This is a genomic window from Marinomonas sp. MED121, assembly GCF_000153025.1.
Taxonomy (GTDB): Bacteria; Pseudomonadota; Gammaproteobacteria; order Pseudomonadales; family Marinomonadaceae; genus Marinomonas.
Genome location: NZ_CH672429.1, coordinates 547,079 through 1,008,451, shown reverse-complemented (window position 1 = coordinate 1,008,451; position 461,373 = coordinate 547,079). Strand labels below are relative to the sequence as shown.

The following is a 461,373-nucleotide window of genomic DNA, read 5'->3' as shown; positions in this document are numbered from 1 at the left end:
TTAGGTGGAGTGAGCATTCCTTATCTGCATGGTCTGATTGCTCATTCTGATGGTGATGTGGTACTTCATGCTTTGACTGACGCGATTTTGGGGGCGGCAGCATTAGGTGATATCGGCAAACATTTTCCTGATACTGATCCTGTTTTTGCCGGAGCTGATAGCCGAGTTTTATTAAAAAAAGCCTACCAAGAAGTTTTGAAGAAAGGTTATCAGCTAGGCAATCTAGATATTACCATCATGGCTCAAGCACCAAAAATGGCACCGCATATCGATGCGATGAGAGCAAATATAGCAGCAGATCTTGCGTTAGATATCGACAGTGTCAATGTAAAAGCAACAACCACTGAGAAGCTTGGTTTTACTGGACGTAAAGAGGGCATTGCTGTAGCCGCTGTTGCCTTGCTTATGGCTGCAAACGTTTAGATCGCAATTGTCTTTTAGTGAAAGGTTAAATAAATGAATACAGATTGGCGATATGCTTGGTCAAAGCCTCAAGTTACAGGTGACTTAAAAACCAGTGCTCAAGATTTTTATGTTGAAGAAGAATTAGGGTTTGAGCCTGAAGGAAAGGGCGAGCACCTTTATATTTTTATTGAGAAACAAGGTGTTAATACAGAGTTCTTAGCACGACTTTTAGCTAGGCATACTAAAGTACCCGTTAATAAAGTCACTTATAGCGGTGTTAAAGATAGACATGCAGTAACCCGTCAATGGTTCTGTTTACATGTTTTAAATCAAGATATAGATGGCGCAGCTTTAATGCAGGCCATTAGTAATGAGCTCAATGAGGCTGAAACTGTCAAGCTTGTAAGCATGGCTAGGCACCCTCGTAAGCTTAAAGTGGGTGTCCATAAAACAAATCGTTTTGTGCTGAGAGTTCGCAATCTAAGTGGTCAGTTAGCAGATTTAGAAGATAGATTGGCTTTGGTGGCACTTGAAGGTGTACCAAACTATTTTGGTCCTCAGCGGTTTGGCATTAATGGGAATAATTTGGTGCAAGGTCGTCAATGGCTGGCAAAAGACCCATCACCTAAAAAGCGCTTAAGCAAAACCGAATCCTTTTGGCTCTCTGCTATTCGCTCTTGGTTTTTTAATCAGGCTTTAAGTGATCAAGTCGCTTCGGGTTTATGGGGGCAGGTATTTCTAGATGATAGGGTGCAGCTTCAAGGGACTCAATCATCTTTTCGAGTTGAAGATATTGATGCCAATTTATTAAGACGTTTACATCAACTTGATCTACACCCACAGCTGCCTTTGGCAAATAATGGCGCTTTAGCGGATACCAGCATGTTACGCGCCCATTCAATGACCCAGTCTTGGTCAGAAGATGGCGCCTTACTTGAGCAGCTGAATCGTTTGTCGTTAGGGCGAGAGCAAAGGGCAGCAAGAGTCATTCCAAAAAATATGGTCTGGGAATTGCTTAACGATCAGTTAATTGTGCAATTTAGTTTACCTAAAGGTAGCTTTGCGACTAGCGTTTTACGTGAATTAATTGATTTTACCGATGTTTCAAGCCCGAGTACGAATGAGAATATTAATAGCCAATGATGACGGTGTTGATGCCAAAGGGATTCAAACCCTTAATCAATATTTATCAGAAAAATATGAAACAGTGCTTGTCGCTCCTGATAGAAACAGAAGCGGTGCAAGTAACTCTTTAACCTTGACCAGAACCTTGCAACCTAAACAGGTTGCAAAAGGGCAATTCAGCGTTGATGGAACACCGACTGATTGTGTTAATTTGGCCATTTCTGAAGTGATAGATGGTCAATTTGATTTTGTGGTTTCTGGTATTAATCATGGTCCGAATTTAGGGGATGATGTGATTTACTCAGGGACAGTCGCAGCGGCCATGGAAGCGCGTCATGTTGGTTGCTTTGCGATAGCTGTGTCTTTAGTGGGTAATCAGCATTTTGAAACAGCAGCCAAGGTGATTTTACAGTTAATTGACGATGCTGCGCCGCTTCACTATTTGAGTGAAACTTTACCTAAGGGAAGCATTTTAAACGTTAATGTGCCTGATGTTGAGTTTGAACTGATTAAAGGCTTCAAAGTCACTCGTCTTGGCTATCGAAAGTCTGCTCAGCCTGCTATTTCTGCTCAGCATCCTAGAGGTATTCCGAGTTATTGGATTGGTGCTTTATCAGAGCCTCATGATGAGCAAGAAGGAACAGATTTTCATGCTATCAGCCAAGGCTATGTATCTATTACTCCTTTGCATACAGACATGACTTGCTATGCAGCAATGAACTCTGTTTCAGCTTGGTTAAAAATGCCTTTAGATGAAAATGAATAGTTTACAAAGCTTGGTAAAAAACTCTGAAAGTCGTGCTTCAGGTATGATCAACGAGTTAAGGCGCTTGGGGATTGAAAATGAAGCTTTGCTGTCTAAGATGGCTGAGTTACCTCGTCATCTATTTGTCGAACCCGCGTTCTCTCATCTAGCTTACTCTTCTACGCCTTTACCCATAGGCCATAATCAAACGATTAGTCAGCCATTTACAGTGGCACGAATGACTCAATGGTTACTTCAGTATGCTCGTTTAGGGCGAGTACTTGAAGTGGGTACTGGCTCAGGTTATCAAACTGCATTACTGGCTCATTTTTTTAATAAGGTACATACCATAGAGCGTAAACAAGCTTTACATGAAATGGCTAAGCAAAGACTGGGGCAATTGCAGATTAATAATGTTGAATATCTTTATGGTGATGCTAACAAAGGATGGCCTACCCGAGTTGCATTAGATGCCATTATTGTCACTGCGATGGTTAATAAAGTTCCTACTGCTCTATTAGAGAATTTAAAAGAAGGTGGGGTATTGATTATGCCAATAGAAGACACTGTCTCCTGTGTGGCATGTTGGATAAAAGAAGGGACAAAATGGAAGCGCCTTGATGATGAGTTGGCGCACTTTGTTCCTTTATTAGAAGGTTTAGAAGATGAATAAATGGATCAAAATATACTTTAGTGGTGTTTTTATGGGGGCTGCTGATATTGTCCCTGGTGTTTCAGGTGGTACGATCGCATTTATTTTGGGTGTTTATGAAAGGCTTATCGCTGCATTAAGTGGCGTAAATAAAGAAAGTATTCAATTGCTTTTAAAAGTTAACTTAAAAGGTTTATGGCAACATTTTGATGGTACATTTTTACTGGTTTTAGGTTTGGGTATTGTATCGAGTTTGGCGCTTTTGTCTGGGGCTATTTCGTATGCTTTAGAGTTTTACCCTAGGTATTTATCTAGTTTTTTTATGGGATTAATTCTCGCTTCTGCGGCATTATTAGCAAAAGATTTAGGTAAATTTAAAAAACACTATTACCTGATGATGTTATTAGGGATTAGTTTTGGGCTTTTTATCGCTTTACTCTCTCCTACTAATCTTGATGTGACACCGTTAATGGTCATTTTCTCTGGCATGATCGCCATTTGCGCCATGTTATTACCTGGTATTTCAGGTAGCTTTATTTTGCTGATGCTGGGCATGTATGGGCCGGTATTACTCGCGGTTAAAAACTTTGAATTAGATGTAATTAGTTTATTTGCAGTTGGTGCTTTAATAGGATTATTAAGCTTTTCTAAATTCTTAAAATACTTAATGGATCATTTCAAAGAGATTACTATTTCTTTTTTAATTGGTGTGATGTTGGGTTCTTTATTAAAAATATGGCCATGGGTCTTAGTAAATCACTGGATTTTAATTGATGGCAAAAAAGTACCAGAAAATACCGAATTTGTATTACCTTGGAATATTAATGATTATCAAATGCTCTCTGATTTAGCTTTTCCCTTGTGCTTTGTATTGCTTGGTATACTTATCATTTATGTGATAAATAACATTTTTTTACTTAATAATACGAATGGTACCCATAAGAAACTTTAATCAAACCTTTATAAGTGAGCTTAAATAAAAACCTTGATGGCTAGCAAGATTAGAATAGTAAAGTTAATTGATTTAATTGTTGTTAGTTTGGCTAGCATCTTGCTTTTCGGCTGCGCGAATGATCCGTTAAACTTTGCAGGTAATTCTGGCTCAAAAAAGTCAAGCTGGACTCCTAATTTATCTACTGGCTCTACTAATGCTGTTAGCGGCTACTATCGTGTTAAGCCAGGTGACACTTTATATACTATTGCTTTCAAGTATGGATTAAATTACAAAGAGCTTGCTGCAATAAATAAAATCCCTTCTCCTTATGTGATTTATCCAAAACAGAAAATTCGCTTAAACGGTAAACTAGCTTCGACCTCTACAAAGGTGAAGAAAAGTACCTCTGGGAGTGCTTCATCTAAGAAAGTACAGGTAAAAACGGTTAAAAGTAATAAAAAGCAAACCACTGTAAATAATAAGAACCTATCTTCAAAAACGGCCTCTAATAGTAAAATAAGCGCTAAAAAGGTATTAAAATGGGTGTGGCCAGTATCGGGTCAAGTGATAAAGGGGTTTTCAAACAAAGGCGTAAGTAGTAAAGGTATAGATATCAAAGGCAAATTAAATGGCCTGGTGGTGTCAGCTTCCGATGGTGTTGTTGTTTACGCAGGAAATGGACTCATCGGATATGGTAATCTTGTTATTGTAAAACATAGTGATGAATACCTAAGCGCATATGCTTACAACCAAAGAATTTTGGTGAAAGAGCAGCAGAAGGTTAAAGCAGGTCAGAAACTTGCAATTATTGGAGGCAAAGGCGAACAAAGATCATTATTGCACTTTGAGGTTAGGAAAGACGGTCAGCCGATCAACCCATTAAAAGTATTACCTAAATAATAACATTATCTTAGGTATTAGGAGGGAACATGAAAGCTGTAGATATCGTAAAAGCAGAAGATATAGCATTATCCGATGATAATGATATTGAGAATAGTCTTAATCTAGATGAAGTAGATTCTAATGAAGAGTTCGAGTCCGCTGTCAATGCAAGGTACGCCAATGAGGACGTTGGTAAAAACCTTGATGTGACTCAAATGTATTTAAGCGAAATTGGTTTTTCACCTTTATTAAGCGCAGAAGAAGAAGTTTACTATGCGCGTAAATCACTTAAAGGGGATGAATCGTCTCGTAAACGCATGATAGAAAGTAACCTAAGGCTGGTGGTTAAGATTTCACGTCGCTACCTGAATCGTGGCCTTTCTTTATTGGATTTAATCGAAGAGGGCAACCTCGGGTTAATCAGAGCCGTTGAAAAATTTGATCCGGAAAGAGGTTTCCGTTTTTCAACTTACGCTACTTGGTGGATTCGACAAACCATTGAGCGCGCTATCATGAATCAAACAAGAACCATACGTTTACCGATTCATGTTGTGAAAGAGCTGAATGTTTACCTCAGAGCAGCACGTGAGTTAACTCAGAAGCTCGATCATGAGCCAAGTGCTGAAGACATTGCTGACATGTTAGATCGTCCAGTAGAAGATGTGCAGAAGATGTTGAGCTTAAATGAACGTATCAGTTCGATAGATTCACCGGTCGGTGGAATGGATACAGATAAGAGCTTGGTTGAAATTATTGCAGATGAACAGCATGCTGGTCCGGAAGATGAGCGTCAATTTAGTGATGTAGTTCACAATATTGATCATTGGCTTAATGACCTTAATGAGAAGCAACGAGAAGTCATTGCCCGCCGATTTGGTTTGCGAGGTTATGAACCAAGCACTTTAGAAGATGTGGGTGCTGAGATAGGTTTAACGCGTGAACGTGTTAGACAAATTCAGGTCGAAGCTTTGAGAAAGTTAAAATTGATGATGGAAAAACAAGGGTTATCTTTGGATGATGTCATGCATCTAAATGATTAACCGAACCATAGCCTCACAAAAAACCAACTGTATAGCAGTTGGTTTTTTTATGTCTAAATTTGCTCACTAATCATTTCGAATTTAGATTTAATCTTATTCAGTAACTTATCTGACATGCCTTTAATGGAATAGCTAAGGGTCTCATTACCTGCTTCATCGGTATGAATCTCTGGTAGTCCTGTGAAAACCTTATTTTGTATTTCAGGTAGGACAAAAATAGCTTCACTGATGGCCGTGGATTTAATGTCTATTTGATCACTCAACATTTTAATCTTGCTAAGCTTAGCTTCTAGTTCATGAGGCAAATCATCCTCTTGTTCCATACGATTTGCTAAGTTCTTAAGGCCATCATCAACCACTATTTTGTATTCAATACTGGGTGTGTTGGCATAAATATCAGTACTAAGTAACTTTTCAATTAAGTTTGTGAAAAGTTTGGCGGTACAAATAGCATTTAAGTAAAGCTGATCTTCGCACTCATCGGCGCTAAAAAGAATTAAAGTCGCATTCTCTTGGTATTGATGAACTTGGCCAAAGTAGGCTTCACTGGCTTGGAACATGGCGCGGTATACGGGAGTGAAAAGGTTCGCAATTTTAATCGGCGTGAATGTTTCTTGCCATTGCTCCATATTGGTTAGCTCAATATAGAGAACACAACTACGTTGTTTATCTTCTTCAAATATCTTCTCAAAATTGATTTCAATTTGCTCTTTTTTCTCATGTGCTTGGTTAGTATTTGCTTCAATTTCTAATAATGACGCTGCTGAAGAGGATTCGGTTTTGGTGAGCCAATCCAGTGACTGAACTTTGGCTAAAAGAGTGACTAGGGTATTTGCTTCTTTATAAATCGCTTTATTTAATTTGGCATCAGTGTGACCTTTTAGTAAGGCTTCAAGTGCCTCACTAACATTGGTGATAGGAGCCACTAGCTTTCTGGTTACCAGAAAAACAATGAGAAGAGAGAGTGCTGTGATAAAAATACTGACACTAATGAGCAGGGAGTTGAGTCTTGATAAAATATTTTGGGTAGGTGTCTTATCTAAAGTAATGATAACGTGGCCTACCACTTCTTGTCTGAACTTCACGCTTGAACTAAAAACACGCTTGTTTTCAACCGCACTGATATTACTGTCATTTAAATAGCTACTATTATCGCTTGAGGCTTCAGCTAAAAGCTCATCTTGTTTATTAAAAACGCGAGCACTTAAGATGTTTTCATCAACCACTAGACGTGTGAGTAAAACATTCAAACTTAATAAATCATTGGTTAAAATTGATTGTGTGGCATTAAAGGCCGCTTGGGTGGCGAGACTGCTGCCCAGTACTTCTGTTTGTTGGGTGAGGTAGCTTTCTAATGTATTGGTAATAGTCACCCAAAAAAGAGCTAGAGTGATTAGCATTAAGCTTAAAAAGGTCAGTAAAGTGACAATAGATGCACTGAGCTTCTGCTCAATTAGCGAATGTAAATTGCGTGCTTTAAGTTTGATATCCATTGTTCTTTCTATTTTCCAAAGTCTACTAATTAGTCTGGTGTCTATATGCTATCGGCTTAGATTGTTTTTCTTTAATTTGTATGTTTGTTAATCAGTTAGTTAGCTTGTATTTAAGACAATTGTAAATTTTTTAATTTCTTGTCTGCTTGCTAAAAAGCCTGTTTAGATTGTAATTATTATCAATATTAGTCTTTAAATGTGTATTTTGTATGGTGATTCAATAACTAGAGTATTTGAACTTGCTGGTATTTGTTATAGTTCACTTAATCTTGCTTGAGGAAAAACTATGTCTGCCAGTATTACCTTGTTAGGTGCTATTAACCAGTCCTGCATTGAACAATTAGAATCTTGGTTAACGGGGTTTAATAAACATGTTGAACGTCACTATCTTACTGATTCAAGTGATCCTGTTGCTGTTCAAAGGTGGATACTAAACAGCCCATTTAGCAAAAATCAAGAACAAATGGTGCGTACTCAGTTACTCGCATTTTCAAATCAAACATCGATTGACCATGTTTATCAAAATCGTTCTGTGGATATCAGTCGTCCTGGCTTAGCTGTCTTTGATATGGATTCTACCTTGATTAAAGCTGAGGTAATGGATGAGCTTGCTGTTGAGGCGGGTATTGGAGAAAAAATATCTGCTATTACAGCCAGCGCAATGCGTGGCGAAATTGATTTTACAGAAAGTTTTGTTCAGCGTTTATCATTACTTGAAGGTTTAAGCTGTGATGTCATGGATGGTGTATTTGATCGTATTCAATATATGGATGGTATTGAAAAAATGATGAAGGTGATAAATCATTTCAATTGGCATACAGCAATCCTCTCTGGCGGCTTCACTTTTTTTGCCGATAAAATTAAACATAAATATCACTTTAATGAAGTGCACGCCAATGTTCTCGAAATAAATGATAATCAGCTAACGGGGAAGCATTTAGGTCCTATTGTTGATGCCTCTCGTAAAAAATTCTTATTAGAAACTATCATGCGTGAGCAAGGCTTTGATCAATCTCAAACGATTGCTTGTGGAGATGGGGCTAATGATTTGTTGATGCTAAATACTGCCAACCTAGGGGTTGCATTGCATGCAAAACCTTTAGTGCGAGAGCAAGCGCCACACCCTGTAAATCAGCTAGGTTTAGATTGCATATTGTATCTGCTTGGCATGACATCATCTGAAATTAGACAAATAAATTTGTAATTCTAATTCAATAACTTGAATTGCATTGGCATATTGTGAATTTCTGATATGCTATAAATGATAAAACATAATCGAACTTATAATCGGGGGTTATTTCTTTGCAGGAAGTAAAATTATCAGAAATTGACTTAAACTTGCTTTATATATTGCAAGTTTTAATCGATGAGCTGAATGTCACAAAGGCTGCACAAAAGTTAAACGTGAGTCAGCCAGCGGTTAGTCGCTCTCTTGCTCGATTAAGGGAAGTCTTTAATGATCCTTTATTTGTTCGTACTTCTCATGGTTTATCGCCAACCGCTCGTACAGAAAATTTAGCGCCTTATTTAGTCGACATGCTAAAAGGGTTAGAAAGTTTAGTGCAGCCGCCTCAATTCAATCCAGCCTCTTCACAGCGTCGTTTTGTCTTATCCACTACTGACTTTGGTGCTTTGACCGTTTTACCTAAGATTCTCGATAGCTTTAGACAACAAGCCCCTAATGCTGTGCTTGATGTAAAGCATTGGCATGAAGGCACATCTTTTGAGTTGGATGTGAATGATATTGATGTGGCTGTAGCTGTTATTTCGAAAGAGCCACCCAGTAGTATTCGAGCTGTGCGTTTGGATACGGATGAAATGGTGTGTATTGCCAGAGCCGATCACCCTGAATTACAAGGTGATTTAACGCTAGATAAATATCTAAGCCTTCATCATGCACAAGTTGTTTTGGGTAAAAAAGAAAGAGCAGCGGTTGATAGAGTGCTTGATAAAATGGGTCATCAAAGACATGTTGCCATCGTATTGCCTAACTTTGTACCCGCAGTGAGAGTGGTATCAAGTAGCAATTTGTTGCTAACAGTCCCACGTCTGTTTGCGACAGATATTTTGACGACCTCTCCTGATCTTAAAATTTATAATTTACCTTTTGAAACTCGTACCTTTGATTACTCTATGATCTGGCATGATAGATATCAGTTTGATTTAGGTCATCAATGGTTACGAGGCATTATTAGAAATGCTTTTGTAAACGAGATGGGTTAAGAGATATTGAGCTTGTCGGTTAGATTCATAATGAGGACTGTCCTGTTTCCTTCTTATGAATCTAACCCGTGATTTTTACTGATTTAGTTAGTGCTCATTTTGGGTTTTGCGTCATTGGCTTTAAGCCTCGTTGTCCATTCTTTTGTTAATACTTCTACAAGGCTATAGCGCCTTAGTTCCATTGCTTGTTTAAGAATATTAAAATTTTCATCAAGATAATCGAATAATATATTTTCTCTAATCTCGACTAGCTTTCGCATCTGTTCGCCTTGTTCAAAGGTCACATCATTGTGCTCTAAAAGTGAATGTAACACATCGTCACGTATATCAACCTTGGTTTTATAGTGATGTTTTAATACGTATCTGGCAAGGTCCAGCATAGAAGCAACAAGCAACTGAAAAGAATGCTCAATCACCATTTTGTCATCATTAGATAAATTATTGAGAGAAGATTGCTTACGGTAGTTATCAAGCCGTTTGATCATTTGGTGCTGGTGTTGGTATAACGAATCTTCCCATTCGAGATTACGCATATTTTATCCTCATGAGATGGAATAAAGCTCAGCCTAGAAAAGTTTTTCATTTTTATAATCTAGTTCATAAACAGAGCTTATTCAAAAGAGGGGATTAAAAACTGCTAAAAGGGTAAAAATTATAAACTGTGTCTTCTTCTACTTTTATACCTGCTGGGATATGAAGGTAACCATCACTATGGCAAGCTGCGCTTAACGCGCCTGAACTTTGTTGTGGGTGGGCAATGGCTTTGCCGTTATAAATGGAGACGCGTAAAAACTCATCACGCTTAATTGCATTTTTTCGACTAAACCCAGATGCTATTTGATAGCCTTGAATAGCTTTAACTTTTCGTCCAGCGCTCACTGCTAACGCTATACTAGCGAACCAATGGAAGGTAACGAGAGTTGAGCTTGGATTGCCCGGTAGACCAATAAAAGGCGTATTGAAAACCTGACCATGTACTAAAGGTTTGCCTGGCTTAATTGCAATTTTCCATAAGAAAAGCTCACCATTGGCTTCAATCACATTTTTGACATGATCTTCTTCACCGACAGAGACACCTCCAGAAGAAAGAATAATGTCGCAGTGAACCGCCATCTTAGCCAAAATAGTTTCTGTTTCGTCGTGATTATCACTCGCATGTTGATAACTTGCGACCTTATAGCCTAACTTTTCCACTAACGCCTGTAGCATAGGCCCATTGCTGTTATATATTTGGCCCTTTTCCAGTGGGCTTCCTGCGCTAATTAGTTCATCGCCTGTGGTTAGAATTCCCACCTTAAGACAGGAAAATACCTTAATCTGATTTATGCCTAAGCTTGCGATAATGCCTAAGTGTTGTGCTTCTAAACGTAAACCTTTAGACAGTACTTGAGCGCCTTTTTTGACATCTTGTCCTTGTGGACGAATATTCTCATTTTGTATTGGGGTATTTTGAAAGCTGACGCCATTTTCTTCTACAGTTGCATTTTCCTGCATAATAACGAGGTCTGCATTTTCAGGAACTTCTGCTCCGGTAAAAATACGTGCAACGGTATTTTCTTTTAATGTGAGCGGTGCCTGTCCTGCAGGAATGCGCTGGCTCACCTCAAAAATCTTCCCTTCTTGAAAATCTTCAAAGCGCATGGTGTAACCATCCATCGCACTATTTGCAGCTGGTGGAATATCGATATCAGCAAAGACATCTTGTGCGAGCACTCTTCCTAATGACTGATTTAATTCAATGGTTTCTGCTTTCACTAAACACTTACTTTTAGCTTCTATTTCAACAAGTGCTTGGGTAAATGGAAGTAGAGGAGAGCTTGACATACGAGACCTTAAAGAGTGAGTAACGAGTGATGTTTATCAAGATAAAAAAAGCTAGCCTCTTATGTTTGATGAGGCCAGCTTTAATGTAAAAACGCTTTTGTTAAAATGGGTTTTATTTACCAAGGAGCATTTCGACAAAATTACAAGGGCGAGTTCGCGCATCAAGTTGTGACTCAATGATTTTAAACCAAGCTGTCTTACATGCCCCTGTCGAACCAGGAAGACAAAATACTAAGGTTCGGTTAGCAATACCCGCAGCAGCTCTTGATTGAATCGTTGATGTGCCAATTTCTTCATAGGACACTTGTCTAAAGAGTTCACCAAAGCCTTCAACATGCATATCAAAAAGAGGTTTCAGTGCTTCTGGCGTACTATCTCTTGAATGGAATCCTGTGCCACCGGTAATAAGAACAACATTGATATTTTTATCTGCAATCCAATTTGATACCGCTGCGCGCATATCATATATGTCATCTTTGACTAAAGATCTTTGAACCAGGTTGTGACCCGCTTCTGTAAGAGCAGAAATCAGGGCGTCACCTGATGTATCTTCTGCAATGGATCGAGTATCTGAAACGGTAAGTACATTGATATTTAATGCTTTAAAAGGTTTTTCTGTTTTACTCATTGTTTGCCTTCTTAATTAACCGCCAGTCGCGCTCATAAAGCGTAGAATTTGCGGTTCTTCATCTAAATTAAAATAATGCTTTTCAGGTTTTAATGCTAAGGCCTTAATAATCGCATCATCTAGGGTAAGCCCGTCTTGATTTATCTTACGAATATATGGTTTTAGATCCAGAGAGTGTTCATTACCAAGACATAGTAGCAATCTGCCTTCCACTGTCATGCGAATCCGGTTACAGCTTGAGCAGAAATTATGACTATGGGGCGAAATGACACCAATACGTCCATTTTCGCCGTTAACTTTATAATACTGAGTTGGGCCAGGTGTTGTCGCTGAGCTTTTACTAAGCTGATAATGCTTGCTTAATAATGCGATGACATCATCGCTGGACATATAAGACTCGGCTCTATCATGGGCGGTAATCGCCCCCAATGGCATCTCTTCTATGTAGCTAATGTCCATATTATGCGCGAGCGCAAATTGTGCCAAGGGTAAGATCTGATCATCGTTTTGGTTCTTCATGATGACGCTATTAATTTTGCAACGATTAAAAGGAAGCGCAGCAATGCTTTCTATCCCTTCTACGACTTGTCTAAACTTATTACGACGAGTGAGACGATTAAACTCTTCTTCAATCATGGTATCTAGACTGACATTCAGTCTAGATACACCAGCATCATATAGTGACTGGCCGAGTTTTTTGAGCATTGATCCATTGGTTGTAATGGTGAGTTCTTCAAGCCCTGGTGTGCTCGCTATTTGCTCTAAAGCCCAAAGGATATTTTTGCGAACTAAGGGTTCACCCCCAGTAATGCGGATACGCTTAGTGCCCATTCTAATAAAGGTGCGGGCAGTATCAACAATCTCTTCCAAGGATAAGATATGGTCTTTGGGCAGAAAAGTGACATCTTCGTCCATACAATAGGTGCAGCGAAAATCGCAGCGGTCAGTAACGGATATACGAAGATAATCTATGCGTCTTCCAAATGGATCGACTAGGGATGACTCAGACAAAAAAACACCTCACAGAGTTAGCCTGTCAATAAAACCAAAAATTACTCAAATAAGCAAAGTTAACAGAATAAATAGTTTTCATTATTCATGCGTAATTTGCTATTAGTTTGATTTATGACATAAGCTTTAACCATATGATAAAACTCAAGTTATTAATTTATATAAGTGTTTCCTAAAATTGTGAATGGGAGTTGAAAAAAATTGCAAAATGTCGTGAATGACCTGATTGATGTCCTTAAATTAGAACAGCAATCAGAAACCCATTTTATTGGCCGCAGCAAGGATCTGGGCTTTCCTAAAGTATTCGGAGGACAAGTCATAGGACAAGGCTTGTCAGCGGCTTCTCAAACAGTTGAAAATCGACAGCCTCATTCTTTGCATGCTTATTTTCTGCGCCCAGGAGATGCTTCACATCCAATTGATTATGAGGTAGAAGTCATTCGTGATGGTGGTAGCTTCAGTATGCGTCGTGTTGTTGCCAGTCAGTTTGGAAAGCAAATCTTGAATATGTCTATTTCATTTCATCAAGATGAAGCCGGATTTGAGCACCAAGATGTGATGCCAAGTGTCCCAGGCCCAGAGCATTTTGAATCCGAACTGGACTTATATCGTGCTCATGCGAGTGAAATTCCAGATAAAATCAGAGACCTATTCATCGCTGATCGGCCTATTGAATGTCGGGTGGTGGAAAATCAAAACCCTTTTAGGCCAAGGCACGGTATGGCGAAACGGCACATGTGGATAAAAAGCGTGGCTCCTTTGCCTGATAATCAATTAATTCATCAGTCCATGTTGGCTTATACCAGTGATTATGGCTTTCTGGAAACGGCGTTAATGCCCCATGGTGTCTCAATTGGCAATCGTTATCTTAATATTGCCAGTTTAGATCATGCCATTTGGTTTCATCGACCCTTTAAATTAGATGATTGGTTGCTTTACGTGGCAGATAGTCCATTTGCTGGTGGCGCGAGAGGGTTTGTAAGAGGCCAGATATTTAATCAATCCGGTGAGCTAGTTGCCTCCACCGTTCAAGAAGGGCTGATTCGTTATTTAAAATAGTCTGTGACTAGATGAGTTTAGGTTTGAGGGCATGTTGAGCTAAGGCCCATTCAATATGTTCTTTAACCAGCTCTGACTCTTCATTTTGCCGGCTTTTAAGGGCCTTGATGATATCGTCACTATAAGGTGCGTTGCCAAGGGCGACTGCGATATTTCTGAGCCAATTCTCATAACCTGTTCGTCTAATTGGCGAGCCCTCTGTTTTTTTCAAAAACTCTTCTTCTTGCCATAAGAATAGATTAGTGAGCTCTTCTTTATCGAGCTGGTGTCTTGGTTGAAAATCTTGCTCTTGGGTATATTTCGCAAACTTTGTCCATGGGCAAACCAGTTGACAGTCGTCGCAACCAAAAATACGGTTACCCATCTTACTTCTAAGTTCTACTGGAATTGGCCCATCATGCTCTATGGTGAGGTAGGAAATACATTTATTAGCATCTAAAACCCAAGGTTCAACAAAGGCATCGGTAGGGCAGAGATCAAGACAAGAGGTACAGCTACCGCAGTGTCTACTTGGGGTCGGCTTATCTAACGGTAAAGGGAGGTTGGTAAATATTTCACCTAATAAAAACCAACTGCCGGCTTTGGGGGTAAGTAATAAGGTATTTTTGCCTATCCAACCTAGTCCAGCATTTTCAGCGATTTGTCTTTCTAGTACTGGTGCACTATCAACAAAGGCACGATAACCATGATCACCCACTTCTGCCTGAATTTTTTTAGCAAGTTGGGTCAAACGTTTGCGAATAAGTTTGTGATAATCACGGCCTAAGGCATAGCGAGCAATATAGGCTTTGTTTTTAGTTTGCAGGCGTTTTACTGTCTCCACTGATTGTGGCAGATAATGCATGCGTAAAGCGATAATACGTCTGGTGCCTGGATGAAGCTGTTCTGGATGAAAGCGCATGTCCCCATGATTCGCAAGATAGTCCATGCTAGCGTTATAACCGGCATCAATCCAAGCCTGATACTCTTCTTTGTGCTGGCTGTAATCAATGTCAGTAATTTTTGCTTCCGCAAAACCAAATTCAACCGCCCAATCTTTAATTTTTTGGGCGAGTGAACTTAGTTCAGCAGCATTGAGATGGCTAATGTCTGACATGGTTTAGTCTGGTGTCTTGCTATAAAAAATGAGGAGCATTTTTAAAGGCATTGAACATAGTTTTGCCATGCCTTTAAAAAAAGAAACTTAATAAAGGTTTGAATCGCCTTTAACCACTTCAATTAATAAGTTGATGAACATGCGATCCGCATCAGTATGTTCGTCAGTAATCTTAAGAGTAGTTTGGCTCGAAACTTCTTGCGCTATGATATTATAAGCGTCTGGCTCATTGATGTGTTCTTTCGCTATACGAACTAGCTCACCTGCTAGTTCAGGTTCCATGATCATCTTTCTAAAACAGCGTAGAAATTCATCAATAATTCGTTGTTGATTTAGTTCGCTTGCCATAGTTTTAAAACTCCTATTATTCAAATGAGCCTATGACACCACGAAGTGCAGATAAGGGCAAGTATCTTAGTAAATGTTGCTTGACACCAAAGGGCAGAAATAGGCAGAATAAGGCATATTTTTAGCGACTATCCCAGCTAAGAAGTCATATTTAGGCCAACAGCCTATCCCAATCATATGCTTGACATATGAATGCACACAAAAATGTAAAGTGGTCCAAGTAAAAGCTTTATATTTCTCCTCGCGAAAAACGCGGGCAGTGTTATTACTGCGATTTGTTGCGTTTAAAGGCACCTTTTTAAAGGTTACTGCATAAGCTTTGCAAACTTCGTTTAATCAATATTTATCTAGCTATGATATATGGGTACAATGTGTGCCATAAAAAACTAGCAGTAAAACGAATAATAGAGGGTAAAAAGGTGGAATTATTATCCGGTGGTGAAATGATCGCCCGCTTTCTTAAAGATGAGGGCGTAGAATATATTTATGGGTATCCAGGCGGGGCAGCCTTGCATATCTATGACGCATTACATCGCCAAAATGATGTTAAACATATTCTTGTTCGTCATGAACAAGCAGCAACTCACATGGCTGATGGTTATGCACGTGCAACCGGTAAAGCGGGTACTGTGCTGGTAACCTCTGGTCCTGGTGCAACTAATACCATTACAGGTATCGCAACTGCTTATATGGATTCTATTCCTATGGTAGTTATCTGTGGTCAGGTAATGAGTTACTTGATTGGTGAAGATGCGTTTCAAGAAACCGATATGATTGGTGTTTGTCGCCCAATCGTTAAACATAGTTTCTCTGTGAAGCATGCTTCTGAGATCCCTGAGATCCTTAAAAAAGCATACTACATAGCGTCTTCTGGCCGTCCTGGTCCTGTTGTGGTTGATATCCCTAAAGATATGACTGTGCCAAATGAAAAGTTTGAGTACAAATATCCGGAAACAGTTTCTTTGCGCTCTTATGTGCCGCCAACAAAAGGCCATAGTGGCCAGATTAAAAAAGCGGTTGATTTGATGCTATCGGCTAAACGCCCGGTTATTTATGCTGGTGGCGGCGTAATTTTAGGCGGTGCTTCAGAACTACTTGTTAAATTGGGTAAAGCTTTAAACTTCCCTGTTACTAATACCCTAATGGGCTTAGGTGGTTATCCAGCAACCGATCGCCAATCGATTGGCATGCTTGGTATGCATGGTAGCTATGAAGCGAACATGACAATGCATCACAGCGATTTGATTCTTGCTGTGGGCGCACGTTTCGATGACAGGGTAACCAATGATCCAGATAAGTTTTGCCCAGGCGCAAAAATTATCCATATCGATATAGACCCGGCTGCTATTTCAAAAACAATTCGTGCTGATGTGCCGATTGTTGGGCCAGTTAGGCAAGTTTTATCAGAGATGCTGGGCTTGGTGGAACAGTCTAAGAAAGCTGAAAATGCAGGCATTGAGGGCTGGTGGAAGCAAATTGAAGAGTGGCGTAAAGTTCACGGTGGTAAATATGATACGACCAGTGAAAAAATTAAACCACAAGCGGCAATTGAAGCTTGCTGGAGAGCGACCAAAGGGGATGCTTTTGTTGCATCTGATGTAGGTCAGCACCAGATGTTTGCTGCTCAATATTATAAATTTGATAAACCAAATCGCTGGGTTAACTCAGGTGGCCTTGGCACTATGGGCTTTGGTTTACCAGCAGCAATGGGGATCAAACTAAACTTCCCTCAAGAAGAAGTTGTCTGTGTAACAGGTGAAGGCAGTATTCAAATGAATATTCAAGAGCTTTCTACCTGCTTGCAATATGGATTACCAGTAAAAATCCTTTGTTTGAACAATGGTTATCTTGGCATGGTACGCCAATGGCAGGATATGAACTACGAAGGTCGTCACTCTAGTTCTTATCTTGACTCTTTACCGGACTTTGAAGCTTTGCTAAAAGCCTATCGTCATCAGTATGTTGAAATTAATACAAAAGATGAACTTGATGAAAAAATGGCTGAAGCTTTTGCTATGAAAGATCAGTTGGTATTTATCAACTGTTATGTTGACCCTGAAGAGCATGTTTATCCAATGCAGGTACCTCGTGGTTCCATGCGTGATATGTTATTGAGCAAGACGGAGCGTACCTAATATGCGACACATTATCTCTGTATTGATGGAAAACGAACCAGGTGCCTTGTCTCGCGTAGTTGGCTTATTTTCTCAAAGAAATTTTAATATCGAATCCCTGAACGTTGCGGCAACCGATGATCCGACATTATCTCGTTTGACGCTAACAACATTTGGTTCTGATCAAGTTGTTGAGCAAATCACTAAACAGCTTAATAAACTGATTGATGTAGTTAAATTGGTTGACCTAACAGAAGGCCAACACATCGAGCGTGAATTAATGTTAGTGAAAGTGCGTGCGACAGGTGCTCAGCGTGCTGAGATTAAGCGTACTGTTGATATTTTCCGTGGCAATATTGTGGATATGACACCTTCTATCTACACGGTTCAGATTGTTGGTGAATCAGATAAACTTGATGGCTTTTTACAGTCATTAGGTGCCGTTCATTTACTTGAAGTCGTTAGAACAGGTGTTTCAGGTATTGCTCGCGGTGAAAAAGTGTTAAGTATTTAGTTGATTCAATAGGCTGGTTTTTATTGATTAGCCATATTTGATTAAACTGAATTGAGTTACAAAAAGGCCACATAATTGTGGCCTTTTTTTCGTATGGAGCTTCAATTTTTAACTATCCTATAAATTCATTTTATAAATTGGCGTGCTATCTTGTTAGTAATCCAATAAGGTCATGATGTCGAATGGCATTCAAAGGAGTGATATGGAGCAGGCTGATCGGATGTCTAAGGAGTATGCTGCCAAACTCGAATCGATTGAATCTAAAAATGGCGCTCTCGCATCTCAGGATATTCTTAATAAAGAGGGTGCCGTATTAGTTAAGGCAAATACCGAACTGAATGCCGCTCGCCTAAATAAAATTCGACAGCATGCATTAGAGAAGCCTTTAGAGTTCAGCATCAAGATGCAAAACTCATTAGCACGTAATGAAATTTATCAACAGATGCTTGATGTGGTGACTTCTAATTCTCTCTTGAACGGGCTTCATGAACAGCTTCATAATGAAGAAGATTTAACCGATATGTGCGGTTTTTTCACTCAATATCCTACCTTAGTTCAACTTATTACCGTTTATTCTCAGATCTACCCAGGCAAGATGAAGAAGTTTCTCTTGTTAGCTTGGGGAGCTTGGTTAATTGCCAGAAGCACACAAGAAACTCAAATGACAAAGCGTGCTGTATTTACCGCATGTTTGTTTTTAGATATTGGACGTTTATTTATAAGTAATGGCAGTGGCTCTAACGACTCTATTTTATCGTTAAGCCATCAGGTTTTGGGAAAAGTTAACGGTTTACCCAATACCATAGTGCGATCTATCTCGAATATGAAAATATATCCGACGAGCTTGGGATTATTAAAAAGAGAAGATATGCTAGATGTTGCGCACGAAGATCAAATTATTTGGTTAAGTCGCTTTGTTCAGGTGGGGATGAGCGATAAGTTTGCTTTCAATGTTGGCCCGTTAGACTTTTTACCTGTATTAAAGCTGTATTCCTCCCACTACTTTCCTCGATATTCTAAAGTTTTAATCGATAAAATTGTGTCTGCCCAATTAGATCATGTGATTTCTGATGAAAAGAATTTACTTGAGAACCTTCGAAAATTGCTGATCAATCATGTGGTATTAACGGAATGGATGGATTTGTTTGAAAAAGTAGAAACTCAACTAAAGCTTGGCTCAAAGCGCTTACCTTTGAGGTTTCGACAGAAGGCAGAACAAGTATTATTTATTGTATCCAGTACAGGCTTATTGAGTGAATCGCTTGCTCGTTGGATGTCTCATGTGGAGGAAATGCAGCTTTCTGACGCTGCTGCTGAAGTAAGAGAATACTTTATTTTCCAACAAGAACTTGCCAGGCAGCTCTCTCAATATGTATCCATGTCTGGTTTTCTCATAAGCCGTATTCAAGATATCGAAAAAAAGAAACCCCTCCTGCTACTACATAAAGATTTCCATAAATTAGCTTCGCGTTTTAACTACAATTTTCTTGAAGATGAGAGTATCGCCTCTTAGCGATTGATTTGTTGCCAAAAGGCCTTAATGATAGGGGTGGCTAAATTCTTCTTTAAGGTAAATAAGCCCACATCATAAGCCTCTAACTCGGGTTGCAGGTCCATAATACTCACCTTGTCAATCAAGGGGCTATTATCAATAACGATCTTGGGAACGACACCAATACCAAATCCTAATGAAACCATGCTGACAATCGCTTCATTGCCTGAGACTTGGGCATAGATCTTAGGTCTTGAATTTCGTTGCCTAAACCATTGATCTACCCGTGACCGAGAAATACCTTCTTCCGATAAAATCATAGGAACAGTATTCCAATCAATCTTTTGATCGTTCTGGTTTGATATCCCTAAGGATTTTGCTGCGTTTGCATCATTGGGGGCAATGAAGACCAAAGGTGATATGGCAATGCGTTTAAAGGCCATACTAGAAGGGAGGTTGTTAGGTCGTGCTGCAATGGCTATATCTTCATGTCCTTCCATCACACGAGCAAGTGCAGGTGCTGGATCGCCTGTGTGTAACTTCATTTCTATCTTAGGGTGTAAGCCGCGAAACTCACTTAAAATATCATAGAGGAAGCTATAGCTGGCAGTGACTGAGCAGTAGAGGCTAATTTCGCCTACAAGTTGCTCTCCGCTCGTGGTTAAAGAGCGTTTAAAATTGCGCCATTGGGATAAGCTTTCAATTGCATATTGGTTAAAGCGTTCGCCTTCAGTGGTGAGTTGCACTGAACGGTTATCGCGATTAAATAAAATGTGACCAATTTCATTTTCTATCTGTTTTATATGGCGGCTCAATGTTGATGGGCTCATATGAAAGGCTTCACTGGTTCGACCAAAGTGTAGGGTTTGCGCCAAATGAGAGAAAAGTTGCAATGATTTGGTGTCCATGGGAAAACCTTTTTAATAAACCGATAAAAATACTAATGATTTTCTTTTATAAAATGCAATAATAGCAAATAAATATATCATTTATTGCAATATGCTTTATAGGGTTTAAAGGTTTCGTTTTGATGGATAGAATTAATCAAAAACTGATTTTTGCTTTAACAGAAAATGCCCGAATGTCTTTTTCTGAATTAGGTAAGAGGGTTCACTTGTCAGCACCTGCTGTGGCGGAGCGAATTCGAAAATTAGAAGAGACAGGTGTCATTACAGGTTATCGGCCAACCCTTAATTTAGAAAAGATGGGGATTCCGATTACCGCCTTAATTGGTTGTGAAGTGCATCATGCAAAGGAAAAAGAATTTAAGGTATTAGTAAGTACATTAGATGAGGTTATTGAAAGTCAGAATCTGACAGGGCCTTATGCTTTTATACTTAAGGTAGGCGTTGCTTCTATGTCTGCTTTGGATGATTTATTAAATCGGCTCATCGATTTAAGTGATACCCACACCATGATGATTCTATCTACCCCAATCAAAAGGGAGTTGCCAAGGCAATTGAACCTCTTTAATAATGAGTTAGAAGGCTGAGGGTAATAAACAAACATGTTTACTAGGTAAAAAAAAAGCCCAGTAATCTTAACTGGGCCAAAAGGGTAATCTGTAACGCACGGGGGCTCTTCACTAGGTTTGAATGCAAACGCCCTTAAGTAGACTGGGTTGTGTGTGTGTTAATTGTTTCTTCTTTACTTTCCTTAGTCGGCCATTGGCTAATCAACATCCCGGTTAAAATTAGGCCACATCCCACATAAGCATCTAGGCTTAGCACCTCATCCATAAAGAACCAGCCAGCGATGACAGCAAATACTGCTTCCGTCGAAAGAATTAGGGCACTAGCGCTGGGAGATACATTTCTTTGTCCTAAAATCTGTAAAGTACAGGCAATACCGGAGGCTGCGATGCCCGCATAAGCAATGGGTATCCAAGCAAGATAAAAGTTTTCAAGCTTTGGCGTCTCCCAAATAAAGGCGGCTGCAATTGCTAACACTGCGGCCACACAAAATTGAGTAATCGCAAAAGGAATCGCGGGTAAACGCTTTGATAGATAGCCTATAACAAGTACATGGGATGCCCAGAAAAATGAACCTGCAAGTTCGAGCGCGTCACCATAGTTAATGGTTAGGTTAGGGCCTATGGTTAGGTTATATAAGCCCACAATAGCGAAGGTAATGCCTATCCAAGTCTTACGCGCGGTTTTTTGCCCGAATGCCATACCAATAATAGGGACAAGTACAATATAAACACTGGTGATGAAGCCCGCGTTTCCGGCCGTGGTATAAAGTAAGCCTGTTTGCTGGAAGGTGAAACCAGCAAACATAAATACGCCGCCAATAAGCCCGCCCAATAAGAGCTGTGGAAATTGGTAGTTCTGCTTGCTAGGGAATAAAAAGAGTAAAGGAATCAGAGATATAGCTGCAAGTATAAAGCGTGCAGCATTAAAACTATGGGGTTCGAGCGAGTCCATACCTGCACTTTGGGCAACAAAACCTGCGCCCCAAATAATTGCGGTTAACCATAACATGATGTGTGCAATGCTCATAAATCCTCACTCGATAACGATTAGCTTGTCTAAATAAAAGTCGATATAAACAAACTATTTTTGATGTCTTATTAAGTGCAGAAGTTTGAGCTAGTAGCGGTTTTTTCTCCAGACAATTACTAATCATTTAATGCTATAAAACTTTAAAAAACACAGTAAATTTGAAGTGTAACTTACGATTTAAAAGTTTGATTAATTCCTTGTAGCTGTTAGGGAATTATTTGATAATTGCGTGAAAAATGACCTCCATTAAATAGTGTCAAAATCTGGTGAAAATTAAGTAGGTAAAATTATGACATTTGTCGATTGGCTAACCATAGCGCCAATATTTATGCTGTTATCCCTAGGCCCTGGTCCTAACAATTTTATGGCCATGTCTAATGGCATTAACCAAGGGCCTGTTGCAGCTTTAGTCGGAACTATTGGGCGTAACTTTGCTTTTGGTTTGTTAATGCTAGTGTCTGCATTAGGTTTAGGGGCTGTCATTGTGTCTTCGAGTCTATTGTTTAATGTCGTTAAATGGGCGGGTGTTTGTTACTTGCTTTATATGGGAATAAAGACATGGCGTAATGCGGCCCAAGGGATTGATACAGGAGAGGCGGTTCTAGTCAAACAAGTCTCTTATGTCGCTCTCATTCGCCAAGAGTTTATTGTGGCTATTAGTAACCCCAAAGCCATTCTGATTTTTACCGCGGTGTTTCCTCAAATGCTAAACCTTGATAAACCCGTCATGATTCAGTTTTTGATTATGGGTATGACTTTTATCGTGACAGAATTTATTGCCTCTTATATCTATGCGGTAGCGGGTAATCAAATTAAGCGTTTTATAAAAAGTTCAAAAGGTGTTATTCGCTTAAACCGTTCTATGGGGGCGGTTTTTGTGGCAGCGAGCGCGGTGCTAGCCAGCGCTTCTCGATAATCTAAACTAAAACGACGATTTAAAACCAAATGAACTAAATTCGGTTTCACTCCTCATATTACTTATATATCACTCTTAGGCTGGTAAATAGCTAATAGGGTACTTATAAAAATATGTAAAGGTATGAGGATATGAAGCCGTATTTTACTTTTCCTGCTATCACTCTTTGTTTTCTGCTAACCAGTAATCTTTTTGCGCAAACCTTTGCAACAGACTCGAGCGCGCCAACAATCATTGAGCTTTACACCTCAGAAGGCTGCAGCTCTTGTCCCCCTGCCGATAGTTTTTTGTCACAACTAGCCATTAAGCATGATCCTTTCGAAAGCGTTATTCCTTTGGCATATCATGTAGATTATTGGAATTATATCGGGTGGGAGGATAGATTTTCTCGTGCTGAATACAGTAATCGGCAAAGGCGACATGTACAAGAAGGTAATACTAGCCAAGTCTATACCCCAGGCTTTGTGGTGAATAATAAAGAGTGGCGAGCATGGTTTCGAGGCGCGAGAGAGATACCTCGAAATGAAGGCATTGCTGGACAATTATCAGCCCAGCTAACAGACGGTTTTTTAGATGCTAACTATAGCGGCCATCCTGAAATTAAGGGGCCTTACTTGCTTAATGTCGCTTATCTTGGGATGGGGATTAGCACTCAAGTTAAAGCGGGCGAGAATAAAAATAGAAAGCTAAAGCATGATTATGTTGTTCTAGATAGCTTTAGTCTTATTAGTCAAAGTAACCAGTGGCAGATAAAGCTAGATAAACCACCTGAAAAAGGTCAACAAAAGACGGGGATTGCGATTTGGGTAAGTTCAGTAAATTCGTTAGATGTATTGCAAGCTGATGCCGCGTTACTAGATGAAGACGCTTTTTAAGGATATAAATTAAAAAGGCCTGATCTCAAGATTAACAAAATCAGGCCTTTGTGTTTGTTGTAACCTGTGGCTTTAGGCAGTGGCTTTTTTGGGGCTTTTTAAGCAAGAGAAAAGATAAGCAGAACCTAGCATGACAAAGGCAAAAAGCATGCTTTCACCAATTTGTACCGCAATAAAGGTACAAGCCAACAGTGCTGGTATTGCTAAATAGCGAATTTTGCCTTTTAAAAGGTGCCAAGCTGCTAAAGATGCAAGCGTGTAAACGGTTAAGAATGAACCGTTTGTCATCTCGATTAACCACTCCATTTTCAGGTTAAAACTCTCTCCTAAAATAAGGGATGCTGCACACACCAAGTTAACGAGAATAATCGCATTGCTAGGCGAACCAAAACGGTTCAGTTTACCTAAAGAAGCAGGTAACGCTTTATTTTCTGACATAGCTTGTACCATGCGCCCAAAGCCAAGTAGATAGATGCTGACATTGGCAAATGAAATTACAAAAGCGCCAAATGATACCCAACGACTCGCGTTCTCGCCGGCAATACTGGATACCAAGACAGCGATAGATTGATTGTTAGTTTGCTCATCACCATAGCTTGAAGACGCGAAAATTAAAAAGACAACAGTTAGGTAGCAGATAATCACAACACTGATACCTGCAATCATAGCAATGGGGAAGTCCCTAGCCGGGTTTTTAAACTCGCCACCTAAATGCGCCATCACTTCAATGCCTAAGAAGCACCAAAAAACGACGCTAATTGCACTAAACGTTTGCTGCCACTCATTCGCTGTAACTGGGGCTTGTGTGAGTTGCACTGCACTAAAAATATCCCCTTTTATGGCAAGCCAAACAATGGCAATTAACATGAGTACCACAATGCCTGTTTGGGTTCTGGCTGATGTTTGAATACCTGCTAAACCAAAGCCTAAAAATAAGATAAAGATCAGTATGTATAAATAGATGAACATGCTTTGATCAAAGCCTAAAAAGGCAGCAAGGTAATTAGCGGTGATTTTAATGGCAACCGCTGGGCCCACAATAAGGATAGATAAGAATAACCAGCCGACTGCATCTTGTAAGGGTTTACTAAACGCTTGGCCTATATAGTGCGATGCTCCGCCTGCATGGGGAAGTCTTGCTCCTAACATGGCAAAAATAATAGCGATCGGCATGATAATAAGCGCGGTGAAAATCCAACTAAAGGCCGTTTGTTCATGCGCTATGCTGACAGATAGTGCGGGTAGTACCATCAGACCTGTACCAACAAATGTGGTCACTGTCATGGCAATGCCTTGCAGTGGGCCTATTCCTTTTGTGTTTGTGCTCATTCTTTTTCTCTTTAATGTCAATCGCAAAAATTGTGAGTTAATTCAAAATAAATTGATGTGTGATTCAATTGAGACAGGATAGAATGAATCGATTCAGTATACAGCTAGCAAAATAGGTTATTTCGCCGTTAAATTGCTGGTATTACCGTCATTTTGTCTGAAACTTTTTTTGAAGCAAATTGATGGCTTGTAATAAGACTATGACGATAAGGAACTTGAGTGAAATTAGATAGCTTCGATCAAAAGATTCTCGCCCTCTTGGTGGAGGATGCACGTTTATCTATTTCTGATATTGCCCGCCAGGTAAATTTATCTCGCTCGGCGGTGACGGATCGCATTAAACGATTGGAAGAAAGCCAAACCATTACAGGTTATCATGCCAAGCTGAATCAAGATGATGACACCCAAGTGGCTGCTTATTTCTCAGTGACCTTTAGCCCCTTGTGTTGTGAAGTGATAGCCGGGTTAATGCAAGATATTCCTGAAATTAAACAAGCCCATAGTATCAGTGGTGATGTGGATTTAATTGTCTTTGCACAAGCGGCGAATATGACACGCTTAAGTGAAATTCGAGAAATGATGGATGCTTGGCCAAATGTTCAACGCATCGTGACCCATACGGTGTTGGTAGATAGAGTCTCGCGCTAAGCTTGGATTGAAGCGATATTGCTAGTCTTGCATTAGCGAATACTAAAAAGCCCATTTTACTAAAGTAAAATGGGCTTTTTAGTATTGCGTAACTTGATTGTAAAGAGACTAAGGAATCATGCCTAAAGCCGTTAATCCAGTATTTTCCGCTAGGCCTAACATGATGTTCATGTTTTGGATCGCCTGACCAGATGCACCTTTAACCAGATTATCAATCACTGACAGCACGACGACCTTGTTTCCACCTTGTGGGCGATAAACAGCAATACGACAAAAGTTCGCACCTTTAGTGCTACGTGTTTCTGGCAAGCTGCCTTCAGGCATCACATCAACAAAGAATTCATTTTGATATCTTTCTTCAAATAGTTTTTGAAGGTCAATGTTGGTATCGAGTAATGTGGCATACATGGTTGAATGAATACCGCGAATCATAGGCAATAAGTGTGGGACAAATGTGAGTCCTACTGGCTTGTCAGTATAAGCTTGAAGCCCTTGCTTGATTTCAGGTAAGTGTCTGTGGCCAGCAACCCCATAAGCTTTAAAGTTTTCACCGGCTTCACAAAGTAGCGTACCAACATTCGCACCACGGCCAGCACCACTTACCGCTGATTTTGCATCTGCGATTAGATCACTTGGATCAATTACGCCAGCTTCAAGTAGCGGGATTAAGCCAAGTTGAGTTGCAGTAGGGTAACAACCAGGGTTAGCAACAAGACGTGCTTCCTTAATGGCTTCGCGGTTTATCTCAGGTAAACCATAAACGGCTTCTGTCACATAGTTTGGTGTTCTATGCTCCATGCCATACCACTTAGACCATTCGATGGTATCTTTGATTCTAAAGTCAGCCCCTAAATCAACGACCTTTACGCCTTTTTCAAGTAAGGCTGGCACCTGGTCCATAGCAACGCCGTGTGGTGTTGCGAAAAAGACAAGGTCACACTCAGCCAATTCGTCTAGGCTTGGTGTTGTGAATTTAAGGTCGTAATGTCCGCGCAGGCTTGGGTAAATATCGGCAACAAGCTTGCCTTCTTCGCTACGAGAAGTAATGGCTTTTACCTCAACCTCAGGGTGGTTTGCTAAAAGTCTTAATAACTCTGCACCTGTGTAACCTGTGCCGCCTACTATGCCGATTTTATACACTGTTGAATCCCGTTATATTGATACTTAATTAAAACGCAGTAACAGATTTGCGCCTTTGTTAATTTACTGATTGAATAGTGCCCGATTTTAGCAAATCTTAAAAGTAAGGAGAGCCCACTGTACCGCTTTAAATTAAAAGATTTGTTGCAACAGCGACTAAATGCTTCCGATGCCTTGCTTTTATTGTCACTTGTTGGCATTTGTGTCGGTGTTGCCTGTGCTTTATCTATGGTGTTGCTACATTGGTTGCTGCACTTACCAGCATTGTTGTTTATGGAAGGTAATATTGAAGGCTTTGAGGATTTACCCATTTTACTTAGGGTTCTTTTTCCTCTTGTTGCCTGCTTTATTCTCGTTCTATTTATGCATTATCTTCCAAAAAAGTGGCAAAAAGTCGGTGTGCCTTATGTGATAGAAAGACTGAATTATCACAAAGGCAACCTTCCTTTGATGAATGGCCTGGTGCAGTTTATTAGTGCAGGTATCGCTTTGATGGGGGGGCTTTCTATTGGTAAAGAGGGGCCTGCAGTACATGTTGGGGCTACTTTTGGCAGTAGAATCGCCATGCGTTTAGGCTTACCTCAAAAACATGTGGAAGTTTTGGTGGCATGTGGTGTGGCGGGGGCTATCTCAGCGGCATTTCAAACGCCTCTTGCAGGCGTTTTATTTGCACTTGAAGTGATCTTTTTAGAATATCAAATTGCGATTATTTTGCCGGTTATCTTATCCGCTGTTTTCTCAATGGCTGTTAGCCATCTTCTTTTAGGGCCGATTACCTTATTCAGTTTTGACCGTGTTGCCGTACTGGTACTCAATGCTGATACCATCATGGCATTATTATTTCTCTCATTAGCAGTTGCGTTATTAGCAGGCGTTTTTTTTCGTACCCAAGAATTATTGTGGAGAGTAAATCATTGGCCTCTAGCTTGGCGTTTTATGCTGGTGGGGGTGGTAACTGCCATTTGTGCCGCCTTTGTGCCTGAGGTATTAGGTGCTGGTTATGATTCATTGGAGCGATTATTGGCTGGCGTCGAATTAACGCATATCCTGATCGTGGTTCTACTGACCAAAGTTTTACTGACCGCTTTTACCATAGGCTTAGGTATTCCTGGGGGCATGACAGGCCCTACCTTTTTGATGGGAGGCCTTATTGGTGTACAAGTCGCACTTTGGTCCTTTGCGGGTGAGGCTGATTTGGAAGTGATTTCGTTATTTGCTTTACTGGGTATGTCCGCCATGATGGCAACCAGTTTTCAAGCACCATTAACTGGCCTGATTGCCATAGTCGAAATGACTCATTCCCCTGAAATTGTATTGCCTGCCATGCTAGTGATTGCGACTTCTTGTGTGATCACTAGGGTCGTGTTCAAACAAGATTCTATTTTTGTAGAGCGACTTACCAGCCTTGGTCTTCATTCTAAAGCGCGTATTCGTGTGCATAATGACAGTGATATTAAGCATAAATAATACAGGTTACTTTAGGTCATTTGTTAGTGAGTAAGACAGCTCTTATAAATATGCTAGAATGCTTGCCGCTTATTAGCTTGAACCAATCCTCATTGATGGGATCGAAACAAGCCATGTGGATACCTTGTTTTAAATTTCTAAGACATTGATCATTTTATAAAGGGATAGAAATTATGTTGTGGGTTAAAGCGTTTCATCTAGTCGCTATGGTGAGCTGGTTTGCTGGTCTCTTTTATTTACCAAGAATTTTTGTTTATCACGCTGATGCGAAAGATACGATCAGCAATGAAAGATTCAAAATTATGGAGCGTAAGCTTTATCGCGGCATCATGACGCCGGCAGCGGTTGTTACTTTGGCATTAGGCATTTGGTTGGTGAGTTTTAATCCAGAATATTATATGAAGTCGGGATGGTTTCACGCTAAGTTAACCTTGGTTGTTGTCTTGTTGGGTTATCACCACGCATGTGGACGCTTATTGAAGAAGTTTGCTAATGATGCCAATACACGAAGCCATGTTTTTTTCCGTTGGTTTAATGAGCTTCCTGTCTTTATTTTGATTGCCATCGCAATTTTGGTCATTGTTAGACCGTTTTAAATAGCCTGTTATTGTTTTTCATTTTAATTGTTAGAGTTGAGAGTTATGAGCCGATCTGAAGAGTTATATCAAAGAGCACAAAAGCGTATCCCTGGCGGTGTCAATTCACCTGTGCGTGCATTTAATGGTGTCGGTGGAACACCTGTCTTCTTTCAAAAAGGGCAGGGCGCTTATGTCTATGATGAAGATGATCAAAGGTATGTCGATTATGTCGGTTCTTGGGGGCCTATGATTATCGGTCATTCTCACCCAGCCGTATTAGATGCAATCCGTGAGCAAATGGATCTAGGTCTGAGCTTTGGTGCACCGACTGAAATTGAAATTGATATGGCTGAAAAAGTCTGCGAGCTGGTACCTTCTATGGACATGGTTCGCATGGTGAGTTCTGGGACAGAAGCCACCATGAGTGCCATTCGTTTGGCTCGTGGTTATACCAAACGTGACAAGATTGTTAAGTTTGAAGGTTGCTACCATGGACACTCTGACTCTTTATTAGTAAAAGCTGGCTCTGGTGCATTAACCCTTGGGATTCCAAATTCACCGGGTGTGCCGGCTGATCTGGCTCAGCATACTGTCACTTTGCAATATAATGACATTGACAGTGTAAAGCAGTGTTTTGCAGAAATAGGTAGTGAAATTGCCTGCATTATTGTTGAGCCTGTTGCGGGTAACATGAATTGCATTCCGCCTATTGAAGGTTTCCTTGAGACATTACGAACTGTATGTGATGAATCGGGCGCGGTTCTGATTTTTGATGAGGTCATGACGGGGTTTCGTGTGGCACTCGGTGGCGCACAAGAGAGATACAATATCAAACCCGACCTTACCACCCTAGGTAAGGTAATTGGGGCTGGTATGCCAGTAGGTGCTTTTGGTGGACGTCGCGACATCATGGAGCATATTGCGCCACTGGGGGCTGTTTATCAGGCGGGAACACTTTCAGGTAATCCGATAGCGATGACGGCAGGTTTAACGGCACTTAACCTTATCAGTGAACCTGGTTTTCACGAGACACTAACGGCTAAATCTGAAAAACTCATGCAAGGCCTAAAGGCTGCTGCCGATGACGCGGGGGTGCCATTTCACTCAGTGAGTGTGGGTGGCATGTTTGGCTTCTTCTTTACAGATGCTGATCGCATTACTTCATTTGCAGAGATGCAGGCTTGTGATGCTGAAAAATTCAAAAAATTCTTCCACCTTATGCTGCAAGAGGGGGTGTATTTTGCCCCAGCTGCTTTTGAGGCGGGTTTTATCTCTCAAGCTCACACGGATGAGGACATTGAGTTCACCATCGCCGCTGCGAAAAAAGCATTTGCACAACTATAATAAGATCACAAATCAGCAGAGATATTAGATGAGTAAAGTGACAGAAATGCCGATTGAAAAAAAGGCAGAGCCAATTGACGAAAACCTAAGTAATGATGATAAAGCATCAGTAAAGCCCCCCCACAAAGGGATTTATCTTTTGCCTAACCTCTTTACGACGGCGGCTTTATTTGCTGGTTTCTATGCCATTATTGCTGCAATGAATGGAGACTTCATACATGCGTCAGTCGCTATCTTTATCGCTATGATATTAGATGGACTGGATGGACGTGTTGCTCGAATGACGGGTACCCAAAGTGCATTTGGTGCTGAGTATGACTCCCTTTCTGACATGGTTTCTTTCGGTGTTGCGCCTGCTTTAATTTCCTTTACTTGGGTGCTATCACCGCTTGGTAAAATAGGTTGGGTGGCTGCATTTATTTATGTCGTGGGTGCGGCCTTAAGACTTGCTCGTTTTAATACCATGTTAGGAGTAGAGGAAAAGCGTTACTTTACTGGCTTACCCAGCCCAGCAGCCGCTGCGATCATAGCGGGTATTATTTGGGCTGCAAATAGTCAAGGTGTTGCCCCAGACGATATCAAATATTTGATGGCATTTGTGGTGCCCGCCGTTGGTCTTCTAATGGTGAGTAATGTGAAATATCGCAGTTTCAAAGATTTGAATATGAAGGGCAAGGTTTCCTTTATCAAGCTGGTGGCTGTGGTATTGCTTTTAGTCTTAGTGACAATTGAGCCAGATTTAATTTTAGCCAGTGTTTTTGTGATTTATGGCCTTTCAGGTTTGATTGGCTATATGATGCGAAAACTTAGCTAAAGCCTGTCATGTGTTAATCAAAAAACCTGCCTAGAGCAGGTTTTTTGCTTTTAAATTGTCTTTAAAATAAAAATGAATGGGAAGTGTCAGTAAATTGTAAGTAAATAATTTGAACCCCTGAGGTAAAAGCAGGTCAACTTATAGAGATTATGAGGAATGACCATGTTGATAAAAATTAAGAAAGCATCCGACGTTAGTGAGCATCAAGTTACAGACCAAGCTGTTTATTTAAGTCGTCGTCAATTTATGCGTAATTCAGCCTTATCGATTGCGGCTTTATCAGGGACATCAAGTGTCTTTGCTGGTTTGCAACAAGGTAACTTGATTACACCTCCTGCCTCTTTAGCGCCTTACTTTAATAACATTAAAGAGACTAGCTTTGGTGTCGGTGAAAAAGTGGCGCCTTTTGATGTCGCAACTACCTATAACAACTTCTACGAATTTGGTTATGGAAAAGGTGACCCAGCCAAGCGTGCAGAAAACTTTAAGCCTGATCCTTGGAATATCACAGTCGAAGGAGAAGCGGATATCACTGGTACTTTTGCCCTAGAAGATATTATTAAAGAGCATCAGCTAGAAGAGCGTATTTATAGACTGCGTTGTGTTGAAGCTTGGTCCATGGTGGTTCCTTGGGTAGGTATCTCACTTGGCGACGTACTTAAAAAGTTTAAGCCTAACTCAAAAGCGAAATATGTTTACTTTGAAACCTTATACGATCCTTCACAGTTTCCTGGACAAAATGGCGGCAATATAAAATGGCCTTATCGAGAAGGCTTACGTATTGATGAAGCTATGAATGATTTGGCTTTTTTGAGTGTGGGTATGTATGGCAGTGTTTTACCCAATCAAAATGGCGCACCAATCCGTTTGGTTGTGCCATGGAAGTATGGCTTTAAGAGTATTAAATCTATTGTCAAAATCCGCTTTGTTGAAACCATGCCAGAAACCACATGGAATCTACTTGCACCACAAGAGTATGGTTTTTATGCCAATGTGAATCCGGGTGTTGATCATCCTAGATGGACACAAAAACAAGAAAGACGTTTACCAGGGGGATTGCTCTTCCCTAATGTGATTGATACACAAATGTTTAATGGTTACCAAGAAGAAGTTGCTGACCTTTATAAAGGCATGAGCCTAGTTAAGAACTATTAATTTATATTGGTCAAAAGAAAGAGGTTAGGCTTATGTGGGACAGAAAAGAAAAACCATATGTACTAGTGGTATTTTGTGCGCCTTTTATTTGGTTAGTCTATTCGCTTTTAAGTGGGCGATATTTTCCTGATCCAGCCGAACCTTTTATGACCTTAAGTGGTATTTGGGCCGGTGTCTTTATTTGTATGAGCTTAAGTATTACGCCTTTAACAAAAAAGCTAAAAGCTTTAAGGGTGATAAATCGTTATCGTCGCTTTATTGGTTTAGCGGCTTTTTGGTATGCCTTAGTTCATCTACTTGCCTATTTGGTTTTACATGCAGGCTTTAACGTTAGCTGGATTCAAGAGGATCTATTAAAGCGCCCTTATATTTATATTGGTGTGCTGGCATTTGTGATATTAACGGCCTTAGCGATTACCAGTCCTAAAGCCATGGTTCGAAAGTTGGGTAAACGTTGGAAGTCATTACACAAACTTTCTTATCTAGCGGGTTTAGCTATCTTGGCTCATCTATGGTGGCAAATTAAGGCAGATTCAGAAATAGCCCTCTGGTTTACACCATTTTTAGTGATTCCTCTGCTTCTTAGGATTAATTTTAAAAAAATTAAAATTAATGTAAAAAACACTTGCACTAAATCTACCAGTCATTAATATACGCCCTCGCTGACACGGGGTAGCAAACAAAGCTTACATCGACAAGTTACCAAGTAACTCACTATCTAATACAGATAAGTCAGACGCTCTTTAAAATAGTTAATCAGATAATTTGTGTGGGCACTCGCTAGAGACTTCAGCAAGTTGTTCGAGTTGTTAATTACTTTGTAATTGATGTTCGAATGACTACAAAAAATTTAGAAGTCTTACGAGAGTCGATACTAAAACGCTTTATGTTTGATCCATTAGTTTGGATCGAGTTTTAAAGTCAGCAGTAAAGATTTGAGTGAGCAATGATTTTAAACTGAAGAGTTTGATCATGGCTCAGATTGAACGCTGGCGGTAGGCTTAACACATGCAAGTCGAGCGGAAACGATGTAGCTTGCTACAGGCGTCGAGCGGCGGACGGGTGAGTAACGCGTAGGAATCTGCCTAGTAGTGGGGGACAACCTGTGGAAACGCAGGCTAATACCGCATAAGCCCTTAGGGGGAAAGGAGGGGATCTTCGGACCTTTCGCTATTAGATGAGCCTGCGTGAGATTAGCTAGTTGGTGAGGTAAAGGCTCACCAAGGCGACGATCTCTAGCTGGTCTGAGAGGATGATCAGCCACACTGGGACTGAGACACGGCCCAGACTCCTACGGGAGGCAGCAGTGGGGAATATTGGACAATGGGCGCAAGCCTGATCCAGCCATACCGCGTGTGTGAAGAAGGCCCTAGGGTTGTAAAGCACTTTCAGAAGGGAGGAAAGGGTGTTGCTTAATACGTAATATCTGTGACGTTACCTTCAGAAGAAGCACCGGCTAACTCTGTGCCAGCAGCCGCGGTAATACAGAGGGTGCAAGCGTTAATCGGAATTACTGGGCGTAAAGCGCGCGTAGGTGGTTTGTTAAGTCGGATGTGAAAGCCCAGGGCTCAACCTTGGAATTGCACCCGATACTGGCAGGCTAGAGTACGATAGAGGAGTGTGGAATTTCCTGTGTAGCGGTGAAATGCGTAGATATAGGAAGGAACATCAGTGGCGAAGGCGACACTCTGGATTGATACTGACACTGAGGTGCGAAAGCGTGGGGAGCAAACAGGATTAGATACCCTGGTAGTCCACGCCGTAAACGATGTCTACTAGCCGTTGGGTTGTAATGACTTAGTGGCGAAGCTAACGCGATAAGTAGACCGCCTGGGGAGTACGGCCGCAAGGTTAAAACTCAAATGAATTGACGGGGGCCCGCACAAGCGGTGGAGCATGTGGTTTAATTCGAAGCAACGCGAAGAACCTTACCTACTCTTGACATCCATAGAATTTGGCAGAGATGCCTTAGTGCCTTCGGGAACTATGAGACAGGTGCTGCATGGCTGTCGTCAGCTCGTGTTGTGAAATGTTGGGTTAAGTCCCGTAACGAGCGCAACCCTTGTCCTTATTTGCCAGCGAGTAATGTCGGGAACTTTAAGGAGACTGCCGGTGACAAACCGGAGGAAGGTGGGGACGACGTCAAGTCATCATGGCCCTTACGAGTAGGGCTACACACGTGCTACAATGGCGCATACAGAGGGCTGCGAACTTGCGAGAGTAAGCGAATCCCATAAAGTGCGTCGTAGTCCGGATTGGAGTCTGCAACTCGACTCCATGAAGTCGGAATCGCTAGTAATCGTGAATCAGAATGTCACGGTGAATACGTTCCCGGGCCTTGTACACACCGCCCGTCACACCATGGGAGTTGATTGCTCCAGAAGTAGCTAGCTTAACCCTTCGGGGAGGGCGGTTACCACGGAGTGGTCAATGACTGGGGTGAAGTCGTAACAAGGTAGCCCTAGGGGAACCTGGGGCTGGATCACCTCCTTAAACGATATGAAGCTCTGGTGAGTGTTCACACAAATTATCTGGTAACTCTTTTTAAGACAGGCTTTTTTAAGTCGAAGCAGAAAACGCTAAGCAAGTTGCTGTTTAATCGAAAGATTAAAACAACAGTACCTGACTTAGCGCTTTGCGCTAATTGCTCTTTAACAATTTAACTTTTTGAATAGATCGAAACACAGAATCTGATTGTATTTATATGATCTTATTTTTTGTTTCAAAGACGATAATCAAGCGTCAAACCGGTGGAAGCACACTTTAACCTAGTGTGGTTTCAAATCGTAAATCCAGCGAGACACAAAAGCTCGTTGGTATATAGACCCTTTTGGGTTATATGGTCAAGTGACCAAGCGTGCACGGTGGATGCCTTGGCAGTCAGAGGCGATGAAGGACGTGGTAATCTGCGAGAAGCTCGGGGGAGTTGATAAACAAGCGTTAATCCCGAGATGTCCGAATGGGGAAACCCACCCGCTTGCGGGTATCGTATGGTGAATACATAGCCATACGAGGCGAACCCGGGGAACTGAAACATCTAAGTACCCGGAGGAAAAGAAATCAACCGAGATTCCCTAAGTAGCGGCGAGCGAACGGGGATTAGCCCTTAAGTTAGATTGGTGTTAGTAGAAGGCTCTGGAAAGTGCCGCCGTAGAGAGTGAAAGCCTCGTATACGAAAATGCCCTTTTAATGAAAACGAGTAGGACGGGACACGTGGTATCCTGTCTGAATATGGGGGGACCATCCTCCAAGGCTAAATACTCCTGACTGACCGATAGTGAACCAGTACCGTGAGGGAAAGGCGAAAAGAACCCCTGTGAGGGGAGTGAAATAGATCCTGAAACCGTGTACGTACAAGCAGTGGGAGCGGACTTGTTCCGTGACTGCGTACCTTTTGTATAATGGGTCAACGACTTATTTTCAGTAGCAAGGTTAATCGAATAGAGGAGCCGTAGGGAAACCGAGTCTTAATAGGGCGTATAGTTGCTGGGAATAGACCCGAAACCGGGCGATCTATCCATGGGCAGGTTGAAGGTTGGGTAACACTAACTGGAGGACCGAACCCACGTATGTTGAAAAATGCGGGGATGACTTGTGGATAGGAGTGAAAGGCTAATCAAGCTCGGAGATAGCTGGTTCTCCTCGAAAGCTATTTAGGTAGCGCCTCGTATCTCACCATTGGGGGTAGAGCACTGTTTGGGCTAGGGGGTCATCCCGACTTACCAACCCCATGCAAACTCCGAATACCAATGAGTGCAATTACGGGAGACACACGGCGGGTGCTAACGTCCGTCGTGGAAAGGGAAACAACCCAGACCGTCAGCTAAGGTCCCAAAGTTACAGTTAAGTGGGAAACGATGTGGGAAGGCTTAGACAGCTAGGAGGTTGGCTTAGAAGCAGCCATCCTTTAAAGAAAGCGTAATAGCTCACTAGTCGAGTCGGCCTGCGCGGAAGATATAACGGGGCTAAACTGTACACCGAAGCTACGGATGCTTAGTTTACTAGGCATGGTAGAGGAGCGTTCTGTAAGCCGTTGAAGGTCAAGCTGTAAGGCAGGCTGGAGGTATCAGAAGTGCGAATGTTGACATGAGTAACGATAAGGGGAGTGAAAAACTCCCCCGCCGGAAGACCAAGGTTTCCTGTCCCATGTTAATCAGGGCAGGGTGAGTCGGCCCCTAAGGCGAGGCAGAAATGCGTAGTCGATGGGAAACAGGTTAATATTCCTGTACTTGCATATATTGCGATGGAGAGACGGAGAAGGCTAGGCCAGCACAGCGATGGTTGTCTGTGTTTAAGGCGGTAGGCTGGTGACTTAGGTAAATCCGGGTTGCCTTTAAGGCCGAGAACTGATGACGAGCCCTCTTTTGGGTGAAGTGGTTGATGCCATGCTTCCAGGAAAAACTTCTAAGCTTCAGATATATGGGAACCGTACCCCAAACCGACACAGGTGGTCAGGTAGAGAATACCAAGGCGCTTGAGAGAACTCTGGTGAAGGAACTAGGCAAAATGGTACCGTAACTTCGGGAGAAGGTACGCCGATTTTGGTGATGGCACTTGCTGCTTAAGCTGAGATTGGTCGAAGATACCAGGTGGCTGCGACTGTTTATTAAAAACACAGCACTCTGCAAACACGAAAGTGGACGTATAGGGTGTGACGCCTGCCCGGTGCTTGAAGGTTAATTGATGGGGTTAGCTTAGGCGAAGCTCTTGATCGAAGCCCAAGTAAACGGCGGCCGTAACTATAACGGTCCTAAGGTAGCGAAATTCCTTGTCGGGTAAGTTCCGACCTGCACGAATGGCGTAACGATGGCCACACTGTCTCCACCAGAGACTCAGTGAAATTGAAATCGCAGTGAAGATGCTGTGTATCCGCGGCTAGACGGAAAGACCCCGTGAACCTTTACTATAGCTTCACAGTGAACTTTGAGCCTACTTGTGTAGGATAGGTGGGAGGCTTTGAAACCCGGACGCTAGTTCGGGTGGAGCCACTCTTGAAATACCACCCTGGTATGTTTGAGGTTCTAACTCAGGTCCCTAATCGGGATCGAGGACACTGTGTGGTGGGTAGTTTGACTGGGGCGGTCTCCTCCCAAAGAGTAACGGAGGAGCACGAAGGTGTGCTCAGCATGGTCGGAAATCATGCGAAGAGTGTAAAGGCAAAAGCGCGCTTAACTGCGAGACAGACACGTCGAGCAGGTACGAAAGTAGGTCTTAGTGATCCGGTGGTTCTGTATGGAAGGGCCATCGCTCAACGGATAAAAGGTACTCCGGGGATAACAGGCTGATACCGCCCAAGAGTTCACATCGACGGCGGTGTTTGGCACCTCGATGTCGGCTCATCACATCCTGGGGCTGAAGCCGGTCCCAAGGGTATGGCTGTTCGCCATTTAAAGTGGTACGCGAGCTGGGTTTAGAACGTCGTGAGACAGTTCGGTCCCTATCTGCCGTGGACGTTTGAGATTTGAGAGGAGCTGCTCCTAGTACGAGAGGACCGGAGTGGACGAACCTCTGGTGTTCCGGTTGTCACGCCAGTGGCATTGCCGGGTAGCTACGTTCGGACGGGATAACCGCTGAAAGCATCTAAGCGGGAAGCCTCCCTCAAGATGAGATCTCACTGGAACTTTAAGTTCCCTAAAGAGCCGTTGAAGACTACGACGTTGATAGGCAGGGTGTGTAAGTGCTGTGAGGCATTGAGCTAACCTGTACTAATTGCTCGTGAGGCTTGACCATATAACGCCAAAATGGTTTAGCGTTATATTACGATTTAGAATGATGGTAAAATATCACAAGCTGGTTTGAGGCTTGGTTATCGTCGCTCTAGACTGAAAAGACTAGAGACTATTCAAAAAGTATTGTTAAAGCATAAGCAAATTCGTCAATGAATAAGCCACAAACAGAGCTTGTTCTGACAAACAGAATTTCTTGATAATCATAGAGTCATTGAACCACCTGATCCCATCCCGAACTCAGCAGTGAAAAGTGGCATCGCCGATGGTAGTGTGGGAGTTCCCATGTGAGAGTAGGTCGTTATCAAGATTAAAATCTAAAAAGCCTGATCTTATGATCAGGCTTTTTTTTGTCTAAAATTTACTAGGCAAAAGGTTGAGATAACAACGCATCGCCGATGGTAGCTTGATGCTGCTAAGGGATCAAAGGGGTCGTTATCAAGATGACTTCAACCACTAAACCTTATCTATAGCAATGATTAGAATTTCTTGATAACCACAGAGTCATTGATGATCCCATCCCGCTTCCTATTCCACTACAGAAGTGGCTCTCTATGTTCTCGTTCCCATGATCCTTCGTGGGAATGCATACCCGCCAGCTCTGCTGGCATAGAATTGAATTTTACTCGCAATGCTTGAGCTCATGGTGATGCATCCGCACATTACATGGGTGAAGTGATCTCAAGTCGATGGAAGCAAGCAAGATTAAATTCTGGATGACTAAAGCTAAGTGAATAGAAATAAAGATAATACTATCAGGCAGATAGCGCTGAGGGGATTGGCTTGTCTAACGATCAGCATAGTGATACAAATACTGAAATAAATAAGTAAGAACGGTTAGGAGGGGTTGTAATCAGCCTTTTCTAAACTGAAAAGAGGCTCAATAAGGGCTTTAATATACACCGCAGAAAACAGGGAGGTCACATCATGAAAAAAGCAAATTCCCTATATAAAGAAGCGGCCGTTCAACAGATGGTTATAATCGTGGCTTCGCCACGCAATAACACTTAATTGTTAGGTGTCTATCCTATGATTCATAGTATTAGCCAGATTCAAGAAGGTATCCTAGATTGCGATGGAAGCTGTAGAGACTTTAATTTAATCTCAGCAGATAGAGTTGCAGTCTCTGAATTGGTTGCTTGGTTCTATAAAAGATTTCAAAATATATCTGCAAATGGCAACGACGGCCTAGAGCTTAGCTCTGAATCAGTATTGGAAACTATCATAGGGTTGTCTAAATCTTCATATATACAAATAGTTGGTGAGGGCCCAAACTTCATCATTGATAAATTTCAGATATTTTTGTGCGTAACTGAAAGTGGCGATATTGATGTTGAGATTACCATCTTCCCTCAGGATATTGATGCTAAAAACTTTGACCTTGATAGATTCCTGGGGCTTATAAATTCATGGCGCACAATGGCTAATGCGGATGAAGGGTATCTTCGCTATGAAAATGCCAGCTGGGTGCATGCAGATACAAGCCGTGGAAGTGGTGTAATATATGTGTCAAAAAGCACTTAACAAACACAATCATCGGAACGGTTTTAAGCTGCTTTTGCTTCGCTACATCAACTTAAAACACGTCCGCTGTTGCGGGCGTTAGGGTTACTGGAGTATCTGTTGAGATTGGCATTAATTTTTCTACTCTTTAGCTTTCAAGCCTTAGCTTCTGATCCTTGCGAAAATACTGGTGAAAGGTTTACGTTTGGTGAAGAGCCTCTAGCTTCAAAGTTATATGAAGCGGCAAAAAATACTGAACTTGGAGCGTGGGAAGATGGTGAATTCTGGCAAGAGAGATTTTACTATCTTGGTTCAGTTGTTGCTGGTAGTCAGGAGCTTTACGTTACATATATAGATACTTCGTGGGGAGCATCTAGTTGCAGGGGAACTTGGCGTTTAATCTTTTTTACTAAGGGTTTTAAACAATATGCGCAGTATTATGCGATTGCAAAGCCGAGAGTTATTGGAAACTCTCTGGATTTCTCCAAGGGCGAAAGAGAAAAAACAACAATAGATATATCAAAAGGTTTGCCTGATTTTATGAATGACGGAAATGACTATTTCCCAATTCGTAAAAAGCAACCCTAACAAGTTACTCAAAAGGACGCAAAACGCTTGGCTTGTGCTCCTTCGTCGCAAATTTTAGCCAAGCATTTTTGCGGCCATTAGTAAGGCGTTATACGTAACCAAAATGAAACATAGTGCAACCGAATATAATGTTCTCAGTTATCTCTTAAAGATGAACTCTATGTCTTATGAGAAAGCTATCGAGTGGGCCTACTCCCAATACACAGATGAAGGGGTTGATCCATTTATTGAGAAAATATCTTTGGCAAGTGACGTGTCTGAGATCATTGAGTTAATAAGCAACGACTTCCAAGTGTATGGGGAGCCAACTCAAGACTTTCTTGCTGGGGAAGCTGCGAGTAAGTATTCAAAAGAACGGCTGTCTTTGTACGATGCTATAGCGCGAATACTCTTTGATCTTGATTTAGAATTGCCCAAAGAAGAGCAGCAAGAGCTATACATAGCTGAAGATTACTTTGGTTGGCATGACCACGCAGAGAAAGAAGCTGTTAGGTATGTACTGCCAATTTTTAGTAAATATAGGCCCATTTATGAGCATGCCGTTGAACAGTTTGGTATATAACAAGCCGCAGCAATCGCTCCCGTTGGTCACAATTACTAATCGGACCCACTCTAATTTGAGCACTGTAAAATTAGCCGTTATTTTAAGAGAATTTCTAGCATCCCAACTCTAAAATGTTAAACAAAACGAAGTGAATGATATTCAGATGATGTTGTGTTTAATCTTTTTTAAAATGGCTTAATTAAGCAGTATTGGAATTCAGTGGTAACAGTATGATTTTATATAAGTATGTCGGTTTTCAAGCTGCAATTTCTATGATTGAGTCATCGACTTTAGGCTTTAGCCGAGTGCTAGACCTTAATGATCCATTTGAATGTACTTCCATTTGCGCACCTGACAATCACGGTATGACAGACAATCTCGTTGTTAATGCAATTAAAGAGCATCTATCGCCGAGGTTCGGTGTACTGTCATTAACGAGGCAACCATTGAACTCATTGATGTGGTCTCATTATGGTCAATCTCATACAGGTGTCGTGATCGGTATTGACTGTGAAAAAGCAGGTCTACTAAATTCTGAAACGTCTTCAATTCCTGCTAATTTTGGTGATGTCATATATTCAGCCACTAAGCCATCACATGCTGTGAATATAGAGATCTCCGAAAACTTTTGGGTTGATAATCCCGCATTGTCTTATTTTGAGCCTCACTCTTTCAACTTGCTGTCACGTGCGTTTTTGCATAAGTCATTAGAATGGGGTTATGAGGAAGAAGTTAGGGTTGTCAAAGATATTACCGATGAACGTGGGAACTGTGTGAGCAAACGCAGAGCTAAGCAGTTTACTAACAGTTCTGGTAATTGGAGTCAGATATTAATCGAAAGTGAGGGGCGCACAATTCCTTGCTTAAGTATTCCTAAAGAATCCTTTGTTAAAGTTTACATTGGTCGTCATGCTTATAAACAGGTATCGCACTTCAAGAATTTCACCCAAAGTGAATTTCAAAATATTCTGCAAGGTTGGGCTGACCAGGGTGTTGAGGTGTTAGGCTGCAAACCAGATGTGAACTCATGGCAACTTGAAGCTCATCGCTTAAAACAATACAGTTAACAAAGCATTTAAGAGTGATTCGGAACGCTTGGCGGTTTCGCTTCGCTCAAGTGTAGCCAAGCGCCGTTCACACCTTAATGTGGCGTCAAACATCGGAGTAAACCTTATATTGATATTACTGAACGACAAGAAAGAGAGAAAGTTATTCCTTCCTGTGATTATGGCTTTTTTGGTACTAATTATTGTCGAGCTTCAACTACCATTACTTCCCGTCCTCAAAGATACGGCTATCGAAAACATATTATGCAGCGAAAGCTTAAAGAACATTTCTAGTGGTTTACTCATAGGTCTTATTTCTGCGTATATTTTCTACATTCTTATTGATTTTCTTCCAAGAAAACGCAGAGAAGAAAAAACGATAGATCTGCTTGATTCACTTATAGCATCAATTCTTGACTCCTATGAACGGTGTAGAATATTTGGTCATGAAACTGCTATTTCTCATGTGGATAAAAGTACATTAAATACTGTTTGGTTTGATGATCAAATATCCAAACTAAAGAGCAATAATTCCAAATTTCTATCACTAAAATTTGCAATGCAAACTGCCTACACAAGGACAGAAGACTTTAGGCATACCTTACCGCTTGCTGTCAGTTTATCACCTGAACATGCTATGCAGTGGTTAATAATCATCGATAAAGTAAGGCTAATGGCTGAGAGTTATGGTGAAGAAGTAAATATACCTAAAGAGAAGCAGCACTTGGTGGATCAAGACATAGATGAAAATCCAGTCAGATTGTATAAGTCAACTCTAAACCTCCGTTTTCTGGAAATTGTAGAGCAATCTAAAGGCTGGCATAAGTTAACAAAAAGCGGCAGCTAACAAGTAAATCCAGGTGACGCTGATTTAGGCGTTATGTGTATAGGAGCAAAAATTGTAGCTCTAACAAGACATCCTTTGTAACTTGGTTTCACTTCGCTATTCAGCTTAGCCAACTATTTTACCCTTCATTAACAAGATGTATGTACTTGGAGTAAGAATGAGAAAACTATCAATCATTACACTAGGTGTATCAGATATCGAATTGTCAGCTCAGTTCTATGAGGCTGTGCTTGGTTTAGAGCGCACTGACTATAAATCAGATGAAATTGTCTTCATGGATGTTGATGGGCCTGAGTTGGCGCTATATCCGAAATCTGAGTTAGCGAAAGATGTTGGTGTTGAGCCTAATAGTTCTGGTTTTGCGGGTATTACCCTCGCTAGAAATGTCGATTCGTCTGATGAGGTTCTTCGTTTATTGAGTTGTGCCGAAGCAAAGGGTGGGAAAATTGTTAAGGAAGGACAAGCTGTGTTTTGGGGTGGCTTTTCAGGTTACTTCTCTGACCCTGATGGCTACTTATGGGAAATAGCCGTCGGTTCAGAGAGTTACCGTGCAGAAGTAGAGCAATGCTGATAACAGAAAGTTTAGGTGAACTCACTAACCCGAGTTAATTTTGCTTAGCTCTCAGAATGATAAGATTCTCAACAAAACGTTAAATACATGAGATTTTGATGAAAAAAATTCTAGTTTTTGGCCTGATGGCTCTTACTTCTATATTTACGTGGGCCAGTGATAATAATTCCAAATACCAGCGTGGTGATTGTATTACTCCTATCAAGGCATCCTATTCATGGTATGGAAAGTACGCATTAGTCGAAGCTTATTCTGCTATTGAAGGATTTACGAAAGCCAAATCATATATTTTGGCATTTCCACAAAATGGCTCTAATAGCGTAATTTTTAGCAAGAAGATTGAAAACGCTACAAAGAAGGTTGAAATAAAGCTATGTGGAAAGTAAAGATAAAATAGAGTGAAGCCCTTAAGTTTTGGATGTAGTAATTAAATGTTTTTAGTTTTAAGTCTCAGTGGTCGCTATGAATCAATGCCTTTTATTTGATAACGATGGAACCTTGGTGGACAGCGAGCGGCTTTGTAATATTGGGCTTGTCATCAAGTTTAAAGAGTTAGGCATAAAACTGGATGCAGATGAACTTGTTTTAAGGTTCAGAGGCTGGAAGCTAGCAAGCATGCTAGACACATTATCGATCGAATATGCATTGGTTTTGCCTGATGATTTTGTTGCTAGTTACCGCGCGATAGTGACAGAGCTTTTTGGCACTGAGCTAAAGCCTGTGGACCATATCGAGGAAGCGTTAAAGAATCTATCGCAACCCAAAGCGGTAGTATCGAGTGGTCCGGTACACAAAATTAATCAAGCTTTGAGAGTATGCGGTTTGACCAAGTACTTTGAAGGTAACATTTATAGTTCATACGAGGTGAAAATCTGGAAGCCTGATCCTGGTATTTTCTTATATGCAGCGAATAGTATGGGATTCAAACCAGAAAGTTGTATTGTCATTGATGATGGCCCTGTTGGTGTTGAGGCAGGCTATAAAGCAGGGATGAAAACACTATTTTTTAATCGGTTTAATGAAGCTCTTGAATACCCTTCGGTGGTAAGCTTTAGCTCAATGAAGGAACTGCCAAAGCTCATTTACACTTAATAAGTTAAAGCAGTGCTTAGCTGCTATTTTGGGTCTCACACCTCATACCTCAAGGAGAATGTATGGAAAACTATCTAATCTATGTCGGCATTGCAATTGTGACGATTCTTTTACCCGGCCCTGCGGTGATGCTCACCCTGAATAATGCAATTCAAAGGGGGTTGGTGAGAACCTTGGCGGGAATATTGGGCATTGCCTCAGCTATTTTATTAGTGGCTATTATCTCGGCTACGAGTTTAGGCATAGTATTAGCGAGTTCGGCGGTGGCGTTCAATATGATCAAACTTGGTGGTGCTGTGTATCTGATTTACCTTGGCATCAAAATGTTTCGCAGTGAGAGTGCGGGCCAGACTCAGGTGAAGGGGCAAGGTGGTTCCTTTGTGAAGTGCTATATAGAAGGTTTCTTAGTGTCTGTGTCTAATCCAAAAGCCGTGATCTTTTTCATGTCAATATTCCCTCAATTTATCGATTCGGATCAGGCGTATGCTCCGCAGTTTTTTTTATTAGCGGTTACGTTTAGTCTGTTGGTGATTATGATTCACTCCGTTTATGCGGCCTCTGCGTCGTTTGCTAAATCACGACTCTTGTCTTCTAAGGAAACGTCTTCCAAAATCACGTCTTCAAAGGGAGCGTCTTCCAAGGGAAGCTCTGTCTTAAATAAAATAAGCGGCGGTGTGTTTGTGAGCTTTGGTGTTGGGCTTGCGGCATCCAGTAAATAGCTTTGGGGAATCTAGAACTCTCTGTAGCCTTATATTGCTTCTAGAGTGTCACTAACCTCTCATTCCCACAATGTATGGGAATGAGTGTAGAGGAAGAAAAGCACTTAAAGTTCGTTGACGATTCTTCTATAACCTTGTACTAGGGTATGATTGGCTGAGACAACAGATTCAGAGAAGGCTGAATATTCAGGGGGTACTTTGGAGATGCTGTTAAGGTCGAAACCTTTGCCTATGTTGGTCATAGGCGGTACATGGAAGCTCTCAGGTAGGTCGAGCCCATCGACAACACAGTTATGGCGAATCACGCAGCCTTTACCGATTAGGGCATTGAACACCACTGAGTTGAAGCCGATAAAGACATCATCTTTCACTTCGCAAGGGCCATGAATAATAGAGCGGTGGGCAATGGATAAGGGCGGTATTAATCTGATTTAGGCCATTCCTCTTCTTCAAGAATAGCGGCGTTAATCAGTTTTTCTCTTAACTCATTCACACTTTGTTTTAACTCGTCTCGAATGAGGCGAATGGCAGGTGAGATTAACTGACGACTAGGCAGGACTAACCACATTTCAGTCATGGGGATCTGATAGTCAGTCAGAATCCTTTTAAGACGCCCAGCAAGTAAGTCTTGTGATACATCGATTGCCGATTTTTTAGCAATGCCAACGCCATCAACACACCAGCGGCGTACGATATCGCCATCATTCACAACGCGGTCGCTTTTAACTTTAATTTTGTACTTATCTTCACCTTGATAGAACTCCCAAGCATCGTGCATCACCTCGTAAAGCTTATAAAGTAAGGTGTTGTGCTCTGATAATTCCTCTAGTGTATCTGGTGCTCCAAACTCTGAGATATAGCTAGGAGAAGCACATAAAAAGTGTGGAATATTACAGATTTTAAAACCATATAAATTTAGGTTTTGTACGGCTTCTTTTGTCATTGCTCGTAAAGCAACGTCGACCCCATCTCGATAAAAATCCACTCTGCTATCGCTCACATGTAAACGCAGCTTCAGATTAGGGTGTTTACTCATTACGTCATTGAGCAAGATACGCATTAAGTTTCGGCCCATTTCTGACGACATGGCCATTTTCACTTCACCATTAATTGATTGAAGCTCTTCATTAATTGCCATCTGGCCTTGTTGGAGTAAATCTAACGCCTGCTGGCAGATAGGAAGATAGCGTTCGCCTTCGGGGGAGAGCCTGATTTGACGTGTCGTACGGACAAAAAGCTGCGCCCCTAGTGACTCTTCTATGCGTTTTAAGGCAACGCTTGCAGCAGATGAGCTCATGTCTAACTGGTTTGCCGCCGCTGTGATTGAATGGAGTTCAGCCACTTTTATGAGTACTTGTAGGTCTGCAATCTTCATAAATTTCTCATGTAAATTAGATGAATCATACGCGGAAATTAATGTTTATTATCCACATTTTGGCGAAAGTTTATTGAACATTTGCCTGTTTATCAGATGAATAGCACAGCATAGAATTTTAATCATAATCATGACACAGGGTGAAATATGAAAATTCTTAAAAAACTATCCAGATTTGCATTGGTGACGGTATTTGTTTCTTCACCGGTATTCGCCGCTGAAGGCACTTCAAAAGTGGTTGCATCAGATGATATTAAATGGGGTTACTTGAACCCTTTACGGGGAGCTTTGAGTCCAGGTGCTGCAGACCTTTGGGGGAATAGAACAACAGGCACAGCCACTGGCATGTTAGTCCGTTTTAAGAAGGGGTTTGAGTCACCACCACATATTCACAATATCACTTATCGTGGCATAGTGATTGATGGCCTGTTACATAACGATGATCCGAAAGCTGAAAAAATGTGGATGCCAACCGGTTCGTTTTGGACTCAACCAGCAGGGGAAGATCATACAACCGCAGCAAACGGTGAAACTAACCTGATTTACCTTGAAATAGATTCTGGCCCTTATCTTGTTAAACCATCAACAGAAAAGTTTGATAATGGAGAGCGGCCTTTAAACCTGCATAAAAATAACCTTGTTTGGTTAAATAAAAGTGACCTGCATGATATTAAAGCGAAGGGCGTATTATCCACGTATGTCTGGGGCAGTACGTCCACAATGGGTGGTTCAATGCTTAAGCTAGCTTCAGGTTTTGAGGGCAGTATAACGACAACAGCGAGTGAGTTCCGCGCTGTCGTGATTTCGGGGGAGGTTGAATATAGCTCCAAAGACTTGGAAACATCACAAATACTAAAAGCGGCTAGCTACCTTGAATCAGAGGGAAGCTTTACTCATCAAATGATGAATAATAGTGAGACTGATGTCACTATTTACATACGTACCAATGGCAAGTATCAAGTGAATGAAAAATGAGTCTGGCTCAAAGGTGAGCATGTAAGTGATAGTGTGATGAATAGGAAACTTGTTGTTAAACAGACTTTCCTTGTCAGTGCCCTAGGCTGCTCTGGGGCACTACAAAATGCCTGCTATCAGATAAGTTTAAAGCCTTAAGCTAACTCATAAGATATCATGTAAAGCTGGCTAATGCCTGGGTAGATCTCTTGGATAATGGCTTTTAGCTCAGGCAAGGTCATATTTTCTTGTTTGGCATGAAAATCATTGAGTTCAGCAAAGCGCACTGGCTCAACAGCTAAGATTTTAACTCGACAAAAGAAGCGGTCCTCTTCTAAGGTTTTGACCTCAACATAAGTATTAGCAAGATAGTCTGATTCGGATTCATCTCTTAGGGTAATGGTTTTTTTACCTGATAATATGTCGGCTTCAAAACGCTCAAAAAATGTCATTTGTGTTGGTGGTGTGACTGACATTGATATTCCTTTTATTGTAATTGAGTGCTTGCCTTAACTATTTAAAAATAGGTTAATTAAAACAAGTGCTTAAGGAAGAGTAACCTAATTCAAGGAGGTTAACCAGAATGCTAATTCGGGTCGAAAAAGTTAAAGAAGATGAGTTTGAACTGATTTTTCCAATGGTGAAAAATGCGTTATTTCCCTATGTGGATGCTGTGTATGGTTGGAATGATGAATTTCAGCAAGCCCGCTTACGAAATGATTATGAGCCTGCTTGGTATCACTGGCTTTATGATGGTGATGACAGGGTTGGCATGGTGTGCTTTAAGTATTTAGGCTCTTTTTTGGAGCCTTCTTCAGACTCGGCATTAGAGCGCTCGTTGCACCTGCATCTGGTGATTATATTGCCAGAATATCAAGGTCGCGGGTTAGGCGCTGAAGTCATGAACCATTTAGGCCAGCTTGCAAGACAAAATACCTGCAACAAAATCACTTTATCTTGTTTTATTGAAAACCAGCGAGCGGTGAAATTTTATCAAACATTAGGCTATCAAATCATCTTGGAGGAAGAGCATTTCTTTTCTTTTGAGTTGGATGTTAATGCCAGTGCTTAAGGTATTTTGATTAGCTCAGCGCTTCTTAGCCAACTCCTTTAAGACATCTGGGAACAACGTCAAGCAGGTGTTACTTTGCACTTAATTAATAGAAAGTCAGTGTTGAAATAGGTTATTGAACTCAATTCAAATGAATGTGATAATCATTCTCGTTATCATTTGTTGGGTGAGTTGTTATGGATGTACCTATTTTTCATTGGGAAGAGTTAATGCGACATGCCAAAAAAGCCTTTCAAGAAAATGCTTATCAAGATGCATTGGATTTGAATACTTCTGCATTACTTTTTTCAAAACGTCATTTTGAGCATTTGTTTGATCAGGATGCTGATCGTGCCATTGCTGCTGTCTTGGTGAGCTATTTTAATGCGATAGACAATCATATTGCACTGTACAACTTTATTAAGGCACGGGCGTGTTTTGATAATGCCTTAAGTTTTTTAATTGCAGCCAGATCTAAAAAGTCCCTAACAGATACTCAAGCAGAGGCCATTCTGCATGGGGTTTCTCACTTACATAATGAATGGTGTCGGTTTTTACAGGCTAATCAACATGAGATCTCCGATCTTAAATTATCGACTTTCCAAGTGTCTTTAGAGACCTTGTCATCCCAGTGCCATCAGTCTATTCGTCTACATTAATGTCACTCAAATTAAGAAGGAGTTCTATTTTGCTTTCTAAATTAATTGCACTTACAGGGTTAGTGTCAAGTACCGCCTTTGCTCACCCAGGACATGATCATAGCCATTGGTTAAGTGACCCTATTCATGCTTTGACTCTTGTTGCCATTCTTGGTGTGGCTGTAGTAGGGGTTTTCTTCAGTGTTAAGAATAAATTCTCATCATCTAATAAAGAGGAAGACTAGTCATGTTGCATGCCATTACTAAAAAATTAGTGGGTAACACCAGGGTTGCAACTGTGTCTGCCCACTGTGATATCCCGTGTAAAATTTATGATCCAGCGACCGCTCAAATAGCCGTATTAACCATGATTCGCCTGCTTGATCTGATCAATGAATTGGATGCTAAAGAGAGTTTATCGATCAAGGATCAAGCTCAGCTCATTCGTTTAGTGAATGAAAAAGAAGCCCACGGCCTTAAGGTAAAAGAAGAGGTAAGGGTTATTTGGGGAGATTACTTTAAACAGCCTCAATTTGATCAAGTGCCTCATGTTCATGAGCTTGTTCACCAGATTATGTTGCAAGCGTCAAAAGCAAAACAAGGTGTGTCACGTGATGATGCTTTGGGCCTACTTACCTTGGTAAACGAATTTGCTGAGGCCTTTTGGTTAACGAAAGGGGTGGCTACCTATAAGGCAATTGCGCCTTATTTACCTTCTGAAGTGGTGGTTTACCCAAAACTTGATGCGATATAAGTTAATGTTTTTATGAAAGGCTTTCTCTGCTTTTATGAAGTAAAGGGCAACAGTATGTTGCCCTTTTTACGTTCAGGTGACTTTGTTATCGCATCTCGCTTATTTATCGCTGTGAGTATTGATGATCTCGTTTTAGTAAGGCACCCAGAGTATGGTCATATTATTAAACGCGTGGCCAAGACCTGCCCAAAAAAGGGGCTTTGGCTACAAGGTGATGGTGAGCAGAGTGTGACTTCAGAGCAAATAGGTTGGATTAGCCTGGCTCAAGTTGATGCCAAAGCCCTGTTCTTTATTAAAAATAAGAGTGTTAAGCATAGGGGTGAGTGACGTTTTATTTGCTCAGCTACTTTTTGTTCTATTCATGGCTTTGTCGTAATCATAAAGCGCATCTTTATTGCCTTGATTGACCTTATTCTGGCTTATGGATAGTGTACAAGAGGTTATTCTACATAAATAAGTGAGTATGTATGGAGTATCGTTTAGCAAGAGAAAATGAGCTGGAAGCCTTAGCTGTGCTTTTTCACGAATATCGTAGCACTTCTATTAGCTTAGATAATTTAGCAAGCTTGAGTGATAGTGAAGCTTGGTTAAAGGCGCGATTTAAGCATCAGGATGCGGTGTTTATCCTCGCACTTGAAGAAACGAAGATAGTTGGTTTTATTACACTTTATCAAGGCTTTAGCTCGGTTTCTTTAGAAAAGTATTGGATCTTGAATGACCTGTATGTACGTGTCAGCGTAAGAGGCAAAGGCTGTGCTAAAGAGCTGATGGTATTTGCCCATGCCTATGCGGTAGAAACAGGCGCTAAGGGCATAGAGTTAGAAACAGGCGAACATAACCTGATCGCCCAAAGCCTTTATGATGGTTTAGGGTATGTGGAAAACAGCCATTATAAACATTACTTTTGGCACGCCAAAGAGAACGAGGATGAAGAGGATTGAAGTCGAGTTATTTTCATTTTAGTAACTTGCATGATGAAATTTATTGATCAGAAAATAGGGATTTAGCAGAAACAAAAGTTTCTAGCGGTGTTAGAATAGAAACGATGCGATCAAGTGGTTCCACTTATCGTGTCTCCCCTAAAACTTTATACACAACTTAATGATGGCCAGCCTCGTTATCAGTGGAGAAGCAATGAAACACCGCGTTGATGTGATGATTTCTGAACAGGACGTTCAGCAAAGAATTAATGAATTAGGTAAGGAAATTAGTGCGTACTATAAAGACAGCAGCAACCTAGTGATGGTGGGTTTGCTACGTGGTTCTTTTGTCTTTATGGCAGACCTTGCACGCGCTATTGATGTTCCCCATCAAATTGATTTCATGACTGCTTCAAGTTATGGCAATGATATGACCACCTCTCACGATGTTCGTATCCTAAAAGATTTGGATGATGATATTAAAGGTAAGGATGTTTTCCTTGTTGAAGATATTATCGATACCGGTAATACCCTGAATAAGGTTTGCGAAATTTTATCTATTCGTGAACCCAACTCAATCAATATTTGTACTTTATTAGACAAACCGTCACGCCGCGAAGTGGAAGTGGATGTAAGGTGGGTAGGCTTTCCTATCCCTGATGAGTTTGTTGTGGGTGTGGGTATTGATTACGCTCAGAATTATCGTCACCTTCCTTATATTGGTAAGGTTGTTCCTTTAGAAGACTAAACCCTCTTTAAAGGAAAAGAAAAACCGCCACTCACAAGAATGGCGGTTTTTTTGTGTTTGCTAAGTTTAAAAAGCTAATGTGCGTCTTCTTGTTGTTCTGGACTTGCCTTAAAAAACGCATCTATCGCCAAGCAATTCTCATAAATAGCTAAAATCTTAGGATAAGCTTTCATATCTAATTGATATCTGATGGCATTATACACTTGGGGGACCAGTGCTAGGTCTGCCATAGAGATGTGATCAGCAAAGCAATACTTGCTCCCATGAGCAGCTAAACGTGTCTCTAATGCATCAAAGCCTACTTTAAGCCAGTGTCTATACCAGTTCTCAGTCTCTTCTTGCGAGTGTCCCAATGGTGATTTGAGATGCTGTAGTACTCTCAAATTGTTAACTGGGTGCATTTCACAAGCAATATCTAATGCAAAAGCTAAGATCTTAGCCTTTTCTATTTTATCCTCAGGCAGAAGAGGATGCTGAGGGTAAACATCGTCTAAATACTGCAAAATCGCCATTGACTGATTTAAGGTAAAATCGCCATCGACTAGTGTTGGCACCAGTTGAGCGGGATTGAGTGCTTGATAATCTTCAAAATGCTGCTGGCCACCCTCTTTAATCAGGTGAACCGATTTAGCCTGATAATCCAAACCTTTAAGATTAAGGGCAATTCTAACGCGATATGCAGCCGAACTGCGCCAATAGCCATAGAGAGTAAGCATGTTTTACTGCCTTGAGATAAGAAGGTACTTAATAAGCAAAAAAGGGACAGCCAAAACTATCCCTTAACTCGAATGCCAGTATTAGGCGGGTTTATAGGCCACCACATTTTGCTCTATGGCACTAAAAATGCTGTTACCTTTTGGGTCAAACATCTCGATGCGTACCTTATCACCTACTTTCATAAAGGCGGTCTCTGGCTTGCCTAACTCGATCGTTTCTAACATGCGTTTTTCCGCTAGGCAGCTAGAGCCTAAACTACGATCGTAGTTTGATACTGTGCCAGAGCCAATAATGCAACCTGCCCCTAGAGGACGGCTTTTGGCTGCATGGCTAACCAAAGTTGGGAAGTCGAAAGTCATATCGACACCTGCTTCTGGTTTACCAAATAGCTCGCCATTTAAATGGGTGACTAAAGGAAGATGAAGCTTTTTACCATCCCAAGCCTCGCCTAGTTCATCGGGTGTCACTGCAACGGGAGAGAAGGCACTTGAAGGCTTACTTTGGAAAAAGCCAAAACCTTTTGCCAATTCCCCCGGAATCAAATTCCGCAAAGAAACATCATTGACTAGCATGAACAAACAAATGCTCTCGGTGGCCGCTTGAGTGTTGGCGCCCATAGCAAGGTCTTGGGTAATGACAGCGATTTCAGATTCGAAGTCCAATCCCCAAGCTTCATCGGTTAATTGAATGTCGTCATAGGGGCCAATAAACTGATCACTGCCACCTTGGTACATAAGGGGGTCATGCCAAAAGCTTTCTGGCATTTCGGCATTTCTTGCTTTGCGCACTAATTCAACATGGTTGACATAAGCGCTACCATCGGCCCATTGATAAGCTCTTGGTAGAGGAGATTCGCAAGCACTGGCATCAAAAGCAAAGCTATTGGCGGCTTCGCCTTGGCATAGGGCAACATATCTGTGTTCTAGTTTGGGTTTAATTTCATCCCAGTTATCAATCGCTGCTTGCAGAGTTGGCGCGATATCACTGGCATCCACTGCAGCGCTTAAATCGCGACTAACAATGATAAGCTGACCGTCACGGCGGTTATTTTTTAATGTGGCTAGTTTCATAGGGTTAACCTTTATTCTTAGATCTAGACCAAAGATTTGGCCTAAATCATCGTCTCTCAATAGGGTTGTTAATAGGCGGTCGTTTTTGATTATTTTTCTTGCCAGCTATAAACATAATTCGCGTTTTCTACTTGATGGGCTATCTCACTAATTTCTAGAGAATCCCTTGTATCTATCATCACCGCGACTTCATCAGTGAATTTCTTCTTATGCTCTCGCCCTGCTTTAAATGCCTTGGGGTGAGGGCCATGGGTAAAACCTGCTGGATGAAATGTCATCATGCCGGCATCGATATTGTCACGGCTAAAAAAGTCACCCGCATGGTAGAAAAGCACTTCATCATAATCATCATTGTTATGATAAAAAGGCACTTTTAAGGCGCCAGGATCACTCTCTATAGGGCGAGGCGAAAAGGTACAAATCACAAAACGCTCGGCCACAAAAGTCGTATGGGCAGAGGGGGGTAAGTGATATCTGTGGCTCATTAATGGACGAATCTCACGCCAGTTAATGGCTAATACACTTAAATCACCATGCCAGCCTTGGGCATCTAATGGATTAAAAGGGTAGGTAACCGTTGAAACCTGATTATGTCGTTTGATCTCAACTTGCCATGTGTTCTCATCCTGTTGATCCAAAAACGCTTGGTTGATCGCAGGAATACGCAGGACAGCAGGATCAAAAATCGCATGTTTGCCCACAAGCCCTTTTTCAGGGAGTTGATAGCTATCGTTAGTGGCTTCTATCATTAAGATGTGTGCCGCTTCAGCTAGCTCTAACCGCCATTTAGTTGAACGTGGAATGACAATATAATCCCCTTCACTAAACTCAAGGTGGCCATAATCACTCCAGATAATACCTTGGCCTTGATGAATAAATAGCAATTCATCCCCATCCGCATTACTGACTAAATAGTCCATGCTAGAGTCGATTTGCCACATGCGCATTTTGCAGTGGGCATTACTAAGCACAGGCTTTTGCTGCCAAGGGTTAGCACTGGTGAGATCCAACTTATTGAGATCAAATGCTCTGGGCTTTAATGGCCCAGTCCACTCACTCCAACCCGTTGGCGCATGTTTATGATGGAACTGGGTTGCAGGGCCAAAAAAACCGCTGCGTCCCGCTTCTCGCTCATAAATCGCCTCTTCGGGAAAGTCCGCATGGGCTTGATTTGAGGTAATGCCTTCCTTGTGAGGAAAGCTCGCAGGTTTACGCATCGTTTAATACCCCGCGACGAATTTGGTCCTCTTCGATACTTTCAAACAAGGCTTTAAAGTTACCTTCGCCAAAGCCTTCGTTACCTTTACGTTGAATGATTTCAAAGAAAACTGGGCCTATTACGGTATCCGTAAAGATCTGCAGCAAGGTGCCATCCTTAAGAGGTGCGCCATCGATTAAGATGTTTAAATCTTGTAGCTTTTCTAAATCTTCACCATGGCCGACAACCCTGTCATTTACCTTGGCATAGTAAGTATCCGGTGTGCTCATGAACTTAAGGCCGCCCGCTTTAAGTTGGCGTACCGTTTCATAAATATCTGAGCTAGACATGGCGATGTGTTGAATACCTTCGCCATTGTACTGGTTTAGGAATTCTTCGATTTGAGATTTATCGTCTGAAGACTCATTGATAGGGATACGAATTTTACCGCAAGGGCTGGTCATGGCGCGGCTTACTAGTCCAGTTAATTTGCCTTCAATATCAAAGTAACGTATCTCACGGAAGTTACCGATATTTTCATAGAAGCCTGCCCAATGATCCATATTGCCACGCATCACGTTGTGAGTGAGGTGATCAACTTCGTATAAGCCTGCTTGATGAGATAGCATTTTCTCTTGGTAGTTTTCGTAGAAATTAAAATCCACGTCATAAATGCTTTTATCACCGTAACGGTCGATAAAGTAGAGTGTGCTTTCACCTATGCCATATACCGCAGGCAGTTTAAGCTCCATCGCACCTAGGTTGCCGCTGAATTCTTTCGCACCATTGGCAAGGGCATGTTGCATCGCAAGGCTGGCATCTTTAACACGAAATGCCATGCCGCAAACACTGGGGCCGTGGATACGAGCAAAGGCCTCTGATTGAGAGTTTGGCTCTGAGTTAACAATAAAGTTGATATCGTTTTGACGGTATAGCCAAACTTCTTTGGATCTATGTTTGGCCACTTCGGTGAAACCAAGGGAAACAAATAGGGCTTTAAGGTCAGCGATACCTTTTTCATCTGCTGCTGTGTACTCAACAAATTCAAATCCATCTGTACCTAGTGGGTTGATGCTGTAATCAATTTTTAAAGCCGTGTTCATGTCTATCTCCTGCAATCTTTTGTTTTTGTTTTTGTTTTTGTTTTTGCTTTCGTTGCCCTAAATAAACCGAATTTATGAGCAAAAAAAAAGTGATGTGAATCAGGTCGACAGGGGATAAAAAAACAGTAGGCTGTAAAGAAAAGGTTACACAAGATTAAAAAGTGATCAGAAAATGAGCTAGATAAGGGGTAGGTGTTTGAATTAAGGCTGAAACTTGTCTGAAAAACTCACGGATAAAAGACCCTCAACCTAAGCTAGATGAAGATTTAGGGTGTAAATAATGCTTTACGTTTGGCGTAAACTAATTGAGACAGATAGTTTTATGCCGCCTTTGTTAAGCTTGTGGTTTTTGCTTATTGTGGCAAGCGTTAATGCCTGCTTTGGCATTAGTTGCTAAATGCTCGGCTCTGAGTGCCTGTTTGGCATTAGCAACTAAAGGCTAAGAGATGCTGTGTTTATTAATACCATGTTCCTTGAGCTTGTTAGCAATGGCTGTGTGACTCAAACCTAACTTTTTTGCTAACAAGCGTGAGCTTGGATAACTGGGGAAAAGGCTCTTAAGTAGCTGACATTCATATTGTTTCATTGCTTGCTCTAGACTGCCTTCAAACTCGGTGAGATTTAGCTTTTGGACATCTTGTGTTGGTTGATATTGAGGGAGCGCGAGATCTTTTGCGTCAATTAAGGTGTTCTGTGCCATGCTGACGCTTGGTAATAAGACATTCTTTAACTGACGAACATTACCTGGCCAAGGGTAATTAATAAGGGCTTGGCAACAGTCTTCAGACAGGGATAAAGCGGGTTTACCTTGTTCTGCGCAAAAGGTATGAACAAAGTGCTCTGCTAATGGAATGATGTCTTCTTTACGCTCTCTTAAAGGCGGCAGATTTACACTTAGGACATTGAGTCGATAATAAAGGTCTTGCCTAAACTCGCCACTTTGTACCTTATCTAAAATATCATGTTGGGTGGCGCAAATGATGCGAACATCCACTTGAATCTCTTTTTCATCCCCAACTCGTCGAAATTTACCTTGCTCTAAAAAACGTAGTAATTTGACCTGAAGTATTGCAGACATGTCACCGACTTCATCTAAATACAGCGTGCCTTTGTCGGCGAGTTGTAATAGGCCTTTTTTGCCTTCTTCATCTTCATTAGAAAAAGCGAAGGGGGCATGACCAAAGAGTTCATTTTCTGCCACATTATCAGGTAAGGTGGCACAGCTTAACACGAGAAACGCTTGCTCCTTGCGTGAGCCTTGGTTGTGGCTCATTGTGGCTAATAAATCCTTACCTGTTCCTGTTTCTCCGCTAATCAGTAAAGGCGCTTCAGAGCGGGTGGCAACATCAATGACTTTTAACAGCTTGCGCATTTTAAGGCTGACAGCCTGTAAAGGCTCTGGATTCACGGGGTTAGATTGGGCCTGATGTAAGCAGTTGGATAAATATTTGGGGCTTAGTAGGCGTACTAGATAATGGCTGTCCAGCTGCTTTTGCTGTATTAGCCTTATTTCCGCTAAAAAAGGGCGCTGATTAAATTGCAGGTTTTGGTAGCTAGGGTGACCGTATTGTGAGGGGAGCTCGGTCAGTTGCAGTAAGGCTAAACAATCTATTTTGTGCTTGGTTTTTTCTAAAGGCCAAGAGAAAAGGGTATTTGCAGCTTGATTACTCATGACTCGCTTGCCGTTTAGGTCCATGCTAAAAAGCGGTTCATTGAGTTGATCCGTGATGTTTTCAAGCTCATATAAACTATGGCTCATGGGTAAGTAGGAGGTCGTTTTAACATCTTTTACCCCTTCTACTTTACGAATTTCTGCCATCACAGTTTGCATGCTTGCTAAGGCAACTTGTTCGGTACTTAAGAAAAACCCACCTTGCTCATGATTAATTTCGATGCCAGTCAGATCAATATCTTGGTGCGCTAAGATATCAAGCACATCTTGAGCGATTCCGGTTCTGTCTGTGCAGGCAATGGCAAGTTGCATTTTATCTTCCTTATTATTGTTGCAGCTATCTGGCTTGATGAATAACGAGAGTGATTAATGAGTTGATTTTACACTTGAATGAAGGTGTGTGAATAAAAAGTTATCAATATGAATTATTGATAACTGTTAAGTTTTTAATAAAACCTTAAGGTTGGGGCGTTAGATTTTATAAATACTAAAGGAGATGAATGTGAGCGTATTTTTCCGCTTTAGTGCAGTTTAGGCTTTTGAATAAGGGTAAAAGCTTTGTTCAAAATGAATAGTAATTTCTAATAATAAACATTTTATGAGTAGGTTTAGGTATGACAATTAATCGGCTGATTAGTATCGTGATCACAGTAGTTTTGCTTTCGTTAGTGGCATTATTTTCCATTACCGAAAAAGGGTTAGAGCGAAATGAGAATGTGATGAGACAGCAGGCATTAATTTCTGAATCTGTCGCAAGAATAAAAGATGCTCGTTATTATGTCGTGCAAGTGCAGCAGTTTTTAACCGATATTGGCGCAACACGAAACGATGAAGCTCTTGCTGAAGCAGAAGATAGTAAAGCTGGTGCTATGGCTAGTTTTAATGCTTTGGAAAAATTGTTGCCAGAGCGATCCTCTGAAATAAAAGCCTTAACCAGCCTGCTTGATACCATGTACGCCGCAGGTGTGAAAATGGCTTATACCTATATTGAACAGGGTACCGAAGCCGGTAATGATTTGATGAAAGGTGCAGGTGGTTTCGATGATAAATCAGCCCAATTAGCAGACTCGTTAGATGCTATTGCAACTGAGTTGTTAATTGCCTTAGATGAAGGTGATAAAGAAGTTATTAGCGTTAATGAAAGCACGCATTCTCTTGCGCTGATTAGTAGCTTAATTTGTGGTGTTGTGATTATCGGTTCGATTCTGTTTTTACGACGTCGTATTCTACCGGCCTTACATGAACTTGATCAGTCTTTAAGTAATATTGCCGATGGCGCTAAGGATTTAACCTTACGTTTGTCTGAAGAAGGCAAAGATGAGTTATCAGATATTTCACGTAGTTTTAACCGTTTTATTGCGGGTATCCATAACCTCATCATAGAAACTAACGATAAAGCGATACAGTTGTCTAGTGAAGGTAAGCAGATGACTTATGCTTCTATTGAAACCAGTAAAGGCATGGAAAAACTGCAATTGCAAACTGACAATATCACGCAAGCGATATCTGAGATGCAGCTGACCGTTAAAGATGTGGCGAATCATGCTGAAAGTGCAGCCCTTGCCGCGAAGCAATCCGATGATGATGCTAAACAAGTTGAGCAAGTTGTAAATGAAAGCAAGGAGTCGATTAACAACTTGGCAAAAGGGGTGAGTGAGGCCTCTGAGGCCTTAGTGTCTCTTGAGCAAAATACTGAAAATGTTGGCAGTATCCTAGATGTTATTCGAGGTATTGCTGAGCAAACTAACTTGCTGGCACTTAATGCTGCAATAGAAGCGGCACGTGCTGGCGAACAGGGTCGAGGTTTTGCCGTTGTTGCTGATGAAGTAAGAACCTTGGCAGGGAGAACGCAAGAATCGACAGAACAAATCCAAAACATGATCACTGAGCTACAAAAAGGGTCGAATGCAGCCGTTAGTGTGATGGCGCAAAGTCGTGAACAAGCTGATGCCAGTGTGGCGCATGCAGAGCAAGCAAGCGAAGCGCTTTCTCGTATCTCAGGCTCCATTACTAATATTTCAAATATGGCAACTCAGATAGCTTCTTCTATGGATCATCAGGCAGAAGTGAGTGATGGCATTACCTCTAGCATCAGCAATATTTCTAATGCAGCTCAAAGTACAAGTAGTAATGCCGAGCAATCTCACTTGGCAAGTAAACAAGTGTTGGGCCATGCACAATCCTTGACCCAAACAATGGGAGACTTTAACGTTTAATTCCACCTAAGATAACGTAAAAGGATCGCCTAAAAGGCGGTCTTTTTTGTCTTGTATACTATTTTTTCTGTTTCTTACCTCAAATGCCTTTCTTCATTCCTTATCCTGAAATTTAGGTTTCCGTTTGGCTAGGTTAGCTTGTACGGCTTCAAGCTGGTTTTTCGAACCGATAATAGTGCGTTGAATTTTTTCCTCAAGGGCAAGGGATTCTGAACGCTCTTGATGCCATGCTTGTTCTAATAAGCTTTTAGCACCTCGAATTGCGTCAGGGTTTTTCCCCGCAATTTGTTCGGCTAATGCTGTTGCAGCAGCAATGGGGTTATCTTCTAAACGAGTGACCAAGCCATAATCAAAGCCTTCTTCAGCACTAAATTCGCGACCACTAAAGGTGAGTTCTTTAATGATGTCCTGACGCGCAAAGTGAGGCACAGTGGCCGTTAAAGACATATCTGGAATTAAGCCCCATTTGATTTCCATAATAGACATCTTGGTTTCCTTATGGGCGATACGAATATCAGCAGCCATAGCAATTTGTAGTCCTGCGCCATAAACATACCCTTCAAGAGCCGCGATTACGGGTACTTTTAAATCGTGCCAATCAAGAGCGCACCTTTGTGCTAAGTTGGCGTCATGGCCTTCTTCGGTGGTGAGTAATTTAGTAATGTTGTTTGGTTGGGCCATGATGCTGGGGATATCTAATCCTGAGCTAAATACACCGGCATTACCGGCAATCACGATGGCTCTGACTTGGGTGTTTTGCTTTAAATTTTGTGCGGCTTCAATTAAGCCGTAAATCATATTCATATCGACAGCATTATACTTATCCGCTCGATTAAGCCTTACCTGAGCGATATGGTTATTAATTTCTATCGTTATGCGGTTTGACATGGTTTTCCCTTTTTGTGTCATGAATGTTAAAAAATACTTAATGAAGACGCTAAGTCTAAGCCTAAAGTGATGACTTTTGTATGACCTTGCCTGACTTTTATAAAAGTGTCAGATTCTATTGTCATTAAAAGGGTCATGAAAAGTGTCATGAAAAAAGTCCCTAAAAGTATCACGAGAAGATAAATATTTAACTCGTCTTGCCAGCGGGTTTCTATGCCCAATGTCAGGTATAACAGATATCTCAAAAAAGGATGCTTTCACTCATTATTATTTCTTATTTGATTCTTATTCTCATTTAGGTTTTTCTGTATAATTCACTTATAACAAGCCTAGCGCTTTAAGCTATGGTATAGGTATTAATGATGAGAGGGTCTTTGATGTGGGGTAAAAAAGTTGCTAATTTGCTCCCTCACTGGATTAAAACAAGCTCTAAATTAGGAAGTATTATGTCTGCGCGTCAAGTTCGTCTTTTAACTGTCAATGCAAAAACACAGCTAACTCCCAATATGATACGTATTCAGCTACAAGGGGAAGCGCTTAGTGACTTTCCTGAAGGGGCTGAAGGTGGCTATATAAAGCTATTATTTCAAGATCCAACAGACCTAGATGCTAATGGTGAAGGCAAGACTCGAATGCGTTCTTATACAGTACGTTACTTTGATAAAGAAGCCTTAACCTTAGATCTAGACTTTGTGGCTCATGGTGATAATGGACCCGCTTCAGCTTGGGCGTTATCTTGTGTTATTGGTGACCAAGTTTCTTTGATTGGACCAGGTGTGGTCAAACTGCCTGATACCCATTCGGATTGGTTCTTTTTAGTGGGAGATATGACTGCGCTACCAGCTTTAAGTGTGATAGTTGAACGCCTGCCTCAAGATGCTAAAGGTTATCTCGTTGTTGAGCTTTTATCCTTGGAAGATAAGCCTAATTTAGACTTGCCAGAAGGGGTGGAGCTTGTCTGCGTTATCAACCCAGATCAAGAAAATGTTAATACCTTGCTGGTGGACAAAGTAGTGACCTTGCCTTGGTTAGAAGGGGAAGGCTTTATTTGGAGTGCGTGTGAAATGAGTTCTATGCGCCTCTTAAGGGACTACTTCTTAAAAGAGAAAAAAGTCGCAAAAGATCATATTTATATCAGTAGTTATTGGAAAATGGGAGTCAGTGATGAGGGCCATAAATTAGCGAAAAAACAAGATGCGGTTGGCAACTAATTTTGACGACTGTCTAATTTATCATTGCAAAGCTGCCTTTTATCGCTTGTATCATGTATCTGAAAAAAGAGCCTAAAAAGACCTAAGCAGAGCGTTCAGAGTACTGAACGCTCCAAGGTATTATAGCATTGGCTTTTTTAATTCTGTGCTTAAAACATCCTTTATCATATTCCACTTATTGGTCGCATTTTGCTGGTGCTGACGTGCAAACTTGCCCTTTGTCAGTGCCGCTTTATGCTTTTCTAAGGCGGTAAAGTGTAGGGCTTTTACCTGATATTCAGGGCTATTTTTAAAGGCTTTATGGACACTGATGACATTGGCGAGTGTATCGTCAATAAAGATAATTTTAGTTAGCTTAGTGGCGTTTACTTGCTGATTGAATTCATCTAACAAACACTTTAAATTCACACCTTTATCTTGCCCTGATAAATACATGGCACCGTTGCGGTAACTAATGGCTTGCATAGTGCTGATATCGCAGGGGATATAAGGACTAGCCTTGCTACTTCTGTCATTAAACAGCAGAGAGTTTTGGCTCAAATGGGTTGCAAAGGTGGTTATTTTTCCCATTTTGAGTGCGGCGAATTGCTGCTCTGTTGCTGAAATATCCGTATTGCCCCTAGCAGTTTCGACTAATAATCTTACGCCTGATTGAGTGAGTATTTTCAGGACATTTGGCACTTCTTTTTGGCTATAGACCATCTTGTTTAAATTAAATAATAAGGTCGCAGTCACTAAAAGGTCGTCAAAACTATCCGCCACTCTAGGCTGTTGGTTCTTGTTAATCTGATCGTTTTGCCAATTAAACCAAGCTGGACCCCCAAGGTATTGGCATACATCTGGTCGCTCACTGTCAGGGCATTCCATCATGCTGATGGTATCGTCATCGTCCATCACAAGCAGGGTGTTATAGGGCTGATCTATGACTTTGCTTATTTCAATCAATTCATCAAAAGAGGCAATGGCACCATGGCTTGATGCCGCCATAGCTAAGTTTGTTAGACTTAACATAACCAGGGTAAAAATAAGGTGCGTTATCTTCATGGCAAACTCCTTTAGCCAAAAAGCTGGCCGCTTTATCTCAAAGGGCCAGCTTGGTTTAGGTCTTATTAAATTTTAGGGTTTGATTCTTGTCTATTCGCCCTTATTTTTTGATAAGGTTATCCGCAAGATGCTGAGCGAGCGCCACCATGGTCATTGTCGGGTTCCATGAGCCACCTTGAGGCCAGAGGCAACCGCCTGTGATATAGACGTTATTTGTCCCTCTTAGTTTGTAATCAGTATCAACAGGGGCGTCATCATGCTCTCCCAAAAAGAGTGTGGATGACTCGTGCACTAGTGCATCCACTCGGCGTTCCTCTGTGCTGGGTTGTGAACTTGCCCATTCACCAGAATCTGGGTCACCATGCCAATATTGAACTTGAGATTTACCTTGAGGTGACAACACATCTTCTAAGACGCTGAAGGTGGCCTTGTCCATCGCATTCCAGGTTTCATAATCGCTTGAATTTTCAACTACTTGTAACAATGAGTTGGTGGTTATATTGGAATCCTGTTGATAGTGCTTAAACCAGTTTTCCTTGTTGTCATAATCTAACTCTCCTAACACGGCGCAAACAAAGACCACATAATCTTCTGAGCTTTCAAGCTGTGCCATAGAGGCTGTGGACACTACATCAGGCATATAACGCAAGGCCGTTCCTGCATTTTTAACTGGGTCTTGATTACTGATAGAGGTTAATTGAATGTGAAATTGTTGATCGTAATTATTACCAATCCCCGCCACATAACAGGCGCCCATTTCTAATGGGTTATCAGAGCATAAACCTAAATCTGCTTTAGGCACTCTGGCGGTAATGGCGCTGATAAAATGTGCCGAGAAGCGCTCGCCAATATGTTGTAGTTCAGGGAAAGAGTTTTGTACCAAGGTGGTTGGTGGCAAGGTGCCCATGGCTAGGATTAACTTAGCCCCATTAATTGGCATCACACCACGTGATGTTTGCAGTGCTGAAGCCGTGCCATCTTGGTTATAAATTCTTTCTACAACACATTGAGTGACAATATCTAAGGTGCTGCCTTTGCCTTCTTTTGCTAAGGCTTGTTGTTTGCTGACAAGCTCTAATAAAGGGCCTGGGGTAGAGTATTTTTGAAAGTCTATGTCATCGACTTCTTTTCCATCACAAGCAAGGGGAGCCGCTTGTGTGCGATACACACCCGGAATACTGCCTGTTTCATTCGCATTATTGAGTAGTGTTTGAACCTTGTTCTGAAGTTCACCATAAACGGGGCGTTGCTGGCCGATTAGTCGAGTTAAAAGAGGGTCGCGATTTGCATCAATTTGATCTGCATTTTGTACTCGTAAGAGCTTTTCAGCACTGGCGAAGTATTCTTTTGCGGTGGCTATGGTTGTTTTTGGCCAGCCTTTCATTTCATCTGTATTCGGTCTTGGACACCAGGCGCTCCAAAGGGTGGATCTCCCCCCAACAAAAGGCACCATGCCGTGTTGCCAACGCACTGGTCCACCTCGACCTGATGCGGTTTCTTGAGAGAGGGTCCAAGGGAAGGTTTCAGATAAACCGCCTAAGGTATTCACAAAAGGCAGTGGCAGGTTTTGAAAATGTTCAGGTAAAAAGAAAGGGCCTCTTTCAAGCATTAAAATTCGACAGTGAGGGTCGTTTTCTAACGCTCGTTCAGCGGTGGCGTAGGCGCAAAAACCTGTGCCTATGATCACAAGGTCATACTGTCCATTTTCTCGCGCGTTTTTCCATTGGCCTTCGGTAAGAAAGAAGACGTGATCCATTACATTCTGGCCGCTAGGCGATTGTGGACCGGGTGTTGGATAGCCGTGATGAAGGTTTTCTGTCGAAGCAAAATTTCCCATAACAATTTCCTTATCTAGTGAACTAAGCCGAATTAATTGATTTAGGTACTGTTTATTATTTTGGCGAAAACTGAGGAATCAGAAATGAACATATGACTTATGCGCTTTCCTTAGCTTAAGCCCATCAAAAGCTAGCAGGTTTTTGCCTTTTCACCAGTTAATCGCAAGGGCAATATTAAAAGCTCATTTGCTGAGATCGAAAAATGAAAAAGCGGTTTAAAAAAGGGGGATGAAGTGAGCAACTTACTGAAGCAAGTCGTGAATCTTAGATTAAATAACCTAAGTTGGTGTCCGCAATCATTAAGCCACTAAAAGGACTTATTTGTAGGCTTTCAATCTTAACAAGGCAAGCTGAAAATTTTGATGGGCAATACCCCTAAAAGAGGCATTGCGCACGTTAAAAAGGACGATTACCAAGCAATTTCGGCACCGTCATAGTTGTAAAAACGGCCAGTCATAATATCGGATGTCATAACCTTCTTTAGCCCTGTGACACTTTCTTCTACATCGATTAATCCGTTAGGGCCACCCATATCGGTTCTGACCCAGCCGGGGTGTAATGCAATGACTTTCACATCCTGTGGACTAAGGTCAATGGATAAGCTTTTAATGACCTGATTAAGGGCGGTTTTTGTGCTGCGATAAATGTAGGCTGCGCCGCTTTGATTATCACTGATACTGCCCATTTTACTGCTTAAAATGGCAATTTTCTTGCCCTGACTTGAACCCACATGGGGGGCAAAAGCTTGTACGAGTTTTAAAGGGGCAATCGTATTGGTTTCAAAAACTTGGCGCCAAGCATCAAGGTCAAGATGGTCCAAGCTAGAGCCTCTAGGGCCATAGACACCAGCATTGTTAATGAGTAAATCAAAGCTTTGATCCTGCAAGGATTTAGCTAATTGAGCCACTGCCTGATAGTCAGTGACATCAAGGGTGTAAAGTGCAATGTCTTTATTTTGATTGGCAAGTTGTGTGAGCGCTAAGGCATTTTCCGGATTACGGCAACAAGCACTGACACGCCAGCCATCCTTGGAAAATTGTTTAACCATTTCAAGCCCGATTCCGCGATTAGCGCCAGTAATAAATAGGTGAGGTTGTGACATAAGGTGTTCCTTGAATAAAGTCCTGTAAGTTATTTAGCAGTTCATCTTTTGTAAAACAAGCTAAGTGGCGATAAAGCCTTATTTCTTGAAATATTGTTCAGTTTTTATTGATTTATAAAGGGGGTCTTTGAAACATAAGAAATGGTTATATGAAATCTTTTAAGTTATTGAAAAGTAATGGAAATTATTATTTTTGGTTAATAGGAGCGAATTAGACATTAGTCTTAATCTATTGAACTTAAAAAGCCTTGGGCACATGCTTTGATGATGACAAATTAAGGAGAGCGAGATGTCTGCTATCGATGTGCAAGAGGTGGTGAAGTTTTTACAGGCTACCATGCCTTTTGACACCCTATCCAAGCCCGACTTGAAACGGCTGGTAGAATCCTTAGATGTGATTTATATCAGACAGGGTCAGAGTCTTTCTTTGGGCGCGCAAGGGCCTAATGTCTTGCCTTTAAATGATTTGCATATTATTCGCCGTGGGGCATTTGAAATTCAATGTGCAAAAGGTGGGTTGGTGGATAAGCTTGCTGACGGGGAGTGCTTTGGGGTTTCCAGTGTGTTGGATAATAACCCTGAAGGGCTGTATGTGGTGGCGCTAGAAGATAGCTTGGTGTTTCGACTGGATAAAGAGAGCTTTTTAGCCCTAACCAAGTCTAATACAGACTTTGCCTTATTTTTTGCCAACACCCGGGTGAAGCGACTAAGCCTACTCTCTAAAAGCTTACAGAAAAATAATGCCAGGGAGCCTTTACCACTTGTACCTGATTTAGCGCCCTTGGCGTCGGTTGTATCATCTTCATCTTCATCTTCATCTCAGGCGCAGGTTGAAGATAAACAAGGTGAGTCAGCGCAAGATATGCATGCTCAAAATAGAGCCAATCCCGCTATGCAACTCTCCCTACCTTTGCATCACATTATGTCGCGTCAGCTAGTGCAAACCACAGCAGATACCAGTATTCATATGGCAGCCTTACAAATGACTGGGGCGAGGGTGAGCTCCTTGCTAGTGGTAGAAGGCGAAACCCTAATAGGCATTATTACCGACAGAGATCTTCGCTCAAGAGTGCTTGCAAAGGGTTTATCGCCGCTGATGCCTATCGCCACTATTATGACGCGGACGCCGACATTTTTAGATGAGTCCAGCTTGTGCATTCATGCACAACTTTTAATGAGTGAGCGTAATATTCACCATTTACCCATTGTTGATGATAGACAGCGCCCCGTCGGCATTATTACCGCGACTGATATTTTGAGAAACCAGCAAACTAGCCCTTTGTTAATGGTGTCAGAAATTAGCCGGCAAAAGTCAGTGGCCGCTCTAGCTGAGGTGTGTCAACGCTTACCTAGGCTGATTAGTAATTTGGTGGCTGGTGATATTAGCCCGCAAGATATGGGCGAAGTATTGGCGAGTATTACAGATAATTTAACCCGACGTATCATAGAGCTGGGTATTTCTGAGCTAGGTAAGCCGCCTATGCAATTTAATTTTTTGGTGTTTGGTTCTCAAGCTCGAAAGGAGCAATCCCTTGGCAGTGATCAAGACAATGGTCTGATGCTCGAACGAGACGGTGATGAAAGGGAAATGGCGTATTTTAAAATGCTATCTGACTTTATCTGTCAGGCACTCAATGAATGCGGTATTCCTTTTTGCCCGGGTAATATTATGTCGAGCAATCCTGATTGTCGTCTGACAAAAACACAATGGCTGAAAAAAATATCCTACTGGGTGGAAAGTAATTCGCCGCAAGCCCTGTTAAATGCCAGTATTTTCTTTGATATGCGAAGTGTTTATGGCCCTAAAGTTGCCATGCAAGCACTGACAGATTTACTGCAAGAAAAAGCAGTGAAAAACAGCATTTTTCTAGCGACATTAACCCGTAATGCTATCTCTTCTCGCCCCCCATTAGGGTTTTTTCGAGACTTTGTGTTGGAGCATTCTGGAGAGCACAAAAACAAACTTGATCTTAAGCATCAAGGGCTCGCGTTAATTAATGACTTGGCTCGGCTGTACAGCTTTGCAACCAGCCAATATCAGGTCTCCACATTGAAGCGTTTAGACTGGATCGCGAAAGAGGGCTTGCTGAGCCAAGATTATGTGCGCAATTTACAAGATGCTTGGGAATATTTATCAAGCCTTAGACTCGAAGCACAGCAAGCGAGCTGGCAAAAAACAGGGATTGCCAGTGCTTTTCTAGATCCTTCTTCTTTGAGCCCTTTGGAGCGGAAGCACTTAAAACTAACCTTTAAAACCATAGTGGAAGCGCAGGATGTGGCACAGAATAAATTTGCTAAGGGGTTAGGCTGATCATGTCTGCACTTTTATCCCACTGGCGTCAAAAGCAAATGGATATGGGCCAGCGCTTAAAACAAAAAATAGGCCGTCATAAACAACATAATAAAGCTTGGATAAACCATGAATATCTGGTGCTGGATATGGAAACAACAGGTCTAGATGCAACAAAAGACAGGGTGATTAGTTTAGGGTGGGTGTTGATAAAAAACGGCGCAATTAAGCTCTCAAGTGCCCGTCATATCCTATTAGATAATGGGCCTGTAGATGAAAAGACGGTCGCTATCCATATGATTACTGATCAGGATATCAGTGAGCTTGGCCGTAATCCCAGTGTTGCAATGCGTTATTTAAGGCAATTGTTATTGGATAAGGTATTGGTGGTGCACCATGCCCCCATAGAGCAAGCCTTTCTCGAAAAGCTTTGGCAAGCGCATAAACTCAATCCATTAACTCAGGTCATGTTAGATACACTTGCTATGGAGCGTGATACCCAAATGCGCAAACAATATATGTTAACCAGTGATGCCTTTCGTTTAGGGGAGTGTCGCAAGCGTTATGGTTTACCTGATTATCAGGGGCACGATGCCCTTGGGGATGCCCAAGCTACTGCTGAGTTATTGCTAGCACAGCTTAATCATGCAGGCTTAGACACAAACCTTAAAGATTTGATACGCAAAGGCGGTAAACTGTTACGTTTTAAAGCCTAAACACTCTGCTGCTTATTGTTCCTTGACTTATCCTCACTCTCCTTTTCCAATCGTTACAATGATCTATGCCTAAGTTTGAAATGCTTGGTTATAATTATTATTAGTCTGGGTAATTTGAATTGATTTGCTTTAAACACTGATATTTATTAAGAGACTCTATTTAAGGTGTTTACTAGGGAGAATGGCTTTTATTCGCAGGTTACTTAACTTAATTCAGTCGCCGCTAATTAATGCATGAAGGTATTCTCTTGAAGTTTTTTCTAACTCTCTGTTGCTTATTTCTTCCCTTTATTGTGCAAGCCAACTGTATGAAAGCTGCCGTTATTGAAAGCAAACCCGTAGGCTATGTTAAAGAGAATGGTATGCGAACCGGTGTTCATTGGGACTTTTTATCACAAATTAGCCAAATTTCAGGCCAATGTATAGAAAAGGACCTATTACCTTTTGCTAGGGTTTGGGGCAGCCTTGAAGCTGGCTCGTATGACTTAGCTGTAGGGTTTTCTTCAGCATCACGGGACAACAAGGTGATTAAAGTTGCCTTAATTCGTGAATTAAAAACCATAGTGGTGGGAGCTAAAGGTACTAAGGTTCGACACTATGAGGACTTAGCTGGTTTAACGATAGGAAAAACAAGGGCCACTAAACTTAATTATCGATTCGATAATGATGTCAGTTTACACATAGTGGAGCTTAATGATTATCAACATGGCGTTGATATGTTACTAGCGGGTCGTATAGATGCATTGGCAGGCAGCTACAGAGTCATTAAATATCAATTGGAGCAGTTAGAGCAGGTGAGTTACCTAGATAAAAGTGGCTTTCATGTGCTGGGCGCTAAACAGCAGTGGTTGCATATGTCTAAGCAATCCCAATATCAAGAGGCTATTCCACTGTTAAAACGCGCCGTTGAGATCTTAAGAGACAATGGTGCGCTCTCAACCCTCATCAACAAGCATTATAATGAATAGCACCTAGTTTAAGATTGATCTCTTACTCACTTTTACCTGCCTTATTCATTGTTAAAGCGACTGGCATAGAGAGTCATACATCCTCCCGCGAAACATAGGGCTAAAATGGCTAGCATCATGCCTAGGCTGTCAAATCTAACCAGTGTGGCGGCAAACACAGGGGGGCCTATGCTGGCACCTAAATTACCTAATTGAGCGATGGCTCCATTACTTTTTGCTTGCTCACTCGCCTCTTTTACCAATACTGGGATCATGGCAAAGGCTGAGCCTGCGACTAAACCTGAAAAAATTAATAGGCAAATAGCAAAAGCATAGAAATGTGTTGGAGAGTCGATATTGATAAAGGTAAGAAGACTAAAAAACGCCACGCCAGCATAGGCTAAAGTGCCGACACGCTGAGCAGTAAACCAATATTGAGCGAGCACTCCCGCCAGAAAAGTGCCTGCAATACTAACAAGTGGCAAGACAATAAAGAGCTGATTTTTAGTGTCTAGATCCTCACTCAACCTTGGAATAAAGGTCAATAAAGAAACAAACATACTGGTATGAAATAGGAAAACAAGGCCAGGTAATAAGCTAGTGGGATTCTTATATAAACTGACTAAATCTTTTATAAAAGCGTGAATAACCTCAAGTTGATTGATTGAGGCTTCTTGCTTAGCTTGAGTCTGTTCTTTTACGTTATCGCGCTGAGAGGGCTTAAGATACAAACTTAAGTAAATAAAAATAGGCAATATTAGGATAGCATGGCTTTGATAGAGCAGACTTAAACCGCCTATGTGTAATAGCTGGTTACCAAACCATCCCATTAAGGCAAAAGCTACTCCAAAAAAAGTCCCCCAAAGGCCCATACAAATTGCCTGATGGCGCTTCTCGCTAATAGAAATCATAAGTGTTGGCGCTGAAACCACGACCCCAAGATGGGATAAACCTTCTAAAATACGGCTAAATAGCAAGTATTCAATATCAGGTAAAAAAGACTGTAAGAAGGAGAGGCTACTGCCCAATAGCAAGCTGGCTAATAGGACTTTTTTGTGGCCTAACTTACCGCTTAAAACACCTGCTACTGTGCCAAAAATTAGCCCCATTATGCCAACAGAAGACAGCCCAATACTGATGGTTGAAGGGCTGCTTTGATAATGGGCTAATAAGCTATCAAATGAAGTGGAAAACTTTGCAAACTGCATCGCCGCATACACCCCAGCTAACCAGAGCATGATGACGCTTAGCCATTGGGTTGAGAGGACATCATCGGCATTTGCTGGGGGTAAATTCGCTTTAGTGCTTAGGGTATCCAATTTCAAAACCTATCCCTGTCTTAAAATGTAATTAACTGATTGTCTTATAAAATATTTTAAAGCGAGCTTATCATAATACATGAATGCATTTTGAAGAGGTGTTATTTTAACTATTGCTTATATACTGAATAAACATAGCGCACTTAAGGAAGTTAGATGTCTGTGCTTGAATTGAAGGTGCCACCGCTTTTGTTAGTGATTATATTTGCTATGCTCATGTGGTGGGTGAGTCTTGAGGCGAATATAGCAAGTGTTCAATTATCCTTATCTTCTACCACTAGAGTTGGGGTGTTGATCTTGGCTTTTATTATTGGTGCAGGCTTTGCTATATCTGGTGTGAAAGCGTTTAAAGAGGCGCAAACAACAGTGAATCCAACTAGGCCAAACACCTCCTCGTCTTTGGTCACTTCTGGTATTTATCAATATACTCGCAACCCCATGTATGTGGGCTTTTTATTGAGCTTGCTAGGGTGGGGGATTTTTTTAGCGAACTTGATCGCCTTGTCTTTATGTATGGTTTTTATCTGGTATATGAATCGTTTTCAAATTGAACCAGAAGAGCGGGCTTTAGAAAGATTATTTGGGGATGAGGTATTAACCTATCGGCAACACGTTAGACGATGGGTTTAGGGAAGCTGCGAATAAGTCCTCCCGCCTCAGCGTGTGGATAAAACGCCTTAGATTTAAGGCGAGAGTCGCAACTTAATAGTGACTCTATTGATCAGACTCTCAACTTACAGATAAGGCTTTAAGGCCACGCCCTTCGCGTCTTTGAAGAATACCTAAACGGCATTTCAGAAAAAAGTGTCATCCTGTGTTGTCCCTTCTCGAAAGGTACCTAGATTACGTCAAAGTGACGCCTTGTTTGACACCTTTTCTGATAAGACTGAGAAGAGGTGACTTAATCGCAGTTTCCTTAGCCCTTATGCATGAGCGTTTTGTCTTGATATAAGTTGGGCGATTCCTCATTCAGTTTCTATAATTTAAAGAACCTGCGATTAATATCACTCATTTTATTTAGGAGATATTAAATTTTCTTTGCGAATCCAAGCGCGTTGGGAGAAGAGCTAGATGAATAAGAGAGTGAGTTATTCAAAAAGACGCCTTCATACTTGCATCTTACTTATAGCCTTTAGTGTGTTTTCCCAGAATCTATTAGGGCAATGTATTATGAGCATGGGTTATAGGCTAGAAGATAAGTCGCCTTTTATGGCCGCTAGCCCCGATAATAGAGGGTTCTATTTCGATTTATATTCCCAAGCTGTCAAGGCAATTGACTGCCAATTACAGGTTGTAAGAAGGACTAAAAAACGGATATTAGCGGACCTTTCGACAGGTAAAGTTGATTTTTATCCTGCTTATAATTATTCAGAAAAGAGACTTAATGCAGTTTATTTTATTACCACTGGCATAATGAAAAAAAATGTTGGTATTTCACGGGAAACCTTGGCGGATATTTCACAATTATCCCAACTCAAAGGCCGAGTCGTCATATTACCTCTTGGAAGTATTAATCACTATAAAGATATTGAAAGCATTCAAATTTATGAAATTCCCAATATGGGATTTGAAAAAGCGATCAGTCTTTTAAAAAGGGAAAGAGGGGACTTTTATTATGCTAATTATTCTGAGTTTTTGTATTACCTTAAACAACGTCCTTTGAACACTGTCACAGGGAATGATTGGGCGCCAAAAGTGCACCATGATTGCTGTGGTGGTGAAAAGCGCGTTTATTTAGCTTTTTCTCGCCGATCACCTCACTTTAAGGATAAGGCTAACCCTGATTTTAAATCGGAACAGGCTATTTCTATCGCTAATTTACCTAGAATATTGGACCCAAGTTCAAAGGCTTATCAATTTGAAAGTGCCCTAATCAGATTAGAGGCAGAGGGTAAGACGCAAAAAATTTATGATCAGTACTTTAGATAAAGCTCTCAGAAAATCTCTTTTGATAAACTCAAACATGGAATGATAAATCAGTAAACAAAGCTGAACTTAGCTTAGTTTTAGCTCTATGTGATAGAGATTTGTAAACACTGTCAGAAAGTTTGATCTGTGCCTTGTTTAGGCTTGTTAGGGCTTGAATACCTTGCTTAAAAACTCAGAATAAGTCCGTATTATTATGGATGAGTTTTAACGAATATGACTTCTTTAGCCCCTTGGTACCAACCCTTTGATAATCAGCTTAAACAGATCTCTATGCTGCTTAAAAATCAGTTATGGATGCAAATCATTGTCGCACTGATTCTAGGTGTCACTTTAGGTTTAATGCTATCGCCATCAGGCGGTGGTTTGGTAGAAGCTGACACTGCCGCTGTCATTGCCCAATGGGTAAAATTACCGGGTACTGTTTTCCTTGCTTTGATCCAAATGGTGGTGGTACCACTTGTTCTTAGTTCTATCATGTTAGGCATAGCCACAGCGGGAGACCCTGAATATCTCAAAAAAATTGGCTTAAGAATTTTCCCTTACTTTGTGAGCACTACCACGGTTGCTGTCATCATTGGCGCGAGTTTAGTGTTATGGATTGAACCTGGGCAATACATGCAGAGTCAAATACAGGATCAAATGGGTGGACAGCAAATCAGCGGCCAAATAGCCACTGATGAAGACGCAGGAGTGCCCATTGCAACACTTAAAGATACCTCAGTGCCTGATAAAATCAGCGGCCTCATCCCCACAAATATGACAAAAGCGACGTTAGACAAAAGTATGCTTCAACTTGTGGTGTACGCCATGATCATGGGGGTTGCGCTGGTGGCCTTGCCCCCTAAAAAGTCCAAAGTATTGCTACAAGCCTTAGACAGTGTTCAAGCCATTGCTATGCAAGTGGTAAGTTGGGCCATGTTGCTAGCGCCCTTAGCCGTATTTGGCCTTTTGTGTGAAATCACCATACGCATAGGGGTAGATGCGTTATTAGGCATGTCTATTTATGTGCTGACTGTGATTCTTGGGCTAGTGTTTTTATGGGTATTCTATTTACTCATTATAAGGCTGGTGGCATCAAGATCAGTCTGGCGCTTTTCAAAGGGAATTCGTTCGGTACAACTTCTTGCTTTTTCCACCTCAAGTTCAGCCGCTGTGATGCCTTTATCTCTTAAAACCTCAGAGCAAAGCCTAGGTGTAAAGCCGTCAGTCGGGCAATTTGTGATTCCTTTAGGAGCAACCATTAATATGGATGGCACTGCCTTGTATCAAACCATAGCAGCGATTTTTTTAGTGCAGGCCTTTGGTGTCGAGATCACAACCAGTGAGCTCTTATTACTCATGTTGACCACCATAGGTGCGTCTATCGGCGCGCCCAGTACACCGGGTGTGGGCATAGTGATACTGGCCACCTTGCTAGGCACTGTGGGAGTCCCTGCTGCAGGTATAGGCTTGATACTGGGGGTGGATAGAATATTGGATATGTGCCGAACCACTTTAAATGTAACGGGTGATCTCACTGCCTGTTGTGTCATGGATAAATGGTTGCCAGAGTCAGGTGAGAGAAAGGAAAGAGACTATTGGAAAAGTTAGATTGAATGACTGCTGACATAAGGTGTCAGTAGAGGGTGGATATACTGAATTTCTATACTTTGTTAATCAAGATTAATTCACTCACTCTCTCTCATTAGGGCATTCAATAATGAAAATGGACTACTGCGTTCTTGGAACCAACAATATGGCAGCGGCAATCAACTTCTACGATTCACTGTTTGAACAAACAGAACTTAATCAGGTGTTAGCAACCGATAGAATGACGTTTTGGCAAGGTGCGGACTTTGCGTTTGCCATAGCGATTCCTTTTAATGAAGAGCCTGCGACCAATGGTAATGGCACCATGATAGGTTTAAATGTGGGTTCGATAGAAGAAGTGGTTAGGCTTTATCAAAAAGCGCTTGAACTTGGTGGAACCAGCGAAGGTGAGCCCGGTGATCGCGGGCCAAGGTTCTCGGCTTACGTGAGAGATTTAGATAAAAACAAACTCGTTTTTTCGGTGTAACTATAACCATAAATTTAGCTAAAAAAGTATCTAGCGTAAGTGAAAGTTGCTAATTTGTATCAGCACCTTTAATGCAATTAAAGCTTCAAAGGTACTGTCTAATTGAAACTTATGGAGAAACCGGATGGAATTAGTTTCACCTTGCTTAGGCTATGAGCTTGAGTTTGCACGCTTCTACGATGATTTTGTGCAACATGATGTGGATAAAGCGGGTTATTACCAACAGGGTAAGGCTGACTTTAGCGCTTATATACAATCTTTGGCCGATGAGGCTGCGGGTATCAACCTGCAAGAAGACCATGTGCCTTGTAGTCATTTTTGGCTGGTCAGCGGCTCACCTAACACTGACAAAGCTATCTTAGGCGCGATTCGCGTGCGCCATCATATAGAGAATGCCTTTCTCGCATGGGAAGCTGGCCATATTGGCTATGATATTGCGCCTTCTTATCGCGGTTTAGGTCATGGCACCTTGATGCTTTCTTTAGCTTTGCCTCAGGCTAAAGCCTTGGGGATAGAGACTGCATTGGTCGTAGCAGATGAGGATAACCTCGCATCACGTAAGGTGATTGAAGCCAATGGCGGTATTTTTGAAAAGGTAGTATTAGGTAAGGTTTTTCCTGAACCTTTAGCCAGATATTGGGTGAGCTGTGTTTAAGTTAGTCGTCAATACTTTTGAAAAAAATCTGTGAGTGGAATTACATGAAAAGGCCAGATAGATACTTTATGGTATGTAGTGATATTGGTAATCCTGTGGTCCTTACTCTCACAAGAGAAGACCAAAATGTATATTTAAATATGGAAATTAGTGGTTTTGGTGGCCAGTTGAAGATGAGTTGTAATGCGCTTGAACAAATGTGCCAAGCATTTAGTTTAGAAGGACGTATTCATTCCAAAGCAAAATGGCGTCATAACTTAATCCATTGGATATCTATTTCTGTGACGAATGATGGTAATGCTTGTCGTTGTCGAGTAATTCATTACGGCCTAGGCTTTAGTATGTCGTGGTTTGATATTGAAACGGAAAAATTAGAAAAGTTTGCTAGTATGTTAGCAGAGATCCAAGAAGATTTAATAAAGCAGGAACTTGGATAGATATACTCGAAATAATATTTTATATCCTATTCAAAAAAGCCCAATGTCGGTAGGAGACATTGGGCTTTCATTTTTGTTGCTTTCATTCAGTTTAATGCGCGATAGCGATTAATAACTGAATTAAGACACCATGCTATGAGGGTCGATAACGAATTTCTTCGCCGCGCCACCATCAAAGTCTGCATAACCTTTAGGTGCGTCATCTAGACCAATCATTTGTACGTTAACGGCTTTTGCAATATCAATCTTACCGAACAAGATGGCTTGCATAAGTTGTCTATGGTAGCTCATCACTGGGCACTGGCCGGTGTGGAAAGAGTGAGATTTCGCCCAACCTAAACCAAAGCGCATAGACAGCGCACCAACGCGTGCTGCTTCATCAACCGCACCTGGGTCATCAGTGACGTATAGACCTGGGATACCAATTTGGCCACCGGCACGGGTTAATTCCATTGCCGAGTTAAGTACCGTTGCCGGTGCTTCTTTACCATGGTTACAACCACAGCCGTGAGCTTCAAAACCAACACAGTCAACAAAAGCGTCTACTTCACGTTCACCTGTGATTTGTTCTATCTTATCAGCCATTTCACCTTCTTGACGAAGATCGATGGTTTCACAACCAAAGCTACGAGCTTGATCTAGACGTTCTTGAATCATGTCACCCACTATGACACACGCTGCACCTAATAGCTGCGCAGAAGCGGCTGCGGCAAGACCAACAGGGCCAGCACCTGCGATGTACACAATAGAGCCTGGGCCAACACCCGCTGTGACACAACCATGGTAACCTGTTGGTAGGATGTCAGAGAGTAGGGTGAGATCTTTGATCTTTTCGATACCTTGATCGCGATCTGGGAATTTTAGTAGGTTAAAGTCAGCATATGGCACCATGACGTATTCTGCTTGACCACCAACCCAGCCACCCATATCAACGTAACCGTAAGCGGCACCTGGGCGCGCTGGGTTTACGTTTAGGCAGATACCAGTACGGCCTTCTTTACAGTTACGGCAACGACCACAGGCAATATTGAAAGGAACAGATACAAGGTCGCCAACATTTAAAAATTCAACATCACGACCACATTCGATGATTTCACCTGTGATCTCATGACCGAGTACGAGACCTTGTTCAGCAGTGGTTCTACCTCGAACCATGTGTTGGTCACTACCACAAATATTCGTGGTAACCACCTTTAGAATGACACCGTGCTGACATAGGCGTTTGTTCATTTCCAATTTTGGAAAGTCGATGGCGTCGACCTGCACCACGCCGGGACCTTGATAAACAACACCTCTGTTTGCATGAGCTAAAGACATAGCTTTCTCCTTATTATTAGACGCTACACAGCAGCAAAATTTAACTGCGGGCAATCAGTATGGTGCTAGTTTGATCTAGGGTCATCGCTTTAGGGCTGTTCATGTCGTGATCAGTTAGGTGGAGGTCGCTCTGCATTAGGATGGACTTGGATTATGCAGAGCGGCTCAGTTTTTAAGCTAGTTTACTTATTTCCAATCTTTTCTAAAGCAACTTTTTTTGCTGCTTTTTGGAATAAGAAAGGGTTGAGGTTAGCTGCTAAGTGGCTGATAAATAAGCCCACTAGAATGAAAAAAGCAGCCAGTATTTGCGAGATCACAATGGCTTCTTGGTAAAACCAATAGCCGCCTAAAATCGCAAAAACAGGGACTAATAAAGTCATTGGTGCCACGCTTGATAGCTCATATTTGACGATCATTTTATTCCAAAACCAGTACCCCAAAAGAGTGGTAGGGTAAGCTTGAAATAGGGCTGAAAAGATCGCTGAGCGATTGATATCTTGCGGTAAATGAGTAATGACCTCAGGACCATGGCTTATTACCGCTAACAGTAATAGGGGGATAGGGGCAAATAGCATGGCCCAGATGTTAAAAGCAAAAATGGATTTAGTGTTTGCCCGTTTTACGATTAGGCCATTAATACTCCAAAATAGAGACGCCGCTAATACCAGAATGAGGCCTTTAACCGTCACACTGCCACCTTGCTCCATCATTATGATAAAAAGCCCAATTAAGGCAAGCGCAGCGCCAAAGAGCTTATTAAAAGTTAATTTTTCATTTAAGAAAAAGTAGCCAATCAGTAAGCCTGAAACGACACTCATATCCAATAACAGGGAGGCCATGCCTGATGAGGTGCCCGCATCAATCGCTAAGGTTGTTAGCCCCCAAACACCTATACCAAAGGTCAAACCATAGCTGATGAGATAGCGCCATTTTACATCGGGCTTTTTGATAAAAAAGATGAGAGGGAATACCGCAAAGGTGAAGCGCATGGCAGTTAACACGAGGGGTTCAATATTATTTACCCCAAGCTTGATCACACTGAAATTGAATCCCCAAAGTGCCATGAGAGCGGTGAGTAAACAAAGGTCGAGTTTTTTCATGGTTTGTCTCTTAATCCTATAATGAAAGCATTGGCATGAGTATGTCGTTAAAGTGGAAAAGAGTGCAGATTCAATTTTTGATAAAAAATAGAGTACAATTGGATTTCCCTGCCAATATAAGGCGCAAGCCTGAGTGCTAATGAGTTGGAGTTGCTGTTATGACCTTGTATGAAACCTTGGCGAATGAATATATCGATGCGATCAAGAGCAAGCGCTTGCCCTTTGGTAGCCGCTTGCCTGCTTTGAGAGTGTTGGCCAAGCAGCATAAGGTGAGTTTAACAACGGCCACTAAAACCTATGAGTATTTACAGCAGCATGGTTGGATCTACCCTAGGCCGCAGGCAGGTTATTTTGTTGCTAATAATTTAGAGGAAGAGCAACTTCCACGTTTAACCTCGCTTCAAAATCAAGGGCGTGATCCTAAGAACTACTCACCGGTTTTAGGTTATAACCCTGGTGCTGAGTTTTTTAATCCTTTAGGCACCTCTATGATAGCGCCGGAATTACAACCCACCAAAGCGCTACAAAGATGTATTAAACGAGTGGCATCACGCAGCCAGCAAAGCTTATTTTCTTACCCTAACCCCCAAGGTGAAGTGGGCTTAAGGCAGGCCCTTAGCGAACATTTTCGTTTGGATCATTTTGCTTTTTCGGCCAAAGACTTAGTGATCACCAATGGCTGTATTGATTCGGTACGCATTGCCATTGAAACTCTGACAAAAGAAGGGGACACCTTAGCGATTAGCTCGCCCTGTTTTAGTGGGCTATTGGATTTGCTTGTTGCGCTTTCTCGAAAAATTGTTGAAATACCCTGCACGGAAGAAGGTTTAGATTTAGATTTTTATGAAGCCTGTTTAAAACAAGGCAATATTAAAGCGAGCTTGTTTAGTACCTCTCATATGAACCCAAGCGGTCGTACTTTATCCAATGCGCAAAAGCAGGCGTTAGCAAAACTTGCCCAAGACTATCAAACCCCCATGATAGAAGATGATGTTTATCTTGAATTATCTCATCAGGGCAAACCACCTTTACCCACCAAATATTGGGATAAGGCTGGCTATGTGATTTGGTGTGGCTCTTTTTCTAAAACCTTAGCCGCTGGGCTTAGGTTAGGTTGGTGCCTACCTGGGCGTTATTTGGATGCTTATATTAAACAGCATTCTCAAACTCGATTTGGTATCAATGGCTTGATGCAACTCAGTTTGGCTGAATTTATTAATTCAGGAGAATATCGCAGCCATGTGAACCGTATTCGCACACAGTTAAATCAGCAGGTTTATGCCTATCGTAATCTCTTGATAGAAAACTTGCCTTTGAATACTAAGATAAGCGTGCCTGATGGTGGGCTTGTTCTCTGGCTTCAATTGCCTGGAATAGATGCCAAAGGGTTAGAGTTAGCTGCTAATGCAGAAGGTGTTGATATTCGAAGTGGTGCTTGCTTTAGCACCCATGATGCTTACGGCGATTGTATTCGCATCAATTGCGGTTGGCCTATTTTGGACACGAGTGATGAAGATAAAACCAGTGCTTATCAACAGTTATTACGCTTGTGTCAGCTGGTGAAGCCGCTTAAATAGCGCTAACTAAAGTGTGAATCATAGTGTTAATCATAGCTTTGTAATAACTTGATAAAGGCACTTGCAGCATTAGATTCGGTTCTATCTTGGTGAATCAAGCAACCTATTTGGCGCTTTAAAGGGCTATTATCCAAGTCTAAAATTTTTAGGTTATCGTCGATCAAAGAGTCTGGTAACACACTCCAGCCAAGGCCTGCAGTAACCAGCATTTTGATCGCTTCAAGATAGTTGGAAGCGGCCCTTGGAATAATGCTTAGGTTAGCTTGCTCAAAAATATCGTCGATTACACGGCGGGTAAAGCTAGAGGCATCGGGTAATATGCCTTGGACACTGCTTAAGTCCTTGAGACTTATACTGTTAAGGCTTGCTAGGTGATGATCTTTAGCACAGACAAATTTGAGCTTTTCTGTCCATAAAGGAATAAAACGTAATTGCTCATCCATTTGGGTTGGCTCGGTAATCACAGCAAGTTCTAGCTTGCCCTGTAATACATCTGCATAGGCCTGTTTGGAGGTTAAAAAATCCAAGTTAAAGGCCACTTCTTCATATTCAATAATGTAACGTTTTACTGGTTGAGCAAGATGGTGCAAGCCTATGTGTTGGGTGGTGGCGATTGATAAAAAGCCGTCAATGGTATGGGATAAATTACGCACAGCGTTAAGGCCGCTTTGTGCATCTTGTAGCATTTTATAAGCATGGGGTAAGAAGGTTTTACCTGCTTCTGTGAGCTGAATACGACGGCCAATACGATCAAATAGACGACAGCCGAGTTGATCTTCGAGAGAGACGATACGTTTACTAATACCGGGTTGAGTTAGGTGTAATTTTTCTGCCGCTAAGGAAAAAGAGTTCTCTTCTGATGCTGTAGTAAAGGCGGCTAGGGCAAGTGTATTCATTCGAAATTCCAGGCAGTAAATTGAATATTAATTCATTCTAATTAGTTATCAATAGGATAACAAATTGAGTTTTGTGTTATTTGAATTGCCTCTTATGATGAGCCTTAATTAAAACATCAAACCTATTTTTTGTGAGCTCAACCGAATGATGATCATACGCCCCATTGTAGAGAAAGATTTAAATGCACTTAAACGCATGGCAGAGAATGCCGGTGTTGGTTTTACTTCTCTACCTGCAAACTTAGATTTGTTAAAAGCCCGTATTGCTGATGCTGAAGCGGCTTTTTCTTCTTCTCCTGAAAGTGAAGAGAATCAAAGTTATTTATTTGTCTTAGAAGAAACAAGCACAGGTGAAATCGCAGGTGTGTGTGGGATTGAGTCGGCATTGGGACTACAAACCCCTTGGTATAACTATCACCTAGGCACACTTGTACATGCTTCACCGACATTAGGTGTCTATGAGAAGAGCCATACACTCACCCTAAGTAATGATCACACTGGCTGTTCTGAGCTATGTACTTTATTTTTAGATAAGGATTTTCGTCACAGTAAAAACGGTAGTCTATTGTCTAAGTGCCGTTTTATGTTTATGGCGAATGCACCTGAGCGATTTAACGAGCGTGTTATTGCAGAGATGCGAGGCGTAAGTGATGAAGAGGGCAACTCTCCTTTTTGGGATGGGTTAGGGTCTCACTTTTTTGCCATGCCATTTGCGAAAGCGGATTACCTTTCAGGGCTAGGCAATAAAGCCTTTATCGCTGAGCTCATGCCAAAACTGCCTATCTATATTAACTTATTAAATAATGATGCTAGAGCTGTGATTGGTAAGGTGCACGATAACACCTTACCCGCACTTCGTATGCTGGAAGGGGAAGGGTTTGAGAATCTAGGGTATGTGGATATTTTTGATGGTGGTCCCACCATTGAAGCCAATATTCGCCATATTCGAGCGATTTCAAATAGTAAGACGCTCGCGGTTGAGATTGGCGACGCTAGCCCAGATGATGAGGCTTATCCTTGCCTGGTTTCTAACCTAGGTATTAAAAATTATCGCTGCACTCTGATAAATGCATCTATTTCTAAAGCCCAGAGCGCAGGTGCGATTAAGTTAGATCAAGCAAGTGCAGATGCGCTCAAAGTAGCAGCGGGTGAGAGTGTACGAATAGTGGCATTAAGTGCGAGGCAAGCAGCATGAGTTTAATGAAAGAGATAAAGCTTAATCAAAATACAGGTCATACAGTTCAATTGGCGCAAGCTGTGGTTATGGTGAGGCCAGTTGATTTTGGTTTTAATGAAGAAACGGCTTTGGATAATGAATTCCAACAAAAGCTTGATGATAGTGCCAAGGTAACTGAGCAAGCGCTTGTTGAGTTTGAGAGTATGGTTAAACGTATAAGAGCGGCTGGTATTGAGGTGTTGGTACTAGAAAAAGCCGACACTGATTATGTTACACCTGATGCTGTGTTTCCAAACAATTGGTTCTCTACCAGCCAAGATGGCACCTTGACCATTTATCCTATGTTTGCTGAAAATCGTCGCCAAGAAAGACGTATTGATGACTTAACCGCTCTGTTAAAGAGAGAAGGCTATCAAGTTGGATCTGTTGAACATTTGGCTGATATGGATGAAAAGTTTGAGATATTAGAAGGCACAGGTGCCTTGGTGATAGATCATAAAAATAGTGTCTTATACGCAAGCCAATCTGAGCGCTGTCATGAGATGCAATTCAAGCGTTTTGCTGAGCAAAAAGGTTATCAAGCTAGCTATTTATTTGATACTGCCAGTGATAATGGTAAATCTATTTATCATACGAATGTGATGATGAGTGTCGGTGAAGGCTTTGCCGTAATTTGCGCAGACTGCTTTGTTGACGAAAAAGAATATGCGGAGGTTAAAGCAAGTTTATCCCTTGCTAATGAAGTCATTGAAATTAGCAAAGAGCAAATGGAAAAACACTTTTGTGGCAACATTTTGCATGTAAAAAATGCAGATCAAGATGCCTTTATTATTATGTCGAAAAGTGCTTTTAATGGATTTACCCAAGCGCAAAAGCAGCAGTTAGAGCAATATGGTCAATTATTAGTGAATGATATTGATACGATTGAGGCCGTTGGTGGTGGCAGTGCGCGCTGCATGGTGGCTGAGGTATTTTTCGATAAAGTCTAGGCCTAGACCTAGTGCAACTTTCCTCGTTCATCACAGGTTCCTTAGACAATTAACCCTTCCCCGCTGGCACTGGATCTTTTAGTGCCAGCTTTTTTATGTCTGCCAAAAATAATTAAGATTTAATTTTAAGGCGTGAAGACACGGTTGCCACAGCACGTTCAGGTAAGATCACGCCTTTTTTACTGACAACACAGCCTTTAGACGTCCCTTGAGCTATGATGCGCCCTTTGCGTTCGAAGGTGTGGGTGAGGTAGAAATACTTCTCATCCCAATGGGTTACTTCTGCCTTTACATAATATCGCTGAAACAAATTGAGAGGCTTTTTATAGGTCATAGTATGCTCGGCTATGACAGGTTGCCATTTTTGTTTCAGCATGGCTTTTGCTAAACCACTACGAACAAAAATATCGACTCTTGATAGGTCACAAATGGTAAGATAACGACCATTGTTCATGTGCATATTCAGGTCTAAATCATTAGGTAATACCCGCATTGATAAGTGGCTAGATAGGTTATCTGGTGTCAGCTTTGATTTAAAAAAGCTGCCAAGTAGCACCCTTAACATGCGAAAAATGAGGTTCATGACTGGCCTGTTTGTCTTCAATCTAGTGTTTTAAAAGGTTCAGAATTAAACACTATGACGACCAGTTTATGCAAATTAACCACATTTATAACAGATATCCGCTATTTTGATCCTGTTCTTCTTGCTAGTAATGAGTAGGATTTAACCTTTAAAAGGAGATTTAAGTGTTAACGCTTTCCCTGACAGTTTTGCCTATTTTCATGCTGTTATTATTTGGTGCTTTGTTACAGCGAAAACGTTTTCCTGTGGAAGGTTTTTGGCCGGGTGTCGATAAGCTTGTTTACTGGGTTATGTTCCCTGCCATGCTGTTTTATCAGACCTCAAGAGTAGATTTATCGAGTCCTGTTTTACCTAGCTATGCCAGTGTGTTGGCCTTTGCCTTAATTAGCGTGTCTCTTTTTGTGCTGGCTGTTTGCTATTTTTCTAAGGTGGGTAAACCGACAGCTACTTCAGTGCTACAAGCTGGTGTCAGATTTAATACCTTTATTGCTTTAGCGGTAGCAAGCGCGCTATATGGGGAAGAAGGCCTGATACTGGCGACCTTAGGAGCGGCGATTTTGATTCCGACCATTAATGTCTTTTTAGTCATTAGCATGGTGAGCTTACATGGCCAACAAGATAGCTCGAAACCAGCTAAATCATTACCTCGTTTATTGGTGAAAGAGCTTTTTAAGAACCCATTAATTTTGGCCATCATGGCGGGTATCAGTGTTAACCTTTTAGGCATTGAAAAGGTGTTTTTGCTAACGGATATTACAGGAATCTTAGCAAGAGCCACCTTACCTTTGGTGTTACTTGCCGTAGGTGCCAGTTTAAGAGTGCAGGCTTTTAAAGACGCTGGCAGCTTATTAATTTGGTCATCTTTAGCGAGATTATTTGTTTTCCCTTTCTGTATTGCCCTAGCTTGTTCTTATTTAGAGCTCGACCCACTGGTTGCTTGTGTTGCTATTTTATTTGGCGCGGTACCCACTGCCACTTCTGGTTATGCTTTAGCAAAACAGCTTGGGGGTAACGCACCTATTATGTCTGTCTTTATTAATGTGCAAACAGGATTAAGCGTGGTGACCTTGCCACTAACCATGTGGTTAAGCCATTTATGGTTTGGTTTGCAGCTTTAATGCCTTCACTTACCTAGCTGCTGGCTCTGAGTTTTTATCCAGCTTCGAATAGCACGGATTTCAGGTTCATGGCGGCGGCTATTTTTATAAGAAAAGTAGAAGTCACAATTTGAATTAACATGGTGGCAAGGTAGTCGTACCAAAGAGGGGACATTGTCATCTTCGTTGATCATATAATCATTGATTAATGCAATACCGTAACTGTGTAAGGCGGCTTCTTTACCTAATAACAGGTGGCTAAAGTTATGAAACTTCACTTCCCCAGGCAGTTTTTTATTAATGGCTGCAAACCAAAGTCGCCAATCTTCCGCGTATTTATTAAAAATACTATGCGTTGTGATAAGTGGGAATTGGGTGATCCACTCAGGGTGCTTGATTAAGTGTGTTTCTAAGTCATCATCAGTGACTTTAATCAGCTCTGCTTGTATCTGTGCATAAAACTCAGGACTACACACAGGAAATAAGCGCTCACTATAGAGGTGCTCAAAGGTAAAGCCACGTTTATTATTTTCAATTGTAATAAAACAATCGCCCACTCTATCGGATAATTCTGGGTCTGCGTTGAGCATCTCAATGGAGACTTCCGTATGTGGATAGCGTCTTTGTAAGTCGGTCAATCTAGGAATCAACCAATACACAGCAAAAGAGCTATAAACCGCAATACGTAAATGGCTATTTTGTAGGCCCTTCAGGTGGTTACTGGCTCTTTCTATTTGAGAAAGGGAGGCGCTGACATTGTCTAAATAATGCTTACCTTCACTGCTTAAACTTAATTGTCTACCTTGCCTGATAAACAGTGCTTCCCCTAAATAGTCCTCTAAAAGCCGAATTTGGTGGCTTATTGCACTTTGGCTGACATTGAGTTCTTCTGCTGCTTTAGAAAAGCTATTTAAGCGAGCAACGGCTTCAAACACAGGTAATGATTTTAGGGGAGGTAAGGACATTTTTACTCAATTAAATTTTTTATCTAAAAAACTAATACTAACTTAATAAATGTCATTGTACATAATCCTTGCTGCTCAATAAACTGCATCAATTCAGCATGGGTTCACTTTATTGCCATAGACTGAGTATTAATTTTTTGCAGTATGTTTTAGAGGTAGAAATGACAGGAAAAACAGTAACGAGCGCAGTATTGCTATTAATCATGGGCAACCTTGTCGCGACCTTCTGTGATGCGTTTATTAAAGCGGCTGGACAGGATATACCTGTGTTCCAGTTTATCTTTATTCGCGCGGTTTTTACCTTTTTAATCTTGCTTCCATTTTTTCGTTTTGTTGATTGGAAAGCCCCTTTAAAAGGCGCCAAATTGCACCTTTTAAGAGGTAACCTCTGGATTTTATCCTCGTTACTTTTGATTATTTCTTTGCAAGTGCTACCACTGGCGACGGCAAATGCCATTTTTTATACCGCGCCTATCATGATTGTTGTGTTATCGACTCTGATTATGAAAGAGCGCTTAACCAGCATGATAGTGCTCGCAGTCGCGGGTGGTTTTGCGGGAATTTTGATTATTTTAAGACCCAGTGAGTTTGATTGGGGCATTCTAAGTGCTTTGGCCTTCTCTTTTGTATTGGCGATTAATAGTTTATTGATTAGAAAGCTGCCTCAGGGTCAAACCTTGTTACATGGTTTGTTATTAACTCAGTTGTTTGCTTTACCTTTTAGCTTTGTACTTTGCATTTGGGAAGGGGCAGCTTGGAATATGGACATGGTGGGTTATGCCATAGGTTCTGCGGTTTGTTCGATTGGTTACAGTGTCGCTGTTATGTTGGCTTATCGTTATGTGGCTGCCAGTAAGGTGGCTAGTGCTGAATACACTGGGCTTTTGTTCGCTGTGTTAGTCGGCTGGTTAGTCTTTAATGAAACACCGGATTTATGGTTAGGCCTAGGTGCACTCTTTATCATTATTCCGATTGTTCTCATGGGCAGGGCTGAACGTAAGAATAATTTAGCCAGTGCCTGATTGCGTTTTTGATCTCCCAGTTAGCCGCGTGATTACGCGGCTTTTTTTTGCCTAAAAATAGAGGCTTAAGACTAGTTCTGTTTGTTGAGGATGATTTTAATGGTTTGCTTTGCCATGTCATCTAGATCATCACGGTTGATATAAATACCATCGATTAACAATCTACATAAGCCGTGAAGAGTTGCCCAAGTGGTTTGGCCGACTCTTAAAGCGCTACTTACATCCGTTAATATGCCTTGGGCTTGTAACGCTTCTACCCAAGTGAGCCACTGTCGAAAACTGGCCTTTGATATTTCCAGTAAAGATTCAGTGGGAGCGCCAGATTTCCAAATGTCTCGACCAAACATAAGATCGTAGGTTTCTGGGTGCTGGTCAGCAAATTCGATGTAAGTTAGTACATACTTCTCAAAGCTGTCCTGTTTTGCCTCTTTGTTATGGCTTTCTATAATGGCTTCAACTGATTGCCATTGTTGTTTAAAGCCAGCTTCTGCTATCGCACACAAAAGGGCATTCTTGTCTTTAAAGTGGTGATAAGGTGCGGTGCGTGATACGCCGACTTTATCTGCCAGTTTTCTCATCGACAGACCTTCGACGCCAGTTTCTCTCAATATTTCTGTAGCTGCTAATAGCAGGGTTTCACCTAGGTCCCCATGGTGATAAGGCTTTTTGGTCATATGAGTTATTCCAATGTTGGTAGGGGCAATTTAACAACCAATCTTGACACTGTCAAAATTTAACTTTATCTTGACAGTGTCCAGATGTGGTGGGCAAACCACATTACTCTCTAATAAAAAGATTTTTTGAATAAAAGAGACCAGTCATTATGAATGTTAACGCAGAAAAACATGCTCAATATCCGCATTTATTTGAACCCTTAGACCTTGGTTTTACACAGTTGAAAAACCGCGTATTGATGGGCTCTATGCACCTTGGATTGGAAGAAAAGAAAGGTGGTTTTGAACGTATGGCGGCCTTTTACGCAGAACGTGCGAAAGGTGGCGTAGCGTTAATTGTGACAGGCGGAATCGGCCCTAACCAGGAAGGGGCGGTACACATGGGCGCAGCATTGATGGCAAGCGACAAAGATGTCGCAAACCATCAGATGATCACCGAAGCTGTCCATGCTGAAGGCGGTAAAATTTGTATGCAAATCCTGCATACTGGTCGTTATGCTTACAACCCGAAATCCGTTGCACCATCTCCTATTCAAGCGCCGATTAACCCGTTTCCACCAAAAGAGTTAAGCGAAGAAGGCATAGATGAACAGATTGAAGACTTTGTTCGTTGTTCAGCGTTAGCAAAAGAAGCAGGCTATGATGGTGTTGAAATCATGGGCTCTGAAGGTTATTTGATTAACCAGTTTATTGCTGCCCGTACTAATAGCCGTGAAGATGAATGGGGTGGTGAATATGAGCAGCGTATTCGTTTCCCGATTGAAGTGGTGCGCCGTGTGCGTGAAAAAGTAGGCGAGAACTTTATTATTATCTATCGCCTTTCTATGTTGGATTTGGTTGAAGGTGGTAGCTCCTTCGAAGAGATCATCCAACTAGGTAAAGAGATTGAAAAAGCCGGTGTTACCATTATTAATACAGGTATTGGCTGGCATGAAGCGCGCGTACCGACTATCGCAACGAAAGTGCCAAGAGCCGCCTTTACTTGGGTAACAGCGAAAGTACGTAAAGAGTTGTCTGTGCCACTTATTACCTCTAACCGTATCAATATGCCTGATGTGGCTGAAGACGTATTAGCCCGTGGCGATGCGGATATGGTGTCTATGGCGCGTCCTTTCTTGGCTGACCCAGAGTTTGTGGTGAAAGCAGATGAAAATCGTGCTGATGAAATCAATACCTGTATTGGTTGTAACCAAGCCTGTCTTGATCATATTTTCCAAAATAAACTGACGTCTTGTCTTGTTAACCCAAGAGCTTGTCATGAAACTGAAATGATCCTAACACCGACAGATAAAGTGAAAACCATTGCGGTTGTCGGTGCTGGTCCTGCTGGTTTAGGTTTTGCTACAACGGCTGCAAAACGTGGTCATAAGGTGGTATTGATTGATGCCTCTAATGAGATTGGTGGTCAATTTAATGTGGCTAAGCGTATTCCTGGTAAAGAAGAGTTTTATGAGACTTTAAGGTACTTCAAAAAGCAGGTTGAGCTAACAGGGGTTGAGCTAAGGTTAAATACCAAGGTTAGTGCCGCTGATTTAAACTCAGATGAATTTGATGAAGTGGTACTTGCCACAGGCATTACCCCAAGGTTGCCTGAGATTGAAGGGGTTGAGCATGCTAAGGTGCTTAATTACTTAGATGTTATGCATGGTGCACCTGTTGGTAATAAGGTAGCAATTATTGGTGCGGGTGGTATTGGCTTTGATATTGGCGAAGTTTTATCACATGCAGGTGAGTCGACTAGCCAAAATGTGCCTGAGTTTATGAAGCAATGGGGTGTCGACATGACAATGCAAGCAAGGGGCGGCATTGAAAATATCAAGCCTGTTGAGCATGAATCACCTCGTGAAATCTATTTGCTACAACGTAAAAAAACCAAGGTTGGTGCCCAACTTGGGAAAACGACGGGCTGGATCCATCGTGCTGGCTTGGTGAAAAAAGGTGTGAATATGCTAGCTGGTTGTGAATACCATAAAATTGATGATCTAGGTTTACATCTATCAGTAAAAGGTGAAACGTCTTTGCTGGAGGTTGATAATGTGATCATCTGTGCCGGACAAGAACCTTGTCGTGAACTCGTTGATGGGTTAGATAAAAGCTATCATCTCATTGGTGGTGCGGATGTGGCGTCTGAGCTTGATGCTAAGCGCGCGATCAACCAAGGTACACGACTCGCATTAGAAATTTAGGCCTTACTAGTCTTTTAATTTTAGATCGTGTTGTTAGAGGTATACAAAGATAAAAAAACCGAGCTTAAGCTCGGTTTTTTTATTACATTATGAGGTCGATGTGAGTTTAAGGGCTATCACTTCCCACCATAGCGGCGTCATCTGTTTTCACCATATTAAGTAAAGAGTGACGTTTAATACTATGTTGCTGAGCTTGGGTGATCTGATGGCCGTAATTCTCATACCAGTCAGCCCCGTTAGGAAGCTCAGTAGATAAATCCAACATGCCTGCTTTTAGAGTATGCAAAAAGCTTTGAAAGTTAAGCTCTTGCTCCATCAGAATATTTTTAAGTACGGAAGCACTGCTATGGCTTAGTCTTTGTTCAAAGCTAGTATGCTCTGCTTTAAATGTGTGAAAGTTATTCAGCAATTGAGTTTGCTCAATTTTTATTTCATTGATGCTATTTGATAGCTGCATAATTGCATGCGTAGAAGGTGTTGGTGTCGGTACAACAATCAAGGAAACAGCAACTGACACTAAGGTAGATATTAAAAAGCATAGAAATAAAAATAGGCTGAAACAGAACACCTTATTCGAGTTTACAAATTGGGAGAGCCCAACCTGGTGACGATCTGACTCGACTTCTTTTGCTTCTATTTCTAGAAACCCCAATTTATTTGATTGTCCCATTCTACGCTCCATCATAATGTTATGTAATGAAACGTATACTAATCTTCAAATGTGCATTCTTTATAAAGAAAAATGCGTTATTTAAAATAAATTTCAAAAAGGTTAAAAAATCTAAAATCTTAAAAAAATAATTTTTTCTACCTCAAAAATAATCGAAAAGTCGCCAATTTCTAAAAAATATAGAAATTACATAAGTTTACATTGTTGTGAGGTTTTAAGCATAAAAAAAACCGAGGCAGGAATGCTCTCGGTTTTTAGGAGTAAGTAAGGCTATTTAGTGCTGAGTTCAGCTTCACCTGTTTGTAATAGTCTAAGTAGTTCTTCTCTTTGCATGCTGAGTCTTTGTACTTTACTTAATTGGGCGCCGTAGTTTTTATACCAATCTTCTCCCTCTGGTATATCAATGGCCAAGTCGCGCATGCTGGCATTTAATATTGTGAGCATGTTTTGAATGTTTCGCTCTTGGTCGATAAGAATGTTTTTTAGTGCTGTTGAGCTGCTATGGCGTAAATGAACCTGAAGTCGATCAAAGTCCTGTTTAAACTGCTCAGTATGATTTGCACTAAGTTCCAGTTGCTCTTCTATTGCTGCAATGTTGTCAGTTAAAACCTGTACGCTCGATTGAGAGGCTAGATTTTGTGGCCCTTTATTGAGTAAAAGACTGAGACTGACAGAGAGCCCAATGATAATGCAGGCCACGATAAAGGCCAAAATACCATAGGTCATGTTACGGATTAAGTTAGGGTTTTGTTGTGAGCCCTTCTTTCCATCTTTTTCATCAATGTCTAGAAGTCGGCTAGTTGAATCAAAAGCGGCCATAAGCACCTCCTAGCGTGTTATTTCCATTTAGTGTAATAACAAAAAGTGCATTTTTTGTAGAGAAACGTAAATAAATCGATTTATTTTACATAATGTAACTCAGTTTTGGTGCGTTTTACTCTGTTTTAATTACGTTTAATTACTCAAAAAATACTAACTTAATGATCTATATGGAATATTTAAAAAAGCAGATTTTGAGATTGAATGTCTTCAAAATTAATCTCTAAAGATGACATCTTTGATTTATATCAGATGTAAATCGGTAGGAAGGGAAGGGTTTTGGTCGCAGTAGCGCTTTTTAGCAAAAGCAAAAGAGGCCTCAGAATAGATTTTTATCAAGGAATATTGAGGCTAAGCGGCTGTTAATTCAAAGGTATCAATTGAGCTGCTTAGCCTTTTTTCTTGCTGCTGATGGATTACTCTGTGACTTCACCCGTTCTTAGCATGTTGAGTAAATCTTGTCTTTGAATACTGCGTTTTACTGCTTTGGACATTTGGTCATTATAATCATCATACCAGTCTGCTCCATTAGGTATTTCAATCGATAGGTCTCGCATACCTGCTCTTAATACCATGAGGAAGCTTTGAAAGTTCTTTTCTTGATCGATGAGAATATTCTTAAGTGTCGTTGCACTACTGTGTTTCAAGTGGGTTTGCAGTGCGTCATATTTTTGCTGATTTTGCGCTAGGATAAGGTTTTGTTCATTAATGCTGGCTTCCATGGCCTGAACACTTAGAGTGATTTCTTCTAAGCGAGTTTCAAGATCAAGGGTTGATGTGGGTTTGGGAGAAAAGGTTAAACTTAGTGTTACAGAAATAATGACAGCGATACATAGGAAAAAAAAGCCTAAAATACCAACAAAAAGCTTTTTGTGTTGGTCAAAAAAATCACCTTCTGATGATTGCTCTTCTCTATTGTCATCTTCTCTATCTAGACGTGCCATGTTACACCTTTCATATTTTCTTTATTTAGGGAGGTTGCATATACAGGTCGAAATCAATGATTTTCAACGACGTTAGCTTAATTTGTCCCTATTTGTCTCTCAAAAGGCTACCAGATGTAAAATGAATTTTCATATATTTAGAAAGAAATCTCCTTTTTATCCACATTTATATCAAGATGCGCCCAAAAAAAGAGATTTCACTGAAAATGCCTGTGCAAATGAAGCGATATTTTTTCTATGTCATTGATTTATGAAAGCGTTAAAATAAGTCAACTTTGAAGATTAGGTGGCCGTTAACATGCCTAGAATTGGGATGCGACATTTGCAGATGGTGCAGATGATTACACAAACTGGCAATGTCTCAGATGCTGCGACCATCTTGGGTATTACTCAATCGGCATTAAGTCACCGTATTCGTGAGGCGGAACGTTTATTAAGCACTCCTTTATTCATTAGACGCAATAAAAAATTGGTGCCAACCAGTGCTGGTGAGCGGCTGTTGCACTCTGCTAATGTGATTTTGAAAGAGATGGAATTGGCAGAGTTTGATATTGCTAAATACTCAGCGGGAATTAATCAAACATTGCGTTTAGGCGTTGATCATAGGGTGGGAAGCCACTGGTTACCCGAGCTTTATCAAGCCTTTAATGACAAGGTGCTTGATGCGGAAATTGAGTTGATCAGCGACCCTAATCCTGATGCCTTTTATTGTCTTAGAAATGGTCGATTGGATATCTGTATTATGTCTGGGGCTAAAGTTCAAGCGGGCTTTCAAAGCCACTTTTTACTAAAGGATGAGCTGGTGGCTGTTTGCTTACCTGAACACGATTTTGCCCAAAAAGAGCTGGTGCAAGTAGAAGACTTTTTGGATCAGATCTATATCACTGACACCACTACCCCTGAATACCACAGAGAATATGAGCAGGTATTTAGCCCTCATAATACCTTTCCCCAGCAGGTAATTCGTGTTGGACGTACAGATACTATTATCGCTTTTATCAAGGCTGGAAAGGGAATTAGTATTTTACCAAAATGGACCTTACAACCTTATCTGGCTAATTCAAGGCTGATTTATAAGTCTATTGGAGAGAGTGGCTTTTTTATTGACTGGATGGCGTTTACCCGAAAGGACGAGGTAGAGCATTCTCCTTGTTTGCAATTGGCCGATTGTTTAGTTGCACTGTTTGATTAGCCTAAAAAGAGGTATTAGGCCACTTTAGATAAAAGCGGCCTATGTCCCAACCTAGTTTCCAATCGAAAACATGGTATCTAGATCATGTTTTGAAAAGGTTTGGAAGGAGATTAAGGTTTCTGTTTTACTAATACGCAAGTCATTGGCCATAGCAACGTTAACGAGGTCAGCTAATTGCTCGTTATTGTTAACGCGACAAAGGGCAACTAGATCGAAGCGGCCGCCAACAGAAAAAACTTCAGTAATACCTTTTACTTCAGCTAAAGATTTAGCCACTTCGTTAGTTTTAGAGCGTTCTACATTAATTAAAATGATACCTGTGACCATGGTGTTTTCCTCGTTATAAGTTGCCTGATAGGCAATTAACTAGTGATTAATATATGGCTATGTGAGTTAAGTAATAACCCACAAAGCCCTTTTTATGTCACCCTAGGCTTGTGGCTTAAGGTTTATTCTTTGAATTTATGTGACCTTATTTTTAGCTCTGAACTGTGCTTGGTCCCAGCTGCCTTCATGCATGATCTTCTCTAATGCTTTGACTGTATTCCAAAGATCAATGTACTGCACATAAAGGGGGGCAAAACCAAAGCGTAAGATGTTTGGCGCTCTAAAGTCCCCTATGATGTCTTGGGCAATTAAGGCTTGCATAATAGCGTAACCTTCAGGGTGTGTGTATGACACTTGGCTACCTCTTATCGATTGATCTTTAGGTGTCGCTAATTCAAAACCATAAGTCTCACAAAGTGGTTCCATTAAACGAATAAAATATTCACTGAGTGCTAATGATTTATCCCTTAATTGTTGAGGCTCCACTTTTGTCATGATATCGACGCCCACTTCTAAAGCGGAAGCACCTATTACTGGGGTTGTGCCGCATAGGGTTTTTTCTATTCCTGGGGCGGCTTCAAAGTCATCACTCATGGCAAAAGCGTTTGCATGGCCGAACCAGCCAGTTAAGGGTTGCTCTAACTCTTTAAGGTGTTTGTCAGCCACATAAAGAAAAGCGGGGGCGCCTGGTCCGCCGTTTAAATACTTATAGCCACAACCGACGGCAAGGTCTGCGTTTGCGTCATTTAAAGCTAAAGGGACTGCGCCCGTACTATGACTTAAATCCCACATCATTAAAGCGCCTTTGGCATGGGCTGCTGTTGTGATGTCTTTCATATTGAGCATGGTGCCAGATTTATAATGTACATGAGTAAGGCACACTAAGGCAGTGTCTTCATTTATGTGTTGCATTACTTCATTACTTGGCACGGTAATGATTTCTATCTCTTGATTAATGAAGTTTTTTACGCCGTTTAAGATGTATAAATCAGTCGGGAAGTTGCCTGGCTCTGTGATAATTTTAGTGCGGTTTGGGCGCAGCTTAACTGCCGCTGCTGCCAGTTTGAACAGATTGACAGAAGTAGAGTCTGAAACAATGACCTCATGCTCTTTAGCGCCTATGATTCCAGCCAGTTTCGCGCCAATTCTTTGTGGTAAGCTGATCCAATTATAGGTGTTCCAGCTTCTAATCAGACCTTCTCCCCATTCTCGGCTAATCACATCAGCCATTCGGGCTTTTGCGGCTTTTGGCAACACACCTAGCGAGTTACCGTTGAGATAAATGAGACCTGTAGGAATTTCAAATTGGTCGCGCAAACTGGCAAGAGGGTCTTGCTTATCTAGATCAAGAAAGTCTTGCTGAGTCACAATCATTGTGGGGGCGCTTGTATTAGAGGGTGTCATGACGGCTTCCTGTCTTATAATGTTGAAGTGCGTAAAATGGCTCTTACAGGTGACGCATCTAGGCTTGCAAGTTTAAGCGGCAGAGCAATAAGTTCATAGTGTCCAGCATTGACCTGATCAAAAACCAAGCCTTCTAAAATAGCCATTTTGTGGTGTTTGATGGCGTTATGGGCGGCCAGGTTTTTAGCATTTTGTGGATCGAGTGATGGGCTATCTAATCCCACTAAGATACACCCTTTATTTGCTAGCCAATCAATCAATTCATGGCTAATGCTCACGAAATCTTCATCCCACTTATCGCTAGGGAAGTGTTGATAAGTTTTAAATAAAACCCTTTCTATTGCAGAGCTTTGTGTGTCTATCAAAGCTTGGCAGTGGGCTAATGAAATACTTCTGCTATCAATTTCTTGCAAACTAAGGTCAATAACCTGACATGGGCCGATATAGGCATCGAGTGCCACTTGATCCATCATTTTGCCTGCTTGGTCATAATGATAGGGCGCATCGGCATGGGTGCCTGTGTGGGTTGAGCAATGTAGCCATGACACATTGACAGGGCATTGCTCATCTATGTGCCAGATAGTTTTACTTTCATAGGCCGTATCCCCAGGCCATACAGGAATGCCTGTACGTAATGTTTGGCTAATATCAATCAGCTTGGGAGAACCTGGTCTGTGCGTATTGATTTTTGCCATATTAAATCTCCGTTCTAACAGACCAAAGTTCTGGGAAGAATTTAAGATCGAGGGCTTTACTTAAATAACTCACACCGCCTGTGCCCCCCGTGCCTTTTTTATAGCCTATGATGCGTTCGACGGTTTTCATGTGATTAAAGCGCCAGCGCTGGAAATTGAATTCAAGGTCGACCAGCTTTTCCGCTAATTCATAAAGATCCCAATGGGTTTGGGTGTCTTGATAGATGCTGGCCCATGCCGCTTCAACTTTATCGTTTTGCTCATAAGGCTTTGACCAATCTCGTTCAAGGATTTCACTTGGAATATCAAAACCGCGCTTTGCGAGTAGGGTAAGGCAGACGTCATATAAACTGGGTTGGTGCAAAATAGAAGTAAGATAATCAAACTGCTCTGGGTTGTTTTTGTGAGCATTAATCATGTCTGCATTCTTATTGCCCAATAAAAATTCGAGTTCCCGGTATTGATAGGATTGAAAGCCAGAACTTTGGCCCAAATCATCCCGAAAACTGGCATAGTCTGCTGGGGTCATAGTGACCAGGACTTCCCATGCTTGAATGAGTTGTTCTTGAATGCGAGCTACCCGAGTTAGCATTTTAAAGGCTGGACTTAAATTACCTGCAAGTATGTTTTTTGCTGCCCCGTGGGCTTCATGTAGGCAGAGTTTCATCCAAAGCTCAGAGACTTGGTGAATCACAATAAATAGCATTTCATCATGCTTGTCTGAACGTGGGTTCTGACACTTTAAAACCGCATCTAGATCTAGGTATTGACCGTAACTAATGTCTTGATCCCAGTGAACGCTTTCATCACTTAAGTCGACTTGAGAGGCTTGATAAGGGCATTGTGACATGGTGTATCTCGCTACAGGTTAAGATTGTTTTTATAAGAAGATGTAACCAGTCTAATAGGATGTGAGATAAAAATATAATTCATAAAAAGAGCTCTATTCATGAATTTAATTTGTTTTATGTTTTGCTTATTTGATCCATGTCTTAATGGGTTTAGTTTTTATGTGACTCAGCGTAGAATACGTCGCACATTTTTACCGACTAAATAACCTAGTAAAGTACTTGGTTAAATACTTGACTATTTTACTTGGTTTTGGTTCTATACTTAGCCTTTAAATTGAGTACTTTTGAAGCGAGAAATTATATGCGCCTGACAACTAAAGGTCGTTACGCGGTAACTGCTATGTTAGACCTCGCTTTACACTCGGATAACGGCCCCGTTTCTTTGGCAGATATTTCTTTGCGACAAGGTATTTCCTTATCTTATTTAGAGCAACTGTTTGCCAAGCTTCGTAAGCAAACCTTAGTGTCTAGTGTACGAGGACCGGGCGGTGGTTATCGACTAAGCCGTGCCAACGATCAGATTTTTGTGGCACAAATCGTAGATGCAGTAAATGAGTCTGTGGATGCGACAGGGTGTAAAGGTAAAAATGATTGCCAATCTGGTACCACCTGTTTGACTCACCATTTATGGTGTGATCTCAGTGACCAAATTCATGACTTTCTAAGTCAAATTAGTCTGGCGCAATTAGTATCACGTAAAGATGTGAGGTTAGTGGCGCAAAGACAGGAAAACGAACAATTAGTGCATGCTGGTGAAATTGACCAGAGCAGCAAAATTAATGCGGAACTCTTGAATTAAGTCTAATTCAAAAGGGCAGGTTTGGGTGTTAAGCAAATCGCGGCAGGGCGATTCGCTTAATATCTTTATAAGTATCTCGCAATCTAGTTTAAGTGAGTGTTTTTAGATATGACAGATCAGATTGATAAGGCGCTTGAGCGCGAATACGAAGCTGGATTTGTATCAGATGTGGAGTCTGATACCTTTGAGCCTGGCTTGGATGAGAATGTCATTCGTCGTATATCGACCATGAAAAATGAGCCCGAGTGGATGTTAGAGGCTCGTTTAAAAGCGTTTAAAGTGTGGCAAGAAATGGAAGAGCCTGATTGGGCTCATGTTGACTATGAAAAAATTGATTTTCAAGCCATTTCCTATTTCTCTGCGCCAAAAAGCATGAAGGATAAGCCTAAATCTCTTGATGAAGTTGATCCAGAGCTGATTCGTACCTACGAAAAGTTAGGCATTCCTCTAATAGAGCAGCAGATGTTGGCTGGTGTTGCGGTCGATGCTGTATTTGATTCTGTATCGGTTGTGACGACTTTTAGAGAGAAACTATCAGAGGCTGGTGTTATTTTTTGCCCGATTTCAGAGGCGATTCAAAACCATCCTGAATTAGTTAAAAAATACCTAGGTAGTGTTGTACCGACCAAAGATAACTATTATGCCGCACTTAACTGTGCAGTCTTTACTGATGGCTCATTTGTTTATATTCCTAAAGGCACACGTTGCCCAATGGAGTTGTCGACTTACTTCCGTATCAATGAGCAAAATACAGGTCAGTTCGAGCGTACCTTGATTATTGCTGATGAAGGCAGTCATGTTAGTTACCTTGAAGGTTGTACTGCCCCTCAACGTGATGAAAACCAATTGCACGCCGCTGTCGTTGAATTGGTTGCCCTAGATGATGCTGAAATCAAATACTCGACTGTTCAAAACTGGTACCCAGGTGATGAGAACGGTAAAGGTGGTATTTATAACTTTGTGACCAAGCGTGGCATTTGTCATACCAATGCCAAAATCTCTTGGACACAAGTTGAGACAGGTTCTGCGGTGACTTGGAAATACCCAAGCTGTGTTTTAAAAGGTGATAATAGTGTGGGTGAGTTTTACTCGGTAGCACTTACCCGTGGCGCGCAGCAAGCGGATACGGGTACCAAGATGATTCATCTAGGTAAAAATACCAAGTCGACCATCATTTCTAAGGGTATATCTGCTGGCCGTAGTAACAATAGTTACCGAGGTCTAGTGCGTATGAACCCAGGTGCTGATGGTGCGCGTAACTTTACCCAGTGTGACTCCCTGCTCATTGGTGACCAATGTGGTGCACACACCTTCCCTTATGTTGAAAGTCGTAATCCTTCTGCCATTGTTGAGCACGAAGCGACAACCTCTAAAGTAAGTGATGACCAAATGTTTTTATGCCAGCAACGTGGCTTAGATCCAGAAAAAGCAGTCTCTATGATAGTGAATGGCTTCTGTAAGGAAGTTTTTAAAGAATTACCAATGGAATTTGCCGTCGAAGCTGGCAAGTTGCTAGAAATTAGCCTTGAAGGCTCTGTAGGTTGAGGACACACGTACATGTCGAATACAAATACTAAAGATACAAGCAGCCTTTTAACCATAAAAGATTTACATGCCAGTGTCGAAGAAAAGAACATTCTTAAAGGCCTAAACCTAGATGTTAAGCCTGGTGAAGTTCATGCGATCATGGGGCCAAATGGTGCCGGTAAAAGTACCATGGGTTATGTTTTGTCTGGTCGAGAAGGCTACTCTGTTGAACAAGGCAGTGCACTACTTGATGGGGTTGATATTCTTGAATTGGAAGCTGAAGAGCGAGCGCGTGCAGGTCTTTTCTTAGCTTTCCAATACCCAGTTGAGATCCCAGGTGTAAGTAACCTAGAGTTCTTAAAAGCATCTGTTGACGCTCAGCGTGAAGCGCGTGGTGAAGGCGCTGTTTCTTCTGCAGACTTTCTGAAACTAGCTAAAGCGGCTTGTAAGCAAGTTAACTTACCCCTTGCTTTTCTAAAGCGTGGTGTTAACGAAGGCTTCTCTGGCGGTGAGAAAAAACGTAATGAAATCATGCAAATGCTTTTGTTACAGCCAAAGGTTTGTATCCTTGATGAAACTGACTCTGGTCTTGATATTGACGCACTTCAAGTGGTTGCTGAAGGGGTAAATAGTCAACGCTCTAGTGATCGCAGCTTTGTGGTTGTCACTCACTATCAACGTCTACTGGATTATATAAAACCTGACTTTGTACATGTTCTTGCTGACGGCAAGATAGTGAAAAGTGGTGATGCGTCTCTTGCTCTTGAGCTAGAAGCACAAGGTTATGCTTGGTTACAGCCAAGTGATGAAGAAGGACAAAACGCATGAGTGAATGGCTAAATCAAGCCATCACTCAAGCACAAGGTGTGAGTGATTGGCTTTCCCCTAAACGTGATTTGGCGCTGAGTGCCTTGGCTGATGTTCGTTGGCCAACGCGTAAAACGGAAGCATGGAAATACACCTCTTTGCGTCCCGTTGAAAAGTTTAGCAAAACTGCGCCAGCGTCTTTTTCTAAGGCTTCTTCTTTAACGCAAATCGATGGCTTTGAATGCCTAGATTTAGTGTTTGAAAATGGTCAGTTTGTTACTGATTTAGCTGAGCTAACATTACCTGAAGGTTTGTCTATTCAATTGGCGAGCCAAGCGGATAGTGCTAAGCAAGCTGACGTATTGTCTAAATTCTCTAGCATTAAGCCAGAGCGTCATGTTTTTGGCTTACTAAATGATGCCCTAGTGCAAGACGTACTGGTTATTGAAGTGGCTGACAATGTTAGCGTAGCACCAGCCTTGCGTTTGACTTCGATTTTAAGCCTAGCCGCTCAAGCTCACACCCGCGTATTAGTGGTATTGGGTGAGCATGCGAAGCTGACCGTGAGCGAACATTACCAAGGTAATGAAGAAAGCTTAAATACAGGCTTTGTTGAATACGAAATTGGTGCTGATGCTCGCCTTGAACATTATCGTTTTGCTTTGCAAACCGGTAAGGCGGTGAGTTTAGGGGGGAGTCACTTCCAATTAGCTGAACGTGCTGATTTAAATAGCACCTTGGTTGGCTTTGGTAGCGACTTATCTCGTGTTGATGTGGATATGGTACATGCTGGCGAAAATGCATTCGCTAAGATGAATGCTTTTTACTTATTAGACGGTAAAGAGTTGTTCGATTTACATGCCACGGTTGAACACGCTGTGCCACATGGTACGACAGAAGAAAATATTCGTATTATCGCAGCGGATCAGGCAAAAGCAGTTTTTAATGGTCGTATTCACATACATCGTGATGCACAAAAGACCTTGGCTGAACTGAATAACCGTAACCTCTTAATGTCTAATAAAGCAGAAATTAATACCAAGCCTGAGCTTGAAATTTATGCTGATGACGTGCGTTGTGCCCATGGTGCTACCGTCGCTGAAATCGATAAGAAAGCGTTATATTACATGCAGTCACGCGGTATTAGTCGTGCAAAAGCTCAAGTGATGTTGAACTTTGGCTTTATTAACGAATTGATTGATCAGATGCCAAATCAAGAATTGGCAGAATGGCTACGTCCGCAAATGCGTGAGAAATTCTCACAAATGGAAGTGAAATAGGCGAATAAAATGAGTTTTGATGTAACGGCAATACGCAAAGAGTTTCCCATCTTAGAGCGTAAGATAGATGGTAAACCTCTTATCTATCTAGATAACGCGGCAACGACCCAGAAGCCTCAGTGTGTCATTGATGCCATTGTTGATTATTACACTCAATGTAATGCCAACGTTCACCGTGGTGCACATCAATTGGCGGATGAAGCAACACGTCGTTTTGAAAATGCTCGTGACATCATTGCTCAATTTTTGAATGCTAAAGCGCGTCACGAAGTGATTTGGACCAGTGGTACAACTGAGTCTATTAACATAGTGGCCCATGGTTTAACTAAGCTTTTAAAAGCAGGTGATGAAGTTGTGGTAACCGCAATGGAGCACCATGCTAACTTGGTAACCTGGCAACAAGCCTGCTTGCAAGCTGGCGCCAGTTTACATATTGCGCCTATTTCAGACCTAGGTGAACTAGATCTTGATGCCTTTGATGCCTTGTTAAATGAAAACACCAAGATGGTGGCATTTCCCCATGTTTCTAATGCGCTAGGCAGTGTTAATCCGATTAAGCGTTTAACACAAAAAGCCAAAGAAGTAGGCGCTTGGGTATTGGTTGATGGCGCCCAAGGTGCTGCCCATGGCGACATAGATGTGCAAGACATTGGTTGTGATTTCTATGCTTTCTCTGCTCACAAAATATACGGCCCTATGGGGGTTGGTATCTTGTGGGGGCGTGAAGAAGTCCTTGCCGATTGGCCTGTCTGGCAGACCGGCGGCGAGATGATTTCTCGCGTAAGCTACTCAGAATCGAGCTGGAATGTTTTGCCTTATCGTTTAGAGGCCGGCACACCAAATGTGGGTGATGCCATTGCTATGGGGGCTGCAATTAAGTGGTACAGTGAGTTAGATCAAGCTGCAGTTCAAGCCCATGAGAAAGCGCTTATGATGAGTGCGACTGAACAAGCTATGGCATTTGATGGCTTACGTATTATTGGTAATGCACATCATAAGGTCGGTGCGATCAGCTTTGTGATGGATTCAGGTCACCCTGCGGATATCGGCTTCTTGTTAGACAGACAAGGCATAGCGATACGTACTGGTGATCATTGTGCTCAGCCTTTGATGGATAGGTTTCAAGTGCCTGGCACAGCAAGGGCTTCGTTCGCGGTTTACAATACATTAGAAGAAGTAGATGCTTTATTTGAAGCCCTACGTAAAGTCAAAACTATGTTGGCTTAGGAGTGTGATATGACAGTTTCTAGTTTTAATCCAGCACAGACTATTAGTCTAAGTGATGTGGCTAAAGCCTATTTCGCTAAAAAGATGCAGAACCAAACAGGTAAGTTGATTCGCCTGACAACTAAGGTAAGTGGCTGCACAGGCTTTGCTTATGTTCTCGATATGGCAGATAGTCCAGAAGCTGACGATCAGGTTTTTCAGTTTGATGAGCTAACGATAGCTGTTTCAACAGAAGCATTAGGTTTGGTTGCAGGTACTGAAATTGATGTTGCTCAAGAAGGGCTCAACGAAGTGGTGAAGTTTAACAACCCTAATGTTGTGTCTGAGTGTGGTTGTGGTGAGAGCTTTAGTGTAACAGATCAGGGCGTCGTCTAACTCGCCCTAAGCTCAAATGAATTGAGCCTTTAAAGAGAATTGATTTAATGCAAAAAATGGTCGTAACCCAAAGGCAATGCCCAGCACGAAGAGTGCCCAGTGGCGAGCCTACTATTATTGAAGAAGGCCAGTTTCTGACCATAAATCAAAGTTTAGGTGGGAATTACACGGTTACCTTTCAAGGTAATATGTTGCGTATAGATGGCACAGATGCCGATGCCATAGGACAAGAGCCAGAAGTACTTGAGTTTACTGATGCTGGTACAGGTGAAATCGTCGAAGAGCAAATTTGGCAAGCATTAGACAGCATTTTTGATCCAGAAATACCCATTAGCTTAGTCTCTCTTGGGCTAATTTATAAAGTTGAAGTAGACCAAGCTAGCAAGAATGTTCGTATTGATATGACGTTGACCGCACCTGGTTGTGGTATGGGGCCTGTGTTGGTTAGTGATGTGGATTATCGTGTTGCTATGGTGCCTAATGTGGAAACCGTTAAGGTCGAGTTGGTGTTTGATCCACCTTGGTCTCGTGAAATGATGAGTGAAGAAGCACAGTTAGAAGCAGGACTCTTCTTTTAACTGACTTTATTCTGATCCAAGAGGTTCACCCTCAGCATTGTTTCTCATACAATAGCGACCCTAGTTGATATCACAACTGGGGTTGTTTTGTTTTAGGTCAAGATTATATGGCCAAGACGCGACACCCATAACAAGAAAGTTGACTTGTTCCCGTCCTTATTGAAAGAGATTTTTACTGATATGTCATTACCTAGTACAACTGAAATTATTGAAGATTTGGAATTTTTTGACGACTGGGAAGACAGATATAAATACATCATAGACCTGGGTAAATCCTTGCCAGCTATGGATGATGAACTTAAGACAGAGCTTCGTTTAGTAAAAGGTTGTCAAAGCAGTGTTTGGATAGAGCCTGGCGAAGCGGGCGATCGAATGACATTCATTGTTGATAGTGATGCCATCATAGTACGTGGCCTTTTAGCTTTGGTTATGGCGGCTTACGATAATAAGACAGCTGCTGATATTAATGCGTTCGATATTGATGCCTACTTTTCAGAGTTAGATCTTGAGCGTCACCTAAGCCCGACCAGAGGCAATGGTCTTAAATCTATCGTGGCTAGAATTCAAGCGATGGCGAAAGCGGCACTGTAAGTCTTTTAATTCAAGTGTTGGTTTTGTTAAACCATATAGAACATATGATTTAAAGTAAGTTGGTACTTACTTTTATGGAGAGAAAAATGCGTTCCCCTGTTTATCTTGATTATTCAGCAACCACACCGGTTGATCCAAGAGTGGCTGAGAAAATGATGCAATGCCTTTCTTTAGAAGGTAATTTTGGTAATCCTGCATCTCGTTCACACATGTTTGGCTGGCGTGCAGAAGAAGCCGTTGAAGATGCAAGACAACAGGTAGCGGATTTGATCAAGGCTGATGCGAGAGAGATTGTTTGGACCTCAGGTGCAACTGAAGCAAATAATTTGGCATTAAAAGGTGTTGCTCATCAATACAGCAAAAAAGGTAAGCATATTATTACCTCCATGATTGAGCACAAGGCTGTTTTAGACCCTTGTAAGCAGCTTGAGCTTGAAGGTTTTGAAGTCACTTATTTAAAGCCTGATGAACAAGGTGTTATTCAGCCTGAAATGGTTCAAGCGGCATTACGTGAAGACACTATTTTAGTTTCTTTGCTTATGGCAAATAACGAAATAGGCATAGTGACTGACATCGCCAAAATTGGTGAGTTAACCCGCGCGAACGGTACTTATCTTCATGTTGACGCTGCTCAAGCAACAGGCAAGCTTGAAATAGATGTTGATGCCATGAAGGTAGATCTCATGTCTCTAACTGCCCATAAAACTTATGGACCTAAAGGTATTGGTGCTTTATACGTGCGCCGCTCTCCCAAGGTGAAAATTGAAGCGCAAATGCATGGTGGTGGTCATGAGCGTGGCATGCGATCTGGCACGCTTGCTACCCATCAAATCGTGGGTATGGGTGAAGCGTTTGAGTTGGCTAACCAAGATATGCAAGCCGATAAAGAGCGCATTACCTCACTTAGAGATAAGTTATGGAATGGCATTAAAGATTTAGGTGGTGTGCATTTAAATGGCCACCCTGAGCAAAGAGTTGCTGGGGTACTTAATGTGGGCTTTGCCGATGTTGATGGTGAAGTGCTTTTGATGTCACTGGGTGATATTGCTGTTTCTTCTGGCTCTGCTTGTACATCTGCAAGCTTGGAGCCTTCCTATGTGTTAAGAGCAATTGGTTTGCCTGACCAACTGGCGCACGCATCTTTGCGAATCTCTGTGGGTCGTTTTACCACCGAAGAGGATATTGATTTCACGATAGAAACCATCACTAAAGTGATTGGCAGTCTTAAGGGCTAAACTTTCGTTTTAATCAACTGAGTATAAGAATAAAAACGGGGCAATAAGCCCCGTTTTTTTATGTCTACTTAACTGTTTTTCCAACTGGAGAGTTGCAAGCAGTCTCCTTTGAACAGCACAGGATCAGTCGCACTATTTCCTTTCGTTAGCCACAGTTCTTTGCTGTTTTTTATCAGCTGCCATTGAGCGACACTTAATTTTTGTTTTTTGTTTGCGCTGACAAGAGGCCCTAAGGATACTTGCTGGCCTGTATTTTTATCGATCGCCCAAAGTGTCAGACTTTGGCTGTTATCAAGTATAAAATCTTGTTTATCGTCTGTGTTTTTATTCCACTGAATATGGAGTTCAGATTTGCCTGCTTCAGCACTTTTATAGGCACTAACAATTAGCTCAGGCAGGACTTGGTTAGATTCCTTGGTGGATGTTAAAACAGCCAAATAGCTAGGTCCTTGTAAGGCTAAGTTTGGGGTGGAGTCTGTTTGCTCAATGTTATACTGACCTATAAACAAACTCAGCATGAGCACTAAACTCAAGGCACTAATGCCGCGCCATAAAAATAAGGATTGCCACCAAGAGGGTTTTGTTTGTTCGCTAAAATCGAGTTCGCGACTCAGTTTTGCCCATACTTTTTTAGGCGGCTGGACGTCTTCAGTGCTGGTATTAATGGGTTCAAGACGATTTTGCCATTGATAGACTGCTTGTTCTAATTCCTTATCCATTTTTATGAGACGGATAACTTTTTGTTTCACCTTGGGCGATAAGGTTCCCAAGACAAATTGGCTAGCAAGATGAGATCGAATTTTAGGATTTTGATAGCGAGCGGCTAAGTTTAGTTTTTTAGGCATAATTCTAACTCCTTAAGCCCGCGCTTTATCCAAGACTTGAGCGTACCAATTGGAGTGCTTAGCTTGTCTGCCAGTTCTGAGTGTGAAAAGCCATGCACATAAGCCAATACGATGACTTGCCTTGGTTCTTGTTTTAGCTGATTTAAACAGTAATTCAGATCTCTTTGCTCCGATGCTCTTAAATTATCATCGGTCACTGCTGTGATGTCCGTTTCTTCTAATGGCGATTCTGGCCGACGACCTGTTCGTCTGATGTGATCGAGCGCAGTATTTCGTGTGATTTGGCTCATCCAAGCCCAAGCCCAGTTTTCACCTAAATCACTACGATATGAGTTAGCTTGGTGCCAAATTTTACTAAAACTCTCTTGTAGTATATCGGCGGCTATTTCTCTATCTGGAATCATTTTTAATATCAAACCATATAGTTTTGGACTAGTGGCTTGATAAAGTTTTTCAAAGGCCGTTTGGTTATGAAGACATACTTGCGACAGTAGTCTCTCAACCTCATGTTTAAAGCTGTTATCTTGTGTCTTACTTGTTATGGCGTCAAAACTCAAAATAGGTTCCTTGTAAGGCCCGATCAGCAGATCGAGCCATGGCTGACAATTGAATGTATTAAGGTTTTTTTGCTAAGTGCCAAACACCCTTAACACCATCTCCTGTGGTGTCCCCAGGTTTAGTATCCCTGATCCAAGTATAAAGCGGCTGTCCGTTAAGTGCCCATTGAAGACTACCATCATTACGCTCAATACGTGTATAGCTAGCAGGTTTTTGCTCGCCGTCTTGAACTAATAAAGGCGGCCAAAGGGCAGCACAGTTACCATTACAATTTGAGGTGTTTGCAGTGTCTTTATCAAAGGTGTAAAGGCTCATACCATTTGTATCTGTGACTAGTTGACTTGATGAAGCGTCCACACTTTTATTACTTGAGTAATAAGAGTCTGAGCTTGATGCGCAAGCAATAAGTGAATGGGCAAGACCAATGATGCAAACTGTTTTTAATAATACTTTCATGCTTTTTTCCATAGTGAGTGTGTTGTGTTCTATAGAAACGTCATCAAGTGTATTTTGGATGCAAAATATTTAAATAAATTTAATTAATTGATTATTTATCAAATAATCGTGAGAAATATCATCATCTTTTTTGCCTGTAATCTGAGGTAATAGCCATATTTTTCAGCACAGCTTATCGTCCATCCCATAGTTTGATTTGAGAGTTTGGATTGTTGCTCAGTTTTTGAAGGCTTTTCTATGAAGCCTAATTATTTGAACGTTTCAGTCTTGTAATCTGAGCCTTGTTCGATAGAGGAATACAGTGAGACAGATTTGTTTTTATAATCTCATCATGGCTAAAACTGGTTAAGTAGATAAGGTGTAAAGTGTTTGTATTTATCTTAATGTTTGAATTTGTCTCAATATTTTTATTAATGGCCTTCTGCTTTTTATTGGAGCTTGGCTAGCAAGCTTACTCGCCTTAATTTACTTCCCACCTTCAATTTTCCTCAAATCTTATAATCAAACAGGGATGCATTTTCATAATAAATGTAGGGATATGTTTGCCCTAAATTTATTGAAACTAACTTAGTTAGCTAAAGGATAAAGGCTAAGTTTTTGATATATATAATAAAATTAGTTTAAAGGACATCAGATGGATCAGTATAAAGAGCTAATGGAACATAATAGAAAGCTTGATAGGAAGCAGGATATTGTTCCTCCTAGTGGTCAATTTACTCAAGTTTGGGTAGATGATCAAAAAGTAGACGCGGTATTGGGTGAGAATATTTTAAGTGTGCTTTTTGCTGTTGGTAAAAATGCCATTACGCAAAATGATCATGCAAAAGTATCCGGTGCTTATTGCGGAATGGGTGTTTGCCACTGTTGTAATGTTCAAGTGAATGGGCGTCATAAACAGAAGGCTTGCCAGACTCTTATTGAGCCAGGTATGCGTATCAATACGCAAAAAAACCGCTTAGAAGAGGGTTTTTAAATGTCTCAAATATCCCCCGTCGTGATTGTTGGAGCAGGTACCGCAGGTATTTCTGCTGCCGTTGAGTTAGCTCAAGCGGGTATTCATTCTATCGTATTGGACGAGGCCCCTAAAATTGGGGGGGCTGTATTTCGCGGACCTTACCGTGAAGCTATTGAATTACCACATTTAGATTCTAAGTTGCGTAAAAAAATCTCTAATATCAGACAACAATATCATGATCATCAAGCCTTCATTGAGCTTAGGCTGAATACTCGAGTATTAGGGCCAGCAGGTACTAGCAGCTTACTGATTAGACACAAAGAAGAGGTCAGCGAGCTTACTTATGAGCAGCTTATTATTGCTACGGGCTGTCATGAGCGAAGCGTGCCTTTTGATGGTTGGCAGATCCCTGGTGTCATGTTGTTAGGTGGCGTACAGCTCCAACTTAAATCTGGTTTAGTAAAGCCTGGTCAGCGTATGGCTGTGGTTGGAACTGGGCCATTATTACCCTTGGTTGCTTGTCAGTTGCATAAAGCCGGTGTTGACGTGCTTGGTGTGTATGAAGCGGGTAAGTTCAGTGACTTTGCGAAAGAGAGTCGAGCCCTTTTAAATCGTCCAGTGCTGGCATTAGAAGGAATGGGGATGCTGAGTTATTTAAAAGCAAATGCGATTCCTATGCATTATGGTCAAGGGATTGTGTCTGCCAGTGGTGAGGAAAGCCTGAATAAAGCGCATTTCGCTAAATACACGGATGACTGGTATCCCATTGAGGGAACAGGCACAAGCTTGGAGCTAGATTGTCTCGCTGTTGGTTATGGCTTTGTCTCACGTAATCAGCTTAGTCAGTTGTTTCATTTAGAGCATGATATTTGCCCTATTAGTGGGTTAAAACCACAGGTGGATGCATGGCAGCAATCTAGCCAAGATAATATTTATGTTGCCGGTGATAGTGTTGGTATTTTAGGGGGAGAGGGTGCCATGGTAGAAGGGCGTATTGCTGCTTTATCTATAGCCCAAACGCGTCAAAAAGTGACACCTGCCCAGGCCAATAACAAAGCGGATGAATACTTTACCTTATTACACAAGGTGAAAAGCTTTAGAGCTGGATTTGATCGCATTGGACGTCGTCGAGAAGGTTTATTGTCTCTGCTAACCCCTAACACAATCGTTTGTCGTTGTGAAAATGTGACTCGCTCTGCCATTGATAAAGTAATAGAGCAAGGTGTAAAAGACATTACCTCATTAAAAATGCGTACTCGAGTAGGCATGGGGGATTGCCAAGGCAAGACTTGTAATAGTTATTGCCAAGATAGATTAGGGCATGAACTTAAGAACCCTGATGTTGGCCATGTAAAACCACGTTTTCCACTTGATCCAATCCCTTTTTCTGCTTTATCTGATGGAGTGCAACTATGAGCACAAATATGAATAAAAAATACGACATAGTTATTGCAGGTGGTGGCGTTATTGGCGCTTCTTGTGCTTATTTTTTGAGTAAGCAGAAAGATTTAAAAATTGCTCTTGTTGATCTGAAAAAACCTGGCAATGCTTCTCGCGCCTCAGCTGGAGGATTATGGGCCATTGGTGAATCTGTTGGTTTAGGCTGTGGTGTGATTTTCTTTAATCGCATGACGATGCAACAAGCTGATGCAACAGGGGAAGACTTGCCCCCAATGAGACCGCATGTTCTGCCAGATTATTTTTTTGAATTTGCTTTAAAAAGTAATGCTATGTATCCCGGCCTTTGGCAAGAGTTAAAAGATAATCATGGTGTTGACTTTAAGTTTGAAAAAACAGGCTTGAAATATGTCATGTACGATGAATATGACAAGATGTATGCCGATTCTATCGTTGATCATATACCAGGTTTGATAGATCAAGTGAGCTGGCTAAGTGCAGAAGAGCTTGCTGAAGATGAGCCATATATTAATAAAAAATCCATTGGCGCGTTAGAGTTTAAGTGTGATCATCAGGTGAACCCTTATCGTCTTAATGAAGCTTACTTAGAAGGTGCAAGACAAAATGGTGTTGACCTTTTTCTAGAAACAGAAGTGCTATCAATAGAAAAGCAAGGTAATAAGGTTATTGGGGTTGAGACGGATGCAGGCTTTATTGGCTGTGAAACCTTAATCAATGCCGCTGGGAGTTGGGCAGCGCAATTAAGTAAAATGGCGACTGGCATCGAATTACCTGTATATCCGGTGAAAGGGCAGATTATTTTATCTGAACGTTTACCAAAAATTCTAAAAGGCTGCGTTTCTACAACAGATTGTTATATTGCGCAAAAAGACAATGGCGAAGTGCTAATTGGTAGTACCACTGAAGAAAAGGGTTTTGATACCACTAACACCTTGCCTGAGCTTAAAGAGCTAGTGAATGGGGCTGTGAAGTGTATTCCTATGCTTAATGATTTAAATATTAAGCGTTGCTGGGCTGGGTTAAGGCCGGGTACACCAGACGAGTTTCCTATCCTTGGTGAAATGCCTGGCGTTGAAGGTTATATCAATGCCTGCGGTCACTTTAGAACTGGGATATTAACTTCGGCTATCACTGGCAAGTTAATTAATGATCTTTATCGAGGGCTACCATTAGATATGGATATCACGCCATTTAAGTATGACCGTTTTTTGAAGTCCACTGACAATGAGTCCATAAAGGTAGGTGAAGCTGATCAAGAGGTTGAAATAGCTTAAGGGAGCTTCATTAATTCTTTTCACTCTTATCAGAAAGGGCCTTAAACAAGGCGAGGCTTGAACTTGGACTTGGTGTTTAGTGAAAGTGAGCATGTTTTGACCAAGTTTTACCTAAGGCCATATGTGTCATGTAAAAGTGAAAGGGATTATTCGCTGCCTTAAATTTACTTTTAAAAGCCAGCTATTGCTGGCTTTTATGTGTATTTACTATGGGATGATAATTAACCGCTTTTCTAAGAAGTTATTATACTTTTAGTCGGGGTTGTAACCTTTGTCGCTAATTCTTACTTGCCTTGGGAGGGTTTTAGTATGGTTCGGCTGATGATTATTTGCTTTTTAGTGATTTCACAAAGCCTGTTTGCAGATGAAGCCACAGATGACTTAGCTGATCAAAAGCTTCGTCTAGGTGGTGCATTTGTGACTTGGAATTATGAGGAATCAGGGCAAACTTATGCACCCATTTCATTTGAGGGCATACTTGATTACGTATTTTTTGAGCCTTTAGAATTATCGTTAAGAGTCGGTATGGGGTTTGGTGATGATGAAGGTGAAGAAACAAGCACAGATTCTGTTGGCGTTGACCTGTATAAGTCCTTCTATTTTAAACCCTATGTTAGCTTAGACAATATGAGAGTTTATGCGCTGTTTGGCTATGCGGATTATGATATTGATTCCAATACTAGCCCAGAAGCGTCTGGTGTGAGCTATGGGGCTGGGGCTGATTATAATTTGTTTAATGCGGCGAATGTTTTTTTCGAATGGCGGCAGTTGCCAGAAACAGAAAACATTGATTTAGCCTCCATTAGTTTAGGTTTAAGCCTGAGTTACTAGTTGGTTTGTTATAAACCTTTTTGTTTTAGGGTGAATGACATACTTAAAGACTAATAAGAGAGCCGGCAATTAGTGTCTACTTTATTGATACGGTGGTAGGTCACTTAGTCGCTAGGTTTTTAGTGCTTCATATTATGGAGTATTTCACAATATGATATTGAACGTGTGGCTAACTTTTGTTTTAGCAGTTAAGGTTTTAGACATAATGAAGTGAAATATCAATACAGAGTGAGAAAATGCTCGTTTTTTAGCGTTAGCTGCTTTTCGACAATATTGAGTTTTCTATTTTATGGTATGTATTCACCTCTAAATTAATAATTTAAATAACATTTAAAGGAACACGGTATGAAATTACGTTTATGGATCACGACACTTGTTGTTGCTTGTTTACCTTTTGCTGTAAATGCTGCAGATATTGAAGCAGGTAAAGCAAAAGCAGCTGTTTGCGCTGCTTGTCATGGTGCTAATGGATATGCAGCGATTCCTACTTACCCTCATTTAGCAGGTCAAAATCCAGCTTATATAGAACTATCTTTGAAAGCGTATAAATCAGGGCAAAGAACAGGTGGTCAAGCGGCTATTATGGCAGGAATGGCTGCGCCATTATCTGATGATGATATTAAAAACCTTGCCGCTTATTTTGGCTCTCTAAAATAAGCAATAAACGCTCTCTAATTTTTGAGCTAGAAATAGAAAAACGAATAAACCAGCATTTTACCATGCTGGTTTTTTTTATTGTTTAAGGCAAGTATAAACTGGCCGAATTCATCTAAATGAAGGATTGTGAAGAAAATTCCTTTGTTTAATCTAAAGGTTAACGTTTGACTAAAATCGCAATGAGTTTTGCTTTAATTAAAGTTCAAATAGGCCCTTCTTTCTGAGGTAAGGGGTGATACTTTTTACGATTAGCTCCACTAGAAAGTCAATATTACTCTTTAGATAAAGGGGTAAAAAAGAGGTAACTAAAGGGATATCTAAAGGAGTGATTAAGAGGTAACTACAAAATGGAAATAGCGTTTTATCTTTTTTATATGAATAAAAACAATGGCTTATGTTTTTTTCTACAGCGTTTTTATTAACTGATAATAATGCTTGTTATTCGTTTATCTTAAAGCCGCTTTAACCCGAAAAAGCTGATAACAATATTGGACGCTATTTACGCCTTTCCTAATTTAAATACGCTTCTGACAAATGTTACTTAATGTAACTGCCTTGTTTTATCATTTCAAAAACACCGCTTAATTATCCAAAACGACTAAAATTGAATAATTAAAACAGTCGAAAAAAAAATGCCTCAGGATAATAATTCTGCAAATGAGTAATTATCCCTCCCTAATTAAAGATATGAAGTGCTTATGTTTGCTGAAAATATTGAAACCAGAAGGCCCGGAAGGCCGCTAAAAAGTAATAATGACGATGATAAAAATCAATCACGTAAAGCTTTGCTGCAGGCCGCAAAAGAGCTATTTTCAAATGCGCCTTTTGCCAAGGTGTCAACGCGTAAAATTGCTGAAAGAGCTGGGGTGAACCCTGCTTTAATTCGATATTACTTTATTAACAAGGATGGCCTTTATCAGCAGATGCTAGTGGGCATGGCTGAAGAGTTGCAAAATAATATTATGAACTTTGATTGGACAGAGGCTTCAAGCCCAATTGAGCCTATTGTTCGTTCATATGCCGCTATGTTTGAAAAAGAGCCTGGTGTTGCCAAGCTGATTTTTAGAGAGCTCTTATTGAATGATGAAAACAGTCGCTCAAAAGTGATTGATTTGGTGATACGTCCTGATAAAGAGTTCGTGCTTAAATTTATGAAGTCCCCACATTTTAAGCCCCTTAAACCTGGTGTAAACCCCGTTTTTCTTGTCTTACATATTATGGGGAGTACCGTGCTGCCTTATTTAATGAAAGAGACGATAGAAGAGGTAGAAGGGGCACCTTTAACCAGTGAGAGCTTTGAACAGATGATTCAACAAAGTATCCAATTTATTGAAACTGCATTTATTAATCAGGAGTAAGCTTAAGTGAGCCTGTCTAAAATATTAAAAACAAAAATAATGTTGCCTCTTGCCTGCTTGGCTGGCATTGCTATTTTGATTATTTCTAGTCAAAGACCTGAACAAATTACAATAGATACTGACCGTAAAAAAGGCCCTTTAGTGAATGTTGAGCTAGCCAAAGTTGCTCGGCTAGACCCCGTCGTGACAGGCTTTGGCCGTGCTAAGCCTGTGACGACATGGGATGCCATAAGTGAAGTGAGCGGTAGGGTTATTTATCAGCATCCAGAGTTAAAAAATGGCGCCTTTATTGCAAAAGGTACTTTAGTGCTAAAGATAGATCCTGTTGATTATGAATTAGAACTTGCTCAAAGCCAGGCGGATTTACAAACTCAAAAAATGGAGGCTAGACGAGTGGCGTTGAATGAGCAGCAATACCAGCGTTCATTGCAAATAGAATCCAGTCGCCTTGCTCTAACCAAGAAAGAACTTGACCGAATTGAAACATTGCAGAAGAAAGGGGTGGCCTCCAAATCTAATTTAGAAGAACAGCGTAATGCTGTTTTGTCACAAGAAAAAGTGGTTTGGGATCTGCAAATGCAACTGGATACTATCCCCACAGATAAAGCCGTAAGTCAGGCCAATATTAAAGTCGCACAAGCTAGTCTTGCTAATGCTGAACGTAACTTGGCTAGGACAGAGTTTAGGCTGCCATTTAATGCACGAATTGGAGAGGTAAATACTGAGTTACAGCAAGTGGTTAATCAACAGGAGTTACTGATATCCGCCCATGATATGTCATTAATGGAAGTGACAGCTAATATGCCAATCGCCAGCTTTGTTAGCTTAATTCGAGAAGTGAAAAGTGAAACAAGGAATCAGTTTAGAGACCTTAGTGGCTTTAACTTTCGAGCCGATATTACGGCCAGATTTGGCAGTGGCATGACAAAATGGAAGGGTAAAGTAAGTAATATTCGTGATGGGATTGATGCGTCCAGTAATACCATAGGTGTGACGGTAGAAATTGAAAATCATTTAGCTGATTTTGACCCTATTGACTCTCCTCTTATGGTGAAAGACATGTATGTTCAAGTGGATGTCTCTGCCCCAGTAAAAGAGCAAGTTATTATTCCTAAGCAAGCCGTTCATGGGGATAAGGTTTACCTTGTAAATGAACAAGGTGAGTTGGTAATTCAAACGGTTGAACAGGCTTATACTCAGGGTGATTATACTGCGATTAGCCAAGGTATTAAGGCGGGAGACCTTGTTGTTGTAACGGATCTTATTGCCCCCGTTAGTGGTATGCCTATTCGAACCTTTGTACAAGGACAAGAATAATGATCCGATTTTTTGCGACTCACCCAACCGCGGCTAACTTGTTAATGTTAGTTTTGATCTTGCTGGGCTTGAACTCCCTGTCAAATTTAAAACGAGAAACATTCCCTGACTTTAGTACTAATGCCATATCTGCCACGGTTGTTTATCCTGGCGCAACACCAGAAAGTATTGAAAGCGCAATTTGTATTCCTATGGAGGATGCTGTTGATGGTTTAAGCAATATTGATGAAGTAAGCTGCGCTGCCACTGAAGGTCTTGCAAGCTTAACAGTGGAAATGAAAGAAGGGGGTGACTTTAGTAAGTTAATGAGTGAAGTGAAGAATGAAATTGATGGTATTAGTACCTTTCCAGAAGATGCTGAAGCCCCTTTCATTCTAGAAGCTAACCGAACGGATGCTGTTATTGATCTTGCGATTCACGGTGAAAATATGACCGTGTCTGAGTTGAAAGAATACAGCGAGTCAGTGAAGCGTAAATTAAAGCAAGAACCTGGCGTATCCTTAATTGATATTAAAGGTTTCTCTACTCATCAATTACAAGTTGAAGTTTCCTTGCCTTTGTTAAGGCAGGTTGGTCTATCCATTAGCGACTTATCTGATGCTCTATCAAATCAGAATATTGAAGCGCCAAGTGGTGAGCTAAAAGATGACAAAAGAGCGTTATTAATTCGCGTCGATCAGCAGGAAGTGACGGCGGAAAAGCTAGCTCAAACTGTGGTGTCTGCCAGTGAAGCCGGTGGTCAAATTCTATTGTCTGATATTGCAATTATTAAAGATAATTTTGAGTTAGATGAAGATAAAATTTGGCAGGATGGAGAAAGAGTTGCTCTTTTAAAAATTAATAAGAACAAATCTCAAGATGCAATCAATATCGCTGAAACAGTGACTGATTTTGTCGCAAGAGAGCAAGCAATAGCCCCATTGGGCATCACATTGGTTTTATCTAACGACCAATCTACGATTATTTCTGATCGATTAAGTATGCTGATTGAAAATGGTTGGCAAGGCATACTGTTGGCGTTTGTTGTGATGTGGCTCTTTTTCACTTGGCGTTATGCATTTTGGGTTGCAATGGGATTGCCTGTTTCCTTTTTAGGAGCGCTTTGGCTGATGTCTATGTTAGGGGTCAGTATTAATATGATTTCTATGGTCGCCATGTTGATAGCCATAGGTCTCTTGATGGATGATGCTATTGTGATTGCAGAAAATATTGCGTCACAAGTGGCTTTAAATAAAAGTATTGATGAAGGGGTGGTAAAAGGTGTTAGCTTAGTTTTCCCCGGAGTTGTGTCATCTTTTTTAACAACATTAGCAATCTTTGGTGGTATGGCATTTATATCTGGCACCATAGGGCAAGTGTTGAGAGATATCCCCATCGTGCTTATTCTTACCTTAACTGTGTCCTTGGTTGAGGCCTTCCTAATACTACCCAATCACCTAGCACATGCTTTACATGGTCAACCTAAAACTCAGGTTAAACCAAATATAATTGCTCGTTATAAAGACAAATTTATTGATGCATTTGAGTCTTTTAGAAACAAGCAGTTAGTGAGCACATTAGAAGCCATTATTCGCTTTCGATATCTGTTTGTCGGTTCTTTAATAGGGCTTCTCTTTATGTCTGTATCATTAATGGTAAGTGGTACTTTGGCGTTTAAGGCCTTTCCTAATACTGAAGCGGATATTTTAGAAGCTCGATTAATTATGCCCCCGGGTACTTCATTGGTACAAACAGAAAAGGTAGTAGAGCGTGTGGTGGATGCTGTTTATACCTTGGAAACAAGCATGCCAAAAGAAGGCGCTGATAAAGCATTAATTGAGCATGTCACCGTGGAGTTTAACAGCAATGTGGATGCTTTTATTAATGGTGCTCATGTAGCAACAATCAAAGCTGAATTCTTAACAGTTGAGGAGCGCTCTCCAAGTATCTATCAAATTAAGCAAGCATGGTATGACGCCATTGGAGAGGTGCCTGGTATTGTTGAGCTGTCATTAAAAGAGCCTTCCAACGGGCCGGCAGGTTTAGCGATAGATATTCAGCTTCAAGGGAATGACATGCAACTAATGCTTGAAGCGGGTAATAAAATTTTAGCAGAGGTGAATCAATATAAAGGGGTTTCTAATGTCATGCTTGATGTTAGACCGGGTAAGCAAGAGCTTGAACTTAAACTCTTACCTGGGGCTTTGTCGTTAGGTGTTAACGCTGCCATGTTAACTGATCAAATTGGGACTGCTTTTAATGGGGTGAAAATTGATGATATTCAACGTGGTTCTGAGCAGCTTGAAATAGAACTTAAGCTGTCAGAGCAAGATAGACTATCACAAAGTCAATTAGAGCAATTTCCTATTAGGCTCAGTGATGGTAGTGAAATCCCCTTGTCTGCATTGGTTGAATTTAAATATGAGCGTGGATACTCTCGCATTAATCGAGTCAATGGAATGCGGACTTTAAGTGTCATTGGTGATGTGGATGACCAAGTATTAAATACGAATGTGCTCTTAGCCCGTTTATCGGACACAATCTTGCTCGAAATAGAAAAAGATTATCCTAGCCTTAACATTAATCTTGAAGGTGAAAGCAAAGAAGGTAATGAAACATCTGGCTCTATCGTGGAGAAATTTATGATGGGTTTAGTGGGGATTTTTATCATTCTTAGCTTCCAATTTAGAAGCTATGTTGAGCCTGTTATTGTGATGGTTGCCATTCCTTTGGCCCTGATTGGTGCTTTATGGGGGCATCTCTTTTTAGGTTATAATATGACTATGCCAAGCATGATAGGTTATGTGTCGTTGGCTGGCATTGTGGTTAATGATTCTATTCTTCTAGTGGATTATATAAAGCGTCATATAGCAGAAGGTGTTTCGGCGCATATTGCGGCGGTTAACGCGTCTAAAGCTAGATTTAGAGCGGTGTTTATTACCAGTGCAACAACTATTGCAGGCCTTGTGCCCCTGATGTTTGAAACCAGTACACAAGCACAAATTTTACAGCCTCTGGTGGTTAGTATTATCTTTGGTATGATTACCTCAACCTGTTTAATCCTGTTCTTATTGCCTAGCCTGTACGTCATTTTAGATGATTTTAATTTGGTTAAAAAACATTCAGACCATGCATGATAACGATCAAGGAAGACACTCTAACCTTTAGCGTGTCTTTCTTTTTCTCACTTTTAATGTTTCTTTTTTGGGCTCGAACCTGACTTTTTTGCTCTTTTCAAATTAAACTCAATCCCTCGTTTAAATCTCATTTGTTGCTAAACTTAAAACCAATAGAGCAAGCCTATTTGATCACTTTAAAAAGGTTTAATTTATGGTGTTTGCGAGATACCTTGTTATTTTCTGCCTTCTCTTGATAGGAGGAATTCAAGCTAATGTGCTTTCAATTACTCATATCAGGCCTGATGGCCATGTTGATAAGCGTAATGCTTATTTTACGGATTTACTCGAATTGGCCTTAGTGAAAAGCCAAAATAACGAAGGTGACTTCCAGTTAGTTCAATCAAACCTTGAAATGAATCAGTCTAGAGCCCTTAAAAACCTTGAGTATAAGCAGAATATTGATGTTGTGTGGACCATGACCTCTATTGCAAGAGAAGAGCGATTAATGCCTATTCGGATACCTTTGTTAAAAGGGCTATTGGGATATCGAATTTTTATTATTAAAAAAGGGATGCAAAAGGTATTTTCTGCTATTGATAGTGTGGCTGATTTACAAGCTCTTGCTGCCGGCCAAGGCGCTAGTTGGCCAGATACTCAAATCCTAAAAGCAAATGGGTTTAAAGTTGTAGAAGCCAGCGAATACAGAACTTTGTTCAATATGTTAGAACGAGAGCGATTCGATTATTTTCCTCGCGGTGTCAATGAGCCTTGGGCAGAAATTAAAGCCCATAGGGAAAAGGGGCTGGTTATCGAAAGTGACTTGATTATTCAATATCCTGCGCCAATTTACTTTTTTGTGAATAAAGATAATTTAGAGCTAGCTGAACGTATTGAAAGAGGCTTAAGAATTGCAATTAAAGACGGCTCTTTTGAGTCGTTTTTCGTAACCATCCAGCTAATAAAGAAATTTTTAATTTAGCAAATATTCAAAATCGCCTTCTTTTTAAGTTAGACAATCCTTTGTTGCCGGAAAAAACGCCGATTAATGACGCTTCTCTCTGGTATCAAGGTGATTAGCTGAATTTTGTGATCTTTTATTAAATAGATAAGCAAGTAAAACCGCTAAGATTGGAAGGCCATGAAATAAGCCAACAACCATACCTGGGTCAAGGTGCTCAAATGCCATTGCGCTAAAAAGCATGCCTACACCAAATCCGGTATTTTGCATAAATGCAATACAGCTAAATAAAGGAAGTCTAACGGCATTGCTTGTTTGCTGAGCACGCGTAATAAAACACACTTCAGATATGCCATCACCTACTCCCGCGATAAAAAATGCAAAAAGTCCAAATAATAACTGAGTTTGGTTAAAGGCAAATATAAACCCTGATGACATTAATATAACGCCAATTAAAAAACTCATTTCCATTCTTCTAAACGAAGTCGGTTTAGTTGAGGGGATGGAAATTAAACCAATGGTTTTACTGAGAAAAGCACCGAGCAATTTGCCGACTGCCCAAATTGAAATGATATAGCCCATTGCTTGAGCGGGGGATTGATCGTCAAATACCTTGGCGATAATAGGAAAACCGACGTTGTGGGAAGCGCTACCTAATGTATCTACTAGGGTGATGACTAGCATCGCCTGCAAAATGGGAGTGTCTTTTAACGCGAGAGATAGCTTTTTAAGTGCTGGTTTTAGGGCGAGGTCTGTCTGAGTTTCGTTTGGTGTATTGGAGTCTAATCTTGTTAATAAAGCGATAAAAAGTGCGGCAATAAGATAACTTGCAATATTGAGCATAAAAACAAAAGAGTAATCAAGAAGAGCAATTAATAATCCTGAGCTTAGCGCCCCAGCTATCATGCCGATTGATGACAAACTGGTTATCCAAGCATTGGCTTTACCAAGGTTGCTTTTACCAACAAATAGCATCAGTTGACTATTGAGCCCTATATTAAACCAACTATTTGTAAGACCCAGCATAAAGCCAATAAGGGGGATTAAATTTAGATGATACTCTTGAGGTAAAAGGAGCAACAAGGTGAGGCTAGCAGCTCTTATTAAATCGCAAATGACTAAAACTAACTTTCCCTTAAAGCCTTTATAAATTGAGTTAGCAACTAGGCTTGCTAGCATTCCCGCAAACACCCTAGCCGCTAAAAAAAAGCCAACCATTAGTGGGCTGTTGGATAAAAAATAAACATATGAGCTAATGGCGACCATGTTCATAAAGGCGCCAAAATCAGAACTAAATTTAGCGATTAGGATAAAGAAAAGATTTTGATTCTGAAGGGATAAGTGCTGCTTGTATCTTAGACTATGTCGCTGCATGTTTATGTCGTCCTGTTAAGTATCTCATACTTATTCCTTAAGTATGCTTTGAGTTTATTTGTCTTTTGGTGAATTAAATTTTCATTCAGCTTTCTCTCTATAAAAGGTGTTTTTGACTTTAATAGATTAGGGAGGCGTTAAACTTAAAGCTTAATTGAGGGTTTTGCTAGCGACTCATATTTTAATGGTGGTGGTCTCAAAAATTGCACCTCTCAGTGCCTAGGGAGCCTACGAATAAGTCTTCCCGCCTCAGCGTGTGAATAAAATCACTTGGATTTATGGCGAGGGGCGCAACTTAATCGTTATGCTATTGATAAGACTGAGAAGAGATGACTTAACCGCAGGTTCCCAAGGGTTAAGGCTAACTTTTTGATGGGTATGCATCCTTCAAAAACAGCTGTGCCTCTTGAATGGCTTTATCTACCTTACCTTCCATTTCTAAGCGTTCTACTTGAGGTAGATAAAAAGCCATATCTACTTCATGCCGTATGTATTTAGGTGGCAGTTTATTAAGGGTTAAACAGATGAGGTCAGATATGTAATTATCTGACAGGTCTTCCTCGAAGTGTAGATTGATGTAATCCAATACAAGGTGTTCATAATAATTGTGGATGCTGTTATCAAGTCTCATGAGATCTATGCCTTTAGAAATAAAGCGATTAAAAGTGATGCTAGGGAAACTGCGATTAAGTCACCTCTTCTCAGTCTTGTCAGAAAAAGTGTCAAACAAGGCGTCGCTTTGACGTAATGTAGGTACCTTTCGAGAAGTGACAACACAGGTTGACCCTTTTTCTGAAAGACCCGAAGGGCGTGGTCTAAAAGCCCTATCTTTACGTTGAGGGCCTTATCAATAGAATCACTATTAAGTTTCACCCCTCGCCATAAATCTAAGGGCTTTTACTCATACGCTGAGGCGGGAGGACTTATTCGCAGCTTCCCTAGATAGATAAGTATAGTTGCTCTGAGGCAATAAGCTTGGCTAGGGGAACGTGTTAAACAAGGCATCGCTTTGCACTTAATTTAAATAAATTAGTGTAGTTGCCTTTCGAGAAGTGATAACACTGGTTGATCTTTTTTCTGAGGTGTCGAATCGTTATTATTAAAATGTCATGCAGGTATTATTCACAGCTGCCCTAGCGGGTTAATTAGACCCAAAGTGATTACTTGTTCAGCAACACGCCTGATTTGTTTTTATAATTTTCTCTTTAATCGTCGTTTTTAGAAAATAAAGTGATTATTTACATACAACTTTCATAAATAGATGCGTATAATCTGCGCGCTTATCATTTTTTGGAAACTGATAGGTATTAAATCCGTAGGAATTACCTATCAATTAATTAAATTTTTTGGAGTTTAAAATGGCTGTAGAACGCACTCTATCTATCATCAAGCCTGATGCTGTTGCTAAAAACGTTGTTGGTGAAATTTACTCTCGCTTCGAACGTTCTGGTCTTAAAGTTGTTGAAGCTAAAATGGTTCAACTAGACGACGAATTGGCTGGTGGTTTTTATGCTGAGCATAAAGAACGTCCTTTCTACAAAGACCTAGTTGGTTTCATGACTTCTGGTCCTGTAATGATCTCTGTTCTTGAAGGTGAAGGCGCTGTTCTTCGTCACCGTGAGCTAATGGGTGCTACTAACCCTGCAGAAGCGGCTGCTGGCACATTGCGCGCTGATTATGCTGCGTCTATCGATGCTAACGCTGTACACGGTTCTGACTCTTTAGAGTCTGCTGCTCGCGAAATCGGTTATTTCTTCGGAAAATAATTGCTTTTTTGCAGCGATTTAACTTATTAAACTTTTGCATTGTATTCGTTTGATAAGTTATGAATCTCCTAAAAGAAGCAGGCTTTTGCCTGTTTCTTTTTAGAAGCTTCTGAAAAGGATTTTCTTTTTCAGAAGCTTTTTTGTTTTAAACTATTAATACCTAATGCTGAATGTTGGCAAGTGACATGACTATGACTGATGTTAAAAAAGTAAACCTATTGGGTTTACCACCTAAAAAAATGATTGAATTCTTTGAGTCAATTGGCGAGAAGAAATTTCGTGCGACTCAGGTGTTGAAATGGATTCATCAAAAAGGGGCTGATGACTTTGATCAGATGACTGATGTCAGTAAAGCGCTACGCCATAAGCTAAAGGACATTAGTGAGATTCGTGCCCCTGAGGTGGTGTCTCAAAACATCTCAAATGACGGCACCCGTAAATGGATTATTCGTACTGAAGGGGGTGGTAATAATTGTGTTGAAACCGTACTAATTCCTGACGGTGATAGGGCGACATTATGTGTTTCTTCTCAAGTCGGTTGTTCATTAGATTGTAGTTTCTGTTCAACAGGAAAGCAGGGCTTTAACCGTAACCTGACACCCTCTGAAGTGATTGGGCAGGTATGGGTTGCGATCAAATCCTTTGGTCCTTTTGATCCCAATGGCCCTCGTCGTGTGACTAACGTGGTCATGATGGGAATGGGTGAGCCTTTGATGAACTTTGAACCTGTTGTCGATGCGATGACGCTGATGATGGATGATAATGCTTATGGCATGTCTAAGCGCCGTGTCACCTTGAGCACATCGGGTGTTGTACCTAAGATTTATGAACTCGCTGAGCGAACTGATGTTTCTTTGGCTATCTCTCTTCATGCACCAACCAATGAGTTACGTGATGTTTTAGTTCCTATCAACAAAAAGTACCCAATCAATGAATTATTAGGGGCTTGTCAGCATTACTTGACGAGTTTGCCAGATAAACGCCATATCACGATTGAGTACACCATGATGGCGGGTGTGAATGACAGTGAAGAACAAGCAAGAGCTCTCTCTAAACTATTAAAAACGCTAGAATGTAAAATTAATCTGATTCCTTTTAATCCATTCCCTAACTCAGGTTATGACAAACCTTCTAATAATCAGGTTCGCCGATTCCAGAAAGTGCTAGCAGATGATGGTTATACCGTCACAGTAAGAACCACACGTGGTGATGACATTGATGCTGCATGTGGTCAACTGGTAGGCGACTTCCATGATAAAACCCGTCGCAGCCAGAAATATATTGAGCTTAAAGAAGTTCAGGATTAGAACGCTTGTTGAATTAGTCATGCAAAAGGTTAATTTTCAGATAAGATAAGAAATCACAACCAAAATAAAAATTCACCGTATTAGACTGACAAGGATGTCGATGATGCGTATTTTACTTTTAATAAGTGTGTTTCTTTGTGGCTGTAGTACAGGATTAAAGACGGTTTCTACAGCATCCTACCCCACTAAAAATATGCTGCAAAAGCTCCATTTTGCACAAAAGTATCTGGCTTTATCGTCCCACCATCAAGCCGGTGAAATTTTAACCTCATTCACTAACAATGAAGTGGCATATCTTGATAAGCATTCATTAGATTATGCTCGTTTAAAAGGTGTATATTTAACACAAATACGCCAGTTTAGCTCAGCTCAAAATCATTATAAAAAGATGCTTGAAATTCATCAAAATGATGCGGTGCTATTAAATAATTTTGGTATTTTATTATTGAACTTTCATCTTTTTGATGAAGCGTGTGAATACTTTAAAAAGGCTGTTTTATTATCTTCTCAAAACTCATTTTCTGGGCTTATTAACCTTTCAAGGTGTGAACTAGGGCTAAAAAACGTGGATATGGCCAGTTTATACCTGAAACGAGCGAAAGAAATCAATAATTTACCCTATATAGGTTTGCTGACAGAGCTCAATCTTGCTTTAATACTGGGTGATTTAAGTGGGGCGCGTCAATCTTACAACAAAATCCAGGCTGAACAAAAAATAGCTCCTTACATCGAGCATAGAAATGAGTATGAATGTCTATTGTTGCAGTACAACGCAGCGGAGTTAGACTCAACATATTACTCATCTTCGCGACCCCCTTTTGCCTGCGTCGTTCAAGGTATTGAATATGGAATCTGGAATTCAAGAAAACAATGAAAATAAGATCATTGTTAATATAGGTAAAGAACTACAGCGTAAACGAAATGAGTTAAATCTTGATGAGCGTCAGGTAGCGACTCAATTAAAGATTCCAATTGAGCAAGTAAGAGCATTAGAGTCAAATCAGTTTGATTATTTTAGAAGTGCGACCTTTGCTCGTGGTTACCTAAAAAACTATGTTCGTTTAATTGAATTAGATGAAGATAGAATTCTAGGTGCATTTGATGATGCTTTAGATGATGAGCCGGGTGTTCAGCCGATTAACAAAAATGGCAAACAAGCACAGATGGCTGATCCTATCGTTATTTTGGTGTCAGTCGTTATTGGCGCTATGCTTATATTTCTTGCGTTTTGGTGGCCTACCATGATGCAAAAGTCTCCTATTATTTCGACTCGGCCTGCAATTCAGCCAAACAATGAAGTGGTACAAGAAGCACCACGAGTTGCTGAACCAGAATTAATTGCTACTGAGACACCCGTTGATACGACTGAAACAACCCCTTCGGTTTCAACCCCTGATGAAAGCCAGAACTTAACCTCTACTGACGTTGAAAAAACGGATGAGGCTACTCCTGTAGAGACTACGCCAGTTGTGGCTCAGGTCGAAGACGAAGATGCGGATGTTGTGACCGGGTTATCTGCAGAAACAATCGCTATTTTAAAAGATGCTGGTGTTAATCCCGATAATATTTCGTTACCTGCTAATGAGCCAAGTTTGGCTGAAAAAGCTGAAATTGCAGCCAATCAACCTCCTTTGTATGATGATGATCTAGTCATTAACTTTAGTTCTGATTGTTGGACTGAGGTGAGGGATGGTAATGGGCGTATTCTTTATTCCGGTGTTAAGACGGCTGATTCCAGTCTTACATTAACTGCCCAAGGCCCTTACAAGGTTGTGCTTGGCTTTGCTGGCGGTGTTTCCTCTCTTATTTATAAAGGTGAAGAGTTCGACTTTTCATCTTTCACTCGAAAAAACCTAGCTCGCTTCGAGCTTAACTAGAGAAAGTTATGCACTTTGAATCTCCAATTAAACGACGTCAGTCTCGCCAGATCATGGTGGGAGACGTTGCTGTAGGTGGCGGTGCGCCTATCAGCGTACAGAGTATGACCAATACTGAAACCTGTGATGTTGACGCAACGGTTGCTCAGATTAGAGCAATTGCGGATGCCGGTGCAGATATTGTTCGTGTTTCAATTCCATCAATGGATGCGGCAGAAGCATTCAAAAAGATTCGACAAGAAGTTAGCACGCCTTTGGTTGCAGATATTCACTTTGATTACAAAATTGCCTTAAAGGTGGCTGAGTATGGTGTGGACTGTTTAAGAATTAACCCTGGTAACATAGGTAGCAAGGAACGCATTCGTTCTGTGGTTGATGCTGCTCGTCACCATGGTATTCCTATTCGCATTGGCGTGAATGCCGGCTCCTTAGAAAAAGATTTACAAAAGAAATACGGTGAACCAACACCTGATGCTTTGGTTGAGTCTGCTTTTCGTCAGATAGGTTTTTTTGATGAGCTAGATTTTCAAGAGTTCAAATTGAGTTTGAAAGCATCTGATATCTTTATGACAGTGGAAGCTTATCGAAAAATCGCTAGTCAAATTGATAATCCACTTCATTTAGGCATCACGGAAGCGGGTGGTCTGAGATCTGGTACGGTTAAGTCTTCTATCGGCCTTGGTATGTTGCTCATGGATGGCATAGGCGATACCTTGCGAGTTTCTTTGGCGGCTGATCCTGTGCAAGAAATCAAAGTCGGCTGGGATATGTTACGTAGTTTAAAATTGCGAAATCGCGGCATTAACTTTATTGCTTGTCCAAGCTGCTCTCGTCAAAACTTTGATGTTATTAAAACCATGAATCAGCTAGAAGAGCGCCTTGAAGATATTAAGGTGCCATTAGATGTTGCTGTTATCGGTTGTATTGTTAATGGTCCTGGTGAAGCCAAAGAAGCTGATTTGGGTTTAGCCGGTGGTACGCCAAATAATATGGTTTATGAAGATGGTAAACCTTCTAATCAGTTACAGAGCCATGAAATTGTCGATCAGCTAGAAAAGCAAATTAGAGCAAAAGCTGAAGCGAAAGAAAAAGAACTAGATCAAATTATTGCAAAAGCATAGATGCACTAGCAATTTAAGGAATACAAAGTGGCACGTAAAATACAAGCAATTCGCGGCATGAACGATATCCTGCCGGGACAATCCTCAGTTTGGCAATACCTTGAAGCCAAGGTTGCTGCTGTCGTCGATAGTTATGGTTATGATCAGATTCGTTTTCCTGTGGTTGAAAATACAGATCTTTTTAAACGTGGTGTGGGTGAAACAACCGATATCGTTGAAAAAGAAATGTATACCTTTGACGATAGGAATGGTGATTCGCTTACTCTTCGTCCAGAAGGCACAGCAAGCTGTGTTCGTGCAGCAGATCAAGCAGGTCTCTTGTTTAATCAAGTGCAACGACTTTGGTATGTGGGACCTATGTTCCGCTATGAAAGACCACAAAAAGGCCGTTATCGTCAATTTCATCAAATTGGTGTAGAAACCTTTGGTATGTCATCTCCTGATATTGATGCCGAATTAATTATTTTGACAGCAAGGTTGTGGCAGCAATTAGGTTTGCTTGAGCATGTTGAACTTGAATTAAATACGATAGGCACAGCTGCAGCTCGTGAAGCTTATAAAGCAGCACTTGTTGAATATCTAACACAATTTAAAGATGAGTTAGATGAAGATAGTCAGCGTCGTTTAAGCTCAAATCCTTTGCGTATATTGGATTCTAAAGATGCTCGCACTCAGGAAATTCTAAATGATGCGCCTGACCTGGCTGATCATATTGATGATGAGTCACGAGTTGAGTTTGAACGTCTGCAAGCTATTTTAGCGGCAAATAATGTTTCTTTTAAATTAAACAGTCGTTTAGTTCGAGGCTTAGATTACTACGGTAAAACAGTATTTGAATGGGTAACAACCCATTTAGGCGCCCAAGCAACTGTATGCGCCGGTGGCCGCTATGATGGCTTGGTCGAGCAGCTTGGTGGTAAAGCAACGCCTGCTGTGGGGTTTGCTATGGGCATTGAGCGATTAGTTTTATTGCTTGAAACGCTAGAGCTTATCCCTGACGACGCAAAGCCTCAGACGGATGTATTTATCGCGAGTATGGGTGAGGCTGCTGAACTGGCAACCTTTACCTTGGCAGAGCGATTACGTGAAGCTGATAAAGGTTGGCGCATTCTACGTCATTGTGGTGGTGGTAACTTTAAAAAACAAATGAAAAAAGCAGATGCATCAGGTGCTCGTTTTACGCTTATTATGGGTGACAATGAAGTGGCTGAAGGCATATGCCAAATAAAAGATATGAGTACGGGCGAGCAAAAAAACTGTGTTATTGATGCGGTGGCAGATTACTTGTCGACTAAAGATCAAAATTGAACTAAATCAGTTTGTTGGGTACTAACCCAGAAGAATGAGATTGCATTCAAATGCAAATAGAATAAAGAGGATAGTTAGGTGACAGAGCTAAAAACAGAAGAAGAACAGATAGAAGCCTTTAAAACTTGGTGGAAGAAAAATGGTACCTCCTTGGTATTGGCAGTCTCATTAGGTGTTGCTGGATATTTTGGCTTTCAAGCTTGGCAGCAAAATCAAGAGAACCATCTTGCAGAAGCCTCTTCTTTATTTGAGTCTATGAGCCAAGCTGCCACTGATTTGAGTCAAGACGAAAACTTAAAAACTGTGTCATTTATTGCTGATCAACTCGTCAATGATTTCGATGACACTGGTTATGCAACATTTGCCCATTTATTGCAGGCTAAGGTCGATGTTATTGGTGAAGATTATGATGCTGCAATAGCTAGATTAAACGAAGCGAAAGAAAGCACAGATGATGTCACCCTAAAAGCTATTTCTGATTTACGAATTAGTAAAGTATTAGTGCATCAAGGTGAGCTTGATAAGGCCCTAACGCAATTAGCAAATATTAGTTTGACTGAATTCGATAGCCTAAAGCTTGAGTTGAAAGGTGATGTACTGCTTGCGCAAGGTAAAGAAAAAGAAGCAAGAGACGCTTATCAAGCGGCACGTACTGCTATGTCGTCACAAGCGCAGAATCCTTTGTTAGATATTAAACTTGAAGATTTAGTAGAGAGTTAAAATTCGTGAAAAAGCTGTCTATTGTATTGGTTTTGTTTAGTGCTATTTTTTTACAGGCTTGCTCACAAGTTCGTCTCCCTTTAGCTGCACCTGAAAGCATGGAGAACCTTGTTGATTTAAGAACAAGCTGGCGACGTGGCGTGGACGGTGCTTTTGGTGAGTCTAGTGAAGGCTTTAATATCGTCCTTGAAGATAATGCTTTGTTTTTAGCCACTAAACGCGGTGTGATATATCAGTTAGATGCAACGGACGGTCATAGAATTAAGCGCACTCGCATTGAAACACCTCTTAGTGCAGGTTTAGCAAAAGGAGGCGATTTAGTTTATGTCTCTACCTATGAAGCTGAGCTGATAGCCGTTTCTTTGTCTCAAGATAAAGAAATTTGGCGAAAAACCCTTACCTCAGAAATTCTATCTGAGGTGGCTGTGGTAGCTGGAAAGCTTGCAGTGCAAACATCTGACGGTTGGTTAAGTGTATTAAATGCTAATACTGGTGAAACACTATGGCGAACAAAAGAGACAGTGCCAGCTTTATCGGTAAGAGGTACGAATGTTCCTGTTATCGCCAATGGCAAAGTCATGGCGGGTTTTGCTAATGGACAATTAAAAGCTTATAGCTTGCTTAACGGCAAACCTGCATGGTCATTTGAAGTGGGTAAGCCTGAAGGTAAATATGAAATTGAGCGACTTTCGGATCTTGATGGGCGTTTATTACTTTCTGGTGAAACCCTCTTTTCGACCGCTTATAATGGTACAATTAGTGCAATTAATATCAGCAATGGCGATGCTTTGTGGCAACGCAGCATTCCAAGTGCGCTATCAACCGCTATCATAGATGATCTTGTGATTGTGATTGATCAAGATAGCAAGATATATGCGTTAAATGCTAAGTCTGGCAACCTCGTTTGGGAGCAAGATAAACTGCTTGATAGAGATCTCAATTCGCCTGTTGTGTTTAACGAGTATATTGCAACGGTTGATCGAGGTGGCTATGTACATCTGCTTGATAAAGACTCAGGTGAGATCATTGCTTATAAATTGGCAGATGAAAACTTACCAGTAGGCAGTCGTATGGTGTCTAATGGTGAACAATTGTTTATACTTACGCCAAATGAACATGTAACCGCTTTGACTTTCTAATTAAGTTTGTTGCGAAAGCTCTTGCTTCCTCTTTGATAAAGTCGAATAAGGTTTTTTAAGTGGCTAGTGTCTTCATATGAGATGCTAGCCACTTTGTATTTATAAAGGTAAAAAAATGATTCCAGTTATTGCATTGGTTGGTAGACCCAATGTTGGTAAATCCACTCTGTTTAACCAATTAACCCGTTCTCGAGATGCGCTTGTTGCTGATTATCCCGGTCTAACTCGTGATCGTAAATATGGGGATGGTCGTATTGGTGAACATGAATTTATTGTTATTGATACTGGCGGTATCAGTGGTGATGAAATGGGGATTGATGAAAAGATGGCTCGTCAGTCCTTACTTGCGATTGAAGAGGCAGATACCGTTCTTTTCCTTGTGGATGGACGCCATGGTCTAAACCCAGCTGATGAAATGATCGCCAATCATTTACGCCGTTCTAATAAACCCACTTTTATGGTGGTAAATAAGACAGATGGTATTAATGAAGACGTTGCCTTAGCGGACTTTTACAGCATAGGTTTAGGAGACCTTCATCCTATTGCTGCATCCCATGGTAAAGGTGTACATAAACTCATTGATATCTGCATGTTACCTTTTGCAGAGCAGGTTCAAGAAGCGAAAGGTCAGATTGATATTGAGTCAAAAGGGACGCGTATTGGTGTGATAGGTCGACCTAATGTGGGTAAATCTACTCTGGTTAACCGTATGCTAGGTGAAGACCGTGTCGTTGTTTATGATATGCCTGGTACGACTCGTGACAGTGTTTATATCCCCTATATCCGTAATGAGAAAGAATACACCTTAATTGATACTGCAGGTGTTCGTCGTCGTAAACACATTAAAGAAGCGGTTGAGAAGTTCTCCATTGTTAAAACGTTAAAAGCCATTCAAGATGCTAACGTTGTGATTGTTGTGATTGACGGTCATGAAGACTTGGTTGAACAAGATTTGCATATGATAGGGTATGTAATCGATGCAGGACGCGGCCTTGTTATTGCTGTGAATAAATGGGATGGACTTGATCAGTATTCTAAAGAGCGAATTAAAACAGAAGTTGAGCGTCGTTTAGGGTTTGTTCCTTATGCTAAAGTGCATTATATCTCAGCGCTTCACGGTACGGCTGTTGGTAACTTGTACGATACCATTGATGAGACCTATGAGTCTTGTTATGCAAAATGGTCTACTAACCGTCTAACGCGCATCATGGAAGACATTATCAGTGAGCATCAGCCTCCGCTTGTAAGAGGGCGAAGGATCAAGTTACGTTATGCTCACCAAGGTGGCTCTAACCCGCCTAGAATCGTTATTCACGGTAACCAAGTCGATGCCTTACCAGGTAGTTATAAAAAATACTTAGAGAATAAGTTTCGCCAAGTGCTTAATATCACAGGCACACCTATTACTTTTGAGTTTAAGAGTTCTGAAAACCCTTATGCCCCTAAAAAACATTGGCGTACCGGTACTGGTAAAGGCTAATTGAAGCTTTAAAATAAGTTAGCAATTCTATTACTGATATACCTTCTTAAAAGCAGCTAATTTATAGCTGCTTTTTTTATATGCGCTTTTATGTCATTAAAATAGCAATTTTTTAACATTTTGATTGTCTAGCATAAATGTTATTTCTATCTACTCAATTTTTGAACGGATGGGAATAACGCTCATGGTGCTATCTAACACCATAAATAAAGGAGCCATAAATCGATACTTTCCTCTGGCGTCAGATGTCTCGACTCCTGATTATGTTAGCTTTGAGTATCCGTTAAATCATGGCAAAAGATTGGGTGTCATTCGACTTAATCCGTTTAGTTTAACTAGGCTTACTGCTATTAATAGTTTAAGGCAGCAGCTAATCGCTTGGAAAAAAGAAACTAGGCTTCTTGCCATATGGTTTGAATACGATCAAACAAGTAGCAGAGGCTTGTTTGCGTTTGACTTTGTGAATGATGCATTAGGCAAGCAAAATCAAATGAAGCTTTCCCTTAAAAGGCTAATTGATTGTATCCAGGATGATTCAAAGTTAACCCTATTTTGGCAAGAGAAAGGAGCAAACAAGCAGGTTGTTAGCTTGATTGAAAATGCTCATCTTCGTCTTGGTACTTCTACTAAGCCCCCACTTAATAAGAGATTTGTGAGTAACCCGTTTCAACCATCTCTTTTGCGAAAGACGTGTCTGTCTCAGGCGTATTTACCTGAAGAGTATCAAGTCACTTGTAAAAGGCATCTTTTCCTTGAACGGCTTTCCAATTATCCATGGAACGATGAGTCCTGTAAAAACCTTGAGCTAAACCTAAAAAAGTTAATAATGGGCTTTTCTGCTAAGGCATCTAACTGACTATTTTAAAAATAAGAGGTTAAGAGGTTAAGAGGTTAAGAGGTTAAGAGCTTAAGAGACTAGTGATAAGCCTATCTCGTGGGAATTTGAATGATCTCTCTTGCACTTTAATCGTAGAGGGAATTTGTTACTGAATCCTTGGCTGTGCTTTTTAGAACTGTGTCTATGTGTGACAGGGAAGTGCTTTAAAGTCTAACCTTATTTAATCTAATCCTTCTTTTTGAGCGAGCTTAGCTTTGTAGTCATCTAATACTATTTTTAAGGCCTTAATCGCTGTTTTTTCATCTATCTGATTCTCTTCTAAGATCTCGATTAAATCGACAGCTAATTTTATATGTTTTGGGGCATTATCTAAGGGCATTTTGGGCTCATTAACGTTTGATTTTAATTTAGTGGAATATACCATAGTGACCATCAAGGATTAAAAAAATCATGTTTGGATTAGGGTATAGGTTTGCAAAATAATAAATTTTGGATAGAAAAGTGGCAGACAGGACAGATTGGTTTTCATCTAGAGGAGGTGAATCCGCTGTTAATTGAGTTTTGGCCTAAACTTGCTCAAGGTAAGACGGTTCTAGTGCCTTTATGTGGAAAAAGTAAAGACCTTGTTTGGTTAGCTCAACAAGGCTTAAAGGTTGTTGGTGTAGAGCTTTCTGAGGTCGCTATTAAAGATTTTTTTAAGGAGAATCGGTTAACTTACAATCGAGCGCTTGAAAACGGAGTGATGTATTATCAAGCAAAAGAGCTAAGTATTCTGCTTGTTCAGCAAGACTTCTTTGAATTTAAGCAATCGGATTTTGATGCTTGTTATGATAGGGCTGCCTTAGTTGCTTTCCCTGCAAATATGAGAGTTGCTTATAGCCAGCATCTCAAGAGAAGGCTAAAGCCAGATGCTATAATTTTATTAGTAACCCTTGATTATGCTTATCAGGATCAAAATAAACTGGCGCAGAGCCCACCTTTTAATGTGTGTGATGAGGAAGTGGCAAATTATTGGCCTTCACAGCTTAGCCCTGTGTTTGAGCAAAGCCTATATGAACTAAATTCGAAATATGCAGCTAAAGGCTATCAATTCTTTGATGAAAAAGTCTGGCTGATAGGCTGAAGATAATAAAAATTGACCCTATTACCCATGCATAAATCTGAGCCTTCACTAAGGTCTGCTTTTTCAGTTACTTCAATTGTGCAAGATGTCATGTGGTTTTCATCTTCTTCATGACATTAAGCTATTAGCGATGCTATTTATGTCATAAAAACAGGCAGTATTTCTCCTAAATAAAGGCTAAACCAAGCCTATTCATCAACATTTCGTACATATTTTCAATTCTCTCCTATCTATGTGCATATTCATCATAATATGTGCACATTTATCAAATTTAGCACCAAGATTTGCCAAATTCGTAAACACGAGGGAAGCGTCTTAAATGCTATTTTAATTATTTTTTTAAACGCTATTATATCTCTCATCGAACGACAACTTACTTTTTAAATAAAGTGTTTAACAAAATTAAATAGGAATATGAAAATGAAAAAAATTATCTCTTCAACTTTAGCAGTAGTAGCATTTGGTTTAGCAGCAAACTCAGTTCTTGCAAGTGATTATGCTGATGAAGTAAAAGATATTCAAAGAAGTGTATCTGCTATTAAAAAGCAATTGGATCTTCAAGATGTTCAATATAATGAAATTAAAATTGAAAATGGTTTAAATCGCTCTCAAAAAGTTAAAGCACTAGAGCTTAAGTATGACTATTTAAGAAATCAACTTTAATAATATATTAATTTAAATATAGGTGATTAAAATGAAAAAAATTATTTATCCAGCTTTGGCTTTATTAACTTTTGGTTTAGCTACAAATAATGTATTAGCAAGTGATTATGCTGATGAAGTAAGAGATGCTGAAAGAAGCGTGACAGCTATTGAAAAACATCTTGATAGTTTAAATATTCAATATAACTCTATTGAAATAGAAAGCGGCTTAAACAGATCTCAGGAAGTCAGGGCTTTAGAAGCTAAGTACGACTATTTACAGAATCAAATCTAAAAATATTAAAGGTGAATGTTATGAATAAAATTATATCCTCAACATTAGCAATAGTCGCACTTAGTGTGTCTGCTAACAGTGCAATGGCAACTGATTATGCTGATGAAGTAAGAGATGCTGAAAGAAGTGTAACAGCTATTGAAAAACATCTTAATAGTTTAAATGTTCAATATAACACTATTGAAATAGAAAATGGTTTGAACAGGTCTCAAGAAGTTAGAGCTTTAGAAGCTAAGTACGACTATTTACAGAATCAAATCTAAAAATATTAAAGGTGAATGTTATGAATAAAATTATATCCTCAACATTAGCAATAGTCGCACTTGGTGTGTCTGCTAACAGTGCAATAGCAAGTGATTATGCTGATGAAGTAAGAGATGCTGAAAGAAGTGTAGCAGCTATTGAAAAACATCTTGATAGTTTAAATGTTCAATATAACACTATTGAAATAGGAAATGGTTTAAACAGGTCTCAAGAAGTTAGAGCTTTAGAAGCTAAGTACGACTATTTACAGAATCAAATTTAAAAATATTAAAGGTGAATATTATGAATAAAATTATATCCTCAACATTGGCTCTAGTCGCACTTGGGGTGTCTGCTAACAGTGTATTAGCAAGTGATTATGCTGATGAAGTAGAAGATATTCGTTTGAGTGTATCTGCACTAGAAAGGCAATTAGAAGTAATGGATGTTGATTATAACCTAATTGAAATTAAGGCAGGTTTAAACCGTTCTCAAGAAGTGAAAGCATTAGAGAGTAAGTACTCTTCTTTGCAAGAAATCTTCAATAATGTTCATAACGCTAATTAAAATTTAAGGTATTTGAAACATGAAAAAGATAGTTTTTAGTAGTTTTACCATAGCGGCGATATCTCTCACTACTACATTAGCTTTAGCTAGTGATTATGCTGATGAAGTAAAGGATATTGAGCGAAGTATCTCTGCTATTGAAAAACAACTCGATAGTATGGATGTTAATTATAACTCTAATAACCTTGAGTTTGGTTTAAATAGATCTCAGAAAGTGCGAGAGTTAGAGTCTAAGTATGAGTCTTTACAGACGATATTTAATAATAACTATGTTGCATATTGATATGGGGTGCTTAAGGAAAGCTAAGTTTACTTATTAAACTTAGCTTCTTTGCTTTTTAAATAAAACTCTCAAACTCTCAAACTCTCAAACTCTCAAGCTCTCAAACGCTCAAACGCTCAAACGCTCAAACTCTCAAACTCTCAAACTCTCAAACTCTCAAACTCTCAAACTCTCAAACTCTCAAACTCTCAAACTCTCAAACTCTCAAACTCTCAAACTCTCAAACTCTCAAACTCTCAAACTCTCAAACTCTCAAACTCTCAAACTCTCAAACTCTCAAACTCTCAAACTCTCAAACTCTCAAACTCTCAAACTCTCAAACTCTCAAACTGTTAATTTATGAAAAGTATCTATTAGTATTAATAGCGTATGTTTAATTGTTGCTTAATGTTCATGATTTATAAAATATTGTAAATAACAAGAAAGCGCTTTTCTTATAAACAAAACTTAAGCTTAAGAGTATATAATATGTTTAATTATTAAGGCTTAAGGAGGCTCTGTAATGAATTTTAATATGCTAGGGCTTTTAAGCCTGATAATGATAAGTTTTTTCTCATTTAACGCACAAGCTAAATCATCCACAGAAAAAGAAATGTATGATTTAAGGGTTGATATTAGCGTTATGGAAAAAAAGCTACATTCAATGGGGATAGATGTAAATATTAATGAAGTGCCAAAATATGGATCTCAATATTTACAAGACCATGCTTTGAGGTCAAAGCAAAACAAGCTTAGAAAAATGATAGAAAATCTCGATTAGGCGATTGGTTATAAAAAAGCTATATTATAACAATATAGCTTTTAAGAATTGGCCGATAAATATTTGGTTAATTTGCTAAGCTAGGTCTTAGCAAAGGAATTCGCTTTCTCAACTCATTTAGCATCAGGCTAGCCAATATTATCCCAGTTAAATAAGTTAAGGATTCAGGTAGAAGCTGATGTTCCATGCCAACTAGTGGTACAACATCAAATTTAAATACTGCTACGAGGTAATCCGTTAGCCAGCCAAAAAAGAGTGCTCCCCCTAATACTCCTGATAAGTATCCAATTAAAGAACGTTTACCAAGTTCTTTATACACAACACCTAATGTTGCAATGTTAGTAGCGGGTCCTGCCATCATAAATACCAGTACTGCTCCTGGTGATATTCCACTTAATAGTAATGCGGCGGCAATGGGTGTTGATGCCGTTGCACAGATATACATAGGAATGGATATAAGCACCATAATTAGCATAGCGAAAATACCACTGCCCCAAGTTTCTAAAAAGCTAGCAGGTAGGTAAGTTTGAATGAGCGCCGCAAAAAATAGCCCTATCATTAACCAAATACTTATATCCTTGACTAGGTTTGTACTAGAAAACTTAAGGCCAGAGATGAGTTTTTGGTTAAAACTGAGCGGCTGCTCATGGTTTGCTCTTTTATCGGATGAACTTAACTTACTTGATGGATTGTTTTCAATTGCTACTTTGTTTGTGCTACAGCAGCTAGAAGTAGCTTCCTGTGCTTGCTTTTGAATAACGGCATCTTTAGTCGAACAACAGCTACTGGTTTCAACCTTTGACTTACAGTTTGGCTGGTTTGTTGTTTCTGTGGAAGCAAGGGGAGGTAATTCTTCTTTATCACGACCAACCAATAAGCCTGCAACTACGGCGCTTGAAATGGCTGCAATAGGTCGAATAACTGCCATAAACGGGCCTAACATGGCGTATGATACTGAAATAGAGTCAATGCCTGTTTCTGGCGTAGAGACTAAAAATGACGTCGTGGCTGATTTAGATGCGCCAGCTCGTCTTAAGCCAATGGCTGCAGGGATGACACCACAAGAACATAAAGGAAGGGGGGCACCTAAAAGTGCTGCTTTAAAAATGGGCTTACTACCTTTTCCCCCTAATTGCTTTTGCATCCAGCTCATAGGTACAAAACTTTTTAAAACGCCAGCTAATATAAGCCCAAGTAGCAGCCATGGTGCTGAATCTAAAAAGAGTGCGATAAAATTTTCAACTAATAACATGCTAAAGTCCTATTTAAATAATGATCAGCAAATACATCCTGTTAATGCTGTTTAATGTGGTTTTTTGGGGGTGGCCAGTGCTTCTAAAATTGTGCAATGAAGTGCACTTTCAGAACCGCCACAGCAGGCGTCAGACAAGCTTTGTAAAGAAGACTCTAAGCGCTCTAGTTCAGCTAGCTTTTCTTTTACTTGAGCCAATTTATCATCGACTAATTGTTTAGCATCGCCGCAAGTGCGGTTTGATTTATCTAAATTAATAGAAAGTAAGTCAGCAATTTCTTTGAGGCTAAAGCCGACAGATTTTGATGTCAGGATAAATTCAAGTCGGTTTTTGTCAGCTTGGGTGTAAAGTCTATAACCTGCCCCTGATCGCTTTGAGGCTTGAAAGAGACCATTCTTTTCATAGAACCTTAGGGTATCAGCACTGATATTACATAAGTCTGCTAGTTCACCAATTTTAAACATAGTGATTACTCCATGTAGTCAAGATTAATATCAGTATAAACCCTAGACTAAGATCTAAGGTCAATAAGCTCGTTAAATTAAATGCAGTTTGATTTAAGAGTGTCAGTTTTTCGATGATATGCGGGCTTAACCTGCTAATTTTTCACTTTAACCTGAATGAAATATTGAATAGGCCTCTATTTGAAGAAATTTCTAGGATTAGCCTAAAGCCAAAATTGACAAGTTTTCCTTGCCTATATATGGTCTCTTCACTGGCTTAATTTAGCCTGTGGTTTTCAATTTAACTGGGCTAATACATGACCTCTTTTTTACACCTAGAATTCCCTTTTACTGCCGTTGCAGGCCAAGAAAACTTTAAATTAGCCCTGACTCTTGCGGCGATTAACCCTTTGTTAGGTGGAGTGCTTGTCAGTGGACCAAGAGGGTGCGCTAAGTCGACTTTAGCAAGAGGGCTTGCTCATGTATTACCCGATCCTGAGGCACCTTTTGCAACCCTACCATTAGGGGCCAGCGAAGATCGCCTACTAGGAACGCTTGATTTAGATAAGGTACTAAAAAGTAAAGAGGTTGCTTTTCATCCCGGCCTATTAAGTAAGGCCCATGGTGGAGTGCTCTATGTGGATGAGGTCAATTTATTAGCAGACAATTTAGTTGATCAACTTTTAGATGTGGCGGCAAGCGGTGTTAATCGGGTTGAGCGTGATGGCATTAGTCATGAACATGCGGCTAAATTTATACTTGTCGGCACTATGAATCCTGATGAAGGTGAGCTCAGACCCCAGCTTCAAGACAGGTTTGGCCTGATGGTTGAACTAGCAAATAACTATAGTTTGGATGAGCGTATTCAAATTGTTAAATTAAGAGATGAGTTTGATCAAAATGCACAAGCTTTCTGTGATAAATATAGAGTTAAGCAGAAGAACCTTAGGCAAAGTATTGAGATTGCTCAGCAAAAATTACCCCACATTGAGTGCAGTGATGAAATACGATTATTAATTGCTAAAGCCTGTTTTCAAGCAAATGTTGATGGGGTGAGAGCGGATATAGTCTGGTTAAGAGCAGCAATGGCATATACTGCTTGGCGAGGTGGGAAAGCGGTTACTCGTGCTGATTTAGATATGGTTGCAGAGTTAGTATTAGCCCATAGACGACAGGCCGACTCTTCGCCACCTGATTCAGGTAACTCGACAAATCAGCAGGAGAGTAAAAGCCCAAACCAGGCACAAACACAAACACAAACTAATAATAGACGGCCTGAAAGCTCAAAATCTCAAGGCGCTCATAACCCTCACAGCCAAGCAGAACAAGGTCATCAAGGAAAAACGGATAGCGAAGATAAGGACACTCCTCAAGCAGATGATGACGATTGGGGCAGCATGCCAGCTCAATCTCAAGCTTTAGATAAGAGTATTCAGTTTGAATCACAGACACGGGTAAAAGTTAACAAGGTTTTTTCGACGCCGTTTGCACTGCAAGACTTTTTCGTCAGCAAAGGTGAAAATGCCCAGGGAAGAAGTCAAACTAAAAGCACACTGAGTAAATCTGTAAATTGGCATCAAACAATCACTCAATCAATTGATACAGAAGGCTTTCAATGGCCCCCTGAAAAGTTGCATCGGCATAGAGCAAAAACGGGCCAAAGTATACTGCATCTTATTTTGCTTGATTGTTCGGCTTCAATGTTAGGTCACGCTGTTTTTGCTAAAGCAAAGGGCGCTATTTTAGATATTACGCAACAGGCTTATTTAAAACGAGAACAAATCGCCATGTTTATCTTTGGTAATAATGAAGTAAAACAAATACAAGCAAAGGTAAGAGCCCCAAAAGATATGAGCGAATTCTTGAATAATATTCAAGCCGGTGGTGGCACACCATTTCGAGATGGCTTATTGCAGGTCGCTACTTGGTTAACCCGCTATTATAAGCAATCCCCAACGAGTCAGAGCCATACTTATATTTTTACCGATGGGCGCACTCAAGCGGATGTCACTGATATCGAGCTAAAGGGGAACTGCAGCCTTATTGATATCGAAGCCAGTGTGATCAAAAGAGGCAAAGCACAGCAACTTGCTCAAGCAATAAATGCTGATTATTTTACAATTTAAATGAATAAGCCACTTTCTAAGACAGGCTTAGGGTTAATATTAAACATATTTTGGGATGGTTTTGAGTGAATGACCAAGTGAAAGAGAGTATTTCTTGCCCTGCATTATTTTTATCTGCACCTGCATCTAATCAAGGTAAAACAACCATTACAGCGGCACTTGCGAGGTACTTTTCTAAGCAAGGTAAAAAGGTGCATGTGTTTAAAACTGGACCAGACTACCTAGACCCTCAAATCTTAGCTCAAGCATCAGGTAATGCGGTTGAGCAGCTTGATATTTGGATGGCGGGTGATGCTTATTGCCAACAAAAATTTTATGAGGCGGCTAAGCTTGCTGATCTTATTTTAGTTGAAGGGGCCATGGGCATGTTTGATGGTGAGCCATCAAGCGCCGATCTTGCCGCTCGTTTTAATATCCCGCTTGCTATCGTAATGGATGTCAAAGGTATGGCGCAAACGGCTGCGGCCCTTGCATCCGGTATGGCTAATTTTCGTGATGATATAGAAATAGCCGGCTTAATTGCTAACCGTTGTGGTAGTGAACGTCATGCTCAGCTAATTAGAGATGCTCTGCCAGAAACGCTGCCTTTGCTCGCTAGTTTAAAACGTGATGAGGACATTGTTTTACCCGAGCGTCACCTTGGTTTAGTGCAAGCAAATGAAGTAAAGGGGGAGCTTGAGCAAAGGTTTGAGGCGGCTGTAGATTGGTTAATGCAATCAAGTGATAATCAGCTTTTAGATTTGCCTAAGCCAGTTAGCTTTTTCCCCGCTGAGTTAGACACTCATGAAGAGCATCTGGGGCTATTAAAAGGGAAAACCATTGCTGTGGCCTCAGATGCTGCCTTTAGTTTTATTTATGATGCTAACCTTAAATGTTTAACTGAAATGGGAGCTGAAATATGCTTTTTCTCCCCATTAAAAGATAACGTCTTACCGGCAGCGGATGCACTTTGGTTACCTGGAGGGTATCCTGAACTTCATACTCAAGCATTGGCAGAAAATCTTGCTATCAAGCAAGAAATTCAAGATTTTTTTGCCCAAGGAAAAGGTATTTTAGCTGAGTGTGGTGGTTTGCTTTATAGCTTAGAAACCCTGACAGATTTAAAGAATGATACTTACCCTATGCTAGGTATTTTAGCCGGTGATGGCGCTATGCGAGGTAAGCGAGGCTGCCAAGGTATGCAAACGGCGATACTACCTCAAGGTGAAATCAGGGCCCATGCGCACCACAGGTCTCGAAGTAATAACACACCAGAACCTATTAGTTTTGGTCGCCGTCAAAGACATCCAGCCCCGGGTGAAGCGATTTATCAAGAACAAGGCTTAACAGCCAGTTATTTACATCTATTTTTTCCGTCTAATCCGGTGGCTGTCGCGGCCATTTTTAATCGAGCTTAATCACCCATGTGGCCAGAAAGTAGCGAAGAGGTTAAGCCTTTGAAAACAGGGCTAACGACGGGATGTTGTGCAACCGCCTGTTGTGTCGCTGGGGCCCAAGCTTTGTTATCTCAGTCTGAAAACCTTGCTCGAAAAGTAGAGGTTAGCTTGCCGAAAGGGCAAGTGGTGAGCTTAGACATACTTGCTTATCAAGAGATTAGTGGGGGGATAAGAGTTAGCACGATCAAAGATGCCGGAGATGATCCTGATGCTACCCATGGAGCGACTGTCTTTGTTGAACTGATACTGACAACATCCGAGGGGGTTACATTTGAAGCAGCCGAAGGCGTCGGGACAGTAACAAAAACAGGTCTAGTGCTAGAGATTGGCGAACCTGCTATTAACCCTGTACCAAGAAAAATGATGCTTGAGCATTTGTTAAAATTGGCTCAAGAAACTGCTTATCTAGGCGGCTTTTTAGTTCGAGTAGGGATAATAAACGGTGAAGAAATCGCGTTAAAAACCATGAACCCGAGGTTGGGTATAATGGGCGGATTATCTATTTTAGGTACCACGGGTATTGTTAGGCCTTTTTCGTGTGCTGCTTATATAGCTTCTATTCATCAAGGGATAGATGTGGCAAGGGCCAATGCTTTTACTCATCTTGCTGCTACCACAGGTAATGCCAGCGAAGAAGCGATAAAAGCTCATTATCAGCTACAAGAAACAGCACTCATTGAGATGGGGGATTTTGTTGGTGCCGTTTTAAAGCATATACGTAAACTAGAAAAGCGTGATCAAACATTATTGAAATTAAGTATCTGTGGTGGTTTTGGTAAATTGACAAAACTTGCCAATGGTCATATGGATTTAAATAGTCGTGTTTCAAGTATCGACTTTGATCAGCTGGCGCAAATAGCGGCTGACCAGGGGGCTTCTCAAGCGTTACTGTCAGACATTAAGGGTGCGAATACGAGTATTCAGGCTTTGACCCTGTGCAATGATGCCGGTATTGACCTTGCGCTTTCTATTTGTCAAAAAGCGCTTATCTTTTGTCGACAATACATACCTGCTCATATTGAGCTTGAGATATGGGCCATTAACCGCAAAGGAGAGTTTGTTGCCATGGCGCAGGAGCCAGCAAAAAAATGAAAATACTTTTGTTGGGTGGCACCGCTGATGCGAGGCGTTTATGTGACAATCTCATTCAGCAAAAATTTGATGTGACTTATAGTATTGCAGGTTTAGTGAGAACGCCGACATTAGATTGCCCTGTTTTAGTGGGGGGCTTTCGAAAATTGGGAGGGTTAACTGAGTATTTATCTAGGAACCAAGTAGATTTAGTCTTGGATGTTACTCACCCTTATGCAAAAAAAATGAGTGATCAAGCCGTCTTATCTGGTCAAGCGCTTGGGGTGCCTGTTTGGCGTTTTCATCGACCTGCTTGGGAAAGAAGCAATCAGGATCAATGGCACTGTTATCATGATTTTGAACAGTTAGTAAAAATGCTCGAAAACTATAAACGCCCTTTATTAAGTGCAGGCCAATTTAGCTTAGAAGAGTTAACGCGTATTAATGCACTGGCAAATATCGAGCATATTGTGCTGCGTACAGCGGTAAAGCCTAAATTTTCCTATGAGAGACTGGCTAAACTTCATTGGTTAAAGGCAATTGGGCCTTTTTTTTACCAAGATGAAAGTTTATTGATTCAAACGCAAGATATTGATGTTATTGTAAGTAAAAATAGTGGTGGTAGTGCAACATCGGCAAAACTGCAAGTAGCTAACCGCCTTATGTTAGCCGTTCTTATGCTAGAAAGACCTAACTTAATGGGACCCGATAAGTTATTTAATTCACTCGATGAGTGTTTTGCAGCAATAAAAAAATACAGCCATTCCCAATCTAAGTTGGGATAATACGGAACATGATTTTTGAAATTTGAATACGAATTAAATCCGCAGGCGATTGAAAAGGACAGTTTTCGTCAAATTAGGTCTTTGACAGAGTTAGAGGCATTTAGCCTAGATGAACAGCAGGTCGTTATGCGTGTTGTTCATAGCATTGGACTACTAGAAGCGGCTGAACACGTTCGCTTCAGCCAGAATGCATGTCAGTCAGGCCGACAAGCTTTAGCGCAAGATGCCCCGATTTTATGTGATGTTGAAATGGTTAAGCAAGGCATCACAAAACGCATGATTAACCATGAACCCTTGTGTTTTTTAAATCATGAAAGCACCCCTGTCATAGCTAAGCAAAAAGGCGAAACTCGCTCTATGGCCGCATTAGAATTATGGCGACCATATTTGCAGGGCAGTATCGTGGTGATAGGTAATGCGCCTACCGCTTTATATCGACTGATGGAAATGATTAAGCAAGGTGCAGCTAAACCTGCATTAATCATTGCAATGCCAGTGGGTTTTGTAGGGGCTGCTGAATCAAAACAGGCTTTATGGGATTGCCATAAAGCGTTGAATGTAGAATGTATTACTCTGCTGTCTCGAATCGGAGGGAGTGCGGTTTCGTCAGCCAGCTGTAATGCTTTATTAAGATGTAATATTGGTGAGTACTACTAATGCCGGTTGTAACATTTAAAGTTAGTGTGTATTTACAATGGAGTGGAAAGTGCCAGAATTAACCTTATCTGAAATAAGCACAGAAGAATCAACAATCAATGATTTGTTAATTCATGTGGTGGGATTAGGCGTTAAAGAAAACGTTAAATTAGATCAAGTTACTCAAGATGTTTTAGAACAAGCGGATTGTGTCATGGGCTCTCAGCGTCAGTTAGACACGTTAAGTGCCTATCTTGGTCAGTCTAAAAATGCTCAAGAAACTGATTATTGCCAGCTTTTACCCAGCCTTAATGATTTAAAAGCTAAGTTTGATTCTTTTAAGCAAAGAGGTAAGAACAAGATTGTCTTACTTGCCTCTGGTGATCCATTGTTTTTTGGCATAGGTGGTTGGCTAACACGCAATTTTGCCGCTAGCCAGTTACGCTTTACACCTGCAGTATCAAGTGTCCAAGCCGCTTGTCATAAACTGGGTATCTCACTTCAGGATGCTAATGTAATCAGTGTTCATGGTCGTCCTGTTGAAAGTATTAGACGTCATTTACAGTCCAATAAAACCCTTGTTTTATTAACCGATGCCAAAAGTACCCCGCAGGTATTAGCGAAAGAGTGTGCCGATGCTGGACTGGGTTTATCTAAAGTACATGTGTGTGAAGCTATAGGTTATGAACAAGAAAAACTCAGTCACTTTATTGCAGATGAGCTAGTTGAACAAAAAGAGTTAGCTTTTGATGCGCTTAATGTGGTGGTCATAGAAACCTCTAGCCAAACTAGCTTTTTCCCTGAGTTTCCTGGTATCGAAGATGAAAAATTCATCACAGATAAAGGTGAGGGGAAAGGCATGATTACCAAACGAGATGTCCGCTTATCTGTTTTATCTCTGTTGCAAATCTGTGACACAGATACTGTGTGGGATATTGGTGCCGGTTGTGGTGGTGTTTCCGTCGAAATGAGTTATTGGCATGAAAAAGCGAATGTTTATGCAATTGAACATCATTTAGGACGCCAAGAATGTCTGTCGGCCAATAGAAACCGATTTGGTGTTATGGCTAACCTTAACTTGGTTTCAGGGAGAGCGCCTGAATCCTTATTAGCATTACCAAACCCAAATAAGGTCTTTGTTGGAGGAAGTGATGGTAATTTAAGTCTGATTTTATCCCAAGTCTGGCAAAAACTTGAAGCGGGTGGTGTATTGGTTGCCAGTGCGGTCACTGAAAATACTAAATTTGCTTTGCAATCCTTTATGCAAACCAGAGTGGCTGAAAATGATGCCCTGTATGAATCTAAACAATTAGCACAGTCTAAATTAGATTTACTTGCTGGACAGCAGCTATATCGACCGAGTTTACCCGTTACCCTGTTTAAATTTGAGAAGCTTAGCTAGTTTAAATAGAGGTTATATTTTATGCCCATACCTTTAATCGGGGTGGGCTTGTTTTCTAAGTGAAGCGAAAAACATGCCTTCAGCCTTTACCTCAAAAAGTATCCAAGCCACTGCTATGACCCAAGAACGAGGACGTTTTATTGGGGTCGGAGTAGGGCCTGGTGATCCAGAGTTACTCACACTCAAGGCATTACGCCTCATTCAGCATGCGCAAGTTGTGAGTTATTTAGCAAATGATGAAGGCCAATCTCAGGCTTTTAATATTGCCCGTGAAGCTTTTGATTTAGTGTCTATTGAACAAGAGTACATAGAAATTCAAATGCCTATGTCTTTAGATAGACGTCTTGCTAATCAAGCATATGATTTAGGTGCAAAAAGCATTGAAAGGGTATTATCTGAAGGTAAAGATGTCATTTTTTTATGCGAAGGGGATCCTTTGTTTTTTGGCTCTTTTGCCTATTTATTAGAACGACTAAATACTCATTCTGAGTGTTTATCCGTACCTGGGATTTCCTCAGTGCATGCTGCTTCTTCGACATTAGTGCATCCACTCACCATGTTAAAAGAGTCTTTTACTATAGTCAGTGGTCGTCATTCTCAAGAGCAACTAACCTCAGTTTTAGCAGGTCATGATACTGTTGTCATCATGAAAGCAGGTAAAGCTCGATCTAAAATATTGACGTCTTTAACAGAAAGTGGGCGTATGAAAGATGCAAAGTATCTTGAGTACATAGGGCGAGAAAATCAAAAACTAGTGACTGATGTGAGCTTGCTTAAAGATGAGACTGGGCCTTATTTTTCACTTTTTTTAATTACTCGAAGTGAAGATGAAAGGTATAAGGATAGCCACTCATGATTCAAATTTTTGCTTTAACTGAACTTGGATTAGCACTAGCGCAAAAGCTAAAACAGGTATTGCCTGGGGATGATATTGAGGTTCATTTTAAAGCTAAACCCTTTGCCGAAAAGGTGCAAAACGCCTTTCAAGGGGGCGATAGACTTATCTTTATCTGTGCCACTGGCATAGTGATGCGAACACTTGCACCTGTCTTGGAGGATAAGCATCAAGACCCACCTGTTTTAGTGCTTGATGAAATGGGTAAGTTTGTTATCCCATTACTATCTGGCCATGAGGGAGGAGCAAACGATTGGGCGCATCAGGTTTCATGCTTGCTTAAATCTCAATTAGTGATTACCACTGCATCCCCTTATTTACAGCCATTTTATACTCTAGGTATGGGGTGCGAGAGAGATTGCTCTTTAGTATATCTTGAAGAACTAATGCTAGAAAGTTTGACTCAGGCAGGTTTGTCTATTGAGCAAATTGATAGCATTAACAGTATCGATATTAAGGCAGATGAGGTGAATCTCATTGCCCTAGCCAAAAAATATAATAAGCCTTTTAAGACTTGGAGTATTGACGAATTAAGTCCTATGAAGCGTTTATTAAGTACGCATTCTGATTATGTTTTTAATACGGTGGGTGTCTATGGTGTCGCTGAGTCAGCAAGTTTAGTGGCGTGTCAAAAGCAAACCAATACTGAACCTGAGCTTGTTTTGCCTAAACAAAAAAATGCCAAAGCAACGTGTGCTATTGCCAGAAGTTTTCCGCCAAAAGATACATAAAAACAATTGCTAAAGGGATCCCTATGTCAAAATTTAGTTTTACTCAGGCTGAAAAAGATAACTTAATACCTAAGCTTAAACAGTATATGTCAGCAGAATTTGAATTAGACCTTGGTGGTTTTGAAGCTGAATTTTTATTAGATTTTATCGCCAAAGAGTTTGGTTCTAGCTTTTATAACAAGGGCCTTCAAGATGCCCAAGCGGTTGTGCTTGAGCGTATGGAAGTGATCAATGAAGAGATCTACGCTTTAGAAAAGTAGTGTCAGCTTGCTAAATCAGCTTGATACTCTTGTGCTGATCAGTGGCTAAATGTGCTTTAAATAAAGACAAATCCAATAACAAGATGATGAATAAGACGAAAAGAGAAGCCATTACAACCCCGTTCCAGCCATAAGCCTGCCAAAATGGATCAAGGTAAAAGCTACCAAAACTTGCCCCCATATAATAGAAGGTCAAATAGAGTGCGCTCGCACTGGCATTCGCTTTTACTTTTGACTGGCTCGCCTGTTTACTGACCCAAGCACTCGCAGTGGAGTGAGTTAGAAAAAAGCCAAAACTATTCATTGTTAAGCCAAAAATGATGGCAAATAAGCTTAACTCTAGAGTGATCAGAGAGCCTAATATTAATAGGCTTGTGCCTAGCATCATACAGCTTGGTTGAGAGTATTTAAGTGCGAGCTTGCCTGATAAAGAAGAGGCAAATGTGCCTGCTAAATAAGTTAAAAAGAGCATGCCAATTAACTTACTTGTGAGTGAGTAAGGTGCAGCCTCTAGGACAAAAGTGATATAGCTGTATTGATTGATAAAAATAAAGAAACTCAAACCACCAATGAAATAAGCGATTACAAGCGCTTTGTTTGTCAGGTGATGTTTAAAGTTACTTAAGACTGTTTTTATATTTAACGTTTTTGCAGAAAAGTGCTGAGAGTTAGGCAGTAAATAGGCAAAACTAATGAGACAGAGACTTGAGATACCTGCCATGATGAAAAAGGTATTGCTTAAGCCTTGCCATTCACCTAAAAACCCCCCTATTAATCGACCACCAATACCACCTAAAGAGTTTCCCGCAATATATAGGCCCACCGCAATTATCATGGCATCAGATTGATATTCTTCAGCTAAATAGGCAATTGCTATGGCTGGTAGACCCGCCAAAAAGAACCCCTGCAATCCTCTTAATATTAATAGGTCTTGATAGTGAGTCACTAACGCTAAGGCAAGGGTGGTGATAGTAATGCCTAGCATGGTCACCAAGATTAACCACTTTCTGCCTAAGGCATCTGAAAGTGGGCCAAATATCAGTAAAGAAAAACCAAGAATGAAGGTGGTAATGGTAAAGCTTGCATTTGCTTCTAGGGTAGAGATAGCGAACTTGCTCGCTATCATTGGCAACAAAGGCTGAGTCACATAGACATTGGCAAATACCATAAAAGAGCCAATCAGTAGTGCTAGGTTTGCGCGCCAAAAAGTTTTGCTGCCTGTCTGTATCACAGTCGTTACTCTATTGTGTCTAAGATAAATTGACTATACGCAGAGATTTAAAATCAATAAAATTCATATTAATGATCAAATCTATAAGGATTATTGATGGAAATTAAACAACTTAGGTATTTTCTAACGGTGGCCGATCAACTGAGCTTCACTAAAGCTGCTAAGTCTTTAGGTGTCGCGCAGCCTGCTATTAGTATGTCAATTCAAAAGTTAGAGCAGGACCTCGCTTTGACCTTATTGCATCGTGCTGATCGTAAAGTGAGTTTGACCGATGAAGGCAGAGCGCTTTATCAGTATGCACAAAGAATTATTCAGACCCATGATGATGCCGAGCTTGAAATGAGCGAACGTAGGGGCCTAGTAAAGGGGGATGTCCGCATTGGTATTTCAAGCATGTTGGGCTCCTATTACTTTCCCCCCATATTAATGGCTTTCAAACATCAATATCCCATGCTTAATTTAGAAGTAATTGAAGGGGGAACCTCAGACCTTCAGTATAAGATAGAAAAGGGAGACATAGATCTTGGCGTAGTGGTCGCTGAAGACGTGCCGGACTCTTTAGAAATGCGTTCGATATTAACCGAAGAAATGTTAGTCACTGTCGATGAAACGCATGCTTTTACTGAGCTAGATAAAGTCACGCCAGCACAGTTTTTTGCAGAAGAATTAGTCATGTTTAAACAAGGTTACTTCCATCGAAAAGCCGTTGATAGATTAGCAAAAGAGACAGGGGCGAGCCTTAATATTGGCTTTGAAACGAACCTTCTCCCGTTAATAAAATCTATTATTAAGCAAGGTTTTGGTATTTCTACCTTACTTGCCATGGTGACTCAGGATGATGATGCGCTCATCACTCGCCCCTTTGATCCCCCTATTTTTTTAGACCTTAATATTGCTTGGCGAAAACATGGTTATTTATCTCATGCCAATAAGGCGTTTTTGGAATTTTTATTGGCCTACACGCAAACAAAAACACAAAAACAGTCTAAATAGGTGGCTAACTAATGTATTAAGAAATTAAGGTTTATTAAGGTTTTAAGAAATTGAGCAAGATTTGCTAAATGCGCTATTGCTAGACTGAACTGGCTGAAACACACGAGGGGATGGAGATTATGGCAAGCTGTAAATTAGGTTACGAGTCACGCTTACAAAAGTTGATTGATTATATTTATGATCACTTGAATGAGCCATTGGACCTTATGACCATGGCAGACGTCGCAGGTATCTCTCAATACCATTTGCATCGGATTTATACCAGTATATATGGTGAGAGTATTAGTAACATGATTAAGCGATTACGCCTGCATAAAGCCGCAGGAAATTTGATCAATACGGATATGAGTATTAATCAAGCGGCCAGTTTATCGGGTTATCGTCATCTTCAGTCCTTTACCCGTGCTTTTAGTGCCGAGTTTGGAACACCTCCAGCCAGTTTTCGCCAACAAAGGCGCAACTTAGGAGCAGAGCCAATGACCTTATTAACGCCATATAAAGTGGCAAGGGAGAAGCGCAATATGCAAGATGCGAATGTAAACTCAACTTTTTCAGTCAGTATTTCACAACTTGATACGCCAATACATATGGTGGTTTATCCTCATCAAGGAAGCTATATGAATATTGGACAGGCTTTTGAAAAACTATCTGGTTGGGCAGGAATGCGCCAATTATTTGATCAGACAACTCGAATGATGGCGGTCTATTTTCATGACCCTGATAATACGCCAGAAGCAGAGTTAAGGTCTTTAGCGGGCATTACACTAACACCAGAAAAAGTACCGAATCTTGAAGCACCATTAGAGCACTATGATATTCAATCTGGTAACTATGCGGTGCTGCGATATAAAGGGCCTTATGCCGATATGCATCGAGCTTATAAATGGTTTTTTGGTACTTGGTTAGCAGAATCTGGTTATGAAGTGGCTGATCAACCGCCATTTGAAGAGTATTTAAACGACCCAAGACAGGTCGCCCCAAACGACTTATTAACCGATATATACATGCCATTAAAATAAGTGAATAGCTGGTATCTTAATTTTTGAAAGATACCGTTAGAATTGAAAAGCGAAACGTTGATTAAGGGTTTCGCTTTTTGATTCATGTCATCGATTTGAAAAAGGGTTAAGCAAGGCGTCGAAACTGCTTAACGAGTCTATCTTGCTCATTCAATTGATTGTTTAGTCCATTACACTCATTCACCGTTTCATTTGCTAACGATGCCGAGCTATTACAGACATCATTGATAAACTGAATATTTTTATCCATTTCGCCAGAAACTTGAACCAGCTCTTTAATCGCTGTGGCAATTTGCCCATTTTGATTAGATATTCCTTTAACTTGTTCTGATGATGCTCTTAATTTATCCCCTGTACGCTCTGCGCTATCAACACAAATATCAGCTTGTTTGTTACCTTCAGCCATAGCGGAGACTGCGTTTGCTGTCGCTCCTTGAATTTGAGTGATGACCTCTTGTATTTCTTTTGTTGAATCTTGGCTTCGTTTAGCTAATTCGCGTACTTCATCTGCTACAACCGCAAAACCTCGCCCCTGTTCTCCTGCTCTGGCGGCTTCAATTGCAGCGTTTAAAGCCAATAGGTTTGTTTGTTCAGCAACCCCTTCAATAACACTTAATACTTCATTAATGGTTCTGCCGTGCTCTTCAAGTTGGCCAATCACCTGTGATGCATTATTTAATTGGCCTGCTAAGTTTTGAATGGCACTCACGGTTTCACTGACAGCCTGTAAACCATCTGTTGTCGCAGTATTGGCTTGTTTGGCAGCATCAGATGTCGTAATTGCATTGTCTAAAATATCGTTGGCAGTGGTGTTCATTTGGCTGACTGCGGTTGCAACTAATTCTGTTTCTTTTATTTGTTGATTTAAATTATCTGCTGTCTCACTGCCATTTTTACTGGATATTTCAGCGGATGCTCCTAGTTGAATGTTTGAATCTTGAATCCTACCAACAATCGCATTCACTTCGAATTGACGCATTTTCATTGCCAATTTAATTTCGGATATATCATTAACCTTATTGTTATAAATAAGCTCCATCAGAGGATTATCGAATACTTTACGCGCATCTTGGCTCAAGGCTTCTAAGGGGCGAGTTAGCCAAAAAATACTGGCGATACTGGAGCAGAACAAAAAAGCAAGCGCAGCGATTGGTGAAACAGTTTGTAGAAAGAAAGCGACGATAAGACAAGGTATTAATGTGAGCACTGCTCTTTGCCATAAACGGGTACGTGGGAGCTTTAGTTGAAGTGGCATTTTGCCTGCGCGTATTTGAGCATAAAGCTTTTCAGCATTGTCTACATGTTTTCTTTTTGGGGTCAGTCTGACAGATTGGTATTCTTTGGTTTTTCCATCTTGAATAATAGGAGATGCGAATGCATCAACCCAATAATGATCGCCGTTCTTGCATCTATTTTTAACTAACCCCATCCAAGACTTTTGTGCTTTAAGATGATCCCACATGTCTTTAAATGCTTCTTTTGGCATATCAGGGTGGCGAACAAGGTTATGTGGTTGCCCTAGAAGTTCTTCTTCAGTAAAGCCTGATAGGCTCACAAAATCTTTACTGACATGGGTTATATGGCTCGAAGGGGTGACGATAGACAAGATATTATAATCTTCAGGGTAACTGACTTCTTTACCTGTAACGGGCTCATTTACTCTCATAATTCTCTCTGCTATTTCATCAAGTGTCGGTTTAAGCGAGTAAGAGCCACTCCCATTTAAGCGTCATTTACTTGCCTTATGATGTATCAATCGCTTGTTATTCGTTGTGTTGCACAAAAGGATAGATTTTAGAGTAAATCAATGTTTTATTTGTGACTTAAATCATTTTAGGCCCTGTTTAAAAGAACTTCCAATCATGCAATTTAGCTTGTTTAAAGCAACACTATTTTGACAAAAAAACATTACATTTTTTAGCAAAGCTAAGATTCACTTAATCTAACTTTGGTAAACTATCTAAAACAAATTTGCTAAAACAGACTTGGAATTTTTTATGAAACTCATCATCACGCTTATCATAGTGTTAAGCACTAATTTGGCTAACGCTTTTTCTTATACTCATAGCTTTACTGAGGCAGAACTACAGCAACAAATTGAAAAGGTTATGCCGATTGTTAAACAGAAATACTTTTTAACAATGACATTATCAAACCCGCAAATTGATTTGATTGAAGGGGCTAACGAGATTGGGCTTAAATCAAACATTAATGTGGATGCGCCAGGTGGCATGGGGGGAGCGGGTCAGGCTCATATCGTGGGTCAACTTGAGTATAATCAGGCTGAGGGCGCTTTCTATTTTAAAAATGCTCGTTTAGTCGATTTAACACTTGATGGTGTCTCACCTGAGTTGCTCCCCGAGATAAAAAAGGCAGCGCAATCAGGGTTAACTAGGAGTCTGTCGAAAAGGCCTGTTTATGTTTTAAAAGACTCGGATGTAAAGCAGAAAATTGCCAAGTCGACCTTACAATCTATCATGGTGAAGAATCAAGAATTAGAAATTACTTTTGGCATTTTGTAATAAATAGAAGTTTAAAAGAGGGCACTTTTGCGTTTAAGTGACCTTCTTTTGACCTGCTAATGGCATCCGTTTTGTTAATCTTCTTGGGTAAGGGTGGCGACGGATTGAATGTTGATGGCATCATGGCGCCAATATTCTAAATCACAGTCGATTAAACGACCATTTTGGTCATGATTGACTCTTTCAACAAGCATAGCTGGGCTACCGGATGTGGCTCTTAGTGCCTGTGCTATATCCCCTTGTAATGAGCTTGTACGAATATGATAACGGGTTTGACTATAGAGAACCTTGTAATCTTCTTTATAAGTATGTGTCAGTGATTCAATAAAGTTCTTTTCTTCTAATCTTGGAAAATACTCAGCTATGACATAATTAATGGTCACAGCCACGGGTCTTTCATCTAAAAAGCGCAACCTTTCAAATTTAAATACTTTAGTAAAAGCTTCAACACCTAATAACTTGGCGGCATTTCGTGGGCAAGGTATTAACTGAGAACTTAATAATTCAGACCTTGGTTCTCTACCTGCTTTAAGTGCCATGGTTTTAAAGTTATCAGTATTGGTTGGGTTATAGGAAAGAGGTGAAGGAGAAACAAACCAACCGCGTCTATCTTCACGAAAAACTTTGCCATCAGACTCTAATAAGGATAGGGCTTCTCTCAAGGTTATTCGGCTAGTATCAAAAGCTTCTGCTAGTTTTCTTTCTGCTGGGAATTTGCTTCCCGGGGTGAGCAATCCTGCCTCAATTTGTTCGTTAATGGATTCCATTATTTTTAGATATTGCAAGCAGCGTTTCCTGTCAGATCGGGAGTGATGTGTCTCAGAATAATAACAAAGCCGACTTGCTAACTGAAGGGCTTGTATCTAGCTGGCGTGTTATCAATTATATAAGTTGGTTTGGTATTTACCAGAAAAAATATTAATCGCTAAATTTATTGAAATACTCACTGATTAACTAAAAACCAATCAAGATAGTGAAACTTCTGATTTTTTAACATAAAACGCCAATTTCAATCGGGTTTTTTGAAGAGAATTTTCATCTAAGGCTTTACATAAAACCTTAAAGACCATTATCATCTAAAAAATCTGGTATATACCAAATGGAGTTTTTAGATGCGAAATCTCGAAAATCAATATTTACTACTCACCCCAGGCCCGTTAACGACGACCAAAACTGTTCGTGAAGCCATGTTACAAGACTGGTGTACTTGGGATGATGAATACAATTTGGACATAGTGCAGGTCATACGATCTAACCTGGTTTCATTGGCGGTGTCAGCGCCAAATAGAGAGCAATATACGGCGACCTTGATGCAAGGAAGTGGTACTGCCTCGGTGGAAGCAACGATTGGTACTATAATACCAGAAGACGGCAAATTGCTGGTGGTTAATAATGGTGCTTATGGCGCACGTATGGCTGAAATCGCAGCTTATTTAAAGCTAGATTGCCATGTGCTTGAGCTAGGCGAAATGACTATGCCAAGCGCCGCCATGATAGATGAAATCTTGCAGCAGGATAGTCAGATTACCCATGTTGCCATGGTGCATTGTGAAACAACTACAGGCATGTTAAATCCTGTTACAAGCGTCTGTGAGATAGTCAAAAAGCATGACAAGGTCATGATTTTAGACGCCATGTCTAGCTTTGGTGGTATTCCCCTTGATATGTCTGAATTAGGCATAGATTTTCTTATTAGCTCTGCCAATAAATGTATCCAAGGTGTACCAGGTTTTGGTTTTGTAATTGCCAATAAAAAGCAGTTAGAAGCCTGCCAAGGCCAAGCTCGATCACTCTCATTAGATCTTTACCAGCAATGGTTATGTATGGAAACGAACAAGGGGAAGTGGCGCTTTACCTCCCCTACTCACACCGTGAGAGCCTTTGCTCAAGCTATGCTAGAACTAGAGGAAGAGGGTGGTGTTAAGGCCAGATATCAGCGTTATTCACAAAACCAAAAAACCTTGGTTGAAGGCATGCAAGGCTTAGGTTTTAAGTGCCTATTAGACGAGAGTCTACATTCGCCAATTATTACCTCTTTTTACTCCCCAAAAGAGCAAGGTTACAAGTTCAAAGATTTTTATAATGCATTGAAAAAACAGGGCTTTGTTATTTATCCAGGCAAGGTATCTGATGCGGACTGTTTTAGAATTGGCAATATCGGGGATGTGCATCCTAAGGATATTGAGCGTCTTATTTTAGCCATTAGCAATGCTATGTACTGGTTGAAATAGAATATGAAAATCTCACAGCTTAATCCGCAAAGTGCTTGCAGTGAAGGGGATACAAATACCAGTGCTGTAAGACAAGACTGGATAGAACAAAGTCACGATCAAAAAACTAAGGATCTGCTATCACAAGATAGCCGCCATTTTTTGCATCAGGCTATGTCTACTCCTTGCTTGGATGCCTTAGTGGCTGCCAAAGGGATTTATTTAGAGGATCTAGCTGGCCATAAATACATGGATTTTCATGGCAATAATGTGCATCAGCTAGGTCATGGACACCCCCATGTGATAGCGAAAATACAAGCTCAATTAGCGGATTTACCTTTCGCTCCAAGGCGCTTTACTCATCACGTCGCTGTAGATTGCGCGGCTAAGCTAACGAGCATTGCAGGAGAGTCTCTTAATCGTGTGCTCTTTGCACCAGGTGGTACTTTAGTTGTGGGTATGGCGCTTAAGCTTGCACGGCATGTGACAGGAAATGCCAAGGTGATTTCACTGTGGGACAGTTTTCATGGGGCTTCCATGGATGCAATTTCAGTGGGTGGTGAGGCCTGTTTTAGGGAAAACATGGGGCCATTGATGGCAGGTGTTGAGCGTATTCCACCAGCAATAAGCTATCGTGGCGCTTTACCGTCACCCGATGGTAGTGACCTTCATTATGCAGACTACTTAGAGTATGTGATTGAAAAAGAAGGGGGCGTTGGTGCCTTTATCGCAGAAGCTGTACGTAATACCGATGTTCAAGTGCCAAGCAAGGCTTATTGGAAGCGGGTAAGAGAAATTTGTGATCGCCATAATGTGCTCTTGATAATAGATGATATTCCTAATGGCATGGGGCGAACAGGGCATTGGTTTAGCCATCAATACTATGACATAGAGCCGGATATTCTCTGCATAGGTAAAGGTTTAGGCGCAGGAGTCGTGCCTTTTGCCGCCATGTTAACGCGGGATGAATACAACACGGCTGAGCAAGTGTCTTTAGGCCACTATACCCATGAAAAAAGCCCCATAGGCTGTGCTGCGGCACTGGCAATGATAGAGGTGATTGAAAGGGATAATTTGTTAGAAAAAACACGGCAAGATCATGAGTTTGTCAAAGCAAGACTCGCTGACTTGGCAGCTAAATTTCCCATCATAGGCGATGTTAGAGGAGTCGGTATGCTATGGGGAATCGAGTTAGTCACAGACCCTATAAAGAAAACGCGTGCCCTAGCACAAGCTGAACAGGTGATGTATCGCTGCTTAGCATTAGGACTGAGTTTTAAGGTGAGTCAGGGTAATGTGCTGCAACTTAGTCCACCACTCATTATTACTCGTTCTGAGTTAAGCCAAGCATTAGACATTTTAGAGCAAGCTTTGTCAGAGCTTGAATTCACGCCTTCTAAATAGGCCGTTTTTAATATGCCATTGTTAATAGACATTAAATTTTTATAGATAGAAGACGCTAGGGCTCAGCCTGATAGCAAATAAACGAGAGGATTTAAAATGCAAAAGTTACAAGCTGTTATTTTCGATTGGGCAGGCACCTTGGTTGATTTTGGTTCCTTTGCACCAACAACCATTTTTGTGGAAGCGTTTAGACGAGGTTATGACTTTGATGTCTCTTTGGCTGAGGCTCGTGTTCCTATGGGTCTTGGTAAATGGGATCATATTCAAGCTGTTGGTCGTATCCCAGAAGTTGCTGAACGTTGGTTAGCTCAGTTTGGCGAGCCAATGACAAATAAGAATATCGATGATATTTATGAAGTCTTTATGCCTTTACAAATTGCCAAGGTAGCTCAACATGCTGATCCTATTCCTGGCGCGCCACAAGTACTAAAGCAGTTAAGAGAACAAGGCTTAAAAATAGGCTCTTGTACGGGTTACCCTCGTTGTGTCATTGACGAATTATTGCCTGCAGCGAAAACAAATGGTATCGCGCCAGATAATGTGGTGGCGACGGATGATCTTGCCGTTGGTGGCCGACCAGCACCTTATATGGTGCTTAAAAATGTGATTGATTTGGCGGTGACTGATGTTAACGCCTGCGTTAAAGTTGATGACTCAGTACCTGGTATTACAGAAGGGTTGAATGCCAGCATGTGGACGGTAGCACTTTTATTATCTGGTAATGAAGCAGGGTTAACCCAAGCAGAATATGAAGCCGCGGATGAAGAGACACTGACCCAAGCAAGAGCGAAAGCAAGGCTGGCTTTTAAAGAGTCAGGGGCACATTATCAGATAGATACCATAGCTGACTTACCTGCTGTACTTGAAGACATTGATAAGAGAATGGTTGCGGGTGAAAAGCCTTAGTGACTCACTCGTTTATTAAACAAATATCAGCCACCCATTGATTTAGATAGGCAAAATGAAAGCAGGTCTAAACTGATTTTGAGCCGCCTTCGGGCGGCTTTTCTCTACTTTATCTTCTTTGATGCTTTCACTTAGAGTAAAAGCCAGTCACACTGCAAAACTGAATGTATATCAGCCATTAAGTTTTACATAACAAGGACTCAGCTTTGTTCTCACGACTTATCACCTTAGCTCCCTTTTTCTTTGTGTTCCTATGGAGTACCGGTTTTATTGGTGCCAAGTACGCACTGGTTTATATCGAACCTTTTACGCTGCTCATGGTACGTATGTTTATTACCTTAGTGCTTTTAGGGGCTATGTGCTGGTATTGGGTCAAAAAGTGGCCAACCAAAAAAGAAATTGGACATCAAATGGTCGCTGGGTTATTGATTCATGGTGTGTATTTATCGGGCGTATTTGCAGCTATTAAAGCCGGACTACCTGCTGGTATAACTGCCATTATAGTGGGTGGACAGCCTATCTTAACCGTCGTTTTGAGTTGGTATCTGTATAAAGCCAGACTCACCTTGAGGCAAAGTTTTGGTTTTGGATTTGGTTTAATCGGCGTGATTGCTACTGTCTTATTTACTCAGGGAGTAGCCAATTTTAGCTTCTCATTTACGGCCGTTTTATATGCCCTGATGGCACTATTAGCGATTACACTTGGAAGTCTTTATCAAAAGCATTTTGGTGCCAAAGTAGAGTTGTTAGCGGCTAATTTTTGGCAATATGCAAGCAGTTTAGTGCTGGTCACTATTTTGTCCTTCAGTTTTGAGACTCAAGTAATAGAATGGTCTTTAACTTTAATTTTGTCACTTACTTGGCTGATTTTTGTGTTGTCTTTTATGGCAACTTTCTTGCTACTTTATTTGATTCGAGAAGGGGAGGCGTCTCAGGTGGCAAGTTACTTTTACCTTGTACCACCCACAGCAAGTCTTAATGCTTGGATTTTGTTTGACGAAAGGTTAGTTCCTGCTGCCTTATTTGCGATGGCATTAACCGTGTTTGGTGTTTATCTAGTCACCTCAAAAGGCCGCTCTAAATAATAAGATAAATATGCTTATGTTATTTAATAAGCCGTTTAACTCATTCTTGTATTGATAGGGATGGTGAGACCTGTTTTGACGTTATCCATGACCACATTGGTATGAAAACGCTGAATGTTATTATTACTAAAAAATAACTTTTGAGTCAGGGCCTCGTATTCATGCATATTTGCCACCGTCATAATGAGGATAAAGTCGGCATTACCTGTCACGTAATAACATTGCTGAACTTCTTCATGACTCAACATGGCTTGTTTGAATTTTTCGATTTCCTCACTGCCACCATATTTCACAATAATTTCGACTAAGACGGTGACATGGTTAGCAAGGGCTTTACTGTCTAGAATAGCCACTTCTTTTTGGATAATTCCCGTTTCACGTAAACGCTTAATACGCCTTTGGCAGGCAGTGGTCGAAAGGCCAATTTGGGCACCTATTTGTTCGGTGCTGGTTCGACAGTTCTCTTGCATAATTTTGAGTATTTGATGATCAAAGTTATCCATTGAGTCTTTATTCCTCTTAAAAATAAAATTAACGCATAAAAAGAGCGTATATGAGTGTTCTTTAGTGCGCAACGTCGGCATCTATCTTTTAAGCTTATGACCTTAATTAGTTAAAGCAGGTTAAAGCGATTTAACGTGTTTTGAAGCGTTTTTTGCATTAGGCGAAAAGAGTGAGGTGAGTGATGAGGCAATTAGACCGTAATCAAATTTTGGGTGTTATTTTAGGTATTAGCGCTACTGTGATTTGGGCTGGTTGGCCGGTACTTTCTAAGATTGCAACGAATAATCAGCTGGCTCCTTATGATATTACTATGCTCAGATTTAGTATTTCTGGGCTGATTTTATTGCCTTTATTTATTATGCGTTTTGCTAGATTAAAAGCCATTGCAGCAAAAGGTGTTGTTTTGGCATTTGGAGCAGGTGCACCCTATGTTCTGTTTGGTACCTCGGGCATGGCTTATGCGCCAACCTCTCACTTTAGTATCATTATGCCCACATCAATGCTTCTGTTTACCACTTTGGGAAGTGTGCTTTGGTTGGGTGAAAAGCTAACTCTAACTCGCATTCTGGGTATTAGCTTTATTATTGCTGGTGTGGTGTTTGTTGGCGCTAATAGTTTAGGGGGCTTGGCGATAGAAGACACCCTCATTGGTGATTTTATGTATTTGATGTGTGGTTTTTTGTGGTCAATTTATACCCTGTTAGCCAGATATTGGAAGATAAACCCATGGGATGCCACTGTGCTCGTTTCTATGGTGTCTATTGTGCTTTATATGCCTTTTTATCTTTACCAATTTGGTGGACAAATATTAGCAGTCGAAACTGATACTTTAATTATTCAAGGTTTATATCAAGGGGTATTCGCTTCAATTGGTGCCTTATACTTGTACTCTAAATCTGTAACCCTATTAGGTGCAACGAAAGGTGCTATTTTCTCTGTTTTATTGCCACCTTTATCCCTGTTATTAGGTTTATTTTTATTAGAAGAAGTGCTTACTTGGGTAGAGATTGGAGGCTTAATTTTAGTGTGTCTTGGAATGTTGTTTGCGTTTGAGGTTTTTTGTGTGCCAAAGCGCTTTATTAAAAATACGAGTTTTACGACTAAACAAGATGGTTAGGGGGGCATCAGGGGATAAGGAGGAACTCTATTTATTTATAAGTGCTATTTATTTATAAGTGCTATTTACTGATAAGAGAATAGAGTTCTATCTTGGTTAAGTCATTTACTTTAGTGGCGGCCAAAGTCAGCGGCATATAATTGAATCCATTCTTGTGCCGCAGTGTTGCTGTCCAATTCACGGCCTTCTTCTTCAAGAATACGGCGTCGGTATTGTTCTATGTGACAAATCTGCTGCACCATTCTTACTTTGTACATTTCATCATTATTAGTAAATTTAATCCCGACTTCGTAGCAAGGGGTTGCACTATTATCATTGCATAGTTTTGCCCAAACGATTTTACCTTGACCATAATAAGGCGGGTCAATTGAGGTAATGGTGATATCGACAATCATGCCAACTTCGATTAGTGAATATAAAAAGCAAGACAAACCACCTTCACTTAAGTCCTTCATTTTACATTCTTCTTCCTTGCTCACGATCGCTGTTTTGACACAAATTGGAATATCAGTTGGGTGTCTATAAAAACGCCTCATCTATTTCTCCAACAGGTTAAGAATACGTGTGCGTATTAGGGACCTTGTGAATAAATTCTCCTGCCTCAGCGTCTGAATAAAATGCTTGAGCCTGTAGGCTAAAGTCATCATTTATTCATTGCTCTTTCTATTTGACTCTCGGCTTAGAAATAAGATTTTTAGGCCGAGCTTTATAGTCTCAAAAAAGTATCTTTCTCTATTATCCCTTCTCGTAAGCGGCTTACTTTTGTTAAGGATCCTAGATCTCAGTAATAAGTAACGTCTTATTTGATACTTTTTCTAATAAGGCTGAAAAAGACGATTTAATCACAGCTTTCCTAGCCCTAAGTATAGACTTAAAACCCTGTTATAGATGGTTAATTTCTAACATTGTAGGTTTTTAAATTAGGTTAAATCACTGCAAAAATAGATAAAAACCTAGCCCTTTGTTCGATATGAGCTTAAATCTAGTATCGGGAGTCTAAAAATGTGAGGTTTTAGAGCTTTGTTTGATTTCGGCTAATCAGCTCTTTAGTATCAATTGACTCATATGATATAAGCAGAATGGAAGCAGTCTTATGTACAATGTTTTAATTGCAGATGATCACCCTTTATTTCGAAGTGCCTTAAAAGTGACTTTAAGTGGTGTTGAAGAAGATATTTCACTCGAAGAAACAGGCGGTTTTAAGGACACTCTTCAACAACTCGTGCGATCTGATATGGATATGTTATTGCTGGATTTAAAGATGCCAGATAGTGAAGGTTTATTAGGCTTAATTAAGTTAAGGTCTCGCTTTCCTCAATTGGCGATTGTTGTTATTAGTGCAAATGAAGATCCACAGATTATTAAAGAAGTGAAAGCCGCGGGGGCCTTAGCTTACATAAATAAAAGTACACCTTTGGAAGAAATTCAAAGCATTATTTCTTCAGTCCTTAAAGGCAATTGCCATTTCCCAAAATGGACATCAGAAAACACCGTCGATACGGTGAGTGAAAAAATAGCGCAACTAACCCCACAGCAGTTTCGTGTACTGACAATGATTGCCAAGGGAGATTTGAATAAACAAATCGCTTATCAATTGAATGTGAAGGAAAGTACGGTTAAGACCCACATTTCTGAAATATTTAAAAAGTTGGGTATTATTAACCGTACTCAGGCAGCCTTGTTTGTTCAGCCTTTAGAACTTAATGAATTGCATTAAGGAGGTTGCGAATACGTCCTCCCTCCTCAGGCCTGACTCTTCGGGCCTTTGAATCATACCTAGGTGGCATTTCAGAAAAAATGCCACCTTGTGTTTTGTCTTCTAAAAAGGTGTCTAGACTGACTTTCTATTAATCAAGCACAAAGTAACACCTGGTTTGATACTCTTTCCCATCAGTGTAAAAACAGGCAGAGAAGAGGTGACTTATTTGTAGCTCCCTTAACTGATACAGGTTTGGCACATTTGATTCAGCTGAGACCTTAGTGCCATAGCTTTGACCGGTTTCTTTAAAAGAATTAAACCAGCTTTATTAATGTTGTTTTCAACCTCTTGGGTGTAATCTGCTGTGATTACCATACAGGGGATGCGCTCAAGCCATACTTTACTTAGCTCTTGATAGGTATCGAGCCCAGTTACCCCATGGTCTAGGTGATAATCAATAATTAGCACATCAGGAACTCGCCCCTTTAGTTTAAAAAGAAGAGATTGTGCATCTTGTGCTGCAATGACTTGATATCCCCAGTCACTAAGCAAAGATTGCATGCCTTGAATGATTTGAATCTCATTATCAATACAGGCAATCAGGCTGCTATTTTCAATCATAGGTCGAGAGAAATCGTTATCATCTTGGTCATTAACTCTTTGCGTTTTAGCTAATGGAACATCTAACGAAAAAACACTGCCCTTACCGTAGCAAGAAGAGACTTTAATAGGGTGGTCTAGTAAACGACTTAATCTTTGTACTATGGATAAGCCAAGACCTAACCCTTTTTCAAAGGAAGATGAGACATTATCAATACGATGAAACTCGTCAAAAATACGCTCGATTTGATTGTCTTCAATACCAATGCCTGTATCCCAAACCTGTAACCTTAGCTTTCCTTGATAGCGCCTAATACCCAGTAGTATTTTTCCGCTTGGTGTATAGCGAATGGCATTGCTTAAGAGGTTTTGTAAGATGCGTCTTAAGAGTCTTGGATCACTGTGAATAGAGACGTCACTGCTAATCCAGCGCAGTTCAAGCCCTTTGTTTTTAGCAATGACTATAAACTCAGCAATGAGAGGTGTCATGACTTGTTCTAATTCAAAATCATGACAGTTAGGCTGGATGATATCGGCGTCTAGTTTCGAAATTTCTAATAATTCACTCAATAGCATTTCCGCATTCTCTAAGGATTGTTCTAAGCTTTTTGCCAATATGCTAAGTTCTGCTGACTCTTGATCTGGTTGTTTTTCTTGTTGCCTTGCTAACCTGTGAATCAAAGAAGAGGCAAATAAACTGGCAGAGTTTAAAGGCTGAACAAGGTCGTGCCCAGCAGCAGCAAGGAAATGAGTTTTATTATTATTCGCTCGTTTTAGTTCTTGGTTTAATTGGGATAGTTTGTTTGTTCTTTCTAATACCCTTTGTTCTAACTGTTCATTGTTTTGACGTAATTCAACTTCATGATGTCTTTGAGCGGTTACATCTGTATAGGTAATAATATATTGACCTTGAGGCATAGGGTTTCCCTCAATTTCAATGAACTGATTTTCTTTATTTTTATGAACACTGGTATGTTGCAGTGCTGCTTTATATAGATTGACCTTTTGTGTCACTAAAGTATCGATAACCCCACGGCCTAAGCCACCTTGTTTAGCAATATGAGTGACTAGTTGTTCTATGGGGGCACCCATATAGAGACAGTCATCAGCAAAGTTATAAAGGTGCTTAAATTTATCATTCCATGCAATCACCATGTGTTCTTTGTCTAGAATACAAACCCCTTGGCTAATACTCTGTAACGCAGAGCTTAAGACAGAACGGTTGTGATGAAATACTTCGTAAGCTTCATCTAGCATGACATTAAAATTGTGATAATTATCTGTTGGCGTATCTTGTAAACGGATTAGTAATAAGCTGGCTGCTGGTGCCCCTATCACAGAGCTTAAAAGACGTTCTGATGCCGCTAATATATCGATAGAAGCAGGAGAAGAGTCAATAAGGCGGCCAGTAATAGGGTTGCTGTGACTTTCTAGTAACAGATTAACCTTACTTTGATTAAGAAAGCGCAGTAATAGAGATTTAAGGTCTCCTAGGGAAACTTTTTGTGCTTTTAAATGGTTTGAAGGCGGTAGTAACTTTCTTTGAGGAAGAGAGTCTACTGATGTTTCAGGGACAAATTTTACGGCCTGTGAAATATCTTCAAAACTGGGCTTGTAGTAGAGAGAGGCTATTAGATAAACAAGGCAGTTAACAAAGAGACTCCAAAGGGTACCATGTACAATGGGGTCTAAGCCTTCTACCCCTAACAAAGCTTGTGGCTTTAAAAAGGCTAATTCAAATACCCCTAACATCCAGTCTTTACTTAGCCAATTTGCCTCGACTAAGAGTGGAATAACAAGACAGTAAAACCAGATGCTAAAGCCAGCTAACATTCCCCATATAGCACCTTGCTTATTACCACCTCGCCAAATAAGGCCAAATAACAGTGCTGGAGCAAATTGTGAAACAGCCACAAAAGATAAGAGACCAATTTCAGATAAAGCATTGAACTGAGTTAGTAGACGGTAATACAAGAAAGCAAATACTAATACTGCTGCAATGGAGATACGGCGTAATCGAATAACAAACTGACCTAAATCTTTAATTTCTTCTAAGGCGATCAGCTTAGTGCGTATGATAAGAGGTAATAAAATCTCATTTGAAAGCATGGTTGAAAGTGCAATAGATGCAACAATCACCATGCTGGTACCCGCTGAGAGACCACCAATATAGGCTAGTAAAGCTAACCCCTTTGCATCACTGGCTAATGGTATCCAAAGGGTTAAATATTGTTGTTGGAAATAGCTTGTATCAAAATTTAAGAAACCCACCAGAGCAATTGGCAAAATGAAAAGGTTGGTTATTAGTAAATAAAGGGGAAACAGCCAGCGAGCGGTATAAAGGTCTTTTTCAGAATTGTATTCAACAACCGCTGCATGAAAATGCCTAGGTAAAGCGAAAATAGCAATGGCGCCAATTAAGGCATGAATGAGATAGGTAATTGGGGTTTGATAATTGGTAAGGTTATGAGCAAGTTGTTCATTTTCCATGGCAGCATAATAAAGGTCGAAAGCCCCGTCACGAATAAAAAATACCGCATAAATACCAACCGCGATAAATGCGAAGAGCTTAACTAAAGACTCAAAGCTGACGGCAAGCATAAGGCCTTTATGGTGTTCACTGGCGTCAAGGTTACGTGTGCCAAAAAGGATGCTGAAAATAGCCATTAAGATGGCAATACAAATGGTTGGATCTGAGTACCAAAATACTGCGTTATTTGAGGCGCCTGTGATTAGGTGGAACGTTTCTGACACGGCTTTTAGCTGGAGTGCAATATAAGGCACGATACCTATTAAACTAAAGACAGAAACCAGCACGGCAATCTTACGAGAATGACCATAACGAGTCGCGATAAAGTCGGCGATAGTGTGAGTATTTTCTCGTTTAGCTGTGAGTATGATTCTCGCCATGAGTCGCCAGCCTAGGGTCATTAATATAATGGCACCAAAATAGGTGGGGGCCAGCAACCAACCACTATGGATTGACTGCTGAACCGTGCCGTAAAAGGCCCAAGAGGTGCAAAATATGGCTAAAGTGAGACTATAAATATAAGGCTGAAAACGATTAGATTTATTCTTGTCGCCCTTAAGTGCAATGACAAAAAGTAATCCAATATAAAGGACTGAAAAAATTGAAATCCAGGTTACGCTGATCATGCTCTGAACCTACCAAAATCTAACTTGATAGGAGAAAAAACAGGCACGAAAATACGCCGTAAAATAAAGGCGTTTGTTAACAAAAGCATTACTGCATCCTTTCTGTGTGCTTACTTCACAATCTTTAAGAAATAAGAACTTGTTCCATCAAATAATTTTGATACTCATGACGTAATCCCACCTTGGTGAGTTTGCCAGTGCCTGTGTGAGGTAATTTTTCGACAACTAAAATGGCATCAGGCAGCCACCATTTGGCTACTTTACGTTTTAAAATATTAACGAGCTCTTCTTTTGAGAAGACCTTATTAGTTTTCAAAGTCACTAATAAAATAGGACGCTCATCCCACTTAGGGTGTTTAACGCCTATGACACAGGCTTCGTTGATACATTCATAATCTAAGGCGGCATCTTCTAATTGGGTTGAGTTTATCCACTCACCACCTGATTTGATAACATCCTTAGCTCTATCAAGGATTCGTAAATATCCATCAGGATTGATCACAGCAATATCCCCTGTATCAAACCAACCCTGTTGAAAACTCTCCTGGCCTTCCCCTTTAAAATACTGTTTAAGCACCCAAGGGCCTTTGACTTTCAGTAGGCCTTGTTGAACACCATCATGGGGGAGAGGTTGGTCCTCATGATCAAAAATTTCAATTTGAGTACCAAACATGGCTTTACCCGCGGAGGATTGTACTCGGTATCGGCTTTCTGGGTCGAGTTTTTCTACATAAGGAGAGTTAATCGCTGCGCTAATTAATGGGCTGGTTTCAGTCATACCCCAAAGCCCCATCCAGTATACATCATATTGTTCTGCATAGGTTTTAACAAGATTTTGAGGAGATGCAGCTCCACCAACACCAACCAGCTTTAAACTCGGTATTGGATCTTTTGGACAGGCTTGTGACGCTAAAAAATTATGTAATCCAAGCCAGATAGTGGGAACGCCAAAACCCTTGTTTACTTGCTGAGAATCGATCAATCTGTAGAGGGAGTGGCCGTCTAATTTATCCCCACAAAAAACTAATTTTGCTCCAAACATAGGTGCAGAATAAGGAATCCCCCAAGCCACAACATGATACATAGGGACAGCAGGCATCACGACATCCCATTCGTTAAAGCTCAAGAACTGGCTAGAGCCACTCATCATGGCATGTAAGACGCTGGATTGATGATCATAAATAACCCCTTTAGGATTACCTGTTGTGCCTGATGTATAACAAAGGCCGCAATTATGGTTTGCTGTCAGTTCAGGCCAGTTAAACTCCTGACTTTGACCCTCGATTAGAGACTCATAACAAAGCACCGGAGTAAGCTTTGTGTTTGGCATTTCATCTTGCCCACAATTAATAATAAAGGCTTTAACCTTAGGAATTTGTGATTGGACTTCTTCTAAAAGTGGAATGAAACAAGGGTCGACAAATATATATTTATCCTCAGCGTGATTGATTATGTATTCTAATTGTTCTCTAAAAAGTCTTGGGTTTAAGGTATGAATAACGGCTCCGGCACCGCCAATCGCATAATATAACTCAAAGTGGCGATAGTGATTATTAGCCAGTGTTGCAATTCTATCGCCTGGATTAAAGCCGAGTGACTCTAAACCGTAAGCAAGCTGATTAATGCGTTTATAGGCCGCAAGATAAGTGTAGGTATGAAGGCGATTACTAGGTAAGAGGCTGACAATTTCTTGATTAGGGTACCTAAGCGCCGCGCTTTTAATGATATCACTGGTTAATAGTGGCATGGCCATCATGGCACTTGGATGCATTGTCATATTCCCTAACACTCCTGTTTTTATATTTTTATTAGCTTTATTAGCTTTATTAGTTTTATCTAGTCAAATCCTGTTGATAACACACGTCCACTAAACACCTGCCTAGTAAATAACTTATCTAGTCAAAATTTTTCGAGATTCACATTATCTTGTTTACAGACTATTTCAATATCCTACTTTAGGGGGAGCAATGAATATTAAGACTGAGTACAGGTGACTTAATCGCAGGTTCCCTAGAAGCCTTTTCTCCTACTAATGGTGGATAGTCATTTATCTTGGCGCAAATCATAGTAGGTGCGTTTTGAATTGTGGCTCATAAATTCTGAGCAAAAATAACTAAAAATGCCGGAGATTAGGTCTATGAAGAAGTATATTCAAGCTATGGCAATGACAGCTGGGCTAACCTTAGTTGCTACCTCAACAGGGTTACAGGCAGCGGATAAAGTAAAACCTGTTTTACTTAAAACCCCCATTGCTTTTGGCTCACACTTGCCCGCGTTAGGTAGCCCAATTAAATGGGTTGAGCAGCAGTTACCTTTGATTTCTGCAGGTAGTGTACGAATGAAAATTTATGAGCCTGGTAAACTGGTTGCTCCTCTAGAAATTTTGGATGCAGTATCCAGTGGCAAAATTAATTCAGGTTATGCTACAGCGGGTTACTGGGCAGGTAAAATGCCAGCGGCAAGTCTCTTTTCTTCTATTCCATTTGGACCAGAAGCCCCTGAATTTATGGCTTGGCTCTACTATGGCAATGGCCTAAACCTGTATCAAAAAATGTATGATGACGCGGGTTACAATGTGCATGTTGAACCCTGCGCTTTGATTTCTCCTGAAACATCAGGCTGGTTTAAAAAAGAAATACATGATGTGTCTGATTTACAAGGTTTAAATATGCGTTTCTTCGGCCTAGGGGGCGAGGTGATGCAAAAACTAGGGGTATCAACATCCTTGATTTCGGGTGGCGAAATTTTTGGTGCCTTAGAAAAAGGGGCAATTGATGCAACTGAATTTTCACAACCTGCAATCGATCAACTATTAGGTTTTTATAAAGTTGCCAAGCATAACTACTTCCCGGGTTGGCACCAACAGGCGACATTATTTGAGCTTTTAATTAACGCTAAAACCTGGGACAAAATGTCAGAAAGTCAGCAGGCTCAAGTTTCTGCGACCTGTAAAGCATCAATCACTAACTCTATCGCAGAATCTGAGTTCATTCAGTTTGAGGCCATGATTAAAAATCAGCAGGAGCGTGGTGTTGTTATGCATACCTGGTCTGATGAAATGTTAAAAACTTTTAATACGGCTTGGGATGAGGTTGTCATTGAGCAATCGCAAGATGCAACCTTTGATACTGTTTATAAAGATTTAGCTGAATTTCGAAAGAACTATGATGTTTGGGCTCAAAGAGCCTTTATTCCTAGAACTTAGACTCTAATTCAACTCCATTTGCGCCACTTTACTCCAATTAAATGCGAATAGCATTGGGGTTTAAGTGGCATTTTTTTATGCATAAGGAGATCTTTATGGCAGATGCTAATAAAGCCCTTGTCGTTGCGGACAAGTTAGATAATTGGGTTATTACCTTAGGGAAAGGGATTTCAAGCTGCTACGCCTTGCTAATAATTGTCATTATTGTGCAAGTGGTCTTAAGGAAAGGCTTTCATGCGGGGCTGATCAGTCTTGAAGAAATACAATGGTACCTTTATGGCACAGGTGTCATGTTTGGGATGTCCTACGCTCAAGCGCTGAACACTCATGTTCGAGTGGATCTTTTTTATAATAAATTTAGTAAAAACAAGCGTCACCTAGTTGAAATAATTGGCATTATATTTTTGTTACTTCCTTTCTTAAGTCTGATTTTTTATCACAGTCTTGATTTTGTTTATGATTCTTTTCGTACCATGGAAAGCTCTGCTGCCCCCGCAGGATTGCCCTACCGATGGGTGATAAAAGCCGTGATTCCTTTAAGTATTGGCTTGCTTTATATCGCCGTGATAAGCCGTTTATATCGTGAGTCGGTTTTATTGATAACTGGGGAGAGCAAAGATGCCATTTAATGAAATATTAATTTTGTTAATGTTTGCCAGTTTTATTGGTCTACTTATGACTGGCTTTCCTGTTGCTTGGGTTCTAGGCGGCGTTGGTGTGTTGTTTGCCATTGCGGGCTACTACTCAGATTTATACCTAGATACCTTTACCGGCATTGATTTTCTAACGTTAGGTTTAGTGGTTAACCGCATTTTTAAAATTATGGATAATTGGATTTTGGTGGCTTTGCCCATGTTTATTTTTATGGGAAATATGCTGGATAAATCCGGTGCTGCTGAAAACCTGATGAAATCCTTCCAAGAGCTTTTTGGTCGAGTAAGAGGCGGCCTTGCGATTACCGTTATCTTGATAGGTATTATCTTGGCGGCATCGACTGGCATTATCGGTGCGTCAGTTGTATTGCTGGCGGTTATCTCTTTGCCTGCTATGCGTAAACAAGGCTATTCAGACCAAGTTGCGCTAGGCACTATCGCAAGTTCAGGTACCTTAGGAATATTGATACCACCAAGTATTATGTTGGTGATTATGGCTGATCAGATTGGCTTGTCTGTGGGTGATTTATTTATGGGCGCTGTTTTTCCAGGTTTATTACTCGGTGCTCTTTATATTATCTATATCTTAGCCAGTGGCTACTTTCGACCGAAAACTATGCCTCTGCCAGTAGCAACAGAACCTGTCACCTTTGCTCTTTGGATGAGAGTGATTAAAGCAACCTTACCCACCATGATGTTAGTGCTCTTGGTGCTAGGTAGTATTTTTGCGGGTTTCGCGACACCAACCGAAGCCTCTGGCGTTGGCGCCGCGGCGGCAATTTTATTAGCATTATTTAATCGCCGTTTATCTTGGTCTGTATTTAAAGAGTGTCTTTATAATACCTTTAATGTGAGTGGCTATATATTTGCGATTTTCATTGGTGCTTCTTTATTTGCCTTGGTGTTAAGAGAGTTAGGTGGCGATGAATTTATCGAATCTTTTTTAACCTCTTTGCCTTTTGGTCCTTATGGCATAGTGCTCTTCATTCTCGCTTTTATTTTCTTGTTAGGATTTCTGCTCGATTGGATTGAAATTACCCTCATAGTCTTGCCTTTAGTTGCACCTGTTATTAGTGCATTAGACATAGTGATTGAAGGGTATGGGGTGATTGATAACCCTGAACTTGTGTGGTTTGTCATGTTAGTTGCGGTGACATTGCAAACGTCTTTTTTAACACCTCCAGTCGGTTTTGCCTTGTTTTATCTTAAAGGTGTATGCCCTGCTGATATTAGCCTTTCAACCATTTATAAGGGGGTGTTTCCCTTTATTCTTTTACAGCTGATTGGCTTGATGTTAATTCTGATGTTTCCAGCATTAGTTAACTGGTTTCCTGCCTTTATTTATCAGTAATGCATGAGTTATTAAGCGTAAAAAAGGCCCTTATCATTGTTTAATAAGGGCCTTTGTGTGTCATTTGAGAGGCTAAATACGAGTGGCTCCATCGACTTCAATGACGCGACCACTGAGGAAGTCATTTTCGAAGATAAAAGACACGGCCTGAGCTATTTCATATGGGGTCCCCATACGTTTTAATGGCGACATTTGTGCTGCCATATCATAGGCTTTTTGCGGCATTTGAGCCGTCATTTCTGTTTCGATGAAACCGGGCGCTATCGCTCCGGTACGAATATTAAACTTTGCGAGTTCTTGTGCCCAAGCGGTAGTCATAGCCACGACACCGGCTTTAGCCGCACTATAGTTTGTTTGACCAAAATTCCCCGCGCGACTGATACTGGAAATATTGACGATCACCCCCCCATTACCTGACTCTATCATGTGTGATGCCGCTTCTCGTCCACACAAAAAGACACCACTTAGATTCACATCGATAACAGATTGAAATTGTTCTAACGACATCTTACTGATTTCACCATCACGGTATTTAACCAGTAATCCATCCCTCAAAATGCCGGCATTATTAACTAAACCATCTATCCGTGAGTAATCTTCTTTTATTTGATTAAATAGGGCTTCAACTTCCGCTTCGTTTGCCACGTTACAACTGTAGCCTTTGGCATCTGTAATTGTGGAAGCAGCATGGGTAACACTTTCTATATCGATATCCACAAGGGCAATTTTCGCCCCTTTATCTGCTAGGTACTCTGCCATAGCAAAGCCTAAACCTCGTGCTGCACCGGTAATAACAATGACTTTATTATTAATATCCAAGTGACTTCTCCTGTGTTTGTAAATGACTAATCGAGTCTTATTATTTTTATAGCATCAAAAATATGATCAAAAACAACTGAAATTTAGTTTAATCACTCTATCTTAAAAGCAACATAGTTCAAAAGTAGGGTAATAACGAGGGAATTTAAATCCGAATTAAATTTTATTCTGCCCTAATTTGTTGTTTGAAGACATGAGTTTAAATTGCTCTTTAGATGAATTACTTGATTTTAGCAGGGCCTCGAAGGCCTGTGCTGGCATGGGAGATGAGAAAAGATAACCTTGCCCATAATCACAACCTATCCCCATTAATAATTGTCTTTGTTCTTCCGTCTCTATACCTTCAGCAATCACAGATAGCCCGAGTTTGTGGGCCATAATAATGATCGCTTCACATAATTCTAATGGTTGGGAATGTTGGCTCAGATGCTGAATAAAACTTTTATCTATCTTGATAAAATCGATATCAAATTTATTCAGGTGAGTGAGAGATGAATAGCCTGTGCCAAAATCATCTAGAGCGACTTGGATGCCCTGATGACAAAACTCAATTAATTTTTTTTCAATGTTTGTGTTTTCTTTCATCATTAGGCTTTCTGTGATTTCAATGATGATATTTTGAGGTGGAAGGTTAAGGCTCTCTAAGTGCTCAAACCAAGAATCTAAACTGGTATTTTTATGCTGATACTGGGCTGGGGAGGTATTTATGCTCATGGTAAGGTCTAGCTGTAACTTATCCATCCACTGCTTTAATTGCGAGCTAGCCGTTTTAAATACCCAATCACCAATTTCAATAATATGGCTTGTTTCTTCTGCAATTTTAATAAACTCAAGCGGCATGGTGATGCCATGTATTGGGTGATTCCAGCGAATTAAGGCTTCTGCCTTTTTAATATCGCCAGTATTAAGTGACACGATTGGTTGATAATGGAGCTCAAATTCATTGTTTTTTAGCGCGCTTCTAAGGTCTTGTATAACTTGCATCTTATAGAGAATATCTTGGTGCAATTGTTGTGTGAAAATTTGATATTGATTACGACCTAAGGCTTTGGATGAATACATGGCTTCATCTGCATACCTTAGTAAGGTGTCACTTTTGCTTGTGTGTTCTGGATAGAGGCTAATCCCGATACTAGCTGAAATATAAAGGGATTCTTTATTAATACTATAAGGCGCAGATAGGGACTCTAAGATGGTTTGGGAGAGTGTTTCTATTTCTTTATAAGAGGTTAAGTTCTCTGCAATGATGGTGAACTCATCACCGCCTAATCGAAAAATACCGAAAGTTTTGTTCACGGTTTTTACTAATCGATTTGCCGCTTCAATTAAAAGCTTATCCCCGACATCATGGCCATAAAAATCATTGATCGCCTTGAAATCATCAAGATCCAAATATAAAAGTGCGACAGTTAGCTTGTCATGCTTTGCCTTATCTAATGAGCTTTTTAGCTCGTTTTTAAAATTTCGTCGATTGGGTAAATTGGTGAGGGAGTCTAAGTTCGCTTCTTGCCAAATGATATTTTTAGCATTTTGGCTTTCTAATAAGGCGAGATCCAAACGGCGGTTAATTTTTAATAAGTAGAAAGCAAGTGTGGAAACACAGACTAGGATAATAGCGGCAATCCAAAGCGAACGATAAAAAACCGCAAGTGCCACTTTAGGATTGGGGTCGTATAAAAAAGGGTCTAGTTTAAAATCTTGTCCCAGCATATTTAAGTCCTGATAAGTCTCAACAATATGCTGCCAGCGTTCTAGGCTAAAATACCCCATTTCGACTAATAATGGTTGGATTAGATCATCCATATTATCAGCCTGGTATCTTAAAAAATCATAGGAGGTTTGATTATTGTATTTTAATAAAATCAGTTGAATGATCTCTTCTTTGTTATTCATCGCATATTCCCAGCCTTTGATACTGGCTTCTCGAAATGCTTTTACTCTTTTTGGATGCTCTTCTATTTGGGATTCTGATGTGTATAGATTATCGCCGTAAAAATCGATATCTAAGATTCTTGGGCTAAAGCTTTTGTAGTAGAGGTTTGCTTTTTCAAGGTAGAAAGGCTCATCAGTACTATAAGCAGAGATAAGATCCACCTTTCCATTGATGAGGTCATTCGGATCAAAACTGTGCTCCACAAGAGTCATCTGGTTAATATCAATATTGGCTTTTTTAAGAAAAGCGAGTATCTCAGTATTGCTGAGTTCAAGCATGGCTGAATTATCTTGAATACTATGGATGCCTTTAGTGAAATCTTTTTCTAGGGTTAAAAATACCAGTGGAGAGTGCTGAAAGATAACACTTAGCATCACAATGGGCTTACCTGAGTTTCTCTCTTGAAGGAGTGAATTATCACTGACACCAAAATGCGCTCTGCCATCAAGAACAGGCTTTATTACATCTTGTCCTGGCGTGGCAGGAATAATATTTACCTCTAACCCTCTTTCCTTATAAAAGCCTTTTTCCTTTGCCGCATAATAACCAGCAAACTGAAATGTATGTTTCCATTTCAACTGAAGCGTTACTTCTTCTAAGGCCAAGACACTCGGCGCATATATTAGGGAAAGAGAAGCCAAAATAAATAACATGTATAAAGGGGTTTTGCTCAATGGATTGTCCTTTTCTATCGACCTTCGGACTTCAATTTAACAGGTCGTTTATTGATCATATAGAAAAGTATAATCCTTAATTATAAAAAGTGAGGTATTTTCGATGATTAGCGCGATTTAGGTTCCCTTGCTTGCAGGTGCTATTTTTTCATCTGTTTGATAGAGGTTTAACATCAAAATTGCTGCCAATAGCAGTATTAAACTGGCAATACTAAAGCCCAACTGAGTTGCTTCATAATGGCTTAATAGGGCAATCAAAATATAGCTAATACTCTGACAAAAAGTACTAAACATATGTAGCACGCCTTCAATGCGCCCCCTCTCGTTGAGATCTATTTCATGGTGCATTTTATTCATACGGCTAATACGATTGACCGAATTAAATAGACCAAACAAAAGTGCAAAGCCAACAATGACCCATGCCGCACTAAATAAGGATGAGGCAAAGAGAGTCAAAGCAATGAATGTAATACAGGCCATCATGAGCTTTTCCGCTAAATATTTGATAAGCAGTTGGCGGATGATGAACCCAGAGATAAGCGCGCCTATGCCAAAACTTACTTTCCATGCGGCAAACCAATTGGCGCTATAACCTTGCTCGTAAAAATAAATAGGCACTAACTTCACTAAAAATGTAAGTACTGGGTATGAGAGGCATGAAAGGGCTAAAAACATCATTAGTTGTTTTTGCTTTAAAAAAACCTCCTTTATTTCAATCACTTGTTTTAAAAAGCTCGCTTCATGTTGAAGACCTAGCTTTCTTCGATAGGGCATAACGCCATAGCTAATAGCACTAATAAAAGACGCAATAAAAGCAATGGTTGCGAATTCCAACATTCCCCATCGTGCAAGTAATACTATGCCTGTAGCACCAGCTCCCAGCGTCGTTATCTGCATAATAATTTCTTGGTAACTGGTAATTTTTGGGTACTCATCGGCTGCAAAGTTTTCTTGTACAAAGGCGTTATTTGTTTTCCAAGCCACATCACTTGAACACCAAAAAATGATTTGTGCAAAGATAAGTGTGGTGAGGTTTCCTACTAGATAAAAGAAAAAGATCAGCACGACAAAGGCTGTCATGGCTTGAATAGTTTGTGTGATAAAGAGAATCGCTTTACGAGAGTGTCTATCGATTAAAGTGGATAAGATAGGACTTAAGCTAAAAGAAACCAAGGTACAGGCTAAAGTGCTCAATGCCACTATACTACCATTTTGCGTTTCTTCTAGCATGATCCAAGGTAGAGCCAGCATAAACATGCCAGAAGAAATACCATCAAAAAAACGCCCAGATAAAAAGCTTATATACTTAAATGACATAAGGTGCCCTTGGTATCCATTAAAAGTATGCTAAGCATAAAAGCTCAGGTTAACTTGAGGTAAAGGCTTTTTTCTCTATTTTGATTATTGATTAACTGCATAGCGAAACTTAAATGAGTTTGAAGTTAGGGCAAAAGTCAGTTGTGATAAGAAGAGGAATTGTATTGTGAGAAGGGCGAGGTGAGCTTATAAAAAAAGAGCGCCAAACTCGGTTTGACGCTCAAAGCCACTCTCTATAACAGGATTTTCTTTAAAGCCAATTAGCTCGTTTCTTGGGGGGCACGAAAGCTAGCTTGGCTTTTATCAAGAAAGGCCTGCATAGCCACCTCTCTGTCATTACCTGCAAAGGTGAGAGCGAAGGATTGACTTTCTAAAGCCAGGGCTTGATCAAGCGGTGTGTTTATTCCTTGATGCATGACCTGTTTAATTGCTGCCAGTGCATAAGGGCTTTTGTGGGTCAAGCTTTTAGCAAGCGCTAACCCTGCGTCTGCTAATGTTTCAGTGGTATAAACATGATTTACAAGGCCAAGTTTTAACGCCTCATCACTCTTAATATTGCGACCTGTCATGACGAGCTCTAGGGCCAAGTTAAGCCCTATTTTTCGAGCGAGTCTTTGGCTGCCACCAAAACCAGGCAAGATAGCAAGATTAACTTCAGGCTGAGCGAAACAGGCTTTGTCTGACGCTAAAATAAAGTCGCAACCCAGGGCAAGTTCGCAACCGCCACCTAAAGCATAGCCATTTACCAAGGCGATAACAGGGACCTTAAGTTGGCTAAAACGGCTAAAGGTTTGGTTGCCAAAGGCTGAAAAAGCTTCTGCCTCTTGAGCCGTTAGCTGCTTCATATAAGCAATGTCAGCCCCTGCGACAAAGGCTTTTTCACCGGCTCCTCTGATAAAAAGCACACGTACATCTGTACTGCTTTCTATTAGATCTAAGCAAGCATTTAACTCTTCAAGACATGTTAAGTTAAGTGCGTTTAACACTTTAGGTCTATTGATACAGATCTGATAAATGCCCGCTTCAAGACGTTCAAGGAGGATTGTTTCAAAGCTTGAGGTTATTGTTTTGATCTCTGTTTCAATCCCTGTTTGAGGGTTTTGGTCTAAATGACTTTGATTTGATTGCATGGGCTAATCCTAGGCTGTTTTCTTTAGATATGAGTAAAAGCCTTGGCCAGATTTACGCCCGAATCGACCCGCACTCACCATTTGCACAAGCAATGGGCAAGGGCGATATTTACTGTCCTTGAAACCGTCATATAAAACTTCCATTATGCTCAAGCAAGTATCTAAACCAATTAAGTCTGCCAGTGCCAAAGGCCCCATTTTATGGCTCATGCCAAGCTGGCTAATGGTGTCTATCTCTTCGGCACTTGCCACCCCTTCATAGAGACAGAAAATAGCTTCGTTGATCATGGGGATCAAGATACGATTAGCAGCAAACCCTGGAATATCTTCAACTTTTACAGGGTTCTTCCCTAGGTTTTCCATTAGTGCAAAGCAAAGGTTAAAAATGTCGCTATTGGTTTGGAGGGCAGGAATGACCTCTACCAGTTTCATCTGAGGAACAGGGTTCATAAAATGCAGGCCAATCACACGCTCAGCTCTATGGGTGGCATTGGCTAGCTTGCTAATGGAAATGGAAGACGTATTTGAGGCAAGGATACAGCTGTCTTTACAGATACCATCAAGCTGTTTGAATAGATCAGATTTAATCTTTTCATTCTCAACGATGGCTTCTATCACCAAGTCGGCATTGGCAAGAGCTGAAAGGTCCTGATGGCATTCAATACGCGTTAGGGTTATCTCTTTTTGTTGTTGGGAGATCTTCTCTTTATTCACTAGAAAATCTAGATTTTTATTGATAGTGAAGAGTGCGGCTTCTAATGCAGCGGCGTTTAAATCACAAAGTTTAACCTTGTAGCCTGCTTGAGCAATGACTTGAGCAATACCATTTCCCATTTGCCCAGCGCCAATAACACCTACCTCTATGATCTGCATTTATACCTCCAATAGATAAAAATTATGCTCTAATTATTTTTTGCTGAGTGTGGTCATCTTCAAGGAGGGAGTAAATTGAAAATAATTTTATGACCTGTCTAAAAAACTAACCAGTTTATTTTTTTGTTTAATTCGTCTAGTTTTAGCTTAATTTTTAAAAAACTCTTTTTAGAGATGTGAATTAAGTATGAATAGAAAATTACCTTCACTTAAATCCTTACGGGTTTTCGAATCAGTTGCCCGAAACAAAAGTTTTCGCAAAGCGGCAGATGAGCTTTGTGTGACACACTCTGCTGTCAGCCATCAAATTAAGCAATTAGAGCAAGAGCTAGATGTTTTCTTGTTCCAGCGTAATGGTCGTTCTATTAACCTGACTAAGCAGGGCGAGTTTTTATACCCTGTGATTAACGATAGCTTTGACAATATTGCTGAAGCCGTTGCTAGTCTCAAATCTGCTAGCAAGACAAAAACCTTAACCATTCAAACCTATGTGACTTTTGGAACGGTTTGGCTAATCCCTAAACTCAATGATTTTCAGGCAAAATATCCTGACATTCGAGTGCGGATATCCATTTCATTTGTGGATGTGGATTTTGATAAAGATGATGTCGATGTGGGCATTATAATGGGCGATAAAGCTTGGTCTCACCTAGATTACACCTATTTATTTGATATGGAGATCTTCCCTGTTTGTTCTCCTAAGCTGGTGGCAGAAGGCAAATTGAATAAACCAGAAGACTTGGCCAAGTTAGATTTAATCACAGTCGAATTAGCCCCAGATGATTGGCCAACTTGGTTAGAAAAAGCGGGGGTTGATCCTCATGTTATCGATTCAGGACCTGTGGTCGATAATTATTTACAAGCGTTAGAAATGATTTATGAAGGGAACTCTGTGGTCATGGCGAGGGAGTCTTTCGCCAAACGAGATTTAGAAACTGGGCGTATTATCAGGCCTTTTGACTTCTCAGTCATGGAGGTAGGAAGCTGGTACAGCGTTCACCCTAAACAGCAAAACCCTAAGCCAGAAATACAACTTTTTAACGATTGGCTCGCCCAAAAAATCCGTGAAGACTCAAGCTTTATGGTCAAAGAGTAAAATAATAAGAGGCTAAAATCAGATTTTAGCCTCTTATTCAGCTCCATATTAGTATTCGCTTATCCTCTTTTTTGCCCTTCATGATTCTTCTTTAATCCTTGTTTTCTTGTCTTTATTTTCTAAAAAAATAACGCTTAGGCAGGTTTTTTACGCTTTTTAATGGTTAGTTTTTTTAACCTTTTTTCATATTTTAATCAATTTACACTGACTCAAGCATAAGCGCAGAATCGGGGCATAAAAAGAAGCATACTCAAAAAAGCTTGAGCAAGTGCGTAAAGTTAACCAGCTTAGGAAATCACTATGCCCCAATCAGTGAGCTGTCAAAAAATTGGAAGAGTGTTAGAAATAACCCTCAACCGCCCTCCGGTAAATGCCATTAATCTTGCGACTAGCACAGATCTTTATCAGGCTTTTAAACGTCTACAAGAAGACGATGAGTTATACGTCGGTATTATTACCAATGCTGGTGGTCGCTACTTTAGTGCCGGTTGGGATTTAAAGGAATTCGCCGATAAAGGTGATGAGTTAATGGAATCGGCAGATTATGACTTAGGCCCAGGTGGTCTTGGTGGTATGAGTGAATTTTGGGGGCTTAAAAAGCCTGTCATTGCTGCTGTCACAGGTAGTGCCATTGGTGGTGGCTTTGAAATGCTACTCAGCGCTGATGTCATTATCGCTGCAAAAGAGGTTGAGTTTTGGCTGCCTGAAGCCAAGTTAGGGTTCTTGCCAGATGGTGGTGGGATTCAGCAATTACCTAAGCGCCTGCCTTACAACCTAGCATCTGAATTAATTCTGACAGGCCGTAAATTAGGCATGGAAGAAGCCAAACATCATGGTCTCGTTTCCCAAGTGTTAGAGACAGATAAAGTCTTGGCTAAAGCCCATGAAATGGCGGCTCAAATTGCTGAAGCGGCACCGCTTCCTTTACAAGCCATGAAAGAAATTATGGCCTTATCTGTGTCTCTGACCGTTGAAGAGACCTTTGTGCAAACTCGAAAAGCCTGGAAAAAGGAAAGTGACCTGCCTCTTTTCGAAAAAATGCTGCACTCAGAAGACTACCTCGAAGGCTCCCGTGCCTTCTCAGAAAAACGCCCACCAGAATATAAAGGACGCTAACTTATGACACTTTCAAATACTCATTATCTAGATCGATTACTAAAGCCAGAAACCATTGCCCTTGTTGGTGTTTCTCCAAGAGAAGGTACAGTGGGCAATGACATGCTAAAGGTACTGCTAAGTGGTGGTTATAAGGGGCAAGTTTTTCTCGTTAACCCAAGATACGATGAGATAGAAGGGCACAAGTGTTTCGCTAGCTTATCTGATATCCCAGTAGCGATTGATATGGCTGTATTAAGTGTGGCGAGCCATAGAATGGAGCCGCTTTTTGATGAAGCGATTAGCTTGAATATTGGCGGGGTGACTATCTTCGACTATTGCAAACTCGAAGAAGAAGCGAGTCCAACCCTTCTGGAGCGCCTTTCTTATAAAGCTAAGCAAGCTAATATGCCTATCTGTGGCGGTAACTGCATGGGTTATTACAACTTTGATAATGATGCCTATATTAGTTTTCAATCGCCTGGTGAGCGTAAAGCGGGTCACATTTCTTTGATTGCTCATTCTGGCTCTATCTTTGTACTACCGACATCAAATGATAGACGCTTCCGCTTTAACCTTGTGGTATCTGCAGGGCAAGAAATAGCGACGTCCCTTGATGAGTATATGGACTTCGCCCTAGAGCAAGAAAGTACCCGTGTCTTAGCCATCTTTATGGAAGCCATTCGTAACCCTGAAAACTTCGTCAAAGTATTAGAGAAAGCCAAGCGTAAAGGCATTCCCGTTGTGGTAACGAAAGTTGGCCGTACTGAAGTGAGCGCACAACTAGCAGCGACTCACTCAGGTGCTATCGCTGGCAATAACACAGCTTATGAAGCCCTATTCAAAAAGTACGGCGTGATAGCCACAGATTCACTTGATGATCTGATGACGTGTGCTCAGATTTTGTCTCAAGGGGGAGATCTTGGCGCAGGTGATCTTGGTTATATTGGGGACTCAGGGGGGTTAAGGGAGCTATTTGTTGATACTGCTGAAGAGCATGATCTGACCTTTGCTAACTTGACTGACGACACCATGAATAAGCTCAAGCAAAGGTTGCCATTGGGATTAGAAGCGGTCAATCCATTGGATGCTGCTGGGCCTTTTACCCCTGATTATGCGGAAGTTTTCCGTGATAGCGTACGTTACATCATGGAAGATCCAAATGTGGCTGTGGGTGTGTTTGAATTTGAAGCCCGTGATGAATTTATCTATATGCCTGAATTCATTGAAATTGCGAAAGAAGTAAAACAGTACTCAAACAAACCTTTTATTGTGCTGAATACCTTCTCACTAGCGCTAAATGCTGGGATTGCTGAAGACCTGATGGATCATGATATCCCGCTTGTAAATGGTGTCGAAAATGCGGTGAAGGCAATTGCGAATCTTTTTGCGAATCGTGATCAGCAAGCAGATAGTCATACACCAGCAGAAAACATAAGTAATCCTGCTCGCAAAGAAAAATGGCATGCTCGTTTAGCAACAGGCTTACCTATGAGCGAAACAGACAGCTTAAATCTATTAGCGGATTACGGTATTGGTATTGCCAACCCTCAAGAAGCCCACACCCAAGAAGACACGCTAAAAGCCGTTGAAACCATGACTTTCCCAGTGGTCCTTAAGACCGCAGAACCCCATATTCATCATAAGTCAGATGTAGGCGGCGTGAAGCTTAACCTCAACTCTAGCACTGAAGTGAGTGAAGCCTATGATGATCTAGCTAATCGTTTAGGTTATCGCGTGACAATTGAACCTATGGTGGGTCAAGGCACAGAGCTTGCCTTTGGCATGGTAAACGATCCGCAATTTGGCCCTATGGTCATGGTGGGAAGCGGTGGTATTTATATCGAAGTCTTAAAAGACAGAGTTTTCTCACTTGCGCCATTTGATGAAATAGAGGCAATGGCCATGATAGATAGTTTACGAACTCGTCCCTTATTAGCCGGAGTGCGTGGTGCTAAGGCTGCAGACCTTAATCAACTCGCAAAACAACTGGCTAACTTTTCACACCTAGCAGCAGATCTTGGTGATGACATTAGCGAGATAGATGTTAACCCCATCATAGTCAATGACAAGGGCAGCATTGCTGTCGATGCTTTGGTTATCGCCAAAGAGGTCGATGCTGAACAGAGCGCGGCTTAATCGAATTAAGCAAACTTTTAATTCAATTATTAACTAAAAAAATGAATTAGTTATCACTGATCACCTTAGGTTTTCAGGCGTACTTTTTGTTGCCTGAAAACCCTGTTGAAAGTGGTTCAATGAGCAGTAGATAGATGGATTGAATAAGCACAAAGGAGAGTGCGCTGCTTACCAAAACATAATAAAAACAAGGTATTTATATGAAAAATCAATCAAACGAGGTGGTCATAGACACGGCCCAAGATGGCTTTTATAAGGGGTTTAATCACGTAGTGACCTTAACCTCTAAAATGCTAATCATGGTGCTTGTGCTTTGGGCATTGGTTTTCCCCGATCAAGCCAAAGCGGTTCTATCTAAAGTTAATGCATTAGTACTTGGAAACTTTGGTACTTATTACATTTATGTCATGGCATTTTTTGCCATAACGGCCATCGCATTAGCTACGGTACCTAAGGTAGGTAGTATCACCTTAGGTGGCAAGGGGTCGAAGCCTGAGTTCTCTCGCTTTTCTTGGATCTCTATGATGTTTGGTGCCAGCATAGGTGTGGGCATGCTGACTTACTCAACCGGCGAACCGATTTATCACTTTGCTAATAATCCCGATATTATCCAAGGCTTGGTACCTGCCAAACAGAGTGAAACTCTAGAATCAGTTTATCGTTATAGCTTCTTACATTGGGGCTTTTCTGCTTGGGGAATATACGCACTAGTGGGTCTAGCCTTAGCTTATTTTGGCTATAACAAAGGGCTTCCTCTCACAATACGATCTGTTCTGACACCATTATTTGGTAATAAACTGAATGGTACTTTTGGGCATGTGGTCGATATTACGGCGGTTTTAGCGACCATTTTAGGCATTGCTGTCACCATAGGTTACGGGGTTAGCCAATTTGCTTCAGGTGTTTACAATATTACCGGTGCGGATTGGATCATGAGTGATGGCGCACCAACCATGACAGCGATGATAGTAGCCTTAGTGTTTGTTATGGCACTTTCTACCTTGTCAGCAGTGAGTGGTGTGGGTAAAGGCGTAAAGTGGCTAAGTAATATCAATATGTCTTTATCTGGTGTTCTGTTACTCTTTTTCTTGATTTTCGGTTCAAGCTTTTTAGCGATAGAGTTACTAGGTAAAGGTACAATCGATTACCTGATTAACTTTGTTTCTATGGCAGTCAATGTAGAAGAAAAAGGCACAGCGCTTGGCGATTGGCAGGCGGGTTGGACAATTTTCTATTGGGCATGGTGGATTGCTTATGCGCCGGCGGTAGGGATCTTTTTTGCACGTATTTCTAAAGGAAGAAGCATTAGAGAGTTTGTATTAAGTGCGACCTTAATCCCATCATTTGTCTGCTTTATTTGGTTTACCTTTGTCGGTGGTACTGCTTTAGATCTTGAGCTTTCAGGGTTAGCAGAAGGTAAGATTTTAGGCGCTAATATTTCGGCACAAATTTATGAAACACTGAATGTGCTGCTGTCAGAAACGGGTGCTAAATTAATGTCGGCCGTGATTGTCGTACTTTTGATGACTTTCTTAGTGACCTCTGCCGACTCTGCTATTTTGGTGGTAAATACCATTAACGCTGGCGGTAGTATGGCGCAAACTCCTCGTTCGCATATTATCGTTTGGGGCGTATTCTTGACGGCCTTGATCGGCGCACTATTAATTGCAGGTGGTTTAGGGGTGATTAAAACAGCCATGATTATCGGTGCTTTGCCTTTCTCTGTGATCATGGTGCTGATGACGATTTCCTTGATCAAAGCATTGTTAAGCCACAAAGTCGAAAGCCAAGATACGGATGAAACTTTGTTAAAATCTACTTAAACGACACGCTTATAGCCACTTAGTTTTAAGCAAGATAAAGTGAGCGAATAAGAGTCTAAGCGGACACCTGTTTCTTATCCTGGGCAGGTGTTTTGCTTTTTAAATAAACATAAAAAATAAAAGGGAAGCTTTATGGCATTAAGTGTGGGAGAGGTAGCAAAGCGTGCTGATGTAAAAGTATCCACCTTGCACTTTTATGAAGAAAAAGGCCTGCTTAAAAGCTGGCGCAATACAGGTAATCAAAGACGCTACGATAGAAATGTTTTACGCCGTATCGCTGTGATTAAAACAGCGCAAATGCTCGGGATGAGCCTATCTGAAATAAAAGAAGCCATGGATCATTTACCTTCAGATCATGCTCCGAGCAAGTCTGAATGGCAGGATATGGCCAATGCTTGGCAAGCTGCCCTAGATAGCAAGATTGCAAAGTTACAGGCATTAAGAAATGAGCTAGATAGCTGTATTGGTTGTGGTTGCCTTTCTATGACCCAGTGTAAACTTCGTAACCCAGATGACAAACTGGGAGAAGAAGCCAGTGGCCCCGTATTATGGGAGCAATCAGAGACTCCTCCTAATAAGTGAAAGGGCGCCTTATTAAAAAACGTCACACAAGACTTGATTTTAAATAGTGCGCTATGTATATTGCACAACAAGCTTGATAAATAAGCTGATTTTAAACCTTATAAAGAACTATTAATGAGAGAGTTTAAGTGAAAGATGAAACTTCAATAAAAGCGTCCGCTCCTGAGCTTGATGACTTATTGTGCTTTTCACTTTATTCAACCTCATTGGCAATGAATAAGCTGTACCGCAAGCTGCTTAAACCATTAGATATTACTTACTCTCAGTATCTGGTTTTAGTGACTTTGTGGGAGCAAGACGAGCAGGCGGTAAATGCCATTGGCGAGCGCTTGTATTTAGATTCTGCCACACTGACTCCCTTATTAAAGCGCATGGAAGCCAGTGATTTAGTGACAAGAAAGCGTGCTTTACAAGATGAGCGAAGTGTCATCGTCTCTCTAACGCAAAATGCAAAAGAGATGGAAGCTAAGGTTGCCAGCATAATGGAAAAAGCCAAGTGTGCCGCCAACATGGATATGACAGAGTTTAAAGAAACCAAAGACAAGTTAGAAAAGCTAAGAGATAACCTATTGAAAAATATGTAATACCTCTAAGTCAGTATGACTAAATCTTTGAGATAAAAGCTAAGGAAGAAGTAAAAACTTCTTTTTTTAAAAATACAAAAGTAGTGCGCTATTTAATAGTTGGCTACTTTTAAATATAAATGACGTTAATTAATCAAAATAGAGGATAAAACCATGAAATTAGAAAAAGCAGTGTATACCGCATACGCAAGTGCAACAGGTGGTCGTGAAGGTCTGGCTCAATCTGATGACGGCAAACTGGATGTTGTATTATCTACGCCAAAAGAGCTCGGTGGTGCTGGTGGCGACGGGACTAATCCAGAGCAAATGTTTGCAGCAGGTTATTCTGCTTGTTTCCTAGGTGCGCTTAAGTATGTTGCAGGCCTAGAAAAAGTCGCGATTCCTGATGACACCAAAGTTTCTGCAAGTGTGGGTATTGGCCCTATCCCAACAGGGTTTGGTATTGAAGCAGCGATCAGTGTTTCTATCCCTGGCCTAGATAAAGAAACCGCCACTAGCCTAGTTGCAAAAGCGCACGTGGTTTGCCCCTACTCAAACGCCACTCGCGGTAACATCAATGTTGATGTAAGCGTTGCTTAAAGCAAACTCTCTAGGTTCATTTTGAACCTGTAGAAAGTTTAGAGAACCTCAGCTTGTCTGGGGTTTTTTGTCTTTTAAAATATGAAACAACACGATGAAACTGCCGCAAATCTTCAATCAAATCTCGCTTAATCTTGTCACTATGCCTAACAATAAATGGCCAGACTCAAATGGCTTTAACGAAAACTGGCGAAGAAAATAGTGAATAAAATGATTAGACCTGTTACTCCAAGTGATATCTCAGAACTAGTTGATATATGGCTCACGGCTTCTATCAAGGCTCATAGCTTTGTTGACGAGCAAGTATGGCATTCTCAAGTCGAGGCGATGCGAGATATTTATCTTCCTAACTCAGAAACTTATGTTTATGAAGAGAATGCTAAAATAGTTGCTTTTTACTCTCTCAATGATGATCAGCTAGCCGCAATTTTTGTTGCAATAGCGTCTCAAGGTAAAGGTATCGGGCAGCAGCTTATTGTCCATGCATTAAAGCAAAGAGATAGTTTGAGTTTGTCTGTGTATCAAGAGAATCAGACAAGTATTCTATTTTATTTAGGGCAAGGCTTTAGTATTAAAAGTGAGCAAAAAGACGAGTTTACAGGTCTCCTTGAGTACACAATGACAAAATCGAGTGAGTTACTTGAAATAGTCGCTTCAAGCATTAGGTTATTGATAAAAAATAATGAAAATAAAAAGTGTTTTTTCGCTCACTTGTATCCTTCTTATACAAAAAGCGTAGAATCTGTGGGCTATTGAATAGGATTAAACCTTAGTCAACAAAGAGGGATAAGTATGGCATTTGAAGTTTGGTTAATGTTCAGTGCAGCAGCATTTTTAAATGTAGTGAGTCCTGGTCCTGCAATCATACTGGCAATTTCGAACGGTGTATCTTGGGGTTATAAATCTGTCCTTGCAGCGGCGCTGGGAAATATCATGGGGATATTCATACTCTCTTCTATTTCTATGTTGGGTTTAGGCTTAGTACTAAAAACTTCAGCGCTTCTTTTTACTATCCTTAAGGTTTTAGGGGCTTGTTACCTTGTCTACCTTGGGATTAAAAAGTTTAGAAGTAAGGATACCTTCTTTGTTGAATCTGAAGAGGAGCAGGCAGCTAGCGTTAAGATCAACTACTTTGCCAAGTTCAAAGAAGCCTTCATGATCGCCATGACTAATCCAAAAGCGATTCTCTTTTTTGTTGCTTTCTTCCCTATGTTTTTGGATACCAGCTTAGCGGCATTCCCACAGTTTATGATAATGACACTTACCTTTATGGCGCTGTCTTTTATAAGCCTCGCAAGCTTTGGTTACCTAGCGAAATCCGTTCGTCATTGGTTTAAAAATGTGAGTCTAGTAAAAATCTTCCACCGTGTTACAGGCGGCATTTTTATCGGATTTGGTGTGGCGCTTTTACAGGTTAAAAACTGAGAGCCCATCATAGAGAGAAGCTCTAAAAATAGTTAGCTAGAAATTCAGTGGCCTTGCCAATGACAAAAATTGGTAGGGCTGCTACGAGCACACCTAATAAATATTTGAAAGGAGAGAGCAGCTTTCCTGAACCAAATGTCATTGCTATCCCTCCACCTCCGCCCAGTAATGTGTTACCAGGCATATTTATTAAGAATGCAAGTGCTACAACAGGGTTGAATCTGTCTATATGTGTTAATACTTTTGAATGGATGAAGAAATTTTCAATCTTTTTATCTTTTCTTTCTGAAAAATAACGACCAATTAAAAAAGGGATTATTAAGCCAATGATTGTAGAAAAATAAATTATAGAAGAACTCTCGTTACCTAGTACAATTAAGAGGCAGAGGGCAATTTCTGCTGAAGGTACATATGGGATCGCTAATAAAATAATGTATAAAATTAAAATAGCAGAAAAAATTATCTGATTCGCTCTTACTTTTAGCATGAGATTAGTAATACTTTCTGAGTTTTGACTGAAAATAAAACTAATATAAAGTGCTGTTAATATGAGCATTAATTTAAAAAGAAAATTAATCATTATAACTTTCTCTTCTCTGAGCTATGATGAATATACTTGTCTTGTCTAATTTCCAAAACCGCATTACTTTAAAATTTTTTGCACGTATTATTTTTATGAAATCCACTTCATTTTGATATTCTAAATAAGGTGCTAGCCTTAATATTTGAGCAAATGATAATAATGCTTTGAAAGGGAACGGAATGTCTTTTAGTAGTATTAAATTCAGGACTATGTAGCCTTTATAGTTTACGGCATTAAGCATTGACTCTAGTACATCTTCAGCATTCTCTATGAGGTGTAAAACACTATGTGCCATTACTATATCGTAGTGTCTATAAGGTAAGGAGAGTGTTTCAATATCTTTAAGGATAAACTCTACTTTATTTTTCTTATTGTCTAATCTTCTATTGGCTATTTTTATCATTTCTTCAGAAAAATCATAAGCGGTATAACTATAAGCCTTACTCGAAAGCTTAAGGGCAGTGGAGCCTGTTCCACAGCCAAGTTCAAGTATTGATGATTCAGGTCTGATTAATTGACTAATTTGATCAAGTTTTGAATTATAGTTTTTTGGCCTTTTTACTGGAGATTTGTAATAGTGATTTGAAAGTCTGTTCCAAAAAGCAGATTTATTTTTCATTATTATATTCCCTTTTAAGTATTACCTTAAAACTATCTAGCGCATTTACAAGAGGTCTCAATACCTCCAATAAATAATAAAGGTGAACCAATTCCACCGGAGCTGCTTAATTCACTAATTTCAGGATGATTCTCACAGACATTGCTACAAGCCATTGCTGCCTCAGTAAAATACTCATGTTTGTTCTGATTCGAGCTACAAGCTATTAAAAGCAGAGAAGCAAAAGGCAAAATAAAAAATTTTTTCATTTTTCATTCCTAAATTTTAATGTTTTATTTGGGTTCTAGTGTGACTTTTAGTCGTTATGACTTAGATGGTAAGTTTATCAATTAGCTTTTTTGCTTCATCCGCCTTTTGTATGAAATTAGATCACCAAAAAGGATGATTTTAATTTTATGTCTAGAGGTAAGGGAGATAGATAGGTGGCGTCTAAATGAAAGTATAATCTCGAGTAAATCTGATGATGAAATCATTAGAAGAGTTTGAGCCACAGAAATGTCAGGCGCCAAATTTTAGTAAATAATAAAGGTTGTTGTATTGGCTTAAGTTGGGAAGAAACTGAAATAATGTCAGTGTTGTGAAGCCTATATAAAAGTTTCTTTTCATCATGAATGTCCTAATCTTGAGTTTTAGATTTTCATTTTTTATATGTTTATAAAGGTGATCTTACAGGCAAGTTAGGCTGTTATTGATCCGCCAATTAGGTGAAATTAGTTCATCCAAAAGTAGTAGCTTTATTCCTTATTAATGAAGGCATCTTTAGGTTTATGAGAGAAAAAATCACTATTTAGGAGGATTTAGTTAAAAAAATTATCTTGTATGATTTACCTTCTTGCTCAATGTTCACAGGTATACAAATGTCAAAGAAAAAAGAGACAGAGACTCCACAATATTCAGTGCCTAGCTTTATTCCTATTAAAGGACCATTTGCACGCTGGCCGAATTTGAGTGAAGTTGTTTTAGCTATTTGTGTTTTTCTGGCTTCAGTCTTTGTTTCTTCAGAAGGGGATGGCGATGAGGTCATTATTAGAGCCTTGGACGAAACGCCAGCCTTGCTCCTTATTCTGTTGGCAATTGCTGCTATTTCTCTTTACTGGAGAAAAGAACATCCATTAAAAGTGCTAGCGGTTACGCTTCTTATGATGGCGATAGCAACTGCTCTAGGGCTTTCTTTTGATTTCTTTGGCGTTCCAATTGCCTTATATAGTGTTGGGAGGTATGAGATAAGAGATAAGTTAAGTCAGTTAGGTGGTGCTACGATTGGGTTGATAGGGCTCATCTTAATATTTGATAAGAATGAAACACTGACAGATATGGGCTTCTCTTTTATCTTTTTATTCCTTTCTTGGTATATAGGGAGAAGAGTACTAGCAAGGCGTGAATACTTGCAGCTATTGCAAGAGATAGCAGAGCAGCTTGAGAAAGATAAAGTTAATGATGCGAAGAAAGCGGTAGAAGAAGAAAGGGGACGGATTGCAAGGGAGCTTCATGATGTTGTGGCTCATCAAGTAAGCTTAATGACTGTTCAGGCTGGGGCTGCAAAAATAGTGTTTAAAAAAGAACCTCAAAAAGCTATGAAGGCAATGGACGCCGTAGAGCATGCTGGTCGAGAGGCGCTGATTGAGTTGAGGCGTTTACTTGGTGTTATCAGGCCTGATGAAGAGATGTGTGAGTTAACACCTCAGCCAGGGTTAGGTGATGTCCCTAACTTAGTTAAAAAATTTTGTAACGCAGGTTTAGTTGTGACGATGGAAATGCCTTCTTTAAATAAAGTTCTGCCGGTGAGTATGGACTTAACAATATATCGTATTATTCAAGAGTCTCTTACTAATGTATTAAAACATGTTGGTAAGAAGGCATCTGTGCATGTCTTTGTTAAATGTAATAAAACTAATATACAGATAGAAATTAAAGATGAGGGTCTGGAAGAAAAAGAGAAAGTACCAGAAAGGTCAGGCTATGGGCTTATGGGAATGAGAGAAAGAGTCATGTTACTAGGTGGTACGCTTGAAACGAAAAAGCTAGATCAGGGTGGTTTTCAAGTTAAGTGTTATTTGCCTTTTGAGCAGGAATAAGCAGCATGAGTATACGAATTGTTATAGTTGATGATCAGGCATTGGTGAGAAGTGGGTTGTCTATGATCCTTGATCATCAAAGTGATATTGAGGTTGTCGCTGAATGTGCCAATGGTCTAGAAGCAATTGAAGCAGCAAAGAAATACATCCCTGATTTAATTTTAATGGATATTCGAATGCCTGAGATGGACGGTTTGTCTGCAACCTCAGCTATTCTAGGGGATTTAAATATACAGACTCGCATCGTAATTCTGTCTACCTTTGATTTAGATGAATATATTTATCGTGCATTAAGAGAAGGTGCAAGTGGGTTTATTTTAAAAGATACCCCTCCTGATGAGCTAGTTGCCGCTGTCCATGTGGTTGCTCAGGGTGGAGCTTTGTTAACACCATCAATCACTAAAAAGCTGATCGGAGCGTTTGCTGAGTTAAAGCCTTCTCATACAAATGTAACAGGGCATATAGATAGATTAACGACACGAGAAAAAGAAATCTTAAAAAACCTAGCACTTGGCTTTAATAATAGTGAAATAGCCAGTCGTTTATTTATTGGTGAATCAACCGTAAAAACTCATGTATCTAGCTTACTAAGTAAGCTTGAACTCAGAGATAGAGCTCAAGCTGTCATTTTTGCTTATGAAAATGGTGTTATTCGAGTTGGATCACATAACCAAGTTAATGAATGATTAAGTAAATGTTCTCACCCATTAATGAGATAGCCTTTCAACAAGTTTTGAAATGGCTTCTTCTGCCTTGTTAAGTGATTCAGTATGTCTTTCATCATGAAACTCCTGATACTCTGAACCAATTTCATAGACGCTTTCGACGCCTAAATAGTGACTCAAGGTTTTGATGTGAGGTCCTAGGTGATTCATGTTTTCTCTTATGCCGCCTGCTTCAAAACCGAATTCGCCAGAAGAGGTGAGAAGCACCATGGTTTTTCCTGATAAGCAGGGCTCTAGTGGAAAGTCTCCTCGCTTAAGGTCGAATGAGAAGGTTTTGTTCACTCTGATTACTTGATCGAACCAGGCCTTTAATACTGCCGGCATACCGTAGTTGTACATGGGCGTTGAAAGCAAAATGATATCTGCTGAAATTAACTCGTCTATCAAGGTATTTGATAGGGCTAGTTTAGCATTTTGTGCTTCTGTTCTTTGTGCGTCTGGGGTGAAGGCGGCTTCTATCCAAGCTTGATCAATAAAGTCTGGTGGACCCATTGTTAGATCTCGATAGATGAATTCCGTTTTGGGTTGTAAGGCTAGCCATTGTGTTTTAAACGTGTGGGCAAGCTTCCTTGAAAGTGAATTATGTTTCTCTCTGGATTTATCGAAATGTCTCGCACTGGTATCTAGATGAAGTATCTTAGGGCTTTTTGATTGCATGCTTTTGTCTCCTTTTGGCTTTTCTCTGTTTAGAGTGTCATCTGGCTTTTTTAGGCCTGATTAATGTGTACTTATCTTGGGGTGATATGTTTGCTTTGACAAAAGGTGAAATTTTTCTTATAGATGAGATATATTCATCCATATAAGTGTTTTATGTTTTCTCATTTACCCCAACTAAACAGTATTCGTGTGTTTGACTCGGCCGCGAGGCTGAAAAGTTTTAAAGAAGCTGCACTTGAGCTTAATGTGACGCCAACGGCGGTTTCTCATCAAATAAGGGCTTTAGAAGAGAGGCTAGGCACCTTATTGTTTGAACGTAAAACGCGCCATATTCTTCTGACTCCTGAAGGGGAGAAACTAGCGCAAGTCGCCCATCAATCACTGACACAGATAGCGACTGTGTTTGAGGAAATTTCAGGTCAAAAAACACGCCTTTGTGTGAGTACGACGAGCTCGTTCGCTGCCCAGTGGTTAGTTCCAAATCTTGAAGGCTTTTATCGCTTGTATCCAGATCTTGAAGTGGTGATTAAAACCGAAGATGCGCTAGAGGATATAAGCAAAGATAGGCGTATTGATTTGGCGATTCGTTATGGCGAGTTTGAGGCTAAAGACAAAACCGCTACTAAGCTTGTCACCGAAGAGTTTGGTATGTATGCCACTGGCCCTTATATCAAGGCATTTCCTGATCTTGAGAAAGCCTCTTTACTTGAAACGAAATGGAAGAACCCAAGCTTAAAGCCTATGACATGGCAGGGCTTCTTTGAGCTCGATGATGAGGCGAGTCATAGGCTTAATATTCGCGCTTATGATCAAGAGCATCATTTGATCCAAGCAGCATTAGCTGGGCAAGGTGTTGCACTGGTTAGTTCGTTGTTGATTGAAACGGCTTTAGAGCAAAATTGGCTTGAACCACACCCAAAAGGAAAGTCATTAGAAGGCTTAAGTTATTATGTGCTAACGCAGAGTGAGACTGAATCGAGCAGAAAAACGCTTTTGTTTAAACAATGGTTATTAGATGTGCTAAAAAAGGAAGGTTAGCTTAAAAACAGAAAACGCCCTCAGCTGAAAGCGTTTACTATTTAAGGCTTTTTTTGAAAATAGAATGTTTAGTTAATTTCTAATAATTCAACATCAAAAATCAAAGTCGATCCTGGGGTAATAATCCCTGTTGAACTTTGCCCATAGGCTAATTCGCTAGGAATGAATAAGCGACGCTTCTCGCCTACGACCATTAATTGTACCCCTTCAGTCCAGCCTTTGATGACTTGATTTAAACCAAATGAAATGGGTTCACCACGATCTACTGAACTATCGAAAACTCGGCCATCTATCAAGGTGCCATGATAATGAACCTTGACGTTATCACTGGCTTTAGGATGAATATCGCCTGTTCCCGTTTCTAGTATTTTAAATTGTAAGCCTGATTCAGTTGTCACAACATCTGGGTCTTTGGCATTGTCTGCTAGAAATGCACTGCCAGTGCTGGCATTTTCTATGGCCGCTTGTTTGTTCTTTTTACTTTTGTTGTAAAACATAAACGCAATTGCGACTATCAAAATCAGGAGAATAATTTTTGACATAGGCTTAACTCAAACCACCATTAAAATAAGGAAGATGAACTGTATCTGGGATAGGCGTCTGGCTCAAGTAGCAAGTTAATTAATAGGGGAAAAGTTGCAGCCGTGGTGAGTTAAAATAAATAGGTGTTTGCACCTGCTCGCTATCACTTTTAAAATAGCTTGCATTCAATTTCCAAAAAGATGTAGCCCTTATTTGTTTAAAAGTGGCCTGATAAATGCTTCTTTTAAACTAAGTGATAAGCTCCCTCAGTGACTAGGACAGATTAATGGACAAGTTAAAACAGCAGATAGTGGCAGAAATGTGTGTTAAGCCCAACATTGACCCTACCCAAGAGATACAGCAGAGAGTCGATTTTATCAAAGAGACACTAAAAATTTCTGGTATGAAGGTACTTGTATTGGGCATAAGTGGTGGTGTTGACTCTTCATTGTGCGGCCGCTTGTGTCAAATTGCCAGTGATCAACTTGGGGATGACTACCAATTTATCGCGGTACGTTTACCCTACGGTGTGCAAGCCGATGAAGATGATGCCCAGTTAGCCTTAAGCTTTATTCAGCCAGATACTTCACTTGCGATTAATATTAAAGCGGGCACAGATGGTATTCACGACTCTGTTATGGAAAGTCTAGAAAGTGCTGGTATGCCATTACCGACTGAGTTTAAACAAGATTTCACTAAGGGGAATTCTAAAGCCCGCATGCGTATGATTGCTCAATATGAAGTGGCAGGAATGTATAATGGTTTGGTACCAGGTACCGATCATAGTGCCGAAAATATTTCAGGTTTTTATACCAAACATGGGGATGGTGCCTGCGATTTAGCCCCTTTATTTGGTTTAAGTAAGCGCCAAGTGCGTCTTTTAGCTAAAACCTTAGGTGCTCCTGAATCTGTGTATGCAAAGGCTCCTACAGCTGACCTTGAAGATGATAGGCCCCAACTTTTGGATGAAGTCTCTCTTGGTGTTACCTATGATCAAATTGATGATTTCTTAGAAGGTCGTGACCTTGATGCTAAGGCAGAAAAAACCATTTTAAGTAATTATCTTAAAACGCGACATAAGCGAGATGATATTCCAACTCCCGCTAATTCAAAGCTCATATAGGCGAAGGAAGCTACGAATAAGTCCTCCCGCCTTTGCGTGTGGGTAAAAGTATCTAGATTAAATTAAATTAAAGTGATGCCTTGCTTGGTACTTTTCCCCATAACGCTAACAAGAGCAGGCTAAGAATGGGTGACTTAATTACAGATTCCCTAAGCATTTAAAAGGAAAGTTGATTAACTTTCCTTTTTTTATGGCAGCTTTTGCGGTTTCCAATAAGCGGTGTTATGGTCTGTTTGATAAAATTCTCCATGTTTAAATAACCAAAAGGAACTTAGTTTGAAACCTGCTTGTCTGCCTGCTGTTACTCCCTTTATTTTCACCAGCTTTGCTGGGCTTTTTAGTCTCTTATTCAGTATCAATAGTTTTGCAGAAGGGACCTTATTTGGTGTTGAAGTCGAAAATGAAACGAGCTTTTATCAACCTGACTATCTTCTTGAACTTGCGTATGGCCCTGATATGACTCATATCGAATTAGGCATGGATTTTCAAAAAGAGCAAAGCTTGGGATTTGCTGGTTTGTATTTATCTCGAACTGAATATGATATGACAGGTGCTGATACGGCAACAATGACCGCCATTGGTATTCGTGGGCTTAAGTACAGCTCAAGCAAAGATGACACGGTTGGAGCTGATTTACATCTTGGGATTAACCAAACCAAAGCCGGGGACTATGAACGCAGTGGTGTTGAGTTTTCATTGAATTTTTATGAAAGTTTAACTGAGGATACCTCTTTATTATTGGGATTTAGTTTTCGACCTGAATTCTTAGCTTTTGATTGGAACGAAGGGGTGATTACTGAGTCAGGGCTTGAATTCGGTGTTAATCACAAATTCAATTCGCAAACAAACCTCTTTGCTAAGTATTATTATGAGAACCTTTGGCAAGATAACATCAGCTCTGATCGCATCGATGATGGCTTATTAGTCGGCTTTAATTACCTCTTTTAATTTAATAAGAGGAGCTAGGGTAAACCCTGTTAAAGCCCTTGTTCCCAAACAGGGGTTTCCTTACCTATTTTTTCTTGTAAAAAGTCAATAAAGACACGTACCTTCGCAGTAAGGTGTTTACGCTCTGGAAAAATGGCATAAATGCCATGAAGGGGTTGAGGGTAATCCGTGAGTAGGGGAATCAGTTGGGTTTCTCTTATCGCTGGACCGACAATAAAGGTGGGCATATTGACTATGCCTAAACCTGCCAGTGCCGCTTCATACAGTGCTTCTGAATTGTTTACGCGATAGTTTCCCTTGGCAGCGACTCTGATAAAATCACTGTCTTGATAGTTTCTGTGTCTGACGGACTTTTTTAGGAACTGCCAATCTTGTCCTGCTCTAAAATAGGAGTAATAAAGGCAATTATGTCTTGTTAGGTCCTCAGGTTTTTTCGGTGTTCCTTGTTTATCAAGATATGCGGGTGCAGCACAGAGATAGCTTTGACAATCGGCTAGCTTTTTTGCCACTAAGCTTGAATCTTCTAATTGACCGATACGAATACCAATATCAAACCCTTGCTTGATAAAGTCTTGGCGTTTATCGTCCATGATCATTTCAATTTGGATATCCGGATACAGGGCCATAAAGGCGGGGATGATTGGCGCTATGTATAATCGGCCAAATGTCATTGGGACACTGAGTTTTAACTTCCCTTTTGGCTTAGCCTGCATAAGACTGACCGCGTTTTCCGCTTCTTGGGCAAGAGCAAGTGCTTGGCTTGCATAGTCATAATAGGCTTCACCCGCTTCGGTTAGGGTGAGGCTTCTGGTTGTACGATTTAATAACTGAGCACCTAGTTCGTTTTCTAATTGAGTGATACGTTTACTGACGGCTGATTTTGAACTGTTTAAATGCTCACCCGCTTTAGAAAAACTGCCTGTTTCAACTAGGGCAACAAAAATGGGTAGGGCATTAAAACTTGTCATATTAGACCTTCAAAGTAGGGTTTGTTTAAACGATATTTTTGTTGAGTTTTTCTCAACTTAGTCTTTCTATTTTACATCATTGTTTGTTTTAAATTGGAATTATATACTGATTTTTTAGGAGTAAATTTAGATGAAATACCAGTGGCTTTTATTTGATGCCGATGAAACCTTGTTCTCTTTTGATGACTTTGCTGGACTTAAAGTCTTGTTTAAAGATTATGATGTGGTGTTTTCTGAGCAGGACTATGCCCAATACAAAGCGCTCAATAAGCCTCTTTGGGTTGACTACCAAGAGAAAAAAATCAGTGCAGATACGTTAAAAACGGAACGTTTTACCCATTGGGCAAAGCGTTTAAATGTAAGTGCATACGAACTTAACTCTGGCTTTTTAAATGCCATGGCAAAAGTCTGTTTGCCTTTACCTGGTGCAGAAACCTTATTAGAAGCGCTTTCATCTAAGGTCAATATGGCCATTATTACCAATGGTTTTACCGAGCTTCAACAAGTTCGTTTAGAGAATACGGGATTAAAAAAATATTTTGCTGATGTAATTATTTCTGAGCAAGTGGGAATGGCAAAACCCGATATTGAAATTTTTGATCATGCTTTAAATAAATTGGGTCACCAGGATAGATCGAGCGTGCTTATGGTTGGTGATAATCCCCATTCTGATATTCTAGGGGGGATGCGAGCTGGGATGGATACTTGCTGGCTAAATCATCACCAAAACCCTGTGCCAGAAGGTATTAAGCCCACTTACCAAGTGGCAGATTTACATCAGCTTAAATCCTTGTTATTGCCTTAACACGTTAATCTTAGTTAGCCGCTTTATTCTATTATCATAAAAATAACGCCCTTCTGGTGATTATCCATAAGGGCGCTTTTGGAAGAGAGTACTAATTTAATCTTTGTTCATGGCATTGATTTTATGGATGGATAGATCTGCACCGTTAAACTCATCTTCTTCGCTTAATCTAAGGCCCATCACTGCTTTCATGGCGCCATACACAATAAAGCCGCCAATTAAGGCGATACTGATACCGGCTAAGGTGCCTATGATTTGTGACATCAGGCTGACACCGCCCAAGCCACCTAGTGCTTGAGAGCCAAAAATCCCCGCAGCAATACCGCCCCAAGCACCACAAATACCGTGTAATGGCCAAACCCCTAAAACGTCATCTACTTTTGGCATTTTTTGCTGAATGATGACAAATAACCAAGTGAATAAAATACCAGCAATAGCCCCAGTAAAGAGTGCGCCTATCGGATGCATAATATCTGAGCCAGCACAGATAGCCACTAGCCCAGCTAAAGGACCGTTATGAATAAAGCCTGGATCATTTTTACCAATTAACATGGCGCTTAAAATGCCACCTACCATTGCCATTAACGAGTTAACTGCAACCAAACCGCTAATACCATCTAAGGTTTGCGCCGACATCACATTAAAGCCAAACCAGCCAATACATAAAATCCAAGCGCCTAAGGCTAGGAAAGGAATATTGGATGGGGCGAACGCCATCAGCTTGCCACCACGCATTCTGCCATTGCGAGAACCTAGTAGCATAATGGCTGCTAATGCAATCCAACCACCGACACCGTGCACCACAACGGAACCTGCGAAATCATGGAAACCTGCACCAAACTGAGTCTCAAGCCAAGCTTGAAAACCATAATTACCGTTCCAAATAATGCCTTCAAAGAAAGGGTACACCACACCGACTATCATGGCTGATGAAATGAGCATAGGGTAAAACTTGGCTCTTTCTGCGACACCACCTGAGATAATGGCTGGAATTGCGGCGGCAAAGGTCATTAAAAAGAAGAACTTCACAAGTTCATAACCGTTGTTTTGGGCTAAGGTTTCTGCGCTGGCAAAAAAGTCCACACCATAAGCTATCTGATAACCTACAAAGAAGTAAACTAAGGCGGAGACCCCGAAATCCGTCATGATTTTAACTAAGGCGTTGACTTGGTTTTTATTTCTAACGGTACCGACTTCTAAGAAGGCAAAGCCTGCGTGCATGGCAAAAACCATAATGGCACCCAGTAAGATAAACATGGTGTTTGAACTAGAGACGAGAGTCTCAACGGCGCTGTTAATTGCGGTCATAGGGTTCCCTTGCTTTATTTAGGTGCATAATTTTTAGGTTTGCACCTTTTTTTATCGTTTTTGGTTTTGTTTGGTGCGAATTATTATTTTTGGCACTCTCGATCTAATAAAGTGCAATTAGTATGCCTAGTGTGCTTTTTTGGTGCTAACTGAGTTTATCTTGCTGGTGAACGCAAATTAGGCCCTTTGAAAGGGCGAGGGGATTCCTTTGGCGGCTAAAATGTCTGTTTGAATGCGAATCTCCATGTTAAATCCAAAAAAAAGGCTTAATGGCTAAGGGGTTAGTTTGCTAAGCTGAGTGGCAAGATAAATGCTTGAGGTTGGTAAATGCTGTTTGGAGGACTGTCTCGTTTATTTGACCGAGATTCACGTGAGTTAGTCAAAGGTTGGTTGCCTAACTATGGGGTCGCCTTGTTTATTCTATTACTCGGTATTCCAACAGCTAATTACTTTAGTGAGCAGCAGCGCTTAAAAAATAATAAACGGATTGAGTTTGAGCTGAATACGTTATTAAGTAATTATCAGCAGCGTTTACATGACGAATTTCGTTATTACGAATATGCGCTGACAGATTTACAGGCCTTGGTAAATAGTTCAGATAATAACCTGCTCTCCTATGATCATTTCGTAAAATTCTCTAAAGCGAAAAACTTCACCCGTGAATTCCCTAATGTGACTGATTTTGGGATTGCGCGATTTGTCACTAAAAAGGAAAGGGTTGAGTTTGAAGATTGGATGACAGACCAGCTTCGTCAGAGCTATACCATAGCCCCAATTAGTGATGAGGCCGATCACTACTTTGCAGTGCAATATATCAACACTCGATTAAACCTGTCTGTCTTAGGTTTTAACTTTGCGTTTAATCCTGTGATTCAAGAAATTGCTTTAAATGCTGCCTTGCATAATAACTTTCAAATGACACCTCCCATGTTCTTCGATCAAAGTTTGGCATTGGATGAAAAGGGCTTTTTAATCTTTTTTCCTATGTATGAAGAATCGCGTTTTACCCCCCCAGATGAACTAAATGAAAAGACCTTGATTGGTTGGAGCTATGCTCGATTTTTAGGAAAGAATCTCATTAATGCTCTGGACTTAACCCAAAATGAGCTTGCTTTGACGATTCGCGATGTGAGCAATCTGGATAATCAAATCTTCTTTCAGCAAGATGTCACACAAAGAAGTGAATACCATGCGAATACTAACCTCAAGTTTTATAACCGCCACTGGGTAATAGAGCTAACCGCAAGTAAACAGTTTATTGATGATATGCATCTAGTCGATGAGCGCTCTATTCAAAGGACGGTTTTTGCAGGTGCTTTATTGTTAGCTGCATTGGCTTTCTTTCTAGTGACCTCTCTTTCTCGTCGTCGTCAGGTGGTTCGTCAAAGTATTAAATTAGACTCCATTTTGTCCAGCGTAAATGAAGCCATTATTAGCCTAGATACGGAAGATTGTATTATCAGTTGGAACCCCGCCGCAGCCTTATTATTTGGTTATTCCGAAGAGGAGGCGCTAGGACGCTTTTTCCCAGGTTTGGTCTTACCTGATGATAAATGGGCTGAATATGATATGGGGAAAGACTTTATTAGTAAGGGCCAGTCTTACAATATTCTAGATACTCAAAGGCGTCATAAAGAAGGGCACCTATTGTCCTTGGGGCTACATGTCACACCCATGCTGGATAAAAATAAGCGCTCCATGGGGGTCACCATAGCTGCCGTGGACATAAGTCATGTAAAGCGAACGGAAAAAGCCTTACAGCGATCAAATGAAGAGTTAGAGGAGGTTGTAAAACTTAGAACTGAGCAAATGAAATCAGTGCTTAATTTGCAATCAGGGATTCTAAACAGTACCGCCTTTGCGGTGATCGCGACTGACCTTGAAGGCCTAGTGACATTTATTAATCCTGCGACCAAATATTTATTTCAATTTAATGAAGCGGATGTGATTGCTAAACCGGATAGTTTGTTTTTTGCAGATGAATTAGGCGATGCTTATCCTCCTCTTTATCAGCAAGGGTCACAGCTTGCGAGGTATATGAAGCGCACCTTGATTGAGCAAGAATTAATTGACCGAAATCGTCAACAGGTCAATCATGAAGACCAAGAAAGGATATTTATTCGTAAGGACCTAAGCCGCTTTGCAGGCAGTTTGAGTGTCAGCTTGATTCATAATGATCAAGGCGAAAGTATGGGGTATTTGGCCATAGTCACAGACTTAACTCGGCAAAAATATTTAGAGTTTGAGTGGCAACTTGAGAAAGTCTCTACTGAATCTACCTCTGATGCCGTGCTTTGGATGGATGATGTGGGCGCAATGATTAAGGTCAATCAAGCGGCTTGTGATGCACTAGGGGTGAAAAGTCAGGTTTTATTAGGGCGTAAGTTGTTTGATATCTTTCCCGATCACTCCTACAGCTGGTGGCGCCCTTATCAAATAGAGTTACAGCAGTATAAAAAAGTGTGGTTTGATACCAGCTTTCATAACGTGCATGGGGAAGAGGTGCATGTTTCCGTCAATGCCAACTTGATTTATCTTGATGGTAAAGAATACGTGCATTTAGTTGCACGGGATATTAATGACAGGCTTAAAAAAGAGCATGAATTAGCAACAGCAAAAGAAAGAGCGGATATTGCAAGTGAAGCGAAATCTCACTTCTTAGCCAATATGAGTCATGAGCTAAGAACGCCGATGAATGCTGTGATTGGATTGTTAGAACTGGTGAAAAAGACATCTTTATCACCGGTACAATCAGACTTCATTGATAAAACCCAAGTTGCTGCGCATTCTTTACTTAAAATATTGAACGACATTTTGGACTTCTCCAAGATAGAAGCGAACTCTATGTTGGTGGAAAAACATGAGTTTCAGTTATCAAGTTTGATTGATGAGATGGCGCTGATTTTATCGGCAAGCCTGACAACCAAAGACATAGAAGTCTTATTTGATATTGATGATAACTTGCCAGAAACCATTCAAACGGATGCTTTAAAACTTAAGCAGATTCTTTTGAATCTGGGCAGTAATGCCATTAAGTTTACGCAAAAAGGCCATGTGTTAATTAGCATCAAAATGTTATCTGAAAATGAGATTAGCATGTGTGTTGAAGACTCAGGAATCGGTATGAACCCTGAGCAGTTAGAGCATATCTTTACTGATTTTAAGCAAGCTGAGGCATCGATCAATCGTCGTTTTGGTGGTACAGGGTTAGGGTTGGCCATTACCAAAAAGTTGATTGAATTGATGGACGGTAGTATTCGCGTTGAGAGTCATTTAGGAAAAGGTACATCATTTCATGTGCAACTGCCTTTAGAGGTTTGTGTTAAACAAACACTGATAAGTTCACCCGATTTATTAGAAGGTAAGTTTAAACGTGTGCTCATTGTCGATGATGATAATCGCTCGATTAAGGTGTTAGAAAAACAATTAATGCCTTTTGCTTGTGATATTGATTCTGTACAAACTGGGTTAGAAGCTATCGCAAAACTAACTCCATCAAACGATTATGATTTGGTCATTTTAGATTACAAAATGCCAGCCTTTGATGGGCTTGATGTTATTGAGCAAGTGTACAAATTAGACTCTTATTTAATGCCACCTTGTTTATTAATGGTGACCGCTTATGATCAGCAAAATCTATTAGAAAAGGCATTAGTGTTGGACAATTACGGCACCATCACACTCGATAAACCAGTGACAAAAAATGCCTTTCATCAAGCCTTATCTCGTCTCTTTTTGAGTGGTCGACAAGGTCAACCAAAGCCCTTAATTGCTGCTAATGATCTTTCAAAAATCGATATGCATACCTTTAAAGTTGCTAAGTCGAGTGATGAAGTTTTTGCCATGTTAGCGGATGATTATGCCTACTTAGGTGAGTTGAATCGCGAACCTAAAGCAAGCTTGTTTGGAATTAATCTACTTTTGGTGGAAGATAATCCGATAAATAGTTTGGTTGCGGCGGGCTTACTTAAGCATGCTGGTGCAAATGTGGTGTCTGTTGAGTCCGGGGTTGAGGCTTTATCTTATCTTAGTCATCCTCATAAAATAGACCTTATTTTGATGGATATTCAAATGCCGGATTTTGATGGTTATCAGACCAGTTTGGTGATTCGCAATGAGCTAGAATCCAAGCTTCCTATTATTGCCATGACGGCGAATATTCAGGCTGATGTAATCGAGCATTGTCTTGAGGTGGGGATGAATGCGTATATCCCTAAGCCCTTTGATTTAACCCATTTGATCGATACGATTTTAGAGGTGCTTGAAGGCTCTCGACTTTAAGTGGAGGGTAAAAAAGGAGCATGAATGCTCCTTCTATTGTTTGTGAATAGCTAGCTAGATTTACTCAGTAAACTGGGTAATGGCAACTCTTGAATTTGTTTATTCTGAGCATTTAAACTGGCTAAGAATAAGGCTTGGCTTGCCTCATTATCTCCCAAAGCATTCAATAAACGACCCAGGTCTGAGATAGCTTCAGGTTTAGGTTGTAAATCAATAGAAGACTGATAGTAATCTCTAGCCTTGCCCCATAGTTGAAGCATTTGACTAAGTCGGCCGCAGGTGAGTAGTAGTTCAGCGCTGTCTTTGTGTTTTGATAACCATGACTCGGCTTGTTGTAAGGCTTTTTTGGCATTCTTATGTTCAATTTGGCCATAAACTAATACCAGTTGATCTGACCAAAGTTTATTCAAACACTTACGGATAAAGCTTTCTGCTTTCGATTCGTCACCAAACTCAAGCATGGCTTTAGCGTAAGTGATACGCATATTCTCATCATCCTCAAGCCCATCTAGTTTTTGCCACACGGTATCGATAGTTTTCAGTATGTCTGAATGGCTATGGCCTTGAAGTGATTTATGACTAAAGTGTTCAAGCAAAGCGTTAAAGGCCTTTTTCTCTAAATCCAACATATTGCTATCGTTGAGAATACCTTCTTTTTTCAGTAAAGGGGTTAGGTTTAAAAGTGCTTGCCAGTCTTCTAGGTGGCTATAGGCTTGGACGAGCATTTTAAGTACTTGTCTGTGCTTGGGTTGGATTTTATGCAAGCGTAATAAGGTGGCTAATGCGCTTTCAAAATGCCCTTGGCGCATTTGTATTTGGCTTTGAGCAAAACTAATGGCGAATTCTGCTTCAGGGGACGAGCGATGAGCTTCACGTAGCAAGGTTTTAGAACGCTCGTTGTTATCTTGCTCACTTGCAGCGTATGCTGCCGCAATATGATTAATAAGAGGGTAGGGCACATTACTGGCGCTTTTGGTGAGCAGTTTCTCCGCCTTGGACCAGTTGCCACCGACTAATTCTAATAGGCCTCGAATGGTATTTCGAGAAGCGCGCTTTTGATGAAGATTGCCGGTAAGTTTAGCCAGTGAACTACCGGGTTTTAAGCTTGCAAATAAAATGCGCTTTACCCAGCTTAGAACAAATAATAACACCAGAATAAAAGCGGAAAATACCCAAATGCTTGTCTCTAATGTAATGTTTCCATAGGCTAATAAAACATAGCCTGTGTCTTGTTTCATCAAGATGCCAAGGGTCCCACCGACAATCAAGACAGAGACAATGATTAAAAATAAACGTCTCATAGGCTCGTCTCCTCTGGCAAGCTCTCAGGTGTTTCTTGTGTTTGTGTTGCCTCTGGCGTTTCTGCTATTGCTGGGCTCTCTTGTGTTACCAAGCTTTCTTGCGCGACTGGGATAGAGGGTTCGCCCGTACTTGTTTCTGTTTCTGTTTCTGTTGGTGTCGGCGAAAGTCCTTTTTTGTCTTCTATGACAGATTCACTCTCACTTCTAGCCTGAGCTTCTGATGAAGAGGGGGTTAATATCACGTCTTCTGTCTTAGCGTCGACAGGTTCAAGTTCAGGTACGTCATTAGCCAGCGGTTTGGCCACAATATCTTGCTCGGCGCTAATACCTAAGGTCTCGGCCGGGGCTTGAATGGCTTCTTGGTTATTTTTGCCTTTACCGTTCCAAGTTTGCATTAGGTCTCGCATGCTGGTGAGCGAATCACGAGGAAGAGGTAATTCAGGTGAAACATTGATTTGTTGTAGCGCGGTTAAACTGGTGAGGTAACCTGATACTCCTGCTGAATCGATATCAAAGTGTTCATTCACTGCGTTGGCGATATGTTCAAGGGCAATCTGATAAACGCTACTTTCCTGCTTCATTAATGCCAGTTGTGCCACGTTGACTTGTAATTGAATCCCTGTGACTAGCTGCTGATACTCGGTAGGAGGCAACAGCGGCTTGATGGGCTTGCTATTGTAATTTATCACCACTAAAGATCTGAGTGTTTGCCAGATATCTTGACCTAACGCTTTCATATAAGAGAGTTCTGGTTCTGGCGTATCAGTACTGTCTTGTTTTGCTGCTTGGCTGAATAGCTTGCTAGCTTCTTTTTGAGGAAGCTCTTTCACTTGAGAGGAAAGGGCTTCTAATTGAAGATATACACCTTCTAAATCAAATGAACGGGTGGATTTGAGAGCCTGAATATCTTTTGCAAGGGCGCGCCTAGTATCAAACAGCAATGGATCTTTCATTTCAGCAAGAATGGCATCCGCGCTAACAAGCATTTGTTCTGCCCCATTAATGTCTTTCTCCATTAATAAACGTTGATTGGCTAATCTGACAAGGTATTCGGCTTCAGCCAGCTTCCAGTCTTCTTTACTTGTGTTTTTTAAACGGCTTAATTGTTTGCGTACTGAGGTAATTTCAGCGCCAAGTTTAGCGGTATTTTCTTGCGTATTCTGATCATCGGTTTCTAGCTTTTTAAGTGCCGGAATGACCTTGCTAACTGCTGATTTAATCGGTTCAACCTGAGCCAGTGTTTGGGTTTGTTGTGCCAAAATGGTCTCTAGTTTGGCATTACTTTGGCTGATTCGGCTAAGTTTAGCGTCATAGTCTTCTAAGCTTGCTTGATAAAATTGCCAGCCGCTTAAGGATAAAGCCCCTAAACTCACTGCCAATGTGGCGTAAAGAAGGGTGTTGTTAGGGCGTTTTGAGCTTTGGGCAGGAGACTGAGAGGTCATAGTCGATTCTTGTGTCAAGCTTGACGTATTTGATTCAAGCGAGGTTGAGTCTGTCTTGTGTTGGGTGTCTGTATTCGCTTTATCTTGTTCTTTATTGTCAATTTGGTCGGCCATCTAGTAATCCTATAACTGAGTTAGGGCGGCATATATGCTGTTGTCATCGGCACCATTCGCATTCACAACATTCTTCCAGCCAAGTTCAATTGCCATATCCGCGACTCTTTGGCTAGGGGTAAGTATGAGCTTATGTAACCAGTTTTTATTATGTTGGGAGAGGGTATCAACCAAATTTTCTAGACCTTCGCCACTGGTAATCAATATTACTTCACAGTTTTCGGCCTCGGCAACCTGTTCTAGATCATAGTTAATTTTATTGCGAGAATATAGGGCAAGATGCTTTACTTGGGCACCTCGCTCCAACAAGGTTTCAGCAAGTTTGGTACGACCACCTTCACCTCCCATAATTAGAATCTTTTGTCCTGCGACTTTTTGCATTGACTCTTGGTTGAGAAGGGCTTCTGAAGTGTTCCCTGATAATGCATGTTCTTGTGCTTTTATACCAAGGTCAAAACCAAGCTCATTAATAAAGTCCGTCGTCCCTTTGCCTATGCCAACCCAATTAATACCGACTGGTAACATGGGCCAACAGTCTTCGATCCATTCGATGCCATAACGTACGGCATTTTTGCTGATAAATATGACTTGGTCATACAGGTCTAAATCGAAGATGTGGGACTGGATGGCGGCATTTTGCTCAGTCAGGGCATCAATTTCTATCATAGGCAATGACAGGCTATGGGCCCCCCATGTTTGAAAACGTTCACAACTGAGTGTGTTCTCTGGTTCTGGCCTAGTGATTAAAATATGTTTGCCGGATAACTGCATCTTGATCCTATCTTGTTTACAGGGTATCGGCTAAACACGGATACCCCATTATTTACCTAAAATTAGGTTTAATCTTTATTGATTTCAGCAAGCAAGGTATCAGCCCCAGCCGCGATTAGCTTTTCGGCCAATTGAACGCCTAAAGCATGGGCATCATTTTTTGAGCCACGAATCTCATCACGAAGTATGGTTGAGCCGTCAACAGAGCCCACAAGCCCTCTTAAATAGAGTTCATCCCCTTCTAATAATGAAAAGGCTGCGATCGGTGCTTGGCAACCACCATTTAGTCTTTCATTGACTGCACGCTCTGCCGTCACTCTATAGTAGGTTTCTTGGTGCTGCAGTGGTGCAAGGAGTTTGATCATGTCAGCATCATCGCTACGACATTCAATCCCCATCGCACCTTGTCCGCCAGCAGGTAGGCTGTCTTGATCTGAAATACGCTCTTTAATTCGATCTGTCATTTCAAGGCGCATTAAACCAGCTGTTGCCAGTATGATGGCATCATACTCTTGGTTATCCAGTTTACGCAGGCGAGTATTCACATTACCTCTTAGATCTTTAATCACAAGATCAGGACGAGCTAGGGCAAGTTGAGATGAGCGGCGTAGACTTGATGTACCCACAACGGCACCTTGTGGTAATGAGGCGAGGTTATCGTATTTGTTAGAAACAAAGGCATCAGTCGGATCTTCTCGTTCACAAATTACGGCTAAACCAAGTCCTTCAGGAAAAGCCATAGGCACATCTTTCATCGAGTGCACAGCAATATCAGCGCGACCATCCAATAGTGCATGTTCAAGCTCTTTAACGAACAAACCTTTACCGCCAATTTTAGATAAGGGGGAATTAAGAATTTGGTCACCTTTTGTCGTCATGCCAAGTAACTCAACCTGGATGTCAGGGTAAAGTGCTGCTAAGGAATCTTTTACATTATTGGCTTGCCAAAGGGCGAGTTGGCTTTCACGGGTGGCGATGATGATTTTATCTTTCACAAGGCATCCTGATGCTGATAGGGGTGAATGTTAGAGAAAATCAAAACATCTCTAACCAAATTGCGAACATGATACTAAGAATGGAAGACAGCGTCATCCTTATGGTGCTTTATAAGTAGTCTTGGATCAGGTAATCTTGCACTCTTTAAAAGCTTGCCTTAAATAACTATGTGGGAAGGAATAAATGACTGACACGAATAAAGCCACTAACCAGCAATGGGGTGGACGTTTTTCAGAGCCTGTTGATGCTTTTGTTGCACGTTTTACTGCATCGGTTGAATTTGATCAGCGTATGGCTGCTCAAGATATTCAAGGCTCTGTAGCTCATGCAAAAATGTTAGCCAGTGTGGGTGTGCTAACCGAATCTGAGCGTGATCAGATCATCCAAGGCTTAGCTGAAATTAAAGAAGAGATTGAAAAAGGCGAATTTAATTGGTCGATTGAGCTTGAAGATGTGCATATGAACATCGAAGCACGCTTAACACAAAAAATTGGCATTACGGGCAAGAAGCTGCATACAGGCCGTTCACGTAATGACCAAGTCGCCACAGATATTCGTCTTTATATGCGTGATGAAGTGGACTTCCTGTTGGAAGAACTAACACGTTTACAGCAAGGTATTTTAAGACTTGCTGAAAAAGAAGCTGATACCATCATGCCTGGTTTCACTCACTTACAAACTGCGCAGCCTGTGACATTTGGCCATCATTTAATGGCGTGGAATGAAATGGTTCAACGTGATTACGAGCGTTTGCTAGATTGCCGTAAGCGTATCAACATCTTGCCATTAGGTGCAGCGGCGCTTGCAGGTACAACTTACCCAATTGATCGTAATATGACGGCTGAGCTACTTGGTTTTGAACGACCAACATATAACTCGCTTGATTCAGTCAGTGATAGGGATTTTGCCATTGAGTTTACCTCAACCGCAGCCATCATCATGATGCATATGTCTCGCTGGGCAGAAGAAATGGTGCTTTGGGTATCCGCTCAATTTAACTTTATCTACCTACCTGATCGTTTCTGTACCGGTTCTTCTATTATGCCCCAGAAGAAAAACCCAGATGTACCAGAACTAGTACGTGGTAAAACAGGTCGTGTTTATGGTCACCTAATGAGCTTATTAACCTTGATGAAGTCACAATGTTTGGCTTACAACAAGGATAACCAAGAAGATAAAGAACCTTTATTTGATACGGTTGATACATTAAAAGGATCTTTGCGTTCTTTCGCTGATATGATTCCTGCGATTGAATCCCGTAAAGAGCACATGTATGAAGCTGCCCGTCGAGGTTTCTCTACGGCGACTGATTTAGCCGACTACTTAGTGGGCCAAGGTGTTGCTTTTCGTGATGCTCACGAAATTGTTGGTAAAGCGGTTGGTTTTGGCGTTGAGCAAGGTCGTGACCTTTCTGAGATGACATTAGAAGAGTTACAGGGCTTTGGTGACATGATCAAAGCGGATGTCTTTGATGTGTTAACTCTAGAAGGTTCAGTGGCTGCTCGTGATCATATTGGTGGCACAGCTCCTGCTCAAGTTCGCGCCGCAGTGGCACGTGCAAAAGAGACAATCTCCCAACGTTAATACCTTATTAGAACAAGGTGATACGTTACTGGAAAAGCCAAGCTTATAGCTTGGCTTTTTTTGTTTAGAAATAGCTAATAATGTTTGTAAGTAGAATGTTTGTTGTGTCAGAATGCTATCAGCGATGAGTTTAAAATGTCATAACATCCACTCACTGCGCTAATAGAATATTAAAGGTGAAGTTGCCGCCTGATTCTTTGAGTTAAATTGCGACTACTGGTGCTCAGCAGCCATCATATTCCCCTTTGCTTGGCTGCTGAGTCACTATTTTATTGTGTCAAATACAACCCACCCCTACTTTTTGAAAATAAAACCTTGTGTATTCTCATTACTTTAATAAAAGGGTGAGCAAGTTAAGGAACCTGCGAATAAGTCCTCCCACCTCAGCGTGTGGATAAAAGCAACTAGATTTATGGCGAGGAGCGCAACTTAATAGTGATTCTATTGATAAGGTCCTCAACGTAAAGGTAGGGCTTTTAAACCACGCCCTTCGGGTCTTTCAGAAAAAGTAACACCCTGTGTTGTCACTTCTCGAAAGGTACCTACATTACTTCAAAGTAACGCCTTGTGTGATACTTTTTCTGTAAAGACTGAGAAGAGGTGACTTAATCGCAGGTTCCTTAACTTTACCTCATGTTAGCTTTGAATATACGTTCACATGCTGAATCTTTTGTCTGATAAAAATACAGGCTAACTGAATGTGTTTAAAAAAGAATGAAAAATGCTGTCTACATCAAGCTAACTAGGCTTGCTATGGCAAGGCCTAGGTCATACACTAAGCCCCTATTTTATTAAACTCAATTTTTCGTATTTTGAGACCTGTAATTACTCAAAAACACCAAGTTGAATCTCATTTAGGAGTAAGTAAGTAATGTCTGACGTGAAGAAGGTTGTTTTAGCCTATTCTGGCGGCCTGGACACTTCCGTAATCGTGAAGTGGCTTCAAGAAGAGTACCAGTGCGAAGTTGTCACTTTCACCGCTGACCTAGGTCAAGGTGAAGAAGTTGAACCAGCACGTGCTAAAGCACAAGCGTTAGGCATTAAAGAAATTTACATCGAAGATCTACGCGAAGAATTCGTCCGTGACTTCGTCTTCCCTATGTTCCGTGCTAACACCATTTATGAAGGTGAATACCTACTAGGTACTTCTATTGCACGTCCACTTATCGCTAAGCGTTTGATTGAAATCGCTAACGAGACAGGTGCGGATGCAATCTCTCACGGCGCAACAGGTAAAGGTAATGACCAGGTTCGTTTTGAACTAGGCGCTTATGCACTTAAGCCTGGCGTAAAAGTGATTGCGCCTTGGCGTGAATGGGATCTAACTTCACGTGAGACTTTGATGGCTTACTGTGAAAAACATGAGATCCCAGTAGATTTCTCTACGACTAAGAAAAAATCGCCTTACTCTATGGATGCTAACCTTCTGCATATCTCCTATGAAGGCGACATGTTGGAAGATCCATGGACAGAAGCTGAATCTGACATGTGGCGTTGGTCTGTATCGCCAGAAGATGCACCTGATGAAGCAACTTATATTGAAATCGGTTACGAAAAAGGTGACGCGGTTTCTATTAATGGTGAAGCATTATCACCTGCAACGATTCTTGAGCAACTAAACAAGATTGGTGGCGCCAATGGTATTGGCCGTGCTGATATCGTTGAGAACCGTTTTGTTGGCATGAAAGCACGTGGTTGTTATGAAACACCTGGTGGCACCATCTTGCTTAAGTCTCACCGTGCAATCGAATCCATTACACTAGACCGTGAAGCTGCTCACTTGAAAGATGAGATGATGCCGCGTTACGCGAAAGTGATTTATAACGGTTTCTGGTGGTCTGAAGAGCGTAAGATGATGCAGGCTATGATAGATGCATCTCAAGAGTTTGTGACTGGTACAGTTCGTCTTAAACTGTACAAGGGTAACGTGATTGTTGTTGGCCGTCAGTCTCCTTACAGCCTGTTTGATAGCTCTATTGCAACATTTGAAGATGATGCGGGTGCTTACGATCAAAAAGATGCGGCAGGCTTTATTAAGCTAAACGCGCTTCGTATGCGTATTGCTGCTCAAAAAGGACGTTCTTTTCTTAAAGATGAAGAATAAGTTCTATTAAGGCTCGATTGCCAAAAGCAAGCTAGCCGATGCTTGTAGCCTAAGGTTGCAAGTAATCAAAACGCCTCGTTACTGATACCAATAGGTAAAAGATAACGAGGCGTTTTTCTTTTTAAGTGCTCAAGCGTTTGAACTTGAGTATTATTAAAACTAATGTTTCAATTTATACACTTTTGTTATTCGTAAGAAAATAACATCTTTTAAACGCATAGATAATAAAGAGGATGTGCGCCATGACTATTTATAATTTCGGTTCGATCAATTTGGATCACCTTTACCAAGTTGATCATTTTGTTCGACCTGGTGAAACCATGGCCTCTACCCAGTACCAATTATTATTAGGCGGAAAAGGGGCGAACCAATCGGTCGCCTTGGCAAAAGCAGGTGCAGATATTAAGCATGTTGGCGCTATCAATAGTGCTAATCAAGAGATTCTGACGCAACTGTCAGATTTGGGTGTGAATACGGATTTAATTGCACAAGTTCCAGAGGCTACTGGACATGCGATTATTCAGCTTAATAAAGATGCTGAAAATGCCATTATTTTATTCCAAGGTGCTAACCATGCTTTGACTGAAAAGCAAGTTGACGCGGTTTTAGCGCAAGCAAGCTCTGATGATTGGGTATTGCTGCAAAATGAAACTAACCTTGTTACTTATACCATAGAGAAGGCTCACGAATTGGGTATTAAGGTGGCGTTTAATCCTGCGCCTATGGATGCTGATTTGACCCGCTCTGTGCTTGCTTGTGTAGACTTATTGATTGTTAATGAAGTTGAAGCCATGGACTTAATGCAAGTCACTAGCATTGATGACGCAAAGCAAAGTTTAGCGAATACCTACTCTGACTTAGCCATCCTGATGACACTGGGCAGTGATGGTGTGCGTTATTTAAATGCGGGGCAAGATGAATTTGTACCTGCATTTAAAGTAACAGCAAAAGATACAACCGCAGCCGGAGATACCTTCATTGGTTTTTGCCTTGCTGCGTTAACTAATAAGTTAACCATGACGCAAGCCATGCAGCGTGGCTGTGCTGCTTCTGCTATTTGTGTCACACGTATGGGAGCAGCGCCTGCTATTCCAAGTGTGAAAGAAGTTGATGATTTTTTACAAGAACAGGCCTAATCGCTTAGCCGGCTAGCATAAAAAAGCCGTTAAACAGAATAGTGAGATAAAAAGAGGAAACGGGAAATGTCACGCAAAATTATTATAGATACAGATCCAGGTATCGATGATGCTATGGCGATATTTTTTGCCTACAAAGCAAAAGGGATCGAAGTACTAGGTTTGACAACCACCTTTGGCAATGTGCCAGTTGAGAAGGCCACAGAAAATGCATTAACTTTAAATGAAGTAGCTGGTGTCTCTGTTCCTGTTGCTAAAGGTGTCGCACTACCCTTAGCAAGAGATCCGCTTCCACACCCTGACTTTGTGCATGGAAAAGATGGGTTTGGCAATATTAATTGGCCTGCTTCTACTAAGTCGCCAGTTGCTGAAAGTGCCGCTGAATTTATTGTCAATACAGTTAAAGCGCACCCAGGTGAAGTCACTATTGTTGCTTTAGGGCCATTAGGTAACTTGGCTAAAGCGCTTGAACTTGACCCAGAAATTGCAGGTCTGGTGGACGAAGTTGTGCTCATGGGCGGCGCTCATCTTGAGTATGGCAATGTCACCCCTGTTGCTGAGGCAAACATCATTAATGACCCAGATGCGGCTGATATCGTATTTACCGCTAACTGGCAAGTTACCATGATAGGTCTTGATGTAACCCATCAGGTGCTGCTAGATAATGAAAGACTTGCTCGTATCAAACAAGCAAACCCTGTTGAAGGGGATTTCTTGATGCAAGCTGCTCAGCATTACATTAATTTCTATGGTGAAACATTTGGCGTAGAAGGCTGCTACTTCCATGACGCATCTACCATTGCTTATGTATTACAGCCAGAGCTCTTTGGCTTGGAGTTGGGTACTGTACGAGTGGCATGTGAAGGGATTGGGATTGGACAAACGATTGTCGCGCCAGAAGGTAAATTCTTCCCAGCAAAAGCTTGGAAAAATATCCCAACCTCTCAAATTTGTATGGAAGTTGATAGCGAAAAATTACTGCAATTGTTTGAAGATACTCTTTCAAGCTAGATAAATGATAAAGCAGGCATGGTTTCTCCATGCCTGTTCTTTTCCCTCCTTTTCTCCCTAATTTCTACTTTGGCGTGACTTACTTTCTTCCGCGAACATTCTTTTCTTCTTGGCCGCTTTTTTGTCTTTCAAATATAAAACTAGGTCGGGATCCGAGTTATCTTCTCCTCATAAAAGCGAATAATGACAGATTGCCCTAAGGCAAGATCTGAAACGTTTATCCAGCGTATTTAAAAAGAGATCAGTCAGTTTAAATACATTATGTTGATGAGGGAATTTAACTATGTTTATGGCACTTGTATTTGCTTTAAACCAGGTCTTAAGCCATGGATTTGGGCTTTTTCTTTTTGCCGCACTTGTGCCTATGATGCGAGATGATATCGCTATTAGTCATTGGCACCTTGCACTTGTGGGCGCTCTAACGCAAATTGCTTACCTCGCTGGAGCGCTGCTTCTCGGCGTGATAGGCCACAGAGTTGGCACTTCAAGGCTTTCAATCATAATGGGTCTGACCACAACGTCCTTATTATTTTGTCTTTCAATGATTGAAGACCCTGTTCTTATTATTGCCCTGCTGACTGTATTGGCAGCGTGTGCCTCAATAAGTTGGGGAACGATTGTTGAAATTATCAGCCGTCATGCAAACCCTAGCCAGTGCGCTACTTATTTAACGACGGCATCCAGTGGTACCGCATGGGGTTATGCAATTAATGGAGCATTGATCCTTTTTATTGTGCCCTTGCTAGGCTGGCAGGCCAGTTGGTTAATTGCAGCCTTGTTTGGCGCTCTGGTTATGGGCTTGACGAGTTATTTGCTGTTAAAACTTAAGCGAAGCGAAACTAAGTTAGCATCTATAACTGAAGGTTTTGTTCCTTCAGCTAATCAGCCACTTTCATTTAAAACCTTGTTAAGGACAGTCATTCATCATCAGGTGGCATTTTTTGCGTGTCTGGTTTGCTTGTTGGTGGGGTTTGCGACCATGCCTTTTGCTAACTGGCTCAATACTTATTTAGACAGTTTAGGGTTAGCGCCAGAACTAGGGGGTTATACTTGGACAACAGCGGGTATTAGTGGCATGTTTGCTGGATTTTTAGTGGGCAAACTTGCGGATACTAAAGGTCATTCAAGTGCGTTAATGCTAATTTTCTGTGCTTTTTTTGTCTGTATTCTTGCGTTTCTTTACGATCCTGCTGTATTTGCTCCCGTTGCTGGGTTTGGTTATGGTTTGATGTATTTCCCTATGTGGGGTGTGATTGCTGGTTGGGTTAGTCAGTCTTTTGGGGCAACCGCTACCATGCAAATTAACGGCATCTGTATGGTGACTTTTGGCCTGGGCGGGACAGTGGGTAATTTACTGGCTGGTTATATTTACGATGTGACACAATCTCTCGAATTAGTTTATGTCATTATTGCGGTAGATGCGTTGATGTTAGTGTTTTTGGGGGTTTACATAATCAGTCACCAAAAACGTAATAGAGAGCCTTTATTACAAGCTAGCTAATTAACAAGTTTGAGCAGTATTCAGTCGAAACTGCTCATCACTTTCGTTCCCGATAGTATTTTCAATGCTTTAATGTTTAGGCATGGGCCATGACAAAACGTTCGATAAAGTCGCTGTCTTCTTGGCTAATATGTTCAAAATGTAACTTGATATAGTGCTTATCGTGCTCGTTTAAAACATCCAAATCCATGCCGCAAATGGCTTTAATGCGGCGACTACTTCCATTATGAAGGGCATCTAATTCAAGCATGATTCTAGGAGAACCCACTAACGCTCTGGGAATTTCAACCTCTACCTGCTTATTCGAAATATGAGTGCAATGAAGGGGAAGATATTGACCATTGAGTAACTGCATTTTTCCTGGCCAAAAGCAGCGTACATAGGCCTGTGAGGGTTTCTTTGCCATTGTTAGTCCGTTAAATACTAAAACTTAAAGATTAATAATTTTTATATTTTACCTTTAAGAGATTATCAATGAGCTTTAATCACACTTTCTTATGACATATGGCAATAAAACTTATTCTTATTAAGCTATTTAAAAGGCTATTAAAGAAAAGCCCCTTTGAATTGATACTCAAAGGGGCTTTGTATTATCCATCCAGATTTGCTTTATACGTCTTGCATACTCTCAGCTAAAGCATTAATCATAGAATCCATTTCTGCTTTTGTTGTGGCAAATGGCGGCGCCATCTGGATAGTATCGCCACCGTAACGAACATAAAACCCTTTTTCCCACATACGCATCGCCACTTGGAAAGGACGCTTTCCAGGTTCATTATCGACTGGTGCTAAAGTTAAACCTGCCGCAAAACCATAATTTCGAATGTCAGTCACAATGTCACTGCTAGCAAGTTGATGCACTGTATCTTGATAGGTATGGCTCATTTCTTTAACCTGGCTAATCAGGTTTTGCTCTTCGAGTTCATCCAAGGCTGCAAGGGCAGCGGCACAGGCAACAGGGTGAGCCGAATAAGTATAGCCATGGGGAATTTCGAGTTGATATTCTGGTCCGCCGTGCTCCATAAAGGTGTCGTAAATGGCTTGTTTAAAGGCAACGGCTCCCATTGGAATAGCACCATTTGTAATTTGTTTTGCCATGACAATCGCGTCTGGTGTCACGCCAAAAGCTTCAGAGCCTGTTTTTGCTCCCATACGACCAAAACCTGTGATGACTTCGTCAAAAATCAGCAAAATATCATGCTGATCACAAATTTCACGTAAACGATTTAGGTAACCTACTGGCGGAATAATTACCCCAGCTGAACCCGACATAGGCTCAACAATCACAGCGGCGATATTTGACGCGTCGTGTAATGCAATTAAATTGATTAGTTCTTCAGCTTTGTGAGCCCCTTGCTCTGGCATGCCTTGGCAAAACTCATTACCAGCAACCTGAGTGTGTGGTAAGTGATAAGATTCTAAACCTTGGCCATAAAGGGCGCGGTTTGCTGGGATGCCACCAACACTAAAACCTGAAATCCCAGCACCATGATAGCCTTTTGCTCTTCCGATAAACTTGGTTTTGGTGCCTTGGCCCTTTTTGCGCCAATAAGCACGTGCAATTTTTAAAGCCGTATCAACTGACTCTGAACCTGAGCCTGTGAAGAAAACGCGATTTAGCCCAGCTGGCATGTATTGACTCACACGTTCAGCAAGCTGAAATGATTTTTCATGACCAAACTGGAAGGCAGGAGAGTAATCGAGTTGGCCAATTTGCTTGCTAACCGCTTCATTGATGCGTTTTACATTATGACCCAGTCCACATGTCCATAGGCCTGATAAACCATCAAAAATTTTACGGCCATCAGCATCAGTATAATAATTGCCGTCAGCGCTTTGAATAATTCTTGGGTCTTGTTTGAATTGGCGATTGCCTGTGTAGGCCATCCAGTGAGCGTCTAGTTGTGCTTGAGTAAGTTGTGATTTAGCAATATGTGTCATGGGCCTATCCTATAAAACTGAATCTGTCTGGAAACGAATAGGGTCAGTATTCAATGCTAGGAAAGTTTATTAAATTCATTGTTATTTATACTTAGTTAAGTAATAAATTAACTAAGTGAGCGAGAGTATTTAGGGGAGAGTATAAGAGGTTTGCTGTGTGTTAGTCGTAAAACCAGGCAAGCAAAAATAGCTTGCCTGATTAACTCAATTTGCGATCAAAGGGTGTTTTTTACCCTTTGAGATATCTCTTTAGGTAGCCAGGCTTGCCACAATTCTGGATAAGTTTCTAAAAAGTAGTACATGGCTTCTTCGCCATTAGCTTGATTGTCTTCCATCCAAGCAAGCATTTTGCTCATTTGTTGATTAGTAAAGCTTCTTGTACTTATGTATTCATAGGCAGATGGAGCCTCAACCGCAAAAGACTCAGTGGTAATACTAAGCACAGGGGAGGCAGGATACATGGTGGCTTTAGGGTTAAGACAATCTGGTTGAGTAGTGCAGGTTTGATATTCTTTTAAATCAACACCAGTTCCAAAATCTACTTTAACCATCTCATACTTACCTAAGACTTCAGTAGGTGACCAGTAATAACCAAACCAAGGCTCTTTTCTTGAATAGGCTTTGGCAATAGAGCCTGATAAACCTGCAGCAGAACCAGGATCAACTGCTTCAAATCCAGCGTCTGCTAAGTTGAGGGCATTAAACAGGTTTTCACTGGTAATCTGACAAACCCAGCCTGCTGGACAAGAATAAAAAGCAGACAGTTCAGGGTCTTCAGGATGAGTAAAGATGTCAGCATGCTCCTTGATGCCTGCAAGAGTATTGATGTTGGGATATTGTTCAAGTAAATACTCTGGTACCCAGAAACCTTCTTCACCCCCTTGGGATAAGGCTGGGCCGGCTTGACGTAAACGCTTCTCTTTCATGCCTTTAGAGAGAAGTTCTTTACTGCCATTAGTCCAAAACTCAGGAGCGATATCTGGCTGCCCCTTATTGTACATTGAAGTAATAGTAGGGATGCTATCACCTGGGATCAGCTCGGCTTCACAATCATAACCATGATTCAAAATATATTGATCAATATGAGCCATTAAGCTGGCAGAGTTCCAGTTCATATCTGCAATACTTACCCTGCCACACTCTTGTGCTTGAACTGTACTGGATATCAATAAAACAAAGGTAAAGAGTAATTTCATAGGGTTTTCCTTATCGCGATAAAACCTGAATGGTCAAAAAAGTGGCGCTTCATTCTATCTGAGGAATAAGAATAAAAAGAGTAAAAATAAGTTAAATAAAATTAAGCTTGAACGGATGCGATTAAAGGGCTGTTTTGTTGTCTTATGCTGGCAGAGTGTTTGAGCAAATAACGCTCCAGGCCAGCCTCCTAGAAAGGTGAATACTAATAATGTGCGTTCTCGGATGCGTGATTTTACTTTTATTGCCCTGTATTTATCGTTTGCAAATAAAGCAAAGCAGATCAGGCTTGTGCCTAAATATAGATAAAGAAGAGCAGGTTGAAGGTCACTGACTAGGACGAGAAAGGTTAACAGCAGTATAAAGAGTGTGCTAAAAACGACGCGCTTCATGAAGCTAAGGTTGATTGGCAGAGGGTGTCTGCCACTCATGTTTGAGTATTGCAAGTACTGAGGTTGACCACCATCTTTGTTTGAAAAAGCGATTTTCGACAAATGTCGCTTCATGGCGCATGCCCATGGCTTGGCATAATCGAATGGCAGCTTTATTTTCAGAAATGGTTTCAGCGTAAACTCGGTGGCAATCCAACTGTGTAAACGCAAACTCAATGAGGCAGGAAATGGCTTCTTTTGCCATACCCGAGCTGTGATGTTGGCGACTTAAGCCACAGCCCATACTTGCTTGTCCTTGGGCTTCTAAGCGAATACCGCAAACGCCAATTAGCTGCTCTGAGTGTTTATCAATAATGGCTAGATTATAGTTTTTTCGATCAGCAAGTTCGGACTCACTTATAAACTGATTTACTAAAGTCGAGGCCTTATCTGGGTGGCAATCTTCTTCACTGTAAAACTTCTGATATTTTTTATCTGAGGTAAAGGCTTGGTAGGCAGCCTGATCTTTGGGGTTGAAATCCCTTAAAATCAGGTGTTGTGTTGTCAGTTGAAATGGCATGCTCAGTCCTTGAGTAATAAGGGTGTTAGGTGCTGGTTTTCTCTTTGAATTCACAAAGGTCTTCAATCAAACAGGCATCACACTTAGGCTTTCTCGCGACACAAATATAGCGACCATGAAGAATCATCCAATGATGTGCGTCCAGCAAGAACTCTTTCGGTACAAACTTCATCAGCTTTTGTTCTACTTCTAGCACATCTTTGCCTGGAGCAACCTTAGTTCGGTTGCCAAATCGAAAAATATGCGTATCGACAGCCATAGCAATTTGTCGAAAAGCCGTGTTGAGGACAACGTTAGCGGTTTTGCGACCCACGCCAGGTAAGGCTTCTAGGGCTTCTCGTGTATCTGGTACTACACTATCGTGTTGTTCAACCAGTATACGGCAGGTTTTGATGGTGTTCTCTGCCTTAGCGTTAAAGAGGCCAATGGTCTTGATATACTCTTTTAGACCCTCTACCCCAAGGTCTAAAATGGCTTGAGGAGTATTTGCGACAGGGAAAAGCTTACGTGTCGCCTTGTTTACGCTGACGTCTGTGGCTTGTGCAGATAAAAGAACAGCAATGAGCAACTCAAACGGACTTGAATATTCTAACTCAGTTTTTGGCTCTGGATTCTCCGCTCTTAAGCGGCTGAAAATTTCATGTCGTTTTGCTTTGTTCATAACCTGTTCTTAATCTTGTTTGCATGTTAGCCGGTTACGCGAACACGGCGATCTTGTTTTTCACTTTTGTCTTGGTTCTTTTCTGCAATGGCCTTGGCCTTTTCATCCCAACTATTTTTCAGGGCAATCAGTAGACCTAATCCAATGAAGGCGCCAGGGGGGAGAATGGCAAAGAGCACATCAGGGTAGTCTTTAAAAACTTCAATTTTCCAGTTAATCGCCACATCACCTAATAGTAACTGCATGTCAGAAAAGAGGGTTCCTTGTCCGATTAACTCTCGCATTGCACCTAGAACTAATAACACGGCCATAAAGCCCAGTCCCATCATCAAACCATCTAGGGCTGACGGTAAGGCTGGATTTCTAGCGGCAAAAGCGTCGGCGCGTCCCAAAATGGCACAGTTGGTGACAATTAATGGAATAAAAATACCAAGAATTTGGTAAAGCTCATAAGTGTAGGCCTGCATAATCAGCTCAATTGAGGTCACAAAAGAGGCGATGATCATAACAAAAGCAGGTAGGCGAACCGCATCAGAGACATAATTACGGATTAAGGAGACCGCAATATTTGCTCCAATTAAAACCACTAGCGTCGCAAGTCCTAACCCAAGGGCATTTACCACAGTGCTGGTTACTGCTAATAAAGGGCAAAGACCAAGCAACTGAACCAAGGCTGGGTTATTTTTCCAGATGCCGTTATAAATAATTTCACTGTAATTCGTGGCTGTTGCACTTGTGCTTTCTGCCAAGTCAGCCTCGCTCTCTGCGTCTGTATTTAATTCTGTATCTATGGTGCTCATAAGCTGATTCTATCTTGTCTTATCGGTTATAACTTTATCAATTCGGCTTTGTGCTGGTGGAAATATTCCAACGTATTTTTAACGCTTTTGACTATGGCTCTTGGGGTGATAGTCGCCCCTGTAAACTGATCAAAATCACCATTATCGCGTTTCACTTTCCAGCGTTTAGGTTCTAGATTATCGAACGATTTATTCTCAAAAGATCGCATCCAATCAGATTTTTTCATGTCTATTTTGTCCCCCAGCCCTGGTGTTTCTTGGTGACGAATAACACGACTTCCTGTTACCACTCCATCACGATTAATGGCAACGAGTAAAGACATGCTACCGTTATAACCACCAGGTGCAATGGATTCAAAAATGATACCTGAAAACTCACCTTCTATTCGGCCAATATAGGCAAAGCTAGCTTCTTTCGTGCCCAGTAACAGGTCTGGCTCTAGCGTGACTTGGCTTTTATAAAGATCATTATCGTAATACTGATCCGGTAATATTTCACTAAAAGCCGCTTGTTGCGCGTGCAGTACATTATCTTGTATGCGCTCTTTTGTGACCTGCTGAGTCACCGCAATTAAACCGGCTGTCACTATGGCAAAAATACCGAGTCCAATACTGTTTTTACGAATAGAACTAATCACTTCCATTATTTGTTAGCTCCTGTTTTTAGGCCTTTTCTCGCTTTTTTGTGACCATAGGTTCTAGGTTGCGCATAGTAGTCGATAAAAGGTGCTGCAAAGTTCATCAAAAGTACTGCAAAGGCAACGCCATCAGGGTAGCCACCCCAAGTTCGAATAATATAAATAAGCAAACCAATACCTGCACCAAAGTAGAGTTTGCCCTTGTTACTTGTACAAGACGAAACTGGATCAGTCGCAATTAAAAAGGCACCAAACATGGTGGCACCTGTGGTTAAGTGGAACCAAGGTGAAGCGGCATTGCTGATATCGATAATGTAGAAGAAGCCAGTAATGACAAATAAGGCTGCTAAAATAGCCACTGGGGTATGCCAGGTAATAATGCGTAAATAGATTAGGAATAAACCGCCTAGTAAGTAAGCCAGATTAACCCATAACATGGCATCTAAATTAGCTTGCCCCAATGCAGCGACGCTGGCAAACGCTTCTTCACTCATGAGACCTTCTTTGTGTTTAAAGGCATCTAAAGGTGTTGCCATGGTATAAGCATCAATATTTGAAATACCAGACGAGAAGATGGTTTTTAAGCTATCAATAAATGGTAATGTTTGCTGAGCAAGGGATAGATCAGAAACTGTTAGCCACTGAGTCATGGGAACGGGGAAGGACACCAGCAAGAGTGCATAACCTACCATGGCAGGGTTAAAAGGATTATTACCTAATCCACCATAAACCTGTTTACCAATAATGACGGCAAAAGCAACTCCTGTCACTGTTAACCACCAGGGCACAATAGGTGGAATGGCAAGCGCTAATAATAGGCCGGTTAGTAGGGCGCTATAATCCTTGAGAAAAAAACTTAAACTGCGTTTTCTTAATTTTAGGATCAATGCTTCACTGATCAATGCCGTAATAGAGGCAATCAGGACATTGATTAAGGTGCCATAGCCAAATAGCCAGGTTTGCACGAGTAAACCTGGCACAGTGGCGAGAATCACCATTTGCATAACCCACGAAGTACGATGTCCAGCACGTTGAGTATGGGGTGATGTAATCCTTAGTAGGGCCATTTAGTCTTTCTCTTGCACTGATAGGTCATTTAGTTTTGCCAAAATACGTTGAGCTTGTTTTTGCTCAATACGTACCTCGTCCATGGTAATACGAATCGATTTAGCCTCATCAGGCTCCTTTTCTAAACGTATCTGTAACTTCATTAATTTTGCTTTTGCCATAGCGGCCGCAATTTTTTGCTTTTTACTTTCAGCCGCTCTACCGCTTTCGTCTAAGTGCTCAAAGCTTGGTAGTTCTGGTAATAGATCATCTGGTTTAGGCTTAGCGGTTGGTACTGGCTTAGTTAGAGGGCCTCGTTTAGCGAGGCGCTCTTGCTCTGCTTTTAGCGTGTCTTCTTGATCCATTTGAGATTCAACTTGGGCTAACTGACGCTCTTTTTCAGCCTTTTCTTGGGGTAAGTCAGTGGCAGCAATATCTGCTTCACTGGCGCCATCATCTTGCATGCGTCGTATGGATAAAAGTACCTTGTTGAGCGCCGCTTTTGCCATAGCATGCTCAATTTTCAATGATTTATTTGAGTCTGATGCTGAGCTAACTTTGGGTTCCGGCTTCGGGGATTCTTCTATGGTTTGGGTCACCTTTTCACCCGAAATAGCGGCTTTTAAGTTTGCTGCTAACTGCTCTGCACGGGCAAGACTTGCTTGATGCTGGTTGGTTAAGTCCGCTAGCTCATCAAGTGCTAGTTCTTGTGCTCGTTTTACGGCCTTTTCGATTTTGGCCGCAGAGGCTTTTGCCATAGCGGCTTCAATTTTGAGCTTTTTAATCTCAACGTCGCTCAAAATCGTTTTAGGTTCCTCATCAGAGCTTTTGGTCTCAGTACTGACTGGCGGTGTGACAACGCTTTGCTCCGTCTGGGGCTTTGCATTAGATACATTGAGCGCATCAAATGAACTTTGCGCCTTTTCATGTTGCGCTTCAAGCATCTTCACTTGATCAATCAAGTCTTGATTTTCTGGCTCTTCTTCAAGCTTCTTCTGTACTTTTTTAAGTTTGGTACTCGCCATCACAAGCGCTATCTTGGCTTTTTTTAGTTCGTCTTTTGATATATTAGGTGAGGCTTCTACTGCCTGATTCGCATTGTCTTTTGCTTGGGTGTCAACGTCCGCTTCATTCTTCGTTTCAGGAGCAAGCTCTGGTGTTGGTGCCTGTGTGATGGCATCTAATGCTGATTGCGCCTCTGCTGTCTCTTTTTGAAGTGTTTCCACCTGATCTTTAAGCGCTTGATTATCTGAATCTTCAGCTAATTTTTTCTGCGCTTTCTTAAGTTTGGTGCTTGCCATTGCAAAGGCAATTTTAGCTTTCTTTACTTCGTCCGATGCAGGGATAGGCGCTACTCTTGCTTTGCTAATAGGTGTCGCATCATTTGCATTATTAAGCTTGTCTAACCTTGCTTGAGCATCAGCTTGAGCGGCTTCTTGTTGAGTAATTTGCGCTTTTATGTCGTCGCTTTCTGGTGTTTGCGCTAACTGCTTATGCAATTTTTTAAGCTTAGTGCTGGCCATCGCTAGATCAATTTTAGCTTTCTTTAAATCGTCACTATTAACTTGAATCTTAGGTTTGCTGGCAGGTGTGGCGACATCTTTTGTATCTGCATTGAGTGTGTCAAAGGCTGCTTGTGCCTTTTCAACTAGCGTCTTTTGCTCTTTTAGTTGAGCTTTTAGGTCTTCATTTGACTCATCTGCTGCTAATTGCTTTTCTAACTTTTTAAGTTTGGTGCTGGCTATGGCAAGGTCGATTTTCGCTTTTTTCAAGTCTGCACTCATGCCAGTGCTTGCATTAGCTGCAGGGGGGGCTTGAGGTGTTTCCTTATTAGCTTTGTCTAATGCCGCCTGCGCTGTTTTTACCACAGTTTCTTGTTCACTGATTTGCTGAGCAATCTCAGTATTAGCTTCATCTAGGCTAAGTTGCTTTTGTAACTTTTTCAGCTTGGTACTGGCAATTGCGAGATCCACTTTAGCTTTTTTAGTGGCATCATTGGCAGCGGGTTTGGCGCTTGCTGTTTTGGCTGGCGCAGCTTGATCTAATTTTGCTAGCGCTTGCTCTAATTCACTGACAATAGCTTGTTGCTCTTTTTGTGCTTGAGTCAGGGTATTAATCTGTTCAAGATCAGCCGCTTCTTGTGCCAGGGTTAGCTGTTTAGTTGTTTTCTTCAACTTAGTATTGGCAATCGCTATATCAATCTTAAGCTTTTTCACTTGCGCTTGATTATCGTCTTTTATCTCGGTTTTAGGCTCTTCTTTTATTTGTGCGCGTGTTTTCGCATCATTAGTCGCACTTAAATCTGCCGCTTTTTTGGCAGCACTGGCTGCGGCTTTAGCTCTTGCAGCCGCTCGTTTGGCTTCTTTTTCTGCCGCTTCTGCTGCAATACGAGCTTGCCTTGCTTCAAAACGAACTTTGGCATGATCTGATTTGACTGCAGCTTCGCGAGATTCACGAATGGCACTTTTCGTGTGACGATAGTATTGCACCAGCGGAATACTGCTTGGGCAAACATAAGAGCAGGCACCACATTCAATACAGTCAAACAGGTTGTGATGTTCTGCTTTTTCATGCTCTTGGCTTTTACTAAACCACAAAAGTTGCTGAGGTAATAAGCTTGCGGGACAGGCTTGCTCGCACATGCCACAGCGAATACAAGCTTGTTCTGGCGCTGGGGTGGGTAACTCTTTGGTGCTAGCAGCTAAAATACAGTTGCTGGTTTTTACCACAGGCACCTGATTATCAGAAATGGTAAAGCCCATCATAGGCCCGCCCATGACTAATCGTTCTAAATGCTGAGGGTTGAACTCGGCATATTCTAATAAATGCGAAATAGGGGTTCCTAGAAGAACCTCTACATTTTGAGCCTGACCCATTGCATCACCCGTTAAGGTGGTAATGCGAGAAATAAGGGGTTTACCTTGATAAATTGCATCGTAGATAGCGACACAGGTGCCCACGTTTTGGCACATAACGCCAATATCTGCAGGTAGCTGACCACTGGGGACTTCTTTACCTGTGATGAGCTGAATCAGCTGTTTTTCACCCCCTGAAGGGTATTTGGTCGGTAAAACAACCACATCAATATTGGCTTTTGTGCGTTCAATTTCATCTGTTAAAAGCTTAATAGCTGTTTGCTTATTATCTTCAATACCGATAATAGTGCGTTGTGCTTCAATCAAGGTTTGCAGTACTTGAATGCCCTTGATCAATGCGTCTGTTTTTTCACGAATGAGCATGTCATCCGCTGTGATATAAGGTTCACATTCAGCGGCATTGATAATGAGTTCATGTATGGTGTGCTTGGTCGCACCTGCTAGTTTGACCTGAGTTGGAAACCCTGCGCCACCCATACCGACTATGCCCATTTCAGCAAGGTGTGATACCACATCCGCTGTCGGCAATTCTAGCCAGTTTTCTAAGGTATTAAGTTCAGTCCAAAGGTCTAAACCATCTGGTTGTAATTGAATACATACTTCTTCAAGACCTGATGGATGTGGTACGCCATGGAGGTCAATGGCAAGGATTTCACCAGATGTCGGAGCGTGTAAAAAGCTACTTAAGAAACCATTGTTAATAGCAATCGCTTGACCTTTTAACACCTTATCACCGACCTTAACTAACGGTCTTGAGGCTTGGCCAATATGTTGGCCAAGGGGCAAGATAAGGCGTTCAGGAAGGGTTGGACGGCCTAAAGGTAGTTGCAGTGATTGGGTTTTGTTTTCAGGCGGATGAATACCGCCATGAATTTGGTATTCAGCTTGGCTTAAGCTCATTATTGTACCTCCGTAAGCGGAGTTTTATCGGTTGCAATAATTTGCTGACTCGAAAGCGCAACCCCTGCAGGTTGCTGCCAAGACCAATTACGTGAGGTCACTGCTACTTCTACCATATCAATACAATCTACTGGACAAGGTTCAACACAAAGGTCGCACCCAGTACATTCATCACTTATCACTGTGTGCATTTGTTTCGCTGCACCTAAAATCGCGTCTACTGGGCAAGCTTGAATGCACTTAGTACAGCCAATACATTCATCTTCTCTAATAACGGCCACTTGTTTTTTGGGCTCTTCAGCGGCATCGCCATCGAGTGGAATCGCTTCTACATCTAATAAATCGGCAAGGGCTTGTACTGTTGCTTGACCGCCAGGTGGGCAGCGGTTAATGGCTTCACCATTGGAAATCGCTTCAGCGTAGGGGCGACAACCAGGGTGACCACATTGGCCACACTGAGTTTGTGGTAAAAGGGCGTCAATTTGTTCGACAATGGGGTCGCCTTCAACATGAAAACGTACATTGGCATAACCTAGTAAGGCACCAAAAATCAGGCAAAGTAGCAATAAGATGCCAACGGCTAAAATGATAGTCATTAAATCGGCTCCTATATTTGTACTAGGCCAGTAAAGCCCATAAAGGCGAGGGCCATCAGGCCTGCGGTAATCATGCCGATTGCTGATCCCTTAAAGACGCTCGGGACATCTGCAAAATTGATACGTTCACGCATGGCAGAAAAGAGAATTAGCACAAATGAGAAACCAACTGCTGCACCAAATCCATAAAGGATGGATTCGACAAACCCGTTTTGCTTACTAATGTTTTGTAACGCTACCCCTAAAACGGCACAGTTGGTGGTAATTAGAGGAAGGAAAACACCGAGTACTCGATATAAAAGCGGGCTGGTTTTACGTACAACCATTTCGGTAAATTGCACCACAACGGCAATCACCAAGATAAAGGAAATGGTTTTTAGGTACTCAAGCCCTAAGGGCTCAAGGATAAATTCGTAAGTTAAAAAGCTACATAAGCTGGAAAGGGTTAAGACAAAAGTAGTCGCCAGCGCCATGCCAATAGAAGTTTCAAGTTTGCTCGATACGCCCATGAAGGGGCAGAGTCCGAGAAATTGCACTAATACAAAGTTATTTACCAAGATGGTACTAACAAGTATCAAGAGATATTCAGTCATGGCTTTTCAGTTAGCTCTTTAAAGTAATGTAAATGAAAGTGGCAATTCATAGAGCTTGCCTAATTTTATAGGGGCAATGATACCAAGCTCTATATAAGTAACAACAATAATAATTCGATTTAATAGTCTAATTTCGAATAAGTATAATTGGATTCATAAATATAGAAATAAGCCTCAAATGCGGTTTCGCGTTTGAGGCTTATGTCTAATCTGAATCAGATTTAACTATTTTAGTGGCTATGCCATTTAGGTGGTATGGCATAGGTCACTTGTTCAAGTTAGATTACATAACACGCATGCCAGGTTTTGCTCCCGCATGAGGTTCTAATAGCCAAAGTTCATCGCCACCAGGGCCTGCTGCCAATACCATGCCTTCAGATAAACCAAACTTCATTTTACGTGGCGCAAGGTTAGCAACCATGACGGTATGTTTACCTTCCAAGTCTTCAGGTTTGTAAGCTGATTTAATGCCCGAGAAAACAACGCGAGTTTCACCACCAAGGTCTAAGGTGAGCTTTAATAGCTTGTTGGCCTTTTCAACATGCTCAGCTTTAGTAATAAGAGCAATACGCAGGTCAACTTTAGCAAAATCGTCAAACTGAATTTCGTCTGCGATTGGATCCTTGCTTAGTTCAGTCTGTTCTTCTTTTTCTGCTGTCTCTTGGCTTTCATTTGTCGCCGCTTCAAGTGCCGCTTCTGCTTTACCTTCTTCAATCATGGCATCAACTTGTTTTTGATCAATACGGGCCATTAGCGCTTTGAATTTATTCACGCTCTTTCCAAATAGAAGCGCTTCGCGGTTATCCCAAGTTAGCTCTTTCCCAAGGAAGGCTTCGGCGTCGGCAACCATGTTTGGTAAAATCGGTTTTAGGTAAGTGGCTAGAATAGAGAAGAGGTTAAGCGATACGGTACAGACTTCTTGTACTTTCGGAAGTGTCTCTTCATTCTTGGCTAATACCCAAGGGGCCTGATCAGCAATATAGGTGTTTGCGACATCCGCAAGACGCATAACTTCTCTGATCGCTTTGCTGTATTCACGCTTTTCAAAGCAGTCTGCAATCAGGTCACCAGCATCAATAAATGATTGAATCATTTCTGCTTCACTCACCTCTGTCGCAAGCTGATTATCAAACTTCTTATTAATGAAGCTTGCTGTACGACTGGCAATATTAACCACTTTACCCACAACATCTGAGTTCACTCGCTGAATGAAATCTTCAAGGTTTAAGTCGATGTCGTCAGGTGTCGCATTTAATTTAGCGGTGAAGTAGTAACGTAAGTATTGTGGATCAAGATGATTCAAGTAAGTGCGCGCCTTGATAAAGGTGCCACGAGATTTAGACATCTTCTTACCATCAACAGTGACATAGCCGTGAGCATTGACAGCAGTGGGTGTACGATACCCTGCACACTCAAGCATGGCTGGCCAAAACAGCGCATGGAAGTTGATAATATCTTTACCGATAAAGTGGTAAAGCTCGGTATCTGCACCTTTAGCCCAGTAATCATCAAAGTTTAAACCGTCAGTGCGATCACATAGGTTTTTAAAGCTCGCCATGTAGCCAATCGGTGCATCTAGCCATACGTAGAAATATTTACCCGGTGCATCTGGAATCTCAAAACCAAAGTAAGGTGCATCACGACTGATGTCCCACTCTTGTAATCCTGAATCTAACCATTCTGCTAATTTGTTAGCGACTTGGTCTTGCAGTGTACCGCTGCGAGTCCAATCGGCTAAAAATGCTTGGAATTCAGGGAGTTTGAAGAAGTAGTGCTCAGACTCTTTTTCAACCGGTGTTGCACCTGAATAAACCGAGACTGGATTAATCATTTCCATCGCAGTATAAGTGGCAGAGCAAACTTCACAGTTGTCACCGTATTGATCTTCCGCTTTACATTTCGGGCAAGTACCTTTGATAAAACGATCCGCTAAGAACATTTCTTTTTCTGGATCATAAGCTTGTACGATAGAGCGAACAGCAATCTTGTCGTTATCTCTTAAGGTTTTATAAATATGACTCGATAGCTCACGGTTTTCTTCTGAGTGAGTGGAGTGGTAATTATCATAAGCAATCATGAAGTCATTAAAATCTGCCATGTGTTCTTGGCGAACAGCTTCAATTAATTGCTCTGGTGTCTCGCCATTTTTATCCGCTTTGATCATGATCGCTGTGCCATGGGCATCATCGGCACACACTGCAGTACACAAATGGCCACGCAGTTTTTGAAAACGTACCCATACATCTGTTTGTATGTGCTCAAGCATATGGCCTAGATGAATTGAGCCATTGGCATAGGGTAGTGCACTGGTAACAAGTATTTTTCTTTGTGATTGAGCCATATTTGAGCCTATTGGATTCGTAAATAAGAGTTAGTGTTAGCTGCGAATCTGTATGTGCTGATGGAGCAAAGGCTGGCAGATCTAACTTTTTGACCGCCCAATTATAAGAGGCGCAAAATTAGGTGCAAGCGCTGGGCTTGCTTTTCTTTAATTTGCCCCCATTTTTCCTGTCAATAGAGCAGACTTTGTTGCTTTTATCCTGTCGCTATAGGGTCGTTTGAGTACTGATACCTAAGACAACTAGTTGGAGAATGAAAAATAATGCTGACTGATATACAAATCTTGGCACAATTAGCCGAGCTAGAAGATAAAAATACCGGCCAAGCCTATGGCCCTGTTTGGCAAGTGAACAGTGATGAAAAACGTCTTCATCTAAGTTTGGCCTTAGGTTATCCCGCCCTAGGTGAGATAGAAGCATTAAAGCAAAGAATTGCTGCAACACTGAATGATTCGCGCAAACTTGTACTTGATATGACGTTTACTGTTGACGCTCATGCAACCCAAGGAGAGCTTGCAGGACTCAAAGGGGTGAAGAATGTTATTGCTGTGGCCTCAGGGAAAGGGGGGGTAGGTAAATCAACCACCACAGTAAACCTTGCGTTAGCCATGGCTAAAGAAGGCGCTAAAGTGGGTATTTTAGATGCAGATATTTATGGTCCTAGCCAAGGTATGATGATGGGGTTTGCACCCGATACTCGGCCCAATGTAAGGGATGAGAAGTTCTTTGTTCCCCCTATGGCACACGGTGTGCAGGTTATGTCTATGGCGTTTTTAACAACTCAAGATACGCCTATGGCATGGCGTGGACCTATGGTGACCGGCGCCCTAATGCAAATCATTAATCAAACTGATTGGGATGATTTGGATTATCTCTTTATTGATATGCCACCTGGTACCGGTGACATTCAATTAACTCTCTCACAAAAGGTGCCTGTGGCCGGTTCTGTGATAGTCACCACACCTCAAGACATTGCTTTGTTAGATGCAAGACGTGGAATTGAGATGTTTAATAAGGTAAACATTCCTGTGCTAGGCGTGGTTGAAAATATGTCGGTACACATCTGCTCCAATTGTGGGCACCAAGAAGCTATTTTCGGTGATGAAGGCGGTGCGTCTCTAGCGAAGGAATATCAAGTCGAGGTAATGGGTAAGTTACCCCTTAGTTTAGATATTCGTCAGCAGTGTGATGCGGGTAGCCCAAGTGTTATTCAAGATAGTGAATCAGAAGTTGCTAGAATCTATCGGGGTATTGCGCGTAAAATAGGCGCAGGTTTAGCACTACAAGAAAATCAATTTAGTATGCCGACTATAGGCATGAGTGACGACTAATCTAGCTTACCTCATTAGATTATCAACTTAGGAAAACATAATGCGTTTATGCGATCGCGATATTATTGCGGCTCTTGATGAAAAGAGAATTACCATAACACCAAGACCAGAAAACTCTGTTATCAGTGGTGTGTCTGTTGATTTAACCTTGGGTAATTCTTTTCGGATATTTCATGGTCATCCAGCACCTTATCTAGATTTAAGTGGCCCAAAAGAAGACCTTAATAAAGCGATTGAATCCGTTATGGGTGACGAAATTTTGCTGGAAGATGGTGAACCTTTCTTTATCCACCCAGGTGAACTCGTCTTAGGCGTGACAAAAGAGTCTGTGACCTTACCTGATGATCTTGTTGGTTGGTTAGACGGACGATCGTCTTTAGCTAGATTAGGTTTGATGGTGCACGTCACTGCCCACAGAATAGATCCTGGTTGGAGTGGGGCTATTGTATTAGAGTTTTTAAATGGTGGAAAACTACCCATTGCTTTACGTCCAGGCATGACAATTGGGGCAATTAACTTTGAGACCATGTCAGGTGCGGCGGATCGTCCTTATAATAAGCGCGATAATGCTAAGTATAAAGATCAAACATCGGCTGTTGGTAGCCGTATTTCTAAAGACTAATTTTTTGCCTAATGTGAGGGCACTTTTTTCATGTCTGAATTTTCTCCCTCATATGAAGGTATTAAAGTTAATTTGATTACAGGCTTTCTTGGCGCTGGAAAAACCACTCTTATTAAGCAGCTTTTAACGCAAATTCCTGAAGGTGAGCGCTGGGCGGTATTGGTTAATGAATTTGGGGAAATCGGTTTAGATCAGACGCTTTTAGAAGCGGGGCTCGACTCTGATTTTAAGGCAGAAAGCCCTAATCAGGCTAAAAGTGTTGCTATCAAACAAGTGGCGGGAGGTTGTGTTTGTTGTGCTACCTCTGCTGCTTTTCAAGTGGCCTTAAACAATTTGATCAAAGCACAAAACCCTGATCGTATCTTGATTGAGCCTACTGGGCTGGGTCACCCTCGTAATATTTTAAAACAACTTACGGCTGCGCATTATCAAAGCGTTTTAGATATTGAATCTAGTTTGTGTTTGCTTGATGCCCGTAATTTGAGCGATAAAAGGTATGTTAATCATGCTAATTTTATCGAACAAGTTGCCATGGCCGATATTCTGGTTGCAAGCAAGTGTGAGACATATCAGGAAGAGGATTGGCATGCCTTGGATTGCTATTTATCCGGATTAAAACCTGCAAAAACTCAGGTTGAAAAAATGGCCGATGGTCAGCTCACTTTAAGTCAGATGAAAATAAAAAAGCATGTTTTACAGGATGCTGATGATATCAGTGCTCGGTCAAAACTAAGCCAGAAATCCACTGATCCTGATACTAAACATTCTCTTCATAACCACTCGGGTCATAACCACTTGGAACACAGCCACTTGAAACATAGTCACTCGGATCATAGCCACTCGGATCACAGTCCCTCTGAAAACTCTGCTTCATTACACGCTAGTGAGCAAACAAACAATGATTTTTACTTTAAAGCCTCAACAGATGGACTAACGATGGCTTGGGTATTTGCAAGCGATACCTTCTTTGATCAAGCTTTAGTTGAAACCGTTTTGAAAAAGCTTCATGGCATGCCAAATATTCTGCGTATGAAAGGGGTGTTTAATCTTGAATCGCAAGCGTTATTGTTAAATGCAACTCAGAGGGATTTTTCAATTTATTTAGAGTCAAAAAAGCAGATAGATTCCAAGCTTGAGTTGATTCTATCTGCTGATGATTTAGGTGTTCAAAACCAAGATGAAATTCAATCTTGGGTGCTAAATTTACTTTAACACTCGCTCTCAACCCTCTATTGAGGTCTGAGATCGATTCTGACTTTTACAATATTACCTGGTGCGACATAGTTTAAATCATCAAAGCTAAACAGCTTTGCGATCGCAATGCCTCTTCCATGGGGATCTGTGATACGTTCGTTGTCGATTTCTAAAAACTCTTCCCAATCAAAACCAATGCCTTGGTCTGTAATCGTGATCTCGACTCTGTCTGAGTTTTTATCGATATTTAAAGAGGCATTTTTATCTGTATTTTCATTTAATAAAAGTCGTCTCTCAACTTCCTCTTCCCATTGGTCAATTTCCATTAGGTGAGTCTTTTCTTGATAACTAATACCAAGATTGCCGTGCTCAATGGCATTGATCATCAGCTCTCTAAGACCAATCGGTGTGTTGATATTATGGGGAAACATGCTGCTTAAGCTTTCAACTAGACAGTTAACATCATGTAATGTTCGAAAATTAAACTGGCCATGATTAATTAAACTAAATGCGTCGGTAAACTTATCTTGGTTTTCAACCAAAGAGCGTATGCTGCTTAATTCATTGAGAGCGGCTTTAAGTACAGAAAAAAGAACATCTTGGCCTAATGGCTTCGTCAGGTAATAAAAGGCGCCTGCGTTCAGCCCTTTTGATATAGCAGAAGGCGCACTTAAGCCGGAAATCATAATGGCAGGAACATGCTTATAATTCTCTAGTTCTTTGGCTTTTTTTAGAAGTTCCAGACCATCAACATCAGGCATAACCCAATCAAGTAAAAGTACATCAAACTGATAATCTGCGTTTGTTAAATAATCCCAAGCTTGATTACTTGATTGTGCAAAAGTGACCTGATAATCAGAGTCAGACAAATAGTGTTCAAGAATTCTTAAGTTTATTTCTTCATCGTCAACAGCTAGTAAGTGGGGGCGATTATTTGTCAAAGCGACGTCCTCATAAATGTCTTAGCTCTAATATAGACGCTAGTTGAAAGCCTGCTCATTTTACAATGTTTATTCTTGTATTGAAGTTTTAAAATAAGCCATATTTGTTATGGAATTGTTATTTTAGACTCTTCAATATTGAATTTAGCGGGTGGATTTAATGCGTTTTTTACCCTTGTTTCAATAACGAGGTAATCAAATGGCTTACGTATACAGTCATAGGCTCCCTTTTCAATGGCTAAATATGCCTCTTTTCTATAGGTGTCACTGTATAGAATCAAAATAGGGATATGCTTTGTGGCGCTGATTTTTTTGAGCTGCGAAAGGGTATCTAATCCACTCATGTAGGGCATGAGTAGGTCAAGTAGGATAAGATCTGGTTGATAGAGCTCTGCTTTTCTTATGCCTTGGATGCCTGTTTGTGCACAGGAAATTTCAAATTCATCCCTTAAAAAATTGCCCAAGATTTGCAAACTATTTTTATCATCGTCAATAATCAAAACTTTTTGATTGTTTTTCATGATAGGACCTCCTTGTCCTTTAAACTATAGTTTATGCATCGATAAAATTTGCATGATTTAATAATTCATTTCGATAGTGTACTTGGTTTTTTCCGGATTTTTTGGCTTGGTATAACAGATCGTCTGCGGCATTAAGTAACCAATTAGGGGATAGGTTCTTTTTGGGCTGACAGGTGATGCCACCTAAACTGATGGTGAGAGTATTGTTGTGAAAGCTGCTTAGTGTGTCATTTGTTTGCTGAACTCTAATGTCTAATTTTTCCACTTCAGCACGACAAGACTCAATAATATGCTGAACGTCTTCAACCGGAGAGTTTGGCATCAATAGAATAAATTCTTCGCCGCCATAGCGGGCCACAAGGTGCTCTTTATTATTGCCAAGAGCCGCAAGCGTACTAGATAAAGTGGCTGCTACCTGCTTTAAAACCTTATCTCCAGAGGTGTGACCAAAACTGTCGTTATGAAGTTTAAAGCAGTCAATATCTACCATGGTGATCGTTAATGGTTGGTTTTCATCTTGGCATTTGAGCCACTGATTTTTGAAATCGTGAGTAAATTTTCTACGGTTAGCGATTGAGGTAAGTGGGTCAATATGGGCTAGTTGATCCAATATTAACCTTTGCTCGATTAGTTTTAATTGTAAACCCAAACGCGCTTGCACTATATCGGCATGAAAAGGCTTATGTATGTAATCACATGCACCTAATTGAAAAGCATGAGCTTCATGGTTTGTCTCAGATAAGGCGCTTATAAAAATAACAGGAATTTGGTTGGTAGGGGCTTCTTGTTTGAGTACTTCCATGACTTCAAAGCCTGTCATTGCAGGCATTAGAATATCAAGAATAATGAGATCTGGTTGATATTTCAGGCAGAGGTCTATTGCTTCTACACCATTTTTCGCACATAAAATTTCGCAATCGCCCCTATCTTCTATGATGCTGGTGAGAAGGATACGATTGATCTCTTCATCATCAACTAAAAGAATAAGGTGCTTTTTTTGAAAAGGCTGGCTCATATTAGAAGTCTCTATCATTTCTCGACAAGTTGCTTAGCAACTGTTCAGTTAAAGCTGTCGCTTTTTCGAACTCGACATCTTCAACCCAATCTACTAACTGCTGTATCTGTACCTCTAAAGGGCTGCCTTTTACCAAGGTCAGTATACTTGGCATATATTGCTCAACACTAAAGTCTGAAGACTTTAATAATGGTGATATATTAATCAGGTAATCCTTCAGTTTAATGTTCATTTGCAGTGACTCATCAGACTCTTTTTTCTCTGTCATCACTGCCGATAATGACTTGTTTAAACTTTTTAATGGCTCAGTAACCTTGTTAAGAAGAGCTTTTAATGTGGTATTTACCTCTGCATTAACACTATCAAGGTCATGCTTATAAGGTTCCAGTTCTTTTTCAAGTTCTGCACTTTGTTCATATAAGTCCATTGCTCCTATGTAGATCGCATTGGACTTTAATGAATGTATCTTTATGAATAAGGTCTCAAATTTCTTTTCATTAAACAAGTCATTAAGCTCAATCTCCAAATTAACGTTATCCTTTAGGAAGCTCTTAATTAGTTGGAGGTAAAGGGCATGCTGTCCTTTAAGGCGAGCAAGTGCTTCATCTGTATTTAATGCTTGGATTTTGGTTAAAGCATCAAATTTGTTAAGAGTTTGATCGACTTTAGTTTCTTTCTTACTGGTGTTTGTTGCTGTATTACTCGTTTCTACAGGCTTCTCTTTTATCCATTTAGCTAGCATTTTTGTTAGCTTATTAGGGTCTATTGGTTTAGAAATATAATCATTCATACCAACCTGTAAGCATTTATCTCTATCTGAATCCGTGGCATGCGCTGTCATGGCTATGATAGGTAATGACTTCCATTCGGGTTTTTCTCTAATTCTTTTAGTCGCGCTAAAGCCATCAAGAATGGGCATTTGTATATCCATAAACACGAGGTCATATTCATTGTTGGACAATTTTTCTATAGCTTCTAGGCCATTTGTCGCTAAATCTATATCAAGGAGGCTTTCTTTTAATAGTCCTTGTGCTACCTGACGGTTAAGAGGGTTGTCCTCAACCAATAATATTTTATTACCCTTATAATATTGCGGTGTTAATACTTCTATCGTTTGTTTGTTTTCTTGGATTTTGGTTTCTAATTTAGCGAAGTCGACTATGACTCTAAAGCCAAAGGTAGAGCCTTTACCCATTTCACTGTTTACCCAGATTTCACCACCCATTAATTCAATCAGCTCTTTTGATATTGCAAGCCCAAGCCCTGTTCCGCCGTATTGACGCGTAATGGAATCATCCCCTTGGCTAAAGGAGCTAAATAAATTATCAATTTGTTTTTTGTTCATGCCCACACCCGTATCAACAATCTCAAATTTAAGTTGGGCGAGGTCTTGCTCATTTGGCTCTAAGTGGATATGGATATCGACTTGGCCGATACGAGTAAATTTGACCGCATTATTGGCAAGATTAATAAGAATCTGCTGTAGCCTTAATGGGTCCCCTTGAAGTAGCGGAATATCAGCGTTATGGCAATGTATATTGAGGGCTAGACCTTTTTCTTTGGCTTTAATCGAGCATATAGAGGTGCTGTTTTCAATGACATCATTGAGGTTAAAGGGAATGGACTCTAACGCTAATTTATGGGCTTCAATTTTAGAGAAATCCAGAACACTGTTAATTAAGCCTAATAATATTTCAGCAGACTCCAAAATTTTATTTAAATAGTCTTTTTGTTCTAGGTTTAATTGAGTTTTCAATACGAGGTGACTTAAGCCGATTACCGCATTCATGGGGGTTCTTATTTCATGACTCATGGTGGCAAGAAACATAGATTTAGCTTGGTTTGCTTCTTCGGCCTGAAGCTTCGCGAGAGTTAATTGTTTTGTTCTTTCATTTACTCTGTCTTCAAGATTCTGGTACACCAAGGCATTATCAATTGAGATGGCTGCCTGCCCTGCCAATATATTGAGAACGTCCAGACGATCTTTGGTGAAAGCCCCTGCAATTAGGTTATTTTCTAAGTACAAGATTCCCATTAATACACCTTGTTTCAAGATGGGATAACAAAGTAATGAAACAGGGTTGTACTTTTTAATATAAGGGTCAATTGCATAATCAATACAGGCGCTTGCATCATCTAAAATGATGGGTGTACCTGTTCGTTTAACATAGGTAAGGATGGATTTAGGTAATAAGAAACTATTGGCGGATTCTTTATTGAAATCAATAATAGTTCCTTGCTCAATGTGGGCCTTGTCGTTAATACTGGTGAGCTGCTCGTTTTTAGCTGAAGCCTGTATGCTCCAATTTTCACCTGTCTTAAGGATCAACTCACCTGATTGAGCTCCCGCTTCAGTAATAATACTCCTCATTAACTTTTCTAGTAGCTGCTCTATTTGGATTTCACTTGAGATAATTTGAGCTGATTTAGCCACAGACATGAGGTCTAAAGAGTTATGATCAATGTTACGAGTATGGTTTGCTTCAGCTTTAACATTGGGTGAGTGTATTGATAACTCAGGAAACGTATCTCTTAGTGATTTAGCTTTGCTTTGAGAGCCCCAGTTTAAATAGCTTGTGTGGGCCTCTTTTAAATAGCTAAGGCCTATGGTGTTTTTGCCTTTATTGATCCAAAAGTTACCGGCTAATTCGTTAGCAATCCCATGGTGATAGATAAAGTCGCCAAGCTTAGCACCCTCAATAGCATTATCATAAAGGTCTAATGCAGTCAGAGTATCACCTTCTAAACGTGCTAATTCAGCCTCGATTAATTCTAATTTAAATTTGAAATTGATTTCACAATTGTTTGCCCAGCTTTGCATTTTGTCTTTATTACTGGCAATTTTGTCGTTGAGGGTTATCCACGTTTCGCTGCCTTTTGGTTCATTTTGGCACACCTGAATTAAACTTAAAGTTTGTAAGAAACAATGCTCTGAAATGCTAAACCAACCAAAAGTAGCGGCTAAGGTCTTTTCGGCTTCATCGGCATATTTAAGGGCGAGAGGGTAATCACCAAAGATGAAAGCTTCCATGGTTTTACTAAAATGATAATAGTTCAAGCAAAGCACATGGTTGGAATCAATGAGGTTGTTAACTAACTCCTCCTCTTTAAAACTTCCATCATCCCAACTTAAACCTGTTTGCGAGTGACTTTGTAGTAGTTTGTTGGAGCGCATTAGCATTTCATGCACTTCCATTGTATTGGGGTCTGCAAGCTTTTTAATAATAGCGTCTAGGGCTTTACCTTCTTCTTCAATATCGATTAATGGCTGACCACTGAGTAGCATGTGCTTTAGAATATGGAATGCACTATAACTGGCAAAAACAATTTCACCTGCTTCTAAACCTGCTTGAAGGGCTTTTTTAAGATAATTAATATTAGTTGGAAGGTGTGATGACCAAGGGCTATTGGTCACGCCAAACATGGTATAAATCTTACAGGTAAGCGGAGAATATGGCGTTCTTTTGATCAATTCTACCGCAAGCTTGCCAAATTCATAGCCTTGCTGATACTGATTCATAAACGCGGCCAGCATGGTGCCATAATTAACATAGCCAAAAGCAGACATGCTGGTATTGCCTGATTGAATTGATAGCTTAACCAGCTTAACAACCGCCAAAGTACTCATATGAAGCTTTACATTAATGGCTGGACCCCAGATATGGCCAAGCAAATCCATTAAAACCAATATTTTTGCATCTTGCATCGGTGGCAAGTCCAATAAGGACTCAATGCTTTTCTCTTCTATAAAAGCGCCTATCTCTGCTAGTTCAGCCCCCATCTGTTGCTGTAATTCATCGTCATCATCTGGCCAATGAACACCTAATAAACGTATGCCTTCACTACCTGTTTTTAAGGCTAAATCAAATTGGCCTACACCGGCATGAAGCTCTGTTTTAAGGGCGAGGATTTGTGCTCTATCAATGTCTTCTATTTGATGATCTAAGATAAAATCACAGGCTTGGTGGGCGGCATCAAATCGACCGGCTAAATGGGCTGATTCGGCTTTTTCCTTATAAAAATTTAGCGCTAATTGATAATTGTTGGCCCAGCAATCAGTCTCTAAAAACTGAATTCCATGCTCTAAATAGTTTAGTGCAGGGACATAGGCATTTGTCTCTTTTGCTTTGACTGCCGCCTTTAAGTTTAATTCGATTAATTTTTGACGTTGATCCGCTTCACTGAATAAAGCGTGAGCAAGATTGAAATGATGAAGTATGTTAAAAAGCTGGTTATTTGAATCTTCTCCTTGGAGAAGTCTCTCCCCAAGCTCTAGGTGGATTCGTTCAGCATTCACTGGAATGTCAATGTTGTAGGCGGCTTGCTGAATATTGTCATGGCTGAAACGAAACTTAGGGTTACTAATTTCTAATAATTCACTTTGGGCTAAGGTTCTAAAACTAGTATCAATTGCCTGTATAAAACCGTGATCAATACAGGTAGATAGCTGCTGTTCACAAATAGAAAGAGGCTGTTTAATCAGCATGCTTAAGGTTTTAAAATCAAAGTTTGTGCCAATAAAAGCCGCTAATTTTAATAGTTTCTGACAAGCTCGATCGACTTTTGAAATCTCACTTATCATGAAATCTGCAACATTATCTGTCACAGCCCAATTTCGAATTTTATGAATATCCCAATGCCAGTTGCCAGTTTTGGCGTCAAAGGTAATAAGTGATTGTTCATGGGTTGAGTTTAGAAACTGAGTTAAGAAAAACGGGTTCCCTAACGTTTTTTCATAACAAAGTTCGGCTAACTCGTAGGTTTCTTGCAAAGGTTTACTGAGTGTTTCTGCGATCAACAGATTCACTGACTTTAGGTTAAGGGGCTGTAAAGGAATTTGAATAATGTCTTTGTTCGTCTTAAGTATTTTACTCAGGGTTAAATTCAAAGGATGCGCTTGGCTTATTTCATTGTCCCTGTAGGCGCCGATAATCAGTAAATGGTGTGAATTATCATCACTTAAAATAGTTTCAATAAGGTTTAGTGACGCGGTATCTGCCCATTGTAGGTCATCTAAAAATAAGGCTATAGGTGATTCTTTTTGACAAATTAATTGGAAAAAAGTTTTTAAAGCTGAATTGAATCGACTTTGTGATTCACTGGCGGTCGTGGCTTCTGGTTCAGGAACAGTGTCAAAAATAACCGATAAGCTAGGGATTAAATTGATAATCAGCTTTAAGTTAGTCCCTAGTTGCTCATTAAATGTGTTTTGCCAAAACTTAATCTCGCTTTCTTCTTGGCTTAAAATTTGGTTGACCCAAAGCGCTCCGGCTTGGCTAAAGGCAAAATAAGGAATATCACGGCTAAATTTATCAAATTTGCCATAAATAAAGTGCCCATGTTTGGAGACAACATTTTTGTGAACTTCATTAACGAAAGATGATTTTCCTGTGCCCGCATAACCGCTAACCAGTAATAGGTTTGAAGGGCCGTCAGCCGCTTGATTGAAAGCATGGTTTAATTTTTCTACTTCTTCTAAGCGCCCGTTAATGGTTTGGGCAACTTGGAAGTGTGTTTTTATATCCTGTTTAGCAATGGCAAAGTCATCTAAAGTATCTTCTTTTTCTAAAGTCGCAAGACATTGTTTTAAATCTGCCTTAAGTCCATAAATACTCTGATATCTTTGGTCTCCTGTTTTTGCCATCAATTTTAAAACGATGGCACTTAGCACCTTAGGAATGTGTTTTTTTATACTAGTAGGAGACGGGGGCAGCTGGCTAAGGTGACTGTGTATGAGCTGAATAGGGTCATTACTTAAAAACGGGAGTTGATAGCTCAACATCTCAAATAGAGTAACGCCTAAAGCATAAAAATCAGCGCGATAATCTAAGGGGCGATTCATCCTGCCTGTTTGTTCAGGCGAAGTGTAAGCTAAAGACCCTACATGAATGCCATTACTGATTTGGGCATAACCTGATTTTGATATGCTGGTACTTATCCCAAAATCAATTAATTTGGCGCTGCGCTTTGTGCTATTCCAAAGGATGTTGTCTGGGTTGATATCACAGTGAATAAGGTTGTTTTCATGTAAATCTTGTAATGCTTTGGTGATATCTAAGGCAATACGAATACTGTCAATTACAGACAGTTTTTCTTGCTTGATAAGCTTTGAAACAGGGATACCTTTGCAATCTTCTAATATCATGCAAAGCGTGTGATTTATCTTTTCTAAGCCAAAAGCCTGCCTAACATATTTACTTTTATTTAATGACTGAAGAAGCTGAAATTCTTTTTTATAGGCGGCTGTCTGTTCTGGTGTTGGTGAGCTATCCCGAATAACTTTAAAAATAACTGACTTTGAGTCGCTCTCTCTAATAGCACGATAAATAAGGGTGTTTTGCCCTTCATGAAGTTGAGTTTCTGTTTTATATCCAGATAGCTTAATCAAGAAATTTCCTTAAATTCTTCCGTTCAGAGTGATCTTCTACTATTCGTTTAATTGCTTATAACACGCTTTTATTTAATTTGAAAATACTGAAATTATAACTATGTTCATCTATTCGTAATTAGGTATTTAATAGTTGAAACAAGGGCTTAATTATTGAGCTTAGACTAACTCTTTTATTTGATAAATAAAGATGACTTTTTTTATAAGAATTTGAGGAAGTGATAATGACGGACGTAAGGAGAATAGCTGTATTAGGAGGTGGTGTTTCTGCTGTGACAAGTGTGTTTGATCTCACGAGTCAAAAGGATTGGCAGAAAAAATATGATATTACCCTGTATCAAATGGGATGGCGTTTAGGAGGAAAAGGAGCAAGCGGGCGTAATCTGGAAGATCATGGCCGTATTGAAGAACATGGAATCCATGTCTGGTTTGGATTTTATTATAATGCGTTTAAGTGTATGAGAGCCTGCTATGAGGAGCTTGATCGCCCTAGTAATGCGCCCTTAGCTGGCTTATATGATGCCTTTACCCCGCATCATTCAACGGCCCTTGCTCAGGACTTTAGAAAAGAATGGTCAGTGTGGCCTGTTAATGTTCCACCCTTGCCAGGAAAAGTGGGTGAAGGGCCAAACCCAGTTAACATTTTAGACGCTTTATCTGTTCTGATTGATTGGTTGATAAAGCATGCTGAAGAAGAACCAGAATTAAAAGAAGGGGCCAATTTTTTTGATGTTATTAAATATATTAAGGATGAGGTCGAAGATTTTATTGAAGATGAAGCCATTTTTGCCCTAGTTAAAAAGTTGAAACTGGTTAAGAAAGGGCTTTCTGATTGCGCCACTCAAAGTGATCAAAATAAACTTGAAAATTGGTTAAATGATGTGATTATCCTGATGGAGGATATTAGAGAAAGTTTAACCGCACTGCTTGTAATTCCCGCCAAAATTAATTTAAAAATTAATCGAACTTATACCACGTTAGATTTTATTTTAACCATGGGAATTGGCGTGCTTAAAGGAAAGTTATATTTACCAGGTGCACTTAATCAAATTAATGATCAAAATTTCAATGCATGGTTAACCTCGTGGGGAGCAAATGAGTTAACGGCTTCAGGCCCCATCATGAATGGTATGTATGGTGGTTTTTTTGCCTACAAAGATGGCGATCTATCCCAACCCAATGTCGAAGCTGGAACAGTAATCAAGGCAGGGCTTTGGGCGGTAGTGGCAGTAAGAGAATCGTTTGTTTGGCGTATGCAAGCTGGTATGGGTGACGTGGTGTTTGCCCCATATTATGAGGTTCTTAAAAAAAGAGGTGTAAAATTTAAGTTCTTTCATAAAGTTGAAGAGGTATGTGCCATTGAAAAAGAAGGGAGGCGAATGGTTAACGAGATACAGTTAGTTAAGCAAGTTCCTCTGAAAGAAGGTGAGAAAGATTATGATCCTTTAGTGAATGTGAAAGACCTACCTTGTTGGCCCGCGACCCCTTTGTATGATCAAATTGAAGCCAGTGTTGCTGCTAAACTGATCGATAATGATATTAATTTAGAATCATTTTGGACTAACTGGTCTGAACTTTACGATCAAGAGAAAATAAGCTTAAAAATGGGTGACGATTTTGATCAGGTTATTTTAGGTATTTCTGTCGCGTCATTGCCGAGTGTTGCACCTGATTTACTGGCTTTAAATCCGGCCTTTAAAACCATGGCAGAAGGTCTTTCAACGGTTGCTACTCAGGCCTATCAAGTTTGGCAAAATAAAGATATTCAAGCGTTAGGCTGGCCTGAATATAAAGAGGGTGAAGAGGCGCCTGAAATTCTTGGTTACGATGCACAATCTTTAGATTCTTGGGCAGATGTTAGTTATTTGGTCAAGCGGGAAGAGTGGCAGGTGTCTGACCCTGATGCACCTAAAGACATTAGTTATTTTTGCGGTGTCTTTGCTCCCGATAAAGCCCCTAAAGCCCCCGATCCATCTTATCCCAAATCTCAGCGGGCAAAAGTTGAGGCAGATGCAAAAGACTTTATGTTAAATCGGTCTGGCTTTTTATGGCCAAATGCCAACCCTGAAAAGGGGGTTTATAAATGGGAATACTTGGTTGCGCCTACTTATATGGTGGGAGAGCAGCGTCTGGATGCACAATATAGTCGAGCCAATATAGACCCAAGCGAACGTTATGTTCAATCCACAGTCGGCACGACTAAACTGAGGTTGAAAACGGATGACTCTGGGTTTGATAATTTATTAATCACAGGTGATTGGATTTTAAATGGCTTTAATATGGGCTGCGTTGAATCAGCTACGATATCTGGGTTACAAACTGCAAGAGCCGTTAAAGGAGAGAAATACGCTATTTTTGGTGAATCTTTGTTTGATTGACCATTTATAACCTTTAAGAAGCGCAGATAAATGTAATATTTTTCTGCGCTTTTTTAGGTCTAATCCTCATATGGATAAGGGTAGCAGGGTTCTTTATCCTGCAGATAACTTGTTAAAAAAGGGGCCTGATCATAACGTGATGCCGCAGCGTACATTTCTTTAATATGAGGTTTTATTATCCAGTCATCTAGAATTTTGACCCCAAAATCTTCAAGTTGAAAAGCGTCTTTTATAATCTCTTTTAGGCTAGCTTTCTCTTTCCAATCTTTAATAATGTCGAAAAAAATCTCTTTAGTGCTTAAATCATCACCTTCAATAGTGGCAAGGTCAGCCTCTGTTAAAGGGTAATGTGTTGGATAAAAGTCGGGCAGACTAGTGATTAATTTGACGGAAAAACCTCTAGGGTCAGCAAGCAAGGATCCTAGTTCACCGAAGATGGTCACATCCTCAACCATGGCCTGGGCAAAGAGTAGGCGATATAGAATGATATTGAGAAAAACTTTTTCAACATCATTTTCTTGTCGAGCATCATTAATATAAAAATCAAATGCATTTAGGATTGTTGTATTGTGTGCTTTATACCAATTCTCAGCCGTTTGGTCTTTCAAATAATCTAGCCAAGCTTGCACAGGAATGGGTAAATCTTGTGGCTGTATCTTTTCATCAAAAACACGACCGGCGAGCTCAGAGAAATAAATAAATCTGAGGTTAACATTTCGCCACCAAGGGCTCCCAACTTGCTTAATGTCATTGAGTGGGTTGAAAACGCCACGTTTAATTTCCCACTTTAGAAAGGCAATTTCAGAGTCTCCAAAGTTGTAAGGATCTAGTAATGTCGAGCAGCCATGCTTTTTGTAAAACGCTTCTCTTACTTCAAGTCTTTTCTGTGGTTGATTCTCGATTGACTTACACAATGCTGCCGTTTCTAGTTCAAGCTGAATATAAGTTTTCATAATTTCCCTTATCTCCATTTAAGACTTAACCTTTATTAAGTGACAACCGTAAATTGCCTTATTTAAGGTCAGGATGATTGGTTCCAATGTGGCATCAAAATTTGTCTATTTTCCTGTATAAAGATGACAGTTAGTTTCCGTTTCTGGTCACTATATTTATAGCATGCATATTTTTGTTATTAATCTTGGTAGCTTTTGTTATTGAGAGAAACTGAAGAATAGTCGAATCTGTTAGTTATAGTTACCCCAGTCAAATATGGGGAAAAATGAAAAAAACAATAAGAGGTCAAGGCCATGCCTGAATATAAAGCGCCGTTGCGTGATATTAAATTCGTAACCGAAGAAGTGTTGGATGTGAACAGCCACTATGCCAACCTACCTGGAGCTGAAGAAGCGACTCCGGATATGATCGCAGCGATTCTGGAAGAAGGTGCTAAATTTGCTGAACGTGTCTTGTCTCCTCTTAACCGTGTAGGCGATCAACAAGGTTGTACTTTTAAAGATGGTGTTGTCACCACACCTGAAGGCTTTAAAGAAGCTTATCAACAATATGTTGAAGGTGGTTGGGCCTCTTTGCCTCATGCTGAAGAAGTCGGTGGCCAAGGTTTGCCTGAATCTTTAGGTTTGATGGTGACTGAGATGATTGGTACCGCAAACTGGTCATGGGGGATGTACCCAGGGCTGAGTCACGGTGCCATGAACACACTTGAATCTCACGGTACTGAAGAACAAAAGCAAACTTACCTAACCAAGCTTGTATCAGGTGAGTGGACAGGTACTATGTGCTTGACTGAGCCTCATTGTGGTACTGATTTAGGTTTGTTAAAAACCAAAGCAGAACCTCAAGCTGATGGTTCTTATGCTATTTCTGGTACAAAAATCTTCATCTCTGCAGGTGAGCATGATATGGCTGATAATATTGTCCATATTGTATTGGCTCGTCTTCCTGATGCACCTGCTGGAACTAAAGGCATTTCTCTTTTCATTGTGCCTAAGTTCAATGTGGATGATCAAGGCGAAGCCGCTGATCGTAATGGCGTTGCTTGTGGTTCAATCGAACATAAAATGGGTATTCATGGTAATGCTACTTGTGTGATGAATTTTGATGGTGCTAAAGGTTACTTGATTGGGCCTGAGAATAAAGGTTTGAACTGTATGTTTACCTTTATGAATACCGCACGTCTAGGTACAGCATTACAAGGTCTAGCACACAGTGAATGGGCATTACAGAACTCAGTAAGCTATGCTCGTGATCGTTTACAAATGCGTGCTCTATCTGGACCAAAAGCACCAGAAAAAGCAGCAGATCCAATTATCGTGCATCCTGATGTACGACGTATGCTACTGACTCAAAAAGCCTTTGCAGAAGGTGGCCGTGCGCTTATTCATTATTGCTCTATGCTGGTGGACATTACCAAAAAAGGTTCTCCTGATGAAAAAGCACATGCTGATGAATTGATGTCATTGTTAACGCCGATAGCGAAAGCCTTTTTAACTGAAACAGGTTATGAAGCAGCAAACTTAGGCATGCAAGTTTATGGTGGTCATGGCTTTATTTCTGAGTGGGGTATGGAGCAAAACGTACGAGATTGCCGTATCTCAATGCTGTATGAGGGCACAACGGGTATACAAGCCCTTGATTTACTCGGTCGTAAAGTGTTGATGTCTCAAGGTAAGACCCTGAAAACCTTTACTAAGATCATTCATAAGTTCTGTAAAGAGCACAAGGGTGACAAACGCTTCAAGCCTTATATCTCTGCGTTAAGTAAGCTAAACAGTGAGTGGGGTGATATCACGCTTAAAATTGGTATGAAAGCGATGCGTAACAAAGAAGAAGTGGGCGCTGCATCAGTTGATTATCTAATGTTCTCTGGTTATGTGGTTCTTGCGTACTTCTGGGCGAGAATGGCAGTAACAGCGCAAGTGCAACTTGATGAAGGTTCTGATGAGAAAGGCTTCTATCAGTCTAAGTTGCAAACAGCGACTTTCTACTATGATCGTATTCTTCCACGTACTCGTACACATGTTGAAGCTATGCTATCAGGATCTGATAACTTACTTTCAATCGATGAAGAGAACTTTGTTTTCTTATAAGCTATTAATAAATTTGAATAAAACCTTACTTTCTAATAGTTTGAGAGTAAGGTTGCAAATAGATAAATATGGAAAGAGGTATATATGAGCAATTCTAAACAAGTATTTGATTCAATGGTTGAACGTTTTGATGCAGAGGAAGCGGATGATATGGAAGCTGTCTTTCAATTCGAATTAGATGATGCTGATGATTATCATATCGCTATTAATGAAGGTGCTTGCACACTGGCCGAAGGTGAGCATGATGATGCGACAGTGACTCTTTCAATGGACCTTGAGACACTTAAGGACATTATGAGTGGTGAACTAGATGGTATGGCGGCATTCATGCAAGGCAAAATTAAAGCCGATGGCGATATCATGCTTGCCACTAAACTGAATCAAATATTTCCTCAGTAATTTTATTATCAACTCATATCTCGTGAGTTGCCAAACCCAACGTTACAAGGTTAACGTTGGGTTTTTGACATAATACATTCCTCCAATATAAAAAAAACAAATCGGAGCATTAGCATGCTGACAGAAACTGAGTCTTCTCTTCAAAATGAACCTGGTAGCTGGATACCAGAATCATTAAATCCACATAAGTTTAAGTCTGTAACGGAAGTGTTGAAAAAAAGTTGTACAGACTTTGCTGATTTTCCTGCATTTAGCTGTATGGGTAGAACCATGAGTTTTACCGAGCTAGATGAAAAATCTGATAATTTTGCTGCCTATTTACAGCATGAGACAGATCTTGTGCCGGGCGACAGAATGGCCATTCAGCTACCAAACGTATTGCAGTATCCGGTAGTCATATTTGGTGCAATGAAAGCGGGTTTGATTGTCGTAAATACTAATCCGCTTTATACGGCAAAGGAACTAGAGCATCAGTTTAACGACTCTGGCGCTAAAGCATTAGTTGTCTTCGCAAATATGGCGAGTACCAGTGAATCAATTTTGGCAAAAACAGGCATTAAACACGTATTTGTGACTGAAATTGCAGATTTTCATCCACAGCCAAAACGTTTGTTGATCAATAGCGTTGTTAAGTATGTGAAGAAAATGGTGCCTGCTTATGGCTTGCCTATGGCTAAAAAGCTTAACGATGTGATTGCTAAAGGGCAGAAGTACACATTAAAAGCCGTTGAGAAAAAGCCTGGTGATATTGCTGTACTTCAGTACACAGGTGGTACTACAGGTGTGGCAAAAGGGGCTATGTTGACCCATGCAAACCTTGTTTCAAATATGCACCAACTAGGTGATCGTCTTGATGCTCATTGTATTAAAGGCGAAGAAATCTATGTTGCTCCTCTGCCTATGTATCATATTTATGCCTTTATCATTCATGGTTTAACCCTGCTTGAAAAAGGGGCTCAAACGGTTCTTATTCCAAATCCAAGGGATATTCCTGGTTTTGTAAAAGAACTAAGTAAATGGAAGATTACTGGCTTTGTTGGTTTGAACACCTTATTTGTGGCGCTTTGTAATAATAAAGACTTTCAAGCCTTAGACTTTTCTGCATTAAAAATTACAGCATCTGGTGGTATGCCATTAACCCATGCTGCAGCGGATGAGTGGGAAGCGGTGACCAAGTGTAAAGTAGTTGAAGGCTATGGTTTGACTGAAACCTCACCGGTTGTGTCTTTTAACCCACCAGGTAAACAACAAATTGGCACGATAGGCATTCCTGTTGCTGAAACCATCGTTAAAATTTTGGATGATGACGGTAATGAAGTGCCTCAAGGTGAATCTGGTGCTTTATGTGTCTGTGGGCCTCAGGTAATGAAAGGCTACTGGAAACGAGAAGCTGCCACCCAGGAAATAATGGTAAATGGCAACTTCTTAAATACAGGTGATATTGCCTTACGACAAGCCGATGGCTATTTGAAAATTGTTGATCGCGCTAAAGATATGGTGATTGTTTCTGGGTTCAATGTTTATCCTACCGAAATTGAGGATTGCCTGAGCTCACATCCTGATGTGCTTGAAGCCGCTGTAATAGGTGTGCCAGATGAAAAAACCGGTGAAGCGGTAAAAGCTTTTGTTGTATTAAAAGGCGATAAAGCGCAATTCGACAGTAAAGCATTGCGCGATTATTGCCGAGAAAGCCTAACAGCCTATAAAGTGCCTAAAATTATTGAAGTACGTGAAGATTTACCGAAAACGAATGTGGGTAAAGTTTTGCGTCGTGCTTTAAGAGATGAAGAGGTTGCTTAGGTCGTGAGTGTCATGTCTGAGCCAACACTTGATAAGACTGAGTCTATGATGCGAGAAATTAAGCATCGCAGGCGAGTGGTCAGTGATGGTTATTTAAGAAGTGATGGCTTGTGGGAAGTTGAAGCTAGGATGCAAGACATAAAAACCTATGATATTTGGCGTGATTTTGATGGTGAACTTGTTGCCCAAGATACGCCGTTTCATGATATTTGTGTGCGCATTGCTGTCGATGATAATTTTTTAGTTAAGGATATTGAGGTGAGTATTGATGCTCACCCTTTTCCAAACTGTAATAGCGTCGCCCCTGGTTTTGAGCGCCTTATTGGTACTCGTATAAGTCAAGGCTGGCTCGCCCATGTAAAAAAAGAGTTTAAAGGGGTTGTCGGTTGTACTCATGTGCTTGAGTTAATGCCTGTTGTTGCGACAACGGCTTTTCAGATGATGTGGTATCCACTGGCTGAGAAATACCCTGAAAGAACGGCTTCTGCTATTCAGTCATTTTCTGATTCTTGCCAAGGTTGGGCAAACAATGGCCCAATGATGACCAAGATTAGAGAAAATGAAGCCAGTTAATTGATGCAAAATACAGCATAAAGAAAATACTCATGTCAGATAAAAATGGCATGAGTATTTTTTTGTCTAAAAAACAGTTTACCTTCCTCTAATTATATAAAGTTAATAGGTTTTGAAATGGAAAATTTTATTCTTGAAAAGATTGAAGGCGGTGTTCAAACCTTAACGCTCAATCGCCCAGATAAGAAAAATGCAATTACTTTAACCATGTATCAAGAGCTCACCAGTGCGTTAGATAAAGCGAAAAAAAGTCATGATATTAAAGCAACGCTTATCACAGGTTCCGGTAACGACTTTAGTGCAGGTAATGATTTAGCTGAGTTTGTTCAGTTAGCACAAACACCTGATAAGCTAAATATTACATTTGATTTCTTGCATGCTAATGCAACGCACCCAAAGCCCTTAATTGCAGCCGTTGAAGGCATGGCGGTCGGTATTGGCGTGACAATGCTTTTGCATTGTGATTTGGTCGTAGCAAGTGATTCGGCTAAATTTATATTGCCTTTTGTTAAGCTGGGGTTAGTGCCTGAAGCCGCTTCGAGCTACCTCATACCCAATTTAGTGGGTCACCAAAAAGCATTTGAATTACTGGTTCTTGGTGAGGCGTTTGATACGAAAACGGCATTTGAAATAGGGTTGGTTAATAAAGCTTGTAATGCAGGAGATGCATATTCTATTGCCAGCGAATATGCTGCTAAAGTCTCTGAGTTACCAAGTGAGGCGGTACAACTTAGTAAAGCTCTATTAAAGCAGCCTTATCAAGATAAAATCGAACTTACCTTGTCTAGAGAGAGTCGTGTTTTTAAAGAAAGGCTTTCCTCTCAAGAGGCGCGAGACGCTTTTACTGCATTTTTATCAAAAAAATAAGCTTCTGTTGATGTGCTAAATCAACATTTGATCATTATTTCTCAATCATATTGGGTGTTTTCGATACTTTTAATTGCTATTTCAATCGCCTATTTTAGGGGCTTTGATAGGTATTGGACATTTTTGTTAGTTAACTGTGGCTTTTTTGTTATTGATGAAAATCTGTCAGAATTTAGTATTAAGTACAAATGACGACCACCCAAAATAATACTGTATTAGGGTATAAGTAAGATTCTCTTTTCACTGAGAACTTAGTTAAAAATAGACACGAGGGCCGTATGAAAATATTAGTCGCAGTTAAACGCGTTGTTGATTACAACGTTAAAGTAAGAGTACAAGCAGACCATAAAGCGGTTGAGCTTGCTAATGTAAAAATGTCTATTAACCCATTTTGTGAAATTGCGGTTGAAGAAGCTGTTCGCCTAAAAGAGAAAGGCATAGCGACAGAAATTGTAGCTGTTTCAATTGGCTCTAAAGGTTGCCAGGAAACACTAAGAACAGCACTGGGTTTAGGTGCTGATCGCGCTATTCAGATCGAAACAGAAGACGGTGTTGATTCTTTAGCTGTTGCCAAGCTACTGACTGAAGTCGCAAAGACAGAATCTCCAGACCTGATTATTCTAGGTAAGCAAGCCATTGACTCAGATAATAATCAAACAGGCCAAATGCTAGCGGCTTTGCTTGATATGCCTCAAGCAACCTTCGCCTCTGAAGTGGTTATTGAAAATGGTGAAGCACAAGTTACTCGTGAAATTGATGGTGGGCTTCAAACGCTTGCCATTAGTTTGCCAGCTGTAGTAACTACTGACCTGCGTTTGAACGAACCTCGCTTTATTAAGCTTCCCAATATTATGAAAGCGAAGAAAAAGCCATTAGATGTTAAAACACCTGAAGAGCTAGGTGTGTCTACTGCCTCTAATGTAAAGGTTATTTCTGTGACACCACCAGCTGAACGTCAAGGTGGTATTAAAGTTGGCTCGGTAGCTGAGCTTGTAGAAAAATTGAAAAATGAAGCGAAGGTGATTGCATGAGCATTTTAATTATTGCGGAACATGATAACACTAATCTAAAACCAGCCACTTTAAATACGCTAGCTGCGGCAGCACAAATTGGCGGTGATATCGACCTTTTAGTGGTCGGTGCTAATTGTCAGTCTGTTGCTGAACAAGCTTCTAAAGCTCAAGGTGTTGCTCGTATCTTACTTGCTGATGATGCGGTTTATGAATATCAACTGGCTGAAAATGTTAGTAAATTAGTAGTTGAGTTGTCTGCTTCTTATAGCCATATTTTAGCGCCAGCAACGACAACAGGTAAAAACATGCTGCCTCGTGTGGCAGCTTTGCTTGATGTCGCACAACTTTCTGATGTCATCAAAGTTGAAAGTGCAGATACCTTTGTACGACCTATTTATGCGGGTAATGCGATTGCGACGGTTCAGTCAAGTGATGCAATTAAAGTGATTACGATTCGTGCTACGGGCTTTGATCCTGTTGCAGCTGAAGGTGGTAACGCAGAATTAGTGACTCTTTCTCAAGTTATTGCGTCAGATAAAAGTCGTTTTGTGGGTGAAGAGCTAGCAGTGTCAGATCGTCCAGAGTTAACCGCTGCAAACATTATTGTTTCTGGTGGTCGTGGTATGGGAAGTGGTGACAACTTTAAGATTCTTGATGGTGTTGCTGACAAGCTAGGGGCTGCCGTTGGTGCATCTCGTGCAGCAGTTGACGCAGGCTTCGTACCAAATGATTTACAGGTCGGTCAAACCGGTAAAACCGTTGCCCCTGATTTATATGTTGCAGTGGGTATCTCTGGTGCGATTCAGCATTTAGCAGGTATGAAGGATTCCAAGGTAATTGTTGCTATCAACAAAGACGAAGAAGCGCCTATTTTCCAAATTGCAGATTATGGTTTAGTGGCAGATCTTTTCGAAGCTGTGCCTGAGTTAGAAAGCGCATTGTAAGCGATTGGGCACCTCGCTCAATATTATCAACTTTTAAAAGGGCAGCTAAGGCTGCTCTGCCTCTGGGCTCATTTAAAAATGAATCCAAGGAAAGGTTAAAATAAGAAAAATTGGAGATCAGCATGATTTTTGAAGGACAAGCAATAAAGGTAGCTGAAAAGTCACCTGGCGTTGCCATCGTCACTCTAGATTTACAGGGTGAATCAGTAAATAAATTTAATAGCTTAACCTTGCAAGAATTAGGCGAAGCAGTGTCTGCACTAAAAGCACAACCCGATTTGAAAGGGGTTGTTTTTGCGAGTGCAAAAGATGTTTTCGTTGTTGGCGCAGACATTACTGAGTTTTCATCTTGGTTTGAGTTAGAAGACGAGCTATTAGCTGAAAAGCTGCGTGCAGCCCATAAAATCTTCAATGATATTGCTGCTCTTCCATGCCCAACTGTGGCAGCCATTAATGGTGTTGCGCTAGGTGGTGGTTTTGAGCTTTGTTTAGCCTGTGACTATCGAGTTATGGCTGACTCAACAAAAGTTGGTTTACCTGAAACTCAACTTGGTATTTACCCAGGTTGGGGTGGTACTGTGCGTCTTCCACGTGTAATTGGTGTTGATAATGCCTGCGAATGGATTTGTGGTGCCGGTCAAAAACGTGCCAATGTTGCTTTAAAAGATGGCGCTGTTGATGCGGTTGTTAAAACAGAAAAAGTACTAGAATCAGCGCTTCACCTTGTTGAACAAGCGGCTTCTGGCAAACTTGATTATATGGCTCGTCGTGAAGAAGAGACTGCGCCTATGGTCTTCTCTGCCATTGAAAAAATGATGATCTTCGAATCTGTTCGTGGTGTTGTGGGTGCCAAAGCGGGTAAACATTACCCAGCGCCTATGGCTGCGATTAAATCTGTTGAGAAGAACATTGGCCAAGCATTTGAAAAAGCCTGCGAAACAGAAATTGCTGGTTTTATCAAAATGGCGAAAACGCCTGTTGCAAAATCCCTTGTTAACCTTTTCTTAAGTGATCAGCAAATCAAGAAAACATCTGGCGCATTGATTAAAGATGCGACACCCGTTAAACAAGCTGCTGTATTAGGCGCGGGTATCATGGGTGGCGGTGTTGCTTATCAATCTGCTTCTAAAGGCACACCAATCATCATGAAAGACATTCGCACAGAAGCGATTGATCTTGGTTTGAATGAAGCGACTAAGTTGTTAAATGGTCAGGTGTCACGTGGTCGTTTAACTGCTGATAAAGCCATGAAGTCACTCAGTAAAATTGTACCTGCTTTGACTTATGGTGAATTTGAAAATGTTGACCTTGTCGTTGAAGCTGTTGTTGAAAATGTGAATGTTAAAAAATCTGTATTAGCCGAGACAGAAGGTCACATTGCTGATGATGCTATTTTGACCTCCAACACTTCGACAATTTCGATTACTGAACTTGCAACAGCGCTTAAACGTCCTGAAAACTTTGTCGGTATGCATTTCTTTAACCCAGTGCACAAAATGCCTTTAGTGGAAGTTATTCGTGGCGAAAAATCTAGCGAAGCAGCTGTTGCTAAAACCGTGGCTTACGCACAGGCTATGGGTAAAACACCGATTGTTGTAAATGACTGCCCTGGTTTCCTAGTTAACCGTGTTCTATTCCCTTATTTTGGTGGTTTTGCTGCCATGATGAAAGAAGGTGCAGACTTCCGTCAAGTGGATAAAGTGATGGAAAAATTCGGTTGGCCTATGGGTCCTGCTTATTTGATGGACGTTGTTGGTATTGATACGGCTTACCATGCTGATGAAGTAATGGCACAAGGTTTCCCTGATCGCATGCAACACGAAGGCGTGAGCGTCATTGATCGTTTATTTGAACTCGAGCGTTTTGGTCAGAAGAATCAAAAAGGTTTTTACACTTACGAAAATGACCGTAAAGGTAAGCCGAAGAAAATTTACAATGAAGAAATCGTTGAGCTTCTATCGCCGACTGTTGAGTCTCAGACTGAGTTAACAGAAGAAGACATCATTGCTCGTATGATGATTCCACTATGTATCGAAACGGTTCGTTGTCTTGAAGAAAACATTGTTGCCTCTCCAGCTGAAGCTGATATGGGTCTTATCTATGGTATTGGTTTCCCTCCATACCTAGGTGGCGCAATACATTATCTTGACCAAATGGGTCTAGCAGCATTCTGTGAGTTAGCTGATAAGTTCAGCCACTTGGGTAAACTTTACCACCCAACAGAACAAATGCGCGCTATGGCAGCCAATAACGAAACTTACTACGGCAATGCCGCTAAGTAATTCATAGGTCGAGATTAGGAGATAATCCATGAAATTGAATCCAAACGATGTAGTCATCATTGATGCCGTACGCTCACCTATGGGTAAGACGAAAAACGGTGTATTTAGAAATGTACGTGCAGAAAACTTATCTGCAGGTTTAGTAAAAGCTTTATTCAAACGTAACCCTGGTGTTGACGTAAATGAAGTCGAAGATTTGATCTGGGGTTGTGTTAACCAAACCCTAGAGCAAGGTTTTAATATGGCTCGTGCTGTTGCGCTTATGGGCGGCTTGCCTGTGACATCGGCTGCGCAAACTGTGAACCGTTTGTGTGGTTCATCTATGTCAGCGATTCATACTGCTGCTCAAGCTATTATGACAGGTCAAGGTGATGTGTTTGTCGTTGGTGGTGTGGAGCACATGGGTCACGTGGATATGATGCACGGTGTTGATGTTAACCCTGCTATGTCTAAGCATATGGCAAAAGCATCCATGATGATGGGTGTAACAGCTGAAATGCTAGGTAAGATGCATGGCATTAGCCGTGAAGATCAAGACGCTATGGGTGTACGCTCACACCGTCTTGCTCACGAAGCGACTTTAGCAGGTCGTTTTGACAATGAAATCGTGCCGATTGAAGGCCATGATGCACAAGGTAATAAAGTATTGGTGGAAGTGGATGAAGTGATCCGTCCAGAAACGAATATGGAATCTCTTGGTGGCTTGCGCCCTGTATTTATGCCAAAAGGCGGCACAGTAACTGCCGGTACTTCTTCTGCTTTGTCTGATGGTGCGTCTGCTATGTTGATGATGTCAGCTAAAAAAGCTGAAGAGCTGGGTGTTACACCAATAGCTCGCGTTAAGAGCATGGCTGTAGCTGGTTGTGATCCAGCAATCATGGGTTATGGCCCTGTACCAGCATCGAAAAAAGCACTTAAACGTGCGGGTTTAACTATCTCTGATATTGAAATTGTTGAGTTGAATGAAGCTTTCGCAGCACAGGCTTTACCTGTCATGAAAGACTTGAAACTACTTAATGATTTAGAAACCAAAGTGAACTTGAACGGTGGTGCTATCGCCCTCGGTCACCCTCTGGGTTGTTCAGGTACGCGTATTTCGACAACATTGCTTAATGTGATGAAGGAGAAAGATGCAACACTAGGTCTTGCTACTATGTGTATTGGCATGGGGCAAGGTATTGCAACCGTTTTCGAACGTTTGTAATTGAAAAAGGGTGCACCCCCGCACCCGTTTTCAATGTTATTTGAAAGTCCATCTCTGTCTTTTAGCCCCTCTTTGAGGGGCTTTTTTTTGCTTTAAAAAAGTGCTTATAATTTACTTTGAGCTAGCAGTTAAACCATGAAAAAGGAGTTGAGGTGTGGAATATCGACAAGCAGGTTTGAGAGATCTAGACGCTATTGCAAATTTACATGCTAAAAGTTGGCAAAAAACCTATAAGGATATTTTAGCTTCAAGTTACCTAGAAAATAACGTGCTTGAAGATAGGTATGCTATTTGGAATCAAAGGTTGAAAGCGCCATCAGAAAGTCAGTTTATTCTCATTGCTAAAGATGAAGTCAAGGATGAAGTCGCTGGCTTTATCTGTATTGAAACAAACATACGTGAAAAGAAAGCTGCCATTTTATTAGATAACTTACATGTAGCAGAATCTTTTAAAGGTAAGGGGATTGGTAAAAAGCTTATCTTAAATGCATTGTCACATTTAGATAATCTTGAAAGTATAGGCCTTTATTTAGAAGTACTAGCGGAAAACAAAGCTGCGATTCGTTTTTATGAAAAGCTAGGAGGCATAAAGGCTGATGAAGGTGTCTGGTCAGCACCTTGTGGTACCCAAGTAAATGAAATTATTTATACTTGGGAAAAGGCTGCTTTATTGAAAAATAGTATATCGTTTTAAGTGGAAAGATAGGCCAAAAGAGAAGAGTACTTAGAAATTCTTCTCTTTTAGGCTAAGTTTTCGCGTGACGTTTTAGTGTTTAACTGGCCTTTCATACCAAGGGTTAAGTTGGTCCGTTATCTCATAAAGATAATTCTGTTTGTTAAGCTTTTGCCCGCCATCACGTGTTAGGGGTTGCCAATGGAAATTAGCGCGACTTGAGTTAGGTTTAACCGTTAAAATATCAAAGGGGACAGTGAAGTAGAAGCCTTTTGTAAAGCTGCCTTCCCCAAACTCTTCTGCCGACATATCTGTTTTGCTGGCATAGGCACCGACGATAATGCCGCTATCAAACTGTTTAGAAAACTCTAATTGAAGCCCGACATCCCCTGCAAGGAATTTACCGTAATCTAATTGGAAGAGTGTGTCTTTGAGAAGACTCCATTCAGGTCTATAGTAAATTGACATATGACCTGTTGTTCCCTTGGAGAGCACCTCTTCAGTGTCACTGTAATCCCAAGGGTTATTATAAGTGCTTAACCATGAATTTGGGTCGCGCTGAGAGATGATATTCCAGTCTAGTCCTATGGCCCAGTTGGCCTCTTTACGTCGATAAAGTAATTCGCTACCAAAACCTGCAAACATTTGTTCTAGATAACCAAGGTAAGTTTGTTGATACCAGTTATGACTATATTTTTGAAAATTACTGAGTTGTAGATTCGTTAAATAAACATGATTATCATGAATATATTCGCGAGCAAGTGTTCTTACTCTTGGGTTAGAAGTATTATCATCTGGAACCGTATAGTTAAATTTATCGTAATTATCTAAGAGGTTAAAATAGATGCTCGAATCTAGTTGCCAGCTTGAAGCGAACCAATAAGATGAATCAAATTTTGTTCCAATACTATAAAGATAAAAATCTTCAGCACTGCCTAAGGTTTGAGTTAATGCAGGCGAGAAGCCATAAGAAAAATTATCTTCTGTTTGATAGGCTGAGCTTGATGAAGGAAGGTTAACCTGATCTGACTGCTGGATAAAGTCTTCTGTTTTAGGGTTAATATAGTTTACTGCTTGATAGTTAATATAATTTTCTCTATCGATTACATTTTCAGAGATTGGAAGACTATTTACTTTTTCAATAATATTAAATTGAGTGATTGTATTAGGTAAATAATCATTTAATATCGATGATGCTTTATCTTGAGCTTCGTCTCTATCCCTGTATTTATTTTGTTCCGCTAAAAGAGTGAGTTTAGAGTTTTGTATGTAAAATTCATTTTTATCATACCCTGAGTGATTGAATAAGCTCTGTTCTAGCTCTTTCCAATTAATGGATTGATTGGATTTTGGTGTAGAAACGTTTTCTACAAAATTTTTATCTAATGATGGATAAGCTTTATATAAAGGCTGAGTATTATTAAAGTTTGTAGACAGGCTAATGCCTAGTGTAATTGTATTACCTCTTTCATAGCTGACTCTAAGATCTGCATAATCACTTAACCCATATACAATCCCATAGTTCCAAGGGCTATCTTGTTCCATTAGAATATTGCCATTAGTTACAGGGATATCTTGGGTATAGTCGTTACCATCGTACTCAACTTTTAGCCTTAATGGATGATAGTTTGTTTGATATTCAATACCACCAAATAATGCCGCATTACCTTTGAACCACCTTTGCGAATCAATACTCCCACCATTATCATTAAAGCTTGTATCTCTAGTGCAGTAATTGTTGCTATAGCTACAAAAAGGGTTAGTAATATTGCCACTTTGTCCTAAATATCCCCAGCCAAGTCCGAGTGTAAAATCAAATTGGCCAAAGCTTTCAGTTGCTAGATGCTTTGTAAAACTAATAAATTCGCCATCAAATAAGCCTGTACCACCAATGTCTCTGATACCGATTGATGTTTCGGGAAACCAGTCACTTTCTTCGATTAAACGTAATTTAGCATCGATACCTTTATCCGCATATTTAGTGTCGCCACTAAAACTTTCGTCATTGCTATAAAGTAAATCCTGCACCTCGGTATAGCGAATAGTACTTTCAAGCCAAGGCATAACTTGCAATGAAAAGGTATAGAAAGCATATTCTGAATTTTTAGTATAATTAAAAAAGAATTCACCTTCATTAGACATGCGTGCAGTGGGCATTTGCATTAAGCCTACTCCACCAAAATCCATTTGAGAGGGTTTGAGCTTATAGGTTTGAAAGGGAGGTAATGCCTCAGAATCATTCGCATTTACTGACGAAGCTATACTGAGTAAAAATAGGTAGAGAAAACGTTGATTAAACATTAGAAAACCACATGATATTTAAGAAGGTCAATAAAATCAGAATTAATTTGAGGTGAACTTTCTATTCCGATATAAATAAAAGCCCCTGGTGATAAATAGTAATTTTTATCATTCCAATAGCTAACCTTTGGAATGATAGTTTCTTTATCCGCTTGGACTATTGTGATTTTTTCTGATTTTATTTTGTTTTTTATATTAAAACCGTCTTTATAAAAATTAATGTAATCTTCGAAATCATAGTTATACTTTAGGGGTAATTTTATCAAGTCTTTTGAATTTGATGGGTCTATCACTATAATATAGTTTGGTGTTCTTGGTAACATTAATTCATATTTCCCTTGAATAATGGGGTTTGAATTTTTGTCTAATTGAATTTTTTCTAAATCTAATGTGATTTCTTCTCTCTTTTTGAAATTATGCTTCTCTAGTATTGATAACAGATTTTTTTTTGTTTCTACTTTATCGTTCGCTTTATAATTTAGATTTATTTTATTGATAAGATTTTCTTTTTTTTCAAAGCCAATTTTACTATTTTTAATGACTAATGATGCACCTAAAGTATAAGGCGAATAATCTATATATTGATGTGAATCTGATAAAACCTGTAACAAACGTTGAGGTCTATCATATTGTAAACTGATGTTAGTATTTTCAACTGATACTTCTAAGCTTTTAAAAGGAGAAGCACTTAATGAAAAGCTCAATAAAGAAAAGCCTAATAATGAAAAGCATGAAATTGATAAACTATAAATGGAAGTGATTTTTTTCATTTTTAAGACTTACTCTCAACAAAGCGTTTAATGAAATGCATTTCAATTTTATCCATATTTGGTCCAATATATTGGATTGTTTTAACTGTTCGATTTGCTTCATTTCGCCAGTAGCGGTTTTCAAAGCTATGATTTTTAAAACTATCGAACTTAATGCTTTCAATTGTGTACTGGGTTGAGACTGACCAATCAGATAAATGCAGTATTTCATTTTTTATGTGCGAAATATGAGAGATGGCTCGAAAGTTATAACGATAATCTGGCATCCAGCTATATATAAAGCTGTTTTCTCTCAGAGTATTAGGAGGCGAAGCGAGAGACGAGTTTTCTTTTCTTAGATCTACTAAATTATGGTTTAGTCCCAATGTTTTAACAATTCTTCCATTCTCTGTTATTAACATGACTTTATCAGCTGATACCCATTTTAATTGTTCCTGACCAGTCTCCTTGTTATTTTCAATTAAGGCTAAAATCATTAAGATTTGTTTGCCGTTATTTATTTTTACATAAACGCTATCATATTGTAGTTTTTCTAATTGGCTATCACTGAGATCAACATCTAAATATCCATTAATAGAGGTATTTATTGTACTAAATGTATCTTCAAATTTTTGAGAGCACCCTGATAGCATGAGAAAAGTAATCAGTTTGAGCATAAGTATGCTTTTTTTGAGGAAAAAGGACATAAAGTAATTACTTTTGTAATGAAAGTTGAAAGTGAAAAAGAGGACAAAAAAAACCCAGCTGAAAGCTGGGCTTTTATGCAACGAAGGCTTAGTTCGTTGTTGTTGTGCTTGTTCCGTTAGAGTCAGCAACAGATGCTGCAACAGATACAGCAACAGTCGCAGCCGCAATTGTTCCTACTGTGCCTAGAGCAGCAGCACTTGCCGCAACGGTTGAACCTGCAGCAACAGCACCTGTACTTGCTGCAGCAGCACTTGTTCCTGCAGTTGCAGCTGAACTTGCAGCAGCACTAGAACTTGCAGCAGCACTAGAGCTTGCTGCTGTGCCTGTGCTTGAAGCCGCGCCTGCCGCTTCTCCTGCTGCAAAAGTTTGACCCGCAGCTAAACTAGCCAAAAAAGCTAAAGCAATTATTTTCATAAACCACTCCTTGTATAAATTCTCATAGTGTATAGAGACACTTCGAACGTCTCAATAAACCAAAATTAAGTCACTAACGAATAAATTTTAGAGGAAAATTCACTTTTTTGTAAGCCACTATTGAAAATAAAGTTTAAATAAGGCTAATAAAAACAAGAAAGTAGGACGTTAACTTCATGTGTTAATCAAAAAATTAATATCTGGATAAATTTCATGTTGTGTTTAGTTAAAAATCGAAAATCATTTTTTATTTTTAAGGCTTCTCTATATTTATACAAGCTTTGCTAGCATCTCATCGGAATACTCTGTTAGTTGAGCTTTGCTTCTGATCTTTTCGACATAGTCTGGGTTGGCAATAAAAGGTCTACCTATGGCTAATAGGTCAAATTTGTCCTCAGCTATGGCTTTACTACCTGTTTCTGCACTAAAACTACCCACGCCTACGAGGGTTTTCTTGTAGTTTTTTCTGATATAAGAAGATGCGCGGCCTCCTAGGTAGTCAAACTCCATCGCATCATCAAAAATACCGATATGCAAGAAAGCGAGGTCACGCTTTTCAAGTTCAGGTAATAAATAATCAAATACCGCTTTATCTTTCACATCACCTTCTAAATTAAAATAAGCACCAGGGCTTACTCTTAAGGCGGTTTTTTCATGACCAATTCTGCTGATAATGGCATCGACAACTTCAAGTGCAAAACGAGACATGTTTGCTGGTGTAACGCCATAATCATCGTCTCTTTGGTTGCTTGCATGATGTAAAAACTGATCAATTAAATAACCATTGGCACCATGTATTTCAACCCCATCAAAACCTGCATCAATCGCATTAGCTGCAGCTTGTGCATAATCTTTGACAAGCTGATCTATATCTTTTTGTGTTGCTGCTTTAGGTGTTTGGTAAACCAGCTCTCTCATCCTAGGTACCCTTCCTTCAACGGCAATGGCGGAAGGTGCTAACACATCTGACCCAAAAAAGTGAGGGTGAGCCACGCGTCCTGTATGCCAGAGTTGTGCAAAAATTTTACCGCCTTGATTGTGAACGGCTTGGGTGACTTTTTGCCATCCTTCTATTTGTGCACTCGTAAAGAGTCCTGGTGTATTGGGATAGCCTTGTCCATCAGGACGTATAATTGTTGCTTCTGTAATGATTAATCCTGCATCGGCACGTTTAGCGTAATAATCCGCAATGGCTTGGGTGGGAACCAGATCATCATCCGCCATGCAACGGGTTAGTGGGGCCATCAAAATACGGTTTTTAAGTTTGATACTTGGATTTAGTTCAAATTCTTGAAACAGATTATCGGTCATTTTTTATCCTGTTAGCCACATTTATAATTGGGTAGATATCTTGAATGTTTATTCAAGATATCTTTGATTGAATGAACATTCAAGGTCTATTTTGAGTAAACATTCAAGTTGACGTATGATGCCTAACATTCATCAAAAAGAGACTAATCTAATGCCTCCGGCGAAATTTGATCGTGAACAAGTACTCAGATCTGCCATGAATACCTTTGTTCAAAAAGGTTATAGTAAAACCAGTATGCAAGACTTAACGAAATCTACTGGCTTACATCCTGGATCAATATATTGTGCTTTTGAAAATAAGCGTGGTTTGCTTCTAGCGGCATTACTTCAATACAAATCAGACAGCGAGTTAAGCTTTGAAGCCTACTTTTCTCATGACTTACCTGTATTGCAATCTTTAAAGTTGTATCTAGATTCCATTGTTGTGGATTGTGCTCAAAAAGGAGAGTACAAGGCTTGTTTATTAACGCGCGCCTTAACGGAAATCGCTGACCAAGATGATGAGGTGAAAAGTGTGATAAGTGAGAGCTTGTATGATTGGCAAAAAGCCTTTCATAAACAATTTGAGTTAGCGGTTGAATCGAAAGAGCTATCAGCTAATTGTAATATTCCTCATATGGCGCGTTATCTCTCTATGGGGATTTATGGATTAAGAACCTTTGCTCAAACACAAACAACTCGTGATGTTTTACAAGAGCTTGCAGATCAGTTGTTTGACGATATTCGTCGTTTGAGTTTAGAACCTTCACATTAGACCAAAGGGGAATAGCTTTTAATTTTATGCTCTCTATATGATGGATGAGAGCAATTGTTCTCTAGATATCAGCAATAAGTTACACCCTATATGGTTTTATCAAATTAAGATTAGGAATATTTCATGTTTGATGCACTCGTGTTAACACAAGAAGAAAAAGCAACGAAAGCGACTATAAAGCAGTTAGAAATTGGTGATTTACCTCAAGGTGAGGTGTTAGTTGAAGTTTCCTGTTCCTCTTTAAATTATAAAGATGGATTGGCGATAACGGGAGCAGGCAGAATCATTCGTGATTTTCCAATGGTGCCAGGCATTGATTTTGCTGGTGTCGTTGTTTCCTCAAAAGATGAAAGATATAAAGAAGGCGACTCAGTCATATTAACTGGCTGGGGGGTTGGCGAAAATCATTGGGGTGGTATGGCCAAAATGGCCAGAGTCAAAGCCGATTGGCTCGTTCCTATGCCAGAAGGATGTAATGCTGAAAAAGCAATGATGGTAGGGACAGCCGGATTAACCGCCATGTTATGCGTTCAGGCATTACAGAATGCCAATATTAAACCTGAGTCCGGTGAAATTTTAGTTACGGGTGCCAGTGGTGGTGTGGGTTCTGTTGCGATTAAACTATTGTCAGAGTTGGGCTATCAGGTTGTGGCATGCTCAGGACGGGTTGAAGAAAATGGTCCTTTATTAAAAGAGCTTGGGGCTAAAGAGGTCATGGATAGAGCCGAATTCGAACAAGATGCTAAGCCTTTAGAAAAGCAACGTTGGGCTGGTGTAGTTGATACGGTCGGTAATAAAGTTTTAGCTAAAGCGCTTGCTCAGATTGATTATGCAGGCGCTGCCGCAATTTGTGGCTTAGCTGGGGGTTTTGCCTTACCAACGACGGTAATGCCTTTTATTCTGCGTGGTGTTAATTTGTTGGGGATTGATTCGGTGCATTGTCCGCTTGATAAAAGACAGGCCGCTTGGGAGCAAGTCATCGCGACGCTTCCAGATTCCTTTTATCAACAAGCTTGTCAAAAAATCAGCTTAAAAGATGTGCCTAGCTATGCCGAGAAAATCATCAAAGGGCAAGTAACAGGACGTGTATTGGTATCACTTTAAAGGTGGCCGACAAGAGAGGCTAATTGATTGTTAGTCTCTCAATTTAGAGTGAAGGAAAATAGTGAATTTTGGAAGATAAAATGAGTAGTGTAAAAAGGCCAATTAATATTCATAAAGCCTACCATGCCCATGTTTACTTTGATGAGTCGACCTTGGCTCTTGCAAAGGATCTGTGTCAGTTAGCCGATGAATTACATAAGGTTAGAGTGGGTCGAATACATGAAAAGTTAGTTGGACCACACCCTAAATGGAGTTGTCAAATTGCCTTCTCTAGCAATGTTTTTGATGCTCTAATCCCTTGGTTAGAAAAGCACAGACAAGGCTTAAGTGTACTTGTCCATGGCGTCACAGGGGATGATTTAAAAGACCATACTGAATATGCTTATTGGTTAGGCGAGCCAGAAGAGCTTAGACTTGCTATGTTTCAATAAATAAAAATAACTCAAGCTATCGAAAATTAATATTCAATTAGAAATTAACCCCTAACCAGACTTGTTCTAATTTCAAAAGAAGAAGTCTTTTACCGCAAGCAGATTCACTTATTTGAACCATACTTATTTAACGCTTTTAGCCATGCCTTTTAAAAAGCATGGCAGAGTATATTTAAATATAAGGGGCACTTATGAGTAATCAACCAGTCATTGCAAACAATAAACCCATAAAAGTTAGCCTGGAAATGGGGCAAGAATATTACTTCTGCACCTGTGGTCGCTCAGCAAAGCAACCTTTTTGTGATGGTTCCCATAAAGACACAGGCTTTAAACCTCAAATGTTTAAAGCAGATTCTAATGATGATGCTTATTTGTGTGCTTGCAAACATAGTGCGAATACCCCATTTTGTGATGGCTCACATAAAGCCTTTACCAATGAGCAAGTAGGTAAAGCAGGTCCAGGTATTCAGCAAACTAAAGGTTCCGCGCCTATAGCCGTTGCCACAGAGGAAGAGCCAACCTTAGCATTAATACATCAGCTAGCGAGAGAAGGTTTATCTAAATTAGGCCATCATGGGCCTATGACATCAATGGGGGTACCAAGACACCTCTTACCCCATTGGGATGATTTACAAATTATGACGGCACAAATGGCAACCAAGCCTTTATTAGAAGATGTGCCTGTCGCCACTGAGCTCATTATTGGGCCCAATGCGGATAAGCCACTCAAACTCTATATTCCATTATTTGTGTCTGATATGAGTTTTGGCGCTTTATCAGAAGAAGCAAAAACCGCATTAGCCATGGGAGCAGAGTTAGCTGGTACAGGTATTTGCTCTGGTGAAGGCGGCATGCTGCCCGAAGAGCAAACTGCAAATAGTCGATACTTCTATGAGTTAGCCAGTGCCGGGTTTGGTTATCAAGAAGAGCTACTCAAAAAGGTGCAAGCTTTTCACTTTAAAGGAGGGCAAGGTGCTAAAACGGGCACAGGTGGGCATCTTCCCGGTAATAAAAATAAAGGAAAGATCAGCCAAGTACGTGGCATTCCAGAAGGCCAACCAGCGGTTTCACCACCGACTTTTAAAGAGTTACATAGCTTAGATGATTTTAAACGATTCGCCGATAGAGTAAGAGAAGTAACTCAAGGTATTCCTATCGGGTTTAAGCTCAGTGCGAATCATATTGAAGCCGATATGCAATTTGCTCTGGATGCCGGTGCGGATTACATTATTTTAGATGGTCGTGGCGGTGGTACGGGGGCTGCCCCTGAGATGTTTCGTGATCATATTAGTGTGCCAACCATTCCTGCTTTAGCGCGAGCGCGACGTTTGCTGGATGAGCAAGGAAAATCAGGTCAGGTTACGCTGATTATTACTGGAGGAATACGTACCCCCATCGACTTTGTGAAGGCAATGGCCTTAGGAGCAGATGGTGTAGCCGTTTCTAATAGTGCTATGCAATCCATAGGCTGTGTCGCTGCCAGAATGTGTAATACCAATAATTGTCCCGCTGGGATCGCAACGCAAAATGAAGACTTACGCCAAAGGCTTAATGTTGAAAAATCGGCGCAACAATTAGCAAATTTCTTTAATGCCTCAACTGAGTTAATGGCTGTGATGGCTAGAGCCTGTGGCCATCATCATCTGAATCAATTTAATAAGAATGATCTTGCCACTTGGCATAGGGAAATGGCGTATTTATCTGGGGTAAAATACGCCGGTTTTAGTGCATTAGATTAGGGCTATTTAATGTTAAAGGGTTACAAGTTAACCCTTTAACATTATGGGGTATTCAATGCCTGATAATGGATTAAAATATCCTGCGCAAGTTCCTTCACCAAGCCTCTCATTTTAGCAACAGAGTGAGGGTAGCCATCTGCTTCAATATTCGCTTTAAAAGTAAAATTATACTCTGGAGATAAGGCTTTGGTTTGTTGGCTATTCACTATTGTGTAATTGCCTGCAAGGATCACATCTGAATTAAAGGTCGCGTAAAAGTGATCAATATTGATAATAAGGTTTACTCTTGCTTGATTGGTTTTTTCTGTCTTTTTAGACTGGCTTTTAAGCATTGCTCTTAGATCTTGATGTAAGCTTTTTATCACAGCATCATCCAAACTCTCAGCCCAAGTATGATAATAAGCGTAACTTAATTCGTGTTCACTTAATTGCAGCACCAAGTTAGGTTGCTTTAAATACTCAGGCAAATTAAGTTGAATGTCTTTTATTGGACTGACGCCATATACACCGTCGCTTTCTTGTTGCTGGTTTAGCATATAATAGTGGCTGCTAGGTGTTGGCTGACTATTACAACCTAGTAAAAATAGGCTCAAAATAATAGGTAGGAATAGAGATATTTTAGTCATTATTATTCTTCACCTTGCGCTTTAAAGGGCTCAATATCTGAGGGTTGATTGTCAGAAAAAATTAAACTATTTGGTCTGTTTTTAACTTTATTTAACAAAGGTTTAAGTTCATGTAGGCTGGATTGAATCGCTTGAAGCGTATTGAGTAATTCATTATATCCAGGAGACCCTTCAGAGAGGCCTTGTGTCATAGTTGATACTTTATCCAGTGTTTCTTGTAGCTGGTTAGGGAGTTCTGCGGCTTTGGTCTGATCAACTAAGCCATTAATTTTACGACTTGTTTGATTTAATTGACTTAATGTCGCACTCAAATCTTTTAGCACTTGCTGGGTATCTTTAGTCAGTGCTTCTAGCGGAAGTTTATTAAGCGTATCGATAAAGTCTGTTGCCTTATTAGCGATTTGGCCTAAGTTATTTTCAATGGTTGGAATAATGACATAGTCATTCTTTTTCTCAATGGTATCAACTGGATAATCAGGGAAATGCTGTAACTCAACAAATAAACTGCCGGTTAAAATATTGCCATTAGCAAGACTGGCTTTCAGGCCTTTTTTGATCCAGTTTTGAGTCTGTCGGCGAATGCCTTCTTCACTTTCTTTTGTATCTGGTAAACCCACGAGACCTGGTTCTAGGCTTAATAAAACAGGTATTTTAAGATCATTTTCTAGCAAACTCTTTTCTGCATCAAGGTTGAGGTTTGTTGCAACTACTTTACCAACATGCACGCCTCTGTACTCAACCGGTGCGCCTACTTCTAAACCCCGAATCGAGGTGCTAATTAGCATCACATATTCCACAGAGTGGAGGTATTTGGTTGAGCTGGCACTTTCTTTGTCACTGTGGATGGTAAATACATCTTCTTCTGTGGCTACTGGGCCTGGTAACATGCCCTCAGGTACGCCAAAGGTAATGCCATTTGTGAGTAAGGTTTCCACATTACCCGTTTGTACACTAATACCATCACTGCTGAGATCTAATCTTAAACCACTGGTATTCCAAAATCGGGTATTCTTGGTAATGAGTTGATGATATGGCTCTTCAATAAAAGCGTCATAATAGACAATTCTATCTTCAAAATTGAATTTCACTTTTTCAAAACGGCCTACGGTTAAACCTTTGTAGATGATTGGATCACCCGTCGTAAAGGCAAACTCGTCATCACTGTTTAACGTGATTCTAAGCCCTGGCGTTCCAGCTGGAGTAATAGGAGGGGTTTCTAAGCCAGTAAACTCATATCGAGAAACATTGCTTTGTCCCGGTGAAATTTCAATGTGCCCGCCTGATAATATGGTGCTTAGACCAGAAATTCCTTCTTTTCCGACTCTGGGTTTAACCACCCAAAAACTACTATCCTCTTTTAATAAAGGGTCTGTGTTTTTATCCAGACGTGCAGTTAATTCAATGCTATCGAATTGCTCGGATAGTTTTAAATCAACCACCTTGCCTATCGTGATATCCCTTAGTTTAATTTTAGTGATATCGACTTCTAAGCCTTCAGCATTATCAAAGGTGATAGTGATTAAAGGCCCTTGATTAGTCCAATTGTAATAAAGCATCCATAAACCAATAGTGAGCGCGACAAAAGGCACTAACCATACTTTGGAGATAGGTCTTGCTTGATCGACTTTAGCAGGAGATAAATACACTTCAGGGGGCATTCTGTTTCTCTTTGTTGTGCATGTTAGGTTGATTTGCCCACATGAGTCTGGGGTCAAATGTCATTGCTGCTAACATGGTTGTGATAACCATGCCGGCAAAGGCTAGCGCAGCGGTGCCAGGATAGACACTCATTACTTGCCCCATTTGTACGAGAGCAGCCAAGATGGCGACGGCAAAAACATCCACCATAGACCAGCGGCCAATGAGCTCTGTGAATCGATATAACTCAAGATTAATTCGCCTTGAGTCACTTTTCTTGATTGTCACACTCAGGCATAACCAAGATAAGGTCAATATTTTACCAATTGGGACTAATATACTGGCCACAAAAATAACGATGGCAATCGGGTAGGTGCCTGGTTCCCATAAAGAAATGACGCCACCCATTATGGTGCTAGTGGTTTGTTGCCCTAACCAGTTGGTATACATCATGGGCAATAAATTAGCTGGGATATAAAGAATGATACTGGTTAGTAATAGGGCGATGGTATGCTGAATGCTCTTACTTTTTATCAGGTGCAAGTGACGTCCACATGTTCGACACCTAGGTTGGCTCATAGGGTTTAGTGTTAAGCAAACGGGACACCCGTATTGATGGTTGTGTTCTGCATTATCTCTGTGTTTATCAATCATGCTGCTTTACCTTTTGCCAGATTTGATAACGATCCAGTAGAGATAAACTTGCAATTAAACAAATAATGAAAAAAACATAGCTCCAAAATGAAAGCCCTAAAAACACGCTTGCTAATGAAGATACCTTGATAAAACTGACGAGAATAGCCACTAAGAAAATTTCGGCCATATTCCAATCCACTAAAATAAAGACTATTTGTAATAGCTGATGTGTATATGGCATAAGGCGCTTTCTTTGTAAGGAAATAAGCACGTAAATTAAGGCAAGAAGGCAAGCACCGGGAATAAGTAAGGTCGTGAAAAGAATGAGTATCGCAATGCTGAAAAAGTCCATTAAAGCCATGTTAACAATACTATCGGCAAAGCTAATGACAAACTCTTTTCCCTGACTGGTAAAACTGATAAAAGGGAAAGGGAGAGCAAATAATAGAAAAATAAACGCGGAAATCGATAGGGCTAAAATTCTATTATGGGCACCTAAAAAACGACGAGTTAATAGGTGGTTGCAGCGCGGACATGATGCTGTTTGTCCAAATTCAAGCTCAGGTAATGAAATCAAAAGGTCACATTCATGACAGGCGATAGTGGCTTCTGCCTCTTCGACATGATTCTCCTTAGTGATTTGTTTCATTTTATTAACCATTTTTGCATCTGATATTGATTTTAAACTAGATTTTTAATGATAGAAGATAGTGTTTAGAGCGTATCGTGACGGCTTCCCATTTGCTCGATTATTTCTTTAATTTGCTCGCTTTTCAGCGTTTACCTTTTATCGCTTTCCCTTGATAAGGCCACGAAAAATTTGTTTGCTTAGTATGGGCTAATCATAAGCTGATAATTATGAAAATTCAGTGTAAATAATTAACCAAATTCACAATCTTGTCTTTGCTGACGTTTAGATAAATCTATTTTGATAAGAGGGTATCTTAAACTGAATTCATTTTCACTTTTCTATTGAGTTTTCCTTGTTCTGTGTGGCTTCTTTCTTCTTGTGAAGTGCTTTAAGGAAACTGCGATTAAGTCGCCTCTTCTGAGTCTGCTCTCTTAAGGTATAGGGGAAAAAGTGTTAAACAAGGCGTCAATTTGCGTTTATTAATAAAAAGTCACTGTAGGTACCTTTTGAGAAGGGATAACACAGGATGACACTTTTTCAACAAGACCCGAAGGGCGTGTTCTAAAAGCCCTATATTTATGTTGTGGCGCTTATCAATTGAATAACTATTAAGTTGCGCCCCTCGCCATAAATCTAGTTACTTTTATCCACACCCTGAGGCGGGAGGACTTATTCGCAGCTTCCTTAACCACTACTAGCTAAATAAACAATGAAAAGAGAGAGCCTTTTATATAGGCTATAGTGTATTGAATCTTGTTATTAAAAATAAAAAATAGCCTAGTTTGATTTTTTGATACGAACCTTGGCTAGAAAAATAGTAGAAAAACTATGTCTAAAAGCAGTCAAATGTGTTCAGACATGGATGAAAATATGAAACGGATTTTTGATGCGACGCCAGTACCTATGGTGTTGTCGTATTCAGACGGTAGTTTTGAATATGTGAATCGTGCCATGCTGTCCCTGCTTGGTTATACCTCAGATGAAATCTACGATACTAATCTCATCATATCCCACCCAGATAATATCGAAGTCAATCAATGTATTCGGGAGCGCCTTAGACAGAACCCATTTGATACAGTCGTGATTGAAAAAAAATATTTACACAAATCCGGACGCACTATTGAGGGCCTGTTAACGCTTGCCGCTGAGGCTGATGAAGAGGGGAATATCAAACGAATGATAGCCCAAGTTGTTGATCTAACAGAGCATAAGAAAACAGCAGCATCTTTACTCATGTTTAAAACACTATTAGACAGCTCTAATGACGCAATTTATGTTATTGATTCTCACTCCTCTTACATTATCGAATGTAACCAATTAGGGGTTGAGTATTTAGCGAATAAAAAAGAAGAGGTTATTCATAAGCTGAAAGTCTCAGACCTTAATCCTAAAATGGCAGGTGACGGTGCTTGGCCTGCTTTTATTGATAAAATTAAAAAATCGAAAAGTATTATTTTTGAACGAACTCATACCCATATAAAAGGGTATGACTTTCCTGTCGAAATCAGTATTAGTTACATAGAATTTGAAGAAAAAACCTATGTGCTTGCTGTCATGCGAGATATTAGTCAGCGTAAAGCAGATGAAAAGCTAATTTGGCAACAAGCTAATTATGATCATTTAACAGGCCTGCCTAATCGCCGTTTATTGCTCGATAGACTAGAACAGTTAATTCATCGTATCCATCATACCAACAGCAGTTTGGCTTTATTTTATTTGGACCTTGATCGATTTAAAGAAGTGAATGATAAATTTGGTCATGCCAAAGGGGATTTGCTGCTACAGGATGTCGCAAAGAGGTTGACTCAGTGTGTCAGAAAATCAGATACCGTTGCCCGTCTTGGGGGGGATGAGTTTACGATTATTATTGCTGAGCTCGAAGATGAGGATAAAGCCAATAAAATAACGGTTGAGAGAATTGCACAGGCTATTTTGAACGCTTTAAATCGTCCTTTTAAGTTAGATAATGAACAAGTTTATATTTCAGCCAGCATAGGGATAACCTTTTATCCAGAAGATGCAAACTTCTCTGACGTTCTGCTTAATGCTGCTGACCAAGCTATGTACGCAGCTAAAAAGCAAGGCAAAAACTGCTTTCAGTATTTTTCATTTTCAATGCAAGAAGAAGCACTTAGCCGATTGCAGCTGGTGAAAGAGCTACATCTAGCGATTGAAAAGCAAGAGTTCCACTTGGTTTATCAACCTATCATAGCGCTCAAAACAGGGCTGATTAGCAAAGCTGAAGCTTTAATTCGGTGGCAACACCCAACGAGAGGGCTTGTTTACCCTAATGAGTTTATCCCCACGGCAGAAGAGACTGGCTTGATTTGTGAAATTGGTGATTGGGTGTTTAAGCAAGTTGCACAGCAGGTGGCCAAGTGGCGTATAAAACTGGATCCAAACTTCCAGCTCAATATTAATACTTCTCCTATAGAATACCTTAAAAGCAATGCTTTTTTAGGTAATTGGGTGGAATATCTGAATGCTTATAGCGTACCAGGTGAGGCCCTCGCGATAGAAATTACGGAAAGAATCTTGATGGACTCACATTCATTTATTCCCAAGAAACTGGTGAACTTTCAATCTTTAGGCATTGATGTTGCCCTAGATGATTTTGGAATGGGTTATTCTTCACTTTCTTATATTAAAAAGTTTGATATCGATTTTTTAAAAATAGACCGATCTTTTGTTAAAAATATTACCACCAGTGTGAATGATAAAATTGTCTGTGAAGCTATCGTTGCTATGGCTCATAAATTGGGTATCAAAGTCGTCGCAGAAGGAATAGAAACAGAAGCGCAAAGGCGTTGTTTGAAAGATATCGGTTGTGATTATGGTCAGGGTTTTTTATTTTCTGTTCCGCTTGATAGTGCCGCGTTTGAACAAAAGATGATAAAAGAGCATCTCGACGCTATTCCTGATTATGGACATGATTAAAGCGAATAAGCACTTAAATAGAAGTGCTTATTCGTATTTTTTATTTGGATGAATCTAGCTTGTAACTAGTTTCGGCCTGACATTATGCCTCCATCAACATCCCAAATTGCTCCTGTTACCCAGCTCGCTTCATCACTTAATAAAAAGCAGATAGTGCTAGCGATATCATCAGGTGTACCAATACGACCAATTGGGTGGAAATCATCAAACCCTGCTAAAGCACCATCTAATTCGTCTTCTTTAATAAAAGAGTGATAAATAGGGGTTTTAACAACGGCTGGTGAGACACTGTTCACTCGAATGTTAAATTCAGACAGCTCCATTGCCATATGCTGTGTGAGTGAGTGCAGTCCTGCTTTTGCCATAGAGTAAGCACTTGAAGGTGTTGCTTTAATCGCTTGTTTTGCCCACATAGAACCAATATGAACAATTGAACCTGAATTGTGCGCTATCATATTGTTAGCCACTGCTTGGCTGATAAAAAAGCTGGCTTTGTTTAACGCCATATATTGATCATAATCAGCGGCTTGATGATCGACAAAAGCCGTTGGTTTAAAGTAACCTGCGGCATTAACAAAGTAATCAATCGGACGCTCTTGATTATTAATGTGTTTGATTAAAGTGTTGACGTCTTGTTCGTCATAAAGGTTCGCTTGGATTGTATCTACTTCGCCAGCTCCAGGAATACTTGCTAGTTCAGCTCTGGCCTGTGCTAATTTTTTTGTAGAGCTTGATGCAATCAGTAGATTACACCCTTTAGCGGCAAGTTGTTTTGCAGTGGCAAATCCCATGCCGCTTGATCCGCCCAGAATAAAAGCAAAAGGTGTGTTTGTATTTGACATAACATTTCTCCAATAAGGTCTTGTTTAAGTTGATGCTGATAGCTTAAATTGATCGCTAGTTACTTGAAAACTAGGCACAAATTGGTTCCATAGGTACTTTTTGGTATATCTTGATGAAAACATTAGAAAATAAAATTGATCGAAAAAAAGCGCCAGAGAAAAGCGCGCGTATGGTAGAGACTATATATGGCTGCAAATGGTCTTTGACCGTCTATCATTTGTTAAAAGAAGGCGTTAATCGGCCTGGTCAAATGGTTAAAAGTACAGATGGTTTAAGTACCAAGGTGTTGAATGAGTGTCTTCGAAAAAATACTGATTTTGGTATTTTAGAGCGTATTAGCTTTAATGAGGTTCCCCCACGAGTGGAATATGAGGTGACACAGTTTGGACAAAAGTTCATTCGTATTCTGGATGACCTTGAACAATTACAAGATGAAATTGATGCAAAAGATTGAGTTTAGTGTCTTTAACTGTAAATAACCTTTGACCTTAGACCTATATCCAAGCTTTAAACTATCTCTATATTGCATTTTTAAGCTTAAGCAATCATTACGTATTTGGGAGACATCGCCATGAAATTGACAGCTAAAACCTTATTATTGACCAGTGTTATGCTGAGTTCACACGCTTTTGCGGCAACAATCGATTTATACAAATCAAAAAACTGTGGTTGCTGCACAGCTTGGGCACAAATAATGGAAAAAAACGGTCATGAGATTAAAGTGCATGATGAAAGGAATTGGTCGAGTGTTCGTCAGAGCCATGGGCTACCTTATCAGTTAGGCTCTTGTCATACTGCGATTATTGAAGGCTATTTAATAGAAGGGCATGTACCACAAGCTGATATTGATAAATTGTTAAAAGATAAGCCTAATGATATTGCAGGTTTGTCTGCTCCTGGTATGCCAATGCATTCACCTGGCATGGCAAAAGAGGGTGCACCTTATAAAGACTTTCAGGTCCTTGCCTTTGATAAATCAGGTAATACCCATGTGTATAATCAATACTAACGTTTGATTCACTCCTTTTTAAACTCGCCATGTTTTAGAGTACTCAGGTCAATAAAATAGCCATTGACCTATTTTATTGACCTATTTTATTGATCTATTTTATTGATCTATTTTATTGATCTATTTTATTGATCTATTTTATTGATCTATTTTATTGATCTATTTTATTGATCTAAGAATACTCCTTAGCTTGGCTGGTTTAACCGGTTTTGATAGATAAAGCACATCCGTTTGTTCACATTGTTGGATTAAATTTGGATCTCTAACGGCTGTAATGAGTACCGCCGGAATTCGAGACTCAAATTTATCTCGAATTGTTTCAATTAAAGCAAGACCATCAAGGCTTTGGCCTAATTGAAAATCAACCAAGAGTAGGTCAGGCTGCTGCTCTTGAGATAACACCTCATCAATTTTGGTAAAGCAATGGGCTTTATGCTGCCAGCGTTCTAATAATGATTGCATTGCATCTAAATTGTTAGGATCGTCATCAATACACCAGGCTAAGAGCTGGTGGTCGTTTTCAAGTAATTGTTTTTCACTTACTGGTTGGCTTGTCTCAATCAAATGCGCCTCTTTAGCGAGAGGGACTCTAATACCAAAGCAACTGCCTTTATTGACCTTTGACTGCACTTCACTGCTTAGCCCGAGTAGCGTTTGCATTCGTTTTACGAGCCCTAGCCCTAAACCTAGGCCTTCTTCATTGGTGTTTTGCCAGCGATAAAAATCATCAAAAATTAAATCTTGTTCCTGTTTAGGGATTCCCACTCCCGTATCCCATACTTGGATCAGTAGATGATCTTGGCGCTTGCGACAGGCAATGAGTACCTTGCCTGTTTGGGTATACTTCACCGCATTAGAGACAAAGTTTTGAATAATGCGACGCAAATAAAGGGAGTCAGAATGGACTCTGTGATTACCGATACGGCTAATCAAATCTAGTTGCTTCTCTTGTGCTATGACAGAGAACTCATTGATTATTGGCAGTAAGAGCTCGTTAAGCTTGATATCAACTAAAACAGGCTTTATCGCACCTTGGTCAAAACGCGCGATTTCGAGTAAGGTCGAAATAAGGGTTTCGGTGGATTGGACCGAAGCATTGAGTTTATCAAGAATATCTTGGCTTGAATCCTCTAATGTCGCCGCCTCAAGTGCACCAAGATAAAGGCGGGCAGCATTTAATGGCTGTAAGATATCATGGCTAGCTAAGGCTAAAAATTCTGTTTTGGTATGGTTTGCTTTTTCTGCTTCTGCCTTGGCTTTGATCAACTCTAACTCTGCTTTCGCGCGTCGATTAATCTCTTGTATGAGTTCTTGGTTTACACTTTTTACTTCATCGGAACGGGCCTGAATACGATTTTGTAAATCGATATTGGCTTCTTTTAGTGCGTGTTGGCTTTCAATATGTTCAGTGACATCGGTAAAGCTTGTCACAAACCCGCCCTCAGGTAAGGGGTTACCTAGCATCTCAATAACGCGGCCATTTGCCCTACGACGTAAAAATCTATGCTTGGTTGCATTACGCAAATGTGTCAGGCGCTTTTGTACCAAGTTCTCCACATCACCAAAGCCACATTCGCCATTGTTGGCATTGAATCGGATGAGGCTTTCAATGGGGACGCCTACTTTAAGCAGATCATCAGGGTAATAATAAAGTTCAGCATAGGTTTTATTCCAAGCTACAAGTCTTAAATCCTTATCAATGACACTGATGCCTTGCGCCAGATTTTCCATAGAAACAAACAGTAGGTTTTGGTTGAACTGAATGGCTTGGGTGGCTTCATCAAGGTAGGTTACCATTTCTTCTACCTTCATACGTTTACCCACCATCACTGAATTAATGATGGTTCTGGCAGAAGAGCCGCCAAAAACGCCGCCTAAAATACGCTCACAAAAATCAATAAAGAGCCTATCTGGGGAGTCTTTTTCTAGAATCTCAAGCTGATGTTGCTCTTGATACTCGGCGAGAATTTGCTGGCACCTCTGTTTCCCTAAAAAGGTTTCTAATAAGACAATTAAATCACCATTTTGAGCAGAGGATTTGGGTTTAATAAAGCGACCTTCAAGCTCCGCGGTAGGGCTGACAAAAGCGGTGGCTTGAATTCTATCTAATAGCCTTTCTCTGGCTAATAATGAGCCTGCTATATAACCTAAAATATTGGCGATCAGGCTAATACAGGCGCCTAATGAGATCACCTCAGCGCGAGTTTCAAAGTTATGATTAGACCAATCTTGAGTGCCCAGTAGGGGGAAAATAAGCCATAACAACCAAAAGACAAAACCTAAAATAAAACCTGTGTAGACCCCGATTGCATGACCTCGACGCCAATACAAGCCGCCAATAACAGCAGGCACTAATTGCAATACCAGTGAAAAAGCTAAGAGACCTGTACCTGCTAGAGGTTCGCTGTTCGCCATTTCTTGATAATAGAGATAGGACAGAATCAAGATAGCCGCGATAACAAAGCGCCTAATACGTAAGATCTTTTTATGATAAAGAGGTTGGGCCTGATCTCTTGATGAGGCCCTTGCAAGCATAATTGGCAGAATCACATCGTTGGAAATCATAATACTGAGTGAAAATGTCGCAATGATAATCATGGCTGTTGTCGCTGATAGCCCACCCAAAAAGATCAAAATCTCTAAAAACGGGCTATTTGATGCCAAAGCAAACTGAATTACATAGGTATCTGCATTAGTGTCTATGCCAAATAAGTTTTGACCTGACATGGCAATAGGGGGAATTAAAATCGCAAAAATTGCTAAATAAAGCGGAAAGACCCAGCGCGCCATATTAAGTTGCTTTTTCTCTTGATGGTCTACCACGGTGACGTGAAACTGCCTAGGTAGACAAATAACAGCGGCAGCTGCCATCAAGGTTTGCATGATAAAACTAAAGGAAAAAAAGTCTTCAGTTTGCCAAATAGGTGATTCAAAGGTTTGCTGAAAAGTACCAACTAAAGAAAAAGACTCATCTTTATTAAGTAAAAATATGGCGATAAAGCCAACCCCTATAATGGCGAACAGTTTAAATAGGGACTCAACGGCTATGGCTAACATCATGCCGGAGCGATACTCTGTCACTTCTATTTTTCGGGTACCAAAGATAACGGCAAAGATACCCACAGAAATGGTGGCGATCAGAACAATGGCAGAAGAGGAGACGCCTTCTTGGTTAACGAACAAGCTAAAGTTAGAGCCAATGGCTTTCAGTTGCAGTGATATATAAGGAATGATGGCCAACATGGCGATCATGATAACCAAGGGGGCTGTTAGGGGCCTTTTGCCGTAACGGGATGAAATAAAGTCGGCAATTGAGGTGATATTTTGTTTATGGCTTACAAAGGTGAGTTTTTTTAAAAAAGGAAACGCCAGTAAATATAAAAGAACAGGGCCTAATAAAATGGGGAGATAGCTCCAACCAAATCGAGTTGCCTCACCAACTGCGCCGTAAAAAGTCCAAGCAGTACAGTAAATGGCGAGAGATAAACTGTAAACAAGCGGGTGACGGGTTAGTTTTTTGATCTTAGGGTTTTCTTTATCGCCCCAACGGGCAATCCAAAATAAACCTAGAATATAGGCGACAGCCAAAAGTATCCAAAAAGGAGTCAAATGATGACTCCTAAATTTGATCGAAGTGTTTGATGACAGGTTATATTTTCATACATTTTTCTAATGATTAATCCTTTAATGGCATCGCTAATCTTGGCGTTTAAAGTCTTCTTCAAAACTGGTTTCATAGTCAATAAAGGCCATTTCACTTTCCCCATAATAAATACTTTTTGACGCTATGGTAACTAAGCGAATAATAGAGTCCGAGCTTATATTAGAAATGATTCTCTGTGACCATTTTGTGCCTTGGTTCGAATCTTTTACGAAATAGAGTTTACTGGTATTGCCCTGATTATCGAGAATGGATGCTTCAACGTCAGAAAGCGTGTAGGGCGAAGTGACAATCAAGGTCTTGTCATTTTCAATAAAAATATTGACTTCAAAGTTACCATTTTGAAAGGTGCATTTGCCACTGGTATAACGACAGTTTGATTTGGCAACTAGGGGATAAGATTGCCCTTCAATGGCTTTATGTGGTTTTTCACTAACAAGGTTGTCGACACCAAAATACGCAAGCAAAGCCAAAATGGGAGCCACAATCAGTGCGATAACTATGTGTTTATTTTTGAACATAAATAATCCTGTTAATGATGATTGAAAGCGACAGGCTGTGTTCTTTGGATCTCAAACAAATAGGTTGTTTAGGAAAGTTGCCTATTTCTTTGATTTATATATTAGAAAAGATACCGATACAAGGATCGGTATCTTTTACTTAAATTAGGCAAATTTAATGGATTACTAAATCAGCCTAAAGGGTAGATTATTAGTGATCCGATGCTTGGCCTGCGCCCGCTGGGATACGAATATGCTCTACCATGTCTTGTACTTCTTTTGGTGCTTCACCGTACATTCTGTAAACGATGAGAGCGACACCAAAGTTAACCAATGCGCCAATAGCACCAAAGGCATTTGGCTCAATACCTAAGAACCAATTATTTGGTAAATCACCTAAAAATGATGTGCTGGCAATAAACATGATGCCTTTATGCTGGAATACATAGAAAAGCGTCACACTTAAACCTGCAATCATGCCGGCAATGGCCCCTTCACGGTTCATTTTCTTAGAGAAAATACCCATCATCAAAGCCGGGAAGATAGACGAAGCCGCTAGACCAAAGGCTAGGGCAACGGTACCTGCGGCAAAGTCAGGTGGGTTAAAGCCAAGATAACCTGCGAACATGATGGCACCTGCCATGGCAATTCGACTGGCCCTGAGCTCTTGTTTCTCTGTGATATCAGGTTTGAGTACCCCTTTTAACAAGTCATGGGAGATCGCGGAGGCGATAGCGAGCAATAAACCTGCTGCGGTTGACAGTGCTGCCGCAAGGCCACCTGCTGCCACAAGGGCAATAACCCAGTTAGGTAGTTTTGCAATTTCAGGGTTAGCAAGCACCATGATATCTCTATCGACTTTCACTAACTCATTCTTTGTTGCATCTGCTTCGTATTGAATACGACCATCGCCGTTTTTATCTTCAAATTTAAGAAGGCCTGTTGTTTCCCAATTTTTAAACCAATCAGGGCGCTCATCATAGGCAAGGTTTTCTTCGGCCGCGGGTGGTTGCATGGTATTGATTAGGTTTAAACGAGCCATAGCAGCAACAGCAGGTGCTGTTGTATACAAGATAGCGATGAAAACCAGTGCCCAACCAGCAGAAGTACGCGCATCTTTTACTTTTGGCACAGTAAAGAAACGAATAATTACGTGAGGAAGACCGGCTGTACCTATCATCAGAGATAGGGTGTAAGCGACCATGTTAGTGGTGCTTAAGCGGGTTTGAGTACTGTATTCTGCCCAACCTAGCTCAGTCACTATTTGATCAAGTCGATCAAGTAGGAAAGTCTCAGAACCAATCAAAGTACTACCTAAACCTAATTGTGGAATAGGGTTACCCGTTAAGTTTAGAGAGATAAATACCGCAGGAATAGTATAAGCAAAGATGAGTACGACATACTGAGCGATCTGAGTATAGGTAATCCCTTTCATACCACCCATAACAGAGTAGAAGAAAACGATTGTCATACCGACTAATAAGCCCACTTCATACTGTACTTCCAAGAAGCGTGAGAAAGCGACCCCTATGCCTTTCATTTGACCAATAACATAGGTGACTGAGGCAACAATCAAACAGATTACCGCTACGATACGGGCCGTTTTAGAGTAAAAGCGATCGCCGATAAATTCAGGTACAGTAAACTTACCGAACTTACGAAGATAAGGAGCAAGAAGTAACGCAAGTAGTACGTAACCACCGGTCCAGCCCATCAAGAAAACAGAGCCGCCATAGCCATAAAATGCGATTAAACCAGCCATACCAATAAAAGACGCTGCGGACATCCAGTCAGCACCTGTTGCCATACCGTTTAGGACAGGGTGAACACCACCCCCAGCAACATAAAATTCCTTAGTTGAACCAGCGCGAGCCCAGAATGCGATGCCTAGATATAAGGCAAAGGTCATTCCAACAACAATATAGGTTAATGTTTGTAATTCCATGATGATCTCCGGTTATTCATCAACGCCGTGCTCAATATCGAGCGCCGCCATTTTTTTTGCATAGATGAAAATAAGCACAACGAAGGTGTAAATAGCCCCTTGTTGAGCAAACCAGAAACCAAGCTTGTATCCACCGATTTGAATATTATTGAGCACATCGACCAGTAAAATACCGCATCCAAAAGAGACGGCAAACCAGACCACAAGTAGCTTGATCATCAAACTAACATTGGCGCTCCAATAGGCATTATTCTTACTCATTATTATTATCCTCATTAGGTAAGTGCCTATTGATGATGAACCCCTAAGGAAAAAGTCAGTATTAGACTTTAGTCGAGACGTTTTAGTTGAGGCGAATGAATGACTTAAATATGTAGAGAAGAAATTGAAAATGAGAGTAAGGAGTTGTACTAGAGGTGAAGGAAATAAGAACAAAAGCCTTCCTATTTCCTTTGCTAGGTTAAAGATGAACTAATAGATAAAGTCTTCTTTTGTCACAAAGTCTCTTAGATTTGATGCTAATGCTTTTGTACTTTTATTGCGCACATAAAGAGGGATGGCAGGTGTCGAAGCCAGCATGGATTGCGCCTTGTCCATATAGCTTTGCCACAAGGCTTGCTTGTCATGAATACTTAACTTTTGAACCGTGACATGATGCGATTCATCTAAGTTCATCGCGTCTTCTAAGCCCTTTGATAGACTTAATACCTCGGCTTTTTCGCCTTTATAGAGCCAAAGGTCACTCACCTGATCATATTCATAAAGGGCCATAAGTTGTAATCCGTGCTCTGCAACAAATTCTATGGCTTGAAGAATAAACTCAGCTTCTTGCTCTTCAATAAAGTAATTGAGGTTAAAGCGAACCCAGCCAGGCTTAAAACGTTTGTCTTGGGCAATCAGGTCAACCAACTGCAAAGATGTGTCTTCATCAATGTTTAATAAGTCGTGGCCATAAGGGCCTGCACAAGAGCAGCCTGCACGCATTTGAATACCAAATAAATCATTTAGCAGGCTGACTACTAAACCATGATGTAAATAACCAAACTCGGTTTTTACCCTAAATGACGTAATAGATAAACGTTTGGTATTTGGTGTACCTAAAACATGGATTCCATTATTTGTGTCAAACTTTTGCTTGATAAGCCCAGACCATTTTTCTTCTAGCGCTTCAATCGCATCATCACCAATATCTGATTTTACTTTAAAGGCTAGGCCTGCTCGAATTGATTCTATGATCGCTGGGGTGCCGGCTTCTTCACTGCGTTCTCCTGGCGCTAAAAAGGTATGATTATCTCGACTCACAAAAGAGACAGTACCTCCACCGACAGTCGAAGGTGTCTCATTTGTCAGTAAGGCTCTTTTGATAATGAGTATCCCTGGTGTACCTGGACCGCCAACTAACTTATGGGGAGAAAAGAAAATAGCATCTTTGTTGGCACCATCAATTGCAGAATTCATGGCAATTTTCATATAAGGCGCAGCCGCTGCAAAATCCCAAAAAGAAAGGGCTTGATGCTTATGTAGTAAGGCTGCAACGGCATCTTGCTCCTGAATGATGCCTGTGACATTGGATGCGGCGGAAAAACTGCCTATTTTTAGACGGATTTCTTGGTGAGTGACTAACTGCTGCTCAAGGTCTTGTAAGCAAATACCACCGCCTTTTGCTTCTTTGATGCGCACAACTTTAGCGCCTGACTCACGCCAAGGTAGTTCATTAGAGTGATGTTCATAAGGACCAATAAATATGACGCTATCATCATGGTTTAAGTGATGAGCCAGAGTAAGAATACGAATCAACTTGTCCACAGCACCCGTTGCGCCAGCACCACAAAAAAGCACGACATCATCGTCATTTGCCTGACAGGCATCGGCAATTAACTGTCTTGCATCTTCGCGATATGCGCTAGTTTGTCGGCCTGTTACTGTCGCTTCTGTATGGGTGTTAGCATAAAACGGCATCACCTTTTGAGTGATGAAATTTTCAATAAACGCTAGGCTACGACCTGATGCGGTGTAATCGGCATAAGTGATTTTACGATCACCAAAAGGTGTTTTCATAAACTCAGTGTCGCCAATGAGTCCGTCTCTAACCTTGTTTAAGGCCATATTTAATGATCGTGTTTTTGGTAGGCTTTGTTGGGTCAAAAGGCTCATTCTCATATCCTCTGTGTTGACCTCAGCCTTTTTGACCTCTTTACTAATCTGTCGCCTTGGGTAAGGGCAGTTCAGTGGTCCATTTAATCTGCTCCATGGCAAAATTAGATGTGACGTCGGTCAGTGATGTTGCTGAAATCAAGCGTTTATAAAATTCATCATAGGCTTTGATATCGGACACTAGTACCCTTAAAAGGTAGTCGTATTCACCCGCCATACGATAAAATTCAACGACTTCAGGAAACTGAGCGACAACGGAAGAAAAGTTGTCCAACCAGCTGGCATCGTGTTGATTGGTTTTCACCTGAACAAACACAGAAACACCTAAATTGAATTTATCGCTGTCTAACAAGGCCACTCTTTTTTTCACATAGCCTTGTTGTTCTAGCTTTTGAATACGACGCCAGCATGGGGTTTTAGAGAGTCCTACATGGGCTGCCATCTCTTCTAAAGAAATACTATCATCCCTTTGTATTAAAGTAAGTAGTTCTAAATCTGTGTCATCCATGAGTATTATTTCTCGTTTATTTTGTATTATTTGATATTTTATTTCTTCTTTGTCGCTCTTTTCAAGTGCTATTAGAAGTGGGTTTTATCAAAGTTGTGATTAGCAAAAAATGTTTGTGCAAAAAAACGCGAAAAATCGTTAAAAAAACATCAAAAAAGTGAAAATTATTTTATAAAACAGCGATTTTTGATCAAAATTTCGTGAGAAGGAGGCAAAAAAATACCCAAATCAAAACTGACTTGGGTATTTTTTAGGGTATATGAGGTGTTGCTTTTTAGTTTGTCAGCAGATTTAACGCTCTATTACTATCAGCATTTGCCTGGGCTAAAACAGAACCTCTGGCGTTGTTTACCATTTCTTGTTGTGCTTTTTCTGCTACTTGGATGGCAAAGTCAGTGCTAGTAATTCGGTCGTGCATAGAATCCAGCTGCTCTTGCGTATTAAACAGCTTTTTCATTTTAGTATTGAAGTCAGTTTCCTGAGCTCGGTATTGAGATTGAATATCTCTTACGACATCCATGCTGCCTTTGATAGCCGTCATAGATTCTTGAATTGAACCTGGACTATTGAGGTCAATCTCATATAAGCCTTGTTGTTCAAATTTGCGATCGACATTATGAGTCGAAACGGTCACACCGTATTCTGTTTCATTATGAGAGGCGAAAGTCTGATGAGTATTTTGAGTGAGAAGAGGGTCACCACCATACTTAGTGGATTCAAAAAGGTCTTGAATACCTGCCACTATATCTAGTGCTTGTGCCTGTGTTTCTTCGGTTTGAGCAAGGAAGTCTTCTTCTGATTGGCCTTCTTTTCGTTCACCTGTCGCAGCTTGTGCTAAAGATGATAGTTCCTTCAACCCACCTTGAATTTCACTCAATGAATCATTTGCAACTTGAATCATAGAGTAGGCATTAACCGTGTTACTGATTTGTTTCTGGTTTTTGTTAATTTCAGTCGTAAGACGCTCAATTGAACGTGTCAGTAGCGCTTCTTTTTGATTTGGGTTGATTTGCTGAAAAGTAGTATCAGCCTGTTGCTGGCTAATATGTTTAGTATTGAGCTTATCTACATAAGCATCTCGCGCAAGATTCCCTCTAGAAAGGTCGTCTTGAGCGCCGCCTGTTCTGGTTATTTCTCGGGCAGTTTCAACACCTGAATGAGTTTGGTTTGTGCCAGCGTTAGCTTGATTATCTGCCACTGGCGTACTTGTCACACTGTTATTCAATGTAGGCGCTGCGGATTTTGCTACTGAATTGGCAGCACTAGGCTCTACAGCCGCAGAGACAGGGGCCGCATTGCTTGATGCAGCTGGAAGTGTCAAAGGTGGTAGTGTTGCAGTAGATCCATTAATAGTCGACATTGCCCAAATCACTTTGTGTGTACGTTTTGATCAGTATAACTTTGAAACTCATCTGAGTTAATAGCCAAATATTGATAAAAATCTTACAAAAGGCTTTTTTCAAATGAAAGTGATTGATTTATATATATTTTATTAAAATGTAAAATTACATATCTAATCTATAAATCCAGTTATTTTTAGTTAACTGAGAGAATGTGGGCCAATTTTCTCTTGATAACAAAGGTCAGTACTGATAGTGAACACTTCCCTGTGCTGCCTTAGTTTTATCCATTTTCTTTGACACTAGTGTTGTTAAATACCCCTTGTTTGATTTTGATAATGAGGTTTTTTATGTCCTCATGGATCATTAATAGAACAGGAATCAAGATCAAAGTAATCGCGGTTGCATAGAGAATGCCATAGGCTAGTGAGACGGCTGCAGGGATCAAAAATTGTGCCTGACGTGAGGTTTCACCTAATAAAGGCATCAGTCCTACAAAGGTGGTGATTGAGGTTAAGAGTACCGCTCTGACTCTGTCACGACAGGCTTGATTAATCGCTTCTGTGATGGAGGCGGTTTCCAGTTTGAGCTCGTTGAAGCGTGAGGCGAGTAAAAGGCTATCATTGACGACAACGCCACTCAGCGCAATGATACCGTTAAAGGATAAAATACCTAAGGCTAAATCGTTGGACCAGTGCCCCAACATGGCACCAATAACACCAAAAGGTATCGCCATCATAATCAAGAAAGGCTGTACGTATGATTTGAGCGGAATCGCCAACAGAATATAAATAATAAGCATTGCCATGATAAACATGACGAGCATGGAAGATTGTGTTTCCTCTTGCTCTTGGGCTTCACCCGCAAAGCTAATGTCTAAATTAGCGAATTGCTGCTCAAGCTCAGGGACAAGTTCTGATTTTATCTGATCAACCAGCTCAGTTGCAGAGAGCAGATCCTTATTAAGCTCTGAGCTTATATAAACAGCACGTTTAGCATCGATTCTGACAATTTCTTGTTCGGTAAAGCCTGAGGTGATATTCGCCAGTGAACTAAGGGGAACTTGATTACCATCATCAAGACGAATTTTGGTATCAATCAAGTCTGTAATATTGGCATTTGAGCTGCTTGGATAGCCCAGTTGAACCTCAACCTCATCACTGTTTCTTTGATAGGATTGCACTTTACTACCATCAAAATAATTCAAAATTTGTGATGACAGACTTTGAGTTGTTAGACCCAGAGCTCGACCTTGTTCTGTCAAACTGAGATTGAGTTGAGACTGAGATAGGGCGGCATTATCTTCGATGCCACTGACAGCTTCAATGGAGTCAAGGTAAGACTTAACCTGGGTTGCTGCTAGGCTCAGCTCTTCACTACTGGATGATTTAAGCTCAATGCGAAGGGCATCAATGCTGCCACGGCGGGTTTGTATTTTTAAGCTCTTGGCCCCTTCTGCTTGGCCTATGGCTTTTAACCACTTAGCGGCAAATTCTTTAGCACTATAAGGTGTTTCAGAATCTAGCTCTATGGTGATTCGACCATTTTGATCACTGCTTGAAGTCACCTGGATATTCAATATTCCGTTATTCGCATCAGGTGTTTGTCGAAGTTTTAATTCAGTCTCATAGGCGACATTTTCCATGCGGCTCAAGATACTATAAGTTTGCCCATAACTGACATCATTATGCATGTTCAGACTGGCGCGTACTGTATCGCCTGGAATAGATGGGAAAAAACTAAATCGAATGGCACCAGTAAAGGGCATGCTGGCAACTAATACAAAAATACCTATAAAGAGGAGGAGTACGCTATAACGATTTGCTAGCGCAAGGTTAATTGCCGGCTTATAAACTTTTTGAGTAAAAAGGGACAAACCTTTATCCGCCAATGCTTGCACCCAACGAATTAACATCATTGGCCAAAATCTGCTTTTCGCTGGGCGAGTATTTAAATGTGCTAAATGGGCAGGCAAAATGAGCTTGGATTCAATGATGGACAACATCAAACAAACCGCGACTATGGTACCAAACTGGGCATAAAGCGTTCCAAGACGACCTTCAATGTTGGAAAGTGCAAAGCAAGCCGCAACTGTGGTAAATACACCAAATAAAGTCGGCACGGCTACTCTGAGTGTGCCTCGAATGGTACTGGCAATATTATCGCCATGCTTTGATCTTTCGGTATAGACACTTTCACCAACTACCACAGCATCATCGACCACAATCCCTAACGCCATAATAAAACCAAAGGTCGTAAAGGCATTTAAACTCATGCCTAAAAAACCATCTCCCATTAAGAAGAGGGTGCCGAAAAAGATAAAAGGCAAACCTAATGCGACCCAAAGTGCGACGCTTAAATTTAAAAAGATGGCCAGCATTAAAAAGACCCAAAACACACCGTTAATGGCATTGTCTATGAGGAGATCTAAACGCTGGTTGATTGCTTCACTGCGGTCGTACCAAGTTGCAAGTTCTACCCCGGCTGGCAAGCGCCCAGACTCTTTCCATTTTTCAGCAACGGCTTGTGCGGCAATGACGGAGTCTGAAATATCAGTTAACCCTGTTGTTATGACCTGAACCGCAATACTGTCTTCACGGTTAAAACGAGACAATACGGCAGTGTCTTCGTCATAGGTATCACGAATCTTAGCTAGGTCAGACAATAATAAGCGGCTACCATCGCTAAAGGTTTTGATCGTCAGATTAGAGAATTCACGAATTTGATAGGCTTGTTCTGAGGATTGTATTTGCAGATATAGATCTGCATTTTTTAAAGTGGCGGTATTGGCATTGCTGGACTCTTCATTAATGGCATTAGCCACATCATCCAAGGTTAGGTCATAAGCCAGTAAGCGCCCTTCGTCCACATCTATCATTATGGTGGCATCAAGCCAGCCAGAGATGGATACTTGGCCTATATCAGAATCGGCCAATAATTCTGTTTTTAGGTTATCAGCCAAGTTTTGCAAGGTATGACGATCAACATCCCCATAAAGCTGTAACCAGAGTGCATGTTCTTCTCGCGCTGCTTTTTCAAGTACAGGGCTTTCGGCATCTGATGGAAAGCTGGAAATGGTATCCACCTTGGCTTTAACATCCGTCATTAGGACGTCAATATCATAATCTGATAGTTTTTCTAGGCTAACACTGACACCACTCGCATTTGAGGTCGTGGTCATGGTTTTTATGCCTTCGACCGTTTCCAACTCACTTTCTAAGGTGATGGCAATGCCTTCTTCTGCTTGTAAGGCAGAGCCACTGTCATAATCAATATTGATGGTAATGGTATCAGGCTCAGTGCTTGGAAATGCTTCTTTTCGCAGGTCGCCCATAGTCAGTGCGCCTAGCAATATGACTAAGAGCATTAACAGGTTGGCTGCAACCGGATTATGAGTAAACCAAGGGATAATGCCACTGGGTTGGTTGGCTGAATTCGGCCCATGAGGGTGGGTTGATGACATTAGTCTTCACTCCCCTTGGTTAAATTTTGAGGGCCTTTCTTGGCATTAGGGCCAGAATTACCTTGTGCTAATTGTTCTTGATTCGTCTTAAGCCCTTGGCTTGCATCTAGATTACTGGTGACCTTCATGCCTTCAAGGTAACTGTTATAGGGGCGAATAAGCACATTTTGTGTACTGGCTTGTAGGTTTACAGGGGGCTTGATATAGATTTGGCCATTGTCACTAAAAATAGGGTTAGCGCTAAAGGCATTTAATGTATTGTCTTGATTTAAATACCAAACTTGGCTTTTCTGGCTATAAGCCGTACTGGGTAATTGCCAAAGGTTATCCATTTTAAGCCCCTTCAAGCTGGCTTTAACAAAGCTACCAGCGAATAAGGCAGGGCTTTGTTGCAAAGGCTTATCGACGCTGACAACTAGGGTCCTTAATCGAGTATCACTATTTCTGTGATTGTCCGCCGAAAGCACATACCCTTGCCATTGGTTCTGGGTTTCGACATCCGTTAAGGTAACTGGCCATTGAGCATCTTGCATGACTTTTATACTGGGGAGTTTTGCCCACTCTCGTGCAGAGAGTGATATTTCAATGTCCATACGATCTGTATTGTAAAGTGTGCCGATTTGCGTGCCTGCTTGCACATAACTGCCAGGCACTATGTCTCGACTCACAACAAGGCCATTAAAAGGGGCTTTGACTTTCGTATCCTCAAGGCTCTGCTCAGCTTCTTTTAGACTTGCTTTTGCATCTAATAATGCTGCTTTAGCTTCTGCGATTTGTGGCTCTCTTAGTACCAGATCTGAACTAGGTTGGCCTTTTAAACCAGAGGCATTCCACTCATCTAATGCTTGCTCGGCACTTCGTAATTCTTCTTTTAAGGCAACGATGGCACTGGTGACGGCGTACTCTTGGGTGGCAACATCAGCCAGATAACTCGTGTCTTCAATTTGCGCTAATAAATCGCCTTGCATCACCGTTTTACCTGCTTCAAATTGAGTCCCAACTTGCGTAATTTGACCTGAGTTTTGGGCTTCTAAAACCAAGGAGTATTTGGGCTCGGCACTGCCAAATGCTTCAATGATGGGTTGATAGCTTGCAACCCTAATTGGCATCACAGATACTTTAGGTAACACTTTTACACTGGCTTTTTTGGGGCGAGTTTGGCTTTTTTTTGCATTAATCTGGTTAAAAACAAAACTAAAAATGAGGCCGCAGACAGCAAGGCAGGCGATAAAAAAAGCAAATTGAGAGAGTCTGCGTGTCATTTTGATGCTCCAGTTAATTGAGGTGATAAATGGTCTGTATCATCTGGGAGTTTTCCAGATAAACCTAATGCGAGGCCTAGGCTAATACGGTTGTCTAGCCTTAAGTATATGAGGTTATCTAAAGATGCGATTAAGTTAAAAACATCCTGTTGAACACTTAATAGGTCAACAATATCGACACTGCCGCTTTTAAAGTTCTTTTGATATTGCGCTAGGTTATTTCTTTCTGCCATGAGCGCTTCTTCAAGATAGTGTTGGCGAAGCTCTAAAGATTTCTCTTGAGCAATGGCGTTTTCAACCTCAAATACAGCATCTAATAAGGCTGCACGATATATTTGATAGCTTTGCGCTGCCTCGTATCTTGCTACATCAATGGCGAGCTCTAGCTCACCTTGTTGAAAAAGAGGTAAGGTAAGTTGACCTAATAAATACCAAACCGGCGAGGCAAAAAGGGCATTAGAAGGGGAACTGGCCACATCGGTTAAACTGGCCGTTAGACTAAGGGAAGGTAATAGGTCTTTATAAGCGACTTGTACTTCTAAATCTGCTTGTTCAATATCATAAAAAGCTGACATAAGGTCAGGGCGTCTGGCTAGCGTTTGTTCTGGCAGTTGGGCTAAAGGAACGAGTACCTCTGGATACTCAGTAGGCATTTGAATCTCTTCAATTTTGTTATACCCCAGAAGTCGCATTAAATTGCGTTGTTTGATTGCTAAATCTTCTCGATACTCTTCAACGCTTTCTTTGGCGCTGGCTAATGAGCTTCTGGCACCATCTAAACCTTCTAGATCACCATTTCCATTCTTGTAACGGTTTAATAATAAAGACTCGTTTTTAGCTAAGACACTGACTCGCTCTTCTTCTACTTTTAGGGCTCTTGATTGAGCAATAACGGCTAACCAAGCTGACATGATTTCTGCAATTAAGCTGTCTAACGAGGCCTGATAAAGGGCTTGCTGGCTAGAAAATGCTTTGGCGGTTGCTTGGCTCTCATCAGCAATTTGAGACCATAAGTCAGCTTCCCAACTGACCGTTAATCCGCCTGTATAATAAGGGCTTTGGTTGCCATCATTATTGGCTTTGAAGGACGCTTCTAGGGTGGGTAATAAAGATGAATCGACTTGATTTAATTGTGCTGCCCTTATCTTAAGTGTTAACAAAACCTGCTGTAGATCTGGGTTTGCTTTAATGGCTTGAAGTAGCAATGTATTTAAACCCTCATCATCAATTAACTCATTTAGATGAGTGGCATGACCTGTCAATGGTGGCTCCTGCCAACTTGTCTTTTCAGATAAACTCGCTTGAAGTGCCGCTTGATGTGAGTGTGTGGCTGAGTCTTCTGGGAGTGATTGGCAAGCAGAAAGCACGAAAGTCAGTGCAAGCACAAAGGGCGTCTTATAAAGGTTGTCAGAAAAATAGCACTTTAAAAAGGGCATAAAGCTTTGGCTCTCATGCGATTTAATGGAAATTTAGAATGATACGGTCAAAATAATAATACTTAGCTAGTCCTTAGATGTTTAGTAAAAGCGTAAAGATGCTTCAATATTTACTTTTTTTGCCTAGAAAAACTGAAGTAAGCTGACAAAATGTGCGTTATTGAGATAAAAAAGGCTAAATTGATACATTTTGAGATATTTATAAAACCTTAAGAGTTAGCAGATCTGGCTAGGTTTTATTTTTTAGCATTGGAAGTCGTGAAGAGATTAGCGTGTACATTTATTAGATCCTTATACTCTTTTTTTGCTGAATATTCATGCTTTTTTGTTTTTATTTTCCTTGCTTAAGCCAAAGTTAAGCCTTTATTGAGTATCCAAAAGGATGCTATTTTTATGTTAATACATTGTTTTAAAGGATGTTAGGATGAAAAGCTTAGGTAAATATTTCACCCTTATATTTTTAGTTTTTTTTCTTTTTATTATCTTGCTTATCCCAAAGCTCGACGTCATTCAGCTAATGACCTATTTTGCCGCATTCTCAGGTGGTTTAGTCTTCGTATATGCTTATATTCTGAATAAAGGTGAGTTAATTAAGGCAAGCAAGTCTCAAAAGTTAGCGCTTAATTTAATGCGCTTTTTACTTATGCTGATAAGCTGCTTAATGATTTCTTGGTCAATTTTTCATACTTTAAATCAATTTTATTTTTATTTTATCAATTAGAATCCCCCGGCTTTTTATCAGATTACTTTCTTATAAAAGGGCCGCTTCACTATAGAGGTCTTCATAAAGAAGAATATTTTGGATGATTAAATGCAGTACAAATTAGAGATTTTCGCTCCTGAGTCCGAGGTGATCAAGATTCGCGATGTATTGATTGAGGTGGGTGCTGGGGTGGTTGGCGAATATGACGCTGTCATCTCTGTTGTCAATATATCTGGATTTTGGCGACCTAATGGGCTCTCTAACCCGGTGACTGGGGATAAAAATAAAATTAATTTTGGTCATGAGGTGCGTATTGATGTGCGCTGTGACAAAGAGAAAGTTGCTGCGACGCTCAAAGCTATTCGTCAAATCCACCCATACGAAGAGCCTGTTATCAATGTTATAGCACTTGCCAATCATGAGTTTGAAATCTAACTGAGACCAACAACACAAAGGCGAGCTTAGAAGAAAATGAGCTTAATCGCAGCAACACATGTCATTAGCCGTATTAAGGTCTTGAATTGTTTAAGATTAAGACGCTTAAGCAGTAAATACCCTATGCCAGCACCTACTAAAAGCGCAGGTAGGGTAATCAGGCTTTGTTTGACTAAAGGCCAACTGAGAATACCTAAAGAAATGACCACGGTAATCTTGATGATATTAATGATTAAAAATACCCATGCCCGCGTCGCAACATAGCTGCTTTTACTCAGCTTTTGTTCTAATAAGTAGAGACTAATGATAGGGCCTGCTGCATTTGCCAAAATACTAATAACGCCAGCAAAAAAAGCCATAGAGCGAGAGACTGATTTAGTTTGCATAAAGCTAACCTTCTTCCAATCTAGGTAAGTGCCTAAACCTAAGGTGAAGAGAATAATGGCGCCTAGCAACTTACTAAAGGTATTGGCATCAATATGGGCAAGCAGAAATGAGCCAAGTACAATACCCAGTGCTGCCAAAGGCAATAGACGCTTTAAACTTGGCCAAGACACATCAGTGCGATAGCTACTTACTGCAAGCATATCTGCCACTAAATACATGGGTAATAACACCACAATCGCTTCTGCGCTTGGAAATGCTGTCAGAGTGAGTGTGAGAATAATGAATCCCATCCCCCCGGTTGAAAACTTAGAAATACCAGTAATAAAACCAGCAAGAAGTAATACGATTTGGCTGTTATCCATAAAGGTGCGTATGTCCTCTTAAAAGGCTGTACTTCTTTAGCCGCTAAAAAAGCGGAAGAAGTCAATTGAGTAAATTTGAATGAGGCCTATTTTAATCTGTAATATGATCGTAAGATAACGCTACTTTTCTTTTAAGATGAAAGGAATTTTCGATCATGAATAATGTGCATTTACAGGCTTTTATTGCTGTAGTCGAACAAGAAAGCTTTAGAGGGGCGGCAACTTTTTTACATAAAACGCAATCGAGTGTTAGTGCTGCGGTTTCAACTTTAGAGGAAGAGTTTGGAGTGCAGCTATTAAGTCGTGAAGCATATCGACCAGAACTGACTCTTGAAGGGAAGGTTTTTTATCAAGAGGCGCGTCAAACACTAGATAAAATGCAAGCGCTTGAGACATTAGGTCATCAGCTATCTTCAGGTGTCGGGCCGACCCTTGCTCTGACTTTTAGTGCCTCCTGTGTGCAGTTGGATGGATTAGTGCAATTACAAATGTTTGTGGAAAAACATCCTGAGATGCATTTAAACATGAGTACTGAGCATCTATCTGGCGTTTTAGAGTCTTTGCAATCGGGTAAAGCGGATATCGCCATCAGCCCAAATTATGGTTTAGGGCAAGAGTTTGAATTTGTTGAAATTGCTAAACTCAAATTAGTGACAGTGGCTGCACCTCATTTTCTCGAAAATCAGATACAGCGCATCATTCCTCAAGTCGAACTAAAAAACCGTCCTCAAGTATTAATTGAAGATTCAGGTTCATTGCACCCCATCGAAAGGTCCAATGTGATACCTAATGGCCAGCGTTGGACGGTTAATGACTATATGATCAAACAAAAGCTAATTGTTTCTGGTTTGGCTTGGTCTAGATTGCCTTACCATATGGTTGAAAAAGAGCTGAGAGAGGGAAGTGTCGAGATGATAGAAGTAGAAGACTTTGCCTCCAGTATTGTATTACCGATTTACCTTATTCGTCTAAAAAGCAATACCTCAGCTATCGCAAACAGTTTTTGGGAGTATATGATTAAACAATACCAACCAGTCTAAAGACGAGTGTCTTGGTAATGTATAAAGACGAGTGTCTTGTTAATGTAAAAAATGGACCTAAGTCGATGATTTATTTAGGCCCACTTTAGCAATAACAAACTATCTAATATGCATTAGCTACCGAGATCGGCTAGTACTATCGATTTAGCAAAGTCTTGATAAGCTGTTTCAAACTGTTTTGCCATTGGATCAGGAAATAGATGGAATTGACCTTCTGCTAAGGCTGAAATAACACCTTCGGCAACCGTATTTGCTGATTCGCCCTCTGTCATGCCTGCTTTTGCAGCCATATCAGTATCGATAGGCCCAGGGTGTACACTTAAAACTTGAATGTTTTTATCTAAAAGTTGCTCTCTTAAACCTTGAGTAATGGAATAAGATGCCGCTTTTGAGGCTGAGTAAGCATCAACGCCAGAGAAGTTGCGGATAGAAACTATGGAATTTAATTGTACAAATGCACCTCCTCCATTTGCTTCGATTACAGGCGTTAATGCCCTTGCAATTCGAACTAAACCAAATAAATTAATATCCAATTGTTGTTCTAGTGCTTGATCGAACTCCTCTTCGAATAGATCAGCAATTTCTAGAATACCTGCATTGTTAATAACGACTTCAACATCCTTTGCAGCAGCTGCAAGTGCTTTAATTTCCTCAGGATTGGCCATATCAAGCTTAAGGGTGACAACTTTATCACCATATTTTTCGACAAGGTTATAAGTGCTACTCAGGTCTCTTACGGCCAAATAAACTTTTTTAGCACCATGCTTTAACAAACTTTCAGTGATGGCTTTGCCTATGCCACGGTTTGCGCCAGTGACTAATGCCACCTTATTTTCTACTAATATGCTCATTATTAAATCCTTAAAATATGAATTGTACCGATCGGTAGGGTTGAGCTATTTTGTACCTGTCGGTATAGTTCGGTCAAGTGGTTTGATAAAAATAATTTTGGGGCAAATATGGCGGGTGGTCGTAAGAAAGAGTTTGATAAACAAGAAGCCTTAGTCGAGGCGATGAAGGTATTCTGGAAAAAGGGCTACCTGGGTGCTTCACTCACCGATTTGATTCAGGCAATGGGAATTAACAAACCAAGTATGTATGCCACTTTTGGTAATAAAGAAGCCCTTTTCTTGGCAGTGACTGAATATTATTTGACTCACTTTGCAGCACCTTCCGTCGTTTATTTATCAGATGACAGTCTTAGCCCAAAGCAAGGGTTGAAAGCATTTCTCATGGCAAGCATTGAAAATCAATGCCGTGATGACACGCCCAGAGGATGTTTTATATCCCTTTGTTCCGTCGAGGCAAAAGGAGATAATCTTCCTGAACAGGCTGAGTCTTGTATTAAAAAAGCAGGTGAAGATACCTTATTCACCTTGCATGCTTTTTTTAGCAAACATCATTTAACACATCATCAAGCAGGCTCGAAAACAGAACGACATAGTCAAACACCCCAAGATAAAGCATTGGCGGTTTTTACGTTATTGCAAGGAACAGCAACCATGGCCAAACTAGGAAAAGCCCCTAATGAATTAGAGGCAATGGTAGACATGTTGTTAGATGGTATGGAGATCTAAAGAACCTGAGATTAAGTCACCTCTTCTCAGTCTGCTCTACTTTGCGTTTATTAATTGAAAATCAGTGTAGGTATCTTTCGAGAAGTAACAACTCAAAATGTTACGTTTTCTGAAATGCCGCTTAACTACTTTTCAAAGACTTGAAGGGCGTGGCCTAAAAGCCCTATCTTTACGTTGAGGGCCTAATCAATAGAATGACTATTAAGTTGCGCCCCTCGCCATAAATCTAGCGGCTTTTATTCACACGCTGAGGCGGGTGGACTTATTCGCAGGTTCCTTAACCAATAAGCTCGATTTCTACTTTGTTTTGATAAAAAGCGAGATGGTTAATTAAGCTTTCACATTCTAAGAATGGCGATTTATAGCCCCAAGCAAGATTTTCAATGGTCTTTTTTTCAAGCATTAAGGACCAGTAGCTTGCATGCCCTTTATAAGGACAATAGGTTTTGTGCTGATTCTCAGCAAGGAGAGACATCTTGATATCTTTTACTGGAATATAAACAACCTTACTTAGCCCTGCTTCATCCAAGATAAGTAGATGACTACTCATCGCAATAACGTGTCCCTCATAGCTTACCTTTGCGGTTGTATTTGAGGGCGTGATAACAATTTTATGAAGAGGATTATCGATAAATCCCGGTGCCTTTTTAAGCATATTTAACCTCTTCTTTATCTGTTAGATAGTCGAAATCAATGGGATAGAGTGCTGTTAAAATTGACCAAAGCTCAGCTTGAAGGGCTTTATCAGTAAAGGCTTTGTTCATAGGTTTTTGATCTGTAATAGGGCCAATTGTTTTACCTTCAGGAGCACCAAGCAGGTCACCATTTTTACCTATACTGCCATCGAGGCAAGCGACTAGTTTTCTGGCTGCTAGGTTTGGACTTTGAGCCATTCCAAATTTAGACATTATTTTGAAAACGACTTTTTGTGCGAACCAATCTTGCCACTTTGGTAAACCTGATGTGCCACCTGTTCCATAAATAAATCCAGGGGTAAACCAAATAGACTCAAAGTGAGGTTGGCAAATGTGACTTAAATGTTGAGACCACAAAGCAGCAACGAGTTTAGATGTCCCCAAAGCATTCATTGGGTTGTATTTCTCTGGTGATTTTGCAAAGACATACTCTCTTAGGGATTGACCAGAATCGAAGCTAGGTTTCGCTATCATACCTTTTATGCCTCTCGCGCCTTCTCCACCAATTACAACAACTCGGGCATTATTAGAAATAAGCTGTCTTTTTAGAAGGTGAGCTAATGTGATATGTCCACCTATAACATTTTGAAAAAGTGTCTTCTCATACTCTTGGCCTTGCCAATAAAAGGTTTGACGTTGATTACCAAATACAGCACCACCTGCCCCTAAGCAAATAATATCAAAAGGTTGACTGGGCAGAAGGTTGATCGACGTTTGAATTTTAATTGGATTTGTCATGTCAAAACCTGCAATAAAATTGAGTTTTGTCTCAATATCAGTGCCTAATTCCGCCACAAGCTCTTGTTTAACTTGTTCTAGTTTGTTCTTACTTCTGCCCGCAACAGTGATCTTACCTAAATTTTGAGTTAGTAAAAGCTTAAGTGCTTCCTTGGCAAGTCCACCTGTACCTCCTGTAAAAAGGATATTCTTTGCTTGTGTTGGCATGGTTTGCCTCCTATGGATAAATGGTCTGAATAAAGGCAATCCGTGCTCAAAGTTGAATTTTTTTAAGTATATCGGATTAAAACTAATCCAAATGTTGCTTAAATGAATTTTAATGGTTCAAAAATAGACCGCGATAAACCGAAAGGAAGGAGACGAAGGGGGTGGGAGAAATAGACTTAATAGGTTCTTAATCAGGTAGCAAATGAAGCTACCTGATTCATAGGTAAGTGAGGTTTCTGCTAACGTTAAAAACTAAATACGTGCAATTAACTTTTCAGCCGCTTGCTCTGAACTTGCAGGGTTTTGGCCTGTGATAACTAAGCCATCTTCTAATGTGAATACGTGCCAGTCATCCTTTTTTTGATAGTGAGCGCCGCGCTTAATCAACTCATCTTCTAATAAGAAAGGCACGATATCTGTTAGCTGCACGGCATCTTCTTCGGTATTACTAAAACCTGTTACCGCTTTGCCTTTTACTAGGTATTCACCTTCAGCATCTTTCAGGTTTAGAAAAGCGGCGCTGGCGTGACAAACCGCAGCAATTGGTTTTTGAGCCGCTACAAAACTTTCTAATAAACGAATCGAGTCAGTATTATCGGTTAAATCCCATAATGGACCATGGCCACCTGGGTAGAAAACACCATCAAACTCATCTTGTTTTATGTCGGCTAAGACTAGGCTATTAGCCAGTTTTGCTTGAGTGTCGCTATCAGCATCAAAACGGCGCGTCGCATCGGTTTGAAAGTCTGCTAGTTCGCTTTTCGGATCAATGGGTGGCTGGCCACCTGCTGGAGACGCTAAAGTAACTTCAATGCCTGCATCAATAAAAGCGTAATAAGGGGCTGCAAACTCTTCTACCCAAAAACCTGTTTTTTCGCCTGTATTACCTAACTCTGAATGGGAGGTTAGCACCATAAGTACGGATTTAGTTGTCATGTTTTTATCCTAATAATTGTTAAAAATTTAAATATACATATCGAATGACAGGCAGTTTAGAGCTAAGAGGTATATTTAACAATGAGAGTAAATTTGACTTCATTGGTTTAATTATTGATACAATTGGGTGTGACGCTTTTAAATAAAAGCCCTTAATAAAAGCGCTTAATAAAAGCCCTATTAGATTTACAGATGTGAGGTAAGGTGATGGATGTGTCATTTGAGCAACTAAAAAGTATGGTGGTGTTTGCTCAAGTTGTAGAGCAGGGAAGCTTGGTGGGTGCCGCCAAGCACCTATCTTTATCAAGAGCGGTAGTCAGCTACCACCTTAAAAAGCTAGAACAGCAACTAGGTGTGAAACTCCTTAACCGATCCACTCGTTCAATAGGCTTAACCCAAGAGGGGGAGGTTTATTATCAAAGGTGTCGCGTTATTGCTCAACAAGCCCATGAGGCCAACCAAGCCATTGAAAACCTAAAAGACGAGCCAGAAGGTTTGCTTAAAATCACTTGTCCTGTGAATGTTGGGTTACAGCTTATCGTGCCTGCTCTAAATGGCTTTCGAGACCTTTACCCAAAAATAGAGCTCGACCTCATGCTAAGTGATGACGTGGTTAATATCATGAAACAAGGTATCGATTTGGCGATTCGTGGGGCCGAGTTAACAGACTCAGGTTTACAGGCAAGTAAGCTTGCCAGTCTGCAAAACTGTTTATGTGCTGCCCCTTCATACCTCAATAAACAAGGGCGACCTAATACGCCAGACGACTTGGTTCAGCATGATTGGGTTGTTTACAAATTAGCGGCAAATAGCGTGAGTTTAACTAAGGGGAACCGTTTTTTTGATATCAAGGTTAGCGGCAGCATTAGCACTAATAATGCCGCAGCACGTACTGCCTTTATTGAAGCGGGCCAAGGTATAGGGCGAGTTCCCTTGTATGATGCTGGCCCTAAAATCAAAGCCGGAAAACTAGAACGAGTATTAGCCTCTTATAAATTATCTGACATCGAACTCTATGCGGTATTTCCTCCAGGGACAGGCGAGACTAAAAAACTCAGGCTCTTGCTCGATTATTTAAAGTCTCATTTAGCAAAATTAGCGACCTATTAAACTCCTTATTAGCAAGGTTTAGCTTTGATGCTTCATTTGAGTGGCGTAACTGATACTGATAAAAATGAGGGTACCGCCTATTGCTTGTACCCAGGTAAAGCCTTCTCCTAAGAAGATAATGGCAAATAGGGCGCCAAATAAAGGCTCGCTTCCCATGAGTAGTGATACCTTGGTCGCTGAAATTCGACGTACTGCGTAGTTTTGAATGAAAAAAGCGAAGAGAGTGCAAAAGAGTACTAAGTACAGGCTGATCAGCCAAAAACGGGGATCTTTCGGCAGCTGTATGTGTTCTATTGATAGACTGATAAAGGCCAAGGCTAACGCACCCAAACCCACAATAAGAGATTGAATCGAGGTTAAGCTTAAGTTGGTAATTGCTTTATTCTGGCATAAAGCTTTAGTGAGAATGACCATTAATCCTCTTAGAAAAGCCGCCCCTAAAATTAGCCAATCTCCCTGATTCATGGTGATATCCAAACCGCCTTTATAGGTGAGTGCGATCACACCTATAAGGCTCATGAAGGCTAATAAATAGAGCCTTTTATCCACTTTCTGTTTGGATAAAAAGCCTTCTAAGCCAGCTGTAATTATGATGGAAAGGCTGATTAAAAAAGCGGCATTGGCTGCGCTAGTGAGAGAGACCCCATAGACTTCACAACAAAAAATACCTAAGAGTAAAAAGCCTGTGGGTAAAGCTATCGGCCAATCTTTGTTAAGCCCTGCCTTAAAGTCCTTCACAGTGACATAAAGCAATATTAAATGGGTTGAAAGAAAGCGAATGGCGATGAATAAAAGTACGGAAGTGTAGATTAAAGCAGACTTGGTGAGTCCATAACTGGTTCCCCAGAATAGGGCAACGAGCAATAAGAGCAGCTCTTCTTTAACGAAGAATCTGAGTACAGGGTGAGTCATGGTTAAGCTTTTCATAAGCGTCTCTTGATCGATTTATGTCCTTCAAGCTGAGGGAAATAAATAAGGTGGATTGACAAGAGATAGGTTAATTAATAACTTCAAGGAGATAATCTAGTAAAAATGCAAAGGATAATTGTGTTATGGATACAAATGAGGTGATCTCTTTATTAACAGAAATGGCTGTTTTTGTGGCAGTGGTTGAGCATGAGAGCTTCTCTAAAGCGGGTGAAAAGCTGAATTTAGCTCCCTCTTCAATCAGTCGTTCTATTGCCAAATTGGAAGCGGCATTTGGTACCAAGCTGTTAGAAAGGACCACGCGAAAAGTCAAACTTAACCCGAAAGGGGCACAAGTCTTTGAGCAATGCCAGTCCATGTTAGCGTCGGCCAAGCTAGCGGCAAATGTGGCCCAGTCTATGGCTGGAGAAGTGTCTGGTGTATTGCGTGTTGCAGCACCGAAAGCCTTTGCAAAACAGGTCATTAGCCCAATAGCTTTAGATTTTGCTGAGGCTTATCCTAAAGTCAGAGTGAAGCTTATGGCGGTTGATCATTTTATTGATCCAATCAGTGACGAGGTTGACGTGATTATTCACTTTACCCAGCATCCAATTGAAGGTCTAGTGGCTAAACATTTATCGACAACCACGCTCATCTTATGTGCCAGCCCCGATTATTTGGCCAAAAATGGCATACCTAAAACCCCTGATGATTTAACACAGCATGATTGCATCACCCTAGGAGAAGTGGCGGGAGATGATATTTGGCGTTTTCAAAAAGGCGGTGAAAAAATCAAGGTTCAAGTGGCTGAAGCCTTCTCAGTTAATCACACTCAAATCAGACGTGATGCAGCATTGAGGGGCCTTGGCATTGCAAGCTTTCCTGACTTTGCTATTCAAGAAACGATAGCAAGGGGTGAGCTCATTCCTATTTTATCCGATTGGCAGGTCTTGGAAAGATACCAAGGGGATATTGTTGCTCAATATGCGCAGTCAAAATTTGTCCCTGTCCAAATTCGTACATTTATCGAATTTTTACATGCCAGATTTTAGTTTTCATTGAGTGCTTTTTACGCTCTTAAGAAGAGAGAGGCTTTCTCTCTTTCTGGCTTCCTTTTTTTAATGCCATTGCATCGCGAATATTTAAACTCATTAAGGTTAAATTAATAAAGCCTGCAAACAGTTCAAGGGTTTGAATGGCATAGTAGAGGCTATTAAATTCACCGTTTAAGGCAAGCTCCCTTAAAAAATAGGCGGCAGGTAAGAGAATAAGGAGACCGTTTAATGCAACCAATGGCATCCGTTTTTTCTTTGCACCAATAGGGCCAGAAGTGACTTTGGGGGCCATTTTTACCCCTGTCATACCTGTGATTGCCATTAAAGGGATGAGTAACCAGATGCTATAAAAAATGCCATTTTTAACGATTAAAACGGATTCTTGATTGCCAAACATGTCAAATAGCAATGAGCTACTAAAAAAGCAGGCGATTAAAATAAAGCAAATGAGGGCGGATGTTTTATGAACAAGTGCTGTTAAATTTTTCATAATTAAGCCTATATAATATATTTGATTATGCAATTGTTGCTTATGCAACTATTGTTTGTCAAATATTTATACTTGCATTCAGGTATTTTTTTGCTTTTCATTAGTAGAGATAAAGCATTAAAAGATAAGTTTTAGCGATATTTTTTGACTTCTTGAATGTTAGGCTCCTTAATATATGGGCCTTTTTTCCCCAATAATGGTTAGGAAAACGAATGGAATTTGATCGAGAGACCAGCTTTGGCTGGATGATAAATGTGTTAGCAAGCCAAGCTGCTAAAAAGCTAGAAGCCCAATTAAAAGCGCATAACTTAACTGTTGCACTTTGGCCAACCTTGATGTGCCTTTGGGAAGAAGAAGGAGTGACACAAAGTGAAATTGCAGCGAAATCAAAGGTGGAAAATTCAACGACAACCCGTACTTTAGATAAGCTTGAAAACTTAGGGTTAGTAGAAAGGCGAGCCGACCCGAAGAGTCGTCGTAGCTTTCGTATTTACTTAACTGAAAAAGGCAGAGCCACTAAAAAAACCATTACGCCGCTCCCCATATCAGTAAATCAGGAGATGCTCAGTTGCTTAGAAGCAGAGGAAGAGGCAGAATTAATTAGAATATTACAAAAAATGGTGTCCGTTTTTTGATGTTGATTTTTGAGTTCCTTTTTTAAGAGAACAAAGAGGTGTGATCAGTGAGAAAAATAAAAACCGTACTGATTTATATAATGTTTATTAGCTTAACTAATCTAGCGTTCGCTTCACCGACCAGCCATGACTTTAAAAAATGTCAGAAGTTAGCCGTTTCTTTTTTAGATTATTGTCTTAAAGGAAATGAAAAAAGTTGCTGGCAAAGATCAGAAGAAAACCATGAAGCCTGTCGTATTCAAGTCATTAAACTTTATGAAGAGATGACACCACAGCGAAAAGCGGAAGAGATGAGGATAAAGTTATTAAACCAATCCACATAGCACTTTTTAACCACAGATAGCCAAGTTAGAGATAAGGTTAATGCGACTAGATAAATTTATTTGTAAGAGTACTAACCTTAATAAAGAACAAGCCCAAGCCCAAATTCAAGCCGGCATAGTCAAAATTAATAATGACATCGTCTGTGATATCAAAGCGCAAGTTCATGCAAACAATCAGGTTAGGCTTGATAATCGTTTGCTCTATTTGAGACCGTTTCGCTATATCTTATTTCATAAGCCTGCTAATACTATTTGTTCCAACCTTGATGAAAATTATCCCTCCCTTTTTAACTTTCTCGATATTGAGTATCTTGATGAATTACATATTGTTGGCCGTCTCGATGTTGATACCACCGGCATGGTCTTGATTACCGATGACGGTCATTGGTCGTTTAATATCACAAGACCAGAAAAACAGTGTGTTAAAGAGTATCGAGTGAGCCTGTCTCAGACACTTGACGAGAGCGCAATTGAGCAATTTAAATATGGACTAAAGTTGCAGGGTGAGGCAGAACTTACTCTACCAGCAAGGCTGACTTTTATTGATGATAAGAATGTGGTGCTGGGTATTACCCAAGGTAAATTCCATCAGGTGAAGCGTATGTTCGCGGCTTTAGGTAATCGTGTTGTTCGCTTACATCGACAAGCAATAGGCTCAGTGACGCTAGATGTCGCTGAAGGCCAGTGGCGTTATCTCACTGAGGCCGAAGTTGCCAGTTTTAGTGCCCCTTAAGATTAGGAGAAACCTTGAAACAAGCGATTAAGGCTTATCATCTCGACGAAGAAGGTGATTGGGTTGCGGTGTTAGTCTGTGGTCATTTTCAACATGTGCGTCACAAACCCCCTTTTATCAATCGCCCTTGGGTGATTACAGAAGAAGGACGAAATAATATGTTAGGCCATCGTTTAAACTGCAAAAAATGCGATCTAGGTGTCGCAAAAGATGAAACGAATTGAGCTTAAATCTTTTTAGCTTTGTGCTTTAAAACCAATACGAAAGGCGCCCCAGTGTTTTCCGTTTACAAAAATAGGGGCAGAGACATCATGCATGACTTCTCCCGTATCCCGTTTATAAGTTTGTAATAAGAAACTTTGCTGATGTTTAGCACAACGAATGCCGGTCGCATCGTTAAACAAACGCTTTGTACGATTGTTTTGCATATCTTGTTGATAATCACCCGTTAGAGGTTGGCTGAAAATCTTGTTATGGGTCGGAAAATAGCCATTTACATCCACAGCACCGGCATAAATCATTGCGTCAAATTCCGCCAATAAAGGCTCTTGAATAGCGGGGAGTACTTGGTCGGTGAAGGCATCAAACTTGGTTGAATATTTGGCTGGATTGGTATTGGGAATCGCTTGATACTCATGATCAAACAGGTCCGTTAAACTAATTTCCAAATTAGCCACTTTATGGTCAAATAATTGCCCTATTTTTTGTGCCGTTAGTTGTGCTTGTGTACATAGGGTTTCGATCAGCGAGTGGGTATTGAATTGAGCTAAATGCCCAAAAATTGACTCTGTACTTTGCGATAATATATTGGCTTGTTTAGACACAGATTGCGTGTCTTTGCTGGTATCGAGTAAAAAGCTATGTAACTTAGTAATGGCTTGGGATATTTCATTTGAGCTTAGTTCTTGTTCTTGAAGTGCCAAACTGATTTGTCCGCTAGCATGTGAGGTATCTGAGCTTAGGGTATTGATCTGATTTAAGCTGGTTTGTAATGAACTCATGCTAGTGACAGCATGCATTGCCTGTTCGACCGTATTATTCATGACAAGGGCAGTTTGGCCTGTGTCACTCTTCATTTGATTCAATGTTTTCTCAATCTGATCAGTGGCTTGGGATGTTTTCGACGCCAATGCCCGCACTTCATCTGCGACTACGGCAAAACCCCGACCATGCTCTCCTGCTCGGGCGGCCTCTATGGCAGCATTTAGGGCTAATAAGTTAGTTTGTTCTGAAATAGAGTCGATAAAGTTCGTGATTTTTTGCACTTCTTGGGCGTTATTGGAAAGGGCATTAATTTTATTGGAAACATCAAGAATGGTGTGATGCAGACCATTGATTAGATCAAGATTAGTATCCACCACCGCCATTGAGCTAGAGCAGGCCTTACTGGTCGCTTTTGCCTGTTGTGATGCCAGAGCAGCATTGTCATTTATGGCCTTAGTATTGGAACTCATTTGCTCTGCTGCGGTAGCCAGGCTATCCACATTATCACCAGAATGATGAATCGCATTGGCTAATTGCTCGAGAAAGTAACCTACTTCAGCGGAATTAATAGCAAGCTCACTGGCCTTTAGTTCAATAGATTGACCTGCCAGGGTAATTTGTTGATCTTGGTACTGGCAGAGTTGAACCAGAGATTGGGAGTTGTCTTGTAATGCTAAGCTTTGCCTTAAGGTTGCTTCTTGCTTTTGTTGAGGGCCATATATAAAGAGTAAATGCGTAATAAAAACGAGCACAGCTGAACTGATAAAGATTAAAAAAACACCACTTATCTGAGTCTCCATCAGGTTAAAAATAAAGACCGAAAAGAGGCTAATGATCAGAGCGAGCATTAGATTAATGAAAATAGTGCGTGTAGACATCAAACTCATGATGGCACTCCATTTGTAAATAAATGATCACAATAGCCTCCTTTTAATTACAAATATTCACAATAAGACTTTAGTATTATCATTACTGATTGATTCCTATTTAAAAATTTCACACCCTAAAGTGAGTGGAGTTCACTTTCATGGTCTTTTTTTAAAGCCCCTTTTAAAGACCTTAATTAAAGGACGCTTTTTAATGGTTATTTATCACCCTCTTTTTTAGAGAAGCAAGAAGGTGACTTTAATGACTAACTAAGGACGACTAATTAAGGATGAGTAATTAAGGATGAGTAATTAAGGATGAGTAATTAAGGATAGCTATTACAATAGGTGGCAGGATTTCATATGATCAAGCTCAGCCGCTTTTCTTGGATTCTCTAAAAAGCTGTTAAAAATAAATAGAGTAAAAAGTAGCTCAAAAAACTGTAAAGCAAATAATGCTCTGTTTAAGGTTTGAATGGAGCAAGGATAGAAGGGAATGAGCCATATTATGCTTAAAGCACTAACTTAGTGCTGCAATCTAGGGTGATACTAGGATTTTTAAGTGTTAAATGGCTCGTTAAGTATTAATTGGCTCGTGAAGTGTTAAATGATTAGGAGAGTCAGAGTGATCAGTGCATATCATATCTACTTTATGAAGAGCAAAAGGCTAAAGCGCTTGATTCTCTTGTCAGGTTTTAGGTTATTTTTATGTTTGTTGTTCATTGGGTTGGCGAGTACATCATCTCAAGCTGATCAGGGTAGCATTCAAGCTGATAGAGCGCATTTAATTGGTGAATCACCTTGGCAACGCTGGAAAACCTCAGACAGTTTGAGTGTGTATTATCGGGACTATAAAGAGACAGGCTTAATCGAAATCAAAGCACAAGCAAGGTTGCAGTCTAGCTTATCCGGCTTCTTATTATTTTTACAAGATTATCCCTTGATTCCCAACTGGCTAGAAAATGCTAAAAGTGCGGATCTAATTGAGCAAACCAATGATACTGAAAACCTTTTTGTCACATCTTTTTATGGCATTTGGCCTGTGTCAGAAAGAGAGATGGTGATTCGCTCTCGTTATTGGCAAAACTCGGATTTATCGGTTGAACTTCAAGTGGAAGACGCTGCCCATGAAGTCCCTAACCCTGATCATGTTATTCGTATAAAAATTGAAAAAGCCCACTGGATTTTAACACCGCTTGCCCAAGGGAAGATAAAGATAAAGTATATTATCGTGGCGGATCCTATGGGGAAAGTACCACTTTGGATTGCCAACAAGGTCGCATTAAGGTCAATGTGGAACACACTTAATGCGTTAGAAACACAGCTCGCCTTATCTGTGTGGCAACACATGCCGATTCCAGGGATCATTGAGCCTGCTAGATAATGAGAAAACTGAAAAAATGAAAAAGCTAAGAGAGACAAGCTAATCCTAGGTGCCAACAAAAGTGATAATATAGCCCCATCTTTATTCGCCTAATAATCAGATCCTACTAGAACGCCATGACAGACAGCAAGAAACAAACCGCTTCAAAAAACAGAATTAGAGACTTGAAAGGTTTTGGGCCGAAAAGTGAAGAAATCTTCGCCAAAGTCGATATTCACAGCGTCGAAGATTTCATGAATGCAGAGCCTTTTGCGCTTTATGCCAAGTTAAAGCGTGAGGTAAAAGGCACAGGCCTTAATTCAATTTATGCCATCATTGGCGCAAGAGAAGATCGGCATTGGCAAGAAGTGGCCCGTACCCAAAAATCCGAAATACTCATGCGTTTAGATGATATGGGCCTAGCGCCAAAGTAAGCTAACTATTTTAAGAGAGCCAAAATGTACACGAATAAAGATTTAAACGACGCGATAGAGAAGGGTATTTTTACCCAATCTGCGGTTGATGAGTTTAGGCTCAGTGTTTCTAAAGAGAAGAATACCCCTTTGGTAGATGAAGAAAATTTTCGTTTAGTGGGGGGCTTTAACGACATTTTTGTCGTGATTGCCTGTGTATTAGTGCTTTTTTCGTCCCTTTGGATGATAGAGACAGCAAGCTCTGTTTTGAGTTATTTGATTTTTTCTGTACTGGCTTGGGGGTTGGCTGAGTTTTTTGTGCTTAAACGCAAAATGGCATTGCCAGCAATTGCCTTATTATTATCTTTTGTAGGTGGTGTCTTTGCCTTAGGTTTGGCGCTATTCGCTGATTTAGCGTTTGAGAGTGCTTCTGCCATTGCCGCTGCCATGGCTTCAATTGCGGCGCTTGTCCATTGGAAGCGTTTTCGAGTGCCTATTACTGTCGCAGCAGGTACTGCAGCAATGGTGACCCTTGTGATTGGATTATTGTTATCAAACTTTCCAGCGGCCCAAGATGCCTTATTAGTCATCTTATTTATTTGCGGGCTGATGAGCTTTAGCCTTGCCATGATATGGGATGCTCAAGATAGAAAGCGTATTAATCATAAATCCGATGTGGCTTTTTGGTTACACCTTATTGCAGCGCCTTTGATTATTCATCCTGTGTTTACTGGTTTAGGAATAAGTGAAGGGAGTCAAAGTATTGCGGGTATGCTGGTAATCATTCTGCTTTATTTGTTAATGACTGTGATTTCGTTAGTGGTCGACAGGCGAGCATTTATGGTCTCATCGCTTGCTTATGTCATTTATGCTATCTCTGATGTATTAGAGGCTTACGGGGATTTAAGTTATGGACTGGCTTTAACTGGGGTCTTGATTGGGAGCGCCTTATTATTACTCTCTGCCTTCTGGCAAAAAGCACGAGTGGCTTTGGTGGCTAAATTACCTGAGAAAGTGCAAGGTTTTGTGCCAGTATTACCAGGTGTCTTTCTATAAGGGCTAATAAAAGAGCGAAAAAACCGATAGACGTTAAAAGGATGGCAAATGTCTTCGATTCCAGCAAACAAAGCCGATTTATTATTAGCGATAGAAACTGCTTTTGATAAAATCTTTAAAGATTATCAAAGAATACCCCCAGAGATGAGTCGCATTCTAGGTGTTGAGTCAGGCCATAAAGCAGGTTTGATCAGCGTTTCTGATAGCTTGGCTTATCTCATTGGTTGGGGGCGATTAGTATTAAGCTGGCACCAACTTAAAGCTGATAATCAAGACGTCGATTTCCCTGCGACGGGCTTTGCTTGGAATCAACTCGGCGAACTTGCCCAGCACTTTTATCGTACTTATCAAGACTGGCAATACGATGAACTTTTACAAGAGTTTGAGTCAGTTACCCAGCAAGTCCTTGCTCTTATTGAAGCCTGTGATCCAAATAGCTTGTATCAAGCCGGTTGGTATAATGATTGGAGCCAAGGACGCATGATTCAATTAAACACCTCTTCCCCCATGAAAAGTATGCGCACTAAAGTGAGACGTTTTATTAAGGCTCAAAAAATCACTTAGCTTTTTTGAGTTGAGTTCATATCTTATTGTTTTCAAATAACTAAATTGAAAAATAATGAGTTATTTAAAAACTCATCTCTTTGCCTATCCTTCCTGAACCCATATTGATTTTTCTATTTTCTTGCAAAAAAAACGCAACTTTAAGGTGCATTTGATAAAAAATTAAATTATATTTCGATTTATCGAAACGATTGCGCAAACGTTTCGATGATGTGAAATAAGAGACACTTTACGCTTTGTTCCCCAAGAGCAAAGCGATTTTTTTAACAGGGTTAGGCTAGATAGATGAAAAAAAGTGCACTGATAAATGCGGATGTCTCACACTTGATCGCCTGTCTTGGGCATGGTCAAGAAATTACTGTGTGTGATGCAGGTTTGCCTATTGCAAAAGAGAGTCATCGTATTGATTTAGCCTTGATGCCAGGTGTGCCTGATTTTATTTCAACCCTGTCAGCGATATTGAGTGAGATGCAATTAGAAGGCGTGATTATTGCTGAAGAATTTGGTGCTCAAAGCCCTGAATTGCACGGCGAGCTTATGAGTTTAATTGCGAACGAAGAAATCAAATTAGATAAACCTGTTCAAGTGACATACGTATCCCATGAGGCGTTTAAGCTAAGATCTAATAAAAGTGAAGCTGTGGTGCGTACCGGTGAATTTACCCCCTATGCCAATATAATCTTACAGGCAGGGGTGGTCTTTTAATATTTGCTAAAGGCTTTAATGACTCTTTTCAGAGACTCTTTTAATGACTCTTTTAATGACTCTTTTAATGACTCTTTTAATGACTCTTTTTAGAGACTCTTTTAGAAAAAAAATAATAAATAATAAATAATAAATGATTAATATCTTATGAAGCAGCCAATTTTAAAACTGAATAAAATTGAGAAGTCCTTTCCTGGTGTAAAAGCTTTGGATGGCGCCAGTGTGAATGTTTATCCCGCTAAGGTTATGGCCTTATTAGGAGAAAATGGCGCGGGTAAATCGACTTTGATGAAGGTGCTAACTGGCATTTATCAAATGGACAGTGGGGCGATCGAATACCAAGGTAAAACTGTCAGTTTCACCGACCCTCGTCACTCACAATTAAGTGGTATTAGCATTATCCATCAAGAGCTCAACCTCCTACCTGAACTGACTATTGCTGAAAATATTTTTTTAGGGCGAGAGAAAACCAATCTATTTGGCGGTATTAATTGGCCAAAGATGTACCAAGAAGCGGATGCCTTATTAAAGCGTTTAAACGTAAAGCACAGTGCTCGCGAAAGACTGGGTAACTTAAGCTTGGGTGAGCAGCAAATGGTAGAAATAGCCAAAGCCCTGTCGTTCAAGTCCCAAGTGATCATCATGGATGAACCAACAGATGCGCTGACGGATACCGAAACAGAATCCCTATTTAATGTTATCAAAGAGCTGCGCCAAGAAGGGTGTGGTGTGGTCTATATCTCCCATAGATTAAAAGAAATCTTTGAGATTTGCGATGACATTACCGTGTTAAGAGATGGCAAATTTATTGCCGAAACCCCTGTTTCTAACATAGATGAAGAAAGTTTGATTGAGATGATGGTTGGCCGTCGTCTAGATGAGCTTTACCCTCGTATTGATGCTGGTAAAGGCAAGTGTTCATTGGCCGTCAAAAATCTGAATGCTGATGGCGTAAAAGATGTCTGCTTTAGTTTAAACCAAGGTGAAATCTTAGGGGTTTGTGGCTTGATGGGCGCAGGGCGTACCGAGCTAATGAAAGTGATATATGGGGCTTTAAAAAGACACTCAGGCGAGATTTTATTAGAAGGCAAGAAGATCAACCCCAGCTCTCCCAAACAAGCGTTAGATGCGGGGATCGCTTATATCTCTGAAGATAGGAAGGGTGACGGTTTAGTCCTCGGTCTTTCAGTCAAAGAAAATATGTCTTTATGCTCCTTGGTAAGCTTATCTAAGGGGTTACAGCTTAATCATAAAGAAGAAAGCGCATCCGTCGCAAAATTCATTCAATCCTTTAATGTCAAAACCCCCACTCAAGATCAAATTATTGGCAACCTATCTGGGGGGAATCAACAGAAAGTTGCGATTGCCAAAGGGCTGATGACAGATCCAAAAGTCCTGATTTTAGATGAGCCTACCCGCGGTGTGGATGTGGGCGCTAAAAAAGAGATTTACCAACTGATTAACCAATTTAAAGCGAAAGGCATGAGCATTATTTTGGTGTCTTCTGAAATGCCAGAAGTGCTGGGCATGAGTGATCGAATCCTGGTGATGCACGAAGGGCGAATCAGTGGCGAATTTAACACAGTGGATGCAAACCAAGAAAAGCTAATGGCCTGCGCTGTTGGTCGTAACCATAATGAGGTAACCCAATGAGCTTATTGAATAAACAAACGTCTTTAACCAATGGGTCGTTAGCAAAAAATACCCTGTTTAGTAAATCTTGGTTGATAGAGCAAAAGTCATTAATCGCACTTATCTTGCTAATAGCGATAGTGTCTTTTTTGAACCCTCATTTTTTTACCATGGGCAATATTCTTAATATTTTAAGACAGACTTCGGTCAACGCCATTATTGCTGTGGGCATGACATTGGTGATTCTCACCGCCGGCATTGATTTAAGTGTGGGCTCTATTTTAGCCTTATGCGGTGCTTTTGCCGCCACTTTAATTAGCTTAGAAGTGCCTGTCATGTTAGCCGTGCCCATTGCGTTATTTGCAGGGGCCGCCTTAGGTGCAGCAAGCGGAATTATTATCTCTAAAGGTAAGGTGCAAGCCTTTATCGCCACTTTAGTCGGCATGACTTTATTGCGTGGTGTCACCATGGTTTATACCGATGGTCGCCCCATTTCAACAGGGTTTACCGATGTATCAGACACCTTTTCTCTGATAGGTACAGGTTATGTTTTTGGTATTCCTGTGCCTGTTTGGCTAATGGTGATCGTCTTTGCCAGTGTTTGGTATTTACTCAATCACACCCGCTTTGGTCGTTATGTTTATGCGGTGGGAGGCAGCGAATCTGCTACCCGTTTATCTGGCATAAATGTGGATAGAGTCAAAATTGGGGTGTATGCCATTTGTGGTTTGCTAGCGGCTTTGGCCGGTCTCATTGTGACCTCAAGGTTATCCTCGGCACAACCGACAGCCGGTATGGGCTATGAACTCGATGCGATTGCCGCCGTCGTGCTTGGTGGTACCAGCCTCGCCGGCGGAAAGGGCCGCATTATGGGCACCTTGATTGGGGCACTCATCATAGGTTTTTTGAATAATGCGTTAAACCTCTTAGATGTGTCTTCGTATTATCAAATGATAGCCAAGGCTGTCGTCATTCTACTGGCTGTGCTGGTGGATAATAAAAACAAGTAAATCAAAGTTACCCTGGCATGGGGTCGAATTGGCGGCTCAATGACAGATCAAATAAGTCTAAAAAAGGTATATAGAATGAAAAAATTAGTAAGCATGGTATCTGCTGTTTTAGTGTCGGCTTCTGTTAGCTCAACAGTGTTAGCACAAGATACATTGGCGATGGTTGTCTCAACCCTTAATAACCCCTTCTTTGTGGCAATGAAAGGCGGTGCCGAAATCGAAGCATCTAAGCTGGGCTATAAACTGATTGTTTTAGACTCTCAAAATGATCCAAGTAAAGAGCTCGCAAACGTTGAAGATTTAACGGTGCGTGGTGTCAAAGCTATCCTCATTAACCCAACGGATTCGGATGCGGTATCCAATGCCATTCGTATTGCTAACCGTTCTAATATCCCGGTTCTGACCTTAGACCGTGGCGCGACCCGTGGTAAGGTTGTGAGCCATATCGCCTCTGATAACGTAGCGGGCGGTGCAATGGCGGGTAAATACATTGCCGATAAATTAGGTGCTAACGTTAAAGTGCTACAACTAGAAGGTATTGCAGGTACATCTGCCGCCCGTGAACGTGGCCAGGGTTTCATGCAAGCGGTGGACTCAAGTAAGATGAACCTACTTGCTAGCCAACCTGCTGATTTTGATAGAGCAAAAGGCCTAGATGTAATGGAAAACTTGCTTGCAGCTAACCCAAATGTAGAAGCGGTTTTCGCCCAGAATGATGAAATGGCATTGGGTGCGCTACGTGCCATTAGAGCCTCTGGTAAAGATGTCATGATTGTCGGTTTTGATGGAACAGATGATGGTATTGCAGCGGTTGAACGTGGCTTGCTAGCGGCGACTGTTGCTCAACAACCTACATTAATTGGCTCTTTAGGCGTTACCACAGCGGACAAGTTGCTAAAAGGCGAAAATGTGGCTGAGAACATTGCGGTACCGTTAAAGATTATTGCTAAATAAGCCTTTAGCAAATTAAACATGAGAGAGGGGCTTTAAAGCCCCTTTTTTATTGATAGAAATGAATCGAAAAGTCAAAAAATTTACAGGTATCACGCTTTTAACTCTGTAATAGATACAGGTTAAATAGTGACTATCTTTTTGATATTCGGTACTTTTATCCTACAAACTCCATTAAGTTTGTAGAAACTGGGTATACTGGTCTCACTGGGTAATTTGATTGAATCAAGCAAGCAGAACCCTTCAAGAAGTTTAAATAAGGCTAATGAATGGCAACAATTAAAGACGTAGCAAAACATGCAGGCGTATCCACTTCGACTGTTAGCCATGTGCTCAATAAAACACGTTATGTCAGTGACGATGTATCAAAACGTGTTTTAGACTCAGTGGCGGTGCTACGTTATGCACCATCTGCTTTGGCTCGCAGCCTAAAGGTTAATAATACTAAGACCTTTGGTATGTTGGTGACCACCTCTGCAAACCCCTTTTTTAGCGAAGTACTAAAAGGGGTAGAAAGACGCTGTTACGAGCAAGGCTACAACCTTATCTTATGTAATACCGAAGACGACCTTGATCGTATGCATGCTAATCTAGATACCTTGCTGCAAAAGCGCGTAGATGGACTTTTGCTTATGTGCAGTGAAGTAAATATCGAAGGCTTTAGTTTGTTCTCCCATCATAAACCCATACCGACTGTGGTGATGGACTGGGGACCGACGGATTTTCCTTGTGACAAAATTCAAGATAATTCCCATCATGGGGGTTATTTAGCCACTCAATATCTTATTGAAAAAGGCCATAAAGACATCGGCTGCATCACAGGTGTATTAGATAAACAAACAGCCATGCAACGTTATTCTGGCTATTTAGAAGCCATGAAAGAAGCCAAACTAACAGTGAATCAAGATTGGGTTGCCACTGGAGATTTTGCCTGCGAAGGGGGGGAGAAAGCCTTTTTAGAAATCTATGACAAAGGCCCTTTGCCAACGGCTTTATTTGTTTGTAACGATATGATGGCCATGAGTGTGATTAACGCTGCCAGTAAAAAGGGCATACGCGTACCTGATGATCTTTCGATAATTGGATACGATGATATTAACCTTGCCAAATACATCACTCCTTCACTTACCACCATAGATCAACCTAAATACGATTTAGGTAAGCAAGCTGTAGATATGCTACTGAAAAAAATTGAAACTAATTCGGATAACAACCAAATCGTTGAGCTTGAGCCTTGTCTGGTGGAGCGAGACAGTGTGAAAGCTCTTTAAAGGGTCTTTAAAGAGTCTTTAAAGGCCTTTTAAAAGTCCCTTTAAAAGGCATTTAGAATCCATCATAAACATATGAAATGAGGCGTTATTATGTCAGGTGAAACGAATCTCGATACCTTGCTTTCAAGCATGCAACCTAATGTATTAGCGCAAGACTATGTTTTTTGCACCCTCCAAAACACTGACCTTGCTAGTTGTCTTAGTATGAAACCTATCGCTACCTTTATGGAAGAGGAAGGCCTCACTCTCGTGCTAGAACAGGCTATGGCAGATAGCCACAAGCTTGCTTATGACTCGGTTTTTCGCTGTATCACACTCACCATCCACTCTAGCCTAGATGCGGTTGGCCTCACCGCCGCCGTTGCCACTAAACTTGCCGAAAATAATATCAGCGCAAATGTGATTGCCGCTTATTACCACGACCATATCTTTGTTCAAAAAGAGAAAGCAGACGCAGCGATGCAGGCGTTGAAAAGCTTTTAGTCCTAATTCTTTATTACTGATATCAGTAGATTGACGTTTTGTAGATTTAATAAAATATTAGAAGGGAAGAATGAGCATATTAAAGGCAAGCAACAAAGATGTAGAAGAGATTGCAAACATCATTAGTGAGTCCAACAAAGATGTTGCCATCACCTTTAACCTTAATCTAGATAACAACCCAAAGCACCCGTCTTTTTGTGATGCTAACTGGGTAAAAGCCGACTTTGAACGAGGCGAGGAATACTTCTTATATAAAGAAGGTGATCAGCATGTTGCCTGTGTCGCTTTTGAAAATCCAAGACTCGGTGTTGGCTATTTGAATCGCCTTTCTGTTTTACCTAAATACCGCTGCAATGGCGTAGGTGAGGCTTTAGTGCAATATGTTATTCAATACGCTCGAACTAAAAAAATCACCCGAGTTAGCATAGGTATTATCGCGGAGCATCATAAGCTCAAAAACTGGTATCTCAAACTAGGTTTTAAAGAAGGGGATATCAAAACTTTCCCGCACTTGCCATTTGATGTTCAGTACTTACATTTCAATATTTAGCGCGTGCTTTAATAAGTTTCCCTTCTTTCTATCTTCTACATGTAGGAATAAATAGAGTTGAGCTTCTGCTCAACTTTGTTCCTAAACGGTAGCCAAGCTACCTAATATGAGTTACCACGAAGGATCGTGGGAACTAGAAGTGTTTTCTTATAGGCTTCTATTGCGCTCATTCATCGATTTTTTCTAAAAGCCATGCTACCAAGTATGAGTTCACGTGAAGGTTCATGGAGGAGCTAGAAAGTTTATTGCCCTAGTACGAATTAGAGCTTTTGTGAACCCAGAAAGAATGCTTATTTGATCATCTGTTATGATCTTTTTATACAATGGAGAGCCCCCATATTTTCGACTACAATTTTAATCAAGAAAACTAAGTACAATGAAAAATACAGGGAGGTAATCACTTTTAATTTGAAGACCATTACATGTTAAAACCTCTTATCATCTTACTTATCACACTATTCAGTTCATTATATTTACATGCACAAGATAGGCCTGTATTTCGTATTGCTACCGAACATTACCCTCCCTATGAAATGAAAGATTCACCTACAGGACTAAAAGGGTTTGATTATGATGTCATGGTAGAAATTTTTTCACGTTTAAATTATGAAATAGAAGTAGAGTTTTTACCTTGGAATAGAGTCCTAGCTTACGCTAAACATGGCAAAGTTTTAGGTATTCTTACCTGTGCCTATAAAGAAGATCGTAATGATTTTATTGTGTTCTCTGACCCTATCAGTAAAAGAACTGACGGCTTTTATATGCGCAATGGGTTTAATGGCTTAATACCCAATACTCTAGAAGACCTAAAGGGTCAACGAGTAGCTTCTGTTAGCGGTTATACTAGTTTAAAGCAACTTGCTGAATTAAATATGAATCCAATTGAAGTGCTCAATACAGAATTAGCAATAGGTATGTTGAAGCGAAATCGTTATGATTATTTGCTTTTAAATAAGCAATCAACTGACTTTATCATAAAGCAGCTTGGGCTTAGCAATGATTTTAAATTCTATCCAATTGTCGATGAAGCGTTTTACTTCTGCTTTTCTCGTAAATATAAAGGTGTTAATAGGATTCTAGATGAATTCAATAAAACATTAAAAGAAATTAGGTTAGATGGTACTTATAAGAAAATACATGATAAATATCGTTACTTTGATATAAATTAAACAAGACCTCCTCACTAAATATGTTTGATTATTTTGTCTTTTTCCCATGCTTTGCTTAGGAATGCATAGGGTTGAGCTCCTGCTCAACTTTGTATCATAAATAGTAGCCAAGCTACCTAATATGAGTTACCACCAAGGATCCTGGGAATTAGGCAAAAACCTATTACAATTCATGCGATCAATTCTATTTATCACGCCTCATTAATAATGCGTTATTCCCCCTATTTCCTTTTATTTCGATCAAATATATTAGCTCTAAAGCAGCTGCTAATGAGTGGGATTGGGTTTAACTCTCTTTTAATTTCCTCTCAATTATTCCTCAATCATTAGAGCTGATGTTCTATTTATAATGAAATATTAAGGAGAATAATCGGTGGAAACAATAGCCTTAAAAGCCTGTAACTCAAAATATGTCTGTGCTGAGAATGCAGGTAAATCAGCACTCATCGCTAATCGAGAACGTGTTGGTGCTTGGGAAACTTTTAAAGTGATTCCGCTAAAAGGGAATAAGTTTGCACTACAAGCCTGTAATGGAAAATATGTTTGTGCTGAGCGTAAAGGGGCAAATTCACTGATTGCAAATCGAGACAAAGTCGGTGCTTGGGAAACCTTTGAATGGGTGAATAAAGGTAACAGAAAAGGATTTAAAGCAGGTTGTAATGGAAAGCATGTTTGTGCTGAAGGCGGCGGGGCTAAAGCCCTTATTGCAAATCGAGATAACTTTGATGTTTGGGAGAGCTTTGATGTCATAGAACTCAATTCTGATGCGCTAAAAGCCTTAGCTAAAAAGGGTAAGGAAGCCACAGCAGAGCGTGCAGGTACAGATGAGAACATGATGAATGAGCAAACAATGACATTAGGGAAAGACTTTAAATAAGTAAGACCATTGTCACACTTTGGAACATCCTTATTAGCATTTTAAATCAGGCCCACATGCTAATTTGAATCTTCAATATTATGACTAACTATATTTGACTCACTCAAGGATGAGGAATCAAAATGCTCTTTTATAAAACTGCATGAGGTTTTACTTAGCGTGTTTTCAAAGTAATAATTGAAGCGAAGTGCGAAGAGAGGTTAGAAAAACTAGCCTGTTGAGATGCGGTAGCCATTGTTGATTTTGGTTGCCTCTAAGAGTTTTTCAAAGGTTTTATCATCTCCTAATATATTACGTTTTACGGCTGTCCAAGTTTCGTTTGTGGGCCCAAAGCGGCTAACCCATTCATTTCTTTCATCGTCGGTTAATGTGTAAATGAGGGTGCCTTGGTCTTCGAAACTTTGAGTACAGGCTTTTCTAATTTTGCTGACACTGTCTAAATGCTGCCTAAATGTTTTCTCAGATGCGTCTTTGAGCACTAATTTTAAATCCGTGGGTAGGGTGCTATACCATTGCTGGCTCACCACCGCCATCCAGCCATCATACACACTTTGAATCTGTGAAATGCTGCCAATGTGCTCGCGTAAACCGAGGGGGCCGTTATGTAGACCAATGATACTGGGGTCCATGGCATGAATTCTGCCAGACTTCGCCATACGTGAGACATTTAGCCAATCCACGTCCACAGGTGATGCTTCTGCTAATTGGTAAAATGTTTTAAGAGAATGACTATTGGGAACTCTAAAGATAACCCCTTGCAGTTCATCGGGCCTTTTAATCACGTTAGGGTTTTTCATGGTGGTACTTACTGTTCGTGAACCGGGTAAATAATGGAATAAAATATCTAATTTACCTTGAGATTTAATTCTTTTAATAATGAGGTTTTTCCAAGTATCAGAAGTGACGAGGTTTAAATAGTCTTGTTCTTTAGATGACCAAAAAGGGATATTAAGAATATCTAGTTCAGGGGCCGCTGGTGCCAAATTTGAAACTGAAACTAACGCAGCAGAGATAGCGCCTCGGCTCACTTTTGCCATCAACTCATGACCTGTACCCAGAACACCAGTATCTTGGATATCGAGATAAATTCTACCGGAGGACATTTCTTCAATATTTTTTTTCAACTCATGGTGCATATGGGGGCAAAATTGGTGATCTTGAGTTGAATAGGGGGAAGCATAAACCATGATGTAATCAGCATTTGCTCGCATTGCATTTTCTTTTTCATTGCTCAACGGGCTATCCGCTAGCAAAGGATGGCTAGTATATAGTGCGGCGCATCCACTGCCTTTTATAAGCCTTGAAATCCAAAGGCGTCTTGTTTTATCCATTCCGCTCCCGTTATCAAAGATGTTTAAGCTTATGTCAGTATAGCTAAGCTAAATGTGATTGCGCTAAGGCAGGGCTAATAACCTAAATAATGCTGCTCTAGTTCTTTGTATTCTGATGTTTTCTTATAGGCTTCTATCGCGTTATCGTATTTATCAACTTGATCTACTAAGTTGCCAGCATGAGGAAAGGTGATATAGGCTGGGGTGGTATTTAACGGAGGTGAGAGCACCTCAACTTGATCTAATAAACCAAGCTCTCTTAATTTGTATGCCGATGTTAAATCATTCTCGATATAGGCATCTATGCGGTTTGCTAAAAGCATTTTGATTGCCTGTTCTATTTGATTTACCTCTTCAAGTTTCGCCCAAGGCTGCTTGCGGTAATACTCAAATTTTTCATCCACTCGCTTGTCACGATAAAGGGCGATGTCGTACTTACGCATGAATGCTTCTAAATCTCCCGAATATTGAACCTTCTTACCTTTAGCTTTAACCAAGACATTTTTTTGATTAATAATATAGGACTTAGGAAAGGTCATATATTCAGAATAATCTCCTTTATCCAGCACAGTCATCATTAGGTCGCACTTACCACTTTTTGCATGACTGACTACTCTCATCCAAGGGCTGTATATAAAGGTTAGCTTCCAATTTAATTGCTTGGATACGCCTTGAAGAATGCGCACGGCAAAACCATCTGGCTCATCTTCATTATTTAGCATGGTTTGAGGGGGGAGTTGTAATGAGCAAACCCGTACTTCATTTGTCTTTGCTAAAGATGTTGAGCTAATAGTGAAAAGGGTGGTTACTAAGGTGATACTTGAAAGTGTTTTTTGGGCTAATTTTTCGAGATTCATAAAGACATTCTTTCTAACTTTTTTAATTATTTTTCTGCTGTCTTTATTATTCTAACGTGTCTCATTGTAAGTTTTTTGTCAGATTTAACGCATTTAGTGCTAAGTTCGGTTTGATTTTGACCAAGGCATCTCTGTTTTTAACCATTCCATAAATACTTTTAAGCGGGCTAGTTTGGCAGGGTGAGGGTCATAAACCATCAGGGAACCTGCGATTAAGTCACCTCTTCTCAGTCTTTACAGAAAAAGCATCACACAAGGCGTTACTTTGACGTAATGTAGGTACCTTTCGAGAAGTAACAACACAGGGTGTTACTTTTTCTGAAAGACCCGAAGGGCGTGGTCTAAAAGCCCTATTTTTACGTTGAGGACCTTATCAATAGAATAACTATTAAGTTGCGCTCCTCGCCATAAATCTAGAGACTTTTATCCACACGCTGAGGCGGGAGGACTTATTCGCAGGTTCCCTAGTCTTTAGTAAATCATTGTGTGTATAAGCTGAATCTTTAAGCTATTTGTAGCCAATTGAACCCTTATATTAATTGAGAAATATTATGAGTTGAGCAGATGATAATTCTCATGCTTAGCGCTAGAAGGTTAGCAAGCAATTCATTAATATTTAGCTCTATCTATTAGAAACAAACATTAGCCAACGACTAGAAGGATCTTATGAAAGCATTACTTATTATTGATATGCAAAAAAGCCTGTTTAAAACACCGAGACATGATTTTAACGGGGTCGTAAGTCGTATTAATACCTTAGCCGATGAGTTGCGAAAGGCGGGTGGTCTGGTGATCTATATTCAACACAATGGCGCTAAAGAAGACGATTTGTTAGAAGGTTCCCAAGGTTGGGAGATAATCGATGAACTTGATAAAAGTGAGACGGATTTTAGGTTAACCAAGACAGCCTGTGATGCCTTTTATCAAACTGAGTTGGAGGCCCTATTAAAATCCAAGGGAATAACCGAGGTGGTTATTACAGGTGCTGCAACTGAGTTTTGTGTTGATACCAGCTTACGTGCTTGTTTAAGTAAGGGCTTTAATGTGACGGCGATCTCTGATGGCCATACCACGGCAAATAGAGAGCATTTAAGCGCTGAGCAGATAATTAAACACCACAACTGGAGTTGGGAAAATCTGATTATCCCCAATGTGGATATTAAAATAGTGACAGCCTCTGAGGCGATTGAAACACGTAAGTTTTAGGTTTTTATAGGGTCATTGAGCTTATCAGGACAAGCGTTGTATCTGTGTAATTTGCTGAGGAGGTTTGGTTGAAATGAAGCGTTTTCCTAGTCTCAAGCGAGATATAAACTCAATGCCTGAGTTTGTTCAAGCCGCTCTCGTTGCCAATGCTTTGGAGGCAGACTTTAACGCGCGCCCTGCTTATCAACAGAATGACTATATTGGCTGGATTAATCGTGCCAAACGTGAAGGGACAAAAATGAAACGCCTTCAGCAAATGCTGGCGGAGCTAAGAAAGGGTGGGATATACATGAATATGGCACACCCAGCCTCTTCAAAACGTTAGTTGCTATTACTGAGAAGCATCTTTTGCTGAAAATAATGACAGATGAGTTGATAAAAGCGTGTCACATGGGCTGGTTTTTCGGCCATAAATTGATGCAAAAAATAAAAGTGCCAAGCCCTTCCTCTGGTTTCTGGTAATAGAAGTTCAAGCTTTTGCCCTAGCAGATGAGGTTGCATGAGAAACTCTGGCAATATGGCAATGCCCATATCATTTAACACCATCTCTAAGGCGGTATTTGGTGTATTGGTTTTAGCAAAATGGTTAAGCTCAAAAGAAAAAGCGGTATTCTGTTTAATATCCATTAACTGTAACTTGTCATGTTGCCAAGGGGTGGCAATAAACTTGTGTTGAGTGAGATCCGATACTTGGTTAGGAGTGCCATGTTGCTTGATATAGCGTGGAGAAGCACAAAAGCGTTCGCTTACCTTGCCAATGGATAAAGCGCGATAATTTGAGTCTTTCAAATCCCCTCCAAAAATCGCCGCATCCAGATTATGTTCGATGAGATCTTGCCAGCGACCGTTTACCAATATCTCAGGGCTTATTAGCGGAAATTCTGTACACAGCTGAGCCATGGCAGGTACGACAATATTCTTCTCAAAAAAGGGTGGCACTGATACGCGAAAACTGCCACTGGGCTGTTCTTTTTCACTGTCTAATTCTGTGAGTGTCATGCTTAATTGTTCGCTGAGTAACTCACTTTTCGCTAAGAGCTTTTCGCCAACTGAAGTCAGTACCACGCCACGAGTATTTCTTACTAAAAGTTGCTGATCAGTTGCGGCTTCCAGCCGTTTAATCTGCTGGCTAATGGCAGATTTGCTCAACCCCAGCTTTTTAGCCGCTTGGGTAAAAGAGCGCATTTTGGCTACTTCAACAAAGATAAGTAAGAGAGGAGCAAGTTTAATTGTATTCATGGATTTTATGCTTCTGTGTGCATGCTTTTGCATTTCGACTTTATTGTTCATAAATATAAACACTGAGTCTATTTTATGGTTATTGTTTAATAATCTTTGTGTTTCTAAACTAAGTCAACTTTATCGCGCTTTGAGCGCTTTTTAACACTTAGGAGTAATACGAATGACTTGTTTAGTGATTGTTGAATCAAACTTAATCGACCTTGAAGAGCTAGCTAAATACAGTGAGCAAGCCGTGAAAACGCTTGCTGCTTTTGATGGGCACTTTATTACCAAAGGGGATGTGGAAGTACTTCACGGAGAAGCGGCCTTTGGGAAAAAAGCGGTTATTCAGTTCCCAAATAAAGACGCCGCTCGTAATTGGTATGAAAGTGATGCATACCAAGCACTTATTCCGCAGCGGGAGAAAGGCATGAAGAGTCAGTTCCATTTGGTTTAGTCTTGCACTTGCTAGAAAATGAGTGCTTTCCTTTTATCTACTCTCTTTATGATTTTTATAAAGGGAGTGGATTAATTTAAATCTTGTTTCCTTGTTTCCTTGTTTCCTTGTTTCCTTGTTTCCTTGTTTCCTTGTTTCCTTGTTTCCTTGTTTCCTTGTTTCCTTGTTTCCTTGTTTCCTTGTTTCCTTGTTTCCTTGTTTCCTTGTTTCCTTGTTTCACTTGGTTTCCTTGATATTTTACTAAAAGCCTAGTTAATGTTTAATTAGGCGAACTGTGTATCAAAGTCTGCAAATAACTAAAGGATATTAGGTATGAGCGTTAATAATGTTGTTTCTGATAAGGGTTGGATAGATGTCGTTTTGTCACTATTAGATTGGCCTTTTCTTTTTTTCGTTGGTATTAGTGTATTCGTTTGGGTATTTAGAGCCAACATAGTCAGCTTATTAGGACGAGGTGATATTCAAATAAGTTGGGGAGAGAATCGGCATATCAAGCTGACAGAAATATCAGAAGGTGTTGATGAAGAGCTTGATCCTTTGAAAGAAGAGCTGCAAGTACTCAAAGAAAAGGTGGCAAAGTTAGAGTCGACTATTATGAAGGCTGATAATCCTCAGGTTAAAGTGGTTGAAGTACCTGATGAACTCAGTATTGAGCAAAAAGAAATCGCAAAGCGTACGATGATTTCAGAATTACTAAATGGAAGGTATCGTTGGCGGTCCATTGAGGTTCTATCGAAAAAAGCTGGCATTGATGAAAAAGAGACTTTAAATATTTTAAGGGCATCCGTTGCCGATATTGTTTTAAGTACAGGTAAGACGGGTAATCAGATTGCTCGGCATATCACAAGATAATGAGCACCTAAAGCGTTTGTGAAACCTGGTTCTGATGGCATTATTAGAGCATTATTAGGTATGGCTTTAACGATTTTCTCGTAAACACAGGAAGCTAACATGATACAACTCATCCTACTATTGCTAGTGGCCTTTGCTATTTTGATGCTGCTAAAGATGGCTAAGAACACGAAAAGCCAAAAAGCGACCTTGGAGGAAGCTAGAACAGTGGGTTTGCAGGAGGCGAGCCTTCACATCAATAACCCCATATTGTTGGAAGATTATTCTCAAGCTAAGGGGCTGGAGATGGAAGTATTAGCCTCATTTATCGAAGACGGGAAAATGCCTTATTACCTTTGGTATCAATATACCTTTGTCGAAAACCGTGAGCTTGTCCATGCACGAAAATAGGCTTTAATCTTCATTTTAATTGGTGCGAATTTTTGTTAATCTTCAAAAGCTCGCCAAAGCATTCGTGTCCGCGAAAAGGGCTGCGCCCGGCATAGAAACCTTATTTTATTAACCTTTTTCTTTCTGAGGGCGGACACAGATAATGAGAAAGAGGTCTTTATGAATACTCCCTTCAGGCTCAACCTTGAGCAGCAAAAAAAGCGTGCAAAAGAGTTACTAAAAAGCTTTGATAAACACGACGTCGAGGCGATTGAACGCTTTGTCGAACACCACCCTAAATTGCGTTTTAAAGAAGCCAGATTAGAGGTTTTTTCTGCCAAACTCACCGACGCTCAGCTCGTCATTGCTCGTGAATTAGGGTGTCAGACCTGGTCACAATTACGTCATCACATTAGCTTGATGGGCGCCTTGCAAAGACAAATTGATCAGACTGATAAGGTGGATGATGAAGCGGAATCTTGTCTGCATATTCGCTGTGGTTCTGATATTGAAAAAGCCCTTAATCATGCTGGCTTTAGGGGGGCATTTTTAGAGTTTTCTGACCCTTTTTGCGTAGGTCCTGTTACCTATGATTATGACCTTGAGCAAAGGGCACATTTTTTATATGAAAGTTACTGTAAAGAGTATATGGAGCAAGATTATGCTCAGGTACTGGCAGATTTAAGCCTCCGTTTTAAACGGCTGAAAGCGAGTATTAAGGGGGATCAGCATGTGGTGCTCTGGTTTGAACATGACCCTTATGATCAGTTTATCCTCATCTATATTCTCAGTTTTTATCACCGTTTTGGCTTGCCTAATAAACTTTGGTTGGTCACCACTAATGCTTTCCCAGGAGGGGCGAGATTTCAAGGTTTAGGACAATTACCCCCAGAAGGATTACGTTTGCTTTGGCAAACTAAGCAAGCTGTAACACCTGCATTATGTCAAGAAGCAGATAGGCATTGGGCTGCTTTTACCCATCCCAACCCGCAAGTATTTCATCAATATGTGCAAGGGCTTGCTGTCAGTCATTTACCTTACTTTAAAACTGCCGCATTAAGGCAATTACAAGATCAACCCATACAAGCAAATCAGTTGCCGTTAACCCAGCAATTCATCCTAGAATTATTGTCTGAATCTGGGGCTCAAACTGCGGGACACTTGTTTAGACATGTCATGACTCAAAAAGAGCCTTTGCCTTTTTTAGGAGACATCATGTTTTGGCATATTTTACAGAAGATGGAAGCATCTGATTTGGTTCAGTTCGCTGATATGCCTGAGCATTGGCCTAAAACCCTGATCAGGCTTAACTAAATTTTGCTTAGCGAAATTTTTCATCGCTAGATTCTTTGTTGCTAAACCCTCATCGTTAAACTCTTCATTTCTAAATAACCCAATGAGCTCTTAATTGAGCTCATTTTTATCCTCTTTTTTAGATTTTCTTTCTGCATTCGCTTTTCCATTTAAAGGCGCGTCTTTCGGCTTTAGATGGGAGGAGGTTGGTTTTTTTTAAGTGATTTGATCATAAAAATTTAACCTGTTAGATCAAGAAAATGCTTACTTTTAGGTATTTTTAGATAAGTTGCTTACGCAAATTTAACAAAAAGATGCTTAACTTCACATTATACTAATATTAACTTTTATTGATTTTTTCAGTGCCCTACATGGATGTTTTTGGCTAATCGCAACTTTTTATAAGTATTTAGCAGATAAAATAGGTGTACAGCATGTTTGAAAATCTTAGTTTTAGAATAAAGCTCACTATTTTACTTTGTTGCACGATAACAGGTTTTATCCTTGTTACCTTGGTCTCGCTTAATGGTTTGCAAACTCAGCAAACCACTTCCAGTCGATTACAAACCCTCTCTAATATCGAAAGCAATTTAGATTCCCTTGCCTTTTCTATGATGGAAAAACACGATGGCATGTCTGTCATTAATGATGAGAATTATGAGGCTTATATTGAATCGATTAATGCTAATAAGGAAAGCTACTTAAGCAGTCTGCAACAGGATATTGAGAATATAAAAACAGAGCAGGGGCGTAATGAGCTTGATCGTATTAAAGCGAGTCTCTTGAGCTATTCAGATTCCTTGATCAATATTATTGAGCAAAGGCACCTTTTAGGCTTTGATCGAAAGTCTGGCATAAAAAACCGAGTACAAGCACAAGGTGATATTGTGTTGGGAGAAATTGCTTTTTTAAGCCTGGTAAAACGTGAGTTTGTGCGGGTTCGAGAAGCCGAGAAAATTTATATTTTTGAAACTACTGCTGACAACAAAGCCATATTGGAAGAAACGTTTGAAGGTTTTATTAAACGTATTCAAAACTTCGGCTTAGAAGAGAAATTTGGTCCTAATATTGATTTATATTTAGTTGAAATTGATAAGTTAACTCAGCAATATCAAGCAACACAGGCTGCTGAAGCAGTTTTCCTAGATCAAAAGACGCTCTTCTTAACTAATCGCACTTCCGTATCTGATTATCTAAAGAGTTTAACTCTGGAGGCTGAAAGCTTAGCGAATAAGAGTTTTGATAATGCCAGCTATACCTTAATTTTAGTCAGTGTTTTGGTTGCCGTATTCTCTGGTTTGATTATGCTTGCGATTGGTAAAAGTGTGAATCGAACCTTAGGCGAAATAATTCGTGATTTAGTTAAAGTAAAAGAGGGAGATCTAAAGGTAAAATTAGCGATTAATAACAAGCGTAATGATGAATTTGATGCCTTATGTGGTTCAGTAAATGATATGTCAGAAGGTTTAAATACTGTGGTCAGTGGCGTGGTAACAACCACAACGGATGTGAATGAAAAAGTCGCAAACCTTCATCAAGCGGTAAATAATATTGCTGATAGTAATCAATCCATTAATACACAAACCCGCTCTCTGGTCGTTGCTACAGAAGAAATCTCTACCAATATTTCTAACATCTCGGATACCACTGACAATTTAAGTAATCAGTCTAAAGACACCTATGAGTCAGCAAAAAGTGGTGCGAAAACAATGGAAGAGGCTCTTCATAATCTTTCAAAAACCACTGAGTTTGTGAATAAAACGGGTGATCAGCTTAACGAGCTGGGACGTTTATCCTTGGATATTGATAGTGTTATTTCCATGATTAATGATCTCGCTGAGCAAACCAACTTGTTAGCATTGAATGCGGCCATTGAAGCAGCAAGAGCGGGTGAGGCGGGCCGAGGTTTTTCTGTGGTAGCCGATGAAGTAAGGGCCTTGGCAGAAAAAACCGTGGATGCCACTGCTAGAATTACCGATATTGTTGGCACTATACAGACGTCAACAAACTCTGCTATTACCACCATGAAAACAGGCCAAGAGAATCTGTTAGCCATTGAAGCATCAGGTGAAAAAGCCGAGAAAGTCATGCGTGAAATTGAAAACCTTGCTAAAACAGGGGCAGAATCAGCGAATAACATGGCTCAATCTATTTTAGAAGTTTCTAAAACGGCAGTCTTGATGAATGATGATATGGATAAGATAGCTCAGCAACTACAGGTAGATACTTACTCTATTTCAATTATTTCAGATAACACTGATCAGATTTATCAATTAGTTGAGCATTTGGATAAAAAAACCAGCGTTTTTGTGATTGAGCAGTAATTTGTTTATCTAGGGAGCCTGCGATTAAGTCCGACCATTCAGTGTATGGATAAAGTAACCTATTGTTTTATTTAAGTTAGCTCAAGGATGAGCCTTTAAGCCTTTGTCTCAAACTTGACTGCCCTTTAATATTTAATTCTTTCATCTCTTATGCTTTTTCCTGTTCTATTTTTTTCTAGATAGGGGATACTAGTTAGGCTTCATTTTAAAAGTATCAATAGGATCTAAGCATGAGCATTAAAACAGCCATAGTGGGTTATGGCTTTTCAGCAAAAACTTTTCATATTCCTTTTATTACTACTTCTGATGCGTTTTGTTTTGATAGTGTGAGTAGCTCTCAAAAGGCGTCTGTTATAAAGGACTGGCCTGAGGTCAATCATTATCAAACTGCAGAAGAGATGATCACTCAATCAAATTCGGACTTGGTCATTATTACTGCCCCCAATGATGTGCACTATGCTTTAGCCAAATTAGCCCTAGAGCAGGGGAAGCATGTGTTAATCGAAAAACCTTTTGTGACTCGCTCACAAGAAGGTGAAGCCCTAATTAAGCTTGCCCAAGAGAAAGGCTTGTTACTGAGCGTGTATCAGAATCGTCGTTATGATGGCGACTTTTTAACGGTAAAACGTCTCATTGAGGAAAATAAGTTAGGCGAGGTGAGAGTGTATGAATCGCACTTTGATCGTTTTCGCCCTGATGTCCAAGAGCGCTGGCGAGAAACCGCAAGCGATGGCGGCGGTATTTTGTATGACCTTGGGCCTCACTTATTAGATCAAGCATTAACCTTATTTGGCTTGCCTAAAAGCTTGAGCGCAAGCTGTAAACAAATGCGAAAAGGGGCAAGTGTTACTGACTACTTTCATTTAACGCTGCATTATCCTGAGTGTGAAGTCATTTTAGTCGCCAATCTTTTTTGTCCTGGCCCTAATCTAAGGTTCCAAGTACAAGGCGATAAGGGAAGCTATGTAAAATACGGGCTTGACCCTCAAGAGGATTGCTTAAGAGCCGGCGAACTTCCCTTGGGTAACCATTGGGGTTCTGAAAGATTATCTGAATATGGCAAGTTTTATGATGCTGAAATCGCTGAATTGATCCCTACAGAACAAGGTTGTTATCAGAACTTTTTTGCCGACCTTGCTAAGGCCATTGAAAGTGGTAACCATGCTTTAATGGGAGCGGAGCAAAGTTTAAATACCATTAAACTGATCGAACTTGCTTTAGAAAGTGAAGCGAAAGGTCAGCGTCTCCCTGTAGACTTTAGGTAAACTAGGTCTTTTTTAACCCGCTATCTAAAGTGTAACTAGGCTTATAGTGTCTTCTCTCTTAGTTATTAGAAATGTGATTTAGTGTATAGAGGCGTGATTTTATGAGCTCTGACCCTAACTTGTCTCATTTGGTTAGCCAGTCTTTCTTCGTTAGAGAGGCTGGCTAAGGTGATACTTGTTTTAACTCTTCTTCTTGTTGATTGATTAAAAAAGCCAGTTTACGTACTCCATCTTCTCGGGCTCTCATATCCTTTTCGCTAAAATTTAATCGCATACAATGGCGGTATTTACCGGTCGCTGAAAAGAGCGTACCTGGGGCGATATTAATCCCATTTTGTTGGCTCACCTGTCCCAGTTTTACCACATCAATGTGCTTGGGGAGTTCAATCCAAAGTAAAAAGCTTCCTTCTGGAAAACTAATCTTGGTTTCGGCCGGAAAGTACTTATTCAGTGTTTGGATAAAGTGATCTCTGGCTTGTCGGTATTCTTGACGAGAGCGTCTGATATGTCTGTCATAGCCCCCTGTTTTGATAAAGTCTGCAATGGCTAGCTGTGGCAAAGTAGGGCACATTGAATTGCTGACATATTTAATGTGGGTAACCTTATCTCGGTATCGTCCAGGGGCTATCCAACCAACTCTCAAACCTGGTGCTAGGGTTTTTGAGAAAGAAGAGCAGAACATGACACGCCCATCTTCATCAAAGGTTTTAATCGTCTTTGGCCTTGGAAATTGGTAGGAAATATCCCCATAAATATCATCTTCAATAATGGAAATATCATAACTTTGTGCCAGTTTATAAAGCTTTTGTTTGTTCTCATCTGGCATGGTGTAGCCAAAGGGGTTGTTACACGTTGGTGTCACTAGAATAGCTTTAATAGGCCATTGGTCTAAGGCTAACTCTAAGGCTTCTAAGCTTAAGCCTGTGACAGGGTGAGTGGGTATCTCAATAGCCTTAAGGTTGGCTGCTTTAATTGCTTGGATTGAACCATAAAAGCTGGGGGATTCAATGGCAATGATTTCTCCTGCTTCAGCCACCGCTCTTAAACAAACCGACAGGGCTTCTTGGCAACCCGAGGTGACAACCAAATCATTAGGGTGTAGATGACAACCAAAACCCAAGGCAAGGCGACACAGCTGCTCTCTTAACACTAATGCACCTTTTACATCACCATAGGTCAAGCTATCACTAATATTATGTTTGGTTAGATCGGACAGCTTTTTAAGCAGAGGTTTTAATGATGAGCTCTCCATATTCGGCATAGCATGCTGCAGCTGAATGTTTTCTTTATCGTCTTTGTTAATCAATAAGGTTAAAACTTGTTCCCACTGGGAGACTTCCATGGGTCTTTGAGGGGGGCGAGAGATTTCCGGCAAGCTGTGATTGTTCGTATTGGGTGTCGCAAAATAACCTGACTTAGGTTTGGCTTCAACCAAGCTTTCCATTTCAAGGTGACGATAGGCCTCCTGTACGGTTGAAATGCTGACGTCATGTTGGCTGGCAAGTTGTCTAACAGAGGGCATTTTATCTCCCATCTGAAAGTAACCTTGTTGGATGTGGTTTCTCAGTTCATTTGCCAGCTTTTGATAGAGTTTCATAATAATGTATCAGCATTTTTTAAGTGGTATTTAGAGATATTAATCAAGATAACGGGTTAGTTCCAATACAGATTGATCTAAAAAAGACAATACAGGGCATTTTTTATCTCATCTGTATGCTTTAAATAATTATAAATTGAGTCTGTATTGTTTTTCTATCATTTCTTACACTGTTTGTATTGAATCAAGATAGATTCAGTTTTAACTCTGAACTTAAGTAACTGATGTAATAGAAAAGGAGAAGACGATGCTATTAATTGCTTTATTACATAATATCCAAGGCGCCATGAAAAATTATGCTACACGCCGCCAACTGGCTCATTTATCTCATTTTCAATTGAAAGATGTGGCGATTACACGAGAAAATGCCCAAAAAGAAGTCAAAAAGGCGAATGTTATAAGCTTTCTAAAAGAAAGCTTTAAGCGTCGATCAGAGCGGGAGGAGCCATAAATGGAACTTTCATTCTTTTTTGCCATAGGCCTATTTGCTTTTGTGATGTCGGTAACGCCAGGTCCTAATAACCTTATGTTATTAGCGTCAGGTGCTCAGTTTGGTTATATGCGCACCTTACCTCATATGTTTGGTATCATTATTGGTATGGCATGCCTCATCGGCTCTGTATTGGTTGGCTTAGGGGCAGTTTTTGAACTGTATTCTGTTTTATATGACATATTAAAAGTGCTTGGTAGTGCTTACCTTTTGTGGTTAGCTTGGAAAATTGCTAATGCACCGACTGATGATAAGGTGTTAGCGTCCGATAAACCGCATACGTCTCAACCTATGCGTTTATATGCGGCTTCACTATTTCAGTTCGTAAATCCGAAAGCTTGGACAATGGCAATTGGTAGTGTGAGTACTTTTACCTTAGCGGGTGACTTGTATTGGCAATCAGGGCTTTGGATTATGCTGGCTTTTGCCTGCCTTGGCTTTATTGCCATTAGCCTATGGGCGGGTCTGGGTGTTGCGATTAAACAATGGCTAACCTCGGTTAGGCGTAAGCAATACTTTAATTGGTTTATGGGTGGCATGACGGCGGCGACTTTAATTTTTATTCTGATGGATTAACCTGATTTTACTGATTGGCTTACGGACCAACAAACATACATCAGCTTTGTGCTGCCCAAGTGCACAAGGCTGATAGATAAGACGCGAAAGATTATGAGCAAAGAGACAAAGCAGCTTGAAGAGATAGCGCCCATTACTCAAACACCTGATAATGGTATTGATAAAGAGGCTGTATGGAGTGTGTACTTGATTCGGACACGCTTAAATACCCTGTATGCTGGTGTGACCACTGATGTTGATAGACGCTTTCAGGAACATGCATCTAATTCAAAAAAAGGTGCTCGCTATTTAAGGGGAAAAGGGCCATTGGCATTAATGTGGCATCAGGAAATTGGTGACAAAAGAGAGGCTATGTCACTGGAATATAAAATCAAACAAATTGATCGCAAGAAAAAGCTTTCTTTGATCCATGGTTCTCTCACCTTGGATGATATCTTTGATCTTCCAAAACGCTAAGTTTATTCGAAAGCCGATAAATTACTATGTCACTTTATAATTTATTCTTATGCCTATAAGGTTTTGTTGGCATTATTCATAACTAAACCTTAATTTTTTATTTATCCTGCACTTTGAGCTCCTGGCTGATAATGGATTTATCAGCTCAAAGGTGAATTAATCAAAGAGTAGGTGAGATGAATAAGCTGATTTTAATTGTGATTGATGGGCTAAACTATCAAGTTGCCCGTGACTGTATGGGGTTTTTAGCTGCGTTAGAAGCCGCAAAGCAAGGTTGCTTTTATAAAATGCAGTGTGAGTTACCTTCTTTGTCTCGTCCCTTATATGAATGCATTTTAACAGGGCGAACCCCTTTAGAAAGCGGCATTCTTGATAACGCTACGATTCGTTTGTCCACTGAACAAAGTATTTTTCATCTTGCACAAAAGACGGGGCTAAAAACCGCAGCGGCGGCTTATCATTGGATCAGTGAGCTTTATAACACCTGCCCATATGATGCGATCAAGCACAGATTCACTCATGATGAATCCCTGGCGATTCAAGCTGGCATCTTTTATCATCAAGATCAATATCCAGATCATCACACCTTGTTAGACGCCGAACATTTAAGGCAAAAACATGACCCGGATTTTTTACTCATTCATACCATGAACATAGATGATATTGGCCATAAATTTGCGTTAGATAGCCAGCAATATCGTAACTCAGCCCGTCGCATGGATGGTTACTTATCCCACTTTTTACCCCAATGGTTAGAGCAGGGTTATCAGGTTATGATCACGGCAGACCATGGTATGAATAATGATCGCTCACATGGAGGTACACTCGCTGACGAAATTGAAGTACCCTTTATGGTCCTTGGACAAGGTTTTAGCCTACAAAAAGATTTGCAAATAAAGCAAACAGATATCTGTGGACTAGCCTGCCAAATACTCGGTATTGAAGGGCATGACAAAGCAATTGCCCCGTATATTTTAAGGCCTTAGCATGACTGATCTGCATATCTTTGACTTGGATGAAACTTTAATCTCAGGTGATAGTTCTTCTTTATTTTGTGAATTTATTTGTGAACAGGGCTGGATGGATAAAAGCCGTTTTTTGGCTGAAGAAACGCGCTTGATGGATCTTTATCATAAGGGTGAACTCCTGATGGAAGACTATGTAAAGCTTCAGATTGAACCCTTAAACAGCTTAACTAAGCCCTTAATCGATGCTGGAATTCAAACTTTTGTGAGTCAGGTTATGTTGCAAAAGTTTTACCCTCAAGCGGTGGAGTTGCTGAAAAGAATTAAGCACCAAGGGGATGAAATCTTGGTAATTTCAGCCACGGTGACCTTTTTAGTTAAACCGATTGCAGCCTTATTAGAATTAGATAATGTGCTTGCTATCGATCTGGTAATGGATGAAAACGGCCTGCCCACCCATGAAATTGCAGGGCAAGTTAGCTATCGAGAAGGTAAGGTTATTCGCCTTAAACAATGGCTAGCAGAGCAGAATCGTGAGTTTGAGCACACACACTTTTATTCAGATTCAATTAACGATTTACCATTACTTGAATATGTCGACTTTCCTATTGTGACTAACCCTGATGAGCCTTTGACACACATTGCCAATGAGAAAAAGTGGCCTATCTTAGATTGGCGTCGAGATGAGGCAATATCGACCGAAATTTATCGCTCAGAAAATTCGACAAGCTAAGTTTGTCATATGAGTATCAGTCTGTCTGAAATTCGTGCCTTTAATGCCGTGGTTGAGCATGGCAATGTGACACGAGCAGCCAGTGCATTATCGGTGAGCCAACCTGCAGTGACGGCACAGATTCGTAAACTAGAGTCTCGTTCGGGTCATTATCTGCTTGAAAGAACGCCAAATGGTTTTGTGTTGACCAATCAGGGTAAACGCCTCTATCAAATTTCACGACAATATACTGATTTGGGTAATGCCTTAGATGATGTTTTATCGGGTGATACCCAAACGCCTCTCGCTAGCATTAAAATTGCTACGGCGTCTGCACTTATTTTTATGCCACTATTGGCCGAATTTAGACGCCAATATCCGGATACTTGTATTGATATTCATTCAACCACAAGTGCTGAGTGTCAGACCCTATTGCTTAACCGAGAAGTTGATGTCGCGTTATTTCCTTTGAGAGATAAAGCGCCAGCTTTATCTCACTTTGCCTTTTATCAACATAAGCTTAAAGCGATAGTGCCCAAGGGAAGTCCGTTAAGTGAATTGAAAGACGTCAGCATCAAAGCGTTAGCCTTACATCCATTGATATTTTCCGCCCATACTTGTTACACCCAATTTTGCTTGGATGACTTACTCCTATCCCAGGGCATTAAAGCGACAAGCCAGATACGTTTGGATCAAAGGCATGAAATCTGTGAAGCCGTGATACAAGGGTTAGGGGTTGGTTTTGCCTTTGAGGGTGATATTCGAGCGGATGAAAGATATCAACTGCTTAATATTATTGAAGCCGATGAGCCTGCTGTTGAGCATGTGGTTTGGTTAAAGAAACGCAGTATCATGCCAGCAGTGCAAGAATTTGTGCAGTTAGCCCTTGAGCAAATTGCGATTAAAAAAGATTAGTTTCCTTGCTATTTTGAATGCTCACTTTAGTCTCAGATCATATTTATAAGCCTTATTATAAAGACTGAATAGCAAGGCTTGTTTTGCATCTTTTCTCAGCCTACACTGGAGCTCGATAACAATGTTTAAGGCTGAAAATGAGCGTGTTTTTAGTATTTTCAGTACTGTTATTTAGGGCGGTGCGATTTCGTTTTCATTGAGTCTTTCCTTCCTTAACACCTTAGGGATAAATAGAGCTTTTTATGATTAGTCATATAGATCATCTAGTGTTAACAGTTTCAGATATTGATGCTTCCGTTAAGTTTTTTGAAGAAGTGTTCAGCATGACTCCCATCACCTTTGCCAATGGTCGTAAGGCGGTCAGTTTTGGTAATCAGAAAATCAATTTTCAAACTGCTGGGCAAGAGATGCGCAATCATGCCCTTGAAGGTTCAGGTGACCTTTGTTTGATTGCAAGCGTGAGTCTTGAAGAGGTTATTGAACAGCTAAATCAACACAATATAGAGGTGCTAGAAGGACCTGTTGAAAAAACAGGGGCGATGGGTCCTATGATGTCTGTGTATATTAATGATTTGGATAATAATCTGATCGAAATAAGCCGCTACCCTGAAAGTGAAACAGCGACTCAGTCTGACTAAGACAAGCTTTAGTTTATAAGGCTTGTACTAATTGTCTTAATTTGGCATAGCTTTGATCTTGATAACGAGCAAAACCGGATAAGCGTTTTGCTCGACATTTTGTCAGATAAGGTGTGCTGATCCCGGCGAGAAAGCGGCACTTGGTATCCAAACTCATGCTATCCGGGTGAAGTTTAAGGGATGACTGAAAAGCGCTAGCGAGCTCGCTGAGATCTTGTCTGACTTGCTCTGAGTCTATGTCGTTCTCATTCATTTCATGTCCGCTAAGCTTGCCTATGCTATTTCCTAAGCAGCTTGAGCAGTGGCCACATTGGGCTTTTACGCCTTTCTTCTCAGTGCTTTCATTTTCAACGCATTTATTTCTTAAGACCTCATCGCCAAAGCTTTCATCTCCAAAACTCTCATCACCGAAACTCTTGTCTCCAAAATAGTGCGCCAAACTTTTGTTTAAGCAGGTATCTTGTTCGAAGAAGGCAATGAGCTTAGCTATTCGATCAATTTCTGCGCCTTCCTTTTGTTTGAAATAGTCACTAAGCTGAACCGCAACTTGTTCCTTTTGAGACAGGTCATATACCTCATAAACTTGTGTTAACTGTTTTGTTTCCAGCTCGATCAAACCTTTTTCACTTAAGTAATCTAGGGCTTTAATTGCTCTGTCTTTAGCCTCTTGTGCCCAAAACTCAAAGTTAGGTTCGCCCCAGACTTTTTTGAATTTGGTCGCTTCAAAAACCTGCATTAAAAAAGCAGATCTATCGGCATCAAACTGACTGAGTACTTGTGCCATAGGGGTGACAAACTTGTAGCGAAAATGCGCGTAATAAGCGTATTTAGGGCTGATAATGCCCATTAGCTCAAGCTGTACGAGCAATGTTTTTAACGGAAGTTGACGAATATTGGTTTCATTAGAAAGCGCATACAGCTGCATTTCCCAAGTCAGAGTACGTTGCATCACACTCTGTTGATCAATCAGATCTAATAAATAGGCAATGCTTTCAAGTTCTGGGGTATCCCCATAAACAAAGTTTTCTAAGGTAGAAAGGCCTTCAAGGTTCGCCAAGGTGACACAATTTGAGGCTTGCCCATCTCGACCTGCACGGCCAATCTCTTGGCTATAGTTCTCGATCGACTTTGGTAGATCATAGTGAATGACATGACGAATATTGGATTTGTCGATTCCCATGCCAAAGGCAATGGTGGCTACCACGGTATTGAGCTTGCCTGACATGAAGTCTTGCTGGATTTGCTCACGGCGTTCGCTATCTAATCCTGCATGGTAGGCCTGAGCGGAGACTTGGTTGGCTCTTAGCCATTGGGCGATTTCTTCCGCACTAAATTGTAAGGTGACATAGACAATGGCTGGCTCTGCTTCATTTGTGTTGGGTGAAAGGTGTTGTTGCAATGCATTTAACAAGGCTGCTTTTTTGTCCACTTGAGGGACGCTTAATACAGTTAAATTCAAGTTGGAACGATAGAAGCCTGTTTGCACTATATGCTGTTCGTCTATGGCAAATTTTGCCGCCATATCTCGTTTTACTTTAGGGGCCGCTGTCGCAGTTAAAAGCAGTACTAAAGGAATGTTGAACTGGCGTTGGTAATCTGGGAGCTTTAAATAATCAGGGCGAAAGTTATGGCCCCATTCTGAAATACAGTGAGCTTCATCGACTACCAATAATGAGATAGACAGGGTGTGCAGGAAGTTACGGAAGCTCTCATTATTAAAACGCTCTACCGACACCATAAGTATCTTGATTTGGCCTTCACGGACTTGCCGCATAATGTCGCGATTTTGATCCGGTGTTTGACTTGAATCTAAACTGGCAGCACCTATGCCTTTGCTTTGTAAAAACTCGACCTGATCCTTAATGAGCGCCAGCAAGGGTGATACAACTAGTGTAATACCACTAAGTTGAGTCGCACTGAATTGATAACATAAGGATTTACCTGCCCCTGTTGGAAAGATAGCTAGGCTAGATTGCCCTGCTAGAACTTGACGGACACATTGCTCTTGTCCACCACGAAATTGATCAAATCCAAAGTGTTGCTGTAGGGCAGGTATGAGGTTCATAGTTAGCTAATTTATCTTATGTTGGTGTGAGTTTGTTTTTAATCTATTGGCGAGCTCAGTATTGCTTAGTAAGCAGGCGCAGCAAGTTTGCCCCAGTCTTGTATGATGAGTTCTAAATCATTTAAGAGGTTGAGCCAATAGTCTTCACCGCTAAACCAAGGGAAGGCCATCGGGAAGGCGGGATCATCCCAACGGGCATTTAACCAGGCGGCATATTGTACTAAACGTATGGCTTTTAGACTGTCGATGAGTTCTAACTCTTTTTCATTAAACTCAAAATAGCTTTCATAGCCTTCAATTAACTCACTCAATTGCTGTTTTTGCTGGGCCAGATTACCTGAGAGGTGCAACCATAAATCTTGTACTGCAGGGCCTGTTTTCGCATCATCAAAGTCGAATAAATAGATAGTATCAGACCCGTCAACGAGTAAGTTGGATCTGTGACAGTCCCCATGTATTGGGTATTGCTTAGCAGGCCAATACTTATCTACTTGAGTTTGAATAAGAGGTAATAACTTTGCATGTATTTTATCCATTCTTTCTCTAAGAAATTTAGGTAAATGCTGACACACTTTTAATTCTTCTATCGCTTTGGTGAAGTCTGCAACGGGTGCCATGGCTGGACGTGTTGTAAAGTCTGCTGTTTGTAACCCTTGGTGGATTTGAGCCAAGGTTTCACCGGTAACAAAAAGGTGATCCATATTATCCGCATCAGGGGCTTTGCCGATCAGTTTGTCATAAACACAGAAGTAGAATCCCTCATATAAAAACAGGCTCTCTCCTTCAATTTGCTTAGGGGCAATCACCTTAATGTCGGCCTGAGCGAGAGCAAAAAGCGCATCATGCTCTTCTAGAATTTGCTCTTTGCGCCAACGGTTTGGACGGTAAAATTTAGCAACTAAGGGTGTGCTGTCTTCAATACCAACTTGGTAAACCCGGTTCTCATAACTGTTAAGGGGGTAAATTCTGGCGTCGCACCAAAGACCAATGCTTTCAACGGCATTGATGACAAAATCTGGAGTGAGGGCAGAAAAGGGATGATCAGACATAAAGTGCTCAGTTAGCGTAAAAAATAAAACAAGGAAATAACAAGGTAAAGACTGTCTAGAGTAGCAAGCCCATAGGTATTAGCGCCAGTGTTTGTTACTTTAATCATACCTTCCCTAAAGCGTGCTTCACCTAAGGAAGCTGCGATTAAGCATTTGGCAAATTGAGTAAGGAATATTAATGAAAAATACCGCAAGTTTGAGCCACTTATTGCCTTTTATTCTGCCTTATAAGAAGCAAATATTTTTTGCCAGTCTGGCCCTTATCGTAACTGCAGGGGTGACTTTAAGTTTAGGGCAAGGTGTTAAGTATCTTATCGATAATGGTATTGCATCAGGTTCGAGTGAGGCCTTGTTAGATAGCATTGCCATCTTCTTGGGTTTGGTTGGCTTATTAGCATTAGGTAGCTTTATTCGATTTTTCCTTGTGTCTTGGATTGGCGAAAAAGTCGTCGCCGATTTGCGTAAAGCAGTATTTTCTCATTTGATTAATTTGCACCCTGCCTTTTTTGAAGAGCAAAAAAGTGGCGAAATTCAATCTCGCATTACCACAGATACCACGCTTTTACAGAGTGTGATTGGCTCTTCTGTTTCCATTGCTCTGCGTAACATTTTGATGCTGATTGGTGGCTGCGTGCTCTTGATGGTGACCAATGCCAAGCTCACCTTTATTGTGCTTTTGAGTGTGCCTTTGGTAATAGTACCTATTTTATTTTTTGGCCGTAAAGTACGTAAACTGTCTCGTGATACGCAAGATGAAATCGCCAAAGTCGGTGGTCATGTTGGCGAGTCTCTTCGTCACATCAAAGTCGTGCAAAGTCATAACCAGCAAAACCATGATATCGGGCTTTTCTCTAATGTGGTCGAGCGTGCTTTTAATGTCAGTGTGCAACGTATTAGGCAAAGAGCCTTGCTCTCAGTTGTGGTCATCGTACTTTCTATGTCGGCCATTGCGGCCATGTTGTGGGTCGGTGGTAACGATGTGATGCAAGGGCGCATCACAGGAGGCGAACTTGCTAGCTTCTTGTTCTACGCCATTATGGTGGCCGCAGCGGTTGCAGCTATTTCCGAAGTAATGGGGGAACTACAGCGTGCAGCAGGGGCTGCTGAGCGTTTAATCGAACTGCTACATACCCCTAATAAAATTCCCCCAAATGCTGATACGCCAACACAAATTGAAGATGTGCAGGGTACTGGACTCGGTGAAGAAATGATTCGTTTTAATCAGGTGGATTTTGCGTATTCAAGCCGAGCTGATAAGGCCATTAGCCAGCTAGATTTAAGCTTATGTAAAGGAGAGAGAGTCGCGCTTGTGGGGCCATCGGGAGCGGGTAAATCGACCTTGTTAGAGCTCTTATTACGTTTTTATGATGTGGACTCTGGGGCTATCAGTCTATTAGGGCAAAATATTCGTCAGCTTGGCTTAAGTGCTTTGCGTGAAAATATGGCTATCGTGCCGCAACAGGCCGCCTTATTTGATATTAGTGTGGCGCAAAACATTGCCTATGCAAGACCTGATGCTGGTATGGAAGACATAGTTAAAGCGGCTAAAGCGGCCTTTGCCCATGACTTTATTATGCAGTTACCACAGGGGTATGACTCAGACCTTGGTGAAAATGGCGTTAAGCTTTCCGGTGGTCAAATGCAGCGCATCGCCATTGCTAGAGCGATTTTAAAAGATGCGCCAATCCTATTATTAGATGAGGCAACCAGTGCCCTAGATGCGCAAAGTGAGCACCATGTGCAGCAGGCACTTGAGCATTTAATGCAAGGACGTACCAGCTTGATCATCGCCCATAGGCTATCTACCGTGGTAAATGCTGATCGTATTGTTTTAATGGAGCAAGGTAAGCTGGTGGCTCAAGGTACTCATGCTGAGTTGTTAGAAAACTCACCGCTTTATGCCAAGTTAGCCAAGCTGCAATTTCAGCATGGCTAAGGGCTAAGGGCTATGGGCTAAGTGCTTATGCTGAATGATGATTAGATCTGGATAAGAAAGACACTGGCATAAGCACAATCGAGAGTATCTTTTGTTAGGCTGACACCTTGGGTTGAGAACAAGAGCTTAGTATCTGTGGCAAATGGGGTAACAGGGATACTCAAGGGGTTATTACCACGGTAAAAACCTAACCAGAGCCTGTCTAAACTGCCAGTGTCGTTGCACCTTTCAAGAATCAGTGAGATAAAATCTCGGTCTTTTAAATGCCAATCTTCATGCGACATTGGCTCATTGTTTTCATTGAGCCAAATGACCTTGTCTTTAATGTTATGGTTAAACAGTTCATCATCTTCTAGTCGACATTCGGCCAAGATAGGGTGCTGTTTTCTTAAGGCGAGAAGCTGGCTGATTTGGTTTTCTAATAAGGTTCGCTTGGCTGATGTCGTCCAGTCTAACCAAGCAATTTCATTATCTTGGCAATAAGCGTTGTTATTGCCCATTTGCGTATTGGAGAGTTCATCGCCTGCTAAAATGTGAGGCGTACCTTGGCTTAAAAGGAGAGTGGCGATCAAACAGCTTTGTTGGTTGAGCCGTTGCAGATTAATCTCTTCATCGATTGTTTCTCCCTCGTGGCCGAAGTTTTGGCTAATGTTTTCCCCATGACCATCTTTGTTGTCTTCCTTATTTGCCAGATTATGGCGCTCTTGGTAACTCACCAGATCATGTAATGTAAAGCCATCGTGATAGCTCACATAGTTAATCGATTGTAGGGCACTTTTATGGCCCTTATGGAAGGTGTCTCGAGAGCCCATAATGCGTGTAGCAAACTCTTGTACTTGGGCTTTGTCTCCACGCCAAAAACGTTTGATATTGTCTCTGTATTTATCATTACATTCTAAAAAAGCCTGGGGGAACTGACCGAGTTGATAGCCGTTTGGCCCTATGTCCCATGGCTCAGTAATTAAGCAGGCATTTGAAATAATCGGATCTTGTAACATGGCATTGAGTAAAGGCGCATTGATGTCGAAGTCATGTTGGGTGCGACCTAGATCGACCCCAAGGTCAAAGCGAAATCCATCCACGCCCATGATCTCTAACCAATAGCGCATGCTGTCCATAATCAGGCGAATACTAATTGGTTGATAAGTATCAAAGCAGTTGCCACAACCTGTGAAATTTAGGTATTCACCCTGTTCTGAACGATAGTAGCTTTTGTTATCTATGCCCTTAAAACTGATGCAAGCTTGGTGGCGTTCACCCTCATATGTGTGGTTATAGACCACATCGAGAATCACCTCGAAACCTGCTTTATGTAAGCCCTCTACCATGAGTTTGAATTCGGCTACTGGGTCTTCAAGTGCGTATTCAAAGTCAGGTGTAAAAAAGTTTATTGGGTTATAGCCCCAAAAATTTTTCAATCCCAGTTGTTTTAATCGCATTTCACTGGCAAAGGCAAAACAAGGCAGAATTTGCAAGCTAGTGACACCTAAGCTTTTAAGGTGGGCCAAACTTTCAGGTTCGATTAAACCTAGGTATTTGCCTTTAAGTCTGTCAGCAATATTAAGTTGTTGGGTGAATCCTTTAACATGAAGTTCGTACAGACAACGACTTTCCGCTTTTACTGGGTTTAATAGAGGATGCAGAGCCTTTTGATCTTTGCTAAGAACGATAGACTTAGGTACACAATGGGCTGAATCTGATGTGTTGATTTGCTTATCTTGCGTCAAGGTATTTTGATCAGGATGCCAGTGAAGCTTGTCGCTAAGTTGCTTAGCATAAGGGTCGATTAATAATTTTTGAGTATTATAAAGGTGCCCTTCTTCAGGGTTAAAGTGGCCTTTGACACGATAAGCATAGCGCTGTCCTAGCTTGATTCCCTTAATTTCACCATGCCAGATACCTTGGCTTTTTTGGTTTAAGGCGATCTGCTCTTCTTGCATTTCAGCTTCATCAAATAGGCAGAGTAGAACTTGTTTGGCGTGTTTGGAATAAACGGCAAAGTTCACCCCTTGCTCTGTGAGTGTTGCGCCTAAAGGAAAGGGTGCACCTTGTGTTTGAACAAAAGCGGTTTGCGCTGGCATCTGGTGTTTAACCTGTCGTCTGTATGAATAGCTTGAAGTTTAGCCCTTGTTAGCTAGCTAACAAGGGGAGGTTAGTATGTTTAAAATAACGCGTTTTAAGCTAATAGTTTCTTAATTTAAGCGCTATGCTTGCCAAAGGCGGCACTTGCACACTTAGGCTATATGCTTTGCCATGACTTTCAATATCTTGACTCTTGATCTGCTGATTAAGGGCATAATCACTGCCTTTATAGTTAGCATCGTCTGAATTAAAAATCACCTCGTATTCCCCCTCAACCGGAACCCCAATGCGGTATTCAGGGTGTGCAGTGGGCGTAAAGTTTACCAAGACGACAATGAGCTCATCTGTGTCTTTTGCTTTTCGAATAAAGCTTAAAATACTGTTGCCACTGTCATCATAACTAATCCACTCAAAGCCTTGGTAGTTATGATCATATTGTAAGGCAGGCTCACCTTGATATAGACGATTTAAGTCACGGCAAAGCGTCTGCTGAGCCTGGTGATAATCTATCTCTAAGAGGTGCCAATCTAAGCTTGATTCGTGGTTCCATTCTCGTCCCTGGGCAAATTCGTTACCCATAAAATTAAGCTTTTTACCCGGATGAAAATACATATAAGCGGTAAAGGCTCTGAGGTTAGCGAACTGTTGCCAAGTATCTCCAGGCATCTTGCCTAACATAGAGCCTTTACCATGGACCACTTCATCATGTGACAAAGGCAATACAAACTGTTCATCAAAGGCATAGGCTAGGGAGAAGGTCATTTCTCCATGGTGATATTGACGATGGATTGGGTCTTTAGCAATGTATTGAAGAGAATCATTCATCCAGCCCATATTCCATTTAAAGCCAAATCCCAAACCGTCTAAATAGGTAGGCTTTGAAACACCGGCAAAGGCGGTTGATTCTTCGGCAACGGTAAAGCAACGAGGATGGTTTAAGTAGATGGTTTCATTTAAGCGGCGTAAAAAACTAATGGCTTCATAGTTATGATTACCCCCATCAACATTGGGTATCCATTCGCCTTCTTCACGGGAGTAATCCAGATATAGCATAGAGGCAACCGCATCGACTCGTAAGCCATCAATATGGAACTCTTCTAGCCAGTAAACCGCATTACTGATCAGATAGTTGACCACATGCTCTTTACCAAAATCATAAATTAGGGACTGCCATTCAGGGTGGAAGCCTTTTCTAGGGTCTGGGTACTCGTATTGTTTATCCCCGTCAAAATTGGCAAGCCCATGGCTGTCCGCCGGAAAATGCGCAGGCACCCAATCGACAATCACACCTATTCCTGCTTGGTGGAATTGATCGACTAAATATTTAAAGTCATCCGGGTTGCCAAAGCGTGATGTTACCGCATATAAGCCCACAGGTTGATAGCCCCAGGAGCCATCAAAAGGGTGCTCAGAAACCGGTAATAACTCCACATGGGTATAGGCCATGTCTTTCACATATTGCACTAATTCTTCAGCATGCTCTTGAAAACTTAAGGATTGACCATGCTTTTTGCGCCAAGAGCCAAGATGAACCTCATAGATGCTCATGGCAGTATTGTAGTGATCTGGCTGCTCTTGATCCATCCAGCCATCGTCTTGCCAAAGGTAGTTTTGGTTATCCCAAGTGACACTGGAAAAGGACGGATATTGCTCTATTAATCTGGCATAAGGGTCGGTTTTATGAGGGATGAGTTCTCCGTGTTTATCACGGATTTCAAATTTGTATTTTTGCCCTGTTCCCACATCTGGAATAAAGAGTCGCCATAAGCCTTCGCCACTACTTGCCATAGGGTGAGCGCGTCCATCCCAAGCATTAAAATCACCTACCACACTAATTGAGCGAGCTGCTGGGGCATAAACACAAAAGCGAGTACCATCAATCTTGAGCGTGTCATTGATTTGGCAAGACGCAGGGTTCGCACCCTGATTGAGGTACAAGGTTGCACTATGGTGTGGCACATCATTAAAGGTGGTATCGGCAAACTGGTAAGGGTCTAATCTAACTAATTCATGATCATGGTATTGGATCTTAAGACGATAGTTAAAGCGCTCGGTAAGCGTTGGCCAATGAATGGAGAAAAGGCCATTATTTTGGTTACTGACCATGGTTCCTAGCAAGGTATCTTCATTTAGTGCCAAGACCTCAATGCCAATGGCACCTGGTTGCCAAACGGTTAAACTCAGGCCTTTTTTATTCGCTAAGGAATGAAGCCCTAGGCAGGCAAAAGGGTCTGCGCAGCGGGCTTGTTGCAAGTCATCTAGTAAATCCATTTCGTTCTCCAATCAATTAAGCCTGTTTTAGTGCTTATGCTTTTACGTCTAGCCAGCTTTATTTTGTTTGCTCTTAGTTTTCTTAAGCCGCTTATTTGATAGCGCTAAGCGGCTTTATGCTAAGAGAAACAGTTATTCACTTGGCTTGTAGAGTCGCCACAGAAACTAATAAATATTGGCAAACCCTACTCGGGGCTAACTGTGCAAACTCAATTAAGGCTGCGTTTTCCTCTTCGGCTAAATCATAATCATGATGGCTATTTTGGCGCACAAACTCTTCTACACAATGGCTAACGATAAGGGGTAAATTAACTTCATCGGCAAAATAACAATCTGGGTGGGCTTCGCAATACAGCAAATAGGCATTTAAGGCTTCAAATATGAGGCTTTTATACCAGCTTGGATGAATGTCATAGGTGAGACTTTCAATTAACAGGGTAAAGGTGTCTTCCCCCGCCGTCATGGATTTCAGGGTAAGTTGGCAATCCAATACGGTATTACTTTGTTTATCGCCAAAAATAATCCGTTCTGAGTGTTTCAGACCGGACCAAATTTTATTTAAAAAGCTTTCGGGTAACTTGGTGATCATGCCTTGTTCTAAGCGCCAATCAAACCAATCCAAGTCACTCATATCAGCATCATTTTCGATATTCTCAGAAGGGAAGCTTTTACCATAGGATAAGCCAGACATGCCTTTATTATGGGCTTGATGTCTTTGGTCTAATACTCGCTCAAAAATGCGATAAAGCTGATGAGGTGAAAGTTGAGCCAAGGTTAAAAATACATCTTCTCCCTCATCCATGCCCGCTTGTTTGGCACAAAGTAGGGCGAAATGGTGCAGGCGTATGGTACGTACACCATTAAAATAATCAGGCTTGGCCCGAATCAGTACACCTGCAATAGAAATGAGCTCATGATAAATCACTTTAGCAATAGGGCTTGGCGAAATATGATCGAGCAATTCAAAAATTTCATTTTGATGCAATGGTTTACGTATGTGTATTTCTGCCTTGTGGGCTTCTCCTAAAATGAGTTGGCGCTGTCGCACTGTAATGTCGGCGATATAAGTCGCAAGATCTATGGTGGGTTGCATAACAATGGCAAAGAGTTGTCTCGCTGCGCTCCAGTTTTCATGTAATAGGGCTTGGGTATAAACCGAGTCCAATACCTTATATGCGGTAATTGCAGGAGAGCTAAAAGGCATGGTTTGAGCCAGTGCTTGGCGTTTGTGCAGCTCTAATAAACAATCTACTGCCAAGGTCATGTTTGGCTTCTGGTTAAGCAGCAACAGTAGCTCATCGTTGGATTTAAGAAGCAAGGACATGGAAGGAAATTCATTGCCATCCTGCGTCACAGGCCAAGGGGCTTTATGTAAGCTGAGCTTGGCGCCCAAAGCATGGGAGCTTGGGCCTTCTAAGTTAATGCTTCGACGTATACCAGACTTAAAGGCATTTTTGGCAGACTGAGGGAAGACCTCATAATTTTCTACTTCATGGTTTTGCAATTGGCGTAAAAACTCAAACAATTGCTTGCTATGTTTCATGCCGGTAACGGCATCATCAATAAAGAGGGTGAAAACCGCGTTACCCGGGTAGTACCAGTGTTCATTAATGCTGTCTAACTCATTGCAGATGTAATCTTTAATGAGGTCTGGATCTAGCTTACGATAATCTTTATCTTCATTTTGAATCCAAGACAAGCAGAGGTAGTTTTGCTCATTGATGCAAAAGAGCTGAGAGGTTGCCATGCTGTTCAGCGCCCTTGAAGGACGACCACTTAACCCCAGTGTATGGGATGCCCCTAAGTGACGATAGGTGTCAACGAGTTGGTCACAGCTCATGACCTTTAAAGGAGCAATTTCATCTAAGGTTTGACATAAAACACCCGCTTCAATCAAGCGAGCCTTAGTGGCTTGCGTTTGCGCCAAAATGACCATGGATGTTTTAACGGGTAGCTTTTGGTGTTGTCTTGGGTGCAGCCCTATGGGGTCTAAATCTCTGGTGGTGATTAATTCTTCATCTAGCATTTTTCCTACTAGATAAAGACTTTGAGCCCATACTAACGGCAAGTTGTCATTCGCCACACGGGTCTGAGAACCTGGTTTTTCTTTTTCAGCTTGTACCTTATCAAAAGGCACATAATAGAGCTCAGGTAGCAGCATTTGGCCATCTTTTTCTATCATCAAGCTTTCTAGCTTACGGCGATAATGGTTGGCGCTTTCCCAGTCTCGTGCGAACAGGCGATCAATGTATAAATAGGTGAAGAAGAGTGGCCACTCGGATTCGATATGCTCAAAGTTAATCAGTTCATCATATTCATAATAAATACGGTTTTGGTCCTCAAGGGCTACTTGGTGACCATCAAGTAAGAAGCGTTTACATCCATATTCTCCGCCTAATTTATCAATGATCTCATGACGGGTTTTACGGGCAAGCTTGATATCTCTCACGGCAAAAGCAGGGAAGCTAATAATGCTTAATAAGGCGCTATCCACTTCTTTTGAACGGGATTCTTTAGGTAATAGGGAGGCAAGCACGGATGAGGCTCTGGCAACCGCATCAGCAAAAGAATGAATCTCAGCCCACTTAGGGCCATCATCGCCAAATAAGTTGAGTCCATCCAAGGCTTCCATGGCGGCTTTCGCCATGCCCACAGAACTGGCGTTAATCTCTGCCTTGCCATTATTGACCTTATTACCGCGTTCCCAAATACCGTAATCAGGCGTGCGATAGGTTCTGGAAATATAATAAATAAGATTCTGAACAAAATTGACTTCATCTTTGGAGAAAATGATTTTAGAGCCCGCTTTTGTCATTTGTGCCAGCATTAATAAATAGAAGCTGGTGGCGTCAATTTGCAAGTGGCCCCAAGCATCATCCGCAACGGCTTCTAGACCCGTTTTAGTGTCATATTTTGCATGTAGAGCATCGGCTGGGTCGAGGCTGTGTTTAAAGGCTTCTACCTTGCGAGTTTGACGCATCATGGCTGACAGTAAACCACGCATCATTTTGATACATGAATGTTCTAATTCGTAGGCACGCTTTTGTGGATTGCCATTGCGCTTATTGGCAAGGTAAAGGGCCCAAATAGCTTGTATGCTATAGACATTATCCCTTACCCAAGCGTCCGTGTAGTTACCATGGTTATTAATACTCGTACTGGCTGGAAACAGTCCGGTGACCGGATGTTGCCTTGATAAAATAACCTGATTGATATGTTGGTAAAGTGATTCGAGTTTATCAGGTATTACAGACGTCATTAATAATTTCCTTTGATTTGAGAATAACGTTAAAGGTTAGTAAATCGCCGAACTTAAAGTGCTATTTGTGAACTAACTACTTGTTCCTCAACATGCTATTTATAGGCTAAAGGTGTTTCAAAAATATGTTGAAAGCGTATTTAATCGTTATTCTTGTGTAATCAACTATACCTGTGCCCACAAACTTGGGTAAAGGATAAGATTGTTAAGTTGATAAAATGCGCTAAAGTGCTGCCAAAATAGCTTCAGGAACCTGCGAATAAGTCACCTCTTCTCAGTCTTATCAGAAAAAGAGTCAAACAAGGCGGCACTTTGCGTTTATTAATAGAAAGCCATTGTAGGTACCGTTCAATAAGGGACAACCAAGAGTGACATTTTTTCTGAAATGCCGCTTAGGTATTCTTCAAAGACCCGAAGGGCGTGGTCTAAAAGCCCTATCTTTAGGTTGAGGACCTTATCAATAGAATAACTATTAAGTTGCGCCCCTCGCCATAAATCTAGTTGCTTTTATCCACACGCTGAGGCGGGAGGACTTATTCGCAGGTTCCTTAAACACCAGGCTAACTTCTTGATGTTCTTCGCTTCTATCTGTTATGCAATATTTATGACAAGCTGATTAGGAAAGGGCAATAACATCAATGCGTAGGGGGGAATCTAAGGGTAAACCTAAGACAAGCCTAAGAAATCGAGCTGTATTAGCTAGAATAATGCTAATACAGCCCAGAGACGACTCATTTATTTTACGCTTAGTTAGGTTGAAAACTCAGAAATTAAGGTGCGTAACTGATTCGCGCACTCTTTTAGTTCAAGAATGTTCTCTCCCATATTTTTATTATCTTGTGAGGTTTCTTCGGTAACGCCATTGATATTGGTGATATTGCAACTAATGGCTTCGGCGACTTGAGTTTGCTCATTTGAGGCTAAGGTGATTTGCTGGTTTAAATGGGAAATTTCCTTAATACCTTGAGTAATTTCTGAAAAACTATCACCTGCTTGTATCGCTTGTTCTGCCCCTTCTTGAGCCAGTGTTTGAGCTTTTTCCATGACATCAACGGTAGATAAGGTTTGATTTCTTAAGCTTTCTATCATGTCTTGAATTTGCACTGCTGAGCCTTGTGAACGTTGGGCTAGCTGCCTGACTTCATCAGCCACGACGGCAAAACCTCGACCTTGTTCGCCAGCTCTAGCGGCTTCAATGGCGGCATTAAGGGCTAAAAGATTGGTTTGGTCTGAGACCTGACCAATGACATCAAGGACAGTTTCAATTTCCATCACATTTTTTCTAAGTTGATGGATTTCACTCGTGGCATGGGCAACATTTTCAGCCAAGCCTTTTATCTTGTCATTTGATCTGGTGATAATGGCCAACCCTTGCTTGGATTGTTGCTGTACTTCTTGGGCCTTGTTATTGGCAATGTCTGAAATATCGTTCGCTTGTTGTGCGCTAGCTGCCATTTGTAACATGGCGCTGGCGGTATGCTCAGTTTCTTTTAATTGGGTTTCAACCCCTTGGGTTGTCTTATCACTGATCTGGTTGGATTCAATGACGATATGATCTAGCTGGGAACTTGAACTGCCTACTTTATCAACGATTTGTTGGAAAGTGCCCATCATTTGGTTAAAGGATGAGGCCATGATGCCCAGTTCATCTTTACCACTAAAATCTACTCGACGGGTAAGATCACCTGATTCAGCCACGCCCAACATGATGTTTTTGAGGGTAATAACACGTGAAGTGACTAAATAAATAATGAAGAGTGCAGTGCCACCTATCAAAAAGGTGAGTAATAAAACCGCGATGCCAAAGCGGGCTAAGTTATTAAAAAAGTGATGATGAAGGGTGTCCAGATAGACCCCAGTGCCAATAATCAGATGCCAAGGTTTAAACTCTTTAACATACGCATTCTTGGCTGTAGGCTCTGTTTCGCCCGCCTTGGGCCACATATAATCAACAAAACCTGCTCCCTCTTTTTTGATCACCTTTAAAAACTCCTGAAAGACCATGACGCCATTTGCATCTTTAAATTGGCTCATATCCTTCCCTTCAAGGGCTGAGTTAATCGGATGCATTAACATGGTTGAGTTCATATCATTGATCCAAAAGTACTCAACTTCTTCATAGCGTAAAGCGCGAATGGTTTCAAAGGCAGCTTGTTTAGCAAGCTCTGGATCTGTGCCATTTTTCATCGCCGTTTGATAGTAATAATTTAAAGTGCTGTGAGCCACTTCAACCAAGTCTTTGGTTCTATCTTGTCGATCTTGAAACTGGGTCATATATAAGGAAAAAAGAGAAACAGCGATCAAGGCAGAGGTGCCGATCGACATGAGGCCTATGATGGCCCATAACTTGTATCGTATTTGAATATCATTGAGAGCATTAAGCATGTTTCTTCCTACTTGTTCTGTTGCACTAGAGAAACTAGCGAACATATTTCTAGGTTAAAAAGTGAATCACCTATAAGTAATTCTTATTTCTAACCACAAGCTTACTGGTATGTTTGAGCCAAGATTTGATATGAATCAAGCTAAACGCCTTCTCTTATTAACTAGTGATTTTGTGAAATGAAATGGCAGTTACATAAAAAAATCTTATATCTGATATGTTAACTAAGTTCTTTATTTATTAGAGATGCTAGTATGGCGCGGTCTTAATTTACTGCTTAACACTATGGAATATTTATACCTAGCACTGACTGCTTTTTTAAGCGCCACCTTGTTACCAATGGGCTCTGAAGCCTTATTGCTCCTATATGCCCAAGACGAGGGGTTATCTATTATTGTTTTAGCTGTAGTGGCGAGTGTGTTTAATACTTTAGGTTCTTGTGTTAATTGGTGGTTAGGTTGTTACCTTGAACACTTTCAGCAGAAAAAGTGGTTTCCCGTCTCCCAAGCTCAATTAGTAAAAGCCCAAAATCACTTTAATAAATACGGTAAAGTGAGTCTGTTATTTGCTTGGCTGCCGATTGTTGGAGACCCGCTTTGTTTTGTGGCGGGCTTGATGCGAGTGCATTTTAGTTATTTCCTGATTTTGGTGTTTCTTGGTAAATCCTTACGCTATGGCATGCTGTTATTTTTGCTGACGTAAGCTTAAATTCGTGTTTGATCAAGATTTATTCTCATTAGAGTGGTTTTTTTTAATGACGTTAAAATTTATTACCGCTAGAATCATGATTAAGAATTGAACGCTGATACGCTAAGGAATTGACGTGAAACTAGAATTTGCTGCTACCTCGACTCAAAAACTAGCCAAATTTTCTGCTCTTGCAGCCGTGGTTGCGGCTATACAAGGCTGCTCTATGTTTGCGCCAGCAGGCAGTGTCGTTGAAACTCAAACCGTGACGGTTGAGCAACAAATGGCTCAACAGCTTGCCGAATGGGAAACTATGAGGCCAAAAATTGATGATGCACTTAAGCTGGAAGCTAAGGTTGCTGAATTAGAAGCTGAGATTGCAGAACTGCAGTCTGAAAATGCAAGCATGGCTGGCAGTAGTATGGCTAAGCCTGAAGCGGCTGAAAGTATGTCCATGACACAAGAAATGACTGCTGACAAAATTAAAGCCAAGGTCGCACCTTTACGTGAAGATCCTGTGGTGGCAAAAATGAATAAAATTGATGCCGAAGATCTGATGATGACAGATCTTGAAATGAGCCTAATGGAAGAAGCACAAGCCGAAGATGCCATGGCAAGAAAAGCACCTAAGGAAACATCACCTAATGATAACTATGTGCGTGCTGAGTTCATGAAAGACGCTGCATCTTCTGCGCGTAAGAAAACACCGGGCGAGTATGGTTTACAGTTAGTGTCGCATCGCACAGAAGCGAGTGCCAATAGGGCTTGGTCTCCTATTTCGACTAAATTTAGAACCTTATTAGCAGGTAAAGAGCCAGTGATTGAAATGGCAACAGTGAAAGGTAAGCAATACTACCGTCTTAAAGTTGGCCCTTATTATGATAAGAAAATCGCCGTTGATACCTGTAAACAATTGGTATTAAGTCATCAGGATTGTCTTGTTAGTGATTATTATGGCGAACCCTTCTAAGCAAACTAGCTAAGAAGCCATGACATTAAAAAAGGACCGAGAGGTCCTTTTTTAATGTCTGTTATTTGATTAGTGATTAATATCTGTTATTTGATTAATGATTAAAGAGTGTTATGAGCATAGGATTTTCAATCAGTAGCCAAGCACTAACCAGGGCTAAGCTAGCGGCATAAAGGTAATTCAGTACCATTTCATAGGTAGGGCTACGCGATATTTTTGACAATAAATCGCCAATGGAAACCCAAAGAAAATGGATAGAAATGTTTAAGATGGCGAGCCAGATAATCAGCAGCATGATGCCTTGGCGTCCAAATTCTTGTTGGACTTGATCAGAAAATAGCGTGAACATTAAAAAGACCATTAACCAGCCTTTAGAGTTTAATGCTTGTACTATTAACCCATCAATAAAACCAAGTGACTGTGATTTTTTATCAAGCTTAGACGTGCTGCTCTGAATAAATTTATAAGCTAAATAGAATAAGTAAAAAGCGCCTAATAATTGCATAGTGTTCATCAGTTCAGGCTGAGACTTTAATACTTCGCCTAGCCCAAAGCCTATGATGATGGACTTCACTAAAAAAACTGTATCGACACCCGCGATTAATGGGATGGATCGTTTCACTCCAACACTTGCACCTGATGCTGCAAATACTATGTTGGCAGGTCCCGGACTAAACACTAAGGGGAACATCACCCCTAACCAAATTAAAAATAAACTCATAAAACCCTCCTAATAAAGAAGGCAAATTTTAGGGGATAGGGTTTTAGTCTTCTTGTATGAAATTGACTCTTGAGGTTTGCCCTAACTGATAACTTGAAAGGTTGAAAATGAGAAATACTGTGTATCAGAGAGTCTGAGAATTAGACATGCTGATAGTTGGAGGGAGAAATGCCAAAGGCCTTTTTAAAATTGCGTGTGAAGTGGCTTTGATCATAAAAACCGCAAGCAAGCGAGGCATCTACACACGTTGAACCCACCGCAAGGAGCTCCTTAGCTTTTTGCAGCTTGATGAGAATTAAGTATTGGTGTGGCGTGATGCCAAACAGGGTTTTAAAGTGTTTGATCAATTGAAACTTTGAGCAATTCGTGACGGCTTCTAGCTCAGTTAATGATGGGTTAGTGTCAAAATTATCATGAATATAATCACGTGCCCTATAGCTTGCCGCTTTTGATATCCCTTGATAAGCCTGTTCTTTCGCTGAGCCATACTGAGTGAAAAGTTTATCAAGCGCCAATACAAATAAAGACTCTTTACTTAACAGGAAAGCAGGCTCCTCTAAGGATATATGCAGCTGTCGTAAGCTATCAAAGAGTGCTTCATCATAGATCTTTGGGGAATCAATAATAGGGTCAATAGGCAAGTCCCGCTGTGAAAATTGAGAGGCAAGCTCCGCTAAATTAAAGTAGAACATACGGTACTGCCAACCTTGCTTTGAACCTGAGAAGCCAGTATGTACTTCGCCTGGATTAATCGCGACGATATGTCTTTTGGGAATGACTAAGTTTTGGCCACGATAATATAAGCCCTCAGCACCATCTTCAATCATGCCAATGGCTAGTTCATCATGCCAATGCTTTGAAAACTCAAATTTGTTGTAGCGAGCAGAGAGAAGCTCGACGCCTTTAAACGTATCGCTTCTCCAAATTTTTGATGTTTCCATGCTCATGTTTTCATTTTCTCAGTAACTTAAATGACCTCTATTTAAAGAGATTATAGCCTTGGAACTGGTAAAGCCGTATAGGATAAAATTGAGCGGTGAAAACCTCACTAGCTTGCCATGTATCTTTCTAGTCTAGGTTTGATGAAAAGGGTCATCATCAAGGCAATGAAAATACCTAAAGGTAGTGCCATAGTGAAAGCGCCAAACCAGTTTTGAGCGAATTCAGCCGCATTTGCCATACCTAGGTTATTTAAGGTTGTTACGAGTGCCATGACGCTTTCCATTATGACAGCCATACTAAAACCAACGACAAAATTGCGTTTCAGGTCGCTAGTATTGGGTAAGCACTTTTTAACAAAACGGCTTACTAAGGTCATGAGTAAGAAGCCAATGGGAGCCATGATAAGTGCGGCTAGGGCTAATGACGATAGCCATTGGCGGACAAAATTATCGGTGAAACCAATATTTTGATAGGTCATAACGAAGGTCAGGCTACCCACTAGAGTAACTATGATTGATGCTACAATGGCGATCTTTTTCAATAACTTAGGCATAATTGTATTTCCTCTCATTAGTGAGATTTTAAAGTGCTCTCTGAATATGGTTGACAATATCAACTAGATTGGGGCGCATCCTAGGAAATATGATTGATAATGTCAACTACTTTGGAATGCTTATGTCAGAATTAAAGATGCCAAACCCTTTTATGGTGCTTGCCCATAAATTTAAATCTATGGTGTTAAGGGCGTTAAGAGACCAAGGCATTGATATTGTTCCTATGCATATCAAATCTTTATTTTGTGTGAATCGTTTAGAAAGCTGTACTGCGGTTGATATTGCTGAAGGGTTAGATAGAGATAAAGCGCAAATTACCCGCCTTATCAAAGAGTTAATTGATAAGGAACTGGTTCGTAAAGAGCCGAACCCAAATGATAAGCGCAGCCAATTGATTGTATTAACTGAGCATGGGCGGGCTACCTTGAACAAGGTATTGAGCATCGAAGAAAGCATAATTGAGAAGATGCATCAGGGAATGTCGCAAGAACAACTTGATCAGTTTGATCAACTTTCAAGGCAAATGGTTGAGAATTTACAGAAGAGCTAAATTAAAAAACCAGCCAATCTAGGCCTTTCAGGTTGGTGATGACCTCTTGTTTAACGCTGGAAGCTGCAATCAGAAGAGCCAAGAATTTTTTGAGACTAAAATTTATAGTTGATCGTCAATCCATTTTGTTCGGAATATTTCTTTCCAATCATGCGATAGTGTCACTTCAAACTGGTACTCGGATGCAGATAAAAGTAACTTATACTTTTTTATTATGGTTAAGATAGCATCACACCATTCTTCTATTTCTTTTACGGTAGGTAAATGATCTATTTCTTGTTTATCTAGATGGGCAAGTCTTTTGTCAATAAAGTTTTCGCAACTTTGATTTATATTTTCTAAGGTTTTAATGTCTTCTTTAATAATATTAATAGAAAGCGTATTTGGCGTATTTGGCGTATTTGGCGTATTTGGCGTATTTGGCGTATTTGGCGTATTTTCAGAGAAGTTTTCGCTAAAATCTCTTTTTGCAGCTCTGATATAAGCTTCTTCTGAAGAGTTAACTTGCTGAGTAAATAAATCTATATAATCACTTTCGGTAAATTGATCAGAGGCACCTTTGATTTTTGTAAGAAGGTCTATTAAGCCTCTACTGTCTCTTCCTCCTAGCTTCACATGTCTGCGGATAAACATAAGAAGCGTTTGTCCATAGGTGATACTTGAAACAGAATAGAAGGCACTGGGCTTTTGAAGCTTTTCATTATTGTTGACCATGTCTCTTAATTCCGAATGTACTCTTCTTACAAGAGAAATGTTACTTGCTTCATGGAGTATTGATCCATTTATACTTCCATCTCCTATCCATTTTTGCCATTTAGTAAGTTGATCTTTATTCATTGATTACTCCTGTAAATATTAGGTGGTAATGAACTTTTTCTCTCTAATCCTTTTCACTGGAGTTACACCAGATCTTCAGCAGGTTAAACCTGTAAGGGTGGTGAAACCCTTGATATTGAATGACATATCCTAGTTTATATACATATGACTTAGCTTCTCTTAAAACCTTAATAATCATAAGCATACCCTCCTTAAGTTGATCAGATAAAAAACTGATTAATTCTGCAATTAAAAAATTCAACCAAAAATTATCTGGTGAAAAAGTTACAAAAATATAGCCTGTCATCATCAGTCTCAAGAGGCCACCACTGAGAGACACAATATTGTGTTTCGACAAATTTTCTAATGAGTATCATAATGGGTCTAAATTATATATTTGCAAGTAATGGGTTTTTGATTTTTTTGCAAGTCTTGTTATAGATAATACTTAATTTTGATAATATCTATTTAAATTTTGCTTCCAAAGGAGGGGGAATTGTTCATGAACAGATATGAAGTAGATTCTTCAGAAACTCAGTTTCAAAAAGGCTCAAATGATTTGGTTTTGCTGAATGACTTAGGTATTACCTCATTAGAAGAAATGGATGATATAGAGGCAATTCTATTAACAAAGCTGTATGAAAAGGTTTTTCGAATTGAAAATACAGAGCTAACTTCCTTTTCTTTTCTAGATATTGCAACCTGGCATAGACAATGGCTAGGTAATATTTATCAATGGGCAGGAAAAATTAGACAGGTTGATATGAGTAAAGGTGGCTTCAGGTTTGCTACGCCCCAACATATTGAACGAAACTTGATTATATTTGAGAGGGACTTTCTTTCAAAAATACAACACTTACCTAATTTGGATCATGAAGAGCTCGTTTCTTATTTAGCTCGCAGTCATATAGAGTTTATTCTAATTCATCCTTTTCGAGAAGGTAATGGACGCATAAGTAGACTACTGTTGGATTTTATGTCTAATAAAGCTGGCGTTGGGCTATTAGATTATAGCCTTTGGGATGAAAATAAAGCTTTTTATATTCGCTCTATTCAAGCTGGTGTTGCCAAGGATTACCAGCACATGGAAAGGTTAGTTAGAGATATTTTAAACTGATAAATGTAAGCTGCTATACTTTTTTCTGTTTGCTTTTATTTTTTCTTCAATTATTTTTATCGATTGACCAGTCTCTATCGCAGTAGAGCTGGCAACGGCTCTGTATATCATTTCCTGAGTGATTTTTTTCTTTTCTTTCCTCATTTTTCTCTCCTGATATAAGAAAATTAATACACTTAATGCTATATCATCTAAGTGCTTTTTTCAATCTAGTAAAACCCCCTATTTAACTTGAAAATAGGGGGCTAAAAACATAAAAAACCAGCCGAGGCTGGTTTTTTTATACTCATAGCTTCAACTAAAGCGTCAGCATAGTTACAAGGTAATCAACTCATCACAAACACTGCTTAGTAAGGCCTTATCATGGCTCACCATCATAATGGCGACGTCCCTGTGTTTCACCACATTGACTAGCGCTTCAATAACAGCTTTTTGAGTTAACATATCAAGACGTGAAGTAGGCTCATCAGCAAAAATAAATGTGGGATCGAGTAACATCACGCGGACAATTGCTAAGCGTTGTAACTCACCACCTGAGACTTGATCAGGATTACGGTCAATCAGCCCTTCATCCAGTCGCAATTCGGCAAGTAACCCTGTTAGCTTATCTTGGCCTATGTGATATTTTTTCATCAGATCATTGAAGCTGGTTCTTAAAGGAACATGAGCAGAAAACACATCCGTTGGATCCTGAAAGAGTTTTTGTGCTTTATGTTTCTCGTTATTTTTATGTGCCCACTCGATTGTACCGCTGTCGCTTGGTAGTAGGCCTAATAACATATCTCCCAGTGTGCTTTTTCCACAGCCACTGTCGCCACTGACACCAATAATTTGCCCCGGGTGTAAGCTAAGTGATACATCGCTGAAAAGTGCTTTTCCACCTCGGCTTTTACTGAGGTTTTTCGCATTTACTATGGATGGACCCTTGTTGCTTTTCGCTTCCCTTTTTGGCCAGCGACGTGGATCGGCATCAATAAGCTCTTGCGTATAGGGATGAGCAGGGTGGCTGAGAACCTGCTGGCTCTCTCCCACTTCTATGACGTCGCCTTTACGCATAATCATCACGCGCCCACCAAGCTGATGGGCAACGTCAATGTCATGGGTGATCGTAAAGACACCTTCATTTTTTTCAATGAGTGAGCGCAATTGCTTGGCGATATCATCACGACGATTAGCGTCCAACCCTTTGGTTGGCTCATCAGCAACAGTGAAGGTTGCTCCGCCTGAACGTGATGCTAAAAACGCAACCCTTTGTGCCATACCGCCAGATAACTCAAATGGGTATTTATGTGTGGCATGGGGCAGTTTAACGCTTTCAAAATCATGGGAGGCTTGAGCGGTTGCGTCACTCGCGTTTAAACCTTTAACTATCTGATAGCCTTCTTTAACCTGCTTGATCGCATGCATAGTAGGGTCTAACGAGCGTGTCGGCTCCTGTGGGAGAACACAGATGGTTTTCCCCCATAAGGCATTCCGGTCGTCAGCAGATAGGGTGTGAATGGCTTGATCGTGTAAGTAAATCTCACCCTCTGCGATTAGGCCTTCAGGTAGATTATTGGCGATGGCTTGAGCCAATAAGGTTTTGCCTGAACCGGTTTCGCCGACAATGGTCAGCGCTTGCCCTGCAACTAATTCAAATGATACTGGGTTAACGATCATGTTCCCATCAAGCGTCTTAACGCTTAGATTCTTTACAACGAGCATTATTTTTTCTTCCCAATCATCAGATTTAAACCTAGGACTAATATAAATAAAGTAATTATTGGCTGTAGTATGATCCAGGGTGCTTCGTAGTAATAAGGCATGAGCTCTATCATCATGAGGCCTAATTCTGCACGGGGCGGTTTTACACCAATGTTAATAAAACCAAGAGATGCGACGGATAAAACGGTAGTTGCCAAGGTAAAGGCCGCCAAACGTAAGATAATCGGACGCAGCTCAGGGAAGTAGTGTCTTTGTAATAAATACCATGGTGTGAACCCCAATAATTGAGAGGCGGCGACAGCATCACGGTTAGCGATAATCATGGATTGCGCTCGCACGACTCGATACATCTCGATGCTGGCAATCAAAGAGACACCCAAAAAGAGTGGCCATAATTTCCCCGGTGCAATTGTTGCGAACAGCAATATAAATAACAGTCCAGGAACAGCCAAAAATAAATTAGAAATTAAATTTAAAACCTTATCGGCTGTTTTTGGGTACTGCGCCGAAAGGACACCCATTAGCGTGCCGAACCCAGTAGCAAACAAGGTACTCACTACGGAGATACCAAGAGACACTTGCAGCGCAGCAGCCAAACGTAACCACATGTCACGTCCCAGATGGTCAGTACCAAACCAGTGTTCAGCACTTGGCGCTTGGAGCGTATTCATCAAAGATTGATCGTGTGGGCTACCTGCAACAAGTAATGGCGCTAGTAAGGCAAAAACACAAGGAACTATGAATAACAAAAGTCCTATTCTTTGCTTGAAAGAAAGTAGGCTAAAAGAGGTGATGATATTCATTATGACTTACCTCCTTCACGTGGATCGAGCAGGAGTACAACGATATCGACTAATGCATTCATGGCGACAAAAATGAGTCCCATTGCTACCGCAGCACCTTGTACGATTGGAATATCCCTGGCAAAGATGGCATGCACTAAACTGTGACCTATGCCAGGCCATGCAAATAAGGTTTCAATCACCACAACGCCTTCAACAATCGTAATAAACTGAATGCCTAAAAAAGCCACGACCGGGACGAGCAAATTACGCCACCCATGACGTTGGAATGTTTGCGCATCCGATAAGCCTTTAATGCGCGAAAACAAAAAGTATGTCGAGTTACGGACACCTAGTGTGCTATCCCTCACTACTTGCACAGAGACGGCAGCAAGCCCTAACGCCAGTGTCAAAGTAGGTAAAATTAAGTAGGAAAAATCACCATGTCCGGCAGCAGGCAGCAGTCTCATCTGCACTGCAAACAACATGACTAATAAAATACCAATCACAAAATTCGGTACGGATTTTAATGACACGCTACAAAATAACAGGGTCTTGTCGAACCAAGAGTTCGGGTGTTTTGCTGCCAAGACGCCCAAAGGTACGGCAATAAAAACCGATAACACAATACTCGCACCGGCAAGTGTTAATGAATGGCCCAAAGTGTGCCCAACTTCTTCAATGACAGGGGAGCCACTAACTAATGAGTTACCGAAGTTGAAGGTTAGACTGTCGCCTAACCATTCAACCAATCGAACCCATAAACTGCGGTCTAGCCCTAATTCACGTGCAACGCTTTCTGCCGTGCTCGAATCCATCAAATCGATGCCATAGCGCCCACCTGCAATGCGATAAGCCATGTTTCCACCTAGGCCTTGTGCTGCAAAAAAGCACACAATGCCGACGAAAAGTGCGACAAAAACAGCTTGGATGGAACGCCAAGCCAGAATGTTGAGTAGAGTGTTAACAGTTTGTCTTTTCATACTGTATTCAGTCTTTTCCTTTAGTCTAAATGGGCGTTATTTCACTAACTCAATTTCATTTAAGCGATAGGTTGTATCAAAAGGATCAAGAGAAACACCTTTTAAGTTTTTCGAAACAACAACAGATTGCTTATACCAAATGACAGGAATGACAGGCAGTTCTTCTTGAATAGCGCGGGTTACCAAGGCGCGGTTAGCATCGGCTGCATCATCGGTATTATCTAATTTAAGCGCGTCCAATGCTTTGGCAACCGCTTCATTTTCCCAGTTCATTGCACCCCAATCAGCGCCACCACGGCCAAAATCGCTGGCGATGTTGTTAAGTGGTGATTGTACGGTAGCGTAGTTACGTGACATTAACGCGACTTCTAACGTACCGTCTTGGTGGCCACCTGGTACTTCTGTATAGCTGCCGATAGAAATGTCCATTTTAATACCAATCTTTTTGAATTGATCTTGGATCGCATTAGCGATTAATGGCAGTTCAGGTCGATCAGAATAGGTTCTCATTGTGATTTCGAAAACTTTGCCGTCTTTTTCAGCATAGCCTTCACCATTAAAGGTAAAACCGGCTTTTTCTAACAAGGCTTTGGCGTTATCAGCGTTGTATTGGAAGGGTTCTAAATCTGTGTTGTGCCACTGAGAAAGGCTTGGTGGTAACAGTTGCGTCGTTTTGATTTCAGGTGAACGAAGCAAAGAAGCCGCAATACCATTTCGGTTGATGGCTTGGCTCATGGCTTGACGAACGTTTATATCCTGCATGAAGGGGTGTTTATGGTTTACTTTTATGGTGATAACACGTGGCAACATGATACTCATCACATCGAGTTTCGGATTGTGCTTCAAACGGCTAATGCTGGCTGCATCAAGGCTGTATGCGATAATGGAAGGCTTGCTTTCAGCCATCAATGCACGAGTTACGCTACGAGATGCCGCAATGTATTCAATTTCATCAATACTGGCTTTTTCTCCCCAATAATCGTCTTTTTTAACAATACTCAAACGCTGTGGCGGAGTGAACTCTTTAACATTAAATGGACCTGTACCAACCACCTGATTGACATCACCATCCTTGTCATACGCTTTAGGTGATAAAATCATCGTAGTATGGTGTCCTAATGCTGCGGGCAGCAAGGTATAAGGTTTTTCTAAGGTAAAGACGACAGAGTTATTCTTGCTCTGCATAGAAAGAATTGGCACGCCTTTCAAAGGGCCCGGTTTCTCTTTAGCTACTTCTAGGGAATGGATTACCGCATCCGCAGTAAGGGCTTCACCATCACTGAAAGTGACATTGTTGCGTAAAGTAAAAGTCCACACTTTTTTATCATCACTGACAGACCAGTCAGTAGCAAGTTGAGGCTTCAGTCCTCCTGCTTTATTGATGCTAACTAATGTTTCCGTTATTCCCATACGTGTGAATGCATAACCGCCAACGGTTGGATCCTTGGATTTAAGCTCCCATGGGGAAGTGATGGTAATGGTTTGTGCCTGTAGGGACAAAGCAGCGCCTGCCAAGGCGGCCATGATCAAGGATTTCTTTAAATATTTCATAGAGGTGTTTGCTCTTGGATCAACGAAGGGAAATGTAATTATTTATAAAATGTTATGATATAACATAGCAAGATAATCTGTAATAATTATTTCTGTATTAGTATGTAATTATGAGGGAGGCTAGAGGGAGGTTTGCTACATGAAAGCTTGTGATCAAAACGTTTTGAATGGCTTAAAATTACCAATATGAGCTCACCTAACCAAATTGGATTTTTTAGTTAAGGAGTTTGCTAATAGAACTTCTCGCGTTTCAATATGTGAATATAATGCCTGAGACTTAGAGCGATGTTCGCAACTTAAGCCTTACTCTATTGGTTATTTTTTGACATAAAAAGACCCCCAATAATTGGATAGTCCAACTATTGGGGGTCAGTTTAAACGTTAGCTTTTTTATCTATGAAAAATGAGCTAAAACTTTAATTTGTTTTGACTAAGCCTTCTTCTTTTAACAGTTTCAAAATCGCTTCAGCCCCTTCTTGGCTAGTCTTAGGCTCTATTACCTGGCCGCCTTTAGCTTGAGACACGGTTGCGGCTTTAAAGCGATCGGCAGCGGTTTTTGCTTTGATCTTCTTCATACGCTTAGGTTTTTTACTGGCATCCTCAAAGTTAAAGCTCGCCGCGTCGGTATCGGTTTCGTTATAACCTTGTAGTTTACCCACTTCGGCACGCATAGCTGCACCATAGGCGGTTTGTCTGGCTTCAGGTGCGCTCTCATCTATGATGAGTATGCAAGGTGGTTTAACACTTATTGCGCGTCTTGCCCCTCTTGGTAAAGCCTGAGTAATGTTTAGTCCTGCTTCTGTTTGCTCCACTTCACAAACTTGGTTAATCACAGGTAGATCCAATGACTTTGCGAGTAAGTAGGGCAGCATGCCTGAGCTTTCGCCTCTTTCAGCTTGGCTACCTGTCAGAATGATATCGCTCTTAGTTTGTTTGAAATAAGCACTAAGGGCAGCCACCGGATCAGCGCTCTGTTCTATCTCAAGGATGCAAACAGGGGCAATAGACATGCCAGCAAAAGATTTAAGCGCATCAGCATCTTGGTAGTTACCCGCATGTAAACCTAAGCATTGTCCTAGTTTAGCGGCGAGTTCAAAAGCTTTAGCATCTTGTTCTGCACGACGTGTTCGACCAGACAGCGGGTGTTTACCTAAAGAGAGAAGCGTATGTGTCGTTAGTTGACTAAGCGGCATGTGATTCTCCCTCGCTAATTTCTTGGGCTTGCACTAGTTCAACTAGGGCGTTAAGAATATCGGTACTGTCAGCAATGATGCTCAAATCAGCTCGTTTGATCATGTCACACTTGGTATTGGTATTAATGGCAATGACCTTATCGACTTGAGAGATACCTTGGAGATGCTGTACCGCACCTGAAATCCCCACGGCAATATAGACTCGAGCACTCACCCAAATACCCGATGCCCCCACTTGGCGATGTCTTGGCATAAAGCCATCATCTACTGCTACACGGCTTGCGCCTTCGGTTGCCCCCAAGACGCTTGCTGCTTGATGGAAGGTATCCCAATCACGAATACCATTACCACCAGAGAGAATAAATGGTGCAACAGAAAGGCTAATATCAGCAGGGTTAACCGCTAACATGCCAAGGTCATTAATTAAGGCTTTAGCAGAAACAGCTAATTCAAGCTCATCCAGAGTGCTGGCAGCATGTTGTGTTTCGTCAATCGGATCAGCGACCTCGGCATCAAGCAACATAACTTTGCTTAATGTTTTGGTAAGATCTTGGGTGCCAGCAGAAGCACGACAAATAATGCTGTCTTCTAATGGCTTCCAGCCATGAGTCACAGGGCGAGAGTCCAGTTCAGCCGCAAAACGACGGCCTAGATCTGCACCACCATCAATGGAATCTGGGAATAAGAAATGGGCAACATCAAGAGATTGCTCAATTTGTACCAGAGCTTGAATACGGGCTTCTGGCGAGAAACCTTGGTAAATATCGTCATTTAATTCTAATAAACGATCTACTCCAGCATCTTGCCAACCTGTTTCTTTGTGCTCACCAAACGCAATGGCAATAACCGCTGTATTTTCATTCGCGAGACTATGGGCATAACCCAATACATCTTTATCGTGTGATGATAAACGCCCAGCGGCAAGGTCTGGTAATACCACGATATAACGTGTGGGTGATTCGATAATATGTTTCGGTTTTTGCTCTTCAATTTGCATCTGGTTAACAGAGCTGCCAGAGGCCTGATTCAAGTTAGCACGGTCAATACGTTTGATACCGTTTGGTCCCATAAAACCGATCTTATGAGGGTCCTTTCTGATGACACCGTTAGGGCCCATGGAGATAGCCGTCGCGGTTAGCTCCAAATGCCTTGGATGTAAACGGTTACGCTTGATTCGCTCTATATGCGGATCAACACGTTTTACTTGATTCGCCATTATTGAACCTCCGCTGGGGCTGGTTTATTAGATTCAGCAGGTTCTTGCATAACAACCAACTGTTCGACTAATAACTCAGCAATGTCTTTCACTTCTGGCCTAGGTGTTACGACACCTTCTAGCATAAGTGCGCATTGAGGACAGGCAACCGCGACAATCTCAGCGCCTGTAGCATTCGCATCATCGATACGCATATCTGGGATACGTTTTTCACCTGGAATATCGGTAATAGGGGCTGCGCCACCACCGCCACAGCAACGTGAACGGAAATTGCTTCGCTCCATCTCAACGAAATCTGCACCCATGGATTTAAGCAATGATCTTGGTGCTTCAAATTCGCCATTATAACGGCCAAGGTAACAGGGGTCGTGGTAGGTCACTTTGCCACGTAAATCATCCTTTAAGTGTAGACGACCAGACTCGCTTAGTTCGTTCATAAAGGTGGTATGGTGCAAGACTTTATATTGACCACCTAACTCACCATACTCATTGCCAATAACATGGAAAGAGTGCGGGTCGGCTGTGACTATCATATCAAAGTGATATTGACGTAATGTGGCAATATTGGCATTAGCAAGACGCTGGAAAGTGGCTTCATCGCCTAAACGGCGGGCTAAATCACCTGAATCTTTCTCTTCATTGCCCAATACAGCAAACTCAACATTAGCAGAGCGTAATAATTTCACGACGGCTCTTAATGTACGTTGACCACGCATATCAAAGGCGGCATCACCCATCCATAATAAAACTTGTGTACGTTTAACGTCTTTCATTAGCGGTAGGTTTTGGTCAGCCGCCCAGTTCATTCTATGGGTTGGGTTATAACCATTCGGGTTATCTGTGGCAATCAAGTTGTCGATAACCTGTGAACCTTGTCCAGGTGTTTGACCTTTTTCTAAGGTTAAGAAGCGGCGCATATCAACAATGGCGTCCACATGCTCGATGAACATAGGGCATTCTTCAACGCAAGCGCGACAAGTAGTACAAGACCAAAGTGTTTCAGGTTCGATCAGACCATTGACGATAGGCTGGTGCATATTCCCTTTATGATCTTTAACTTCAACTCCTTGGTTTTCTGGATAAGGAGAACCATAGTAGTTCGCTTCTGTGGTGGCATCCTGCGCATGGCTCATGCCGATCACAATATCTTGAATGACTTTTTTCGGATTTAGCGGCTGACCTGCTGCAAAAGCAGGGCACATAGATTCGCAGCGACCGCATTGCACGCAGGCATCAAAGCCTAATAACTGGTTCCATTTAAAGTCAGCAGGCATTTCAACACCGAGTTTGGCGTCTTTATCGACCATAGGGCGATTCAGGTCTAAGGCTTTAAGGCCTGTGGAACGACCACCGTTGAATCTGTCTTGGCGTGGGTGAAACCCTAAATGCAGCGCACCGGCAAAGGCGTGCTTCATCGGACCGCCCCAAGTCATACCAAATAGCATTTCAGTTAATCCCATAAAGCTAAAGGCTGAAAGGATCACAACAAGCACCCAACCAAAAGCATCCGCAGAAATCACACCGGAAGCAGGTAAGGTTAGAATGAAAAAGCTTAGAGAAAAGCTAATCAGGCTTTTAGGTAAACGCATCCAAGGCCCTTTAGATAAGCGGCTTGGAGGATTAATACGACGTTTAGCAACAAAACACGCACCGACAAACATCATCGCAAGGGAAGCGAGTAAAAGCTTGCCTAAAATCTCTGGTGCAAGACCAAAGACATACACAAGAATAATCAGCACCATGGATAAAACAAAGCCGCCAGCGGTGGCAACATGGGTATTACTTATGTATTTATCACGCTCCACCACATGGTGAAGGTCATTAAGGTAACGGGGAATAATGGCTTTGATCGCAGGGAAAAAAGCAACCGGATTGTCTTGTCCCTGACGCCACATATTAACGCGACGAATGGCGCCAATCACCCATAAACTTAGGGTTAAGACAACCAAGAAAGGTAGTAATGAAGGTAATAGCGAATTTAGCATGCTAACTCATCCATCTAAAGAAAAGAGCCTTAAAAGCAGGCTCAATTTAGCTGTGTTAAAACTTCTCTTAGGCTGAGTAGTCGCCTAGGAGAAGGGAGTTAAAGCTGTGTTAAGGCGCTCACCTAAGTGAGCACCTAGTAGGCTTTAGATTTCTTTACATAAACGTAATGCGTCATAGATAGCCGCGTGCGTATTTCGCTGTGACACACAGTCACCGATGCGGAATAACACCATGCCGTTAGCCTCTTTAATTGCCGGCTGAAGTTTGCCTTCATAAAGTGCTTCGATATCCATCTGGCCTTTATTGATAGAGTCTGCTTTTAGCTCGTAGTAAAGCACTTCGTTAGGGCGTACACCGTTTTCAACCACAACTTGGTCAATCAAGCGTTCTTCCTGCTGGCCTGTGTATTCGTTTTCAAGCAGCGCCACCAACTTGTCACCTTCGCGGTAGACTTTTTCAAGAATCATATCCGAGGTCATGATGACTTCTTTTTGATACAAGCTTCTATAGTAAGTCGGGAAGGTTGTACCGCCGATACCCACACCAGGTTTAGTATCGTCAGTGACAAGTTCAACTTTCGCGCCATTGCTTGATAGGTAATCAGCGGCTGACATACCTGAGAATTCACAAATCGTATCGTAAACTAAGACGTTTTCGCCCGGTGCAACTGTGCCATTTAGGATATCCCAAGAGCTAACAACTAAGCCTTCAGCGGCGCCCCAATGAGGGTTTTGCTCAAGGAAAGGCGTGCCCCCTGTTGCCAAGATAACAAGGTCCGCATTCATATCACGAATCATGGCCGCATCGGCTGCTGTATCCAGTTTTAGATCTACCCCAAGACGCGCTAATTCAAGTGCGAACCAACGGGTGATACCGGCAATTTGGTCACGTTGAGGTGCTTTGGACGCGATGGTGATTTGGCCACCTAGTTCTGGTGCTCTTTCGATTAGGGTTACCTTGTGACCACGTTCAGCCAGCACACGTGCTGCTTCCATACCCGCAGGACCACCTCCAACAACCACCGCATTTTGAATCTTGCCAGTGGTTTTCTCAAACAGGTGAGGCATATCCATGTGTTCACGGGAGGTTGCTGCGTTTTGAATACAAAGAACGTCCAAACCTTGATACTGACGGTCGATACAATAGTTAGCACCGACACATTGACGGATTTGGTCAACTTGGTTCATCTTGATTTTGGCAATCAAATGAGGGTCAGCAATGTGAGCACGTGTCATACCGACAAAGTCAACATAACCTGCATCTAGAATACGCTCAGCTTGGTTTGGATCTTTAATGTTTTGTGCGTGGATAACAGGTACATCAACAATTTCTTTAATACCCGCAGCCAAGTGAAGGAATGGCTCAGGCGGATAACTCATGTTAGGAATAACGTTAGCCAAGGTGTTGTGGGTATCACAACCCGAGCCAACAACGCCAAAGAAATCAACAAGACCTGTGTCATTGTAGTATTTGGCAATCTGTTTCATGTCGTCTTGATTTAGGCCATCTGGGTGGAATTCGTCACCACAGATACGCAAGCCAACAACAAAGTCAGGGCCAACTTCTTCACGTACGGCTTTAAGTACTTCCATACCAAAACGCATACGGTTTTCGAAGCTGCCGCCCCATTTGTCATCACGTTGGTTAACACGAGGAGACCAGAACTGGTCGATCAAGTGTTGGTGTACCGCAGAGAGTTCTACACCGTCTAGACCCCCTTCTTTGGCACGACGAGCTGCTTGGGCGTAGTCTTTGATGATGCGATGAATTTCTTCTTCTTCGATGACTTTACAGGTAGCACGGTGAACCGGCTCACGAATACCAGAAGGTGAAAGCAGGTTAGACCAGTTACCACCATCCCAACGCGAGCGACGGCCCATGTGAGTAATTTGAATCATGATACGGCCGCCGTGCTTATGCACAGCATCCGCTAAATTTTGGAAATGGGGGATAATGCGATCGGTAGATAGGTTAACCGAGCTCCACCATCCTTGAGGACTATCAATGGAAACCACACTGGAACCACCACAAATACACAGACCACAGCCACCTTTGGCTTTTTCTTCATAGTATTTAACATAACGGTCGGTTGTCATACCGCCATCAGTTGCATAAACCTCAGCGTGGGCGGTACTGACAATTCGATTACGAATGGTCAATTTATTAATGTTTAGTGGTTGAAAAAGGGATTCATAAGCCATGTGTACTGTCCTCAAACAAATCGGGCGGACTTTATTCTGTGTCCGCCTCAGTGACTCGTTATATTTATAATAGTAAGTAGATTCGTCAGTGAAATCTTAAATTAACTAAAACGGCCACCTAGATGGCCATCCAATTTACAGTGGCGTCACTTCAAATAGACCAAACTCAACGCCTTCTTCGGCCGCACATTGGGTTTGAACTGCTTGAGTTTTGACTTTATAACCTAAGCTTTGAGCCACCTGGTCCATGGCACCGGCAAACCAGCCAGTGAACATATAATCAACCTTGCGATTAACTTGGCCCATTTGTAGGACAAACGCAGAGTGATCAAGGCGCACTGTACAAGTGCCGGCTTCTAGGTCGATTGCTTGGGTTGTAAATATGCCCCAACCACGCTGAGAAAGGCGTTTCATATAGTGTTCAAAGACATCAACACCGCTGATACCGTGACACTCAGCTTCTTTCTCACACCAGTAGTAAGCTGATTTATAACCCGCTTTATAAAGCACTTGTGCGTAAACTTCAGCGCCTAGCTCTTCTTCAATACCCATGTGGTTATTGATGAAAAAGTGGCGAGGTACATACAGCATAGGCAGAGCATCTGTTGTCCAAACGCCAGTGTCATCGTTAACTTCGATTGGCATTTCTGGTGCGTGAGTTCCTGGTTTTTGTGACATTATTTTTCTCCCCATACATCTGCTAGAACGTTGACCCAGTTTTGGCCCATAATTTTTTCAACTTTAGAATCAGACCAGCCGCGATCACTTAGGGCGTCAGTCAAATTCGGGAATTCACCAATAGTGCGAATGCCTAGTGGGTTAACAATTTCGCCAAAGCGAGTTAGACGGCGAGCATAGCCCTTGTCATGTGTTAACCACTCAAAGAATTGTTGGTCTTGGCCTTGCGTAAAGTCAGTACCAATACCGACATTGTCTTCACCGCAAAGGTTAACCACATATTCGATTGCTTCTACATAGTCATGAACAGTGGCATTAACACCGGCTTTTAAGAAAGGGGTGAACATGGTAACGCCAACAAAACCGCCGTGATCGGCTATGAATTTAAGCTCTTCATCAGACTTGTTACGAGGATGTTCTTTTAAGCCAGAAGGAAGGCAGTGTGAGTAACAAACCGGCTTTTTAGAGGCTAGAATGACTTCTTCAGAGGTTTTGCTACCTACGTGTGATAGGTCACACATGACGCCAACACGGTTCATTTCGGCAACGATTTCATGACCGAATCCAGATAGACCGCCATCTCTTTCGTAACAGCCCGTTCCCACAAGGTTTTGTGTGTTGTAGGCCATTTGAACGATACCCACACCTAGCTTTTTGAAAATTTCAACATAACCGATTTGATCTTCAAAGGCATGGGCATTTTGGAAACCATAGATGATGCCAGTTTTACCCAACTCTTTGGCTTTTAAAATATCTTTTGTAGAATGAACCTGCATCACCAAATCATTGCTTTCTTCGATGAGGTTGTTCATCTCAACCAAATTATTAACCGTACCCTGAAATCCTTCCCAGACCGAAACTGTGCAGTTAGCGGCGGTTAAGCCACCTTTATGCATGTCCTCGAATAGCTCCCTGTTAACTTTAGCGATAACAAGTCCATCAATAATAATAGAATCCTTGTGCAAGCTGCTCATAAAAGTCTCCGGTTGTAATTTGCCGTTAGGTGAGTATTTAACCTTGGTTGAATACTCACGATTCTTTATTTTTAGATTGCATCAGTCTGCCACCGCATCTTGATATTCATCTGCTTAAAAACGACAGAGCTTATCTTGCCTGCGTCAGTCCCCATGAATTTGCGTCAATGCCTTATAAAGAGCGGGTTCTAGGTGAGATGGGTTCTTATTTAACTGGTTAGCTAGGTGTAAATAGGGGGATTTTTTGCCCATTAGCGTCCTAAATTTGTATGTTTTAGGTGTGTTTTATAGAACTTAAAAGGTATTGGGGTGACATAACGAGTGGGTGGGTGTCGCAAATAGGCATATGTAGGGCGCTAATTGCGCTTGTCTCTATATTAGACTTGCCTTGTTTAGTACTATTGAGTGAATGAACTTTAAAAACTAGGATAAAACCTTGTCACCTCCCACCCATGATTTAGACCATGACATCTCAAAATTTAGACAAAAGCCATTTTTATTATGCTGCTTTATTCTGTTGCTTACCCTCATTACTGGTCATTTTCTTTTTATTATTTTGATTCATCACTTAGATTTAATGCCCAAGCAGATGGCATCAAGTGCGTTTTTTAGCAGTAATGGTTTCCTATTAAATTTTATTGGTAATATTTGGCTGGGAAGTACTTTATTAATTGCGCTGATTAAGATGAAAAAGAGTGGTCTCTTCTGGTCTTTGGCTCTGTTTATTTTTGATGTTTGCTCGACAGTATTTTGGATCTTTACACAAAACTGGTTAGCAACCGCCGGTGCACTTGGTCTTATGCTTATCGGGATTGTTTGGGGAACTTGTATCGCCTGCTTTATTTATTTGAGATATCTAAATAAGCTGGGAAAACTGGATTAAATAGCCCGTTTTAACATCACATAGAAGAGGCGTTTAAGAGGCGTTTAAGAGGCGTACAAGAGGACATAAGACTCATGAAAATTGCTGATGTAAGTCGTAAAACAGGGCTAAGTGCTCATACCATTCGTTATTATGAAAAACAGGGCTTGGTTAAAGCACCTTCTAAAGATGCCAGTGGACATAGAGCGTTTAATGAGAAGGACGTTGAGCTGCTCAATTGGGTTGCTTGTTTAAAAAAGTCGGGTATGTCTCTTAATAAAATCAAAACCTATGTGGCTGCGTTTGATGCAGAAGATAACCCTTTAGCAACGGATATTCTTGAACAACATTTGCTTAAGCTTAAACAACAGCTCGTAGATATCCATCATTATATCGATGTCACTGATGTCAAAATAAAACGTTTAAAGAGTTTGACTTAGAGTATGCTCTAACTTGTTAACCTTTCTTTATCAGGCCTAAAAATGTTTGTTTTTAGAGCATTTAACACATAAAGAAGGAGTTAATAATATGCAGATTGAAGTGGCCATAGTAAATGCCTTTGTTAGTCAAGGAGAAGGCGGGAATCCAGCCGGTGTGGTACTAAACGCCGATAATTTAAGTTCAACGCAAAAGTTAAATATAGCCAAACAAGTGGGTTTATCTGAAACTGCCTTTGTTTCTCAGTCTCAAAGCGCGGATTTCAAACTTGATTTTTTCACCCCTACTCGACAAATTGCCCATTGTGGTCATGCCACGATTGCGACTTTTAATTTATTGTCTGAAAAGGGCTTGATACACAACCCAAATTCCTCAAAAGAAACCATAGATGGGATAAGAGCCGTTAATGTGATGCAGAACGCTGCTTTTATGGAGCAAGTTCAACCTAGTTATAAGGCTTTGCCTGACTACCAAGATAGGGTCTTGGCATCGCTTAACTTAGCTGCGGATCAAATCACGGATCAAGCTATCTTGGTTAATACAGGGAACTCATTTTTGCTGATAGGTGTGTCTGACAAACAAGTATTAGCTGATATCAAACCTAACTATGATGAGATTGAGGCGATTTCAGAAGAGCTCGATCTGATTGGTTATTATGTGTTTAGTTTAGATCGCTTTTTACCTTCTTCAGATGCGACAAGTCGTATGTTTGGCCCGAGATATGGCATTTTAGAAGAGGCGGCAACGGGGATGGCAGCAGGCCCACTGGCTTGCTACCTCTATGATCAGAAAAAGATGGATCAAAGCCGTTTCATCATAGAGCAAGGCTATGCCATGAAAGTTGCTTCCCCGAGCCTTTTAAACGCCGAGCTAGACCTTGAAGAAGGTGAGATAAAAAGCCTCAGTGTGGGTGGCAGTGCCAAAGTGAGCAGCTGGTTAAGCGTGAATGCTTGAATTGATTAACATAAATATTTGATCATCAAAGTCATTTAAAAGAGTGAAAATCATGGCTATTTCATCTAGCCATGATTTTCATTACTAATGTTTATATATCCTGAGGGAGATGGTTTATAAGCGCGTTCATTTCTTCTTGGGATAGAGGTAGACGTTTAAACTCTTCACCTTGGTTTTGCATATTCTCTAAATCTAATACTGCTCCAGGCGATATGTCGCTGTCACTATTTACCGCTCCTTTAACACTGTATACGACCCAATTTGCTCCCTCCATTGATAACACCAAGTATGATGCGTCACTGACGGCTAATAAGCTATGAGCGGCAATTTGGGATAAAGATGCATAGCCAAGTACTACTCCTGAACCTAAGGAGTAAGAGCTGGGTATGACAACGGATTTTGATACTTGATAAACGCCATAACCCGCACCAACAGCGGTGGAAGCAACAGTTCCTGTGCCTAGAGTTGCTAAGGCTGCGCCGCTTCCAATTATATTGGCTGAAGCTGCAGCAGCTTCACCTGCTATATAGCTGCTTCCCCCTGCTATGGCTTCAGCACTAGCAACCGTTGCCCCTGTTAGACCACCTGCAACTACAATGCCTGATGAAACAATTGGAACACCTATGTATTTAATGCCTTTACCTGAAGCATAACCCGCAGCAGCGACTGAACCCGCCGCGATTTTAGTTCCAGCATATTGAGCACCTGATAATAATGCACCGCCTGTTACTATTGCTCCTCCAGCGATACTTCCACCAAGGGCTTCAGTTGACGATATCACACTGGCAAGAGCAGCGTGTCCAGTCGGGGCAACAACATCGTATGCCATGGCTGCACTATTCCAGCTGACTTTAACCGCCAACTCAGCAGCTGAAGATACGCCATTTCCAACAAATACAATTGGATAGATGGCACCATTGACTGCTACATAGGACAATGCGCCAGTAGTTAATTTCCCAATGGGTTTAATGACACCTTGCCAAACAACACCATGGATAGCCCACCCTAGAGATTTTAAAACGGCGAGACTGCCATGTTGAGAAGTATCATTTAACTCTTTCTGGCTTTTACCTAAAGATTCATTGATCCCGTCAAAGTAGGTATCTCTGGTGTCATTTAAAAAGTCGGCATATTCAGCGGAGGCTGTTTTTCGCCACTCTTCTAAATCTTGTGTAGTTTGGCTTAGATCCTGCCAAGTCGTTGTGCTGTCCATGTTATCAAGACGTTTTGATAATTGGTCGGGCAATCTAATATAACCCTGAATAAAACTTTCTTGGCCTTGATCAAATGTCTTTTCGGCCTTTTCAATACTGGATGTTGCTAATTTGCTTCCTTTATTCCATGCGTTATTTAGCGTTTCTTGACTATTTAATTGCCCCGTTTGATTAATTTCAGATGCCGCTTTAAGCGAGTTTTCTGAGAGAGAATCTCCTGACTCAGATAGGTTATTCGCCATACTTTTTGAGGCGTCCCATGAGGTACCAATAATCTTATTGGCATGATCATAAGAGTTGTAAATTAATTGAGTCGACCCTGGACGAGAGTGCGCTCTTATCCAGTTTGCAAAATCATTACTTCCTTCAAAAATATCTTTACTAAATTCGTAAGTTTTTTGCGTACCAACACTGACTATTGTGACAGAGTCTTTTGCTGCCTTGATTGATTCTGAAAAAGATTGTTTTGCTTTTAGTCCTGTAAGCTCTTTCGCTAACCCTATCGCATCATTGCCTGCAGGAATAAGCTTAATTGAGGTGTTTGGGATCTGTAGTGCACCTTCTTTATATAGTGATGTATGCCCTTGGCTCACTAGCTTTTTGGTATTTTTTAGAGGGTCAATACTTGTATTTGAGTTAGGTGTATTTGAGCAAGCTAATAAAGTAACGCTTGCAGCACATAATATGATTGGTCTTGTTGCTTGATAAATCATCATAAACGCAAATCCTTTGGCAGTTGATCTAGCACTTTATCAATTAAGCTAGGGTCGTCACTTAGCACTTCTAATTTACCAGGGTTCTCTGCTTGTAACTCTTTCAAGTCAATGACACTACCTACGGGAATTGAGCCTGGGTCCAGTATTTCCCCTTTATAGCGAATTTCACCATTGAGAGTAGCTAAGGTTAATTTTGGTCCATCCCATACTAAAAATATCGCTGAATTCACAGAGCCTAGTAGTAGTTGGCTTGGGATAGCGGTTAAAGCGTTATAACCAAGAACAACACCAGATTTCATTTGATTGACAAAAACTTTTGTACTGCCTTTAAACGCATCATAAGTAACTAGTGCACCATACTCTAATGTATCTGATGCGGTTTTAACTGTGGCTTCGGCCGCTCCTGCCATTGGCGCTGCGACATAAGTGCCAACTTGATTTACCATACCTATGCTGGTTCCGGCTAGGTATGTTAAAGGAACCGAACCTGAAGAAATTAGAGACAAACTGGTTAAATAGCCCCCCTTTAATGTCGGTGAAACGACTTCGATAGCTGTTTTGCCCGTGTAATACATAGCAAGACCTGCTGACTGAACCGTATTTTTAGTTAGTATGTAGCTACTCGAAAGGGGTAAAAATACGGCTTCTCCCGCAATGGTTGCTGTGTACTTTGAAACCTGCCAACTACTTCCTATTGCTGGTTTGACAATACCTTTGTAGGCACCTGAAACATATCCGCTTAGCAGGGTCCATAGACCTGACATAGAATTAGTTTCATCTCCAGAATCTAAATAAGCATTTTTAAATTCAGTTTCAGCACTCTCTAAAGCGTCATCCCATTGGGCTAGAATTTGAGGGTCATTTTCATTGTGGAAGGCCTTTAAACTGTTCCACATTTCAGAATGTTCTTGATAAATCTTGTCAGAATAATTGCCTGGTAATTTTTTTATTTCGTTTAAACTTTCCTGACTTGATTGTCCTAAATAGACATAACCTGAAATAACTGATTGCCAAGCTTCAGCAGCTTTCTCTTTACTATATGTCCACTCATTACGAGCGATATTGTTTGTTTTATCGAAAATAGTGTCAGTTAATTTTGAGCCTGACTGATAAAGAGATTCACTGGTTTTTTTTGAATCTGTAACATTTTGAGATAAGTCTTCTAAATAGTTATTAGATCTTTTTGCAATTGTTGTTGAGGCTTTTTGAATGGCTTGAAAAGATGAATCGATACTTTGTTCTTTAGCATAATTTATCGCTTTCTCACTGGATGTGATGATAAACCATCCTTCTTTATATAAGTTTTTTTGGCCTTCTATATTGGCAACTGTCATGGGGATGACATCTTGAATATTTTGCTTTTCAGCGACTTCTGCATGAGCTAATGGTAAGTAAACTGTATTGATAGTTAACAGCGCAATACTTAATTTCCTATTCACTGATCTTATTCCTTAAGATGAATTCAGTCATCATAATGCCAATAAGTGAACTTGCTTGAAAGCTTTTTGTAAGGGTTAAGCTTTATTAGGCAATGTTTAAACTGATCAAAAACAAGATGTTAGAGATCAGCTTAAAGGGGGATATTAAGTATAGATATGGTTCGTAAAGAACTAAGCTTGCTTTGCTGTGTTAAATCTAAAATTGCCTTTAGCCAACCACTGGTTCAATACAAGTGCAAACATTATGATGCCTGCACCTAGGCTGAGCCTTAAAATATCCGCATCACGATTCCAGATAATCAAGTTCACCAAGATACCTGCTGGGATTAAAAGGTTGTTCATGACGGCAAGGGCACCCACATTGACCTTGGTTGCGCCCATGTTCCAAGCAAAATAGCCAAGCCCTGAAGCAACGATGCCAAGGTAAATCAGAACGCCCCATTGTAAGTTTGTACTAGGCAGTTTCTCTGGGTTACCAAAAGCCAAGTAGCATAAGCTGGCAACAATAAGCGCACCAATAAAGAACCAGCCAAATACGGTTTTCTGATCTAAATCTGAATCCTGTAAAAGACGTTTGTAGCTCACTTGCCCTGTTGCAAAGCAGAGGTTAGCCACTTGGACAATTAAGAAGCCAGTCACAAAGTTTGAATCCAATGTTTGGTATCGAATGGCAATGGCGCCTGAGGTGGCTATCACGGCAGTGATTAAAAAATTTAAATTTAACTTACGATCAAAGGCATCATTTAAGAGAGTGATATAGATGGGAGTCATCACGGTAAATAAGAGGACTTCAGGCACGGATAAATACAAGAAAGAGTGATAGTAAAACACATACATTAGGCCTAATTGAATAGCGCCAATCAGCATTAACTTGAGTATGCTTTTTTTGGGTATCTTGCCAAGGCGTAAAAAAGGTAAAAAGACGATAGTGGCTAAACCAATACGGATTAATACTGAAAACCAAGCGTCCACTTGCCCTGCTAAATAAACGCCAATTAAGCTAAAAGAAAAGGCCCAAAGTAGGGTTACGGCGAATAAATAGGGCATGAATCTCGATCCTTTTGATAATAAAGGTTGCACTCTAAATGAGAATGATTGCTAAATAAAGCATTTTACATAAAGCGCTGTAAATTAGGCTTAACAGCAAGGTAAGATGCTAACTATTATTTTGATGGCAGTCAGCTCGTGAATAACTACAAACTACTTCCTGCACTTGTATCTATTTTACAAACTCGCAATTTAACCGCCTCAGCAGCAGAGCTTAATGTGACTCAATCGGCCATGAGTAAAACCTTGTCACAAATACGCGAAGCCTTTCATGACAAGATACTCATACGTGAAGGTAATCAATTTGTTTTAACCCAAAAGGGTGAGCAGCTTAAGACTCAATTGCCTGATTTGATGCAAACCCTTGATGGGCTGTATGCACCAAATACCATGGAATTAGAGCTTTGTCAGCGTCGTTTTTCTATTGCTTCCAGTGATTATGTGGCACAAGCTGTCGTCCCTATGATTACCCGTGTAATGCATGATGAAGCCCCTAACGTTAGCCTTGAATTTCAAGCTTGGCAGCCCTCAAAGCTCACTGAATTGGCGGAGACTTCAATAGATCTAGTCACAACGATTGCAGAAGAAGTACCAGAAAACTTACAAGGTAGATGGTGTGCAGAAGATGAGTTAGTCGTCATGTTAAGACAAGGCCATCCCATCCTTAATAAAGCGCAGGCTTTTAGTCTTGATGATTATTGTCAGAGTAAGCACATTTTGATTAGCGGTGGCGGTGATAAAAATAGCCCATTAGATCAGGCGCTGTTAGCAGAGGGGCGACAAAGGCAGGTGCTGATTCAAGTGCCTTTTTATCAGGCTGCGATTGAGTTGGTGCTAAACACAGATGCGTTATTAACCTTACCCATGCATATCGCGGGAGATTTTGCCCAAAGGCATGATGTGACATTAAGGCGTTTACCTATCTCGCTTGTCCCCAATCAATACTATTTACTTTGGCATACTAAGCATCACCATGACCCCGAGCATAAATGGTTTAGGGAGTTATGTACTGGCTTGTTGCAAAAGCATCTTATTCAAACCATAAAAGATGGTGTGAAATTTATTCATGCTGATTAGTCATAAATGTGATTTTAACTCATGATCAGAATATCATAGGATAGGGCATTGATTGATTTAAGCTGTTTTAGGGAGAGTGTGAGATGAGTTTTAGTACCTGGTTAGGGCTACTTGCGATTTGTTGTTTAGGTGCCATGTCACCTGGGCCCAGTTTAGCCATGGTTGTGCGTCATACCTTAGGTGGCGGTCGAGCAAAAGGGATTGTTTGTGCCTGGGCACATTCTTTGGGAATCGGATTTTATGCCTTATTAACCTTGCTTGGCTTAGCGGCAATTTTAAAACACTCACCTTTAATTTTTAACGGTATCGCGATATTGGGTGCTATGTATTTGGCTTGGATTGGTGTGCAGGCATTAAGATCAAAAGGCGGTATGTCAGAGAAACTAGCGGCGGGCGAAAGTACAAGCTATTTAAAAGCAGCACAAGATGGCATCGCTATCTCTATTTTTAACCCTAAGATTATCTTGTTTTTCTTGGCCTTGTTTAGCCAGTTTGTCAAAGTGGCAGATGATATGTGGGGCAATACCTTAGTGGTGATGACGCCGCTTGTGATTGATGGGCTTTGGTACACCCTTATTGCACTGATTCTTTCTCATAAAGCGGTATTACCTAAGCTGAGAGAAAAGGCATCCCTTATTGATAAGCTATCTGGACTGGTGTTAATTGGTTTGGCTAGTCGTGTTATTTTTACCTTATAGTTTAAAGAACGAGTGTTCTAATTAAGCCAGTCAGCCGATGGAAGACTGGCTTTTATTGATTAGCTATTGGCGTTTGCTTCTTGTTTTTTCTCTTGCTCCTGTTCGAATAATTCGATGGCAAGTTTTACCCTCTCAGATAAGGCTTCATTACTGTCTTGATCTGACGTTGAAACGGGCAAGACCATGTATTCAATTCCACCATTTTCAAGCTTGATGCTGGTGGCTATCGTCATAGATGATTCCGAGCCTGTGCCATAATAATCTGCTACCACGTCACCACTGGTCTTATTAAACTCCAGAAGATTCTCTTTCGCTTGAGTATTATCAAATAACAGCATTTTCCCGCTATTGGCATAACGCCTTAAAATGGCTTCCGTTTGGGCATCAAAAGGATAAAAAGAAGAATCTAGGTACCCAACATCATGCTCTTCTAAAAAGTTATCTAGCTCTGCACCTGCTTGGGTATAGCTGCTTAAAAGTCGAGGTAAGGGATCATCTATTTCTAAGTCAGGGCTAATAGTATCGAGGTCTAAGTCTAGATTAAGCTCATTGGCTATTTCAGCTTCAAGGTGTGAGGTAGATTCGTGCTGGTCATGGCTTTCTATTAAGGTCTTTTTGCTGACAGGGGGTGAAGATTGACCTTCTATGTTTTGATAGGGTGACACCTGTTCTGGCTCAAAAGGCAGAACAAGATAAACACAGGTAAGAATGACTGCAAAAGCAACTGTCATCCAATAGAATTTTGCATAGGGTTTGATAGACATAAGGACTCCATTTTGTCTATTAGCAGTGTGTTAGCACACCTTTCATTTGCGAGAAATAACCCAGCAGCTGCTGAGTTATTTCATTAAATCGCGTGTTATAAAAACTCAGTGGCTCGTTTTAATGATAAAGGCTATCACTCCAGCCAATACTGACGACCCTTTCTGCCGCTGTAGTTTGGCTATAGTCTGAATAGTTTTTCCAGCTAAAGTTTGTATAGAAAGTGCACCAATCACGGGCGAAGTGATAGTGGGTTTTTGTCCAAGCTGCTCTTAGGCCTAAGCGAGTATTGTTTTGTCCGTCTGTCACTGAGTCCTTACGGTACAATATAGAGGCTTCTGGTCTAAAATCAGAGCGCATCACAACAGGTAATTCATTAATGCTTACAAGATTATTAAAACCACAGCGATTTCCCAAGCCGGTCCAAGCGTAAATTAAGTTATCTTTCGGAGGGGTGTTGTGGCGAATGCTATTGTTGTTGATATTCCAAGTAACGGAATTATTACTCTGATTATAGTCAGCCACAGTGTTAAATTCCGCTTGTGCATACCTCACATTGGTGCTCCAAGAGGCACCGCCCGAAATAACGGGTATTTGTCCAGACGTAATACCAAGGCTGAAGTCAGAGGTTTCGGTAACATGGTCTGTACTTATGGTATTTGATGGCTTGTGGTCCCAATGCCTTACATTGGCTCCGTCATGGTAGTTTACCTTCATTTGAAACGAAGTAGGCACTGTGTAGCGATAATCCGCTGCGAAAGTGGAGTGATAAAGAGTCGTTTTATTAGGCACATTGGTCATATCAAAACCAGATCCACCGGATAAAATTAATTTCACTTCTTTAATTGATTCTGGAACATGATCTAAATTCCAGGCATTTTGAACGGCATAGAGTAATCTAATACGTTTATTATTCGCATTAGTATCATCTAAATCATATAAGGTTGAGGTGTAAGATTTAATCGTATCTGCAGCAAGCGTTAAACTACTTACTGATGCTAATGAAAGAGTTAAAACACTTAACATAAAACCAGGCTTAATATTTTGCATTTTTATTCCTTGTGTTCCAAACATTGAAAAAATTGACCCTCTTATGGAGCCAATGATTTATTAAGAGCCAGAGGTTCTTAAACTGAGAAAAAATAAATTGTTCAATGCTTGCTTATATGTTTTTGCTGTTACTTTGCATGAATTGGCTTTTTATTGACCTGTTTTTGTTTTTTTGTTGGTTTTTTAGCATTGATCTTGTAAGGATTGTGTAAGCAATAAAAGAATATGTCTAGAGGGGAGAAACCATAAATAATAATATATTGTCATTTTCACATGATGAAAAATGATAAGTTACTGATTTGAAATGTATAAAAAATAAACAAAAAAAATAATTATTTTTTTATTAATTAATAATATTTTACTTCTCGAATAGATTTTCTTAAGGAGCGTTTAGTTTTACTTAACTGATGATAAGTATTACTTTTTACATGATAAGTTTTATTATGGTATTTATTACTATTTTATTGTTTTTTTATTTTTTTATTGAGAGCCCTGTTGTGGTTTTAAAGGTTTTATTAAAGATATTTAATTAAACTCGATAGGAAAGATATAAAACCTGCATTCAAGAACTTGCATTCAAAAGTAAGACGTTATTCAAGAGTAAGCGTGATTTTAAAGGCAAATTAAAAAACAATTAAATAAAGATGTTTGAATAATAGAGCGGGGAAAAGCAAAGCTTAGGGAGCCTGCGATTAAGTTACCTCTTTTGAAATGCCGAATAGGTATTATTGAAATGCGAATAGGTATTATTAAAATGCCGTTTAGGCGTCCTTCAAAGACCCGAAGGGCGTGGTCTAAGAGTTCTGCCTTTACCTTGAGGCCCTATCAATAGAGTCACTATAAAGTTGCCTTTCTCGCCATAAATCTAGCAGCTTTTATCCACACGTTGAGGCGGGAGGACTTAATCGCAGCTTTCCTAGGCCTTTATTTCGATAAGAGAGAGGAAGATTATCTGAGTATGTGCTGTTAAAAGCATTCAGGCCAAATCAAATTGACCCAATGGGCATTATCAATAAAAGGGTTTCGGTTACCTTGTAGTTCTTGCACTCTATCATTTCGTCTTTTCTCAAAGGATGTAACTGGAAAATCATTATTCCATGTTGCTAAAGTACAAAGGTCGCCAATCCAAGGCTGACCGGTTTGCTTTAAGTTAGTGTCTTTTATGTAGAGATCTGGCATTTTCTCCCGTTTGCCATTGTCCCCAAGTTCATATCGGGTTGCCATGTAAAACACCATGCGTGCAACTTGACCCTTCGCTCTGTCACTGGGCTCAAAGGATTGATTTTTCTTGTCGACAAAAGTACCACTGGCCTGTTGAGTGCCATCTGCTCTCTTATCCATATAAGGCTTACCGCCTTCATCAAAACCATAATTACTGTGAGCACCATTAATATTACGATCAGCAGGCCTTAGATGATGTAAATCCGTATAACCATCTTGGCTTTGTTTTTTAAAGCCGCGAGACTTTGGCCATACATGCTCTCTATCCCAACTATCGGCCGTGCCTTTTCCGCGATTTGCTTGATCGATATGACGAGTCTCATCTAGGTATAAAAGCTGTATTAGGCCACATTTAGGTTGGTGTCTTGGGCAAGCTGAGTCTGTATAAGTGAGGGCTTCCCAAACATCTAGGTGTTTGCCATCGTACCAGTCAGTGTTCTTACTACGGGTATATTTAAGCGGTTTCTGACCATCAATAATGTCATGCAATTTTGCTTTCAACGCACTAGAGGTGAGACCTTCCGTCCCGGACCAATACTGCTTGAGTGATTCCCCTTTAGAGGCTGAGAAAGGGGTTTCAAATAAAGTTGCGCTAATAGCAGGAGAGGCTTGAGAAAAAATGAATAAGATAATTAAGCCGCTAAATAGCGCCAAACTTGGAGAGAGGTGTTGCTTCATTTGAAAACCTTTTAATCATGAATAAATGAAAGCAATCAAGTGCGTTTAACGCTGTCATTGATTGACTTATAACTATCCATGTAAAAAGTTCACGCACGTAAAAAGCCCCATCCAAGACTTTTCTCGACTCTATACTCCCCTTAAAGAGGCGTTAGTCGCTGGCGCAATATAACCATAAAAAAGCCGATTGAAAAGGCTAAAGATAAAGCTTTTGTATAGGTGTTCATTTTCAAATTTGATCTAGCTGCCTGGACTGGTTTGATGCAGGGCAATAGTAAAATGATACTTTATATAAAAAACCATATAAGACATGAAATTAGCGATAAAAGTTGAGAATTTGGACTTTTGTAGACAGTGGGATGAAAAGCTATTTCTATTAGGTATTTTTTGTTTAATTTTTGCCCAGCACTTTCTCTTAAAGAGGGAGGCTATTTACCTATTTTGAATAGCAAGGACAATAAAATGACAAGAAATCTGCTTAAGAAATACCTGATACCTGCTTCTATCATCGGTTTTACCTGCTTTTATCAAAGCTCGGCTTATGCTTTGTGTGGTTTAACTGAATATGAATTTACCCCAACGGGCACTAAGAGCTCTAAAGGGTATGATTATCAAGAAAATGGCGCCCCCAGTTATGAAAGTGCAGATTCAGGCAGTTTTGATTTGCTTGTTTACAATATTGATGGCTTTCCAGAATGTATCGGCGGGAATTCAAAGTCAGATTTAAAAGAGCTTCTTAAGAGGCTTGAAAGTGAAAACTATAATCTAGTTCTGATGCAAGAAATGTTCAGTGAGTCTAAGCATGATCTGGTAAAGGACGAAGATAGGCTCAGTCAGCAAGCTTATCCTTATCGTTCAAAACATTGGCGTGGCGGCATGACGTCTTATGGTGATGGTTTAATGCGCCTCTCTGATTTCCCTTTCCAGATGAATAGCCGTGATAATGATGATTACTCATTGACCAGTAATGAATTTGAAGAATATAGCGCCTGTCATGGTAACTTATTTGATAACAGCCCAGACTGTTGGACCGAGAAGGGCTTTAGTGTGGCGGTACATGAAATCACCGAAGATTTTTCCGTACACGTCTATAACACCCATATGAATGCCGGTCGTGATGAGGATGATTATAATGCGCGCCGTAAACAGTTTTTACAGCTTGCTGATTTTATTAATAGTTACTCGTCCAATGCAACTGTCATCATAGGAGGTGATTTTAATAATAAGTGGTCCGATTATCCTCATGCTGTCGAACAACAGGCTGTGTGGGAGATGTTTCTTGCAACCACAGGGATGAGGTTAGCTTGTCAGGATTTCATCGAAGGTACGGACGACAGCATAGCTAACTGTGCCGCTAGCTCGAGTGAAAGTACAGATCAGGTGGCCTATGTTAACCGAGCTAGCGCACCTTATCAGTTAGTACTAGAAGAATATGGTGAGTTAGATAACTTCACTGAATTAAGTGACCATGAGCCTATTCGCGCTAAGTTTAGCTGGTCTAAGAGCCAATAAATTAAAAGTAAAAGATGGGTATTAGTGCCATTGTCATACAAGGGGCATAGATAGATTTGCCTCTTGTATGAAGCAAGTATTGAGTTTGTTCGTACTTATCATGATTTATTTTGCTTTAAATGTTTAAGAATTTGCCTTGAAAGTGGTTCGCCATGCATGACTTCTTCAGCCCCTTCTAAAGAGGGCCAAAACCCTTTTGTTTGGTTGGGTAAACATTGATTAGTGACGATTTTTATCGCCTGCCAAACCGGTTTTAACTCTTGCTCAACAAAGGTCAAAGCCTGCTCGGTCGGGCGTACAATAATGGCTCTTTCATCTCTTGGGTCTGTTTCTCTTATACAAAGACCAAGGCTTTCTAATTTACTCACAGTTTGACTGATAGAGGAGTGAGTTAGCCCAGTTTCTTCGGCTAATTCACGGATGGATAATAAATTTGCGGAATGGGCGCAAATCAGAGAAACCACAGGGAAATGACGAGGATTGAAATCTATGCCCTGAGCTTTATAGACAGCTTTGATTTCAGCTGAGAGATAATCACTGAAGCGTCTCATACGAGAGCCGAGTGCAAGTCCTTCCATTTCAGAAATCCAATCTGACATATTTAGTCTCTCTTTTATAGCTGAATCTTAGGATGCGTTTGGCCTAAGGAAATTGATGTAATTTAGAGGTTAAACTTTAAAGGGTTTGACACAGTTTCTCAACATCATTTATATTACTTGTAATATAAATTGTTATATTTATATAAACGAATAGACCACTTTCCAATGATTTCTAACGGATAAGACTTTATTTAATCTCAATACTCAAATGGCATTCGCAGTGAGGCGCCTCTTATGGATTTTAATACTTGGGTAATTTTTACCATTACCATTGCATTGGTCATCGGCATTCCAGGACCATTAACCCTATTAATGGTAAATAGCTCAATTAACCTTGGTATGAAACGCTCTATGCCGATTATCCTTGGTGGTAGCACCGCGTCTTCTATATTGATTACCATCTCTGCATTAGGTTTAGGTGCCATCATAGCGGCTTCTGAAACCGCATTTTATGTGATTAAATATATCGGGGCTGCATACCTTATTTATTTAGGCATTTCGCTTTGGTTAACATCAAAAGCGAATAATCAAGAGGGGGCAGAAGGCGCAGACGAGTCAAAAAAACACCAAAACCTTTTGCTTAAGAGTTTTACGTTAGGCATTACCAACCCGAAGGATATTGTCTTTTTTATTGCCTTTTTACCTCAGTTTATTTCGCCGCAAGAAAGTTACTTGACCCAGCTAATTTTGATTGTGGCGACTTGGTTTGCCGTGGATTTTCTGTGTAAGGTGCTCTACGGCGTTTTGGCAAGAGCCATTGTAGGCAGAATTAACAATGCCCGTAAAACCAATATTCTTGACCGTGTATCGGCGCTGGTATTTGTCGCCGCGGGTGTTGCAGCAACGATTTAATCTTCATATATAAAGGGGCTTTAGGCCCCTTTATAGCAGCATGATAGCAGCATGAATTTTAGGGGCTATTTATAAAAGGTTTGATGGTTAGCAATCAAGCCTTGTAATTGAAGTGTGTCATTGATGGCGTCAAACAAACCAATATCTTCAGCCGTTGCTTTCTTGGCTTTAATGCGGGCTAGGGCTAAATAAAACCCAATTTCACCTAAAGCATGTTCTTGTTTTTTCGTATGACCACTTGCCAGAGCCTGGGCATACTGACTTATTTTATCTTCAATCAATTCATTTAATGGCATAACCTACATCCTCGATTTATGTGTCTCTTTGAACGAGTGAATGCTCGCTCAACCTGTTTTGATAGGAAGATCCTATGTTGATAAGAAGATAATAGGGTTAAGCAAGTCTTCATACTTGGTTTTATCTGTGATAAAAATCAACCTAAAATGTGCCAAGGTTAGGTGCTTCTTTTTCATTGAAGAGCAAAGTAAATAGTCCTCTATAGGCATTGTTTCCAGCTTCTTTATCACCCCGACCACGGTTTAATATAATGGCGCCACGATTAACCGCAATAATCATGGCTGCCAACTCGCTTGCTTGCCATTGATTGCTGAGTTGGCCTTGATCAATGGCGAGCTGACACCTATTTTCTAGGCATGAGAGCATATCGTCTAAGCCCATTTTAATTGACTCTTTGGCATTCGATTCTTGGCCACCCATTTCTAACGCTGCCAAACTCGCCAAACAGCCTTGATCCAGATTCTCGTCATTAAATCCACCCACTAGGAAATCACAATACTGATGAATCGCAGTTTTAAAATCAGCATGCGCCAGTTTAGCTAAGGCTTGACTTGTGTAATGAATACGGAACCTTTCAAGGCAAGCTGTGTATAGACCTTCTTTATTGCCAAAAGTATTGTAAATGCTTGATTTATTAAGCTTTGTGGATTTCTCTAAATCAGAAAGTGAGGTGCCAGAAAAGCCTTTATCCTTGAAGAGTGGCATGGCTGAATCTATTGCTGCGTCGGTATCGAATTGTTTATTTCCACTCATAGCCTATTTTTCCATTCAAAAAATAACATTGACATCTTGAACTGATCGTTCCAGAATAATCTTGAACTGATTGGTTCAAGGCTTGGTTAGTGTAATTTATTCCATCAGCTTTGTCTTTAGAGCGAGTCGGTAATTTTTAATTTAAGTAAATATGGTAATCCTATGACTAGCCCAAATTTAGCCCAAGACCTCCCCAAAAAACCTATCCCACTAAGAGTTACTTTCATTTTGAATGCCCTGATGATGGTTCTGCCTTTTGTATTTTATGGTGTTTTTACTAGCCAGAATATTCAAGTCGGTACGCTAGACCCTCAATGGTTCTTGTATACAGGTGCCGCTTATATTGCGAGTTTCGCTTTTTTAGTGAGCTTTATTTTAAAGCGTAACTTTGTGGGGTTTAGAGCCATGTTCTTTGTTAATTTTGTGATCGCTATTCCTGCTGGCGCTTACATTGGCATGGTGATCGCTCTGGTGTCTTTTGGGTTAAGTTTTAATCAAAAAATCAAAGCGTACTTTTTAGTAGATTAAACTTGATAACAGATGACTATCACCTAAATGAAGAGGCAAGCAAAATGGCATCCTACTTACTTGGGTCATGTATTTGTGAAAAGGTAAAATATGAAGTCAAAGATGATTTTATGAGCTTTAAACTTTGCCATTGTCGCTTATGCCAAAAAGCGTCGGGCTCTTCAAATGTAGCCAATGCATTTACCTTTGTAGAGAATATAAGTTGGTTGCAAGGAAAGAATCATTTGAAAAGTTTTGATGTGCCCAATAGTCAGGTAAGACGGGTGTTTTGTAAAACCTGTGGGACTTCCATGCCATTTGTAACACAAAATGAAAGGCTGCTGGTTGTGCCCGTTGGCACGCTTTCAAGCCAGCCTAAACTTCCTCCTCAGGAAGTTAGGGTCTGGCATGAAAGAATGCCTTGGTATGATGAAAGTAAAAGTCTAGAGCCACAATTATCAAGTTAAAAACGAGGGAAGGGCTTAGCGACAGGATTAGTTTGTACTGAACTATATTGGTAACGTAACCACGCCTCTTGATTAGAATAGACGGGGGCTCCGGTTGCATCATTAATACGCCAATCCGCTTCCCATGGGGCGTGCACTCTATTCCCATTGACGTAAAACTTAACCACATTACGTAGAGGGAAGTTGGCATCATTCCAATAGCGACAACAAAAAGCGAGCTCTGATGAGGTGATAGCAACATAGTCATCTTTATTAGCCAGAGTGTCCTTTCTTGCCATTGTGCCTAAATCACCCAAACCATCTAGAACGAAATGAACCTTTGCCTCAACATTTTGATAAAGAGGTGAGGACGCAACCATGGCAATACCACCTTTGCAAGCACGTCTAATGCCTTTTAACATTCTTGCATGGGCCCAATAATTTTGATCTGCTGTTCTTCGGCCTCGCATGGTATCTGGATGCTGTGATCGGATTGTTGCTTTATTGTGCTGAGTATCTTTTAAGACTCTTCTGTTTTCCATATTGAAAACATCTGCAGGGTTATAACGGCTAGCAAGTAAGCCGTTAGAAAATACTTGGCGAGTTGCTTCGTTACGAATTTCACCAAGATTGAGAGGCCCTGCGCCACGTTGAATGCTGTTTATCGCATCTTGACGCGTAGTATTAAGTAACCCGGCGCCATTCCAAAGCCGTTGAAAAGCAGCCCCTGTTCCTATATTGGACGCGTTATTAAAGTCGTCACACTGTAAAGGGCGCCCAGTTGTCAATCGATAAGGAGGGAAGCCCCTTGCGGCGGCAATACCATACATAAGGTCAACATAATCTGTAGTGGGATCCATGGTTGCATAATAAGCTTGAAAATCTAGTCTGTTTGTTAGGCGGCCATTAGCGACAACATTAAGTACTAGGTTTTGCGAGATTGCAGGGTAATGGAATGAAACATATTTAATGACTTTCTTATACTTGTTTCTTTTCGCATGGGAAATTCTTGAGATTCTTAAACTTATGTCTTGTTTTTGAACCGGTGGGGTTGTGCGAGTTAGTAGCGCACGTAAGTTATCTAAACTGGAATTACCAAACCTGACAGCGGGATTGCATTGTTGAGCAATACGGTCAAATTCTGCGATCGAAAAAGTAACGAGTACATTGTTGATGGTAAAAGGCATAACGAATCCTTGTCTGACTGAGTTTCATTCGAAAATCGATCTGATTTTCGTTGTTAGAATCAATAATAGGCTCTGATTCTTAACTCAACCTTAAGCTTGATAACGTCGTTTTAATGGTAGTTTTTTAAGAAAATGGATCAAATAATTGGTTTTTTGTAATATGAAACCAATACTCGTTATTGTTATATGATAAATAGTTACAGGGTATATGAAGGCTATTGCGACTTGGTTGTTTTTCAGTCAAATTGTCTATACACAAATCAGGTGCTCGCTTTAAAGGATGTTGAAAAGCAGTAATGTAATGGTTTTTATACTCTTATTTTACCTATTCTTGGCCTCTTTTTATTTTGTCATGAATAGTTTGGGTTGAATTTTATTCCATTTAAAAACATATGCTTAGAATCTAATTTTTTCTAAGTGTTAGTTTTTTATTGTGATTTCAATTAGGGTTTTCGTTAACAATTTTTTGGGTCTTGCATAAGTCTCAAGCTTAATTTAATCGACTGCTTGAGAAAATTAATCGGCCTAGATTTGAAACAATTGTTTTATATCTATAAATTATAAAAATAATTAAGCGAAGACAAAATTGATCTAATTCAAGGGTTTCGAACACATGACTTAGTTAATTTGTTTTGTTAATGTTTTTATCTCGATTTGGTAGATCAACACGAAAGTCACTGCCATGTACCTAGAACTGTGGGTGCATGGCCAGATTTATGGCATGCATCCTTTAACAAGAGTGCGTGTTATGACAAAGCAATCTGTTTTATGGATAAAATCACCTCTTTCGACCTTTACGGCCAATAATGGAGATGCCAGCAATGGTATCTTGATACAGGGTCAAACCATACTTGAGTTGGTGCCAAAAGGTCAAAGCCCCAAGCGTCAGTATGATCAAATTTTTGATGCCAGTGCCCATGTGCTTATGCCAGGGACGGTGAATACTCATCATCATTTTTATCAAACCCTGACTCGGGCTTGTCCACCTGCTTTAAATAAAAAACTCTTCCCTTGGTTGCAAACCCTTTATCCGATTTGGGCCAAGCTCACACCAGAGCAGCATGCGTTAGCCACCGAGCTTGCCATGGTAGAGCTATTGCTTAGTGGTTGTACCACAGTGAGTGACCATCATTATTTATTCCCAGAAACCTTAGTTAATGGCATAGACCAGCAGGTAGAGGTTGCTAAGCGCTTAGGTATGCGCGCGACTTTTACCCGAGGTTCCATGAGTTTAGGTCAAGATCAAGGTGGCTTGCCGCCTCAGTCTGTTGTGCAAAGTGAAGAGACCATCATGGATGACAGTGCTCGTTTGATTCTGGCTTATCATCAAAAAGATGATCTTATCGAAATAGCGCTCGCCCCTTGTTCACCTTTTTCTGTTACCCAAGATTTGATGAAGAGCACAGCCGCATTAGCAAAAGAATTTGATGTGAATATTCATACCCACCTTGCGGAAACAGAGGATGAAAATAACTTCTGTTTAGAAATGTTTGGGCAAAGGCCATTGGACTATTTAGAGACAGTGGGTTGGCTACATAACAAAACTTGGCTAGCACACGGTATTCACTTTAATGACGAAGAAGTGAAGCGCCTTGGGGCAGCCAAAGTAGGGATATGTCATTGCCCTTCATCCAACATGGTATTGGCCTCTGGTATTGCCAGAGTGAAAGAGCTTGAAGCGGCTGGTGTTCGTGTTGGGTTGGGGGTTGATGGCTCAGCATCAAATGATCATAGCAACTTGATGCAAGAAATTAGGCAAGCCCTTTGCATACAGAGGTTGAGATACCAAGCGGATGAGTTTACTCACCTAGATGCCCTTAACCTTGCTACTAGAGGTTCTGCCGAGGTATTAAACCGTGCTGATATTGGCCAGTTAGCGATAGGAATGAAGGCCGATCTTGCCCTTTACAAACTAGATGAACCTAGATTTAGCGGTAGTCATGACCCTTTGGCAGCCATGGTGTTATGTGGTGCTCATAAGGCCGATGCCGTCATGATCAATGGTAATTGGAAAGTCAAACAAGGGCTCTGGTTAGAAGGGGATATAAACGACTTGATGCGAAAACATACGGCAGCAGCAAAAGCTTTATTTCAATCGGCTGGCTATTAATAAGTCGCCGTTAGTTTGTTGTTGAAAGAGACGTTTTAATGGTTTTCAAAAATAGGGGGAGAAGATGAAGGAGAAGAAGCGAAATAAAAAGGAATAAACAGAATTAGCTGGCTGAATGAATAAATGATTGGGCCAGCTATTTAAATCGTTAACTTAAAAAACTAAGAACTCAAACTTGTCAGTATCTCGTAAAAAAATAATAAGCGGAGCAACAGCATGAGTAATAACAATCAGCAAGAAAAGCAATCTAACAATGATAAAAATGAATTAATCTATGGTCTTAATGACAGGCCAGAACCCCTTAAGGCCTTATTTGCTGCGTTTCAGCATATCTTGGCCAGTTTTGTCGGCATTACCACACCAGCCTTGATCATAGGGGGAGTGTTAGGGCTCGGTGAACATCTTCCCTATTTAATCAGTATGGCCCTAATCGTTTCTGGGGTTGGTACCTTTATTCAAGCGAAACGTGTCGGCCCTATTGGTTCTGGATTGTTATGTGTACAAGGCACCAGTTTTGCCTTTTTAAGCGCCGTATTGGCTGCTGGTTTTTTAGTGAAAAACCGCGGCGGTAGTTCCGAAGATATTCTCGCCATGATCTTTGGTGTGTGTCTGTGTTCTGCTTTCATCGAAATTGTATTAAGTCGTTTCATGCATAAGCTTGGCCGTATCATTACACCAGTGGTGACAGGTATCGTGATTACCACTATTGGGCTGTCCTTAATCAAAGTGGGTATGACAGATTTAGCGGGTGGCTTTAATGCGCAAGATAAGGGCGCGCTGCATTATCTTGCGATTGGCGGCATCACATTAAGTACCATTATTCTGTTAAACCGTTTTAGTAATCAAACACTGCGTCTTTCAGCCATCATGATAGGTATGCTTGTTGGCTATATTAGTGCGGCTTTCATGGGGATGGTTAATTATGATATTGCCGAAGTGGCGCTTATTACTATCCCAACGCCATTTAAATACGGTTTAGATTTTGATATTGCCGCTTTCATTCCTGTTGCCATTATTTCAGTCGTGACTGCAATAGAAACGACTGGTGACTTAACTGCTAACTCCATGGTCTCTAATGAGCCAGTAAAAGGCCCTGTTTACATGCGCCGTATTAAAGCCGGTGTACTGGGTGATGGTACTAACTCGACTATAGCGGCGATTATGGGGAGTTTTCCTATGTCGACCTTTAGTCAGAATAACGGTGTGATTCAGCTTACCGGTGTCGCCAGTCGTTATGTAGCTTTCTATATAGCAGGCTTATTTGTGCTGTTAGGTATGTTCCCCATTATCGGTGCTTTCTTACAAACTATGCCTAAGCCAGTACTCGGTGGTGCAACACTTGTGATGTTTGGAACCGTTGCCGCGGCAGGGATTCGAATTCTTGCTACTGCTGAACTTGGCCGTCGTGACCTTTTAATTATGGCTGTCTCTTTTGGCTTAGGTTTAGGTGTGACAGCGGTACCTGAAGTGAATAGTGCAATGCCACCGTTGCTTAAAAGCTTAATGGGCTCATCTGTAACTGTTGCGGGTTTATCTGCTATCTTCATGAGTTTGTTATTGCCTATGAGTAAGCGTGAACTTAAAAAGATTGACGCGGCTGAGAAACAGGCAGAAAAAGAAGCGGAAGCATTAGCGAAAACAGATAAAGGTTTAGATGCGGTTTAACCTTGTTGTTTGATTGGCATGTGTTTTAGCCAAGATGCATGCCAAAGATTTTCCTCTAATAAAGTTAAAATCTGTTATTCGGTTTAGGTTGCCTTTTACCTGAGGGTGGCCTTTTTTACCCAGAAGCGCTAACTGATTGATTCGTTAAGATGAAAATATCAAGAGTCAGTAAACGACACATTATCATGAAATCAGACCTTCAATTAATCTTCAAAAAAGTAAATGAATAGGATGATAACAGGGGGCTTTAGCGTATCATGCCTGACTAATATAAAAATGATGCTAGCCTTAGTGGTGCCGTTGAGATTGTGATTGAGAGAGTAATGAAGATAGATATAATAGACATCAGCCATACGGTCAATACTCCCCAGAATAGCCCCTCAACTAGCCCTTCAAGTGAGGTAAATTGCTCGAATTGTCATGCCTCATGCTGTCATTACGAAGTGATGCTTATTTCAGATACGGGTGTACCTGAAAGACACATTACTGAAAATGAATATGGAGTCGAGGTGATGTTACGCTTAGAAGATGGTTGGTGCTCTGCGATGGATAGAAATACTCATATGTGCACTATTTACGAGAAGCGCCCTTGGGTATGTCGTGAATTTGAAATGGCCTCTCAAGATTGCGAAACAGCCCGTCAGCAATATATGCGCCTTAAGCCTTAAAAGCGTTTTAAGCACTTTGTCTTTAGCCCTTAGCTCTTAGCTCTTAGTCCTTAGTCCTTAGTCATAAATGAAATTTCCATTCCTATTCTCAGTTAAGGAAACTGCGATTAAGTCTCCTATTCTCAGTCTGCTCTTTTAAGGTATATGGGGAAAAAGTAACAAGCAAGTCGTCGCTTTGCGCTTGATTAATAGAAAGTCAGTGTAGGTACCTTTCGAGAAGTGACAACGCAGGGTGTTATTTTTTCTGAAAGGCCCGAAGGGCGTGGTTTAAAAGCCCTATCTTTACGTTAAGGTCCTTATCAATAGAATAACTATTAAGTTGCGCCCCTTGCCATAAATCTAGGCACTTTTATCCACACGCTGAGGCGGGAGGACTTATTCGCAGCTTCCTTAAATAAATCTCTAGCAACAGGGCTACAAAAAGCCACAAGTTATTGGCTTTAATAGTATATTTCTGCCAATACTCTCCTATCCTTAGTACTTAATCTAACTATTTAGATGGCCTTGCTGTCTAGCTCATCGCGCGAAACCTGCTTAAGTCATATGTTAAGAGTAAAGTGAAAGTGTGCCGCAGCAAGGAGACGTTTCAAATATAATGAAAGACTTTGATTTTGAATTTAAAGATATCGTTGAAGCTGCGAAAGATGTAGTCATAGTGACAAAAGCAGATCTCATTGATGAACCAGGGCCTGAAATAATTTATGTGAATCAGGCTTTTACCGAACTCACTGGGTATTCTAAAGAAGAGGTGATAGGGAAAACACCGAGAATTTTACAATCTAAAGGCACAAGCGAAGAGACTAAAAAACTGATTCGTAAAGGTCTAGAAGACAAGGTGCCTGTGAGGGTGACCATCAAAAACTATTCTAAAACAGGGAAAGAGTATTGGCTCGATTTAAGTATTACGCCGCTTTTTAATGATCAGGGTGAAGTGACGCATATCGTCTCAATCCAACGTGATGTCACCGAATACATTTATACTCAGAATAAATTAGAAGAGCTTTCAAGAACTGACCCATTGACGGGTTTAATTAACCGACGTGTCTTCGATGAAATGGCCGAAAAAGAGTTTTATCGCTATCAAAATCAAAACATTCATTACTCTTTGTTGGCGCTAGATATAGATTATTTTAAACGCATTAATGACAAATATGGTCACTTAACGGGTGACTATGTTTTAGCTTCTTTCTCTACTTTGTGTGAAAAAAATATTCGCTCTCAGGATAAAATAGCCAGAATAGGGGGAGAGGAGTTCTGTATTATTTTACCAGCGACGGATAAAGTTGGCGCAATTGAAGTGGCGGAAAAGCTAAGAAGGGCAATCTCAAACGCCCGCTTTAAGCAAGATGAGCATGAAATAGCGGTTACTGTCAGCATTGGCGTTTCACAAGTGAAAATGTCAGATTATGACTATGTGGCCATGCTCAAACGTGCTGATGAAAACCTATATCGAGCAAAACATCAAGGTCGTAATCAGGTCTATAGTCAAGATTGATCATCTTTAATAGGCCAGACGCTTTACTATGTTTTTTTGTTCATTCTTTTATGTTTTATTGTTCATCCTTTCTAGTTATATCGCTCCTTGCCAGATTTTTATCTGATTTTTCCCCCGACTTTTTGCCTGATACATGGCTTCATCAGCATGTCTAATCAGCTGTATCGGTGTTCGAGTATGATCTGGAAAATAGCTAATGCCGATACTTAATGTAATATCACAAATGATGTTATCTAGCTTGTAAGGCTTACTGCATTTGATCAGCATTTCTTTGGCAATTGCCTCGGCGATATCGAGGTTTTCAAGCTCCTTAACTAAGATAACAAACTCATCACCACCAATACGATAGATACAATCTTGTTTTCTGATATGTTGATTAAAACGAGCTGAAATCCGCTGCAATAATTTATCGCCAATATCATGGCCATGGGTATCATTTACGTTTTTAAATCCATCGAGATCAATAAAAAGTAAAGCAAGACTTTTGCCTGACTTTTCATGAGAGTCCATTAACACCTGTAAGTTATCAAATAGTTTCTTGCGATTGAAAAGGCCTGTAAGAGGATCTGTGATACCGGCACGTCTATGACCTTCTATGGTGCGATAAACCAAATATAAGAAGCTTAATAAAGCGATGACAGTGATGACTAAAACCAATGTAATGGTAATTATTTGAGATTGAATGGTTTGATGCATTGAATCTGCTTGGGTATAAGCTTGAGACAAATCATCAAAGAGATGAGCAATAAGCTGAGAATGCTCAGGGTTGTAAAAGGCATTTTTAGCATCATTTGATAATGCAATTTTGCTTCTTAGAATCTCTAAGTGCAGGTTCACCGTCTCAAAAATCTCGCTTTGACGTGAAGAGCATTGGCTACAGTCAAAATTAGTAAAATGCTGTTTAAGGACAATATTTTGATTTAGCGCGATGAACATAGATAACTGGTATTGTGCTTGTGTCAAAAATGCTATGAATTTAGGGTCGTTTTTGTATTGAATATGCAATGTAAACAATAGGGTATCTAAGTATTTAAGTGAGTTGCGAGTCACGGCAATCTCAGATAAATACGCTTTCATTTTTTCTTTTTTATCTAAAGACAGAGCTAATAATGTTTGGGCTCTTGTTTGCAAAGGGCCTTGAATACTGGCTGATAAGCGTAAAAACTTTGCCATTTCATGTTCGTACTTTCGTGCCGCATGATTCACTTCATCAAAATGAGGGAAGTTATTGGTGTGAATACGATTTAATTCAAATTCCCACTCTGTATTCGCTGACTTGAGCTCGACTAATTGAAAAATACTGTTTTGAATCTCCATGGTATCGCGTAAATCATTATATCTGTGATAAGTCCCATAGATTGCTAATGAAATTCCTAGACTGAGGGTGAGGAAAATAATGGGGAGTCTAAACTTTTTCATCACTTAGGTTCTCGATTGCTATTAAGTGATTCTAAAAAGGCAATGATTTGGCTAACCTCAATATTTGTTAAAGTCAGGCCAAGTTGAAACTCAGCCATAATGTGAATAGTGTCGTTTAACGATGCAATTGAACCATCATTAAGATAAGGCGCAGTTTGAGCAACATTACGCAAAGAGGGCACGCGAAGCTTCTCGGTTTTATAATCCCCATTAACCCCTTTATAAGGTAAAAATACACCTAGTTCTTGAAATAAATTACCGCCAATGTTGGCACCTTGGTGACAGGAGATGCAGCCGTAATCTTTAAATGCGTCATAGCCTATTTGCGCGGCGGGGCTGATTGCCTCACGGTCTCCCAAAAGGTATTGATCAAAATCAGAAGGCAGAATGAGGTTCTCTTCATAATAAAGGATGGCATCAATAATGGTGTCTTTGCTAATAGGAGCTTTATAAATTTGGTTAAAACGCTTTTGGTAATCAGTATCCGTGTTAAATGCATTAATTGTGTTATTCCAATGTGTTCCCATGACATTCGGGTTTGCCAGAATAAATTCTAAATGGGCCTTTAAATTGTTAAAATTACCACGCCAACCTATGTAGTAATTTTTACTTGCATTAAACACAGTTGGCGTATTAAACCCTAATTTAGCCGGCTTGATTAAGCCGTCATCACCGCCACTGGTTAAATTATGGCAAGAATGGCAGGACGTGACTTTATCTTTAGATAAACGCGTGTCATGAAAAAGTAATTCACCTAAGGCAAACTTCTCTTTATTTAAGTCGGCAGGCTTAATTAAAGGTGTGATAGGCTCGCTAGCAAAACTATTAAGCATGCCAAAACTCATTAGAGCACAGACCAAGGTAAAGGACTTTAAATAGGTTTTGGCAAAAAAGATCAATATTTATTTCCTTGCAAACATATTTCAAAAAATGGATAAAATGGCTCACTCACTTTAAGATTAGCTGGCAGTATGAGACTAGACCAGATGCTAGGGAACCTGCGAATAAGTCCTTCCGCCTCAGCGTGTGACCAACAACCTTAATTATCAGTTGTGAGTTTTATCTATTAGTTATGAGCGCTGTTAATAGTGCAAGTAATGGAGTAAGCAATACAGCAAGCTTATCATCAAGGAAGTAAGCCATGATTCACACTTAAGTCTCTGGCGTTTTAACCAGACGCCCAGATGAAAAAACTTATTTAAAGGCATTCTAGTGAAGTAATCATTTTTACTCAGTTTATATGCTCATTTACTATTTCATCCAATAAGACGTTGAGCATTATATCACCAAAACTGAGTTCCATTTTTGCAGTATTGTTGTTCAAATGTAGCCCTAATTTCAGTAGGGTTAATAACAAATATCATTAATTTACTGGATCAGGTTAGAGGAGATAATATGAAATTTCTGCTTTTTTTAGGCACCTCAAGAGACAGCTCTCCGCCCAGACCAAAACGCCTCGGTCAAAGGGTTGCAAAAGCCTGTCTCCAACATTTTGAAAGTCAGTACTTTGAAAACCAAGCTAATGATGTGGAAATAGAGTTGATAGATGTTTTAGATTATCCGTTAGAGTCAATTTTTAAACCTCACTTTGCCTATGCCAAGGGTCGAGCCCCAAGTGCACTAGATGAGCTGGCAGAGAAAATACAAGCCGCCGATGGCTATATCATGGTGAGCCCAGAATATAATCACTCAATGAGCCCTGCTTTAGCTAACTTGCTTAATCACTTTGGCAGCTCACTCTTTTCTTATAAACCTAGTATTATCTTGACCTATTCCGCCGGCCAATGGGGTGGCGCAAGAGCAGCTGTTAATATGCGTACTTATTTAGCCGAACTAGGCTGCTTGCCAGTCTCTGCCATGATACATATTCCAAAAGCACAAGAGGTTTTCACTGAAGAAGGTACTTATGAAACCAACCAAAATGACGCTGAGTGGGCAAGCTATTTTGAAAGAGGTTTCTCCCAATTAATCTGGTGGGCAGAGGCCTGTAAAGCGCAAAGGGGAAGGCAGAACCCTAATGATGCGTTGGTGAGAAATCCTGCTCAGAGGAATGCTCCTTCTGATTAATTAAATCTGTTGCTTAGTAACGGTTTAGGAGATTGATTTAGTTTAAATCGATAAAACAGTCTTGATAGTGCTTTTCTTTATAAGCTCTTTATTTGTTGGCTAATCGCACTGGGTGTCAGGTGTAGTTTTAAGGTATTGAATGGGCGGTGCTTTTTGCATATCCATTGAGCGAACTTCCTGTTGAGTTAGATATTCTAATCTCATCATAAAATAAGATCGTTTGTGTCTAAAGCCTGAAGGCTTTTATTATCTTCATACCTTGTTAAATCTAAATTCAGATAATAAAAGTGCAAAGGAGTTTATATGCCAGTTAACTACGTGACATTCGAGCAAGCTAAATCCCTTCCAGGTATCAAGCTGCAAGTGATAAAAGGTATTCCTAGTCCTTGGAGTGAAGCCGCTAAAGCCATTTTAAATTTGAAAGCAATTCCTTATACTCTAGTTGTCTTCGATGCCTTTAATCCAGAGCAGCAAGCTTGGTTTGAGGCTAATAATGCACCTTCTTTAAAGCCTGAAAATGGCCCTGCTTTGAGCGATTGGCTAGACATACTGAATTTTGCAGAAGCCTATTATAAAAACAGCTCTCAAGAAGAAAGCAGCTTATTACCAGGAGATAATGCAGAGAAGGAAGAACACCTTGCTTTATGCCATTCACTTTGTAGCAAGCATGGTTTAGGTTGGCAGCGTCGGTTGCAAAGTGTCCACTTAGGTTTAAATGAAGCGGGTGGTTTTCCTATCAAGATAGCTCAATATTTAGCTAGTAAATATGGTTATCAAGCTAAAGATGCTGCCTTGTATGAGTCTGAAACAGTCCGTATCTTAGGTCTACTAACGGCACGTCTTAAGAAGCAACAGTCTCATCAAAAACACCAATCTCATCAAAAACAAAAGCCTTTTCAAAAACTCGCTTCAGGCAATCAAGAAGCTAGAGAGTCCCTTTATTACTATGGTGAAAGCCTCACTGCGCTGGACATCTATAGCGCCATGTTTATGGCCTACTTTAAGCCCTTGAGTGAAGCGATTTGTCCTATGTACCCGAGTATTCGAACTGCGTTTGAGACTTACCCTGAAACGGTGGCAGAGGCGCTGGATCCCATCCTTTTCATGCATAGGGATTATGTTTTTGACGCTTATTTGTTATCAAGTTAAATTTTTTGAGCTTAGGAATATTTCGTTATAGAGCGAGCAATACGTATTTTTCTCGATGAGGCAAAATCCTTTATACTTAGGCGCTTTGTGAGTTGCTTAGTTTTTTTATGCCTCTTGAGGCCCCCATGAAATGTCAAATTGTAGGAAGAGAATAGAATTGAATCAGGTGATTTTAGATGCAGTTATGCTTTTAGTGAGCTTTGCTGTGGCTGGGTATACGTTAGTGTTAATTGAGAAAATGACACAGAAGAATAGTGCTTTCTGGTATGTGAAGATGGTGCTGCTTATTTGTGTGGTTTCTCTGCCTATTGTCTTTATCGAAATTTTTAACGGCAACTTTTATACAACACTATTAGCTGGTGCAGGTTCAGTGTATTTCTTATTTAAAGGAGAGTCATTAGGAAGAAAACTTGAGGATAAAAAAGACATTTAAGTTAATAAATGATGGCTTAAAAACCTGACGATCAACTTTAAAAATCCCATTCTTCATGTTTAATGTCTTTTGAAAGACGTAAAAATGGAGAGCGAATGCCCTCCATTTTCTTGCTACTATAGTCAGCTCAATCGCTATATTTAGCGTTTAATTAAACCTCTTCTTCCTCCACTATTTCGTTAGGAATAAATTTCTGAGCAGGATTAGAGCTATCACAGGCTTGCAGCGTGATCGCAATATCACTGGTTGCATCATTAGCCTCTAAGCATAGGTTGGTACCATCAACAGCATTTAATGCGGACTGAATAGTGCCATCTGGGTTGAGATCCCAGCTTTGATTATCGCCGTAATGGCATGAATAAACGATGACACTTTGTCCAGCGAATGCTTCACTTCTTGGGACATCTAGACAAATACCATTGACTCGAATGTCATTGTTATCACCCAGTACAAAGGTTTGATTGGCATTGGTTATATCGCAGTCGGTGGCAGCAATTTTGTTAGAATTACTGTATTCCGGCATCGTTTCGTCACTCACAAGAACGCATTGGTTTTTGTGACTGTTTGAGCTTAATTTAAGACTTGCATCGACTGCTCCTGAGGTATTTGCATGGATATCCCAAACATAGGCAATAGGGTATTCATCACACGACCTCATATGAAGTTCACCTGCATCACTGATGACAACGCATTCATTGGTATAGACATTCATCATACGGGTTTTTTCACCAGGCCATCTTTGAGATAGTTGCCAATGGGAATCAATGCCCGAGCCATTATTTCGTGCCACTATGCCGACATCAAACCTATGTTTTAGGTATCTATCTCCATTAGCTGCATTAAATAGTTGGTAATGATTGTAATTATCCGAGATATCGCCTTCATCATTCACGTCAAACTGTGGTACTAGCATATAACTTTCTAGTAGGTCGTTATCAATAACGCCTGTTTCATAGGTTAAGAATTGTGGCGCACGTCCAGCAAGTTCATAGGCGGGTCTTACCAGTTGATACATGGATAGATTTTTAAGTGATACCTTGATGGCATTAAGAAGTGTAATTACCTCATCATCCAGATCGTCTTCTAGGTTTCCTACCCAAGTATCGCAATAGCCTTCATTATAACGTTTTGCTGAGTCTATTTTGTTTCTACCTGCTATGACCGACTTGGAAAAGGTAGCAGTACCACCATAGTCTTTAGATGTTGTAGTGATTTTTGCACCACCCAGAATTAACGTTCCCCAAGGATCACGGCCTGAATGGCCTGCAATTCCCCAATCAACACTGTGTGAACAAGAACCAATTAAGCCTTTTCGGTAATCTGCGAGCTTAGAACTGTCGATATCAATAGCAACATCGAGATAATTAGAGTTACCTGAATCCAAGGTGATATCAAAGCCAAGGTCATCATATATTTGTGCGATTGGACTATAAGAAGTATTTTCTGACAGTAGGGCTTTGTAGCGTGAGTGACTGTCTCGACCTAGTTCACAGTCTGTTATATCGAAATTACTTTCTTGCAGATCTTCTGTGCTATAGCCAAAGTCCGAAAGGCTTTTTAGTAGATCATAATCCATAAGCGCATGATTTTTTGAGTCATTATGCTCGATATAGCTGGTGGCAGTGCTCGTCCATTGATAGTTTTTCTCTTTAGCGCAATAAGCGTTAAATTCTAGGTTATGAAGAAAGGCACTATTTTGTGCAGAAAGAAGATAGAGCAGAGTGTCGTTTTTAATGGTTTCATATATATCGGCATCTGCGTTTTCAATTTGATCTTCATGTAAAAAGTAAGACAGGGTACCTGCCAACTTAGCTGCGATTACATCATAGCTTTCATAAACATCAAAGTTAGCAACAGCATCGTGCTGCTCAATGATATCTTTCTGTATTTTTGATCTCACTGCATTTAAGGCAATGCTTGCTTCCTCTGCTAACAGGTAAGTTTCTAAGGTAGTTAATCGGCTATCAAAGGATTCAAGACAGGCGACTAAATCTGGATCTGCCGCAGCCGTTGTCTCGCCAGGGGTAATTTGTCTTAATATAATAGAAGCATAAGGGAAAACAGCAGATAGGGTTGATTGCCCCAATACTTCAACACCTGTAGTGATTGCCGTATTAGCACTTAAAATAGCGGCACTTTCAATGTTATAAGTGACGCCCCCATTAGATTCGACTCTATCAATATACGCACTACACTGATCACCAGTATCTGCATAAACGGATGAAGCCGAAGCTAACATACTCAAATATAATAATGTCTTTTTCATTCTCTCACCTTTATTGATGCTTTTAATTAATAATTATTTTTATATGTTTCTTAGGTTTTGAATTTTTATTTAATGTTTGTTTTTCCGATCTTTATTTAATAAAACACGTTGTTTGTTTTTTGTGTAGTTATTTTTAAAGCTTTTGTTGAATAATTTTTTAAAAAATATCTAATAAAAAATATATCTTTGAAATTAAAGGTTTTTTTTCGATTATTTTTATAATGATATTCATGTTTTAGATGTTAGTTTATATAACCAGTCGTTCGTTTTTTATAACATTGAAATAATTTTCTATAAATTTATAACTTAAGTTATAGTTTTTTAATTTGTTTATTAGTTCTTTTTTATTTTATTTCTTAACTTTTTAATATTAGTGTTTATTGTTAGCGCTCAATTATTATTGAGGGTTATTAATGCTTTTGTAAATTATATTCTGATGATATAACTTGGCTCGTTGGTTAGGAAATACAGCAAAAGGTTGGAAAGTTGAAAAGGGCTAGTAACAAGAGTGAAAAATGACATCGCAGAGTGACTTTTTTGATATGTCGGCTAGCTGCTATGCAAAATCTCGCTAGGTCTGACTTAATCGCAGGCTCCCTAGTCTTTAAGTTAAAAGGTTTACAATAGACTAACCTATCAACTCGTCGCTATTGTGCTGGTCACCTATCATGAATCGAGTTTTTTTACCTTAATGATGAATAAGGTGACACATTATTAGATTTCTCAACTGAAATAAGCGTTTTTAATAAGAAATTGATGACAGTATTAGACTTATCTCAATTGAGAATATAATGTGTCTGGTTTTAGCTTAGGGCATGTTGAATTGTTTCTTACGAATGATAATCGATTAAGGATTAATCTGCTCAAGAAGCTTATTAGTATCTTTGTTGTACTTTCCTTTAGCCAGCTTGCTTATTCTGAATCTGAGGCGTCATGTGAGCTTTTTTTTAACTCATCTCAAGTTTATAAACTTGACTCTTTAGATGAAAATCACAGAGTGAATCGTGCCGAAGGTAAAGTTATTCGAAAAATCAATTTTTATTTATTAGATGTCTTTGATGAGTCTAATGAAGATGAAAATAACCTAGTTTTTCGTTTTCTAAATAAAGTGCATGTAAACACAAAGAAATATGTCATTAAAGACCAATTGCTCTTTGAAGAAGGTCAAATAGCACAGGTTTCAACACTCGTTGAGTCTGAGCGTCTACTTCGTAAAAAGCATTATTTGACTGATGCCTTCATTTTACCAGAGAAAGTGTGTGGTGACTTAGTGGATATTGCCGTTATAACAAGGGACACATGGGCACTTGAGTTAGAAGCATCTTTTGGTGAATCTGGTGGGGATACGAATAAAAGTATTGGTTTTAAAAGTGGTAATTTGTTTGGTACTGGCAATTTATTGACTGTTGAACAAGTGACAGAAAATGGCCATAGTAAGTTAGTTACAAAAACGCAAAACCCTAGTTTATTTGGCTCTCGCTTCTCTTCTGCACTTGGGTATGCAGATACCTCGGACGGAGAAGAAAAGTTTATCACCCTTAATAGACATTTCTATTCTCTGGATTCCAAGTGGGGTTTTGAATCAAGGCTTTCTAGTACCAGCTTTATTGAAGACGAAAAGAACTTAAATGGTTTTTCGGGTGATTACCAAGAAAGAACAGGGGAGTCATATCTAATATATGGCTTTTCAAAAGGTTTAATAGATAATGTCGCAAGGCGTTATTACTTTGGATTAACTCAAGATAAGAATATTTTTAATGCTACTAGCTCTACAAAAGGGGATTTACCTGATTCTAGAGTTAGAAATTACGCTTGGATAGGTATAAAAAGTATAGAAAATAGGTATGAAAAATTTAGAAATATACATCAAATTCAAAGAACTGAGGACATTCAACTAGGGCAAGAGTTTGAATTGAATTTTGGATTAGGTCCAACAGAGCTAAACAATGATAAAGATTTTTTTCACTCTAATGCATCATTCGAAAATGCGATTAGTATTGGTAAGCATCACTTAACCAAAATTGGTGTGTCTTATAAAGGCAATTACTTAACAGATGAAAGCAAATCTGAAAATTTAGTTTTAGGTACAAAGCTAGATTACTATCATTATCTTAATCAAAATCAGCGTTGGTATGCAGGTTTAAAATTCGATAAAGGTATTGGTTTGACATCTGACCAAGAATTAACTTTTGAGGATGAAACTATCGTAAGAGGTTATCCTACTAATTATCAACAAGGTAATAGAAGAGTGTTAGCTTCACTTGAGCATCGACGTTTTTATAATACTCATCTTTTTAATATTGTAAGAGTCGGGCGGGTATTTTTTGCAGACGTGGCAAGAGCTTGGGATAATGAAAACGCTTCTGACTCTACTTTACTATCAGATATAGGTTTTGGCTTAAGGTTTAGTTCAAGTAAAGTAAGAGTAGGCAATGTTGCCCATTTAGATATCGCTATACCACTTTCAGATAAATCAAAGGTTGATAGTTATCAGTTCACTTTAAAAGCGTACCATGCGTTTTAACAGTATTAGTCTCATTAGAGCACTTCAATCATGTCCGTTTTTATTACTTGATTGAAAAGCTCATAATAAAAAGGCGAATCTTAAATAAAGATTCGCCTTTTTTGTCTTAAATTTTACTTTCTAGATATAGAGTGAAAATTTAAGCAGTCAGTGTTGCTTGTACTGCTGGCATTAGCTGGCTCTTACGAGACATCATGCCAGGTAGATACATTAAGTTAGCTTCTGATGTATAACCGTATGCCGCAGTGGCAAGTTCTGCTTCGGCATCAGAATAGATAACCAGGTGAGCATTTTTAGTTTTAGTATCCACAATCGCGAAGAAGATGAAGTCTAAACCTTGTTTCGCTTTTTCACCTTCCATTTCTGCAAGAAGGTCAGCCTTACGTTCTAGAAGCTGTTCTGGAAGTAGCGTTTCTGCGACACCAAAACCCACTTTTTTACCCTTGATTTCATAATGTTTGAAATCGCCTTTTAGCACGTCGTAAGTAGAAACGTCTGCTAGGTCTGATTTAGCTTCCATCATCTTTTGACCGAAGTCGTATAGATCTTCTATGCCTGCAATCTTAGCGAGCTTCTCAGCGTATGGTTTGTCGACAGGACAAGTCGTTGGTGATTCAAATACTAGGGTATCAGATAGGATGCCAGCTAGAAGGACACAGGCTGTTGTTGGACTCATTTCTTTACCCGTTTTCTCGAAACGGTCTGCAAGAATGGTTGCCGCGCTGCCCCAAGGACGAATATCAACAGATACTGGTGTGTTAAATGTGATTGGCTGATCTTGGATTGCGTGGTGGTCGATAATGGCAACGATGTCACTGTTATCAACGTCTTTATGTAATTGCGTTTTTTGGTTGAAATCAACTAGACCGACTTTTTGGCCTTCAACTTTAGAGATGAGTTTAGGAACTTCAACGCCACAGTATTCAACAACAAAAGCGGTTTCTTTGTTTAACTCGCCGGCGCGGCGTGCTTCGCCACCAAATAATTCAGCTGCACCAATTGCAGATCCAATGGTATCACTGTCAGGGCTAAGGTGGCCTAACCATACTAGATTGTCTGTGTCGTTGTTTTCTGGTGATTCTAAGTCAAAAAAAGCCATCTCTTACCCTATGTACTGCCCTAAAACGGGAATGTTTAAAAATTTGGGCAATTATAAGCAAAAAACAGACTTTTGGTTAGACAAATTTTGCTTTGTTCGTTTGGCATTATGACGACTTGAGTGCGATTTGATTGCGACTTTAGTCTTGTGTTTTCTGCTTTGCTTTCTGTTATTGACTCACATTCTTCTTAATTAAGGTCCATTTATAGCAATTAATAATAGTTGTTGTTTGTTCTGTATTTTTACTATATTTGTAGTTTTTTTATCTTAAAGTTATTTATTTGTTGGTTTTTATATCTATTTTTAATCTAAATATAAGTGACTTATTCTTTTTAAAAATATCTATACTGATATTAGAAATTTACTCCTGCTCTGAGCAAGTCGCTGTGACTAAGCGCTTCTTAGATAGGTTCTTGTAGCAAATAAAAATAAGTCGTTAGGAGAATAAGTATGTTAATCGGTGTTCCTAAAGAGATTAAAAACCATGAGTATCGTGTTGGTATGGTGCCCGCGAGTGCCCGTGAGCTTATCAGCCACGGCCATCAGGTAATGATTGAAACCAATGCAGGTAGCGGTATTGGTTTTAGCGATGACGATTACCTCGCGGTAGGTGCGACGATTAAAACAACAGCAGAAGAGATATTTGCTGAAGCAGACATGATAGTGAAGGTAAAAGAACCGCTAGCAGAAGAGCGAGCGAGACTTCGCCCAGATCAAATTTTGTTTACTTACCTTCACTTAGCGCCAGATTTGCCGCAAACAAAAGACCTGATTGCCAGCAAAGCGATTTGTATTGCTTATGAAACCGTCACCAGTGATAACGGCAGTTTACCCCTATTAGCGCCTATGTCTGAAGTGGCAGGCCGTATGTCTATTCAAGCGGGCGCACAATGCTTAGAAAAATCTAATAGCGGCCGTGGTATGTTACTCGGTGGCGTACCGGGTGTTTCTCCTGCAAAAGTTGTGATTATCGGCGGGGGGGTTGTGGGTTCTAACGCTGCCCAAATGGCAATTGGTATGGGCGCAAATGTGGTTATTCTTGATCGCTCAATTGATGTTTTACGTCGTCTTGATGCTCAATTTGGTGCGCGTCTTGAAACGGTTTACTCAAGCAAAGATGCCCTAGAAGAACATGTTTTATCTGCTGATCTCGTGATTGGTGGTGTTCTGATTCCGGGAGCCGCTGCCCCTAAACTTGTTACTGAAGATATGATCAAACGTATGAAGCCAGGTTCTGCTGTTGTTGATGTTGCAATTGACCAAGGCGGTTGTTTTGCGACATCTCATGCAACAACACACGCAGAGCCAACTTATATTGTTGATGATGTGGTTCATTATTGCGTAGCGAATATGCCAGGAGCTGTGCCAAGAACCTCTACTTTTGCCCTAAATAATGCCACGCTTCCTTATATTATCGCGTTAGCAAATAAAGGTTATAAAGCGGCCTTAGCAGATGATGCGCATTTGCTAAATGGTCTGAATGTACACAAGGGATTAGTGACGTGTCGCAGCGTCGCTGACAACCTAGGTTTTGAATATGTTGACCCTGAAGAAGCACTGGCCTTTTAATACTATTAAAATAATTTTTAGACAGTAATTTTGGTTATTTGTAATTTACCTGAACCTTCTGCATAGGCCTTAAAATTTATGTAAAGGTTCAGGTTTCTTTAAGTAGATACTCTAAATGAAACTTTCTCTTTAACTTTTCAAAATGCGTGTTTTTCAAGCGCTTATATCTTTGGAAAAGAAAGCGAAATTAAGAATACCTGAGAATTACTTTCTTTTTCCCCAAGTGTGGAAAATAATGCCCAATATTTTGTGAAGTTGCGATTAAGTCACCTTTTCTCAGTCTGCTCTTTAAAGGTATATGGGGAAAAGTGTCTAACAAGGTGTCGATTTGATGTAATCCAGGTACCTTTCGAGAAGAGATAGCACAGGTTGACCCTTTTTTAGAAAGGCCCGAAGGGCATGGTCTAAAAGACCTATCTTTACGCTGAGGACCTTATCAATAGAAGCACTATTAAGTTGCGTTTTCCTCATAAATCTAAGTGCTTTTATCCATATGCTGATTCAGTACAAATTATTCGCAGCTTCTTTAGGTTAAGCCGTAACCTAGAAATACCTCTTTTAGACTGCTCCCTTCTCATTGGTAAGAACAATGAGCATATTATGTAGACCTTTTCGATATATCCCATTTTTTAATTTTTTTACTTAGCACTACTTCTGATAAGAGGCTTTTTAATCTTAGCTTTTCTAGAAAAACTAAGATTAAAATGAGCTTTTTCTATTTTGTTAGCGCATTTTCTAATGATATCAAAAAGTTAGAGTGGTTATTTTAATTGCTAGTGAATATTTATTTTTAATTTCAATGTATATTGACTTAATTATCCAAATCCTAAAAAAGGAGGAATTAAACTTCTCGAAAAAGTTGTGAAGATAAGAGAATATAAATATCTTGAAGCGACTGGTAGTGATCAGGGGTTAAATAACATGAATGAAGAAAGCTCTTATAGAAAAGTTGGGAGGCCATCAACGAAAGGTAAAAAATATAATGATGCAAGACGAAATATTCTTAATTCAGCCAGAGAGTTGTTCGTTAACTTACCCTATTCAAAAGTTTCAATAGTTAAAGTGTCTAAGTTAGCTCGGGTAAATCCATCACTTGTTAGGTATTACTTTATTAATAAAGAAAATTTGTATCAACAAGTTCTAATCTCAATTTCGAATGAATTAAAACTTTACCTAATGGAGTCAAAATGGTTAGAAGCAAAAACTCCCGTTAGGCCAGTGCTAACCGCTTATATGAAATTATTCCAAAAAAAGCCTTCGGTGACAAAGTTAGTTTTTAGAGAAGTGTTATCTACTAATAGCTCTGAGAAAAAGAAAATAATGGATTACTTGTTTAAGCGGAATGCTGAATTGATTTTTAGTTTAATGGAACCCTTTTCTTTAGGGAGGGAAAAATTTAAATGCATTCATTTATTAACAAATTTTGCTTCAGGCATGATATTTACTTATGCAATTAAGGCTTCATTAGAAGAGTCTGATGAAAATAATTTTTTACCTATGAATTTTGAAAACATGCTCGAAGAAAGTATTGATCTTGCTGAATCTGCATATTTAAAACTTTTTTTATGACTTATGTTTTAAATTTTTTATTAAATTTAAATTCAATGTTAATTAAATAATAAACTAATGAGAGGGTATTTTATCATGCCAACAATGTCTGAATTGATATCAGCAAAGTCAAAACTTAAAAAACCGACATTCCAACGAATTGCACCGACTATTGTTCCAGACTCTGAGGAAGTAATTGCATTATTAGAAGCAGATGTGGCCAAAAAGAAAAAAGCAGTAATTTCTAAATTAGTTAAAACAAAGCATTTATCCCAAGGTTATCCTTTGATAAATCGTGAAGCTTATTCAGAGGCTCTAAGCTTATTGAAAGATAAAATTGCAAATCACGACGGAAGTATTTGTAAACGCTTTCTTACAATGTTTGGCCCTTATGTTGATATTGAAGCAGATCGAAAAATACTAGAGTTATTAACTAATCCTGATGCAATTAAAGATTACGTACCTGCAGATACTAGGAAAAGAATGGAAAAAGGTGGCGCGTTAACGTCACAGGATAAATTTTTGATTAATAATTCACGTTACAAGTTAAAAGTTTTGTTTATGCAATTTGAAAAAATGAAAGTGGCACAGGCTCAACTCGTAGAGCTGAGCAAGGATATCGCATCTGTATATGATGGCAAAATATCTAAACCACCTGGGGCATATAATGGGCTCAAAAGCTTCAGTGGTGCGCTTGATAAAATTACCTTGAGAGAAAGGTCGTCAGATTATGGGGATCTAAAAGATGTCGCTAGAATGTCTGTTGAGTTTGATACTCTTGATGCCATGACTGCTGCAGCAAATTATTTAGAAGGTAGCAAAGAGTTTCATGAGTTAAAAGGTTTTCAGAAGTCCTTAAAAGATAGATACAAGCCTAAGGGAAAAGATCCCCATCACTGTGGTGCTACAAAGGAAGGCTATCGTGATATAAAATTTTTCTTGAAAATGAGTAATGGGATTCTTGGGGAGTTGCAGCTTAATACAAAAAGTATGCTGGTAGCGAAAAGTAAAGCGCATCATATTTATGATTTAACACGTGCCGCTAAAGTGGATGCTAGTGGTAATGGTAAGATTAATTCAAAAGAACTTATTGAGCATGCAATTAAAGCTTTAAATGATGAGTGGTTTTCATTTGTCTCTTTAAGAATTTCAGGTGCTAGTTCACAGCTATTAGATATGAAGACAATGGTGAAGAGAATGAGAAGTGCTGGTAGTAGTTTTACTATTTCTGCGAAAGAGTTAGAGTCTTTGAAATTTGTCAGTTGTAAAATCTATGGTGAAATAGGACCTCCTTCTAGAATAGCGCCTTTGTTAGATAGGTTAACATGAGTCGACTTCGATGTTGGGGGCAGAATGTATGTTTCGGTGCGAGGATAGCCTAGTCTTTCAAGATTTTGAGTTCGCTGCCATTTTATTATGGTAGTGAGTTTTTTTGCCTTGAACCACCTTCTTTTCAATGGTTTCTTAGCTTAGCTTTTTATTCACTTGTTAAGCCTTTCTTCTGAACTTGTTTCTTTCTACTTGAGAAGCAAAACTTGACCCACCAAGTCTGCTCTAATATAACAAGATCTCCCATGGAATGAGGTTTACAAAATAATGGAAGATTTAAACTTTGTTGATAAGAGCGATTTTATGTTTCACCGTGTCTCTGGCAAGGTGACATTCAAAGACAATTACTTCGATATTTGTACTGAGTCAAATCCAGATTTTATTTGGGGTAATTACTATGCCTTCTTAACTCCCACTGCCATTAAAAAACATAATCAACGTTTAGAGAGTATAAGTTTGGCTAAACGTGGATTTTTTGCTTTTTCTTATAATACCGATCACAAAGACCTAAATCTCATTAATGAATATCAAGCTAAAGGCTTTAGTGTCGACATTGACGAAGGCATGATTCGTACTGAGTCTATGATAGAAATTAAAAATGAAAACCTATCACTTGGCATTGTGAGTACAGATGAAGAGTGGCAAGAGGTTATTCATAATCAATTAAAAAATTCAGGCTTAGCTAAAGAAGAAACCGGTTTTTTAGAGAAACGTTTTGTTGATTACCGAAAAATGCTAGACAAAGGGCAAGGGCATTGGTTCTTTGCTAAAAAAGACGGTCAAATTCTTGGTGATTTAGGCATTTTCTTCGATGGGGATAATGCGCGTTTTCAACAAGTCGGCACAGTTAAAGAAGCAAGAAATCAAGGGGTATGTCAGAGCTTAGTTTGTTTTGCAGGTAACTATTGCCTGAATAAACTTCGCATGAAAAGCCTGGTAATTGTGGCGGATGAGGGCTCACAAGCCCAGTATATTTATCAAAAACTAGGTTTTAAAACAGTGCTTTATACTCACTCTTTTTTGAAAAATAAATGAGGATTTAACCTATGAGACTGGTTGTTATTTTTAATGATAAACCCGGCATGATGGAACATAGAACGTTGAATGAAAATGCTCATTTTAGTTACCTTGATCAGCATTGTAATGAGATTCTAATTGGCGGTGGTTTACGTAATGAACCCGGTGCAGCTTTTGTAGGTGGGCTATGGGTATTAGAAGTTGAGTCGTTTGAACGAGCGGAAGTACTAGTTCAAAATGATCCTTATTATGTATCTAATTTAAGAAACTATGAAATTCTAGTTTGGGGAAAAGCTGGTAATCGGGAAGTTATATTATAAGGCCTGAGTTGGTTTTATAGTTAAGGAACCTGCGAATAAGTCCTCCCGCCTCAGCGTGTGGATAAAAGCCGCTAGATTTATGGCGAGGAGCGCAACTTAATAGTTATTCTATTGATAAGGTCCTCAACGTAAAGATAGCGCTTTTAGACCACGCCCTTCGGGTCTTTCAGAAAAAGTAACACCCTGTGTTGTCACTTCTCGAAAGGTACCTACATTACGTCAAAGTAACGCCTTGTGTGATACTTTTTCTGTAAAGACTGAGAAGAGGTGACTTAATCGCAGATTCCTTAACAATGTAAAGTGGCATTAAATGTCAGATAAATGACATTAGGAACGACTATGTTAATTACCATTGCTCGTTTTACCTATCCTTATGAAGCTCAAATAGCTTGGTCTAAGTTAGATGCTCTTGGTGTGCCTGCCTATATTGCTGACGAGCATACAATAAATATGCAATGGTTATATTCGAATGCATTAGGTGGCGTACGCTTGCAAGTAAGAGAAGAAGACGAGCAAGCTGCTCTTTTAGCCTTAGCAGAAGATCTTGAAACTGAGTTAATGCAACAAGAAGGTTTTGACACAGACCTTTGTCCTGTTTGTGATAGCCCAAATACCGAGTTTTATCAATTTGGTAAACGTTGGGCATTTTTAATTTTTTTAGGATTAGATTTTCCCTTATTTCCTGTCAAAGAGGGGATTCAGTGTCGTGATTGTGGTGCTAAAAGTAAAATAGATGGATCAAAATGAGATGACAGCTGTTCTACTATTTAATCAGGTTACAAACTCACTTTGGGGATGTACCATAATTTAGCGTCATCTAGTGGTGTATCTTTTTGGAAAAAGTTTTTTTCTAAACGAATAAATTTAGGTTCTGATAAGGTCGTTTTTTGAATGATGACATGATGGTATTTCAAAAAAATCCGGTCAAATGATCCATCAACAATTATTCTCTTTTGACCAACTTCAATTCTTAGACCAACTTCAATTCTTAGACCAACTTCAATTCTTAGACCAACTTCAATTCTTAGGGTAAGGACTTCAATTCTTAGACCAACTTCACTTCTTAGGGTAAGGACTTTAATCGAGAATAAAATAAGCTTGCTAAGGGAATCTCTACGTTTAGTGCACATTTTGATTTTAAGATGATTAACAATTCTATCCATTAATGAAAGAGGCTGGGCGGTGACATGTTGCAAAATAAATTGCTGAATAAGACATTAAAGGTATCAAAAGTGACTGGGTTAATACTTTGTGCTCAGTTCGCTGCGTCTTCTGTGTTTGCACAAACACCCATAAACTTGAAAGTCGATGTTTGGGCTGATAATTGGTTTGCTTTGTATGTGGGTGATGAACTTGTGAAAGAAGACTCTGTGTCTATCAGAACAGAGCGCTCTTTTAATGCGGAGTCTTTTAATCTGAGATTATCTTTGCCTGCTCAAATTAATTTTATCGTGAAGGACTTTAAAGAGAATGATACTGGTCTTGAATATATAGGTTCACGTAAGCAACAAATGGGTGATGGTGGCTTTATTGCGCAGTTTATCGATACCGCTAGTGGTAAACCCTTGTTAGTCACAAGTGAGGAGTGGCGTTGCCTTCCTATTCATATTGCGCCTCTTAATAAACAGTGTGCTAAATCTTCTACCCCTGAGATGAGTTGCAGTCACCAAATTATAGAAGAACCAGCTAATTGGAAATCTGCTTCATTTGATGATTCAAAATGGCCTAAAGCTGAGCGTTTTTCAAAGTGGACTGTTAGGCCTAAAGGAGGTTATGACAAGGTGGATTGGAGTTATGATGCGAATTTAATTTGGTCATCTGATTTAGAAGCTGATAATACTCTTTTATGTCGAGCGAGTTTAACGAATTAGCTTATGATTTTATTATGTGTTTACTGACTAAATTGCTTCTTTAAAGGCATTGGTGCTAACGTATCAGTGCTTTTTTATGGGCGATCAAATTAGGGGAATAGGGTGTCAAAGAGTAAAGCATTACACAAACAAATAGGGCGTTATATTCAAGGTAAAGATGGGAATAAACCTTATTTATTAGAGAAGGTTTTTAGTCAAGATGCAGTGCTTAAAATGTTGGTGCAATCAGATGCTATTTCTTTCCCTGCTGAGGTGGTAGGGGCTGATGAGATAATTAACACCCTTTCCAGTGAGTTTAATTTAGCTTATGAAAATATTTATACTTTGTGTTTTTTAGATACCGTCACCCAATCTAATACCTTAATTAATTGTCGCTGGTTGGTTGGGATGACCTCAAAAGATAGTGCAGAGGTGCGAGTGGGCTATGGTGATTATCATTGGACATTTGAATTAGATGATTCAATACAAGCTAAAAAGCTCACTATAGTCATTGAAGACATGTTAGTTCTGGATAAGGAATATCGATCTCAAATCCTGCCTTGGTTAGCGTCTTGTACTTATCCATGGGCAATCTCAAGTGATGTCTTGTCCAAAATGCCTGATATTGATGTATTGTCAGAAGTTGCGAAGCGTTTAGCTAAGATAATTTAGAAAGGTTTTCTATTGAGGTATTTATTTCGCTAAGCATCTCTTTAATTTTTGTTTCATCCCTATTTTCTTCTTCAACTGTTGCAAATGAGTTTGGTGAGAGAAGATGTAATACTTTTACATAAGCGTTAATTAGCTCTCGATTTTTATTGGAAAGCGCAATTAATTGTTGTTTAGATGTATCCAGCGCAACATAAGCCGTTAAGTATGAGTTGGTAATCTTTAACAGCTCATTATAGACAGAATCATTGTCTTTTATTGGTTTAGGGACCTTATCAAATTCAAGGTTCTTTACACAACGGATGAGATAATCAAACTCTTTAATATCAGCGCCATATCGATTTAAAAAACGAACATCAGCTCTTCGTTCAAGCAGGACAAGAGAGATAAATATGATACTTAGCGTTAAAATTAATAGTGTGATTTCATACAACATTTTCTAATCCAAATTTACACATACCAATAGAGTCTAAAGGTAAGCTTTATCCATACAGTTTAATTTAGATTACTCTAATGTAGTGTGTTTTATAAATCAATTATGAATGAATGGTTTTTTGCAAACCTAGAGAACTCTATTCGCTCTTTTCTTACAATTAAAAAGCAATTAAAAGCAACTTAAATGTCATAGAAGTCTTCAGTTATAGATTTTGCACAATCAACATTTATCCAAAATACTTTTCCCCCAAACCCTGTTTAAGCCTTGATTAGCGTTTTTTCCTTAAAAAAAGCAATTAAATACCTGTTACGAAATTGTGATAAGCATTTATTTTTTTATGTTAATTCTGACCAAATGGTAAATTTTCTTTTTTCTTGCACAATTGGTCAGGATTGACTCTTGATTTGAAACTGAATGTGGTTGCAAAATGATTGCCGCTTTTTGGATACAGTGAAAACCTAAGGGTTTTCTATCAGTGATGTTGTTACAAATTGGATTTGCTCCTAAAGCTAGAAAAACAGTTATAACAATTAATTTAAATACTCTTGGGAAACTTCTAATGCGTAAGAATCTTTTAGTTTTAGGTGCTGCTGCGGCAATTTCTGCACCTACTTTTGCTGCTGATTACACTGATGGTGATATCCATAAAAATGATTACTCTTGGTCTCAGTTCAACCTAATGTATGCTGATGGCGAGCTACCAGGTGAATCTGATCACGATTATGTTGAAATGGAATTCGGTGGCCGTTCAGGCATCGTTGATCTATATGGATACCTAGATATCTTCAATATTACTGCTGATGAAGATAGCGATAAGCAATCAAACGATAAAATGTTCTTGAAACTTGCACCACGTTTCTCTTTAGATGCAATGACAGGTAATGACTTGTCTTTTGGTCCAGTAAAAGAAATTTACATCTCTACCTTGTTTAACATCAGTGGTGGTGTTGATGCGGATGGTACAAGTGATGTAAATAACTACTTCGCAGGTATCGGTGCAGACGTTGAAGTGCCTTGGTTTGGCAAAGTAGGTGTTAACCTATACGCTTTGTATGATCAGTCTAATAGACAGATGAACGGTTATCAGTTTTCAACGAACTGGTTCAAACCATTCAAACAGTTTGATGACTCTTTTATCGCCTACCAAGGTTACCTAGATTATCAATTTGCTATGGACAACGATGTAACTTATGGTGATGCGACTTCTGGCGGTGCTATCTTTAACGGTATCTACTGGCATTCAGACCGTTATTCAGTGGGTTACGGCCTGAAAAGCTACAACCAAATTTACGGAGTTGAAAATGGTATTGACGGTGTGAAGTCTACAGGTAACTCTCACTATGTTGCTTTCACTTATAAAATCTAATTTCGTTTAGATTTCGCTTAATAAGTAAAGAGGTTACCCTTTTCTTCTTTACTTATTAAGTAGATGACAAGCCTTGTTGATTCTATCAGCAAGGCTTTTTGTATTTTATGCCTCCTTTCCTTTTTCTGAAGTGTTTCCTCCTGAAACTTGCTGCCTTAAAATGATTTTTTTGCTTTTGAGGTAGATAAATACCAGCAGAAAAATAAAACCTGAATAATAAATACAATATTTAAAAGCGAATTGGGCATTGGTACTGATATCTAGACTGATAAAAAATAGTTGTCCAACTATACCTATCCCAACTGCCATAGCAATGTGTTGTAAAGATTGCATGGACCCTGATGCTGTACCTGAATCCTTACTTTCAGTCATCGTCATAGATTGTTGGAATAGGGCAATGATTGCGCTTCCCATTCCGAAACCTGCGATAAAAAGAGGCATCATAATGTAGGCTAGGAAAACTGTGATTAAGTCACCTCTTCTCAGTCTGCTCTTTTAAGGTATAGGGAAAAATGTCAAACAAGGCGTCACTTTGCGTTTATTAATAGAAAGTCACGGTAGGTACCTTTCAAGAAAGGATAACGTAGAGTGGCATTTTTTCTTAAAGACCCACAGGGCGTGGTCTAAAAGTCCTATCTATACGTTAAGGGTCTTATCAATAGAGTGACTATTAAGTTTCGCCCCTCGCCATAAATTTAGAGGCTTTTATCCACACGCTGAGGCGGGAGGGTTTATTCGCAGCTTCCCTAGTTTAAAGGGTGGCAACAATATCAAGTAAAATACGTTTCGACTCCTGTGCTGCTTTTACTTGGTCTTCACTGTTATTGATGTAATAGACCATTTCTGTCAATGCGCCCATTATGGTGCATGCCGCTAAATCGATTGAATCCGTCTTAACCTGATTGGCAGTTTTCATTTCAACTAGAAGTGCCTTTATTAGCTGAATGCTGCTAGCTTGTTCTTTTTCACGCCAAGTCTGCCAACCAAGCGCAAGTGGTCCCTCTTTTAAAATTATATGTTGGTAGTCGGGGTTAAGAGCGATTTGTAAAAAAGTGTCAATGGCAATGTGAGTGCGTTTAACGGGGTCATCTTGACCTGCTAATGCGCTCATTATACTAACGACTGCTTCCTTTAATACCTGATCAAAAACAGAAGAAAAAAGCGCTTTTTTTGTCTTGAAATGATGATATAGCGCACCTTTCGTTAATCTTTCACTTTCTGCCACGTCATCTAATGATGTGGCTTGAAAGCCTTTTTCAACAAAGCTTTTACGGGCGGATACTAATAACGCATCTCGAGTTTGTTCTGCGTATTCTGTGCGTCTGGAGGGTTTTCTCATAGTGGCCTTTTTACCTTTCAAAACATTGGAAGGTATAGCGATACATTTAATAACATTAATCTTGGATATGAAATATAACAAAGCTTTTTAACATACTCTAAGTATGTTAGGTTCTTTGGGAATTTCAAGAAGGTGTTTTTATGAAAACCATCGATCTAGATGCTATGACTCTGCAGTATCAAGACCAAGGAGAAGGCATGGCACTGGTGTTTTTGCACGGTGCTCTCTCTAACCATCAAACTTGGAGAAAGACGGTTTCATCTTTATCCAAGTCCTATCGATGTATCTTGCCTGACCTCCCTTTAGGTGGACATGAATTTGCTATGCCAAAAGAGGCAGATTTAACACCTGAAGGAATATCCAGGCTTCTTCTAGCTTTATTGGATGAGCTTAAGCTTGAGCAAGTGGTGCTAGTGGCGAATGATACTGGTGGTGCCTATGCACAAATTTTTGCGGCTCATTACCCTGAAAAAGTGGCAGGTCTGATATTAAGTAATTGTGATTGTCTGGATGTTTTCCCTCCTAAGCAGTTTTCAATGTTACAAAAAATGATCAACCTGCCAGGCTATACCTTTGTTATGGCGCAGCTGTTTAGAGTGGACGCTTTTTTAACAACGCCAAATGTTATGGGGCTTTTGTCTAACGCTTTGACTGGTGCTCAAATAAAAGCGTTATATGTAAAACCTTTTATTGAAAACGTTGGTATACGACGAGACTTTCAGAAAGTGGTCAATACTTGGTCGATAAAATACACCTTAGAAGCCGCGTCTTTATTGGTGTCTTATTCAGGGCCTGTGTTAATTATTTGGGGGGAAGAAGATAGAAAGCTTTTTCCAATAAGCTTAGGGAGGCGTCTCGCAGGTATTTTTAATCAGGTGGCTTTTCGCACTGTTGAAGGGGCTATGACTTATGTTCAAGAAGATCAGCCAGAGCAGTTTGTAAATCTAGTTGAAAGCTATTTAGTGAACCATTTCCCTCAAGGTGAGTTAGCAAAAAACTAACTCACCATTGGTGCTATCACAAGTGCTACCACCAGTGCTTTTCTTTTATTTACGTTAAGCGATTATTTTGATGAAACTTTCGCTCCTAAGATATTTGCCATCATAATGTCAGGCCCCTTGATGAGTAACTCATCTGCTTGAGAGAGTAACGCCTCAGCAATTTTTCCGTTTAAGTGGGCTTGTCGCCCAGCTTCATTAGCAAATGTATCAAAAATAGCAAATGAGGTAGCACTGATTTGTACCCCGTACCAAGTTAAGGTCTGTTCTTCTTCATTGGCTAGTGCCAGTGCATTGGTTAATAAGTTGGCAACGGCAGCCGCTTTTTCAGGTTTTGCTTCGATTAAAGCTAATATAGCGAGAGAAGAATGTGACATAGGTTTTTCCTTTACTGATTTAATTAAGGTAAGGCATATATTAGGGGTGAACTTAAGTTGGTAATGAGTGACTAAAAAGACAATGTTAGTTTAATTTTCGCCAAATTTTGTGTGTTTGGCACTAAGGTTATTTTGCCCTTTAGCTGAGGTGTTTATGGCTTCTATTGTGATTCTTGCGTTGACCCAGGCACTTCCTTCAGCCTTGACTGGTATTCAAGATTTATTTTACCTTGCAGGCATGAAGCTCCCCGAAGGGAAAGAGCATGCTTATTCTTGCGATAGTTTGCTTTGGACGCCTGAAATCTTGGTGGCCAGCGTTGATGGAAAACCTATTATAGATGGGCAAGGTCGGTCTTATCAGGTTGAAAAAAGCCTACTGGATATAAAACAATGTGATGCGATACTGATTCCTGGTTTTGTGCCGAATCAAGTCTCAGTACCACCGCTGAACTTATTAGATGAAACCACCAAGTTGTGGTTAAAAAAGCAGTATCACCAAGGTGCGATTATTGCTGGCTCTTGCAGTGGCGTTTTAGCCATAGGTGAAGCGGGATTATTGGATAATAGGCGTTGTACCACGACTTGGTGGTTACATGATGAGCTAAAAGTACGTAATCCAAAAACCTGCCCTTTATGGGCGAGTGAATTATTGGTGGATAAAAATATTGTTTCGGCTGGAGGGCCTTTGTCTTGGGTTGAAACCACCTTGCAAGTGGTGAAAATGCTTGCAGGCAATGGGGTTGCGAAAAAAATGGCAGATTTTGCTATTTTAGACACTCAGCCTAAATCTCAATCTTCAAGTGTGCCAAGAGGCTATAAAATTACTCAGCCAGCGTTTGTCACTCAAGCAGAATTAGCCATACGCCAAGGTTATGGCCAAAGTATGTCTCCACAACAATTGGCGCAAGCTATGGCAGTCTCAGAAAGAACATTACATCGAAAATTAACCTCTTTAACGGGCTTGTCACCCAAACGTTATATTGATCAGGTACGCATCGAATATGCGTGTACCTTGCTAGTGAACAATAATATGAGCATTAGTCGTGTTGCATTAGCGCTGGGTTATTCTGATGACGCAGTTTTTCGGCGGGTATTTAAATTGGTGATGAGGATGACCCCAAGCCAATATAAACAAAGTATGAAGTTAGAAGGGGTTGAATAATTGACTGTTTCTAGCTTCCCTAATTTAATATGCTTGTTTTATGACTTTATTTTGCCACATCATATTTATGATTAACCCTAATTTTTCTATAAAAGGATTTAAATAATGCAGACTTTTCAAAAAGCGGCGGGTGTTTCTTCACTACTGCAGGCCTTGATTTATATCTCCGCCTTCATTTATTTTGGCGTTTTTTGGCAATATCCTGTAACGGCAGATACCGTAAGCAAACTAGCATATCTTGTTGATAATCAATTAATGCTGTCTGTTGTTTATCTGGTTATGTATGTCTTGTTTGGGGTCTTGTTAGCGATACTCGTCATTGCACTTCATCACAGATTAAAAGAGAAAATGCCGCTAATATCGCAGCTGTCTGCAGTTTTTGGTGTGGTTTGGGTCGGGCTCGTTATTGCCAGTGGTATGCTAATAAACATTGGCTTAGCTTCAGTGGTAGCAACCTCTGAACCTGAAAGTGCCATGACCTTGTGGCGCACCATTAAGATTATTGTGGAAGGCATTGGTGGTGGTAATGAAGTGGTTGGAGGGCTTTGGGTCTTGTTGTTAAGTGTGGCCGCATTAAAGAGTGATCAACTTAGTAAGCTGACAAATTATTTAGGGCTATTAGTCGGTAGCGCAGGTTTATTAACCCTTTATCCTGCTGAAGTCTTTACCGAAATTTTTGGGTTAAGCCAGATTATCTGGTTTATCGTTTTAGGTGTTAATTTGCTATTCACTAAAAGCGATGAGTAGTTCAATGACAAGCATGTCTAGATAACAAGAGTCGGTGAGAAGCCATGATTACTTGATCGAGTCTATTGAAGGCACGAACCATAATTCAGGACGATCGAAAGGCGTCTTTTCTGGGATAAAAGGGTTTTCTAATCTGATTAACCTTCTTTCATTCAAGCGTGATTTTTCAATTGCGTTAGCATTATATTTATTAAAAATAGCGTCAAAGCTTCCATCATTAATCATACGCTCTAATCCAGTTTCGATACGCTGTGCGAGCGCTTCATTATGTTTCGAGGTAAAGAAGTAATAGGGCCAAGGGTAATGGATAGCCATTCCTTTTTCGATGGCTAAGCTTGGGTTTTCTGGACCGTAAACGGCAAACTCTTTAAAGATCTCACTGATACCCCGAGGGAATAAATTAAAACGTCTGGGGCCGATTAAGCTAAACAATGATTGATAAGGTGCATCTCCTACGGGAATTTCATTGTACTTATAAATCTCAATATCACCCCAGCCAAAGCCTTGACCCACGTGGAACTGTTTTAAATCATCTAGAGTGTTAACCTGGTTAACAATATTTTGATCATCCTGATGAATAAAGCAGATTCTATAACCCAAAATGCCTTTGCGTAGAGGAATGCGAATGGGCCTTAGGTCTTCTTCTTTCTGGGGAGAGGTTGAACTCCAAATTACATCTATGATGCGACCTGATTTCGCTTCTTGAAGTCGTCTTGATTCTGTCATCGCAAAATCGGAAGGGATTAATTCGTAGCTACCATAATCATGGTAAGTTTTCTCTAAAGCCAGTTCGAGAATTTCAAATAAGTCTTGGAAACGTGTTTCATTAACATTGTCTATGGAAGGGTAAATAACTCTTTGTAGCGCAGAGCTAGTCGAGCTAATGAAAATAAAAGTTAGAACCAATATGAGTTTGTACACTCTTAAACAAGCCTCTTTCAGGTTGCTATAAATCCCTTGCTTTGCGAATAGCCTTAAGCCAATCATAGGTATTTAATCAGTCGTTGGGCTGACTATGCCAGTCGTTCAATCATAGTACATATCCTCTGTCGATTATATGCTTTTATCTCTCACTCGAAAGCCAATTTTTTTGTTTTCAAACTCTATTTCTCTTTCATTGCGGTTTGTTCTGAGCTTGCAATCTCATCCGCTAAATTTGGATCTTGTACTGCACGGGCTAGGGTAACACCGCCAATAATCATGGCAAGCTTAGCCCAGATTTGAGTATCAACTTGTGCTGATTCAGCATTAGACTTTTGTGCTGACATCGTCCTTGCTGCTTTCAGTAATTCTTGTTGAAACAAGGTTTTTGTTTCGGCATCAGAACGAATTACTTAGGGTGTTAGAACAACCCCGCAAAAGTACACATTATAATTTTTGGGATATGAAGATGAATCAGATGCCGCTGCTATCGAGCTAACTTACAACTATGGCAAGTATGAGTATGAATTAGGCAATGGGTTTGGGCATATCGCTATTGGCGTTGCTAATATCAAAAGCACCATAAAGCAAATGAGAAGCTTAGGTTATACCGTCGACCTTGAGCCTAAAAAATTAAAAGGTAGCAATGAAATAATTGCCTTTATATCGGACCCAGATGGTTACAAAATTGAGTTAATTGCGGTTTCTTAAACTCTCACTATGTTGTTTGAATGCATTAAGCATGTCCATAAATTGGCTGCATAGTGTCATTTGTAAAAGCGGAGACAAGACTCGCCCAAGAAACTTAAGGTCAGGTTTAGCACGAAAGGTAAGTAAGGTACGTGCAGGTGATATTTCACTTAGTTGAAAACTTGCATGGTTACCTCTAATCATGGTGGCCTTTTTGGTGTTGAAAATATCGACTTTCACTTCTAGGCGCTTATTTATCTCATCATAGTGGGTGATTCTTTCAGCTGCTTGCAAACCCATTTTATCTTCTGTGAATTCACATATACGACCAGAGCAAGATGCGCCAGATAAGCGAGGCGTATCAGGTAGTTCATAAGACTTCACAACAGGTGAATACCAATTGGCAATATTGGGAAAGTCGATTGCCATATCATGCCAAACTTGTTTGATCGGGGTGTTTATTTCGACGGAAATACCAATATTCATCATGCAGCTCTCTATTCGTCAGGGGAAGCTTTAGTAGAGATTATAACGAGAGCTGAAACTAAGCGATGCAAGCAAAAATAAATCGACCTGGTCTGTTTTTAGACCAAGGATGAGGCTAATTCAGCCTATTTATTGTGGCTGTGTATTTAGCTAAAGGTTTGCCTTAGAATTGCAAACAGCATAATTTAGCGATAACTAAAGCTCTAGTGCTTAGATCCTTAAGTAAAACCAAGACGTTAAAACGGAACCCCCATGCTTGCCATTCCTTTGCCTTTTATCATGTCATTTTTATTATTAGCAATCGCGCTTTTTGTTAAGGTAAAGCAATCCAATGAAGCCAAACTTCCTGTTATCTTTATTCTGCTGTGTGCCCTGAGTACCTTTGTTGTGGGTTTACGCTGGTCATTTGATATCAGCTTTTTGCGCTTTATACAGCCTATTATCGCCTCTCTCATTCCTATGACGGCCTGGTTCTGTTTTGCTAGGGCGCATGAGTCTAAGCCTCTTATTTCATCTGGGTTGTTTGTGCACTTAATCGGTCCCATTTTGGTTAGTTTAAGCGCCTTTTTTTATCAATTTTGGCTAGAGTTGAGCGACTTATTACTGGTCAGCCTTTATGTTATTTATGGCCTACTGTTATTGAAGTCATCCTTTACTATGCCAGAGGAGGTTCGCCTTTCTCAAATTGATAGCCTTAGAAACGCAGAACGAATAGCGGCTTTGGTATTACTTACCTCAGGTGTTGTTGATGCGACATTAGCGTTAGATTTTTTCTTTTATGAAGGCCTGCATGCATCTTGGATGTTATCTATCAGCTACCTCATTTTGATTCCATCAGTTGTTGCTGCTGTTCTATATGTGAGCTTTAGTACGTCTTTATCCTTCCTAGACGTAAAAGAAATCAAGTATAAGCATGAAAAAAAGGAACAAGACTTAGTCAAAACTGAACCAGAACGTTTAAGCTTGGCACAAGATGAAGCCGAAGCGATCTTAATGAGTCTAGATCGTCTCATGCGAGAAAAAGAAGCCTTTAGAGATCCGGATCTCACCCTAAATCGTCTGTCCCGCAAACTTGGTATCCCTGCAAGACAAATTTCTATGGCGGTTAATCAAATTCGTCAGCAGAATATTTCGAAAGTATTAAATGAATACCGTATCGAATTTGCGAAACACAGGTTAATGCATAGCCAAGATACGATTACGGATATTTATCTGGCATCAGGCTTTCAGACAAAATCTAACTTTAATCGTGAGTTTTCACGTATTACAGAGCAAACTCCCAGCGAGTTTCGTCGAACTGCCTCTGGGAGCGCCTAGTGTTTTAAAGCATCAAATTAGATAAGAACTTAGCCTTAATTGTCTTGCTTTAAAAACGCCAAGATATCCTCGAACATAGTGTCATGTAAGGCTGCTCGTGTGCTGCCAACCCCGTCTTTACATATGATGCCATCACCTTTTGCTTCCTCTTCCAAAATAGCAATGGCATTAGGTTTACATTCTTGCATAAAGCTAAAGTGTGTCGCTTTCTCATAAACCTTATAACGACAATTTTTCAGATTAAGATGTTCTGCAAGAAAACCAGACTCCTGTGCTTGAGGTAAATCACCTATATCGATACCCGCCGCTAAAATAAGCACAGGAGAATTAAGTTTATTTAAGCTAGTTTGTGAAAAACTCCTTGCTAACCCAAGATCTAAAATGATGGCGTTTTTAATGCGACTATCTACTAGTTGAGTGCTTTCAGGTTCATTGTTTTGCTTAAAGGCGAGGCCTAATTCTTCTTTGATCTGACAAGAACGAAAAGAGGCGAGTGCTTCACAATCAGCGAGGTAGTCTTCTCGGTTAAACTGTGCACCAACGAGTTGCATCACGGTCCAACCCCCTAAAGAATGCCCAATCGCCGAGATCTTGTTTTCATCAATATCTTGCTGCCAAATTGAATCATTTAATAGGTAATCAAGCGTGTGTTTTATATCTTTAGGTCTTTCCCACCATTTCGCTGCTTGAATAGCAGATGTATTAAAGGTGGTGGTTCCAGGGTGATTAACGGCAACTGCAATAAAGCCTTTTTGTACTAACTTAGACGCTAGCCAATTAAGGTTACGCCAGCTGCCTCGATAGCCGTGAGAGAGTAAAACAAGAGGACGCTTTTGTGTGCCACCCGCTTTGGATGTTTGTAGGAGAAGTGGTGCGCTCTTAATAACCTGAGTACCTTTAAAAGCGATATTGTCTGCAATTAATACCTGTTTCAAGGTATCGTTGGCTGTTTTTGATTGGCTGAATTGAGCCTCTTTGGCGGCAGGATACCAGAGGCTAATCTCTAAAATTCGTTCAGGATTTTTCGTTAGCTGTAATTGGCTAAAACCAATCTGATGAGCGGATATTAGATTTGAGAATAGCACCAGTACGATGCTGATAATAAGAAATATAAAGGTTTTCATTTAATACTCCACATTGGGTAAAAGTTAGGAGTAATATGCTTCAAAGCCAGTATAGATAAGCCCTAAAGCATGATCGAGGACGTCCTAAAACAAGTTATAGGACCTTCCCCGCAATAATCCTTCTTTAATCTATGCCTAATTAATGAGTGATTTTACTCGACTATATAGTGTGAAGCTTATGCCTATAAAGACGAATAGAGCGGCAATCAGAAAGGTGTTATGCAAGGCATAAGTTACCTCATCAGAGCTTGCTAACAGCAATTGTTGGCTTCCTATAAAACGGAAGAAAATATTTCCCATAAAGGCTGCCCCTGCCATAAAGCCAAGATTTCTTGCAAGGTTAAGTAATGCGGATGTCACCCCTTTTGTTTGAGAATTTGTTTTACTCATAACATCTGCACTATTAGCCACCTGAAACAATGAAAAGCCTAAGGTGATAGTAACCAGAGCAAATATATAACCTATTACACCCGTAGCTTGATGATTGAAAGACATTAAAAGACAGCCAAGTGTCATCAAGCATAAACCAACTAGCAGCAAATTTTTCGCACCGATTTTATCGCTTAATCGCCCTGCGGGAACGCCTGAAAGAGCAACGATTAAGGGGCCTGTCGACATTACAAGGCCAACTTGGTATGCGCTTAAAGCAAGCGTAATAGATAAATAATAAGGCCCAATAACAAGGCAAGTCATGACTATCGAGGCTGTGATAGCGCAGCAAATGAAGCTTATTTTGAAATTCCGGTTATTAAAAATATGTGAGGGAATAAGCGGTGTGATGTGTTTTCTTTCTTGTCTTTTTTCTATGTTGAAAAAACCCCAAATGCCTATTAGAGCCAAGACAAATAGGCCTATATTTAGTCTTTCATGTAAATCCTTAAACAGGCTTGTCTCTAGGCTCATAGAAAGGGCAAAAGCGCTGAGTGATAAGGCTAATACTAGGTTACCTAATAGATCAAATTTTCCCTTCTTTTTGGTATTGGGTAAGCCACTTTCTTCAGGAAGTGATCTTACTTCTTTTTCAGAAAGTACTGTTTTTACCTGGATATCTGACGGCAAAGCCAAGTAAAGCAAGAAGAAGGCGATTATCGAAAAGGGAACAATAATTAAAAACAAAGACTGCCAGCCATATAAAGATAAACTGATGCCTCCAATGGCAGGCCCCAATGCCGTTCCCATGGCAGATACCGAGCCCCATAACCCCATTGCTCTCCCTGCTTTGGCTTGGCTTTTACTCATTAATGCCATAGATAAAGCGAGCATTATTGCTGCCCCCAAGCCTTGAAATACTCTTGTGATGATGAGAAACATTAAGTTATTTGCAATTGCGCAAGCCAAAGAGCTGACAGTAAAAATAAGAATGCCAATCAGTAATAAACGTCTGTTACCTAAGAGATCTCCTAAGCGTCCTAGGCTGACAATCAAACTTGTGATCGCTAATAAATAGGCTGTCACAATCCATTGAACTTGTTGCATGCTGCTATGAAAAGCCAAGGTTAAATTAGGTAAGGCCACATTGATCATGCTGGTGGCGACAGAAGCGACCAATACAGAAAGTGAAAGTCCTAACATCATCCAAATACTGTGCTTAACGTCTTGTGTTTGAGTACTGCTTGAGTGTTGCATTATTTTCCTCGAAATAGATTGGCTCGATATTTGATAAATAGGTTAGTAGGAGTAAGAGAATGGCGGAAGGTGCATGGTTTGCATTATTAATATGCATGTAGTGCCATACATAAAAGATTCTCTGGTGTTATGCTTGAGTGGTTTGCTTACTTAAAGGATTTCACCAAATTATGGCTAAAATCGACTTAAACCTTCTGATTGCACTCAATGTATTGTTAGAAGAGACCAGTGTTGTCCGCGCTGCAAAAAGGCTGGGTTTAAGCCAATCCGCTATGAGTCGCTCTTTAGCAAGGTTAAGAGATATGACGGGGGATCCACTCTTAGTGAGAGCAGGACGAACGCTTATCCCTTCTCCTAGAGCCATAGAGATTCAGCAAGAAGTGAGTCAGCTGGTTTGTGGGGCAGAAGCCATTCTAAGACCTAGCGAAATGTTTGATCTCAACCAGCTAGACAGACGCTTTGTGATAAGAGTCAGTGATGGCTTTGTTGAAACCTTTGGTCTCAAGCTTATTCAGAAAATAAAGGCAGAAGCAAAGGGCGTAAGAATCCACTTTTTACCCAAGTTATCAAAGCAGAGCACTCAATTAAGAGAAGGGCAGGTTGACTTAGACATTGGTGTGTTAGGTGCTAAAACCAGTCCAGAGGTTCGCATGCGGGCGCTTTTTAGCGATGAATTTGTGGGCGTCGTCAGCTCTGATCACCCTTTAGCTAATGATAAGGTGACTTGCGCAAACTTTGCCGCTGCTGATCATGTACTGGTTTCAAAAGAAGGGGGCTTGCTGGGACCGGTAGATAAAGCGTTAGAAGCAATGGGATATCAGCGTAATATCACCGTTTTAACCGGTGGTTTTAGTGCCTCCATTGCTTTAGTGAAAGGTGCTGATCTGGTGGCAAGTGTCCCTTCTAAGCACACGGCCAAATTACACGAAGGTTTACATACATTTCAACTGCCCTTTGATGTACCTAGCATTCAAGTGTCTATGTTTTGGCACCCAAGAATGGACGGTGATCAAGCCCATAAATGGCTAAGAGAATGTGTGCTAGCTGTGTGTAGTGATGAAGTTTAATTTAGACGTACAAAAGCTATAGCAAAAGAAAAAGCAAGTAGAGATAACTCCTCTCTACTTGCAGCCAGTTTTTAGACTTGAAGAGCGGTTTGTAATTGGTCTAAGACCGCATTTTGATCGAAGTCTTCGATTGACATCTGTGCTCCTTCAACCTGATGCCACTCACCTTTATAAAGGTAGTCATAATTGCAAATACCTGATTGCCAGTCTTGTTCAAGAGAGGCGCGAATTCTTAAATTCTCAACCATTTGTGGCACACCATGAACCAAAATACTGCTAGGGCCTTGTCCTTCAGCGACCAATAAAATATGGGTTGATGACATGGTGGCCATAAAAGACCAAGTACCATGGACATTAGAAACAACATTTACAGGTTTGCTGGTTGCTTGAAAGACGTGAGAAACACCACTAATAGTTTTTTCTGGGGCATTCACCAGCAGACGTAAATTCATGACTGGTGCACCTAATAAAGGCTGACCAGCAACTTTAGGTTGGATAAAATAGTTAACAGGAAAAAGGCCAGTATTTACATTATTTTCAGACATAATAACTCCGTTTAATCATGTATTTTCATTAAGAAAGTAAAAAAGCTATGCAAGCTAATTCAGCGACTTTTTCGTCCTGAAGTAATCATCGCAGGGCTAAAATTAGTCGAGTTTCATGATTTAATTATTACGAGTTATTACCTGTATCTTTTAACTCCTTTTGTTTAATCTTTAGCTCTTGTCGAGCTTTCAATGAACTGGTATTGATTGCCTTAATAACATGTCTAAAACTAATTGTTAAATGGGTCAATCTATCACTTTAGGTGGCAAGTAAATTGTGAACTCATTCATCGGCTCAATAAGCACACTGTGAGGAGTTTGCTGCTCTTCATGGGTAACTAGGCTTAAGCGTGTTAATAGGCCAAAACTAGCGGATTTTAACTGAGCTGTTTTAACCTTCAGTTGTTTATGCCAAACCCTATAAGTTCCTAATTTTCCATCGCGGCGATGATAAAATCCTGCTAATGGATGAGTTAAATAAACAAGGCCTGTTTCTGTATCTGGAAAGCCGTCTAGCTTTAATTCTACATCTTTATTTTGTGTCAACTCTACTTGAGCTGGAGCCCAGCTCGCTTCTGTAGACATAATGTATTTATTGTAAATACCATTCTTATCATCATAATCGCAATCGAATTTCACTTTGCCACTATGCCAAGGGAGATTCCACAAGAATCTTGGCACAGCAAGAGTCCAGGAGTCTAAAGTTGTACCTAAAAACCAAACACAACGCTCGTTTGTTTCTGTATCTATGATGTAAATTCTATAGTTTGTCTGACCCATGGTGAATTTAGGGAAAGGGTAAACTGCGGATGTAAAATCAACGTCGATAAATGGAACGACAGAGATTAATGCTTTTTCCTCACCCTTAATATTTACTGTATCTACTTTAAATCTTTTGGGGATAAGACCTTCAAATCTAGAAAGAGGAACTGCATACGTAATAATTGCAAAATGCTGTAATTTGCACAAAACATCGAAGCCCTTTGGCGCTGGCCTCTTATGTATGAAGTCTTTAAGTTTAAGTGAATTCACTTCCTACATCCTTTTAATTCTTGGGCGTTAGTATGTTCTGTCCTGTCGTTTTTTCTTGTATAAAGAAAAACTAAACGACTTACAAACTTAATGCTTGAAATCTCTTAGTGATAAAGGTCTTAGGTAGCGTTAGGAGCCAACCCCTTTATTGACCCTCTAAATCATGCATTGCATCTGGCTCTTGCACGTAAAAGTGCAGGTTGTTTCTGGCATCTTTTAAAATGATGGCACGCTTAAAGAGCTGCTGGTGTAGCTTTTTTTGAAACAGGCTTTCTTGCTCTTTCATGCTGGCAAGAGCGGTATCGTCTTCAAAATAACAGCGTACATCTAGGCTGGCTGGAAAGTTGCTGAAATTCACATCATATACAATGCCTAAGAAGCCTTTTTTTTTGTCTTCTATGCTATCTGCTCCAACGGCTGTAAAGAGTTGTGCTTCTACTGCATCAACGGCAGCGATGACTTTTTGATTAAGTTTTTGGGTAACTTTGGAGTGCTTCATAGAATTTATAGCTTACTAGTTGGATAAAAAGTGTCGTCATTGTACCAGTCTGCTTTTCTGTTGTGAAAGGTGTCATCCTCTCACGAAAGATACCCAGATTAGGGTAAAATGACGCCGTGTTAACATGTTTTTTGATAAGACTGAGAAGAGATGAATTAATTACAGTTTCTTTAGTTCTTTCTAGATTAGGCCCTTCTAACTTAGTCGTTCACTTCTACTCGTTCACTTCAGGGCTAAAATCTTAAAAACATAAACCTGTGTATTGATTGAATAATGCTCGATCAAGCTTTAACCTATTTTGCAAATAGTCCTCTCTCAATGAAGAAACGGAGTTGTCATGTCTGCTTCAACAAAAGAAATCTATCTGATTAAAAAGTCTGAGATCGAGTCGATGGAAGGCTTGGATAAAACCCATTTCCTAAATGAAAAAGCCAAGCGTAAGAATAAATCCCTTGGTGACTTGGCTGGCTTAACGGGCTTTGGATTTCATATTATTGAAATTGAGCCTGACTGTGAATCGACAGAGCAGCATTGTCATTACCATGAAGATGAGTGTGTTTATATTCTTGAAGGGCAAGGTACGGCTGTTATCGGCGAAGAGCGTTTTGAGGTTGGTGCAGGGGATTTTATTGGTTATAGAGCTGGCGGGTTATCTCATACATTACTTAATACGTCAGATAAAACGCTTAAGTGTATTGTGGTAGGACAGCGTCTTGATCATGATGTGGCCGATTATACAAAGTTGAATAAACGTATTTATCGTCAAAAGGGTCTGCCTTGGAATTTGGTAGATATTGAGAATATTGCTACTCCTGTAGCAGGTAAGAAATCATAATTAACCTCTTTTAAGATGAGGTAAGGTTAGTCAGTGTCAAAAAAGCATAAGGTATCAAATGAAGTGGTTGAAGAGGCGATGAAAATGGCCAAAGCAACTCAGAAACCAGCTCAAACAAAAGAGCAAACTAAGTTGATTGCTCAAGGTATTCAAAAGGGTATTGAAGAGTATAAAAAGCGTCAAAAACAAAAAGCACGAGCATTAGATAAAGAGAAGAATAAGTTACAGAAAAAAGTGGAGAAAGTAATCCAATCAGATGACGATAGTGCTTCAATAAAAACTGAAGTATTGATACGACAGAGTAAGTTGGCTTGGGTGTTATTAGGGGTTAGTTGGCTTGGCTTTATTGTTTATATTATGCAAGCTGGAATTATCTAATAGCCAAAAAAAACGGCCAAACTGGAGAAAGTTTGACCGTTTTTTATAGTTAGCTGCAGAGCTCAATTAACTATTTTATTTTCGTTCTTAGCGTTAACTTGGTGTAAAAGTCGTGAACTTTATATTAACGGGTATGAACGCATTCGCCTGCAACAATAGTGTGAGAGATTGCTCTGTCATCACCGATTGTCATTAATACGAATAGGGTTTCTGCTAGCGTTTTAGACTGAGCTAAACGGTAATCTAGCAAAGGGGTGCCTTTGTAGTCTAAAACGAGGAAGTCAGCTTCTGTGCCCACTTCTAATGTGCCCACCTTATCTTCTAGTCTCAATGCTTTCGCACCACCTAGAGTCGATAAATAAAGAGATTTAAATGGGCTTAGTTTTTCACCTTGCATTTGAATCACTTTGTAAGCTTCGTTCATGGTTTCAAGCATAGAGAAACTTGTACCCGCGCCCACATCGGTACCTAGACCAACATTGACATTGAACTCTTCCGCCTTGCTTAAATTAAAGAAACCACTTCCTAAGAAAAGGTTAGATGTAGGGCAGAATGCAATGGCAGAGCCTGTTTCAGATAAGCGAGTATATTCTTGATCGCATAAATGAATACCATGGGCAAAGACAGAGCGCTCACTTAATAGGTTGTGTTGATCATAGGCATCTAGGTAGTTCTTAGAGTCAGGGAACAACTCTTTAACCCATTCACATTCATTCTTGTTTTCAGACAAGTGAGTGTGCATGTAAAGGTTGTCATATTCCCCTAACAGTTGACCTGCTTTATGAAGCTGTTCTGAGGTACTTGTTGGCGCAAATCTAGGGGTAACCGCATAATGGTTACGTCCTTTCTCATGCCACTTTTCAATCAGTTCTTTGCAATCTTCATAGCTTGATTCTGGAGTATCAGTGAGGTATTCAGGCGCATTTCTGTCCATCATTACCTTACCGCAGATCATGCGTAGCTTGTATTGTTCTGAGGTTTCAAAGAAAGCATCAACAGACTCTTTATGAACCGTGCCAAATACAAGTGCTGTCGTTGTGCCGTTGCGAAGTAATTCTTTTAAGAATACATCGGCGACTTCAAGGGCATGACTCTTTTCTTTGAACTCGTTTTCTGCTGGGAAAGTATAATTATTTAGCCAATCTAGTAGCTGCTCACCATAAGAGGCGATCATACCTGTTTGCGGGTAATGAATATGAGTATCAATGAAACCAGGTACAATTAAAGAATCTTTATGTTCACTAAGTTGTGCATTGGGAAAGTCTGGTAACAGTGTTTCTGCATTACCAAGCGCGATAATTTTATCGCCCTCGGTAACCAAAAGACCATCTTCAAAATACTCATACGACGCTTCAATTCCCACTTCAGCAGGGTCGGCTATGGAGTGTAAAATGGCCGAACGCCATGCTTTTAATTGAGTCGTCATAATCTTATAGCCCTTTCGCTTTTTCACGAAGCTTTTGAATGCCCATCAGTACACGCTCTGGTGTTGCTGGTGCATCAACTTCTGGTTGATACTTGTAGTCTGCAACGGATGCAATCGCATCTTTAATGGCACACCAAGCAGCAATACCTAACATAAATGGTGGTTCACCAACGGCTTTCGAGTGATAAACCGTGTCTTCTGGATTTTTGCGGCTTTCAACTAGGTTAGTGCGGAAATCGATAGGCATATCAGCAATTGCTGGTACCTTGTAGCTTGCAGGTCCTGATGTCATCAGACGACCTTTGTCATTCCAAACGAGTTCTTCAGTGGTTAACCAACCCATACCTTGTACGAAAGCACCTTCTACTTGACCAATATCGATCGCAGGGTTCAAAGACTCACCCACGTCTTGTAATAGGTCAGTACGTAGGAACTTGTATTCACCGGTAAAGGTATCAACTAACACTTCGCAGCACGCCAGACCGTATGCATAGTAGTAGAAAGGACGACCACTTGCGCTATCACGATCATAGTAGATCTTAGGTGTTTTGTAGTAACCCGTGCTTGATAGGGATACTTGGTTGAAATACGCCAACTGAATGATTTCTTCAAAGGCCATATAGTTTTCACCAGCGCGTACATGACTGTTGTTGAACTCAACTTGAGACTCTTCAACATTAAAGTGCTTAGCAGCAAACTCTACAAGTCGTTGCTTGATTGTAAGGGCTGCATTTTGAGCCGCTTTACCATTCAAGTCAGTACCAGATGAGGCGGCAGTCGGTGACGTATTTGGCACCTTGTCAGTATTGGTGGCTGTAATCTCAATGCGTTCAGCTTCTACTTGGAACACTTCAGAGACAATCTGTCTTACTTTAGTATTCAAGCCTTGGCCCATTTCTGTACCACCATGGTTGATACGGATGCTGCCATCTGTATAAACATGAATTAGGGCGCCGGCTTGGTTTAAGAAAGTCGCTGTGAATGAGATACCGAATTTAACCGGTGTCATCGCTAGCCCTTTTTTCAGGATGCGATTTTCAGCGTTGAAAGCTTTAATCTCTTCACGTCTTTCATAGTAATCACTGCTCGCTAATAGCTCTTCAGTGATTTCAGGCAGTATGTTGTGCTCAACCGTTTGGTGGTAAGTGGTTTCATTGCGCTCATCTTTACCATAGTAGTTGGTTCGACGAACATCTAATGGATCCTTGTTTAGATTACGAGCAATGGTATCCATGATCTCTTCAATCGGAACCATGCCTTGAGGTCCACCGAATCCACGATATGCTGTGTTTGATGCGGTATTGGTTTTACAACGGTGGCCATTGATTGTGGCGTTCTTTAGGAAGTAAGCGTTATCAATGTGAAACATAGCGCGGTCAACGATAGAGCCAGAAAGGTCTGGTGAATAACCACAGTTACCTGCTAGATCAACTTCGATGCCTTCAATCATCCCGTCATTGTCAAATGCGACGTCATATTTAACGAAGAATGGGTGACGTTTACCTGTCATCATCATATCTTCCATGCGAGGAACGCGCATTTTAGTTGGACGATTTGTTAGGCGAGCAATAACCGCAGACATACAAGCAGGTAATGCAGCTTGTGTTTCTTTACCACCAAATCCACCCCCCATACGGCGCATGTCGATAACGACTTTATGCATATCTACGCCTAGTACACTCGCTACTAGCTTTTGTACTTCAGTTGGGTTTTGAGTCGAACTGAATACCATCATGCCACCGTCTTCCGTTGGCATAACAGAGGCAATTTGAGTTTCTAGGTAGAAGTGCTCTTGACCGCCAATGTGTAACTTACCTTGAAGGCGGTTAGTTGCATTCGCTAGAGCGGTTTTTGAATCACCTAAAACGTGCTGGTGGCTATCTAGGACAAAGTGTTTTTTCTCAAGGGCTTCTTCAACACAAAGTACTGGCTCAAGTCTTCATATTCGATAACTGCTGCCATAGCGGCTTTACGTGCTGTTTCATGGTCATTAGCAGCAACAGCTAGCACGGCTTGACCATAATACTCAACCAGATCATCAGCCAGTAGAGGGTCACCCGAAACAACAGGGCCAATGTCTAGATTACCAGGAACATCTTTAGCGGTAATCGCAATGGCAACACCATCAAATTCATAACATGGGCTAGTGTCTATGCTAAGAATTTTGGCATGGGCGCGATCACTCATGCGCGCATAAACATGTAACTGGTTTGGAAACTCTAATTTATCATCGATATATTGGGCTTCACCACTGACTTGCTTGTCAGCACTGTCGTGTTTGATAGAACGGCCAACACCTGTTTTTAAATCTTTCTTAAAGATGGTTTCTAGTTCAGCTTGTGTTTTTGTTTGAATGAATTGACTAGACATGAGCGGTCACCCTTGTTTGCGTGTAAGTAGATTGAGCTGACTCGGTTTCAACGAAGTACTTGCGAAGTAAGTTTTGCGCACTCAAAGTACGGTACTCTTTACTTGCCCTGAAATCGGTGAGAGGGGTGAAGTCAGTCGTTAGTGCATTACACGCTATTTCAATATTCTCTTCTGTATAAGCTTGGCCGATCAAGGCTCTTTCAGCATTGTCAGCACGCTTAGGAATACCAGCCATACCACCAAAAGCAATACGCGCATCAGTAACGACTTTGTTCTCTACGGTAATATTGATCGCTGCACATACTGCTGAAATATCATCATCAAGACGCTTAGATAGTTTGTAAGCTTTAAACTGATTAAGCTTAGCTTTAGGTACAAATACTTTTTCAATAAACTCGCTAGATTGTTGAACGGTTTTCTTGTAATCCAAGAAATATTCTTCAATGGGTAGGCGACGGGTTTTGTCTCCTTGACGCAATTGAATATCTGCATTTAGAGCGATTAATAGAGGCGGAGTGTCACCAATGGGCGAAGCATTACCTATGTTACCGCCTAAGGTGCCTTGGTTACGAATTTGCAGTGAAGCAAAACGGTGAAGTAGCTCGCCAAAATCTGGGTATTCAGCAGAAAGCGCAGTGTAGCAATCGGATAATGATGCTGCCGCGCCTAAGATGATCTCATCTTCTGTGTTGGTCACTTCTTGCATGTCTTTTACATTACCGACATAAATCAGTTTACCAATAGGGCGGTGGAATTGAGTGACTTCAAGGGCGAGATCTGTACCGCCAGCTAATAGCTTAGCATCTGGGTGCTCTAGGTACATTTGAGCAAGTTCAGCAGTTGTTGTCGGCACTAGGCTGACTTTGTCACCATCAGAAAGGGACGCGCCGCCAGCAGGAATTTGTTTTAGACGATCAACCGTAGACACTTCAGTGGCATCAAAGAAATCCACTTCCTTTGTGTTACAAGCTTGTTCAGCAGCTTCATAGATAGGGCGGTAACCAGTACAGCGACATAGGTTACCAGCAAGGGCTTCACTGGCTGTTTCTTTATCATAGCCGTCTGTGTTCTTTTGCATTGCAAACATAGACATGACAAAACCCGGTGTACAAAAACCACACTGAGAACCATGGCAATCGGCCATTGCTTGTTGTGTGCTATGAAGTTTGTCGTCTTGTTTTAGATCTTCAACCGTGATCAGTTGCTTGCCGTGTAAAGCGGAAACGAAAGTTAAACAAGCGTTAAGTGTACGGTAGCGTAATGCATCACCATCCAGTTCGGCAACGACAACTGTGCATGCCCCACAATCGCCTGATGCGCATCCTTCCTTAGTGCCTGTTTTGGAAACCTGCTCACGCAGATAATTCAAGACGGTTAAGTTTGGATCAAGATTCTGCTCGCTGCGCAATTCCTGATTAAGTAAAAACTGGATCAAGGTGTATCCTCCTGTGCCTTTTTATGAGGATTCATGACTGCTGAATCATTCATAAATTATGACGTACTTTAGTTATTATGTATTTTCATTCTAGCTAAACATTGTCCGATCGGTCAAAGATTTTTAAGACTTTCTTTTTTCCTCATGTGAAAAAAACAGGTGATTTTTCACTTAGTGACTGACATAGGAGGGGTATCATATTGAATTTATTTGATTTTGCTTGCGATAAGTCAAACATGAATTTTGATAAATATTGTTTAAAAAAGAATGCCAATTCAGTTTTTACTGGAAAAAGCGAAGACAAAAGTTAGGTTTTGTCTCTAAGAAGGTAAAAGTGAGCCCTGTTAGATAACCGCTTTAGGCTTGTTTAGGGCGTTTAATGAGTGGGTATTTTCTGATGAGAAGGACAAGAAGAAAGACAATGGCAACGCCAAGAAGGTCGCCTGCAAAATCTGCCCATTCTCCATAGCGGTTAACATAAGGCTGTATGACTTCAATGGCCCCGCCCCAATAAGCAATGAAGAGGCAAAGAAGCGAGAAACGCTTGAAATCACCTGCCGCTGGCATAAGTGCCCAAGCTGCAAACCCTAAAACGTGATGAAGCTTATCTGAGCCAGGTGCAGAAGGGAGCTGCTCTGCTGGGAGAAGGGTCGCTAAACTAATGCCAATCCAGCCAATCAAAAAGAGGGGGATTTGCCAGCGAGCATACAGGTTAAACAAAAAATGATAAGCAGCCATTAAGCATCCTTTATAAAACAGCGGCCCAGTGAGTGAAATGAACTGGGCCTGTTTTGCTATTAACGTACGATACGTACCTTAATAGTGCGTCCTTTAATTTTTTTCGTTTGTAGCTCGCTGACCACATACTTGGCTTGTTTATTGGCAATAGCGACATAAGCACGGCGATCGAAAACATTGATCTTACCTACTTCGTCTTTGGCAAGGCCGACTCCTGCGGTTAATGCGCCAACAATATCGCCAGGTCTTAGCTTGTCTTTACGGCCCGCATCAAAGCAAATTGTTGTCATGTTAGGTATGAGACGGAACTCAGCATCATATTTAGGATCAAGTTCTAGATAGTCAGCTTGAATTTCAAACCTGTCTTCTATGTCTTTCACTTTATAGGTGTCTTTATCTGTCACCAGGTTAATCGCAACCCCTTTATTACCGGCACGGCCTGTACGACCGATTCTGTGGGTATGCACATCGATATCACGTGTTGTGTCATAGTTAATGACAGTATCAACTTCTTTCACGTCGATACCACGGGCTGCCACATCGGTTGCCACAAGAATACGGCAGCTAGCGTTACTAAATTGCACCAAGACCTGGTCCCTATCTCTTTGCTCTAAGTCGCCGTGAATCGCTTTAGCACTGATTTTATGATCGACTAGAAAGTCTGCAATGGTTTGACACTCAATTTTGGTATTACAAAAAACAATCGCTTGTTCTGGGTTCTGGTAACGAACAGCACTCATCAGTGCATAAGGTTTATCATCCTTATTACTCTTGACAAAGAACTGCTTAATATCAGGTTTTGACTCTTGAGTGGCTTCAACCTTGATGGTTTTTGGGTTGTGTTGGAACTCTGCGCTAATTTTGCCAATTGTCTCTGGGTAGGTTGCTGAGAACATGAGAGTTTGACGCTTCTTAGGTGTGCTTTCGACTAAGGTGCGAATACTGTCGACAAAGCCCATATCTAACATGCGATCCGCTTCATCTAAAACTAGCGTGTTAAGACTGTCTAATCTTAAAGTGCCTTTGCGCACATGCTCTAAAAGACGGCCCGGTGTCCCCACCACAATGTGAGCACCATGCTCTAGAGAACCTATTTGTGGACCAAACGGCATTCCGCCGCACAAGCTTAGTACTTTAATGTTTTCTAAGAATCGGGCTGTTTTACGAATCTCTTTACATACTTGGTCAGCCAACTCTCTTGTCGGACACATAACTAAGCCTTGCACTCCAAAATAGCGAGGATTTATTTTCATTAGCATGCCAATGGCAAAGGCTAATGTTTTACCACTGCCTGTTTGAGCCTGCGCTAGAATGTCATTATCTGATAGAATGCTAGGCAGAGTCTGAGCTTGAATAGGTGTAAACGTTTCAAACCCTAAATCCGACAGTAACGCGGTGAGTTTTGTCGGAAGCTGGATATCTAAGTTATGGGAGAAGTTAGCCACAAATTACCTGAATTTATTAAATGAAGGGAGATTGGGCAAAATGATACCAGATACTGTGAATTGGGTGGTGCGATTTTTAACCTTCTACTAAAAGAATTCACGATTTATCTATGGATTGATTCTTTTAGCTAGCTTAAGGTGTCAGCTAAGAATTAAAAATTAAATTAAGGTGCGACATTTTGTTAAAAGGGCGGTACTTAAAACAAGCTCATTTGATTGTATTTTTCTTTGTTTTCTTGTGTGCTCTTATCGTTTTATTTAGCTTGTTGCGAGAAGATGGTAAGCGAATCGCTGCTAATCAGCAGTTAGCGTCGATGCAATTAGAAGAATCCATTCTATCTTCATTAAATGCTTATGAGCTTGATGTCACTGGGCTTGCCGCTTTTTTTCATGCAAGTGAGTTTGTTTCAAACCATGAGTTTGATACATTTAGCCAAACCCTCATAAACCATCAAAGAACCCCTATTTATAATAGTTTTTTTGCACAGAGTGTGTTGCATCAAAATAAATCAGCGTTTGTTGATCAGCAAATTGAAAGAGATAAAGGCGCCTTTCAAATTCTGCCAGAAGGTCAAAGGCGTGAATATTTACCTATTACCTATGCTTTTCCTGATAAGCGCTTTCTTGGATTTGATACCTTAGAGCCAGATGTTTTTTTACTTAATCGTACGACTCAAGATTGGAATAATCGTCAAGTGAAGCTTTTAAAACCTAGTGCTTCTAATCCGGATGTGACGATTGGACAGTTTGAAACGCCGGGTTTTTATGTGCTGAGTAAAAACGTTTATCAAGATGTTAATGACCGTAGTAGTAATAAAGAGAACTGGTTAGGGGTGGTTGCTGTTTCTTTTGATGTGGCCTCTGTGCTGCAAAGTTTTAATGCTAAATTTGATCATGATTTATTATTTAGATTATCGGATTTGGAGAATGCTAACGCGTCTAAAAAATATTTTTACCTTTCTCACCCGGCTGATTTTGATCAATGGCAAAATAAAAGCTTCATGGGCACTGAAATTCTTTATGGTGGAAGAGTGTGGTTGCTTGAAACCGCGTATTTAGGTTCATCTATTGCACTTTATGACTGGAATACGATTTTATTGCCTGTGGTTTCTCTTGTGTTATTGGCGATTTTTTTGAGTGTTTATATACGCAGTTTAAATACCTCATTTTTAAGCATGATGCGACGTGTAAATCGACAACTGGAAATTGATGACCTTACAAACTTATATTCTCGTTACTTTATTCATGAAAAGTTGGATAAGGCAATTATTAGATGTAAGGAAAAACAGACAAACCTCGCTGTGGTTTTCATGGACCTTGATCACTTTAAAACAGTGAACGAAGCTTTTGGCCATGAAGTAGGTGATAAACTGCTAAATAAGGTTGCTCAAAGGCTAACCTCGGTATGGCCTGCTGATGCGGTTTTAGGGCGCTTAGGCGGAGATGAATTTCTTGCTTTTATTGAACTGAATGAGCAAATGAATCATCAGGATTTGAAGCTTTTATGTCGTGAGGTGATTACTCAGGTTAGCCATAGTTATTTAATTGATAGTCGCACTTTGACAATTGGTTGCAGTATCGGGGTTGCTTTGTTTCCTAATTTTGGAAGTGACGCTATGACTCTAGTCAAAAATGCTGATATGGCAATGTATAAAGCCAAAGCATTAGGGCGCTCCATTTATCATTTCTATGATGGTGATATTGGGGATAGGTTAGCGCGTAACGTTAAAATAGAAACTCGCCTTCGTCATGCCATGCAAAATGATGGTCTTAAACTTTATTTTCAACCTAAAGTAAATTTAGAGTCTTTAGAGTGCATTGGCTTAGAGGCTTTACTGCGTTGGCGTGATGAGGAGCTGGGAGTTGTATCTCCAGCGGAGTTTATTCCCATTGCAGAACAGTCAGGGATAATCTTACCGCTAGGAGAGTGGGTAATAGATCAAACCTGTCGTCAGATATTTAATTGGCAAGCACAAGGCTTGAGTGTCCCTCCTATCGCGATTAACTGCTCCGCTGCTCAACTTAAACGAGATGACTTTTTCTCAGTCTTATTACAAAGCCTTAATCGCTACGATATCTCGCCAAGTCAAGTGGAGTTGGAAGTCACTGAGTCTATGTTAATTGAGGATGCTGAGCGCTGTTCAAAACTATTGCAACAAGTAAGTCGACTTGGTGTAAAAATCACCATAGATGATTTTGGTACCGGTTATTCCAGCCTAAGTTACCTTAAAGACCTTCCTTTTAATTGCATCAAGATAGATCAGGTGTTTATTCGCGATATGATTGAAGATGTGAATCATGCAGCGATTACGGCCGCCATTATTAAAATGAGTCAAACTTTGAATCTACAAGTGGTTGCTGAAGGGATTACTAATCATAAGCAGCTTGAAGTATTACGAGAGCTTGGTTGCAATATTGGCCAAGGCTTCTTATTTGGTGAGGCATTCCATGCGGATCACCTTGCTGTAAATGATGAGAAAATAAGAAAGTCATTATTAGCAGAAGACTAGTTCTGTTTTTCAAAGGGCAGGTTCTCTAGGCCTAGTTTTAGAAAAGGGGAATACAAAATAGATTGTATTCCCCTTTTTTATCGTTTTATTTAAGCTTAGGGACGATTATCTAGCTTAAGCTCAGTCATCACTTTTTGCCAAAAATGCACTAGGTTAGGGTTTTGATTGAAGCGAGACTTATAAAGTCTGATTTCCAATGGGATATGCCATTGCTTCTCACCCGCTAGTGCAACCTTGCCGTATTCAAGATTGTCTGACATCAGCCTTTCAGGTAGCCAACCAATGCCAAAGCCTTCTTTGACCATGGCTTTTACACTGACTGAATGTAAATTTTCATTCAGAGTGTGTAGTTGAGGAACCTCTCTTTGCCTTTGTAAATGATGTTGTATAACTGGCTGGAGAAAGGAGTTCTCTGTATAGCTAATGACAGGAATGGGTTTGCGTCTTGAGCCTGGTAATGTGTATTTAGCTTGGCCATCCTCATCTGTTGCACTATAAGGTACAAGGGTCTCTTGAGCGATAACCAGATACTCATAGTTCTCGTCATCTAAACCTCTGACAAAGTTAATGGCGGGATGCCAGAAACAAAGCATGAGGTCACATTGCTTTTCAACCAGAGCATTAACAAAATCTGCTGCAACCCAAGCACTGGACTTCATGTTGACATCCATATCTAGGTTAATGCTCTCACAAAATGGCTCAAGCCAATCTTTATAAAAACTTAAGAAGAGGGTTTGAGTTGTGACAAAACTAACCTGGGACTCTTCTTGTTTGCGAATCTCTTGGCAACGCTCTTTAGCATCTCTTAATTGTCTGGTGATAAGCTCAGCACTTTGCAAAAACACATCACCTGCTGGTGTCAGGGATAATGGCAAGGTGTTCCTGTCAATGAGTGTGACTTTCATTTCATCTTCGAGCAATTTGATACGACGACTAAATGTGGGTTGAGTCACATGTTGCTCGTCAGCTGCTCGGGAGAAATGTCGAGTGCGTGCAAGTGCAATAAAATCTTCAAGCCACCTTATTTCCATAATGAGGCCTCCAAAGACAGTGTTTCTTTAGCATTCTTATTTTCATTTAAACTGGTTAAACAAAAGAGAGAAAATTTAATCATTAAATTCGTCCCTCTTCTACGGCATGGCAAGCGACTGAACTTGTGTCACCTTGTAGTACCATTTTGGGCTCTTCTATTTTACAGCGATCATTTGCATGGGCGCACCTTGCTTGAAATACACAGCCTTGAGGTTTGTTAAAGGGGGTGGGCACTTCTCCCACTAAACGTATGGGCTGTATTGAATTGTTATCAAGGCGAGGGATCGCTGATAAAAGTGCTTGTGTATAGGGGTGTTTAGGGCTTTTAAACAGGGTTTTTGTATCTGCAAGCTCACATACTTTTCCTAAGTACATCACAGCGACACGATTTGAAAAGTGTTCTACCACAGTCAAGTCATGGGTAATAAAGAGATAGGTTAAGCCTCTCTCTTCTTGCTTATCCATCATCAAATTCAGTACCTGAGCCTGCACAGATACATCAAGGGCTGCCAATGGTTCATCAGCCACAATAAAATCAGGGTCAACCGACAAGGCTCGTGCAATACTAATACGTTGCCTTTGGCCCCCTGAAAATTCGTGCGGGTAGTAATCGCTTAAATCAGGGCTTAGATCAACGGATTCCATTAGCTTGGCAACTTTATAGTCCACATCGTCTTGCGACAACTGAGGGTTGTGAAAAGACACAGGCTCTGACAAAGTTTGATAGATTGTCATTCTTGGATTTAATGAGGCATATGGGTTTTGAAAAATCATCTGCATACTACGTCTAAAGAGCATACGTTGACGTTCATTCAAGTTATCAATGCGTTGATCTTGATAGTGTATTTGTCCAGCGCTTAAAGAGTTAAGCCCCAGGATGACACGGGCTAAGGTTGATTTTCCGCAACCTGTTTCTCCCACAACACAAAGAGACTCACCTTTTTGAATGGTCAGATTGACGCCATTTAGCGCGTGTACTTGTTCTTTTTTACGGCTAATTTTTCCTTTGTTGATACGTACTTCATTGAGCCAACTTTGCTCAATATCAAAACGTTTTTCAACGCCACTTAACTGGATTAGCGGAGTGTTCTTCATAGATCCCTATACTCCGAAAATTCTTCTAGCATATCTTCGACCATATAGCAGGCAACGGTGGAAATACCCGAATAGATATAGTTAGGCTGGGCGTTACTGCATTTCTCTGTGGCATATTTACATCTAGGATGAAAGGCACACCCTTTTGGGTGGTTCATTAATGATGGCATGCTGCCTTCAATTTGATTCAGCCTTTGTCCTGGAAGAGCCATCTGTGGTAATGCGCTTAATAGTCCTTGAGTATAAGGGTGCTGGGGGTCATTAATAATTTCCAGTGTTGGACCTTCTTCAACAATACGACCTGCATACATCACCATGGTGCGTTCAGCGATTCTCGACACAACCCCCAAATCATGAGTGATAAGAATGAGTGCCACATTACAAACTTCACACATATGCTTGAGAAGTTCTAAAATCTCAGCCTGAATCGTCACATCAAGGGCTGTCGTCGGTTCATCTGCAATAATAATGTCAGGGTTGAGTATCATGGCAACCGCAATAATCACTCGTTGCCTCATGCCGCCAGACAATTCATGGGGATACTGCTCAAATCTGAGTTCAGGGGAAGGAATTTGAACCTGAGCAAGTCTATCCAATGCGATTTTTTTCGCATCTTTTTTACTCATTGGCGTATGGCTACGAATCGCTTCAACCATTTGAATGCCGACACTGATCACAGGGTTGAGCGTCATCATAGGGTCTTGGAATATCATGGCGATACGTTTACCACGTACATGCCTTAATTGACGGTTCGAAAGACTCGTTAGTTCTTTTCCGTCAAGTTTGATTGAGCCTGACTCAATAAATCCTGGTTTGCTGATGAGATTAACAATTGAAAAGCCAAGGATTGATTTCCCTGCTCCCGATTCACCCACTAAGGCAATGCGCTCACCTCGCTCTAAGCGAAAGCTCACATCATAAAGTGCTTTTACTAAGCCTGACTTTAAACCAAAGCAGACATTTAAATTACTGACGTCTAATAAGGCCATGATTAGTCTTTATAAATTTTGGGGTTTAAGTGGTCTCTTAGCCAATCACCTAATAGGTTCATCACTAAAATCAGGAGAATTAAGGTGGCACTCGGGATAATACAAATCCACCAAGCACCCGAAAAAACATAGCTAAAGCCAATGGATATAAGAGAACCTAGGGAAGGTTCAGATACTGGCATGCCTAATCCTAAAAAGGAGAGCGCTGCTTCTGCCACAATGGCATTAGCGATTTGAATCGTAAAAATGACTAAAAGAGGAGACATGGTATTAGGCAAAATGTGCTTAAACATAATACGCATTGGGCCTATCCCCATAATTCGCGCAGCATCCACGTATTCTTTTTGCTTTTCAGCTAACACAGAAGCACGAATGGTTCTGGCAAAAAGAGGCCATTCTGCCAAGCCTATGACTAAAATTAGCATCAGCATAGCAAGTTGTTGATAGTAGTCGCTGCCAAATAAGGTTTGAAAGATAGCAAGGAATACAATGGCAATCATCATGGTTGAAAATGACAATTGAATATCAGCACAACGCATAAAAAAGTTGTCTAGTTTTCCACCTGCATAACCTGCGGTTAAGCCAATAAATATGCCCAATCCTGCTTGGATAATAACGGCCAACAAACCAATGCTTAAGGATAAGCGGGTGCCATATAAAATGGTGGAAAGTAAATCTCTACCTTGGGCGTCAGTGCCTAATAAAAAACGATCATCACCACTGATCCAATAGGGGGGAATCTCTGAGTTTTCTAGATCCATAAATTGAGGATCATAAGGGTCAAAAGGCGCTATCAAAGGCGCGGCAAGAGCGACCACACAATAAAAAATAAAGATAACCAGTGACAATACAGCGAGCTTATCACTTAGAAAGCCATTCCATATATGTTTAAACCTCTGCTTACTAATAGGCAGAGACATTTCCTTAACAGAGTACTTCATAAACCATGGCTCGCAAGTCTAACGGTTGGATTGATATAGCCATAAATCAGATCCACCAAGGTATTTGAGATAACAAAAATGGCGCCAACAACCATGAGATAGGCAGAAATAAGAGGGCTATCTACTCGATTAACGGCATCTAAGAAAAGGCTGCCCATACCTGGCCATTGGAAAATAGTTTCTGTCAAAATGGTATAAGCAACGAGAGTACCAACCTGAATACCGCCAATGGTTATAATAGGTAGCATGGTGTTTTTAAGGGCATGGACAAAATATATTCGTGCAGGGGAAAGGCCTTTTGCCCAAGCATATTTAACATATTCAGAATGCAGGACTTCCAACATTTCAGAGCGAATTAGCCTAACAAACATAGGCAGTAAGGCAATTGCCAGAGATAAGCTGGGTAAGATTAGATGGCTAAGCCCATCCAAGGTTAAAAAGCCTGTCTCCCAAATGCCAAGTACTAAGACAGTATCACCACGGCCAAAGCTAGGAGTCCACTGTAGCTCAATCGAGAAGGTGTAAAGTAAGAAGATTCCGACAATAAAAATGGGTACCGATAAGCCGATGGTACTGGAGAACATTAAAAACTTGGCAAGAATGTTTTTGGGACGAATAGCCGCGTAAATCCCACAGGGAACTGAGACTAAAATGATAATAACTATGGCTGAGAAAGCGAGTTCAAAGGTCGCGGGCAGCTTTTTTAAGATTACATCAAGTGCAGGCTCCTTATAAAAATAGGAGTGTCCAAAATCCCCTTGCAATACATTCGATGCATAGCGTGTGTATTGTTCAAACTTGGTATCGTTAAGCCCCTGTTCCTCTCTGATTTTTTCAATTTCGACAGGTGAAATGCTTTGGCCAACCATTTGTCGAACAGGGTCCCCAAGGCTGTCTTGAATTACAAAGCTGAGAATACTAATGACGGTGAGTACTACACAGGCTTGAAAAAGTCTTCTTAGTAAAAATATTAACATCTAGCAGCCATTCATCTTAAACATGGGTTAATTCATAAATAGAAATATAGTCGGGATTAATCTATGACAAGGTCACCTAGATAAGGCCAGCCTTGAGAATTAACTATGCTACTTATATTAACATTTTCTTTGGCTCCCCAAGCAAGGTGTTCCCAAGCAATAGGGACAACCACAGCATCTTGGGCAATTGTTGATTCTATTTGTTGCAATAAACGAATACGCTTTTCAGGGTTTAACTCTCGATTGGCTGATTTTATTCGACTATCTAGTCTCGGGTTACAATAGCCATTAGCATTATAAACACCATACCCTGTGATTGGGTCGGGGCATGCGACAATGAATTCAAAAAGGTTATTTGAATCGAGCGTATCGGACTGCCAACCTAACATCATGATATCAGCAGAGCGTTTGTCATATTCTTGAAAATACTGGGCTTTAGGTAAGGTTTTTAAATCCACTTTAATGTTAATTTTTGCCAGCATAGCGGTAATGGCCTGGGCAATTTTCTCATCATGAATATAACGGTTATTAGGTGCCATCATGCTGACTTTAAAGCCTTTTTCATATCCCGCTTCCTGCATTAACTGGCGCGCTTTTGCTAATTCAAACTGAGGTCTAATGGAATCAAGGTGGCCTAAAAAATCATCCGCACTTAGCTGAGCTGCCGCAGTGCCAAAGCCTTTTAAAATCTTTTTCACTATGATTTCTTGGTTAACAGCAAGATTGATGGCTTGGCGCACTTTGGTGTTTTTCAATTCAGTGCGGCGATTTTGATTTAATTGCAGCAGTAGAATGCGCGTACTGGGTAGGGTAACCAGTTGAATATTTGGACTACGTTTTACCCTTGGCATATCTAAAGGGGAAATAGGAAAGATAAAGTCCACATCACCGGATAAAAGTGCAGCGAGGCGGGTTGAATCAGATTTTATTGTGGAGAACTCAATCCTATCGACATTGCCTTTGCTTATCGTGTCCCAATAGTTGGCATTACGAACAAACTCAATGCGAGTGCCTGGCTCGCGGTTAGTAATAATGTAAGGGCCTGTTCCCGATAGGTTACGTGACGCAAAGCTATTGCCAAATTTTACTATGTCATCCCTACCTTGATAAAAAGCTTTATCCATCGGAAAGAGGTAAGCCATGAGGTTAAGTAAAAGAGGAGTGGGCTTATGGGTAATGATATCGATGCGGTAATCACTAAGCTTTTCGACACGGTCAATATTATCGAACAGTGCACGAAACTCAACAGAGCTTTTTAAACGTTGCATGGTATAAATAACATCATCGGCACTAAATGGATTGCCAGAATGAAAGTAAACATCTTCACGTAAATCAAAGCGTGTGGTTAAAGGGTCGATACTTTTCCAGCTGGTGGCAAGACGAGGCTCAAATGTATTCTCTTGGGTCCAGCGAAGTAATGGATCAAAAGTAAGGTGAGATAATTGCAGCGTGCCCTGAGAGAGATGTTCATGCGGGTCTAATGAGGCAGGGTCTGCATCCGTTGCCATATGAAGTGTCGCCGCAAAATTTGCGGAACAAAAAAATAAACCTATGAGATGTATGAAGCGTGCCACAACCTTCATTACTTATCCTTAATTTAAAATAATCAAAGGCAGGGTTATATAGCCAGCTATTACAAGGTAATTAAAGGCCATTTTTATGTTAAAGAGTGGAGTAAATCACGAACTTTATAATGTAACTGAGTGTTATTTCAAAGATGCTATTCGGATTTTACATTAGTTTAGATATTCCTTATTTAAACCATGTTACTAACCATAAGATATAGCCTGCCCCCACATCTTATGCATTAGATAAATAACAATATCCTGTTTCCATAAGCTTGCCAAGCTTTGCGATGTTCCCTATGTAAATCAAGGTAATAAAATGTGATGAAAGGCGGTTAATAGGGTAATTAATGTTTGATTTGTGAGTCTGATGCTAATAGCTTGATAAAATAACAAGTGACAGTTTGATTTTTATGACTTTATTAACCAGCATAAAGCTGCATTTAAATACTAAGTGAGACCCTAAATGAATTATTTGGCGCACCTTCACTTGGCGAAACTCTCTCAGACTTCTTTTAGCGGCAACCTCATGGCCGACTTTTGTAAGGGGAGCCAAATAAAAAAGCTCCCAGAGTCTCTCCAAATCGGTATTAAAATGCACCAATTTGTTGATAAAACATTGGATTCACATGCTTTAAGTGTCCAATTTAGGGCTGAGCAAAAAATCGGACGGCGACGATTTGCGGGCATAGTGCAAGATTTATTGATGGATTATTGGCTAGTGAATAGATGGGATGAGTTAAACTCTCAGGGGCTGAATGATTTTTACGCTCACTTCTTGCCTGATTTAAATGCCCATTCATATTTAGGTAATGAAAAGTATCAAAGACTTGTTTTATCGTTAGATAGAGAAAGGTGGTTAGTGAACCTTGGTACCCTTAAGGGGTTGGAAAGGGCGTTAAATTCAATCATTCAGTCATGGCGCCATGGTGAGCAACTTCTGCCATTTTATCATGCTCTTCCAGAGCTCATTGAGGCAAGTGAAGCCTTATTTGATCAAGTTTATCCTGAGATGATTTTTGCGGTTGAAAATTGTCCCAGTCATGTCTAGAAAGTTAAATTTCCCCCATAAAAAAAGCCAACTCATAGTCCCTATGGGTTGGCTCTAAAGACATACCTTTGACATTATGTCTGATCGAGAGAACGCCCAAATCATAAGGCGCTCTTGTTCAGGGAAGCGCCATATGATCTGAGTAAAATGAGTATAGGCTTAGGTGGAATTCTTGCTTTGATTTACATCATGCTCTTGATCTTTGTGTCTTTTTTATCCGAAAAGAAAGTGTATTAAATTTTTAAATCTATTTTAGATTCTAACCACAGGTTTCTTATCGGCTTAATACTTAGTTCTATGCGTGGAATGTGGTAGAATTCTGCGCCTAATATGGTCAGTTAAAATAAGGTGGGTTTAGTGAGCGTCCAGTGGTTCCCAGGGCATATGAATAAAGCACGTCGTGAAATTGAAGATGTCATGACACAAGTGGACATAGTGATTGAAGTTCTCGATGCTAGAATTCCCGATTCAAGCCAAAACCCAATGTTAAGCCAACTGAGAGGTGACGTACCTGTATTACGTTTGCTAAATAAAAAAGATCTAGCGGATGAAACGAGAATTCAAACTTGGTTAACTCATTGGCAAGAAGCAGAATCTATTACCGCTAAGCCTTTTTCTACCTTAGATAAACAAGATTTAGCCAGTGTTAAACAATGGGTTGCTAAACTTGTTCCACATAGAGGAACGGCAGAGAAACCCATCAGAGCGATGATTGCAGGCATTCCAAATGTGGGTAAATCAAGTTTGATGAATGCACTTTTGGGACGTCGTGTTGCTAAAGTCGGTGATGAGCCTGCAGTGACCAAAGCTCAGCAGAAATTAAAAGTTTCCCCAGGTTTTGTCTTGTTAGATACACCGGGGATTTTGTGGCCAAAAATTGAAAATCCAAAAGCCAGTTATCGTTTAGCGGTAACAGGTGCGGTACGCGATACAGCGATAGATTATCAAGATGTTGCACTCGTCGGTCTCGATTTCTTTATAGGGCATTACCCCGATTTTATCACTACACGATATAAGTTTAAAAAAGCATTAGGCACAGCGGATGAAGTTTTAAGCACCATAGGTGAAAAGCGTGGCGCTTTAAGAGCCGGTGGTGTCATTGATATGCATAAAGCCGCCGAGGTGTTTTTGCATGATGTCAGAAGTGGTGCCATTGGTCAGTATGTGATGGAAACCCCTGACATGATTCTTGAAGAAGAGCGTCAGGTTGAAATTGTTAAAGCTGAAAAAGAAGCGAAACGACAAGCACGGTTAGCGGCAGCAGTACCACAGCGTCAACAAAGTCAGAATCGAACGGAAAGAACGCAAGATATTCCGCCAGAAAGTATGAAAAAATAGCGTTAAATTGACTGAATATAGGTTATTAAAAATTGATTAGTGTAAATGTAAAGCTAGGTAATAGGGGTTAGGTTATGGATTATGAAATAGCATTTGATGAAACAGAGCAAACCTACCGCATTGAAACAGAATATGAGTTTTCAGCGATTGCTGATTGGGTCAGTGAAGAGCTTAAGGCAAGAGAAGATATTCAGAAGGTTTTGCAAAGTATTCATTTGGTTGAAGCGGATGCGGAAGCCCAAGTAATACAACAGGGTGCTTATATTATTAGTATTGGTGTCGAAGGTATCGCGGTAAATCGACAACTTGATATGTCCGATGTCAGTGAAGAAATCAGTGCCATGTTTGATAGTCAAAGTAACTTTTATCAAGCCGCTGATGATGGTGTTAAGTCTGAATGTGGTCTTGAGGATATGGCAGGCTTGTTAGAAGATTGGCATAACTTACTGTATTAAATATCTTTGTCATAAAAATTGTATGTAATTAATATTGTTCATCAACCTTGCTAAGTTTACACTTACGCCATGTGGCCCTTTGTTTTTTTGCCGCACACTTTTTATTTTACGTTTTAGGGATTCAACATGCTTATCGAACTGGAAAAGGCACAAACTCGAAATAACCTGGTACGGATTTTTCGAGAAGAACTTGATGGTCCAGATAATTGGAGTGATGGATTCATAATTGATGCCAATGAAGAGATGGTATTGTTGCAACTGGTTGATGACAGTATCCGTTTAAATGGCTATCAAATTTTATTTTTAGAAGATATTAGTGATTTCGTGCATCCAGCACCCTTTAACGACTTCCAGAAAAAGGTGCTTGAATTACGCCAAGAAGAAATCCAAAACCCTGAGATTGAGCTAGGAGAGTTAAATGAAATCCTACTTAATATCAGTGAAGATTATGGCCTTGTTACCTTACATCGTGAAGAGCTAGAAAGTGATAGCTGTGAAATCGGTCGTGTCATCAAAGCCGATGATGTTAGTTTTGAACTAGAAGAAATTGGCTCTGATGCTCGTTGGTTTGATGAAACCTATGAATATGATTTATACGATATTACCCGTATCGAGTTTGGTGGTGCTTATGAAGAAGCTTTGTTATTAGTCAATGAAGACTTAGGCGACGATTCTTATGAGCTAACAAATAGTCTAGAAGACGACTTAGCCCAAGATTAATATTGAGCCAAGAGTGTAAGTTCTAGCTTAGTGTTAGTCGATGAAAAGCCCGAAAGGGCTTTTTTTGTGGGCTAATGATTTACTATGGGGTTAGTAAGGAGAAGGGTCACCTTCAACGACTTGTGTTTTAAAGCGTCTGTGAGTCCAGTAGTATTGGGCTTTTTTAGGGGCGATTACCGCTTCCATTTGTTGGTTCATGATGCGTGCATTTTCAACATCATCGCCTGTTGGCAGGGCATCTACTCTGGTGACTTTCATTTTATAGCCTGTTTCTGTTCTCCCATAATCATAAAGGAGAACGGGCGCTTTTGTCATACTGCAAATTCTGCCGATATGAGCAATGGTGGCACTTTCACGGTTAAAGAAAGGGGCAAAAACTGAGTGTTTACGACCATAATCTTGATCAACCGCATACCAGATGATTTTATTGGCTTTTAATGAGCGTAGCACTTCGCGCATATTGCTTCGCTCTATTGTTTTTTCAAAGATGCGAGATCTTTGTCTTTCCATAATAAAGTTAAATACAGCATTGTTCTGTTGCTTGTAAATAGGGTGAACGACGGCATAGCGAGACATTAAGTTGCCGCATAGATCTAGTGATGAAAAGTGGCCACTGATAAAAACACAGCCTTTCCCTTCTGCTAATGCTGCATCTAAAACATCTTGACCTTCAAATTCGGCTTCTACCTTGAGTTCATCTGTTTTGTGGAACCAGCTACTAAAGGTTTCAAGAAAGCCAAACCCCATACTTTTAAAGTGTTGTTTACCTAATGCTAGCTTTTCTTCCTGGGTCATATCTGGATAGCAAATCGTCAAATTTGTCAGACAAATATGGCGACGGCGTTTCGCCACGATAAATAAAAAGCTGCCTAAGAGAGAGCCAAGCTTTTTCTGTGCGGTAAAAGGCAGGTGTGAAAGTAACCAAGCAAAGCCCATAAATAACCAAGTAGGCCAATGCTTGGGAGCAAGTAATTGTGTTAACTTAGTTGAATTCTTTGTGTTCTTTTTAGCCATGATAGCCTTCTAATAATGTTTGCCAATTGGCTTGCTTGAATTGAAAATTTGGGTGTTTACTTGCTTCTTTTTCAAATGAGCGTTTTAGCCTTAATAAATTTGCGTCTTGCCAGTCTTGTGCAATGCCTGCTTGATGGCACTTGTCAAAGTCAATAATCCATACTTTTTGAGCAAGATCTACCATGATGTTATGACAATTTAAGTCAGTATGGTTAACGCCAGCATCATGTAATCGCTTGATTGTTTTTCCTATTTCATACCAATTTAAATTAGCAGCACTTGTCTGCTCTTGGTCGAGTAAGCAGGTAAATAGTTCTTTAGCATCAGGAATTAACTTGGTGATGATTTCTGCTTGATATTGAACGCCAATACGTTGACAGTGGCCTGCAATCGGCTCTGGCACGGGTAAACCTTGTTCTCGCATAAACTCAAGCAATTTAAGTTCTTGGTATGGGCGAGTATTTTTAAAACCTCGAAAGAGAAAGTTAAATTGGGTTAATTTGGCAATTAAACCACCTCGACGATAGCGTCTTAAAACGTATTGCCCTTGCTCTGTTTTGATAAACCAAACCGTTCCTCTGCCAGCGGCCGTGCCTTCAATGGCATTTTGTGCTTTCCATGCAGCCATTGAAAACCAATCTTTATCGACGCCTAATTCGGGGTTGCTGATAAATAAACGTTCTGACCCCTTTAATATTTGCTCTGTCGGCATCTTTTCTACTCTGTTTCGATGAAGTGACACTTTTGTCTTTAGCTATTCTATAATAAGCCTCTTTTTTACGCAGCAAGACTTTGTTAAACAATAAGTTTTTTAGTTAATTGCTAAGTTTAGTTTGAATGGGGATGCGAAAATAAAATGAAGTTATCTGAAAATGCCAAGATAGTTATTGTGCGTTTGTCAGCATTAGGTGATGTCTGCCATGCGATGTCAGTGGTAACCGCTATTAGAAATCGCTACTCAAAGGCTGAAATTACTTGGATTACAGGTAAGCTTGAAGCCGACTTAGTCAGTATGATGCCTGATATTAAGGTCATCATTTATCAGAAATCGTCTGGTCTAAAGGGCATGCTGGCTATTCGTAAACACTTGATTAATGAATCGTTCGATGTCTTGCTACACATGCAATGGTCCTCTAGGGCGAGCGTGTTAACACGAATGATTAAGGCTAAAACTCGAATTGGCTTTGCTAAAAGTCATTCTCGTGAAAAACAGCATTGGTTTGTGAATACTTTGGCACCAGAGCCAAAAGGTAAGCATGTTCTTGATACCTTGATGAGTATGGCAGAAGCGATTGATGTGCCTCATGCGAAACCAAGCTGGCAAATAGACGTACCTAAACGCCAAACCGTACTGCCTGAAGGCTACATTATTATTAACCCATGTGGTTCTAAAGTAACTAAGAATTGGACGTTAGAAGGTTATCGCAAACTGATTGAGCATCTTATCTCTAAAGGAGAGAAAATTGTTTTAACCGGTGGACCTACGCCAGTAGAAATTGAATTTGTGAATGCGATTGCACAAGGATTTGAGCTGGATAACCTTGTCGGTAAGACAAGCATTAAAGAGTTAACGGCTGTTATTCAAGATGCCAAACTTATAATCAGTCCAGATACGGGCCCCGCACATATCGCTACCCTGGTAAATACGCCTATGGTGGGTTTGTATGCCTTGTCTAACCCTGAAAGAACTGGGCCTTACTATGGGCAAGACTCAGTGGTCAGTGTTTATAAAGATTTAGCCGAAAAAGAGTATGGCAAATCTATTGCTGAGATTCCCTGGGCGTCTACTGTGCATGACCCAGAGGCGATGTCTTATATCACTTATGATTCTGTGCTGGAAAAAGTAAACGATGAGCTTGAACGTATAGCTCTTTAAGGGTTTTCGTTTGGCTCTGATTGCCATAAGGGAATGAGCTCAGGTTTGTTGTGAACAATATCTGCCAAGGAGTATTGCTCCATGGTGGATAGAAAGGCTTCCATCGCTAAGGCCAGAGCGTGTTTGAGCTCACAGCAACTGGCTATTTGGCAGACAGGCTTGGTGCAGTTTACGGCATCTAGGTGATTCTCGAGCTCTCTTATAACCTTGCCGATATTAATGTCCTCTGCTTTCTTAGCTAAGCGAATACCACCATTTTTACCTCTAATTGATTGCACGTAACCTAGTTTGGTTAATTGGCCTATCACCTTCACAAAGTGATTTTGCGAGGCACCATAGACTCTCGCAACTTCGGGAACACTGCTTAATTGCTCAGTCGGAATGCTGGTGAGGTACATGAGTGTTCGCAAACCAAAATCTGTGAAGGCAGTTAATCTCATAGAATCAAATAAACTCTTAGTTAAAGTGTGAACGAGCTCAGCTTGTTGACTAACCCTGCACTAATCTCATTCAGTCTGTTGCCTTGAAATTGGAGCTGCTCACAGTCTTTACTGTTTGAGTGAGATAGGTTTTGTAACAAGTTAATGTGTTGAGAGACTTCGGTCACCATTTTATGAACTTGCATTAGATCGACATCGTTATGCTGATTTTGCTGACCAATGATAGCTAAAATACCATTTAAGTGCTTGCTTGCAATAGCGATTTGTTCTCGACTGCTGATAGAGGTTTGGGACAAATCAGTTAAGTTTGAAGATTGTCTCTGTATTTGCTCTCCTGCATCGGTTACCGCTGTGCTAATCGCTTGGACAATCAGGTTGATTTGATTGAGGCTATCTTGAGTTGACAGTGCAAGTTGTCTTACTTCATCAGCAACCACGGCAAAACCACGACCATGTTCACCTGCTCTGGCTGCTTCAATCGCTGCGTTTAAGGCGAGAAGGTTCGTTTGATCCGCAAGGGTATCAATCACAGAAACAACACCACCAATAGATGTTGCTTGTTCAGACAGGGATTCGAACTTGTTACTTAATTGATTGCTGCTTTCTATGTAGTTCTCAATGATGTTGGCCATTTCAGACATGGAACTGGTTGAATCTTGTAGGCCTTGTTGTGTGTGTTGCACTTCACGCTCTGTTTGCTCAGCTCTTTGCTGTAGTAATAGAGATTGTTGGTCTAGGAGTTCACATTTATCTGCCAGGGCTTGAACGCTTTTATCTTGGCTTTGAATGCGATTAACTAAGTCTTGATTGCGGTTTGCTAGCTCATCCGCCACATCATCACAGGTATTTGCTTGTTTTTGGATATCGGTTAATGTGTCCCTAACATTTAGACGAAACGAATCAATAACCGTTAATATTTTTCCCATCTCGCTATTGTATTGGCTGTTAACGGTACACGCTTGAGATAAATCTTTTTTCTCAAATGCTTTCATGTATTGAGTAATGCCATTTAGCGCATCTACCCCCCAATATTTCTCATCGATATCGTGAATGACCAAAAGCACCACAACGAGGTATTGCAGTGCTTGAGAGTAAGTTTCTTGAGTGAAGAAGAAGGCATTGATAAATAAACCAATGGCGCCTAGCCAGTGAATAAAACGCATTCTAAAAAAGAGTGATTGCATAAAAATATCCTAGTTTAAGTCTTTGCTTGTCTGCTTGATTAAAGTTTGAGCAGACTGGAATGATGCAAGAATATATAACATGCATATTAAATGCAAGTTTAAGGATGTAAGAAATAAACTTTCTCTTTGACTTAGCAAAAGTGTCTTAATGGTTAATCTTCAGATGCAGATGATGAGAGGTGAGGCCGTAAGAAAAAGGGCGGCTGCATAACTTGCAGCCGCCCTTAGGTAGGCAGAGAAGTCTCTATTATGTTTTAAAGAGTTAAACCTCTAATGATCTTTCTGCCAGTTTTAAATCAAGTGTTGCTTTTAACAGTTTGTAAAGTCGGATAGATGCATCAATTTCATCTTTGCGGTTAGTTAAACTTTCAATATTTAACCCCAAAGGGATATCGAGCGGTAAGGCCGTTTCAATGATCTGCTCTAGGGCATTTCGACAAACTTTGACTGATTCTGCAAGTGGGTCTTTAGCGTCTAAAATGCGATGTTTGGTCGCTTCGGGTACAGAAATACCTAACCACTCCATAAACTCTAGTGTTTTTGCGCTACCGCAAGGAGTAAAGGTCAAGATTAGGCGCTTAGGCTTGATGCCTCTTTCTTTACAGGTTCGGGCATAACGACTGATCAAGTCTATGGTTGCTTGAGCATTATAAACAGCCTGAGAGATAAAGAAGTCACAGCCAGAAGCAGACTTATTAAAGATACGTAAATGTTCGTCACCTTTAACGGCATGACGCTCTGCGATAGTGACGCCACCTAGGTGATACGAATGTTTATGCTTTTCAAGGGCTTTGTATGCTTGGCTTAATGGTAGTTTGATATCACCTTCTGATGAAGGGGAACCAACCAAGACGATATCTTTAATGCCGTATTCATTCCATGATTCATCTAGCCAATTATTAAATTCAGATTCTGAACGTGCTGAAACACTTTTGTAAGTAATAACAGGTAGTTCAGCCCCTTCTCTTAGGCGTTGAGACCAAGCTCTAGGATCTTGCGTTGTCATAAAAGGAAACGGTCTAGGCTTATCAGTACGACTACTTTCGTCTTGAATGTCATAAACAATTAAACCATCCACGTCCACTTCACTGATACGCTGTAGAAGCTTGTCAGAAATTTCAGCGAGCTTATCCTCTTCAACAGAGGATCTTGGCGGGGTTGTGCCGATTAGATAAACCCCACGATTAGGGTCCTGAAATTTACTGCGTAACTTGGAATTCATGCAACTCACCTTTTTGCCCAATCTTTTACTGTTAAAAATAAATTGGGTGATAAACTATTTAGTAAGGCTATTTTATCAGTGAATTGAATTCAAGATCATCCCAATCAATTTGAATTATATTGAAGTTGAGGTGAGTGAGATTAATCCTTTCTGATGAAATGATAATTTTAGACCCGAATAAAGAGTAGATGATGTTAGATGTGTCGCAATTAGCTGAATATGCTAATGATAATTTGCCTCCTGTTCACCTATGGAAACCTGAGTCATGTGGGGATATGGATTTGATCATTAAAGCAAATGGTCAGTGGTTACATGAAGGAAACCCAATTAAGCGACCCGCCATGGTCAAAATGTTCAGTCGTATCCTATGGCAAGAGGCGGGTGAGCACTTTTTGGTCACACCAGTCGAAAAGGTGCGTATCCAAGTCGAAGACGCTCCTTTTCTCATTACCCATATGAAAGTCATAGATAATGATAAAGGAAAATCTTTGGCGTTCGTTACTTCTGTGGGTGATCAGTTAATGCTTGGTGAAGAGGAAACGACACTCTGGATGGCGGATTTTAAAGGTGAAGCGCATCCCTATGTTTCCGTTCGTTATGGCATGAAAGCCTTGATTCATAGAAATATCTTTTATGATCTGGTCGAACTGGGTGAAGAAGTGGAAATTGAGGGTGAATTACATCTTTGCGTGATGAGTAAAGGCCAATATTTTAGTTTAGGGAAGCTTGAGTAGTAAGGCTTTTAAAGAAGGCTTAGGATATAATGGCGAAATTCATATCTAGGTTTTCTATTGAGGTTTTATCTTTGCAATTTTCTGATTTTGGTTTTGATGCTCGTATCCTTCAGTCACTTCGTCATTGGGGCTTCGACTCGGCCACCCAAATTCAAGCTCAGGCTATTCCTGAGGCGATGGCGGGACGTGATTTACTCGCATCTTCAAAAACAGGTTCTGGTAAAACGCTAGCCTATTTAATCCCTGCTTTGCATCGTGTCTATCGTGTAAAAGCTTTATCAAATAAAGATGCCCGTGTACTTATTCTGGTACCTACACGAGAGCTAGCAAAGCAGGTCTATTCTCAATTAAGGTTGCTGGTGGCTAGTAGTAAGTTGAAGACAGCCCTTATTTTAGGGGGAGAAAACTTCAATGATCAAATTAAAGATTTACAAAAAGATCCCCAATTTATTGTTGCTACGCCTGGTCGCCTAGTCGATCACCTTAATCAAAGAAACATGTTCTTAGATGGACTTGAGTTACTTATTCTTGATGAAGCAGATCGCATGTTAGATTTAGGTTTTGCAGATCAACTAAAGCAAATAGATGATGCTGCTAGCCATCGTTTACGCCAAACCTTATTCTTTTCTGCCACTTTGGATAATGCTGAAGTAAATGATATTGCACAAAGGTTGTTGAATGAGCCTTCTCGTGTGGCAATCGGTGCTGGGACAGATGTCCATAGTGATATCAAACAGAAGTTTTATCTTTGTGATCACCTAGATCATAAAGAAGCTATTTTGACCCATGTGTTAGAACAAGAAACCATCAAGCAAGGGATTATCTTTACGGCAACAAAGCTAGACACGGTTCGATTAGCGAGTTTGTTAGAGGAAAAAGGCTTTACCACTCAAGCCTTAAATGGTGATTTAACACAATCTGCCCGTAATAAGGTAATGGATAGCTTTGCCAGAGGGCATTTTCAGATATTGGTTAGTACTGATTTAGCATCGCGAGGTTTAGATATCGCTAATGTTACTCATGTGATTAACTTTGATATTCCAAAACACAGTGAAGAGTATGTCCATCGAACAGGCCGTACAGGTCGTGCGGGTTTCCAAGGTGACGCTTTTTCTCTTGTTGGGCCAAAAGATTGGCATAACTTTAAAGCGCTTGAAACTTTCTTATCACGTTCTTTTAGCTTTGATGCTATTGAAGGTTTAGAAGCCAGCTTTAAAGGCCTAGCACCTAAGAAAGTTTTCAAAAAGTCGAAAAAGCCTCAAGAGAAGAAAGCAAAAGCGGCAGAAAAAGCACCTGCGAAGCGTCGTGGACCGAGTAAAACGAAACTTCATACTAATAGCCAAGACGGCTTTGAACCTTTCAAAGTGCCTAAGAAAAGTAAAGGTATTGCCTTAGATGATAAGGAATAATAGAGACTAGCGCTAAAAAGGATGAGTACAGACAGGATGTCTATTAAAAAGAAGTAGTAAAGACAGAGCGTCTGTTATTCAGGTCGAAAAATACAGTATTAAGGGAAGACGTTAAAACCTGCTTAGGTCGCGACTGCCCCTAAGCAGTGTGGGTTTTGCTTAGGGAAAGTGCTGGTAGTGCTTTACTGAAAAGGCTTTTGATTGTTTTAGATACCATTTTGAAGCTATCTTTAATTGCTTGTGCACGCATTTCTCTTGCGCGGTTTTCGTAGTAGATAAAATCAATATTGTTATCTAATTTAGCATAAGCTTCAGTGGCTTGATTAAGGCTAAAAGGTGCTAGGCTCTCGTAAGTTGCTTTGTCCATTTTGTTTCTCCAAGTGGTATGTTTTGCTGACATTCATATAGTAAAAATTTTTGTTGAAATTAACAAAGTATCCTTTTTCACGTAATTGATGAGTTTTTTTCACCTATTTAAAGGTAGGGCGTTATTTCTGTCGAAAAGTATGCTAAAAATAAACATCTTATTGTTTTATTGACGTGTTATTTAAACAAAATAACCCATGATGGAGTTTGATGTATTAACCGTTTACCGCCATTAAATAGCCTTCGTTGCTTTGAAGCAGCAGCACGACATGGAAGCTTTATCAAAGCTTCCCATGAATTATCTGTGACGCCATCAGCGGTGAGTCATCAGATTAAATCTCTGGAAGAATTCCTAGGTATAGAGCTGTTTCTTCGTACTAAGCGGAAAGTGCTGTTGACGGAGGCGGGTGCGGACTACCTTGAACCCATCTCTTCTATCTTTAGACAGCTTGATGAAGCCACAACAGACTTGATTAATAAGCAGTCTTTAGGTGGGGTTTTACGTTTAAGCGTTGCGCCTGCTTTTTTATCCCGTTGGCTAATGCCTCGCATGGAAAGCTTTCAGGATCAATATCCTGATGTTCAACTTGAGTTAAATGCGTCTTCAGGCTTGGTTGATTTCTCCGCTGGCGATATTGATATGGCTATTTACTTCGGTGAAGGTGATTGGCCGGATGTTGAAAAGCAGTTCTTAAGAAATTCAGCCCTAGCACCTGTTTGTAACCCTAATTTAATTAAGCCTCACCAGCCCATACGTACCCCAGATGATATGCGCTTCTACCCGTTACTTCATGTGGCTAAGCGTAAAGAAGAGTGGCATAACTGGCTTAAACAAAATGGTTTGCAGCCCAAACTATTTAGACGTGGGGTCATGTTCTCGAATGGTTCATTAACGGCCGCCGCCGCAGCACAAGGTCTTGGTATTGCTTTAGCTGATCCAAGTTTGGTCGCACCTGAAATTCACGAAGGCAGTTTAAGGGTTTTGTTTGATCAGCACTTAAAAACGCAAAGTGCTTTTTATTTAGTGAATCAAAAAGACCGTAAAATGACACAACCTATGGACGCTTTTAGAGCTTGGGTGATTGAGCAAATGACGGACGAGAGTGATAGTGAATTTTAGACCTGTCTTTTAAACTTTAATGATGCCTGAACTGTAGAATATCTTATTGATTTTGATAATTAATTTGGTTTAAAAAACCATGACCTTAAAGCTTAAAAATCGTATTCTTGGTGACAGAAAAATTACCAATTTATGGGAGAAAAAACATGGCTGAACTTTCAGTAAATAGCTATTTTGACAATCAAGTAAAATCCATTGCACTAGAGAATAATGAAGGTGTGTCTACTGTGGGTGTTATGGCTGTCGGTGAGTATGAGTTTGGCACGTCGCAAAGAGAGTACATGACAGTTGTATCTGGCCTGCTAACCGTTAAATTACCCGGTTCTGAAGATTGGGTTGAGTTTAAACAGAATGAAACGTTTATTGTTGAAGCAAACCAAAGCTTTGGCGTTAAAGTGAACGAACAGACTGCCTACCATTGCCGTTATGAATAAAGACTAACTGGTTTAGGTTAGACATAAAAAATGCGCCTTAGGGCGCATTTTTTATGGGATTTAAACGATTAAATACGGTTAGTCAGGTTAAGTATTAACCGGCCACAACATTGATTAATAGGGTTAATCTGTCACCAGGTTGAACATATTTTTGACTGGTTACTTTAGGGTTCCACTTTTTAATATCTGCCAGTTTCACTCTAAATTTACCCGCCACTTTCGCTAATGAATCACCTGATCGAATGGTATAGATGATTTTCTTAGTAACGCTACGGCTGGTGTTGTTAATACGTTTTTCGCTTTTTAGCCAAACGACGAGTTTCTGACCTGCAAATAGAGGGTCTTTAATACCCATGTTGTTCCAGCGTGCAAGCTGTTTAGACGTGGTTTTATACTTTTGAGAGATCTTCCAAAAGCTGTCTCCAGACTTCACCGTATAATTAATTTTGACACGATTTTGGCTAGGAGAGCGGTTTTGCTTTGCTAACAGTCTCTGGTGCGAACTGAGTGTATAACTTTCAATCTTACTACCTGCAACCGGTATCATAAGTTGCTGGCCCACACGAATAAGTGTGGAAGACATCTTATTTACATCCTGTAAGACATTGACCGTGGTGTTATGTTGTTTGGCAATTAACGCAAGGTTGTCGCCGGAATCAACGGTATAACGCACCCAGGTAACACGTTCATCAGCAGGAATTGAGACTAGCCTGCTACGAAAAGTTTTCGCTTTATCAACGGGAATAAGTAATCTGTGTGGGCCTGTTGGAGATGTCGCCCATTGGTTGAACCCTGGATTTAGCAGGTAAACTTCATCAATACTAATGCCAGCCATTTCAGCCGCTTGTGCAAGATCAATTTGTCCGCCGATGTTTACAATTTCAAAGTAAGGCTCGTTCGGCATTTCTCTGAGTGTGTAGTTGTACTTTTCAGGATTCTTGAAAAGTTTACCCAAGGCAAGCAACTTAGGAACATAAGCGCGGGTTTCTTTTGGCAGCTTTAAAGACCAAAAATCGGTTGGCTTACCCGCATTTTTGTTACGCTTAATCGCACGGGCAACTCTACCTTCACCTGAGTTATAAGCAGCTAATGCATGTAACCAGTCACCATCAAACATTTTGTTTAAACGAGTGAGGTAGGCAATGGCGGCACGTGTTGATCCTACAATGTCACGACGACCGTCATACCACCAATCTTGGTCTAAACCATACATACGGCCTGTTGATGGGATAAATTGCCAAGGACCAGATGCGCGGCCATGACTATAGCCAAAAGGGTCAAAGCCACTTTCTACGATTGGCAACAGGGCAATTTCTAAGGGTAAGTTCGCCTTTTCTAGTTCTTCAACAATGTAATGCAAGTAACGAGAGCCACGTCGTGACACACGGTCAAGATAGCTAGGATGAGAAACAAACCATTTAAGTTGGCTAGAGATTCTAGGTTTATTAAGCTCTAGATCAAGCGCAAATCCTGCCTGCATACGTTGCCAAAGATCAATCGGCGGTAGTGGTTCAGGTGCAACGTCTTCAACCACAGGCTTAATTGGCGCTTCTGCTTTGTTAGTATCAATCTCAGCCACTTCTTCAGGAAGTGGGATGTCATCAATCACGGCAGGTGATAAGGCCACATCGCGAGTATCTAATGGGTAAACCAGTGAGTCTTCTGCTTCATTCGTTAAATTAGCATCAATCATATCCGCGTCTAAATTAGACGTGGCTGAATTTTGTTCATTGGTCGCTTGGGTAGCGGCTTGATCTTGCTCACTTGTTAACGATTGGCAACCGGTTAACACGAAGCAAAATGTTGCTGCAATAAGAGTTTGTTTAGTCATTTAGTCATTTTAATTTGGCAAATTTCGACACATTTTATAGAGCAAACCACTCAGGTCAACTAAAAGCTGTCTTTTGCTGCACGTATTTGTGCGAACCTTCCCACTAATGAGTTGCTTATTTCTTGATCTAATTGCCTAGCTGCACTGTTTGAAATTTGTTCAATGTGAGGTCGTAAAAAGGGATTAACCTCTTGTTCTATTGATATTTTAGTTGGTAAAGTTGGTTGGTTATTGTCCCTTAAATCCTGACATTTCTGCAGGTTTTCTTGAAGTTTTTGATTGTTTTTATCCAGCGAAACTGCAAAAGAATAATTTGCTAAAGTATATTCGTGAGTACAATAAACTAAGGTCTCTTCTGGTAAATCGGAAAGTTTTTGCAAAGATTGATGCATTTGCTCTGCTGTTCCTTCAAACAAACGACCGCATCCTCCGCGAAATAATGTATCTCCGCTAAATAAAATTGGTGACTTATTTTCATTTTTTGCAAAGTAGCAAAGATGGTCCAAGGTATGACCAGGGGTTGCTATGACGTGGAAAACATAATTAAAAATACTGATTGTATCCCCATCTTCTAACCCTTGATCCACCAATTTATCCAAATGAGACGGGCCTGCAACATGGCAATCAAAAGCCTGCTTTAGCTTTTTGACACCAGCTGTGTGATCAAAATGGTGATGAGTGATTAAAATGCCAGCCAAAGTTAGTTGGTTTTCAGCCAAATAGTCGAGTACGGGGTTCGCATCGCCAGGGTCAACAACCCAAGCAAGTGAGCTATCTTTGTCGGTCAAAATCCAGATATAATTGTCGCTAAAGGCTGGAATGGGATGAATCAAATTAAATCTCACTTTTCAGGTGTTAAAAGGACAGTTAGATTACCTATATTTAGAAGGTAATAGAACCAGTTGTTAATACGGGTCAGTAGAGTAAATTGTATGGCGGACAAGCAAGTTAGGCAATTTTTTCAACAATGGTACCAGTCAGAGTTAGGCCAAAATGTGCTAAAGCAAGAAACTGAGCTATTGGACCGATTGCTTAATGACACTGTGGGATATTACCTACTTATGCAAAGTCCTTTAAAAAAGTTAGAGCTTCAGCAATCCCTGCTACGAACGCAATTAATGTTAGCGCCCTGTTTAGAGTTAGGTGCTCCGGATAATTTAATTGTGGCTAATTCCCATGAACTTCCTTTTGAATCTGATGGCCTTGATGTGCATATATTGCATCATACGCTGGAACTTTCTCAGACCCGCATGGTGACTTAAGAGAGCCGC

Annotated in this window: 428 protein-coding genes, 3 rRNA genes and 1 pseudogene (1 of these 432 running past the window's edge); 247 read left to right on the top strand and 185 right to left on the bottom strand. The window is 40.5% G+C overall.

Features of this window, described 5'->3' with window-relative positions; genetic code table 11:
* The 7 genes in view from ispF to rpoS are tightly spaced (at most 36 nt apart) and all read left to right on the top strand, a layout consistent with a single transcriptional unit that may run on beyond the window.
* Positions 1 to 423: the 3' portion of a 2-C-methyl-D-erythritol 2,4-cyclodiphosphate synthase gene (gene ispF / locus MED121_RS04620; RefSeq protein ID WP_009832452.1), read on the top strand. The gene continues 66 nt to the left of window position 1, outside the view; 423 of the gene's 489 nt are visible here — the last part of the coding sequence; its start codon lies off the left edge, out of view; its stop codon occupies positions 421 to 423.
* 33 nt (positions 424 to 456) lie between these two features.
* The gene (locus tag MED121_RS04615; protein WP_009832451.1) at positions 457 to 1,548 is read left to right on the top strand and encodes a tRNA pseudouridine(13) synthase TruD; all 1,092 of its coding nucleotides are present in this window, start codon (positions 457 to 459) and stop codon (positions 1,546 to 1,548) included.
* On the top strand, positions 1,526 to 2,296 hold the full coding sequence (gene surE / locus MED121_RS04610; RefSeq protein ID WP_009832450.1) for a 5'/3'-nucleotidase SurE: 771 nt from the start codon (positions 1,526 to 1,528) through the stop codon (positions 2,294 to 2,296). The genes MED121_RS04615 and surE overlap by 23 nt, the downstream gene beginning before the upstream one ends.
* Positions 2,289 to 2,948: a protein-L-isoaspartate(D-aspartate) O-methyltransferase gene (locus MED121_RS04605; protein WP_242603173.1), complete on the top strand. Its 660-nt coding sequence runs from the start codon at positions 2,289 to 2,291 to the stop codon at positions 2,946 to 2,948. The genes surE and MED121_RS04605 overlap by 8 nt, the downstream gene beginning before the upstream one ends.
* On the top strand, positions 2,941 to 3,879 hold the full coding sequence (locus MED121_RS04600) for a DUF368 domain-containing protein (RefSeq protein WP_009832448.1): 939 nt from the start codon (positions 2,941 to 2,943) through the stop codon (positions 3,877 to 3,879). The genes MED121_RS04605 and MED121_RS04600 overlap by 8 nt, the downstream gene beginning before the upstream one ends.
* Positions 3,880 to 3,915: 36 nt before the next feature.
* Positions 3,916 to 4,761: a peptidoglycan DD-metalloendopeptidase family protein gene (locus MED121_RS04595; RefSeq protein WP_009832447.1), complete on the top strand. Its 846-nt coding sequence runs from the start codon at positions 3,916 to 3,918 to the stop codon at positions 4,759 to 4,761.
* Between the two features lie 29 nt (positions 4,762 to 4,790).
* Positions 4,791 to 5,783, top strand: coding sequence for an RNA polymerase sigma factor RpoS (rpoS, locus tag MED121_RS04590; protein WP_009832446.1), 993 nt, complete (start codon positions 4,791 to 4,793; stop codon positions 5,781 to 5,783).
* 53 nt (positions 5,784 to 5,836) lie between these two features.
* Here the strand turns inward: rpoS and MED121_RS04585 are convergent, their stop codons facing one another.
* Entirely contained in the window at positions 5,837 to 7,276 is a 1,440-nt protein-coding gene (locus MED121_RS04585) for an AhpA/YtjB family protein (RefSeq protein WP_009832445.1), read from the bottom strand.
* Positions 7,277 to 7,562: 286 nt separating this feature from the next.
* On the opposite strand from MED121_RS04585, the gene serB reads away from it, so the two are divergent.
* Together serB and MED121_RS04575 are read left to right on the top strand one after the other, a co-directional pair.
* Positions 7,563 to 8,480, top strand: coding sequence for a phosphoserine phosphatase SerB (gene serB, locus MED121_RS04580; protein WP_009832444.1), 918 nt, complete (start codon positions 7,563 to 7,565; stop codon positions 8,478 to 8,480).
* A gap of 98 nt (positions 8,481 to 8,578) precedes the next feature.
* On the top strand, positions 8,579 to 9,499 hold the full coding sequence (locus MED121_RS04575; protein WP_009832443.1) for a LysR family transcriptional regulator: 921 nt from the start codon (positions 8,579 to 8,581) through the stop codon (positions 9,497 to 9,499).
* A gap of 83 nt (positions 9,500 to 9,582) precedes the next feature.
* Here the strand turns inward: MED121_RS04575 and MED121_RS04570 are convergent, their stop codons facing one another.
* The 4 genes from MED121_RS04570 to moaA all read right to left on the bottom strand — a co-directional run bounded on the left by MED121_RS04570 (position 9,583) and on the right by moaA (position 12,962).
* Positions 9,583 to 10,032: a hypothetical protein gene (locus MED121_RS04570; RefSeq protein ID WP_009832442.1), complete on the bottom strand. Its 450-nt coding sequence runs from the start codon at positions 10,030 to 10,032 to the stop codon at positions 9,583 to 9,585.
* A 94-nt stretch (positions 10,033 to 10,126) separates the two neighbouring features.
* Positions 10,127 to 11,323 (bottom strand): molybdopterin molybdotransferase MoeA, encoded by a 1,197-nt coding sequence (locus tag MED121_RS04565; protein ID WP_009832441.1) that lies wholly within the window; start codon positions 11,321 to 11,323, stop codon positions 10,127 to 10,129.
* Positions 11,324 to 11,435: 112 nt separating this feature from the next.
* Positions 11,436 to 11,951: a molybdenum cofactor biosynthesis protein B gene (gene moaB / locus MED121_RS04560; protein ID WP_009832440.1), complete on the bottom strand. Its 516-nt coding sequence runs from the start codon at positions 11,949 to 11,951 to the stop codon at positions 11,436 to 11,438.
* 15 nt (positions 11,952 to 11,966) lie between these two features.
* On the bottom strand, positions 11,967 to 12,962 hold the full coding sequence (moaA, locus tag MED121_RS04555; RefSeq protein ID WP_036178719.1) for a GTP 3',8-cyclase MoaA: 996 nt from the start codon (positions 12,960 to 12,962) through the stop codon (positions 11,967 to 11,969).
* Positions 12,963 to 13,163: 201 nt separating this feature from the next.
* Here moaA and MED121_RS04550 point away from each other — a divergent pair, with 201 nt between their 5' ends.
* Positions 13,164 to 14,021: an acyl-CoA thioesterase II gene (locus MED121_RS04550; protein ID WP_009832438.1), complete on the top strand. Its 858-nt coding sequence runs from the start codon at positions 13,164 to 13,166 to the stop codon at positions 14,019 to 14,021.
* Between the two features lie 7 nt (positions 14,022 to 14,028).
* Here MED121_RS04550 and queG read toward each other — a convergent pair whose 3' ends face one another.
* Positions 14,029 to 15,117 carry a tRNA epoxyqueuosine(34) reductase QueG gene (queG, locus tag MED121_RS04545; RefSeq protein WP_009832437.1) on the bottom strand — a complete coding sequence of 363 codons (1,089 nt, stop codon included), beginning with the start codon at positions 15,115 to 15,117 and terminating at the stop codon, positions 14,029 to 14,031.
* A gap of 87 nt (positions 15,118 to 15,204) precedes the next feature.
* Positions 15,205 to 15,465 (bottom strand): hypothetical protein, encoded by a 261-nt coding sequence (locus MED121_RS04540; RefSeq protein ID WP_009832435.1) that lies wholly within the window; start codon positions 15,463 to 15,465, stop codon positions 15,205 to 15,207.
* Between the two features lie 419 nt (positions 15,466 to 15,884).
* On the opposite strand from MED121_RS04540, the gene MED121_RS04535 reads away from it, so the two are divergent.
* The 3 genes from MED121_RS04535 (at position 15,885) to MED121_RS04525 (ending at position 19,606) form a co-directional block, all read left to right on the top strand.
* On the top strand, positions 15,885 to 17,600 hold the full coding sequence (locus tag MED121_RS04535) for an acetolactate synthase 3 large subunit (RefSeq protein WP_009832434.1): 1,716 nt from the start codon (positions 15,885 to 15,887) through the stop codon (positions 17,598 to 17,600).
* Position 17,601: 1 nt separating this feature from the next.
* Positions 17,602 to 18,093 carry an acetolactate synthase small subunit gene (ilvN, locus tag MED121_RS04530; RefSeq protein WP_009832433.1) on the top strand — a complete coding sequence of 164 codons (492 nt, stop codon included), beginning with the start codon at positions 17,602 to 17,604 and terminating at the stop codon, positions 18,091 to 18,093.
* A gap of 202 nt (positions 18,094 to 18,295) precedes the next feature.
* A complete protein-coding gene (locus tag MED121_RS04525) occupies positions 18,296 to 19,606 on the top strand; it encodes a hypothetical protein (RefSeq protein ID WP_036178716.1) in 1,311 nt (436 codons plus the stop codon).
* On the opposite strand, the gene ilvY is transcribed toward MED121_RS04525, so the two are convergent.
* Positions 19,603 to 20,493, bottom strand: a complete 891-nt coding sequence (ilvY, locus tag MED121_RS04520; RefSeq protein ID WP_009832431.1) for an HTH-type transcriptional activator IlvY — start codon at positions 20,491 to 20,493, stop codon at positions 19,603 to 19,605. The genes MED121_RS04525 and ilvY overlap by 4 nt on opposite strands.
* Positions 20,494 to 20,615: 122 nt before the next feature.
* Here ilvY and MED121_RS04515 point away from each other — a divergent pair, with 122 nt between their 5' ends.
* A complete protein-coding gene (locus MED121_RS04515; RefSeq protein ID WP_009832430.1) occupies positions 20,616 to 21,077 on the top strand; it encodes an Lrp/AsnC family transcriptional regulator in 462 nt (153 codons plus the stop codon).
* Positions 21,078 to 21,192: 115 nt separating this feature from the next.
* On the opposite strand, the gene MED121_RS04510 is transcribed toward MED121_RS04515, so the two are convergent.
* Positions 21,193 to 22,086: a DMT family transporter gene (locus MED121_RS04510; protein ID WP_009832429.1), complete on the bottom strand. Its 894-nt coding sequence runs from the start codon at positions 22,084 to 22,086 to the stop codon at positions 21,193 to 21,195.
* Positions 22,087 to 22,378: 292 nt separating this feature from the next.
* Here MED121_RS04510 and MED121_RS04505 point away from each other — a divergent pair, with 292 nt between their 5' ends.
* Positions 22,379 to 23,005 carry a LysE family translocator gene (locus MED121_RS04505; protein ID WP_009832428.1) on the top strand — a complete coding sequence of 209 codons (627 nt, stop codon included), beginning with the start codon at positions 22,379 to 22,381 and terminating at the stop codon, positions 23,003 to 23,005.
* Between the two features lie 131 nt (positions 23,006 to 23,136).
* On the top strand, positions 23,137 to 23,880 hold the full coding sequence (locus tag MED121_RS04500) for a DUF1223 domain-containing protein (RefSeq protein WP_009832427.1): 744 nt from the start codon (positions 23,137 to 23,139) through the stop codon (positions 23,878 to 23,880).
* Positions 23,881 to 23,952: 72 nt separating this feature from the next.
* Here MED121_RS04500 and yjeH read toward each other — a convergent pair whose 3' ends face one another.
* Complete coding sequence (yjeH, locus tag MED121_RS04495) at positions 23,953 to 25,209, bottom strand: L-methionine/branched-chain amino acid transporter (RefSeq protein ID WP_009832426.1); 1,257 nt, start codon at positions 25,207 to 25,209, stop codon at positions 23,953 to 23,955.
* A 219-nt stretch (positions 25,210 to 25,428) separates the two neighbouring features.
* Here yjeH and MED121_RS04490 point away from each other — a divergent pair, with 219 nt between their 5' ends.
* A complete protein-coding gene (locus tag MED121_RS04490) occupies positions 25,429 to 25,857 on the top strand; it encodes an Lrp/AsnC family transcriptional regulator (protein WP_009832425.1) in 429 nt (142 codons plus the stop codon).
* 108 nt (positions 25,858 to 25,965) lie between these two features.
* On the opposite strand, the gene argC is transcribed toward MED121_RS04490, so the two are convergent.
* Complete coding sequence (gene argC, locus MED121_RS04485) at positions 25,966 to 26,997, bottom strand: N-acetyl-gamma-glutamyl-phosphate reductase (protein ID WP_009832424.1); 1,032 nt, start codon at positions 26,995 to 26,997, stop codon at positions 25,966 to 25,968.
* A gap of 144 nt (positions 26,998 to 27,141) precedes the next feature.
* Between argC and MED121_RS04480 the strand changes: the two genes are divergently transcribed.
* The 18 genes from MED121_RS04480 to MED121_RS04395 all read left to right on the top strand — a co-directional run bounded on the left by MED121_RS04480 (position 27,142) and on the right by MED121_RS04395 (position 44,991).
* The gene (locus MED121_RS04480; protein WP_009832423.1) at positions 27,142 to 28,464 is read left to right on the top strand and encodes a chloride channel protein; all 1,323 of its coding nucleotides are present in this window, start codon (positions 27,142 to 27,144) and stop codon (positions 28,462 to 28,464) included.
* 173 nt (positions 28,465 to 28,637) lie between these two features.
* Positions 28,638 to 29,060 carry a protoporphyrinogen oxidase HemJ gene (gene hemJ / locus MED121_RS04475; protein WP_009832422.1) on the top strand — a complete coding sequence of 141 codons (423 nt, stop codon included), beginning with the start codon at positions 28,638 to 28,640 and terminating at the stop codon, positions 29,058 to 29,060.
* Between the two features lie 45 nt (positions 29,061 to 29,105).
* Positions 29,106 to 30,386 (top strand): glutamate-1-semialdehyde 2,1-aminomutase, encoded by a 1,281-nt coding sequence (gene hemL, locus MED121_RS04470; RefSeq protein WP_009832421.1) that lies wholly within the window; start codon positions 29,106 to 29,108, stop codon positions 30,384 to 30,386.
* A 28-nt stretch (positions 30,387 to 30,414) separates the two neighbouring features.
* A complete protein-coding gene (gene pssA / locus MED121_RS04465; protein ID WP_009832420.1) occupies positions 30,415 to 31,200 on the top strand; it encodes a CDP-diacylglycerol--serine O-phosphatidyltransferase in 786 nt (261 codons plus the stop codon).
* 162 nt (positions 31,201 to 31,362) lie between these two features.
* On the top strand, positions 31,363 to 32,355 hold the full coding sequence (msrP, locus tag MED121_RS04460) for a protein-methionine-sulfoxide reductase catalytic subunit MsrP (RefSeq protein WP_036178711.1): 993 nt from the start codon (positions 31,363 to 31,365) through the stop codon (positions 32,353 to 32,355).
* A gap of 32 nt (positions 32,356 to 32,387) precedes the next feature.
* The gene (locus MED121_RS04455) at positions 32,388 to 33,005 is read left to right on the top strand and encodes a protein-methionine-sulfoxide reductase heme-binding subunit MsrQ (protein ID WP_009832418.1); all 618 of its coding nucleotides are present in this window, start codon (positions 32,388 to 32,390) and stop codon (positions 33,003 to 33,005) included.
* A 304-nt stretch (positions 33,006 to 33,309) separates the two neighbouring features.
* Positions 33,310 to 34,848: ribosomal RNA gene (locus MED121_RS04450) — 16S ribosomal RNA — on the top strand.
* A gap of 348 nt (positions 34,849 to 35,196) precedes the next feature.
* Positions 35,197 to 38,085: ribosomal RNA gene (locus MED121_RS04445) — 23S ribosomal RNA — on the top strand.
* A gap of 191 nt (positions 38,086 to 38,276) precedes the next feature.
* Positions 38,277 to 38,391: ribosomal RNA gene (gene rrf, locus MED121_RS04440) — 5S ribosomal RNA — on the top strand.
* Together the 16S, 23S and 5S rRNA genes form the textbook arrangement of a ribosomal RNA operon.
* A 719-nt stretch (positions 38,392 to 39,110) precedes the next feature.
* Complete coding sequence (locus tag MED121_RS04435; protein ID WP_009832417.1) at positions 39,111 to 39,605, top strand: hypothetical protein; 495 nt, start codon at positions 39,111 to 39,113, stop codon at positions 39,603 to 39,605.
* A gap of 99 nt (positions 39,606 to 39,704) precedes the next feature.
* On the top strand, positions 39,705 to 40,172 hold the full coding sequence (locus MED121_RS04430; RefSeq protein ID WP_036178707.1) for a hypothetical protein: 468 nt from the start codon (positions 39,705 to 39,707) through the stop codon (positions 40,170 to 40,172).
* A 160-nt stretch (positions 40,173 to 40,332) separates the two neighbouring features.
* Positions 40,333 to 40,734, top strand: coding sequence for a hypothetical protein (locus tag MED121_RS04425; protein WP_242603172.1), 402 nt, complete (start codon positions 40,333 to 40,335; stop codon positions 40,732 to 40,734).
* A gap of 212 nt (positions 40,735 to 40,946) precedes the next feature.
* On the top strand, positions 40,947 to 41,783 hold the full coding sequence (locus tag MED121_RS04420; RefSeq protein WP_009832414.1) for a DUF2971 domain-containing protein: 837 nt from the start codon (positions 40,947 to 40,949) through the stop codon (positions 41,781 to 41,783).
* Between the two features lie 109 nt (positions 41,784 to 41,892).
* Positions 41,893 to 42,609, top strand: a complete 717-nt coding sequence (locus tag MED121_RS04415; protein WP_116371583.1) for a hypothetical protein — start codon at positions 41,893 to 41,895, stop codon at positions 42,607 to 42,609.
* A 157-nt stretch (positions 42,610 to 42,766) separates the two neighbouring features.
* Positions 42,767 to 43,180: a VOC family protein gene (locus MED121_RS04410; RefSeq protein WP_009832412.1), complete on the top strand. Its 414-nt coding sequence runs from the start codon at positions 42,767 to 42,769 to the stop codon at positions 43,178 to 43,180.
* A 98-nt stretch (positions 43,181 to 43,278) separates the two neighbouring features.
* Positions 43,279 to 43,566, top strand: coding sequence for a hypothetical protein (locus MED121_RS04405; protein WP_009832411.1), 288 nt, complete (start codon positions 43,279 to 43,281; stop codon positions 43,564 to 43,566).
* A gap of 76 nt (positions 43,567 to 43,642) precedes the next feature.
* A complete protein-coding gene (locus tag MED121_RS04400) occupies positions 43,643 to 44,272 on the top strand; it encodes an HAD-IA family hydrolase (protein WP_009832410.1) in 630 nt (209 codons plus the stop codon).
* Between the two features lie 62 nt (positions 44,273 to 44,334).
* Positions 44,335 to 44,991: a LysE family translocator gene (locus MED121_RS04395; RefSeq protein ID WP_009832409.1), complete on the top strand. Its 657-nt coding sequence runs from the start codon at positions 44,335 to 44,337 to the stop codon at positions 44,989 to 44,991.
* A gap of 104 nt (positions 44,992 to 45,095) precedes the next feature.
* Here MED121_RS04395 and MED121_RS04390 read toward each other — a convergent pair whose 3' ends face one another.
* Both MED121_RS04390 and MED121_RS04385 read right to left on the bottom strand, forming a co-directional pair.
* Positions 45,096 to 45,362 (bottom strand): carbonic anhydrase, encoded by a 267-nt coding sequence (locus tag MED121_RS04390; protein ID WP_009832408.1) that lies wholly within the window; start codon positions 45,360 to 45,362, stop codon positions 45,096 to 45,098.
* 50 nt (positions 45,363 to 45,412) lie between these two features.
* The gene (locus tag MED121_RS04385) at positions 45,413 to 46,366 is read right to left on the bottom strand and encodes a LysR family transcriptional regulator (protein ID WP_009832407.1); all 954 of its coding nucleotides are present in this window, start codon (positions 46,364 to 46,366) and stop codon (positions 45,413 to 45,415) included.
* Between the two features lie 147 nt (positions 46,367 to 46,513).
* On the opposite strand from MED121_RS04385, the gene MED121_RS04380 reads away from it, so the two are divergent.
* A complete protein-coding gene (locus tag MED121_RS04380) occupies positions 46,514 to 47,341 on the top strand; it encodes a DUF4437 domain-containing protein (RefSeq protein ID WP_009832406.1) in 828 nt (275 codons plus the stop codon).
* A 134-nt stretch (positions 47,342 to 47,475) separates the two neighbouring features.
* On the opposite strand, the gene yqfB is transcribed toward MED121_RS04380, so the two are convergent.
* Complete coding sequence (gene yqfB / locus MED121_RS04375; protein ID WP_009832405.1) at positions 47,476 to 47,796, bottom strand: N(4)-acetylcytidine aminohydrolase; 321 nt, start codon at positions 47,794 to 47,796, stop codon at positions 47,476 to 47,478.
* Between the two features lie 107 nt (positions 47,797 to 47,903).
* Here yqfB and MED121_RS04370 point away from each other — a divergent pair, with 107 nt between their 5' ends.
* The 7 genes from MED121_RS04370 (at position 47,904) to hpt (ending at position 51,431) form a co-directional block, all read left to right on the top strand.
* Positions 47,904 to 48,392 (top strand): GNAT family N-acetyltransferase, encoded by a 489-nt coding sequence (locus MED121_RS04370; protein WP_009832404.1) that lies wholly within the window; start codon positions 47,904 to 47,906, stop codon positions 48,390 to 48,392.
* Positions 48,393 to 48,568: 176 nt separating this feature from the next.
* Positions 48,569 to 49,030, top strand: a complete 462-nt coding sequence (locus MED121_RS04365; protein ID WP_009832403.1) for a hypothetical protein — start codon at positions 48,569 to 48,571, stop codon at positions 49,028 to 49,030.
* Between the two features lie 29 nt (positions 49,031 to 49,059).
* Positions 49,060 to 49,254 (top strand): hypothetical protein, encoded by a 195-nt coding sequence (locus tag MED121_RS04360; protein WP_036178703.1) that lies wholly within the window; start codon positions 49,060 to 49,062, stop codon positions 49,252 to 49,254.
* A 2-nt stretch (positions 49,255 to 49,256) separates the two neighbouring features.
* Positions 49,257 to 49,763: a superoxide dismutase, Ni gene (sodN, locus tag MED121_RS04355; RefSeq protein WP_009832401.1), complete on the top strand. Its 507-nt coding sequence runs from the start codon at positions 49,257 to 49,259 to the stop codon at positions 49,761 to 49,763.
* 12 nt (positions 49,764 to 49,775) lie between these two features.
* Positions 49,776 to 50,090: a S24/S26 family peptidase gene (locus MED121_RS04350; protein WP_009832400.1), complete on the top strand. Its 315-nt coding sequence runs from the start codon at positions 49,776 to 49,778 to the stop codon at positions 50,088 to 50,090.
* Between the two features lie 140 nt (positions 50,091 to 50,230).
* The gene (locus MED121_RS04345) at positions 50,231 to 50,704 is read left to right on the top strand and encodes a GNAT family N-acetyltransferase (RefSeq protein WP_009832399.1); all 474 of its coding nucleotides are present in this window, start codon (positions 50,231 to 50,233) and stop codon (positions 50,702 to 50,704) included.
* Between the two features lie 193 nt (positions 50,705 to 50,897).
* Positions 50,898 to 51,431, top strand: a complete 534-nt coding sequence (gene hpt / locus MED121_RS04340; protein ID WP_009832398.1) for a hypoxanthine phosphoribosyltransferase — start codon at positions 50,898 to 50,900, stop codon at positions 51,429 to 51,431.
* Positions 51,432 to 51,505: 74 nt separating this feature from the next.
* On the opposite strand, the gene maiA is transcribed toward hpt, so the two are convergent.
* From maiA to MED121_RS04315, 5 genes are all read right to left on the bottom strand, one after another.
* Entirely contained in the window at positions 51,506 to 52,147 is a 642-nt protein-coding gene (gene maiA, locus MED121_RS04335) for a maleylacetoacetate isomerase (RefSeq protein WP_009832397.1), read from the bottom strand.
* Between the two features lie 81 nt (positions 52,148 to 52,228).
* The gene (locus MED121_RS04330; protein WP_009832396.1) at positions 52,229 to 53,218 is read right to left on the bottom strand and encodes a fumarylacetoacetate hydrolase family protein; all 990 of its coding nucleotides are present in this window, start codon (positions 53,216 to 53,218) and stop codon (positions 52,229 to 52,231) included.
* Positions 53,219 to 53,307: 89 nt separating this feature from the next.
* Positions 53,308 to 54,435: a homogentisate 1,2-dioxygenase gene (locus MED121_RS04325; protein WP_009832395.1), complete on the bottom strand. Its 1,128-nt coding sequence runs from the start codon at positions 54,433 to 54,435 to the stop codon at positions 53,308 to 53,310.
* Positions 54,428 to 55,519, bottom strand: coding sequence for a 4-hydroxyphenylpyruvate dioxygenase (gene hppD / locus MED121_RS04320; RefSeq protein WP_009832394.1), 1,092 nt, complete (start codon positions 55,517 to 55,519; stop codon positions 54,428 to 54,430). The genes MED121_RS04325 and hppD overlap by 8 nt, the downstream gene beginning before the upstream one ends.
* 439 nt (positions 55,520 to 55,958) lie before the next feature.
* Entirely contained in the window at positions 55,959 to 57,503 is a 1,545-nt protein-coding gene (locus MED121_RS04315) for a sigma 54-interacting transcriptional regulator (RefSeq protein WP_009832393.1), read from the bottom strand.
* 302 nt (positions 57,504 to 57,805) lie between these two features.
* Here MED121_RS04315 and MED121_RS04310 point away from each other — a divergent pair, with 302 nt between their 5' ends.
* Positions 57,806 to 59,407 (top strand): methyl-accepting chemotaxis protein, encoded by a 1,602-nt coding sequence (locus MED121_RS04310; RefSeq protein ID WP_009832392.1) that lies wholly within the window; start codon positions 57,806 to 57,808, stop codon positions 59,405 to 59,407.
* 93 nt (positions 59,408 to 59,500) lie between these two features.
* Here MED121_RS04310 and MED121_RS04305 read toward each other — a convergent pair whose 3' ends face one another.
* Positions 59,501 to 60,295, bottom strand: a complete 795-nt coding sequence (locus MED121_RS04305) for a crotonase/enoyl-CoA hydratase family protein (protein WP_036178699.1) — start codon at positions 60,293 to 60,295, stop codon at positions 59,501 to 59,503.
* Positions 60,296 to 60,741: 446 nt separating this feature from the next.
* Between MED121_RS04305 and MED121_RS04300 the strand changes: the two genes are divergently transcribed.
* Positions 60,742 to 61,506: a siderophore-interacting protein gene (locus tag MED121_RS04300; protein WP_036179339.1), complete on the top strand. Its 765-nt coding sequence runs from the start codon at positions 60,742 to 60,744 to the stop codon at positions 61,504 to 61,506.
* Positions 61,507 to 61,626: 120 nt separating this feature from the next.
* Here MED121_RS04300 and MED121_RS04295 read toward each other — a convergent pair whose 3' ends face one another.
* The 3 genes from MED121_RS04295 to MED121_RS04285 all read right to left on the bottom strand — a co-directional run bounded on the left by MED121_RS04295 (position 61,627) and on the right by MED121_RS04285 (position 65,490).
* A complete protein-coding gene (locus MED121_RS04295) occupies positions 61,627 to 62,550 on the bottom strand; it encodes a DUF2608 domain-containing protein (protein WP_009832388.1) in 924 nt (307 codons plus the stop codon).
* A gap of 100 nt (positions 62,551 to 62,650) precedes the next feature.
* Positions 62,651 to 64,387, bottom strand: coding sequence for a GMC oxidoreductase (locus tag MED121_RS04290; protein WP_036178696.1), 1,737 nt, complete (start codon positions 64,385 to 64,387; stop codon positions 62,651 to 62,653).
* Positions 64,388 to 64,797: 410 nt separating this feature from the next.
* Entirely contained in the window at positions 64,798 to 65,490 is a 693-nt protein-coding gene (locus MED121_RS04285) for an SDR family oxidoreductase (protein ID WP_009832385.1), read from the bottom strand.
* Positions 65,491 to 65,779: 289 nt separating this feature from the next.
* On the opposite strand from MED121_RS04285, the gene MED121_RS04280 reads away from it, so the two are divergent.
* From MED121_RS04280 to MED121_RS04270, 3 genes are all read left to right on the top strand, one after another.
* Complete coding sequence (locus tag MED121_RS04280) at positions 65,780 to 67,801, top strand: DUF294 nucleotidyltransferase-like domain-containing protein (RefSeq protein WP_009832384.1); 2,022 nt, start codon at positions 65,780 to 65,782, stop codon at positions 67,799 to 67,801.
* Positions 67,802 to 67,803: 2 nt separating this feature from the next.
* Entirely contained in the window at positions 67,804 to 68,496 is a 693-nt protein-coding gene (locus MED121_RS04275) for a 3'-5' exonuclease (RefSeq protein WP_009832383.1), read from the top strand.
* Between the two features lie 308 nt (positions 68,497 to 68,804).
* Positions 68,805 to 69,464, top strand: a complete 660-nt coding sequence (locus MED121_RS04270) for an ABC transporter substrate-binding protein (RefSeq protein ID WP_165474607.1) — start codon at positions 68,805 to 68,807, stop codon at positions 69,462 to 69,464.
* Between the two features lie 41 nt (positions 69,465 to 69,505).
* On the opposite strand, the gene MED121_RS04265 is transcribed toward MED121_RS04270, so the two are convergent.
* Positions 69,506 to 70,768 (bottom strand): MFS transporter, encoded by a 1,263-nt coding sequence (locus MED121_RS04265; protein ID WP_131470971.1) that lies wholly within the window; start codon positions 70,766 to 70,768, stop codon positions 69,506 to 69,508.
* Between the two features lie 150 nt (positions 70,769 to 70,918).
* Here MED121_RS04265 and MED121_RS04260 point away from each other — a divergent pair, with 150 nt between their 5' ends.
* The 6 genes from MED121_RS04260 to MED121_RS04235 all read left to right on the top strand — a co-directional run bounded on the left by MED121_RS04260 (position 70,919) and on the right by MED121_RS04235 (position 75,839).
* Positions 70,919 to 71,392 (top strand): isoprenylcysteine carboxylmethyltransferase family protein, encoded by a 474-nt coding sequence (locus MED121_RS04260; protein WP_009832380.1) that lies wholly within the window; start codon positions 70,919 to 70,921, stop codon positions 71,390 to 71,392.
* Between the two features lie 540 nt (positions 71,393 to 71,932).
* Complete coding sequence (locus MED121_RS04255) at positions 71,933 to 72,691, top strand: transporter substrate-binding domain-containing protein (RefSeq protein WP_009832379.1); 759 nt, start codon at positions 71,933 to 71,935, stop codon at positions 72,689 to 72,691.
* 213 nt (positions 72,692 to 72,904) lie between these two features.
* Positions 72,905 to 74,281 carry a dicarboxylate/amino acid:cation symporter gene (locus MED121_RS04250; RefSeq protein ID WP_009832378.1) on the top strand — a complete coding sequence of 459 codons (1,377 nt, stop codon included), beginning with the start codon at positions 72,905 to 72,907 and terminating at the stop codon, positions 74,279 to 74,281.
* 109 nt (positions 74,282 to 74,390) lie between these two features.
* A complete protein-coding gene (locus tag MED121_RS04245; protein ID WP_036178693.1) occupies positions 74,391 to 74,747 on the top strand; it encodes a VOC family protein in 357 nt (118 codons plus the stop codon).
* Between the two features lie 124 nt (positions 74,748 to 74,871).
* Entirely contained in the window at positions 74,872 to 75,402 is a 531-nt protein-coding gene (locus MED121_RS04240; protein ID WP_009832376.1) for a GNAT family N-acetyltransferase, read from the top strand.
* Between the two features lie 68 nt (positions 75,403 to 75,470).
* Entirely contained in the window at positions 75,471 to 75,839 is a 369-nt protein-coding gene (locus tag MED121_RS04235; protein WP_131470970.1) for a hypothetical protein, read from the top strand.
* 120 nt (positions 75,840 to 75,959) lie between these two features.
* Here the strand turns inward: MED121_RS04235 and fdhA are convergent, their stop codons facing one another.
* Both fdhA and MED121_RS04225 read right to left on the bottom strand, forming a co-directional pair.
* Positions 75,960 to 77,156, bottom strand: a complete 1,197-nt coding sequence (fdhA, locus tag MED121_RS04230) for a formaldehyde dehydrogenase, glutathione-independent (protein ID WP_009832374.1) — start codon at positions 77,154 to 77,156, stop codon at positions 75,960 to 75,962.
* 182 nt (positions 77,157 to 77,338) lie between these two features.
* Positions 77,339 to 78,256, bottom strand: a complete 918-nt coding sequence (locus MED121_RS04225) for an EamA family transporter (RefSeq protein WP_009832373.1) — start codon at positions 78,254 to 78,256, stop codon at positions 77,339 to 77,341.
* A 158-nt stretch (positions 78,257 to 78,414) separates the two neighbouring features.
* Between MED121_RS04225 and MED121_RS04220 the strand changes: the two genes are divergently transcribed.
* Complete coding sequence (locus tag MED121_RS04220) at positions 78,415 to 79,833, top strand: PLP-dependent aminotransferase family protein (RefSeq protein ID WP_009832372.1); 1,419 nt, start codon at positions 78,415 to 78,417, stop codon at positions 79,831 to 79,833.
* A gap of 26 nt (positions 79,834 to 79,859) precedes the next feature.
* On the opposite strand, the gene MED121_RS04215 is transcribed toward MED121_RS04220, so the two are convergent.
* Positions 79,860 to 80,729 (bottom strand): LysR family transcriptional regulator, encoded by an 870-nt coding sequence (locus tag MED121_RS04215; protein ID WP_009832371.1) that lies wholly within the window; start codon positions 80,727 to 80,729, stop codon positions 79,860 to 79,862.
* Positions 80,730 to 80,874: 145 nt separating this feature from the next.
* On the opposite strand from MED121_RS04215, the gene astA reads away from it, so the two are divergent.
* Both astA and MED121_RS04205 read left to right on the top strand, forming a co-directional pair.
* Entirely contained in the window at positions 80,875 to 81,924 is a 1,050-nt protein-coding gene (gene astA, locus MED121_RS04210; RefSeq protein WP_009832370.1) for an arginine N-succinyltransferase, read from the top strand.
* Entirely contained in the window at positions 81,921 to 82,895 is a 975-nt protein-coding gene (locus tag MED121_RS04205) for an arginine deiminase-related protein (protein ID WP_009832369.1), read from the top strand. The genes astA and MED121_RS04205 overlap by 4 nt, the downstream gene beginning before the upstream one ends.
* A gap of 112 nt (positions 82,896 to 83,007) precedes the next feature.
* On the opposite strand, the gene MED121_RS04200 is transcribed toward MED121_RS04205, so the two are convergent.
* The gene (locus MED121_RS04200; protein WP_009832368.1) at positions 83,008 to 83,478 is read right to left on the bottom strand and encodes an acyl-CoA thioesterase; all 471 of its coding nucleotides are present in this window, start codon (positions 83,476 to 83,478) and stop codon (positions 83,008 to 83,010) included.
* Positions 83,479 to 83,642: 164 nt separating this feature from the next.
* Here MED121_RS04200 and MED121_RS04195 point away from each other — a divergent pair, with 164 nt between their 5' ends.
* Positions 83,643 to 84,596: an AEC family transporter gene (locus MED121_RS04195; RefSeq protein ID WP_036178691.1), complete on the top strand. Its 954-nt coding sequence runs from the start codon at positions 83,643 to 83,645 to the stop codon at positions 84,594 to 84,596.
* A gap of 5 nt (positions 84,597 to 84,601) precedes the next feature.
* On the opposite strand, the gene MED121_RS04190 is transcribed toward MED121_RS04195, so the two are convergent.
* Positions 84,602 to 85,540, bottom strand: coding sequence for a LysR family transcriptional regulator (locus MED121_RS04190; protein ID WP_009832366.1), 939 nt, complete (start codon positions 85,538 to 85,540; stop codon positions 84,602 to 84,604).
* A gap of 161 nt (positions 85,541 to 85,701) precedes the next feature.
* On the opposite strand from MED121_RS04190, the gene MED121_RS04185 reads away from it, so the two are divergent.
* A complete protein-coding gene (locus MED121_RS04185) occupies positions 85,702 to 86,562 on the top strand; it encodes a DMT family transporter (RefSeq protein WP_036178689.1) in 861 nt (286 codons plus the stop codon).
* A gap of 71 nt (positions 86,563 to 86,633) precedes the next feature.
* Here the strand turns inward: MED121_RS04185 and MED121_RS04180 are convergent, their stop codons facing one another.
* The gene (locus MED121_RS04180; protein ID WP_009832364.1) at positions 86,634 to 87,236 is read right to left on the bottom strand and encodes a TetR/AcrR family transcriptional regulator; all 603 of its coding nucleotides are present in this window, start codon (positions 87,234 to 87,236) and stop codon (positions 86,634 to 86,636) included.
* 149 nt (positions 87,237 to 87,385) lie between these two features.
* Here MED121_RS04180 and MED121_RS04175 point away from each other — a divergent pair, with 149 nt between their 5' ends.
* The gene (locus MED121_RS04175; protein WP_009832363.1) at positions 87,386 to 89,422 is read left to right on the top strand and encodes an NADPH-dependent 2,4-dienoyl-CoA reductase; all 2,037 of its coding nucleotides are present in this window, start codon (positions 87,386 to 87,388) and stop codon (positions 89,420 to 89,422) included.
* Positions 89,423 to 89,528: 106 nt separating this feature from the next.
* Here MED121_RS04175 and MED121_RS04170 read toward each other — a convergent pair whose 3' ends face one another.
* The 3 genes from MED121_RS04170 to MED121_RS23585 all read right to left on the bottom strand — a co-directional run bounded on the left by MED121_RS04170 (position 89,529) and on the right by MED121_RS23585 (position 91,855).
* Entirely contained in the window at positions 89,529 to 90,092 is a 564-nt protein-coding gene (locus MED121_RS04170; protein WP_036178686.1) for a hypothetical protein, read from the bottom strand.
* A gap of 270 nt (positions 90,093 to 90,362) precedes the next feature.
* Entirely contained in the window at positions 90,363 to 90,911 is a 549-nt protein-coding gene (locus MED121_RS23590) for a hypothetical protein (RefSeq protein ID WP_009832360.1), read from the bottom strand.
* 416 nt (positions 90,912 to 91,327) lie between these two features.
* Entirely contained in the window at positions 91,328 to 91,855 is a 528-nt protein-coding gene (locus tag MED121_RS23585; RefSeq protein WP_009832359.1) for a hypothetical protein, read from the bottom strand.
* Between the two features lie 298 nt (positions 91,856 to 92,153).
* On the opposite strand from MED121_RS23585, the gene MED121_RS04155 reads away from it, so the two are divergent.
* Positions 92,154 to 93,047 (top strand): LysR family transcriptional regulator, encoded by an 894-nt coding sequence (locus tag MED121_RS04155; protein WP_050764526.1) that lies wholly within the window; start codon positions 92,154 to 92,156, stop codon positions 93,045 to 93,047.
* Positions 93,048 to 93,098: 51 nt separating this feature from the next.
* Here the strand turns inward: MED121_RS04155 and MED121_RS04150 are convergent, their stop codons facing one another.
* The 4 genes from MED121_RS04150 to kynA all read right to left on the bottom strand — a co-directional run bounded on the left by MED121_RS04150 (position 93,099) and on the right by kynA (position 96,323).
* The gene (locus MED121_RS04150) at positions 93,099 to 93,374 is read right to left on the bottom strand and encodes an Lrp/AsnC ligand binding domain-containing protein (protein ID WP_009832357.1); all 276 of its coding nucleotides are present in this window, start codon (positions 93,372 to 93,374) and stop codon (positions 93,099 to 93,101) included.
* A gap of 135 nt (positions 93,375 to 93,509) precedes the next feature.
* Positions 93,510 to 94,778, bottom strand: coding sequence for a kynureninase (gene kynU / locus MED121_RS04145; protein WP_242603171.1), 1,269 nt, complete (start codon positions 94,776 to 94,778; stop codon positions 93,510 to 93,512).
* Positions 94,779 to 94,792: 14 nt separating this feature from the next.
* On the bottom strand, positions 94,793 to 95,473 hold the full coding sequence (gene kynB, locus MED121_RS04140) for an arylformamidase (RefSeq protein ID WP_009832355.1): 681 nt from the start codon (positions 95,471 to 95,473) through the stop codon (positions 94,793 to 94,795).
* A 1-nt stretch (position 95,474) separates the two neighbouring features.
* On the bottom strand, positions 95,475 to 96,323 hold the full coding sequence (kynA, locus tag MED121_RS04135; RefSeq protein ID WP_009832354.1) for a tryptophan 2,3-dioxygenase: 849 nt from the start codon (positions 96,321 to 96,323) through the stop codon (positions 95,475 to 95,477).
* 302 nt (positions 96,324 to 96,625) lie between these two features.
* Between kynA and iscR the strand changes: the two genes are divergently transcribed.
* The 9 genes from iscR to MED121_RS04090 all read left to right on the top strand — a co-directional run bounded on the left by iscR (position 96,626) and on the right by MED121_RS04090 (position 104,743).
* On the top strand, positions 96,626 to 97,123 hold the full coding sequence (gene iscR / locus MED121_RS04130; RefSeq protein WP_009832353.1) for a Fe-S cluster assembly transcriptional regulator IscR: 498 nt from the start codon (positions 96,626 to 96,628) through the stop codon (positions 97,121 to 97,123).
* A gap of 108 nt (positions 97,124 to 97,231) precedes the next feature.
* The gene (gene sufB, locus MED121_RS04125; RefSeq protein WP_009832352.1) at positions 97,232 to 98,668 is read left to right on the top strand and encodes a Fe-S cluster assembly protein SufB; all 1,437 of its coding nucleotides are present in this window, start codon (positions 97,232 to 97,234) and stop codon (positions 98,666 to 98,668) included.
* Positions 98,669 to 98,680: 12 nt separating this feature from the next.
* Positions 98,681 to 99,478 carry a Fe-S cluster assembly ATPase SufC gene (gene sufC / locus MED121_RS04120; RefSeq protein ID WP_009832351.1) on the top strand — a complete coding sequence of 266 codons (798 nt, stop codon included), beginning with the start codon at positions 98,681 to 98,683 and terminating at the stop codon, positions 99,476 to 99,478.
* Positions 99,475 to 100,737 carry a Fe-S cluster assembly protein SufD gene (sufD, locus tag MED121_RS04115; RefSeq protein WP_009832350.1) on the top strand — a complete coding sequence of 421 codons (1,263 nt, stop codon included), beginning with the start codon at positions 99,475 to 99,477 and terminating at the stop codon, positions 100,735 to 100,737. The genes sufC and sufD overlap by 4 nt, the downstream gene beginning before the upstream one ends.
* A 9-nt stretch (positions 100,738 to 100,746) precedes the next feature.
* Positions 100,747 to 101,964, top strand: a complete 1,218-nt coding sequence (locus tag MED121_RS04110) for a SufS family cysteine desulfurase (protein ID WP_009832349.1) — start codon at positions 100,747 to 100,749, stop codon at positions 101,962 to 101,964.
* Positions 101,965 to 101,973: 9 nt separating this feature from the next.
* Positions 101,974 to 102,339: an iron-sulfur cluster assembly accessory protein gene (locus MED121_RS04105; RefSeq protein WP_009832348.1), complete on the top strand. Its 366-nt coding sequence runs from the start codon at positions 101,974 to 101,976 to the stop codon at positions 102,337 to 102,339.
* 47 nt (positions 102,340 to 102,386) lie between these two features.
* On the top strand, positions 102,387 to 102,917 hold the full coding sequence (gene sufT, locus MED121_RS04100; RefSeq protein WP_009832347.1) for a putative Fe-S cluster assembly protein SufT: 531 nt from the start codon (positions 102,387 to 102,389) through the stop codon (positions 102,915 to 102,917).
* A gap of 180 nt (positions 102,918 to 103,097) precedes the next feature.
* Positions 103,098 to 103,508, top strand: a complete 411-nt coding sequence (locus MED121_RS04095) for a SufE family protein (protein WP_009832346.1) — start codon at positions 103,098 to 103,100, stop codon at positions 103,506 to 103,508.
* 86 nt (positions 103,509 to 103,594) lie between these two features.
* Entirely contained in the window at positions 103,595 to 104,743 is a 1,149-nt protein-coding gene (locus MED121_RS04090) for an IscS subfamily cysteine desulfurase (protein WP_036178683.1), read from the top strand.
* Between the two features lie 68 nt (positions 104,744 to 104,811).
* On the opposite strand, the gene MED121_RS04085 is transcribed toward MED121_RS04090, so the two are convergent.
* From MED121_RS04085 to MED121_RS04075, 3 genes are read right to left on the bottom strand one after another with little or no spacing between them, the layout of a single operon-like run.
* A complete protein-coding gene (locus tag MED121_RS04085; protein WP_009832344.1) occupies positions 104,812 to 105,588 on the bottom strand; it encodes a hypothetical protein in 777 nt (258 codons plus the stop codon).
* A complete protein-coding gene (locus tag MED121_RS04080; protein WP_009832343.1) occupies positions 105,573 to 106,145 on the bottom strand; it encodes a sigma-70 family RNA polymerase sigma factor in 573 nt (190 codons plus the stop codon). Before MED121_RS04080 ends, MED121_RS04085 begins: the two co-directional genes overlap by 16 nt.
* 58 nt (positions 106,146 to 106,203) lie before the next feature.
* Positions 106,204 to 106,602 (bottom strand): hypothetical protein, encoded by a 399-nt coding sequence (locus MED121_RS04075; RefSeq protein ID WP_083789357.1) that lies wholly within the window; start codon positions 106,600 to 106,602, stop codon positions 106,204 to 106,206.
* A 634-nt stretch (positions 106,603 to 107,236) separates the two neighbouring features.
* Here MED121_RS04075 and MED121_RS04070 point away from each other — a divergent pair.
* The 9 genes from MED121_RS04070 to MED121_RS04030 all read left to right on the top strand — a co-directional run bounded on the left by MED121_RS04070 (position 107,237) and on the right by MED121_RS04030 (position 118,490).
* Entirely contained in the window at positions 107,237 to 107,575 is a 339-nt protein-coding gene (locus MED121_RS04070) for a 2Fe-2S iron-sulfur cluster-binding protein (RefSeq protein WP_009832341.1), read from the top strand.
* Complete coding sequence (locus MED121_RS04065; protein WP_009832340.1) at positions 107,576 to 108,973, top strand: NAD(P)/FAD-dependent oxidoreductase; 1,398 nt, start codon at positions 107,576 to 107,578, stop codon at positions 108,971 to 108,973.
* Positions 108,970 to 110,250, top strand: coding sequence for an FAD-dependent oxidoreductase (locus tag MED121_RS04060; RefSeq protein ID WP_009832339.1), 1,281 nt, complete (start codon positions 108,970 to 108,972; stop codon positions 110,248 to 110,250). The genes MED121_RS04065 and MED121_RS04060 overlap by 4 nt, the downstream gene beginning before the upstream one ends.
* A 309-nt stretch (positions 110,251 to 110,559) precedes the next feature.
* Complete coding sequence (locus MED121_RS04055) at positions 110,560 to 111,081, top strand: outer membrane beta-barrel protein (protein WP_083789356.1); 522 nt, start codon at positions 110,560 to 110,562, stop codon at positions 111,079 to 111,081.
* A 345-nt stretch (positions 111,082 to 111,426) separates the two neighbouring features.
* Positions 111,427 to 111,738 (top strand): c-type cytochrome, encoded by a 312-nt coding sequence (locus MED121_RS04050; protein WP_009832337.1) that lies wholly within the window; start codon positions 111,427 to 111,429, stop codon positions 111,736 to 111,738.
* Between the two features lie 698 nt (positions 111,739 to 112,436).
* A complete protein-coding gene (locus MED121_RS23580) occupies positions 112,437 to 113,096 on the top strand; it encodes a TetR/AcrR family transcriptional regulator (RefSeq protein WP_009832336.1) in 660 nt (219 codons plus the stop codon).
* Positions 113,097 to 113,102: 6 nt separating this feature from the next.
* Positions 113,103 to 114,413, top strand: coding sequence for a hypothetical protein (locus MED121_RS04040; RefSeq protein WP_036178680.1), 1,311 nt, complete (start codon positions 113,103 to 113,105; stop codon positions 114,411 to 114,413).
* Positions 114,413 to 117,529 (top strand): efflux RND transporter permease subunit, encoded by a 3,117-nt coding sequence (locus MED121_RS04035; RefSeq protein WP_009832334.1) that lies wholly within the window; start codon positions 114,413 to 114,415, stop codon positions 117,527 to 117,529. The genes MED121_RS04040 and MED121_RS04035 overlap by 1 nt, the downstream gene beginning before the upstream one ends.
* Before the next feature lie 193 nt (positions 117,530 to 117,722).
* The gene (locus MED121_RS04030; RefSeq protein WP_009832333.1) at positions 117,723 to 118,490 is read left to right on the top strand and encodes a transporter substrate-binding domain-containing protein; all 768 of its coding nucleotides are present in this window, start codon (positions 117,723 to 117,725) and stop codon (positions 118,488 to 118,490) included.
* A gap of 63 nt (positions 118,491 to 118,553) precedes the next feature.
* On the opposite strand, the gene MED121_RS04025 is transcribed toward MED121_RS04030, so the two are convergent.
* Entirely contained in the window at positions 118,554 to 119,843 is a 1,290-nt protein-coding gene (locus tag MED121_RS04025; protein ID WP_009832332.1) for an MFS transporter, read from the bottom strand.
* A 361-nt stretch (positions 119,844 to 120,204) separates the two neighbouring features.
* On the bottom strand, positions 120,205 to 120,474 hold the full coding sequence (locus MED121_RS04020; RefSeq protein ID WP_009832331.1) for a late competence development ComFB family protein: 270 nt from the start codon (positions 120,472 to 120,474) through the stop codon (positions 120,205 to 120,207).
* Positions 120,475 to 121,201: 727 nt separating this feature from the next.
* Between MED121_RS04020 and ndk the strand changes: the two genes are divergently transcribed.
* From ndk to MED121_RS03965, 10 genes are all read left to right on the top strand, one after another.
* A complete protein-coding gene (gene ndk / locus MED121_RS04010) occupies positions 121,202 to 121,609 on the top strand; it encodes a nucleoside-diphosphate kinase (RefSeq protein WP_009832329.1) in 408 nt (135 codons plus the stop codon).
* A 191-nt stretch (positions 121,610 to 121,800) separates the two neighbouring features.
* Positions 121,801 to 122,916, top strand: coding sequence for a 23S rRNA (adenine(2503)-C(2))-methyltransferase RlmN (rlmN, locus tag MED121_RS04005; RefSeq protein WP_085987752.1), 1,116 nt, complete (start codon positions 121,801 to 121,803; stop codon positions 122,914 to 122,916).
* 100 nt (positions 122,917 to 123,016) lie between these two features.
* Positions 123,017 to 123,790, top strand: a complete 774-nt coding sequence (locus MED121_RS23575; protein ID WP_131470969.1) for a hypothetical protein — start codon at positions 123,017 to 123,019, stop codon at positions 123,788 to 123,790.
* The gene (locus MED121_RS03995; RefSeq protein ID WP_009832326.1) at positions 123,762 to 124,793 is read left to right on the top strand and encodes a RodZ family helix-turn-helix domain-containing protein; all 1,032 of its coding nucleotides are present in this window, start codon (positions 123,762 to 123,764) and stop codon (positions 124,791 to 124,793) included. Before MED121_RS23575 ends, MED121_RS03995 begins: the two co-directional genes overlap by 29 nt.
* A gap of 8 nt (positions 124,794 to 124,801) precedes the next feature.
* Positions 124,802 to 125,914 carry a flavodoxin-dependent (E)-4-hydroxy-3-methylbut-2-enyl-diphosphate synthase gene (ispG, locus tag MED121_RS03990; protein ID WP_009832325.1) on the top strand — a complete coding sequence of 371 codons (1,113 nt, stop codon included), beginning with the start codon at positions 124,802 to 124,804 and terminating at the stop codon, positions 125,912 to 125,914.
* Positions 125,915 to 125,941: 27 nt separating this feature from the next.
* Entirely contained in the window at positions 125,942 to 127,222 is a 1,281-nt protein-coding gene (gene hisS / locus MED121_RS03985; RefSeq protein ID WP_009832324.1) for a histidine--tRNA ligase, read from the top strand.
* A gap of 78 nt (positions 127,223 to 127,300) precedes the next feature.
* Complete coding sequence (locus MED121_RS03980; RefSeq protein WP_009832323.1) at positions 127,301 to 127,942, top strand: tetratricopeptide repeat protein; 642 nt, start codon at positions 127,301 to 127,303, stop codon at positions 127,940 to 127,942.
* A gap of 5 nt (positions 127,943 to 127,947) precedes the next feature.
* Positions 127,948 to 129,081 carry an outer membrane protein assembly factor BamB gene (bamB, locus tag MED121_RS03975; RefSeq protein ID WP_009832322.1) on the top strand — a complete coding sequence of 378 codons (1,134 nt, stop codon included), beginning with the start codon at positions 127,948 to 127,950 and terminating at the stop codon, positions 129,079 to 129,081.
* A 115-nt stretch (positions 129,082 to 129,196) separates the two neighbouring features.
* A complete protein-coding gene (gene der, locus MED121_RS03970) occupies positions 129,197 to 130,561 on the top strand; it encodes a ribosome biogenesis GTPase Der (protein ID WP_009832321.1) in 1,365 nt (454 codons plus the stop codon).
* Positions 130,562 to 130,745: 184 nt separating this feature from the next.
* Positions 130,746 to 131,417 (top strand): hypothetical protein, encoded by a 672-nt coding sequence (locus MED121_RS03965; protein WP_009832320.1) that lies wholly within the window; start codon positions 130,746 to 130,748, stop codon positions 131,415 to 131,417.
* Between the two features lie 202 nt (positions 131,418 to 131,619).
* Here the strand turns inward: MED121_RS03965 and MED121_RS24020 are convergent, their stop codons facing one another.
* Positions 131,620 to 131,778 carry a DUF2496 domain-containing protein gene (locus MED121_RS24020; RefSeq protein ID WP_083789355.1) on the bottom strand — a complete coding sequence of 53 codons (159 nt, stop codon included), beginning with the start codon at positions 131,776 to 131,778 and terminating at the stop codon, positions 131,620 to 131,622.
* Between the two features lie 93 nt (positions 131,779 to 131,871).
* On the opposite strand from MED121_RS24020, the gene MED121_RS03960 reads away from it, so the two are divergent.
* From MED121_RS03960 to MED121_RS03925, 8 genes are all read left to right on the top strand, one after another.
* Positions 131,872 to 132,522 carry a thiopurine S-methyltransferase gene (locus MED121_RS03960; RefSeq protein ID WP_009832318.1) on the top strand — a complete coding sequence of 217 codons (651 nt, stop codon included), beginning with the start codon at positions 131,872 to 131,874 and terminating at the stop codon, positions 132,520 to 132,522.
* 420 nt (positions 132,523 to 132,942) lie between these two features.
* Entirely contained in the window at positions 132,943 to 133,185 is a 243-nt protein-coding gene (locus MED121_RS03955) for a hypothetical protein (protein ID WP_036178672.1), read from the top strand.
* A 31-nt stretch (positions 133,186 to 133,216) separates the two neighbouring features.
* Positions 133,217 to 133,459 (top strand): hypothetical protein, encoded by a 243-nt coding sequence (locus MED121_RS03950; protein WP_009832316.1) that lies wholly within the window; start codon positions 133,217 to 133,219, stop codon positions 133,457 to 133,459.
* Between the two features lie 20 nt (positions 133,460 to 133,479).
* Positions 133,480 to 133,722, top strand: a complete 243-nt coding sequence (locus tag MED121_RS03945) for a hypothetical protein (protein ID WP_009832315.1) — start codon at positions 133,480 to 133,482, stop codon at positions 133,720 to 133,722.
* Between the two features lie 20 nt (positions 133,723 to 133,742).
* Positions 133,743 to 133,985 carry a hypothetical protein gene (locus MED121_RS03940; RefSeq protein WP_009832314.1) on the top strand — a complete coding sequence of 81 codons (243 nt, stop codon included), beginning with the start codon at positions 133,743 to 133,745 and terminating at the stop codon, positions 133,983 to 133,985.
* 20 nt (positions 133,986 to 134,005) lie between these two features.
* Positions 134,006 to 134,269: a hypothetical protein gene (locus MED121_RS03935; protein ID WP_009832313.1), complete on the top strand. Its 264-nt coding sequence runs from the start codon at positions 134,006 to 134,008 to the stop codon at positions 134,267 to 134,269.
* 19 nt (positions 134,270 to 134,288) lie between these two features.
* Positions 134,289 to 134,552, top strand: a complete 264-nt coding sequence (locus MED121_RS03930; RefSeq protein WP_009832312.1) for a hypothetical protein — start codon at positions 134,289 to 134,291, stop codon at positions 134,550 to 134,552.
* Positions 134,553 to 135,054: 502 nt separating this feature from the next.
* Positions 135,055 to 135,312 (top strand): hypothetical protein, encoded by a 258-nt coding sequence (locus MED121_RS03925; RefSeq protein WP_009832311.1) that lies wholly within the window; start codon positions 135,055 to 135,057, stop codon positions 135,310 to 135,312.
* 67 nt (positions 135,313 to 135,379) lie between these two features.
* On the opposite strand, the gene MED121_RS03920 is transcribed toward MED121_RS03925, so the two are convergent.
* Both MED121_RS03920 and zntR read right to left on the bottom strand, forming a co-directional pair.
* Complete coding sequence (locus tag MED121_RS03920; protein WP_009832310.1) at positions 135,380 to 136,564, bottom strand: SO_0444 family Cu/Zn efflux transporter; 1,185 nt, start codon at positions 136,562 to 136,564, stop codon at positions 135,380 to 135,382.
* A 51-nt stretch (positions 136,565 to 136,615) separates the two neighbouring features.
* Entirely contained in the window at positions 136,616 to 137,029 is a 414-nt protein-coding gene (gene zntR, locus MED121_RS03915; RefSeq protein WP_009832309.1) for a Zn(2+)-responsive transcriptional regulator, read from the bottom strand.
* 296 nt (positions 137,030 to 137,325) lie between these two features.
* Between zntR and MED121_RS03910 the strand changes: the two genes are divergently transcribed.
* The 9 genes from MED121_RS03910 (at position 137,326) to MED121_RS03870 (ending at position 146,350) form a co-directional block, all read left to right on the top strand.
* Positions 137,326 to 139,134, top strand: coding sequence for an ATP-binding protein (locus MED121_RS03910; protein WP_009832308.1), 1,809 nt, complete (start codon positions 137,326 to 137,328; stop codon positions 139,132 to 139,134).
* Between the two features lie 65 nt (positions 139,135 to 139,199).
* Positions 139,200 to 140,531, top strand: coding sequence for a cobyrinate a,c-diamide synthase (locus MED121_RS03905; protein WP_009832307.1), 1,332 nt, complete (start codon positions 139,200 to 139,202; stop codon positions 140,529 to 140,531).
* A gap of 6 nt (positions 140,532 to 140,537) precedes the next feature.
* Positions 140,538 to 141,662: a cobalt-precorrin-5B (C(1))-methyltransferase gene (locus MED121_RS03900; RefSeq protein WP_009832306.1), complete on the top strand. Its 1,125-nt coding sequence runs from the start codon at positions 140,538 to 140,540 to the stop codon at positions 141,660 to 141,662.
* Positions 141,659 to 142,426: a precorrin-6A/cobalt-precorrin-6A reductase gene (locus tag MED121_RS03895; protein ID WP_009832305.1), complete on the top strand. Its 768-nt coding sequence runs from the start codon at positions 141,659 to 141,661 to the stop codon at positions 142,424 to 142,426. Before MED121_RS03900 ends, MED121_RS03895 begins: the two co-directional genes overlap by 4 nt.
* A gap of 15 nt (positions 142,427 to 142,441) precedes the next feature.
* Positions 142,442 to 143,083: a precorrin-8X methylmutase gene (locus tag MED121_RS03890; protein WP_009832304.1), complete on the top strand. Its 642-nt coding sequence runs from the start codon at positions 142,442 to 142,444 to the stop codon at positions 143,081 to 143,083.
* Between the two features lie 49 nt (positions 143,084 to 143,132).
* On the top strand, positions 143,133 to 144,464 hold the full coding sequence (cbiE, locus tag MED121_RS03885; RefSeq protein WP_242603170.1) for a precorrin-6y C5,15-methyltransferase (decarboxylating) subunit CbiE: 1,332 nt from the start codon (positions 143,133 to 143,135) through the stop codon (positions 144,462 to 144,464).
* Between the two features lie 73 nt (positions 144,465 to 144,537).
* Positions 144,538 to 145,320: a precorrin-2 C(20)-methyltransferase gene (gene cobI, locus MED121_RS03880; protein ID WP_009832302.1), complete on the top strand. Its 783-nt coding sequence runs from the start codon at positions 144,538 to 144,540 to the stop codon at positions 145,318 to 145,320.
* The gene (locus MED121_RS03875) at positions 145,317 to 146,090 is read left to right on the top strand and encodes a cobalamin biosynthesis protein (RefSeq protein WP_009832301.1); all 774 of its coding nucleotides are present in this window, start codon (positions 145,317 to 145,319) and stop codon (positions 146,088 to 146,090) included. The genes cobI and MED121_RS03875 overlap by 4 nt, the downstream gene beginning before the upstream one ends.
* A 23-nt stretch (positions 146,091 to 146,113) precedes the next feature.
* Entirely contained in the window at positions 146,114 to 146,350 is a 237-nt protein-coding gene (locus MED121_RS03870; RefSeq protein WP_009832300.1) for a DUF2164 domain-containing protein, read from the top strand.
* A gap of 10 nt (positions 146,351 to 146,360) precedes the next feature.
* Here the strand turns inward: MED121_RS03870 and MED121_RS03865 are convergent, their stop codons facing one another.
* On the bottom strand, positions 146,361 to 147,581 hold the full coding sequence (locus tag MED121_RS03865) for an MFS transporter (protein WP_009832299.1): 1,221 nt from the start codon (positions 147,579 to 147,581) through the stop codon (positions 146,361 to 146,363).
* A 96-nt stretch (positions 147,582 to 147,677) separates the two neighbouring features.
* On the opposite strand from MED121_RS03865, the gene MED121_RS03860 reads away from it, so the two are divergent.
* Positions 147,678 to 148,574: a LysR family transcriptional regulator gene (locus tag MED121_RS03860; RefSeq protein WP_009832298.1), complete on the top strand. Its 897-nt coding sequence runs from the start codon at positions 147,678 to 147,680 to the stop codon at positions 148,572 to 148,574.
* Positions 148,575 to 148,693: 119 nt separating this feature from the next.
* Entirely contained in the window at positions 148,694 to 149,593 is a 900-nt protein-coding gene (locus MED121_RS03855; RefSeq protein WP_050764524.1) for an AraC family transcriptional regulator, read from the top strand.
* A 106-nt stretch (positions 149,594 to 149,699) separates the two neighbouring features.
* Here MED121_RS03855 and MED121_RS03850 read toward each other — a convergent pair whose 3' ends face one another.
* The gene (locus MED121_RS03850; RefSeq protein WP_009832296.1) at positions 149,700 to 151,259 is read right to left on the bottom strand and encodes a PAS domain-containing methyl-accepting chemotaxis protein; all 1,560 of its coding nucleotides are present in this window, start codon (positions 151,257 to 151,259) and stop codon (positions 149,700 to 149,702) included.
* A 331-nt stretch (positions 151,260 to 151,590) separates the two neighbouring features.
* Between MED121_RS03850 and MED121_RS03845 the strand changes: the two genes are divergently transcribed.
* A complete protein-coding gene (locus MED121_RS03845; protein WP_009832295.1) occupies positions 151,591 to 152,115 on the top strand; it encodes a DUF1439 domain-containing protein in 525 nt (174 codons plus the stop codon).
* 74 nt (positions 152,116 to 152,189) lie between these two features.
* On the opposite strand, the gene MED121_RS03840 is transcribed toward MED121_RS03845, so the two are convergent.
* Complete coding sequence (locus tag MED121_RS03840) at positions 152,190 to 152,900, bottom strand: UTRA domain-containing protein (RefSeq protein ID WP_036178667.1); 711 nt, start codon at positions 152,898 to 152,900, stop codon at positions 152,190 to 152,192.
* 327 nt (positions 152,901 to 153,227) lie between these two features.
* On the opposite strand from MED121_RS03840, the gene phnW reads away from it, so the two are divergent.
* From phnW to MED121_RS03820, 4 genes are all read left to right on the top strand, one after another.
* Complete coding sequence (gene phnW, locus MED121_RS03835) at positions 153,228 to 154,346, top strand: 2-aminoethylphosphonate--pyruvate transaminase (protein ID WP_009832292.1); 1,119 nt, start codon at positions 153,228 to 153,230, stop codon at positions 154,344 to 154,346.
* 3 nt (positions 154,347 to 154,349) lie between these two features.
* A complete protein-coding gene (locus MED121_RS03830) occupies positions 154,350 to 155,729 on the top strand; it encodes an aspartate aminotransferase family protein (protein ID WP_009832291.1) in 1,380 nt (459 codons plus the stop codon).
* A gap of 96 nt (positions 155,730 to 155,825) precedes the next feature.
* Positions 155,826 to 156,635: a phosphonoacetaldehyde hydrolase gene (gene phnX, locus MED121_RS03825; RefSeq protein ID WP_009832290.1), complete on the top strand. Its 810-nt coding sequence runs from the start codon at positions 155,826 to 155,828 to the stop codon at positions 156,633 to 156,635.
* Positions 156,636 to 156,841: 206 nt separating this feature from the next.
* The gene (locus MED121_RS03820) at positions 156,842 to 157,720 is read left to right on the top strand and encodes a DMT family transporter (protein ID WP_050764523.1); all 879 of its coding nucleotides are present in this window, start codon (positions 156,842 to 156,844) and stop codon (positions 157,718 to 157,720) included.
* Between the two features lie 35 nt (positions 157,721 to 157,755).
* Here MED121_RS03820 and MED121_RS03815 read toward each other — a convergent pair whose 3' ends face one another.
* Positions 157,756 to 158,223 carry an Lrp/AsnC family transcriptional regulator gene (locus MED121_RS03815; RefSeq protein WP_009832288.1) on the bottom strand — a complete coding sequence of 156 codons (468 nt, stop codon included), beginning with the start codon at positions 158,221 to 158,223 and terminating at the stop codon, positions 157,756 to 157,758.
* Between the two features lie 182 nt (positions 158,224 to 158,405).
* Here MED121_RS03815 and MED121_RS03810 point away from each other — a divergent pair, with 182 nt between their 5' ends.
* On the top strand, positions 158,406 to 159,341 hold the full coding sequence (locus tag MED121_RS03810; protein ID WP_009832287.1) for a DMT family transporter: 936 nt from the start codon (positions 158,406 to 158,408) through the stop codon (positions 159,339 to 159,341).
* A gap of 110 nt (positions 159,342 to 159,451) precedes the next feature.
* Here MED121_RS03810 and MED121_RS03805 read toward each other — a convergent pair whose 3' ends face one another.
* Positions 159,452 to 159,877, bottom strand: a complete 426-nt coding sequence (locus MED121_RS03805) for a PilZ domain-containing protein (protein WP_009832286.1) — start codon at positions 159,875 to 159,877, stop codon at positions 159,452 to 159,454.
* Positions 159,878 to 160,434: 557 nt separating this feature from the next.
* Here MED121_RS03805 and MED121_RS03800 point away from each other — a divergent pair.
* Positions 160,435 to 161,058, top strand: a complete 624-nt coding sequence (locus MED121_RS03800; protein WP_009832285.1) for a response regulator transcription factor — start codon at positions 160,435 to 160,437, stop codon at positions 161,056 to 161,058.
* 219 nt (positions 161,059 to 161,277) lie between these two features.
* On the opposite strand, the gene MED121_RS03795 is transcribed toward MED121_RS03800, so the two are convergent.
* Both MED121_RS03795 and MED121_RS03790 read right to left on the bottom strand, forming a co-directional pair.
* Complete coding sequence (locus tag MED121_RS03795; RefSeq protein WP_009832284.1) at positions 161,278 to 164,796, bottom strand: PAS domain-containing hybrid sensor histidine kinase/response regulator; 3,519 nt, start codon at positions 164,794 to 164,796, stop codon at positions 161,278 to 161,280.
* 124 nt (positions 164,797 to 164,920) lie between these two features.
* Positions 164,921 to 166,573, bottom strand: coding sequence for a long-chain fatty acid--CoA ligase (locus MED121_RS03790; protein WP_009832283.1), 1,653 nt, complete (start codon positions 166,571 to 166,573; stop codon positions 164,921 to 164,923).
* 360 nt (positions 166,574 to 166,933) lie between these two features.
* On the opposite strand from MED121_RS03790, the gene MED121_RS03785 reads away from it, so the two are divergent.
* The 3 genes from MED121_RS03785 (at position 166,934) to MED121_RS03775 (ending at position 170,005) form a co-directional block, all read left to right on the top strand.
* The gene (locus MED121_RS03785) at positions 166,934 to 168,001 is read left to right on the top strand and encodes a TRAP transporter substrate-binding protein (protein WP_009832282.1); all 1,068 of its coding nucleotides are present in this window, start codon (positions 166,934 to 166,936) and stop codon (positions 167,999 to 168,001) included.
* A gap of 95 nt (positions 168,002 to 168,096) precedes the next feature.
* A complete protein-coding gene (locus MED121_RS03780) occupies positions 168,097 to 168,630 on the top strand; it encodes a TRAP transporter small permease subunit (protein WP_207382770.1) in 534 nt (177 codons plus the stop codon).
* Complete coding sequence (locus MED121_RS03775; protein ID WP_009832280.1) at positions 168,620 to 170,005, top strand: TRAP transporter large permease subunit; 1,386 nt, start codon at positions 168,620 to 168,622, stop codon at positions 170,003 to 170,005. Before MED121_RS03780 ends, MED121_RS03775 begins: the two co-directional genes overlap by 11 nt.
* A gap of 72 nt (positions 170,006 to 170,077) precedes the next feature.
* Here the strand turns inward: MED121_RS03775 and MED121_RS03770 are convergent, their stop codons facing one another.
* The 5 genes from MED121_RS03770 to MED121_RS03750 all read right to left on the bottom strand — a co-directional run bounded on the left by MED121_RS03770 (position 170,078) and on the right by MED121_RS03750 (position 176,751).
* Positions 170,078 to 170,824 (bottom strand): SDR family oxidoreductase, encoded by a 747-nt coding sequence (locus MED121_RS03770; RefSeq protein ID WP_009832279.1) that lies wholly within the window; start codon positions 170,822 to 170,824, stop codon positions 170,078 to 170,080.
* A 156-nt stretch (positions 170,825 to 170,980) separates the two neighbouring features.
* Positions 170,981 to 173,431, bottom strand: a complete 2,451-nt coding sequence (locus MED121_RS23570; protein WP_050764522.1) for an EAL domain-containing protein — start codon at positions 173,429 to 173,431, stop codon at positions 170,981 to 170,983.
* Between the two features lie 117 nt (positions 173,432 to 173,548).
* Entirely contained in the window at positions 173,549 to 174,748 is a 1,200-nt protein-coding gene (locus MED121_RS03760; protein ID WP_009832277.1) for an MFS transporter, read from the bottom strand.
* A 260-nt stretch (positions 174,749 to 175,008) separates the two neighbouring features.
* Complete coding sequence (locus MED121_RS03755; protein WP_009832276.1) at positions 175,009 to 175,878, bottom strand: enoyl-CoA hydratase-related protein; 870 nt, start codon at positions 175,876 to 175,878, stop codon at positions 175,009 to 175,011.
* A gap of 9 nt (positions 175,879 to 175,887) precedes the next feature.
* Positions 175,888 to 176,751, bottom strand: a complete 864-nt coding sequence (locus MED121_RS03750) for a 3-hydroxybutyryl-CoA dehydrogenase (RefSeq protein ID WP_009832275.1) — start codon at positions 176,749 to 176,751, stop codon at positions 175,888 to 175,890.
* Positions 176,752 to 176,938: 187 nt separating this feature from the next.
* On the opposite strand from MED121_RS03750, the gene gcvA (MED121_RS03745) reads away from it, so the two are divergent.
* From gcvA (MED121_RS03745) to MED121_RS03705, 9 genes are all read left to right on the top strand, one after another.
* Positions 176,939 to 177,847, top strand: coding sequence for a transcriptional regulator GcvA (gene gcvA, locus MED121_RS03745; RefSeq protein WP_009832274.1), 909 nt, complete (start codon positions 176,939 to 176,941; stop codon positions 177,845 to 177,847).
* Positions 177,848 to 178,147: 300 nt separating this feature from the next.
* Positions 178,148 to 178,963, top strand: coding sequence for an enoyl-CoA hydratase-related protein (locus MED121_RS03740; RefSeq protein WP_009832273.1), 816 nt, complete (start codon positions 178,148 to 178,150; stop codon positions 178,961 to 178,963).
* A gap of 3 nt (positions 178,964 to 178,966) precedes the next feature.
* The gene (locus MED121_RS03735; RefSeq protein ID WP_009832272.1) at positions 178,967 to 181,081 is read left to right on the top strand and encodes an acetate--CoA ligase family protein; all 2,115 of its coding nucleotides are present in this window, start codon (positions 178,967 to 178,969) and stop codon (positions 181,079 to 181,081) included.
* A 200-nt stretch (positions 181,082 to 181,281) separates the two neighbouring features.
* Positions 181,282 to 182,904, top strand: coding sequence for a BCCT family transporter (locus MED121_RS03730; RefSeq protein WP_009832271.1), 1,623 nt, complete (start codon positions 181,282 to 181,284; stop codon positions 182,902 to 182,904).
* Between the two features lie 132 nt (positions 182,905 to 183,036).
* A complete protein-coding gene (gene soxR / locus MED121_RS03725; RefSeq protein ID WP_009832270.1) occupies positions 183,037 to 183,486 on the top strand; it encodes a redox-sensitive transcriptional activator SoxR in 450 nt (149 codons plus the stop codon).
* A gap of 128 nt (positions 183,487 to 183,614) precedes the next feature.
* Positions 183,615 to 184,070, top strand: a complete 456-nt coding sequence (locus MED121_RS03720) for a MarR family transcriptional regulator (RefSeq protein ID WP_009832269.1) — start codon at positions 183,615 to 183,617, stop codon at positions 184,068 to 184,070.
* Positions 184,071 to 184,223: 153 nt separating this feature from the next.
* The gene (locus MED121_RS03715; protein ID WP_009832268.1) at positions 184,224 to 184,649 is read left to right on the top strand and encodes an organic hydroperoxide resistance protein; all 426 of its coding nucleotides are present in this window, start codon (positions 184,224 to 184,226) and stop codon (positions 184,647 to 184,649) included.
* A gap of 210 nt (positions 184,650 to 184,859) precedes the next feature.
* On the top strand, positions 184,860 to 185,405 hold the full coding sequence (locus MED121_RS03710) for a GNAT family N-acetyltransferase (protein WP_009832267.1): 546 nt from the start codon (positions 184,860 to 184,862) through the stop codon (positions 185,403 to 185,405).
* Between the two features lie 36 nt (positions 185,406 to 185,441).
* Positions 185,442 to 186,074, top strand: coding sequence for a LysE family translocator (locus MED121_RS03705; protein ID WP_009832266.1), 633 nt, complete (start codon positions 185,442 to 185,444; stop codon positions 186,072 to 186,074).
* 22 nt (positions 186,075 to 186,096) lie between these two features.
* On the opposite strand, the gene MED121_RS03700 is transcribed toward MED121_RS03705, so the two are convergent.
* From MED121_RS03700 to MED121_RS03690, 3 genes are read right to left on the bottom strand one after another with little or no spacing between them, the layout of a single operon-like run.
* Positions 186,097 to 186,654 carry a hypothetical protein gene (locus MED121_RS03700; RefSeq protein WP_009832265.1) on the bottom strand — a complete coding sequence of 186 codons (558 nt, stop codon included), beginning with the start codon at positions 186,652 to 186,654 and terminating at the stop codon, positions 186,097 to 186,099.
* On the bottom strand, positions 186,647 to 187,276 hold the full coding sequence (locus MED121_RS03695; RefSeq protein ID WP_009832264.1) for a class I SAM-dependent methyltransferase: 630 nt from the start codon (positions 187,274 to 187,276) through the stop codon (positions 186,647 to 186,649). Before MED121_RS03695 ends, MED121_RS03700 begins: the two co-directional genes overlap by 8 nt.
* A gap of 32 nt (positions 187,277 to 187,308) precedes the next feature.
* Entirely contained in the window at positions 187,309 to 187,524 is a 216-nt protein-coding gene (locus tag MED121_RS03690) for a hypothetical protein (RefSeq protein WP_009832263.1), read from the bottom strand.
* A 609-nt stretch (positions 187,525 to 188,133) separates the two neighbouring features.
* Here MED121_RS03690 and MED121_RS03685 point away from each other — a divergent pair.
* Together MED121_RS03685 and MED121_RS03680 are read left to right on the top strand one after the other, a co-directional pair.
* Positions 188,134 to 189,351, top strand: coding sequence for a sensor histidine kinase (locus MED121_RS03685; protein WP_050764521.1), 1,218 nt, complete (start codon positions 188,134 to 188,136; stop codon positions 189,349 to 189,351).
* 5 nt (positions 189,352 to 189,356) lie between these two features.
* Positions 189,357 to 190,037, top strand: a complete 681-nt coding sequence (locus MED121_RS03680; RefSeq protein WP_009832261.1) for a response regulator transcription factor — start codon at positions 189,357 to 189,359, stop codon at positions 190,035 to 190,037.
* A 21-nt stretch (positions 190,038 to 190,058) separates the two neighbouring features.
* Here MED121_RS03680 and MED121_RS03675 read toward each other — a convergent pair whose 3' ends face one another.
* On the bottom strand, positions 190,059 to 190,733 hold the full coding sequence (locus MED121_RS03675; RefSeq protein ID WP_036178664.1) for an NAD(P)H-dependent oxidoreductase: 675 nt from the start codon (positions 190,731 to 190,733) through the stop codon (positions 190,059 to 190,061).
* A gap of 153 nt (positions 190,734 to 190,886) precedes the next feature.
* Here MED121_RS03675 and MED121_RS03670 point away from each other — a divergent pair, with 153 nt between their 5' ends.
* Positions 190,887 to 191,771, top strand: coding sequence for a LysR substrate-binding domain-containing protein (locus tag MED121_RS03670; RefSeq protein ID WP_009832259.1), 885 nt, complete (start codon positions 190,887 to 190,889; stop codon positions 191,769 to 191,771).
* Between the two features lie 68 nt (positions 191,772 to 191,839).
* On the opposite strand, the gene MED121_RS03665 is transcribed toward MED121_RS03670, so the two are convergent.
* Positions 191,840 to 192,313 carry an FKBP-type peptidyl-prolyl cis-trans isomerase gene (locus tag MED121_RS03665; protein ID WP_009832258.1) on the bottom strand — a complete coding sequence of 158 codons (474 nt, stop codon included), beginning with the start codon at positions 192,311 to 192,313 and terminating at the stop codon, positions 191,840 to 191,842.
* Between the two features lie 266 nt (positions 192,314 to 192,579).
* Between MED121_RS03665 and nadE the strand changes: the two genes are divergently transcribed.
* Positions 192,580 to 193,416: an ammonia-dependent NAD(+) synthetase gene (gene nadE, locus MED121_RS03660; RefSeq protein ID WP_009832257.1), complete on the top strand. Its 837-nt coding sequence runs from the start codon at positions 192,580 to 192,582 to the stop codon at positions 193,414 to 193,416.
* Positions 193,417 to 193,692: 276 nt separating this feature from the next.
* Positions 193,693 to 194,364, top strand: coding sequence for a hypothetical protein (locus tag MED121_RS03655; RefSeq protein WP_009832256.1), 672 nt, complete (start codon positions 193,693 to 193,695; stop codon positions 194,362 to 194,364).
* A 29-nt stretch (positions 194,365 to 194,393) separates the two neighbouring features.
* Here MED121_RS03655 and MED121_RS03650 read toward each other — a convergent pair whose 3' ends face one another.
* Positions 194,394 to 195,332 carry a LysR family transcriptional regulator gene (locus tag MED121_RS03650; protein ID WP_009832255.1) on the bottom strand — a complete coding sequence of 313 codons (939 nt, stop codon included), beginning with the start codon at positions 195,330 to 195,332 and terminating at the stop codon, positions 194,394 to 194,396.
* Positions 195,333 to 195,462: 130 nt separating this feature from the next.
* On the opposite strand from MED121_RS03650, the gene yjjG reads away from it, so the two are divergent.
* Complete coding sequence (yjjG, locus tag MED121_RS03645) at positions 195,463 to 196,137, top strand: pyrimidine 5'-nucleotidase (RefSeq protein WP_009832254.1); 675 nt, start codon at positions 195,463 to 195,465, stop codon at positions 196,135 to 196,137.
* A gap of 96 nt (positions 196,138 to 196,233) precedes the next feature.
* Here yjjG and MED121_RS03640 read toward each other — a convergent pair whose 3' ends face one another.
* Positions 196,234 to 197,445 (bottom strand): ammonium transporter, encoded by a 1,212-nt coding sequence (locus MED121_RS03640; protein ID WP_036178660.1) that lies wholly within the window; start codon positions 197,443 to 197,445, stop codon positions 196,234 to 196,236.
* Between the two features lie 327 nt (positions 197,446 to 197,772).
* Here MED121_RS03640 and MED121_RS03635 point away from each other — a divergent pair, with 327 nt between their 5' ends.
* Positions 197,773 to 201,726 carry a PAS domain S-box protein gene (locus MED121_RS03635; RefSeq protein ID WP_009832252.1) on the top strand — a complete coding sequence of 1,318 codons (3,954 nt, stop codon included), beginning with the start codon at positions 197,773 to 197,775 and terminating at the stop codon, positions 201,724 to 201,726.
* A 50-nt stretch (positions 201,727 to 201,776) separates the two neighbouring features.
* Here the strand turns inward: MED121_RS03635 and MED121_RS03630 are convergent, their stop codons facing one another.
* From MED121_RS03630 to hemC, 4 genes are all read right to left on the bottom strand, one after another.
* Positions 201,777 to 203,027, bottom strand: coding sequence for a heme biosynthesis HemY N-terminal domain-containing protein (locus tag MED121_RS03630; protein WP_009832251.1), 1,251 nt, complete (start codon positions 203,025 to 203,027; stop codon positions 201,777 to 201,779).
* Positions 203,024 to 204,583 carry a uroporphyrinogen-III C-methyltransferase gene (locus MED121_RS03625; protein ID WP_009832250.1) on the bottom strand — a complete coding sequence of 520 codons (1,560 nt, stop codon included), beginning with the start codon at positions 204,581 to 204,583 and terminating at the stop codon, positions 203,024 to 203,026. The genes MED121_RS03630 and MED121_RS03625 overlap by 4 nt, the downstream gene beginning before the upstream one ends.
* A gap of 9 nt (positions 204,584 to 204,592) precedes the next feature.
* Positions 204,593 to 205,354, bottom strand: coding sequence for a uroporphyrinogen-III synthase (locus MED121_RS03620; protein ID WP_009832249.1), 762 nt, complete (start codon positions 205,352 to 205,354; stop codon positions 204,593 to 204,595).
* A gap of 68 nt (positions 205,355 to 205,422) precedes the next feature.
* A complete protein-coding gene (gene hemC, locus MED121_RS03615; protein WP_009832248.1) occupies positions 205,423 to 206,349 on the bottom strand; it encodes a hydroxymethylbilane synthase in 927 nt (308 codons plus the stop codon).
* 184 nt (positions 206,350 to 206,533) lie between these two features.
* Between hemC and argH the strand changes: the two genes are divergently transcribed.
* The 5 genes from argH to MED121_RS03590 all read left to right on the top strand — a co-directional run bounded on the left by argH (position 206,534) and on the right by MED121_RS03590 (position 213,686).
* Entirely contained in the window at positions 206,534 to 207,934 is a 1,401-nt protein-coding gene (argH, locus tag MED121_RS03610; RefSeq protein ID WP_009832247.1) for an argininosuccinate lyase, read from the top strand.
* A gap of 871 nt (positions 207,935 to 208,805) precedes the next feature.
* Entirely contained in the window at positions 208,806 to 210,038 is a 1,233-nt protein-coding gene (locus MED121_RS03605; RefSeq protein ID WP_009832246.1) for an argininosuccinate synthase, read from the top strand.
* Positions 210,039 to 210,280: 242 nt separating this feature from the next.
* The gene (locus MED121_RS03600; protein WP_036178658.1) at positions 210,281 to 211,174 is read left to right on the top strand and encodes a ribokinase; all 894 of its coding nucleotides are present in this window, start codon (positions 210,281 to 210,283) and stop codon (positions 211,172 to 211,174) included.
* Positions 211,175 to 211,240: 66 nt separating this feature from the next.
* A complete protein-coding gene (locus MED121_RS03595; RefSeq protein WP_009832244.1) occupies positions 211,241 to 212,185 on the top strand; it encodes a nucleoside hydrolase in 945 nt (314 codons plus the stop codon).
* A gap of 283 nt (positions 212,186 to 212,468) precedes the next feature.
* On the top strand, positions 212,469 to 213,686 hold the full coding sequence (locus tag MED121_RS03590; protein ID WP_009832243.1) for an MFS transporter: 1,218 nt from the start codon (positions 212,469 to 212,471) through the stop codon (positions 213,684 to 213,686).
* A 76-nt stretch (positions 213,687 to 213,762) separates the two neighbouring features.
* Here MED121_RS03590 and MED121_RS03585 read toward each other — a convergent pair whose 3' ends face one another.
* The 12 genes from MED121_RS03585 to metG form a co-directional block, all read right to left on the bottom strand.
* The gene (locus tag MED121_RS03585; protein WP_009832242.1) at positions 213,763 to 214,092 is read right to left on the bottom strand and encodes a hypothetical protein; all 330 of its coding nucleotides are present in this window, start codon (positions 214,090 to 214,092) and stop codon (positions 213,763 to 213,765) included.
* Positions 214,093 to 214,295: 203 nt separating this feature from the next.
* Positions 214,296 to 215,627 carry an aspartate aminotransferase family protein gene (locus MED121_RS03580; protein ID WP_009832241.1) on the bottom strand — a complete coding sequence of 444 codons (1,332 nt, stop codon included), beginning with the start codon at positions 215,625 to 215,627 and terminating at the stop codon, positions 214,296 to 214,298.
* A gap of 215 nt (positions 215,628 to 215,842) precedes the next feature.
* Positions 215,843 to 216,823, bottom strand: coding sequence for an ABC transporter substrate-binding protein (locus tag MED121_RS03575; protein ID WP_009832240.1), 981 nt, complete (start codon positions 216,821 to 216,823; stop codon positions 215,843 to 215,845).
* Positions 216,824 to 217,217: 394 nt separating this feature from the next.
* Positions 217,218 to 217,772 carry a GNAT family protein gene (locus MED121_RS03570; RefSeq protein WP_009832238.1) on the bottom strand — a complete coding sequence of 185 codons (555 nt, stop codon included), beginning with the start codon at positions 217,770 to 217,772 and terminating at the stop codon, positions 217,218 to 217,220.
* A gap of 25 nt (positions 217,773 to 217,797) precedes the next feature.
* Positions 217,798 to 218,433 (bottom strand): endonuclease III, encoded by a 636-nt coding sequence (gene nth / locus MED121_RS03565; protein ID WP_009832237.1) that lies wholly within the window; start codon positions 218,431 to 218,433, stop codon positions 217,798 to 217,800.
* 26 nt (positions 218,434 to 218,459) lie between these two features.
* On the bottom strand, positions 218,460 to 219,233 hold the full coding sequence (locus tag MED121_RS03560; protein WP_009832236.1) for an electron transport complex subunit E: 774 nt from the start codon (positions 219,231 to 219,233) through the stop codon (positions 218,460 to 218,462).
* 26 nt (positions 219,234 to 219,259) lie between these two features.
* Complete coding sequence (gene rsxG, locus MED121_RS03555) at positions 219,260 to 219,877, bottom strand: electron transport complex subunit RsxG (protein ID WP_009832235.1); 618 nt, start codon at positions 219,875 to 219,877, stop codon at positions 219,260 to 219,262.
* Positions 219,877 to 220,938, bottom strand: a complete 1,062-nt coding sequence (gene rsxD, locus MED121_RS03550; protein WP_036178655.1) for an electron transport complex subunit RsxD — start codon at positions 220,936 to 220,938, stop codon at positions 219,877 to 219,879. Before rsxD ends, rsxG begins: the two co-directional genes overlap by 1 nt.
* Positions 220,939 to 224,694 (bottom strand): electron transport complex subunit RsxC, encoded by a 3,756-nt coding sequence (rsxC, locus tag MED121_RS03545; protein WP_009832233.1) that lies wholly within the window; start codon positions 224,692 to 224,694, stop codon positions 220,939 to 220,941.
* Positions 224,694 to 225,290, bottom strand: a complete 597-nt coding sequence (gene rsxB, locus MED121_RS03540) for an electron transport complex subunit RsxB (RefSeq protein WP_009832232.1) — start codon at positions 225,288 to 225,290, stop codon at positions 224,694 to 224,696. The genes rsxC and rsxB overlap by 1 nt, the downstream gene beginning before the upstream one ends.
* An 11-nt stretch (positions 225,291 to 225,301) precedes the next feature.
* A complete protein-coding gene (gene rsxA / locus MED121_RS03535; RefSeq protein WP_009832231.1) occupies positions 225,302 to 225,883 on the bottom strand; it encodes an electron transport complex subunit RsxA in 582 nt (193 codons plus the stop codon).
* 283 nt (positions 225,884 to 226,166) lie between these two features.
* Positions 226,167 to 228,224 (bottom strand): methionine--tRNA ligase, encoded by a 2,058-nt coding sequence (gene metG, locus MED121_RS03530; RefSeq protein WP_009832230.1) that lies wholly within the window; start codon positions 228,222 to 228,224, stop codon positions 226,167 to 226,169.
* Between the two features lie 261 nt (positions 228,225 to 228,485).
* Between metG and apbC the strand changes: the two genes are divergently transcribed.
* From apbC to MED121_RS03515, 3 genes are read left to right on the top strand one after another with little or no spacing between them, the layout of a single operon-like run.
* Positions 228,486 to 229,553 (top strand): iron-sulfur cluster carrier protein ApbC, encoded by a 1,068-nt coding sequence (gene apbC / locus MED121_RS03525; RefSeq protein ID WP_009832229.1) that lies wholly within the window; start codon positions 228,486 to 228,488, stop codon positions 229,551 to 229,553.
* Positions 229,554 to 229,593: 40 nt separating this feature from the next.
* The gene (dcd, locus tag MED121_RS03520) at positions 229,594 to 230,175 is read left to right on the top strand and encodes a dCTP deaminase (RefSeq protein ID WP_009832228.1); all 582 of its coding nucleotides are present in this window, start codon (positions 229,594 to 229,596) and stop codon (positions 230,173 to 230,175) included.
* A 30-nt stretch (positions 230,176 to 230,205) separates the two neighbouring features.
* The gene (locus tag MED121_RS03515) at positions 230,206 to 231,387 is read left to right on the top strand and encodes a CobW family GTP-binding protein (RefSeq protein ID WP_009832227.1); all 1,182 of its coding nucleotides are present in this window, start codon (positions 230,206 to 230,208) and stop codon (positions 231,385 to 231,387) included.
* A 17-nt stretch (positions 231,388 to 231,404) separates the two neighbouring features.
* Here MED121_RS03515 and MED121_RS03510 read toward each other — a convergent pair whose 3' ends face one another.
* The 4 genes from MED121_RS03510 to MED121_RS03495 form a co-directional block, all read right to left on the bottom strand.
* On the bottom strand, positions 231,405 to 232,310 hold the full coding sequence (locus tag MED121_RS03510; protein WP_009832226.1) for a response regulator: 906 nt from the start codon (positions 232,308 to 232,310) through the stop codon (positions 231,405 to 231,407).
* 107 nt (positions 232,311 to 232,417) lie between these two features.
* Positions 232,418 to 232,831 carry a response regulator gene (locus MED121_RS03505; RefSeq protein WP_009832225.1) on the bottom strand — a complete coding sequence of 138 codons (414 nt, stop codon included), beginning with the start codon at positions 232,829 to 232,831 and terminating at the stop codon, positions 232,418 to 232,420.
* A gap of 31 nt (positions 232,832 to 232,862) precedes the next feature.
* Positions 232,863 to 233,846, bottom strand: a complete 984-nt coding sequence (locus MED121_RS03500) for a diguanylate cyclase (RefSeq protein WP_036178641.1) — start codon at positions 233,844 to 233,846, stop codon at positions 232,863 to 232,865.
* Between the two features lies 1 nt (position 233,847).
* On the bottom strand, positions 233,848 to 240,234 hold the full coding sequence (locus tag MED121_RS03495) for an AAA family ATPase (protein WP_009832223.1): 6,387 nt from the start codon (positions 240,232 to 240,234) through the stop codon (positions 233,848 to 233,850).
* A gap of 224 nt (positions 240,235 to 240,458) precedes the next feature.
* Here MED121_RS03495 and MED121_RS03490 point away from each other — a divergent pair, with 224 nt between their 5' ends.
* Positions 240,459 to 242,612 (top strand): NAD(P)-binding protein, encoded by a 2,154-nt coding sequence (locus MED121_RS03490; RefSeq protein WP_009832222.1) that lies wholly within the window; start codon positions 240,459 to 240,461, stop codon positions 242,610 to 242,612.
* A 59-nt stretch (positions 242,613 to 242,671) separates the two neighbouring features.
* Here MED121_RS03490 and MED121_RS03485 read toward each other — a convergent pair whose 3' ends face one another.
* Positions 242,672 to 243,565 carry a hypothetical protein gene (locus tag MED121_RS03485; protein ID WP_009832221.1) on the bottom strand — a complete coding sequence of 298 codons (894 nt, stop codon included), beginning with the start codon at positions 243,563 to 243,565 and terminating at the stop codon, positions 242,672 to 242,674.
* A 294-nt stretch (positions 243,566 to 243,859) separates the two neighbouring features.
* On the opposite strand from MED121_RS03485, the gene MED121_RS03480 reads away from it, so the two are divergent.
* The 10 genes from MED121_RS03480 (at position 243,860) to MED121_RS03435 (ending at position 255,435) form a co-directional block, all read left to right on the top strand.
* The gene (locus MED121_RS03480) at positions 243,860 to 245,659 is read left to right on the top strand and encodes an acyl-CoA dehydrogenase C-terminal domain-containing protein (protein ID WP_009832220.1); all 1,800 of its coding nucleotides are present in this window, start codon (positions 243,860 to 243,862) and stop codon (positions 245,657 to 245,659) included.
* Between the two features lie 84 nt (positions 245,660 to 245,743).
* Positions 245,744 to 246,058 carry an SCP2 sterol-binding domain-containing protein gene (locus MED121_RS03475; RefSeq protein ID WP_009832219.1) on the top strand — a complete coding sequence of 105 codons (315 nt, stop codon included), beginning with the start codon at positions 245,744 to 245,746 and terminating at the stop codon, positions 246,056 to 246,058.
* Between the two features lie 114 nt (positions 246,059 to 246,172).
* On the top strand, positions 246,173 to 247,858 hold the full coding sequence (locus tag MED121_RS03470) for an AMP-binding protein (RefSeq protein WP_009832218.1): 1,686 nt from the start codon (positions 246,173 to 246,175) through the stop codon (positions 247,856 to 247,858).
* A 12-nt stretch (positions 247,859 to 247,870) separates the two neighbouring features.
* Positions 247,871 to 248,431, top strand: coding sequence for a DUF2889 domain-containing protein (locus MED121_RS03465; RefSeq protein WP_009832217.1), 561 nt, complete (start codon positions 247,871 to 247,873; stop codon positions 248,429 to 248,431).
* Between the two features lie 117 nt (positions 248,432 to 248,548).
* Positions 248,549 to 249,298, top strand: a complete 750-nt coding sequence (locus MED121_RS03460; protein WP_009832216.1) for an enoyl-CoA hydratase — start codon at positions 248,549 to 248,551, stop codon at positions 249,296 to 249,298.
* A 278-nt stretch (positions 249,299 to 249,576) separates the two neighbouring features.
* The gene (locus MED121_RS03455; RefSeq protein ID WP_009832215.1) at positions 249,577 to 250,329 is read left to right on the top strand and encodes an electron transfer flavoprotein subunit beta/FixA family protein; all 753 of its coding nucleotides are present in this window, start codon (positions 249,577 to 249,579) and stop codon (positions 250,327 to 250,329) included.
* A complete protein-coding gene (locus MED121_RS03450; RefSeq protein WP_009832214.1) occupies positions 250,326 to 251,255 on the top strand; it encodes an FAD-binding protein in 930 nt (309 codons plus the stop codon). Before MED121_RS03455 ends, MED121_RS03450 begins: the two co-directional genes overlap by 4 nt.
* 122 nt (positions 251,256 to 251,377) lie before the next feature.
* Positions 251,378 to 253,537: a fatty acid oxidation complex subunit alpha FadB gene (gene fadB / locus MED121_RS03445; protein ID WP_009832213.1), complete on the top strand. Its 2,160-nt coding sequence runs from the start codon at positions 251,378 to 251,380 to the stop codon at positions 253,535 to 253,537.
* 28 nt (positions 253,538 to 253,565) lie between these two features.
* Positions 253,566 to 254,741, top strand: a complete 1,176-nt coding sequence (gene fadA / locus MED121_RS03440) for an acetyl-CoA C-acyltransferase FadA (RefSeq protein ID WP_009832212.1) — start codon at positions 253,566 to 253,568, stop codon at positions 254,739 to 254,741.
* Positions 254,742 to 254,895: 154 nt separating this feature from the next.
* A complete protein-coding gene (locus MED121_RS03435) occupies positions 254,896 to 255,435 on the top strand; it encodes a GNAT family N-acetyltransferase (RefSeq protein ID WP_009832211.1) in 540 nt (179 codons plus the stop codon).
* A gap of 72 nt (positions 255,436 to 255,507) precedes the next feature.
* Here MED121_RS03435 and MED121_RS03430 read toward each other — a convergent pair whose 3' ends face one another.
* The 5 genes from MED121_RS03430 to MED121_RS03410 form a co-directional block, all read right to left on the bottom strand.
* A complete protein-coding gene (locus MED121_RS03430) occupies positions 255,508 to 257,715 on the bottom strand; it encodes a YjbH domain-containing protein (protein WP_009832210.1) in 2,208 nt (735 codons plus the stop codon).
* A complete protein-coding gene (locus MED121_RS03425; protein WP_009832209.1) occupies positions 257,715 to 258,485 on the bottom strand; it encodes a capsule biosynthesis GfcC D2 domain-containing protein in 771 nt (256 codons plus the stop codon). Before MED121_RS03425 ends, MED121_RS03430 begins: the two co-directional genes overlap by 1 nt.
* A gap of 2 nt (positions 258,486 to 258,487) precedes the next feature.
* The gene (locus MED121_RS03420) at positions 258,488 to 259,141 is read right to left on the bottom strand and encodes a YjbF family lipoprotein (RefSeq protein ID WP_009832208.1); all 654 of its coding nucleotides are present in this window, start codon (positions 259,139 to 259,141) and stop codon (positions 258,488 to 258,490) included.
* Between the two features lie 118 nt (positions 259,142 to 259,259).
* Positions 259,260 to 259,586, bottom strand: coding sequence for a hypothetical protein (locus MED121_RS03415; RefSeq protein WP_050764520.1), 327 nt, complete (start codon positions 259,584 to 259,586; stop codon positions 259,260 to 259,262).
* Positions 259,587 to 259,856: 270 nt separating this feature from the next.
* On the bottom strand, positions 259,857 to 260,897 hold the full coding sequence (locus MED121_RS03410) for an alkene reductase (RefSeq protein WP_009832207.1): 1,041 nt from the start codon (positions 260,895 to 260,897) through the stop codon (positions 259,857 to 259,859).
* Positions 260,898 to 261,048: 151 nt separating this feature from the next.
* Here MED121_RS03410 and MED121_RS03405 point away from each other — a divergent pair, with 151 nt between their 5' ends.
* The 4 genes from MED121_RS03405 to MED121_RS03390 all read left to right on the top strand — a co-directional run bounded on the left by MED121_RS03405 (position 261,049) and on the right by MED121_RS03390 (position 264,925).
* Positions 261,049 to 261,651: a TetR/AcrR family transcriptional regulator gene (locus MED121_RS03405; protein ID WP_036178635.1), complete on the top strand. Its 603-nt coding sequence runs from the start codon at positions 261,049 to 261,051 to the stop codon at positions 261,649 to 261,651.
* A 123-nt stretch (positions 261,652 to 261,774) separates the two neighbouring features.
* Complete coding sequence (locus MED121_RS03400) at positions 261,775 to 262,755, top strand: MDR family oxidoreductase (protein WP_009832205.1); 981 nt, start codon at positions 261,775 to 261,777, stop codon at positions 262,753 to 262,755.
* An 80-nt stretch (positions 262,756 to 262,835) separates the two neighbouring features.
* On the top strand, positions 262,836 to 263,186 hold the full coding sequence (locus MED121_RS03395; protein WP_009832204.1) for a DOPA 4,5-dioxygenase family protein: 351 nt from the start codon (positions 262,836 to 262,838) through the stop codon (positions 263,184 to 263,186).
* A 191-nt stretch (positions 263,187 to 263,377) separates the two neighbouring features.
* Complete coding sequence (locus MED121_RS03390; RefSeq protein WP_009832203.1) at positions 263,378 to 264,925, top strand: glutamate synthase-related protein; 1,548 nt, start codon at positions 263,378 to 263,380, stop codon at positions 264,923 to 264,925.
* A 41-nt stretch (positions 264,926 to 264,966) separates the two neighbouring features.
* Here the strand turns inward: MED121_RS03390 and MED121_RS03385 are convergent, their stop codons facing one another.
* From MED121_RS03385 to MED121_RS23560, 4 genes are read right to left on the bottom strand one after another with little or no spacing between them, the layout of a single operon-like run.
* Entirely contained in the window at positions 264,967 to 265,551 is a 585-nt protein-coding gene (locus tag MED121_RS03385; protein ID WP_009832202.1) for an ABC-type transport auxiliary lipoprotein family protein, read from the bottom strand.
* Positions 265,552 to 265,553: 2 nt separating this feature from the next.
* Positions 265,554 to 267,209: an intermembrane transport protein PqiB gene (pqiB, locus tag MED121_RS03380; protein ID WP_009832201.1), complete on the bottom strand. Its 1,656-nt coding sequence runs from the start codon at positions 267,207 to 267,209 to the stop codon at positions 265,554 to 265,556.
* The gene (locus tag MED121_RS23565) at positions 267,199 to 267,843 is read right to left on the bottom strand and encodes a paraquat-inducible protein A (RefSeq protein ID WP_050764519.1); all 645 of its coding nucleotides are present in this window, start codon (positions 267,841 to 267,843) and stop codon (positions 267,199 to 267,201) included. Before MED121_RS23565 ends, pqiB begins: the two co-directional genes overlap by 11 nt.
* Positions 267,836 to 268,474 (bottom strand): paraquat-inducible protein A, encoded by a 639-nt coding sequence (locus tag MED121_RS23560; protein WP_050764518.1) that lies wholly within the window; start codon positions 268,472 to 268,474, stop codon positions 267,836 to 267,838. Before MED121_RS23560 ends, MED121_RS23565 begins: the two co-directional genes overlap by 8 nt.
* Positions 268,475 to 269,326: 852 nt before the next feature.
* Between MED121_RS23560 and MED121_RS03370 the strand changes: the two genes are divergently transcribed.
* Positions 269,327 to 271,393, top strand: coding sequence for an EAL domain-containing protein (locus tag MED121_RS03370; protein ID WP_207382768.1), 2,067 nt, complete (start codon positions 269,327 to 269,329; stop codon positions 271,391 to 271,393).
* A 65-nt stretch (positions 271,394 to 271,458) separates the two neighbouring features.
* Here MED121_RS03370 and MED121_RS03365 read toward each other — a convergent pair whose 3' ends face one another.
* On the bottom strand, positions 271,459 to 272,235 hold the full coding sequence (locus tag MED121_RS03365; RefSeq protein ID WP_009832197.1) for an SDR family oxidoreductase: 777 nt from the start codon (positions 272,233 to 272,235) through the stop codon (positions 271,459 to 271,461).
* 113 nt (positions 272,236 to 272,348) lie between these two features.
* Between MED121_RS03365 and MED121_RS03360 the strand changes: the two genes are divergently transcribed.
* Together MED121_RS03360 and MED121_RS03355 are read left to right on the top strand one after the other, a co-directional pair.
* Positions 272,349 to 272,690 carry a helix-turn-helix domain-containing protein gene (locus MED121_RS03360; RefSeq protein WP_009832196.1) on the top strand — a complete coding sequence of 114 codons (342 nt, stop codon included), beginning with the start codon at positions 272,349 to 272,351 and terminating at the stop codon, positions 272,688 to 272,690.
* A gap of 117 nt (positions 272,691 to 272,807) precedes the next feature.
* Positions 272,808 to 273,245, top strand: a complete 438-nt coding sequence (locus tag MED121_RS03355) for a DUF411 domain-containing protein (protein WP_009832195.1) — start codon at positions 272,808 to 272,810, stop codon at positions 273,243 to 273,245.
* Between the two features lie 159 nt (positions 273,246 to 273,404).
* Here the strand turns inward: MED121_RS03355 and MED121_RS03350 are convergent, their stop codons facing one another.
* The 10 genes from MED121_RS03350 to MED121_RS03305 form a co-directional block, all read right to left on the bottom strand.
* Complete coding sequence (locus MED121_RS03350; protein ID WP_036178631.1) at positions 273,405 to 276,854, bottom strand: PAS domain-containing hybrid sensor histidine kinase/response regulator; 3,450 nt, start codon at positions 276,852 to 276,854, stop codon at positions 273,405 to 273,407.
* Between the two features lie 87 nt (positions 276,855 to 276,941).
* Positions 276,942 to 277,427: a hypothetical protein gene (locus MED121_RS03345; protein WP_009832193.1), complete on the bottom strand. Its 486-nt coding sequence runs from the start codon at positions 277,425 to 277,427 to the stop codon at positions 276,942 to 276,944.
* Between the two features lie 190 nt (positions 277,428 to 277,617).
* Positions 277,618 to 279,351 (bottom strand): VC_2705 family sodium/solute symporter, encoded by a 1,734-nt coding sequence (locus MED121_RS03340; protein WP_009832192.1) that lies wholly within the window; start codon positions 279,349 to 279,351, stop codon positions 277,618 to 277,620.
* A gap of 12 nt (positions 279,352 to 279,363) precedes the next feature.
* Positions 279,364 to 279,612 (bottom strand): DUF4212 domain-containing protein, encoded by a 249-nt coding sequence (locus tag MED121_RS03335; RefSeq protein WP_009832191.1) that lies wholly within the window; start codon positions 279,610 to 279,612, stop codon positions 279,364 to 279,366.
* A gap of 210 nt (positions 279,613 to 279,822) precedes the next feature.
* Positions 279,823 to 281,505, bottom strand: coding sequence for an aminotransferase class V-fold PLP-dependent enzyme (locus tag MED121_RS03330; protein ID WP_009832190.1), 1,683 nt, complete (start codon positions 281,503 to 281,505; stop codon positions 279,823 to 279,825).
* Between the two features lie 43 nt (positions 281,506 to 281,548).
* Positions 281,549 to 282,019: an Lrp/AsnC family transcriptional regulator gene (locus MED121_RS03325; RefSeq protein ID WP_347372380.1), complete on the bottom strand. Its 471-nt coding sequence runs from the start codon at positions 282,017 to 282,019 to the stop codon at positions 281,549 to 281,551.
* 268 nt (positions 282,020 to 282,287) lie between these two features.
* A complete protein-coding gene (locus tag MED121_RS03320) occupies positions 282,288 to 283,373 on the bottom strand; it encodes a hypothetical protein (protein WP_036178624.1) in 1,086 nt (361 codons plus the stop codon).
* Positions 283,374 to 283,636: 263 nt separating this feature from the next.
* Positions 283,637 to 286,816: an efflux RND transporter permease subunit gene (locus MED121_RS03315; protein ID WP_009832187.1), complete on the bottom strand. Its 3,180-nt coding sequence runs from the start codon at positions 286,814 to 286,816 to the stop codon at positions 283,637 to 283,639.
* On the bottom strand, positions 286,816 to 288,078 hold the full coding sequence (locus MED121_RS03310; RefSeq protein WP_009832186.1) for an efflux RND transporter periplasmic adaptor subunit: 1,263 nt from the start codon (positions 288,076 to 288,078) through the stop codon (positions 286,816 to 286,818). Before MED121_RS03310 ends, MED121_RS03315 begins: the two co-directional genes overlap by 1 nt.
* Positions 288,075 to 289,463 carry a TolC family protein gene (locus MED121_RS03305; protein ID WP_165474606.1) on the bottom strand — a complete coding sequence of 463 codons (1,389 nt, stop codon included), beginning with the start codon at positions 289,461 to 289,463 and terminating at the stop codon, positions 288,075 to 288,077. The genes MED121_RS03310 and MED121_RS03305 overlap by 4 nt, the downstream gene beginning before the upstream one ends.
* Positions 289,464 to 290,325: 862 nt before the next feature.
* Between MED121_RS03305 and MED121_RS03295 the strand changes: the two genes are divergently transcribed.
* Positions 290,326 to 290,652: a hypothetical protein gene (locus MED121_RS03295; RefSeq protein ID WP_009832183.1), complete on the top strand. Its 327-nt coding sequence runs from the start codon at positions 290,326 to 290,328 to the stop codon at positions 290,650 to 290,652.
* Between the two features lie 26 nt (positions 290,653 to 290,678).
* On the opposite strand, the gene MED121_RS03290 is transcribed toward MED121_RS03295, so the two are convergent.
* Positions 290,679 to 291,401, bottom strand: coding sequence for a sulfite exporter TauE/SafE family protein (locus tag MED121_RS03290; RefSeq protein ID WP_009832182.1), 723 nt, complete (start codon positions 291,399 to 291,401; stop codon positions 290,679 to 290,681).
* A gap of 155 nt (positions 291,402 to 291,556) precedes the next feature.
* Here MED121_RS03290 and MED121_RS03285 point away from each other — a divergent pair, with 155 nt between their 5' ends.
* Entirely contained in the window at positions 291,557 to 292,441 is an 885-nt protein-coding gene (locus MED121_RS03285; protein WP_009832181.1) for a LysR family transcriptional regulator, read from the top strand.
* Positions 292,442 to 292,554: 113 nt separating this feature from the next.
* Here MED121_RS03285 and MED121_RS03280 read toward each other — a convergent pair whose 3' ends face one another.
* Positions 292,555 to 293,292 carry an SDR family oxidoreductase gene (locus MED121_RS03280; RefSeq protein WP_009832180.1) on the bottom strand — a complete coding sequence of 246 codons (738 nt, stop codon included), beginning with the start codon at positions 293,290 to 293,292 and terminating at the stop codon, positions 292,555 to 292,557.
* Positions 293,293 to 293,400: 108 nt separating this feature from the next.
* Between MED121_RS03280 and MED121_RS03275 the strand changes: the two genes are divergently transcribed.
* Complete coding sequence (locus tag MED121_RS03275) at positions 293,401 to 294,018, top strand: TetR/AcrR family transcriptional regulator (RefSeq protein WP_009832179.1); 618 nt, start codon at positions 293,401 to 293,403, stop codon at positions 294,016 to 294,018.
* A gap of 277 nt (positions 294,019 to 294,295) precedes the next feature.
* Here the strand turns inward: MED121_RS03275 and MED121_RS03270 are convergent, their stop codons facing one another.
* The 3 genes from MED121_RS03270 to MED121_RS03260 all read right to left on the bottom strand — a co-directional run bounded on the left by MED121_RS03270 (position 294,296) and on the right by MED121_RS03260 (position 296,594).
* Positions 294,296 to 294,673 carry a DUF427 domain-containing protein gene (locus MED121_RS03270; RefSeq protein ID WP_009832178.1) on the bottom strand — a complete coding sequence of 126 codons (378 nt, stop codon included), beginning with the start codon at positions 294,671 to 294,673 and terminating at the stop codon, positions 294,296 to 294,298.
* Positions 294,666 to 295,658, bottom strand: coding sequence for an SDR family NAD(P)-dependent oxidoreductase (locus tag MED121_RS03265; RefSeq protein WP_009832177.1), 993 nt, complete (start codon positions 295,656 to 295,658; stop codon positions 294,666 to 294,668). Before MED121_RS03265 ends, MED121_RS03270 begins: the two co-directional genes overlap by 8 nt.
* Positions 295,659 to 295,910: 252 nt before the next feature.
* Complete coding sequence (locus MED121_RS03260; RefSeq protein WP_036178620.1) at positions 295,911 to 296,594, bottom strand: type 1 glutamine amidotransferase domain-containing protein; 684 nt, start codon at positions 296,592 to 296,594, stop codon at positions 295,911 to 295,913.
* 207 nt (positions 296,595 to 296,801) lie between these two features.
* Between MED121_RS03260 and MED121_RS03255 the strand changes: the two genes are divergently transcribed.
* Positions 296,802 to 297,704: a LysR family transcriptional regulator gene (locus MED121_RS03255; RefSeq protein ID WP_009832174.1), complete on the top strand. Its 903-nt coding sequence runs from the start codon at positions 296,802 to 296,804 to the stop codon at positions 297,702 to 297,704.
* An 18-nt stretch (positions 297,705 to 297,722) separates the two neighbouring features.
* On the opposite strand, the gene MED121_RS03250 is transcribed toward MED121_RS03255, so the two are convergent.
* The gene (locus MED121_RS03250; protein ID WP_009832173.1) at positions 297,723 to 298,631 is read right to left on the bottom strand and encodes an EamA family transporter; all 909 of its coding nucleotides are present in this window, start codon (positions 298,629 to 298,631) and stop codon (positions 297,723 to 297,725) included.
* Between the two features lie 125 nt (positions 298,632 to 298,756).
* On the opposite strand from MED121_RS03250, the gene MED121_RS03245 reads away from it, so the two are divergent.
* Positions 298,757 to 299,662, top strand: coding sequence for a LysR family transcriptional regulator (locus MED121_RS03245; protein WP_009832172.1), 906 nt, complete (start codon positions 298,757 to 298,759; stop codon positions 299,660 to 299,662).
* 25 nt (positions 299,663 to 299,687) lie between these two features.
* Here the strand turns inward: MED121_RS03245 and MED121_RS03240 are convergent, their stop codons facing one another.
* Positions 299,688 to 300,155, bottom strand: coding sequence for a hypothetical protein (locus tag MED121_RS03240; RefSeq protein ID WP_009832171.1), 468 nt, complete (start codon positions 300,153 to 300,155; stop codon positions 299,688 to 299,690).
* 212 nt (positions 300,156 to 300,367) lie between these two features.
* Between MED121_RS03240 and MED121_RS03235 the strand changes: the two genes are divergently transcribed.
* Genes MED121_RS03235 through MED121_RS03220 form a run of 4 tightly spaced genes read left to right on the top strand, consistent with a single transcriptional unit; the run spans position 300,368 to position 302,070 of the window.
* Positions 300,368 to 300,790 (top strand): MarR family transcriptional regulator, encoded by a 423-nt coding sequence (locus MED121_RS03235; protein ID WP_009832170.1) that lies wholly within the window; start codon positions 300,368 to 300,370, stop codon positions 300,788 to 300,790.
* Positions 300,791 to 300,837: 47 nt separating this feature from the next.
* On the top strand, positions 300,838 to 301,113 hold the full coding sequence (locus MED121_RS03230; RefSeq protein ID WP_036178617.1) for a hypothetical protein: 276 nt from the start codon (positions 300,838 to 300,840) through the stop codon (positions 301,111 to 301,113).
* Between the two features lie 40 nt (positions 301,114 to 301,153).
* Positions 301,154 to 301,846, top strand: coding sequence for a pseudouridine synthase (locus tag MED121_RS03225; RefSeq protein WP_009832168.1), 693 nt, complete (start codon positions 301,154 to 301,156; stop codon positions 301,844 to 301,846).
* 14 nt (positions 301,847 to 301,860) lie between these two features.
* On the top strand, positions 301,861 to 302,070 hold the full coding sequence (locus tag MED121_RS03220; RefSeq protein WP_009832167.1) for a DUF3565 domain-containing protein: 210 nt from the start codon (positions 301,861 to 301,863) through the stop codon (positions 302,068 to 302,070).
* Between the two features lie 12 nt (positions 302,071 to 302,082).
* Here MED121_RS03220 and MED121_RS03215 read toward each other — a convergent pair whose 3' ends face one another.
* On the bottom strand, positions 302,083 to 303,717 hold the full coding sequence (locus tag MED121_RS03215) for a methyl-accepting chemotaxis protein (RefSeq protein WP_009832166.1): 1,635 nt from the start codon (positions 303,715 to 303,717) through the stop codon (positions 302,083 to 302,085).
* 604 nt (positions 303,718 to 304,321) lie between these two features.
* Between MED121_RS03215 and MED121_RS03210 the strand changes: the two genes are divergently transcribed.
* The 13 genes from MED121_RS03210 (at position 304,322) to MED121_RS03150 (ending at position 315,740) form a co-directional block, all read left to right on the top strand.
* Positions 304,322 to 305,080 carry an START domain-containing protein gene (locus MED121_RS03210; protein ID WP_036178614.1) on the top strand — a complete coding sequence of 253 codons (759 nt, stop codon included), beginning with the start codon at positions 304,322 to 304,324 and terminating at the stop codon, positions 305,078 to 305,080.
* A 116-nt stretch (positions 305,081 to 305,196) separates the two neighbouring features.
* On the top strand, positions 305,197 to 305,493 hold the full coding sequence (locus MED121_RS03205) for a TfoX/Sxy family DNA transformation protein (RefSeq protein WP_009832164.1): 297 nt from the start codon (positions 305,197 to 305,199) through the stop codon (positions 305,491 to 305,493).
* 24 nt (positions 305,494 to 305,517) lie between these two features.
* Entirely contained in the window at positions 305,518 to 306,528 is a 1,011-nt protein-coding gene (locus MED121_RS03200; RefSeq protein ID WP_009832163.1) for a hypothetical protein, read from the top strand.
* Between the two features lie 48 nt (positions 306,529 to 306,576).
* Positions 306,577 to 307,092 (top strand): ClbS/DfsB family four-helix bundle protein, encoded by a 516-nt coding sequence (locus MED121_RS03195; RefSeq protein WP_009832162.1) that lies wholly within the window; start codon positions 306,577 to 306,579, stop codon positions 307,090 to 307,092.
* A 285-nt stretch (positions 307,093 to 307,377) separates the two neighbouring features.
* Positions 307,378 to 307,797, top strand: a complete 420-nt coding sequence (gene rbsD, locus MED121_RS03190) for a D-ribose pyranase (protein ID WP_009832161.1) — start codon at positions 307,378 to 307,380, stop codon at positions 307,795 to 307,797.
* Positions 307,798 to 307,944: 147 nt separating this feature from the next.
* The gene (gene rbsA / locus MED121_RS03185; RefSeq protein ID WP_009832160.1) at positions 307,945 to 309,450 is read left to right on the top strand and encodes a ribose ABC transporter ATP-binding protein RbsA; all 1,506 of its coding nucleotides are present in this window, start codon (positions 307,945 to 307,947) and stop codon (positions 309,448 to 309,450) included.
* The gene (gene rbsC / locus MED121_RS03180; protein WP_009832159.1) at positions 309,447 to 310,439 is read left to right on the top strand and encodes a ribose ABC transporter permease; all 993 of its coding nucleotides are present in this window, start codon (positions 309,447 to 309,449) and stop codon (positions 310,437 to 310,439) included. Before rbsA ends, rbsC begins: the two co-directional genes overlap by 4 nt.
* A 75-nt stretch (positions 310,440 to 310,514) precedes the next feature.
* The gene (rbsB, locus tag MED121_RS03175; RefSeq protein WP_009832158.1) at positions 310,515 to 311,393 is read left to right on the top strand and encodes a ribose ABC transporter substrate-binding protein RbsB; all 879 of its coding nucleotides are present in this window, start codon (positions 310,515 to 310,517) and stop codon (positions 311,391 to 311,393) included.
* Between the two features lie 266 nt (positions 311,394 to 311,659).
* Positions 311,660 to 312,661: a substrate-binding domain-containing protein gene (locus MED121_RS03170; protein ID WP_009832157.1), complete on the top strand. Its 1,002-nt coding sequence runs from the start codon at positions 311,660 to 311,662 to the stop codon at positions 312,659 to 312,661.
* 90 nt (positions 312,662 to 312,751) lie between these two features.
* Positions 312,752 to 313,144, top strand: a complete 393-nt coding sequence (locus tag MED121_RS03165; RefSeq protein WP_009832156.1) for an ACT domain-containing protein — start codon at positions 312,752 to 312,754, stop codon at positions 313,142 to 313,144.
* 70 nt (positions 313,145 to 313,214) lie between these two features.
* Positions 313,215 to 313,694 carry a GNAT family N-acetyltransferase gene (locus MED121_RS03160; RefSeq protein WP_009832155.1) on the top strand — a complete coding sequence of 160 codons (480 nt, stop codon included), beginning with the start codon at positions 313,215 to 313,217 and terminating at the stop codon, positions 313,692 to 313,694.
* 422 nt (positions 313,695 to 314,116) lie between these two features.
* Positions 314,117 to 314,863 carry a transporter substrate-binding domain-containing protein gene (locus MED121_RS03155; protein WP_009832154.1) on the top strand — a complete coding sequence of 249 codons (747 nt, stop codon included), beginning with the start codon at positions 314,117 to 314,119 and terminating at the stop codon, positions 314,861 to 314,863.
* Between the two features lie 373 nt (positions 314,864 to 315,236).
* Positions 315,237 to 315,740 carry an O-Glycosyl hydrolase family 30 gene (locus tag MED121_RS03150; RefSeq protein WP_009832153.1) on the top strand — a complete coding sequence of 168 codons (504 nt, stop codon included), beginning with the start codon at positions 315,237 to 315,239 and terminating at the stop codon, positions 315,738 to 315,740.
* Between the two features lie 209 nt (positions 315,741 to 315,949).
* Here the strand turns inward: MED121_RS03150 and dctP are convergent, their stop codons facing one another.
* Entirely contained in the window at positions 315,950 to 317,071 is a 1,122-nt protein-coding gene (gene dctP, locus MED121_RS03145) for a TRAP transporter substrate-binding protein DctP (protein ID WP_009832152.1), read from the bottom strand.
* Between the two features lie 74 nt (positions 317,072 to 317,145).
* Positions 317,146 to 317,928, bottom strand: coding sequence for a transporter substrate-binding domain-containing protein (locus MED121_RS03140; protein ID WP_009832151.1), 783 nt, complete (start codon positions 317,926 to 317,928; stop codon positions 317,146 to 317,148).
* Positions 317,929 to 318,594: 666 nt separating this feature from the next.
* Here MED121_RS03140 and MED121_RS03135 point away from each other — a divergent pair.
* Positions 318,595 to 319,134, top strand: a complete 540-nt coding sequence (locus MED121_RS03135) for a cysteine hydrolase family protein (protein WP_009832149.1) — start codon at positions 318,595 to 318,597, stop codon at positions 319,132 to 319,134.
* A gap of 73 nt (positions 319,135 to 319,207) precedes the next feature.
* Entirely contained in the window at positions 319,208 to 319,459 is a 252-nt protein-coding gene (locus MED121_RS03130) for a YdeI/OmpD-associated family protein (RefSeq protein WP_009832148.1), read from the top strand.
* On the opposite strand, the gene MED121_RS03125 is transcribed toward MED121_RS03130, so the two are convergent.
* Complete coding sequence (locus MED121_RS03125) at positions 319,456 to 320,373, bottom strand: LysR family transcriptional regulator (protein WP_036178608.1); 918 nt, start codon at positions 320,371 to 320,373, stop codon at positions 319,456 to 319,458. The genes MED121_RS03130 and MED121_RS03125 overlap by 4 nt on opposite strands.
* Positions 320,374 to 320,536: 163 nt before the next feature.
* Between MED121_RS03125 and MED121_RS03120 the strand changes: the two genes are divergently transcribed.
* The 6 genes from MED121_RS03120 (at position 320,537) to MED121_RS03095 (ending at position 326,915) form a co-directional block, all read left to right on the top strand.
* The gene (locus MED121_RS03120; protein ID WP_009832146.1) at positions 320,537 to 320,812 is read left to right on the top strand and encodes a DUF1330 domain-containing protein; all 276 of its coding nucleotides are present in this window, start codon (positions 320,537 to 320,539) and stop codon (positions 320,810 to 320,812) included.
* A 312-nt stretch (positions 320,813 to 321,124) separates the two neighbouring features.
* Complete coding sequence (locus MED121_RS03115; protein WP_009832144.1) at positions 321,125 to 321,664, top strand: hypothetical protein; 540 nt, start codon at positions 321,125 to 321,127, stop codon at positions 321,662 to 321,664.
* 99 nt (positions 321,665 to 321,763) lie between these two features.
* Complete coding sequence (locus MED121_RS03110) at positions 321,764 to 322,054, top strand: hypothetical protein (protein ID WP_009832143.1); 291 nt, start codon at positions 321,764 to 321,766, stop codon at positions 322,052 to 322,054.
* A gap of 159 nt (positions 322,055 to 322,213) precedes the next feature.
* On the top strand, positions 322,214 to 323,347 hold the full coding sequence (locus MED121_RS03105; RefSeq protein ID WP_009832142.1) for a DUF1835 domain-containing protein: 1,134 nt from the start codon (positions 322,214 to 322,216) through the stop codon (positions 323,345 to 323,347).
* 413 nt (positions 323,348 to 323,760) lie between these two features.
* Complete coding sequence (locus MED121_RS03100; protein ID WP_009832141.1) at positions 323,761 to 325,650, top strand: HAMP domain-containing methyl-accepting chemotaxis protein; 1,890 nt, start codon at positions 323,761 to 323,763, stop codon at positions 325,648 to 325,650.
* Between the two features lie 230 nt (positions 325,651 to 325,880).
* A complete protein-coding gene (locus MED121_RS03095; protein ID WP_009832140.1) occupies positions 325,881 to 326,915 on the top strand; it encodes an oxidoreductase in 1,035 nt (344 codons plus the stop codon).
* Between the two features lie 163 nt (positions 326,916 to 327,078).
* On the opposite strand, the gene MED121_RS03090 is transcribed toward MED121_RS03095, so the two are convergent.
* A complete protein-coding gene (locus MED121_RS03090) occupies positions 327,079 to 328,512 on the bottom strand; it encodes a PLP-dependent aminotransferase family protein (protein WP_009832139.1) in 1,434 nt (477 codons plus the stop codon).
* Between the two features lie 247 nt (positions 328,513 to 328,759).
* On the opposite strand from MED121_RS03090, the gene MED121_RS03085 reads away from it, so the two are divergent.
* The 7 genes from MED121_RS03085 (at position 328,760) to MED121_RS03055 (ending at position 333,264) form a co-directional block, all read left to right on the top strand.
* Positions 328,760 to 328,963, top strand: coding sequence for a DUF1127 domain-containing protein (locus MED121_RS03085; RefSeq protein WP_009832138.1), 204 nt, complete (start codon positions 328,760 to 328,762; stop codon positions 328,961 to 328,963).
* Positions 328,964 to 329,578, top strand: a complete 615-nt coding sequence (locus tag MED121_RS03080; protein ID WP_009832137.1) for a LysE family translocator — start codon at positions 328,964 to 328,966, stop codon at positions 329,576 to 329,578.
* 93 nt (positions 329,579 to 329,671) lie between these two features.
* Positions 329,672 to 330,034, top strand: a complete 363-nt coding sequence (locus tag MED121_RS03075; RefSeq protein ID WP_009832136.1) for a GIY-YIG nuclease family protein — start codon at positions 329,672 to 329,674, stop codon at positions 330,032 to 330,034.
* 176 nt (positions 330,035 to 330,210) lie between these two features.
* Positions 330,211 to 331,020, top strand: a complete 810-nt coding sequence (locus MED121_RS03070; RefSeq protein ID WP_009832135.1) for an alkaline phosphatase family protein — start codon at positions 330,211 to 330,213, stop codon at positions 331,018 to 331,020.
* A gap of 1 nt (position 331,021) precedes the next feature.
* Complete coding sequence (locus tag MED121_RS03065) at positions 331,022 to 331,732, top strand: HAD family hydrolase (RefSeq protein WP_009832134.1); 711 nt, start codon at positions 331,022 to 331,024, stop codon at positions 331,730 to 331,732.
* A 9-nt stretch (positions 331,733 to 331,741) separates the two neighbouring features.
* Positions 331,742 to 332,626 (top strand): LysR family transcriptional regulator, encoded by an 885-nt coding sequence (locus MED121_RS03060; protein WP_009832133.1) that lies wholly within the window; start codon positions 331,742 to 331,744, stop codon positions 332,624 to 332,626.
* A 242-nt stretch (positions 332,627 to 332,868) separates the two neighbouring features.
* On the top strand, positions 332,869 to 333,264 hold the full coding sequence (locus tag MED121_RS03055; protein WP_009832132.1) for a VOC family protein: 396 nt from the start codon (positions 332,869 to 332,871) through the stop codon (positions 333,262 to 333,264).
* 13 nt (positions 333,265 to 333,277) lie between these two features.
* Here MED121_RS03055 and MED121_RS03050 read toward each other — a convergent pair whose 3' ends face one another.
* Entirely contained in the window at positions 333,278 to 335,329 is a 2,052-nt protein-coding gene (locus tag MED121_RS03050) for a RecQ family ATP-dependent DNA helicase (RefSeq protein WP_009832131.1), read from the bottom strand.
* 65 nt (positions 335,330 to 335,394) lie between these two features.
* Positions 335,395 to 336,378 carry a serine/threonine protein kinase gene (locus MED121_RS03045; RefSeq protein ID WP_009832130.1) on the bottom strand — a complete coding sequence of 328 codons (984 nt, stop codon included), beginning with the start codon at positions 336,376 to 336,378 and terminating at the stop codon, positions 335,395 to 335,397.
* 178 nt (positions 336,379 to 336,556) lie between these two features.
* On the opposite strand from MED121_RS03045, the gene MED121_RS03040 reads away from it, so the two are divergent.
* A complete protein-coding gene (locus MED121_RS03040) occupies positions 336,557 to 338,314 on the top strand; it encodes an ABC transporter transmembrane domain-containing protein (protein ID WP_009832129.1) in 1,758 nt (585 codons plus the stop codon).
* Positions 338,315 to 338,355: 41 nt separating this feature from the next.
* Here MED121_RS03040 and glgX read toward each other — a convergent pair whose 3' ends face one another.
* From glgX to MED121_RS03020, 4 genes are all read right to left on the bottom strand, one after another.
* The gene (glgX, locus tag MED121_RS03035; protein ID WP_009832128.1) at positions 338,356 to 340,395 is read right to left on the bottom strand and encodes a glycogen debranching protein GlgX; all 2,040 of its coding nucleotides are present in this window, start codon (positions 340,393 to 340,395) and stop codon (positions 338,356 to 338,358) included.
* A gap of 100 nt (positions 340,396 to 340,495) precedes the next feature.
* On the bottom strand, positions 340,496 to 342,667 hold the full coding sequence (gene glgB, locus MED121_RS03030) for a 1,4-alpha-glucan branching protein GlgB (protein WP_009832127.1): 2,172 nt from the start codon (positions 342,665 to 342,667) through the stop codon (positions 340,496 to 340,498).
* 136 nt (positions 342,668 to 342,803) lie between these two features.
* Positions 342,804 to 345,926 carry a glycoside hydrolase family 15 protein gene (locus MED121_RS03025; RefSeq protein WP_009832126.1) on the bottom strand — a complete coding sequence of 1,041 codons (3,123 nt, stop codon included), beginning with the start codon at positions 345,924 to 345,926 and terminating at the stop codon, positions 342,804 to 342,806.
* Positions 345,927 to 346,676: 750 nt separating this feature from the next.
* A complete protein-coding gene (locus tag MED121_RS03020; RefSeq protein WP_036178603.1) occupies positions 346,677 to 348,311 on the bottom strand; it encodes a methyl-accepting chemotaxis protein in 1,635 nt (544 codons plus the stop codon).
* Positions 348,312 to 348,594: 283 nt separating this feature from the next.
* On the opposite strand from MED121_RS03020, the gene MED121_RS03015 reads away from it, so the two are divergent.
* Complete coding sequence (locus MED121_RS03015; protein ID WP_009832124.1) at positions 348,595 to 349,011, top strand: YqaA family protein; 417 nt, start codon at positions 348,595 to 348,597, stop codon at positions 349,009 to 349,011.
* 121 nt (positions 349,012 to 349,132) lie between these two features.
* Entirely contained in the window at positions 349,133 to 349,966 is an 834-nt protein-coding gene (locus MED121_RS03010) for an SPOR domain-containing protein (protein WP_009832123.1), read from the top strand.
* A 94-nt stretch (positions 349,967 to 350,060) separates the two neighbouring features.
* Here the strand turns inward: MED121_RS03010 and MED121_RS03005 are convergent, their stop codons facing one another.
* From MED121_RS03005 to MED121_RS02995, 3 genes are all read right to left on the bottom strand, one after another.
* Entirely contained in the window at positions 350,061 to 350,687 is a 627-nt protein-coding gene (locus tag MED121_RS03005) for a LysE family translocator (protein WP_009832122.1), read from the bottom strand.
* Between the two features lie 140 nt (positions 350,688 to 350,827).
* A complete protein-coding gene (locus MED121_RS03000) occupies positions 350,828 to 351,634 on the bottom strand; it encodes an AraC family transcriptional regulator (RefSeq protein ID WP_009832121.1) in 807 nt (268 codons plus the stop codon).
* Positions 351,635 to 351,735: 101 nt separating this feature from the next.
* Positions 351,736 to 352,182 (bottom strand): DUF2798 domain-containing protein, encoded by a 447-nt coding sequence (locus MED121_RS02995; protein ID WP_009832120.1) that lies wholly within the window; start codon positions 352,180 to 352,182, stop codon positions 351,736 to 351,738.
* Between the two features lie 122 nt (positions 352,183 to 352,304).
* Between MED121_RS02995 and MED121_RS02990 the strand changes: the two genes are divergently transcribed.
* Positions 352,305 to 352,733: a MarR family transcriptional regulator gene (locus MED121_RS02990; protein ID WP_036179215.1), complete on the top strand. Its 429-nt coding sequence runs from the start codon at positions 352,305 to 352,307 to the stop codon at positions 352,731 to 352,733.
* Positions 352,734 to 352,835: 102 nt separating this feature from the next.
* Here the strand turns inward: MED121_RS02990 and MED121_RS02985 are convergent, their stop codons facing one another.
* Positions 352,836 to 353,570: a hypothetical protein gene (locus MED121_RS02985; protein WP_009832118.1), complete on the bottom strand. Its 735-nt coding sequence runs from the start codon at positions 353,568 to 353,570 to the stop codon at positions 352,836 to 352,838.
* 481 nt (positions 353,571 to 354,051) lie between these two features.
* Between MED121_RS02985 and MED121_RS02975 the strand changes: the two genes are divergently transcribed.
* Positions 354,052 to 354,666 carry a Fic family protein gene (locus MED121_RS02975; RefSeq protein WP_009832116.1) on the top strand — a complete coding sequence of 205 codons (615 nt, stop codon included), beginning with the start codon at positions 354,052 to 354,054 and terminating at the stop codon, positions 354,664 to 354,666.
* Here the strand turns inward: MED121_RS02975 and MED121_RS24370 are convergent.
* From MED121_RS24370 to MED121_RS02925, 11 genes are all read right to left on the bottom strand, one after another.
* Positions 354,658 to 354,810 carry a hypothetical protein gene (locus MED121_RS24370; protein WP_009832115.1) on the bottom strand — a complete coding sequence of 51 codons (153 nt, stop codon included), beginning with the start codon at positions 354,808 to 354,810 and terminating at the stop codon, positions 354,658 to 354,660. The two genes, MED121_RS02975 and MED121_RS24370, sit on opposite strands and share 9 nt — an antisense overlap.
* Positions 354,811 to 354,981: 171 nt before the next feature.
* On the bottom strand, positions 354,982 to 356,370 hold the full coding sequence (locus tag MED121_RS02970) for an ATP-binding cassette domain-containing protein (RefSeq protein WP_009832114.1): 1,389 nt from the start codon (positions 356,368 to 356,370) through the stop codon (positions 354,982 to 354,984).
* Positions 356,370 to 357,119: an ABC transporter permease gene (locus MED121_RS02965; protein ID WP_165474605.1), complete on the bottom strand. Its 750-nt coding sequence runs from the start codon at positions 357,117 to 357,119 to the stop codon at positions 356,370 to 356,372. The genes MED121_RS02970 and MED121_RS02965 overlap by 1 nt, the downstream gene beginning before the upstream one ends.
* A gap of 53 nt (positions 357,120 to 357,172) precedes the next feature.
* A complete protein-coding gene (locus MED121_RS02960) occupies positions 357,173 to 358,135 on the bottom strand; it encodes an ABC transporter permease (RefSeq protein ID WP_009832112.1) in 963 nt (320 codons plus the stop codon).
* A gap of 36 nt (positions 358,136 to 358,171) precedes the next feature.
* Positions 358,172 to 359,686 carry an ABC transporter substrate-binding protein gene (locus MED121_RS02955; RefSeq protein WP_009832111.1) on the bottom strand — a complete coding sequence of 505 codons (1,515 nt, stop codon included), beginning with the start codon at positions 359,684 to 359,686 and terminating at the stop codon, positions 358,172 to 358,174.
* Positions 359,687 to 360,102: 416 nt separating this feature from the next.
* Positions 360,103 to 360,879: a hypothetical protein gene (locus MED121_RS02950; protein ID WP_009832110.1), complete on the bottom strand. Its 777-nt coding sequence runs from the start codon at positions 360,877 to 360,879 to the stop codon at positions 360,103 to 360,105.
* Positions 360,869 to 362,095, bottom strand: coding sequence for an electron transfer flavoprotein subunit alpha/FixB family protein (locus MED121_RS02945; RefSeq protein WP_009832109.1), 1,227 nt, complete (start codon positions 362,093 to 362,095; stop codon positions 360,869 to 360,871). Before MED121_RS02945 ends, MED121_RS02950 begins: the two co-directional genes overlap by 11 nt.
* Complete coding sequence (locus MED121_RS02940) at positions 362,095 to 364,080, bottom strand: (Fe-S)-binding protein (RefSeq protein ID WP_009832108.1); 1,986 nt, start codon at positions 364,078 to 364,080, stop codon at positions 362,095 to 362,097. The genes MED121_RS02945 and MED121_RS02940 overlap by 1 nt, the downstream gene beginning before the upstream one ends.
* Before the next feature lie 144 nt (positions 364,081 to 364,224).
* Complete coding sequence (locus MED121_RS02935; RefSeq protein WP_009832107.1) at positions 364,225 to 366,282, bottom strand: NADH:flavin oxidoreductase; 2,058 nt, start codon at positions 366,280 to 366,282, stop codon at positions 364,225 to 364,227.
* Positions 366,283 to 366,417: 135 nt separating this feature from the next.
* A complete protein-coding gene (locus MED121_RS02930; protein ID WP_009832106.1) occupies positions 366,418 to 366,960 on the bottom strand; it encodes a 4-vinyl reductase in 543 nt (180 codons plus the stop codon).
* Positions 366,960 to 367,934, bottom strand: a complete 975-nt coding sequence (locus tag MED121_RS02925) for a dipeptidase (protein ID WP_009832105.1) — start codon at positions 367,932 to 367,934, stop codon at positions 366,960 to 366,962. Before MED121_RS02925 ends, MED121_RS02930 begins: the two co-directional genes overlap by 1 nt.
* A 436-nt stretch (positions 367,935 to 368,370) precedes the next feature.
* Between MED121_RS02925 and MED121_RS02920 the strand changes: the two genes are divergently transcribed.
* The 3 genes from MED121_RS02920 (at position 368,371) to MED121_RS02910 (ending at position 370,188) form a co-directional block, all read left to right on the top strand.
* Positions 368,371 to 368,817: a hypothetical protein gene (locus tag MED121_RS02920; protein WP_009832104.1), complete on the top strand. Its 447-nt coding sequence runs from the start codon at positions 368,371 to 368,373 to the stop codon at positions 368,815 to 368,817.
* 74 nt (positions 368,818 to 368,891) lie between these two features.
* Positions 368,892 to 369,236, top strand: coding sequence for a MerR family transcriptional regulator (locus MED121_RS02915; protein ID WP_009832103.1), 345 nt, complete (start codon positions 368,892 to 368,894; stop codon positions 369,234 to 369,236).
* An 88-nt stretch (positions 369,237 to 369,324) separates the two neighbouring features.
* Entirely contained in the window at positions 369,325 to 370,188 is an 864-nt protein-coding gene (locus tag MED121_RS02910) for a PhzF family phenazine biosynthesis protein (protein ID WP_036178590.1), read from the top strand.
* Between the two features lie 91 nt (positions 370,189 to 370,279).
* On the opposite strand, the gene MED121_RS02905 is transcribed toward MED121_RS02910, so the two are convergent.
* The 3 genes from MED121_RS02905 to MED121_RS02895 all read right to left on the bottom strand — a co-directional run bounded on the left by MED121_RS02905 (position 370,280) and on the right by MED121_RS02895 (position 374,604).
* Positions 370,280 to 372,118, bottom strand: coding sequence for a hypothetical protein (locus MED121_RS02905; RefSeq protein WP_009832101.1), 1,839 nt, complete (start codon positions 372,116 to 372,118; stop codon positions 370,280 to 370,282).
* Positions 372,115 to 373,557 carry a hypothetical protein gene (locus MED121_RS02900; protein WP_009832100.1) on the bottom strand — a complete coding sequence of 481 codons (1,443 nt, stop codon included), beginning with the start codon at positions 373,555 to 373,557 and terminating at the stop codon, positions 372,115 to 372,117. Before MED121_RS02900 ends, MED121_RS02905 begins: the two co-directional genes overlap by 4 nt.
* Positions 373,558 to 373,728: 171 nt before the next feature.
* Entirely contained in the window at positions 373,729 to 374,604 is an 876-nt protein-coding gene (locus MED121_RS02895; RefSeq protein ID WP_009832099.1) for a carboxylate/amino acid/amine transporter, read from the bottom strand.
* A gap of 138 nt (positions 374,605 to 374,742) precedes the next feature.
* Here MED121_RS02895 and MED121_RS02890 point away from each other — a divergent pair, with 138 nt between their 5' ends.
* Both MED121_RS02890 and MED121_RS02885 read left to right on the top strand, forming a co-directional pair.
* On the top strand, positions 374,743 to 375,681 hold the full coding sequence (locus tag MED121_RS02890) for a LysR family transcriptional regulator (protein ID WP_009832098.1): 939 nt from the start codon (positions 374,743 to 374,745) through the stop codon (positions 375,679 to 375,681).
* Between the two features lie 83 nt (positions 375,682 to 375,764).
* Entirely contained in the window at positions 375,765 to 376,379 is a 615-nt protein-coding gene (locus MED121_RS02885) for a LysE family translocator (RefSeq protein WP_009832097.1), read from the top strand.
* 59 nt (positions 376,380 to 376,438) lie between these two features.
* On the opposite strand, the gene MED121_RS23555 is transcribed toward MED121_RS02885, so the two are convergent.
* The 3 genes from MED121_RS23555 to MED121_RS02870 form a co-directional block, all read right to left on the bottom strand.
* Positions 376,439 to 377,143 (bottom strand): hypothetical protein, encoded by a 705-nt coding sequence (locus MED121_RS23555; RefSeq protein WP_050764515.1) that lies wholly within the window; start codon positions 377,141 to 377,143, stop codon positions 376,439 to 376,441.
* A gap of 118 nt (positions 377,144 to 377,261) precedes the next feature.
* Entirely contained in the window at positions 377,262 to 378,191 is a 930-nt protein-coding gene (locus MED121_RS02875; protein WP_036178587.1) for a leukocidin family pore-forming toxin, read from the bottom strand.
* A gap of 966 nt (positions 378,192 to 379,157) precedes the next feature.
* Positions 379,158 to 380,090 carry an endonuclease gene (locus tag MED121_RS02870; RefSeq protein ID WP_009832094.1) on the bottom strand — a complete coding sequence of 311 codons (933 nt, stop codon included), beginning with the start codon at positions 380,088 to 380,090 and terminating at the stop codon, positions 379,158 to 379,160.
* Positions 380,091 to 380,552: 462 nt separating this feature from the next.
* Between MED121_RS02870 and MED121_RS02865 the strand changes: the two genes are divergently transcribed.
* The gene (locus tag MED121_RS02865; protein ID WP_009832093.1) at positions 380,553 to 381,602 is read left to right on the top strand and encodes an endonuclease/exonuclease/phosphatase family protein; all 1,050 of its coding nucleotides are present in this window, start codon (positions 380,553 to 380,555) and stop codon (positions 381,600 to 381,602) included.
* A 98-nt stretch (positions 381,603 to 381,700) separates the two neighbouring features.
* Here the strand turns inward: MED121_RS02865 and MED121_RS02860 are convergent, their stop codons facing one another.
* Positions 381,701 to 382,201, bottom strand: a complete 501-nt coding sequence (locus MED121_RS02860) for a helix-turn-helix domain-containing protein (protein WP_009832092.1) — start codon at positions 382,199 to 382,201, stop codon at positions 381,701 to 381,703.
* A 234-nt stretch (positions 382,202 to 382,435) separates the two neighbouring features.
* Between MED121_RS02860 and MED121_RS02855 the strand changes: the two genes are divergently transcribed.
* On the top strand, positions 382,436 to 383,053 hold the full coding sequence (locus tag MED121_RS02855; RefSeq protein WP_009832091.1) for a LysE family translocator: 618 nt from the start codon (positions 382,436 to 382,438) through the stop codon (positions 383,051 to 383,053).
* Positions 383,054 to 383,118: 65 nt separating this feature from the next.
* Here the strand turns inward: MED121_RS02855 and MED121_RS02850 are convergent, their stop codons facing one another.
* Complete coding sequence (locus MED121_RS02850; RefSeq protein ID WP_009832090.1) at positions 383,119 to 383,349, bottom strand: hypothetical protein; 231 nt, start codon at positions 383,347 to 383,349, stop codon at positions 383,119 to 383,121.
* Positions 383,350 to 383,491: 142 nt separating this feature from the next.
* Positions 383,492 to 384,103, bottom strand: a complete 612-nt coding sequence (locus MED121_RS02845) for a TetR/AcrR family transcriptional regulator (RefSeq protein ID WP_009832089.1) — start codon at positions 384,101 to 384,103, stop codon at positions 383,492 to 383,494.
* 162 nt (positions 384,104 to 384,265) lie between these two features.
* On the opposite strand from MED121_RS02845, the gene MED121_RS02840 reads away from it, so the two are divergent.
* Entirely contained in the window at positions 384,266 to 384,631 is a 366-nt protein-coding gene (locus MED121_RS02840; protein WP_009832088.1) for a hypothetical protein, read from the top strand.
* 110 nt (positions 384,632 to 384,741) lie between these two features.
* Complete coding sequence (locus MED121_RS02835; protein WP_165474604.1) at positions 384,742 to 385,077, top strand: GFA family protein; 336 nt, start codon at positions 384,742 to 384,744, stop codon at positions 385,075 to 385,077.
* On the opposite strand, the gene MED121_RS02830 is transcribed toward MED121_RS02835, so the two are convergent.
* Complete coding sequence (locus tag MED121_RS02830; protein ID WP_009832086.1) at positions 385,074 to 386,243, bottom strand: hypothetical protein; 1,170 nt, start codon at positions 386,241 to 386,243, stop codon at positions 385,074 to 385,076. The two genes, MED121_RS02835 and MED121_RS02830, sit on opposite strands and share 4 nt — an antisense overlap.
* 748 nt (positions 386,244 to 386,991) lie before the next feature.
* On the opposite strand from MED121_RS02830, the gene MED121_RS02825 reads away from it, so the two are divergent.
* From MED121_RS02825 to MED121_RS02810, 4 genes are all read left to right on the top strand, one after another.
* Positions 386,992 to 388,353, top strand: a complete 1,362-nt coding sequence (locus MED121_RS02825) for an 8-oxoguanine deaminase (protein ID WP_036179208.1) — start codon at positions 386,992 to 386,994, stop codon at positions 388,351 to 388,353.
* A gap of 216 nt (positions 388,354 to 388,569) precedes the next feature.
* Positions 388,570 to 390,018 carry a nucleobase:cation symporter-2 family protein gene (locus MED121_RS02820; RefSeq protein WP_009832084.1) on the top strand — a complete coding sequence of 483 codons (1,449 nt, stop codon included), beginning with the start codon at positions 388,570 to 388,572 and terminating at the stop codon, positions 390,016 to 390,018.
* A 323-nt stretch (positions 390,019 to 390,341) separates the two neighbouring features.
* A complete protein-coding gene (locus tag MED121_RS24010; protein ID WP_083789351.1) occupies positions 390,342 to 390,686 on the top strand; it encodes a YkgJ family cysteine cluster protein in 345 nt (114 codons plus the stop codon).
* Between the two features lie 595 nt (positions 390,687 to 391,281).
* Positions 391,282 to 392,181, top strand: a complete 900-nt coding sequence (locus MED121_RS02810; protein ID WP_009832082.1) for a GGDEF domain-containing protein — start codon at positions 391,282 to 391,284, stop codon at positions 392,179 to 392,181.
* A gap of 75 nt (positions 392,182 to 392,256) precedes the next feature.
* Here MED121_RS02810 and MED121_RS23550 read toward each other — a convergent pair whose 3' ends face one another.
* Positions 392,257 to 393,600: a diguanylate cyclase gene (locus tag MED121_RS23550; RefSeq protein ID WP_083789350.1), complete on the bottom strand. Its 1,344-nt coding sequence runs from the start codon at positions 393,598 to 393,600 to the stop codon at positions 392,257 to 392,259.
* Entirely contained in the window at positions 393,600 to 394,499 is a 900-nt protein-coding gene (locus MED121_RS02800) for a cytochrome c peroxidase (protein WP_009832080.1), read from the bottom strand. The genes MED121_RS23550 and MED121_RS02800 overlap by 1 nt, the downstream gene beginning before the upstream one ends.
* A gap of 496 nt (positions 394,500 to 394,995) precedes the next feature.
* Here MED121_RS02800 and MED121_RS02795 point away from each other — a divergent pair, with 496 nt between their 5' ends.
* The 3 genes from MED121_RS02795 (at position 394,996) to MED121_RS02785 (ending at position 397,249) form a co-directional block, all read left to right on the top strand.
* Positions 394,996 to 395,667, top strand: a complete 672-nt coding sequence (locus MED121_RS02795; RefSeq protein WP_009832079.1) for an NAD(P)H-dependent oxidoreductase — start codon at positions 394,996 to 394,998, stop codon at positions 395,665 to 395,667.
* A gap of 303 nt (positions 395,668 to 395,970) precedes the next feature.
* Positions 395,971 to 396,816 (top strand): glutathione S-transferase N-terminal domain-containing protein, encoded by an 846-nt coding sequence (locus tag MED121_RS02790; RefSeq protein ID WP_009832078.1) that lies wholly within the window; start codon positions 395,971 to 395,973, stop codon positions 396,814 to 396,816.
* Between the two features lie 157 nt (positions 396,817 to 396,973).
* On the top strand, positions 396,974 to 397,249 hold the full coding sequence (locus MED121_RS02785) for a hypothetical protein (protein WP_009832077.1): 276 nt from the start codon (positions 396,974 to 396,976) through the stop codon (positions 397,247 to 397,249).
* Positions 397,250 to 397,400: 151 nt separating this feature from the next.
* Here MED121_RS02785 and MED121_RS02780 read toward each other — a convergent pair whose 3' ends face one another.
* A complete protein-coding gene (locus tag MED121_RS02780) occupies positions 397,401 to 399,515 on the bottom strand; it encodes an RICIN domain-containing protein (RefSeq protein WP_009832076.1) in 2,115 nt (704 codons plus the stop codon).
* A gap of 793 nt (positions 399,516 to 400,308) precedes the next feature.
* Here MED121_RS02780 and MED121_RS02775 point away from each other — a divergent pair.
* A complete protein-coding gene (locus tag MED121_RS02775; protein ID WP_009832075.1) occupies positions 400,309 to 402,039 on the top strand; it encodes a hypothetical protein in 1,731 nt (576 codons plus the stop codon).
* 139 nt (positions 402,040 to 402,178) lie between these two features.
* On the opposite strand, the gene MED121_RS02770 is transcribed toward MED121_RS02775, so the two are convergent.
* Complete coding sequence (locus MED121_RS02770; RefSeq protein ID WP_009832074.1) at positions 402,179 to 403,138, bottom strand: manganese-dependent inorganic pyrophosphatase; 960 nt, start codon at positions 403,136 to 403,138, stop codon at positions 402,179 to 402,181.
* Between the two features lie 450 nt (positions 403,139 to 403,588).
* On the opposite strand from MED121_RS02770, the gene ald reads away from it, so the two are divergent.
* From ald to MED121_RS02740, 6 genes are all read left to right on the top strand, one after another.
* On the top strand, positions 403,589 to 404,707 hold the full coding sequence (ald, locus tag MED121_RS02765; RefSeq protein WP_009832073.1) for an alanine dehydrogenase: 1,119 nt from the start codon (positions 403,589 to 403,591) through the stop codon (positions 404,705 to 404,707).
* Between the two features lie 861 nt (positions 404,708 to 405,568).
* The gene (locus MED121_RS23545; RefSeq protein ID WP_009832072.1) at positions 405,569 to 406,276 is read left to right on the top strand and encodes a TetR/AcrR family transcriptional regulator; all 708 of its coding nucleotides are present in this window, start codon (positions 405,569 to 405,571) and stop codon (positions 406,274 to 406,276) included.
* Positions 406,277 to 406,351: 75 nt separating this feature from the next.
* Entirely contained in the window at positions 406,352 to 407,584 is a 1,233-nt protein-coding gene (locus MED121_RS02755; RefSeq protein WP_009832071.1) for a hypothetical protein, read from the top strand.
* A gap of 267 nt (positions 407,585 to 407,851) precedes the next feature.
* Positions 407,852 to 408,619, top strand: coding sequence for a GNAT family N-acetyltransferase (locus MED121_RS02750; protein ID WP_009832070.1), 768 nt, complete (start codon positions 407,852 to 407,854; stop codon positions 408,617 to 408,619).
* 11 nt (positions 408,620 to 408,630) lie between these two features.
* On the top strand, positions 408,631 to 408,921 hold the full coding sequence (locus MED121_RS02745; RefSeq protein WP_009832069.1) for a YciI family protein: 291 nt from the start codon (positions 408,631 to 408,633) through the stop codon (positions 408,919 to 408,921).
* Between the two features lie 339 nt (positions 408,922 to 409,260).
* Positions 409,261 to 409,668, top strand: a complete 408-nt coding sequence (locus MED121_RS02740; RefSeq protein WP_009832068.1) for a DUF2007 domain-containing protein — start codon at positions 409,261 to 409,263, stop codon at positions 409,666 to 409,668.
* Positions 409,669 to 409,697: 29 nt separating this feature from the next.
* Here MED121_RS02740 and MED121_RS02735 read toward each other — a convergent pair whose 3' ends face one another.
* Complete coding sequence (locus MED121_RS02735; protein WP_131470968.1) at positions 409,698 to 410,117, bottom strand: hypothetical protein; 420 nt, start codon at positions 410,115 to 410,117, stop codon at positions 409,698 to 409,700.
* On the opposite strand from MED121_RS02735, the gene MED121_RS02730 reads away from it, so the two are divergent.
* Positions 410,109 to 410,792 (top strand): hypothetical protein, encoded by a 684-nt coding sequence (locus MED121_RS02730; protein WP_009832066.1) that lies wholly within the window; start codon positions 410,109 to 410,111, stop codon positions 410,790 to 410,792. The genes MED121_RS02735 and MED121_RS02730 overlap by 9 nt on opposite strands.
* A 102-nt stretch (positions 410,793 to 410,894) precedes the next feature.
* The gene (locus MED121_RS02725; RefSeq protein ID WP_009832065.1) at positions 410,895 to 411,443 is read left to right on the top strand and encodes a hypothetical protein; all 549 of its coding nucleotides are present in this window, start codon (positions 410,895 to 410,897) and stop codon (positions 411,441 to 411,443) included.
* Here the strand turns inward: MED121_RS02725 and MED121_RS02720 are convergent.
* The gene (locus tag MED121_RS02720) at positions 411,430 to 411,876 is read right to left on the bottom strand and encodes a hypothetical protein (protein ID WP_009832064.1); all 447 of its coding nucleotides are present in this window, start codon (positions 411,874 to 411,876) and stop codon (positions 411,430 to 411,432) included. The genes MED121_RS02725 and MED121_RS02720 overlap by 14 nt on opposite strands.
* Positions 411,877 to 412,435: 559 nt before the next feature.
* On the opposite strand from MED121_RS02720, the gene MED121_RS02715 reads away from it, so the two are divergent.
* The gene (locus tag MED121_RS02715; RefSeq protein ID WP_036179195.1) at positions 412,436 to 413,242 is read left to right on the top strand and encodes an outer membrane protein OmpK; all 807 of its coding nucleotides are present in this window, start codon (positions 412,436 to 412,438) and stop codon (positions 413,240 to 413,242) included.
* Between the two features lie 105 nt (positions 413,243 to 413,347).
* Here MED121_RS02715 and MED121_RS02710 read toward each other — a convergent pair whose 3' ends face one another.
* A complete protein-coding gene (locus MED121_RS02710) occupies positions 413,348 to 413,656 on the bottom strand; it encodes a hypothetical protein (RefSeq protein WP_131470967.1) in 309 nt (102 codons plus the stop codon).
* Between the two features lie 337 nt (positions 413,657 to 413,993).
* Positions 413,994 to 414,581: a TetR/AcrR family transcriptional regulator gene (locus tag MED121_RS02705; RefSeq protein ID WP_009832061.1), complete on the bottom strand. Its 588-nt coding sequence runs from the start codon at positions 414,579 to 414,581 to the stop codon at positions 413,994 to 413,996.
* Positions 414,582 to 414,721: 140 nt separating this feature from the next.
* On the opposite strand from MED121_RS02705, the gene MED121_RS02700 reads away from it, so the two are divergent.
* Positions 414,722 to 415,582, top strand: coding sequence for an alpha/beta hydrolase (locus tag MED121_RS02700; protein WP_009832060.1), 861 nt, complete (start codon positions 414,722 to 414,724; stop codon positions 415,580 to 415,582).
* 62 nt (positions 415,583 to 415,644) lie between these two features.
* On the opposite strand, the gene MED121_RS02695 is transcribed toward MED121_RS02700, so the two are convergent.
* On the bottom strand, positions 415,645 to 415,956 hold the full coding sequence (locus tag MED121_RS02695; protein ID WP_009832059.1) for an antibiotic biosynthesis monooxygenase: 312 nt from the start codon (positions 415,954 to 415,956) through the stop codon (positions 415,645 to 415,647).
* 154 nt (positions 415,957 to 416,110) lie between these two features.
* Between MED121_RS02695 and MED121_RS02690 the strand changes: the two genes are divergently transcribed.
* Positions 416,111 to 417,118, top strand: coding sequence for a helix-turn-helix domain-containing protein (locus MED121_RS02690; RefSeq protein ID WP_009832058.1), 1,008 nt, complete (start codon positions 416,111 to 416,113; stop codon positions 417,116 to 417,118).
* A gap of 105 nt (positions 417,119 to 417,223) precedes the next feature.
* On the top strand, positions 417,224 to 417,865 hold the full coding sequence (locus tag MED121_RS02685) for a DUF4386 family protein (protein WP_009832057.1): 642 nt from the start codon (positions 417,224 to 417,226) through the stop codon (positions 417,863 to 417,865).
* 48 nt (positions 417,866 to 417,913) lie between these two features.
* Here MED121_RS02685 and MED121_RS02680 read toward each other — a convergent pair whose 3' ends face one another.
* Positions 417,914 to 418,786 (bottom strand): amino acid ABC transporter substrate-binding protein, encoded by an 873-nt coding sequence (locus MED121_RS02680; protein ID WP_036179193.1) that lies wholly within the window; start codon positions 418,784 to 418,786, stop codon positions 417,914 to 417,916.
* Between the two features lie 182 nt (positions 418,787 to 418,968).
* Positions 418,969 to 419,133 (bottom strand): hypothetical protein, encoded by a 165-nt coding sequence (locus tag MED121_RS24365; RefSeq protein ID WP_009832055.1) that lies wholly within the window; start codon positions 419,131 to 419,133, stop codon positions 418,969 to 418,971.
* A gap of 109 nt (positions 419,134 to 419,242) precedes the next feature.
* Here MED121_RS24365 and MED121_RS02675 point away from each other — a divergent pair, with 109 nt between their 5' ends.
* A complete protein-coding gene (locus tag MED121_RS02675) occupies positions 419,243 to 419,497 on the top strand; it encodes a VOC family protein (RefSeq protein WP_009832054.1) in 255 nt (84 codons plus the stop codon).
* Here MED121_RS02675 and MED121_RS02670 read toward each other — a convergent pair.
* Positions 419,480 to 419,965, bottom strand: coding sequence for a hypothetical protein (locus MED121_RS02670; RefSeq protein ID WP_009832053.1), 486 nt, complete (start codon positions 419,963 to 419,965; stop codon positions 419,480 to 419,482). The genes MED121_RS02675 and MED121_RS02670 overlap by 18 nt on opposite strands.
* A gap of 249 nt (positions 419,966 to 420,214) precedes the next feature.
* On the opposite strand from MED121_RS02670, the gene MED121_RS02665 reads away from it, so the two are divergent.
* A complete protein-coding gene (locus MED121_RS02665; protein ID WP_009832052.1) occupies positions 420,215 to 421,279 on the top strand; it encodes an AraC family transcriptional regulator in 1,065 nt (354 codons plus the stop codon).
* A gap of 35 nt (positions 421,280 to 421,314) precedes the next feature.
* Here the strand turns inward: MED121_RS02665 and MED121_RS02660 are convergent, their stop codons facing one another.
* Together MED121_RS02660 and MED121_RS02655 are read right to left on the bottom strand one after the other, a co-directional pair.
* Positions 421,315 to 422,403: a hypothetical protein gene (locus tag MED121_RS02660; protein WP_009832051.1), complete on the bottom strand. Its 1,089-nt coding sequence runs from the start codon at positions 422,401 to 422,403 to the stop codon at positions 421,315 to 421,317.
* A gap of 135 nt (positions 422,404 to 422,538) precedes the next feature.
* Positions 422,539 to 424,029: an MFS transporter gene (locus MED121_RS02655; RefSeq protein ID WP_009832050.1), complete on the bottom strand. Its 1,491-nt coding sequence runs from the start codon at positions 424,027 to 424,029 to the stop codon at positions 422,539 to 422,541.
* Positions 424,030 to 424,199: 170 nt separating this feature from the next.
* Between MED121_RS02655 and MED121_RS02650 the strand changes: the two genes are divergently transcribed.
* Complete coding sequence (locus MED121_RS02650; protein ID WP_009832049.1) at positions 424,200 to 425,096, top strand: LysR family transcriptional regulator; 897 nt, start codon at positions 424,200 to 424,202, stop codon at positions 425,094 to 425,096.
* Between the two features lie 71 nt (positions 425,097 to 425,167).
* On the opposite strand, the gene MED121_RS02645 is transcribed toward MED121_RS02650, so the two are convergent.
* From MED121_RS02645 to MED121_RS02635, 3 genes are all read right to left on the bottom strand, one after another.
* The gene (locus tag MED121_RS02645) at positions 425,168 to 425,641 is read right to left on the bottom strand and encodes a DUF1842 domain-containing protein (RefSeq protein ID WP_009832048.1); all 474 of its coding nucleotides are present in this window, start codon (positions 425,639 to 425,641) and stop codon (positions 425,168 to 425,170) included.
* A gap of 246 nt (positions 425,642 to 425,887) precedes the next feature.
* Positions 425,888 to 426,673, bottom strand: a complete 786-nt coding sequence (locus MED121_RS02640; protein ID WP_009832047.1) for a DUF2071 domain-containing protein — start codon at positions 426,671 to 426,673, stop codon at positions 425,888 to 425,890.
* Between the two features lie 145 nt (positions 426,674 to 426,818).
* Positions 426,819 to 427,172, bottom strand: a complete 354-nt coding sequence (locus tag MED121_RS02635) for a hypothetical protein (RefSeq protein WP_009832046.1) — start codon at positions 427,170 to 427,172, stop codon at positions 426,819 to 426,821.
* Between the two features lie 337 nt (positions 427,173 to 427,509).
* Between MED121_RS02635 and MED121_RS02630 the strand changes: the two genes are divergently transcribed.
* On the top strand, positions 427,510 to 428,007 hold the full coding sequence (locus tag MED121_RS02630; protein WP_009832045.1) for a cupin domain-containing protein: 498 nt from the start codon (positions 427,510 to 427,512) through the stop codon (positions 428,005 to 428,007).
* A 33-nt stretch (positions 428,008 to 428,040) separates the two neighbouring features.
* Positions 428,041 to 428,385, top strand: coding sequence for a DUF2956 domain-containing protein (locus tag MED121_RS02625; protein ID WP_009832044.1), 345 nt, complete (start codon positions 428,041 to 428,043; stop codon positions 428,383 to 428,385).
* Between the two features lie 124 nt (positions 428,386 to 428,509).
* On the opposite strand, the gene guaD is transcribed toward MED121_RS02625, so the two are convergent.
* From guaD to dbpA, 6 genes and pseudogenes are all read right to left on the bottom strand, one after another.
* Positions 428,510 to 429,811, bottom strand: a complete 1,302-nt coding sequence (gene guaD, locus MED121_RS02620; protein ID WP_036178575.1) for a guanine deaminase — start codon at positions 429,809 to 429,811, stop codon at positions 428,510 to 428,512.
* Between the two features lie 4 nt (positions 429,812 to 429,815).
* Positions 429,816 to 431,687 (bottom strand): annotated as a pseudogene (xdhB, locus tag MED121_RS02615) (xanthine dehydrogenase molybdopterin binding subunit); the annotation flags it as partial.
* A 5-nt stretch (positions 431,688 to 431,692) separates the two neighbouring features.
* Complete coding sequence (locus tag MED121_RS24790; RefSeq protein WP_009832041.1) at positions 431,693 to 432,181, bottom strand: xanthine dehydrogenase; 489 nt, start codon at positions 432,179 to 432,181, stop codon at positions 431,693 to 431,695.
* The gene (gene xdhA, locus MED121_RS02610; RefSeq protein ID WP_009832040.1) at positions 432,174 to 433,616 is read right to left on the bottom strand and encodes a xanthine dehydrogenase small subunit; all 1,443 of its coding nucleotides are present in this window, start codon (positions 433,614 to 433,616) and stop codon (positions 432,174 to 432,176) included. The genes MED121_RS24790 and xdhA overlap by 8 nt, the downstream gene beginning before the upstream one ends.
* Positions 433,617 to 433,973: 357 nt before the next feature.
* Positions 433,974 to 434,354, bottom strand: a complete 381-nt coding sequence (locus MED121_RS02605; RefSeq protein WP_009832039.1) for a hypothetical protein — start codon at positions 434,352 to 434,354, stop codon at positions 433,974 to 433,976.
* A 59-nt stretch (positions 434,355 to 434,413) separates the two neighbouring features.
* Positions 434,414 to 435,799 (bottom strand): ATP-dependent RNA helicase DbpA, encoded by a 1,386-nt coding sequence (dbpA, locus tag MED121_RS02600; RefSeq protein WP_009832038.1) that lies wholly within the window; start codon positions 435,797 to 435,799, stop codon positions 434,414 to 434,416.
* Positions 435,800 to 435,978: 179 nt separating this feature from the next.
* Between dbpA and MED121_RS23540 the strand changes: the two genes are divergently transcribed.
* Positions 435,979 to 438,309 (top strand): EAL domain-containing protein, encoded by a 2,331-nt coding sequence (locus MED121_RS23540; RefSeq protein WP_009832037.1) that lies wholly within the window; start codon positions 435,979 to 435,981, stop codon positions 438,307 to 438,309.
* A 95-nt stretch (positions 438,310 to 438,404) separates the two neighbouring features.
* Here the strand turns inward: MED121_RS23540 and MED121_RS02590 are convergent, their stop codons facing one another.
* The 6 genes from MED121_RS02590 to MED121_RS02565 all read right to left on the bottom strand — a co-directional run bounded on the left by MED121_RS02590 (position 438,405) and on the right by MED121_RS02565 (position 444,926).
* On the bottom strand, positions 438,405 to 439,340 hold the full coding sequence (locus MED121_RS02590; protein ID WP_009832036.1) for a LysR family transcriptional regulator: 936 nt from the start codon (positions 439,338 to 439,340) through the stop codon (positions 438,405 to 438,407).
* Between the two features lie 82 nt (positions 439,341 to 439,422).
* Positions 439,423 to 440,436 (bottom strand): oligopeptide/dipeptide ABC transporter ATP-binding protein, encoded by a 1,014-nt coding sequence (locus tag MED121_RS02585; protein WP_009832034.1) that lies wholly within the window; start codon positions 440,434 to 440,436, stop codon positions 439,423 to 439,425.
* Complete coding sequence (locus MED121_RS02580) at positions 440,433 to 441,425, bottom strand: ABC transporter ATP-binding protein (protein WP_009832033.1); 993 nt, start codon at positions 441,423 to 441,425, stop codon at positions 440,433 to 440,435. The genes MED121_RS02585 and MED121_RS02580 overlap by 4 nt, the downstream gene beginning before the upstream one ends.
* A gap of 2 nt (positions 441,426 to 441,427) precedes the next feature.
* A complete protein-coding gene (locus MED121_RS02575; protein ID WP_009832032.1) occupies positions 441,428 to 442,366 on the bottom strand; it encodes an ABC transporter permease in 939 nt (312 codons plus the stop codon).
* Positions 442,363 to 443,343 (bottom strand): ABC transporter permease, encoded by a 981-nt coding sequence (locus MED121_RS02570; RefSeq protein ID WP_009832031.1) that lies wholly within the window; start codon positions 443,341 to 443,343, stop codon positions 442,363 to 442,365. Before MED121_RS02570 ends, MED121_RS02575 begins: the two co-directional genes overlap by 4 nt.
* 56 nt (positions 443,344 to 443,399) lie before the next feature.
* A complete protein-coding gene (locus MED121_RS02565) occupies positions 443,400 to 444,926 on the bottom strand; it encodes an ABC transporter substrate-binding protein (RefSeq protein WP_009832030.1) in 1,527 nt (508 codons plus the stop codon).
* Between the two features lie 577 nt (positions 444,927 to 445,503).
* Here MED121_RS02565 and MED121_RS02560 point away from each other — a divergent pair.
* The 4 genes from MED121_RS02560 (at position 445,504) to MED121_RS02545 (ending at position 448,472) form a co-directional block, all read left to right on the top strand.
* On the top strand, positions 445,504 to 445,959 hold the full coding sequence (locus tag MED121_RS02560; RefSeq protein ID WP_207382767.1) for an ACP phosphodiesterase: 456 nt from the start codon (positions 445,504 to 445,506) through the stop codon (positions 445,957 to 445,959).
* Between the two features lie 357 nt (positions 445,960 to 446,316).
* Positions 446,317 to 447,297, top strand: a complete 981-nt coding sequence (gene ylqF / locus MED121_RS02555) for a ribosome biogenesis GTPase YlqF (protein WP_036178571.1) — start codon at positions 446,317 to 446,319, stop codon at positions 447,295 to 447,297.
* A gap of 74 nt (positions 447,298 to 447,371) precedes the next feature.
* On the top strand, positions 447,372 to 447,752 hold the full coding sequence (locus MED121_RS02550) for a YacL family protein (RefSeq protein ID WP_009832027.1): 381 nt from the start codon (positions 447,372 to 447,374) through the stop codon (positions 447,750 to 447,752).
* 126 nt (positions 447,753 to 447,878) lie between these two features.
* On the top strand, positions 447,879 to 448,472 hold the full coding sequence (locus MED121_RS02545) for a hypothetical protein (protein ID WP_009832026.1): 594 nt from the start codon (positions 447,879 to 447,881) through the stop codon (positions 448,470 to 448,472).
* Between the two features lie 90 nt (positions 448,473 to 448,562).
* Here MED121_RS02545 and MED121_RS02540 read toward each other — a convergent pair whose 3' ends face one another.
* Both MED121_RS02540 and MED121_RS02535 read right to left on the bottom strand, forming a co-directional pair.
* Positions 448,563 to 449,486, bottom strand: coding sequence for a lysophospholipid acyltransferase family protein (locus MED121_RS02540; protein ID WP_009832025.1), 924 nt, complete (start codon positions 449,484 to 449,486; stop codon positions 448,563 to 448,565).
* Complete coding sequence (locus MED121_RS02535) at positions 449,479 to 450,198, bottom strand: 3-deoxy-D-manno-octulosonic acid kinase (protein ID WP_009832024.1); 720 nt, start codon at positions 450,196 to 450,198, stop codon at positions 449,479 to 449,481. Before MED121_RS02535 ends, MED121_RS02540 begins: the two co-directional genes overlap by 8 nt.
* A 144-nt stretch (positions 450,199 to 450,342) precedes the next feature.
* On the opposite strand from MED121_RS02535, the gene MED121_RS02530 reads away from it, so the two are divergent.
* Positions 450,343 to 451,362 carry a glycosyltransferase family 9 protein gene (locus MED121_RS02530; RefSeq protein ID WP_009832023.1) on the top strand — a complete coding sequence of 340 codons (1,020 nt, stop codon included), beginning with the start codon at positions 450,343 to 450,345 and terminating at the stop codon, positions 451,360 to 451,362.
* Here the strand turns inward: MED121_RS02530 and MED121_RS02525 are convergent.
* The 3 genes from MED121_RS02525 to MED121_RS02515 all read right to left on the bottom strand — a co-directional run bounded on the left by MED121_RS02525 (position 451,359) and on the right by MED121_RS02515 (position 454,208).
* Positions 451,359 to 451,802, bottom strand: coding sequence for an Rrf2 family transcriptional regulator (locus MED121_RS02525; RefSeq protein ID WP_009832022.1), 444 nt, complete (start codon positions 451,800 to 451,802; stop codon positions 451,359 to 451,361). The genes MED121_RS02530 and MED121_RS02525 overlap by 4 nt on opposite strands.
* 20 nt (positions 451,803 to 451,822) lie before the next feature.
* The gene (locus tag MED121_RS24710) at positions 451,823 to 452,986 is read right to left on the bottom strand and encodes a methyl-accepting chemotaxis protein (protein ID WP_036178566.1); all 1,164 of its coding nucleotides are present in this window, start codon (positions 452,984 to 452,986) and stop codon (positions 451,823 to 451,825) included.
* A gap of 262 nt (positions 452,987 to 453,248) precedes the next feature.
* The gene (locus tag MED121_RS02515; protein WP_009832020.1) at positions 453,249 to 454,208 is read right to left on the bottom strand and encodes a hypothetical protein; all 960 of its coding nucleotides are present in this window, start codon (positions 454,206 to 454,208) and stop codon (positions 453,249 to 453,251) included.
* A gap of 191 nt (positions 454,209 to 454,399) precedes the next feature.
* Between MED121_RS02515 and MED121_RS02510 the strand changes: the two genes are divergently transcribed.
* Both MED121_RS02510 and MED121_RS02505 read left to right on the top strand, forming a co-directional pair.
* The gene (locus tag MED121_RS02510; RefSeq protein ID WP_116371550.1) at positions 454,400 to 454,942 is read left to right on the top strand and encodes a DUF1285 domain-containing protein; all 543 of its coding nucleotides are present in this window, start codon (positions 454,400 to 454,402) and stop codon (positions 454,940 to 454,942) included.
* Between the two features lie 71 nt (positions 454,943 to 455,013).
* The gene (locus MED121_RS02505) at positions 455,014 to 456,351 is read left to right on the top strand and encodes a DEAD/DEAH box helicase (protein WP_036179186.1); all 1,338 of its coding nucleotides are present in this window, start codon (positions 455,014 to 455,016) and stop codon (positions 456,349 to 456,351) included.
* A 139-nt stretch (positions 456,352 to 456,490) separates the two neighbouring features.
* Here the strand turns inward: MED121_RS02505 and MED121_RS02500 are convergent, their stop codons facing one another.
* Positions 456,491 to 456,718, bottom strand: a complete 228-nt coding sequence (locus tag MED121_RS02500; RefSeq protein WP_009832017.1) for a hypothetical protein — start codon at positions 456,716 to 456,718, stop codon at positions 456,491 to 456,493.
* Between the two features lie 213 nt (positions 456,719 to 456,931).
* On the opposite strand from MED121_RS02500, the gene gcvA (MED121_RS02495) reads away from it, so the two are divergent.
* Positions 456,932 to 457,837 carry a transcriptional regulator GcvA gene (gene gcvA, locus MED121_RS02495; RefSeq protein ID WP_036178563.1) on the top strand — a complete coding sequence of 302 codons (906 nt, stop codon included), beginning with the start codon at positions 456,932 to 456,934 and terminating at the stop codon, positions 457,835 to 457,837.
* A 146-nt stretch (positions 457,838 to 457,983) separates the two neighbouring features.
* The gene (locus MED121_RS02490) at positions 457,984 to 458,271 is read left to right on the top strand and encodes a pyrimidine/purine nucleoside phosphorylase (RefSeq protein ID WP_009832015.1); all 288 of its coding nucleotides are present in this window, start codon (positions 457,984 to 457,986) and stop codon (positions 458,269 to 458,271) included.
* Between the two features lie 94 nt (positions 458,272 to 458,365).
* Here the strand turns inward: MED121_RS02490 and MED121_RS02485 are convergent, their stop codons facing one another.
* Together MED121_RS02485 and gloB are read right to left on the bottom strand one after the other, a co-directional pair.
* Positions 458,366 to 460,102 (bottom strand): LysM peptidoglycan-binding domain-containing protein, encoded by a 1,737-nt coding sequence (locus tag MED121_RS02485; RefSeq protein WP_009832014.1) that lies wholly within the window; start codon positions 460,100 to 460,102, stop codon positions 458,366 to 458,368.
* 59 nt (positions 460,103 to 460,161) lie between these two features.
* Positions 460,162 to 460,935 (bottom strand): hydroxyacylglutathione hydrolase, encoded by a 774-nt coding sequence (gloB, locus tag MED121_RS02480; protein WP_116371549.1) that lies wholly within the window; start codon positions 460,933 to 460,935, stop codon positions 460,162 to 460,164.
* 99 nt (positions 460,936 to 461,034) lie between these two features.
* On the opposite strand from gloB, the gene MED121_RS02475 reads away from it, so the two are divergent.
* Positions 461,035 to 461,364 (top strand): hypothetical protein, encoded by a 330-nt coding sequence (locus MED121_RS02475; RefSeq protein WP_009832012.1) that lies wholly within the window; start codon positions 461,035 to 461,037, stop codon positions 461,362 to 461,364.
* Positions 461,365 to 461,373: the final 9 nt, after the last annotated feature.

Excerpts from the sequence above, each read along its gene's own strand:
- MED121_RS03470 (WP_009832218.1), top strand. The coding sequence starts at position 246,173 with ATGCTGACAGAAACTGAGTCTTCTCTTCAAAATGAACCTGGTAGCTGG.
- MED121_RS03205 (WP_009832164.1), top strand. The coding sequence starts at position 305,197 with ATGACAGACAGCAAGAAACAAACCGCTTCAAAAAACAGAATTAGAGAC.
- MED121_RS04285 (WP_009832385.1), bottom strand. The coding sequence starts at position 65,490 with ATGTCACAACCTCACCTATTTATTACTGGCGCTAATCGCGGAATCGGG.
- MED121_RS04600 (WP_009832448.1), top strand. The coding sequence starts at position 2,941 with ATGAATAAATGGATCAAAATATACTTTAGTGGTGTTTTTATGGGGGCT.
- kynU (WP_242603171.1), bottom strand. The coding sequence starts at position 94,778 with ATGACACCCTCTAATACAAGCGCCCCCACAATGATTGTGACTCAGCAA.
- glgX (WP_009832128.1), bottom strand. The coding sequence starts at position 340,395 with ATGCCAGCGCAAACCGCTTTTGTTCAAACACAAGGTGCACCCTTTCCT.
- MED121_RS04510 (WP_009832429.1), bottom strand. The coding sequence starts at position 22,086 with ATGAGCATTGCACACATCATGTTATGGTTAACCGCAATTATTTGGGGC.
- hemL (WP_009832421.1), top strand. The coding sequence starts at position 29,106 with ATGAGCCGATCTGAAGAGTTATATCAAAGAGCACAAAAGCGTATCCCT.
- fadA (WP_009832212.1), top strand. The coding sequence starts at position 253,566 with ATGAAATTGAATCCAAACGATGTAGTCATCATTGATGCCGTACGCTCA.
- MED121_RS02910 (WP_036178590.1), top strand. The coding sequence starts at position 369,325 with ATGCAGATTGAAGTGGCCATAGTAAATGCCTTTGTTAGTCAAGGAGAA.
- MED121_RS04180 (WP_009832364.1), bottom strand. The coding sequence starts at position 87,236 with ATGACCAAAAAGCCTTATCACCATGGGGACCTAGGTGAAACCCTGCTA.
- MED121_RS04500 (WP_009832427.1), top strand. The coding sequence starts at position 23,137 with ATGAAGCCGTATTTTACTTTTCCTGCTATCACTCTTTGTTTTCTGCTA.
- MED121_RS04105 (WP_009832348.1), top strand. The coding sequence starts at position 101,974 with ATGACAGTTTCTAGTTTTAATCCAGCACAGACTATTAGTCTAAGTGAT.
- MED121_RS03165 (WP_009832156.1), top strand. The coding sequence starts at position 312,752 with ATGTCAGGTGAAACGAATCTCGATACCTTGCTTTCAAGCATGCAACCT.
- MED121_RS03335 (WP_009832191.1), bottom strand. The coding sequence starts at position 279,612 with ATGAGTAAGAATAATGCCTATTGGAGCGCCAATGTTAGTTTGATGATC.
- hppD (WP_009832394.1), bottom strand. The coding sequence starts at position 55,519 with ATGAACACGGCTTTAAAAATTGATTACAGCATCAACCCACTAGGTACA.
- MED121_RS04455 (WP_009832418.1), top strand. The coding sequence starts at position 32,388 with ATGTGGGACAGAAAAGAAAAACCATATGTACTAGTGGTATTTTGTGCG.
- MED121_RS03995 (WP_009832326.1), top strand. The coding sequence starts at position 123,762 with ATGGAATCTGGAATTCAAGAAAACAATGAAAATAAGATCATTGTTAAT.
- dcd (WP_009832228.1), top strand. The coding sequence starts at position 229,594 with ATGCGTTTATGCGATCGCGATATTATTGCGGCTCTTGATGAAAAGAGA.
- MED121_RS04205 (WP_009832369.1), top strand. The coding sequence starts at position 81,921 with ATGAGTTTAATGAAAGAGATAAAGCTTAATCAAAATACAGGTCATACA.
- MED121_RS03025 (WP_009832126.1), bottom strand. The coding sequence starts at position 345,926 with ATGACGTCTGTAATACCTGATAAACTCGAATCACTTTACCAACATATC.
- queG (WP_009832437.1), bottom strand. The coding sequence starts at position 15,117 with ATGTCAGACATTAGCCATCTCAATGCTGCTGAACTAAGTTCACTCGCC.
- guaD (WP_036178575.1), bottom strand. The coding sequence starts at position 429,811 with ATGACGACTCAATTAAAAGCATGGCGTTCGGCCATTTTACACTCCATA.
- MED121_RS04295 (WP_009832388.1), bottom strand. The coding sequence starts at position 62,550 with ATGAAGATAACGCACCTTATTTTTACCCTGGTTATGTTAAGTCTAACA.
- MED121_RS02545 (WP_009832026.1), top strand. The coding sequence starts at position 447,879 with ATGCTTATCGAACTGGAAAAGGCACAAACTCGAAATAACCTGGTACGG.
- MED121_RS23585 (WP_009832359.1), bottom strand. The coding sequence starts at position 91,855 with ATGGCACGTCTAGATAGAGAAGATGACAATAGAGAAGAGCAATCATCA.
- MED121_RS03845 (WP_009832295.1), top strand. The coding sequence starts at position 151,591 with ATGAAACTCATCATCACGCTTATCATAGTGTTAAGCACTAATTTGGCT.
- MED121_RS03045 (WP_009832130.1), bottom strand. The coding sequence starts at position 336,378 with ATGTCTGATCATCCCTTTTCTGCCCTCACTCCAGATTTTGTCATCAAT.
- MED121_RS04505 (WP_009832428.1), top strand. The coding sequence starts at position 22,379 with ATGACATTTGTCGATTGGCTAACCATAGCGCCAATATTTATGCTGTTA.
- MED121_RS03450 (WP_009832214.1), top strand. The coding sequence starts at position 250,326 with ATGAGCATTTTAATTATTGCGGAACATGATAACACTAATCTAAAACCA.
- MED121_RS03710 (WP_009832267.1), top strand. The coding sequence starts at position 184,860 with ATGATTAGACCTGTTACTCCAAGTGATATCTCAGAACTAGTTGATATA.
- MED121_RS04315 (WP_009832393.1), bottom strand. The coding sequence starts at position 57,503 with ATGCAACTTGCCATTGCCTGCACAGACAGAACCGGAATCGCTCAAGAT.
- MED121_RS03815 (WP_009832288.1), bottom strand. The coding sequence starts at position 158,223 with ATGGATAACTTTGATCATCAAATACTCAAAATTATGCAAGAGAACTGT.
- MED121_RS02810 (WP_009832082.1), top strand. The coding sequence starts at position 391,282 with ATGAAAGACTTTGATTTTGAATTTAAAGATATCGTTGAAGCTGCGAAA.
- rsxC (WP_009832233.1), bottom strand. The coding sequence starts at position 224,694 with ATGAGCTTAAGCCAAGCTGAATACCAAATTCATGGCGGTATTCATCCG.
- MED121_RS04275 (WP_009832383.1), top strand. The coding sequence starts at position 67,804 with ATGTCTGCACTTTTATCCCACTGGCGTCAAAAGCAAATGGATATGGGC.
- MED121_RS03005 (WP_009832122.1), bottom strand. The coding sequence starts at position 350,687 with ATGAGTTTATTTTTAATTTGGTTAGGGGTGATGTTCCCCTTAGTGTTT.
- MED121_RS03785 (WP_009832282.1), top strand. The coding sequence starts at position 166,934 with ATGAAGAAGTATATTCAAGCTATGGCAATGACAGCTGGGCTAACCTTA.
- MED121_RS03700 (WP_009832265.1), bottom strand. The coding sequence starts at position 186,654 with ATGATTAATTTTCTTTTTAAATTAATGCTCATATTAACAGCACTTTAT.
- MED121_RS03580 (WP_009832241.1), bottom strand. The coding sequence starts at position 215,627 with ATGACACATATTGCTAAATCACAACTTACTCAAGCACAACTAGACGCT.
- MED121_RS02490 (WP_009832015.1), top strand. The coding sequence starts at position 457,984 with ATGGCTGAACTTTCAGTAAATAGCTATTTTGACAATCAAGTAAAATCC.
- MED121_RS04110 (WP_009832349.1), top strand. The coding sequence starts at position 100,747 with ATGAGTTTTGATGTAACGGCAATACGCAAAGAGTTTCCCATCTTAGAG.
- rbsD (WP_009832161.1), top strand. The coding sequence starts at position 307,378 with ATGAAAAAAAGTGCACTGATAAATGCGGATGTCTCACACTTGATCGCC.
- MED121_RS03100 (WP_009832141.1), top strand. The coding sequence starts at position 323,761 with ATGTTTGAAAATCTTAGTTTTAGAATAAAGCTCACTATTTTACTTTGT.
- MED121_RS03160 (WP_009832155.1), top strand. The coding sequence starts at position 313,215 with ATGAGCATATTAAAGGCAAGCAACAAAGATGTAGAAGAGATTGCAAAC.
- glgB (WP_009832127.1), bottom strand. The coding sequence starts at position 342,667 with ATGGATTTACTAGATGACTTGCAACAAGCCCGCTGCGCAGACCCTTTT.
- MED121_RS04155 (WP_050764526.1), top strand. The coding sequence starts at position 92,154 with ATGCCTAGAATTGGGATGCGACATTTGCAGATGGTGCAGATGATTACA.
- MED121_RS03505 (WP_009832225.1), bottom strand. The coding sequence starts at position 232,831 with ATGAAAAACAATCAAAAAGTTTTGATTATTGACGATGATAAAAATAGT.
- MED121_RS02585 (WP_009832034.1), bottom strand. The coding sequence starts at position 440,436 with ATGAAGAACACTCCGCTAATCCAGTTAAGTGGCGTTGAAAAACGTTTT.
- MED121_RS04595 (WP_009832447.1), top strand. The coding sequence starts at position 3,916 with ATGGCTAGCAAGATTAGAATAGTAAAGTTAATTGATTTAATTGTTGTT.
- MED121_RS03070 (WP_009832135.1), top strand. The coding sequence starts at position 330,211 with ATGAATAAGCTGATTTTAATTGTGATTGATGGGCTAAACTATCAAGTT.
- MED121_RS03680 (WP_009832261.1), top strand. The coding sequence starts at position 189,357 with ATGAGTATACGAATTGTTATAGTTGATGATCAGGCATTGGTGAGAAGT.
- maiA (WP_009832397.1), bottom strand. The coding sequence starts at position 52,147 with ATGCTTACTCTCTATGGCTATTGGCGCAGTTCGGCTGCATATCGCGTT.
- MED121_RS03370 (WP_207382768.1), top strand. The coding sequence starts at position 269,327 with ATGAAACGGATTTTTGATGCGACGCCAGTACCTATGGTGTTGTCGTAT.
- sufB (WP_009832352.1), top strand. The coding sequence starts at position 97,232 with ATGACAGATCAGATTGATAAGGCGCTTGAGCGCGAATACGAAGCTGGA.
- MED121_RS04185 (WP_036178689.1), top strand. The coding sequence starts at position 85,702 with ATGACAGGAAAAACAGTAACGAGCGCAGTATTGCTATTAATCATGGGC.
- MED121_RS04200 (WP_009832368.1), bottom strand. The coding sequence starts at position 83,478 with ATGAACCTCATTTTTCGCATGTTAAGGGTGCTACTTGGCAGCTTTTTT.
- MED121_RS03830 (WP_009832291.1), top strand. The coding sequence starts at position 154,350 with ATGAAAATCTCACAGCTTAATCCGCAAAGTGCTTGCAGTGAAGGGGAT.
- MED121_RS03075 (WP_009832136.1), top strand. The coding sequence starts at position 329,672 with ATGAGCAAAGAGACAAAGCAGCTTGAAGAGATAGCGCCCATTACTCAA.
- rbsC (WP_009832159.1), top strand. The coding sequence starts at position 309,447 with ATGAGCTTATTGAATAAACAAACGTCTTTAACCAATGGGTCGTTAGCA.
- MED121_RS02530 (WP_009832023.1), top strand. The coding sequence starts at position 450,343 with ATGAAGTTATCTGAAAATGCCAAGATAGTTATTGTGCGTTTGTCAGCA.
- MED121_RS03925 (WP_009832311.1), top strand. The coding sequence starts at position 135,055 with ATGAATTTTAATATGCTAGGGCTTTTAAGCCTGATAATGATAAGTTTT.
- MED121_RS04405 (WP_009832411.1), top strand. The coding sequence starts at position 43,279 with ATGAAAAAAATTCTAGTTTTTGGCCTGATGGCTCTTACTTCTATATTT.
- MED121_RS24790 (WP_009832041.1), bottom strand. The coding sequence starts at position 432,181 with ATGTCTAGTCAATTCATTCAAACAAAAACACAAGCTGAACTAGAAACC.
- MED121_RS03130 (WP_009832148.1), top strand. The coding sequence starts at position 319,208 with ATGAAGCGTTTTCCTAGTCTCAAGCGAGATATAAACTCAATGCCTGAG.
- MED121_RS04255 (WP_009832379.1), top strand. The coding sequence starts at position 71,933 with ATGAGCATGGGTTATAGGCTAGAAGATAAGTCGCCTTTTATGGCCGCT.
- gcvA (WP_009832274.1), top strand. The coding sequence starts at position 176,939 with ATGAATAGAAAATTACCTTCACTTAAATCCTTACGGGTTTTCGAATCA.
- metG (WP_009832230.1), bottom strand. The coding sequence starts at position 228,224 with ATGGCTCAATCACAAAGAAAAATACTTGTTACCAGTGCACTACCCTAT.
- MED121_RS03940 (WP_009832314.1), top strand. The coding sequence starts at position 133,743 with ATGAATAAAATTATATCCTCAACATTAGCAATAGTCGCACTTGGTGTG.
- MED121_RS03355 (WP_009832195.1), top strand. The coding sequence starts at position 272,808 with ATGAAATTGACAGCTAAAACCTTATTATTGACCAGTGTTATGCTGAGT.
- MED121_RS04025 (WP_009832332.1), bottom strand. The coding sequence starts at position 119,843 with ATGCAGCGACATAGTCTAAGATACAAGCAGCACTTATCCCTTCAGAAT.
- MED121_RS02535 (WP_009832024.1), bottom strand. The coding sequence starts at position 450,198 with ATGCCGACAGAGCAAATATTAAAGGGGTCAGAACGTTTATTTATCAGC.
- rlmN (WP_085987752.1), top strand. The coding sequence starts at position 121,801 with ATGACTGATGTTAAAAAAGTAAACCTATTGGGTTTACCACCTAAAAAA.
- MED121_RS03900 (WP_009832306.1), top strand. The coding sequence starts at position 140,538 with ATGTGGCCAGAAAGTAGCGAAGAGGTTAAGCCTTTGAAAACAGGGCTA.
- nadE (WP_009832257.1), top strand. The coding sequence starts at position 192,580 with ATGGACAAGTTAAAACAGCAGATAGTGGCAGAAATGTGTGTTAAGCCC.
- serB (WP_009832444.1), top strand. The coding sequence starts at position 7,563 with ATGTCTGCCAGTATTACCTTGTTAGGTGCTATTAACCAGTCCTGCATT.
- MED121_RS03080 (WP_009832137.1), top strand. The coding sequence starts at position 328,964 with ATGGAACTTTCATTCTTTTTTGCCATAGGCCTATTTGCTTTTGTGATG.
- MED121_RS02590 (WP_009832036.1), bottom strand. The coding sequence starts at position 439,340 with ATGGAAATAAGGTGGCTTGAAGATTTTATTGCACTTGCACGCACTCGA.
- MED121_RS03000 (WP_009832121.1), bottom strand. The coding sequence starts at position 351,634 with ATGAGCATGGAAACATCAAAAATTTGGAGAAGCGATACGTTTAAAGGC.
- MED121_RS03460 (WP_009832216.1), top strand. The coding sequence starts at position 248,549 with ATGGAAAATTTTATTCTTGAAAAGATTGAAGGCGGTGTTCAAACCTTA.
- MED121_RS03760 (WP_009832277.1), bottom strand. The coding sequence starts at position 174,748 with ATGTCATTTAAGTATATAAGCTTTTTATCTGGGCGTTTTTTTGATGGT.
- MED121_RS04060 (WP_009832339.1), top strand. The coding sequence starts at position 108,970 with ATGAGCACAAATATGAATAAAAAATACGACATAGTTATTGCAGGTGGT.
- MED121_RS02860 (WP_009832092.1), bottom strand. The coding sequence starts at position 382,201 with ATGTCAGATTGGATTTCTGAAATGGAAGGACTTGCACTCGGCTCTCGT.
- MED121_RS02500 (WP_009832017.1), bottom strand. The coding sequence starts at position 456,718 with ATGGACAAAGCAACTTACGAGAGCCTAGCACCTTTTAGCCTTAATCAA.
- MED121_RS04150 (WP_009832357.1), bottom strand. The coding sequence starts at position 93,374 with ATGGTCACAGGTATCATTTTAATTAATGTAGAACGCTCTAAAACTAAC.
- MED121_RS03320 (WP_036178624.1), bottom strand. The coding sequence starts at position 283,373 with ATGTCGACTATTAATGGATCTACTGCAACACTACCACCTTTGACACTT.
- MED121_RS04380 (WP_009832406.1), top strand. The coding sequence starts at position 46,514 with ATGAAAATTCTTAAAAAACTATCCAGATTTGCATTGGTGACGGTATTT.
- MED121_RS03805 (WP_009832286.1), bottom strand. The coding sequence starts at position 159,877 with ATGAGGCGTTTTTATAGACACCCAACTGATATTCCAATTTGTGTCAAA.
- nth (WP_009832237.1), bottom strand. The coding sequence starts at position 218,433 with ATGAACAAAGCAAAACGACATGAAATTTTCAGCCGCTTAAGAGCGGAG.
- MED121_RS03055 (WP_009832132.1), top strand. The coding sequence starts at position 332,869 with ATGATTAGTCATATAGATCATCTAGTGTTAACAGTTTCAGATATTGAT.
- MED121_RS04565 (WP_009832441.1), bottom strand. The coding sequence starts at position 11,323 with ATGTCAAGCTCTCCTCTACTTCCATTTACCCAAGCACTTGTTGAAATA.
- MED121_RS03215 (WP_009832166.1), bottom strand. The coding sequence starts at position 303,717 with ATGAGTTTGATGTCTACACGCACTATTTTCATTAATCTAATGCTCGCT.
- MED121_RS03485 (WP_009832221.1), bottom strand. The coding sequence starts at position 243,565 with ATGAAAACTTATATTCAGCTTGAACTAGAAACGGCAGCATTGTGTAAG.
- MED121_RS03390 (WP_009832203.1), top strand. The coding sequence starts at position 263,378 with ATGAGTAATCAACCAGTCATTGCAAACAATAAACCCATAAAAGTTAGC.
- ald (WP_009832073.1), top strand. The coding sequence starts at position 403,589 with ATGTTAATCGGTGTTCCTAAAGAGATTAAAAACCATGAGTATCGTGTT.
- MED121_RS03590 (WP_009832243.1), top strand. The coding sequence starts at position 212,469 with ATGTTTATGGCACTTGTATTTGCTTTAAACCAGGTCTTAAGCCATGGA.
- MED121_RS23565 (WP_050764519.1), bottom strand. The coding sequence starts at position 267,843 with ATGATTGATAAACACAGAGATAATGCAGAACACAACCATCAATACGGG.
- MED121_RS02875 (WP_036178587.1), bottom strand. The coding sequence starts at position 378,191 with ATGCAAAATATTAAGCCTGGTTTTATGTTAAGTGTTTTAACTCTTTCA.
- MED121_RS02485 (WP_009832014.1), bottom strand. The coding sequence starts at position 460,102 with ATGACTAAACAAACTCTTATTGCAGCAACATTTTGCTTCGTGTTAACC.
- soxR (WP_009832270.1), top strand. The coding sequence starts at position 183,037 with ATGGCATTAAGTGTGGGAGAGGTAGCAAAGCGTGCTGATGTAAAAGTA.
- MED121_RS04325 (WP_009832395.1), bottom strand. The coding sequence starts at position 54,435 with ATGCGTAAACCTGCGAGCTTTCCTCACAAGGAAGGCATTACCTCAAAT.
- MED121_RS03870 (WP_009832300.1), top strand. The coding sequence starts at position 146,114 with ATGTCAAAATTTAGTTTTACTCAGGCTGAAAAAGATAACTTAATACCT.
- dctP (WP_009832152.1), bottom strand. The coding sequence starts at position 317,071 with ATGGATAAAACAAGACGCCTTTGGATTTCAAGGCTTATAAAAGGCAGT.
- MED121_RS02960 (WP_009832112.1), bottom strand. The coding sequence starts at position 358,135 with ATGAAAAGACAAACTGTTAACACTCTACTCAACATTCTGGCTTGGCGT.
- MED121_RS03780 (WP_207382770.1), top strand. The coding sequence starts at position 168,097 with ATGGCAGATGCTAATAAAGCCCTTGTCGTTGCGGACAAGTTAGATAAT.
- MED121_RS03810 (WP_009832287.1), top strand. The coding sequence starts at position 158,406 with ATGAGGCAATTAGACCGTAATCAAATTTTGGGTGTTATTTTAGGTATT.
- MED121_RS03235 (WP_009832170.1), top strand. The coding sequence starts at position 300,368 with ATGGAATTTGATCGAGAGACCAGCTTTGGCTGGATGATAAATGTGTTA.
- MED121_RS24370 (WP_009832115.1), bottom strand. The coding sequence starts at position 354,810 with ATGAGGAAAGAAAAGAAAAAAATCACTCAGGAAATGATATACAGAGCC.
- MED121_RS02955 (WP_009832111.1), bottom strand. The coding sequence starts at position 359,686 with ATGAAATATTTAAAGAAATCCTTGATCATGGCCGCCTTGGCAGGCGCT.
- MED121_RS03560 (WP_009832236.1), bottom strand. The coding sequence starts at position 219,233 with ATGAGCACCATAGATACAGAATTAAATACAGACGCAGAGAGCGAGGCT.
- MED121_RS04615 (WP_009832451.1), top strand. The coding sequence starts at position 457 with ATGAATACAGATTGGCGATATGCTTGGTCAAAGCCTCAAGTTACAGGT.
- MED121_RS03950 (WP_009832316.1), top strand. The coding sequence starts at position 133,217 with ATGAAAAAAATTATTTATCCAGCTTTGGCTTTATTAACTTTTGGTTTA.
- MED121_RS03670 (WP_009832259.1), top strand. The coding sequence starts at position 190,887 with ATGTTTTCTCATTTACCCCAACTAAACAGTATTCGTGTGTTTGACTCG.
- MED121_RS03020 (WP_036178603.1), bottom strand. The coding sequence starts at position 348,311 with ATGCTTAATGCTCTCAATGATATTCAAATACGATACAAGTTATGGGCC.
- MED121_RS03415 (WP_050764520.1), bottom strand. The coding sequence starts at position 259,586 with ATGAAAATAATTGCTTTAGCTTTTTTGGCTAGTTTAGCTGCGGGTCAA.
- MED121_RS04175 (WP_009832363.1), top strand. The coding sequence starts at position 87,386 with ATGAATGTTAACGCAGAAAAACATGCTCAATATCCGCATTTATTTGAA.
- MED121_RS03730 (WP_009832271.1), top strand. The coding sequence starts at position 181,282 with ATGAAAAATCAATCAAACGAGGTGGTCATAGACACGGCCCAAGATGGC.
- MED121_RS03295 (WP_009832183.1), top strand. The coding sequence starts at position 290,326 with ATGCAGTACAAATTAGAGATTTTCGCTCCTGAGTCCGAGGTGATCAAG.
- MED121_RS03330 (WP_009832190.1), bottom strand. The coding sequence starts at position 281,505 with ATGAGCCTTTTGACCCAACAAAGCCTACCAAAAACACGATCATTAAAT.
- MED121_RS04290 (WP_036178696.1), bottom strand. The coding sequence starts at position 64,387 with ATGGGAAATTTTGCTTCGACAGAAAACCTTCATCACGGCTATCCAACA.
- kynA (WP_009832354.1), bottom strand. The coding sequence starts at position 96,323 with ATGTCACAATGCCCTTATCAAGCCTCTCAAGTCGACTTAAGTGATGAA.
- MED121_RS04310 (WP_009832392.1), top strand. The coding sequence starts at position 57,806 with ATGACAATTAATCGGCTGATTAGTATCGTGATCACAGTAGTTTTGCTT.
- MED121_RS03430 (WP_009832210.1), bottom strand. The coding sequence starts at position 257,715 with ATGTTTAATCAACGTTTTCTCTACCTATTTTTACTCAGTATAGCTTCG.
- MED121_RS04245 (WP_036178693.1), top strand. The coding sequence starts at position 74,391 with ATGAAAATGGACTACTGCGTTCTTGGAACCAACAATATGGCAGCGGCA.
- MED121_RS02940 (WP_009832108.1), bottom strand. The coding sequence starts at position 364,080 with ATGCTAAATTCGCTATTACCTTCATTACTACCTTTCTTGGTTGTCTTA.
- MED121_RS03345 (WP_009832193.1), bottom strand. The coding sequence starts at position 277,427 with ATGTTCAAAAATAAACACATAGTTATCGCACTGATTGTGGCTCCCATT.
- rsxB (WP_009832232.1), bottom strand. The coding sequence starts at position 225,290 with ATGACTATCATTTTAGCCGTTGGCATCTTATTGCTACTTTGCCTGATT.
- ilvY (WP_009832431.1), bottom strand. The coding sequence starts at position 20,493 with ATGGACACCAAATCATTGCAACTTTTCTCTCATTTGGCGCAAACCCTA.
- MED121_RS04300 (WP_036179339.1), top strand. The coding sequence starts at position 60,742 with ATGTCTGCGCGTCAAGTTCGTCTTTTAACTGTCAATGCAAAAACACAG.
- MED121_RS04400 (WP_009832410.1), top strand. The coding sequence starts at position 43,643 with ATGAATCAATGCCTTTTATTTGATAACGATGGAACCTTGGTGGACAGC.
- MED121_RS03065 (WP_009832134.1), top strand. The coding sequence starts at position 331,022 with ATGACTGATCTGCATATCTTTGACTTGGATGAAACTTTAATCTCAGGT.
- surE (WP_009832450.1), top strand. The coding sequence starts at position 1,526 with ATGAGAATATTAATAGCCAATGATGACGGTGTTGATGCCAAAGGGATT.
- MED121_RS02780 (WP_009832076.1), bottom strand. The coding sequence starts at position 399,515 with ATGAAAAAGACATTATTATATTTGAGTATGTTAGCTTCGGCTTCATCC.
- MED121_RS03200 (WP_009832163.1), top strand. The coding sequence starts at position 305,518 with ATGTACACGAATAAAGATTTAAACGACGCGATAGAGAAGGGTATTTTT.
- MED121_RS03750 (WP_009832275.1), bottom strand. The coding sequence starts at position 176,751 with ATGCAGATCATAGAGGTAGGTGTTATTGGCGCTGGGCAAATGGGAAAT.
- MED121_RS03740 (WP_009832273.1), top strand. The coding sequence starts at position 178,148 with ATGCCCCAATCAGTGAGCTGTCAAAAAATTGGAAGAGTGTTAGAAATA.
- MED121_RS04075 (WP_083789357.1), bottom strand. The coding sequence starts at position 106,602 with ATGAAAGTATTATTAAAAACAGTTTGCATCATTGGTCTTGCCCATTCA.
- MED121_RS04385 (WP_009832407.1), bottom strand. The coding sequence starts at position 46,366 with ATGAAGATTGCAGACCTACAAGTACTCATAAAAGTGGCTGAACTCCAT.
- MED121_RS03095 (WP_009832140.1), top strand. The coding sequence starts at position 325,881 with ATGAGCATTAAAACAGCCATAGTGGGTTATGGCTTTTCAGCAAAAACT.
- fadB (WP_009832213.1), top strand. The coding sequence starts at position 251,378 with ATGATTTTTGAAGGACAAGCAATAAAGGTAGCTGAAAAGTCACCTGGC.
- MED121_RS23555 (WP_050764515.1), bottom strand. The coding sequence starts at position 377,143 with ATGTCTATCAAACCCTATGCAAAATTCTATTGGATGACAGTTGCTTTT.
- pssA (WP_009832420.1), top strand. The coding sequence starts at position 30,415 with ATGAGTAAAGTGACAGAAATGCCGATTGAAAAAAAGGCAGAGCCAATT.
- MED121_RS04235 (WP_131470970.1), top strand. The coding sequence starts at position 75,471 with ATGGTATGTAGTGATATTGGTAATCCTGTGGTCCTTACTCTCACAAGA.
- MED121_RS02970 (WP_009832114.1), bottom strand. The coding sequence starts at position 356,370 with ATGCTCGTTGTAAAGAATCTAAGCGTTAAGACGCTTGATGGGAACATG.
- MED121_RS03050 (WP_009832131.1), bottom strand. The coding sequence starts at position 335,329 with ATGAACCTCATACCTGCCCTACAGCAACACTTTGGATTTGATCAATTT.
- MED121_RS03695 (WP_009832264.1), bottom strand. The coding sequence starts at position 187,276 with ATGAAAAATAAATCTGCTTTTTGGAACAGACTTTCAAATCACTATTAC.
- MED121_RS03685 (WP_050764521.1), top strand. The coding sequence starts at position 188,134 with ATGTCAAAGAAAAAAGAGACAGAGACTCCACAATATTCAGTGCCTAGC.
- MED121_RS04345 (WP_009832399.1), top strand. The coding sequence starts at position 50,231 with ATGGAGTATCGTTTAGCAAGAGAAAATGAGCTGGAAGCCTTAGCTGTG.
- MED121_RS02670 (WP_009832053.1), bottom strand. The coding sequence starts at position 419,965 with ATGATGAATATTGGTATTTCCGTCGAAATAAACACCCCGATCAAACAA.
- MED121_RS03260 (WP_036178620.1), bottom strand. The coding sequence starts at position 296,594 with ATGACAACTAAATCCGTACTTATGGTGCTAACCTCCCATTCAGAGTTA.
- MED121_RS04260 (WP_009832380.1), top strand. The coding sequence starts at position 70,919 with ATGTCTGTGCTTGAATTGAAGGTGCCACCGCTTTTGTTAGTGATTATA.
- MED121_RS04055 (WP_083789356.1), top strand. The coding sequence starts at position 110,560 with ATGGTTCGGCTGATGATTATTTGCTTTTTAGTGATTTCACAAAGCCTG.
- MED121_RS02635 (WP_009832046.1), bottom strand. The coding sequence starts at position 427,172 with ATGAAGCACTCCAAAGTTACCCAAAAACTTAATCAAAAAGTCATCGCT.
- MED121_RS03225 (WP_009832168.1), top strand. The coding sequence starts at position 301,154 with ATGCGACTAGATAAATTTATTTGTAAGAGTACTAACCTTAATAAAGAA.
- MED121_RS02995 (WP_009832120.1), bottom strand. The coding sequence starts at position 352,182 with ATGCCTAAGTTATTGAAAAAGATCGCCATTGTAGCATCAATCATAGTT.
- MED121_RS04240 (WP_009832376.1), top strand. The coding sequence starts at position 74,872 with ATGGAATTAGTTTCACCTTGCTTAGGCTATGAGCTTGAGTTTGCACGC.
- MED121_RS03920 (WP_009832310.1), bottom strand. The coding sequence starts at position 136,564 with ATGTTATTAGTTGAAAATTTTATCGCACTCTTTTTAGATTCAGCACCA.
- sufT (WP_009832347.1), top strand. The coding sequence starts at position 102,387 with ATGCAAAAAATGGTCGTAACCCAAAGGCAATGCCCAGCACGAAGAGTG.
- MED121_RS03135 (WP_009832149.1), top strand. The coding sequence starts at position 318,595 with ATGAAAGCATTACTTATTATTGATATGCAAAAAAGCCTGTTTAAAACA.
- MED121_RS02575 (WP_009832032.1), bottom strand. The coding sequence starts at position 442,366 with ATGAAGTACTCTGTTAAGGAAATGTCTCTGCCTATTAGTAAGCAGAGG.
- MED121_RS03600 (WP_036178658.1), top strand. The coding sequence starts at position 210,281 with ATGACTATTTATAATTTCGGTTCGATCAATTTGGATCACCTTTACCAA.
- MED121_RS04270 (WP_165474607.1), top strand. The coding sequence starts at position 68,805 with ATGAAAGCTGCCGTTATTGAAAGCAAACCCGTAGGCTATGTTAAAGAG.
- MED121_RS02550 (WP_009832027.1), top strand. The coding sequence starts at position 447,372 with ATGGATTATGAAATAGCATTTGATGAAACAGAGCAAACCTACCGCATT.
- MED121_RS02825 (WP_036179208.1), top strand. The coding sequence starts at position 386,992 with ATGACAAAGCAATCTGTTTTATGGATAAAATCACCTCTTTCGACCTTT.
- phnX (WP_009832290.1), top strand. The coding sequence starts at position 155,826 with ATGCAAAAGTTACAAGCTGTTATTTTCGATTGGGCAGGCACCTTGGTT.
- MED121_RS03245 (WP_009832172.1), top strand. The coding sequence starts at position 298,757 with ATGGATACAAATGAGGTGATCTCTTTATTAACAGAAATGGCTGTTTTT.
- MED121_RS03735 (WP_009832272.1), top strand. The coding sequence starts at position 178,967 with ATGACACTTTCAAATACTCATTATCTAGATCGATTACTAAAGCCAGAA.
- MED121_RS02660 (WP_009832051.1), bottom strand. The coding sequence starts at position 422,403 with ATGAAAACCTTTATATTTCTTATTATCAGCATCGTACTGGTGCTATTC.
- MED121_RS04215 (WP_009832371.1), bottom strand. The coding sequence starts at position 80,729 with ATGAATACACTTGCCCTAGCCGCCTTTACTACAGCATCAGAAGAGAAC.
- MED121_RS03790 (WP_009832283.1), bottom strand. The coding sequence starts at position 166,573 with ATGACAATGCATCCAAGTGCCATGATGGCCATGCCACTATTAACCAGT.
- MED121_RS03705 (WP_009832266.1), top strand. The coding sequence starts at position 185,442 with ATGGCATTTGAAGTTTGGTTAATGTTCAGTGCAGCAGCATTTTTAAAT.
- MED121_RS03015 (WP_009832124.1), top strand. The coding sequence starts at position 348,595 with ATGGAATATTTATACCTAGCACTGACTGCTTTTTTAAGCGCCACCTTG.
- rbsA (WP_009832160.1), top strand. The coding sequence starts at position 307,945 with ATGAAGCAGCCAATTTTAAAACTGAATAAAATTGAGAAGTCCTTTCCT.
- argH (WP_009832247.1), top strand. The coding sequence starts at position 206,534 with ATGACTGACACGAATAAAGCCACTAACCAGCAATGGGGTGGACGTTTT.
- MED121_RS04305 (WP_036178699.1), bottom strand. The coding sequence starts at position 60,295 with ATGTCAAACCGCATAACGATAGAAATTAATAACCATATCGCTCAGGTA.
- MED121_RS04410 (WP_009832412.1), top strand. The coding sequence starts at position 42,767 with ATGAGAAAACTATCAATCATTACACTAGGTGTATCAGATATCGAATTG.
- MED121_RS02475 (WP_009832012.1), top strand. The coding sequence starts at position 461,035 with ATGGCGGACAAGCAAGTTAGGCAATTTTTTCAACAATGGTACCAGTCA.
- MED121_RS02710 (WP_131470967.1), bottom strand. The coding sequence starts at position 413,656 with ATGGGAAGCGCAATCATTGCCCTATTCCAACAATCTATGACGATGACT.
- MED121_RS03860 (WP_009832298.1), top strand. The coding sequence starts at position 147,678 with ATGGAAATTAAACAACTTAGGTATTTTCTAACGGTGGCCGATCAACTG.
- MED121_RS03635 (WP_009832252.1), top strand. The coding sequence starts at position 197,773 with ATGCTGTTTGGAGGACTGTCTCGTTTATTTGACCGAGATTCACGTGAG.
- MED121_RS03290 (WP_009832182.1), bottom strand. The coding sequence starts at position 291,401 with ATGGATAACAGCCAAATCGTATTACTTCTTGCTGGTTTTATTACTGGT.
- MED121_RS03490 (WP_009832222.1), top strand. The coding sequence starts at position 240,459 with ATGACGGACGTAAGGAGAATAGCTGTATTAGGAGGTGGTGTTTCTGCT.
- MED121_RS04350 (WP_009832400.1), top strand. The coding sequence starts at position 49,776 with ATGAAAGGCTTTCTCTGCTTTTATGAAGTAAAGGGCAACAGTATGTTG.
- moaB (WP_009832440.1), bottom strand. The coding sequence starts at position 11,951 with ATGAGTAAAACAGAAAAACCTTTTAAAGCATTAAATATCAATGTACTT.
- MED121_RS04250 (WP_009832378.1), top strand. The coding sequence starts at position 72,905 with ATGACTTCTTTAGCCCCTTGGTACCAACCCTTTGATAATCAGCTTAAA.
- MED121_RS02510 (WP_116371550.1), top strand. The coding sequence starts at position 454,400 with ATGTTAGATGTGTCGCAATTAGCTGAATATGCTAATGATAATTTGCCT.
- MED121_RS02605 (WP_009832039.1), bottom strand. The coding sequence starts at position 434,354 with ATGGCTGCTTATCATTTTTTGTTTAACCTGTATGCTCGCTGGCAAATC.
- iscR (WP_009832353.1), top strand. The coding sequence starts at position 96,626 with ATGCGCCTGACAACTAAAGGTCGTTACGCGGTAACTGCTATGTTAGAC.
- MED121_RS03775 (WP_009832280.1), top strand. The coding sequence starts at position 168,620 with ATGCCATTTAATGAAATATTAATTTTGTTAATGTTTGCCAGTTTTATT.
- MED121_RS04365 (WP_009832403.1), top strand. The coding sequence starts at position 48,569 with ATGGATGTACCTATTTTTCATTGGGAAGAGTTAATGCGACATGCCAAA.
- MED121_RS04090 (WP_036178683.1), top strand. The coding sequence starts at position 103,595 with ATGCGTTCCCCTGTTTATCTTGATTATTCAGCAACCACACCGGTTGAT.
- MED121_RS03935 (WP_009832313.1), top strand. The coding sequence starts at position 134,006 with ATGAATAAAATTATATCCTCAACATTGGCTCTAGTCGCACTTGGGGTG.
- MED121_RS02870 (WP_009832094.1), bottom strand. The coding sequence starts at position 380,090 with ATGAAGCAACACCTCTCTCCAAGTTTGGCGCTATTTAGCGGCTTAATT.
- MED121_RS03475 (WP_009832219.1), top strand. The coding sequence starts at position 245,744 with ATGAGCAATTCTAAACAAGTATTTGATTCAATGGTTGAACGTTTTGAT.
- MED121_RS03595 (WP_009832244.1), top strand. The coding sequence starts at position 211,241 with ATGTCACGCAAAATTATTATAGATACAGATCCAGGTATCGATGATGCT.
- MED121_RS03170 (WP_009832157.1), top strand. The coding sequence starts at position 311,660 with ATGGCAACAATTAAAGACGTAGCAAAACATGCAGGCGTATCCACTTCG.
- MED121_RS03515 (WP_009832227.1), top strand. The coding sequence starts at position 230,206 with ATGTCTGAATTTTCTCCCTCATATGAAGGTATTAAAGTTAATTTGATT.
- rsxD (WP_036178655.1), bottom strand. The coding sequence starts at position 220,938 with ATGGCCCTACTAAGGATTACATCACCCCATACTCAACGTGCTGGACAT.
- rpoS (WP_009832446.1), top strand. The coding sequence starts at position 4,791 with ATGAAAGCTGTAGATATCGTAAAAGCAGAAGATATAGCATTATCCGAT.
- MED121_RS02650 (WP_009832049.1), top strand. The coding sequence starts at position 424,200 with ATGGCTAAAATCGACTTAAACCTTCTGATTGCACTCAATGTATTGTTA.
- MED121_RS24010 (WP_083789351.1), top strand. The coding sequence starts at position 390,342 with ATGAAGATAGATATAATAGACATCAGCCATACGGTCAATACTCCCCAG.
- MED121_RS03395 (WP_009832204.1), top strand. The coding sequence starts at position 262,836 with ATGAGTAGTGTAAAAAGGCCAATTAATATTCATAAAGCCTACCATGCC.
- MED121_RS03585 (WP_009832242.1), bottom strand. The coding sequence starts at position 214,092 with ATGGCAAAGAAACCCTCACAGGCCTATGTACGCTGCTTTTGGCCAGGA.
- phnW (WP_009832292.1), top strand. The coding sequence starts at position 153,228 with ATGCGAAATCTCGAAAATCAATATTTACTACTCACCCCAGGCCCGTTA.
- MED121_RS02580 (WP_009832033.1), bottom strand. The coding sequence starts at position 441,425 with ATGGCCTTATTAGACGTCAGTAATTTAAATGTCTGCTTTGGTTTAAAG.
- yqfB (WP_009832405.1), bottom strand. The coding sequence starts at position 47,796 with ATGTCAGTCACACCACCAACACAAATGACATTTTTTGAGCGTTTTGAA.
- MED121_RS02840 (WP_009832088.1), top strand. The coding sequence starts at position 384,266 with ATGACTAGCCCAAATTTAGCCCAAGACCTCCCCAAAAAACCTATCCCA.
- MED121_RS02560 (WP_207382767.1), top strand. The coding sequence starts at position 445,504 with ATGCACCAATTTGTTGATAAAACATTGGATTCACATGCTTTAAGTGTC.
- MED121_RS02935 (WP_009832107.1), bottom strand. The coding sequence starts at position 366,282 with ATGGCTTATGAATCCCTTTTTCAACCACTAAACATTAATAAATTGACC.
- cobI (WP_009832302.1), top strand. The coding sequence starts at position 144,538 with ATGCCTTCAGCCTTTACCTCAAAAAGTATCCAAGCCACTGCTATGACC.
- MED121_RS03480 (WP_009832220.1), top strand. The coding sequence starts at position 243,860 with ATGCCTGAATATAAAGCGCCGTTGCGTGATATTAAATTCGTAACCGAA.
- MED121_RS03875 (WP_009832301.1), top strand. The coding sequence starts at position 145,317 with ATGATTCAAATTTTTGCTTTAACTGAACTTGGATTAGCACTAGCGCAA.
- MED121_RS02905 (WP_009832101.1), bottom strand. The coding sequence starts at position 372,118 with ATGATGATTTATCAAGCAACAAGACCAATCATATTATGTGCTGCAAGC.
- MED121_RS03690 (WP_009832263.1), bottom strand. The coding sequence starts at position 187,524 with ATGAAAAAATTTTTTATTTTGCCTTTTGCTTCTCTGCTTTTAATAGCT.
- MED121_RS02565 (WP_009832030.1), bottom strand. The coding sequence starts at position 444,926 with ATGAAGGTTGTGGCACGCTTCATACATCTCATAGGTTTATTTTTTTGT.
- MED121_RS02715 (WP_036179195.1), top strand. The coding sequence starts at position 412,436 with ATGCGTAAGAATCTTTTAGTTTTAGGTGCTGCTGCGGCAATTTCTGCA.
- MED121_RS03275 (WP_009832179.1), top strand. The coding sequence starts at position 293,401 with ATGGCGGGTGGTCGTAAGAAAGAGTTTGATAAACAAGAAGCCTTAGTC.
- MED121_RS03850 (WP_009832296.1), bottom strand. The coding sequence starts at position 151,259 with ATGAGAGTAAATGAGCCCGTTACAGGTAAAGAAGTCAGTTACCCTGAA.
- MED121_RS04525 (WP_036178716.1), top strand. The coding sequence starts at position 18,296 with ATGGAGCAGGCTGATCGGATGTCTAAGGAGTATGCTGCCAAACTCGAA.
- MED121_RS04570 (WP_009832442.1), bottom strand. The coding sequence starts at position 10,032 with ATGCGTAATCTCGAATGGGAAGATTCGTTATACCAACACCAGCACCAA.
- MED121_RS23560 (WP_050764518.1), bottom strand. The coding sequence starts at position 268,474 with ATGAAACAAATCACTAAGGAGAATCATGTCGAAGAGGCAGAAGCCACT.
- MED121_RS03650 (WP_009832255.1), bottom strand. The coding sequence starts at position 195,332 with ATGACAAGTTTTAATGCCCTACCCATTTTTGTTGCCCTAGTTGAAACA.
- rbsB (WP_009832158.1), top strand. The coding sequence starts at position 310,515 with ATGAAAAAATTAGTAAGCATGGTATCTGCTGTTTTAGTGTCGGCTTCT.
- MED121_RS03630 (WP_009832251.1), bottom strand. The coding sequence starts at position 203,027 with ATGAGACGTTTATTTTTAATCATTGTCTCTGTCTTGATTGTCGGTGGG.
- MED121_RS02985 (WP_009832118.1), bottom strand. The coding sequence starts at position 353,570 with ATGAATAAAGATCAACTTACTAAATGGCAAAAATGGATAGGAGATGGA.
- MED121_RS02930 (WP_009832106.1), bottom strand. The coding sequence starts at position 366,960 with ATGTCACAAAAACCAGGAACTCACGCACCAGAAATGCCAATCGAAGTT.
- MED121_RS03270 (WP_009832178.1), bottom strand. The coding sequence starts at position 294,673 with ATGCTTAAAAAGGCACCGGGATTTATCGATAATCCTCTTCATAAAATT.
- MED121_RS03360 (WP_009832196.1), top strand. The coding sequence starts at position 272,349 with ATGAAAACATTAGAAAATAAAATTGATCGAAAAAAAGCGCCAGAGAAA.
- MED121_RS03965 (WP_009832320.1), top strand. The coding sequence starts at position 130,746 with ATGGTGCTATCTAACACCATAAATAAAGGAGCCATAAATCGATACTTT.
- MED121_RS03085 (WP_009832138.1), top strand. The coding sequence starts at position 328,760 with ATGCTATTAATTGCTTTATTACATAATATCCAAGGCGCCATGAAAAAT.
- MED121_RS02630 (WP_009832045.1), top strand. The coding sequence starts at position 427,510 with ATGTCTGCTTCAACAAAAGAAATCTATCTGATTAAAAAGTCTGAGATC.
- rsxG (WP_009832235.1), bottom strand. The coding sequence starts at position 219,877 with ATGGAAGTGATTAGTTCTATTCGTAAAAACAGTATTGGACTCGGTATT.
- MED121_RS02990 (WP_036179215.1), top strand. The coding sequence starts at position 352,305 with ATGTCAGAATTAAAGATGCCAAACCCTTTTATGGTGCTTGCCCATAAA.
- MED121_RS02915 (WP_009832103.1), top strand. The coding sequence starts at position 368,892 with ATGAAAATTGCTGATGTAAGTCGTAAAACAGGGCTAAGTGCTCATACC.
- MED121_RS03955 (WP_036178672.1), top strand. The coding sequence starts at position 132,943 with ATGAAAAAAATTATCTCTTCAACTTTAGCAGTAGTAGCATTTGGTTTA.
- MED121_RS02820 (WP_009832084.1), top strand. The coding sequence starts at position 388,570 with ATGAGTAATAACAATCAGCAAGAAAAGCAATCTAACAATGATAAAAAT.
- MED121_RS03090 (WP_009832139.1), bottom strand. The coding sequence starts at position 328,512 with ATGAAACTCTATCAAAAGCTGGCAAATGAACTGAGAAACCACATCCAA.
- MED121_RS04370 (WP_009832404.1), top strand. The coding sequence starts at position 47,904 with ATGCTAATTCGGGTCGAAAAAGTTAAAGAAGATGAGTTTGAACTGATT.
- MED121_RS04585 (WP_009832445.1), bottom strand. The coding sequence starts at position 7,276 with ATGGATATCAAACTTAAAGCACGCAATTTACATTCGCTAATTGAGCAG.
- MED121_RS04085 (WP_009832344.1), bottom strand. The coding sequence starts at position 105,588 with ATGCCTAAAAAACTAAACTTAGCCGCTCGCTATCAAAATCCTAAAATT.
- MED121_RS03240 (WP_009832171.1), bottom strand. The coding sequence starts at position 300,155 with ATGAAAAATTTAACAGCACTTGTTCATAAAACATCCGCCCTCATTTGC.
- MED121_RS03255 (WP_009832174.1), top strand. The coding sequence starts at position 296,802 with ATGGATGTGTCATTTGAGCAACTAAAAAGTATGGTGGTGTTTGCTCAA.
- MED121_RS04095 (WP_009832346.1), top strand. The coding sequence starts at position 103,098 with ATGTCATTACCTAGTACAACTGAAATTATTGAAGATTTGGAATTTTTT.
- MED121_RS02685 (WP_009832057.1), top strand. The coding sequence starts at position 417,224 with ATGCAGACTTTTCAAAAAGCGGCGGGTGTTTCTTCACTACTGCAGGCC.
- MED121_RS03455 (WP_009832215.1), top strand. The coding sequence starts at position 249,577 with ATGAAAATATTAGTCGCAGTTAAACGCGTTGTTGATTACAACGTTAAA.
- MED121_RS03285 (WP_009832181.1), top strand. The coding sequence starts at position 291,557 with ATGAATAATGTGCATTTACAGGCTTTTATTGCTGTAGTCGAACAAGAA.
- MED121_RS02730 (WP_009832066.1), top strand. The coding sequence starts at position 410,109 with ATGTTGCAAAATAAATTGCTGAATAAGACATTAAAGGTATCAAAAGTG.
- MED121_RS03620 (WP_009832249.1), bottom strand. The coding sequence starts at position 205,354 with ATGCAGTTATCCGGCAAACATATTTTAATCACTAGGCCAGAACCAGAG.
- rsxA (WP_009832231.1), bottom strand. The coding sequence starts at position 225,883 with ATGACTGAATATCTCTTGATACTTGTTAGTACCATCTTGGTAAATAAC.
- kynB (WP_009832355.1), bottom strand. The coding sequence starts at position 95,473 with ATGGCAAAAATCAATACGCACAGACCAGGTTCTCCCAAGCTGATTGAT.
- MED121_RS04030 (WP_009832333.1), top strand. The coding sequence starts at position 117,723 with ATGGTGTTTGCGAGATACCTTGTTATTTTCTGCCTTCTCTTGATAGGA.
- apbC (WP_009832229.1), top strand. The coding sequence starts at position 228,486 with ATGCTGACTGATATACAAATCTTGGCACAATTAGCCGAGCTAGAAGAT.
- MED121_RS02740 (WP_009832068.1), top strand. The coding sequence starts at position 409,261 with ATGTTAATTACCATTGCTCGTTTTACCTATCCTTATGAAGCTCAAATA.
- MED121_RS03140 (WP_009832151.1), bottom strand. The coding sequence starts at position 317,928 with ATGAATCTCGAAAAATTAGCCCAAAAAACACTTTCAAGTATCACCTTA.
- MED121_RS04035 (WP_009832334.1), top strand. The coding sequence starts at position 114,413 with ATGATCCGATTTTTTGCGACTCACCCAACCGCGGCTAACTTGTTAATG.
- MED121_RS03265 (WP_009832177.1), bottom strand. The coding sequence starts at position 295,658 with ATGCCAACACAAGCAAAGAATATCCTTTTTACAGGAGGTACAGGTGGA.
- MED121_RS02950 (WP_009832110.1), bottom strand. The coding sequence starts at position 360,879 with ATGCCGCTTAGTCAACTAACGACACATACGCTTCTCTCTTTAGGTAAA.
- hemJ (WP_009832422.1), top strand. The coding sequence starts at position 28,638 with ATGTTGTGGGTTAAAGCGTTTCATCTAGTCGCTATGGTGAGCTGGTTT.
- pqiB (WP_009832201.1), bottom strand. The coding sequence starts at position 267,209 with ATGCCCCCTGAAGTGTATTTATCTCCTGCTAAAGTCGATCAAGCAAGA.
- MED121_RS04515 (WP_009832430.1), top strand. The coding sequence starts at position 20,616 with ATGGATAGAATTAATCAAAAACTGATTTTTGCTTTAACAGAAAATGCC.
- MED121_RS04190 (WP_009832366.1), bottom strand. The coding sequence starts at position 85,540 with ATGTCCTTACCTCCCCTAAAATCATTACCTGTGTTTGAAGCCGTTGCT.
- MED121_RS03105 (WP_009832142.1), top strand. The coding sequence starts at position 322,214 with ATGAATACTCCCTTCAGGCTCAACCTTGAGCAGCAAAAAAAGCGTGCA.
- MED121_RS03930 (WP_009832312.1), top strand. The coding sequence starts at position 134,289 with ATGAAAAAGATAGTTTTTAGTAGTTTTACCATAGCGGCGATATCTCTC.
- MED121_RS04280 (WP_009832384.1), top strand. The coding sequence starts at position 65,780 with ATGTCTGCTATCGATGTGCAAGAGGTGGTGAAGTTTTTACAGGCTACC.
- fdhA (WP_009832374.1), bottom strand. The coding sequence starts at position 77,156 with ATGTCTTTAGCTCATGCAAACAGAGGTGTTGTTTATCAAGGTCCCGGC.
- MED121_RS03715 (WP_009832268.1), top strand. The coding sequence starts at position 184,224 with ATGAAATTAGAAAAAGCAGTGTATACCGCATACGCAAGTGCAACAGGT.
- MED121_RS04065 (WP_009832340.1), top strand. The coding sequence starts at position 107,576 with ATGTCTCAAATATCCCCCGTCGTGATTGTTGGAGCAGGTACCGCAGGT.
- MED121_RS02690 (WP_009832058.1), top strand. The coding sequence starts at position 416,111 with ATGGCTTCTATTGTGATTCTTGCGTTGACCCAGGCACTTCCTTCAGCC.
- MED121_RS02645 (WP_009832048.1), bottom strand. The coding sequence starts at position 425,641 with ATGTCTGAAAATAATGTAAATACTGGCCTTTTTCCTGTTAACTATTTT.
- MED121_RS04170 (WP_036178686.1), bottom strand. The coding sequence starts at position 90,092 with ATGGGACAATCAAATAAATTGGGGTTTCTAGAAATAGAAGCAAAAGAA.
- MED121_RS24365 (WP_009832055.1), bottom strand. The coding sequence starts at position 419,133 with ATGTCAGCACAAAAGTCTAATGCTGAATCAGCACAAGTTGATACTCAA.
- MED121_RS03855 (WP_050764524.1), top strand. The coding sequence starts at position 148,694 with ATGGCAAGCTGTAAATTAGGTTACGAGTCACGCTTACAAAAGTTGATT.
- MED121_RS03280 (WP_009832180.1), bottom strand. The coding sequence starts at position 293,292 with ATGAGCATATTAGTAGAAAATAAGGTGGCATTAGTCACTGGCGCAAAC.
- MED121_RS03410 (WP_009832207.1), bottom strand. The coding sequence starts at position 260,897 with ATGACCGATAATCTGTTTCAAGAATTTGAACTAAATCCAAGTATCAAA.
- ndk (WP_009832329.1), top strand. The coding sequence starts at position 121,202 with ATGGCTGTAGAACGCACTCTATCTATCATCAAGCCTGATGCTGTTGCT.
- MED121_RS03895 (WP_009832305.1), top strand. The coding sequence starts at position 141,659 with ATGAAAATACTTTTGTTGGGTGGCACCGCTGATGCGAGGCGTTTATGT.
- MED121_RS04420 (WP_009832414.1), top strand. The coding sequence starts at position 40,947 with ATGATTTTATATAAGTATGTCGGTTTTCAAGCTGCAATTTCTATGATT.
- MED121_RS23550 (WP_083789350.1), bottom strand. The coding sequence starts at position 393,600 with ATGAAAAAGTTTAGACTCCCCATTATTTTCCTCACCCTCAGTCTAGGA.
- MED121_RS02885 (WP_009832097.1), top strand. The coding sequence starts at position 375,765 with ATGAGTTTTAGTACCTGGTTAGGGCTACTTGCGATTTGTTGTTTAGGT.
- MED121_RS03365 (WP_009832197.1), bottom strand. The coding sequence starts at position 272,235 with ATGTCAAATACAAACACACCTTTTGCTTTTATTCTGGGCGGATCAAGC.
- MED121_RS02845 (WP_009832089.1), bottom strand. The coding sequence starts at position 384,103 with ATGAGTGGAAATAAACAATTCGATACCGACGCAGCAATAGATTCAGCC.
- MED121_RS02540 (WP_009832025.1), bottom strand. The coding sequence starts at position 449,486 with ATGGCTAAAAAGAACACAAAGAATTCAACTAAGTTAACACAATTACTT.
- MED121_RS03060 (WP_009832133.1), top strand. The coding sequence starts at position 331,742 with ATGAGTATCAGTCTGTCTGAAATTCGTGCCTTTAATGCCGTGGTTGAG.
- astA (WP_009832370.1), top strand. The coding sequence starts at position 80,875 with ATGATGATCATACGCCCCATTGTAGAGAAAGATTTAAATGCACTTAAA.
- MED121_RS02975 (WP_009832116.1), top strand. The coding sequence starts at position 354,052 with ATGAACAGATATGAAGTAGATTCTTCAGAAACTCAGTTTCAAAAAGGC.
- MED121_RS02665 (WP_009832052.1), top strand. The coding sequence starts at position 420,215 with ATGCTTGCCATTCCTTTGCCTTTTATCATGTCATTTTTATTATTAGCA.
- MED121_RS03570 (WP_009832238.1), bottom strand. The coding sequence starts at position 217,772 with ATGCCATTTCAACTGACAACACAACACCTGATTTTAAGGGATTTCAAC.
- MED121_RS02755 (WP_009832071.1), top strand. The coding sequence starts at position 406,352 with ATGCCAACAATGTCTGAATTGATATCAGCAAAGTCAAAACTTAAAAAA.
- MED121_RS24020 (WP_083789355.1), bottom strand. The coding sequence starts at position 131,778 with ATGCCCTTAGATAATGCCCCAAAACATATAAAATTAGCTGTCGATTTA.
- yjeH (WP_009832426.1), bottom strand. The coding sequence starts at position 25,209 with ATGAGCACAAACACAAAAGGAATAGGCCCACTGCAAGGCATTGCCATG.
- MED121_RS23580 (WP_009832336.1), top strand. The coding sequence starts at position 112,437 with ATGTTTGCTGAAAATATTGAAACCAGAAGGCCCGGAAGGCCGCTAAAA.
- MED121_RS02750 (WP_009832070.1), top strand. The coding sequence starts at position 407,852 with ATGGAAGATTTAAACTTTGTTGATAAGAGCGATTTTATGTTTCACCGT.
- MED121_RS03420 (WP_009832208.1), bottom strand. The coding sequence starts at position 259,141 with ATGCTCAAACTGATTACTTTTCTCATGCTATCAGGGTGCTCTCAAAAA.
- MED121_RS03910 (WP_009832308.1), top strand. The coding sequence starts at position 137,326 with ATGACCTCTTTTTTACACCTAGAATTCCCTTTTACTGCCGTTGCAGGC.
- MED121_RS02695 (WP_009832059.1), bottom strand. The coding sequence starts at position 415,956 with ATGTCACATTCTTCTCTCGCTATATTAGCTTTAATCGAAGCAAAACCT.
- MED121_RS03425 (WP_009832209.1), bottom strand. The coding sequence starts at position 258,485 with ATGAAAAAAATCACTTCCATTTATAGTTTATCAATTTCATGCTTTTCA.
- MED121_RS02850 (WP_009832090.1), bottom strand. The coding sequence starts at position 383,349 with ATGCCATTAAATGAATTGATTGAAGATAAAATAAGTCAGTATGCCCAG.
- MED121_RS03340 (WP_009832192.1), bottom strand. The coding sequence starts at position 279,351 with ATGGAATTACAAACATTAACCTATATTGTTGTTGGAATGACCTTTGCC.
- MED121_RS03665 (WP_009832258.1), bottom strand. The coding sequence starts at position 192,313 with ATGTCAAAAATTATTCTCCTGATTTTGATAGTCGCAATTGCGTTTATG.
- sufD (WP_009832350.1), top strand. The coding sequence starts at position 99,475 with ATGAGTGAATGGCTAAATCAAGCCATCACTCAAGCACAAGGTGTGAGT.
- MED121_RS04050 (WP_009832337.1), top strand. The coding sequence starts at position 111,427 with ATGAAATTACGTTTATGGATCACGACACTTGTTGTTGCTTGTTTACCT.
- MED121_RS03125 (WP_036178608.1), bottom strand. The coding sequence starts at position 320,373 with ATGAATACAATTAAACTTGCTCCTCTCTTACTTATCTTTGTTGAAGTA.
- MED121_RS02770 (WP_009832074.1), bottom strand. The coding sequence starts at position 403,138 with ATGGCTTTTTTTGACTTAGAATCACCAGAAAACAACGACACAGACAAT.
- zntR (WP_009832309.1), bottom strand. The coding sequence starts at position 137,029 with ATGTTTAAAATTGGTGAACTAGCAGACTTATGTAATATCAGTGCTGAT.
- MED121_RS04220 (WP_009832372.1), top strand. The coding sequence starts at position 78,415 with ATGACCTTGTATGAAACCTTGGCGAATGAATATATCGATGCGATCAAG.
- MED121_RS03400 (WP_009832205.1), top strand. The coding sequence starts at position 261,775 with ATGTTTGATGCACTCGTGTTAACACAAGAAGAAAAAGCAACGAAAGCG.
- MED121_RS24710 (WP_036178566.1), bottom strand. The coding sequence starts at position 452,986 with ATGCAATCACTCTTTTTTAGAATGCGTTTTATTCACTGGCTAGGCGCC.
- MED121_RS04330 (WP_009832396.1), bottom strand. The coding sequence starts at position 53,218 with ATGAAACTAGCCACATTAAAAAATAACCGCCGTGACGGTCAGCTTATC.
- sufC (WP_009832351.1), top strand. The coding sequence starts at position 98,681 with ATGTCGAATACAAATACTAAAGATACAAGCAGCCTTTTAACCATAAAA.
- MED121_RS02570 (WP_009832031.1), bottom strand. The coding sequence starts at position 443,343 with ATGTTAATATTTTTACTAAGAAGACTTTTTCAAGCCTGTGTAGTACTC.
- MED121_RS03195 (WP_009832162.1), top strand. The coding sequence starts at position 306,577 with ATGTCTTCGATTCCAGCAAACAAAGCCGATTTATTATTAGCGATAGAA.
- MED121_RS02855 (WP_009832091.1), top strand. The coding sequence starts at position 382,436 with ATGGATTTTAATACTTGGGTAATTTTTACCATTACCATTGCATTGGTC.
- MED121_RS04540 (WP_009832435.1), bottom strand. The coding sequence starts at position 15,465 with ATGGCAAGCGAACTAAATCAACAACGAATTATTGATGAATTTCTACGC.
- MED121_RS02720 (WP_009832064.1), bottom strand. The coding sequence starts at position 411,876 with ATGTTGTATGAAATCACACTATTAATTTTAACGCTAAGTATCATATTT.
- MED121_RS04425 (WP_242603172.1), top strand. The coding sequence starts at position 40,333 with ATGTCTTATGAGAAAGCTATCGAGTGGGCCTACTCCCAATACACAGAT.
- MED121_RS03250 (WP_009832173.1), bottom strand. The coding sequence starts at position 298,631 with ATGAAAAGCTTAACCATGACTCACCCTGTACTCAGATTCTTCGTTAAA.
- MED121_RS02895 (WP_009832099.1), bottom strand. The coding sequence starts at position 374,604 with ATGCCCTATTTATTCGCCGTAACCCTACTTTGGGCCTTTTCTTTTAGC.
- MED121_RS23590 (WP_009832360.1), bottom strand. The coding sequence starts at position 90,911 with ATGGCCGCTTTTGATTCAACTAGCCGACTTCTAGACATTGATGAAAAA.
- MED121_RS03640 (WP_036178660.1), bottom strand. The coding sequence starts at position 197,445 with ATGACCGCAATTAACAGCGCCGTTGAGACTCTCGTCTCTAGTTCAAAC.
- MED121_RS03110 (WP_009832143.1), top strand. The coding sequence starts at position 321,764 with ATGATACAACTCATCCTACTATTGCTAGTGGCCTTTGCTATTTTGATG.
- MED121_RS02745 (WP_009832069.1), top strand. The coding sequence starts at position 408,631 with ATGAGACTGGTTGTTATTTTTAATGATAAACCCGGCATGATGGAACAT.
- MED121_RS03385 (WP_009832202.1), bottom strand. The coding sequence starts at position 265,551 with ATGACTAAAATATCTCTATTCCTACCTATTATTTTGAGCCTATTTTTA.
- MED121_RS03115 (WP_009832144.1), top strand. The coding sequence starts at position 321,125 with ATGAGCGTTAATAATGTTGTTTCTGATAAGGGTTGGATAGATGTCGTT.
- MED121_RS02705 (WP_009832061.1), bottom strand. The coding sequence starts at position 414,581 with ATGAGAAAACCCTCCAGACGCACAGAATACGCAGAACAAACTCGAGAT.
- MED121_RS02795 (WP_009832079.1), top strand. The coding sequence starts at position 394,996 with ATGAAATTTCTGCTTTTTTTAGGCACCTCAAGAGACAGCTCTCCGCCC.
- MED121_RS02945 (WP_009832109.1), bottom strand. The coding sequence starts at position 362,095 with ATGGCGAATCAAGTAAAACGTGTTGATCCGCATATAGAGCGAATCAAG.
- MED121_RS04070 (WP_009832341.1), top strand. The coding sequence starts at position 107,237 with ATGGATCAGTATAAAGAGCTAATGGAACATAATAGAAAGCTTGATAGG.
- MED121_RS02790 (WP_009832078.1), top strand. The coding sequence starts at position 395,971 with ATGCCAGTTAACTACGTGACATTCGAGCAAGCTAAATCCCTTCCAGGT.
- MED121_RS04435 (WP_009832417.1), top strand. The coding sequence starts at position 39,111 with ATGATTCATAGTATTAGCCAGATTCAAGAAGGTATCCTAGATTGCGAT.
- MED121_RS04395 (WP_009832409.1), top strand. The coding sequence starts at position 44,335 with ATGGAAAACTATCTAATCTATGTCGGCATTGCAATTGTGACGATTCTT.
- MED121_RS03575 (WP_009832240.1), bottom strand. The coding sequence starts at position 216,823 with ATGAAATTACTCTTTACCTTTGTTTTATTGATATCCAGTACAGTTCAA.
- msrP (WP_036178711.1), top strand. The coding sequence starts at position 31,363 with ATGTTGATAAAAATTAAGAAAGCATCCGACGTTAGTGAGCATCAAGTT.
- ilvN (WP_009832433.1), top strand. The coding sequence starts at position 17,602 with ATGCGACACATTATCTCTGTATTGATGGAAAACGAACCAGGTGCCTTG.
- MED121_RS02830 (WP_009832086.1), bottom strand. The coding sequence starts at position 386,243 with ATGCCTTTTACCATCAACAATGTACTCGTTACTTTTTCGATCGCAGAA.
- MED121_RS02655 (WP_009832050.1), bottom strand. The coding sequence starts at position 424,029 with ATGCAACACTCAAGCAGTACTCAAACACAAGACGTTAAGCACAGTATT.
- MED121_RS03315 (WP_009832187.1), bottom strand. The coding sequence starts at position 286,816 with ATGTCATCAACCCACCCTCATGGGCCGAATTCAGCCAACCAACCCAGT.
- MED121_RS03795 (WP_009832284.1), bottom strand. The coding sequence starts at position 164,796 with ATGATCAGCGTAACCTGGATTTCAATTTTTTCAGTCCTTTATATTGGA.
- MED121_RS04225 (WP_009832373.1), bottom strand. The coding sequence starts at position 78,256 with ATGAAAAAACTCGACCTTTGTTTACTCACCGCTCTCATGGCACTTTGG.
- MED121_RS03155 (WP_009832154.1), top strand. The coding sequence starts at position 314,117 with ATGTTAAAACCTCTTATCATCTTACTTATCACACTATTCAGTTCATTA.
- MED121_RS02525 (WP_009832022.1), bottom strand. The coding sequence starts at position 451,802 with ATGAGATTAACTGCCTTCACAGATTTTGGTTTGCGAACACTCATGTAC.
- MED121_RS03625 (WP_009832250.1), bottom strand. The coding sequence starts at position 204,583 with ATGGCCGACCAAATTGACAATAAAGAACAAGATAAAGCGAATACAGAC.
- yjjG (WP_009832254.1), top strand. The coding sequence starts at position 195,463 with ATGAAATACCAGTGGCTTTTATTTGATGCCGATGAAACCTTGTTCTCT.
- MED121_RS03800 (WP_009832285.1), top strand. The coding sequence starts at position 160,435 with ATGTACAATGTTTTAATTGCAGATGATCACCCTTTATTTCGAAGTGCC.
- MED121_RS04020 (WP_009832331.1), bottom strand. The coding sequence starts at position 120,474 with ATGAGACTTGATAACAGCATCCACAATTATTATGAACACCTTGTATTG.
- MED121_RS02835 (WP_165474604.1), top strand. The coding sequence starts at position 384,742 with ATGAGCTTTAAACTTTGCCATTGTCGCTTATGCCAAAAAGCGTCGGGC.
- MED121_RS03755 (WP_009832276.1), bottom strand. The coding sequence starts at position 175,878 with ATGCAATCAAATCAAAGTCATTTAGACCAAAACCCTCAAACAGGGATT.
- der (WP_009832321.1), top strand. The coding sequence starts at position 129,197 with ATGATTCCAGTTATTGCATTGGTTGGTAGACCCAATGTTGGTAAATCC.
- MED121_RS03465 (WP_009832217.1), top strand. The coding sequence starts at position 247,871 with ATGTCTGAGCCAACACTTGATAAGACTGAGTCTATGATGCGAGAAATT.
- MED121_RS02865 (WP_009832093.1), top strand. The coding sequence starts at position 380,553 with ATGACAAGAAATCTGCTTAAGAAATACCTGATACCTGCTTCTATCATC.
- MED121_RS03405 (WP_036178635.1), top strand. The coding sequence starts at position 261,049 with ATGCCTCCGGCGAAATTTGATCGTGAACAAGTACTCAGATCTGCCATG.
- MED121_RS03500 (WP_036178641.1), bottom strand. The coding sequence starts at position 233,846 with ATGAGCCAGCCTTTTCAAAAAAAGCACCTTATTCTTTTAGTTGATGAT.
- MED121_RS02515 (WP_009832020.1), bottom strand. The coding sequence starts at position 454,208 with ATGAATTCCAAGTTACGCAGTAAATTTCAGGACCCTAATCGTGGGGTT.
- MED121_RS23575 (WP_131470969.1), top strand. The coding sequence starts at position 123,017 with ATGATGCGTATTTTACTTTTAATAAGTGTGTTTCTTTGTGGCTGTAGT.
- sodN (WP_009832401.1), top strand. The coding sequence starts at position 49,257 with ATGTTGCATGCCATTACTAAAAAATTAGTGGGTAACACCAGGGTTGCA.
- MED121_RS03945 (WP_009832315.1), top strand. The coding sequence starts at position 133,480 with ATGAATAAAATTATATCCTCAACATTAGCAATAGTCGCACTTAGTGTG.
- ispG (WP_009832325.1), top strand. The coding sequence starts at position 124,802 with ATGCACTTTGAATCTCCAATTAAACGACGTCAGTCTCGCCAGATCATG.
- MED121_RS03675 (WP_036178664.1), bottom strand. The coding sequence starts at position 190,733 with ATGCAATCAAAAAGCCCTAAGATACTTCATCTAGATACCAGTGCGAGA.
- MED121_RS03605 (WP_009832246.1), top strand. The coding sequence starts at position 208,806 with ATGTCTGACGTGAAGAAGGTTGTTTTAGCCTATTCTGGCGGCCTGGAC.
- hpt (WP_009832398.1), top strand. The coding sequence starts at position 50,898 with ATGAAACACCGCGTTGATGTGATGATTTCTGAACAGGACGTTCAGCAA.
- MED121_RS04605 (WP_242603173.1), top strand. The coding sequence starts at position 2,289 with ATGAATAGTTTACAAAGCTTGGTAAAAAACTCTGAAAGTCGTGCTTCA.
- MED121_RS03310 (WP_009832186.1), bottom strand. The coding sequence starts at position 288,078 with ATGACACGCAGACTCTCTCAATTTGCTTTTTTTATCGCCTGCCTTGCT.
- MED121_RS02925 (WP_009832105.1), bottom strand. The coding sequence starts at position 367,934 with ATGAGCAGCTTGCACAAGGATTCTATTATTATTGATGGACTTGTTATC.
- MED121_RS03120 (WP_009832146.1), top strand. The coding sequence starts at position 320,537 with ATGACTTGTTTAGTGATTGTTGAATCAAACTTAATCGACCTTGAAGAG.
- MED121_RS02700 (WP_009832060.1), top strand. The coding sequence starts at position 414,722 with ATGAAAACCATCGATCTAGATGCTATGACTCTGCAGTATCAAGACCAA.
- MED121_RS03040 (WP_009832129.1), top strand. The coding sequence starts at position 336,557 with ATGAAAAATACCGCAAGTTTGAGCCACTTATTGCCTTTTATTCTGCCT.